We start from the raw sequence: 402,972 nt of genomic DNA, 5'->3' as shown, positions 1-402,972 counted from the left end.
CCAAAGCCCTGCCGATCCGACTGCATTACATCACTTGGCTTACCAAGATGCACAACCAGACCAGCGTGAACCACTCCACGCCGCCGCCTGCGCATCCCTTCCTTCTCTCAACAATGTCAAACAGCAGTGCTTCGTTTCGTTTTTCGCCGCCGTTCAGCGGCGCTTCCCGTCGAAGCGGAGGCAGGCTTTTACGCTTGCCTCAGAACCGTGTCAACCAGTTTTTCGCATCTTTTTCCGTTTTCTTTTTCTTCGCTGCGCCGGCCCGGTAAAGAGCCTTTCCACAGGAAGGACCGGGGGTATTTCCCCGGCCGAAAACGAGATGCGGAAACCCGCGTCGCGCTAGCTCCATTTCCCGATTTTTCGAGGCGTCGCCTTGCTTTTCGGCGGGCCCCGTCGCGTCGGGAAGCGGCTTATACGTCCGTCAGCCGAACCGAGTCAACAGGCTATTTGCAAAAAAAATCGCACCCCCGTTCCGCGGCCGTCGACGCGCTGCTCCTCCCTCCCGCAGGCCCCCTCGCAGGTGCCGGGGCGGCACCATACATAGGTAGGCGTGATGCACAGCGACGACGAGCCCCTGACCGGCGCCGAGCGGGCGCGCTATTGGACCGTGGCGGAAGGCGGCGGCACGGAGCTGCTGTCGGCCCGCTACATCACCCATGCCTTCGGCCAGCACGCGCACCCAACCTACACGCTCGCGGCCATCACCAGCGGCGGCGAGCAGTTCCGCTATCAGGGCGCGCTCCACCGGGCGGGGCCGGGGCAGCTGGCGCTCCTGAACCCGGAAGTGCCGCATGACGGCAGCCGGGCCGTCGAGGAAGGCTGGCGCTATCGGGTCATGTACGTGCCGAAAGCCGCCTTCGCGGCGCTCGATCCCGATCATCCGGTCTTGCCCTATTTCGCCGAGACGATCGTCGAGGACGCGGAACTCGCTGCCGCCTTCGTCCGCCAGCATGATGCGCTCGCGGGCATGTCCAGCCTCGCCCGCGAGGAGGGCTTCCTCGACCTCATCGCGGCCATCGCCCGGCGCCATGGCCGCGGCCCGGCGCCGGCGCCGATCGGCCGCGAGCCCGGCCCGATCGCGCGCGTGCAGGCCTATCTGGACGAGCATCTGGCCGAACCGGTGCCGCTTGCGCGACTCGCCGAGATCGCTCAATTGCACCCGCTGTCGCTCGTCCGCGCCTTTCGCCGGACCGTCGGCATGCCGCCGCACGCCTACCAGACGGCCCGGCGCGTGGCGCAGGCCCAGCAGCTGCTGCGCCAGGGCCTGGCGCCGGCCGCGGTGGCGTTCGATTGCGGCTTCGCCGACCAGAGCCACCTGACCCGCGCCTTCAAGCGCCTCGTCGGCGTGCCGCCCGGCCTCTACCGGCAAGGAACGTTCAAGACCCTGGGGTGAGACGTGTCCTAGCCTCGGCGGCATGAACCGAGAAAATCCGCCGATTCGCTTCACCTGGGGCGGCATCGCCCGTGGCTATGCCAAGACCCTGCCGATCGCCGCCGGCGTCGCCGTGTTCGGCGTCGCCTATGGCCTCATCGCCGGCCAGCATGGGTTGAGCTTGGCCGAGACCGTGCTCATGAGCGCGCTCGTGTTCGCCGGCTCAAGCCAGATGCTGGCCCTGCAGCTGTGGGGCGATCCCCTGCCGATCGCCGGCATCGTCGCTGCGGCCGCCATCATCAACCTGCGCTACGTGATCATGACGGCAGCGCTCAAGCCCTGGCTGGGCCCGCTCGGGCGCCTGCTGTCCTACGGCAGCGTGTTCTTCACCGCCGACGAGAACTGGGCAGTCAGCATCGCCGAGATGCGCGCCGGCGGGCGCGATGCCGGCTTCTTCGTCGGCAGTGGGCTCGCACTCTGGAGCTTCTGGGTCGTCTCAGGCTTCATCGGCCGCGCGTTCGGCGGCGCGCTGCCGGCGCCCGAGCGCCTGGGGCTCGACTTCATCGGCACGGCCGTGTTCACGGCCCTCGCCGGCCGGATGTGGCGCGGCCGGCGCGACCTCTGGCCCTGGCTGGCATCCGGCGCCGCCGCCGTCCTGGGCGCCCATTTCTTGCCCGGCGCCTGGTACCTGCTCGCAGGCGGCTTGACCGGCAGCCTGGTCGGCGCCTGGCGCGACACGCGGCGCACCGCCGAGGAGAGCTACGCCCATGGCGCCTGATCTGTCTTTGGCCCCCGATCTGTCTCTGGCCGACGTCGCGTCGGGCGACATGGCGCTCCACCTGCCGACGATGATCACCATCTTCGGCATGGCGGCCGGCGTCTACCTCATCCGCTTCACCGGCCTGTTCCTCGCGCGCCGCGTGACGCCGAGCCCGGCGGTCGAGGCATTCCTCGGCCATCTGCCGGGCGCCATGTTCACGGCCTTGATCGTGCCGACGGTGCTGCAGGGCGGCATACTCTATATAGTGGCCGCCGTCGCGACGCTCGCCAGCGCCCGGATGCGCGCACCCCTGGTGGTGAGCCTCGCCGTCGGCGTCTTGTGCCTGCTCATGCTCAGAAACGTCACACAACCCTGATACTATATATAGACGGGACATGAGGCGGCTTGGGGCCGAACCCAAGCCGTTCCGCGGGTGGAACGAGTCCGCGAGTCTTGGCAAGGGATTTTTTGACAAAATCTCGCCATAAACCCCGTTGCATCCACCATATTTTGTGGCACCCTCATCATCCGAGCCTACATACGGGGCCTGGACGGCCTTCCGGATCTGTCGCGCGGGGGCAGCGGCGATCCGGCACGATGTGGGCGAAACAATGAATAGGGGCTAAGACGACCATGCGGATCTCCCGTCGATTCACGACCGAAGGTCACGATCCCTACGCGGCGATCGAGTTCACGTCGGCCACGAGCGAGATCCGCAATCCGGACGGCTCGGTGGTCTTCCGCCTGGCCGACATGGAGGTGCCAAAGGACTGGTCGCAGGTCGCCTGCGACATCCTGGCCCAGAAGTATTTCCGCAAGGCCGGCGTGCCGGCAGCCCTGAAGCCGGTGGCCGAGAAGGGTGTGCCCGCGTGGCTGCGCCGTCAGATACCGGACGAGAAGAAGCTCGAGGCGCTGCCGGAGAAGGAGCGCTTCGGCTCCGAGAAGTCGGCGAAGCAGGTGTTCGACCGGCTGGCCGGTACCTGGACCTACTGGGGCTGGAAGGGCGGCTATTTCGACACGGAGGCAGACGCCCGCGCTTTCTTCGACGAGCTGCGCGTCATGCTCGCGCGCCAGATGGCGGCGCCCAACAGCCCGCAATGGTTCAACACCGGCCTGCACTGGGCCTATGGCATCGACGGCCCGGCGCAGGGCCATTACTACGTCGATTTCAAGACCGGCGAGCTCACCGCGTCGGCCAGCTCCTACGAGCATCCGCAGCCGCATGCCTGCTTCATCCAGTCCGTCGCCGACGACCTCGTCAACGAGGGCGGCATCATGGACCTGTGGGTGCGCGAGGCGCGGCTGTTCAAGTACGGCTCGGGCACCGGCTCCAATTTCTCCCAGCTGCGTGGCGACGGTGAGCGCCTGTCGGGCGGCGGCCGCTCCTCGGGCCTCATGAGCTTCCTCAAGATCGGCGACCGCGCGGCCGGCGCCATCAAGTCGGGCGGCACCACGCGCCGTGCCGCCAAGATGGTGACGGTCGACATCGACCATCCCGACATCGAGGCCTATATCGACTGGAAGGTGGTCGAGGAGCAGAAGGTGGCAGCGCTCGTCGCCGGCTCGAAGCTCGCGAACAAGCACCTGAACGAGATCATGCAGGCCTGCATCGAAGCGCGGCCCGATCTCGGCGACGGCGCCTTCGACCCCAAGAAGAACGGCGCGCTCAAGGCGGCGATCAAGGCCGCGCGCCGGGCCATGCTGCCGGAGAACTACGTCCAGCGCGTGATCCAGTTCGCCGAGCAGGGCTACGACAATCTCGACTTCCGCGTTTACGACACGGATTGGGACAGCGAGGCGTACCTGACCGTCGCCGGCCAGAATTCCAACAACTCGGTGCGCCTCACCAACGACTTCATCGAGCAGGTGCTGGCCGACGGCGAGTGGAAGCTGATGCGCCGCATCGACGGCAAGGTGCACAAGACGCTGAAGGCCCGCGAGCTCTGGGAGAAGATCGGCCATGCCGCCTGGGCCTCGGCCGATCCGGGCGTGCAGTTCGACACGACGATCAACGAGTGGCACACCTGCCCGGCATCGGGGCGCATCAATGCGTCGAACCCGTGCTCGGAATACATGTTCCTCGACGACACGGCGTGCAATCTCGCCTCGCTCAACCTGCTGACGTTCCGCGACGCCGCCGGCGAATTCGACACGCCGTCGTTCGAGCATGCGGTCCGCATCTGGACCGTCGTGCTCGAGATCTCGGTGCTGATGGCGCAGTTCCCGAGCCGCGAGATCGCGCAGCTCTCCTACGAGTTCCGCACCCTCGGCCTGGGCTACGCCAACCTCGGCGGCCTGCTGATGGCGGCCGGCTACGGCTATGACAGCGAGGAAGGCCGTTCGATCTGCGCCGCGATCTCGGCGGTCATGACCGGCATCGCCTATCGGACCTCGGCCGAGATGGCGAAGGAGCTGGGTCCCTTCCCCGGCTTCGCCAAGAACCGGGACGCCATGCTCCGGGTCATCCGCAACCATCGCCGGGCCGCCCATGGCGCCGTCGACGGCTACGAAGGCCTGACCGTGAAGCCGGTGCCGTTCGAGGCGGCGCAATGCCCGGACGCGGCCCTCGCCACCGCCGCGGCGCGCGCCTGGGACGAGGCGCTGGCACTCGGCGAGGCGCACGGCTACCGCAACGCGCAGTCGACCGTCGTGGCGCCGACCGGCACCATTGGCCTGGTCATGGATTGCGACACGACCGGCATCGAGCCCGACTTCGCGCTGGTGAAGTTCAAGAAGCTGGCCGGCGGCGGCTACTTCAAGATCATCAACCGCATCGTGCCGGAGGCGCTGGCCACCCTCGGCTACGGCCCCGACCAGGCCGAGGCGATGGTGCGCTACGCCGTCGGCCACGGCACGCTCAAGGGCGCGCCGCGCATCAATCACGAGACGCTCGCGGCCAAGGGCTTCACCGCGGCCGAATTGGCCAAGATCGAGGCCGGCCTCGCCTCCGCCTTCGACGTCAAGTTCGCCTTCAACAAGTGGACGCTGGGCGAGGAGTTCCTGACGGCCACGCTCGGCATCCCGGCGGAGCGGCTGAACGACGTGTCGTTCGACCTGCTGGCGCACCTGGGCTTCACCAAGACCGACATTGAGGCGGCGAACACCTACTGCTGCGGCGCCATGACGCTCGAGGGCGCACCGGGCCTGAAGGAAGAGCATCTGCCGGTGTTCGACTGCGCCAACCCGTGCGGCCGCTTGGGCAAGCGCTACTTGAGCTGGGAGAGCCACATCCGCATGATGGCGGCGTCACAGTCGTTCATCTCCGGCGCCATCTCCAAGACGATCAACATGCCGAATGCGGCGACCGTCTCGGAATGCAAGGAGGCGTACCTGCTCTCCTGGCGCCTCGGCATCAAGGCGAACGCGCTCTATCGCGACGGCTCGAAACTGTCGCAGCCGCTGTCGGCCTCGCTCATCGACGATGAGGAGGACGAGGACGCGATCGAGACTTTCGCGGCCATGAACCCGGCCGAGCGCGCGCCGATCGTGACCGAGCGGCTGATCGAGCGGGTCATCGAGAAGGTCGTGCACCGCACGGAGCGTCGCCGCCTGCCGCAGCGCCGGAAGGGCTATACCCAGAAGGCGATCGTCGGCGGCCACAAGGTCTATCTCCGCACCGGCGAGTACGAGGACGGCAGCCTGGCCGAAGTGTTCGTCGACATGCACAAGGAAGGCTCCGCCTTCCGGTCGCTCATGAACAACTTCGCGATCGCGGTCTCGATCGGCCTGCAGTACGGCGTGCCGCTCGAGGAGTTCGTCGAGGCCTTCACCTTCACCCGGTTCGAGCCGGCCGGCCAGGTCGAGGGCAACGATACGATCAAGATGGCGACCTCGATCGTCGACTATCTGTTCCGTGAGCTCGCGATCTCGTACCTGGGCCGCAACGACCTGGCCCACGTCCAGCCGGCGGACCTCGCCCCGGACACAGTCGGCGCCGGCGACCAGGAAGGCCTGCTGCCGGACACTGCGGATGCCTCGCGCAAGGCCGCGGCCCAGTTCGAGAAGATCCAGCGGGCGGCGAGTTCGGGCTTCGCCCGGACCAAGCTCACCGTGCTGCAGGGCGGTCTGCCGGCCGTGGCCTTCGCCGGCACCTCGGCCCTGGCGCTCGCGACCGACCCGCATGTCGGCCACAGCCATGACCACCACCACGACCATGCGCATCACGCCCATGGCGGCGGGCATGGTGGCGGTGACAGCCGGTCGGAGCAGATCCGCGAGGCCCGGATGAAGGGCTACGAGGGCGACAGCTGCGGCGAATGCGGCAACTTCACGCTCGTGCGCAACGGCACCTGCATGAAGTGCAACACCTGCGGTTCCACGAGCGGCTGTTCATAAGCGCGCTTCATACCGACGAAATCCATCGTTCGGTCGAATCGAAGCAAAGTACGTACGCAAACGAGATAAGTCCTGCGCACACCCTGTGCGCAGGACTTTGGCTTTCGGGGAGCGAAATGATCTCACCCGCGATCGAACTCTGCAGCGATGAGGAATTGGGCTACGAGCGCAGCCGAACAGGCTTCGTCCCGGGCGAGGGGCTCGCGCTCGACGACGTTTACCGGCTCGCTCACCTCCCGCTGGTGGCTCCGGACCACCCTAAGGTCATACCGTCGCGCGAAGGGGCGGCGTACTCGATGGGCCGACACCCTCGCGTCTATTCGCTTGCCGTGCCGCTCCCCACCGCTGCCCTGTTGCGATCGGCAGCATTCCTGGAATTGGATCGTGCGCTACGGGCGTCGCCCTTCTCCCGAAAGATTGCCTGGAGCTTGCTGGAACGACGCAAAGACAGACTGCATGCCACCATCTGCGGTTCTCTGGCGGTCGGGCAAGACAAGCCGCCCACGATCGGTGACTTCGAGCGGCGCGAACTGAAGAGTCTGGGTCCGATCGCGATTGAGCTGCGGGGGTTATTCTCAGGCAACGTGAACATTGGTCGTTTGTATTTGCGCGTGTACCCCGAACAACGGGACGGCGCCAATCTTCTCAAGAAGATTCAGCGCACGCTGGGCCGCCGGGAGACGGACCTCTACGTCGTGGGCGTCTACAACTTGACGGACGATCTCGATCCGCCCGAGGCCGCCGCTTTGGCCGGTCTCATCGAACACTGGTGGGACCGGCCGTTGCTGCGGTTCCAGGTCGACTCTCTCTGGTTGCTGGGCGCGATGGACGATCTCGTTCTCGACGGTGAGATCGCCGAATTGGTGTCCTTGGTTTGATCGGCCGTCCTCTGCCGTCGTAGCCCCGATGGTGCCCCGGCGAGGATCGGCCGTTGCGCCCGATCTCAGTCCGCTTTGCGGCAATCCTCCGGTTCCGTCCCCGCCGGAGCGATGCGGATGAGCAACTGCTGCGACAGGCCAGCGGCGGTCGAGCCGGTGACGAAGTCGCCGACGGCGCGCGCCAGGTACGGGTCCAGAGTGTTGAGGCTGGCTTCTCGAAACAGGGCGCGCACGGTGGTGCCGTCGCGCTCCCAGGTCTCCTCGACGAGACTTTGCGCCTCGATCGTGTGGGCGCGGGTGGAGCAGGCGATCGTCGGCTGGCCGTAATCCGCGACCAGCACATTGAAGACGGCCTTGGCGACCTGTGGCACGGCACCGTGCCGTCCCCGTTCGATCTGGATGCGCTTCAGGCCGTGGGTGCGCTTGTCCATCTGGAAGAACACCGTGAAGCCATAGCCTCCGATATCGTAATTCTTGAGCGCGAGGTCGGCATAGGAGTCGCCGAAATCGATCGGTCGGTCGAGGCGCGTGGCCGCAGCGCCGAACTGCCGACTCAGCTCAGCGGTGCCTTCGCCCCAGTTGGTGCCATGCCACCCGGTTGCGGCGGCACCAGCAGGTTGCGGCGAGACAAGGGCGATCATTGCCGCGAAAAGTGCTGCCAGCCGTGATTGATGCTCGAGCATTGTCCGAATGGCCGCGGGATATCGGGTACGGTGAAGCCAATCATATCAGATTGGCCACCGTCCTTGCGGGCTACCTGGAACCCCGCGTTCGCACCTTCATGCGGTCGAGAGACCGCTATTCCAGCCGGACCAGAGCGGTCCCGCCATCGGCTGGCAAGCGTGCGTCAGGTTCCGGTCAGCGAGCGATCGGGCGCCAGGCACCCAAAGCCGCAGCGTGATGCGCTGTTGGCCCGGCGTCGACAATCACCCGGAGGACGGCCGCGCTCCGATCCGGCCTCCAAGGCGTCCTGGCCTCGGCATCCGCAGGCGCTCCGGGCTACGGCTCGACCCGGACTACGGCTCGACTGGCAGCGGCGCTCCCATCTCACGGAAGCTGAACAGCCGGAACGCCCGTGTGCCGTCGAAATCGAGCACGCGCAAGTCGTCGGTTTCGGACAAGTCCTCCAACACGACATCGAAGTGCTTGCCGTACCGCTCGCGGGCGAGCGCGAGCGGGATCTGGTACGAAAGGAACTTGTCGATTCCCTTGGCGGCGAGCCTCCGAAGCAGCGCCGGATCGTCGATAGCGCCATAAGAGGTCAGGATCACCAGGGCGCCGCTTCCCGTGAACAGGAAGAACACTTTCATGGACCGATCGTCGTTCATCGTCAGGTCCTCCTCCCGACGATTCTACCACGGCCGGCGGTATACCGAGGCGCGCCAGTCAGACGCGCCAGGGCAAGCCTTCAGCTCGTCCCGCGCACGAGCAGCGAGAAGCCGAGGTCGATGATCCGCTCGGCTGCCGGCCCCGCCCCCTTGGCGAGGCGGGCGAGGATGAGGTCGCCGGCGCGCCGGCCCATGGCGTAGGCCGGGATCTCGACCGTGGTCAGCGCCGGCTGCATCTGGCGGCCGATCTCGAGGTTGCCGAGGCCGACGATCGCGACCTCATCGGGCACGGCGATGCCGCGGCGCTGGCATTCGAGCAGCCCGCCCACCGCCATGACGTCGGTCGCGAAGAACACGCCGTCGATATCCGGGGCGCGCGCCAGCAGCTCGATGAACGCCTGCCGGCCGGCCTCGATCGAGAGATCGGTCGGCACCTCGTCCTCGGGTGTGCCTAGGCCGGCCTCGGCCCAGGCGGCCCGGAAGCCGGCACGGCGCGCCATGGCCCGGCTCTCGGTGCCGCCGATGAAGGCGCCGCGACGGCGCCCGCGCCCGGCCAGATGGCGCGCGACCGCAGCGCCGACGTCGAAGTTCGAGAAGCCCACCATCATGTCGATCGGGTCGGACCCGAGCTCCCAGGTCTCGACGACCGGGATCGCCTGGCGGCGCAGTGCCGTGCGGACGACCTCGTCCTGGACCGCGCCGACGATGACGAGCGCGTCCGGCCGTCGGCCGATCAGCGCCCGGACGAGCTCGCGCCGCTTCTCCTCCGAATAGGTGAAGTCGCCGATCAGCAATTGCTGGTCCGCCCCCTCGATCGCGTCGGTGACGCCGCGCACGGTCTCGGAGAAGACCGAATTGCCGATCGTCGGCACCAGGACCGCGAGGATGCCGCTGCGCCGCGAGGCGAGGCTGCTCGCCGAAAGGTCGGGAATGTAGCCGAGCGCGTCCACCGCGGCGCGGATGCGGGCGAGCGTCTCGGGCGCCACCTTGCCGGGCTGCCGGAGCGCGCGGGAGACCGTCATGGGCGACGTGCCGGCCAGCACCGCCACATCCTCGATCCGCGGCCGCCCGACCGGCCCTGTTCCGCTCGCGCGTTCTTCCATTGCCCCGAGACCTTGCGGGCAAGCGGTTATCGATTGCAAGCCGGAACAAGGCTTTAGCCGCCGCCGTTGACGAGCCCTGATGATAGCGCTACCACTAGATAAATGTTAGCGCTATCACAATGGGAGGCGACGCGATGATTTCGGCCGAACAGGTTGCTGCCTATCACCGGGACGGGTTTCTGGTCGTGGACGACGTGCTGGACGCGACCGAGCTTCGCGAGGCGCGCCGCGTCCTGGCCGAGCTCCTGGTCAAGGCCGGCGAAGTCACGGGTCACACGGACGTCTATGACCTGGAGCCCGGCCACACCGCGGAGGCGCCCAAGGTCCGCCGCATCAAGACGCCGCACAAGAACCATCCGTTCTTCTGGGAAGTCGCACGCTCACCGCGGCTGGTCTCAATCCTGCAAAAACTCTTGGGTCCGGCCGTGCGGCTGCACGGCTCCAAGATCAATCTCAAGGCACCGCACTACGGCTCGCCGGTCGAATGGCACCAGGACTGGGCGTTCTATCCGCACACCAACGACGACATCCTGGCGGTCGGCGTCATGCTCGACGACTGCACGGTCGAGAACGGCGCCATGCTGGTGTTGCCCGACACGCACCGCGGGCCGGTCTACGACCATCATGCCGACGGCTATTTCTGCGGCGCCATGGATCCCGATACCTGCGGGCTCGATTTCGCCAAGGCCGTGCCGGTGACCGGCCGGGCCGGCGCCATGAGCTTCCATCACGTGCGCGCGGTCCATGGCTCGGCGCAGAACCGCTCGGACAAGCCGCGGGCGCTCTTGCTCTACGAGTTCGCGGCGGCCGACGCCTGGCCGCTCGCCGGCGTGCCGGATTTCGCTGGGTTCAATGGGCGCATCGTCGCCGGGGAACCCACGATCGTGCCGCGCCTCGCCGACGTCCCCGTCCGCATGCCGCTGCCGCCGGCGCCGCACCAGGGCTCGATCTACGAGAACCAGACGACGGCCAAGAACCGCTATTTCGCCGGGCCGCGCGCCGTCGCGTGATCGCCACGCCCCGCCGAGACACGCCCGACCAAGAACGGGGAGCAAGCACCTCAGTCCAATACCCAAAACACCATAACCGGCCGAAGCCGGACCAAGGGAGGAACAGCAGGATGGCTCATACGAACGGACCTCACACGATCCGACGGGGCAGCACCCAGCCGAAGCGCTCGCTCATTCCGATCATGCTGGCGGCCGCCGTCGGCTCGGCGCTCGAATGGTATGATTTCTTCGTCTATGGCACGGCCGCGGCGCTGGTGTTCGGCGACCTGTTCTTCCCGAAATTCGAGCCCAGCATGGGCATGCTGCTGTCCTTCACCACCTTCGGCGTCGGCTTCGTCGCCCGGCCGTTCGGCGGCATCCTGTTCGGCTATCTGGGCGACCGCTGGGGCCGCAAGCCCGTGCTGGTGACGACGATCCTGTTGGTCGGCGGCGGTACGTTCCTGATCGGCCTGCTGCCGACCTATGCCGAGATCGGCCTCTGGGCGCCGGTGCTGCTGGCCGGCCTGCGGCTCGTCCAGGGGTTGGGCGCGGGCGCGGAATACGGCGGCGCCGTCATCCTCGCCGTCGAATATGCGCCCGAGACGCGGCGCGGCTTCTTCGGCAGCTTCGCGCCGATGGGCGTCACGGTCGGCAACCTGCTGGCGGCCGGCGTGTTCGGGCTGGTCTCGCTGCTGCCCAAGGACCAGGTCATGAGCTGGGGCTGGCGCGTGCCGTTCCTCATCAGCCTGGCGCTGGTGCTGGTCGGCGTGCTGATCCGGCTCCGGGTGCAGGAGACGCCGGTATTCACCGAGGCGGTGAAGCGGCGGCCCAGGATCGCCATACCGGCGCTGGCGGCGCTCAGCCGGCATCCGCGCAATTTCGCGGTCGTGGTCGGTGCGCGCCTGGCCGAGAACGGTCTGGGCTATCTCTTCCCGGTGTTCGGCTTGAGCTACATCATCAACACGCTGCATCTGCCGCGGAATACAGCACTGCTCGGCGTGTTCACCGGCAATTTCGTCGAGATCGCCGGCATCCTGTTCTTCGGCTATCTGTCTGACAAGGTGGGACGGCGACCGGTCTACATGGGCGGCGCCCTCTTCTCGGCACTCTTCGCCTTCCCGTTCTTCGCGCTCGTCAACACCGGCAATACCGCGCTCATCGTCATCGCCTTCGCGCTCATCATGGGCATCGGCGGCGGCGCCATGTTCGGGCCGCAGGCAGCCTATTTCGCCGAACTGTTCGGGCCGCGCCTGCGCTTCAGCGGCTTTGCGTTCGCGCGCGAGCTGGGCTCGATCCTGGCCGGCGGGCCGGCGCCGGCCGTGGCCTCCCTGCTCGTCCTCTGGATGGACGGCGCGCCCTGGGGCGTCGCCCTCTACGTCATCGCGCTTTCGGTCATCACCGCCGCCGCGGTCTGGTGGGGGCCGGAGACCCACACAAGCGATATCCGCGCCGACTACGATCCGGCCAACGAGGCGGCGGATGGTGCCGTCACGGCGCCGGTCCCGATCCGGACGATCGGCTGAGGGCGGCCACGATGGCCCAGCGCCTGCTCGTCCTCCAGTCGCTCTGGGCCATGGAACGCCGGCGCCCTGACGGCGCGGAATGGCCGCTCGACCGGAAGCTCGGGATGATCCGCGACGCCGGCTTCGACGGGGCCGGCGTGCGCTTCTTCGACCATGGCTATGCCCGCGAGGTGACCGGCTTCCTCCGCGCCCACGGGCTCGTCTGGCAGGCGCAGTGCTATCCGGAGACGGTCGAGGATCTGCGCCCGATCCTCGACCGGGTGCGGGAACTGGGCGCCGACCACGTCAATCTGCAGCCGAACGCGCGGCCGTACCGGCTCGAGGCCTGTTTCCCCTACATCGAGGGCTGGCAGCGCCTGGCGGCGGAGGCCGGCATTCCGGTCTTCATCGAGACCCATCGCGACCGCATGACGACCGACCTCATGACCACGCTGCAGCTGGTCGACCGCTTCCCGGACCTGAAGCTGACGGCGGATCTCTCGCATTACCTCGTCGGCCGCGAGTTCGCCTGGCCGGTGAGCCAGGAGAACCATGCGCTCATCCACCGCATCCTCGACCAAGCCTGGGCGCTGCACGGCCGGGTCGCGAGCCGCGAGCAGGTCCAGGTGCAGATCAGCTTTCCCCATCACCGCGACTGGCTCGACCTGTTCATGGGCTGGTGGGAATACGGCATCCGCTCCTGGCGCCGGCGCGCGCCGGCCGACGCGACGCTGACCTTCCTCTGCGAGCTCGGGCCCAAGGAATATGCCATGACCGGCCCGGACGGCTACGAGCTGTCGGATCGCTGGGCCGAGGCGCTGATGCTGAAGGACCTGGTGCGGGCACTCTGGGCCCGGATCGAGGCGGAGGAAGTCAGCCGAGCGCCGCAGTCGTGACGAAGCGGACGCCCAGCGCTTTGAGCCGGCGGCGCGCGGCATCGATCGTGGTGCCGCCGCCCTCGGCCGGCATGCCGATGCCGCGGCACGCATCCTCGACGACAACGGCGGCGAAGCCGGCGCGCACCGCATCCTCCGCCGAATAGGCGACGCAGAAGTCGGTCGCGAGCCCGGCGAAGAAGATGCGCCGGAAGCCGCGTTCCTTGAGATAGCCCGCAAGGCCGGTCGCCGTCGTGCGGTCGTTCTCGAAGAAGGCCGAATAGCTGTCGATCGCCGGCCGGAAGCCCTTGCGCACGACGAGCTCGATCTTGGCCTGGTCGAGCGCCGGGTGCAGGGCGGCCCCCGGGCTGCCTTGCACGCCATGGTCGGGCCACAGCGTCTGGTCGCCATAGGCAAGCCGGATCGTCTCGAACGGCGCGCGACCCGGATGGGCGCTCGCGAAGGAATGATGGCCGGCCGGGTGCCAGTCCTGGGTCGCGAACGCGTGGTCGAACCGGTCGGCGAGCAACCGGTTCGCGACGGCGACCACCGCATCGCCGTCCGGCACGGCCAGCTCGCCGCCCGGCATGAAGGTCGGCTGGATGTCGATCAGGCCCAGAATGTCAGCCCGGCGGTCGATCGCGATCCTGTCCATAGACCAGCTCCTTTCGGCTCACACCAGTACCGGCACGTTGGCGACACCGGCCGTGCCGAACAGCGCGCGATAGCGCGCGATCTCGGCGGCCGGGCCGGTCGCCTTCAGGTAATTGTCGCTGAGCTTCACCGCCGGGCGGCCGCCAGCCTCCTTAACCTTGCACACCAGGCTGATCGGCTCGAAATCGGCCGTGCGGCGCGGGTGGCAGCCGCGGAAATCGTTGGTCAGGAGCGTGCCCCAGCCGTAGCCGGCCTTGATCCGGCCGGCGAAGCGCGCGTGGAGATCCAGGATGTCGCCGACGTCGAGTCCGTCGCTGAACAGAATGCGCTTGTCGCGCGGGTCGACGCCACGCGACGTCAGCCAGTCGATATATTCCTCGCCGGCCGTCGCCGGGTTCTTGCTGTCGATGCGGATGCCGGTCCAGCCGGTCACCCATTGGGGCGCGCGTTCGAGAAACTGCGTCGTGCCATACGTGTCCGGCAGCATGACGAGCAGCGCCCCGCCATAGGTCCGCTGCCACAGTTCGAGCACGCGGTACTGCGCATCCGCCAGCGACCGGTCGTCGGTCGCGAGCGCCGCCAGCACCATCGGCAGCTCGTGCGCATTGGTGCCGATCGCCTCCAGATCATGCTTGAAGGCGATATAGGCGTTGGAGGTACCGGTGAAGGCGCCGTCCAACTCCGCCTCCATCGCCTGCACGACGAATTCCTGCCACAGGAAGGAATGCCGGCGCCGCGTGCCGAAATCGGCGACCGCCAGGCCCTGGACGCCGCGCAGCCGCTCGATCTTGTCCCACAGCTTCGCCTTGGCCCGGGCGTAGAAGATGTCGAGCTCGAACTCGGTCATGCGAGCGAGCCCGGCGCGCGTCCTAAGCTCGTTGACGATCGACAGCCCATAGATCTCCCACATGGTCGAATGGGTCCAGGGGCCGTCGAAGCGCAGCTCGAACTGGCCGTCGCGGCGCTCGAGCCGGTAGGGCGGCAGCTCGAAGTCGGCGAGCCATTCGATGAACTCCGGCTCGAAGATGCCACGGCGGCCATAGAACGTGTTGCCGGCGAGCCAGATGAGCTCCGACCGGCGGAAGCGGAGCTCGCGGACATGGTCGAGCTGCCGCCGGAGCTCCGCCTCGTCGAGCTCGTCGGCGAGCCGCACGGATTTCGTCCGGTTGATGAGGCCGAACGAGACCGGCACGTCCGGGAAATGCTTCCAGATGAACTGGAGCATCAGGAGCTTGTAGAAGTCCGTGTCGAGCAGGCTGCGCACCGCCCAGTCGGATTCGAAATTATGGTTGTGCGCGCGCTGGGAGAAATTGACGATCATGGTCGGGCGGTCCGTTCAGAGGCCGTAGGCGTTGGTGACCGGCAGGCGCCAGCCCTTGTCGTAGCCGCGGCCGCTCAGCACCACGCCCATCGGGCCTTGGCGGCGCTTGTATTCGGCATGCCAGACGAGCCGGCCGATGCGCTCGGCATAGGCGACATCGATTGGCGTGCCGAGCTCGGCCGAGGCGAGGGCGGCGGCACGCGGCGCATCGTTCATGCCCTCGACCAGATGGCGCAGCACCGTGTCCAGATGTTCGTAAGCGCCAAGCGCCGCTTCGTCGGTCTGGTCGGGCTTGAGCTCGGCCGACGGCGGCTTCGTGATGATCTCTTCCGGCACGACCGGGCCTTCGGGCCCCCGGAGCCCATCGGGGAGCCCCTCCGGCCGATAGGCGTTGCGCCAGCGCGCGAGCGCAAAGACCATGGTCTTGAACACGTCCTTCAGCACCGAATAGCCGCCGCACATGTCGCCGTAGAGCGTGGCGTAGCCCACCGACATCTCGGATTTGTTGCCGGTCGACAGCACCATGGACCCAAGCTTGTTGCTGATCGCCATCAGCGTGATGCCGCGGGCGCGCGCCTGGATGTTCTCCTCGGTCACGTCCTCCGCCCGGCCTTCGAACAGCGGCGCCAGCATGGTGCGGAACGCCGCCATCGCCGGCTCGATCGGCACCGTGTCAAGCCGGACGCCCAAGAGGCGTGCCGCCTCGGCCGCGTCGTCCATGCTGGCCTTTGAGGTATAGGGCGACGGCATGCGCACCAGATGCACCTTGTCCGGCCCGAGCGCGTCGACCGCGACCGCGGCCGAAAGCGCGCTGTCGAGCCCGCCCGACATGCCGATGACGACGCCCGGGAAGCGGTTCTTGCCGACATAGTCGCGCAAGCCCAGCACCATGGCGCGATAGAGCGCCTCGAGCGGCTCGGGATAGCCGTTGGCGGTACTGCCGATCACGTCGGCACGGCGGATGTCAGGCCCGTGCTCGCCCCGCTCCAGCACCAAGTCGAAGCTCGCCTCGCGGAACGCCACTTGCGCCACCGTATTGCCGTGCCGGTCGATCGCGAAGGAGCCGCCGTCGAACACCAGCTCGTCCTGCCCGCCGACCTGGTTGACATAGACGAGCGGCAGCCCGACCGCGCGCACCGCGCGCCGGGCGAGATCGAGCCGGATCGCCTGCTTGCCCAGCTTGAAATGGCTGCCGTTCGGGCTGATCAGGATGTCGGCGCCCTCGTCGGCGAGCGCGCGGGCGACCTCGCCGTGCCAGAAATCCTCGCAGATCTGGATGCCGAGCTTGAAGCCGCGGAACGCGACCGGCGCCGGCATCGGCCCTTCGGCGAAGGTGCGCTTCTCGTCATAGACCTCGTCGTTCGGCAGCCGGTGCTTCAAGACGACGTTGGTCGAGCCGTCGGTCTCGATCAGGAAGGCGGCGTTGTAGGGCAGCGAGGCGCCGGGCTGCGGCCCGCCGATCAGCACGGCCGGGCCGGCATCGCCGCGCATCTCGGCGACGAGGGCGGCCAGCGCCGCCTGGAAGTCGCGGATGAAGGTCGGGCGCAGCGCCAGGTCCTGGAACGGATAGCCCGTGCCGAAACATTCGCTGAACACGAGCAGGTCGGCCCGGCCGGTGAATTTCCGGCGATAGGCGCGGACGATCTCGAAATTCTCGGCGATGGCGCCCACGGTCGGGTTCGCCTGGATGAAGCTCAAGCGCAGTTTCGGTTCAATCAACATGGCAAAGCTCCTTTGCCGGCAAGCCGCCGGTCGTTCCAGCGGCGGGAAATCGAGCGCCCTCGGTCACGGCCATCTCAGTCACGTGAAGCGTAAGGCAGCATGGTGCGGATGATGTGCCAGTGGTCCTCGAACATCTGTTCGGGCTCGAGCTCGCCGATCGGCAGCCAGAAGGCGCGCCGGGCGTCGTCGCCGCCGCGCACCTTGGGCAGGCCGGCGCGGTCGCCGGTGAGCACGATCAGGAAGGCGTGGCTGATCGTGCGGCCGCGGGCACTGCGATAGGGATAGTCGAACACCTGCACGGCCTTGATCGAGCCTTCGAGGAAGCCCGACGGCACCTTGAGCCGCGTTTCCTCGCGCAGCTCGCGGATCATGGCGTCCCTGATCCGCTCGTGCTGGTCGACGAAGCCGCCGGGCAGGGCCAACAGCCCCTTGCCCGGGTTGTTGCGGCGCTCGACCAGCAGGATGTGCCCGCTCTGCACCAGCACCGCGTCGGTCGTGACGAAGGTCGGCGGATAGGGAGCGACAGCCCATTTCCGCTTGTAATCGGCAATGAAGGCTGCTTCCTCGGCCAGGTTGCGATAGGCCTCGGTCCGGGCGAAGCTGCGAAGGAAATCAACGACGTTCGCCGGCAGATGGGCCGCCCATTTCGCGAGCCCCGCCTCGGCGTCGGCCAGGTAATCCTCGCGCATCGGCGTCGCCGACAGGCTCTCGTGGTTCGGCACGGGCTCGGACGCCCATTGCGGGAACATCTTGAGGTAATAGCTCGACTGGTCCTTGCCATGGCCGATCAGGCACAGCCGCGGCTCGGGCCCGCCCGCCGGGTGCAGCCGGCCCACGACCTCGTGCACTGCCGCCTGCACGTCGGCCAGCCATTCGATGTCGTTGTAGCGGTCGATCAGTGGGACGATCGTGAGACGCTCCCGCTCGGCCGGCTCGAAAGCGTCGAGGATCGTCGCGCGCACCTCGTCGAAGTTGAGCGGATTGCGCAGGCTGCGCGCCTGCCGGCAGGAGCCGACCAGCACGATCAGGTGGCGGCCGAGCCGGAGCGCCCGGCGCATCACGGCCAAGTGGCCATTGTGGAAAAAGCGGAACCGCCCGACGAACACCATGACGTCGTAGGGCTGGGCAGAGGCGAGTGTCACGTTCAGCAAGCTCCTTGCTGTCCCAAGCGCCGCCGTCGTTCGGCGACGAGGGAGATTTTTGCTCACTATGAGCATTTGTCAAGCCGCCTCGTCTCTTTTGGCTTTCGGCGCCGCAGCCTATGATGCCGAGGCGCGAGCATGGCAAAAACAATCATGGGCGGAGCGAAACCATGGCCCGAGTCCTCGGTGTCGGCGGCATCTTCTTCAAATCGCGCGACCCGGCGGCGCTCGGCTCCTGGTACGCGAAGCATCTGCGCCTGCCGGTGACGCCGCCCCATGGTGCGAGCCTGCACCCGGAGCGCATGCCGCCCGGCGGCTTCACCATCTGGGCACCGTTTCCCGCCAGCACGAGTTATTTCCAGCCGGCCGAGCGCGACTTCATGATCAACCTGGTCGTGGACGACCTGGACCGGGCGCTGGAACAGGTGGTTGCCGGCGGCGCCACGCTGGTCGGCGCGATCGAGGAATATGACTACGGCCGGTTCGGCTGGTTCCTCGACCCGGACGGCAACAAGGTCGAGCTGTGGCAGCCGCTCACCACCGCCGGCGGCGCCTGAGCCACCACTACCGCTCGGACACCACGGCCGGCGGCGCCATCGGCTCGGGTCCGACCACCTGGTTGCGCCCGCGGCGCTTCGCCTCGTAGAGCGCGCGGTCGGCCCGGTCGAGCAGCGGGTCGACCGCGACATCGTCCGTCCCGAGACAGCCGACGCCGATGCTGATCGTGACCGACAGGGGAGTGCCGTCGATCGGCGTCGTCGCCCCCGCGACCGCCGCGCGCAGCCGCTCGCCGATGGCGGCGGCCGTCGCGGGGCCCGCGTCCAGCAGGAGCACCGCAAATTCCTCGCCGCCGAGCCGCCCCAAGAGGTCGTAGGGCCGGATGCCGGTGAGGACGACCTGGGCGACCTGCTTCAGCACGAGATCGCCGGCGGCATGGCCGTACCGGTCGTTGACCGCCTTGAAGAAATCGATGTCGAGCATGAGGCAGGCGAGCGAGCAGCGGCGCCGGTGCGCCGCCACGATCTCGATCGCCGCCCGCTGGTAGAAATAGCGGCGGTTGGCGACGCCGGTCAGCGGATCGATCATGGCGAGCCGTTCGAGATCGGCATTGAGCGCACGCAAGGCCGTCGCCGCCTGCTCGCCCGCCATGCCCTGGCGGCGGAGCGCCTGGATCGCGCGCGCCATGGCGCCGATCTCGTCCGACCGCTCGGTCGCCGGGATCTCGATCGCCCAATCGCCCTCCGCCAGACGGCGCATGGCCGCGGTGAGCCGGGCCAGCGGCTCGACGATGTGCAGCGCCGGATAGATCACCGCGAGGAGCGCCACCAGCAGGGCCACGCCCAGCATGCCGTCGGCGATCAGCGAGAGCCCGCGCGTCTCCTGGCGCGCGGCATCGACATCCGCGGCGGCGCGCCGTTCGGTCTCCACGATCAGCGCCTCGATTGCCGCCTGCGCCTGATCATAGGCAGCGCGCCCGGCCGACCGGTACCATTGGGCCGGGTCGCCGCCCGCTTCGGCGAATTGCCGATCGAGGTCGGCCTGCGCCCGGACGAGGCCGTCGGCGCGGGTGAGCAGCGCGCGATAGAGCGCCTGTTCCTGCTCGCCCGCGACGAGCGCCGCATAGAGATCGACCTCGCGCTGGAACCGGGCGGCGCGCACCCGGGCGTCGCCCAGCGCCGCAATCCGCGCCTCGCTGCCATCCGCCAGGATCGCGCGACCGTCGGCGATGCGGATGTCAGCCGCAAGCTTGCCGAGGCGGGTCAGCGCCTCGGCACTCGTAAGCGCGCTGCCGGCCAGCCGATCGATCGTCCGGCCAAGCTCGCGCATGCCGTTCGCCTCGAAGGCGACGACCAGGAAGATCAGCGCCGTCAGCGCGCCGAATGCAATGTACAGACGAACCCTGATCGACCGCATCATGGGCATGGGACCCCTTGAGGGCCCACGAGGCCGCGGGACCCTGCCCACTCCTCGCCGGCGATAGTTTGAGGACGCCACTCTATCTGTGATCGTACCGGTCTGGCGAGGCCATCCCTTGCGGTGCCCCTCTATTGCCATGACCTTCCCTTGCCGTAACCGGCGCCGTCGCCGCATGATGCCCAAGTTGCGTCATGACGACCCGCCCGCGCGCAGTTGCCGGGCGCCGACGGAGTCCAGCATCCCCTTGTTCAGCCAGATCGACAAAAGCCGCGCATCGTCCCAGCCGCCGTTCGACGTGGCTGTGATCATCCCGACCGTGCTGCGCCCGGCGCTCGCCCGCGCCGTCCGCTCGGTCTTCGCCCAGGATTTCGCGGGCCGCGTCCAGATCCTGGTCGGCATCGACACGCCCGAGGGCGACCCGGCGCTCATCGAGGCGCTGGGCCGCGAATGCCCGGCGACGATGCAGTTGGCAGTGCTGGACCCGGGCTATTCGACCTCGGTGCGCCACGGCGGGCTTTATCCCAACCGGTTCAGCGGCAGCTTGCGCACCGTGCTCACATATCTCGCGAACAGCCGGCACATCGCCTATCTCGACGACGACAATTGGTGGGCGCCCGGCCATCTTTCGAGCCTTGCGGCCGCGATCGAGGGCGCCGACTGGGCCTATTCGGCGCGATATTTCGTCGAGACGGCGACCGGCGAGCCGATCTGCGTCGACCAGTGGGAATCGGTCGGCCCCGACGCCGGCCTGTTCAAGGACAAGTTCGGCGGCTTCGTCGACCCGTCGAGCCTGATGATCGACAAGCTCGCCTGCCACGACCTGCCGCCGCTCTGGTCGCTCGCCGCGTTCGACGACGGCTCCGGCGAGGACCGGCTCGTGTTCAAGGCACTCAAAGAGCATTTCCGCGGTCAGCCGACCGGGCGCGCCACCAGCTTTTACGTCATCCGGCCGGACGACCCGATGCATCCGGCGCGCCTGCACATGATGCGCGCCGCCGGCGTGACCTTGCCGTCGGAGCGTGCGCGCGCCGGCCTCGCCCTGGCCGAGGCGATGACCGAGCTCGGCCCCGCCCCGGCACCGCCGGCCAGGAGCGTGCCGCCCTCGGAACCGTCGCTCCTGATCCGGGAGCTGGTCACGCGCCTCAAGCCGCGCGACCTTCTGGTGCTGGCCGCCGGGGCCGACGGGGCGACCGCGGTGGCGCTCGCCGACGCATTGGCCGCGGCCGGCGAGGCGGCCCATCTGCTCGCCAGCGACGCCGGCTGGAACCTGGTCTCGCACATGACGGCGGCGCTCAATCTCGCTGCGACCGGTCTCGGTGCCGCTGCCCGCGCCCTGCCGCCCGACGCGGGCTCGGCACCGGACTGGCTCGCCCGGCACGGCACCATGGTCGATCTGGTGCGCATTGGTCCGGTCACCGATGCAGGCGAGCTGGTGCGGCTGTGCGAGGGGGCTTGGCCGCGGCTCAAGAGCGGCGGCGTGCTGCTGGGCGAAGGGGCGACGCCCATGGTCCAGGCGGCGATCGAGAGCTTCGCCCGCTCGGTCGGCGCCGAATGCCTGGTGCCGGGGCTCGACGCGGCCAGTGACTGGATCATGCAGAAGCTTTGAGCAGCGCCCCCGTGTCCCAAATCGACAAACTGTTCCAGGCCGCTCGCCGCCATCTCGACGCCGGCCGGCTGCCTGAGGCCGGCGCGCTCTATCAGCAGATCCTGGCCGAAGCGCCGGACCATGCGCCGAGCCTGCATCTCCTGGGCGTGATCGCCCTGCAGGTCGGCCAGGGCGCCGCCGCAATCAATCTGCTCCAGGCTGCGGTCGAAGCCGATCCGACCGTGCCGGCCTACCTGAACGACCTGGGCGAGGCCCTGCGGCTCGGCGGCAATGCCGATGGCGCCGCCGCCTGCTTCGAGGCGCTGATCGCGCGCGAGCCCAGCCATGCCGGCGCCCATGTCAATCTCGGCATCATCCGCCAGCAGCAAGGGCAGTTCGCCGAGGCGCTTTCGCTCTACGAACGGGCGACGGCGCTCAAGCCCAGCCTCGCCGAAGCTTGGATCAACCGCGGCGCCCTGCTCCTGCAGATCCAGCGGCCGGACGAGGCAGCGAAGGTGCTGGAGACGGCGCATCGCCTGGCGCCGAAGGACACGGCGGCACGACTCAATCTCGGCAACCTCCGGCTCGAGCAAGGGCGGCTCAACGAGGCCATGGCGCTCTACGAAGCCGTGCTGACGACGGAGCCGAATCATGCGGCGGCGACATTCAACCTCGGCCGCGCGCTCAAGGATCTAGGCCGGCCGGCCGAGGCGCTGCGCTGGTATCGACAGGCCGAGACACTGGCGCCGCAGGACCCGACCATCCAATGGAACCTGGGCGTCTGCCGGCTGCTGCTCGGCGACTGGCTGCGCGGCTGGCAAGGCTTCGAGGCGCGCTTCGCTGCCGGGGCCGCCACCGGCCCCGACATCGCCGGGCCGGCCTGGAGCGGCGGGCCGCTCGACGGCACCTTGCTGATCCACGGCGAGCAGGGGCTGGGCGACACGATCCAGTTCGCCCGCTTCGCCGCCCTGGTCCGCGCGCAAGGCGTCGGCCGCATCGTGCTCGCCTGCCAGCCGCCGCTTGTCAGCCTGATGCGGGACATCGCCGGTATCGACGAGGTCGTGCCGCGCGACGGGCCGCTGCCGCCCTATGACGCCCAGATCGCCCTCATGAGCCTCGGCGCCGCCCTGAAGGTGACGGGCGCGACGATCCCGCCCGCTCCCTATCTCACGGCCGATCCGGCGCGCGTCGCGGCCTGGGCCGACAAGCTCGGACCCGGCTTCAAGGTCGGCCTGGTCTGGCAGGGCCATCGCCTCCACCGCAACGACCGCAACCGCTCGCTGCCGGCAGCTGCCCTGGCGCCGCTCATGGCCGCCCCCGGCGTGCGCTGGTTCAGCCTGCAGAAGGAGCCGGGCGCGGACGATCTCGCCGCCCTCCCCGGCATTGCCGATCTGGCACCCGACTTGACCGACTTCGGCGAGACCGCCGCCGCGGTGATGGCGCTCGACCTCACCATCGCGGTCGACACGTCGGTCGCCCATCTGGCGGGGGCGCTCGGCCGGCCGGTCTGGATCGCCCTGCCCCATGCGCCCGACTGGCGCTGGCTGATGGGGCGGCCCGACAGCCCATGGTACGGCACGGCGCGGCTCTTCCGCCAGACCGAGCGCGGCGCCTGGGCCGGGCCGGTCGCGGCCATGCGCCAGGCGCTCGCCGGCCTCGCTGTCTCCTAGCCGCGGGGGCCGTTATCCACGCGCTGGCGGCTTCAGCTTGATGCCCATGAGCGGTGCCAACGCCTCGGGCGGCAGGCGGCTCATGCCCGCCGGCAGGTCGAAGAGTGCTGGCGGCTGCGGCCCGCGCTTGACGTGGCTGAGCTCATAGCTGGCGCGCGTCTCGCGGCCGCTCGGCTCGACGAAGGCGCCGTCGAGCTTCATGACGATGCCGTCGTCCGTGATCCAGGCATAGCCGTAGACCTGGGAGCCGTCCGTGCCCTGGCGTTCGATGCGGTATTTCTTCGTCGCCTCGCCGCCGACCGTCTCGGTGCCGAGCGCCGGGCCCAGCTGGCGGTCATCGGCATAGTCGGTAATCGCGGCGGGAAAGGGGAAATCGGTGAAGACATGGAGCGGCGCCAGCTCGAGCCAGGCGACCTTCCGGTCGGCGCGCAGGATCGCCACCAGCGGCAGGCCGTTCAGGTCCTGCTCGTGCCGCTGCCGGCCCGGCTCGGCATAGACGCGGCCGACATAGGATTTGCCGCCGGTCACGACCGTGCGGTCGGCGCTGTAGGGCGCGCGGGTGTCGCCCAGGAGGTTCTGCGCCTCGGCGAAGGGCGCGCTCAAAAGCGTCGCAAGCAGGAGCAGGCAGGCAAAAACGGAACGCATCGGGCAGGAATTCCTTGCGAGAGTCTGACAAGCGGTGCGGCCCCATTGGTCCGGAGTGGTCTTCCGGCTATGGTGCCTCGCCCGCGCGGGCCTAGAAACAGCTTCCGATGCGATTTGGACAATCCCAAGGCATGGCATTGGCCCAGGGCGTCGCATCGGAAAAGCGAACGCCTGAAGGAGACGTCATGTCGCAGACCATCGAACAGCGCCTGAAGGAATTGGGCATCACGCTGCCGAATGCCAGCGCCCCTGCCGCGAATTACGTGCCCTATGTCATCACCGGCAACCTGGTGTTCCTCTCCGGCCAGCTCTGCATCTGGAACGGCGAGCGACGCTATCCGGGCAAGGTCGGCGCCGAGGTGAGCGTGGAAGACGCGATCGACGCCGCGCGTATCTGCGGGCTCAACCTCATCACCTGGCTCAAGGACGCGGCCGGCGGCGATCTCGACCGGGTCGCGCGCTGCGTGCGCCTCGGCGGCTTCGTCAATTCGGCCTCGGACTTCTCCGACCAGCCCAAGGTCGTGAACGGCTGCTCGAACCTGATGGTCGACGTGTTCGGCGACCGCGGCAAGCACGCCCGCGCCGCAGTCGGCGTCAATGTGCTGCCGTTCAACCTGGCGGTCGAGGTCGACGCGGTGTTCGAACTCAAGGCCTGAACGACCAACGAATGAGCAACACGCCGCGGGGGCTTGGCCCGGCCCCCGCGGCGCCCCATCTTGACCCTTCGGCACTACAACAGGATCGGTCAGCAGCGAATGGATGGCGGGGACCGTTTCACGCTCCGCGTGGTGGACAAGCTTGGCGGCATCGACGCCGCGGCGTGGGACGCCTGTGCCGGCGCCGACAATCCGTTCGTTTCGCACGGCTTCCTCTCCGCCCTCGAGGAGTCTCGCTCCGCCTCGGCGCGCACCGGCTGGCTGCCGCAGCACCTGCTGCTGGAGGATGCGGTCGGCCGCCTCGTCGGCGCGGTGCCGCTCTATCTCAAGTCCCATTCCTGGGGCGAGTATGTCTTCGACCAGAGCTGGGCCGACGCCTACGAGCGGGCCGGCGGCGAGTATTACCCGAAGCTGCAGGCGGCCGTGCCGTTCACGCCGGTGCCGGGGCCGCGCCTGCTCGTCCGGCCCGACGCACCGGCGGGCGCCGCCGACCTGCTGATCGACGGGCTGGTCGAGGTCGCGAAACGGCACAAGGTCTCCTCGCTGCACGTGACCTTTCCCAAGGAAGCCGACTGGCAGCGCCTTGGCGACGCCGGCTTCCTGCAGCGCGTCGGGCAGCAGTTCCACTGGATGAACGAGGGCTACGCGAGCTTCGAGGATTTCTTGGGCCGCCTCAGTTCCCGCAAGCGCAAGTCGATCCGCAAGGAGCGCCAGGCTGCGCTCGCGGGCGGCATCGGCTTGAGGACGCTGGTCGGAGCCGAGATCACGCCGCGCCATTGGGACGCGTTCCACCGCTTCTATCTCTCGACGGTCGACCGCAAATGGGGTGGGGCGTACCTGACGCGCGAGTTCTTCGAGCTGCTGCCGTCACGGTTGGGCGAGAAGATCGTGCTGGTCGTGGCGGAGCATGACGGCCGCACCATCGCCGGTGCGCTTAACCTGCGCGGCACGGACACGCTCTATGGCCGCAATTGGGGCGCGGACGGCGACTATCCGTTCCTGCATTTCGAAGCGTGCTACTACCGCGCCATCGATTTCGCGATCGAACATGGCCTGGCACGCGTCGAGGCCGGCGCGCAAGGCACCCACAAGATCCAGCGCGGCTATCTGCCGGCCGAGACCTACAGCGCGCATTGGATTCGCGATCCGGGCTTCCGCCAGGCCATCGCCCATTTCCTCGACCGCGAACGCCCGGCCGTGCGCGCGGAGATGGCGGAACTGGCCGAACTGTCGCCGTTCCGGCAGGGCTGCGAGGGGTAGAATCGCACCCGAAGTGTCAGCCCTTGTGTTGGCCGTCGGCAGATAGCTGGCTCTTCGGGATGAAAACTTGGCCCCCGACGCCCCAACCACCTGACGAGACCTCGATAATCTGCACCCAAAGGAACCGCATCTGCTCGGGCTGCAGATCCATCGCCTTGACCAGGACATCCGAGACGCCCTTGATCATGGCACTCTTCTGCTCGGCGGACAGGATGCCTACCGGAACGTGCAGCTCGACGAGAGGGGCGCCGAAGCCATCCGCCGGAGCCGCGTCAGCTGCCTGTACCCCGGGCATGATCGTCGTTGCGACCGCCGCGGCCGTTACCGTTCGCAAGACGGCGCGTCGGCTTGGGTTGAACCCCTCATTGCCAGTAGCCCCCGTTATCGGGAAACCCTCGACTTCCTCCATTATCCCTTCCTCCTCGTTCGGATCAGCGAAAGTATAAGATCAATATGAATGCCGGCATTCCGCCATGCTGATGACGATATCGCTGCCTTTTTCCTACCTGCCTGGCGCATATGGCTTGCCGCCGACACCCCAGCCCGAGGGCGGAATCTCATTTATGATCACGTATGTGTACTTATGGCTGGCGTCCGGGCGCCCTTCCACCGAGTTTATCACCTCGGATATTCCGGCAATTATTTGGTTCCGCTGTCCTGCACTCAAGACACCTTGAGGCACGTAAACTTTAGCAAGCGGCATGATTATCACCTCTACATAGCGCCACAGACGGATCTATCCTAGGTAGTGATGTCCAAAATTGCAAATCTACCAAAGCGATAGCTGGACCGGCACGATCCTGCAGATGGGATCGGCCGACCTGCGCGCGGAGATGGCGGAACTGTCGCCGTTCCGGCGGGCTGCGAGGAATAGAACCGCCCCGCGTACGATTTCGTAGGGACAACTTCCGCTTCTCTGCGTTGACTCACCCCGGAGACATTAAACCCGGAGCCGGCGTGCTTGCGCACGCGCACTTACTCCAGGACAACGCTCATGCGGAAGAAAGCGGCATTCTACGGCGGCACGCTGGTTGTCTCATGGCTGAGCGCCGGACAAGGACTGGCAGCCGAACAGCATGTGTACTGCGCAAATGCGGCGAGCGACGGACAGCAGCTGCAGGCCGCCATTAACGGCAGCGGCCAGGGCTAGTGAGGGCCGGCCTCACAAGAATCTCTGAATCATAGCTTGCATAAGGAACAAAGAGCGAACATTCTCTCCTCCCATGGTAGTGATGGAGAGAGGGGATGCACGCGGTTGCACTTCGACGTTTCAGGCTTGCCAAGGGCTTCGGACTCGATTGCACGGCCGACGGCCTGACATTGGCCGGCGTTCCGCTGCTGCGCCGGGCCTCCCGAGGCTTCGTGCCGCGCGACGATCTCGAAATCCGCTGGCTGCTGGAGCGCGCCTATGGCGCCACGGTCGATGCCGACCGGGTCGCGAAAGGCCTGGACGCCGTCGCCCAGGCGCTCAACGAGGCGCAGCCGGCACGGGCGATGATCCAGGCCTTGCTGCTCGACTTGCCCGAGCTCGATTGGACCGGCGCCGCCCGGCTGGCGAGGGCCGAGGACAAGCTCGCCAAGTTCGATCCGGACGAACCGCGCGACGAAAGAGGGCGTTGGGTCGCGAATGGTAATGATGCCGTCCCGGCCCGTTCTCTGCACGGCCTGCCGCCGAAGCTGAGTCGCTCGCCGCTGCGTCTCGTCAGCGCCGGGCCGGAGGAAGATGGACTTCACGGCGACCCATCGCATGCCGAAGCGCTGCAGGCCGCCCTGGACGCGGAGCCATGGGTCAGCCTTCCACCGGGCGAACGGATCGATGAGCTGGGCGATCTGCTGGAGTGGGTCGCGAACGCCAAGCCGGAAGAGGCGCCGGTCATTCGCGGCGAGATCAAGCGTCTCTACTACGATTACGGCGATACAGCCGGCGGCAATGCGCTCAATCTCGCGCTAAGCGATGCGCTGGAGGCGACAAGCCTCGCCGACCGCGCCGACATCCTCAAACGGTTCGAGCCCTATACGCGGGAGGATCCAGCCCAAGCCGCACTGCTTGGACAGTTGCTTGTTTCGGCAGCCTTACATTCGGCGCCGCAACCGCCGACGCTCAGAATTCCAGACCCTGTGCCGCCATCGGAGGACTGGCGCCTGCCACCGGTAGCGCGCGGGGATGTGATCCACGAAACCTATGGCGCCAACCTGCCGCATGGTTTTCCGGTTATAGATAAGCAACTCGTCAGACGAATCACGAGCATCAAGTCAATCGATCTAAATGCTGCCACCTATCAAAGCGAATTGCGATTACTCAGGCAACTTAACCGATACGTTGATCGATTAGCCAATTTCAAGGGTACAAAGTGGGGTCAAAAGGAAGTCTGGCCCGATAGTACTGTCCGTCGTGAACTAGCGCTCGTCATCCCGAGCGGCAGCGGTTCAGCGGCGCAAAGAGCCGCGATCGCCGCCGCAAAATCCCGCGCGCAAAAGCTCGGTATCGATTTTACCGAAATCGAGCACTAGGAGAGTTTCATGCGTAACACCTGTTATCTCAGAAAAGGGACCGTCTATCTTCCCACTTTGGCGAACGCGCCCGGATCCTCCTTATATGAATTGGTCGAGCCGATCGCCGTGATACCGGCTACAGAAGTCGAAAATCTGCGCCAGGCAATGAGAGAAAAAATCCTCGCCGGCAATCCGCCACCCTCCGCACCACGGCCTCCGAGAACGCCTGAGCCGGTAGTGCTACCGCTGCTTGCTGGCGTTAAGACTTGGTCGGCGTTCGATCGCGGCGTAACGGCGACTTGGAGCATCACCGACCAGGGCGGCTCATACAAAATTATTCCCCTGCGCAGGTATTCGAGCCGCGGCGGATGGGTTCCCGATACAGAGAACACGATCTTCCTGCCACCTGGCGCCGATCTCGACGCTGTTTGTGACCGGATGGTCGAGCTCATCCAAGCAGCGGAAACAAACAAGACCTGATCATAACCAAGTCAAGTATTTTCCGCTTCTTTCCCATATCCGCCTCGCACTTAACACTATCAAGCTCAGCATCCTTCCCATGAAAGGCGGCCGAGAGAAAGTACACCCGTCAGCGCTCCAACCACCTCGGATGGAGGAAACGAGTGCCAGAAAAGACATGGCTTTTCGTCCAACTCTGCATCATCGCGATCAGCAGGCTCATCCGAAGCTACTCCGGGGCTTCCTTGAGGCCATCCCGTCAGCGCAAGCCTGTGATGGAACGGCCGGGCGTTACGCTCCACGCCTGCGTCCGCATCCCTGCTGGGCAGTTGGAAGAGCTCGAGCGGGCAGTTCGCGACGGCGAGCCCTGGGCGAGCCTGCCGCCGGGCGAGCGGGACACCGAGCTGGAGGGCCTGCTCGAATGGATCGCGAACGCCAAGCCCGGCGACGTGCTGGAAATCGTCAGCGAGATCAAGCGCCACTATTACGACACCGGTGATGTCGAGGGCGGCGACGCGCTGAAGCAGGCTTTGCGCAAGTCCTTGAAGGCGACCAGCATGGCCGAACGCGAGGCGATCCTCGAGCGATACGAGCCCTACACATGGGAGCCGCGGCTGCCGCCCTTTTGGATGGAGAAAACCGGCGCAGACCGATGAGAGGTCAGCCGCTGCGGAGCTCCAGCACCCGCAGCTCCTCGTCCACGTAGCGCCCATCCGTGAGCTTCAGCGCTTTACGTTCGACGCCGTAGACCTCGAAGCCGGCGGCGGCGTAGACGGCCTTGGCCGGCTCGTTATGGACGCCGACGCCGAGCTGCAGGATTTCGAGCCCGTCGACCGTGCGGGCATGGGTCATGACCCGATCGAGCAACCGGCGGGCGAGCCCCAGGCCGCGTGCCGCGACGCCGACATAGACGCCCCAGACGAGGCCCTTGTGCCGCTCCTTCAGGCCCGCCGGCACCATGAGACCGGTCATGGCGACGAGCCTGCCATCCCGAAAGGCGCCGAAGATCACGGAGGACGAGGCGTCGGGAATGCGGGCGGCGAATTGCTCGTCGCTGCGCCGAACCTCGTCCTCGTAGGCGGCGCTGAACGCGTCCGGCGCTTGGCTCAGGCCTTCGAGGCGAAGCGCGCGGAACGCCCCCGCGTCGGTCTTGGTGAGCGGCCGGATCTGGATTTCGCTCACGGTGCCGCCTTGAGCAGCGCCACCATGCCGACAGCGACGGCGGTGCCGAGGTAGAAGCCGGCGATCGTGTCGCTCAGCCAATGATAGTCGGCGCCGAGCAACCCAATCACGACGAGCGCGATCAAAGCCGCCCAGAGCGCGCGCAGCCGCGGCAAGCAGAGCCACAGCACCATCATCGGCGCCGTCACGAGCGTCGTGTGGCCGGACGGGAATGAGAACCAGCCGGCGCCGCCGTGCAGCGGCTCGAAGCCGAACACACCGTCCTTGATCCAGGACGGGTTGTTGTTGGTCCAGGTCTCGGGCCAGGTCCGGCCGAACAGAATCTTGAGCTCGTCCTTGATGACGAGGGCCGCGACCGTGGCGAGGCAGAGCGCCAGCAGCACTCGCCCGCCCGAGCCCGGCCGCCAGCCGGCGACCGCGGCGACGCCGGCGCCGATCAGGCCCAGGACGGCGAGCGGCGGGATCGGGTCGACGATCCAGGTGAGCCAGATGAAGCCCTGCTGCCCGTGCAGATGGTCGTGCGACCATGTCGAGAGCGGCCGGTCGACGAACCCGATCGCGAGCAGCACCAGCACGACGCAGCTCGAGGCCGCCCATAGGAAGATCCGGGCGGTCGGGCGCGTTTCGGCGGTCGGGCTTGTTTCGGCGGTCATCAGGCTCTCCGGCATTCGTCCCACGGCATCATTCTGGAATCGCTGAAGAAACTAGCACGGAACCCGTGACGGTTCGCCAAACGAGAAACGCCGGCCCACGGGACCGGCGTTTTCGAGTAATCGGGACGATCGCCGCCTATTCGACGTAGGCCGGCTCCTTCTCCACCGGCTCGCCGTCGTCGGGCTTCTCCGGCGTGGGTGCCGCGGCCGAGAACCGGAAGGCGAGCTTCTCGTCCTTGACCGTGACCGTGACCACGCCGCCCTTGGCAAGCTTGCCGAACAGCAGCTCCTCGGCGAGCGGCTTCTTGATGTTCTCCTGGATGACCCGGGCGAGCGGCCGGGCGCCATAGAGCGGGTCGTAGCCCTTTTCGGCCAGCCAGTCGCGCGCCGCCCCGTCGAGCTCGATGGTGACGCCGCGGTCGGCCAGCTGCACCTCGAGCTGGAGCACGAACTTGTCGACGACCCGATGGATCGTGTCGCGCGAGAGCGGCGAGAACGAGATGATGCTGTCCAAGCGGTTGCGGAACTCAGGCGTGAACAGCCGGTTGATCGCCTCCTGGTCGTCGCCCGTGCGCACCGTGCTGCCAAAGCCGATCGCCGGCTTCGAGAGTTCGGTCGCGCCCGCGTTCGTCGTCATGATCAGGATGACGTTGCGGAAGTCGACGTTCTTGCCGTTGTGGTCGGTGAGCTTGCCGTAGTCCATGACCTGCAACAGGATGTTGTAGAGGTCCGGATGGGCCTTCTCGATCTCGTCCAGCAGCAGCACGCAGTGCGGATGCTGGTCGACCGCGTCGGTGAGCAAGCCGCCCTGGTCGAAGCCGACGTAGCCCGGCGGCGCGCCGATAAGCCGCGAGATCGTGTGCCGCTCCATGTATTCGGACATGTCGAAGCGCTTCAGCTCAATGCCGAGGGTGCGGGCGAGCTGGCGTGCCACCTCGGTCTTGCCGACGCCCGTGGGGCCTGAGAACAGGTAGGAGCCGATCGGCTTCTCCTGGTCGCGCAAGCCGGCGCGGGCGAGCTTGATCGCCGAGGTCAGCGCGTCGATGGCACTGTCCTGGCCGAACACCATGGTCTTCAGGTCGCGCTCGAGGTTCTTCAGCACTTCCTTGTCGTCGCGCGACACGCTCTTGGCCGGGATGCGCGCCATGGTCGCGATCACCGCCTCGATCTCCTTGTCGGTGATCGTCTTGCGCCGCCGGCTCTCGGGCAGCAGCATCTGCGCCGCGCCCACCTCGTCGATCACGTCGATCGCCTTGTCCGGCAGCTTGCGGTCGTTGATGTAGCGCGAAGACAGCTCGACCGCAGCGCGGATGGCGCCGGCCGTGTAGCGGACCTTGTGGTACTTCTCGTAGTACGGCTTCAAGCCGCGCAGGATCTTCACCGAATCCTCGACCGACGGCTCGTTGACGTCGATCTTCTGGAAGCGGCGGACAAGCGCCCGGTCCTTCTCGAAGTACGAGCGGTACTCCTTGTAGGTCGTCGAGCCGATGCAGCGGATCGTGCCGCTGGCGAGCGCCGGCTTCAGCAGGTTGGACGCATCCATGGCGCCGCCCGAGGTGGCGCCGGCGCCGATCACGGTGTGGATCTCGTCGATGAACAGCACCGCGTGCGGCTGTGCCTCGAGTTCCGAGAGCACGGCCTTCAGGCGCTCCTCGAAATCGCCGCGATAGCGCGTGCCGGCGAGCAACGAGCCCATGTCGAGCGAATAGATGACCGCGCTCTGCAGCACCTCCGGCACTTCGCCCTGGACGATGCGGCGCGCCAGGCCCTCGGCGATCGCGGTCTTGCCGACGCCGGGGTCGCCGACATAGAGCGGGTTGTTCTTGGAGCGCCGGCACAGGATCTGGATCGTCCGGTCGACCTCGGCCTCGCGGCCGATCAGCGGGTCGATCCGGCCGGACTTGGCCTTCTTGTTGAGATTGACGGTATAGGCGTCGAGCGCGTCATGGCCGCGCTTCGTGTTCGCCTTGTCGCCGTTCTCGACCCGCTCCTCTTCCGCCCCCTGGACGCGGCGCGTCTCGGACCGGCCCGGCGCCTTGGCGATGCCGTGGGAGATGTAGTTGACCGCATCGAAGCGCGTCATCTCCTGCTCCTGCAGGAAATAGACGGCATGGCTCTCCCGCTCGGCGAACATGGCGACCAGCACGTTGGCGCCGGTCACTTCCTCGCGGCCGGACGACTGCACATGGATCGCCGCCCGCTGCAACACGCGCTGAAAGCTCGCGGTCGGCTTCGCATCCTCGACATGGGGCGAGACCAGGCTCGCCAACTCGTTGTCGACATAGCCGGCCAGATCGCGGCGCAGCTTGTCGACATCGACCGTGCAGGCGCGCAGCACGGCGACCGCATCCTGGTCCTCGGTCAGCGAGAGCAGCAGATGTTCGAGCGTCGCGTATTCGTGGCGCCGCTCGTTGGCAAATGCGAGCGCCCGATGCAGCGTCTTCTCAAGATTCCGCGACAGCATGAGACGCTATTCCTTCTCCAGAGTGCACTGCAAAGGATGCTGGTGCTGCCGAGCGAAATCCATGACCTGCGTCACTTTCGTCTCGGCAACTTCATAGGTGAAAACGCCGCAGATGCCGACGCCGCGCCGGTGGACATGCATCATGATCTGCGTCGCCTCTTCCCGGTTCTTGGAGAAGAACCGCTCGAGCACATGCACGACGAACTCCATGGGCGTGTAGTCGTCGTTGAGCATCAAGACCTTGTAGAGCGAAGGCTTGCGGGTCTTGGGCTTCGTCTTGACGACCACCCCGGTCGAATGGTCGTCGTCGCGTTTCTCGATGTCGCTCATCGCAGGCTCGGGGCAGGCACGCTCGGTTGGTCCAACTGGTCTACGGGGAACAGGCCCTCGGGAGAAACTATATGGGATGATGACGCGCCGACCCAAGACCCTTGGGCGTATCTTGCATGGCAAACCCTACCGAAATGAAAACGGCCTTCCGGCAAAAAGCCGGAAGGCCGTTGGGTCGGCCGCCGCCATAGGGGAGGAACAGGCGGCGGTCGATAAGCCCGAGCCGAGAAGCCCGAGGACAGGTCCGAAGGACGGCCTTAGGCGGCCGGCTTCAGCGCCTTCTCGGCAGCGGCGGTCACGCGGGCGCCGAGCGGGGCGGCCGAGTCCGTCGCGAGCTTGACGGTCAGCTCGCCGAGCTTGGTCGAATTGGCGACCAGCTTCTCGAACGAGGTCTTGGCGAAGTCGGCCTGCAGCTCGACGACGTCCTTGAGGGTCTTGGCCGCGAAGATCGCCTTGGTGGCGGCAGCGCTGCTCTCGAGCGACGACTGGGTGAGGCTGACGACTTCCTTCGACAGCTCCTCGATACCCTTGGCGAACAGGGTGTTGGCCTGGACGAACGCGTCCAAGTTGGCCTTACCGAACGCGGCGAAGTCTTCGTAGCCTTTGAAAGTCTGGGTCGACATAGGGGGCACCATGAATAGGGGGAAAGAGGGGGTCTTCGAGGCCGTTGGGGGAATGGAAGACGAAACCGGCGCCTCGACGACCGGCTTCGAAACGGGCTTGGCCGCGGCGGGGACCGCCTCGGCGGCCGGCGCCTTTGGTGCCGGCGAATTTTCGATCTTGACGACCGCGGGGACGGGCGTCACGGAAACGGGGGCGGGAGCAACCGGCTCGACCTTGACGGGCGCGGGCTTGGTGGCCTCGGGCTGGGACGTCGCCGGAACCGGCGTCTCGACAGCCGCCTTTGGGGCAGCTTCGGGCGCCTTGGCGGCGGCTGGCGTCGGCGCGACGGCCGGTGTCGGCGCAACGACGGGCTTCGCCTCGACGGGCGTCGGCTTCGCGGTCGCAGCGGCGGGCGCCGTCGTGGGCGCAACCTTCGCGGGAGCGGTCTTGGCGACGGGGGTCTTCGAGGCAGCCGCCTTCGCGGGCGCCTTGGCAGCGGCCGCCGGCTTCTGAGCGACGGGCTTGCCTGCCTTCGGATCGGTATCGGTCATCTCAGGGTCCCTCCTGGCGCGGCAACCGGGGCGAGCTTGATTTCTCGCTCCCGGAGATTGCTGCATCGCAACACAAGTTTCAAATATGCCTGTCCGATGCCAGAGTCAATGATTTTTTGTGCACTGCAACATCAATCGTTGTTGAACAGGTCTCGACACCATCGGTTACGCCGCCTTAACCGAGGCTGTCGCTTGATGACGGCCAGCGCTTGATGACGGGCGGTACGCTGGGGCATCCTCCTCGCGGGCCGGGATCAGCCGGCCCATCCGAGGAACGAGCGGAAAGAAGCGGTTGTGACCTATTGCGTCGGGATCAAGGTGCGGGACGGGCTGATCGCCCTGTCCGATGGGCGGGTGACGTCGGGCAACCAGGTGTCGCGCGCCCGCAAGCTGACCCTGCATGGCGCCGACGGCGGCCAGTTCATGGTCATGACCTCGGGCCTGCGCTCGGTGCGCGACAAGACCCTGGCCTATCTCGAGCGCGACATGCGCGCGGCCGATGCCAAGCCATTCCGCCGAGTGCTCGACGCGGTCGCCGGCTTCTGCGCGGCACTGCGCGAGGTGAAGCGCGAGGACCAGGAGGCGCTCGAGGCGGCGGCCCTGCCGCTCAATCTGCACTGCATCATGGGCGGCATGCTCGCCGACGACGCCGAGCCGGGCCTCTATCTGATATATCCGGAAGGCAACTGGATCGCCTGCGACGAGCGCACGCCCTATCTCTCCGTGGGTGCCACCGCCTATGGCAAGCCGATCCTCGACCGGGCGCTCAGCTACGACACGCCGATGCAGGCGGCGCTCAAGATCGCGTATCTGTCGTTCGACTCGACGCGCGTCAGCGCCGCCGACGTCGGCTACCCCATCGATCTTGCGACCCTATCCACGGCAGACGGCGCGATCCGCACGGTCGAGCTCGACTACGACGACCTGTTGGAGCAGCGCCTGTGGTGGAACACCCACATCACCCAGCTGACCGGCCAGCTGCCGGACGGCCCGTGGATCGACAAGCTGCTGCGCTAATCTCTTGAAATGACTCAATCGTCGGCCGGTATCGCCCGAGCCGATTCGGTGCTGTCGCGTCTGCACGCGAGAACAGAGTCTGTGTTCGCGGCGGAACCTTCAGTGGTGCGCCGACACCGCGCCCGGACTCGTTCCCGCTTTATTCCAGTTGAACCGGACGAGCGGGCGACAAGCCGCAACGCCGAAGATTTCCACAGCTAATTTCGACTGACGTGTCGAAAGGCAATGGACAGCGATTCAGTAATTTTTTAACCTCTTAGCGGTACCGGTACGGTGGATTTTATTGTTCGGGGGAGGCCGAGTTGGGCATCCATTCAATTCGGCGGTCGCGACGGCAGGGGGGCTTGGCCGTTGCAGCCGTTCTGTTGGGCATGACCTGTCTCGCTGGCGGCTCTACTTCTGCGTGGGCTGGCTATGCCTCGATGGTCGTCGACGGCACAACCGGCGAGGTATTGAACGAGGTCAACGCGGATGAGCTGAACCATCCGGCGTCGCTCACCAAGATGATGACCCTCTACATGACCTTCGAGGCGCTGCAGCGTGGCAAGCTCACGTTCGACACGCGCATGCCGGTCTCGGAGTTCGCCGCTGCCAAGATGCCAACCCATCTGGGCGTGCCGGCCGGCGATGAGGTCACGGTCAAGGAATGCGTGCTCGGCATGATCGTGCTGTCGGCCAACGACTGCGCGGCCATTGCCGGCGAATATCTGGCCGGCGGCAGCGAAACGGCCTTCGCGCGCATGATGACCGACAAGGCCCATCAGCTGGGCATGACCAACACGACCTTCCGCAATGCCTCGGGCCTGCCGGACGACGAGCAGGTCACGACCGCGCGCGACCTGGTCAAGCTCGCCCAGCATCTGCACGACGACTTCCCGCAGTATTACCGCTTCTTCTCGACCCGCGAGTTCCTGTTCCGGGGCCGCGTGATCCGCGGGCACAACCGCCTGATGTACCGCTACGCCGGCATGGACGGCTTGAAGACCGGCTTCACCTCTGCCTCGGGCTTCAACCTTGCCTCCTCGGCGGAGCGCGACGGCCATCGGCTCTACGGTGTCGTCATGGGCTCGACCAGCGGCGGCATCCGCGACCACCTGATGCAGACCCTGCTCGACAATGGCTTCGCCCATCGCCCGACCGATCCGGTGCTGGTCGCCGAGGCTGGCGGCCAGAGCGCCAAGTCGGCACGGCGCGTGTTCGCCGGTGCCGGCACGATGCTGGCGGCGCTCTCGCCGATCGGCAAGGCCGAGGCCGCGACGCCGGCGCCCGCCACGACCCGGGTGCTGCGCGGGCATAACGCCCGATCGGGTGGCATCGTGACCGCCGTATCGACCGAGCGCTGGGCGGTCCAGGTCGGGGCATTCAGCAGCCATGCGCAGGCCGAGGAAGCGGCCATGCACGCGATCCGGCTCGCGGGCCTGCACGGCGAGGAAGCCTCGGTCCTGGGCCCAACCCGGCACGAACGGCACAAGATCTTCCGCGCCCGGTTGAACGGCTTCTCCAGCGAGCATCAGGCCCGCGAGGCCTGCGGCGCGCTGCACAAGAAGGGCCACCTCTGCGTCGTCGTCCCGCCCGGCAAGGGCAGCGTCAAGCTCGCGAAGGACTGAGCGACACAGGAGCGAAACCAGAAAAGCCCGTCCGGCCCCGGACGGGCTTTTTGCTTTCCGACGCGAACACCCTCACCCCGGCCCACTCCCGCAAGCGGGAGAGGGAGGATCCGCGGAACGCGGGAGGGTGAGGGTCGCGCCGCCGCTCCCCTCCCCTACCAAGCAGCACCGCCGGCCGCGACGCGGTCGATGAAGTTGCCGAACAGCCGCGCGCCGGCCTCGGTGCGGATGCTCTCCGGGTGGAACTGCACGGACTCGATCGGCAGGAAACGGTGACGCAGCCCCATGATATGACCGTCGTCCTCGGCGCGCGCCGAGACCGCGAGGCAGTCGGGCAGCCCGTCTTCCGCCACGACGAGCGAATGGTAGCGCGTCGCCGAGAAAGGCTGGGCCTGGTCCTTGAAGCAGCCCTCGCCGTCATGGGCGATCGGGCTGGTCTTGCCGTGCATGAGCCGGCGCGCGCGCTCGACCTTGCCGCCGAACGCGAGCCCGATCGCCTGGTGGCCGAGACAGACGCCCAGGATCGGCAGGCGGCCGGCGAACCGGTCGAGCATGCCGACATAGCCGGCATCGGCGGGATGGCCCGGGCCAGGCCCCAGCACGATCAGGTCGGGCCGCATCGCCTCGATCTCGTCGCCCGTCACCCGGTCGTTGCGCACGACCGGGACGTCCAGGCCGGCCTCCAGCAGATATTGCCGGATGATGTAGACGAAACTGTCGTAGGCATCGATCAACAGCGCCTTCATGGCACGAGCTCCTCGTTCGTAATGGCCCAATAGCCGGCCCCGAGCTTGGCGAGCGTCTCGCGCCACTCGGCCGCGGGGTTCGAATCCGCGACGATCCCGGCCGACGCGCGGATGGTGTAGTGGCGCCCGTCGTGCAGCGCCGTGCGGATCGCGAGGCCGGTATCGACGAAGCCCGCGAAATCGATGAGCCCGAAGGCGCCGGCATAGAGGCCGCGCCGGCTGGTCTCCAGATCCTCGATGATCTCCATGGCGCGGACTTTCGGCGCGCCGCTCATGGTGCCGGCCGGGAAGCTCGCGGCGATCGCGTCGTACTCGTCCGTGCCGAGCGCCAGATCGGCCGTCACCGTCGAGACGAGATGGAACACGTGGCTGTACCCTTCGGTCGCCAAGAGCTGCGGCACAGCCAGGCTCTCCGGTGTCGCGATGCGGCCGAGGTCGTTGCGGCAGAGGTCGACCAGCATGACATGCTCGGCGATCTCCTTCGGGTCGGTCCGGAGCTTCTCGGCCTGGGCCGCATCAAGCGCGGGCGTGGCGCCGCGCCGGATCGTGCCCGCGAGCGGCCGCATGGTCGCCCGTCGCCGCTCGATGCGCAGGAACACTTCCGGGCTGGCGCCGACCAGCTCGGTGCCGGCCACGCGCGCCAGCACCATGTAGGGCGCCGGGTTGCGCACGCGCAGCCGGCGATAGACCGAGAGCGGGCTCGCCTCGGTCTCGATGGTGAGGGCGTGGCCCAGCTGGACCTGATAGATGTCGCCGAGCCCGATATGGTCGAGCGCCGTCGCGACGCCGGCTTCGTAGCTTGCCTGGTCGATCGAGTCCGTGACGCGGCGCGGCACCGGCACGGCGGGGATCGCAGCCTCCTCGCCCTCGGCCCGGGCGCCGTCGAGCCGTTCCAGCAGCTCCTCCAGATCGACCGGCTCCCAATGCGGCCCGCGCGCCGTCACCAGTTCGGCCGTCCCGCGGGCGAGATCGAACGAGAGCGCGCCGCGGCAGAGCATGAGCGCGATGTCGGGCAGATCATCGCCGCGCGGGATGCGCATCGGCAGATCCTCGACGAACCGCACCGTGTCGTAGCCCAGATAGCCCACGAAGCCGAAGCCGTAGGCCGCCCCCGGATCGGAATGCCCTGCGACCGCGAAGCTGTCTCGAATCCGGCGCAACAGCGCCCAGAGCCCATCGGCCGCAACCTCGCCCTCGGACAGCAGGTCGGCGGTCGCATCCCGGATCGCCGCGACCAGCGCCGGCGATCCGCCGAACCGTACGGCCCGGTCGCGGATTTCGAGAGCCAGGAGCGGACCGAATCCGACGAACGCCCGGCGCTCGGCCGGATCGGGCCCGGCCAGCGCCTCCATCAGGAAAACACCATCGGCGCCATGCAGCCGGCGGAGGGCGAGCGCCGCCGAGAGCGGCGGCAGGAATGGGATGGAAGTGCGGTCGAGCTGGACCGGGATTTTCGAGATCATGGGGCGGCTTCCAGGCAAGGTTTGGACAAAGAAAAAGCCCACCAAGCGGGCTTGGTGGGCTTCAATCGCAGAGACGGTGCTTACGCGCGCGCGGTCAGCAGCCGTCGGGATCGCCCACGGACGAACGCCACCACCAGGTCCAAGCCTGGTTGGTTACGATGGTCAGATGGGCGAAAGAATGGGTCATTGCGGGCGAAATGCTGCGCTGGGAGCGATGAAGGAGTCAAGCGCTGTCGATTTCAGTGCAGGGGCACGACCGTATCTCAGTCCGAGATCTGAGGTCGTAGCCAGGGCACTGAACGATGCGCATCGCGCTCAGCCGCTTCTGCGGTTGGAAAGATACCCGAGGCACCAAAGGCCTGCCAGCCGCCTCGGTCTCCATCCTCTGGAACAGGAGGGAAATAGCGCTCTTGCTCGTAACGCCAGGGCCCATCGCTTCTCGCGATGATGACGACGCGAAGATCTTCGAAGGGTCCACTAACCACTTTGAAGCGCTGCTCTTGCATCGCCCCTACTCCGGCTCCTCCTGCCCCTCGTCCTTCTGGCCCGGCGGCAGTTCGGACTTGCAGAAGGGCGGCACGTCATCGCCGGATTTCACCAGGATGGCGCAGCCGCGCCGGATCTCGTCCTGGATGAGCTCGCACGGGTTCAGGGCGTTGCAGGGCGGATGGGTCGCGGGCGAGACCTCGAGGCATTGCTCGACATAGGCCTTGGCCTGCTCGGCGCCCGCCGTCTCCTTGCACGAGGCGGCGAGCGCCCCGTTAGCGGCAGCCAGCAATGGGAGCATCAGCAGAAGAGGCCTTCGCATGATGCTCCCCGCTTTCGAGGCTAAGCCCGCTTAGAAAGCCGGCGGCGCGATGTCGCTGGCTTTGAGCTGCTCGGCCAGGATCGCCTTGAGGCGTGCGAGGCCCGCCTCGTCCTTGGCCTCGGCGCGGGCGACCAGCACGTCCTGGGTATTGGACGCGCGCAGCAGCCACCAGCCGTCCGCCGTGTTGACGCGCACGCCATCGATCGCCGAGACGTCGGCGCCGGCCGCTTCGAGCCGGGCCTTCACCTCGTCGATCACCTGGAACTTGCGCGTCTCGGAGCAGGGGAAACGCAGTTCCGGCGTGTTGAGCACGGTCGGTAGCCGGTCGCGCACCTGGGTAATCGTCTCGTCCGAGCGGGCGACGATGCCCAAGAGCCGGACCGCGGCATAGAGCGCATCGTCGTAGCCGTAGTAGCGGTCGGCGAAGAAGATATGGCCGCTCATCTCGCCGGCGAGCGGCGCCCCGGTCTCGGCCATCTTGCTCTTGATGAGCGAATGGCCGGTGCGCCACATCAAGGGGGCACCGCCCATGCGGGCGATCTCGTCGTAGAGCACCTGGCTCGCCTTGACGTCGGCAATGATGGTCGAGCCGGGCTTCGCCTTCAGCACGTCGTCAGCCAGGATGATCATCAGCTGGTCGCCCCACAGGATGCGGCCCTTGGCGTCGATGACGCCGATGCGGTCGCCGTCGCCGTCGAACGCGATGCCGAGGTCGGCCTTGTCGGCCGCGACCTTCTCCTGCAGCTGGATGAGATTGTGCGGCTCGGTCGGGTCCGGATGATGGGCCGGGAAGGTGCCGTCGATCACCTCGTTCAGGAGGATATGCGTGCCCGGCAGCTTCTTGACGAGCTGGACGAGGGCGTCGCCTGTCGCACCGTTGCCGGCGTCCCACACGACCTTGAGCGGCTTCTTGCCGTCATAGTCCTGGGCGATGCGCGCGACATATTCGTCGAACACCGAGATCTGCCGCGCCGTGCCCTGGCCGCTCGTCCAGTCGCCCTTGGCCGCCACCTGGCCCAACGCCTGGATATCCTTGCCGAAGAAGGACTTCTTGCCCTTCATCATCTTGAAGCCGTTGTAGTTCGGCGGGTTGTGCGAGCCGGTGATCATGATGCCGCCGTCGACGCCCGGCACCGTGTTGACCGCGTAATAGAGCATGGGCGTCGGCCCGCGCCCGATCCGCACCACGTCGATGCCGGCCTCGTTGAGGCCCTGGACCGTCGCCTCCTCCAGCATCGGCGAGGACAGGCGGCCGTCATAGCCGATGGCGGCGCACTTGCCGCCGCTCCGCGCCAGCATCGAGCCGTAGCTGCGGCCGATGGCGCGCGCGTCCTCGGCCTTGAGGGTCTCGCCCACGATGCCGCGGATGTCGTATTCGCGCAGGATCGTCGGGTCGAACTGGTGGCTCATCGGGAAGCTCTCTTTTGAGGTCGAAGAAGGATCAGACAGGATCGAAGATTAGCGGGTTCAGGTCAGCTCTGCGATGACGCGGCGCAGGTCCTGGGCGACGTCCGCGCGCGCCAGGCCGAAGGCGATGTTGGCCTCGAGGAAGCCCAGCTTGTCGCCGCAATCATAGCGCTTGCCCTCGAAGCGCAGGCCGTGGAACGGCTCTTGGCCCAGGAGCTTCACCATGGCGTCGGTCAGCTGGATCTCGCCGCCGGCGCCGCGGCCGGTCTTCTCCAGGTGATCGAAGATCGCGGGCGTCAGGATATAGCGGCCGATGATCGAGAGCGTCGACGGCGCCTCGGCCGGATCAGGCTTCTCGACCAGGCCCTTGACCGAGGCCAGGCGCCCGTCGTCGGACGAGACGTCGAGGATGCCGTAGCGCTTGGTGTGCTCGCGCGGCACGTCGACCACGGCCACCACATTGCCGCTGGTCTCCTCATGCACGTCGACCAGCTGCTTCATGCACGGCGTCTTCGACAGCACGAGGTCGTCGGGCAGGATGACGGCGAACGGCTCGTTGCCGACCAGATGCTTGGCGCACAGCACCGCGTGGCCGAGGCCGAGCGGCAACTGCTGGCGCACGGAAGCGACCTGGCCAGGCTTCGGCAGCCAGCTGTTGATGCCCTCGAGCGCTTCCTTCTTGCCGCGCTCCTCGAGCGTGCGCTGCAGCTCGTAGGAATAGTCGAAATGATCCTCGAGCGCCGTCTTGTTGCGGCCGGTGACGAAGATGAACTCCTCGATCCCGGCGGCGCGCGCCTCTTCGAGCGCGTATTGGATCACCGGCTTGTCGACGACCGTCAGCATCTCCTTCGGCATGGCCTTGGTCGCCGGTAGAAAGCGCGTGCCGAGGCCTGCCACCGGAAATACGGCCTTGCGAATCTTGTGACCCATAAACATCCCCTTCGGACGGCCCAGGCCGCGGCATCGAATTCTCGATGCGCGACCCTGCCAATGCTGCGGCGCACCAATGCGTCCGAGGCAACAACGGCCGACAGGGTCGTCCCGTTCCCGATCAATGCGGCATTCTGTGCCATACCACTTGGCGTGCAGCAACTACTGTGGTGTGGAAGTGGCTGAGGACTCTACTGCATGGAATTTTACCGTCATTCCCGCGGAAGGCGGGGATGACGGCCATCGTGGGTCGCCCGACCTTACGCCGGGCGGATCCAGATCGCCGTGTCGTGGAACACCGCACCCCCGGCCGGCAGGCCGGGCTCGGCGCTCGTCAGCACGTTGATGCCGACGCCCTCCTCGAACGCGCGGTTGGGCCAGATGCCCTCGACCACGACCACGCCGTGCCGGATGCCGTCGAACGCGCGGGCCGGCACCACGACCGAGCCGCGCTCGTTGCCGAGCCGGAGCCGTGTGCCGTCCGCGGCCCCGAGCGCCGCCAGGTCGTCCGGATGGATCAGCACGCGCGGATTGCCCTCGCGCTGCCGGCTGCCGGGCGTCTCGCCGAAGGTCGAGTTGAGGAAGCTGCGCGCCGGCGCCGTCACCAGCCGGAACGGCTTCGCCGCCGTCTCGCGGTCGATGACCCAGTTCTGGTCCGGCAAGGCCGACAGCCGCGCGCCGTCGGGCCCGAGCCCGCTCCAATCCGCCTGGAAATGGAACCGGCCGTCCTTGTGGCCGAAGCCGTCGAGGAAATGCATGGTCTCGAACGGCAGGGCGCAATCATGGCCGCGGCCCTCGAGGAACGTCTCGGCCGGCGGAAAGCCGGTGTCGGCGAGCGTGCGCTCGATGAGCTCCCAGGCGCTCATTTCGAAGCCCGGATGCCGGGCACCGAGCCGGCGCGCGAGCTCACGGATGACGAAGTGGTTCTCGCGCGCCTCGCCGAACGGCTCGACCGCCTGCTTCGCGATCTGCAGCATCGTGTGGCCGGACGCGGTGTAGATGTCGTCGTGCTCGAGGAAGGTCGTGGCCGGCAGCACGATGTCGGCCATTGCTGCCGTCTCGGTCATGAACTGCTCGTGCACGCAGACGAACAGGTCGTCGCGCCGGAAACCCCGGTGCACGTTGGCGAGATCGGGCGCCACCACCATCGGGTTCGTGTTCTGGATCAGCATGGCGGTAACCGGCGGCCCGCCCTTCAAGGCCTCGGCATCGCCGGTCAGCACGGGGCCGATGCGCGACATGTCGAGCTCGCGCACGGTCGTGTCGACCGCATCGAGCCCCTGGATCACACTCTTCTTCAGGCTGTAGAGCGCGCCGCCGGCGTAGAGCGCACCGCCGCCCCGGTGCTTCCAGGCGCCGGTCACCGCCGGCAGGCAGGTGACCGCATGAACCTGCGCCGCGCCATTGCGGCCGCGCGAGAAGCCATAGCCGACGCGGATGAAGCTGCGCTGGGTCCGCCCGTAGAGCCGGGCGAATTCCCAGATCGTCTCCTCTGGCAGGCCGGTGATCCGCGCCGCCCAGGCCGGGTCCCGGTCGCGCACGTGGGCCTCGAGTGCGTCGGGCACGTCGGTGTAGCGCGCCATGTAGTCCCGGTCGGCATAGCCCTCCTTGAAGGCGACATGCATGATCGCGCAGGCAAGCGCCGCGTCCGTGCCGGGCCGGAGGATGATCGCGAGATCGGCGACCTCTGCCGTGGGCGTGCGATAGGTGTCGACCACGACCAGCTTGGCGCCGCGCCGCTTGCGGGCGCGCTGGATGTGGCTCATCAGGTTGACCTGGGTCGCGACCGGGTTGCCGCCCCAGACGACGATGAGATCGCTCTCGGCGATCTCGCGGCTGTCGGTGCCGCGCTTGACGCCGACGCCGGCCATCCAGCCCGCGTCCGTGAGTGCCACGCAGATCGTGCCGTACTGGCGCGAGTATTTCATCACGTTGCGCAGGCGGTCGATGCCGTCGCGCTGCACATGGCCCATGGTGCCGGCATAGAAATAGGGCCAGACCGTTTCCGGCCCGTACTGCCGCGCCGCCTCGGCGAATTTGGCCGCGACCGTGTCGAGCGCGTCCTCCCACGAGATCGGCTCGAAGGCGGCCAGGCCCACGCCCTTCGGCCCGACGCGGCGCAGCGGCCGGGCGAGCCGGTCCGGATGATGCTGCCGCTCGGCATAGCGCGCCACCTTGGCGCAGACCACGCCCGCCGTGTAGCCGTCCTTGCGCCCACCATGCACCCGCCCGATGGTGCGCGCGTCGAGCCGCTCGACCTCGAGCGCGCAGGTCGAGGGGCAATCGTGCGGGCAGACCGAATGGGCGATGTCGAGCGGCATGGCGGGTCATGGATCCAAGGGTCGGGTCGCTCACTCTAGGGCCGCCCTATCCCGCCGCCAACCGGCGAACATGCAAGGCGGCCTGACGCCAGTGAATACCGTCAGCCGACCGTGACGGGCGCACCCTCGGCGGCCGAGCGCAGGATCGCTTCGAACACGGCGGCGCCATGGATCGCCTGGGCCGCACTGACCGGGAAGGTCGCCCCGCCCCGGATCGCGTCGGCGAAGGCCTCGAGCTCCGCGCGCTCGATGTCGACCGGCGGGAACGCCGTCACTTCCGGCACGTCGCGGCCGAGCCGGGTGAGCTCGAGCCGGTCCGGCCCGCGCAGCTCGGCATGGGCGTTCGAGCCGAACAGGTGAAAGCGGAAATGCTGCGGGGTTGCGAGCAGGGTCGTGAGGGACGCGCTGGCACCGCTTTCGAAACGGAACAGCACGGCCGTCGTGTCGTCGACCTCACGCATCACACGCTGGCTCGTCTGGGCAAACACGCTCGTGATCGGCCCCATCAGGTCGATCATGGCATCGATCAGGTGGATGCCCAGCCCGGTGAGCCCGCCGCCCGGCACCTCGCGCCGGTCGAGCCGCCAGGAATCATCGTCGTAGCGGCCGATCGCGTTGACCGAGAAATGCGCCTCGGCATGAAGCACGGTACCGATCGTGCCGTCAGCCATCAGCCGCTCGAGCTGCCGGACCGCCGGCAGGAAGCGGCGGTTGAAACCGACCGCGAGTGTCACGCCCGCCTCGCGCGCGGCGGCGACCGACCGCTCGGCCGACGCCTTGTCGAGCGTGAACGGCTTGTCGCAGAAGATCTGCTTGCCTGCTGCCGCGGCCGCCACAACCTGGTCGGCATGCAGGCTGTGCGGCGTTGCCAGGATCACGGCGTCGATCGAGGGATCGGCCAATATCGCGTCGTAATCGGCGCCGAGCGGGAAGCCCTTGGCCGCAGCAAAGCCTTGCGCCCGCTCGAGCCGGCGGGTGACGCCCGCGACGATGCGGATCTTGTCGCTGCCCTCGACCGAATCCACCAACCGCCGCCCCCAGCGGCCGAGCCCGACGATCGCTGCCCGAACCGTCATCGACATCCCCTAGATTTCGGAAAAGAAACGAGCTGCAGGACTGCGGCCCAATGCCCCGTGATTATGCCCAACGCGCACGTTCTCGCCAGGCCTCTCGAATGCGCTAAGCTCGCCTGAACAACGAGAGGCGAAGGAGACACCCATGGCCCCGTCCGCCATGCCCAAGCCCGGCGATGCCGCGCGGAATTTCACTTGGCAAATTCCGGCGCGGTTCAACATCGGCACGGCCGTGCTCGATCGCTGGGCCGCCGAAGACCCGGGCCGGACCGCGCTCGTCGAGGTCGATGCCGACGGCGCGCCGCGCCGGTTCAGCTTCCAGGACTTGGCCCGCCTGTCGAACCGGCTCGCCAATACGCTCCAATTCCGGGGGCTCAGGCCTGGCGGCCGGGTCGGCGTCCTCCTGCCGCAGCGCCACGAGACCGGCGTCGCCCATGCCGCAGTCTTGAAGGCGGGCATGATCTCGATCCCGCTGTTCATCCTGTTCGGCGAGGAGGCGCTCGAATATCGCCTGGCCAATTCCGGCGCCCGCGCCGTCATCACCGATGCTGAGGGTGTCGCGAAGCTCAGGACGATCCGCGACCGGCTGCCCGATCTGGCACTCGTCCTGTCAGTCGACGGCCCGGTCGAGGGGGCCGAGGGCTTCACGCAGGCGATCGCGCCGGCGAGCGACCAGTACGCAGCCGTCGACACCGCGGCCGACGATCCGGCGATCATCATCTATACCTCCGGCACGACCGGTCAGCCCAAGGGCGCGCTCCATGCCCATCGCGTGCTCCTGGGCCACCTGCCGGGCGTGACATTCCCGCACGACGGCTTCCCGCAACCGGGCGACCGGTTCTGGACGCCGGCCGACTGGGCCTGGATTGGCGGGCTCTTGGACGTGCTGCTGCCGTCCTGGTTCCACGGCGTGCCGGTCGTGGCCCATCGCGCCCGCAAGTTCGATCCCGAGGCGGCGCTCGAGCTGATGGCCCGGTTCGAGGTGCGCAACAGCTTCCTGCCGCCGACGGCCCTGAAACTCCTGCGCCGGTCCGGCGCGCGCCACGCGGGCCTGAAGCTCCGCAGCGTCGGCAGCGGCGGCGAGAGCCTGGGCGATGAATTGCTCGACTGGGGCCGCGACGTGCTGGGCGTCCAGATCAACGAATTCTATGGCCAGACCGAGTGCAACCTGGTGCTGGGCAACGGCGGCGGCCTGCCGCCGGTCCGGCCGGGCTGGACCGGCACCGCGATCCCGGGCCACCGGGTCGAGATCGTCGACGAGACCGGCCAGGTGCTGCCGCCCGGGACCCAGGGCACGATCGCGGTCCGACGGCCCGACCCGGTGATGTTCCTCGGCTATTGGCGCAACGAGGCCGCAACGGCGGCCAAGTTCGCCGGCGACTATCTCTTGACCGGCGACCTCGGCATCAAGGATGCGGACGGCTATGTCCGCTTCGTCGGGCGCGACGATGATCTTATCACCTCCGGCGGCTACCGGATCGGTCCGGCCGAGATCGAGGCCTGCCTGATGCGCCATCCCGCGGTGGCACTCGCCGCCGTCGTGGGCGAGCCCGACCCGATCCGCACCGAACTCGTCAAGGCGGTGATCGTGCCGGCCGAGGGCGTCGAGCCCACGCCGGCGCTGGCGTCCGAGATCCAGGAGTTCGTCAAGCGCCGGCTCGCCGCCCACGAATACCCGCGCATCGTGGAATTCGCCCCATCCCTGCCGATGACCGCGACCGGCAAGATCATCCGCCGTGCTCTGCGCTCGAAGGAGGTTCCTTGAGACATGCCTGCCAGCAAGCTCGTCGAATACTATTTCACGCCCGTGTCACCCTGGACCTATCTCGGCCATGAGCGGTTCCTGGCGCTCACCGCAGCGGCGGGCGCCACGATCGAGTACAAGCCGACCGACTACGGCAAGGTGTTCCCGATCTCGGACGGCCTGCCGCTCGCCAAGCGCGCGCCGCAGCGCCAGGCCTATCGGCTGTTCGAGCTGAAGCGCTGGTCGGCCCATCTCGGCGTCCCGCTCAATCCGCAGCCGAAGTTCTTTCCGGTCTCGGCCGATCTCGCCTCGCGCATGCTCTGCGCGGCCGAGCGCAACGGCGACGAGCTGGACGGGCTGCTCACCGGCATCATGCGCGCGATCTGGGTCGAGGAGCGCGACGTCGCCGACGCCGCGACGCTCATCGCGATCGCCGATGCGGCCGGGCTCGATGGCCGTGCGCTCCGCGCCGCGGCCGAGACCGAGGCGGTCAGGGCCGCCTATGAGGCGCATACCGAGGATGCGATTGCGGCGCAGGTGTTCGGCGCGCCGACCTACATCTATCGCGGCGAGCCGTTCTGGGGGCAGGACCGGCTGGATTTTCTCGAGCGCGCGCTCCGCGCAGGTTGAGGGGCGGCCGCTCGGTGCACGCGGCCCGGTCGCCGAGCCCGTTGCGCCAAGATCGGCCGCCGCCTATATTCTTTCCTGTCGGGTGACCGACTATGGCGATAAACGGCGCGTAGAATAGGCGTCACGGACCCGGGGGCAGTGCCCGGCGCCTCCACCAAATCGGCCCGAGGGAACGTCCGTTCCTCGTGGCCGACCGACGGGGGCGATCCAGCTTCGACGTGCGTAGTAAAGGCGCGACTTTTGCCCGGCATGATACCGCCGTTATCGGGTCAATCTCTAAATGCGAACGACAACGTTGCGCATGAGGCTCTCGCGGCCTAATCCCTAACGGGATGAAAGCCATCGGGTAACTCGCGGTTCGGGGGGCACCGGGCAACAGAAGCCCCCCACTTCTCCCCTTCGCGCCGGGGATGGCATCCGGCGCTCTTTCAGAATCGGTGCAGATGGCGAAACCCACCCTCCGTTACGACAAGATGGTCGAGAATGCGCTGCGCAGCGTGGTCCGCGACGCGCTCACCTTGACCGCGGAGCATGGGCTGCCTGGCGCCCATCACTTCTACATCACCTTCCGCACGGGCCATCCCGGCGTCGAAATCCCGGATTATCTGGCCGCCCAATATCCGCACGAGATGACCATCGTGCTGGAGCACCAGTTCTGGGGCCTCGAGGTCGATGACCGCCAGTTCTCGGTCACCTTGAGCTTCCGCAACCAGGCGGAACGGCTCGTGGTGCCGCTGGCCGCCGTCACCGCCTTCGCCGATCCGTCGGTCAAGTTCGGTCTCGAGTTCCGTTCGGAGCCGGACACGGCCGAAGCCGCGCCGCCAGCCCCTGCGCCGAAGCTCGCGGCCGAGAAGCCGCCCGCGCCGACCAGCGACGACGAGCAGGCGGCCCCGTCGGCCGACAAGTCCGGCGAGGTCGTCAAGCTCGATGCGTTCCGCAAGAAATGACCGCCGGCCGCAGGGCGGCGTAAATCCGGGCCGTTTCGAATATTGCGCGCCCTGCCCGTGAAATGATCATGGGCGGTGAGGGATGCGCGGCACGCTACCGGCGTATGATGGGTCGTCGCGGTCGCTGTCGTACGGAGCTCACTTGAGGGGGGATCAGGAGGACCTTTCCGGCCTGCTGGCAGGAAACAAGGCAGCCTGGGACTCCTTCGTCGCCCGGTTCGCAGGCCTGATCCTCGCCGCGGTGCGCCGGGTCGTGGGTTCGGACGGCAGCGACGTCGAGGACATCGCCCAGGATGTGTTCCTGCGCCTGTGCAAGGACGATTTCCGACTGCTGCGCCAATATGACCCGACGCGCGCCGGGCTCTCCACCTGGCTCACCATCGTGGCGCGCAGCGTCGCCCACGACACGGTCCGGCGGCGCCGGCCGCCGACCCAGCCGATCGAAGCGACCCCCGAGGGCGCCTTCGCCGTCGAACCGTCCGTCGTCGAAAAGATCAAGATTCCCGAGGGCTTGCTCTCGCCGCGCCAACAGCTGGTCCTGACCATGCTCTACGAGCGCGACATGGAGGTGGCGGAAATCGCCGCTTCGCTCTCGGTCGACGCGCAAACCGTCCGCAGCACGCATCACAAAGCAATGCTGAAATTGCGGGCACATTTTGGCGAAAAGCCGTGAGGCGCGGGGATGGTCCCCGCCCCACGGGCGTACCATGTTCGAACGTGGGATCCCGACCATGAACGACGAAGCTCCTTTCCAGCCGGACCGAGCGCTCTTCGAGCGCTGGCGGGCGCACGAGTCGGCGGCGGCAGCGACACCGCCCCCGATCGATCCCCCCATCGACCCGATGCTGCTCGCGGCCTATCTCGACGGCCGGCTCGACGAGGCGGAGGCAGAGGCGCTCGAGCGCCGGCTCGCGGCCGACCCGGCCGCCCTTGACGATGTCATCGACTGCAAGACGCAACCGATCGTGCCCGAGATCGCGTCCGCCGCGTTCCTCGGCCGCGCCCAGGCGCTCCTGCCGGAGCAGACCGCGGCGGTCCTGCCGTTCGCACCGCGGCCGTTTGCGCCAGGTTCGGCAGCCCCCCGGCGCGTCTCCACCTGGGCCGCCTGGGGCGCGGTCGCGGCCAGCCTGGTGCTGATCTCGCTCGTGGGCTTCGATCTCGGCATGCAGACGGAGCGGAACATCAACCAGCCGGGCGGCACTGGCACCGCGATCGACCTTCTCGACCAGTCGAACGGGCTCCTGGGTGACGGGGTTGGCTGAGACGCGGATGGCGACGATGTTCAAGCTTCGCGCCCCGCGTCCGATCGAGGTCGCCCTCGTGCTGTCGCTGGCCCTCAATCTGTTCGTCGCCGGCGGCTTCGCCTATTCCCGCTACGCGGCCCCGCATCCGGGGCAGGGAGGCCCGCCCGAACGCCGGCTCGAGCTCTTTGCAACCCGGCTCGGTCTCGATCCCGAGACATCCAAGCCCTTCAAGGAATGGCGGCGCGGCCTGCACACCGCCCAGGGTATACTTGCCCTGCAGAACCAGCCGCTGGTCGAGGACACCTGGGAGGAGCTGAGCGCGCCCACGCCCGACGTCCAGCATGTTCACGAGCTGCTCGACGAGATCGCACAGCACCGCCGCGCGTTCCAGACCGAGGTCACCACGGCGACGATCAAGTTCCTCGGCACACTCGACGAATCCCAGCGCAAGACCTTCATGGCGATCGTCGCCGACCGGTCGAACCCGCTGGCGGGCCCGATTCGCAATTCAGTCGGCAACTGAGCCTTGCGGTAACAGGTATTTGCCGCGACGGCGGGGCGGTGGCACCTTGGCGCCCATCCGGCGACCGGGCTCCCCGGCCGGCGGCATAGACCCTTCGACAAGGATGACCCAAGATGACTTCCGAGACCGCGACCCGCATCGAAACCGACACGATGGGCGAAGTGGCCGTGCCGGCGGACCGATATTGGGGTGCCCAGACTCAGCGCTCGTTGCAGAACTTCAAGATCGGCGGTGAGCGCATGCCGGCGCCGCTGGTACGCGCGCTCGGCATCCAGAAGAAGTCTGCGGCGCTTGCCAACCTGGCGCTCGGCAAGCTCGACCAGGCGGTCGCCGACGCGATCGCCAAGGCGGCCGACGAGGTCATCAACCTCACGCTCATCGACCATTTCCCGCTCGTCGTCTGGCAGACCGGCTCCGGCACCCAGACCAACATGAATGCGAACGAGGTCATTTCGAACCGCGCGATCGAGCTCCTGGGCGGCGTCGTCGGCTCGAAGAAGCCGATCCACCCGAACGATCACGTCAACTACGGCCAGTCGTCGAACGACAGTTTCCCGACCGCCATGCACATCGCCGCTGCCGAGCAGGTCGCGCACCGGCTGCTGCCGGCGCTGAAGCACCTGCACCAGGCGCTGGACAAGAAGGCCAAGGAATTCGCGTCGATCATCAAGATCGGCCGGACCCACCTGCAGGACGCGACGCCCGTCACGCTCGGCCAGGAATTCTCGGGCTACGCGAAGCAGGTCGAGTACGGCATCGCCCGCGTCGAGGCGACGCTGCCGCGGCTTTACCAGCTGGCCCAGGGCGGTACCGCCGTCGGCACCGGCATCAATGCCGCCGTGGGCTTCGCCGAGGCCTTCGCCAAGGAGGCGGCAAAGCTCACTGGCCTGCCCTTCGTCACGGCCGAGAACAAGTTCGAGGCGCTGGCCGGCCATGACGCGCTCGTCGAGCTGTCGGGCGCGCTCAACACCATCGCGGCCTCGGCCATGAAGATTGCGAACGACATCCGCCTGCTCGGCTCCGGTCCGCGCTGCGGCTTCGGCGAAATCCATCTGCCCGAGAACGAGCCGGGCTCGTCGATCATGCCAGGCAAGGTCAATCCGACGCAGGCTGAAGCGATGACGATGGTTGCGACTCAGGTCATGGGAAACCATGTCACGGTGACAGTCGCCGGAAGCCAGGGTCATTTCGAACTGAATGTGTTCAAGCCCGTTATCATCTTTAACGTGCTGCAGTCGATCCGGCTCCTGGCCGACGCAGCCGAAAGCTTCGCCGATAACTGCGTCGTGGGCATCGAGGCCAACGGCGACCGTATCGAGAAGCTGCTCCATGAGTCGCTGATGCTCGTCACGGCGCTCAATCCGCACATTGGTTACGACAAGGCCGCGAAGGTCGCCAAGAAGGCGCATGCCGAGGGCACGACCTTGAAGCAGGCGGCCATGTCGTTGGGTTTTCTTAGCGATGAGGAGTTCGATCGTTGGGTGCGTCCGGAGAGCATGCTGGGTCCGCGTTGACCCGACCCACGCCAATCCCCGACGCGGGAGAGGCGAACGGCGCGCAGGCGATGCGCAAGCGATCCGTCGTGATCGCCGGCCATCGCACCAGCGTGTCGCTCGAGACCGCGTTCTGGGCCGGATTGAAGGAGATCGCCGAGCAGCGCGGCCTCTCCGTCAACCGGCTCGTCGAGACCATCGATGCGGCGCGCGGCACGAATCTGTCGAGCGCCATCCGCGTCTTCGTCCTGCAGTGCTATAAGGGCGAAACCGCGAAGAACTAGAGCCGGATCGGCTTGAGTGGAATCGCGTTGCGATCCGCTCAAGCCGTGAATCCGTCTCTAATCAAATGTTTAGAGCGCGATTCACGCATTGGCTGGTTCCAGCCAATGCGACCGCGCTCTAGGGCGGGATCCGATCGCGACGAAACGTCGCGGCTGGCCCGTCCGCGGGATCTCGAGGACGAGAGCACCTGGCATCAGGGCTTCTTCGGCAGAAGCCCCTTGAACAGGTCTTGCAGCTGCTGGGCCGGCTTTTGCTGTTGCGGTTGTTGCGACGGCGAAGCCGGCGCTGCTTGCTGCCCCGTCAGGCCCTGCAACAGGGACCCGACACCCTGGCGTTGCGCATAGGCGGCAAGGCTGTTCACGTCGATGCGCTTTTCCGGCTTGTCGAGCGGGCCGTCGAAGCTCATGGCGATCGGCGGCAGGTCGGTACGCCCGGCGAGCGCCAGCGCCGCCTTCCCCTCGATCGTCCAGGCCGGCAGATTGGCCGTCACCTGGGCTGTAAGATCGCCGCCATCGGCCGCCAGATGCGCCTCGTTCGACCGGATGACGCCGCCGGCGATCGTCGCCGTCGCGTCGAGCGCCGTGAAGCGCGTGCTGCCGCCGGCCTGCACCGCCTGGATCACCGCCACCAGGTCCTGCGGCCCTTTGAGCGCCTTCAGCCGATCGTTGACCGCCGGAAGATCGAAACCGGTGAGCGCCCCGTCGCGCGCCGAGAGCGACGCCTTGCCACCGAGGGCCGCGATCAAGTCCGCCTCGGACGTGCCGTTCGCGGTCAGATCCGCGTCGAGCTGGCCCTTGCCGGCGGTGAGTGCTGCAGCCCCCGTCTGCTGCGCCAGATCCTTGAGGTCGAGATCGCGCCCGGCAAGGGTCAGCGCCGCGGCCCCGGCCTGACTCAGGCTGCCATGCGCGTCGATCTTGCCGCCGAACAGGCCGCCCATGAGCGTGTCGAGCCCGAGCGTGCCGCCCTTGAGCGCGAAGCCCAGCACCGGCTTGTCGAAGTGCCAGGGACCGGCAGCGGCCGAGTCCGCCGTGAGCTTCACCTTGGCGTCGATGATGCTCAGCCACGAAAGATCGAACTTCGCCCGCGACCAGTGGCCGGGCAGCGGACCCGGATCGCCGAGCGCCGCGTAGCGCACCGGCCCGTCCACAGCGGCAGACTCCCGCGCGGGCAGGAACGGGTCGAATACCAGGTCGCCGCCGGTGAGATCGGCGTCGAGCCGGGCCGGATGCGCCGTGCCGTCGAGCGACAAGGTGCCGGCCACCCGCTGCTCGCCGACGGTCAGGGATAGCTGGTCCAACGTCAGATGCTGCGGGTCGGCATCGACCGCCGCGGCGAGCTGGACCGCGCCGAGCGCCCCGCCGGCCGGGCGATAGAGCGGCGCCACGATCGCCAGCAGACGGGCGGCCTCCGGATGGTCGAGCGTCGCCGTGCCGACGAAATGCGGCGCTGCGCCAAGGGCGAGGCGGCCCTTGGCCGTGCCACGCGCCTCCTCGGCCGTCAGCGTCGCATCGATGCCGGGCGCCAGCGGCTGCCCCTGGGCCCGCAGGTCGAGGGTATAGGCGCCGAGCCGCCCTGCAGTCTCCTGCCCGCCCAGGCCCAGGAAGGTCAGAAGCGGCACCGCGCTGGGCCCGCCCGCCGTCACCCGGCCAGTGAGCGTTGCCGTCGTGCCGAGCCCGCCGGACCAGCGGCCTGAAAGCGCCAGGCTGCCGCCGCCGAGATCGCCGATGCGCGCGTCGCGCAGCTCGACCGCGCCCCGATCGACGAGGCCGGCCAGATGCACGGCTTTCAGCAGCTGGCCGCGCCAGGTGACCTTGTCGAAACTCAAGTCCAGGTTGGCCGCCACGAGCGGCAGCAGCGCCGCGGCCGTCGCAACCGTCGGCGACGGGCCGGCGGAAACCGCTGCCTGCCCACCGCCCGATTGCGGCAGCGGCACCATGGTCTCGCCGGCGAGATAAGCGTCGAGGTTCAGCTGGTCCCCGGCGAGCCTGAGGCCAATCCCGGGCCGATCCCCCAGGACCAGGTTGGCGGCGCCCTTGAACTGGCTGCCGTCGAGCTCCAGCTCGATGCCGGTCGCCGAGACCCGCTCGCCTGCAGGATCGCCAACGACATCAAGCGTCGTCGACAGGCTCGCCTGGCGCAGCCGGTCGGCCGGCACGCCGCCGAACTTGAGGCCGGCCCAATCGCAGAGCGCGCGTAGATTGTCGGTCTCGGCATCGGCCGTGCCGGTGAAATGCCCGATGCCGAACGCGTCCGCGACCTGGCCGCTGACGCTCATGTCGGTGCCGCCGGGCAGCTCCGCCGTTGCCTGGTTGATGGTCACCGTGCCCTGGTCGATGCCGCCGTTGAACCGGGCCTGCCGGATGAGGCCGTCGTGCCAAGCCAGAAGCTCGACCGAGAGATCGAGCCCGATATGGAGAGCGGCGAAGCCCCGCGGCATGGCCGAGGGCGCCCCGCTTGACGTTCCGTTCGGCATCCCCGTCGCGGCCGAGACGGCCGGCGCTGAGGGGGCAGCCGCATTGCGTCCGGCCGGCGGCGGCGCGAACCAGGGCGCGAGATCGAGCCGGTTTACGTCGAGCGCCAGATCGATCGCCGGCCGCTCGCCGTCGTGGGCCGCCGTGCGGATATTGAGCGTGCCGATGCCGTGGCTTTCATCGAAATCGACTGAGAGATCGGCGAGGTCGAGCCTGCCCGGGTCGGCGTCGAGTGTGCCTTCGAGCGCCAGGCGCCGGTCGAGCGCGGCCGGCAGCGCCGCCGCCGTGAACGGCGTAAGCGCGGCGCGCGCACTGTCGGCGGCGAGTTTGAGCTTGCCGCCGGCGCGGGCCCCGTCCGCCCCACAGCCGGCTGTGCCATCGAAATCGAGCGAGGCCCGGCCCGCATCGGCCGTCGCGTGCAGCGACAGAGGGATCGCCTTGGCACAATCGAGCGCACCGACCCGGCCCACGACATGCAGTCGGTCCTGGCCGAAACCGGCATCGGCCGAGCCGGAAACGGCACCGCCGGGCGATGTCGTCACATCGAGATCGAGATGCTCGAGCGTATAGGTCTGGCCGCCGTCGCGATAGGTGACGCTGCCGTTCGTCACCCGGACATGCTCGACCGCGACCGAGAATTTGCTCGTGGCCGACGGCGCCGTCTGGGGTGCTCCCGCCGGGGCCTGCCCGGGGGTGGTCCCTTGGGGCGCCCCGGGCGCCGGCCCCGGCGACGGGGCGGGCTTGGCCGGCGCCTGGGCGACCGGCTTCGCCGGGCCGAGCGGGCCTTCGAGCATCACGACCGGATCGCGCACGGTGACCGCCGTCGCCTCGACCCGGCCGCCGAACAGCGGCATCAGCGCCACCTCGACCTGGACGGCACCGGCGCGCGCAAGCTCCGGAGCACCCGGCGTCGCCGCGGCGGTGACGTGGATGTCTGCAACCGACAGGCTCGGGCTCGGCAGGACCGAGAGCGACACGGGCCCGCGGATCGCGACATTGTAGCCGGTGGCGGTCCGGAGCCGCTCCGTGAGGAAGGCGGTCAGCTGTTCGGTGCCGATGACGCGCGGCACGACGACGACGGCCGCGACGAGCAGCACCAGGGCGACGACGATGACGATCAGCAGCTTACGCACCCGTACCCTCCTGAGATGGAGTGCCGGCCTTCAAGCACCCGCGCCCGAATTCCAGGACCTTCCGCCGCAGACGCCGGACGCCTGCCACACGGACGCCTACCACACGGACGCGTGCCGATGCTTTGACGGATGAACGGCTTGGACTTAAGCTTGGCTCCGGACTTCCCCAAAAGGAGGCACCTTCGATGGGCGACGTCGTCAATTTGAACAAGTTTCGCAAGGCCCGCGAGCGCCAGACGGCGGATGCGCAGGCCGCCGAAAACCGCGTGCGCTTCGGCCAGTCCAAGGAAGCCAAGGCCAAGCTGCGCACGGAAGCCGAGCAGGCCCAAAAGGATCTGGACGGCAAACGAGTGGATTGAACTATATGCCATCCGACCGGGTCTCTGAAAGGGCGTGGGGTGGCGAGCTACCAGTGACGACCGAGCTCGAACGCCCGAGCCACCATACCCGGGTCGGGTTCCGCAATCCGGCGGGATCGCCGGAGCGGCTGCGCCAGCGCAATCGGCTGCTGAAATTCCTGTGGCGCCAGCGCATCCATGCCAGGACCTACGACGTGCCCGCGGGGCATGTCCTGCCGATGGGCGCCGTGCTCTACGGGCTCGATGCCGCGCTGGGTCACGACAGCGTCACCTGGCTGGGCCATGCCGCCTTCCTGGTCCGGCTCGCCCGCCAGACCGTGCTCATCGACCCGTTCCTGTCGGAATATGCCTCGCCGGTCCAGGGCATCGGCCCGCGCCGTTTCACGCCGCCAGGCCTGCCCGCGCACGCGCTGCCGGCGATCGACGCATTGCTGGTCTCCCACAATCACTACGATCATCTCGATACCGAAACGATCGAGGCACTGCCGCACAAGGCTCATGTCAGGGTGATCGTGCCGCTCGGGCTCGGCCGCTTCTTCCGGTCGCGCGGCTATCGCTTGGTCACCGAGCTCGACTGGCATCACCAGGCCTCCACCGGGCCGCTCACCGTCACCGCGGTGCCGGCGATCCACCGCTCCGCCCGCACGCTCATCGACCGCAACCGCACGCTCTGGGCCGGCTTTGTCATCGAGAGCGACGAGCGGCGGCTCTATTTCGGCGGCGATACCGGCTATGGCGCCGTGTTCACCGAGACCGGGCGGCGCTATGGTCCGTTCGATCTCGCCATGCTGGGCATCGGCTGCTATGCGCCGCGCGCCGCCATGCACATGAACCACGCGAACCCGGAGGAAGCGATCCAGATCGCGCTCGACCTCAAGGCACGCCATGTCATCGGCATGCACTGGGGCACCATCGTCATGACCGTCGAGCCGCCGTTCGAGCCGCCGGTGCGCTTCCGCAAGGCGGCGAGCCACGCGGGCTTCACCGCCGAGACGGCCTGGCTGATGAAGGTCGGCGAGACCCGGCTTGTGCCCATGGGCGCCAAAAGGGCGGCGGCCGCAGCCGCTCGCTGAATTCAACAGCAACAAGCGGAGCGCGAGCGGCTGGACGCTCGCCTAGCCTCGGTCCCGATCGAACCATTCGAACGGGATCCGCATCATGCCGCCGTCCAACCTGCCCACCGCGTTCCGGCGGCTCGCCTGGTCCAACCTCGCCGCGCAGTCGGCCGAGCAGATCGGCCTTGCCGCGGCCCCCATCATCGCCGTCCTGAGCCTCGGCGCCGGCGTCGGCGAGACCGGCCTGCTGCAGATGGCGCAGACCCTGCCGTTCCTGCTGCTCTCCTTCCCGGCCGGCATGTTGGCCGACCGCACCTCGCGCCGGCACCTGATGGCCGGTGCCGAGGCGCTGCGCACGCTCTCGCTCGTCGCCGTCCTTGCGCTCGCCTGGACGGGGCTCCTGAGCCTGCCGCTGCTGGCGCTCCTGGGTTTCATCGGCGCAACCGGTACGGTCGCCTACACCGTCGCCGCCCCGTCCCTGGTGCCGGCCCTGGTGCCAGGCAGCCAACTGGCGCAGGCGAACGGCAAGATCGAGCTCGCCCGGGCGGTGGCGTTTGCCGCCGGCCCGGCGCTTGCCGGCGCGCTCATCGCCCGGCTGGGGGCCGCCCCCTCCTATGGCGTTGCCGCCGCCCTTTCGATCGCGGCCGTGCTGCTGCTCTCGGGCATCGCCGAGCCCGCGCGGGCGCCCGCCCCGCCGCGCCGGCTGCTGCAGGACCTGCGCGAAGGCGCCGGCTTCGCCTGGCAGCATCCGCTGCTGCGGCCGATCCTGCTGACCGCCGTGTTCTTCAATCTCGCCTGGTTCGTGCTGCAGGCGGTCTATGTGCCCTATGCCGTGCATCACCTGCGGCTCACCGCCGACGAGATCGGCGCCACGCTCGCGACATATGGCGTCGGCATGGTGGCGGGCGCGCTCGCGGCACCGCGCATCGCGAAGGCGCTGCCGTTCGGTACCGTCATCGCCATCGGGCCGCTCGCCGGGCTCTCGGCGGCGCTCGTCATGGCGGCAACGCTCTGGGTGCCGTCGATGGGGCTCGCCTGCCTCGCCTTCTTCCTGATCGGCTTCGGGCCCATCCTGTGGGTGATCAGCTCGACCACCCTGCGCCAGGCCGTGACGCCGGACGCGCTCTTGGGCCGGGTCTCGGCCATCATCACCATGGCGACGGCCGGCGCCCGGCCCGTGGGAGCCGCGATCGGGGCCGCGATCGGCGGCGGCTATGGGGCGGAGACCTGCCTGCTGGTCGCGGTCCTGGGCTTCATGGTCCAGGCGCTCGTCATCCTGGCCTCGCCCGTGGCCCGTCTGGCGTTCCTGCCCGAACGGGCCGGGGCTTGAGCCGCCAGAGCTCAGCGAGCCTTGACCGGCCGGTTGCCGTGGCTGTCCTGCGGCACGCCCCGCTGCAGCGACATGTGGGAATGAATGCCAAGCCAGCCCCCGTCGGCCTGGCGGGCGAGAATGATCGTCGCCCGCCCCGGCCGATCGAAGCGGTTGCCGTCCGGCTGGAAACCGGTGCTGGTCCAGGGCGTGATCACCGTTGCCATGGTGCCGTCGGGGCTGGCCAGGACTGCCGTGTTATCGAGATCGAACGCGAAATCCGCCGTGCGCGGCCACACATTGTCCCACTGCATCTCGGTCCAGCGCGCGCGGCCGCGGACAAGTTCCTGATAAGTACCGAACACGATGATGTCGGGATGCCAGAACGGGCGGGCAGCAGCATAGTCGACCGCCCTGACGCAGGCGGCGAACCGCTCGAGCCAATCGAAGATCGAGCGGGTGGTCGCCGGATCGGCAAGCGGCAGGGCGGCGGCGTCCTCGCTCATGTTCTTCCTCGCTTCGCGATTGTGGAAGTCGATCAGGCCAGGAACCCCGCTGCCAAGTCAAACGGGATAGCGGCTAGGCGATCGTGACCATGGCCACCGCCGGTGCCCGATCGGTTGGGGGCAGCGAGCGGCGCAGTCCGGTCTTACGACAGTTCAAACAGCGCCGCGGTGGTCGCAGTCGACAAAAGCGACTGACTGTTCGAACCGAACACTTGCTTGGTACTGGCCGTGGCCTGCTGCTCCGCCTGGTTCCGCATGGTGTTCTTGATCTGCTGCTGCAGGGCTTTGGCGACCGCCGCCTCGACCTGGGCGAGCTTGTCGGGGCTCAGGTTCTTCAGGTCCCCGTCCTTCAGTCCCATGGACTGGAGGACCTGCTCCTCGATCTTCTTCTCGGCCTGCTTCTCCTGATACTTGAGCAGCCCGCCGGCGCCGCCCTGCGCGATCTCGTCGATGACGGAACGCGGGTCCGTACGGTCCTGACCGTTGATGGTCTGCTGAATGAGATCGCGCGCGGTCGCATAGGAGGACGACCAGCTTGGCGAGATCGGACCGATCGACATGCGTTGCAATCCAAGCTTGTTCGGATTGCTTCGACTGACGCAAAGGGAGTGCCAGCCTTGCCCGCCGCGGCGCACCTGGGGTTGGCGCGGCGGCGGGGCGGCATAAAAATCTAACTCGGCAAAATTTGCCTAGCTGGCGGCAAATAATACCGCCGTCAACTAGACACCCAGCAGCTGCCCGCCGTCCGCGACGATGGTCTGCCCGGTGACCCAGCGCGCGAGCGGGCTCGCCAGGAACAGCACCACGTCGGCGACCTCCTCGGGAAGGCCCAGCCGGCCGAACGGGATGCTGTCGAGGATGCGGTTGTAGAGGTCCGGATTGCTGGTGCGCCGATCCTCCCAGGTGCCGCCGGGAAACTCGATCGAGCCGGGCGCCACGCAATTGACGCGCACGCCCTGGCGCGCCAGGAGCGCCGCCTGGCTCGTCGTATATTGAATGACCGCCGCCTTGACCGCGGCATAGGGCACGGAGCGGGTCGACGGCCGGTAGCCCGAGATCGACGAGATGTTGACGATCGAGGCGCCGGGGTTCTTCAGCAGAAACGGGATGGCTGCGTGCGAGGCGCGGACCGTCGCCATGATGTCGACGTTGAGGCTCTGCGCCCAGCCCGCCTCGTCGTCGGTCGCGCCAAAACCGGAGGCGTTGTTGACCAGCACGTCAATGCCGCCCAGCGCCTCGGCCGCGGCTGCGACATAGCCCGTGATGTCGGCCTCGACGCCCAGGTCGCAGGTCGCGGCGTGGGCCTGCTGGCCGAAGGCGGAAAGCTCGGCCCGCGCCGCCTCGAGCGCGGCCGCGCCCCGAGCGCAGATCGAGACCTTGGCGCCGGCCCGGGCGAAGCCCAGCGCGATCGAGCGGCCGATGCCCTTGCTGCCGCCCGCGACGACGACGCGCTTGCCGGTGAAATCGAACGACATGAGGAAAGCTCCTGGAATCGAGTTTCTATCCGTCGCTCCCGCGGAGGCGGGAACCCAGCAAGAGCCGCGTCCGCGGCGACGAGACTCTCGTCCGCGCTGCCGCGCGTAATGCTGGATCCCCGCCTGCGCGGGGATGACGATGGAAGCTAGTGATTGGCCCCGAGCCGGATCACCTTGCCGGGGTTCATCAGGTTGTGCGGGTCGAGCGCGCGCTTGATCTCGCGCATGACGCCGATCGTCGCGGGCCCGTGCTCCTCCTCAACGAAGCCGATCTTGCCGTAGCCCACGCCATGCTCGCCGGTGCAGGTGCCGTCGAGCGCCAGGGCACGCTTCACCATGCGCTCGTTGATCGCCGCCGCCTCCTCGAACTCCTCCGGCTTGTTCGGGTCGAGAATGAAGCAGAGGTGGAAATTGCCGTCGCCCACGTGACCCACCAGGCAGACCGGCATGCTGGCCGTTTCCAGATCCTTCTTCGTCTCGTTGATCGCCTCGGCCAGGTTCGAGATCGGCACGCACACGTCGGTCGCCCAGCCCTTGGAGCCGGGCCGGAGCGAGAGGCCGGCGTAATAGGCGTCGTGCCGCGCCTGCCAGAGCTTCGAGCGCTCCTCGGCCGAGCTCGTCCATTTGAAGCCCTCGCCGCCGTTGTCCTCGGCGAAGGAGGCCACCATCTCGGCCTGTTCCTTGACCCCGGCCGTGGTGCCGTGGAATTCGAAGAACAAGGTCGGCGCCACCTTGAGGTCGAGCTTCGAATAATGGTTGCAGGCGTTGATCTGCACCTCGTCCAAGAGCTCGATGCGCGCGACCGGCACGCCCGCCTGGATGGTCGAGATCACCGTGTCGACCGCGGCCGCGATGGTCGGGAACGCGCAGACTGCCGACGAGATCGCCTCCGGAATGCCGTAGAGCTTGAGTGTCACCTCGGTGATGACGCCGAGCGTGCCTTCGGATCCGACGAAGAGCCGCGTCAGGTCATAGCCGGCAGACGACTTGCGCGCCCGGCTCGCCGTCTTGATGACGCGGCCGTCGGCCAGCACGGCCGTCACCGAGAGCACATTGTCACGCATGGTGCCGTAGCGCACCGCGTTGGTGCCCGATGCGCGCGTCGCGGTCATGCCGCCGATCGACGCGTTGGCTCCCGGGTCGATCGGGAAGAACAGGCCGGTGTCGCGCAGATATTCGTTCAGCTGCTTGCGCGTCACACCCGGCTGCACCGTGCAGTCGAGATCTTCGGGCGAGACGCGCAGCACCTGGTCCATCTGGCTCACGTCGATTGAGAGGCCGCCCTCGCGTGCCGCCACATGGCCCTCGAGCGAGGTGCCGGTGCCGAACGGGATGACCGGCACCTTGTACTCGGCGCAGAGCTTGACGGCCTCCGCCACTTCCTCGGTCGAGCGGGCGAAGAACACGGCGTCCGGCGCCTCGATCGGGTGATAGGATTCGTCCTTGCCATGCTGGTCGCGCACGGCCGCCGCCGTCGACACACGGTCGCCGAACCGTTCCTTCAAGCGTGCGATCATCCGCTCCGTCGGCACTTCCCGCCGACGCATCACTTCAACAGCCATTCAATCCTCCCGGTGCGCGCACCCGCTTGGGCGCCGCGCCATTCCTCAGACGAGAGAATGGACCCGCGCTTGCCGGCGAGCAAGCCGGGAGGATTGCGACTTGATATCTTCACGCCCGCCCGGAGAGGTCCGTGTTCTTGATCGGCAGGGAGCGGATGCGCTTGCCGGTCGCAGCGAAGATGGCGTTGCAGAGGGCCGGCGCGATGGGCGGCGTACCCGGCTCGCCGATGCCGCCCCATTTGCCGCCGCCCGACAGTGCCAGATAAGTCTCGATTGCCGGCGCGTCGGCGAAGCGTACCATCTGGTACTCGTCGAAGTTCGCCTGCTCGACGCGGCCGTCCTTGATCGTGATTTCGTCATAGAGTGCCGCCGTCAGCCCATAGATGACGGCGCTTTCGATCTGCATCTCGACCGTGCGCGGGTTCACGACATGGCCGCAGTCGACCACGGCCACGACGCGCGGCACCTTGATCTCGCCCTTGGGACTGACCGCGACCTCGACGATCTCGCCCACGATGGTGCCGAAGCTCTCGTGGATCGCGATGCCGCGTCCCTGGCCGGCCGGCAGCTTCTTCGACCAGTCGCCCTTTTCGGCAAGCGTATCCAGCACCTTCAAGAAGTCAGGCTGGCCGGCGAGCAGCGCGCGCCGGAACTCATATGGGTCCTTGCCGGCCGCGACCGCCATCTCGTCGACGAAGCTCTCGAGCGCGAAGGCGTTCTGCGAGCTGCCGACCGAGCGCCAGAACATGACCGGCACATGGGTGTTCTTGAGGATGCAGTCGACATTGAGGTTGGCGACCGCATAGGGCACGTTCGCCAAGCCTTCGACCGCCGACGGCTCGACGCCGCTCGTCACCGGGTCGCGGCCGAGCGAGCGGCTGATCGAGCCCACGGCCGTGCGCATGTCCCAGGCGACCGGCATGCCGTCGCCGCCGAAGCCGGCCTTGAAGCGGATCGCCGCCTGCGGCCGGTAGCGGTCGTGCTGCATGTCCTCCTCGCGCGTCCAGACGAGCTTGACCGGCTGGCCCACCGCCTTGGCGACGATGACCGCCTGGGTCAGCTCGTCGTTGATCGCGCGCCGGCCGAAACCGCCGCCCAGGAAGCAATTATGGATGAACACCTGCTCCGGCTTCATGCCGGCGGCGGTGGCGGCGCGCTGCAGCGCGCCGTCCGGGTCCTGGGTCCCGATCCAGGCGTCGAGCCGGTCGGCCTGGACGTGGACGGTGGCGTTCAGCGGCTCCATCGCCGCATGGGCGACGTGCGGCGCCTCGTAGAGCGCGTCGATCTTCTTCGCCGCCTTGGCGAGCACGCCCGCGGGATCGCCCAAATGCTTGGCATTGGCCGCCGGCCCATCGAGGGCGGCGCGATAGTCCTTGCGGAACTGGTCGCTGCTGGTGCCAGCGCCGGCCCCCTCGTCCCAGGTGATGACGAGATCGCCGACCGCCTCCTTGGCGCGCCAGAAACTGTCGGCGACGACGGCGACGCCGCCCGGGATCGGCACGATTTGCTTGATGCCGCGCCGGCCCTTGACCTTGCTGTCGTCGACCGCCTTGACGGTGCCGCCGAACACGGGGCAGGTCGCGACGGCGGCGTAGAGCATGCCGTCGAGCCGCGTATCGATGCCGAACTTGGCCGCGCCGTTGATCTTGTGCGGCGTGTCGAAGCGCGCCTGCGGCGTGCCGATCAGGCGATATTGGTCCGGCGTCTTGATCGCCGGCTCCTGGGCCAGCGCAACCTTGGCCGCGGCCGATGCCAGCACGCCATAGCCCAGGCTGCGCTTCGTTGCGGCGTGGCTGACCTTGCCGTCGCGCGCCGTGCACTCGGCCTCGGCGACACCCCATTGCTTGGCCGCGGCGGCGATCAGCCGAGCACGCGCGCTGGCGCCGGCCTGCTGCAGATATTCGCGCGAGCGCCGGACGGCGCCGCTGCCGCCGGTACTCATGGGACCATACGGCTTGCTCTCGACAAAATTTCGGTGCGCATCGGCATATTCGGCGCGCACCTTGGTCCAGTCGCACTCGAGCTCCTCGGCCACGATCATGGGGAGCGCGGTCAGAATGCCCTCGCCCATCTCGGACTTGGCGACGCGGATGATGACGCTGTCGTCCGGCTCGATCAGGATCCAGGCATTGACCTCGGCCGCCTTGCCGTCGCCCGCGGGCTTGAAGGGCGCAGCGTCGATGCCGAAGGCGGCGACACTCTCGGGCAGCGCCACGCCGATGGCGAGGCCGCCGGCGGCCGAGAGGCCGGCCGTGATGAAGAAGCGGCGCGAAAGCGGGGCCAGATGGGTCATGGCACGCCTCCCCCTCAAGTCCGCATCAGCGCGGCGGCGCGATGGATCGCCTTGCGCATGCGCGGATAGGTGCCGCAGCGGCAGATGTTCGACAGGTTGGTGTCGATATCCGCATCGGTCGGCTGGGGATTGGCCTTGAGGAAGGCAGCGGCGGCCATGATCTGGCCCGACTGGCAGTAGCCGCATTGCGGCACGTCTTCGGCGAGCCAGGCGCGCTGGACCGCGTGGCTCGAGTCGGGCGACAGGCCCTCGATCGTCGTGATCTTGCTGCCGACCGCGGCCGAGACCGGCAGCGAGCAGGAGCGCTGGGCCTCGCCGTCGACATGGACCGTGCAGGCGCCGCATTGGCCGATGCCGCAGCCGTATTTCGTGCCGGTCATGCCGAGCTCGTCGCGCAAGACCCAGAGCAGCGGCATGTCGTCCTCGACATCGAGCCTATGCTGCCGGCCGTTCACGGTAATCTCGATCATCGCCTGGAAGCCCCTTGTGGAGACAGGGACGCGAACTAACTGCAACTACCGCAGCGGGACGGGCGCGCCCGGAAAGATTGTCCGCCGCCGTGGCATAAACTTAGATCACGAAGCGTCGAACCGCGAGAAGGTGCGGGCACCCTGCGACGCTTTGCCCCCGGGAATCCTGGGGGCTCTATTGCATCGCACCCTCGTTTCTTGACGAGAGGCGATCCGCCCCGCTATGCCGTATCCTGTGGTGAAGGAGTCGATCCGACCGTGACAATTTGGGCCCGCATCGTCGAAGGCGTGCAGGAACTGTCCTGGGGCAATCTGTTCGGCCTCGAGGATCCCTCGATGCGCCTGCTCGACGCCGACGCCACGCGCACGCGCCAGCTCGCGCTCGCCGAGGATCAGGCGCGCGCCGACGAACGGCCGCAGTCGACCAAGCAGGTGGGCTTCACCATCGCCGTCATCGCGCTCGGCGCCAAGATGGCGAAGGCCGACGGCACGGTGAGCGCCGTCGAGATCGACGCGTTCCACGAAGTGTTCCAGGCACCGCCGGAAGAGCGCGCCAACGTCGAGTTCTTCTTCAACCTGGCCCGGCGCAGCATGATCGGCGCCGAAACCTACGCGCGGCAGGTAAAGCGGCTCCTGGGCGAGCACAAGTCGGTGCTGGAAGACCTCATGGGTGCGCTCTTCCACATCGCCAAGGCCGATGGCGTCATTACGCCGGCCGAGGACGAGTATCTGCGCCAGATCGCCGAGATCTTCGGCTTCGAGGAGCGCTGCTACCGGCGTCTGCGGGCCTACCACGTGGGCTCGGAGCATGCGCCGGTCGTCGAGGAGGATCCCTATCTGATCCTGGGCGTCGACCCTTGGGCGGACATGGACACGATCAAGAAGCGCTGGCGCGAGCTCGCCCGCGACAACCATCCGGACCGGGCGATGGCAGACGGCCTGCCGGCGGAATTCATCTCGATCGCAACCACCAAGCTCGCCCTCATCAATGCGGCCTATGACCGGCTGGTGGCGCAGCACGAGGCATCACAGCCCAAGGGGACGGCCTGATGGCGGTGGCCCCGCCGCTCCTGGCCCTGCAGAACGCGACCCTCACCTTCGGCGGCAGACCCACTTTCCAAGAGGCGTCGGTCGCGGTCGCGCGTGGCGAGCGGATCTGTCTGGTCGGCCGCAACGGCAGCGGCAAGTCGACGCTCCTCAAGTGCCTGGCCGGCCTGATCGAGCTCGACGCCGGCGAGCGCTTCATCCAGCCGGGCGCCCATGTCGCCTACATGCCGCAGGAGCCGGTCTTCGAGCCGACGATGACCATCGCCGAGCATGTGGCCGAGGGCCTGCCCGGTCACGAGCAGGACGGGGCGACGCGCTACAAGGTCGAGGCGATCCTGGCCGAGGTCGGGCTCGATCCCGATCGCAAGCTCGTCGATCTCTCGGGCGGCGAGGGCCGCCGCGTGTCGCTCGCCCGTGTGTTCGTGGCCGAGCCGGACGTGGTGCTGCTCGACGAGCCGACCAACCATCTCGACATCCCGGCGATCGAATGGCTGGAAGCGCGGCTTGTGGACTATCGCGGCGCCATCCTGATGATCAGCCATGACCGCGCGTTCCTGAACCGGCTCTCGCGCCGGGTGCTGTGGCTCGACCGCGGCCGGCTGCGCTCGCTCGACAAGGGCTTCGCCGCGTTCGACGAATGGTCGGAAGGTGTGCTCGCCGCCGAGGCGGCGGAGGAAGTGCGGCTCGACAAGAAGCTCGCGTCGGAGACGATCTGGCTGCGCCAGGGCATCTCGGCCCGGCGCACGCGCAACATGGGGCGGCTGCGCGCCCTCATGGACCTGCGCCAGGAGAAGGCCGAGCGGGTCGGCATCCGCCAGGCCAAGATCGGCACGGCCGCCGTGACCGAGTCCGGCGGCCAGCTGGTGGTCGAGGCGAAGCACATCGCCAAGAGCTTCGAACAGGTGCCGCCCGACGGGGGCTCCGAGACCAAGCTCATCGCCAAGGATTTCTCGACCAAGGTCGTGCGCGGCGACCGGATCGGCATCATCGGCGCCAACGGTGCCGGCAAGTCGACGCTCCTGAAGATCCTGACCGGCGACCTGGCGCCGGACGCCGGCAAGATCCGCTTCGGCGTCAATCTGGTGCCGGCCTATTTCGACCAGCACAGGAGCCGGCTCGACGGCGAGGCGAGCGTGCGCGACAACCTGACCGAAGGCCGTGGCGACCAAGTGTTCGTGCGCGGCCAGCCGCGCCACGTCAATTCCTACATGCGCGACTTCCTGTTCGAGGACCGCCAGGCACTGACGCCGGCCAAGGCGCTGTCGGGCGGCGAGCGCAACCGCCTGCTCTTGGCCAAGGTGCTGGCGCAGACCTCGAACCTGCTGGTGCTGGACGAGCCGACCAACGACCTCGACATGGATACGCTCGATCTCCTGGAAGAGGTGCTCGCCGACTACGACGGCACGCTGTTCCTGGTCAGCCATGACCGCGACTTCCTCGACCGGCTCGTAACCTCGGTCATCGCGGTCGAAGGCGACGGCGAGGTTGAGGAATATGTCGGCGGCTATAGCGACTATCTGCGCCAGCGCCCGACGAAGACCGAGCCGGCCAAAGCAGAGCAGGCCAAGGCGGCACCGAAGGCCACCCCGGCACCGGCCAAGGCCGAGAAGCCGAAAGCGGCGCGCCTGGGATTCAAGGAACAGCATGACCTGCAGCGCCTGCCGGGCGTGATCGAGGCCCTGGGCCAGGAACAGACGGCCCTGCAGAAGGCGCTTGCCGACCCGCAGCTCTATGCCCGCGACCGCGCCGCGTTCGAGCGCGCGACCGCCCGCCTCGACGCGCTCCAGGCCGAGCTCGCGGAAGCCGAGGACCGCTGGCTGGAACTCGAAATGAAGAAGGCGGAGCTGGGGTAGAACAAACCCTCGCCCGCTTGCGGGAGAGGGTGCTGAGCAAAGCGAAGCGGGTGAGGGTCGCGCCGCCTGCACTACCCTCACCCTTCCCAACCCTGACGGGCCGGGCCCCTTCCCTCTCCCGCCCGCGCGGGCGAGGGAGCCTGGGAGGCGAGACGACGGATGGAATACAGCGAACTGCTCGAAAACATCGTCCACGAGATCCGGCCCTATTTCGGCAGGGGCAAGGTCGCCGATTACATCCCGGCGCTGGCCAACGTGCCGCCGGCCAAGTTCGGCATGGCGATCGCGACGATCGACGGCGCGGTCCATACGATCGGCGAAGCGGAAGAGCCGTTCTCGATCCAGAGCATCTCCAAGGCGTTCACGCTCATGCTGGCGATGCGGCTGGTCGGCGACGAGCTCTGGACGCGACTGGGCAAGGAGCCGTCGGGCAGCAAGTTCAACTCGCTGGTCCAGCTCGAATATGAAGAGGGCGTGCCGCGCAACCCGTTCATCAACGCGGGCGCGCTCGTCGTGACCGACTGCGTCATGTCGCACTGCCGGGCGCCGCGGAACGCGATCCGCGACTATGCCCGCGTGCTGTCGCGCAACTTCGCGGCCGACTTCGATCTGGAGGTGGCCCTTTCCGAGCGCGAGACCGGCTTCACCAACGCAGCCCTCGCCAATCTGCTGGCGAGCCACGGCCGGCTCGACAATCCGGTCGCAGCCGTGCTCGACACCTATTTCCATCAATGCGCGCTCGCCATGAGCTGCGCCGATCTCGCCCGCGCCTTCCTGCCGCTCGCCAACCGCGGCATCTCGCCGATCCTGGAAGAGGCGGTGCTGACCGAGCGACAGGCGAAGCGCATCAACGCGCTGATGCTGACCTGCGGCATGTATGAATCGGTCGGCAGCTTCGCCTATCGCGTGGGCCTGCCGGCGAAGAGCGGCGTCGGCGGCGGCATCGTCGCGGTGTTGCCCGGCAAATTCTGTGTGGCCGTCTGGTCGCCGGAGCTCGACCGGTCGGGCAATTCGCTGGTCGGCACGGCGGCGCTCGAAGCGCTGACGCGGCTCACCCAGCTGTCGATCTTCTGATGCCCGGACTGTCATGAAGATCATCGAGCGCCCGTCGCCCAACTTCGAGCCCCGGTCAGCCCCCGTCGACATCCTGCTGCTGCATTACACGGGCATGGCGACAGCGGAGGCGGCGCTCGAGCGGCTCTCAGACCCGGTTGCCCGCGTCAGTTGCCACTGGCTCATCGACGAGGACGGCACGGTCTATCGGATGGTCGACGAGACGATGCGCGCCTGGCATGCCGGCCTTTCGTTCTGGGCCGGCGAGCGCGACGTCAATGGCCACTCGATCGGCATCGAGCTGGTCAATCCCGGCCACGAGTGGGGCTACCGTCCCTTCCCGCCGGCGCAGATGGCGGCGCTTGCGGAGCTTGCGGCCGGCATCCTCGCGCGCCACGCCATCCAGTCCACGCGGGTGCTCGGCCATTCCGATGTGGCACCGGAGCGCAAGCAGGACCCGGGCGAGCTCTTCGACTGGGCCTGGCTCGCCGCCCGGGGCATCGGGCTCTGGCCCGCGGCCGACGCGCCAGCGATGCCTGTCACGGCTGAGGCCGGCCTCCTCGCGATCGGCTATGAGGCAGCCACCCCGGCGACCGTCACTGCGTTCCAGCGCCGCTATCGCCCGGGCCGGATCGATGGCGTCATCGATCCGGAAACCGCGCGCCGGGTCGGCCAGGTCGCGTTCGCGCACTGCGTCTGACGTTCTGTCATGGGATTTCATGGGCCATGGGATTTCATGGGACGGACGCCGTTCTGCGTCCTCGGCATGGGAAAACATGGGACGGTCCCACCAAGGACGATTGACGCAGCCGTCCGCCGCCCTTAAGTCAGCGCGACCAGACGGCCGGATGACCGCTGTCGGCCTTCGCGCCGGCAGAGGAAAGTCCGGGCTCCACGGGAAACGCGGTGCCGGGTAACGCCCGGCGGGGGCGACCCCAGGGAAAGTGCCACAGAGAGCAGACCGCCAAACCCAGGTTGCCTTCGGGCAGCCGGGCGGCAAGGGTGAAAGGGTGCGGTAAGAGCGCACCGCGGCCTCGGTAACGAGGGCGGCATGGCAAACCCCACCGGGAGCAAGACCAAGTAGGGACGGCTGGCCGGCGCCTAAGGCTTTAGCGAGCTTTGGGCGACCGGCAGGCGGGTTTTCCGCGCCGCCGTCCGGGTCGGTCGCGCGAGGCGCCTGGCGACAGGCGCCCAAGAGGAATGGTCATCCCTCGCGGGTCTTCGGACGCGCGAGGACAGAACCCGGCTTACAGGCCGTCTGGTGTTTCTCCCGATCGATGGGAACATATGCGGAACACGAAATCGGTTCCGCAGCCCAAAGAACTGACCGATCACACTTTTGCCCCAGCGCCATCGATGACTGGCGCGAGGGCGATCGACGGCGCCGCTCGCCGGCCCGGTGCTGCGTTCTGATCTTCCCGGCGTCTTGTTTTGACTGACGTTTTACTGTCCGTGACGATTGACGGCCATATCAGCCCATGATATCCCATATTATCCCATGACGGAGGGGATTGGTGTGGGGGAACACCCAATTCCCGTGGCAGCCGCGCCACCGTCTTGCTGGGGGTGAAGTTGGGGGAGCCCACGTGCGGCTTTTTCTGTCCACCTACGTCAACAAGGTCGACCGGAAGGGGCGGGTCTCGGTACCCGCCCCTTTCCGCGCCGTGCTGAGTGGGCAGAATTCCGCGGGTATCGTCGCCTTCCGTTCGTTCAAGTACCCGGCACTCGACTGCAGCAGCCTGGCACGGGTCGAGGAGATGGCCGCCCAGCTCGAGACGCTGCCGCAATTTTCCGAGGAATTTGAGAATCTGGCCTCGCTGTTCGCCGACATGAGAGAGCTGCCGTTCGACAGCGAAGGCCGCATCATGCTGCCCGACCACATGCTGGAATTCGCCGGCATCACCGAGAGCGTCGCCTTCGTCGGCCAGAGCACCACGTTCCAGATCTGGGAGCCGGCCGCGCACGAGGCGCATCAGCAGGCCATGCGCCAGGCCGCCCGCGACAAGAAGCTGACCCTGCCCGCCGCCCGCCCGGCCGCGCCTGTCCCCGGAAGCGTCCAGGGGAGCAACCCATGACCCAGAGCCTGCATATCCCCGTGCTGGTCGACGAGGTCGTGCTCGCGCTCAATCTGGCGCCCGGCCAGACGATCGTCGACGGCACGTTCGGCCGCGGCGGCTATTCGCAGGCGATCCTGGCGGCCGCCCCGGTCACGGTCGTCGGCATCGACCGCGACCCGACGGCAATTGAGAGCGGTGCGGCCCTTGCCGCCGCGCACCCGGGCCGGCTGACCCTGGTCGAGGGCAAGTTCGGCTCGATGGTCGAGCTGCTGGCCGGGCTCGGCATCGATCAGGTCGACGCGGTGGCGCTCGACATCGGCGTCTCCTCGCCACAGATCGACGATCCGGAGCGCGGCTTCTCGTTCCGCGCCGACGGCCCGTTGGACATGCGCATGGGCGGTGACGGCCCCGACGCGGCCCGCGTCGTCAACACGCTGGACGAGGCCGAGCTCGCCGACATCATTTGGCGCTACGGCGAGGAGCGGCTGTCGCGCCGGGTCGCCAAGGCCATCGTGGCAGCGCGCGCCGAGATGCCGATCGAGCGCACCGCGACCTTGGCGCGCATCGTGCGCTCCTGCGTGCCGGCGAGCCGCGACGGCATCGATCCGGCGACGCGCACGTTCCAGGCACTGCGCATCTACGTCAACGACGAGCTGGGCGAGCTCGCGCGTGGCCTCGCCGCGGCCGAGCGGCTCTTGAAGGCCGGCGGCCGGCTCGCCGTCGTGTCGTTCCATTCGCTCGAAGACCGGGCGATCAAGAATTTCCTCAAGGCCCGCGCGGGGGCCGAGCCCACGGGCTCGCGCCACCTGCCGGTCGCCGCAGCCGGGCGCCGCCCGCCCAGCTTCCGCCTGGTCCAGCGCAAGCCGATCACGGCCGGCGAGGAAGAACTCGCGCGCAACCCGCGGGCGCGCTCCGCCAAGCTGCGTGTCGCCGAGCGGACGTCCGCCCCCGCCTGGCCCGCCCCGACCGGGGCGGAGGAGCTCGCCGCATGATGCGCTCATCCACATTTCTCTCGCTGATCCTGGTCTGCGGCCTCGGCTTCGGCCTGTTCAAGGTCAAGTACGAGGTCCAGTCGCTCGAAGAGGATCTGGCCAAGATCAACCGCCAGACGGCGGTCGATCAGGATGCGATCCATGTGCTGAAGGCAGAGTGGAGCTACCTGACCCAGCCGGTCCGCATCGGCGAGATGGCGCAGCGTCACCTGGCGCTGCAGCCGGTGACCTCGGCCCAGATGGGCAGCTTCGACCAGCTGCCGCTCAAGGCCGACCGGCCGGCCGAGACCGACGGCGACGTCAAGATCGAGGCAGTGCTGAAGGCGATGCAGGCCGCGGCCAAGCCCGCGCAAATCCGCGCGACCAACGTCGCGGCGATCAAGCCCGGGGGTGATCGATGAAGCCGGTCGCGCCGCTCGAGGACGACGACAATCCCTGCCGTCCGCGCCATTTCAAGCCGACGCTGACCGCGCCGTCGGAAGGGGACACGCGCGTCAACCGTACGCTGGAGACGAGCCGCAACCGGCTGCTCATCACCGCCGGCGCGTTCCTGTTCGCCTTCACCGTCATCGGCCTGCGCCTGGCCGACGTGACGCTCTTGAAGACGCCCGACCCGGAAGTGGCGCGGCTCGGCCAGCCGGTTGCGGCGAAGCCCGCCCAGTTCAGCCGCGCCGACATCGTCGACCGCAACGGCGTCGTGCTCGCGACCACGCTCGAAAGCTCGTCGCTGTTCGCCAATCCGCACCAGATCGGCGAGCCCGCCAAGCTCGCCAAGCAGCTTGCCAAGATCCTGCCCGGATCGAAGGAGAGCGAGCTTTACGCCAAGCTCGCGTCCGACAAGAGCTTCGTGTGGATCCAGCGGCGGCTGACGCCGCAGCAGGAGCTGCAGGTCAATTCGCTCGGCAACCCCGGCCTCGATTTCCAGCGCGAGGAGCGGCGGATCTATCCGCAGGGCCCGCTCGCCGCCCATGTCGTGGGCTATACCGATCTCGACGGCAAGGGCTTGGCCGGCATCGAACGCTCGTTCGACGCGGCCTTGAGCCAGTCGCATGAGCCCCTGAAGCTGTCGATCGACATCCGCCTGCAGGCGATCCTCAAGGAAGAGATCCAGAAGCAGATCGACGCGTTCACCGCGATCGGCGGCACCGGCATGATCATGGACATCAAGTCCGGCGAAGTGCTCTCGATGATCTCGCTGCCGGACTTCGATCCGAACGATCTCAATACGGTCGTGCCGGAGACGATCTTCAATCGCGCGACGCTCGGCGTCTACGAGATGGGCTCCGTGTTCAAGATCTTCAACACGGCGCTGGCGCTCGAGAACAAGACCGCCACGCTGTCGAAGATGTACGACATCTCGAAGCCGATCTCGATCGGGCGCTTCACGATTCACGACGACGAGCCGATCCATCACGCCGTGCCCGTGGCGCAGATCTTCGCCGTCTCGTCGAACATCGGCTCGGTCCATATGGTCCAGGAGCTGTCGCCGGAGATCCAGAAGGACTTCCTCGGCCGCCTGGGCCTCACCCACCCGGCGCAGATCGAGATCCCGGAGATCGGCGCGCCGCAGGTGCCGAACCCGTGGCGCGAGATCAATTCCTGGACGATCGCGTTCGGCCACGGCATCGCGGTGAGCCCGGTTCAACTCGCCGTCGCGGCGAGTGCCGTCGCCGACGGCGGCATCCTCCGCCCCGCGACGCTCATCAAGCGGCCCGCCGGATTCGTGCCGCCGGGCCAGCGCGTACTGTCACCGCGCACGGCCGAGCTGATGCGCGAACTCTTCCGCTACGACGTGACGGACGGCACGGGCCGCAAGGCGGACGTACCGGGCTACCTGGTCGGGGCCAAGACCGGGACGGCAGAGAAGATCGGCGCGCATGGCGGGTATATGCACCATGGCAATCTGTCGTCGCTGATTTCATTCTTCCCGATGAACGACCCGCAATACATGGTGTACGTCATCATCGATGAACCCCATGGCGACCGGAACAACAAGGCGCAGGCGTCGTACGGTTTCGTCACCGGGGCATGGACGGCGGGACCGGCGGTGCAGCGCATCATCGCCCGAATGGCGCCACTTTTGGGCATTAAGCCCATCGAAGAGACACCTGAAATCCATCGTGCCCTCACCGCCGATATTCCCGGAATGGGCCCCAAAGTTGCGGCTAACTGACCTCATGACCGTGCGCGCCCCGAAACTTGCCGAATGGGCCGCCGCCAAAGACCCGGTGATCCGGTCGATCACCGCTGACTCCCGCCTCGTTTCGCCCGGCACGCTGTTCGTAGCGCTGCCGGGCGTCGCCAATGATGGGCGCCGCTTCATCGCGGATGCGATCGGCCGCGGTGCCGCCGCGGTCGTGACCGACGCGGAGGGTGCCGCCGCCCACCTGCACGCGGCCGTGCCGGTCGTGGTCGATCAGAATCCGCGCCAGCTCCTGGCGCTTGTCGCCGCCCGCTTCTACGGCGCGCAACCGAAGACGGTCGCGGCCGTGACCGGCACGAACGGCAAGACCTCGACCGCGAGCTTCACCCGGCAGATTTGGGCCGACGCCGGCCATCGCGCCGCCTCGATCGGCACGCTCGGCATCGAGGGCCCGAACGGGCTCGAGCCCGGCGCTATGACAACGCCCGACCCGGTGGCGCTGCATCGGGCGCTGTCCCAGCTCGCGGCCGACGGCATCGACCATGCGGTGCTCGAGGCCTCGTCGCACGGGCTCGACCAGTACCGGCTCGACGGCGTGCGCATCACGGCCGGCGCCTTCACCAACCTGACCCAGGACCATCTCGACTATCACAAGACCATGGCGGCCTATCTGGCGGCCAAGCTCCGGCTGTTCGAGCATGTGCTGGCGCCGGGTGCGACCGCCGTGCTGAACGCCGATATCCCGGAATACGCCGAGGCCGCCGCGGTCGCGCGGGCGGCCGGCCACCCGATCATCGAGTTCGGCGCGGCGGCGACGGCGCTCCGGCTCGTCGACCGGGCGTCCGTCCCGGCCGGCCAGCGGCTCGAGCTTGAGGTACTGGGCCGCCGACGCACGGTCGAGCTGCCGCTGGTCGGCACGTTCCAGGCGATGAACGCGCTCGCGGCCTTGGGCCTTGCGATCGCGACCGGCGTCGAGCCGGACCGCGCGATCGATGCCTTGACCCGCCTCAAGGGCGTGCGCGGCCGGGTCGAGCATGTCGCGACGCTCGCCAACGGCGCGTCCGTATTCGTCGATTACGCCCATACCCCGGACGGGCTCGAGAAGATCCTGACCGCGCTGAGATCGCATGCGACCGGCCGGCTGATCGTCGCGTTCGGCGCCGGCGGCGACCGCGATCCGACCAAGCGGCCGCGAATGGGCGAGGTCTGCGCCCGGCTCGCCGATCTCCCGATCGTGACCGACGACAATCCGCGCAGCGAGGAGCCGGCGGCGATCCGCCGCGCGATCCTGGCCGCCTGTCCCGACGCCATCGAGATCGGCGACCGCGCCGCCGCGATCGACCACGGCATCGGCCTGCTCGGCCCCGGCGACGTGTTCGTCATCGCCGGCAAGGGCCATGAGCAGGGCCAGACGGTCGCCGGCGTCGTCCATCCGTTCGACGACGCCACCGTCGCCCGCGCTGCCATCGACGCCCGCGGCCTCAAGCGATGACGGCCCGGCATCCCTTGCTCTGGACCCCCGCCGAACTGGCGGAGGCGGTCCGGGGCGCTGCATCCGGCAGCCCGCCCGAGAGCCTCACCGGCGTCTCCATCGACAGCCGCACGGTGGCAGCCGGCGAGGCGTTCGTGGCGCTCAATGGGCCGAACCTCGACGGCCACGACTATGTCGGCAAGGCGCTGTCATCCGGCGCCGGCCTTGCGATCGTGGCACGCCGGCCGGCCGACGTCGCGGCGGATGCGGCGCTTGTCCTGGTCGACGACACGCAGGCGGCACTCGAGCGCCTGGGCGCTTGCGCACGCACGCGCGCGCAAGCGCGCATGGCAGCGGTCACCGGCAGCGTCGGCAAGACCTCGACCAAGGAGGCGCTTGCCCACTGCCTCGCCCGCCAGGGCCGCACCCACTGGGCGACCGGCAGCTTCAACAACCAGTGGGGCGTGCCGCTGTCGCTCGCCCGCATGCCGCGCGATACGGAATTCGGCGTGTTCGAGCTGGGCATGAACCATGCGGGCGAGATCCGCGAGCTCACCGCCCAGGTCCGCCCCGAGGTCGCGATCATCACGACGATCGAACCGGCGCATCTCGAATATTTCAGCGGTATCGAGGCGATCGCCGACGCCAAGGCCGAGATCTTCGAGGGCATGGCCCCGGGTGCTGCCGCGATCCTCAACCGCGACAACGCCATGTTCGAGCGCCTCGCCGCCGCGGCGCGCGCCCGCGGCTTGCGCATCGTTGCGTTCGGCGAGCACGCGGACGCCGAGGCCCGGCTCATCTCGGTCGCCCTCGGCGCCGAGACGAGCGAGGTCGACGCGGTATTCTCCGGCCGGCGCCTCGCCTATCGCCTGGGCGTGCCCGGCAAGCATCTGGTGCTGAACTCGCTGGCCGTGCTGGCCGCAGTCCAGGCCCTGGGTGCCGACCTTGACCGCGCCGCCGACGCGCTCGCGACCCTGCCGGGCCTCGCCGGGCGCGGCCGGCGTGTGGCGATCGCCGTCGCCGACGGCAGTGCCACCCTCATCGACGAGAGCTATAACGCGAGCCCGGCCGCCATGCGCGCCGCGTTCGCCGTGCTGGCCGCCGCGCGCCGGGCGGCCAGCGGCCGGCGCATCGCGGTCGTGGGCGACATGCGCGAGCTGGGCCAGGAAGGGCCGGCGCTGCACCGGGCACTCGCCGAGCCGCTCACGGAGAGCGGGGTCGACCGGGTCTATGCCTGCGGCCCGCTCATGCGTCACCTCTACGAGGCGCTGCCGGAACGCCTGCGCGGCGCCCATCGCGAAACCGCCGCCGAGCTGGCGCCCATCGTCGCCGAGGCGCTCCGCCCCGGCGACGTCGTCACGATCAAAGGGTCGCTCGGGACCCGCATGGCCGACATCGTCAAGCCGCTCTTGAGCGGCGCCGCTTCTTCGCAGAGCCAGACCCCATCATGCTGAATCTCCTGGCTCCCTTTGGCGACCAGTTCCTACTGTTCAATCTGTTCCGCTACATCACCGTGCGGTCCGGCGGCGCGTTCCTGACCGCGCTCGTCATCAGCTTCATCATGGGGCCGCGCGTCATCGCGTGGCTGAAGTCGAAGCAGGGCGAGGGCCAGCCGATCCGCTCCGACGGGCCCGAAAGCCATTTCAAGAAGAAGGGCACGCCCACCATGGGCGGCTTCCTGATCCTGATGGCGCTGTCGGTCTCGACGCTCGTCTGGATGGACCTGTCGAACGGCTTCGTCTGGGTGACGCTGTTCGTCACCATGGGCTTCGGCGCGGTCGGCTTCATCGACGACTACCGGAAGCTCACCCGCCGCTCGCACAGGGGCGTCTCGGGCCGCCAGCGGCTGCTGCTCGAGGCGGCGATCGCCGGCGCCGCCGCGATCGCCATCGTCCAGCTGACCGGCGACGGGCTATCGACCAAGTTCGCCCTGCCGTTCCTCAAGAACGCGCTGTTCGAGCTGGGCGTGTTCTTCGTGCCCGTCGCCATGTTCGTGATCGTCGGCGCCTCCAACTCGGTCAACCTGACCGACGGGCTCGACGGGCTCGCGATCGTGCCGGCGATGATCGCGGCCTTCTCGTTCGGGCTCATCGCGTATCTCGCCGGCAACGTCGTCTATGCCAACTACCTGCAGATCCACCACGTGCCGGGCACCGGCGAGCTTGTGGTGTTCTGCTCGGCGCTGATCGGCGCGGGCCTCGGCTTCCTGTGGTTCAACGCGCCGCCCGCCATGGTGTTCATGGGCGATACCGGCTCGCTCGCGATCGGTGCCGCCTTGGGCACCATCAGCGTCATCACCAAGAACGAGATCGTGCTCGCCATCATCGGCGGCGTGTTCGTGCTCGAGACCGTGTCGGTCATCGTCCAGGTCGCGAGCTTCAAGCTGACCGGCAAGCGGGTGTTCCGCATGGCGCCGATCCATCATCATTTCGAGAAGAAGGGTTGGCACGAGCCGACGATCGTCATCCGCTTCTGGATCATCGCGACGATCCTGGCGGCGGTCGGCCTGTCGACGCTGAAGCTCCGATGATCCGGACCCTGCCCTTTCGCAATCGGACCGTGGCGGTGCTGGGCCTCGCCCGCACCGGCCTGGCTGCCGCCGAGGCGCTCCAAGCCTCGGGCGCGCGCGTCGTCGCCTGGGACGACGGCGAGAAGGGCCGTGCCGCGGGCGAGGCCCGGGGCCTCGTGCTTGCTGATCTCGCGACGGCCGAGCCGCTCGACTGGGCCGCCCTCGTCATGAGCCCCGGCATCCCGCTCACCCACCCGAAGCCGCATCCGGCCGCGGCGCGCGCGCTTGTCGCCGGCATTGAGGTGATCGGCGACATCGAGCTCCTGGGCCGCGCCGGCACGGGCGCCCGCTTCACCGGCATCACCGGCACCAACGGCAAGTCGACGACGACGGCGCTCATCGGCCATGTCATGGCCAAGGCCGGCCTCGAAACCGCCGTCGGCGGCAATCTCGGCACCGCGGTCCTGTCGCTGCCGGCCTTGAGCGCCGAGGGCCATTACGTGATCGAGATGTCGAGCTTCCAGCTCGACCTGGTCCAGCACACCCGCTTCGCCACGGCGATCCTGCTCAACGTGACGCCCGACCATCTCGACCGGCATGGCGACATGGCTGGCTATATTGCGGCCAAGCGGCGCATCTTCCTGAACCAGGGGCCAAGCGACACGGCGATCATCGGCGTCGACGACGAACATACGCGCACGCTTGCGGCCGAGCTCGCCCGCGGCCCTGCCCGCCTCGTCCGCATCTCGGCGGAAGGCCCGGTCGCAGGTGGCGTCTACGTCATGGACGGCCGGCTCATCGACGATCTCGACGGTGCCCAGCGCTCGATCATGGACCTCGGGCCCGTGCCGACCCTGCCCGGCCGGCACAATTGGCAGAACGCCGCCGCCACCTATGCCGCCTGCCGCGCCGCGGGCGTGGCACCCGCCGAGATCGCCGCGGCCATTGCGACATATCCCGGCCTGCCGCACCGGCAGGAGCTGGTGGCCGAGCTGCCCGGCATCCGCTTCGTCAATGATTCGAAGGCGACCAACGCCGACGCGGCAGCCAAGGCCTTGGGCTGCTATGACCGGATCTACTGGATTGCCGGCGGCCTGCCCAAAGCGGGCGGCATCACCTCGCTCAAGAGCTTCTTCCCGCGCATCGCACGCGCCTTCCTCATCGGCCAGGCGGCGGACGAGTTCGCGCAAACGCTCGGGTCCCAGGTGCCGGTCACTCGCTCGGGCGACCTCAAGACCGCGATCGCCGACGCCACGGCGGCCGCCCGGCGCGACGGCGCCCCGGACGCGGTCGTGCTGCTGTCGCCGGCCTGCGCGTCCTATGATCAGTTCACCAGCTACGAGGCGCGCGGCGATGCGTTCCGCACGCTCGCCCGTGCCGCAGTCGACGAGGCCCGCCGATGAACATTGCCCGTACCGACCAGAGCATCATCGGCCGCTGGTGGTGGACCGTCGACCGCTGGACGGTGCTCGCGATCGGCGTGCTGTGCGGCTTCGGCGGCCTCTTGATCCTGGCGGCGAGCCCGGCGGTGGCGGAGCGCATCGGCGCCGACAGTTTCTATTTCGTGCGCCACCAGATGCTGATCATGCCGCTGGCATTGGGCGCCATGTTCTTCGTCTCGCTGCAGTCGCCGAAGACGATCCGGCGCGGTGCCATGATCGGCCTGGCCGTGACGCTGGCGCTGCTCTGCCTCACCTTCGTCATGGGCACTGAGATCAAGGGCGCCAGGCGCTGGGTCAGCGTCGGCGGCATGTCGATCCAGCCGTCGGAGTTCGTGAAGCCCTGCTTCGCCATCGTCTGCGCCTGGCTGTTTGCCCAGCAGAAGAACCCCCACGTCCGCGTGCCGGGCAACGCGATTGCAATCGGCCTCTATTTCCTGACCGTCGGCCTGCTCTTGAAGCAGCCGGACCTGGGCCAGGCGGTCGTGGTCAGCACGATCTGGTTCACCCAGTTCTACCTGGCCGGCCTGCCGATCATCCTGGTCGTGGGCCTGATGGGCGCCGGCGCCGTGGGCCTGGTCGGCGCCTATTTCCTGCTGCCGCACGTGACGAGCCGCATCGACCGGTTCCTCGACCCGCAGGCCGGCGACAATTACCAGGTCATGCGCTCGCTCGAGGCCTTCACCAACGGCGGGCTCTGGGGCCGTGGGCCGGGCGAGGGCACGGTCAAGGAATACCTGCCCGACGCCCATGCCGACTTCGTGTTCGCGGTCGCGGGCGAGGAGCTGGGCCTGGTCGTCTGCCTGATCATCATCGCCGTCTTCGCCTTCATCGTGCTCCGCGGCTTCGCCCGCCTCTTTCACGAGAACAACCTCTATGTCGTGCTCGCCGGCACCGGCCTCCTGGTGCAGTTCGGCCTGCAGGCGGTCATCAACATGGCGTCGAGCCTGAAGATGATCCCGACCAAGGGCATGACCCTGCCGTTCCTCAGCTACGGCGGCTCGTCGCTGATCGCGCTCGGCCTCGGCATGGGCATGCTGCTGGCCTTGACCCGGCGGCGCTACGGCACGGGAGAGCTGGTGTGACGGCGCCCCGTTCCTCCCTGCCGAATTCGCTGGTTGTGCTCGCCGCCGGCGGCACCGGCGGCCATCTGTTCCCGGCCGAGGCGCTCGCGCGCGCGCTCATCCGCCGCGGCCGGCCGGTGGCGCTCGTCACCGACAAGCGCGGCAAGGCGTTCCCGGTCGACGGTGTCGACACCTATCGCGTGCGCGCCGGCCGGCTCGGCGGCGGCCTGCTGGCCAAAGCGCGCTTCGCCGTCGATCTCGGCCGCGGCATCCTCGAGGCGCGCCGCCTGCTGCGGCGGCTCGCCCCCGGCACGGTCGTCGGCTTCGGCGGCTATCCGTCGATGCCGACCATGGTCGCCGCCACCAGCCTCAAGCTGCCGACCCTGATCCACGACCAGAACGCAGTCTTGGGCCGGGCCAACAAGATGCTGGCGACCCGGGTGGGCGCGATTGCGACCTCGTTCGACACGGTCGCGGGCGTGCCGGCCACCGATGCGGCCAAGATCGAGCGCACGGGCAATCCGGTCAGGCCGGCCGTGGTCGCCGTGCGCGACCTGCCCTACGAGGCACCCGGCGCCGACGGCCCGATCCGCCTGCTCATCATCGGCGGCAGCCAGGGGGCCCGCATTCTGTCACGCGTCGTGCCCGATGCCCTCAAAGCCCTGCCGACGGATCTGAAAGCCAGGCTGGTGGTGAGCCAGCAGGTCCGCCCGGAAGATTTGGAGGCGGTCGAGGCCGCCTATCGCGGCAGCGGGCTCGCCGTCGAGACCCGACGCTTCTTCGACGACATCCCGGCGCGGCTGGCCGCCGCCCAACTGGTGCTGGCGCGCGCCGGGGGCTCGACCACGGCGGAGCTGACCGTCGCCGGCCGCCCGGCCCTGCTGGTGCCGTTCGCCGGCGCCATCGCCGACGAGCAGACCGCCAACGCACGCGTGCTGGTCGAGCATGGTGCCGCCTGGCTGCTGTCCGAGGCGGAATTCACGGCCGAGCGGGTCTCGACCCTGCTTGCCAAATTGTTGAATGACGGTCCGGCGCTGGCCCGCGCCGCCGAAGCCGCCCGCGCGCTGGGCGAGCCGGCAGCGGCGGAGCGGCTCGCGGATCTGGTAGAACGACTGACCAAGGGGGACCGGCCATGAGGGCGCTGCCGCTCAGCATCGGCACGGTGCATTTCGTCGGCATCGGCGGCATCGGCATGAGCGGGATCGCGGAGATCCTGCACAACTTGGGCTATTCGGTGCAGGGCAGCGACGTCAGCGACAGCGGCAATACGCAGCGGCTCGTCAAGCTCGGCATTCCGGTCAAGATCGGCCATGCCGCGGAGAACATCGAGAACGCCCAGGTCGTCGTCATTTCTTCGGCGATCAAGGCCGACAATCCGGAGCTGGTCGCGGCTCGCGCCCGCCTGCTGCCGGTCGTGCGCCGCGCCGAGATGCTGGGCGAGCTCATGCGCCTCAAATGGTCGATCGCGATCGCCGGCACCCATGGCAAGACCACGACGACCTCGATGGTGGCGGCCGTGCTCGACGCCGCCAACCTGGACCCGACCGTGGTCAATGGCGGCATCATCAACGCCTACGGCACGAACGCGCGGCTCGGCGCCGGCGAATGGATGGTGGCGGAGGCCGACGAGAGCGACGGCACCTTCATCAAGCTGCCGGCGACGATCGGCATCGTCACCAACATCGACCCGGAGCATCTCGACTTCTACGGCGATTTCGACGCGGTCAAGGCGGCGTTCGAGAGCTTCGTCACCAACATCCCGTTCTATGGCTTCGCCGCCCTCTGCATCGACCATCCGGTCGTCCAGAGCATGATCCCGCGCGTCTCGGACCGGCGCCTCGTGACCTACGGGCTCTCGCCCCAGGCCGACGTGCGGGCCGAGAATGTCGAGATCGGCCCGGATGGCGCCGTCTATGACGTGGTGCTGACCGACCGGATCTCGCGCGCCGAACGCCGGCTCGAGCGGGTCCGGCTGCCGATGTACGGCCAGCACAATGTGCTGAACTCGCTCGCCGCCATCGCGGTTGGCAGCGAGATGGGCATCGAGGACCAGGTGCTGAAGACGGCGCTCGCCAATTTCGGCGGCGTCAAGCGCCGCTTTACCAAGACCGGCGTCTCGAACGGCGTCACCGTGATCGACGACTACGGCCATCACCCGGTCGAGATCGCGGCCGTGCTGAAGGCGGCGCGCCAGGCGACGCGCGGCCGTGTCGTGGCCGTGGTGCAGCCGCACCGCTACAGCCGCGTCGCAAATTTGTTCGACGAATTCTGCCGCTGCTTCAACGACGCTGACACGGTGTTGGTCGCCGATATCTATCCGGCGGGCGAGGCCCCGCTGCCGGGCATCGACCGCGATCATCTGGTTGCAGGCCTGGTCGCGCGCGGCCATCGCCATGTCCTGGCCCTGCCCGGCCCGGCCGAGCTGGCAGCAATGGTCCGCGACCTGACGCAGCCGGGCGACATGGTCGTGTGCCTGGGCGCCGGCTCGATCTCGGCCTGGGCGAACGCCCTGCCCGCCGCCCTCGATCAGCTGCCGGGGGCGTCCGCATGATGTCCGCCCGCCACAACCTGCGTCTCATCGACCGCCTGCCCAAGGTGCGCGGCCGTCTCGTGCCCGACGCGCCATTGGCGGCCAACACCTGGTTCCGGGTCGGCGGCCCGGCCGAGGTGCTGTTCCGCCCGGCCGACATGGCCGACTTGACCGAATTCCTGACGACGAAGCCGGCCGACGTGCCGGTGACGGTGATCGGCGTCGCCTCCAACCTGCTGGTGCGCGACGGCGGCGTGCCGGGCGTCGTCATTCGGCTCGGCCGGCCCTTCGCCGACGTCGCGGTCAAGGACGACCAGGTCTACGCCGGCGCCGGCGCGCTCGATGCCAATGTCGCCGAAAGCTGTGCGCAGGCCGGATTGGGCGGCCTCGAGTTCCTGTCCGGCGTGCCCGGCACGATCGGCGGCGCGCTCCGCATGAACGCCGGCGCCTATGGCGCCGAGATCAAGGACGTGCTGTCGGGGGCCGCCGTCATCGACGGCAGGGGGCACCACCTGGTGGTCACCCCCGCCGAGCTCGACCTCAGCTATCGCCATTCAGGCGCGCCGGAGGACTGGGTGTTCCTGCACGCGACCTTGAAGGGCGTGCCCGAGGCCCCGTCCACGGTGGCCGCCCGCATGGCCGACATCCAGGCGAAGCGCCAGGCGAGCCAGCCGATCCGCGCGCGCACCGGCGGCTCGACCTTCGCCAATCCGCCGGGCCACAAAGCTTGGGCCCTCATCGACCAGGCCGGTTGCCGCGGCCTCACGCGCGGCGGCGCCCAAGTGTCGGAGCTGCACACGAATTTCCTCATCAACCGCGGCGACGCGACCGCCGCCGACCTCGAAGGGCTCGGCGAGGAAGTACGCCGGCGCGTGTTCGAGACGAGCGGCATCGCGCTCGAGTGGGAAATCAAGCGAATCGGCCGGCCTTTGCCCGGAATTGCGGGGATCACGCCATGACCGAAGCCAGGAAGAAGCGCGTCGCGGTGCTGATGGGCGGCTGGTCGGCCGAGCGCGAGGTCTCGCTGTCGAGCGGCCGCGGCTGCGCCGAGGCACTCCGCGAGAAGGGCTACGACGTGGTCGAGATCGACCCGCCGCGCGACCCGGCAGCACTTGCGGGCCTGCTTACGCCCAAGCCCGACGTGGTGTTCAACGCGCTGCACGGCCGCGGCGGCGAGGACGGCCATATTCAGGCGCTGCTCAACCTGATGGGCATCTCCTATACCCATTCGGGCCTGCTCGCCTCGGCCGTCGCCATGGACAAGCCGATGGCGAAGACCGTGTTCGCCGCCGCCGGCTTGCCGGTCGTCGAGGGCCGCGTGGCCTCGCGCGAAGAAATCCTCGCCGAGACGGTCATGCCGGCGCCCTATGTGGTGAAGCCGGCGAACGAGGGCTCGTCGGTCGGCGTCATCATCGTGCGCGAAGGGCAGAACCACGTGCTCGCCGCCGAGCAGCTCAAGGACGAGATGCTGGTCGAGCGCTTCATCCCCGGTCGCGAGATTACCGTCGCGGTCATGGGCGACAAGGCACTGGGCGTCATCGAGATCGTCTCGCGCGGCACCTGGTACGATTACGAAGCGAAATACGCCGTCGGCGGGTCGACTCACATCTGCCCGGCCCAATTGCCGCCTGCGACCTATGCCGAGGCCGAACGCATCGCCGTCACGGCCCACCAGGCGCTCGGCTGCCGCGGCGTGAGCCGCGCCGACCTCCGCTACGACGACACGGGCACCGATACGGGGGCCGGCCCCGGCAAGCTCTATCTGCTCGAAGTCAACACGCAGCCCGGCATGACGCCGACCTCGCTGGTACCGGACGCGGCGCGCGCGGCGGGCATCTCCTATGCCGACCTCTGCGCTTGGATGGTGGAGTCTGCGACATGCGACGCGTGAAACCAGCCGCCAAGAATCTCGAGGGCGCGAAGCGCCTGCTGCTGAAGCGCCGGATCGCGCGCTGGCTGCCGCGGCGGCCGACGCGGGTCGCGGGCGCCGTCCTGGGCCTGGCCGTGCTCGTCTTCGGCGGCCTCGGCGCCGCCGATCAGCTCGATCATGGCAACCGGCTCTCGAACGCGCTCCTGGCGACGACGGCCGCGGCCGGCTTCACGGTGCAGACGCTCGACGTCGAGGGCCGGCAGATGACGACGCCGGCCGAGATCCTGGCCGCGGTCAATGCCCGCCCCGGCGGGCCGATCTTCGGCGTCAGCCCCGCCGCCGCGAAGCTGCAGCTCGAAGCGCTGCCGTGGGTGCGCACCGCCGCGGTCGAGCGGCAGCTGCCCGGCCGCATCTACATCAAGCTGGTCGAGCGCAAGCCGCTCGCCCTTTGGCAGCGTCACGGCAAAATGGTGCTGATCGACCAGGACGGCGTCGTGGTCGCGACCGAGCATCTGGAGCGCTATTCCAACCTGCTGCTGGTCGTCGGCGACGACGCGCCCAAGCACGCGCAGAGCCTGATCCAGGTGCTGGGCACCCAGCCGGACCTGATGAAGAAGGTGCAGGCAGCGGTCTGGATCAACGACCGGCGCTGGAACCTGAAGCTCGACAGCGGCATCGACGTCGAGCTGCCCGAGGACGGCGTCGCCGGCGCCTGGACCCATCTGGCCGCGATCGATCGCGACCACGGCCTGCTCGCGCGCGACATCGAGCGCGTCGACCTGCGCCTGGCGGACCGGGTCGTCGTCAAGGTGAACCAGGAGCCGACGAAGACGACCCCGACGAAACCCGCCAAGACCGCCCCGAAGAAGACATGAGCAAGGCCGCATCCCGTCCGCGCGGCACGCTGATCGCCGCCGTCGACATCGGCACTACCAAAGTGTGCAGCTTCATCGCGCGCCGCGAGACCGGCGGCCCGCGCGTGCTCGGCATCGGCCATCAGGTGTCGCGCGGCGTGCGCGCCGGGCAGATCGTCGACCTCGATGCCGCGGCGACCTCGATGCTGAACGCGGTCCATGCCGCCGAGCAGATGGCGGGCGAGACCATCACCCAGGTCATCGTCAACCTGTCCGGCGGCTTCCCCGCCTCGCGCATCGTGCCGATCGAGATCTCGATCGGCGGGCGCGAGATCGGCGATGCCGACATGAAGCGCGTCCTGAACCAGGGCCATGCCTATCGCGAGCCGACCGACCGGCAGATCATCCATTCGATCCCGGTGGGATTCTCGATCGACGGCAGCCGTGGCATCCGCGACCCGCGCGGCATGATGGGCGACCGCCTGGGCGTCAACATGCATGTCGTCTCGGCGGGCTCCGCTGCCGTGCGCAACATGATGGCCGCGGTCGGCCGCTGCCACCTGGAAGTGGCGGGCATGGTCGTCTCGCCCTATGCCGCGGGCTTGGCCGCCCTCGTCGACGACGAGATGGAACTGGGCGTCACCGTCATCGACATGGGCGGCGGCACGACCTCGATCGCGGTCTTCTACGACGGCTCGATCGTCTATGCCGACACGGTGCCGGTCGGCGGCGTGCACGTGACGAACGACATCGCGCGCGGGCTCTCGACCCCGATCTCCCATGCCGAGCGCATGAAGACGCTCTACGGCAGCGCCATCCCGTCGCCCGCCGACGAGCGCGAGACGATCAGCGTGCCGGTGGTGGGCGAGGAGGAGGATGGGCACACCAACCACGTGCCGAAGTCGCACCTGATCGCGATCATCACGCCCCGGCTCGAAGAGACGTTCGAGCTCGTGCGCAACCGGCTCGAGACCTCGGGCTTCGACAAGCTCGCCGGCCGCCAGGTCGTGCTGACCGGCGGCGCCGCGCAACTTCCCGGCACGCGCGAGCTCGCCGGCATGATTCTCGACAAACAGGTGCGAGTCGGCAAGCCGACGCGAATTTCCGGCCTCGCCGAGTCGACCGGCGGACCGGCCTTCGCGACCACCGCGGGACTGCTGCATTTCGCCGCGTCCGAGCGCGCAGAGACGCGCGGACGCGACCCCAATGCGCCCGATCAGCCCAAGGGTGTGCTCGGCCGTATCGGCGGCTGGCTGAAGGAGAATTTGTAGTATGCCGGCGCCAATTTCACTACCGCCTATTGATCTGACCAACCGATTCGATCAGAATCGCGGCACTGGCGAAGGGCCGGTCAGATTGAGACTTCGCTATCGAATCGCCCTTGTTGCTTGCTTCTCGTAACCAAAGCCCGACGGCCCGTGCCCTGACCCGGAGGAACCGATGACCATCAACCTCAGCATTCCCAAGGAATTCAGCGACCTGACCCCTCGCATCATGGTGGTCGGCGTCGGCGGCGCCGGCGGCAATGCGGTGAACAACATGGTCCGCGCCAACCTGGTCGGCTGCGAGTTCATCGCCTGCAACACCGACGCGCAGGCGCTGCAGCATTCGCTGGCCGACCGCAAGGTGCAGCTGGGTCAGTCGGTGACGCGCGGCCTCGGCGCCGGCGCCCGGCCGGACGTCGGCCGCCAGGCCGCCGAAGAGGCGACCGAGGAGATCTTGGGCCACCTCAATGGCTCGAACATGGTGTTCATCACCGCCGGCATGGGCGGCGGCACGGGCACGGGCGCTGCCCCGGTCATCGCCAAGATGGCGCGCGAGAACGGCATCCTGACGGTCGGCGTCGTCACCAAGCCGTTCCAGTTCGAGGGCACGAACCGCATGCGGCTCGCCGAGGCGGGCATCGAAGAACTGCAGAAATTCGTCGACACGCTGCTCATCATCCCGAACCAGAACCTGTTCCGCGTCGCGAACGAACGCACGACCTTCGCCGAGGCCTTCAAGATGGCCGACGACGTGCTCTATGCCGGCGTGCGCGGCGTTACCGACCTCATGGTCATGCCGGGCCTCATCAACCTCGACTTCGCCGACATCCGCGCCGTCATGAGCGAGATGGGCAAGGCGATGATGGGCACGGGCGAGGCCGCGGGCGAAAAGCGCGCGATCGACGCGGCCGAGGCCGCGATCTCGAACCCGCTGCTCGACGATGTCTCGATGCGCGGCGCCAAGGGCGTGCTGATCAACATTACCGGCGGCTCGGACATGACCCTCTTCGAGGTCGACGAGGCCGCAAACCGCATCCGCGAGGAAGTCGATCCGGAAGCGAACATCATCTTCGGCTCGACCTTTGACGAGAAGCTCGAAGGCAAGATGCGCATCTCGGTCGTGGCGACCGGCATCGACGCCGAGGTCTCGAACGCCGCCCGCGCCGCGGCGGCGGCCCAGGCCGCAGCCCAGCAGCGGGCCGCGGCGCTGACGCCGCTCGCCGCCACGGTCGAAGCCCAGCCGGAGCCCGTCATGGCCCGGCTCGACGAGCCGGCCTCGATCGCGGCGCTCACGCGCAAGGCTGCGACCGCCGTCCATACCATGGGCGAGTTGCCGGTCCAGACGGCGCAGCGGGCGCCGGCAGCACCCGTCGAGCAGCGTTTCGCCGACCCGCGCGTTGCCGAACAGCGCCCGGCCGCCGAGGTGGCGGGCGATGCGTTCCTGGCGCCGCGGCCGATGCAGCCGATGGTGAGCCGCAACGAGGCCGACATGCCGCTGGGCGCACTGCGTGCCACCCAGCCGCAGCCGGCACCGAAGCCGCGTCAGGCGGCTCCGAGCCTGTTCCAGCGCATCATCGGCCGCGGCCATGCCGAGCCGCCGCGCGCGGCGCAGCCGGCCCCGCGGCCCCAGCCGCAGCAGCAGCCCCAGGCGGCACCGCGCCTGGGTGCGATCGACCCGGCCGAGCGGGCGCCGCAGAGCAGCGAAGAGGATTACCTCGACATTCCGGCCTTCCTGCGCCGCCAGGCGAACTGAGCGGCATCGGCATACCGCATCACGAAGGGCGTCGCCGGCTCCGGCGGCGCCCTTGCCATGTGGGCGCCATGCAGGCAGTTGCGCATACCGGTGCCGACGGTGACACACGGCCACAAGACCCGCCCACAATAGATTGTTTTTGCTTATAATTTTTCCAACACGCACTGCAACATTCGTTCATCAAGAGTGATTTGTTGCAGACTGGTCGGTTGGTTATTCATTACGCACCAAGGAAGGGCGAGTTCTCTTCCAGCAAAACAAATCTAGGTTTCGTCATGTTTCACAAGGGTGCCGTTCTGCAGAAGACGCTGAAGGCGCCGATCCACTGCACGGGGGTCGGGCTGCACAGTGGCGTCAAGGCTGCGATCACCCTCCGCCCGGCGCCGGCGAACACTGGCATCGTGTTCCGCCGCCTGGACGTCGAGGGCGCACCGGTGGAAATCCCGGCGGACTGGCGCCGCTCGGTCGAGTCTGCGCTGTGCACGCCGCTGACTGACGACAAGGGCATCTCGATCATGACGGTCGAGCATCTGATGTCGGCGCTCGCCGGCTGCGCCATCGACAATGCGATCATCGACATCATCGGGCCGGAAGTGCCGATCATGGATGGGTCGGCGGCACCGTTCGTCTTCCTGATCGAATGCGCCGGCACGATCGAGCAACTGGCGCCGCGCCGTTTCGTCAAGGTGCTGAAGCCGGTCCGTATCGAGCAGGGCCAGGCATCCGTGACGCTTGCGCCGGGCGAGGGCTTCTCGGTCGATTTCACCATCGACTTCGCGAGCAAGGCCATCGCTCGCCAGTCGACCCGCGTCACGGTCGATCCGGGCACGTTCAAGAGCGAGATCAGCCGCGCCCGCACCTTCGGCTTCCTGGCCGAGGTCGACCAGCTGCGTGCCGCGGGCCTGGCGCGTGGCGGCTCGCTCGACAACGCCATCGTGATCGATGGCGACGAGGTGCTGAACGACGGCGGCCTGCGCTATCCGGACGAATTCGTGCGCCACAAGGCGCTCGATGCGATCGGCGACCTTTATCTGGCCGGCAACCCGCTCATCGGCCGGTTCGAGGGTATCCGGTCGAGCCACGCGCTCAATCGCCGGGCGCTCGAGGCCCTCTTCGCCGACGATGAGGCCTGGTGCTACGTGACGCTGGCGGACGCCCAGCCGATCGACGCCTGGCAGGAACCGGCGCGCGCCACCGCCTGAACGGTTTCCGCCCGAATGGTTTTCTGGCGCCGAGGCGCGGCACTCCGCCGCGGCGCTCGCGGAAGCCGGATGACTGTGCTAAGAGACCCGCTTCTGCCGGCGGGTCGAGACCGCCGGGCGTCAATGTAAGGACCATGTAGCGGGATGCTGAGACTTCGGACCGGCCGCGTTCTGGCCGCCCTTGCTCTGGTGTGCGGGCTGGGCCTCGCCGGATGCTCCGATGTGAGCACGGACGCCTACAAGGACCAGCCGGTCGAGGTGCTGTACAACGACGCCGTCGACCAGATGGCCGATCAGCGTTGGGCCGCTGCCGGCAAGCTGTTCGACGAGGTCGAGCGGCAGCATCCCTATTCGGTCTGGGCGACCAAGGCGCAGCTGATGCAGGCCTACGTCCAGTACCAGGCCGGCAAGTACGACGACGCCATCACCGCCGCGGACCGCTTCATCCAGCTGCATCCCGGCCATCGCGACGTTGCCTACGCCTATTACATCAAGGCGATCTCGTACTATGAGCAGATCGTCGACGTGCAGCGCGACCAGCACGACACCGAGTTGGCCCTGAAGGCGCTCGACGATGTCGTCACCCGCTTCCCCGACTCGCGCTACGCCCGCGACGCGCGGCTCAAGCTCGACCTGACGCGCGACCATCTGGCCGGCAAGGAGATGGAGATCGGCCGCTATTACGAGCGGCAGGGCCAGTATGTCGCGGCCATCAATCGCTTCCGCAAGGTGATCGGCGACTACCAGACGACGAGCCACGTGCCGGAGGCTTTGGCCCGCCTCGCCGAATGCTACACCGCTGTCGGCCTCAACGAGGAAGCCAAGCAGACCGCGGCGGTGCTGGGTTACAATTACCCGGACAGCGAATGGTACCAGGACACGTACGACCTGGTCGGCGGCCGCCGGGTCGTGGCCGAAGACAGCAAGCCCGGCTGGTTCAGCCGGACCTTCAGCTCGATCTTCTGACCCTCGATCGTCTGATCCCCTTTCGCCTGGCCGGGGGCGGCGCGCCCATGCGCCGCCGCTAGCTCCCGTCATCGTTCGCCTGTATGGTCGGCCGTGCCATGAAGCCGCCCTGCGTGTCGCCCGCCCCATGCTCTTGAGCCTGACGATCCGCGACGTCGTTCTGATCGAGCGGCTGGATCTGGCCTTTCCCGCGCATCTTTCGGTGCTGACCGGCGAGACCGGTGCCGGCAAGTCGATCCTGCTTGACGCGCTCGGTCTGGCGCTCGGCATGCGCGCCGAGAGCGGCCTCGTCCGGCGCGGGGCCCAGCAGGCGATCGTTGCCGCCGAATTCGACATCGGGCCCGGCCATGCCGCGCGCGCCATCCTCACCGAGCAAGGCATCGACGCGGAGGACACGCTCGTTCTGCGCCGGGTTTTGGGCGCCGACGGCCGCTCGCGCGGCTTCGTCAACGACCAGCCGGTCGGCGTCGGCCTGCTGAAGCAGCTGGGCGACACGCTGGTCGAGATCCAGGGCCAGTTCGAGCAGCGCGGCCTCATGGACCCGGCCAACCATCGCACGCTCTTGGACGCCTTCGCCGGCGCACGCGACATGGGTGACGCGGTGCGCACCGCCTGGCAGGCCTGGCGCGGGGCCCGCGACGCGCGTGAAGCGGCCAAGGCGGCACGGACCAAGGCCGCGGCCGACGAGGAATATCTGCGTCATGCGCTGAGCGAGCTTGATGCGCTGAAGCCGCAGCCGGGCGAGGAAACGCTGCTCGCTGAACAGCGCGCGCGCCTCATGCACAGCGCCCAGGTGGCCGAGGCGATGACGGCCGCGGCCCAGGAGCTGGCGGGCGAGCGCGGGGCGGACCATGCGCTCAACGTCGCGGCCCGCGCGCTTGAGCGCGTGCGCGACAAGGCCGGCGGCGTGCTCGACGGCGCCATCGCGGCGCTCGAGCGGGCGCTGGTCGAGACCGAGGAGGCGCGCGCCGCCCTCGACCAGGCGATGCGCGACCACGAGCGCGACGGCGATCTCGAGAGCGTCGAGGAGCGGCTCTTCAACCTGCGGGCCCTCGCCCGCAAGCATGGCGTCGCGGTCGATGGGCTTGCCGACCTGCGCGACGACATCGCCCGGCGCCTCGGCATGCTTGAGGACGGCGAGGCCGGGCTGAAGCGGCTCGCCAAGGACGAGGCGGAGGCGCGCGCCCGCTACACGGCGGCGGCCGAGCGGCTGACCCGGCTGCGCCAGGGTGCGGCCCAGAAGCTCGACCGGGCGGTGCAGGCGGAGCTGGCGCCGCTCAAGCTCGACCGGGCGCGCTTCTCGACCACGATCGCGCCGTTGGCACCCGACGACTGGGGCGCCGACGGCGCCGAGCGCGTGGCGTTCGAGGTCGCAACCAACCCTGGTGCCGCGCCCGGGCCGATGACCAAGATCGCGTCCGGCGGCGAGCTGTCGCGTTTCCTCCTGGCGCTCAAGGTCGTGCTGGCGCGCGTGTCGAGCGTGCCGACCATCGTGTTCGACGAAGTCGACAGCGGCATCGGCGGCGCTGTCGCGGCCGCCGTCGGCGAGCGGCTCGCCCGCCTCGGCCAAGAGCTGCAGGTGCTGGTCGTGACCCACAGCCCGCAAGTGGCCGCCCGCGGTCGCCATCATTGGCGCGTCGCCAAGAACCAGGCCAAGGACACGACCGTGACCCGGGTCGAAAGCCTGGACGAAGCCGAGCGGCGCGAGGAGATCGCCCGCATGCTGTCCGGCGCCAGCATCACCGAAGAAGCGCGCGCCGCGGCGCAGAGCCTGCTCGCGGCCGGCGCCGCCTAAGCCGGCATCTCGCCGCCGGGATCGGCGACCAAGCCCGCCGCCGCGATGCCGGCGAGCGCGCAAGCCTCGTCCTGGTCCGACCGATCGCCGCTGATGCCGACCGCACCCAGGATGCGGCCGGCCTGATCGCGGATCAGCACCCCGCCCAGCACCGGCACCATGTTGCCGCCGGCGAGCTCGGTCAGCGTCGCGAAGAACGCCGGGTTGCCGGCCGCCCGGCGGGCGAGCTCGCGGCTGCCGAAGCCCATGCCGAGCGTGCCCCAGGCCTTGGCGGTCGCGATCTGTGGCCGCAGCAGGCTCGACCCATCCTCGCGCTTCAGCGCCACCAGATGGCCCCCGGCATCGAGCACGGCCACGGTCAGCGGCTGCAAGTTGCGGCGCCGGCCTTCAGCAAGCGCCATGTCGATGATCTGGGTCGCCGCGGCGAGCGTCAGCATGGCACCTCCACGGCAGGTGCCCGGCGTCGGGGCAGAAGCCGCCCGGCACCGACGGCACGCGTCAGCAAGAACAGGCCGAACAGCAGCCAGAGCACGAACCCAGGCAGCGAGGCCTCCGGCCCGAAGGCCCCGCCGGTGAGCCAGGCCGGGCCCTCGACCCGGGCATCGATCAGGCTCGGGAAGGACGTGCCGGAATCGAGCAGGCCGAAGAGGGCGCTCTGGCCGAAGTTCCAGCCGAAATGCAGGCCGATCGGCAGCCAGAGCCGCCGGGTCGCAAGATAGGCAGCGCCGAGCGCCAAACCTGCGCCGAGCGTCAGCGCCGTGATCGGCCAGGCGCCCGCCCCCGGATTGTCGAGATGGGCCGCGCCGAACAGCACGGCCGAGAGTACCAGCGCCACCCAGCTGCCGGCCCAGCGCTCGAGGAGCCCCAGCACGAAGCCGCGGGCCAGCACCTCCTCCATCAGGGCCGCCCCGATCGCCATCAGGCTGGGCATCGCCATCTCGACCGGGCTGCGCCAGCCTGCAATGCGGTAGCCGCCCGCGGCGGCCAGCACGAGCACCAGCAGCGCCACGAAGCCGATACCGATCGCCGTCCCTGTGGCCGTTTCCCTGAGTGCCGGCCGCAGCGCCAGCTCCCGGCGCGGTCGGCGCTCGACGAAGCGGCCGTGCAGCCCGTAGGCCGCGAGCACGGCGAGGGCGAGCGCCGCATAGGTGAGCCATAACCAGATCGAATCGGGCGCCGCACTGGAGCCAAACAGCAGACGGTCGGCTCCGATCACCAAGCCGCCGCAGGTCACGACCAGGACCGTCGCCGCCAGCAGATAGACGAGCAGGCGCGGCAGCGAAATGCGTTCGATCGGGACGGGCGTCGTTTCGTCTGGGGGGGCAGGCAATATCGGCATCGGCCTAACTCAGCACGGCTGCGGCCATGCCGACAGAAAAATCTGCCGATGGCGAAATCTGATGGGCCCTTCGGGAGGTTACGCGGAGACCCCTTCTCCGTCCTGCCGCTTCGCGCTAGAGGAAAGGGCTCGTCCGTCCCGCTTCGGAGAAGACATGACCGCGCCCGCCATCCGTCACCTCTCGATCGACAGCGCGGCCCTGACCGAGGAGGAAGCCGCGGCGGCCATGGCCGACCTGGCGGCGGCGATCGACTATCACGGCGAGCGCTATCACGCCGAGGACGCGCCCGAGATCTCCGACGCCGAATATGACGCTCTCTTCCACCGGTTGCAGGAACTCGAGGCACGCTTCCCAGAGCTGATCCGCGCCGACAGCCCGACGAACCGGGTCGGCGCCACCCCGGCGGCCGGCTTCGGCAAAGTGCGCCACGCCATCCCCATGCTGTCGCTCGGCAACGCCTTCAGCCGCGAGGATGTCGAGGGTTTCGTCGACAGCGTGCGCAACTTCCTGGCCGAGCTGCGCGCCGATCCGAACCAGGCGCTCGAGGTCGTGGCTGAGCTCAAGATCGACGGCTTGAGCTGTTCTCTGCGCTACGAGAAGGGCCAGCTGGTCCAGGCGGCGACGCGCGGCGACGGGCAGGAGGGCGAGGACGTCACCGCCAACGTCCGCACCATCGAGAATGTGCCGCAACGGCTCAAGGGTGCCGCTCCCGACATTCTGGAGGTGCGCGGCGAGGTCTATATGACCGACGCGGATTTCATGGCCTTGAACGAACGCCAGCAGGAGGCCGGCGGCAAGCTGTTCGCCAACCCGCGCAACGCCGCGGCCGGCAGCTTGCGCCAGCTCGACCCGGCCATCACCAGGTCGCGGCCGCTGCGCTTCTTCGGCTATGCCTGGGGCGAGGTGAGCCAGCCGCTGGGCGCGACGCAGGAGGAGGCGCGCCAGGCGCTCGCAGGCTTCGGCTTCAGCCTGAACGAGCCGAGCCGGCTCTGCCGCTCGGTCGACGAGATGCTCGCCTTCTACGAGGACATCGGCAATGCCCGCGCCACGCTGGGCTTCTCGATCGACGGCATCGTCTACAAGGTCAACCGGCTTGACCTGCAGCAGCGCCTGGGCTTCGTCTCGCGCGCGCCGCGCTGGGCGATCGCACACAAGTTCCCGCCGGAGCAGGCGCGCACGAGGCTGAACGGTATCACGCTCCAGGTCGGTCGCACCGGCGCCTTGACACCGGTCGCCGAGCTGACGCCGATCAATGTCGGCGGCGTCATGGTCGGCCGCGCCACGCTGCACAATGAGGATTACATCGCCGACAAAGACATCCGGATCGGCGACATGGTCGTGGTCCAGCGCGCCGGCGACGTCATCCCGCAGATCGTCTCGGTCGTGCCGGACCTGCGGCCGGAAGGCGCCGAGCCGTGGCAGCCGCCGACCGAATGCCCGATCTGCCACAGTGCCGCCGTGCGCGAGCCGGGCGAGGCCAAGCGCTTCTGCACCGGCGGTCTGGTCTGCGAGGCCCAGGCGGTCGAGCGGCTGCGGCATTTTGTCAGCCGCGACGCGTTCGACATCGAGGGCCTCGGCTGGAAGACCGTCGTCGAGTTCCACGAGGCCGGGCTCATCAAGACGCCGGCCGACATTTTCCGCCTCAAGGCTTCTGACATCGAAGGGCGCGAGGGCTGGAAGGAACTGTCGATCTCGAAGCTCTTGAAGTCGATCGAGGCGCGCAAGATCATCCCGCTCGACCGCTTCATCCTGGCGCTCGGCATCCGCCAGGTCGGCCAGACCACGGCCCGGCTGATGGCGAAGCATTATCGGACGCTCGACCATTGGCGGGAGGCGATGAGCGCTGCGGCCGATCCGGAGAGCGACGCCTACCGCGAGCTCATGAACATCGACGGCATCGGCGGCGACACGGCGAAGGACCTGACCGACTTCTTCATCGAGGAGAACAACCGGGCGGCGGTCGACGATCTCCTGGGCGAGCTCGAGACGGTCGAGCCGTTCGTTCTCGCCGCGCGCGAGGGCGGCGTGCTCGACGGCAAGACCGTCGTCTTCACCGGGACGCTGGTCCAGCTGACGCGCGGCGAGGCCAAGGCGCGCGCGGAAGCCGCCGGCGCCAAGGTCACCGGCTCCGTCTCGGCCAAGACCGACTATGTGGTGGTCGGCGCCGACGCCGGCTCCAAGGCCGCAAAGGCGCAGGAACTGGGTGTAGCAACCATCAGCGAAGACGATTTCCTCGCCTTGATCGGGTGACGTCCCGACCCTCTCCCGCGAAGCGGTAGAGGGACATGAAGGAGTACCGCATGACTTCCGACAGCCTGGGCTTTTCCGCCGAGCGCCTGGAGCGCATCACCACCGCCTTCGAGGCGGGTGTGGCGCAAGGCCGGATCGGCGGCGCGGTCGCGGCGATCCTGCGCCATGGCGAGACCGCCTATTTCGAGGCGGTGGGCTATCGCGACAAGGCGGCGGGCGACGCCATGGCCAAGGACGCGATTTTCCGCATCTATTCCATGACCAAGCCGATCGTCAGCGTCGCCGCCATGATCCTGGCCGAGCGCGGGCAGATGCTGCTCATGGACCCGGTCGCGAAATACCTGCCGAGCTTTTCGAACCAGCAGGTGGCGGTGACCGAGCCCGGCTCGTCGGACCTCAAGCTCGAGCGCATCCGCCGGCCGGCGACGATCCAGGACCTGCTGCGCCATACCTCGGGCCTCATCTATGACCAGCTGTTCGAGACGACGCCGGTAAAACGGCTTTATCGCGAGGCCGAGATCTCGACGACGCGCGAGACGCTGGCCGAAAAGGTCGATCGCCTGGGTCGCCTGCCCTTGGCTCACCAGCCGGGCGAAGTGTTCGAATATGGCTATTCGACCGACGTGCTGGGCCGGGTCATCGAGATCGTGACGGGCCAGACGCTCGACGCCTTCATCAAGGCGGAGATCACCGGCCCGCTCGGCATGGCCGATACCGGCTTCTTCGTGCCGCCCGCTGACCATCACCGCCTGGCCGAGCCGGTCGCCGACGGCACCGGCAAGCTGCCGAAGCTGCGCAAGGTGACCGAGCCGCCGCTCATGCTGTCGGGCGGCGGCGGCATGGTCTCGACCGCGGCCGACTACCTGCGCTTCTCAACCATGCTGCTCGCTGGCGGCGCCCTCGACGGCACGCGCATCCTCGGCCGGAAGACCGTCGCCTACATGACGACGGACCATCTGGGCGCGAGACGGCGCGACAACAGCACCGGCCGCTATCTTCTGGGCCCCGGCCACGGCTTCGGCCTGGGCTTCTCGATCCGGCTCACCGACGGCGAGAGCGACATGCCGGGCAGCGCCGGCGACTATTCCTGGGGCGGGCTCGCCGGCACCCAGTTCTGGATCGACCCCAAGGAGCGGCTGATCGCCCTCATGCTGATCCAGCAGCCGAACGAGTTCACCGACTATTGGCGGCTCTATCGCAGCCTCGTCTATCAGGCGCTGGTGGCCTGAAGCCATGACGCGCCTCACCCTGCGCATCGATTTCGGCCCGGACGAGGCGATCGGCCCCGGCAAGATCCGGCTCCTCGAGCTTTTGGCCGAGACGGGCTCGATCGCGGCGGCGGGTCGCGCCATGGACATGTCCTATCGGCGGGCCTGGCTGCTGGTCGCGGCGCTCAACAACATGTTCCGCGAGCCCGTGGTGGCGACGAAGCTCGGCGGCAAGGCGGGCGGCGGTGCCCAGGTGACGCCGTTCGGCGAGACGGTGATCTCGCGATATCGTGACATGGAGCGGCTGGCGAAGGCGGCGCTCGCCCCCCATCTCACGGAGCTGGAAGCGGCACTGAAGAGGGAGTGACCAGTCATGGTCGACAAGATCCGGAAGAGCGACGCCGAATGGCGCCAGGAACTCACGCCGGAGCAATATCGCGTGCTGCGCCAGAAGGGGACCGAGCGGCCCTTCACCGGTGAATATAACGATACCAAGGCCGAGGGCGTCTATCGCTGCGCCGGCTGCGGCCAGGAACTGTTCCAGTCCGACACGAAGTTCGATTCCCACTGCGGCTGGCCGAGCTTCACGGCACCGACGGAGCAGCCGGCCGTCGAGATCGAGCTCGACCGCAGCCACGGCATGGTGCGCCATGAGGTGCTGTGCAGCCGCTGCGAGGGGCATCTGGGCCACGTCTTCCCGGACGGCCCGGGCCCGACGGGCCTGCGCTATTGCATCAACTCGGCGGCGCTGACGCTGGACCCGAAGAAGTAGGGCGAGCCAAAGAAACAGGCACCGCTCGGCCCAGTTCCTCGACGAACAGGCGCAAGCCCCGGTCCATGACCTGCGAGCGGCGCAGCACGTAGCCGACATCGCGCGAGGCGGCCGGGGCGAGCGGGCGCACGACCGTGCCGGCGATCGGCTCGGGCAAGGCCAGCGCCGGCATCACCGAGGCGCCGAGGCCGCTGCCGACCAGCATCTTGATCGCCTCGATGCTGCCCAGCTCCATGATCGGTCGCGCCCGGATGCCGCCCTGGCGGAACCAGCCGTCGATCACGCTGCGCGTCGTGCCGCCCGGCTCGTAGAGGATGAGCGGCAGGGCCGCGAGGTCGGCCGGCGTCAGGACCGGCGCTGCCGGGGCCAGCGACTCCGGCACCAGCGCCACCATCGGATCCTCCAGCACGCGGGTCGCGGCGAGCGAGCGGCCGACGCTGCCGGGCATGGTCGCGAGCGCCACGTCGAGGTCGCCCGCCTCGAGCCGTTCCAGCATGTCCTCGCTGTTGCCGGTCGCGATGATGATTTCGAGCCCGGGCATGCGCCGCTTCACGGCGGCCAGCACCGGCGGCAGGAGATAGATGCAGGCGGTCGCCCCGGTGCCGAGCCGGATGCGCCCCGTGTCGCCGGCCCGATGGGCAGCGACCACCGCCACTGCCTCGTCGACCGCGGCCTGCACCCGGCCCGCCGGGCCGACGAGCGCCGCGCCGGCCGTGGTTGGCGCCACACGACCGCCGGCCCGGACAAGCAGCCGCGTGCCCAGAATCTTCTCGAGCTCGCGCAATTGCTGGCTCGCGGCCGGCTGCGTGACGTTAAGCGCCCGGGCCGCGGCGGTGACGCTGCCGGTCTCGATCGCGGCCAGGAAGATGCGGAACTGACGCAGGCTGGGTGAGGGCATAAGGGAAAATAATTCTGATGCACGGTATCGGAAAGTTTTTCTTCTCACGAAACCGTGAACAGCGCAGCCTTGACCGGTCGAAAACGATTTCTGCGCCAGGTCCCGATCAATGCCCGAAGCCGCCTACCACGAAGTTGCCGACCACAAAGCCCTGGACAACTCCCTGATCCGCCCGAGCCGCGCGGCCGACATGGCCGCCATCACGGCGATCTATCGCCACCATGTGCTCTACGGCTCCGCCTCGTTCGAGACCGAGCCGCCCGATGAGGCGGAAATGACGCGCCGGCGCGCCGATCTGCTGGCGCGCGACATGCCGCATCTGGTGCTGGAGCTGGATGGCGTCGTGCTGGGCTATGCCTATGCCGGCCCCTATCGGCCGCGCCCCGCCTATGGCGACACGGTCGAGGATTCGATCTATCTGGCGCCGGACGCCGCCGGCCGGGGCTTCGGCCGGCGCCTGCTCGAGGCGTTGATCGCCGAATGCACGGCCAGGGGCCGCCGCCAGATGGTCGCCGTCGTCGGCGACAGCGCCAATCTGGCGTCGCTCCGCGTCCATGAGCGCGCCGGCTTCCGCGTGGTCGGCACGATGACGTCCGTCGGATTCAAGCACGGCCGCTGGCTCGACATCGTGCTCATGCAGCGCACCCTCGGCCCGGGCGACACGACCCTGCCCGACGCCCGCCCATGACCGCGGACGCCTGGAAAGTTCGGCGGTTCACCTTCGCGCTGGGTGCCACCCAGCTCGTTTCCTGGGCGGTGAGCTTCTATATGCCGGCCGTGATCGCCGAGCCGGCCGCGGCCGAACTCGGCATGAGCCGGGGTAGCTTGCTCGCGGCCTTTTCCTGGGCGCTCATTGCCGCGGGCTGCTGCGCCCCGCACATCGGGCGCTGGATCGGACGGCACGGCGGGCGGGCGCCGCTGGCCGCGGGCGCCCTCGCCATGGCACTCGGCCTCGGCCTGCTCGCCGCGGCGCACGGCCCGCTCCTCTGGTACGCCGGCTGGACCATCGTCGGCATCGGCATGGCGCTCGGCCTCTATGACGCCGTGTTCGCGACCCTGGGCGGCATCCTGGGCAAGGGAGCGGCACCGGCCATCACCGGTGTCACGCTGATGGGCGGCTTCGCCAGCAGTATCGGCTGGCCTGTCGGCGCCTATCTGACCGCGACGATCGGCTGGCGCGGCACGCTCATCGTCTATGCCGCGGCCGAACTCGTGGTCAACCTGCCGATCGTCCTCATGATGGTGCCGCGCCCGACGATCGTGGCGGATCGGACGGCACAACGGGCCGCGGCCACAGTCGGTCCGCGGCGCGGCATGCTCGCCTGCCTCATGGGCTTCTTCACGCTGCGCTGGTTCGTGACGTCGGCGCTTGCCGTCGCGATCCTGCCGCTGCTGGGCGGCATGGGGCTCTCGCCCGGCGAAGCCGTCGCAGCCTCGGCGCTGATCGGGCCCGGCCAGGTGGCAGGACGGCTCTTGGAATGGTCGTCGGGCGGGCGGTTCGGCCTGATCGGCCGCGCGGCCCTGGGCGCGTCGCTGGCGCCGATCGGCATCATCGTGCTGATCTGGGGCAGCCCGATTGCCGGCCCCGCGGTGGCGGCCTGCCTGTTCGCCGTGCTCTACGGCATGAGCAACGGCATCATGACGATCAATCGCGGCACCCTGCCGCTCGCGATCTTCGGCGCGGAGGGCTATGCCGCCCTCATCGGCTGGCTTGCGGTCCCGGTGCTGCTGGCCCAGGCGGCGGCACCGACCCTGACGGCACCGTTCGTGACGCGCATCCCATCCGCCGACGTGTTCGGCGCGGCGGGCGTGCTGGCGACAGTGGCACTCATCCTGCTGCTGCCGTTGCGTCCGAGGGCGGCAACGGCGGCGGCGGAATAGGACGGGCTTATTCCCGCCAGAACGGCTTGCGGATTTCGGCGAGCGCGGTCGCGCGCGAAACGCCCATGTCGAGCAGATCGCGCTCGTCGCACTGGGCGAGCTCGGCCCGTTCGCGCATGCGCTGGACCCAGAGCCCGACCAATTCGCGGAACTGGGTGAGACGGCCCGACGTCGCGGCGGGCGCCAGAGAAACGGCGGGGGCGGACTTGAAGGAAATGCTCATGTCAAACTCCTCATGACAAGGCGTTTCCATCCCGACGAGCTTATGCAGACCGCTCAGATGTTGCGATGCAACATAGAAAACGTAGCAGCTCCCCTGCCGCTTTCAACGGCGTTTTTTGCATTGCACAAATCGTGGCTATGCAGTCAGGCGAGGAGGAAGCGGTCCCGATAGCGCTGCGGGCTCGTCTTGAGCCGGGTGCGGAAGTGGTGGCGCAGCGTGTCGGCCGTGCCGAAGCCGCTTTCGCTCGCGATGCGCTCGACCGAGAGATCCGAGCCCTCGAGCAGCTCGCGGGCGCGCGCGAGCCGGGCAGCAGTGACCCAGTCGGCGGGCGTCGCACCGGTCGCGGCGGCGAAGCGGCGCAGGAAGGTGCGCTCGCTCATGTGCGCCCGCGCGGCAAGGCGTGCCACCGAGAGATCCTCAGTCAGGTTGGCGCGGATCCAGTCGAACAGGCCGGCGAGGGCGGCTCCTTCGGCCTGGACCGGGCGGTCGACGAATTGCGCCTGTCCGCCGTCGCGATGGGGCGGGATGACGAGACGTCGCGCCACCTGGTTCGCCACAGCCGGCCCGAAGTCGCGCCGGATCAGGTGCAGGCCCAGGTCGAGCCCGGCAGCACTGCCGGCCGAGGTCATGATCTGCCCCTCGTCGACATAGAGCACGTCGGGCTCGATGCGGATCGCGGGATGGGCGCGCGCCAGTGCGTCGGTATAGCGCCAATGGGTCGTGGCGCGCCGGCCGGCGAGCAGGCCGGTCGCCGCCAGCACGAACACGCCGGAGCAGATCGAGACGAGACGGGCGCCGTTTGCATGTGCCCGGCGCAGGCTGGCGAGCAGAGGTTCGGGCGGCGGCTCGGCGATATCGCGCCAGCCGGGCACGATGATCGTGCCTGCGGCCTCGAGCGCGTCGAACCCGCCCTCCGCACTGATCACGAAGCCGCCGATCGCCCGCAGCGGTCCCGGTTCGGCGGCACAGATGCGGAAACGATACCAGTCGGCCAGCTCCGGCCGCGGCAGGCCGAACAGTTCGACCGCGATGCCGAATTCGAACGTGCAGAGCCCGTCATAGGCAACGGCGGCGACGTCGCGGTTCGGGAGCGGTGGCAACTTTGGCATGATCTTCACGATACTTGGCGTTTCCGCCAGTTTTCAAGCTCGGCGGCTCGGTAGATGCTCCCGCTCGCATTCCGCAGCAGCCAAGAGGCCCCCCATGCCCACGACCGTTTCCCGTGCGCCTGCCGCCACGCCCGACGCCGCCCTTGCCCATTTCGGCCGCCGGCTGTCGTTCGAGACCGACTGTTCCGATGTGCATTACGCGCTGACCCGGGAGGAGCCCGATTTCGTGCTGCTGGACGTGCGCACGCCAGTGCTCTATGCCGCGGGCCACGTGCCGGGTGCGATCAACATCCCGACCCGCATGATCGGCGCCGCCCGGCTCGCGGAATATCCGCCGGAGACCCTGTTCGTGGTCTATTGCGCCGGCCCGCACTGCAACGGCGCCAACAAGGCGGCGATCAAGCTCGCCGAGCTCGGCCGGCCGGTGAAGGAGATGATCGGCGGCCTCACCGGCTGGATCGACGAGGGGTTGGGCCTCGAGCGGTCTTAGGTTCTAGCGAGTCCCGATCAGGATCTGGGCCAGCCGCGGCGCCAGATCCTCGATCGGGGCGGCGCCCAGCGGCTCGAGCTGACCCGCTGCGTCGAGCGTCACCAGGCCATGGACGAGCGCCCAGGCGAAATGGGCCAGATCCGGGTCCGTGCCCAGCCCTTCGACCGTCTGGCGCAGCAAGGCGAAGCTGTCGGTCGCGGCCGACGCCGTCGCCTCCGACGGCACCGGCCCCTCGGCGAACATCAGCGCGTAGAGATGCGGCTTCTCGCGGCCGAAACGCAGGTAGGCCCGGCCGAGTGCGGCCAGTTCGACCGAGCGTCCGGACCCCGCCACCGCCAAGGCGTCGGCCATCTCAGACTTGAGTTCGACGAAGCCCTCGCGCCGGAGCGCGTCCAGCAAATCGTCCTTGCTCGCGAAATGAGCGTACGGCGCATTGGCGCTGACGCCGAGACAGCCCGCCAGTTGCCGCAGGCTGAGCTTCGCCGGCGGCTCGTCCTTGAGCGCATTGAGCGCGGCATTCAGCAGCGCCGCGCGCAGATTGCCGTGATGATAGGTGTCCTTGGCCATCTCACCAAATCTTGACAATGCACAGATAAAACTTGACAGCGCACAGTTTCGATCACAATCTTGACGCCGTCAATATCTGTTGACGGAGCCAATCCGATGCTGCTCGCGTATCTCCTGGCGATTGCGCACCATCTCGCGGTCTTCAGCCTTGTGATCATCCTGGCGGCCGAAACGGCGCTGATGCGGCCCGGGCTCACGGCCCGCGACCTCTGGCGCCTGGCCGCGCTCGATCGGGCCTACGGCCTCGTGGCGCTGCTCGTGCTGGCGATCGGATTCAGCCGGGCGGTCTGGGGCGTCCGGGGCTGGGGCTATTACGCGGACAACCCGGTGTTCTGGGCCAAGATCGCCGCCTTCTTCGGCGTCGCCCTGTTGTCCGTGCCGCCGACGCTCAAGATCCTGGCCTGGCGCCGGCAGGGCGGCGTGCCGGACGACGAGCTCGCCGCCGCCCGGCGCTGGCTCACGGCCGAATGGGGGCTGTTCGCCACCATCCCCCTGCTGGCCGCGGCCCTGGGGTTGGGCTTGCGGCCCTGAGGCTCAGGCCCAGGCCCCGAAGGTCAGGCCCCGAGCGGCGTCGTCGCCGCTTCGAGCCAGGCGCGCGTCGCCGGGTCCTCGATCTGCGGCATGACGACCTCGCGCGTCTTGGCGTGATAGGCGTCGAGCCAGGCGATCTCGTCCGCGGTCATGAGCGAAAGCTCGATCGGCGTGCGGTCGATCGGGCAGAAGGTGATCGTCTCGAAGCCGCGCATCTCGCGCTCCGCCCCCGGCAGGTCGAGCTCGGTCACGACGATCAGGTTCTCGATGCGAATGCCGTAATGGCCTTCCTTATAGTAGCCGGGCTCGTTCGAGATGATCATGCCCGGCATCAGCGCCTGGGTATCGGCGAACTGGGCGATGCGCTGCGGCCCTTCGTGGACGCCGAGGTAGCTGCCGACGCCGTGGCCGGTGCCGTGGTCGAAATTGACGCCGGCCTGCCAGAGCGGCAGGCGCGCCAGCACGTCGAGCGCGCCGCCCGTCGTGCCCTTCGGGAAGCGCGCCATGGCGAGCCCGATATGGCCCTTGAGCACGCGGGTGTAGCGGTCCTTCATCTCGGCCGTCGGCTCGCCGATCGCGACTGTCCGGGTGATGTCGGTCGTGCCGTCGAGATATTGCGCGCCGGAATCGATCAGATAGAGCGTGCCCGGCTCGAGCGGGCGCTCCGTCGCCGCTGCCGCGCGATAGTGCGGCAGCGCTGCGTTCGGGCCGGCCGCCGAGATCGACGGGAACGACAGGTCGCGGAACCGGTCGCCTGCCGCGCGGAACGCCTCGAGCTGGTCCGAGACCGCGATCTCGGTCAGCCCCCCCTTGGGCGCCTCAGCCGAGAGCCAGGCGAGGAAATGGACCATCGCGCCCGCATCGCGCCGATGGGCACGGCGGCTGCCCTCGAGCTCGACCGGGTTCTTCAGCGCCTTCGGCAGCTTGCAGGGATCGGCGGCGCGCACCATCGTGGCGCCTGCCTGCTCCAGCCGGTCGAACACCCAGGCGGCCGTCGTCGCCGGGTCGACCTGCACGGTCTTGCCAGTGAGCGCGTCCAAGGCCGGGCCGAATTCGGCCATCGGCCGCACGGCGACACTGTTGCCGAGGTGGGCCTCGACGCCAGGCACCAGCTTGCGCCGGTCGATGAACAGATCGACCTGGCCCTCCTTGTCGAGGATGGCGAGACCGAGTGCCAGCGGCGTATGCGGCGCGTCGGCACCGCGGATGTTCAAGAGCCAGGCGAGGCTGTCGGCCATGGTCAGCACGGTCGCATCGCGTTTTTCAGCGGCCAGCGCCTCGCCGATCTCGCGCCGCTTGTCGGCGGATGACTTGCCGGAGAATTCGAGCGCGTGCGACCGGACCGGCCCGAGCGGGGCCGCGGGCCGGCGCTCCCAGGCGGCATCGACCGGGTTGGACGCGACCGCGACCAGCTCGGCGCCGGCCCGGGCGACACCGGTCTTGAGCTTCTCGACCTGGGCGGGCGTCAAGAGCCAGGCGTCATAGCCGAAGCGCTGACCGGGCTTGAGCGCCGTCGCCAGCCATTCCTCCGGCGGCTCGGTGATGAGATGGCGATATTCATAGAGCGCGCCGTCGACCTCGGCCCGGACCTGCACCGTGTAGCGGCCGTCGACGAAGATCGCCGCCCGGTCGGCCAGCACGATCGCGTTGCCGGCCGAGCCCTTGAAGCCGGTCAGCCATTGCAGGCGCTCGTTGGCGGCCGGGACATATTCGTTCTGGAATTCATCGGCGCGCGGCACCAGGAACCCATCGATGCCGAGCCTGGCACAGCCGGCACGCACGGCGGCAAGCCGCCGCGCGTAAGTACCGGCGTCGATCGGCTCGGGCGCCTCGTCGTGCGCGATGTCATCCCTGAGCGCCAGCAGCTGGGCCACGAGCGCCGGCGACGGGTCGGCCGCGACCAGCACGCACCAGGCCTCCGGATCGCGCTCTTCGGCCGAGCCCAGCACGCCCGCGATGAGGGATCGGATCTCGGCGACCGTGTAAACGGAGCCCGCCTTGGCGAGCAGACCCGCCAAAACGGCATCCCCTTGATAGGTCAGCCGACAATCCTTCTTTTGCATCATAGCACCGTCAACTTAGCGACATGCCGGCACCATTGCCGACCGCGAGAGGCTAGAGGCCGCAGGATTGCGGCACAAGACTCCTGATTCTTACCGCATTATTGCAATGCGGCATGCACTTGTCCGAGAGCTGGCGTGCGTTAGACCCTCTGCCACCGGGCTGAAAGGTGCCTATTTTGTGCAGTGCGACATAATTGAAGTCGCAAATATCCTTTCGGAGGAACTTCCATGATCGCTCTCGTCTCGGCCGCCGTCCGCGGCTTTCGTGCTTGGCAGGAACGTCACCGCGTCCTGAACGAGCTTTATTCGATGGACGACCGCTCGCTCGCCGACATCGGCCTGCGCCGCGCCGACATCCCGTTCGTCGTCAGCCCGAAGGCCGATCTCGCCGCCGAAGCCCGCCCGGTCTTCACCGCCAACGGCCCCGTCGCCGCCAACAACCACGTCGAACAGCGCGCCGCGTAACCCGCGGACGCCCTGTCCGGCGCCACCCGGCGGCCTGACGGGTTCGACCCTCATCCCAAAGGGGGGATGAAAGATGAGCACTGCTGCTACCTTGTCCACCACGCTGCCCGGCCAGTCCGGCGGCCCCATCCATCTGCTGCTCGCGGCCTATCGCCACGTGCTGGCCCGCGTCGAGCGCGCCCGCATGGTCGAGCATCTGAGCGGCCTTGACGACCGTCTGCTCGCCGACATGGGTCTCGGCCGCAGCGATCTCTGGACGCTGTTCCGCTGAGCCGCCCGCAGCGCGATCCCCGCGCTGCCGATTCCGTCAACCACCCGCCGACGCCCGGCGACCCGCCTCCGATCATCGGACCCGGGTCCGTCCCCGCGTCGGCCTGGGTGGTATGCGCTTCCGACACCTGACCGGCCTCTCATCAGCCTGCGTCGCGGCATTGCAGCGTTGCAACGTCCGCCTTCCCGCCGATCGACCGGAAAACCAGGTGTTTCTCCCAGACGTCTTCGCCTTTCGCGTGGCGGATAAAGACTTCACACATGCCGTCGCCGGCCGTTTCGCAACGGCCCGTCACGACGTTTCGGCCATCGACCTGATAGGCGAATGCCTGGGCGAGAATCTGCCCAACCGCGATCTGCTGGTCGGGTTGCGTCGCATCGGTGCAAAGCGAGTCCTTGCCCACCATGCTCGTCGAAATCGCCATCAATTCCTGTAGCGGACGAATCGCCGTGATCGGATCCGGGCGGGCCGGTCGCGTTTTAGTCTGGTCTGCCGCAAACGCACCGTGGATCGCCATGGCGATAACGCCGATGCCGATGAGCCAGCGCATCATGGGACCTCTCCAAAATAGAGCGAGATGCTCGTGCCATGATATGTGCGCTTAAATTTCAAATGAAAGGATTCGACGGAAGCGTCTCTCACGACCGCGTGGCGCCCATTACTATAATTCCAAATTTTCCCCATATAGCAGATGCCGACATGCTTTTGAGGGCCTTGGCCCATCCTGTTATTGATCATGTTTCGGTTGGCATCGGTAACGAAGATCAGAAGCCCGTCCGTGCCAGGCGGTCGGTTGTCCCACGGGCCCCGCGAACGGAGGCCGTTATAAAGCTCGTTGACACGAATTGTCGCACCGGTATGCCGAGTGGCGTAGTTCATATCGCCGCATAGCGTCCCGATCGTGATGCCGAGCGCGTGACTGACGAAATGTGCGCAATGATTTTCAGCGTCCGGGTGATAGCCCCGGTCGCAAATTTTAGCGATAGGCTTGCCGAGATACGCGTCGAGATCGGCCGCCTTCATATTGAATGACATCGCTCCTCCCGGGCACAATTGACTGGCTCCGATCGAACGATCTTGCGGCGAGTTGGTTCCACCTCTGGTAGCGAGTCATCAACCGTTCCTCACGGCCATGCCTTCTCGAACACCAGCGTGTGCCAGCCGGCCCGCGGGATGCGGCCTTTGAAGGTCAGCCCCGCATTGCGATGGGCCGCCGCCACGTAGGTCTCCTGCCTCGCCAGCAGCCCCGACAGGATGGCGATGCCGCCCGGTGCCAGGTGATGCGCCAGGTCCGGCGCCATCTTGGCCAAGGGGCGCGCCAGGATATTGGCGAAGATCAGGTCGTAGGGGCCGGCGGCACTGACCGCGGCCGCCCGATAGCCGTCGCTCTCACGGCTCACGACCAGATGCTGCACGCCGTTCGTCACCACATTCTCGGCCGCGACCCGGACCGAGTTGCGGTCGATGTCGCAGGCGAGCACCGACACGTGCCAGGTCTTGGCCGCGGCGATCGCCAGGATGCCCGTGCCCGAGCCCATGTCGAGCACGCGCCGGCGTGGCCCACGCTTGGCGAGCCGGTCGAGCGCCAGAAGGCAGCCGGCCGTGGTCGCGTGCTCACCGGTGCCGAACGCACTCGCCGCGTCGATCTCGAGCCCGATGGTGCCCGCGGGTGGCGGCTCGACAATGTGCGAGCCATAGACGAAATAGCGGCCGATATGGAGGGGCGGGAAGCTCTCCTGGTTCTGCCGCACCCAGTCGACGTCCGGCAGCTGCTCGAGCGTGACGGCCGGCTGGACGACTCCAAATTGCAGGGCGACCAGCGCCAGGCCGCCCTCGACCACGGCCAGATCCGGCTTGCCCTGGACGAAGGTCTCGACCTTCCACGGGCCCTGGGGCTCGGTCTCGAACGCACTGATGGCGCCGCCCAAGGCCTCCAGCACCTGGGCGAAGCCTTCGGCCGAGAATTCGTCCGGCGCTTCGAGCGCCACACGCCACAGCGGCGCACCGCCCTTGGGCCAGGTCGATGTCGGGATCATGACTCTCCGGATATCCTCTGCTCTCAGGCTTTCTGTGCTCTCAGGCTTTTTGCCCGAATCAGGCTTTCTGAACGAAACTGTCCATGACGCGCTTCTCGCCGGCATGGTCGAAATTGATCGTCAGCTTGGCGTCCTCGATCTCGCGCACCGTGCCGGTGCCGAATTTCTGGTGAAACACCCGGTCGCCGACGGCGAAGCCGCCAACGGCGCGGATCTGCAGCCCCTCGCGCGGGCCGCCCCCCGGCAGCGGCCGGACGATCCGGCGATAGCCACCGAAGCTCGAAGTCTCAATATCGTCGAACGCACCGCGGCCCACAGGCGCCCGCATCCCATACATCCCTTGCGCCGTCTCGGCCTCGATCTGGTCGTGCGGCAGCTCGTCGACGAAGCGGGACGGCAAGGCACTCTGCCACTGGCCGTGCATGCGCCGGTTCGCGGCATAGGAGACGTCGGCCTTGCGCTTGGCGCGCGTCAAGCCGACATAGGCGAGCCGCCGCTCCTCCTCGAGCCCCGCCTGGCCGTTGTCGTCGAGTGCCCGCTGGTGCGGGAACAGTCCTTCCTCCCAGCCCGGCAGGAAGACATGGGCGAACTCCAGCCCCTTGGCGGCATGGAGCGTCATCAGAGTGACAAGGTCGCCGCCCGATTCGATCGCATTGTCCATGACCAGGCTGACATGCTCGAGGAAGCCTGCGAGCGTCTCGAACTCGGCCATGCCGACGATGAGCTCCTTCAGGTTCTCGAGCCGGCCCGGCGCCTCGGGCGTCTTGTCGGCCTGCCACATGGCGGTATAGCCGGATTCGTCGAGCACGACCTGGGCCAGCTCCGTATGCGGCAGCCGCTCCGCCTCGCGCCGCCAGCGGTCGAAATCGCGCACGAGCAGCGCCACCGCCTTGCGCGCGGCCGGCTTCAGCTCGTCGGTCTCGACGACGCGCCGTGCCGCCTCCATCAGCGACACGCCCTGGCCGCGGCCCACCATGTGCAGCGTCTGGATGGTGGCCGTGCCGATGCCGCGGCGCGGCGTGTTGACGATGCGCTCGAACGCGAGATCGTCGTCCGACTGGTGGATGAGGCGCAGATAGGCCAACGCGTCGCGGATTTCCTGGCGCTCGTAGAAGCGCGGGCCGCCGACGACGCGATAGGGAATGCCGGTCGTGATGAAACGCTCTTCGAACTCGCGCATCTGGAAGCTGGCACGCACCAGCACGGCGACCTCGGACAAGGGCGTACCGCGGCGCTGGTCGGCCTCGATCTCGTCCGCGACCCAGCGGGCTTCCTCCTCGCCATCCCACATGCCGCGCACGCGCACCTTGTCGCCGGCGGTCCCCGCGGTCCACAGCGTTTTGCCGAGCCGGCCGGCGTTATGCGCGATCAGATGGCCGGCGGCATTCAGGATCTCCGGCGTCGAGCGGTAGTTCTGCTCCAGCCGGATGACGGTGGCGCCCGGAAAATCCTGCTCGAAGCGTAGGATGTTGCCGACCTCGGCGCCACGCCAGCCGTAGATCGACTGATCGTCGTCGCCGACGCAGCAGATGTTTTTATGCGACTGCGCCAGCAGCCGCAGCCACAAATACTGCGAGATGTTCGTGTCCTGGTACTCGTCGACCAGGATGTAGCGGAACTTGCGCTGATAGTCGGCGAGGATCGCCGGCTGGCCGAGGAAGATCGTGAGGTTGTGCAGCAAGAGGTCGCCGAAGTCGGTCGCGTTCAAGGCGCGCAGCCGCTCCTGGTACTGGCCGTAGAGCTTGACGAGGCGGCCGTCGGCGAGATCGCCCGCGTCCTCGCCGTCGACCTTGTCGGGCGTCAGGCCGCGATCCTTCCAGCGCTCGATCACGGCGAGCACGGCGCGCGCCGGCGAGCGCTTGTCGTCGATACCCTCCGCCGCGAGCTGCTGCTTCACCAGGCGAAGCTGGTCGTCGGTGTCGAGGATGGTGAAGTTCGACTTGAGGCCGACCGCTTCGGCATGGCGCCTGAGGATCCGGGCGGCGAGCGCATGGAACGTGCCGAGCCACATGCCCTCGGCATCGGCGCCGATGAGCCGCTCCAGCCGCTCGCGCATCTCGCGCGCCGCCTTGTTCGTGAAGGTGACGGCGAGCACCTGGCTCGGATAGGCTCGGCCGGTCATCAGGATATGGCCGAGCCGGGTCGTCAGCACGCGCGTCTTGCCGGTGCCGGCGCCGGCCAGCACCAGCACGGGCCCCTCCAGCGTCTCGACGGCCTGGCGCTGCGGCGGATTGAGGTTGGCGAAATAGGCCGGTTCGCCCGGCCGATCGGAAATCAGCGACATGGGACGCACCTTACCGACACGTCACCCGTGATCAAAGTGCCACGATCGGGACGGCGCTCGCCTATGCAAGGCGATTGAGACCGTTTAGCGCCTTCCGCTCGGCCGAGAGTTCAGCCACGCTCTTGCCCGATTGCCTTTCCTCGTCGGGCCGCCTCGCGTGGCCGCGATCGATCACCTGTAGCCGAGAGTTCCGGGCCGGGACCCACGATGACCGCCGTCAAGATCTACCTCATCTTTCTGCTGACCTACGGCGGCATGGCGGCCGGACGGCTGCCGTGGCTCCGGGTCGACCGGACCGGTATCGCGCTCCTGGGCCTGATCGCGCTCTTGGGCACCGAGGCACTGACGCTCGATGAGGTCGGCGCGCGCATCGACATGCCGACGCTGGTCCTGCTGTTCGCGATCATGATCATCTCGGCCCAGTTCATCGCGTCGGGCTTCTGCGACTCGGTGATCCAGCGCATCGGCCGGGCGCCGGGCAGCCCGCTCCGGATCCTGGGCCTGACGGTCGCAGCCTGCGGCGGGCTCTCGGCGTTCCTCGCCAACGACATGCTGGTCTATTGCATGACGCCGCTGCTCGTCGACGTGGTGCGCGCGCGCGGGCTCGATCCCAGGCCCTATCTCATCGCCATGATCGCCGCGGACAATGCCGGCTCGGCCGCGACCATCATCGGCGCGCCGCAGACCATCCTGGTCGGCCAGCTCGGCAACCTGCATCTGCCGACATATCTTTGGGCGTGCGGCGTACCGGCGATCGTCAGCCTCGGCATCGTGTTCGCGGTCGTGGCCTTCCTGTGGCGCGGGCGCCTCGAACTGCCGAGCGACGGCTTCGCCGAGGAGACCCTGCCGCCGGTCGCGTTCCGCACGCACGACCGGACCCAGACCAACAAGGGCATCGCCGCCGTCATCGGCTTGCTCGCCCTGTTCCTGACCGACCTGCCGCGCGACGTGTTCGCCCTCTCGATCGCGGCCCTGCTGCTGCTCAATCGCAAATTCACCTCGACCGCGATGATCGCGGCGATCGATTGGCCGCTGCTCCTGCTGTTCACCTGCCTGTTCGGCGTGACCGGCGCGCTCGGCAGCACGGCGCTGCCCGGCCTGCTGGTTGACGGGCTGCAGTCGATCCACATGCTGCCCGACAGCCTGATCGTGCTGGCGCCGCTGATGCTGTTCCTGTCAAACACGATCGGCAACGTGCCCTCGGCGATCCTCCTCTTGCAGATCTGGCTCGACCCGCCGCCGGGCGCGCTCTATGGCCTGGCGCTGCTCTCGTCACTTGCCGGCAACCTGCTGCTGGTCGGCAGCCTGTCGAACCTGATCATCGTCGAGCGCGCGGCCGAGCGCGGCGTCAGGCTGCGCGCCAACGAATTCGCCCGTGCCGGCATCCCGATCACGCTGGCCTCGATGGCGATCGCCGTCATTTGGCTCTACATCACCGGCATCATGCCCTGGCTGCCGGTCGTCGACGCCGCGGCGAACTGAAAGCGCTTCCCATGAAATCGGTCGAACTGAAACGCCTCAAACCGTCCAGCCCCGGCACGAGCCGCCATGTGAAGATCCTGCGCTATGGCACACCCGGCGCGGCACCCAAGGCCTATCTGCAGGCGTCGCTCCATGCCGACGAGCTGCCGGCGATGATGGCGGCCCATCACCTGGAAAAGCTGCTCGACGCCGCCGAGGCCCGGGGCGAGATCCTGGGCGAGGTTGTGCTGGTGCCGGTCGCAAACCCGATCGGCCTCGCCCAGATCATCGACGGCAGCCACTTGGGCCGCTACGACTTGGCGTCGGGTGAGAATTTCAACCGCTCCTTCCCCGACCTCGCGGCGCTTGCGGCCGACCGGGTCGCGGGCCGGCTCGGGCGCGACGCGGCCGAGAACGTCCGGACCATCCGCGCAGCGCTGGTGGCGCTGCTCGATGAGTACCAGCCGCAGGGCGAGCTTGCGAGCCTGCGCCAGATCCTGATGCGCGAGGCGATCGACGCCGACTACGTGCTCGACCTGCATTGCGACAACGACGCGCTCATGCATCTCTATCTGGGCGAGGCGCGCTGGCCGGACGGCGCCGACCTGTCGGCCGAGCTCGGCAGCGTCGCAACCCTGCTCGCGGCCGATTCGGGCGGCACGCCGTTCGACGAGACCTTCAGCAACCTGTGGGCCGAGCTGCGCCGGCGCCTGGGCGGCGAGACGCCGATTCCCGACGCCTGTCTCGCCGGCACGGTCGAGTTCCGCGGCCAGGGCGACGTCTCGGACGCGCTCGGCGCCAAGGACGCAGCCGCCCTCTTCCGCTTCCTCATGCGCCGTGGCCTCGTCGCGGGCGATCCCGGCCCGCTGCCGGAACCGCTCTGCGACGGCACGCCGCTCGCCGCCGTCGACGTGCTGCGCGCGCCCGTCGGCGGCATGGTGGTCTATCACGCCGAATTGGGCGAGCACGTCCGCGCCGGCCAGGTCGTGGCCGAGATCGTCGATCCGCTGGCGGAGGATCCCGCCGCCCAGCGCACGCCGGTCGAGACCATCGCCGATGGCTTGTTCTTCGCCCGCAAGGTCAAGCGCCTGGCCCGGCCCGGCCAGGCCATCGGCAAGGTCGCCGGTGCCGTGGCGCTGCCGACTCGCACCGGCGCCCTGCTCGATCCTTGAGACCCGGAGTTTCGGACCCCATGCCCAGAATCCACCTGCGCGACGCGACACCGGATGACGTGCCCGTCATTCTGGCGCTGATCCGCGAGCTTGCCGCCTTCGAGCGTGAGCCGGACGCCGTCGTCGCGACCGAGGCCGACCTGCTGCGCGACGGCTTCGGTCCGGAGAAGCGCTTCGGCTGCCGAGTGGCCGAGCTCGACGACCGAGTCGTGGGCTTCGCGCTCTGGTTCTTCAGCTATTCGACCTGGCTCGGCCGCGCGGGGATCTATCTCGAAGACCTCTATGTCGCCGAATCGGCCCGCGGCCACGGTATCGGCCGCCGGCTGATCATCGACATGGCCCAGCTCGCCGTCCGCCACGGCGCCCAGCGGCTCGATCTTGCCGTTTTGGACTGGAACCCGGCGCGCGGCTTCTACGAACGGCTCGGCATCAAGCATCGCTCGGACTGGCTGCCCTATCGGATCGACGGCGAGGCGCTGGAGCGGGTTGCCGCGGAGGCGGATTAGCCACTTCTATCTAAAAGTGCCGCCATTTCGAACTTTTTGCGCTGCCATCCGTTCGTCCCCTCGTTTGCGGGGAGAAGCATGGCACCGGCAGCGATGGAACGACCTGGCGATATCGAAAGCCGGCAACCGAAGGTTCGTGTCGATGAAAGACATGCCTCCGAGGGGCACGTCTTCATGGCCCTGGACGGGCTGCGCGGTGTCGCGGCGATCAGCGTCGTCATCTTCCACTATAGCGGCCATCTCGGCTACCGGCTGCTGCCGCACGCCTCGCTCGCCGTCGACTTCTTCTTCGCGCTGAGCGGCTTCGTCATCGCGCACGCCTACGAGCGACGGTTGCGCGAGGGCCAGCGCTTCGGCGACTTCATGCGGCGGCGTCTTGTCCGGCTCTATCCCCTATTCTGGATCGGCATGACGCTGCCGCTCGTCGAGCTCGGCTTGGCAGCCGTTCTCCGGCTGCCGCACCTGAACAGCGCCGGGGCCCTCGCCGCCTATCTCTGCGGCCTGCTGTTCCTGCCGGTGCCGAGCGTGGTGTCGCCGTTCCCGGGGTTCATCTATCCGCTGAACGACCCAGCCTGGTCACTGTCGCTGGAAGTCGCAGTGAACGCGCTCTACGCGCTCTGGGCGACCCGGCTGACGGATGGGCGCCTCGTCGCGCTGCTCGCCGCTGCCGCCGTTGCCCTTGTCGCCGCCGCCCTCTTCTGGGGTGGCCTTGAAATCGGCAACAGCTGGTCGACCTATCTTGGTGGCTGGAGCCGCGTGCTGTGGTCGTTCTTCGCCGGCATCCTGCTCTATCGTCTGTACCGCCGGCGGCCTCACGGCACGCTCGGCGTGCGGACCGGTGCGTTGCTCGCCCTGGTGGTCCTCGTCCTCTTCGCGATGCCGGGCACCGGCCCGTGGTTCGGTCTCTTGAGCGCGCTCGCGGTCTTTCCCGCGATCATCTGGATCGGCGCCACGGTAAAGCTGACCGGCCGCGCCGCCGGGCTCGCCCACTGGCTCGGCACCACCTCCTACGCGCTCTACATCACCCATCTGCCGGTCCTCGGTCTCGTGCTCCTGGCCTGCCGGGAATTCGGCGTGGCACCGGAAGCCGCCTTCCTGCCCAGTCTCGTGGCGGCCGTGCTGGGCGCAGTCGCCGTCGCCTGGCTGCTGGACGGCATCTACGACATTCCGATCCGTCGGTGGCTCGCGGCACGCGGCCGGCGCCCTCAAGCGCCGGCGCTGGTTGTCGCCGAAGAGCAGGGCCGATAGCGCCCGTTCACGACCGGCCCCGCGATTGAGGCGAGGCCGATGAAGCCAAGATGGGAGAAGCCTGCTCTTCGCAGCTGCACCAGCATCGGATTGTGCCGGGCGCGGTGCAACCCTATGGTAGCGTCCGCCTCGCGCCGGCCATCGGCCGGACGAGGCAGGCAGCCGATCATGGGGTTCGAGGGTTATGGCCAGGAGAGCAACGCGCGTCCTTCTCTCCGGCGTCGCCAGCAGTATTTGGCTAGCGGTGAGCGTGGCGTCCGCCATCGCTGCGGATACGGTGGCGCCCAAGGTCGAAGTCGCAACCGCCCAAGTCCGTGACCTGCCGGTCTATATCCGCGGCACCGGCACGGTCGAGCCATTCCAGGAGGTCACGGTCAAGAGCCTGGTCGACGGCCAGATCGTGGCCGTGCATTTCGAGGAAGGCCAGATGGTGAAGGCGGGCGACCCGCTCTACACCATCGACCCGCGTCCGTTCGCGCACCAGGTCGAGCTGGCCGAGGCGAATCGGGCGAAGGACCAGGCGCAGCTGATCGCTGCCCAAGCGCAGCTGACGCGCCAGGCGAGCCTGCTGCAGCACAGCTATGCCTCGCAGCAGTCCTATGACACGCAGAAGGCCACGACCGACCAGCTCGCGGCCTCGGTCAAGGCCGACGAGGCGGCGATCGCGAGCGCCAAGCTGCAGCTGGACTACGCGACGATCCGCGCGCCCATCGCGGGCCGCGTCGGCAAGCGCCTGGTCGACACCGGCAACGTCATCCACACCGCCGACGGCACGGCGCTGGTCGACTTGAGCCAGATCCAGCCGATCGCCGTCAGCTTCACCGTGCCGCAGGAGCAGCTGCCCGACATCCAGCACGAGGCGGCAGCGTTGACGCTCGCGGTCGAGGCCCGCGCGGCGGACGATCAGCATGTGCTGGCTGAGGGCGAACTCAAGCTCATCGGCAACACGATCGACCGGACGACCGGCACGATCGCGCTCAAGGCCGTCTTCGCCAACATCGACCGGCAGCTCTGGCCCGGCCAGTTCGTCAATGCCCGCCTGGTGCTGCGCGTCCATCACGGCGCCATCGTGCTGCCGATCAGCTGCGTCCGGCCGGGCGCCGAGGGGCCGGTCGTCTATGTCGTCGACGCCCAGAACCGCATCCATGTCCGCCCGGTCAAGCCGGCCGAGAAGGCCCATGACCTGATCGCGATCCTGGACGGCGTCCGCGCCGGCGACCGCGTCGTGGTCGAGCGGCAGGAGGGGTTGGCCGAAGGCAGCCTGGTCGAGCCGCACCCGGCGGCGAGCGGCTCATGATCGAGTATTTCGTCACCCGGCCGATCGCGGCCCTCCTCGCCATCCTGGGCCTGTTCGTGTTCGGCGCCGCGGCCTGGGCGATGCTGCCGATCGCGGCCCTCCCCGACGTCGATTATCCGACCATCCAGGTCGAGGTCAGCTGGCCCGGCGCCAGTCCCGAGGTGATGGCGTCGAACGTCGCGACCCCGCTCGAGCAGCAGCTGATCTATACCGAGGGCATCCGCCAGCTGACCTCGACCAACATACAAGGCCACACGGAGATCCGGATCGAGATGTCGCTCGAGACGGACATCAATGCCGCCTTCGCCGACGTGCAGCACAATATCGAGCAGGCGGCGGGCGACCTGCCGAACGACCTGCCGAACCCGCCGGTGACCTACAAGGGCAACCCCAGCGACTATTCGGTGCTCTATGTCGGCCTGACCTCCGACACGCTGCCCTTGACCGAAGTCGGCCGCTACACCGATGTGATCGTGTCGCGCCGGGCCTCGCTCATCCCCGGCGTGCGGCGCGGGCAGAACCAGGAGGACCTGAATACGGCGATCCGCATCCGGGTCAATCCGACGGCGCTCGCCGGCCGGCAGCTGACGCTCGAGGACGTGCGCCAGGCCCTGCTGCAGGCGAGCCTGAACCGGCCCAAGGGCACGTTCGACAACGGCCTCGCGACCGCCCAGATCGACACCAACGACCAGCTGAAGGAGTTGGACGAGTTCCGCGACCTGGTCGTGGCCTATCGCAACAATGCCGCGGTCCACGTGCGCGATGTCGCGACGGTCGAGGACGGGCCCGAGGACGAGCTGGCGCTCTCGGTGCTCAACGGCAAGCCCGGCCACGCGCTGGGCTTCAAGAAGACCGCCGGCGCCAATATCGTGCGGACGGTCGACGCGATCCGCGCGGCCCTGCCCAAGATCGCGGCCGCCCTCCCGCCCGGCATCAAGCTCGACGTGCTGGGCGACCGCGCCGGCCTCATCCGTGCCGCCGTGGCCGAGGTGCAGCTCACCCTCTTGCTCACGACCGGCCTCGTCGTGCTGGTCATCTTCATCTTCCTGCGCAATCTGGCGGCGACGGTCATCCCGGGCATCACGATCCCGCTGTCGATCCTCGGCACCTTCATGGTGCTGTTCGCCTGCCGCTACTCGCTCGACAACCTGTCGCTGATGGCGCTCATCGTCGCGGTGGGCTTCGTCGTCGACGATGCGATCGTCGTGATCGAGAACGTGTCGCGCCATGTCGAGGCCGGCGAGCCGCCGATCACCGCCACGATCCGCGGCACCAAACAAGTCGCCTTCACGATCGCGTCCATGACGCTGTCGCTGGTCGCGGTCTTCATCCCGATCCTGTTCATGGGCGGCTTCGTCGGGCGCCTGTTCCGCGAGTTCGGCGTCGCGGTGAGCGCCGCGATCCTGATCTCGGCCTTCGTCTCCGTGACGCTTACCCCCGCCATGTGCGCGCGCTTCGTGCGCCCGCACCGGCCCGGCCGGCAGAACGCCTTCGTCCGCGCCTGCGAGCGGGCGGTCACCGGCCTGACGCGCGGCTACGAGCGCAGCCTCGCCTCAGCACTCCGCCACAGCGGCGTGATGCTCGCGCTCTTCTTCGGCACCGTGCTGATGACGGGCTGGTTGTTCTACACCATTCCCAAGGGCTTCTTTCCGCAGCAGGACAACGGCCGGATAGACGTCATCATGGATGCGGCCCCCGACACGGCGCCCGCGAACATGACGGCGCTGGCGCTCAGGGTCGACGAGATCGTCCGGGCCGACCCGGCCGTCGAAATGGCCTGGACCTACCTCAACTCCGCCAACAACGCCCAGTCCTGGGTCATCCTGAAGCCGGCCGATCAGCGGCCGAGCACCCAGGACGTGGTGGCCCGCCTGCGCCGGGCGACGGCGGCGGTGTCGGGCGTCGTGACCTCCGTCCGGGCCCAGAGCGAGATCATCATCGGCTCGACGCCGACCTCGGGCGACTATGCCTATCAGATCACCGACCCGTCGGCCGCCGAGCTCGACCATTGGGCGCCGGTCTTGACCCAGGCCTTGAAGAAGCTGCCAGAGCTGCGCGAGGTCACGTCCGACAGCCAGAAACGGACGCCGACGGTGAAGGTGGTGATCGACCGGGCGACGGCGGCGCGCCTGGGCGTGCATGTCCAGGCGATCGACAACACGCTCTATGACGCGTTCGGCCAGCGCAAGGTGGTCGAGGTCTACGGCGATTCCTACCAGAGCTACGTCATCCTGCAGGCCGACCGGGATTTCCGCCTGGACGAGCGCGCGCTCGAGACGCTGGACGTTGCCTCGGACAGCGGCGCGCTGGTGCCGCTGAGTACGGTCAGCCATATCGAGACCGGCAGCGCGCCGCTCGTCGTCCGCCACCGCGGCCAATTGCCATCCGCCATCGTCAATTTCTCGACCGCCCCCGGCATCGCCCTCGGCCAGGCGGTCGACGCCATCCATCGCATGGAGAACGAGGTGGGCAAGCCGCCCGGCCTGCAGACCTCGTTCGACGGCAATGCCGGCGAGTTCGAGCGGTCGCTGGCATCCCAGCCTGGGCTGATCGCGGCGGCGATCCTGGTCGTCTATATCGTGCTGGGCATCCTCTACCAGAGCCTGGTGCACCCGCTGACGATCCTGTCGTCCCTGCCGTCCGCCGGCCTGGGCGCGCTTGCCATGCTGATGCTGATGGGCTTCGACTTGAGCGTCATCGCGGTCATCGGCATCATCTTGCTGATCGGCATCGTCAAGAAGAACGCCATCATGATGGTCGACTTCGCGCTGCAGGCGGAGCGCGAGCAGGGCCTGGGGCCCGAGGACGCAATCTTCGAGGCGGCACGCGTGCGCTTCCGGCCGATCATGATGACGACGCTCGCAGCCCTTGTCGGCGCGCTGCCACTGGCACTGGGCTCCGGCACCGGCTTCGAGCTCCGGCGGCCGCTCGGCATCGCCATCGTCGGCGGCCTGATGATCTCGCAGGTGCTGACGCTCTATACGACGCCCGTCGTCCATCTGGCACTGGCCCGGCTCGCCCGGCGGGTGACGACGCGCAGCCCAGCGGTCCAGCCGCAGCCGACCGCCGTCCCCGTGCCCCATCCAGGCGAGGACTGATTGCGCAAACCCGGTCGCGCCACCGGAGCACCCCACCGCTAGAGTGCCCGACCGAAGCCACGGACGGTCAAGGACGATGCGGCAGACCACGGAACGGGACTATCGGCGGCGCATCCTCAAGGTGATGGACCACCTGCGGTCCAACCTCGACGAGGCGCTGTCCTACGAGCGGCTGGCCGAGGTCGCCTGCTTCTCGCCGTTCCATTTCCATCGCATCTACCGCGGCATGACTGGCGAGACGGTGGCCGACACGGTCCGCCGGTTGCGCTTGCTGCGCGCCGCCGCAGCGCTCAGCACCAGTCAGCGACCGGTCATCGATATCGCCATCGAGGCCGGCTTCGACAGCGGCCGCGGCTTCGCCCGCGCCTTCGCGAGCTTCACCGGCATGCCGCCCACCGACTATCGGCGTCGGCATGCCGAGATCGACCAGGACATCAAGCGAGGTGTGCCCATGGACGTGGAATTGAGAGAGCTGCCGGCCCGTCGCGTGCTCGCCATGCGCAAGCTCGGCCCCTATCCGGAAGTGCCACGCGTCTGGGACGCGCTCTGGCTGTGGATGCGCCAGCGCGAGCTGACGCAGCGCATCGACGCCTGCATCGGCGTGTCCTACGACGACCCGACGCAGGTGCCCGCCGAGCAGATCCGCTACGACGCCTGCTTTGGCCTCAGCCCAGGACCGGAGCCGGTATTGTCGGACGACGAGGTGCGCTGGCTTGACATCGCCGGCGGCCCCTACGCGGTCTACCGGCTGGTCGGCCCCTACACGCAGATCGGCGAGGCGTTCGACCGGCTGTTCGGCCTGTGGCTGCCGCAGAGCGGCGTCACGCTGCGCGCGGCGCCGCCGCTCGAGATCTACATCAGCGATCCCACCACGACAGCGCCCGACCGGCTCATGACCGAGCTCGCCCTCCCGATCGAGGCTTAGGTCTTAGGCAGGGCGGCGCTAGACCGGACCGCGACGGCAGCAGCCGACGACAGGTTTTCAAGGAGGCAGGCCTATGCGACACGAGATCATCCCCACGCTTCGCTATGTCGATGCCCCGCGCGCGATCGACTTCCTCAGCGCCGCGTTCGGGTTCGAACGCCACGCGATCTATCTGGACGAGCACGACCCGCGCATCGTCCAGCACGCGCAGCTGACCTGGCGCGACCGGATGGTCATGATCAGCAGCGTCGCCGATACCGACTACGCCCGGGCGGCGAGGATGAAGACGGTCGCCGAGGCCGGCGGCGCGACAATGGGGCTGTACCTGGTCGTCGACGACGTCGATGCGCACGCCGGGCGCGCACGCGCCGCCGGCGCCGAGATCCTCGAGGGACCGAACGACAAGGATTACGGCGGCCGCGGCTATTCCGCACGCGATCCCGAAGGCAACGTCTGGAGCTTCGGCAGCTACGATCCCTGGGCCTAGGGGGTGGACGGGGTACCGCCGAACAGGCTGGAGCCGCCGTCCGATTCGCCGCGCCGGCGCTCCAGTTCCTGGGCGTAGCGCCTGAGCGCATAGGCTTCGGTCAGGTAGCCCACGGTCTGCCGGGCGTTCCGATCGTTCACGACCGGCAGGGTTTCGAGCCGGGACTCGCCGAACGCGGCCAGCGCCTGGCGCAAGCCGTCGGTCGGCAGCAGGAACGGCGCATCATGGACGAGCCCGCGCGCGGTCAGCACGGCCGGATCGCCCTCGAGGTCGGGCCCGTAGGCTTCAGACAGATCGATCATGCCGGCGAGCTTGCCGTCCTCGATCGCGAACACCTGCTTGGTGCTGCCGAGCGGGTAGGCGCGGCGCAGCGCCGCGATGGTGATGTCGACCGGCACGGTCTTCGGATCGCTGCGCATCAGGCGGCCGACCTTGATCTCGTCGAACCAGGCCACGTCCTCGGGGCTGCGGATCTTGAGGCCGCGCGTGTGGAAGCGCCAGGTCGCAAACGAATAGCCGAACCAGTGGCGGACCGCGATCGAAGCCGCGACGACGCCGACCATGGCGCCGACCGTCGCGGCGAAATCGCCGGTCGCCTCGAGCACGAGCAGGATCATCGCGGTCGGCGCGCCGACGATCGCGGCCGCGACCGTGCCCATGCCGACCAGCGAATAGGCGAGCGGGTCCAGCACCGCCGCCGGCACCAGCCGGTCGATCAGCATGGCGATGGCGCCGCCCATCAGGCTGCCGATGAACAGGGCCGAGCTGAACAGGCCGCCGCGGAAGCCGGCGCCGATCGAGATCGCCGAGGCGGCGATCTTGGCCAGCACCAGCCCGATCAGGAACGGCAGCGGCAGTGCCGTATGGAGATCGAGCTCGATGCCGCCACGGCCGCTGCCCAACACCTGGGGCCAGACCAGCGCCAAAAGGCCGACCGGGATGGCACCGATTCCGGGCCGGAGCCAGGCCGGCGGGACATGCTGCCGGAGCCAGCCTTCGGTCGCGGTGGCGCCGCGCATGACGACGATGCCGACCAGCGCCGAGAGTAGCCCGAGGCCTAAGAAGACGGCATAGTCCCAGCCGTGGATATGCACCCCGTGGCTGACCGTGAAGACCGGGTCGTCGCCGAACACCCAGCGCGTGACGAAGGTGCCGGCGAGTGCGGCGATCGTGACCGGTGCCAGCTGGGCAAGCGTATAGCTGCCGAGGATCAGCTCGAACGCGAAGAACGCGCCGGCCAAGGGCGCATTGAAGGCGGCGGCGATGGCGGCGGCGGCACCGCAGCCGACGAGCGTGCGCCGGTCGTCGCGCCGGAGCTTCAGGAATTCCGCCAGCTGCGACGAGAGGCCGGAGCCGATCTGAGTATAGGCAGCCTCGAGCCCGACCGAGGCGCCGACGCCGGAAGACAGCATGCTTAGGAGTGCCAGGTTGAGGCTGTCGCGCACCGACATGCGGCCGCCGTAGAGCGCGTTCGCCTCGATCGCGTCGACGATCTCGTGCGGCCGCTTGCGGCGGATCGCCCAGGTGACGGCGCCGACGGCGAGGCCGCCCGCGACCGGCACGATCAGCACGAGCGGCCATTCCCGCACACCGCCCATGCTGAGCGGCTGGCCCGCCGGGATCTGGAAGGCGGTGACATGGATCGCCGTCACGATGATCCGCATCACGACGACGCAGAGGGCCGCAAGCACGCCCGCCACGGCCGCGATGCCAAGGAAGGCGAGCTCGTCGTCGCGGAACGCGCTGTGCGTGAGCGCGCGCTGCAGCAGTCGCCAGCGCAGCTCGAGCCAGCGCCGGCGTGTCGCGAAGAAGCCCGCCGGCACGGCGGTCGACGTGGGGCGCATGATCGGCCGGCCCTAGCGCAGCGGCGGCGGCAGGACGATGCGGCGCCCCACCCAATCGGCCGCGGGTAGCCGGGCGTGCGCCGCCGCCGCCGCATCGATCACCGGTCGCCGGTCCGACGGGAAGGCGGCCGTCCGCCGCGTGGCCAAATCGACATGCACCGCCATGAGCTCGATCGTCGCCGCCTGCCAGCCGCCGGTGCCGTGGAACATCTCATGCCCGAAATGCAGCCGCTTGGCATCCGCGCCCAGGATCCGGCTCTCGACCCGGACCGGATCACCCAGCGCCAGTTCCCGCGTGTAGCGAATGTGCGACTCGACCGCGAACAGCGACAGGTCGCGGGCCTGGCGATAATCGGCGCCGAGGCCGAGCGCATCGAACAGCGCGTCGGTCGCGTGGTCGAACACCAGCACGTAATAGGCGACGTTCATGTGGCCGTTGTAGTCGATCCACTCGGGTCGGACCGTCTCGCTGTGGACGGAGAAGGGCGTCTGGAATTCCATGGCGGGAACGACTATACGCCGGATCGCCGGCCGGTCGGAATGCCGGCCGCGCGAAAATCGCGGCCGGCACGGCACTTTGCCATAAATGTCGAGGGCTTGGCGCCGGGCGCCCGCACCGGCTCCGGTGCGGTTTGACAGGCACCGTAAAGGTGGTCTAATGCACCCGCCAACAGAAGCGTCGGGCGGTCGGGGGGAGAGCACCGCCAGGACGCCGTGGTACCGACAGAGGAGAACACGTTAGGATGACCCACAAGGCCATGGCCGCAGCCTGTGCGCTGGCGGCATTCGGGTTCATGGGCGCAATGAGCGCTCAGGCTAAGACGCTCGTCTATTGCTCGGAAGGCGCGCCGGAAAACTTCAACCCGCAAATCAATACGACCGGCACGACCTTCGACGCCAACTTGCCGGTCTACAACAAGCTGGTCGAGTTCAAGCACGGCACGACCGAAGTCGAGTCGGGCCTGGCCGAGAAGTGGGACGTGTCGGCCGACGGCACGGTCTATACCTTCCATCTGCGCAAGGGCGTGAAGTGGCATTCCAATGCCGACTTCAAGCCGACGCGCGATTTCAACGCCGACGACGTGATCTTCTCGTTCGAGCGGCAATGGAAGGACGACAATCCCTATCACAAGGTGTCCGGCGGCTCTTACGACTACTTCAACGACATGAGCTTCCCGAAGCTCCTGAAGTCGGTCGAGAAGGTCGACCCCTATACCATCAAGGTCACGCTGACCGGGCCGAACGCGCCGTTCCTGGCCGACATGGCCATGGATTTCATGTCGATCCAATCCAAGGAATATGCCGACGCCCTTCTGAAGAAGGGCAAGCCGGAGCAGATCGACCAGCAGCCGATCGGCACGGGCCCCTTCGAGTTCAAGCACTACGAAAAGGACTCGAAGATCAACTACACGGCCTTCAAGGGATATTGGGGGCCGAAGCCGAAGATCGACAGCCTGGTGTTCTCGATCGCCACGGATCCGGCAGTACGTCTCGCCAAGCTGCGGGCCAACGAATGCCAGGTCATGTCGTTCCCGAACATTGCCGATCTGCCGTCGATCAAGGGCGACAAGACGCTGCAGCTCATGGAGCAGCCGGGCCTCAACATCGGCTATCTCGCCTTCAACAACCAGAAGAAGCCGTTCGACGACAAGCGCGTGCGCATCGCCGTCAACGAGGCGATCGACAAGAAGGCCATCCTGGACGCGGTCTATCAGGGTGCCGGCCAGCCGGCGAAGAACCTGATCCCGCCGACGATGTGGGCCTACAACAACGACATCCAGGACTACAAGTACGACCCCGAGGCCGCCAAGAAGCTCTTGGCCGACGCGGGATATCCGAGCGGCTTCGAGACCGACCTCTGGGCCATGCCGGTGCAGCGTCCCTATAACCCGGACGCCAAGCGCATCGCCGAGCTGATGCAGTCCGATCTCGCCAAGGTCGGCATCAAGGCGAACATCGTCAGCTACGAATGGGGCGAATACAGGAAGCGCGTCCAGCAGGGCGAGCATCAGGCGGCCGAACTCGGCTGGACCGGCGACAACGGCGACCCGGACAATTTCTTCGTGCCGCTGTCGAGCTGTGCCGCGGCCCGTCCGGGTGGCGGCAGCGCCAGCAAATGGTGCAACCAGCAGTTCGACGACCTGATCAACAAGGCGGCGACGCTGACCGACCAGAACGAGCGCAAGAAGCTCTATCTGCAGGCCCAGGTCATCATGCACGACGAGGCGCCGTTCTTCCTGATCGCGCATTCGGTCGTGTTCATGCCGATGCGGGCGAACGTGACGGGCTACACCATGAGCCCGTTCGGCAAGCATCAGTTCGACCAGGTCGACCTGAAGTAACGGTCCGGACCGGGGCGGCGGGCGTCGCCGCTGCCCCGGTCCGCGCTTTTCATTCTCGCCTGACGGGACACCCTTGCTCCGATTCATTCTCCGACGGGTCAGCCTGATCATTCCGACCTTCATCGGCGTGACGTTGCTGACCTTCGCGCTCATCCGGCTCGTCCCGGGCGACCCGATCGAGGTGCGCTTCGGCGAGCGCGGCATCGCGCCCGAGCGGCTCGCCGAACTCCGCCACGAGGCGGGGCTCGACCAGCCGCTGTGGCGGCAGTTCGTCGACTACGAGCTGCAGGTGGCCAAAGGCGACCTCGGCATCTCGGTCGTGACCAAGCAGCCGGTCTGGCAGGAATTCACCGAACTGTTCCCGGCGACGGTCGAGCTTTCGGTCTGCGCCATCCTGTTCGCGATCCTGGTCGGCCTGCCGCTGGGCGTCGTCGCCGCGGTCAAGCGCGGCTCGCCGTTCGATTATGGCCTGATGGGCCTGTCGGTGACCGGCGCCTCGATGCCGATCCCCTGGTGGGGCCTGATGATGATCCTGATCTTCTCGGTCGGGCTCGGCTGGACGCCGGTCTCGGGCCGGATCTCGGATGCCTTCTACATCGAGCCCGTGACCGGCTTCATGCTGATCGACGCCTGGTTCTCCGACGACCAGGGTGCGGTGACCTCGGCCTTCAGCCATCTGATCCTGCCGGCGATCGTGCTCGGCACCATCCCGCTCGCGACCGTCGCGCGCATGACGCGCTCCGCCATGCTCGAGGTGCTGAACGAGGATTATATCCGCACCGCGCGGGCGAAAGGCTTGGGCGCCCCGCGGGTCGTGCTGATCCACGCGCTCCGCAACGCGCTCATCCCGGTCGTGACCGTGATAGGCCTGCAGGTGGGCACGCTCCTGGGCGGCGCCATCCTGACCGAGACGATCTTCTCCTGGCCCGGCGTCGGCCATTGGCTGGTCGCATCCGTGCAGCGCCGCGACTATCCGGTGCTGCAGGGCGGCGTGCTCCTGGTCGCGAGCCTGGTCATGCTGGTCAATTTCGGCGTCGACCTCACCTACGGCTTTCTCAATCCCAGGATCCGACGCTGATGGCGACGATCGACACCGCCAACGGCCGCGCGGCTCTCCGGCCGCCGCCCAGCCGCCTCGCCGCTTTCTGGAACTCGTTCGCCGAGAACCGCGGCGCCCTCCTCGGCCTCGGCATCATGATCGTGCTGATCGTGATCGCGATCGGTGCCGAGTTCGTGGCGCCCCATTCGCCGATCGAGCAGTTCCGCTCCTCGCTCTTGGCCCCACCGGCCTGGGTCGACGGCGGCACACTCCAGTTCCCGCTCGGCACCGACGACCTCGGCCGGGACATCTTGTCGCGCCTCATCCACGGCGCCCGGCTGTCGCTCATCATCGGCTGCATCGTCGTCACCCTGTCGCTTGCCGTCGGCACGCTCCTGGGCTTGAGCGCCGCCTTCGCCGGCGGGCTCGTCGACATCGTGCTGATGCGGCTCATGGACGTGCTGCTCGTGTTCCCGAGCCTGGTGCTGGCCGTCGTCATCGTCGCGATCCTGGGCCATCCGAGCCTCTTGAACGCCATGTTCGCCGTGTCGATCGTGACGCTGCCGCACTACACGCGGCTCGTGCGCGCCGCGGCCCTCTCGGAACTCGCGCGCGACTATGTGACAGCGACGCGCTGCGCCGGCGCCAGCACGCTCCGGCTCATGCTGATCACGGTGTTGCCGAATTGCGTGGCGCCGCTCATCGTCCAGGCGACGCTCGGCTTCTCGAGCGCCATCCTCGATGAGGCGGCCTTGAGCTTCCTCGGCCTCGGCGCCCAGCCGCCGACGCCGGAATGGGGCACGATGCTGGCCGGCGCCCTGCAGTATTACCAGCGCGCCTGGTGGATGCTGACCTTCCCCGGCCTCGCCATCCTCATCACCGTGCTCGCCTTCAACCTGTTCGGCGACGGGTTGCGCGACGCCCTCGATCCGAAGCTGAAGCGCTGATGTCCGCCCTCGAAATCCGCAACCTTACCGTCGAGTTCGCGACGTCGCGCGGCTTGTTCCGCGCCGTCGACCGGCTCGACATGAACCTCGACCCGGGCGAGATCCTGTGCGTCGTCGGCGAATCGGGCTCCGGCAAGAGCGTCTCCATGCTGGCGCTCATGGGCCTTATCGGCTACCCGGGCAAAGTCACGGCCGACGTCATGAAGTTCGACGGCATCGATCTGCTCGGCATCAGCCCGCGCGACCGGCGCCGGCTCATCGGCAAGGACATCGCCATGGTGTTCCAGGAGCCGATGTCGTCGCTCAACCCGTGCTTCCCGATCGGCTGGCAGATCGGCGAGGCGCTCAAGACCCATGGCGTGGTGCCCAAGGACAAGGTGCGCGACCGAGTGATCGAGCTCCTGCATCAGGTCGGCATCCCGGCGCCGGAGACGCGGCTCAAGTCGTTCCCGCACCAGATGTCAGGCGGCATGAACCAGCGCGTGATGATCGCCATGGCGATCGCATGCAACCCGCGCCTGCTGATTGCCGACGAGCCGACGACGGCGCTCGACGTGACCATTCAGAAGCAGATCCTGGACCTGCTCGTCTCGCTGCAGCGCGAGCGCGGCATGGGCCTGATCCTCATCACCCACGACATGGGCGTCGTCGCCGAGACGGCCGAACGCGTCCAGGTCATGTATGCCGGCCAGCTGGTCGAGGAGCAGCGGACGGACGATCTGTTCCAGGCGCCGCGCCATCCCTATACCGCGGCGCTGCTCGACGCGCTGCCGGAGCGCGCGATCGGCCGGCGACGCCTGCCGACCATCCCGGGCGTCGTTCCCGGCATCGACGACCGGCCCGAGGGCTGCCTGTTCAACCCGCGCTGCCGTTTCCAGGTGGAGGCCTGCGTGGCACACCAGCCGGCGCTCCTCAGCGCGCCCGGCGGCCGCGCCCGCTGCCATTTCCCGCTCGACGCGGCGGGCCAGCCGACCAATGCCTATCCCGGCGCCCAAGAGGTGGCCCGATGACCGAGCCGCTGATGGAAGCCCGCGACGTCCGCCGTCATTACGAGATCGGCGGCGGCATGTTCCGCAAGAAGGCGCTGGTCAAGGCGGTCGACGGCGTATCCTTCACGCTCGAGGCCGGGCGGACGCTGGCCGTGGTCGGCGAGTCCGGCTGCGGCAAGTCGACGCTTGCCCGGGTCGCAACCCTGCTCGAGACGCCGACCGAGGGCGAGCTTTGGATCGACGGCAAGCCGACGTCCGGCGCCGATTCCTCGGCACTCCGCCAGCTGCGCCTGGGTGTGCAGATGGTGTTCCAGAACCCGTACGGCTCGCTCAATCCGCGCAAGACGGTGGGCTCGATCCTGGAGGAGCCGCTCGCCATCAACCGCCGAGGCAACGCCGCCGAGCGGCAGGAGACGGCGCGCGCCATGATGGCCAAGGTCGGATTGCGCCAGGACCATTACGGCCGCTATCCGCACATGTTCTCGGGCGGGCAGCGCCAGCGCATCGCGATCGCCCGCGCGCTGATGCTCCGGCCCCGCGTCGTCGTTGCCGACGAGCCGGTTTCGGCGCTCGACGTCTCGATCCAGGCCCAGGTGCTGAACCTGATGATGGACCTGCAGGAGGAGTTCCGGCTCGCCTACCTGTTCATCAGCCATGACCTGTCGGTCGTGCGGCACATCGCCGACAACGTCATGGTCATGTATCTGGGCCGGCCGGTCGAGCATGGGCCGAAGGCGACGATCTTCTCGGCACCGCGCCACCCCTATACGCGCATCCTTCTGGCAGCGACGCCGTCGGTCGACCCGGCCCATCGCCAGACCTCGGTCGCGATCAAGGGCGAGCTGCCCTCGCCGCTCAACCCGCCGAGCGGCTGCGCCTTTCACAAGCGCTGCCCCTATGCGACCGACCGCTGCAGTGCGGAACGGCCGGAGCTGCGGGCGCTCGAAGGTCACATGGTCGCTTGCCACCATGCGGAAACGATCGGTTGAGTTGAAAAAGGCAGTGACCCGCCATACGGGAATGCGCCATAGTCACCGCAACTAGGCCCGAAGGCTTATGCAAGGCCCAGGGTCGGCCTAGATTGCGGTGGAGATTCTCAAAAGAATGCGCGTTCTCGTCCTGCTGGCCCTTGCGGCCGTCACCCTCGCGGCTTGCGACTCGCCCTATGGCAAGATCCCGCAATATACCAGCGACGGGTCGATCTCGACCGGCAGCCACTTGAAGCCCACGGGCGATTCGCAGCCGAACAATGTCCAGATCTTCGACGGCAGCGCGCTCGACCACAAGACTGGCGGCGGGACCGGCAAGACGGGCGGCTGATCACCATATCCGGCTGGCGAAGGGCGGCTGCGAGGCCGCCCTTCGTCCATTAGGACCCCATCACACCGAGAAATACTTCGCCTGCGGGTGATGCACCACGATGGCGCTCGTCGACTGCTCGGGGTCGAGCTGGTCCTCGTCGGTCAGCATGATGCCGATCTCGTGCGCCTTCAGCAGCTCGAGGATCGGCTTCTGGTCGGCCAGATTCGGGCAGGCCGGATAGCCGAAGGAATAGCGCGAGCCGCGGTACCGCTGGTTCAAGAGCGCGTCGAGGTCGCGCGCCTCGTCGGCGGAGAAACCGAGCTCGGCGCGAATGCGCTTGTGGACATATTCCGCCATCGCCTCGGCCATCTCGACCGAGAGCCCGTGCAGGTAGAGATAGTCCTGGTACCGGTTCTCGGCGAACCATTGCCGCGCCACGCTCGAGGCCCGCTCGCCCATGGTGACGACCTGCAGCCCGATCACGTCGCGCTCCGGGTCGGCGACATCGCGGAAGAAGTCGGCGATGCAGAGCCCGCCCTCCTTCGCCTGGCGCGGGAAGCTGAAGCGAGTGATCTCGCGCCGGCCATCCTCCGCATAGAGGATGACGTCGTTGCCCTCGGCGGCACATTTCCAGAAGCCGTAGACCGCCTGCGGCACCAGGATGTCCTCCTGCTGCACGATGTCGAGCATGCGCTGGAGCGTCGGGCGGAGCTCTTTGTGCGCCCAGGCCTTGAACTCGTCGAGCGTGCGGCCGTCCTTCCGGAAACCCCACTGGAACTGGTAGAGCATCCGCTCATTGAGGAACGGCACCAGCGCCTTGACCGGCGCGCGCGCGATGGTGCGGGCCCCCCAGAACGGCGGCACCGGCACGGGCGTGTCGCGCGTGAGCTCGGCACGGCGCAGGCGGATTTCCTCGACATCGACCGGCCGGAGCGGCTTCGCCGGCTCCGCCGCCTGGCCGAGCTTGCGCCGGTCGTTGACCGGGCGGCCGACCCGCTTCGTCTGGACCTCGGTCAGGTAGGTGTCGAACTTGCCGCCGACGACCTTTTCCATGAGCGAGAGGCCATCGAACGCGTCGCCAGCATAGGCGACCCGGCCGGAGCCGTAGGACTTGACGCAATCCTCCTCGACATAACGGCGCGTCAGCGCAGCGCCGCCGAGCACGACCGGCACGTCGAGGCCCTGGCGCGTCATCTCCTCCAGGTTCTCACGCATCACCACGGTCGACTTGACGAGCAGGCCCGACATGCCGACCGCGTCGGCCTTGTGCTCGACCGCCGCCTGCAGGATCGACTGGATCGGCTGCTTGATGCCGAGATTGACGACCTTGTAGCCGTTGTTGGTCAGGATGATGTCGACCAGGTTCTTGCCGATGTCGTGGACGTCGCCCTTGACCGTGGCGAGCACGATCGTGCCCTTCTGCTGGCCTTCGGCCTTCTCCATATACGGCTCGAGGAAGGCCACTGCCGCCTTCATGGTCTCGGCCGACTGGAGGACGAACGGCAGCTGCATCTTGCCCGAGCCGAACAGCTCGCCCACCACCTTCATGCCGTCGAGCAGGATGTTGTTGATGATGTCGAGCGGCGGATAAGTGCGCATAGCCTCGTCTAGATCCACATCAAGGCCGATGCGGTCGCCGTCGACGATCCTGAGTTTCAAGCGCTCCTCGACCGATTCCGGACGGCTCTTCTTCTCGGTCTTGGCCGCCGTGCGGTTCTCGAACAGCGCCAGGAACGCCTGCAGCGGGTCGTAGCCGTCACGCCGCCGGTCGAAGATCAGGTCCTCGGCGACGCGCACCTCCTCCTCGGGGATCTTGTGCAGCGGCAGGATCTTGGAGACGTGAACGATGGCACCGGTGAGCCCGCGCCTGAGCGCGTGGTCGAGGTAGACCGAGTTCAGCACGTGGCGCGCCGCCGGGTTCAAGCCGAACGAGATGTTCGAGAGGCCGAGGATGATCTGGCACTCCGGCATCTCCTTCGAGATGCGCTCGATCGCATCGAGCGTCTCCAGGCCCAGCCGGCGGTCGTCCTCGTTGCCGGTCGCGATCGTGAAGGTGAGGGGGTCGAACATCAGGTCCGAGGCCGGCAGCCCGTGCTTGACGCAGGCGAACTCGTAGAGCCGCTTCGCGATGCGAACCTTGGCGTCGGCGTCCTTCGCCATGCCGGTCTCGTCGATCGTCAGCGCGATGACGGCGGTGCCGAACCGGCGGGCGAGCTCCATGCGCTTCTCGGCCGGCGTCTCGCCGTCCTCGAAATTGATCGAATTGATGATCGGCTTGCCGCCGTAGAGCTTCAACGCCGCCTCGAGCACGCCGAGCTCGGTCGAATCGATGACGAGCGGAGCCGAGACCGCGCCGCGCATGCGGGAGACGACCTCGGTCATGTCGGCGACCTCGTTGCGACCGACGAAAGCGGTGCAGACGTCAAGCGTGTGCGAGCCTTCCTTGATCTGCTCGCGCCCAACCTCGACGCAGCCGTCCCAGTCGCCGGCGTCCTGCAGCTGGCGGAATTTCTTCGAGCCGTTGGCGTTGCAGCGCTCGCCGATCGAGAGATAGGCATTCTCCTGCCGGAACGGCACCTGGCCGTAGAGCGAGGCGACGCCCGGGACCCAGAGCGAGGTGCGCTTGACCGGTGCAGGCCGGTACTTGTCCGGCCCCAGCCGGCGCAGCATGTGGTCGAGCGCCTCGATATGCGGCACGTCGGTGCCGCAGCAGCCGCCGATCATGTTGATGCCGTCCTCGCGGATGAAGCGCTCCAGCCACTGGCTGAGCTCCTGCGGGGTCAGCGGATAATGCGCCTTGCCGTCGACCAGCTCCGGCAGGCCGGCATTGGGCAGCACCGAGATGAAGCCCGGCCAGTTCTCGCCGATCCATTTGACATGCTCGGCCATCTCCTGCGGGCCGGTGGCACAGTTGAGGCCGATGAGCGGCACGTCGAGCGCGTTGATCACCGTCGCCGCCGCCGCGATGTCGGCGCCGACCAGGAGCGTGCCGGTCGTCTCGATCGTCACCTGCACCAGAATCGGCGTGTCGGTGCCGGCCTCCAGCCTCGCGCGCTTGGCGCCGTTGACCGCGGCCTTGATCTGCAGCGGGTCCTGGCAGGTCTCGATCAGGATCGCGTCGACCGCGCCGGCGATCAGGCCCGAGGCCTGAACCGCGAGCCCGTCCTCGAGCGTCTGATAGCCGACGTGGCCGAGCGTCGGCAGGCGCGTGCCGGGGCCGATCGAGCCCAGCACGAAACGCTGGCGCCCGTCGGCGAAGCTCTCGATCGCCTCACGCGCGAGCTCGCCCGCCCGGCGGTTGAGCTCGAACGCCTTGTCGGCCAGGCCGAACTCGCCGAGCGTCAGCGGCGAGGCGCCGAACGAGTTGGTCTCGACCATGTCGGCGCCGGCTTCGAGATAGCCGACATGGATCTGGCGGACGAGGTCGGGCCGACTCTCGCACAGGATGTCGGTGCAGTTCTCGTGGCCGAGATAATCGCGCTCGACATCGAGTTCGGTCGCCTGAACGCGCGTGCCCATGCCGCCGTCGCACAGCAGCACGCGATGGGACAGCACGTCGAGGAAATGGGCCATCGGGATGAGTCCTGGAATCTGATGCTAAACGGCGAGGGCGGGCGCGGACGGTAGCGCACCGAGCGGTGCGCGGACACCCAGCATGTGGCAGATCGCGACCGTCAGCTCGGCGCGATTGACCGTATAGAAATGGAAATCGGCGACACCCTCGGCCTCGAGCTTGCGCACGAGGTCGACCGCGACGGTCGCCGCCACCATGCGGCGCGTCTCCGGATCGTCGTCGAGCCCCTCAAACGCGCGGGCGAGGCTCGCCGGCACGGTGGCGCCGCAGGCGGCGGAGAATTTCACGATCTGGCCGAAGTTGGTGACCGGCATGATGCCGGGCACGATCGGCACGGTGATGCCGGCCTTTCTCGCCCGGTCGCGGAACCGGAGGAAGGTGTCGGCCTCGAAGAAATACTGCGTGATCGCGCGCGTGGCGCCAGCGTCGATCTTGCGCTTCAGATTGTCGAGATCGGCCTCGGCGCTCGTCGCTTCCGGATGGGTCTCCGGATAGGCCGCGACCGAGATCTCGAAATCGGCGATGCGGCGAATGCCCTCGACCAGATCGGCGGCGTAGGCATAGCCGCCGGGATGCGGCTCATAGCGGCTCGCTCCGGCCGGCGGGTCGCCGCGCAGCGCCACCAGATGACGGATGCCGGCCGCCCAATAGTCGCGCACCACCTCGTCGATCTCGTCCCGGCTGGCGCCGACGCAGGTCAGATGCGCCGCCGGCTCAAGCGCGGTTTCGTGCCGGATGCGCCGGACCGTCGCGTGCGTTCGCTCGCGCGTCGAGCCGCCGGCGCCGTAAGTGACGGAGACGAAGCGGGGCCCGAGCGGCGCCAGCCGCTCGATGACCTGCCACAGCTTCTGCTCCATCTCGGCCGTCTTGGGCGGAAAGAACTCGAACGAGACGGCGACGGGGGTCGAAGCAACGTGGGGCGTGGATTGGGTCATGGATGGGCCTCTCCCAGAATTCTTTGCACCGGCACCACGGCATCACCGAGCGCGCGCCCGACGGCGGCAGCGGGACGTTCGGCAGGCCAGATCGCGACCGTCAAGGGCTCGCCCGGCAGATGGACCGGGGCGAGCGGCATCAAGCCGGCCTTGGCCGACCATTCCCGCACCTCGGCGTCGGCGAAACCCAGGCGGCGATGGGCATGCTCCTCGCGGAGCGTCTCGAGCTGATGCGGCGCGAAATCGACGATGAACAGCCGGCCGCCGGGCCGGAGCACGCGCGCCGCCTCGGCCACCGCCTCGGCCGGCCGCTCGGCGAAATGCAGCACCTGGTGCAGGATGACCAGGTCGAACGACGGCACCGTGAACGGCAGCGCATACATATCGCCGTGCCGCACCGTGCAGTTGCGCAGCATCGCCCGCTCCAGATTGACCCGGGCAACCGCCAGCATGTCGCGCGACAGATCGAGGCCGACCGCCCGTTCGACACGGGAAGCGAACAGTTCGAGCATCCGCCCAGTTCCGGTGCCGACATCGAGCAGGTCGCGCACGGTGCGGCCTTCGAGGCACCGGTCGAGCGCCGCCTCGACGTCGCGCTCGTCGACATGCAGGCTGCGGATCGCATCCCAGCGGTGGGCGTTCTGGGCGAAATAGGCAGAAGCGGCCCGCTCGCGCTCGCGCTCGATCTCTTCCAGCCGCTCCCGGTCGCGCAGGATGGTCGGATCGTCAGCCGGCAGCAGCGAGGCGAGCCGTTCGGCAAGGCCGCGCCCGCCGTGGCGCGCCAGCCGATAGAATACCCAATTACCTTCCCGGAATCGCTCGAGCAGGCCGCCCTCGCACAGGAGCTTCAGGTGGCGCGACACGCGCGGCTGGCTCTGGCCGAGGATCGTCGTGAGCTCGGTCACCGTCAGCTCGTTCTCGGAACAGAGCGCCAGCAGCCTGAGCCGCGTCGGCTCGGCAACCGCTCTCAGTCCGGTCAGAAGCTCGTCCACCGCCCACCGTCTCCCTCTAGCGATCTATCGGATTTCGAATAGATCGATATAAACATGTCTTTATGTAGAAGCAAAGGAAATGTGCATTTGGAGTCACGGTCTCGCGAAATTACATAGCTGCTCCCGTATGTTCGCCGAACTCTGCGGTCGCACGCGGTGGCAATTGATTGCGCATATGGTAAGACCCATATGACGTCGGTGCTGCCTGATACCGCACCGGCTCGGTCGCGGAACGAGTAAGCATATTGTGCCCTTCCGGCCTTCTGCTCCGGGTGGGACTCGTCCGATTTATCCTCCCGAAATCCGAGAGCGAGCCTCGATCATGGTTTCCCGCCGGCCCTTTTCCGTCCCGTCGACCGCGCTACTGTTGAGCGCGATGCTGCTCGCATCGTGCGCGTCGACGCCGTCGGATACGTCCGACAACCAGGACGAAACGAACGACCCGTACGAGAACGTCAATCGCGTCATCTTCGATATGAACATGACGCTCGACAAATATTTCTTCGAGCCGGTCGCCGAGGGCTACCGCTGGGTGCTGCCGGGCTTCGTGCGCACGGGCATCGGCAACGTGCTGCGCAACCTCAAGAGCCCGATGATCATGGCGAACGATCTGCTCGAAGGGAATCCGCAGCGCTTCGGCGACACGTTCGGCCGGTTCATGCTCAACACCTTCATGGGCCTGGGCGGCCTGATCGATGTCGGCACCGACAGCAAGATCCCCTATCATGACGCCGATTTCGGCATGACGCTCGCGACTTGGGGCGTGGGCTCGGGCCCCTATATCGTCCTGCCGTTGCTGAATTCGTCCAATCCGCGCGACGCGATCGGCCTCGGCGTCGATAGCATCGCCGACCCCGTCGGCATCGAGTTCCGCGCCCATGGCTATGACGAGGTGAACTACGCCCGGCTCGGCGTCGGCCTCGTCAATGAGCGGGCCAACCATATCGAGGACATCGACGAGCTGAAGCGCAGCTCGCTTGATTTCTACGCGACCGTGCGCAGCCTCTATTGGCAGAGCCGCAACGCGGATATCGAGGCGGCGAAGTCGCCGTCCAATCCGGCTCAGCCAAAATCGGTTTCCTACGACCCAGGTCCGGCACCTGCCGCCAGCCCGGCCACAGCCAGCCCGACCGCAACGCAGACGACACCGACGGCGGCGAGCGCCGACGGGAAAGCGAAGGCCGAATGACTATGTGGAAGTTCATCTCCAGCACCCTGGCACTGGGTGCCGCCCTGATGATCGCGTTGTCCCCTGCCCCGGCCCGCGCGGCCGACGAGCCGGCGACGTTCATCCAGGGCCTGGGCGACCAGACGATCCAGATCCTGCAGAACAAGCAGATGGGCCTGAAAGAGCGCGAGGCCGCGTTCAACAAGCTGTTCACGGACGGCTTCGACGTTGCCTATATCGGCCGCTTCGTGCTCGGCCGCTATTGGAACGTGGCCACGCCGGCGCAGCAGCAGGAATATCTGAAGCTGTTCTCGACCTATGTCGTGGCGGTCTACGCCAATCGGTTCAGCCAATATTCCGGCGAGAAATTCACCGTGGGCGCCAGCCAGTCCAATCCGGAAGGCGCCAGCGTCTCGTCCCAGATCGTCCGGCCGAACGGCGGCCCGCCGATCAACATCACCTGGAAGGTCCAGAAGCAAGGCGGCAACTTCAAGATCGTCGACGTCGTCGCCGAGAACCTCAGCATGACGGTGACCCAGCGCGCCGAGTTCAGCTCGGTCATCGAACGCAACGGCGGCGGTTCGGCCGGCATCGACGCGCTCGACAACATCCTGAAGCAGAAGATCGCGGCCAACGGCGGCTGATCGCCGCCACCCGCGCCCGAACGACAAAGGCCGCCGCCCTATCGGGACGGCGGCCTTTTTCTTAGGGGTATCCGCTGAGGCCGATCAAGTGCGCAGCAGGAAGTTCGAGAACTGCCAGGGATCGGTTCGGTCGAGCCACGGCTCCGGGAACATGGTCGTGCGGTCCTTGAGCGGCGTCCAGTCGCTCTCGACCCCGACCATGGGGCCGAGATAGGGCCGGGCGATCGCCAGGATCTCGTCATGCGGCAGGGCCTCGGGCTCGCAATAGCCGCGGCGCGGGTTCCGGGCGGCCCAGACCGCGGCCGAGATCACGCCGGCCACGACCTGCACCGCCGTCGCGTTCTGCCCAGGGATGATCTCGCGCGCCTCCTGGATCGACAGCTGCGAGCCGTACCAATAGGCGCCGAGCCCATGGCCCATCAGCAGCACGCCCAGTTCGTCCATGCCGTCGACGATGTCGTCCTGCATGATCCGCTCCTGCTCCACCGGCTGCCAGTCGCGCATCATGAGCTCGCGCAGCGACGCGATCGCGTCGGTCGTCGGGTGATAGGCGTAATGCACCGTCGGGCGGTAGACCGGCCGGCCGTTATCATAGGCAGTGAAATAGTCGCTGAGCGTCACGCTCTCGGAATGCGAGATGACGAAGCCGTAGATCGGACCGCCGTCCGGCACCCACGAGCGCACCAGCGTCTGGCCGCCCGGCTGCAGCATATAGATGCAATTGCCCGGCCCATGGGTGAAATGCTGGGCTTTCGGCGGCAGCATCTTCTCGTGGCTGCCCCAGCCGAGCTCGGCCGGATAGTAGGCCTCGCCCCAATATCCCAGCACGCTCCAGGTATTGACGAACTCGTCCGGGTGCTTCGCGATCGACGAGCGCTGCGTGTCGCGCTCGGCGATATGGATGACCTTGGTGCCGGTCCCCTGCGCCAGCGCCGCCCATTCAGCGCGCGTCTTGGGCGAGGATGCCGGCTGGGTGCCGGTGCGCTCGGCAATGGTCAGGAGCGCTTCCTTGACGAAGTGATTGACCATCCCGGGATTGGCGCCGTGCGTCACGATGCAGGTCGGCCCATCCGGCCGCCAGTGGCTGCGCGCCCGCGCACGCGTCACCTCGTGGCTCTCATAGTGGGTCCGCTTCCACGGCGGCAGGCTCGCATCCTCATAGAGCTCGGCCCAAGGCTCGAGCGAGGTGTCGACATAGAGCACGCCGCGATGCTGGCACCAGTCCATGATCGAGATCGCGTCGACGCCGGCCGTCAGGTTGATGATGAGATCGCCCGGGCCCGCGTGCTGGGCCAGCATGCCCTCCAGATTCTCCGGCGTCAGGCAGACGCGGAGATAGCGCATGCCCATGGCCTCGAACGGCGCGAACTGAGCCTCGTGGTCGTCCGCGTCGATGACTGAGATCCGCTCAACCGGCATATCGAAATGGCGTGGAATCACCGGTAGCGTGCATTGGCCGACGCTACCGAACCCCAGCATGAGAATGCGCCCTGCGAAGGCAACTTTTTCAACCATCTCGACACCTCTACCGCTTCATTCACGCCTCGCGCCGATCGCCTCGCGGAAAATCTTTCGGACTCCGCTATGCAAACGGCGGGCAAGGCCGGCCCGTTTCCAGGCAGCCTGCCATCAAGCACAATGTTCCTACCGCGGTCCCGGACCTGGGGATGACGCGGCAGGAACGGTTCTTCTCAGATCTCTGCGGCTCAGGGCGAGCCGCAACCGCCCAGGCCGAAGGGACAAACGCCCATCAGACTACCCTGGAACGGCTCACGGAAGTAGTGCCGGAATGCAGAGAAGGATTCCGGCACCTTCTGCCCGGTTTAGATGCAGTAAGTCCTCAAAGGCTCGAAGCCGTTGAAGCACACTGCCGAGTAGGTGGAGGTATAGGCCCCGGTCGAGAGGATCTCCACCTTGTCGCCGATCTTGAGCGCGAACGGCATTTCGTACTCGGTCTTCTCGTACAGGATGTCGGCGCTGTCGCAGGTCGGGCCTGCGAGCACGATCGGGCCGCCGACCTGGCCGTCGTGCGGCGTCCGGAGCTTGTACTTGATCGCCTCGTCCATCGTCTCGGCGAGGCCGCCGAACTTGCCGACATCAAGATAGACCCAGCGCTTCTCATCGCCGATCTCCTTGGTCGAGATCAGCACGACTTCGCTCTGGATCACACCGGCGTCGCCGACCATCGAGCGGCCAGGCTCGATGATGATCTCGGGCAGGTCGTTGCCAAAATGGGTGGTGATGGCGGTCATCACCACATCGGCATAGCGCTCGATCGGCTCGACGCCCTGGCGGTAATGCGCCGGGAAGCCGCCGCCCAGGTTGACCATCTTGAGCGCGATGTCGCGCTCGGCCAGCACCGAGAACATGGCGGCGGCGCGGCCCACCGCCGAGTCCCACTGACCGAGGTTCGTCTGCTGCGAGCCGACGTGGAACGAGACGCCGTAGGGATCGAGGCCCAGGTCGCGCGCAGCCGACAGGAGCTCGACCGCCATCTCGGGCGAGCAGCCGAACTTCTTCGACAGCGGCCATTCGGCACCCTCGCATTCGACCAGGATGCGGCAGAACACCTTGGCGCCCGGCGCCGCCGCGGCGATCTTGGCAAGCTCGGCGGCGCTGTCGAACGCAAAGAGCCGGACACCCGCCTCGTAGGCGAAGGCGATGTCGCGCTCCTTCTTGATCGTGTTGCCGAACGAGATCCGGTCCGGCGTGGCGCCGGCGCGCAAGCACATCTCGATCTCGCCGCGGCTCGCCGTGTCGAAGCTCGAGCCGAGCCCGTTCAGCCGGTCAAGGATCGGCGCCGCCGGATTGGCCTTCACCGCGTAGAAGATGCGCGCGAGCGGCAGCACCGTGCGCAGCGTCCGATAGCTTTCCTCGACGACATCGAGGTCGACGACCAGGCAAGGGGTCGGCGGCTGGGTGTCTTCGAGAAAGCGGGCAATCTTGGCGGTCATGGCAGTCGTTCCTTCATCGGCGGCGGCCCTGCCGGACGCGCCACCGTCAAATCCATCGGGATCCCCGGGGTTACGTGGAATTGGCTCTCCGTCAGGCCTGGACGGTCCGGTCGGCCGGCTGGCCGACGATCGCGTCCGAACCATCGAGATGGCCGGGTGTGGTAAGCAGCGGCTCGTCGCGAACCTCCGTCAGGAGGACCCGGTCGAAGCCGTTGAAGGCGGTACGCAGACAGGCACCGTAGGCGCCGAGCTGGCCGAGCTCGATCCAATCGCCCGTCTTGACATCGGACGGCAGGAAGAACGGGCCTTGCATGAAATCGGCGCTGTCGCAGGTCGGGCCGTAGAAGGCGAAGCCGGTCGTCTCGGCCGAGGCCTCGACGGCCGAGCCGTCGGCCTTGCGCACGAGCCGTGCCGGGAAGCGCCACTTCGGCACGCCGGCGTCCGACAGGTTGCCGTAGATGCCGTCGTTGATGTAGAGCACGTCGCCGCGGCGCGCCTCGACCTGGACGACGAGCGAAGCGCCGGCCGCGACCAGCGCCCGGCCCGGCTCGCACCAGAGCCGCGTGCCTTGCGCCAGGCCGAGCCGCGCGAAGCCGCGCTGGATCGCCTCGAAATAGGCCCCAAGCGCCGGCGGCGTCACGTCCGGATAGCTGACCGGGAAGCCGCCGCCGACATCGATGCCGTCGACCTGGACGCCCGCCTCGGCGATGACCCGGCCGGCAAGCTCGAGCGCCCGCTCGTAGACGCCCGGGTCCATGCACTGCGAGCCGACATGGAAGCAGAGGCCGAGGACCTTGGCCGCCGCGCGCGCCTGGCGCAGCAGCGCCGGCATCTCGGCCGCGGGCGCGCCGAACTTGCCCGACAGGTCATAGACCGTCTGGCCCTTGGGCATGGCGAGCCGGACGTAGATGCCGAGGTCGCGGGCGCCGTTGGTCGCGGCCACGATCTTCTCGATCTCCTCGGCCGAGTCGACCGAGAAGTCGCGCACGCCGAACGTCTCGTAAGCCTCGCGGATCGCCGCCGCCTGCTTGATCGGATGCATGTAGTGGATCTGCGCATCGGCGAACAGCGAGCGCACGACGCGGATCTCGCCGAGCGAGGCGCAGTCGAAGTGGCGCACGCCGCCGCGCCACAGCGCGCGCAGCACCGTCGGCTCCGGGTTGCACTTCACGGCATAGAGCACGTCACCCGGAAAAGTGGTGACGAAGCGCTCGGCCGTGCGGCGCAGCGTGCGCGGACGGATCGCGACCATCGGCTCTACCGGGCGCAACTCCTCGACGAGCGCGTCCACCGAGGTGAGCGGGATGGGGGTGATGACGGGACGGCGAAGCGGGCCGACCGCGACACGGGAACGAGCCTTGAGCATTGATGACGCACCCCTCTTCGCACCCGGATACTTTGCCGGGACAAAGGAAGTGGAAAACCCACCACAGACCAAACGGTCGGCAGTTGCGATTTATTCTGCGGCTTTTTTGTGAAACCGCCTCAGCACGAACTTCGACTACTGTCGGCATTGATGCCGCCCAGTAGGATGTCGTTCCGCGCAGCGGACCAGGACCACATGGCCCTGCCATAGTTAGCAAACATACCGACTTCCCTCTCGGGACCGGTCCACCAGACCGGTTCTGCCAAAAAGGACGCGTTACGTCGTTGCATAACCACGAAGGGCCATAGGCACGTGCGAGTGCGTCAAACAGGGGTCTAAATACGCCTTCGCTCGGGCGATGCAAGTGAAATTCGTAGGCTCGAATATGTTTTCAGCGCATACCAGCGGCGCTGTGATTTTCCGGGGTTATCCGCCAGCTTTTTCATGGTTTTTTAGCGGCGTTGGCGCAGGATTCGCAGACGGCGGATCAACGGCCTGCGAGCCGACTCGCCGCCTCCAGAAACGCACTCACCTCGGCGTCCCCGATGTTCCAGGCGGTGACCAGCCGGATGCAGGTGCTGGTCGGCCCCTCCCAGCGGTGGAACTGGGCGCCGGCAGCGGCGAGACCCGTGATCACCCGTTCCGGCAACTCCACGAACAATTCGTTCGCCTCAACCGGATGGCGAAGCCGCGCGCCCGGCAGGCGGCCAAGCCCTTCGGCCAATCGCTGGGCCGCCGCATTGGCGTGGCGGGCATTGCGGAGCCACAGCCCGTCCGTCACATAGGCGTCGAGCTGCGCCGACAGGAAGCGCATCTTGGAGAAGAGATGCCCGGCGCGCTTGCGGCGGAACGGCATGTCCCTGGCCCGTGCCGGATCGAAAAACACGATCGCCTCGGCCGCGAGCGCGCCGTTCTTGGTGGCGCCGAACGACAGCACGTCGACGCCGGCACGCCAGGTGAGCTCGGCCGGGCTCACGCCCAGATGGACCAGCGCATTGGCGAAGCGCGCACCGTCCATATGGACCGCGAGGCCATGGCGGTGCGCCAGCGCCGAGATGGCGGCGATCTCGCCCGGACGATAGGCGGTGCCGCACTCGGTCGCCTGGGTCAGGCTGATCGCCGCCGGCTGGGCATGGTGCGGGTTACCGAGATCGCCCGGCAGGCGAGCCTCGAGATCGGCGAGCGCCAGCTTGCCGTCCGGCCCGTCGATCGGCACCAGCTTGGCACCAGCGCTATAGAATTCGGGCGCGTTCGCCTCGTCGCAGGCGATGTGCGCGCCGGCATGGCACAGCACCGCCCCCCAGGGCGGCGTCACGGCGGCCAGCCCCAGCGCATTCGCCGCAGTGCCGGTCGCAACCGGGAAGACCGCAACTTCGTGCTCGAACAGGTCGGCGAGCTTCGCCTCGAGCCGGGCGGTCACGGGATCGGCGCCGTAGGAGGCGGCGGCCCCGTCGTTGACCGCGGCGAGGGCGGCCAGGATCTCGGGCGAAATGCCGGCCGTGTTGTCGCTGGCGAAATGCATGGGACTCGATGCTCCCGTCCTGCCTGGAGAACGAATGATCAGGGTGCCGTATGAAGGGCGATGGTGAGCGCGACCTTACCGGTCGTGGGATCAATGAGCATCAGGCTTTCCCGCCCGTCCGCTGCGGCGAGATGCAGCACGATGCGGCCGCCGGCCGCCGTCACTTGCCTGAGCGAAAAGCCGGCCGGTAGGGTCACGTCGGCCTGCGCGGGCGTGCCGGGCACCGCCGGCGCCTCGACCGCGACCGGTGCCGCGGGCCGGGGGGCGCTCATGCGCCGGAAGATCGTCACGACGATGGTAACGAGCATCGCCACGATCATGACGCCCATGATGATGACAGCGGCCTTGAGCCAACGCATCTGTTCGGTCCACCTTGCCCATATGAATGAGACTTCCGCACCGCTCGCCGACCCGTCCGCCGGCCCCTCAGCGACCGAGATCCCGGCGATCGATATCCTTGTCGCACCCGAGGAGACCGGGCAGCGGGTCGACCGGCTGCTGGCAGAGCGGCTCGGCGACTTCTCGCGCTCGCGCCTCAAGGCGCTCATCGAGGAGGGCCGGCTGACGGTCGACGGCGCGACCATAGCCAACCCGTCCTTGAGGGTCAAACCGGGCCAGCGCCTCGTCCTGGCGCCGCCACCGCCGGTCGACGACCGGCCGCAGCCCCAAGCCATGGACCTTGCCATCGTCTACGAGGATACGGAGCTTCTGGTCTTGGACAAGCCGGTCGGCCTGGTCGTCCATCCGGCCGCCGGCAATCTCGACCAGACGCTGGTCAATGCGCTGCTCGCCCATTGCGGCGACAGCCTGACCGGCATCGGCGGGGTCAAGCGCCCGGGCATCGTCCATCGCCTCGACAAGGACACGAGCGGGCTCATGGTCGTCGCCAAGACCGACCGTGCCCATGTCGCCCTCTCTGCCGCCTTTGCCGAACGCACGATCGAGCGCGCCTACTGGGCCGTGGTCTGGGGCGTGCCGAACCCGCGCGAGGGCGAGATCGACGGCCCGATCGGCCGCAGCCCGGTCAATCGCAAGAAAATGGCGGTCGTGGCCTCCGGCAAGCCTGCGCTTACCCGCTACAAGGTGGTGCGGCCGCTCGGCCTTGCGGCGGCCCTCGTCGAATGCCGACTCGCGACGGGACGAACCCACCAGATCCGCGTTCACATGACCGAGATCGGCCATCCGCTGATCGGCGACCAGGTCTATGGCCGCGTCCGGCCGGCACACCTGAAGCAGCTCGACCCGGCCGCCGCCGCCATGGCCGGACAGTTCCCGCGCCAGGCGCTGCATGCCTGGCTCCTGGGCTTCGAGCATCCGACCACTGGCGAGCATTTGAGTTTCAAGAGCCCGCTGCCTGCAGATCTCGCAGATCTGGTAGCAATTCTAGAATGACTCAAAACTGGACAGGATCTGGAACGCGCCCTACTGTTTCCACATTCGGGCTCATACGATGGCAGATCCAGCCGCCGCTTTTCGGCGGAGGGGGTCCCGTCCGCCCGAGATAGGGAGTGACACGATGGCTGGCGGCAATCTTCCGAGCCTCAGCGCCGACGGCAATCTCTCGCGCTACCTGCAAGAGATCCGTCGTTTTCCCATGCTCGAACCCGAGCATGAATTCATGTTGGCCAAAAGCTGGCAGGAGCATCAGGACTCCGACGCCGCCCAGACCCTGGTGACGAGCCATCTGCGCCTGGTCGCCAAGATCGCGATGGGCTATCGCGGCTACGGCCTGCCGCTGTCCGAGCTCATTTCCGAGGGCAACGTCGGCATGATGCAGGCGGTGAAGCGCTTCGACCCCGATCGTGGCTTCCGCCTGGCGACCTATGCCATGTGGTGGATTCGCGCCGCGATCCAGGAATACATCCTGCATTCCTGGTCGCTGGTGAAGATGGGCACCACGGCCGCCCAGAAGAAGCTGTTCTTCAACCTGCGCAAGCTCAAGGGCCAGCTGCAGGCGATCGACGACGGCGACCTGCCGCCGGAAGTCGTGACCACGATCGCGACCAAGCTCGAAGTGCCGGAGAACGACGTCATCAGCATGAACCGGCGGCTCGCGAGCCCCGATCATTCGCTGAACGCGCCGCTTCGGGCCGATGGCGAAGGCGAATGGCAGGACTGGCTGGTCGACCAGGAGGAAAGCCAGGAGTCGAAGCTCGGCAATCGCCAGGAACTGGGCTTGCGCCGCGACCTGCTCCGGAACGCCATGAAGACGCTCAACGACCGCGAACGCCATATCCTGACCGAGCGGCGCCTGCGCGACGAGCCGGTGACGCTCGAGGACCTGTCGCGCAAGTACAACATCTCGCGCGAGCGCGTGCGCCAGATCGAGGTGCGGGCGTTCGAGAAGCTGCAGAAGGCGATCAAGTCGGCGGCGATCGGCCAGCGGTTGCTCAGCGCCAGCTGAGCCGCCCTAGCGCCGGTAGGGAGACGCCGGAAGAAAGATGGGCGGCCGGACCGACGCGGGTCCGGCCGCCTTTATATTTTAACCTTCAAAGAGATGAGTCGCGTGCGTAATCGCCCCGCCGGCGCGGAGGGCGGCAGCAACGAAGGCGACCTCAGCCAGCTCCGCGTCGGTCGCCCCGGCTTGGCGCGCGGCCTTGCCATGGATCTCGATGCAGTAGGGACATTGGGTCGTGAGCGCCACGGCCACCGCCATCAACTCCTTGTACTTCTTCGGAATGGCGCCATCGGCGAGCGCCGCCTTGTCGAAATCGAGGAAGCCCTGCCACGCGGCAGGGGCCTTGCCGCCCATTGCCGGCAGCTTCTTGATGTGGCTCATGTCGTACATCGCGTTTCCTTCCGAGATCGGTGTCGACGACGGCCGGCGACGGTCGGCCGCGCGCCATCATGAACCGCCTTCGCCGTCCATTCAGCCTTTTCGGTGGCCGCTCGAAGGAAAGTGATCAGCGGGCGCCCCCGCTCATGTCTCTCAGGTCTCGACCTCATCGCCCCATTCGTCCTTGAGCGCCGCCTGGCGGTCGCGCGCCGCCGTGCGCGCCCGCTCGATCCGGCGTGCGACCAGCGTCGTGATCACCGCCGGCGCCAGGTAATAGAGCGCCCAGCCGAAGAGGGCCGCGCCATAGAGCGCCACCCAGGTATAGGTCTGGGACAGGAAGGTGAAGACCTGGGCCAGCGAATTGCTCTCGTGCCAGAGCTTGATGGCGAACGGCAGCGAGCTTGCGAGGTTGAGCGGCGCCACCGTCCGGATCAGCGACTGGCCCGGCGTATCGTCGACGAGCCACGCGACCATGGTCGGCACCAGCGCGAACACCATGAAGAGGCAGATCGGCCGCTCGAGCAGTGCCAGCACCATCATGGCCACGACGGCAAGCGCCAGCGTGACCTTCTTGCCCGAGGACGGGGCGGCCGGCCTCGGGGCGGGTGCCGATGGGCGGACGGCCTGGGGCGTGCCCTTGCCCGGCACGGCCTTGACGCCGCCGATGCGGGAAGCTGGTTGCCGCGCCATGTCAGAGCACCCCCATGGCGAACAGCGTCACGGCGACGATGCCGCTCGACACCAGGCCCGCGATCTTCACCGCGACCGAATGGCCCGCGATCTTGGCGGTCGAGTGCAGTTCCTCCTCCTGCCGGTCGCATTTCTCGAGCTGCTTCGTCATCTGCTGAAATTCGCGGCGCGCCTGCTGGAACCGCTGGGCGTCGCGCCGCTGCTCGTCGGCACTGTCGAGATAGTCGGCGAGCTTGCGCAGGCTGTTTTCCTTCAGCACCGCGGCGAGACCGTTCTGCAGGCGCGCGCGGGTATAGCGGCTCTTGAACCGCTCGATCACCGGCTTCGCCTGATGGCCGAACAGGAGGATCAGCCCCGGCACCAGCGGCGGCCCGTAGGTATCCTGCAGATAGGCCAGCAGCTGGAGATTGCCCAGGATGCGCGCGGCCGGGTCGGTCTGGACCAGCGCATAGAGCAGCGTGTCGTCGACCGCCCGCTCGTGCGCCGCGATGAAGGCCGCGATATGGCGGTCGATCGGCCAGATGTCGATGGTCTTGGCCTGAACGGCGAATTCGATCGCAGCCAGGAGATCGGCCGGCCGGTCGACATAGCGCCCTTCGATGAACGGCGACAGGCAATGCAGGCCGGGCGTCGTCTCATAGGCGACGCGCTCGATGCCGTAACCGGGCCGCTTGTCCTCGAGATAGCGCAGGAGCTTGTCGAAGAAGCGCAGCGCCGCCTGGTCGTCGCCCTTGCTCGACCCTTGGCGCAGGCACCAGAACTGCGGCAGCCGCGCCTGCAGAAGCTCCGCCACCAGCTGGACGTCGCCGCCGTTCAGCATGGTCACCGACAGGAGGGTGCCGACGCCGTCGATCGTCGTCGCCGCGTCGCGATACCGGATCGGTGCGGCGGGATCGAGCGCCATCAGCATCCGGCTGATCAGCTGCATGTTCTCGCCGGCCGAGCCCGCCGCCGAGTCGCTGCGGGTCGCAAAGGCCGTGTTGATCGCCTCGACCACCTGCTTGTCGCCGAGCGAACGGGTGACCCATTGCTCGAAATTCTGGCCGCGCAGCACGCGCCCCGCCGGCTCGGGCTGCATCATGTCCAGGACCAGCGCCAGATGGCGCGCCGTCACGCATTCCTCGCCCTCGAGCTCGAAGGCGCGCTGGGCGCGCGGCGCCGCCGGCACCGGCTTCTGGGTCATGCGCCGGCCGTCGAGCCACATCGCCACGTCGCCGAGGCGCCAGCGCCCTTGCGGCTCGTCGATCAGCAGGCCGCGCACGAGCTCGCCGAGCCCGGCCGGCACGCGCTGCTCGTCGACCAGCGCGAAATACGAACCGCGCTTGATCTTTGCCTCGACGACCTTGTCTTCGGTCATGCCGGCGCTGGGCATCCGGCCGAACAGGAGATGCAGGACGAGCACGCCCAGCGCGTAGAGATCCTGCGCGATCGTGCCGGCGCCACGGGCGTGGGACTGCGCCATGGCGCCCTCGATCGTCTCGTAGACGACCGGTTGATGCATGCCGGGTGGCGCGCTCACGCAATCGCCGAGGAGCGCCACCCGGCGCGCCGCGTCGCGGAAGAAGACGTTGCCGGGCCGGATGCCCCGGTGCGGCACGCCTTCCCGCTCGAGATCGATCAGGGTCTGGACGATCGGCGCCACGACATAGGCGACGATCGCCTCCTCGCTCCAGGGATCGAACGTATTGTCGCCCAGCCCCACGATCCGCTCGCCGAGCGGCTGCTCGAACACGATCGCGAACATGCGCCGGTTGGCGGGCGCCCAGTCGACGGCGCCGACCTCCACCGGGGTGAGCACCCCGCTGCTTTTCAGGATTTGCAGCTTGCGCACCGCCTCCATGCGTGACGGCAGCTTCGGATCGCAGATCAGCGCGAAATGGCGGCCGCCCGAGGCTTTGGCGTCCCGTGCGACGAAAGCCGGCGCCGAGGGCGAGCGCAGGCCGGCCAAAGGTGCGTCATACTGGATGTCGAAGCGGTCTTTCAGTCGCACCGTCGCCCCAGACGCGGCCGACATACCGGTATTCGCCTGCGACGGAAGCGACATCCGTGCCTTTCATTCCAGAAATATGCGGCGTGCTGCCACACGCGCGCGGATCATACCGGCTTCGATCCTCGTGATGCAACTTCTGCGCAGAGCAGTCACGCGTTTGACTCAATCCTTGCCGTTCGCGACCTCAGCGCCCCAATCGGCCCTGAGCCGGCTCTGCAGCGTCTCGAGCCGGGACTTGCGCCGGTCGAGCGAGCGCCCGAGCGCGATCGCGATGATCATAGGCATGCCTAGGAACAGCAGCCAGCCCGCCCCGGCCGAGAGATAGATCACGAGCCAGACATAGACGTCGGTGAGCAGATGCACGACGGTCGGCATCGTGTCGCGCCCGGTCCACAGCTGCAGCAGATAGGGCATGAGGCCGGCGAGATTGACCGGCGCGATGGTGAAGGCAAGCATCGGCCGTTCGCTGCGGTCGACGACATAGGCGACGATGCTCGGCACCATGCCGACCAGCAGCAGCACGCAGGTGGGGGCCGCGAAGGTCGCGAGCCCGATGAAGGCGAGCCCGAAGAAGAACAGGCGCAAGGCACCCGTGGTCTTCGGAGCCTGTCGCCGCGGCGGACGGCGAGTCGCGGCACCTTGCGCCGCGGCGCGCGCCCGGGCGACACCCGCCGGTCGCGGCACGACCGGTTGCGGGACGCCCAGCTGCGGCACGGCCGATCGCGAAGCAGGGGAGCGCGGGCGGATCGCGGGGGGCTTCGCCATGATCGTCGCTACAACAGGCCGAAATGCAGGAAGCTCAGCGCGATCGCGCCGAAGCCGACGACGGTCGAGACCGCGGCGGCCAGCATCGCGCCGAGATCACGCGACGCCTCGTCCAGCTTCTCGCGCTCGACCTCGATCTGCTCGAGCCCGGCGACGGCGCGGCCGAACTGCCGGCGGGCCAGTGCATAGCCCTGTGCGTCGTGCTGGCGTTCCGCGAGATTGTCGAGGCAATGGACGAGCCGGACCAGGCTGCCCTCGGCCAGCACGCCGGCCAGCTGGCTGTCGAGCCGGTCCCGGGTCGGACGGCTGCGATACCGCTCGATCACCGCCCCCGTCTGCCGCCCGAGCAGCTGGGTCAGCGCCGGCAGGCTCGCCGGGCCGTACTGGGCCTGCAGGAACGCCATGAGATAGATCTGGCCCAGGAGCCGCGTTGCCGCTTCGGGCTGCCCGAGCGCCGTCAGCACCTGGTCGTCGAGATTCTTCGACCGGTTGGCGACGAAGGCCGCGATATGCCGGTCGACAACCAGGCTCTCGACCTTGCCGGCTTCGACCGCGCGCTCGAGCGCCGGCAACAGGTCTGCGATCTGATCGACATAGTCCCGCTCGATGAGCGGCGACAGGCAATGCAGCATCGGGTTGGCGTCGTAGATCAGCCGCTCCATGCCGAGGCCCGGGCGATGATCGTCGAGCAGGCGCCTGAGCCGGTCGAACTCGATCGACTGGACCGGATGCTCGGCCTTCTGCACCGGCTGGCAGCGGATCCAGAATTGCGGCAAGCGGCCGACCAGGAGCTCGACGAGCGGCCGCGCATCCTTGCTGCGGGTGTGTGCCAGCGCCAGGACGCAGCCGAAGCCGTCCGGCACCAGCGCCAGGTCGCGATAGCGGATCGGCCCCAGAGGATCGAGCGCGGTCGTGACGCGCGCGGTGAGGCGCGCGTCATGGACGCCGGCGTTGCCGGCATTGTCGTCGGCGTCGGCCATCGCGAGCGCGAAGGCATCCATCGTCGGCTTGTGGCCGAGCGTCCGCTGGATCCAGATCTCGAGCGCATGGCCGCGGATGAGGTGGACCGCCTGGTCGCCCTGGCGCGTGAGCGCCCGGGCCGCGGCCCGGGCGGTGAAGACCTGCTCGCGCCCGAGCTCCAGCGGCCGCGCGGAGCGCGGGGGCACGGTCGGTGACTTGGGCGACATCCGCCGCCCCTGCAGCCACATGTCGATCTCGCGCACGGTCCAGCGCTCGGTCGGCTCGTCGACGAGCAGGCCGCGCAGCAGCTCCTGGAGCGACGACGAGGTGCCCCGCAGATCGCCGCTCAATGCCGCAAAGGAGCCGCGCCGGATCTTCTCGTCGATCAGCTGCTCGTCGCTGAGGCCGGCACCGGGCGGCTGGCCGAGCAGCAGGTAGAGGATGGTGACGCCCAGGGCATAGAGATCGTCGGCCGACGTGCCCTCACCCTTCCCGCCCGGCATGGTCATGCCATGCTCGATCGTCTCGTAGGCGATCGGCTGGTCGAAGCCGGCCGGCGCCGTGAAGCAATCGCCCAGGATCGCCTGGCGCCTGGCCGCGTCGCGGAACAGGATATTCGCCGGCCGGATCGCCCGGTGCGCGACATTCTCGGTCGCAAGCGCCTTCAGGCCCGGAAACAACGGCTGGATCAGCCGCTCGATCACGTCCTCGTCCGACCAGGCGGCGATGCGCTGCTCGTTGCTGGTGACGAGCCGCCCGCCCGCCGGCCGCTCGCAGATGAACGCGAGGCAGCGCCGCCCGGCCGGCGGCCAGTCGACCGGCCCGAGGTCGAGCGGCGTCATGAGCGCCGGATGCTTCATGAGACGCAGCGCCGTGAGCGCCCCGGCGCGCGGCGGCAATGTCGGGTCGGCGATGAGCGCGAAGCAGCTGGCCCCGGACGAGCGCTGATCCCCGGCGGAAAAGGCGCCGGCGCCGGCCGAGCGCAATTCCGCGAGCGGCACGTCGCTCAGGATGTCGAACCGGTCGTGCAGACGCACGCTCGTCGATCTCGCCTGAGCCCCTGCCGCCGCGGGTTTCGCCATCGCCCCCGATCCGGTGAAGACACCCTCGACAGTGATCCTGCCGGGAAAAGCCCGTCAGGATCACCGCGTCAGGGTAGTTCGCGTCGCCTCAGTATAATCGGTGGTTCAATCCGCGAAAGGGTCGTGGACAAGCACGGTGTCGTCGCGCTCGGGGCTGGTCGAGAACAGCGCCACCGGCGCCTCGATCAGCTCCTCCACGCGGCGGATGTACTTGATCGCCGTCGCCGGCAGCGCCGCCCACGAGCGGGCGCCGCGCGTCGATTCCTGCCAGCCTTCGCAGGTCTCGTAGATCGGCTCGATCTCGGCGTCGGCGAGCAGGCCCGGCGGCAGGTGATCGTAGGTCCGGCCCTTGTAGCGGTAGCCGACGCAGACCTTGATCTCCTTCAGCCCGTCGAGCACATCGAGCTTGGTGAGCGCGATCCCATGGATGCCCCCGACCTTGACTGCCTGGCGCACCATGACCGCGTCGAACCACCCGCACCGGCGCTTGCGGCCGGTGACCGTGCCGAATTCGGCACCGCGCTGGCCGATGAGCTCGCCGATCTCGCCCTTGAGCTCGGTCGGGAACGGGCCGGCGCCGACGCGCGTCGTATAGGCCTTGGCGATGCCCAGCACATAGCCGATGGCGCTCGGGCCGATGCCCGAGCCGGCCGCCGCCTGGCCCGCGAGCGTGTTCGACGAGGTCACGAACGGATAGGTGCCGTGGTCGACGTCGAGCATGACCGCCTGCGCGCCCTCGTAAAGGATGCGCTTGCCGGCCCGCTTCGCCTCGTCGAGCACGCGCCAGACCGAGCAGGCATAGGGCAGGATCTTGGGCGCCACCTCGAGCAGGCTCTTGATGAGCGCGTCGCGGTCGACCGGCGCCTCGCCCAGGCCCTTCAGGAGCGCGTTATGGTGCAAGAGCAGATTGTCGACCTTCTCGCCCAAGGTCTCGGGCTCGGCCAGGTCGCAGACGCGGATGGCACGCCGGCCGACCTTGTCCTCGTAGGCCGGGCCGATGCCGCGGCCGGTCGTGCCGATCTTCTTCTCGCCCCTGGCCGCTTCGCGCAGCCGGTCGATCACACCGTGGAGCGGCAGGATGAGCGTCGCGTTCTCGGCGAGCTTCAGGGTCTCCGGCGTGATCGCGACGCCCTTCGCCTGGATGGCCTCGATCTCGTTCACGAGATGCCACGGATCGACGACGACGCCATTGCCGATGATCGACAGCTTGCCCGGCCGGACCACGCCGGACGGCAGCAGGCTCAGCTTGTAGACATTCTCGCCGATAACCAGCGTATGACCCGCATTGTGGCCGCCTTGAAAGCGAACCACGATCTCGGCCCGGCTGGACAGCCAGTCCACGATCTTCCCCTTGCCCTCGTCGCCCCACTGGGCGCCGATGACGGCGACATTGGCCATGGGTCTTGCCCCTCTGTCACGGATTAACGAGGGGAGCTACCATCCTTCCGCCATCGACGGCAAGCGCCGACAGCGCAGGGCCGCTCAGCAAGCGGCGAGCGGATCAGATCTCGGCGGGCTTGCCGTCGGCCAGCACGTGGCTGCAACCGAGCCGGCGCGCCTCGGCCGCGGTATCGGCGACCGGCTCCAGGCCCGCGACCGTGATCCAGCCGTCGGCACGGAACTCGACGCCGACCGCATGCTCCGTGCCGTGCGGCAGGAACACGCGCGGCGGCTGCGGCCCGAACACGAGCGCGCGCAGCACGGTGTCGGTATAGAGCGTAAAGCCGGTCGAGGGCTGCGGCTCGACCGCCTCGCGCTTGATATAGCCGGTCTCGGCCGGATAGCCGCCGGCGATGTAGCGGCCGCCGCGGCCGAGCTCGCCGCGGATGTTGCGGGCGAAGATCGTGAAGCTGACGCCCGTGTGGTATTCGAAGCCGCGGTTTTCGACCGGGTCGATCGTCAGCATCAGGTCCGGCGCCGCGCGGCGGATCAGCCGGACGATCTCGGCAAGCGCCGCCACCTCGGCAGCCGCCCGTTCCGGCAGCTGGATCGCCTGGATCTGTGCCAGCGTCCGGTCGGCCGGCCCGGCCGCGGCCATCAGGCTGCCGAGGATGCCGGCAGCCTGCCCGCCGATCTCGGCGATCGCGGCCGCGTCCTTATGGTCGAGGGCCGCACGGATCCGCTCGGCCGCCCGGCTCTCGACGCCCAGGGCCTCGAGAATGACCGGCACCAGCACGGGCAGCGTCAGGTCGACCGACAGGCCCGGCACGCCGACGGCGGTGAGCGCCTCGACCGCGACTGCGATGACCTCGGCATCCGCCTCGGGCGCGGCAGCACCGATCAGCTCGGCGCCGACCTGGCCCACCTGGCGCTCGGGCCTGAGCTGGCTGCCGCGCACGCGCAGCACCTGACCGGCATAGGACAGGCGCAAGGGCCGGGGCGCCTTCACGAGCCGCGTCGTCGCGATGCGCGCGATCTGCAGCGTCATGTCGGCGCGCACCGCGATCATGCGGTGCGAAATCGGGTCCATGAGCCGGAAGGTCTCATGGGTCATGGCGACGCCGGGCCCCTCGAGCAGGCTCGATTCGAACTCGACCAGCGGCGGCTTCACCCGGTCGTAGCCATAGTGCCCGAGAATCGCCATCAGGCGCTCGACCGTATCCGCCTCGATCTGGGCGTCGGGCGGCAGGAGATCGCGCAGGCCGTGGGGCAGCAGCGCCGGATGCAGCATCTCTTCCATCCCGCCGGAATACCGGGTTTGCACGCTCCCGGCAATGGGGCAGCGGTCATGGCGCGCCCCTGATGACATGATCTTCAGGGTGCGATCAGGGACCAGAACCGTTCGGCCGCGGCGCTGAGCAGGGCGCGCGGCCGGGTGAGCCGGATTTCGACCGGGATGGTCCAGTCCGGATCGCCGGCCGGCACCAGCAGGCCGGCGGCAAGGTCGTCCGCGATCAGGCTGCGGGGCAGCCAGGCGACGCCGCGGCCGTCGCGCGCAAGTGCCGTCAGCACACCGGCCAGATGCGAGGTCACGACCGGATCGTGCAGCCGCGGCCGGCCGGGTGCCTCGACGGCGCGCACGATCCGGCCGAGGCCCGATTCATCGCTGTAGGCGAGATAGGGCACGGCCGCGCCGCCAGCGCCAAGCGGAAGGCCGCCGAGCGGGAAGCGCGGCCGGCCCGCCGCATCCGGCGCCGAGACCGGCAGCAGCACGTCCGTGCCGACCGTGACGGCTCGGAAGCCCTGGCGGTCGAGGCCGCTGGGTGCCGCGTCATGGTGATGGCACAGGAGGAATTGCGCCTCGCCCGCCAGCATCAGCCGCTCGCAGCGCGCGAGACTGTCCGACATGAGCCGGATCGCCCCCGCCGTCGCCTCCGCATCGAGCCGGCGCAGCCAGGCCGGAAAGAACGTCGTGGAAAGCGCATGGGTCGCAGCAAAGCGCAGGGTCGCGGCGATGAGTCCGTCTGCGTCCCGCGCCTCCTCGCGCGCCTGCAGCAGGCGGCGCAGCAGCTCGTCGGCCGCCGGCCGGAAACGGCGGCCAGCCTCGGTCAGCGCCACGGGCTGGCCCGCCCGCTCGAACAGCGCCACGCCGACCCAGGCTTCGAGCGCCTGGATGCGCCGGCTGAAAGCCGGCTGCGTCATGTGCCGCGCCTCGGCCGCGCGCGAGAAATTGCCGCTGTCGACGAGGGCGAGAAAGTCTTCGAGCCAGGCGAGGTCCATGGGCGGGCCGGATAGAGGCAGACAATGCCGGGACGGCATCGGACGATCCCAATCTGGCATTGGCCCGCAACCGCCGTCCACGCTAGAGAGACCGCGACATCCCTCCCCTGGAGCCTCGCCCCATGCGCATCGTCGACATCCGCGAGCAGACGGCACCGATCGCCTCCGCCATCGCCAACGCCTACATCGACTTCTCCAAGATGACCTGCTCGGTCGTGGCGGTGGTGACCGATGTGGTGCGCGACGGCAAGCCGGTCGTGGGATACGGCTTCAATTCGAACGGCCGCTACGGCCAGGGCGCCTTGATCCGCGAGCGGTTCCGGCCGCGGCTTCTGGAGGCCGACCCCATGGCCCTGATCGACGCGACGGGCGAGAACCTCGACCCGCACAAGATCTGGGCCGCGATGATGCGCAACGAAAAGCCGGGCGGCCATGGCGAGCGCTCGGTCGCTGTCGGCACGATCGACATGGCGGTGTGGGACGCAGTCGCCAAGATCGCCGGCAAGCCGCTGTTCCGGCTGCTGGCCGAGCGCTACGGCACGGGTGCTGCCGATCCGCGCGTCTTCGTCTATGCCGCCGGCGGCTATTATTATCCGGGCAAGGGGCTGGAGCAGCTCACGGCCGAGATGCGAGGCTATCTCGACCGCGGCTACACCGTCGTGAAGATGAAGATCGGCGGCGCGCCACTCGCCGATGACTTGAAGCGCATCGAGGCGGTGCTGTCGATCCTCGGGCCTGGCCAGCGGCTCGCGGTCGACGCCAACGGCCGCTTCGACCTCGAGACCGCGGTCGCCTATGCCAAGGCGCTCAAGCCTTACGATCTCTTCTGGTACGAGGAGGCGGGCGACCCGCTCGACTATGCGCTGCAGGCGGCCTTGGCCGCGCATTATCCGAATGCCATGGCGACCGGCGAGAACCTGTTCTCGATGCAGGACGCCCGCAACCTGATCCGCTACGGCGGCATGCGGCCGGACCGCGACTGGCTGCAGTTCGACTGCGCCTTGAGCTACGGCCTGGTCGAGTACCTGCGCACGATCGAGATGCTGAAGGAGAACGGCTGGTCGCCCACGCGCTGCATCCCGCACGGCGGCCACCAGATGTCGCTCAACATCGCGGCCGGCCTGGGCCTGGGCGGCAACGAATCCTATCCCGACCTGTTCCAGCCCTATGGTGGCTTCCCGGACGGGGTGAAGGTCGTGGACGGCCACATCACGATGCCGGAGCTCCCCGGCATCGGCTTCGAAGGCAAGGCCGACCTCATCAAGGCGATGCGGGCAGTGGCGGAATAAACCTAGAATCGTTCGCCCGCCGACGCCCTCACCCTCCCGCTCCGCGGGTCTCTCCCGCTCGCGGGAGAGGGTTGGGGTGAGGGTCTCGCAAGCGAACGGTCGTCGCTACGCCCCCCGCACCTCGGCATAGGCCCAGTCGATCCAGGGCAGCAGCGCCTCGATGTCGGCGGTTTCGACGGTGGCGCCGGCCCAGATCCTGAGGCCGGGCGGTGCGTCGCGGTACGAGCCGATGTCGAAGGCGACGCCCTCGGCCTCGAGCTTGGCCGCCACGTCCTTCGCGGCCTTGGCCTGCGCGTCGGGGGCGAGGCCGCGGAACCAGTCATCGGCGAACACGAGGCAGACCGAGGTGGTCGAGCGCGTCTCGGGCCGTTCGGCGAGGAAGCGGATCCAGGGCGTGGCCGCGACCCAGCGGTCGATCGCGGCGAAATTCGCGCGGGTGCGGGCCAACAGCCCATCCATGCCGCCGATGCTCTCGGCCCATTTGAGCCCGTCGACCGCATCCTCGACTGCGAGCATGGAGGGCGTATTGATCGTCTCGCCTTCGAACAGGCCCTCGATGAGCTTGTCGCCGGCAGTCATGCGGAAGATCTTCGGCAGCGGCCAGGGCGGCACGTAGCTTTCGAGCCGTTCGACCGCGCGCGCGCTCAAGACGATCATGCCGTGCGCCGCCTCGCCGCCCAGGACCTTCTGCCAGGACCAGGTCACGACGTCGAGCTTGGCCCAGGGGAGATCCATGGCAAAGGCGGCCGAGGTCGCGTCGCAGATCGCGAGCCCCGCGCGCCCGTCCGGGACCCAGTCGCCGTCCGGCACGCGCACGCCCGAAGTCGTGCCGTTCCAGGTGAAGACCACGTCATGGTCGAAATCGACCGCCCCCAGGTCGGGCAGCTGGCCATAGCGCGCGGCGAGCCTGCGGGCATGGGGCAGCTTCAGCTGCTTCAGCACATCGCCGACCCAGCCCTCGCCGAAGCTCTCCCAGGCCAAGAGATCGACCGGCCGGGGACCGAGCAGCGACCAGAGCGCCATCTCGACGGCGCCCGTATCGGACGCCGGCACGATGCCGATGCGATAGTCGGCCGGCACGCCCAGCACGCGCCGGCTGCGCTCGATCACTTCCTGCAGCCTGGCCTTGCCGAGCTTCGAGCGGTGCGACCGGCCGATCACCGCCGCTTCAAGGGCCGCAAGGCTCCAGCCCGGACGCTTCGCGCACGGGCCGGAGGAGAAATGGGCGCAGCTCGGTCGTCGGTTCGGCTTCATGATCGCTTTCACGGGATCGGACGATATCGGCAGTCAAATCGGAGCGGCCGGAAGCGTCCGGTGCACCGCCCCGGCGGTCAACCGGGAAGATGGTATCGGTCGCGACGGCCGTCGGATTGAGATCGGTGACAAGCGGGTGCGAGTCAATGGAAACCGCCGCCTTCCGGCGGCAGCACTGCGCGCTTCGCAAACCAGCCCCGCTTGCCGGCGCCGCCCAGCCTCTCAAGCCGCCTGGGTGACGAGGGCCGCGAACCGCTCGAGATCGACATTGCCGCCGGACAGGACCACGCCCACGCGCTTGCCGGCGAAATCGATCTGCCGGCCGAGCGCCGCGGCCGCGGCGAGGCAGCCGGTCGGCTCGACCAGGATCTTCATGCGACCAGCCAGGAACTTCATGGTCTGGACGAGCTCGGCGTCGGTCGCGGTCAGGATGTCGTCGACCCGCTGCTGGATGACCGGGAAAGTATATTGCCCAAGGAACTGGGTCTGGGCGCCGTCGGCGATGGTCTTGGGTGTCGGGATGCGGACGATCTTGCCGCTGCGGAAGCTCTGCTGCCCGTCGTTGCCGGCCGCAGGCTCGACGCCGTAGACCCGGCAATCCGGATTCATGACCTTGGCGGCCGTAGCGCAGCCCGAAAGCAGACCGCCGCCGCCCAGGGGCGTGATCAGCACGTCGAGCGGCCCCACTTCCTCGATCAGCTCCTTCGCGACCGTGCCCTGGCCCGCCATGATGTGCGGATGGTCGTAGGGCGGGATCAGGGTCAGGCCGCGCTCGTCGGCGAGCCGCCTGCCGATCGCGTCGCGATCCTCGGTGAAGCGGTCGTAGAGGATGACCTCCGCCCCGTAGCCGCGCGTGGCGTCGAGCTTGATCGCCTGGGCGTCGCTCGGCATCACGATCACGGCCTTGACGCCGAGCAGGCGAGCCGCGAGAGCTATGCCCTGGGCATGGTTGCCGGACGAGAAAGCCACGACGCCGCGGGCGCGCTGCCCCTCGTCGAACTGGGCGATCGCGTTATAGGCGCCGCGGAACTTGAACGCGCCGACGCGCTGCAGGTTCTCGCACTTGAAGAACAGCTTGGCGCCGGCGAGTTCGTCGGCCGCGGCCGAGGTCAAGACCGGCGTGCGGTGCGCCACGGGCCGGATCCGGTCATGGGCAGCGGCGATATCGTCGAACGAAATGGCGAGTGCGCTCACGGGTTAGGCTCCAGGGGGCAGGCTCCGGTTGGGACGAGGCGACTTAGACGTCGCCATGATGCGACGGAACGAAGATCCGTCCTTCAAGATACAGCACGGCGCGGCCGGCGAGACTAACCCGTTCGCCGCGGTCTTCGCACCAGAGCCGGCCGCCGCGCGCCGAGATCTGCCGCGCATCGAGCCGGGTCTTGCCGAGACGGCGCGACCAATAGGGGACCAGCACGCAATGGGCAGAGCCCGTGACCGGATCCTCGTCGATGCCGGCGTGGGGCGCGAAATAGCGCGAGACGAAATCGATGCCGTCGTTGCCGGGCGCCGTTGCGATGACGCCCAGGCAATCGAGTGCCGCGACCTTGCGGAAGTCGGGCTCGAGCGCCTTCACCGCGCCTTCGGTCTCGAATACGACCATCAGCTTGCCCGCGGCCCAGACCTCGGCCGGCTCGGCGCCGAGGGCCGCCGCGAGGCCCGTGGGCGCCGCCACGCGTTCGGCCGGGCGTGCCGGGAAATCCATGGTGAGCCGGTCGCCCGTGAGGTTCACGGTCAAGGGTCCGGCCCGGCGGGTCAGGAACGTGACGTTGCGCCGGCCGGGATGCAGCATCTCGAACACGACCTGCGCCGAGGCGAGCGTCGCGTGGCCACAGAGATCGACCTCGATCTTCGGCGTGAACCAGCGCAGGTGATAGACATCGCGCTCCGGCACCAGGAAAGCGGTCTCGGACAGATTGTTCTCGGCCGCGATCTTCTGCAGCAGCACATCCGGCAGCCAGTCCCTGAGCGGGACAACCGCCGCCGGATTGCCGCCGAACACCGCGTCGGTAAACGCGTCGACCTGGTAGATCGAGAGTTCCGTGGTCATCGCTTCCCCCCTTTAGCGCCAGAACGGCTTTACAACTTCGGATTCGACCTGGTCCGGGCTCAACCCCAAATCGTCGAGAGCATGCGGGTCGGTCAGCAGCAGCCGCAACTGGCGGCGCGTCCGAGCCCGTTCGACCGCGGCCGCGATCATGACAAAGAGGCCGTGCCGCGGCCGGCCCGATGCAGAAGCGCCAGCCGGCGGCCGGGCGCGCAACAGAATTGTATCCATACACTCATCTCCATTGGCATGAGATGACGACATATTGTATTCATCAAATAGAGACATTGACAGGAGCATTCGGTCAAACCGAATATTGTCATCATGACAATGTGGCAACCCGACCTCGCCCGGTTCACCGGGCCCCGCTATCGCGCCATTGCCGAGGCGCTGGCCCATGACATGCGCGAAGGACGGCTCCGGCCGGGCGACCGGCTGCCGACCCACCGCGACCTCGCCTGGCACCTCAAGGTCACCGTCGGCACGGTGACGCGCGCCTATGCCGAGGCCGAGCGGCGCGGATTGATCGCCGGCGAAGTCGGGCGCGGCACCTTCATCCGCGGCGCCGAGCCGCCGGTGCCGACAGCCCAGCCGCCGGAGCGCGGACCAAACCCACCGACCCTGCTGAACCTGGCGCAGAACCACCCCATGCCGGGCGAGGAGACGGTGCTGTTCGCCGAGACGCTGCGCGCGATCGCGAGCGGCCCGGATCTGGGCGAGCTGCTGCAGTACCAGAATCACACCGGCCTGCCGCCGGCCCGCGCTGCCGGGGCCGCCTGGCTGGCACTCTCCGGGGCGCCGGCCGTGCCGGAACGGGTGCTGGTGACGGCCGGCGGCCAGCATTGCCTGTCGACGATCCTCGGCGCCTTCGCCAATCCCGGCGACGTGGTCGCGACCGAGGCGATGACCTATCCGGGCCTGAAGGCGGCGTGCCAACTGCGCCAGGTCCGGCTCGAAGGCATTGCGGTCGACGAGCACGGCGTCCTGCCCGACGCCTTCGCCGCGGCCTGCCGGCAATGGCCGATCCGGTTGCTGTATCTGACGCCGAACATCAACAATCCGCTGGGCGGCGTGCTGCCGGACGACCGGCGCCGGGCAATTGTCGAGATCGCGCGCCGGCACGACGTGCTGATCGTCGAGGACGACGTCTACGGCTTCCTGATCGACCGGCCGACGCCATTCTCGGCGCTGGCGCCGGAGCGGACGTTTCTCGTCAACAGCCTGTCGAAGAGCGCCGCCCCCGGCCTGCGCATGGGCTATATCCTGGCGCCGGCCGACCGCATCGACCGGCTCGCCCTCGCCGTGCGCTCGACGATCTGGATGGTGCCGCCGCTGATGGTCGAGATCGCGACCCGCTGGATCGAGAGCGGCATTTGCGAACGGCTCGCCGTGACGAAGCGGCGCGAGGCAGCCCGGCGCCAGGTCCTGGCCCGGCGCATCCTCGGCCCCGACGTCATGGGCCATCCCAACGCCTATCACATATGGCTGCCGCTCGAGGAGCGCTGGCGCGCCAGCGAGTTCGTGACCGAGGCGCGGCGGCTCGGCATCGCGGTGAGCGGCGCCAACACCTTCACCGTCGGCCGCATCGCGCCCGTGAACGGCGTCCGCGTCTGCCTCGGCACGGTCGCCGACCTGGGCGTGCTCGAAGACGCGCTCAACACGCTCGGCAAGCTGCGCGACGCCGAGCCCGACCCGCTGATGTCGGTCGTCTGACCCCGGTGCCGGGGAACAGACCCCCGGCCGGTCGGAACCGCCTTCGCAGCCTGCCTGTTATTTCTTAATGACGGGATTGCCGCGAAAGGAGAACGTCATGCAGAATTTCGACGACCGACGAACGCGCCTACGAACGCGCCTGGTGTGGAAGCGCCTGGCGCTGGCGACGATCATCCTCGCCCCGCTAGCGCTCGGCGCCTGTGCGGAAACAGTAGGCGCCGGTGCCGGCGCCTATGCCGGCAACCAGTTCGGCAAGGGCAGCGGCAAGACCGCGGCCACGATCGGCGGCGCCGTAGGCGGCGCGATCATCGGCCACGAGATCGCCCACTAAGCAGTCCTGCCTCGCTGAAGGCGCGGCCGGTCAGGCGTTCTGTTCAGGCGCTCTGGCGCGACCGGCCGTCGCCGCCCAGGAGATTGTCGAGCAGGATCAGCGCCACACCGACCGTGATCGCCGCGTCGGCGATGTTGAAAATGGCGAACGACCAATCCCCGACATAGAACTGGATGAAGTCGGTCACCTGGCCGCGCAGGATGCGGTCGATCAGGTTGCCGACGGCACCGCCCAGGATGATCGCGACCGCAGCCCCCAGCAGCCGGCGCGCCGCCGGGATGCGGGCGAGCCAGCCGATGAGCACGGCCGCGATCACGATGGCGAAGATCGCGAGCGGCCAGCGCTGCCAACCGCCCGGCAGCTGCAGGAAGCTGAACGACACGCCGGTGTTGTAGGTCAGCAGGAAATTGAGCGACGGCAGCACCCGCACCGGCTGGAACGGCTGCAGCTGCTCGATCAGCAGGAGCTTCGATACCTGGTCGAGCACCACGACCAGGACCGTGAGCCAGAGCCAGCGCAGGCCGGTTCGCATCATGTCTTTCCCCGAATGCTTCGGATAAGTCCTTCTCCGCCCTTCAGGGGGGAGAAGGATCTAGGATGAGGTGGGCAGCGCCGCGCTCCCCGCCTCTCCCCGACCCGCTCTGCCCCAATGGGGCAAAGAGGGTGATAGAAGAGCGGCGGCGGCACCGTAGCCAAACCGAATACCATCCCGCGCTAGAAGGGGCCGACGGTATGACCATGGCCAAGCGGCCCATGGCCGCGGCCGAAGCCCGGTGCCGTGCGGATTGCGGCGCGGACATAGTCGCGCGCCCGGCGGACCGCGTCGGCGAGCGGACACCCGGCGCCAAGGCCGGTCGCCAGCGCCGAGGCGAGCGTGCAGCCGGTGCCATGCGTATGGCGAGAGTCGATGCGCGGCGCCGAAAATACCTCGACCCCCGACCGGTCGACGAGCACATCATGCACCGTCTCGCCCGGCAGATGCCCGCCCTTGAGCAGGACCGCCGCCGGGCCGAGGCCGAGCAGCGCTTCGGCCGCGCGCTTCATCGCGTCGAGATCGCCGATTGCGGTGCCGAGCAGCGCCTCCGCCTCCGGCAGGTTCGGCGTCAGCACCGTGGTGCGCGGCAAGAGCAGCCGCTTCAGGGCGTCGATCGCCGTGAGGTCGAGCAGCGCTGCCCCGCCCTTGGCGATCATCACCGGGTCGACCACGAGCGGCACGCCGTCCGGCAGCTCGGCCGCTACCGCGGCGATGATGTCGGCATCCTTGAGCATGCCGGTCTTGATCGCGTCGGCGCCCAGGTCGTCGAGCACCACGCGCATCTGCCGGCGCACGAAATCGGCCGGCACCGGCAGCACCGCGTGCACACCCTCGGTATTCTGCGCCGTCAGCGCCGTCACGGCGGTCATGCCGTAGCCGCCCAAGGCCAGCACGGTCTTGAGATCGGCCTGCAGGCCGGCACCGCCGCCGGAATCCGAGCCGGCGACGATCAGGACGCGCGGGGGCAGGATGCGGGGCGGTTGGGTCAATGCTTGCCTTGGCCCGTCGCGGCCGGCGCACCGGCAACAGCGGCGATCACGGCCGACAGGTCATCGACCACGGCGGCGACCAGCGCCTCGTCCTCGGCCTCGGCCATCACGCGGATAACCGGCTCGGTCCCGGACTTGCGGAGCAGGAGGCGGCCGGTGCCGTTGAGCCTCGCCTCCGCCTCCTGGACCGCGTCCTTGACCTTGGCCAGCTTGAGCGGCTCGGTCCCGGCGGCGAAGCGCACGTTCTTCAAGCGCTGCGGCAACGGCGTGAAGATCCGGCCGACCTGGCTCAGCGGACCGTGCGCCTCGATCATCGCCGCCAGCACCTGCAGGGCGGCCAGGATCCCGTCGCCGGTCGTCGCATAGTCGCTCAGGATGATGTGGCCGGACTGTTCGCCGCCGACGTTGAAGCCGTTGTCGCGCATGTGCTCGAACACGTAGCGGTCACCGACCGCGGTGCGCGCGAGGGTCAGGCCGAGCCCGCCCAGATAGCGCTCGAGCCCGAGATTGGACATGACGGTCGCGACCAGACCGCCGCCCCGGAGGGTGCCGGCACGGTGGGCGCGGCTCGCGATCAGGCCCATCAACTGGTCGCCGTCGAGCAGTGCCCCGGTCTCGTCGGCGACCAGCAGCCTGTCGGCATCACCGTCGAGCGCCAGGCCGATGTCGGCCTTGTGCTCGATCACGGCCTTCTGCATGGCACCCGTCGCCATGGCACCCGATTCGCGGTTGATGTTGAAGCCGTCGGGCGACACGCCGAGCGGGATGACCTCGGCGCCCAGCTCGTAGAGCACGCTCGGCGCCACCTTGTAGGCGGCGCCATGGGCGCAATCGACGACGATGCGGATGCCGTCGAGCCGCATGCCGCGCGGCAGCGTGTTCTTGACCCACTCGATATAGCGGCCGCCGGCGTCCTCGAGCCGCCGAGCCCGGCCAAGCTGGGCCGGCGGCGCCAGGTCATGGTCCGCCCCGGCCGCGACGGACGCCTCGATCGCGGCCTCGATCTCGTCCGACAGCTTGTGGCCGTCGGGACCGAACAGCTTGATGCCGTTGTCCTCGTAAGGGTTATGCGAGGCCGAGATCATGACGCCCAGGTCTGCCCTGAGCGAGCGGGTCAGCATGGCGATGGCCGGCGTCGGGATCGGGCCAACCAGCACGCAGTCCATGCCCATCGAGATGAAGCCGGCGGTCAGAGCGGGTTCCAGCATGTAGCCGGAGAGCCGCGTGTCCTTGCCGATCACAACCAGATGACGATGGGTGCCGCGCCGGAAATGCCGTGCCGTGGCGACCGCGACCTTGAGCGCGACGTCGGCGGTCATGGGCGCCGTGTTGGCCGTGCCCCGAATGCCGTCGGTGCCGAAAAGTTTCCGTGTCATCCCAAACCTTCCCCCGGCATGCGCCGCCACCTTTACGCTCAGACTATGATACCGCGCCTCGGCGCCCCTAGCACGCCGCCTCGGCAATCGCGTTCGCGACAGCCAGGGCCTGTGCTGTCTCGGCCACGTCGTGCACGCGCACAATCTGAGCGCCTCGCGCCCATCCGTCCAGCGCGGCGGCAAGCGAACCGCCCAGCCGACGCTTCGGATCCGTCGTACCGTCAATCTTGCCGATGAAGCTCTTGCGTGACACGCCCAGGAGGATGCCGGTACCGAGCGTGTGCGCGAGCCCGAGCGCCGACAGCAGCTCGAGGTTATGGGCGAGCGACTTGCCGAAGCCGATGCCCGGATCGACCAGGATGCGGTCGCGCGGCAGCCCTGCGGCGATCGTCGCCTCAACCCGCGCTTCGAGCCAGTCGAACACGTCGAGGGCCGCCACGTCGTAGTGCGGATCGGACTGCATCGTGCGAGGCTCGCCCTGCATGTGCATGAGTGCCACGGGGGCCCCCGCATCGGCAGCAAGCGCCAAGGTTCCGGGCTGCTGCAGCGCCTCGATGTCGTTCAGGATGACGGCGCCCGCCTTGAGCGCTGCCGCCATGACCGGCGCTCGCCGCGTGTCGACGGAGACGAGCGCGCCCTCGGCCACGAGGCCGCGGATGACCGGCACGACCCGTTCGATCTCAGCTTCGGCCGGGACGTCGGCCGCACCGGGCCGGGTCGATTCGCCGCCGACATCGAGGATCGCAGCACCTGCGGCCCTGAGCGCCAGCCCATGGGCGATCGCCGCCGCGGTGCCGGCATGCTCGCCGCCGTCGGAGAAACTGTCGGGCGTCACATTGACGATGCCCATGACATGCGGCCGCTCGAGCGCGAGGCCGGCCCAGGCCGGGCGCGGCGCCCGCAACCGATCGGCCAGCAGTCGCAGCCGGGTCGCTGCCGGACCGTCGTTCTCGGCAAGCCAAGCCGATAATTCCTGGACCGAAACGATCAGCGTGTTGACGCCGCCGCCCCGTCGGCGGGCGGAAACCCGGACGAGCGTCGCAGCTGCCCAGCCGCGGGCGATGCGCCAGGCAAGGCCGGCCTCGACCGCCTCTCGGGCGGCCGTGCCGGCGACGAACCCGTCCGGGCAGAGGTAGAGGGCGGCAGGCGGAAGGCCCCCGAACGAATCGAGGCCCCGTCTTGCGGCGGGGCCTCGCGGTTCGGGACGGCCGATCGGATCGGCCGTCATCGTCAGGTATTCGGCTGCGGCTCGGGCTCGAGACCGCCCACCGGCTTGTCCTTGCGGCCGCCGGCCGGCGGGATCGACGAGCGGCGCGGCGTCGGGCGCGTCTCGTCGGCCTCGGCCGCGTCACGCTCGATCTGGCCGCCCGCAATGATCTTGCGGCACTCGTCGCCGGACAGGGTCTCGTACTCGAGCAGCGCACGGGCGAGCGCATGCAGCTCGTCGATATGCTCGGTCAGCACCCGGCGCGCTTCCTCCTCGCCGGTCTCGATGATTCGGCGGATCTCCTCGTCGATCAGCTTTGCCGTGGCGTCCGAGACATTCTTGCGCTGGGTCACGGAATGGCCGAGGAACACTTCCTCCTCGTTCTCGCTGTAGCGGATGCGGCCGAGCTTCTCGGACATGCCCCATTCGGTGACCATCCGGCGTGCGGTCTGGGTCGCCACATGGATGTCGCTCGCGGCACCGGTCGTCACGTTTTCGGGCCCGAAGATGATCTCCTCGGCGACGCGTCCGCCGAAGGTGGAGGCTATGCGGCCTTCGAGCTCCTTCAGCGACTGCGAGAGCTGGTCGCGTTCCGGCAGGTACCAGGTGACGCCCAGCGCCCGGCCGCGCGGGATGATCGTGACCTTGTGCAGCGGATGGTGGACCGGCTGGTAGAGGGCGACCAGCGCGTGACCGGCCTCGTGATAGGCGGTCAGCTCCTTCTCCTTGTCGGTCATGACCATGGAGCGGCGTTCCGCGCCCAGCATGACCTTGTCCTTGGCCTGTTCGAACTCGAGCATGGAGACCGAGCGCTTGCCCTTGCGCGCCGCCATCAGCGCCGCCTCGTTCACGAGGTTGGCAAGATCGGCGCCGGAGAAGCCGGGCGTGCCGCGCGCGACCACCTTGGCCTCGACATCGGCCGCGAGCGGCACCTTGCGCATATGGACCTTGAGGATCTTCTCGCGGCCGAGCACGTCCGGGTTCGGCACCACGACCTGGCGGTCGAAGCGGCCGGGGCGCAGCAGCGCCGGGTCGAGCACATCCGGACGGTTGGTGGCGGCGATCAGGATGACACCCTCGTTCGCCTCGAACCCGTCCATCTCGACCAGCAGCTGGTTCAGCGTCTGCTCGCGCTCGTCGTTGCCGCCGCCGAGGCCGGCGCCGCGATGGCGGCCGACCGCGTCGATCTCATCGATGAAGATGATGCAGGGGGCGTTCTTCTTGCCCTGCTCGAACATGTCGCGGACGCGGGATGCGCCGACGCCGACGAACATTTCGACGAAGTCCGAGCCCGAGATGGTGAAGAACGGCACGTTCGCCTCGCCGGCGATGGCGCGCGCCAAGAGCGTCTTACCGGTACCGGGCGGGCCGACGAGCAGGCAGCCCTTGGGGATCTTGCCGCCCAGGCGTTGGAACTTCTGCGGGTCCTTCAGGTACTCGACGATCTCTTCCAGGTCCTGCTTCGCCTCGTCGACGCCGGCGACGTCGTCGAACGTGATGCGGCCGACCTTCTCGGTCAGAAGGCGCGCGCGCGACTTGCCGAAGCCCATGGCCCGGCCGCCGCCGCCCTGCATCTGGCGCATGAAGAAGATCCAGACGCCGATCAGGAGCAGCATCGGGAACCAGTTGATGAGGATGCCGAACAGCGAGGGCACGTTGTCCTCGAGCGGCGCCGCCGTGATACGGACATTCTTGTCGGTCAGGCGGCTGACCAGCTGCGGATCGTTCGGCGTATAGGTCGAGAACGCCCGGCCGTCAGTGTAGTGGCCGTTGACCGTCGCACCCTGGATCGTGACGTCGGAGACCTGGCCCCGGTTCACGTCGTTCAGGAACTCAGAATAGGCGATGCTGGTCTGCGGACCGCGGCTGGAAGAGCTCTGGAACAGGTTGAACAGCGCCACCAGCAGCAGCGCGATAATGATCCAGAGCGCCAGATTCTTCCCGAAATTGTTCACGGTCGAGGCCTTTCGTTCCGTCCGTCGACGTCCATACCCACGCCACGGTAACATACCACCTGCTGGCACCCACTCGAAGCGGGCCGATCAACCGGCCCCTCTTCGAAATCACATAAGGCGCGCCGTTGGCTAAACAACGGTAAAACCGCTGCCTGTCAACGACCGCGTCGGCCGAAACCGAATTGCGGCGCCGATATCGGCACCCGCGCGCATCCAACCGAGATGGGGGACGCCCATGAGAGTACCTTCCCGCCAGAAAGCGGGCAAGGATGGCCGCACGCTGGATGGCAGATAGGGTGTCCCCGGCGCTTCGACAATCCCGCGCATACGTGCTGCCGCATCGCTACCCAGGGCACCGACGCGAATACCGTGCCAGTCACCACCCGGTCGGCGTTCGATCACGAAGCGGTGATCCCAGGAAATGTTTCCGCCCGTCTCTTGCAGGGGCCCCGCCGATACATCGACGCTTGGTGCATCGACGCTAGGTGCACCGACGTCTGGCAGATCGACGGCCGGCGCCACGGCCGCGAGCTCGCGCAGCACCAGGACACGGCCGCGCCAGGGCAGGATCCGGCAGCCGCCGAGCGTCCGGCCGCCGCCCAGAGCATTGCCGGATCCGTCCCCTGCCACACTCCCGGGCAAACCGGCGAAAAGCGCCTCCGCCACGCGCTCCAGCCGCTCGAAGCGCGGCGGATAATCCTCGCCGCTGATCGTCGCGATCACCGCCGCGAGCGCACGCAGCCCGATCTCCGCCGGCGCCCGCGCGAGCGGGGCGGGATCAACCAGCGCAAAGCCGGCCGGATGCAGGCTGACGCCGGCGACGAGCGCCTCTTCGACCAGTTGCTCCAGCACCGCGCGCGCGCGCGCCAGATGCCGGCTCGTCTCGGCCAGCCGCCGCGGCGTGAGCCCGGCCTCCGCAAAGAGCGGCGTCTGTGCTCGGACGCGAACCCGGGCGAAGGCCGGGTTGCGGTTGCTCGGATCCTCGATCCAGCCCTGGTTGAACCCTGCCAAGGTCACCTTGAGCCGGGTCGCCGGCAGCGCCAGCAGCGGGCGCAGCAGGCGGTAATGCCCGTCCTCGACGATGGGCGCCATGCCGGAGAGACCGGCGAGCCCGCTGCCGCGGCCGAGGCGCAGGATCAGCGTTTCGGCCTGGTCGTCCTGGTGATGCGCAGTCAGGAGGTGCAAAAACCCGGCGCGGCGGCACCAGTCGCCGAGCAGGTGATAGCGGGCGGCGCGCGCCGCCGCCTGCAAATCGTGGATCGGATAGGGCCCTTGCCAGACCAGGATCTCGTGCCGGATACCGCGCTCGCCGAGCCAGGCGCCGACCTGGGCCGCCTCCCCCGCCGATTCCGGGCGCAGCCGATGGTCGACGGTGAGCGCCACGATCCGCCCGCTGCGCGCCCGAGCCCAGCGGTCGGCAAGCAGTGCGAGCGCCAAGGAGTCGGCGCCGCCGGAGACGGCGACCGCCAGTTCCGGGCAGGGCTCGAACGGCCCGATCGCAGCCATGGCGGCGGCGAATTCCGGATCATCGAGCGGCGTCTGGCGGACGGTATCGGACGAGCCGCGCGGCGCCGGGCGGCGCGCGGAGCGTGCGGGGGCGGAACGACGGGGTGGGCGATCGGCCGGGCCGCTCCCCGTCATGGGCTCAGCAGCCCAACCGCTGCTTTTCGCGCGTCGCCCGTTCCTTGTTGGTCGGGGCGATGTTCGGGAAGTCGCGCTCGAGCTTGGCGAAGGCGAAGCAGGCGTCCTGCTTGCGCCCGATGTTGCCGAGCGAGATGCCGAGCTTCAGCAGGTTGTCCTGCGCCTTGGGACTCTTCGGGTAGAGCTGATAGCCCTTGGCGAAGGCGGCCGCGGCGGAGTTGTAGTCGTTGCGTACGAAATAGGTCTCGCCCAGCCAATATTGCGCGTTACCAGCCAGTTCGTCTTGCGGGTGCTTGGTCACGAACTGCGAGAACGCCGCCTCGGCCGCCGGGTAGTCCTGGCTGCGCAGCAGGCCGAAGGCGTAGTTATACTGCTCGGTCGCCGAGCCGTTTGGCAGCGCGACGCTGGCCTTGCCAGGCACCGCCGGTGCGCCGGCATTGCCGCCGCCACCGGCGCCCGGCGACGTGAGGAAACCGCCGGTGCTGGGCGCCGCATCCATGTTGCCGGCACCGCCTGGCGAGCCGGGCTTGCCCGGCGCCGCCGAGACCGGCGGGTTGGCCGCGGTCTGCTGCGCCGGCTTCGCCGCCCCGCCGCCGTCCGGATGCTCGAGCGCCTGGAAACGCTGCTCGTCGTCCTGCTGCTGCTTGTCGAGCCGGTTCTTCAGCTCCGAGATGCCGAACTGCACCTCTTCGAGCTGGCCGGTCAGCGTGCGCATCTGCTGCTCGAGCTGGTCCATGCGGATATCGGCATTGAGCGCGGTGTTGCCGCTGTCGCCGCTCGGTGCCACGCCAGCGGCACCGGTGGCCGGCACTTCGTTGCGGTAGAGCTGCCGTTGGACCTGGTTCAGATCGCGCTCCAGCCGGTCGAGCCGGTCGTTTACGGAGCGGTCCTGCGCCGAAGCCGGCCCGGCGGCCGACATGGCCGCAAGACCCAGGAGAATAGCGGCAAGACCAGAACAGAACTTGTGCATGAAGATCCCGCTACAGGTACGGACGCCGAGGCCGATCAATAGTTCATGTCGGCATGCCCCCCTTCCGTCAACGGTCGAAAGGGCCAAGCGTCGCGAATGGCCACCAGACGGCGAAGACCGTTTGATTTTGGCCACAGCCCAGTCCCGGCGCCCATCGTCGGGACCCGTTCGGGCAAGCATCATCTATTGCCCCCGAATCGGGCAAAAAAAGGGCGCCGGGACCCTGCTCTTGCGAGCCGTTCCCGACGCCCCATCTTTTTGCCGGTCCAGACGGCAGCCCAGTCGGCGCCGCCCGGATCAGGCCGTCGCTCCTCGCGTGTTAGTTCACAACCGTCACAGCGCGACGGTTCTGGGCCCAGGCAGCCTCGTTGTGACCAACGACGGCCGGACGCTCCTTGCCGTAGCTGATGGTCTGCAGGCGGCCGGCCGCAACGCCGAGGGCAACGAGGGCGTTCTTGGCCGAGGTCGCGCGACGCTCGCCGAGGGCCAGGTTGTACTCACGCGTGCCGCGCTCGTCGCAATGGCCTTCGATCGTGAAGGTCGCCGACGGATACTTCTGCATGAACGCCGACTGACGGGTCAGGATCGCCTTCGCCTCCGGCGAGATGTCCGACTTGTCGAACGCGAACAGGACCCGGTCACCAACCTGGGTCTTCAGCTCGTCGGCCAGCGAAACCGCCGGCTGCGGCTGCGGGGCCGCAGTCGTGGCACCCGTGCCGGCGCCGGTGTTGGTCGGCGTCGTGTCGCAGGCGGCGAGGACGGTCATGGCGGCCATCAGGCCGAGGATTTGAATCCGCATTTTTGTGTTCCTTCAGCGTAACCAGATTCGGGAGAAGTCGGGACCTACCGGGTGGCAGCCTCGTACTGCGGCGCAAAAGCCGCCACCCACCGCGCGCGAGAACGGTTGGTGAAAACGGCCGGAATATACCGACGTTTCCCCATCCGATCAAGGGGTTCTCACTGAAGTAGTGGCGACCAGGCGGGATCGGAGCCGTCTTGGGGCGTCACAACCTCACGTTCATTGGAGCCAGTCAGATCGATCGAATAAAGACGCGTAGAATCGCCGCGACCTGAGGCATCCGAAGGCGTTTGCTTGAAATACATCAGCACGCGACCGTTGGGTGCCCAGGTCGGTCCTTCAACCAGAAAGCCGTTGGACAGTATACGCTCGCGCTGCCCGTCAGGTTGCATGACACCAATCGAAAAATTGCCACCCTCCTGCTTCGTGAAGGCGATGAGATCACCGCGCGGCGACCATACCGGGGTGGCGTAGCGCCCGGAACTGAAGCTGATCCGGTGCTGGTTGCTGCCGTCCGCGTTCATGACATAGATCTGCTGCGTGCCGCCGCGGTCGGATTCGAACGCGATCTGCGTGCCGTCCGGCGAGTAGCAGGGCCCGGTGTCGATCGCGGCGCTGGAGGTGATCTGCGTCACTTTGCGCGTGCGCAGGTCCTGCGTGTAGATCTGGGAATTGGCGCCGCCCGACAGGCTGAAGATCACCTTGTTCCCGTCAGGCGAGAAACGCGGGGCGAACGTCATGCCCGGGAACTGGCCCAGAACTTCCTGCTGGCGCGTGTCGATATTGAACAGGAACACCTGCGGCACGCCCTGGGCATAGGAGAGATAGGTGATCTCCTGCGCGCCGGGCGCCGGCGAGAAGCGCGGCGTCAGCACCAGCGCGCGGCCGTCGGTCAGCGCTTTGTTGTTGAAGCCGTCCTGGTCCATGATCGAGAGCCGCTTGACCCGGCGCTGCGGCGGGCCGCTCTCGGAAACATAGACGATGCGCGTATTGAAATAGCCGTCTTCACCGGTGATGCGCTTGTAGATCTGGTCCGAAATGATGTGGGCAATCTCGCGCCAGTTGGTCGCGGTCGTGTTGTAGCTGAAGCCGATCAACTGGATCCCGGCGAGCACATCCCACAGACGGAAATCGATCTTTAGATGACCGTCCGGCTGGGCGGTGACCTGACCCGAGACGAGCGCCTGGGCGTTGATCAGCTTCCAGTCGGCGAAGCGCGGCACCGGGACGAGCGCTGCCGGGTCCTGGATGAAAGCGCGCGGATCGAGCGGCTTGAACAGGCCCGAACGCTCGAGATCGGCCGAGACGACCTGCGTGACCTGGGCGCCGACCTGGCCGTCGCCGCCCTGCCCCTGGAAGGCCGGGATCGCAATCGGCATCGGCTGCGGATTGGCCCTGGTGATATCGAGCGTCAGATCCGCCCGCGCATCGGGGGCAAAACAAAGGAGGCCGAGCACGATCGCGCAGAGCCCGCTGAACCGGACGCGCCGGAAATCTGGCTTCATAGGAGGTCCCTTGGATCGAAATTGAGGGTCATATTCTTCCACTGCTCGAATTTGTCGGGCGGCACCTTGAGCGGCGAGCAGCGTTGAACCGCTCGCCTCGCGCTCTCAGCCGCGGCCCGGAAGAACCCGTCGCTGTCCGCGCGCGCCTGATCTACGATCTGGACAGACTGTGGCGTACCGTCTGACGAAAGCTGAACGCGCAGTGTGATGATCAGGTTCTTGGCATCTTTGGCACCCGCAGGTGGGTTCCAGCATTGTTCGATCTGCGCGATGATCAAGTCCTTCTCCGCCGTCGTCAGCTGCGAGCCCAAGGGCGCGTTCGGCTGGGCGGAGGCGGGCGCGGTCGCAACCTGTTTCTGCTGCGGCTTCGGCGGCGTGTCCTGCTTCTCCTGCGCCGTCGCCTTGGCCGCGAGGTTCTTCAAGAGGTCGGCGAACTGCAGATCCTGCTTCGTCTTCTCCGGCTTCGGCGGCGTGGGCTTCGGCTGCGGCTTCGGCGGCTCGGGCTTTGGGGGCTCGGGCTTGGGCGGTTCCGGTTTCGGCGGTTCTGGCTTAGGCTCGGGCGGCTTCGGCAGCGGGGCGGGCGCCGGCGGCGGTGGCGGCGGCGGAGGTGACGGCTTCGGCGGTTCCGGCGTGGGCGGTGGCGGCGGCGACGGCGGCGCCGATTGCGCCGATGGCGGCGGGGATGGCGGCGGCGGGGTCAGCACGTCCGGCTTCGGCTCAGGCTTGACCGCCGGCACCGGCGGCGGCGTGTCGAGCTTCGCCTGCTCGACCGGCTTCGGGTTGCGCTGGGTCGCGCGCGTCACGTCGGCGAGATTGACGAGCTGCACCGCGATCGGCGTCTCCTCCGGCGGCGGCTCCTTCTTCAGGAAGTCGGGCAGGCCCAGCAGGATGACCAGGACGATCGCCGTGTGCAGCACGGCGGAAAAGGCCATCCCCTCGCGCATCTCGAACCGGCTCACGGGCGCACCCCGCGCGGGAGCGCCGTGCCACGGCCGCCCGAGACTTGCCGGAGGATCGAAAATTCAAGGTCCATCATCGCGAGAACGCCGAAAGAGACCCTCATGTCACAACGGAATCATGGCTTCTTTGCAGGCGCCTTGCCGCCCGATTGGGGCAATTCGGCGATCAGCGAGACCTTGGTATAGCCGGCGGAGGCGATCAGCCCCATCACTTCCATCACCCGGCCGTAGTTGATCGCCTTGTCGCCGCGCACATAGATCGTGGCGTCCTGATTGTTCTCGGTGATCGCCTGCAGCTTCGGCAGCAATGCGTCAGCCTCGATCGGCGTCTCCTGGACATAGATCTGGCCCTGGCCGTTGACCGTGACGACGAGCGGCTCCTTCTGCTCGTTGATGGCCGGCGCCTGGGTCTTGGGCAGGTCGACCGGCACGCCCACCGTGAGGAGCGGGGCCGCCACCATGAACACGATCAGGAGCACCAGCATGACGTCGACCATCGGCGTCACGTTGATGTCGGCCATGGGACGGCGGTTCAGGCGGCTGTGGCGGCTGCGGCCGCCGCCGTTCATCAATCCACCGGCCATCGCCTCATGCCTTCTCTTCGAGCTGGCGTGACAGGATCGCGCTGAACTCGGAGGCGAAATTGTCGAGCCGGTTGCCGTAGCGGCCGAGGTCGGTCGTGAGCTTGTTGTAGCCCACGACCGCCGGGATGGCCGCGATCAGGCCCAGGGCCGTCGTGAACAGCGCCTCGGCGATGCCCGGCGCCACAACCGCGAGGCTCGTGTTCTTGCTGGCGGCGATCGATTCGAACGAGTTCATGATGCCCCAGACCGTGCCGAACAATCCCACGAAGGGGGCGGTCGAGCCGACCGTCGCGAGGAAGGCCATGTAGCGTTCCGCCCGCTCGAGCTCGCGCCCGACCGTGACGTTCATCGCCTTCTCGAGCCGTTCCTTGAGGCTCGCCTGCAACGCACCGGCCACGACCAAGCCCTTGGCGGCCGAGCGGCGCCATTCGAGCATGGCAGCGGCGAAGGTCGCCGACATCGGGTCGACCGGCCGCGAGCCGATACGGTCGTAGAGATCCTCGATCGAGCCGCCGGACCAGAAGCTCTCCTCGAAGGCATCGGCGGCGCGCAGCAGGCGCTTCACCTTCAGCACCTTGTCGAAGATGATCGCCCAGCTCCAGAACGAGGCGGCGAGGAGCAGCACCATCACGCCCTTCACGATCAGATCCGCCTGCAGGAACAGGGAGATCATCGAGAGGGTCGGGGCGGCGGCGCTGCCAAGATTCACGGTGTCGACGGCTTGCATGGCTCGGGGACGCTCACTTCAGCGGTTGCGTGACGAGAAAGGGGCGGAGGGCGTCGCTGAGCGACGCCGGGATGCGGCCGGGACGCCCGCTGGGCGTCAATAGCACCAGTTCGAGATCAAGGACGACCAGCGGATCGTCGTCCTTGAGGATGGTCTGGCGCGCGGTCATGCGCGCGCCCTTGAGGTCGGCCAACTGGGTTTCGACCATGAGCGCATCGTCGAGCCGGGCCGGCCGGCGGAAGTCGATCTCGGCCCGGCGCACGACCCAGCCGAGGCCGGTCTCGGCCAGCATGCGGTCATGCTGCCAGCCGACGAGGCGCAGGCATTCCGAGCGCGCGCGCTCGGCGAAGCGCAGGTAGTTCGCGTGATAGACGATGCCGCCCGCGTCCGTGTCCTCGTAATAGACCCGGATCGGAAAGCGATGGACGCCCTCGTCGATCGCGCCGCTGGTCGGGGCCAGGGTCATCGGGACCAGAGTCAAACCTCGGCCTCCTCGTCGGCAGCGGCGGTCAGCAGATCGAGCTGCAGCTCCGGCGGGCGCACCACGGCCAGGCCCACATGGCCGAACGCCTTGTCGGTCAGCAACCGGCCGCGTGGCGTGCGCTGCAGGAAGCCCTGCTGGATGAGATAGGGCTCGATCACGTCCTCGATCACGTCGCGCTGCTCCGACAGCACGGCCGCCATCGTGTCGACGCCGACCGGGCCGCCCGAGTAATGCTCGGCGATCGCCTGGATGTAGCGTCGGTCCATGGCGTCGAGCCCGGAACGGTCGACCTCGAGCCGGGTCAGTGCGTTGTCGGCCGCCTTGGCGTCTACCGTGGCGAGGCCCGCGACGGCGGCGAAGTCGCGCACCCGGCGCAGCAGCCGCCCGGCGACACGCGGCGTGCCGCGGGCGCGGCGCGCGATCTCGGCAGCACCGTCGGGTGCGAGATCCATCGTGAGCAGGCGGGCGCCGCGCTGGATGATGCGCTCGAGCTCGTCCGGCTCGTAGAACTGCAGCCGGAGCGGAATGCCGAACCGTTCACGGAGCGGCCGGGTGATGCGGCCCGAGCGGGTCGTGGCGCCGACCAGCGTGAAGGGCGGCAGGTCGATGCGGATCGAGCGCGCGGCCGGCCCCTCGCCGATGATGAGGTCGAGCTGGAAATCCTCCATCGCCGGATAGAGCACTTCCTCGACCGCCGGCTGCATCCGGTGGATCTCGTCGATGAACAGCACGTCGTGCGGCTGCAGATTGGTCAGGAGTGCCGCCAAGTCGCCGGCGCGCTGGATGATCGGGCCGGAGGTCGCCCGGAAGCCGGCGCCCATCTCGGCCGCGACGATCTGCGCCAAGGTCGTCTTGCCCAGGCCCGGCGGCCCGTGGAACAGCACGTGATCCAGCGCCTCGCCGCGCGCCTTGGCCGCGGCGATGAACACGCGCAGGTTCTCGCGCACTTGGCGTTGACCGACGAAATCGTCGAGCGACAGCGGCCGCATCGCGACCTCCGGCCGGTCGGCCGCCCCGCGCTCGGCAGCGACGATGCGGTCCTGGTCGCTCACGACGCGATCTCCTTCAAGCCGGCGCGGATGAGCTCGCCCAAGGCGGCACCGTCACCGAGCTTGCGCTGCGCCGTCGCGACGGCCCCCAGCGCCTCGGGTCGGCGGTAGCCGAGATTGACGAGGGCGGAGACCGCATCCTCGGCCGGACCGACGAGATCGGCTACGGCCGGCGGGACGGAGATCACCGTGCCCGTGGGCGCCGCAGGCGCCATGCCGTGCGCTGCCGCCTTGTCCTTGAGCTCGGTCGCGAGCCGCGCCGCGAGCTTCGGCCCGACGCCGTCGGCGCGGGCGAGCGAGGCCTTGTCCTGGGCCAGGATCGCGCGGGCGAGCTGGTCGGGCGCCAGCACGGACAGGATGGCGAGTGCCACCTTGCCGCCGACGCCCTGCACCGTCGTGAGCGTGCGGAACCAGTCGCGCTCGGCCCGGTCGATGAAGCCGAACAGGCTCCAATGATCCTCGCGCACCTGCAGCTCGGTCAGCAGCGACGCGGTCTCGCCGCGCGCGGGCAGCGCCGCCCGGGTGCGCGTCGACACCATCACCTGATATCCGACACCCTGGACGTCGATGAGCACGCCATCGAGCCCGACGTCGTCGACGAGGCCGGTCAGCCGGACGATCATCACCGGCCCGCCGCGGCAAGGAGCGCCGGCGCCAACAGCCGACGGGTCTGGGCGTGATGCGCGTGGCAGATCGCGACGGCGAGCGCGTCGGCCGCGTCGGCCTGGGTCTCGGCCGAGCCGGGCAGCAGGCGGCGCACCATCATCTGGATCTGCGCCTTGTCGGCATGGCCGGCGCCGACCACCGTCTTCTTGATGAGGTTCGGCGCATATTCGGCGACGGGCAGGCCCCTCAGCGCCGGCGCCAGCATGACGACGCCGCGCGCCTGGCCGAGCTTCAGGGTCGAAGCCGGGTTCTTGTTGACGAAGGTCTCCTCGACCGCCGCCTCGTCCGGCGTCCATTGGTCAAGCACGCCGTTCAAGCCCGAAAGCAGCTCGACCAGGCGCGCCGCCATGTCCCGCGTGTCGTCGGTCTCGACCACGCCGGAGGCGACGAAGCGCAGGTGCTGACCGGCCATGTCCACGATGCCCCAGCCGGTGCGGCGGAGCCCGGGATCAAGGCCGATCAGGCGGCGCGTGGTCGGTCCGGCGGTCATCCTCGCCCCGTCAGCCCTCGAGCTTCGCCATCAGCTCGTCGGGGATGTCGAAATTGGCGTACACGGTCTGGACGTCGTCATTGTCGTCCAGCACGTCGATCAGCTTCAACAGCGACTGCGCCACGTCCTCGTCGCCGACCGGCGCGGTCGTGGCCGGCCGCCAGACAAGCTTCGCCGATGAAGCGGCGCCGAACTTGGCCTCGAGCGCATCGCGCACGGCCGAGAGATCGTCGGGCGCGCAGACGACCGCATGCTCCTCCTCGCCGCTCTCGACATCGTCGGCGCCGGCCTCGATCGCGGCCTCGAGCATGGCGTCGGCCGACGCGGTGTCGGCCGGATAGGTCACCTGGCCCAGGCGCTGGAACATGAAGCTGACGCTGTTGGTCTCGCCCAAGGCGCCGCCCGCCTTGTTGAAAGCGGTGCGCACGTCGCTCGCAGTGCGGTTCCGGTTGTCGGTCAGCGCCTCGACGATGAGGGCGACGCCGCCCGGCCCGTAGCCCTCGTAGCGCACCTCTTCGTAATTGGTGCCATCTTCACCGCCGGCGCCGCGCTTGATCGCGCGATCCACCGTATCCTTCGGCATGTTGGCGCCGCGCGCCGCGATCACCGCGGCGCGCAGGCGCGGATTCGCCGCCGGATCCGGCAAGCCCGAGCGCGCTGCGACGGTCAATTCGCGGATGATCTTGGTGAAGACCTTCGCGCGCTTGGCGTCCTGCGCACCCTTGCGGTGCATGATGTTCTTAAATTGGGAATGGCCAGCCATCGGGAGATCGACCCAAACTAATGCAGAGTTATCGGTGGTAGATACCACATGTGGTGGCTAGCACCAGTAGCATCCGGCGTGATTAACAGCCCAATATGGCGGGATTGGGGCCGTGACCCGCGAGTATTTAGCGGGTCTGCCCCTCACCCGTGCTGCCGCAGGCGATCTTCGCCCACGCCGACGCCCACGGCCGACTCGAGGGCAACGGTCCCAAGGGCAACAGTCACCACCTGCTCCTCGTTCCAGGCGGCGCCCTCGGCCAGCAGATCCGCGAGCCGGGCCGGCGGCAGCGCCGCTTCGAGCCGGGCCGAGAGGTCGTCCCACAGCGCCTGCTCGATGCTTTCCCGCGTCCGGCGCTGCGCCCGGAAATAGCCGTCACTATAGCCGGCGAGACGGGCGGCCCGGACGGCCCGACCGTCGATCGCCTCCGCGAGCGCCAGGTGCTGGATGGCGAAGGCCGTGCTCAGGCTCTTGCCCAGCGCCGGCGTGAGCGCCAGCGCCGCCCGCGCCGCCGCCCGCCCGCCAGCGGCGTCGCCGATCGCGACCAGATAGCCCGCGAGATTGCGCTGGATGTTGGCGAGGCCGTTCGCATGGCCGGCGCCGTGCCAGGCCGCCGCCGCTGCTCGGGCGCGCGCGATCGCCTCGTGCCGCCGGCCCGCGGCGAAATCGAGCTCAGCCAGCATCATGGTGGCGGCCTGCAGCATCCGCGTGTCGCCGACGCCGGGCGCGATGCGGTCGATCTCGTCCAGATGCCGCCGCACGCCGGCCATGTCGTCCGCATACCAGCACATGCTGACCGCACTGTAGAGCGCCGACGTCAGGAGCTTCGTCGGCCCGAAGCCGCGCAGCAGGACCAGCCCGTCGCGGAGGTACGGCTCCGCCTTCGCGGTATCGCCGGGCTTCATCATGAGCCGGCCCGCCTGGTCCGTCGCCGCCGCGACATGGAGCCGATCGTCGATCCGCCGAAAGATCTCGAGCGCCTCGAGCGTCGCCTCGAGGAAACGTGGATCGCCGGGGTGCGCGTTGCGGCCGGCCGCGAGCCGGAGCCGGCCCAGGACGGCGGGCGGTGTCGAACCGTCGGCCTGCGCCTCGGCCCGTGCCAGCCAGCGCTGTCGCTCGGCCAGCAGCGACAGCTCGGCCCAGAGCTCCTGGGCATGGCCGACGAGCCTCTGGCCGAGGGCCGCGTCGCCGTCCGGGCCGAACGCCCAGTCCAGCGCCGCGCGCAGGTTTTCCAGCTCCGGCTCGTAAGCGCCGAGCCAGGCCTCGGTCGGCGTGGTCGGCCACAGCCGCTCGCCCTCTTCGTAGAAGCGCACAAGGTAAAGCGCCAAGCTGCGCAGGCATTGGCGTCGCTCCGCCGGTGCCAGCTTCTCGGCGCCATAGGCCTGCATCGATTCCAGCAGCCGGAACCGCCGGTCGCCGACGGCCGGCACAGGCGCGACCAGTGACTTGTCGACGAGCGCCAGCATGGGCGCGATCGCGTCGGGCATGTCGCCCGCGTCATCCAGCGCCACCGCCCGGGCCGAGGCGACCGTGAAGCTGCCGGCGAAGACCGAGAGGCGCCGCAGCAGCGCGCGCTCAGGTTCCGTCAGCAGGTCGTAGCTCCAGTCGATCGTCGAGCGCAGCGTCTGGTGGCGCGACGGCGCCTTGCGGCCGCCCGCGCCTAGAAGCCCGAGGCGGGCATCGAGATGGGCGAGCAGAGCGGCCGGCGTCAACAGCTCGAGGCCGGCGGCGGCGAGCTCGATCGCGAGCGCCAGGCCGTCGAGCCGCCGGCAGATCTCACCCACGGCGCCCACGCTGTCGTCATCGAGCGCGAAGCCGCCGAGGGCGGCATCCGCCCGCTCGGCGAACAGGCGCACGGCACCGAACCGGAGCGCATCTGCGGCCGTGGCCGCCTGGCCGAGGGCGGGCGTCGTGAGCGGCGGCACCCGATAGACCCACTCCCCGGCGATCGACAGCCGTTCCCGGCTCGTCGCTAGAATCGCCACCTCCGGGCAATGCCGCGCGATCGCCTCGGCGAAGCGGGCGCTCTCGTCGATCAGATGCTCGCAGCTGTCGAGCACCAGCAGCAGCCGCTTCGGGCGGAGGAAGGTCGTAACCGTCTCGAGCGCGGGGCGCGGCCCCTGGATCGGCAGGCCGAGCATGGCGGCGATCGTCTCGACCACGAGACGAGGATCGCGCAACGGCGCCAGTTCGACGAACCAGACACCGTCGGGATAGTGCCGGGCGGCTTCCGCCGCGAGGGCCACGGCAAGGCGCGTCTTGCCGATGCCGCCGGCGCCCCAGAGCGTCACCAGCCGCGCCTCGGGCAAACGGGCGAGCAGCGTCGCGAGATCGGCCTCCCGGCCGACGAGCCGGTCCGGCGGGACCGGCAGTCGTTGCGCAGGCCCCTCTTCCGCCAGCACCTCATTCACAGATGCCGCGTCTGCAGCGCCATGTTCGATCGCGACCGGCGCCAGGAAGCGATAGCCGCGCCCCGTGACTGTGCCGACGAATTTCGCGGTACCGCCGGCAGCACCGAGCGCCTTGCGCACCGAGGCCAGCGTCACGACCAGCGTATGGTCCTCGACGATGGCCGCCTCGGGCCACACGACCGCCTTGAGCTCGTCCTTGGCGACGACACGGTCGCGCCGCTCGACGAGCGCCACCAGCAGGTCGAACGGCCGCCCGCCGATCGCGACGGCCTCCTCCCGGCACGTCAGGATTCGACGATCGGGCCTGAGACAAAAGGGGCCGAACCGAAAGACACGCTCAACATCGGGCATGGAGACAGTTTCCGAAGCACCGGCGGCCTTCAGGGTACGAGATAAACTGATGCGGCTATAAAAATTTTTTGCTTGGGCTTTGCTATGATTCGATGACGCTCGAGTTCCTTAATCCGGCCAGGCCGGCTGCAGCCGGCCGCCAACGCGGATGGGTGCCACGCGCTTCGCCAAGCCGGTCGCGTCGTCCGTCTCGACGAACACGCCGCACACCGTTGCCTCGCCCTCGGCCGGCGTCAGCCGTTCGCCCGGCGTCTTGCGCACGAAGCGGTGGATCGCCGCCTCCTTCTGCATGCCGATGACCGAATCATAGTCGCCGCACATGCCGGCGTCGGTGAGGTAGGCCGTGCCCTTGTTCAGGATCTGCGCGTCGGCGGTCGGCACATGGGAGTGGGTGCCGACGACCAGCGAGACGCGGCCATCGAGATAATGGCCGAGCGCCATCTTCTCGCTCGTCGCCTCGCCATGGACGTCGACCAGGATCGCCGCCGTGTTGGAGCCCAGCTGCCGGCCGGCGAGCTCGCGGTCGAGGCAGGCGAACGGGTCGTCGAGCGGGTCCATGAACAGGCGGCACATGACGTTGATCACGACGATGCGGCGGCCGTCGGCCAGCTGGAACACGCGCGTGCCCTTGCCGGGCGTGCCGACCGGGAAGTTCGCCGGCCGGAGCAGGCGCGGATCGGCGTCGATCGAGCCCATGAGCTCGCGCTGGTCCCAGACATGGTTGCCGGTGGTGATGGCGTCGACGCCGACCTCGTAGAGGCTCTTTGCGATCTTGTCGGTGATGCCGAAGCCGCCGGCGGCATTCTCGCCGTTGACCACGACGAAATCGGCGGCGAGCTCACCCTTGAGCCGCGGCATTTCCTTGATCACGGCTTCCCGGCCGGTCCGGCCCAGGAGATCGCCCAAAAACAACAAACGCATCGATCGTTCCCGTTGGCCCGTCCCGCGCGTAGATACGGGACCGGCGGTCGCTGAATTAGATGAAGCCCTGCTCGGTCAGAACCAGATCGAGCACCTGATCATGCGCGCCGACCGGCACTTCGGCCACTTCCTGGGCTGCATAGGCGATGCCGACGGCGGTGATCGGGCCATCCGCCCGGAGTGCTGCGAGCGTCCGGTCATAGAAGCCGGCGCCATAGCCGAGCCGGTGGCGCCGCCGGTCGAAGGCGAGCAGCGGCACCAGCAGCAGGTCGGGCATCAGCACGGGCATGCCCTCGGCCGGGTGCGCCGTGCCGAACGGCCCGGCGACCAGCGCTGCGGCCTTGTCCCAGCGCCGGAACTGCAGCGCCTGCCCTCGGCCCATGACCACGGGCAGCGCCAGGGCCGCACCGGTCGCCGCCGCAAGCGCCGTCATCAGCGGCCGGACGTCGATCTCGCTCTGGATCGACCAGAAGCCCGAGACGACCCGCGGCCGGAATGCCGCTAGCCGGTCGAGCCCGTGGCGGACCAGCGCCGCGCCGGCAGCGGCGGCGTCGGCACCCTGCGCCCGCTCGCGCGCCTCGGCCGCGGCGCGGCGCAGCGCCGCCTTGGCCTGGCTCAGCGGATCGGGCGCAGGAGTCATGACATACTTTCAGGCGAAAACGGGAAGGACCCAGAGCGGAGCCGCATCGGCCGTTGGACTTGTCGCACCCTCGTGGCCTGCAGTGCAGGTGGGAACCGTTTACCGAAACCACGGCTCCGGCAGGGACAGCTCCCGAGAGGTACTTTATGGCCCCGGGGTCTGAACTTCCTGACGCACCGCGCAGCCCCGCTCCAGGCCCCTAGAGGTAGTCCTGCTCGAGCGCCGCTGCAATGGCTTCGATGCGACCCGCCAATGTGTCGAGCGCATCGGCCAGCTCGGCCTCCCGCGGATCCGGCGCCGGCGGCACTTTCGGTGCCGCGGCGGCGAACGGCTCCGTGGCGAGGCCACCCGTGCCCTGGCTACTCTGCGCCACAGCGTTCTTGAGCTGGCTCAGCGCCTGGTCGGTGTCGACGAGCTCGTCCGTGATCATGAGGCTGGCCATGACGAGCAGGCGCGCGTCGCCGACCTGCCCCACCGCCTTCACCAGCTGGCCGACCTTCTGGTCGAGATAGGCGCCGAGGCGAGCGACATGCGCCTCCTGCCCATTGTCGCAAGCGACGGAATAGTTACGGCCGTTGACCGTGACCTGGACCGAGCCCATTGCCGTCATGCCTCCAGCGCCGTCTTGATCAGGTCGATCGCGCCGTCGAGCCGTTCGGTGACCGCGTCGGTCCGCTGCGTGAGCTCGGCGAACTCGGCCTGGGCTTGCGCAAGATCCTGCGCCAGCTGCCGCTGCTTGTCAGTGCTTCGCCCGCGCTGCCCCGCGACCGCCGCCTCGAGCCGGTCCACCGCGCGCGTCAACCGCGCCGCCGCCGCCGCCAGATCCGCCATGCCCGAATGCCCCCGCGCCCATTCCCATCGTCCCGATGAGCGTTAGCCGCAAGGCCGGGCGCGGTCAATGGCGAGGCCGCCTCACGCGCCGCGAGGGGCGTTGCCGCTTACTTCTGCGGCGTTGCCGCCTGGCTGCGGCGCTGCTTGGCGGCCGGGCCGGCCGATCGCTTCGCCAATTCGCCCGCTTCCTCGTCAGTGAGATTCCGGCCGGCCCGATACTCGTCCTCGACGGCCTGACGGCTGACCGCCATCATGCTGGTGATCTTCAGGTCGTCCGGGACCTCGCCAGCCGTAACGATCTCGACGATGTCTTCCTGGCCGATGGCATTCTTGCCGGCGCGCTTCAAAAAGAAGGTGCAGAAGTTCAACCCGGTGCCGTTGCACCAGGCCATCTCGGGAAATCTCACCCGCAACGGTTCCTCGCCGGCAGCCGGCAGGTTCACCGAGTTGAAGCTGGTGGTGGGCGGGATCACGCGATAGGGCCGGTATCCCGCGGCGATCATGGCCTGCCGCATGGGGATGTAGTCCGAACCGATCGGCAGCGTCGCCGCTTGCTCCGCCGCGGCCGCGGTCGGGCCAAGCCCGACCAGCAGGGCCAGCAGCCCGAGCATTAACCCGAGCATTCCGGCGGGCCAGCGCAATCGGACGGGAGTGCGGGCGCAGCATCGCGCCCGTTCGGTCCTGCAGTGAACCATCGTCTCCATCATTCGCTCCGATATGCGCGGCGATGACGCTCGTAGATCTGCTTGATGCGTTCGTAGCGCACATAGGGCTGGCCGGCCATTCGATTGGCCTTGCCCGGTCCTTGAGGCAAGGCATTCCATTCGGGCGCCGCCGCTGTGATGGCGCCGTCCATGTCGCCGGCCAGCAGCGGCGCCATCGCGCCGCGGTCGACCAGCCGCTGCACCGCCATATAATCCTGCGTTGCCGGGGAGAAGTCGGTCAGCCCGAGCCTCTGGCTGAGCCCGTCATAGGTTGCCCGGGTGATCTGATAGCGGCCCGCCGGCGAATGCCCGGCGGCACCAGGGAAGCGGGCATAGCTGTCGAAAGTCTTACCACCGTAAAGATTGTTGTACTTGCCGCCTTCGGCCTCTGCGATCGTATCGAGAAACGCGCGAACATTCGGGCTCTTCAGGTATCGGTCGAGCAGCGCCAGGCGGGACGACGCCGCGGCACCGGGCGGCGCGGCCTTGGCCTCGCCGGCGGCCGTCGTCGCAAACCAGCCTGGGTTCGGCGGGACGCCGAGACGGGGATGCCTGTCGTCAAAGTCTGCGGCGGCGGACGCCTTGCGAAGCGGCCAGATATCGCCTTCGATCGCATAATAGGCATCGGCGAGGCCGGCCGCGAGATCAGGCGCCAGGCCAGCCTGGTCGTCCGGTGCCACGGGCAGGGCGAGCGGCTCGAGATCGAACCGCCGCGCGATCGCCCGCATCAGGTCGGCCCCGGCGCGGCTCAAGGGCGGCAGCACCAGCCGGTCGAGCCGGGCCTGCGCCGCCGTCACGTCACCCGCATTCAGCAGCTGGGCCGCCCGCTCCAGCGCCGGCAGCAGCGGCGTCCAGGCGGCACGCGGGCCGTGCAGCCGGCAGACAAGGTCGTAGACCCGGTCGCGCGGCCGCACGACGAACTGTCCGCCAAGCTTGGTCAGCAGCGGCGAGCCGGGCCAGAGGAACACGCCTGCAGTGGTGCAGGCGAGCGTCCGCGCCGACAGCGCGTCATCACGGTCGGCATCGAGATCGGCGGCTTCCATCACGGCGAGCGTCCTGTGTCGGTCTTTGGTACTAGAACATAACAGGAACATTCGGTCATCTCAACTTCCCGGCGCGTTTTCTCCCGCGCAAGTCCTCACGCATTCGGCGGAAACTTGACACGTCGAGCAGAACCGCCTTGCGCTCGCACGTGTTGACCCGAGGCGCGCTTCGACCGCAATGTGCGCCCGCTTTTTTGAAGGTGCGTCCTTGAAGACTGCCGGGGTCTCGCGTTGCGCGGGGCCGCGCATCCTGATTTCCGAGAGACCCTCGCCCATGAGCTCGTCCGACACCACGACCAAGCCCGCCGATCTCACGCCGCTGAAACAGGATCCGACATACGGCCGCATGGCCAATGCGTTGCGCGCGCTCGCCATGGACGCGGTGGAGGCGGCGAATTCGGGCCATCCCGGCATGCCGATGGGCATGGCCGATGCCGCGACCGTGCTGTTCGCCGAGCACCTCAAGTTCGATCCGTCCGACCCGCACTGGCCGGACCGCGACCGCTTCGTGCTGTCGGCCGGCCACGGCTCCATGCTGCTCTACGGGCTCCTGCACCTGACCGGCTATCCGGGGGTGACGCTCGACGAGATCAAGCATTTCCGCCAGCTGGGCCACATGACCGCCGGCCATCCGGAATACGGCCATATCGTCGGCGCCGAGACCACGACCGGACCCTTGGGTCAGGGCATTTCGAACGCGGTCGGCATGGCCATGGCCGAGCGGCTCCTGAACGCGCGCTTCGGCGACGCGCTCGTCGACCACCACACCTATGTCATCGCCGGCGACGGCTGCCTCATGGAAGGCATCAGCCACGAGGCGCTGTCGATCGCGGGCCACTACAAGCTGGGTCGGCTGATCGTGCTGTGGGACGACAATTCGATCTCGATCGACGGCTCGACCGACCTCGCCGTGTCCGACGACCAGAAGCTGCGCTTCGAGGCGCACGGCTGGCACGTGCAGCAGGTCGACGGCCACGACCCGCATGCGGTCTCGAAGGCGATCGCCGCCGCCAAGGCCGTGACCGACAAGCCGTCGATGATCGCGTGCAAGACCACGATCGGCCTCGGTGCGCCCAGCAAGGCCGGCACCGCCGGCGTGCACGGCGCGGCACTCGGCGCCAAGGAGATCGAGGGCGCCCGCATCAAGCTCAACTGGCCCCACGAGCCGTTCGAGGTGCCGGACGACATCCGCGCCCAATGGCAGGCGGTCGCGGCGCGTGGGGCCGAGCCGCATGCCGCCTGGCGCCGGCGCCATGCCGCCGCGGACCCGGCGCTGCGCGAGGCGTTCGACCGGCAGATCGCCGGTGAGCTGACGCCCGGCTGGGAGACGGCGGTCCACGGCATCATCGCCAAGTTCGCCGCCGAGAGGCCCAAGATCGCGACGCGCCAGGCCTCGCAGCTGGTGCTGGACGCGCTGGCGCCGGTGCTGCCGGAGCTCCTGGGCGGCTCGGCGGATTTGACCGGCTCGAACCTGACCAAGGTGAAGAGCCAGGCGGTGGTGACAGCCAAGGACTTCTCCGGCTCTTATGTCCATTGGGGCGTGCGCGAGCACGGCATGGCTGCGGCCATGAACGGCATTTCGGTTCATGGCGGGCTCGTGCCCTACGGCGGCACCTTCCTGGTGTTCGCCGACTACAGCCGGCCGTCGATCCGACTTTCGGCGCTGATGGGCATCCGGGTCATCCACGTCATGACCCATGATTCGATCGGCCTCGGCGAGGATGGCCCGACCCATCAGCCGGTCGAGACGCTGCCGGCGCTCCGCGCCATCCCCAACCTGCTCGTGTTCCGCCCGGCCGACCCGATCGAAACGGCGGAATGCTGGGCGCTGGCGCTCCAGCACAAGACCCGGCCGTCGGTGCTGGCGCTGTCGCGCCAGGGCATCCCGACCGTGCGGTCGAGCGGCGCCGAGAACAGCTCGTCACGCGGCGGCTATGTGCTGGCCCCGGCGTCCGGTCCTCGCAAGGCGACCCTGCTCGCGAGCGGCACCGAAGTGAGCCTCGCCCTTGCTGCACGCGAGAAGCTCGAGGCCGAGGGCATTCCGACCGCCGTGGTCTCGATGCCGTGCTGGGAGCTCTTCGCTGAGCAGACCCATGCCTACCGCACCGAGGTGCTGGGCGAGACCGAGAACCGCGTCGCCGTCGAGGCGGCCGTCGAGTTCGGCTGGGAACGCTGGATCGGCCCCAAGGGCCGTTTCGTCGGCATGAAGGGCTTCGGCGCCTCGGGGCCTGCGGACAAGCTCTATCAGCACTTTGGCATCACGGTCGAAGCCGTGGTCGCCGCGGCCAAGGAAGGCCTTTAATCACCGCTGCCGCCGGAAGCTCTTCCCGGCGGCCTTCGTTTGGATCCAAGATCAAGTCGGCGCCGTTAGCCGCTGGCAAATTCCGGGAGAACAGCATGGCAGTGAAGGTTGCAATCAACGGCTTCGGGCGCATCGGCCGCCTGGTGCTGCGTGCGATCATCGAGTCGGGCCGCACCGACATCGACGTCGTCGGCATCAACGACCTGGGCGACGTCGCGACCAACGCCCATCTCCTGAGCTATGACAGCGTGCACGGCCGGCTCAAGACCGAGGTCACGACCGGCGAGGGCTGGATGGACGTCGGCCGCGGCAAGATCCGCGTCACGGCCGAGCGTGATCCGGCGAAGCTGCCGTGGGGCGAGCTCGGCGTCGATGTGGCGCTCGAATGCACCGGCATCTTCACCAAGCGCGAAGCGGCGGCGAAGCATCTCGAAGCCGGTGCCAAGCGCGTGCTGGTCTCGGCCCCGGCCGACGGCGTCGACCTGACGGTCGTCATGGGCGTCAACCAGGATCAGCTCACGAGCGAGCATGCCGTCGTCTCGAACGCGTCCTGCACGACCAATTGCCTCGCCCCCGTCGCCTATGTGCTGAACGAGGCGGTCGGCATCGAGCGCGGCTACATGACCACGATCCATGCCTATACCGGCGATCAGAACACGGTCGACACGCTGCACAAGGACCTGCGCCGCGCCCGCGCCGCCGCCTTGTCGATGATCCCGACCTCGACCGGTGCCGCCAAGGCCGTGGGCCTGGTGCTGCCGGCCTTGAAGGGCAAGCTCGACGGCACCTCGATCCGCGTGCCGACCGCGAACGTCTCGGTCATCGACCTGACCTTCGTCGCCGCGCGCGACACGTCGGTCGAGGAAATCAACAACGCGGTCAAGGCGGCCGCTGCCTCGCCGCGCTTCCAGGGCATCCTCGGCACCAATTCGGCGCCGCTCGTCTCGGTCGACTTCAACCACGATCCGCACTCCTCGACCTTCGACCTGACCCAGACGGTCGTGATGGACAAGCGCTTCTGCCGCGTCCTCTCCTGGTACGACAACGAGTGGGGCTTCTCGAACCGCATGGCCGACACGGCCGTCGCGATCGGCAAGCTCATCTAAAGCCCGAAGCGAGGGGGCGATGGTCGCCGGCCCGCCCGCGATCATCGTCCATTCGCTGGCCCAGGCGCTCGTCGCGGCCGAGGCCGCGGCGGCGCTGGGCAAACCCCTGACGCTCCGCAGCGCCCCCGGCGCCGGCGGCACGGTTGGCGTCGGCTGGTTCGCGAGCCTCGGCGCCGTCCTGGCCGAGCGCTTTCCTGATCTTGAGCTCACCCTGGTGCTCGACTGCGCCGACGAGGCCGGCACCGCGCTGGGCGCCCTTCGTCGCGGCTTGAAGGCCGTGCGCGTTGCGGTACCCGAGGAAACGCGCGCCAAGCTCGAGGCGCTTGCCGGCGGCTACGGCGCCCGGCTCGACGACGACGACCGGCCGGCGCTCGATCTCTCGCAAAGTCTTGTTGAACGAGGCGGCCTTGTGGAACAAGCCGACCTCGCCGCTCGTTGTCGGGACTGGCTCGGCCGCCACGGCTGATCCACTATTCCCCTACGGCCGGCGTTGCATTCGCGCCGTCGGCGTTCTAGGACACGTGCTGAAATTCATGGGGCGGCCCGCTCAAGCGGCCGCTCTCGCTTTTGATCGGAGAGACCGGATGTCGATTACGCCCCAAGTCAAGAAGATCCTGGACGGTTACGAGAGCGACAATCCCGGTACCAAGGCCAACCTTGCCCGCATCCTGATGCAGGGCCGGCTCGGCGGCACCGGCAAGCTCGTCATCCTGCCGGTCGACCAGGGCTTCGAGCATGGTCCGGCCCGCTCCTTCGCGCCGAACCCCGTCGGCTACGACCCGCACTACCATCACTCGCTGGCGATCGAGGCGGGCCTCTCCGCCTATGCGACGGCGCTCGGCATGCTCGAGGCCAGTGCCGCGACCTTCGCGGGCCAGATTCCGACCATCCTCAAGGTCAATTCGTCGAACAGCCTGTCAGCCTTCAAGGAAGCGCCGACCCAGGCCATCACCGGCTCGGTCTCGGACGCGCTGCGCCTCGGCTGCTCGGCCATCGGCTTCACGATCTATCCGGGCTCGGACGCGCAGTTCGAGATGATGGAGCAGATCCGCGAGATGGCCGAAGAGGCAAAGGCGGTCGGCCTCGCCGTCGTCATCTGGTCCTATCCGCGCGGCGGCAATCTCTCGAAGCAGGGCGAGACGGCGATCGACATCTGCGCCTATGCCGCGCACATGGCCGCCCTCCTGGGCGCCCACATCATCAAAGTGAAGCCGCCGACGGAGTTCCTGGAGCTCGCGGCCGCCAAGACGGTCTACGAGAAGCAGAAGATCGACATCTCGACCCAGGCCAAGCGCTATGAGCATGTCGTCCAGGCCTGCTTCAACGGCCGCCGCATCGTCGTCTTCTCCGGCGGCGAGGCGAAGGACGTCGACAGCGTCGTCAACGAGGCGCGCGCGATCCGCGACGGCGGCGGCAACGGCTCGATCATCGGCCGCAACACATTCCAGCGGCCGAAGGCCGAGGCGCTGGCGCTGCTCGACAAGCTCATCAACGTCTATCTCGGCAAGGACTGATGTCCGTCACGGCTGAGCCGGCGCCATGCCGGCTCTACCTGGTGACGCCCGAACGCCTCGAGCCCACCGCCTTTGCCGACCAGCTGGCGGCGGCGCTCGACGGCGGGGACGTCGCCTCGGTCCAGCTGCGCTTGAAGAACGTCGACGACGACACGATCAAGCGGGCGTGCGAGATCCTGCTGCCGGTCGCGACCACGCGCGACGTGGCGTTCCTGCTGAACGACCGGCCGGACCTGGCCGTCGCCTGCGGCTGCGACGGCGTGCATGTCGGCCAAAGCGACACGCCCTATGCCGAGGCGCGGCAGAAGGTGGGCGCCGACCGCATCGTCGGCGTCACGTGCCATGACAGCCGGCACATGGCCATGGTCGCGGCCGAAGCCGGTGCCGACTATGTCGCGTTCGGCGCCTTCTACCCGACCCAGACCAAGCCGTCCCACTACCGCCCGCAGCCGGACCTGCTGCAATGGTGGAGCGAGTTCATGACCGTGCCCTCGGTCGCGATCGGCGGCATCACGCCCGGGAATTGCGCGCCGCTCGTCCAGGCCGGCGCCGACTTCATCGCCGTCGTGAGCGCCGTCTGGCAGCACCCGGACGGCCCCGGCGCCGCAGTCAAGGCGTTCAACCAGGCGATCGCTGCGGCGCGGGGGTAATCGTCCGCTCTGTTTCTCTTCGCCATGGCCGGGCTTGATCCACGGGCGTCCAGCTTACTCCTTGCGTCGTTCCCGCGCAGGCGGGAACCCAGGGCCACGGTCTCGGCTGGCAGGTGGGGAGCAAGGACTTCCGCCGAGGCGAAGCGCCATGACTCGGCCGCAACGGCGTTCCGGAATTGGCTGGTGGAGGCCGGCTCTAATCAAATAGGTAGAGCGCGATTCACGCATTGGCTGGTTCCAGCCAATGCGACCGCGCTCTAGGCGGTCGGGGGAACCGGTATCAGCCCGTAGCGCAGCATGGTCGCCTTCATCTGCGCGAGATCAGGCGGGTTGCCGGCGAGCAGCGCCGCCATCTCGCGGAAGTAGGCCGGACCGAGCACGCCGGGAGTAAGGACGCAGAGACATCTGCCCGGCCGCTGGCTGCCATTGCGGAAACCATGCACCAGTCCGCGCTTGATGAAGACGGTGCCACCCGGACCGACGATGACGTCCTGGCCATCGATCCGCCATATGGTCTCGCCCTCGAGACCATAGATCGCCTCGTCCCAGCTCTCGTGATAGTGAGGCACGGGCATGCGAGCGTTCGGCTGCACCGTCATCTCGAACATGTCGAGGCTGCCGCCGGTATCGTCCTTGCTGCATAGAAAGCGCACTTCCAGGCCGCCCATACCGATGGTTTCAGACATGTTCCGCTGCTCCTTCCAGAGGCCCGGCATCCCGCCGGGGTCGGCGCCATCCTAGCGCTATTCGAGTGGTGCCCGGAACGCCTCGTGGCAGGCGCCGCAGCCGACGCGGCCGATGGCGCCGAGTTCGGTCGCGGTGCCGGGCCGGTCGCCGCGCTCGATCGCAGCGGCGAGCGCCTGGGCCTGGGTCGCGAGCCGCACGGCGGTGGCACGGAACCGCTCGTTGTCGGCCCAGATCTCGGGCTTCGCATGGGTCTTGACGCCGGGCAGGTCGGCCAGGCTGGTGCCGGCCGGGAACAGCTCGGGCAGATGCGACGCCGTGGCCAGGATATCCCTGGCCGCCTGCAGCGCGTCCGCGCCATTGTCCTCACCGTCGGCGAAGCTCTTGATCAGCTTAACCTTGTTGGCGAACCCCTTCATGGTCGCCTGGCGCTCGGCCACGACCGCAGGGACCTCGGCCGCCGCCCAGGCAAGCCCAAGCGAAAGACCGAACGCGGCCAGGCCCAGGAACAGCGGCAAGGGACGTTTCGGCATGGGGCAGCCTTTCCTCCGGGCGTTGCAGCGACGTCAATCGCTACAGACCGCTCAAAAGTTGAAATTATGCCCGGCTAGTGCTCCTGCGCCTCACTGCACCGGCGCCCACAGCACCTCGTCGATCGCCTCGGCATGGACGGCCAGCATGATCAGCCGGTCAAGGCCCAGGGCACTGCCGGCCGAGGGCGGCAGGCCATGGCCAAGCGCCGCCAGAAAATCCTCGTCGATCGGGTAGCGCTCACCGTAGAGCCGTTCCTTCAGGTCCATGTCGGCCTCGAAACGGGCGCGCTGGGTGACCGGGTCGGTGAGTTCGCCGAACGCGTTCGCGAGCTCGACGCCGCAGGCATAGAGCTCGAACCGCTCCGCCAGCCGCGGATCTTCGGGCTTGGGTCGGGCAAGCGCTGCCATCGAGATCGGATAGTCGGAAAGGAAGGTCGGCCGGCCCATGCCCAGATGCGGCTCTATCCGCTCGAACATGATGCGGAAGAACAGGTCCTCCCAGCTGTCGCCACCATGGGGCTTGATACCGAGCGGCTTGGCGGCATCGGCCAAGAGTCCGAGATCGGGCGCCATCGGATCGGGCGCCGTCGCCAGAAGATCGATGCCGCAATGACGCCGGAACGCGTCCGGCACGCTCAGCACCTCGAACGGCAGGAACGGATCGGCCTCGTGGCCCTGCCAGCGCAGCACCTTGGTGCCGGCAATCTCGGCTGCGCGCCGCACCAGCGCCTCGCAATCGGCCATGAGCGTCTTGTGGCCATCGTTCGCCCGGTACCATTCCAGCATGGTGAACTCCGGGCTGTGCCGGCCGGCCCGCTCACCGTTCCGGAACACGTGCCCCAGCTGGAAGATTTTCGGCAGGCCCGCGACCAGCAGCTTCTTCATGGTGAATTCGGGCGAGGTGTGGAGATAGCGCGTCAGCCGCTCGCCCTCGGGCCGGATGAGCTCGGTCTTAAACGCGATCAGATGCGGCTCGAGCCCTGGGCTCACCTGGAGGGCGGGCGTGTCGACCTCGAGGAAGCCTTGGGCCCCGAACCAGGCGCGGACGCCATCGATGATCCGCGCCCGTTTTTCGAGCTTGGGCAGCCGCTGGCCGAACGTCTGCGGGTCCCACCAGGGCCGGGTCACGGGGTTCGTCATCGCAAAGCTCCCCGCGCGGGCCGGGTGGCTCCCCTGCCCCGGCCGCAACGCCCGCACGGCGGTTCTGGCTTCCTTTGAAGCGCGGTTGCTGCTAGGACACGCGCCAATTCCATCATCCCCCATTCCCTCGTGAAGCGGACTATCGAGCAGCCATGAAGATCGGTGCCAACGAAATCAAGCCCGGCGTCGTCCTTGAGCTCGAGGGCAAGCTGTTCGTCGTGCTGAAGCGCGAGACGGTTCAGCCCGGCAAGGGCGGCGCCTTCGCCGCGGTCGAATTGAGAGATCTCAAGACCGGGACCAAGACCATCGAGCGTTTCCGCACCTCGGAGACGGTCGAGCGCGCGCACCTCGACGAAAAGGAAATGTCCTTCCTCTACTTCGAGGACAACAACGCGACGCTCATGGACCAGGAAAACTACGAGCAGTACCACGTGTCGCGCGAGCTGATCGGCGATCCGGCCGACTTCCTCAAGGACGGCATGATCGTGACCGTGAAGCTGCACGAGGGCACGCCGCTGTCCTGCGTGCTGCCGCAGACCGTCACCATGGAGCTGGTCGAAGCCGATCCGGTCGTGAAGGGCCAGACCGCCTCTTCGTCCTACAAGCCCGGCAAGCTCGAGAACGGCCGCCGCATCCTGGTGCCGCCGCATCTCGAAGCCGGCACGCGCGTCGTCGTCAACACCGAGGACGGCACCTACCTCGAGCGGGCGAAGGACTGAGCGAAATGGCGGTCCGTTCCGCCGTCATCAACGTCATGGCCGCGGCCGCCCGCAAGGCGGGCCGCGGTCTGGTGCGCGATTTCGGCGAAGTCGAAAACCTCCAGGTCTCGCAGAAAGGCCCGTCGGACTTCGTCTCGACGGCCGATCTCAAGGCCGAGAAGACGCTCCGCGCCGAGCTCGAGAAGGCTCGGCCCGGCTACGGCTTCCTCATGGAGGAAAGCGCCGAGACAATTGGCGACGGCCGCCATCGCTGGATCGTCGACCCGCTCGACGGCACGCTCAACTTCCTGCACGGCATTCCGCACTTCTGCATCTCGGTGGCGCTCGAGCGCGAAGGCGAGATCGTCGCGGGCGTCGTCTACGAGCCGCTCCGGGACGAGGAATATTGGGCCGAGAAGGGCTCGGGCGCCTTCGTCAGCGACCGCCGCATCCGCGTCTCGGGCCGCCGCGACCTGGGTCAGTCGGTGATCGCGACCGGCCTGCCGTTCCGCGGCAAGGAAGCGCATCCCGGCTATATGCGGACCCTCCAGGCCGTCATGGCCGAGACCGCGGGCGTCCGCCGCTTCGGTGCGGCGGCACTCGATCTCGCCTATGTCGCCGCCGGCCGTTTCGACGGCTTCTGGGAATTCGGCTTGAAGCCCTGGGACATGGCGGCCGGCCTGCTGCTGGTCAAGGAAGCCGGCGGCTATTGCAGCGAGCCCGACGGCAGCGGCCACGACATGTTGAAGAGCGGCAACGTCTTGGCTGCCAACGACCACCTGCACCTGCCGCTCGGCCGGCTGATGCGCCAGGCGCTGAAGTAGGCCCGCCGCAGCACTCCCTAGGACGCGAGGCGACGGTAAATCCGTCTGCGTCATTGTTCCGCCACAAGTCTGTCTGTACCCTCGCCGACGAATCGTCGCGCGAGGCGTTGGCCTTGACGTCGAGCCCCGTTCCTTCGGCAGCAGAGGGATCCGCCGCCCGTGTCCCGACCTCAACGTTATCTCGTGCGCATGGCGCTCTTTGTCGTGATCGTCGCCGTGATCCTGGTGGCGCTCTCGCCGGTGCTGGCGCCCGCCTTCGAGGCGAATCTCGCCTTGAACAGCATCATCGCGGCGATCCTGCTGATCGGCATCGTCTACATCTTCCGCCAGGTCTGGATGCTCAATCCGGAGGTCGCCTGGATCGAGAATTTCCGCAACAACGACCGGGCGATCCTGTCGGGTGACCTGCCGCGGCTCATGTCGCCCATGGCGAACATGCTGGGCGAGCGCGGCGGCCGGCGCCTGTCCTTGTCGCCGGTCTCGATGCGGACCTTGCTCGACGGCATCGGCGCGCGGCTCGACGAGCAGCGCGAGACCTCGCGCTATCTCATCGGCACGCTCGTCTTCATGGGCCTGCTCGGCACGTTCTACGGCCTGCTCCTGACCGTCCATTCGGTCGGCGGCGTGCTGAACTCGCTCTCCGTCGGCGGCGGCGATGTCGCCAAGGCGATGGGCGACCTGAAGGCGAGCCTGCAGGAGCCGCTGAATGGCATGGGCACAGCGTTCAGCTCGTCGCTGTTCGGCCTCGCGGGCTCGCTGGTACTGGGCTTCCTCGACCTGCAGGCGGGCCAGGCGCACAACCGCTTCTTCAACGACCTCGAGGAATGGCTTTCCGGCCTGACGCGCATCGGCGGCGCCGGCGTCTCGGCCGAAGGCGGCGAGCCGTCGGTACCGGCCTTCATCCAGGCGCTCCTGGAACAGACCGCCGACAGCCTCGACAATCTGCAGCGCATCATGGCGCGCGGCGAGGAGAGCCGGATGTCGACCAACCATAGCCTGGAGCAGCTGGGCGAGCGGCTGTCGCTCATCACCGACCAGATGCGGACGGAGCAGAGCGTGCTGCTGCGCTTCGCCGAGACCCAGGCGGAGATGCGGCCGATCCTGCAGAAGCTGGCCGACGCGCGCAGCGGCGGTGCCGGTGGCCTCGACGACGTGTCGCGCGGCTACTTGAGGAGCCTCGAGCAGAACGTCGGCAAGCTCACCCAGGAATTCGCGCACGGCCGCGAGGCGACCGTGTCGGAGCTGCGCACCGAGATCCGGCTCCTGGCGCGGACCATCGCGGCGCTCGCCGAAGAAACCGAGCGGTAAGCCCATGGCGCTCTCGCGGCGGTCACGTCAATCCACCATCAATATCTGGCCGGGCTTCGTCGACGCGCTCGCCCAGCTCTTGATGGTCATCATCTTCGTGCTGTTGATCTTCACCGTCGGGCAGTTCTATCTCTCCGGCGCCGTCAGCACGCGCGATCTCGAGATCAAGAAGCTGACCCAGCAGCTGAATTCGCTGACCGAGATGCTGGGGCTGGAAAGGCGGGCGAGCGACGAGCTGCGCATGAACGTCGCGACGCTCGGCGCCCAGGCGCAGCAGGCGTCGCGCGACAAGGACGCGCTCGCCGCCAAGCTCGCCCAGGCCAACGCCGACGCTCAGGCGCAGGCGCAACAGCTGTCCGAGGCCCAGGGCAAGGTTGCGGCCGGCGATGCGACCATCGCGACCCTGAACGAGAATGTGCAGGCGCTGCGCCAGCAGCTCGAGGAACTCTCCAAGGCGCTCGACCTCGCCCAGTCGCAGAACAAGGAGCAGCAAGCGCAGATCGCCGATCTGGGCAACAAGCTCAACATCGCGCTCGCCGCCAAGGTCGAGGAGCTGGCCAAGTATCGCTCGGAATTCTTCGGACGCCTCAAACAGATCCTGGGCGACCGGCCGGACATCCGGGTGGTCGGCGACCGATTCGTCTTCCAGTCCGAAGTGCTGTTCGACCCGGGCAACGCCGATCTCGGCGCCGGCGCCCGGCAGAAGCTCGACCCGGTCGTGAGCGCGCTGAAGCAGATCGAGAGCAGCATCCCCGACAACATCAACTGGATCCTGGAGGTCGACGGCCATACCGACGTCCGGCCGATTGCGACCCCGCAGTTCCACTCGAACTGGGAACTGTCGACGGCGCGCGCCGTCTCGGTCATCAAGTTCCTGATCGACCAGGGCATTCCAGCCCAGCACCTGGCCGCTGCCGGTTTCGGCGAATGGCAGCCGCTCGACAAGGGCTCGACGGAAGACGCCTATCGCAAGAACCGCCGGATCGAGCTCCGGCTGACCCAGCACTAGAGTGCGGTCGCGTTGGCTGGAACCAGCCAATGCGAGAATCCGGCTCTAAGGATCAGCTGGCGTCCCGCTGCTGCTGCACGATCGCGTCGTAGCGGCCGCTGCGCCGGATCCGCGCCAGCCCCTCGTTGAAGCGGTGAATAAGCTCGACCGAGCTCGCGCCGGCGCGCGGGGCGATGAGATAGAGCGACTGCCGGAGGACCGGCACGTGGCCGCGCGCGAACGGCGCGGACGGTCCGAACAGCGCCGCCACCCGCTGCTCGATGAGGTCGGTCGACGAGACGAACACGTCGACCCGGCCCTCGGCCAACTCGCGCAAGCAGAGATCGGATGTGGACGGATGCTGGACCTCGATCGCGCCGGCATCGATCAGGCTGACGAGCGGCGGCGCCGGCGCATAGCCGATCGGCAGGCACAGGGTGAGGCCGCGCAGATTGTCGGGTGCCGCATAGTCGCGGCCGCTGTCCGCCCGAAACAGCGCCACCGACACGATGTCGTAGATCGCGTCGGAGTACAGCATCTCGCTCTCGCGCGGCGCCGACCGGATATAGGGGTAGGTCGCATCGAACACGCCGGCGAGCGCGTCGGCATAGCCGCGCTTCCACGGCTCGAACTGCACGGGCTCGACCGGGGTATCCGTCGCAGCGAAAGCAGCCTGCACCAGAGCGCCGGTCAGGCCGCCGGACGGCAAGGACGGATCGGAAAACGGAAAATAATCAGGCCCGCTCACCAGGCGGACCGACGGTGCCGCGGCCGCCGAGACCGAAGCCAGCATGAACACGCCGGTAACAAGAGCGCTCAAGCGCTGACGCATGGACCCCGGTCTCCCGGCACGGCGTGCCCTGAAACAGCGGCCCTATCTCACCCCAAGCGCCCTTGGTCCGGCAAGTTCTATTCGGTTCCTCAACCTACGGATTATTTGCGCCAGAACGGCTTGTCGGCCTCGGCTTCCGCGTCGAACCGGCTCATGCCGACATCATGCAGGACCTGGTCGCTGAGCGCGGCCAAGGCGCGCCGCTGCGCCGCCCGCTCGTTCCAGGTGCCGATGGCATCGAACAGCCGAACCGCCAGGCTCGACAGCGTGCTACCCCGGTTCGTCTTGCGCGGCAGCGGCGCGAAATTGCCGGCCGTCATCGTCAATCTGGTCATGATCCTCTCCTCATGAGCGAGGTCTTCGATGACGGAAATATCGGTCGCACCAGCCCACGCGACAAACGAGTGTTTCTGCTATCATGGCTTAGCTGAGCTATCTCATGGAGCCGCCGATGCCTCGCCGACTACCGCCGCTCAACGCGCTGCGCGCCTTCGAGGCCGCGGCCCGGCACTTGAGTTTTCTCAAGGCAGCTGAGGAACTTCACGTCACTCCCGGTGCCATCAGCCAGCAGGTCAAGGCGCTCGAGGATCACCTCGCTATCAAACTATTCCGTCGGCAACCGCGTGGCGTGCTCCTGACCGACGCAGGTCAGCGCTACGGCAAGCGCATGGGCGAGCTCCTGGACCAGATCGCGGCGGCGACGAGCGACCTCACCCGCCAGTCCGACGGATCGGTGCTGACGGTCACGACCATGCCGAGCTTCGCCGCCCGCTGGCTCATCCCGCGGCTGGGCGCCTTCGGCCGGCTGCATCCGGAGATCGCGATCCGGACCTTGGCCGACGACAAGCTCGCCACCTTCATCGACGACGGCGTCGACCTGGCGATCCGGTTCGGCGGCGGCAAATACCCGGGCCTCGTCGCCGACTTCCTGTTCCGCGAGGAAGTCTTCCCGGTGTGCAGCCCGCGGCTGCTCGAAGGGCCGACGCCGCTCAGGACGCTCGACGACCTGGCGCGCCACATCCTGCTGCACGACGAGCCGCACCCGGGCCTGCACGAGCTCGAATGGGGCGCCTGGCTCGCGACCCAGGGCGTGCGCCACATCGATGCCCATCAGGGGCCGCGCTTCACCTATACCCATATGAGCCTGACCGCGGCCGCCATGGGCCAGGGGGTGGCGCTCGGCACCAGCGTGCTGTGCGCCGACGACTTGGAGAGCGGCCGGCTGATCCGCCCCTTCCCGCACAAGGTCGCGGCCGATTTCGCCTATTACCTGGTGTTCCCGCCCGTGGCGCTCGACCGGCCGCTGGTCGTGGCCTTCCGCCAATGGCTGCTCGAGGCCAGCGCCGCGTTCAGCCTGTCGGCCGCCGCCTGAGGCCTATTTGGATCTGGCCTGCTTGAAATCGGCAAGCACGTGCTTGACCAGCTTCTTCATCACGCTCGGCAACGCATGCTCGCCCAGGCGCTCCGGCCGGACCCACACGCCCTCACCCGTCGTATCGGCGGCCCGGCCGACCAGGATCGAGAGCTCCAGGTGGAAATGGGTGAAGGTATGGCCGACCGCGCCGTCGACGAGGCGCCAGTCGGCCGCGGCCGGCGCATGGGCGAGCGCGTCGGTCGCACGCCAGCGCGCCTCGACCCAAGGCGTCGACGGCAGCTCCATGAGCCCGCCCAGCAAACCCTCGGCCGCGCGCTTGCGGATCAGGATGGCACCATCGTCGCGCTCGAGCCAGAAGGCGACGCCGTGGCGCGTCGGCCGAGCCGCCTTGGCGCGCTTCAAGGGCAGCCGCTCCGCGTCGCCGGCCTGGTGCGCGCGGCAAGCCCGCACCCACGGGCACAGCATGCAGCGCGGCTTCCTTGGCGTGCAGACGGTGGCGCCCAGGTCCATGACCGCCTGGGCATAGTCGCCCGGCCGCCGTTCAGGTGTCAGCGCAGCCGCGTGGGCGCGCAGGATCGGCTTCGCATCCGGCAGCGGCACTTCGACCTGGAACAGCCGGGCCATCACCCGCTCGATATTGCCGTCGAGCACCGTCGCCGGCCGGTCGAACGCGATGGCCGCGACCGCGGCTGCCGTATAGGCGCCGACGCCGGGCAGGGTCAGCAATCCCGCCTCCGTCTCGGGAAACCGGCCGCCGTGCCGCTCGACCACCGCCTTGGCACAGGCGTGCAGGTTGCGCGCCCGGGCGTAGTAGCCCAAGCCCTGCCAGGCGTGCAGCACCTCGTCGAGCTCGGCCGCCGCGAGATCCTCGACCGTGGGCCAGCGCGACAGGAAGTCGCGGAAATAGGGTCCCACGGTTGCGACCGTGGTCTGCTGCAGCATAATCTCGCTCAGCCAAACGGCGTAGGGGTCGGACCCCCGACCCGGCTCGGCGCGCCAGGGCAGTACCCGGCGATGCCGGTCGTACCAGGCGAGCATGGCGGCGGCGAGGCTGGCTGGATCCCCGGCCGGATCCCTGGCTGGATCCAAGGCCGCATCCGGCGGCGGTACGATGGTCAGGGACGGGTTGGAGAGGGGCGGCATAGAATCTCAGCCATGAAATCGATCGCAGGCAGTGTTTCGAAAATCGCCGCCCCGGTGCTCGGCCGACGCGGCCTGGCGGAGGCCGAGATGATTCTCGGCTGGGCCGCGGTCGTCGGCGAGGATCTGGCACGCGACACCCTGCCGATCAAACTGAGCTTCGGCAAGGGCGAGCGCGTCGACGGCACGCTGCACCTCAAGGTCGTCTCGGCGGCCGCACCGGAGGTGCGCCATCGCGAACCGCAGATCATCGAGCGCATCAATGGCTTCTTCGGCTATCGCGCGGTGGCACACCTGAAGTTGACCCAGGGGCCGCTGCCCGGCGCACCTGTCGCACCGCCGAAGTCGCCGCGGCCGCTCACGCCGGCCGAGTCGCAGACCCTCCACCGCAGCCTCGACGGCATCGCGGATCCCGATCTCAAGGCAGCGCTCGAACGCTGGGGCCGGGCCGTGCTGGGCGACCAGCCGCCCCCCGCCGCACCGCTTGCACCCCGTCGCAAATCTCGATAACCTCAACATCTAGTGTTGGAGACATTGATGCATCGCATTCTGTTGATCGCGCTGGCCTCGTTTGCCGCGCTTGCCCAGGCCGAGGTCCAGGCCGCCCCAGCGGCCGACCCTGCCCAGGTCGCGGCTACCCAGCTCGCGGCCGCGCCGGAGATCCGTCCGGACGACGTGGTGCTGGGCAAGGCCGACGCGCCGATCACCGTCTTCGAGTACGCCTCGCTCACCTGCCCGCATTGCGCCGACTTCTCGACCAAGACCTTTCCCGAGGTGAAGAAGGACTGGATCGACGCCGGCAAGGTGCGCTGGGTCTATCGCGACTTCCCGTTCGATCCGATCGCGCTCAAGGCGCACATCGTCGCCCATTGCGGCGGGCCGGACCGGTTCTACGGCTTCCTCGACGTGTTCTATGAACAGCAGCGCAACTGGGTCAAATCCAACCCGGACGAATCGGTAGCCGCACTTGCCAGCATCACCAAGATCGGCGGCGTGTCGGAGGCCCAGGTCAAGGCGTGCCTCGCCGACGACAAGCTGTCGAAGCTGGTCGTGACCAACCGCCAGTCGGGCGACAATGCCGGCGTCGATTCGACGCCGACCTTCTTCATCAACGGGTCGAAGTCGACCGGCTTCAAGGAATATGCCGAGTTCCAGAAGCTGCTCGAAGCCGCCCACTGACGGACGGCGGAGGGTCGGCGCGACTTGCAGTTCACCAAGCTTCGCTTAAGCGGCTTCAAGTCGTTCGTCGACCCGACCGAGCTTCTGATCGAGGCCGGCCTCACCGGCATCGTCGGCCCGAACGGCTGCGGCAAGTCGAACCTGGTCGAGGCGCTGCAATGGGTCATGGGCGAGACCTCGGCCCGGCGCCTGCGCGGCGGCGACATGGACGACGTCATCTTCGGCGGCACCACGTCGAAGCCGGCGCGTAACATCGCGACTGTCGCGGTCCGGCTCGACAACAGCGAGCGCACGGCACCCGCCCAGCTCAACGATCAGGACGAGCTCGAGATCGAGCGGCGCATCGATCGCGGCAAGGGCTCGACATATCGCGTGAACGCGCGCGAGACGCGCGCCAAGGACGTCCAGCTGCTGTTCGCCGACGCCTCGTCCGGCGCCGGCTCCTCCGCCCTCGTGGGCCAAGGCCGCATCGGCTGGCTCATCAACGCCAAGCCCAACGAGCGCCGGGTGCTCTTGGAGGAGGCGGCAGGCATCGGCGGCCTGCAGTCGCGCCGCCACGAGGCCGAGCTCAAGCTCTCGGCCGCCGAGACCAATCTCACACGCCTAGAGGACGTGGCGCAGCAGCTCGACGCGCAGATCGAGCGCCTGAAGAAGCAGGCGCGCCAGGCCGAGCGCTACCGTCGCCTGTCGGAGCAGATCCGCAAGGCCGAGGCGCTCGTGCTGCATCGCGCCTGGTGCGACCAGACCGCCCGCCTTGCCACCGCCACCCAGCGTCTGGCCGAAACCGAGGCGCGCGTCGCCGAAGTGACGGCGGCGGCCGAGTCGGCGCAAGCCGCCCGGACCGAGGCCCAGGACAGCCTGCCGGGCCTGCGCCAGGCTGCGGTCGACGCCCGGCACAAGGTCGAGCGCCTGGCCGCGGGCCTGGCCGCAATCTCGGCCGAGGCGAATCGCGTGGCCCAGGCACTGCGCGACAACCAGCAGCGCCTGTCGCTGCTCGACCAGGACATCCAGCGCGAAAAGCGGCTCTCGGCGGAGGCCGACTCGGCGCTCGCCCGCCTCCACGGCGAGCGCGATGGGCTCAAGGCTCAGCAGGACGGCGAGGCCGACGAGCAGCAGAGCGCGTCCGAACTGGTGTTTGCCGCCAAGAACGCGGTGAGCCTGGCCGAGGGCGGCCTGAGCCAGGCAACCGCGCATGCCGCGGCGCGCGAGGCCGAACGCGCGGCCCTCGCCCGCCGCACCGCGACGCTCGAGGAGCGCCGGCAGCGCCTGAAGCGGCAATGGGCCGAAGCCGAGGCGAAGACGCGCGAGCTCGACCTGCTCGCAATCGGGCCGGAGCGGCTGGCCGGGGCCGCGGCGGAAGTCGCCGAAGCCGAGGAGGCGCTCGCGATCGCGCGCGAGCTGGCCGAGGCGGCCGAGAGTGCCATCGAGAAAGCCCAGGCGGCCGAGGCCGCGGCGCGCGAGCCGGTGCAGGGCGCCGAGCGCCGCGCCGTCAAGCTCAAGGCCGAGATCGACGGACTGCGCGCCGTCGTCGCGTCCGGCACGGCGAAGGGCTTCGCCCCGGTGCTCGACCGGGTGCGGGTCGCCAAGGGCCTGGAGACGGCGCTCGGCGCGGCCCTCGGCGACGATCTGTCGGCAGCGCTCGACCCGGCCGCGGCGATCCATTGGGCCGACCTGCCGGACGAGGCCGGGCCGCTCGTCCCGCTGCCGGCGGATGTAGAAACGTTCGATCGGTTCGTCGAGGCGCCGCCGGCGCTCGCCCGCCGGCTGAAGCGCATCGGCCTCGTCGCCGATGCCGAAACCGGCCGGCAGCTGCAGGCGAACTTGGCTCCGGGCCAGCGGCTCGCGACGCGCGATGGCGCCGTCTGGCGCTGGGACGGGCTCACCATCGCGGCCGGGGCACCGAGCGCTGCCGCGACGCGGCTCGCCCAGCGCAACCATCTGAGCGAGCTCGAGGCGCTCGAAGAAACCGTCGCCGAAGAGCTCGCCAGCCTGCAGGACGCCCATCGCGCGACGCGGCACGCGGTCGAGCAGGCCCAGGCGCAGGACCGTGCCGCACGCGAATCCGTGCGCGCGGCGACCCAACGCATCGCGACCGCGCGCAACGCCGAGGCCAATCTCGTGGCCCAAGCCAAGGCAGCCGAAGCGCGCCACCAGGCGGCGACCGAGGCCAAGACACGGGTGACCCAGGAGCTGGCCGAGGCCGAGGCCCAGATCGCCGAAGCCGAGAGCGAGCGGGAGGCCCTGCCCGACCCGGCGCTCGACCGCCAGGAGGTCGAACGGCTGCGCGCCGAGGTCGGGCGCCTTCGCGCCGAGGAGAGCCTGCAGCAGCGCGAGCTCGACCGACTGGTGCGCGATGCGCAGAACCGGCGCAACCGGCTGGCCTCGATCGAGATCGAGGCGCGCGCCTGGATCGACCGGCTCGAGGGGGCGGCGGCCCAGCAGGCCGAACTCGCCGCGCGCCGCGAGCAGCTCGACGCGGAAATCGAGCAGCTCGGGGCCCGGCCGGAAGAACTGGCCGCCGAACGGGCCACGCTCGAGGACGAAATCGCGAACGCCCGCACGACGGCGGAACTGATGGCCGGCGATCTCGGCCGCGCCGAAGTGGCGGCAGCCGAAGCCGAGCGCGCGTTCGACACTGCCAACCGCAGCCTTGGCACGGCCCGCGAGGACCGGGTGCGCGCCGAGGCCGGCTTCGAGCAGGCGACCGAGGCGCTCGGCACGGCGACCCAGCGCATCCGCGACGCGTTCGAGGTGCCGCCGGCCGAGTTGCCGGCACTAGCGGAGATTCCGGAAGAGCCGGGACCCGAAACGCCGGCCGAGCTCGAGACGCGCTTCGATCGCTTGAAGCGCGAACGCGAGGCGATCGGCCCGGTCAACCTGATGGCCGAGACCGAGATGGCCGAGATGTCGGAGGAGCGCGAGACGATCCGCCGGGAATCCGCCGACTTGACCGCCGCGATCGCCCGGCTCCGGCAGGCGATCCAGCAGCTGAACCGCGAAGGCCGCGAGCGCCTGACCCAGGCATTCGACGCGGTGAACGCCCATTTCCAGGACCTGTTCGTGCGCCTGTTCGGCGGCGGCCGCGCCTATCTGGAGCTGGTGCAGCACGAGACCGACCCGCTACAGGCCGGGCTCGAGATCATGGCGAGCCCGCCCGGCAAGAAGCTGCAGGTGCTCTCGCTCTTGTCGGGCGGCGAGCGCGCGCTGACGGCGCTTGCCCTCGTCTTCGCTGTGTTCCTGACCAACCCCGCGCCGATCTGCGTGCTGGACGAGGTCGACGCGCCGCTCGACGATGCCAACGTCGAGCGCTTCATCACGCTCGTGCGCGAGATCGGCCGGCGCACCGGCACGCGCTTCCTCATCATCACCCACCATCGCGTCTCGATGGCGCGCATGGACCGGCTCTACGGCGTCACCATGGCCGAGAAGGGTATCTCGCAACTGGTATCGGTCGAGCTCTCGACCGCCGACCGGTTGCGCCAAAGCGCCTGATCGGCGCCGCACCCGAAGCCCGAAAAGCACAGGCGGCCCGCGCGTTCCGGCCATGCGAGGGGGGGCGGCGTTTCGCCTTGACAGCCGCTTTTGGCACCACCTATGTTCCGCCGCGTCTTTTTGGCCGACAGGCTATTGGCTCCATGCCGCATTCTGACAAGCCCGACCCGCTCGAGGGGTTGGCGGCCCGCATCGAACAAGCGCGCAGCCGCCGGCAGGCTCGAACGGAAGGAAGCGGACCCCCGGACGAATCTTCCGGCCGTTTCTTGAGCGTGGCGATGCGGATCGGTGTCGAGCTGGTGGCGGCCTTGGTTGTCGCCATGGGGGCGGGCTGGCTGCTGGATCGGTGGCTCGGCACGCGGCCGTGGCTGATGATCGTGTTTTTCTTTCTGGGATCCGCGGCCGGCATCATGAATGTCTACCGCGCGGTCAACGGTCTGGGTCTGGGGGCGGGCTATCGGCCTCCGGACGATGAGGGGCGGGAATGAACGAGATCAAGAGAGGCGGGCATAACCGTGGCTGATAGTCCGCTCGAGCAGTTCAAGATCGAACGTCTGGCCGACATCCATATCGCCGGCTATGACGCGTCCTTCACCAATTCCTCGCTGCTGATGTGCATCGCCGTCGTCGCGATCACCGCGTTCCTGGTGCTGAGCAGCGCCAGGTCGGCGCTGGTGCCGGGCCGTTGGCAGTCGATGGCCGAGCTCGCCTACGAGTTCATTGCCAACATGGTGCAGGAAAACGCCGGCACCGCGGGCATGAAGTATTTCCCGTGGGTGTTCTCGATCTTCATGTTCGTGCTGTTCGGCAATCTGTTGGGCATGATCCCGTACAGCTTCACCTTCACCAGCCACATCGTCGTGACCTTCGCGCTCGCCGCCATGGTGTTCATCACCGTGACGATCGTCGCGTTCGCGCGTCACGGGCTGCATTTCTTCAGCTTCTTCTTCCCCCACGGCGCGCCCGTTGCGATGGCGCCGCTGATCGTGCCGATCGAGGTCCTCTCGTACCTCTCGCGCCCGGTCAGCCTCTCCATCCGACTGTTCGCCAACATGATGGCCGGCCACACGATGCTGTTCGTGTTCGGCACCTTCACCGTGGCGCTCGGCATCTTCGGCATCGCGCCGTTCGCGGTGAACATCGCGCTCATCCTGTTCGAGTTCCTGGTTGCGGTCCTGCAAGCTTATGTCTTCACGATCCTGACCTGCCTTTATCTCAAGGACGCGATCGAGCTGCACTAAAGCTCGGCTCGCCTTCTTCGGGACCCACGATCGGCGTCGGTGGCCAAACTAGCCCCACCGGCGCCGGTTCCATGACAAACAGTTGCGTGAAAGAGGACTTAAAATGGACGTTCAAGCCGCTCGCTATATCGGTGCAGGCCTCGCCGTCATCGCCCTGATGGGTGTCGGTGTCGGTATCGGCAACATCTTCGCCACGCTGATCAGCTCGATCGCCCGCAATCCCGCCTCGCGCAACCAGGTCTTCGGCGTCGGCATTCTGGGCTTCGCGCTGACCGAAGCCGTGGCGCTGTTCGCGCTCCTGATCGCGTTCCTGATCCTCTTCGCCTAAAACAGCTCCGAGCCGCCGGTCGGCCTTGCCGGCCGTACCGGCGGCTTGGGGTGGACGGACCCGGATTTCGGAGCGCACCAGATGCCCCAACTCGACCCGACATCGTTTTCGCCGCAGCTCATCTGGCTCGCGATCACGTTTGTCGTCCTTTTCTTCCTGATGGCCAAGGTGGCCCTGCCGCGCGTCGGCGCCGCCATCGAGCGCCGCAAGGATCAGATCGACGGCGACCTCGACCGGGCGACCAAGCTCAAGGCCGAGATCGACATCGTCATCCAGGCCTATGAGCGGGCGTTGGCCGAGGCGCGCGCGCAGGCCAATGCCACGGTCAACGAGACCAAGGAACGCATGGCCGAGATTGCCGCCAAGCGGCAGCAGGCGGCGATCGCGGCCCTGACCGAGAAGACCAAGACCGCGGAAAGCCGCATCGCCGCCGCCAAGGCCGATGCGCTTGCCAACGTCCGCACCATCGCGATCGACGCATCCCGCGCGGCCGCGTCACGGCTGATCGGTGACGAGATCGACGAGGCCCGGATCGGCGCCACGGTCGACCAAGTGATGAAGGGCCGCGCCTGATGGAACTGTTCCACGAAGTCGAGTTCTGGATCGCGATCGCCTTCGTGGTGGCAGTTGCGATCCTGATCAAGCAGGCCGCCCCTGGCATCATCGGCAGCCTCGATGCCCGTGCGGCGCGGATCAAGGAAGAGATCGAGGAGGCGAAGCGGCTCCGGGCCGAAGCCGAGGCGACGCTCGCCGAGTATCAGCGCAAGCAGCGTGATGCGCTGGCCGAGGCGCAGAGCATCGTCGCCCGTGCCAAGGAAGATGCCGAGCGCATCGGCCGCGAGACCGAGGCCGAGCTCGAGGCGGCGCTGCGCCGCCGCGAAGCGTCGACCATGGACAAGATCGCCCAGGCCGAGGCCAAGGCGCTCGCCGAAGTCCGCCATGTCGCCGTCGACGTGGCGATCGAGGCGACCCGGGCCCTGCTGCGCGAGCAGCTCGACCCGCAGCGCGGCTCGAAGCTGATCGACGACGCGATCCAGGAACTGCCGAAGCGGCTGCACTAGGCCGGCCCGGCATCCTCGGGATCTGATCGAAACCGCCCCGCGGCGCGAGCCTCGGGGCGGTTTTCTTTTGCGGATCATGGCATAAGAAGCAGAGATCGCGAGGCCACTGCGGAGGCGGCGTGTACGTCCTCGAACTCCTCAGCCATGTCGGCGGGCACCTGCTCGCCGAGGCGCATCTGCTGCTGGCCGCGGCAGTGACGCTCCATGTGCTGCTGCGCAAGCGCGATATCGGCGGCTCGATCGGCTGGATCGGCGTCGCCTGGTTCGCGCCCTTCCTTGGCACCGTGCTCTACCTGGTGTTCGGCATCAACCGCGTGACCCGCCGTGCCCACCGGCTGCGCGCCCGCCGGCCCTGGCGGGCCTCGGATGGCCAATTGGTGCCGCAGGTCGAGCGCAGCGACCATCTGGGGCCGCTCGACCGCACCGCCCGCCGCCTGACCCGCCGTCCGGCCGACGGCGGCAACACGGTGATGCCGCTCCGGAACGGCGACGACGCCTATCCCCAGATGATCGGGGCGATCGAGGGCGCCCGGATGAGCGTCGCGCTGTCGAGCTACATCTTCCGCGACGACGCGGCGGGCCGGGCCATCATCGCGGCCCTCGTCGCCGCCCATGAGCGCGGCGTCCAGGTCCGCGTGCTGATCGATGGCTACGGCAGCGGCTATTTCTGGGCCGCCGCCCATAGCCGCTTGAGGCGTGCCGGCGTGCCGGTCGCGCGCTTCCTGCATTCGCACCTGCCCTGGCGCATGCCCTTCATCAACCTGCGCACGCACAAGAAGATCCTGTGCATCGACGGGCAGACGGGCTTCACCGGCGGGCTCAACATCGGGGCGGAGAACCTGGTCGTCGGCAACAATCCCCAACAGACTTCGCGCGAGCTCGTGCGCGACATGCATTTCCGCGTCGAGGGACCGGTCGTGGCCCAGCTGATCGACGCCTTTGCCGAGGATTGGGTATTCACGACCGGCGAGACGCTCGCCGGCGACGCCTGGTTCCCGGAGCCGGCGCCGGCCGGTGCCATGATCGCGCGCGTCGTCACGTCCGGTCCCGACCAGGACCTGGAAAAGATCGAATATCTGGCGCTGCAGGCGATCGGCTGCGCCGAGCGGTCGATCCGGATCATGACGCCCTATTTCCTGCCCGACGACCGGCTCTTGACGGCGCTCGGCCTTGCGGCGATGCGCGGCGTGCGGGTCGACGTCATCGTACCGCGCAACAGCGACCACCGAGTCGTCGACTGGGCCTTCCGTGCGCAGATCGTGCCGCTCGCGGCGACCGGCGCGCGCATCTGGCTGAGCCCGCCGCCGTTCGAACACACCAAGCTCATGACCGTGGACGGGGCCTGGTGCCTGATCGGCAGCTCGAACTGGGACATGCGCAGCTTCCGCCTGAACTTCGAGCTGAACATGGAGGTCTATGACGCGGGCCTCGTCGCTCGGCTCGACCGGTTCATGATGGCGGCCCAGCGCCGGCGCCTGAGCGCCCGCCGCCTGCAGAAACGCCCACTGCCCTGGCGGCTGCGCGACGCCGCCGCGCGGCTCATGCTGCCGTATCTGTAGGTTTTTCCGCCACAGTAACGAAACCATTTGGCACGGGCGGGGCAAACTGCGAAACCGGCCGTTCGCAGTTTGCCCCGCCCGTGCCACGCTCTTGCCCTATTCGATTTCGTACAATCGCCTCATCGACATTTCGAGGAAGCGGGATGGAGCAGGCGCACGAGCTCGTGTTCATCGGTTCGCTGCTGCTGCTGGCGGGCATCGTCGCCGGCATGCTGTCGACCCGCGTGGGCGCCCCGTTGCTGCTGGCCTTCCTGGGGCTGGGCATGGTCGCGGGTGACGACGGCCTCGGCCTGCATTTCGCCTCGACCAGCACCGCCTATCTGATCGGCAGCGCCGCGCTGGCGCTCATCCTGTTCGACGGCGGCCTGCATACGCGCCGGCGGGTGTTCCGGCTGGCGCTCGGACCATCCGTCGTGCTGGCGAGCGTCGGCGTCGCGGTCACCGCGACGGTCGCCGGGGCCGCCGCCGTGTTCCTGCTGCAGCTGGGCTGGCTCCAGGGCTTGCTGATCGGCGCGATCGTGTCCTCGACCGACGCGGCGGCCGTGTTCCTGCTGCTGCACCAGCGCGGCCGCGACATCAACGAGCGCGTCGCCGCCACGCTCGAGACCGAGGCCGGCTTCAACGATCCGTTCGCCGTGTTCCTGACGACGACGCTCGTCACGCTGGCGTCAGGCCATGGCGACCAGTCCTTCGCCGAGCTCTTGTACTATCTCGCGCGCGAGGCGCTGCTGGGGGCCGCGATCGGTGTCGGCGGCGGCATGCTGCTGGTGCAGCTCGTCAACCGGCTGACGCTCGCCGGCGGGCTGCAGCCGATCCTCGCCATGGCGGCCGCCCTCTGCCTGTTCGCCGGGACCCAGCTCATCGACGGCTCGGGCTTCCTTGCCGTCTATCTGGCCGGGCTCATCGCCGGCAACAGCCGCTTGAAATCGAGCCAGACCATCCTGCGCTTCCATGAGGGCATGGCATGGCTGAGCCAGCTCGTGCTGTTCATCATGCTGGGTCTGCTGGTGACGCCGCACCGCCTGCTGCCCCAGGCGCCGGCCGCCCTCGGCGTGGCGCTGGTCGTGATCCTCGCCGCCCGGCCGCTCGCGGTCTGGATCTGCCTCACGCCGTTCCGCTTCACGGTGCAGGAGCGCCTGTTCATCGCCTGGGTCGGCCTGCGCGGCGCCGTGCCGATCTTCCTCGCCATGATCCCGACGCTGGCGCGCCTGCCACATTCCGAGGTCTATTTCCACGTCGCCTTCCTGGTCGTGCTCGCCTCGCTCGTGCTGCAGGGCTGGACCGTGGCGCCGGCCGCGCGCTGGCTTCGGCTCGAAATGCCGAGCGACAAGCGGCATGGCCACCGGCTCGACCTGGAGATCGCAGCTGCCGGATCGCGCGAGATCTCGGCCTATCGCGTGCCGGCTGGAGCCCCTGCGCTCGACCGTTCGTTCGAGCAGCTGCCGCTGCCCCGGCGCACGCGCATCATCGCGGTGCTGCGCGACGGCGTGGTGATGAACCGGGCCCAGCTCGACCGGCTGCAGCCGAATGACGTGGTGCTGGCGCTGACGCCGCCCGAGACGCTGGAGATGCTGGACAAGCTATTCGCCGAACGGCGCGGACCGCTCGCCGAGACGGCGCTTGGCGACTTCGTGCTCGACCCGAACGTGCCCATGGCGACGGTCGTCGATCTCTATGGTCTGCCGGCGACGCTCAGCGACCGTGCCAAGACGGTCGGTGTGTTCCTACGCCAGCGCATCGGCCGCCGCCCGGTGATCGGCGACCGGATCCATCTGGGCCTGGTCGACCTGATTGTGCGCGCGCTCGACGACGACCGCATCACGGAGATCGGCGTCGTGCTGGAGCCGGAGCGCGACCCGCTCGACAGCGTCAGCATCCGGCGGCGCCTGAAGCGGCTGGCCGGCGGCGCCCGGCGCGTGGTGAGACGGCGCCGCGCCGCCGCGGGGGCGGGCGGCCCCCACAGCAGCTAACCGGGCCCGGCTAAATGGGCTCAGTGGCCGCCGCGGTTGTAGTTGAGCTCTTCCTGGCTCAGCTGGAAGCCGACCTCGACCCGGTAATTGCCCGCCTTGTGAAAGTCCGCGAGCGGGATGCGCTGGGTGATCGATTCGACCGAGCCGCGGCGCTGCTGGCCCGTCGGGAAGTCGATCGGCGCGGGGAACACCTTCTTCGCGAGGATCGCACCGTTCGGATCGAGGATCGCCACGAAATAGGCGAAGTCGGCGTTGCGATCCGTCATCGCCGGCCCGGCCTGGGCCACGAGCGAGACGGTCATGTCGACAGTGACGCCGTCCTTGTCGAAGGTGCAGCCGCCCTTGAGGTCGCTGAGCCGCGCGGAAACCGCCAGATTGGCGAAGTCGGTGCCCTGGCCCTGGAAATGCGACACGTGCGCCAGATCGTCGGGAATGGCGACGACTGGGCATTTGGCGTCGGCGTAGTCGCCTTTGAACCAGCTGCAGCCGGCGATCGTGCTGCCCGCGGCGAGGATCAGCGCGAGGGGCGCCATGCGACGCCGGAGCGTGCGGCGGAAGGAAGACGGAACGGGCATGAAGGACCTAGATCGCGTTGGGCCGTTCGAGACGAGCCGGCCGGTCGGTGCGAGACACACCATGGAAAAGCGGGCCGGATTGTAGGGGGCCGCGCCGGTCCGCACAAGCCCACCCACCGGCACCCCCACCGGTACTCTGGGCGACGCGTGCGTGCCCCCGCCAGTTGGCACTTGTTTGCCCGCCCCCCGATACCGTTCAATGGGTTGTCGCCCCGATGCGACGTCGCCGGACCGCCGTCCGGCCGCGTCGCCCTTCCAGCGCCAGCCCTTAGGAGTTCGCCGCGCACGATGGCCGTTTACACCGATGTCTCCGACGGAGAACTGACCCGCTTCGTCGCCGACTACGATCTGGGCGCGGTGCTCGCCTGCAAGGGCATCGCCGAGGGTGTCGAGAACTCCAACTACCTGATCCAGACCGAACGGGCGAGCTTCATCCTGACGCTCTACGAGAAGCGGGTGAAGGAGGCGGATCTGCCGTTCTTCCTCGGCCTCATGGAGCATCTGGCCGCGCGCGGCTTTAGCTGCCCGACGCCGATCAAGGCGCGCGACGGCGGCGTGCTCCGGCGGCTGTGCGGCCGGCCGGCGGTGCTTATCAGCTTCCTCGAGGGGCTCTGGCCGCGCACGGTCGAGCCGTTCCATTGCGCGGGCGTCGGCGACGCGCTCGCCCGCTTCCACCTGGCCGGCGCCGATTTCCCGATGCGGCGCGCGAACGACCTGTCGCTGCCCGGCTGGCACCGGCTGGTCGACGCGACACGGGCTCGGGCGGACGAGGTCGCCCCGGGCTTGGCTCGAGAGCTGGCGACCGAGCTCGCAGCACTGGAAGCAGCCTGGCCGCGGGACCTGCCGACCGGCGTCTGCCATGCCGACCTGTTCCCGGACAATGTGTTCTTCCGCGACGAGGCGGTCTCGGGCGTCATCGATTTCTATTTCGCCTGCACCGAGGCGCTGGCCTACGACCTGGCGATCTGCCTCAACGCCTGGTGCTTCGATGACGAGGCGCGCTTCAATCCAGTGAAGGCGACGGCCCTCGTCCAGGCCTACCAGGCGCGCCGCCCGTTGAGCGAGGCCGAGCGCCGGGCGCTGCCGATCCTCGCCCGCGGCAGCGCGCTTCGCTTCCTTTTGACCCGGCTCTACGACTGGCTGAACCAGCAGCCGGGCGCGCTCGTCCGCCCCAAGGATCCGCGCGAATATCTCCAGAAACTCCGGTTCCACCGAACCGTCAGGCATGCGGAAGATTATGGACTCTGATCAGGAACGGCCCACCGTCGACATCTTCACGGACGGTGCCTGCAGCGGCAATCCCGGCCCCGGCGGCTGGGGCGCCATCCTGCGCTACGGCACGGTCGAGAAGGAACTGCACGGCGGCGAGATGCCGACGACCAACAACCGCATGGAAATGACCGCGGCGATCGAGGCGCTCCGGGCGCTGAAGCGGCCGGCGCTGGTCCGGCTGCACACCGACAGCCAGTACCTCAAGGACGGCATCACGCGCTTCATCCACGGCTGGAAGCGCAACGGCTGGAAGACCGCCGACAAGAAGCCGGTCAAGAACATCGATCTGTGGCTGGCGCTCGAAGAGGCCTTGAAGAGCCATCAGATGGAATGGATCTGGGTCAAGGGCCACGCCGGCCATCCGGAAAACGAACGGGCCGACGCGCTCGCCCGCCAAGGCGTGGTCGAGGCCCGCGAGGCAGCGGCAAAGACGGTGGGCTGATCTCGTTTGCTTGAAGCGCCCTCACCCTCCCGCGGCACGCGGGAGGGTGAGGGTTGCGGAGCCGCCTAGATCAAAGCGCCTCGAGGATCGTCTCGGCGTTCGACACTTCGAAGGCGCCCGGCTTCTCGACGTTGAGCGCCTGCACCACGCCGTCGTCCAGCACCATGGCATAGCGCTGCGAGCGCGTGCCCATGCCATAGCCGGAATAGTCGGCATTGAGCCCGACCGCCTTGGTGAAGTCGGCATTGCCGTCGGCCAGCATCAGGACCTTGTCCTCGGCCTTCTGGTCCTTGCCCCAGGCGCCCATGACGAAAACGTCGTTGACCGAGAGGCAGGCGATGAGATCGACGCCCTTGGTCTTGAGCGCGTCGAAATTGTGCACGAAGCCCGGCACGTGCTTGGCCGAGCAGGTCGGCGTGAAGGCGCCAGGCAGCGCGAACAGCACGGCCTTCTTGCCGGCGAACAGCTCGTCCGACAGCACATCCTTCGGCCCGTCGACGGTCATGTGCTTGAGCTTCACCGAGGGAATCTTCTCACCGACCTTGATCGTCATGGCTCGTCCTTTTCGCTGGAGAGGAAACTGGCAGCGACCTTAACCGCAGCTTTTTACAAAATCACGCGCCTCAGGAACGGGCGGCACCCTTGGCCTTGGCGAGGGCTGCCTCGACCGCGTCAGTCGTCAGCACCTCCGAGAGCGGCAGACCGTCCGGCGCCCCCGGGCCATAGACGACGTTGAACGGGATGCCGTAGCGGCCGTAGCGCTTGAGGAAGGCCGCGATCGCCGGGTCGGGCCGGGTCCAGTCGGCACGCATGGCGACGGTGCCGCTCGAGCTCAGTTGCGCCTTCACGGCCGGCTTGTCGAGCACTAGGCGCTCGTTCACCTGGCAGGTGAGACACCAGCTCGCCGTCACGTCGACGAACACGACCTGTCCCTTGGCGACGGCCGGCGCGATCGCGGCCGGATCGAACCGGGCCCAGCCGGCAGCCGGAGCCGCCGCCTCGACGCCCCGGCCAAGCACCGCCGGCGGCACCAGCATACCGAGGAGCAGCACGGCCGTGAGTGCCGCCGAGGTACGGCCGAGGCGCGGATAGCGATGCCGAAGCGCCAGAGCGGCGGCAGCGGCGACGCCAAGCAGTGCCACCACGCCGGCCGCGGCCGAGCCGGCCTGCTCGCCCAGCACCCACACGAGCCAGAACGCCGTGCCGGCGAGCAGCAGCCCGAGCAGCCGGCGCAGGGTCAGCATCCAATAGCCCGGCCGCGGCAGCAGGCGAGCGAGCGCCGGCACGGCCGCGACCACGAGATAGGGCAGCGCCAAGCCGATGCCGAGGCAAGTGAAGACGAGGAAGATATCGCCGGGCCCGCCGGCGAGTGCGAATCCCACCGCTGTGCCGAGGAACGGCGCCGAGCAGGGGGTGGCGAGCAGGGTCGCGAAGGCGCCGGCGAGGAAGCTGCCGGCGAGAGAGCCGCCGCCGGCCTGCAGGCGGCCAGCGAGCCACCAGGGCAGGCCAATCTTGAACCAGCCCATGAGGTTGCAGGCGAACAGCGTCACGAGTGCCGCCAGGGCCGCGAGGAACACCGGTTCCTGGAACTGCACGCCCCAGCCGACCGACAGGCCGGCCGACTTGGCCGCCGCGAGTGCTGCCGCCATGACCAGGAACGAGGCGAGGATGCCGGCCGCCGTCGCAAGGAAGCCCGCCCGCAGGCGCCGGCGGCCCTGCCCTGCCTCGTTGATCAGCGCCAGGAACTTGATCGCCAGCACTGGCAGGACGCAGGGCATGAAATTGAGGATGAAGCCGCCGAGCACGGCAATCGCCAGCGTGAGGGCAAGGCCGCCCAGCGCCGGACCGGTCTCGGCCAAGGGGGTTGCGGCCAGCGTGACGGTCGCGGCCCGCGGCGCCTCGGCCGGGGCTGCGCGGTCGATCACAGTCACGGTCAAGGGCTTGCCCGCGAGCTTCGCAATCACGTCGGCGCCGTCGAGCACCGGCAGCACCAGATGCGTCTCGAGCCCGCCGGCCGCCTGGGTCGGACGCCCGAACACGACGGGCGACGCGCCCTCGACGATCGCATCGGGCTGGACCAGCCCCGGCGTGGCCCGGAGCGTCAGATCGAGTCGCGCCGCCTTGCCGGCGCCGCCGACCGCGGCCGTCTCGAGCGTCAGGCCCGCGGCACTGCCGTCGCCCGGCACCCGGGCCTGGTAGCGGTCGATGAGATCGCCGTAGGGTCCCGGCCCCTCGAGCCCGGCCGGCACGGTGACATCGAGCGCCACGTCATTCGGGATGCACAGCTCGCGGCAGGTGAGGAAATCGACCGCGGCCTTGAAATGCACCGGCTCGCCCGGATGCGGCACGGTCACCGCGATCGGCAGCACGACCTCGCCCTCGTAGCCGAAGGTCTCGAGCCCGGCGAGCTCGAACCGTTCGGGCACCGGCCAGGCGAAATCGCCGATCTGGACATTCTCCGAGCCCGCCCAGTCGACCGAAGGCGGCAGGCCGGCATCGCCAGGCGAGCGCCAGTAGATCTTCCAATGCGGCTCGAGCTTGAAGGCGAGGCCGAGGCGAAGTGCCCCGTCCTGGCCGGGAGCGACCACGAGCCGAGCAGCACCCTGGTCGGTATGCGCCCAATCAGACGCGTAGTCGTCCGCCCGCGCCGTGCCGATCAGGGGCAGGCCCAGCACGGACAGGAAAAAGGCGATGAGTGCGGCGAGCCGCGCCGGCCGGAACCTCGAAATCATGGTGACGTTCTTGTACCGCAACAGGGTCCCTGTCCAGGTTCAACTTGTCGCGACCGGACAACACCGGCCCTTGCCGCTTGCGACCACCCCGATCGAGCGCTATCTGTGAACCATGGGACGGACGGCAAATCCTTCGACGATCATGTCGGCGAGCCCTGAAGGGCCTTCAAGCAGCTATCTTACGGGACAGCTGCTGATCGCCATGCCCCAGATGCGCGATCTGCGCTTCCACAAGTCGGTCATCTATATCTGTGCCCACACGCCCGACGGCGCCATGGGCCTGGTGATCAACAAGACGCTCGACAGCCTGACCGTGCCCGAACTGATGGAGCATCTGTCGGTCGATACCGAGCTGGAGCTGAAGCCGACCAAGGTGCATTTCGGCGGACCGGTCGAGACGGCACGTGGCTTCGTCCTGCACAGCTGTGACTATGTCGAGGAAGGCACGCTCATCGTCGGGCACGACCTGGCCTTGACCGCGACACTCGACATCCTGCGGGCGATCGGCAAGGGCCGGGGTCCGCGCCAGACCTTGCTGGCACTGGGCTATGCCGGCTGGGGGCCGGGCCAGCTCGACGGCGAAATCCAGGCGAACAGCTGGCTTCATGCGCCGGCCGACGAATCGATCGTGTTCGACCATGTGCACGACACGAAATGGGAGCGCGCGATCGCCCGTCTCGGCATTGACGCCCGCATGCTCTCGATCGAGTCTGGACACGCCTAAGCCGTATCGGGATCCGAATACAGCTTTGCGCTGAACCGGCGAAGCCCTATTCTGATCGAAGATCGTTCGGCGTTCACCCAAGACCTTTTCATCTTCGGCCGAAAGAGGACCGATGGCTGATACAGCCTTAACGGACCAAGAGCTCCTGTCGCTGCTTCGAACCTTCATTGCGAAGTCGGGACAGACGATCCTCGTTACGGATGCCAACCTGGCCGCGCCTGGCGGCCCCATGATCCTCGACGCCAACGAACCAGCCGCGCACGTCTCGGGCTATGCCGTGCGCGATCTTCTCGGCCAGCGCATCGGCATCCTCTACCCGCCCGAATCCCTGCCGCGTGTGCTCGCCCAGATGCGCGAGGCCGCCGAGACCGGCGAGCCGGTGCAGCTCGAAGCGATCGCCGCGACCAAGAGCGGCAAACCCTATTGGATGGAGGTCAGCACCATCGCCGTGCTGTCGCCCGCGGGCACGCCGACGCATTTCTTCCGCCTGGGCCGCGACATCACGGCGCGCAAGCGCGCCGAAACCGAGCGGGAAACGACGCAGCGGCTGCTCGCCTCGGTGTTCGGCGTCATCGACCAGGCGCTGGGCGTGATCGACGACCACGGACGTTTCGCCATGGTCAACACCGCCGTCACGCGCCAATTCGGCTGGAGCGTGTTCGACCTGATCGGCAAGCCCTTCACCGAGATCATCGATCCGGCCGAACGGCCGATCGTCGAACGCCAGGTGACGACCAGCGACGAGATGACCTGCCGCATGTCCGCGCGTCTTCGGCGACGCAAGGGTGACATCGTGGCGGGCGACATTGCGGTGACGACGATCCCGCAGCCCGACGGCCGGCCCTATCGGGTCATGATGCTGACCGAACGCACCCAGAGAGCCGTCGACAAGAGCTTCGAGCAGGCGTTGCGCCGCGCGCTGCAGGGCGGCGGCCAGCACGGCACCGTCGTCGCCGGCAAGCTGCAGCTGGTCGGCCTCGCCGAGGTGCGCGCCGCGATCGGCGAGCGCTGGCCGGCACTCGCCGAGCGCTCGTTCCAGGTGGCCGAGAACATCCTGCGCGGCCATCTGGGGCCGACCGACGTGTTCAGCCGCACGTCAGACGACGGATTCCTCGTCTGCTTCGCCGAGCTCGACGAGAGCGAGGCCCAGTTCAAGGCGCGCACCATCGCGGCCGAGATCCGGGCGCGCCTGGTCGGCGAGTTCCCCGAGATGGCCGAAACCGACGTCACCGGCTTTGCCACCACGGTCGAGGTCGATGCCGACGACATGGTGCCGGAGAACGCGATCGTGAACGCGCTCGAAGCGCGCCTCACGCGCGAGCGCAAGCGCCTCGAGGAGGCTGCCGTCAAGGCGATGCGCGCGCGGCTCACGACGGCCGAGGTCTGGTTCCAGTCGGTCATGACCGACAGCCTGCAGGCAGCGCCCATCACAATGACCCGCCTGCCCGCCGAGCTCGAGGAGGCGCAGTCGACCCTGCTGGCGCTCGGCCGCACCGAATTCGTCTCGCAGACGGAGCTCCTGCTGCTGACCGGTGCCGCCGAACGGGTGCTGGCGGAGCTGAAGCAGAATCGCACGGACCTGCTGCTCACCCCCGTGCGGCTCGCCACCCTGACGCACCGCCGCGAGGCCGAGCACTGGCTGCAGGTGGCGCGCACGCTGGGCGGGCCCGGCAAGAAGCGGTTGGTCGTGGAGATCTGCGAGCTGGGCCGGGACACCGCCCGGGCGCGCCTGACCGATGTCACCATGATGGTGTCGTCGCTGTTCCGGGCCGTCGCCTTCGAGTTGCCGACCATCGACCCGAATTTCGTGAACCACCTGCCGATCACGGCGCCGCTGGTGACGATCGAGGCACGGCTGCTGGGCGACAATCCCACGGCCGCCGTCACGAAGCTGATCAAGGCCCTGCTGCCCCGGCGCTGCCGGCTCATCGTCAAGAACGCCGCCTCGCCGGCCGCCGCCGCGGCGCTCGCCAAGGCCGGCACGCCGCTGATCTCGCTGAGCGCACCGGACTAAGGCGCCCGATCCGACCGGGCGCGTCGGCCGGGCTCAGGCCGCCGGAGCGCCCTCTTCCGCCGGCCGCTTCATCCGGGCCATGAGGTCAGCCAGCGTCCGGCCCGGCTCGGCCCGGAACGTCTCCTCGAGCGGCTCGAAGCCGGTCATGAGGTCGAGCCGGAACGTCCGGAAATCGTTGCGGAGCTCGCACCAGGCGGCGAGCGTCCAGACGCCGCCCCAGAAATAGAGGCCGAGCGGCCGGATGCGGCGCCGGCTCTCGGCACCGTCCTTCGCCCGATAGGCGAGATCGACGAGCTTGCGGCCGTCGAGTGCCGCGCGCACCAGATCGAAGCGCCGGCGCTGGTCCGGCGGCATCTTGTAGCCGGGCGCATAGAGCAGGATCCGCTCGAACCGCTCAGCCAAGGCCGGCGGCGTCACGGCGGCGATCTTCTGCAGCGCCTCGCCCGCCGCCTCGGCAAGCCCGGCGCCGCCCCAGGCCTGGACCATGCGCGCCCCCAGCACCAGCGCCTCGATCTCGTGCCGCTCGAACATCAGGGGCGGCAGGTCGAAGCCGCGGCGCAGCACGTAGCCGACGCCGGCCTCGCCCTCGATCGGCACACCCGAGAGCATGAGGTCGCGCACGTCGCGGTAGATCGTGCGCTCCGACACCTCGAGCCGATGGGCCAGCTGCTGCGCGGTGACCAGCCGGCCACCGCGCAGGGCCTGGACGATGCGGAAGAGCCGGTCGGCCCTGCGCATGGGTGCCTCCGTCCCCGTCTCAGCCGCGCTCGTGCAGCCCGACGCGATTGCCCTCGCAATCGCGGATACGGGCGTAGCGGCCCATGGCGCCGGGCAGGGTCACGACCTCGCCCTCGATGCGGCCGCCCGCGGTCTCGACCCGGGCCAGCACCCGGTCGAGACCCTGGTCGCAATTCAGGAACACGATCGTGCCATTCGCCGCGGGCGCCATGTCGGGCGTCTTGACGATGGCGCCGCCCGATCCGGCCTCGCCGTAGGGCAGGATTGCGAGCTCGCTCTCGCCGATCTGCTCGCGGCGAAGCTCGGTCGCGAGGATCGTCCCGTAGAACCGGGCGGCGCGGTCGAGATCGTCGGCCGGAATCTCGATCCAGACGGCGGCATGCGGGCGGGCGGTGGCGGTGGACATGGTGTTGCTCCCTCTTGGGTTTGCGCCGCCGATCAGCAGCGCATGGGGAGAGACTAGCGAAGCGCTCCTGACAGCGTTCTGTCAGGATGGTTCAGGGGCAGGAGGGTTCGGCAGCAGAATGCGTCAGCGGCCGCCGCCGCGGTTCGAGAGCCATTCCTCGCGCAGCAGCGCGTAGAGCACATGATCCTGCCACAGGCCGTCGATGCAAAGGTATTTCCGGGCGTAGCCCTCTTCCCGGAAGCCGGACTTGATGAGCAGGCCCCGGCTCGGCGCGTTGCTCGGCAGGCAGGCGGCCTCGACCCGGTGCAGGTGCAGGCGATCGAAGGCGAAGCCCAGCATCAGCCTGAGCGCCTCGGTCATGTAGCCCTGGCGCGCAAAGCGCTCACCGATCCAATAGCCGAGGCTTGCCGACTCGGCGACGCCGCGCCGGACGTTCGAGAGGCCGATGCCGCCGACGAGCTCGTCGCCGTGGCTGTCGAACACGAAAAAGGCGTAGCCCTCGTCGTCGCGCCAATCGAGCGCATAGCGGGCGAGGCGCCGACGGAACGCGGCCTTGCCGACCGCATCGTCACTCCAGGCCGGCTCCCACGGCTGCAGGAAGGCGCGCGAAGCAGAGCGCAGCTCGCTCCATATCGCCCAGTCGCCGCGATCCGGCGGCCGCAGCATGACCCGTTCGCCCTCGAGCCGCACCGACGGCGGATGGACCGCGAAGAAGCCGGCGAGACGCGGTACGTCGGGCATGTCAGTGGCCGGTCCGAAGCGCCATGGCCGGCTCGCTCACGCCTTGAGGCGGTCCAGGATGCGGTCGAAGCTCTCGACCTTGCCGATAGGCCCGAGCGCCGTGAAGGTCGGGGCACCCGAGAATAGCCGCCGGGCGACGCGCCCGACCGCTGCCAGATCGACCTCGTCGATCTTGCGCACCAGCTCCGGCGTGTCGATCGGCCGGCCATAGATCAGCAGCTGGCTCGCCACATGCTCGCAGCGCGCCGACGTGCTCTCGAGCCCCATCAGGATGCTGGCCTTCAACTGCGCGCGGGCGCGGGCGACCTCCGCCTCGGTCATGGTGTCGGCGGCCTTCACGATCTCGTCGCACAGGACCGGCATCAGTTCCTCGACCTCGTCCTCGCCGGTCCCGGCATAGACGCCGAACACGCCGCCGTCGGCATAGGAGGACGCGAAGGAATAGACCGTATAGACGAGCCCGCGCTTCTCGCGGATCTCCTGGAACAGGCGCGAGGACATGCCGCCGCCGAGCACGGTCGAGAGCGTGGAGGCAGCGTAATAATCCTCGTCCGTGTAGGAGACGCCCGGGAAGCCCAGCACCAGATGGACCTGCTCCAGGTCCTTCTCGTCGCGCAGGTCGCCGCCCGCATAGCGTGCGGGCTCGGCCGGCGCGCCCTGATAGGGCGGCAACGCCACGAAGGCACGCTCGGCGAGCTCGACCAGCCGGCCGTGGTCGACAGCGCCGGCGGCCGACAGCACCATCCGGTCGGCTGAGTAATGCCGGTTCATGTAGCCGGCGACCGCGTCGCGGCCGATCGTGCGGATGATCTCGGCCTCGCCCAGCACCGGCCGGCCCATCGCCTGGCCGGGATAGGCCCGTTCCTGGAACCGGTCGAAGATCACATCGTCGGGCGTGTCCTGCGCCTGGCCGATCTCCTGGATGATGACGGTCCGCTCCCGCTCGAGCTCGTCCGGCTCGAAGGTCGAGTGCTGCAGGATGTCCGCCAGGATGTCGATGCCCAAGGCCGCATCCTGCTTCAGCACCTTGGCATAGAAGGCCGTGTGCTCGCGCGAGGTATAGGCGTTCAGGTGCCCGCCGACGTTCTCGATCTCCTCGGCGATCTGTCGGGCCGAGCGCCGCTCGGTGCCCTTGAACGCCATATGCTCCAAGAGATGGGCGACGCCGTTGATCTCGGCCGGTTCGTGGCGCGTGCCGACGTCGACCCAGACGCCGAGCGAGGCGGTCTCGACCCCGGGCATCGTGTCCGAGACGACGCGCAGGCCGTTCTTGAGCGTGGTGATGCGGGCACTCATGCCGACGCCTCGTTGGTCCCAACACCGTTGAACCCGGGTACGTTGGCCGCGACATAGGCCTCGACCGCGGCCAGATCGTTCGCGATCGGCGTCTCGCGCTCGGCCCGCGTCATGAGATCGGCCAGATGCGCCGGCAGCGACGGGTAGATGCCGGTCGCCTCCTCGACCACGTCGGGGAATTTCGCCGGATGCGCGCAGGCGAGCGCCACGCGCGGCGTGCCGTCCTTCAGGCCCTTGGCGCGCGAGGCGGCGACGGCGATGGCACTGTGCGGGTCCAGAAGCTCGCCAGTTTCGCGATGGATCTCGCGGATCATGGCGCGCGTTTCTTCGTCATCGACGCGGTGGGCGCGGATGAGCGCCCGGGTCTCAGCCCAGGCCTCCGGGCTCGCCGGCAGGCGGCCGGTCTTGCGGAAGCTCGCCATGATCGCGGCCAAGGCAGTGCCGTCGCGGCCCGAGACCTCGAACAACAGCCGCTCGAAATTGCTCGACACCTGGATGTCCATGCTCGGGCTCAGGCTCGGCTCGACCGCGCTGATCGTCATCTCGCCGGTCTCGACGAAGCGATAGAGGATGTCGTTGCGGTTCGTGCCGATAACGAGCTCGGCGACCGGCAGGCCCATTCGCCGCGCGACATGGCCGGCATAGACATTGCCGAAATTGCCGGTCGGCACGGCAAAGGAGACCGGCACGTCGGGTGCGCCCAGCGCCACGGCCGAGGCGAAGTAATAGACCACCTGGGCCGCGATGCGCGCCCAGTTGATCGAATTCACCGCCGAGAGGCGATGGCGCGCGCGGAATGGCGCGTCGGCGAACATCGCCTTCACCAGGTCCTGGCAATCGTCGAAGCTGCCCTCGACCGCGAGCGTGCGCACGTTGGGCGCTGCGACCGTCGTCATCTGGCGCCGCTGCACCGCCGAGGTCCGGCCGTGGGGATAGAGGATGAAGATGTCGAGATTGTCGCGGTCGCGGCACGCCTCGATCGCGGCCGAGCCGGTATCGCCGGAAGTGGCCCCCACGATGGTCGCCCGCTCGCCGCGGCGCGCGAGAACGGCATCGAACAGGCGGCCCAGCACCTGCAGCGCATAGTCCTTGAACGCGATCGTCGGCCCGTGGAACAGCTCGAGCAGGAATTCGCCCGAGCCCAGCTGCTTCAGGGGGGCGATCGCCCGATGGTCGAAGCCGGCATAGGCATCCTCGAGGATCGCCAGCAGCTCGTCGCGATGGAACGCGTCGCCCACGAACGGCGCCAGGATCTCGGCCGCCAGTTCCGGATAGGAGAGCCGCCGGAAGCGGCGGATCTCGGCCGCGGAGAATTGGGGAATCTCGGTCGGGACATAGAGCCCGCCGTCCGGCGCCAAGCCGGCGATCAGGACATCCTCGAAGCCCAGCGTGTGGCGATGATCGGCCGGTTGGCGGGTGCTGATGTAGCGCAAAGGCGGCATCCAAACGAAACGGGGGGTATGGATGAAACCCTATCGTTCGCCACACCCCGCCGCAACTGACGCGACCCGATGCCGCCCCTGCGCCTAAGGTGCGGCTCGGCCGGAGTTCATTCCTCTCCGCCCCCATGGGGCAGAGAGGAACTCGGCAATCACCAGGCCGGGATGGCCGACTTCTGGTACTTTTGGTCGATGAACGCCTTGACCGCGTCCGAGTGGTAGGCGGCGATCAGCTGCCGGACCCAGGGCTTGTCCTGGTCCTTCGCCTGCACCGCCAGCACGTTGACGTAAGCCGAGTCGGCGCCGTCGAGCACGAGCGCGTCCTTGGCCGGCGTCAGGCCACTGGTCAGCGCATAGTTCGTGTTGATCGCCGAGGCCGCGAGGTCGTCGAGCGTGCGCGGCAGCTGCGGCGCCTCGATCTCGACGATCTTCACCTTCTTCGGGTTCTCCGTAATGTCGAGCGGCGTCGACTTCAGGCCCTTCGACGGGTCGAGCTTGAACACGCCCGCCTGCTCCAGCAGCAGGAGCGCCCGGCCGCCGTTGGTCGGATCGTTCGGGATACCGATCTGAGCGCCGTTAGGCAGGTCGGCCAGGCTCTTGATCTTCTTGGAATAGATTCCCATCGGGAACACGACCGTCTTCGCGACCGAGACGATCTTGTAGCCGCGGTCGGCAACCTGCTGATCGAGGAACGGCTGATGCTGGTAGGAATTGGCGTCGAGGTCGCCCTGGGCCAGCGCCGCGTTCGGCTGGATGTAGTCGGCGAACTCGACGATCTTGATGTCGAGCCCGGCCTTGGCGGCCTCGGCCTTGACCGCCTCCATGATCTCGGCATGCGGGCCGCCGGTGACGCCGACCTTGATGGTTTCGGCGGAGGCGCCCCCACTTACCAACATAGTAGAGACGAGCGCCGCGGCAGCGAGCGCCAGGTACTTGAACTTCATCGCGGAAAGATCCCCCTATTTCTTCTGCAGGCGTCGGGCCGCGAAATCGCCCAGGCTCTGCACCAGTTGGACAAGCACGATCAGCACAGCCACGACCGCGACCATGACCGTCGGGTTGAAGCGCTGATAGCCGTAGCGGATGCCGAGATCACCCAAGCCGCCGCCGCCGACCGCACCGGCCATCGCGGAATAGCCGATCAGGCTGATGATGGTGAGCGTCAGGCCCCGGAGCAGCGCCGGCAGCGCCTCGGGCAGCAGCACTTTCCCTAGGATCTGGCGTGGGCTTGCACCCATGGCCTGCGCCGCTTCGATCAAGCCGCGGTCGACCTCGCGCAGCGCCGATTCGACGAGCCGCGCGAAAAATGGCACGGCCGCAACGGCGAGCGGCACGATCGCGGCGCCAGTGCCGATCGAGGTGCCGGCGATGAGGCGGGTGAACGGGATGATCGCGACCATCAGGATGATGAAGGGCGTCGAGCGCGTGGCGTTCACCAGCGCGCCCAGCACGCGGTTCACCGCCGGCTGGCGCCAGAGCCCGCGCTCGGTCGTGGCGAACAGCACGACGCCAAGCAGGGTGCCCAGGATCAGCGCCACCAGCGAGGCGGTGCCGACCATGAACAGCGTGTCGTTCAGGCTGTCAAAGAGCTGTTCTAAGAGCGCTGCGGACATGGCCCAGCACCTCCACACCGAGTTCGAGGGATTTGAGATAGGCCAGGACCGCCTCGACGGCGCCGGTCACCTCGACCTTCATCACGCCGTAGGGCCGGCCCTGGATATAGTCGATGGTGCCCGACAGGATGTTGAGGTCGACATTGAAGCGCCGCACCAGGTCGGCGATCACCGGCGCCTCGGCATTGGGCCCGGTGAAGGTGATGCGCAGGATGGTCGAGCCTCCGGGCATCGACTGAGTCACCGGCAGCGTCGAGAAGCGCTCGCCGAACAGCTGGTCGAGCTTCAATTCCGGCTCCAAGCCCCGCGCGATCTCGCGGGCGAGCGGATGGGCGGGCCGGGTCAGCACGTCGAAGGTCGAGCCCAGCTCGACGATGCGGCCCTGCTCCATGACGGCGACCCGGTCGCAGATCTCGCGCACCACCGACATCTCGTGGGTGATGAGCACGATGGTGAGGCCGAGCCGCTGGTTGATGTCCTTCAAGAGCGTCAGGATCGAGCGGGTCGTCTGCGGATCGAGCGCCGAGGTCGCCTCGTCGGACAACAGGATCTTCGGCTCGGCCGCGAGCGCGCGGGCGATGCCGACCCGCTGCTTCTGCCCGCCCGACAGCTTCGCCGGCACCTGCCCCGCCTTGTCGGCGAGGCCGACGAGCTCCAGGAGCGGTGTCACCCGTGCGCGGATCTCGCTTTTCGGCAGGCCGGCGAGCTCGAGCGGCAGGGCGACGTTGTCGAACACGCTGCGCCGGGCCAGGAGGTTGAAATGCTGGAAGATCATGCCGATGCCCCGACGCTCGTGCCGGAGGGCCTCTGCCGAGAGCGCCGTCAGGTCGGTGCCGCCGACGATGACGCGGCCGCGGTCCGGCCGTTCCAGGAGGTTGATAGCGCGCAGCAGGGTCGACTTGCCGGCGCCGGACCGGCCGATGACGCCGAAGATCTCGCCCTCGGCAATGTCGAGCGACACGTCGTCGAGCGCCGAGACCTCGCCTGAGGGCCCGAGGAACCGTTTGCCGAGCGCTTCGAGCTGGATCGCTCCGCCGTTGGCCATAGGTCATCCCCCGAAAACAAAAACCGCCACGGCAGCCAGCCGGGCGGTCCCATTTCGAGGTCCACCCCCGCTTTAGCCGTATTTGTAAGGCGCCCGCAAGCTGAGGAGCAAATCGGCGCCGATGCACAAGACCATATGGGAGAGCGGCCGATATTCACGAGCGGTGATTGTGCATTGCAGCACCGCGAACGGTGCAGACGATAACCGCTTAGCGGGCCGGCGGATGCAGCCGCGTGTCGAGCGCGAATGGTTCCTGTGTCTCGCGGCGATAGGCGCCATCCGCGACCGCCCGGTCGAAAATCAGGTTCCAGCTGTGCGTCGAGACGGCGCTCGGGATGACAACGAATTTGTGCTGTGCGATGAGGCTGTCACCGAAGCGCTGCTGGCCGGCGCTCGGGATGCCGGGGCGGAGCCAGTTGGGATTGGGCACGGTCGCGGGTTCGACGACATGGACCGCCGCCGGATCGAGCACGGTGAGCGACGTCAGCACATGGGCGACGGTATCGAGCGTCGCGAACCCCTTGTGCACCGCCACTTCCAGGATCGCAGTCGCGGGATCGAGCGAGCAATAGACCGCACGGACGCCAGCGCTGTTCCAGCGGCCGCCGACCTGGTAGGCGCCCTCGCCGCTGTCCCAGGTCTGGGCATGTTTCGCCTGGTCGAGGCGCCAGGCGACAAGGCTGGCGCCGCCAAGCGCCGCCGGCAGCGGCGTCAAGCGTAGACGCCGTACTCGAGGCGGCGCAGGAACGCCTCGACCAGCTCGACGCCCGCCGGCGTCTGCAGCAGATCGATCGGCCGTTCCTGGTTGAGCCCGACCGCCGGTCGCTCGAGCCACAGCTCGGCCTCGCGCTGCGAGCCGAACACGGCCGTCGCCTTGGCCAGGATCTCGGCGAACTTCCAGGCCCGGCCGCTCTGCTCGACGCTCAGATGCTTGGCCGGCGTGTCCTTGAGGCGCTGGAACGTGCGCAGGCTCATGCCGACCGCTTTCTCGAGCGATTCGGTCTTCGCCAGCACCAGGAGCTTGTCGACGAGATGCCGGAGCGCCGTTTCCGGCAGGCCGGCCAGCAGCAGCTGATGCGCATCGATCGTGTTCGCCGGCGCCTGGCGCAGCACCCGGTTGCCGCCAAGCAGGTTCACGACCTGCTGCAGCTCCGTCACCGGGCCCGGTGCCTCGCGATGCTTGACGGCCGACATGGCTCCTCCGACAGATGTCGTTTTTAAAATGACACCTGTCGCAGCTCGATTCAAGACCCCAGGGCCGGCCTTGGGGGATCAGTCCTTGAGGTAGCGGTTCTCAAGGTGCCGCTGGAACGCCGCCGTGTCGAGCGGCTTGCCGGTGGCGTCGGTCAGGAGCTCGCTGGCCGAGACCGAGGAGGCGCGGTTGTGGATATTGCGGCGCAGCCAACCCAAGAGCGGCGCGAAGTCGCCCTTGGCGAGGCCGGGCGCGATCGACGGATCCGCTGCCGTCGCCGCCTGGAACAGCTGGGCCGCGGTCATCGCGCCCAAGGTATAGGTCGGGAAATAGCCCCAGAGCCCGACATACCAGTGGATGTCCTGCAGGCAGCCGTCGCGGTCGTCCGGCGGCACGATGCCGACCAGCTCGCGCATGCCGTCGTTCCAGGCGCCGGGCAAATCCTTGAGCTGCAGCCGATCCTCGATCAGCGCACGCTCGAGGCGATAGCGCAGGATGACATGGGCCGGATATGTGGCCTCGTCGGCATCGACGCGAATCAGGCTGCGCTCGACCCGCGTGTTGAGCCGGTAGAGATTGTCGGCGTCCCACGCCGGCCCCCTGCCGCCAAACGTATCGCGCAGGATCGGTGCCGCGAACTCGAGGAACTCGCGGCTGCGGCAGGCCTGCATCTCCATCAGCAGCGACTGGCTCTCGTGCAGGCTCATGCCGCGGGCACGGCCGACCGGCTGGCGCCGCCAGTCAGCCGGCAGGCCGCGCTCGTAGAGCGCATGGCCGGTCTCGTGCAGCACGCCCATCATGGCACGGGCGAAGTCGTCCTCTTCGTAGCGCGTCGTGATGCGCACGTCGTCGGGCGTGCCGCCGCAGAACGGATGGGCCGAGACGTCGAGCCGGCCATGGTCGAAGTCGAAGCCCAGGGCCGCCATGAACTTCAGGCCCACCTCCTTCTGCCGTTCGATCGGGAACGGGCCTTCCGGCTGCACGGGCGCGGGATGCGACTGCTGGCGCTCGATCGCGGCACCGATCGTACCCGGCAGGAAGGCGGAAAGCGCGGCGAACTGCCGGTCGATTTCCGCCGCGGAGCCGTCCGGCTCGTAGGCGTCGAGCAGCGCGTCATAGAGCGGCTTGCCGAGCTTCGCCGCCTTGGCCGCCGCCGTCTCGCGCACGAGCCCGAGCACGGTCTCGAGCTTGGGCCGGATGCCGGCGAAATCATTGGCCGGGCGGGCCTGGCGCCAGGCCATCTCGCAGTCGAGGCTGGCCTTGGTCAGCGCCTCGACCAGGCGCGCCGGCACCGCGGTCGCGTGCAGCCAATCGCGCCGCATCTCCTTCAGGTTGGCGCGCTGCCACGGGTCGAGCTCGTTCTGGCCCTCGGCCGCGACGAACAGGTCCGGCAGCTCGGCCGCGGTCAGGATCTCGTGCGCCATCACCTCGAGCGTCGAGACCTGCTCGGCGCGGGCACCGGCGCCGCCCGACGGCATCATCGCGCTGTGGTCCCAGCCCAGCACGGCCAAGGCCTCCTGGAGCGTGCCGCGGCGGGCGAATCGGGTTTCGAGCTGCTGATAGGGCGTCATCGCATGCACCTTACTTCCCTTCCGGCTTACTTCCCTTCCGGCGCGGGGCCGGGCTTGCGGTAGTGATAGATGAAATAGATCGCGGCCAGGATGATCGCGAAGCTGTACCAGGTGATGGCATATTGCAGATGGTCGTTCGGCAGCGCGATGCGCGTCTGGCCGCCGACCGGGAAGCCGCCGGGGTTCTTCGCCGGGCCGGCCTCGATGTAGAACGGCAGCACTTGCGCTGGATCGAGGCCCACCTTGGCCACCATGCCGGGCACGTCCACGTAGAACCAGAAATTCTCGTTCGGCCGGTTGACCGGCGTCGGCACCAGCCAGCTGAAGATGCTCTTCGGCACGACCGGCACGCGCAGGATGCCGTCGAGCGTGGTCGACCCCTGGATCTCGCCCTCCGGCCGCTTCGCCGGGTCCTTGCGCGCCTCCGGCACCCAGCCGCGATTGACGAGCACGATCTTGCCGTCGGCGAGACGGAACGGCGTTACGACCTGGTAGCCCTCGACATCGCGCGTCGAGAAAGCGCCGATGTAGAGTTCCTTGTCGTTATCGAACGTGCCCTCGCCCGCGACTCGGTGAAAGTCCAGCGCTTGCGCCCCTTCGCCGCTGTCGGGAATCGCGGCCGGCGGGGCCGAGAGGGCGGCCTCGCGGTCGGCGATGAGCGCCGTCTTCCAGGCGAGCCGCTGGACCTGCCAGGTGCCGAGCCCGATCGTCAGCAGGATCGCCGGGATGGTGAAGACGGTCGGCCAGAAGGTGAAGCGGAAGCGGGTCTTCAGGAACTGGATCGTGGACATGCCGGGCACTCGGGCGGAGCCGGGCCGAAGCACGGGCTTCCAAGAAAAATGGCGGCACCGTCGCCGGCATCAGGCCCGGCAGACGGTCGCCGCCATGGAAATCGGGCCGGCCGGCAGGGCGCCGGCCGGTACCTTGACGCTGTTTACTCGGTCGGCGGAACGATGCCGTGGCCGCCCCAGACATAGACGCCGAGGAACAGGAAGAGCCACACCACGTCGACGAAGTGCCAGTACCAGGCCGCCGCCTCGAAGCCGAAGTGATGGTCCGGCTTGAACTGGCCCTTGTAGGCGCGGATCCAGCACACGGCGAGGAACAGCGTGCCGACGATGACATGGAAGCCGTGGAAGCCGGTCGCCATGAAGAAGGTGGCGCCGAAGATGTTGCCGTCGAAATGGAACAGCGCGTCGCTGTACTCGATCGCCTGCAGGCAGGTGAAGGTGAGACCGAGCAGCACGGTGATGCCGAGGCCTTGGAGCAGGCCCTTGCGGTCGCCCTCGATCAGCGAGTGATGCGCCCAGGTGACGGTCGTGCCCGAGAGCAAGAGGATGAGCGTGTTCAGGAACGGCAGGTGGAACGGGTCGAACGGGACGATGCCCTTGGGCGGCCAGACGCCGCCGACCGGATAGAGGCTCGACGAGAAGAACGCCCAGAAGAACGCGACGAAGAACATCACCTCGGACGAGATGAACAGCGTCATGCCATAGCGCAGGCCGAGCTGGACGATCGGCGTGTGATGATGCTGGACCACCGCTTCCTTGATGACGTCGCGCCACCAGTTGAACATGCAGAACAGCACGAGCAGGAAGCCGATGATCGCGACCCACCAGCCGTGCTCATGCATGCCCAGCACCGCGCCGCCCGCCAGCACGCCGGCCGACAGCGACGAGAACAGAGGCCAGGGGCTGGGATCGACCAGATGGAACTGGTGCTTGGGATGACCGGCGGTGGTTTCGCTCATCGGGAAGACTCTTTCGCGGGACGAGGTGAAGACGGAGCGGCGGCCGGTGCGACCGCGCCAACCTGAACAGGCGCCGACTGAGATCCCCCTGCCCGGTTCTCCGCCGTCGGCTTCGTCGGATTTTTGGCCTGAAAAAACGTGTAAGACAAGGTAATCGCGTCGATATCGCGCGTGTTCTTGTCCTTGAGGATCTCCGGCGAGACGAAGAACGTGACCGGCAGGTCGGCGGTCTCGCCCGGCCCGAGCGTCTGCTCGGTGAAGCAGAAGCACTCGATCTTGTCGAAATAGGCACCAACCGTGAGCGGCGTCACGTTGAAGGTCGCGGTCCCCGTGATCGGGTGGTCCGACTTGTTGGTGGCCCGGAACGCAACCAGCGTCTGCTCGCCCGGATGCACGCGCACGTAGGGCTGGAGCGGCTCGAAGCGCCACGGCAGATCGGGCGACACGTCGGCGTTGAAGCGGACGGTGTAGAGCTTGCCGCCGACCGCCCCCGGCGCCTGGGAAGCGCGCTGGGTCGTGCCCTCGAAGCCGGTCGCCTGGCAGAACACGCGGTAGAGTGGCACCGAGGCGAAGGCGAGCCCGGTCATGGCCGCGACCGCGCCGACCAGCACCAAGAGGGTGCGGGTGTTGCGGGAAGCCGAAGCGCGAGGGGAGGAGGGCGGACGCGGCATCGGTCTAATGGATCAGCCGGACGATGGTGATGAGGTAGAACAGCACGCAGAGCCCGACCAGGACTGCGAGCATCGCCCGGTTGCGCGCCTTGCGCCGCTTGAGGAACTCCTCGATCGAGATCGACATGGGCGCCATCAGCCGATGAACCTGCCGTGCACGCTGTCCAGGATCAGGACCGCGAACAACAGGAAGAGATAGAGGATCGAAAAGCCGAACATCCGCTTCGGCCATTTGTCGGTCCGGTCGAACCAGACCATGACGGCGAACGCGGTGAAGCAGGCCGACAGCACGGCCGCGAGCGCCAGGTAGACGAGCCCGGCGATGCCCATGAAATAGGGGGCGACCGCGATCGGCCAGAGCACGATCGTGTAGATCAGCATCTGCTTCTTGGTCTCGCGCGGGCCCGCCACGACCGGCAGCATGGGCACGCCCGCCTTCTGGTAGTCGCCCGAGCGGAAGAGCGCCAACGCCCAGAAATGCGGCGGCGTCCAGAAGAAGATGAGTGCGAACAGCACGACCGACGGCCAGCCGATGTCGCCGGTGACGGCGGTCCAGCCGACCATCGGCGGGAAGGCGCCGGCCGCCCCGCCGATCACGATGTTCTGCGGCGTGCGGCGCTTCAGCCACATGGTGTAGATGAAGACGTAGAAGCCGATGGTGCCGGCGAGCAGCAGCCCGGCAGGGATATTGACCGCAAGGCCCATCAGGATGACCGAGCCCGCGGCCAGCACCACGCCGAAGGCGAGCGCCTCGTTCGGCTGCATGCGGCCCGCCGGCAGCGGCCGGCCCAAGGTCCGGTTCATGACCGCGTCGATGTCGCGGTCGTACCACATGTTGATGGCGCCCGACGCGCCCGCGCCGACGGCGATGCACAGGATCGCGACCGCGGCCAGCACCGGATGGAGATGCCCGGGCGCCACCCACAGGCCGGCAAAGCCGGTGAAGACCACGAGCGACATCACCCGCGGCTTCAGGAGGGCCCAGTAATCGCCGACACCCGCCTCGCTCAGGGGAACGCTGCGGGAGCCGATCTCGGCGGAGGTCACGTCAGTCACAATCACATTCCGAAGCTCGTCCGGCCGCCGCTCGCGTTTCATGCGATCGGCGGCCGGATCGAAGGTCCCCGAGACCGCCGGTTACTTGATGACCGGCAGCTCGTTGAAGGTGTGGAACGGCGGCGGCGACGACACGGTCCATTCAAGCGTCGTAGCACCGGGGCCCCACGGGTTGGCCGCCACCTTCTTTCCGGCGGCGAGCGTGTAGATCACGATCGCGACGAAGAACAGCGTCGCGCCGTACGAGATATAAGAGCCGATCGACGCCACGTAATTCCAGCCCGCGAATGCCTCGGGATAGTCGACATACCGGCGCGGCATGCCGGCGAGGCCGAGGAAGTGCATCGGGAAGAACGTCAGGTTGACGCCGACGAAGGTCAGCCAGAAGTGCAGCTTGCCGGCCCATTCCGGATACTGCCGGCCCGACATCTTGCCGAACCAGTAGTAGAAGCCGGCAAACATCGCGAACACCGCGCCGAGGCTCAGCACATAGTGGAAGTGCGCGATGACGTAGTAGGTGTTGTGCAGCGCCACGTCGAGGCCGGCATTCGACAGCACGACGCCGGTGACACCGCCGACGGTGAACAGGAAGATGAAGCCGACCGCGAACAGCATCGGCGTCTTGAACTCGATGGAGCCGCCCCACATGGTCGCGATCCATGAGAAGATCTTGATGCCGGTCGGCACGGCGATGACCATGGTCGCGGCCGTGAAATAGGCGCGCGTGTCGGGGTCGAGGCCGACCGTGTACATGTGGTGCGCCCACACGACGAAGCCCACGACGCCGATGCCGACCATGGCATAGGCCATGCCGAGGTAGCCGAAGATCGGCTTCTTCGAGAAGGTCGAGATGATGTGGCTGATCATGCCGAAGCCCGGCAGGATCATGATGTACACCTCGGGGTGGCCGAAGAACCAGAAGAGGTGCAGGAACAGGATCGGGTCGCCACCGCCGGCCGGGTCGAAGAAGGTCGTGCCGAAGTTGCGGTCGGTCAGCAGCATGGTGATGGCGCCGCCCAGAACCGGCAGCGACAGGAGCAGCAGGAACGCGGTCACGAGCACCGACCAGGCAAAGAGCGGCATCTTGTGCAGCGTCATGCCCGGCGCGCGCATGTTCATGATCGTGGTGATGAAGTTGATGGCGCCCAGGATCGACGAGGCGCCGGCCAGATGCAGCGAGAAGATCGCCATGTCGACCGCCGCACCCGGATGGCCGGCCTTGCTCGACAAGGGCGGGTAGATCGTCCAGCCGGTGCCGGCGCCGCCGTCGACGAACGCCGAGCCCAGGAGCAGCGCGAAGGACGGGATCAGCAGCCAGAAGCTGATGTTGTTGAGCCGTGGGAACGCCATGTCGGGTGCCCCGATCATGAGCGGTACGAACCAGTTGCCGAAACCGCCGATCATGGCAGGCATGACCACGAAGAACACCATGATGAGACCGTGGGCGGTCGCGATCACGTTGTAGAGCTGGTGGTCGTCGTGGAACAGCGGCGCGCCCGGATGCTGCAGGTTGATGCGCATGATCACGGAGAAGGCGCCGCCGATGAGGCCGGCCACCACCGAGAAGATCAGGTAGAGCGTGCCGATGTCCTTGTGGTTCGTGGACATCAGCCAGCGCTGAACGAAACCGGGGTGGTGATGCCCGTGGTCGTCGTGAGCGTGGGTTGCTTCAGCCATGGTCTTGCCCTTCGGTCCTCTCCTAACGGGGGCTTGTTCCGGGCGCTGCAGAGGATCGCCGCGCGCCCGGGGCTTGCCAATTGATTATTGTGCCGCGGCCAGCTTCACCGCAGGCGGCGCACCGTCTTCGCGGGCGAATTTCTGCTTCGCCGTCTCGACCCACTTCTGGAACTCGTCCTTGGAGACGACGTGGATCTTGATCGGCATGTAGGAATGGTTGACGCCGCAGATCTGGTTGCACTCGCCGTAGTAGGTGCCTTCCTTCTCGACGTTGAGCCAGACCTCGTTCAGGCGGCCGACGACAGCGTATTTCTGCACGGCGAGCGAGGGCACGAACCAGCTGTGCATCACGTCGTTGCCGGCGATCTGCACGCGTACGTTCGTGTTGACCGGCAGGACCACCTCATTGTCGACGTCGAGCAGGCGCTCCTGGCCCGGCTTCAGGTCCTTGTCCTCGATGCCGTAGCTGTCGAAGCCGAAGTCGCCATTGTCCGGATAGGAATAGTGCCAGTACCACTGCAGGCCGGTGACCTTGAGGGTGAGCGGCGAATCGGGCACGCGCTCCTGGAAATAGAGCAGCTTGAACGACGGGAAGGCGATCACGACCAGGATCAGGATCGGAATGACCGTCCAGGCGATCTCGATCAGCGTGTTGTGCGAGGTCTTGGAGGCGACCGGGTTCTTCGACGCGCGGAACCGGATCGCGACGTAAAGCAGCAGGACGGCGACGAACAGCGTAATGGTGCCGATGATCCAGAGCAGCAAGTTGTGCAGCGAGGCAAGCCGGTCGCCGACCGGGGTCACCATTTGCTGCAGACCCATCTGCCAATCATGCGGCTGATCCGCCAGCGCCGCGCCCGAGAACAGCGCGAGGGCGATCATTGCCGCGAAACCCAGGAATTCCCGCCCGACAGTTCGCTTCATATTCTTCCTACCTGCCAATAGGTGCTCGGGCCGCCGCCCCTCATGAAAATCGCTAGCCGAAATCGGTCCGACGAGCATCCAACCGCATGAAGGATGAGGCCAATTCAAGGAATGGCGGGCACCCTACCGCAACTGCGCGTCCGGTCACAACACCCAGAACAAACGCACGAGCCCTGCTTCGTGGGGAGTGTGGCATCAATACGGCAGCGACGCGGCAATTCCGCTGTTCCCGGCGCGGAACCGTCGCTCTATCATGGGGGTTCGTCATGGTTTCGTCTTGCTGCCCCGGAGTTGCCGTCCGATGACCGATCTCGCCGCGACCGATTCGCTGTTCTTCGAGCGCGCGGGCATGGACCCCGCCCGCGTCGAGAAGCTGGTCGAACAAGCACTCGACGGCATGGATGACGGCGAGCTGTTCCTCGAATACAGCCAGTCCGAAGCGCTGTCGTTCGACGACGGCAAGCTCAAGAGCGCCAGCTTCGACACGTCCCAGGGCTTCGGGCTCCGCGCGATTTCGGGCGAGGCGACCGGCTATGCCCATTCCGGCGAATTGAGCGAGGCCGCGATCCGGCGCGCGGGCGAAACCGTGCGCGCGGTCAAGACCGGCCACGGCGGCACGCGGGCGGAGCCGCCGCGCGGTACGAACCAGGCGCTCTATACGGACCTGAACCCGCTGTCGGCCGTGCCGTTCGAGGCCAAGGTCAAGCTCCTGGCCGAGATCGACGCCTATGCCCGCGCCCGCGACCCGCGCGTGCGCCAGGTCATGTGCTCGCTCATGGGCGAATGGAGTGCTGTCCAGATCCTGCGCGCGGACGGCGTGCGCGTCGGCGACATCCGGCCGCTGGTGCGGCTCAATGTCTCGGTCGTGGTCGGCGACGGCGACCGCATGGAGACCGGCTCGGCCGGCGCCGGCGGCCGCACCGCCTATGACCTCTATCTCGACCCGAAGCAATGGCAGGCCCAGGTCGACGAGGCGCTCAGGACGGCCCTCGTCAATCTCGACTCGATCGCGGCCCCGGCCGGCGAGATGACCGTCGTGCTGGGCGCCGGCTGGCCCGGCATCATGCTGCACGAGGCGGTTGGCCACGGGCTCGAGGGCGATTTCAACCGCAAGGGCCTCTCGACCTTCACGAACCGTATCGGCCAGCGCATCGCAGCACCCGGCGTCACCGTCGTCGACGACGGCACGATCCCGAACCGGCGCGGCTCGATCACGGTCGACGACGAGGGCACGCCGTCGAGCCGGACCGTGCTGATCGAGGACGGCATCCTCGTCGGCTACATGCAGGACCGGCTGAACGCCCGCCTCATGGGCGTCGCCGCGACCGGCAACGGCCGGCGCCAGAGCTATGCCCACCATCCGATGCCGCGCATGACCAACACGCTGATGCTGGGCGGCAGTCACGCGCCGGACGAGATCATCCGCTCGGTCAAGCGCGGCCTCTATGCCGCCAATTTCGGCGGCGGGCAGGTCGACATCACCAACGGCAAGTTCGTGTTCTCCGCCTCCGAGGCCTATCTGATCGAGGACGGCCGGATCGGCGCCCCGGTCAAGGGGGCGACCTTGATCGGCAACGGGCCGGAGGCCCTCACCAAGATCACCATGATCGGCAACGACCTGAAGCTCGACGACGGCATCGGCACCTGCGGCAAGGACGGCCAGGGTGTACCGGTCGGCGTCGGCCAGCCGACGCTCCGCATGGACGGGCTCACCGTCGGCGGCACGGCGGCGTGAGCCTCGATCGATCTTCGCGTTCGTAACGATCCCGATGAAACGGCTTTCGTACCTTCTGGCCGCGTGCGGCCTCGCGCTTGCTGGCCCCGCGCTTGCTGGCCCCGCGCTTGCTGGCCCTGCGCTTGCTGGCCCTGCGCTCGCCGACTCCGCACCCCTCGGCTCTGCGCCCCTCCAGGCCCCGTGCGATCTCGACAATGCGCCGTCGAGCCGGTGGAGCGTCGCGCACGACCATGGCGCCGCCTGGCTCACCACGCCTTGCGGCGAGCGCTTCTTTTCGGCCGGCGTCAACGTGCTTGACGGTGGGGCACCCGCCCGCGAGGCGGACGGGCGGGTCTGGTACAGCTGGACCGCGTTTCAGCCCAGCCTAGAGGACTGGGTGCACGAGACGGTGACGCGCGTCACGTCCTGGGGCTTCAACTCGGCCGGCGGCTGGTCCCTGCCGCCCGACCAGCTGAAGCTGCCGCAGATCCCGGACCTGGAGCTCGGACGGCTTGCGCGCTTCCACTGGTTCGATCCGTTCGATCCCGCGACCGAGGCCGCCATGCGCGCGGAGGCGGCGGCGCTCGTCCGGCCCTACAAGGACAGCCCCTATCGGATCGGCTATTTCACGGACAACGAGGTCGGCTGGTGGAACGGTGCGCTGTTCGTGTTCTACAGCAAGGCGCCGGCCTCGAATTTCACCAAGCAGCGCTGGGTCGCGTTCCTCGAGGATTTCTACGGCCGCAACTGGAGCCGCTTCGCGGCGGATTTCGAGCCGCCGGCCGGTGTGAGCGACTGGGCGGAACTGCTCGCCGCGGAAAGCGTGACCAAGCTCCGCCCCGGCAGCAACGGCATCCAGGCGGTGCGCGCCTGGACCGGCATCGTGGCCGAGCGCTATTACGCGCTGGCGGAGCGCACGATCCGCGCGGCCGATCCCAGCGCGCTCATCTTCGGCGACCGGCTGCCGATCTATTACGACCCGATCGCGATTCGGGCCGAGGCCCGCCACGTCGACGTGATCGCGACCAACTACAACGTCGACAGCCCCGACGGCTGGATCGCGCGTTATTTCTTCGACGGCCTGCACCAGCTCACCGGCGGCAAGCCGGTGCTGGTCTCCGAATGGTTCTATGCCGCGAACGAGAACAGGACGGGCAACCGCAACAACGGCCATCTGATGACGGTCGCGACCCAGGCCGAGCGGGCCCAGGGGGCCGCGACCGCGATCGGCCAGTTCGCGCGCATCCCCGACCTCGTCGGCATGCACTGGTTCCAATATGCCGACCATCCGAAGGGCGGGCGCGCCGACGGCGAGGACTATGATTTCGGCCTGGTCGACATCAACAACCGGCCCTATGAGCGGCTGCTGGCCGCCGTGTCTGAGGTCAACGCCCGCCTGCCGGGGCTCCATGCCGCGGCCGGCCCGGATGGAGCGCGGCAGACCGACCGCAAGGAGATCTCGATCCCCTATGCCGAGGTCACGATCGGCGACCGGACCCTCGGCGACTGGCCGAAGGAGGCGGCGCTGCTGCCGCCCCTGGTCGCGGCCCCCGGCGAAGTGCCGTTCGGCGAAGCTTATCTCGCCTGGAACCGCGACGGGCTGGCACTCGGCACGATCGGCCAGGACTATTACGACCTCGACCTGCTCGCCTATGACGGCGCCTTTCCGCTGGCCGAGGCCTATCGGGTCGAGCTGGGCGTCGACGCCGGCAGCGGCATCAAGCATTTCACGCTCTATTTCATCCCACCCAAGACCAAGGTGCGCGACTATCCGCAGATGAAGGCTCTGCTGTGCGCCGGCATCGCCGCCGTGCCGGCCGACCCGCAGCCGCAATGCCGGCCGGTGCCGGGGGCGCTCACCAGCTATTTCGGCGCCGATCAACCGCGCATCACGTCGGAGAGCCTTTTGCCCTGGACGGCGCTCGGGCTCGACGGCCCGCCCGCCGGCGGGCAGCTGCGCGTCGAGGTCTCGGCCACGGCGTGGCATCGCTCGCGCTGGATGTCGCTCTCAGGCATGCCGCCGGAGCAGGGCTGGGCCCGGCCCAAGCGCTGGGCCGTGGCCCGGCTCGAGCCGGTCTCGTGAGGAAACTGGCCTCGTGAGCACGGCCGCACCCGCGGCGCCGGTGCCGCCGCTCACCCGGATCGAGACGCCGCGCCTGATCCTGACGCTGGCGCCGCTCGAGGCGGCACCGCGGGTCGTGGCCTACCAACGGGAGAATTGGGAGCATTTCGCCCGCTGGAGCGCGCCGCGCGGCAGCGAGGAACTGTCCGTCGCGAACTGGCGCCGCCGGCTCGAGCAGTTCGCCGCCGACGAGCGCGCCGGCATGGCGCTCCGGCTGATGCTGTTCCGCGACCGCGACCTTTCGGGTCCGGTCCTGGGCGTCATCAATTTCACCCAGATCTTCCGCGGCGCGTTCCAGGCCTGCTATCTGGGCTATGCGATCGACTATCGGCTCGAGGGCCGCGGGCTGATGCGCGAGGCGCTGGAGGCGGCCATCCGCCATGTGTTCGATGCCATGAAGCTGCACCGGATCATGGTGAACTACATGCCGTCGAACGAACGTAGCGCGGCGCTCGCCCGGCGCCTGGGCTTCATTCCCGAAGGCATCGCCCGTGACTATCTCTATATCGACGGCGCCTGGCGCGACCATGTGCTGACCGCGCTCACCAACCCGGCGGCGCCGAAGCTGGGCTAGGCAGGTCCCGCTGACGCGAGCATGACCCGTGACCGATCTCGAAACCCAACCCGCTGAAGCCGCGGCCCTCGAAGGGGCCTCGCTCGACGAGCGCGCCCTGCTCGGCCGCCTCGCGGCGCTCGAAGCGGCGGGTCGGATCCGGCTCGCGGCCGACCGCCGGAAACTGTCGCACATCGATTTCCCGCTGGCGCTCGAGGCCGACAGCAACCAGTGGGTCTATGCCGTCGTCATCGTGGCCGGACTCGTCTGGTGGCGCTTCGGCACGCCGCCAGGCCTTGCTGCCGCCGTGGCAGGCTTCCTCGTCTACCAGTCGGTCGGGCGGCGCGTCATCGCCCGCCGGCTCGAACGGCGCATCCGGACCCGCGGCCTCAGCGAACTCGAGACCTGGCGCAAGCTGTGGCGCTTCGGCGGCGTGATCCTGACCAATCCGGCGACCGGCGAAACCTGTCAGGGACCTGACGGGCGCTGGATGGGTTTCGTCCAGGGCGTCGAGCGGAGGGCACCACCATGAGGCAGGTTCAGACCCGCATCGCGATCGAGACCCAGGGCGGCGATCTCACCGACATCACCCGGGAAATTGCGGCCTGGCTTGCTGCGACCGGCCTCGCCGACGGGCTGGTGACGGTGTTCTGCCGCCACACCTCCGCCTCGCTCGTCATCCAGGAGAACGCCGACCCCGATGTTCAGCGCGACCTGATCGCGTTCTTCCGCCGGCTGGTGCCGGAGGGCGACCCGCTCTACCGCCACACGGCCGAAGGGCCGGACGACATGCCGGCCCACGTCAAGGCGGCGCTGACCCAGACTCAGCTCAATATCCCATTCGAGCGCGGCCGCCTGCTGCTCGGCACCTGGCAGGGCATCTACGTCTTCGAGCACCGCCGCCGGCCGCACCAGCGCGAGCTGGTGCTGCACGCGCTGGGCGACTGACACCTGACCTTCATCGCCCCGCCGGCGCCACGCGCCAGATCGTGCCGTTGCCGTCCTCGGTCAGGAGCAGCGCCCCGTCGTGGGCGACCGCGACGGCGACCGGGCGGCCCCACACGTCATCGTCGTCAGCGACGAAGCCGGTCAGAAAGTCGCGATAGCTGCCGTCGGGCCTGCCGTCCTTGAACGGCAGGCGCACGAGCTTGTAGCCGGTGCGCTTCGCCCGATTCCATGAGCCATGCAACGCGACGAAGGCGTCGCCGCGATATTCGGCGGGAAAGGCCGCCGGAGCGCCCTCGGGCGGATCATAGAACGCAATGCCGAGCGGTGCGGAGTGCGGCTGCAGCAGCACGTCCGGCACGGTCACGTGGGACGCCAGGTCCGGCCGCTCGCCCTTGTGCCGCGGGTCCTCGTGGTCGCCGATGTAATACCAGGGCCAGCCGTAGAAGCCGCCCTCGCGCACGGCAGTGACATAATCGGGCGGCAGATCGTCGCCGAGCCCGTCGCGCTCATTGGTGACGCACCAGGGCATGCCGCTCCGGGGTTCGAGCGCCAGGCTCACGCAATTGCGCAGCCCCGTGGCGTAGGGGTGCGGCGCGCCGCCGGTCGGCGCGAAAGCGAGCACCGCCGCCCGGTTCTCCTCGCCGTCCCAGGCGGCGCCCAGGCCGTGGGTAGCCTCCCAAGCCGCACGCTGGGCGGCGTCGAGCCGCGACAGCCCCTGGGCATCGTTCGAGCCGGAACCGACCGAGACCAGCATCCGGCTGCCGTCGGCCGAGAATTGCACGTCGCGCGTCCAATGCCCGCCCGCCGGCAGGTGCTGAACCACGATCTCGGCCCGGCCGAGCGGCTTCAACTCGCCCGGCCGATAGGGGAAGCGGACGACGGAACTATTGTTCGCGACATAGAGATACTGCGGCGCCGGCCCGGGCGGATAGAACGCGATGCCGAACGGCGCATTCAGCCCGTCGGCGAAGACCTGGTTGACCGACGGGCCAGTGGCTCCATCGGCGGCGTCGCGCAGCACGCGGATGCGGTCGGCGCCGCTTTCGGCCACGAAGATGTCGCCGTTGGGCGCCACCCGGATCTGGCGCGGGGCGGAGAGCCCATGCGCGAATTCCCGGACGGCGAAGCCCGGCGGCACGTGAAGCGTGGCACCGGCCGGACGATCGACGAGGCCGGGCGAATTGCTGGCCGACCGGCTGGCATAAGGCGGCGGCAATTCCTCCGGCCGGATAAGCCGCCCGACGCCGGGCGCATCGGCGCGCCAGTCGCCGTAGGCGGCCGCACCGGTCAGAGGCGGCGAGTCGGCCAGACCCGCGGTCGAGATCGCGGCGGCCGCCAGACCACTGACCGCGAGCCCGCCCAGCACTCCACTCAGCACCCCCCTCAGCACCAAGATCCGCAAGGCGCCCATCCGCATCCTCCCCAAAAGAGGAGCCTCAGCGAGGAGCGCCCCGGCAGATCAATACGCGTAATCGGTGAACACCGGATCAACCGATCCGTGCCATTTCGTCTCGTAGTCCTTGAGCAGTTCCTCGGCCGGCGTGCGGCCCGATCCCGCGATCTGGAACAGCGTGTCGAGGAAGAAGCCCTCGTCGTCGCCGACATTGTTGCGCCGGGCGCGGTGATGGAGCCCGTCGCGCGAGATCGCCAGCACGTCCAGCGCTACCTCGCGCAGCGTGCGGCCCCGGAACGGCACGGCCAGGCCCTGGCGCGGCACCTGGGCGCGCAGCGCCGTAATCTCTTCGACCGTCCAGTCCTTGACCAGCTCCGAGGCGGCATCGAGAGCGCGGGCATCGTAGAGCAGCCCGACCCAGAGCGCCGGCAGCGCGCAGAGCCGCCGCCACGGGCCGCCGTCGGCACCGCGCATCTCCAGGAATTTCTTGAGGCGCACCTCAGGGAACGCCGTCGTCAGATGGTCGGACCAGTCGCCCATGTGCGGCAACTCGCCCGGCAGCGCCGGCAGGCGGCCGGCCATGAAGTCGCGGAACGACTGGCCGGCAGCGTCGATATACTTGCCGTCGCGGTAGACGAAGTACATCGGCACGTCGAGCAGATAGTCGACATAGCGCTCGAAGCCGAAGCCGTCCTCGAACACGAAGGGCAGCATGCCGGAGCGGTCGTTGTCCGTGTCGGTCCAGACGTTGCTGCGATACGAGAGGAAGCCGTTCGGCTTGCCCTCGCTGAACGGCGAGTTCGCGAAGAGGGCGGTCGCGACCGGCTGCAGCGCCAGGCTGGTGCGGAACTTCCGCACCATGTCCGCCTCGGACGAGAAATCGAGATTGACCTGGACCGTACAGGTCCGGTGCATCATGTCGAGGCCGAGCGAGCCCACCTTGGGCATGTAGCGGCGCATGATGTCGCTGCGCGCCTTGGGCATCAGCTGCATCTCGGCCCGCGACCATTTCGGCTCGAAGCCGAGACCGATCATGCCGATGCCGAGCTCGCCCGCGACCTCGCGGACCTGGCGCAAATGGCCATTCACCTCGGCGCAAGTTTCATGAATCGTCTCGAGCGGAGCGCCGGACAGTTCGAACTGGCCGCCCGGCTCGAGCGTGATCGAACATTGGCCCTGCAGCAGCGCCACCGGCCTGTCGTTCTCGTAGACCGGCTCCCAGCCGAAGCGTTGCATGCCTTCCAGGAGCGCGCGGATGCCCTGCGGGCCGTCGTAGCCGACCGGGCGGTGGTCGGCCAGGCGGAAGACGAATTTCTCGTGCTCGGTGCCGATGCGCCAGGCGGCCTCGGGCTTGCAGCCCTGGGCGAGATATTCCACCAGCTGGCTCTTGCCGGTGATATCGGCGCCGCGCTCGTTCGGAGGTGCAGACATGCGGTATGGGCCTCTGGCGAAGATGCGACCCGGAGGTCGGGCGGGCATCGTTCAGATGGGGACGGCGTCCGTCGTTTGAAGAGCACCGCGCACGGTATCCCAATCGCCGGCGAGCGCCTGGAACACCGCGAGCGCGGCAAGCGCCGCGGTGTCGGCGCGAAGCACGCGGGGCCCCAGGCCGACGGCGGTAACAAATGGAAGTTTGCGAAGCGCGTCAAGCTCTTCAGGCGCAAAACCGCCTTCAGGCCCGATCAGCAGGGCCCAAGGGGCGGCGCGCGGCGCACCGTCGGCGAGCGCGCGGGCGATCGACGGCGCCCGGCCGGTCTCGTCGCAGACCATGAGGCGCCGGCCGACCGGGAAGCCATCCAGGAAACGATCGAGCGGCTGCAGCGCCTCGACCGCGGGCACGGTGAGCCGCTCCGTCTGCTCCGCCGCCTCGCGCGCGTTCGCCTGGAGCCGCTCGACATTGACGCGGGCCATGTTGGTGCGCCGGGTCATGACCGGCAGGAGGCGGGTGACGCCGAGTTCGGTCGCCTTCTCGGCGATATAATCGATGCGCGCGCGCTTCACCGGCGCGAAGGCGAGCCACAGGTCGCGCTCTGCCGTCTGGGCCCGGGTCTGGACCTCGAGTGCCACGAGGCCACGGTTCTTCCCAAGCTCGACGATCCGGCCCCGCCATTCGCCGTCGCGCCCGTTGAACAGGCTGAGGCCGTCGCCGGGGCCGAGCCGCAGCACCGCACGCAGGTAATGCGCCTGGTCCGCGTCGAGCGGCACCGCGAGCCCGGCGCCGAGCGGTGGCGTCACATAGAGGCGGGCCGAGACATTGAGATCCTCGTCTTCCATGGCGAGCGGCATAGCATCGTGCCGCCCGAGGGGAAAGCGCCGTGCTGCGGCTCGGCCCTTGCGTCCGGACCCCCGTACGCTATATCTCCGGGTCGCACGTCGCCCAAGGGCGAGACCGTCGAGAGGCACCAGACCCTCCCTATGCGCAATTTGCTGCATGCCGCCGCCGTCCTGGTGATGTCGGCCTTTCTGGTGCTGAATCCGACCATCGCGGACGCCAAGGCCACGGGTTCGTCCTCGTCGGGCCGGTCATCCAACGGCTACAGCCGCCCGATGACGCCACCCTCGCCTCCTGTTACCGCAGCCCCATCCGCGCCCAGCCCATCCGCACCAAGCAGCGGCACCTCGTCGCGCGGCTACAGCCTGCCCGGCCAATCCGCGTCACCTTCGACCGCCGCACCTTCGACAACAGCACCCCGCGTCCAGTCGGGCAGCGACGCGGCGCTGTCGCGCCAGGCGTCGGGCAGCGCGCTCAAGAGTTACACGGCGCAGCAGGAGCGTGCGGCCTATGCCCGCTCCGCCCCGCCGCCGACGCCGGTGACGCCGGCCTTCAGCCGCTATTCCGGCCACTATTCGAGCTACGATTCCTGGTATTCGAGCCGCAGCGCCTGGTACGGCGGCATGGGCTGGGGCCCGCCGGTCTATGCCTACCGCTCCTACCCGTCGTTCGGCATGTGGGACGCGCTGTTCCTGTGGTTCATGCTCGATTCGATCAGCAACGCGAGCCACGCCGCCTGGTTCTACAACCACCAGCAGGATCCGGGCTATGTCGACTGGCGGCGCGAGGCCGACCGGCTCGCCGCCGACAATGCCGACCTGCGCCAGAAGCTCGACGATCTCGACGGCCGGACGAAGGCGCTCGAAGGCCAGCCGCGCGACCCGAACTACATGCCAGCCGACACCAAGCCGGAGCTGGCGTTGGCCTCGGAGCACGCGGTCACGCAGGCGCCCCCCTCGACCGGCCATCCGACGCTCTATTTCGTGCTCGGCATGGCCGTCGTCCTGGGCGGGCTCCTGGTGCTGCGCCGGTCCCGCCTGGTCTGACCGTCCCCCAAGAGGAGACTTCTCGCCGATGTCCTCGTTCCAGGCGCTCGCGAACCTGATCAAATTCAAGCTCGCCGGCCGGCCCTATCACGCGAGCCTGTTCCGCGTCGGCATGGTGCTGGAGCCCGATCCGACACCGTTCATCCTCGCGGCCGGCGCCATCAAGGTCGCCGACCCGACCGGCGGCGAGAAGCTGGTGGTGAGTGCCGTCGTGTCGCTCAAGGCCGGCGACGTGAACCTTACCCGCCTGCATCTGGGCGACAGCGGCAAGTTCCTGCAGCTCGCCGTCTCGGACGATGGCCGGGTCGAGGAATGCCGCTATTTCTCGCTCGTCGACCGCGAGACGCCGCCGGACGAGGATACCTGGGACGTCTGGCTCAACCCGGACCAGGGCCTGATCGGCTGGCCGCAGTTCCAGACGCTCGACGGCCAGCTCTACGACCGGGTCTGGTCGCCCGGCCTCTCGCGCATCGAGCCGATCGCGTTCGAGGCGAAAGTCACCGCCGCCGACGGCAGCCATACGCTCGACACCCGCGCCATGCTCTACGTGCGGACGACCGGCCTCGCCGAGCCGGCGCCGCAAGCCGAATATCTGATGGTCGCCGTCGTGGAGAACGGCGAGGAGGCATGGGTCGATCTCCATGCCGGCATCGATCTCAATCCGGCCGCGCTCACGCTCGCCTGATCGGCGGGTAATTCCCAAGTACGGAGATTTCCGATGGGTCTGTCCTTCTTCAAGAATCTGCTCGGCGTCAAGGCCGACCAGGCCGTGCAGAACGGCATCGAGCTCTATGTCAAATGGGACCCGACCGGCGCCTCCGAAGCCGAGCTCAAGACCATGGAAGGCAAGCTCGACGAGCTCGGCCTCAACGTCGCCAAGGCGCGCGCCCGCTTCACCGACGCGCAGAAGGCGCTCGACACGGCGAACGCGCTCCTGCATCAGCGCATGACCGCGGCCGACAGCCTGCAGGCGCAGATCGAGGCTGCTGCCGCCGACCCGGCGCGCAAGGCGTCCTTGGAAAGGAGCCTCGGCACGCTTGTCGAGCTGCTCGAGCACATGACGCCGGAGGTCGAGCAGGCCAAGAAGGATGCGGCCGACGCCCATGATTTCCTGATCCAGCTCGAGGAGGCCTACGAGGGGCTCGGCCAGAAGCTGAAGAGCGCGCGCGGCGATCTCGAGCGCGCCCAGCGCGAGATGGAGCGCGCGCGCCTCGCCAAGGAGGCCGCGGCCGAGCGGGCCGACATCGCGAAGAGCGCCGCCGGCCTGTCGTCGAACGGGTCGAGCGTCAATATCGCGCTGAAGGCCATGCATGACGCGGCCGAGAAGGACCGGCAGGCGGCCGAGGCGCAGAATGCCAAGGCGGCGCTTCTGAAGCCGAGCTCGCCCGAGACGGACGACCCGAACATCGCCGCCGCCCTCGCTGCGGCCGAGGGCAAGCCCACCCAGCCGCAGAGCCTGAGCGAGCGGCTGGCCGCGCTCAAGAAAAGCGCCAGCTGATCACCGGACGCGGCGCCGGCCCCTTCCCGGCGCCGCCGATCCGGGCTAGAGCTAGCCGATGCGCACGACGACGGGTGGCTTCACCGATATTCGCACCGGCGGCTGGCTCGACCGGGCCCTGCCCGGTTGGGCGATCCCCTATGCCCAGCTGGCCCGCTGGGACCGGCCGATCGGCTGGTGGCTGCTGCTGCTGCCCGGCTGGTGGAGCCTGGCGCTGGCGCCGGCCGCCGGCCCCCCCGCCAGTCCGCCCATCGGGCTGTTCTTCCTGTTCTGGCTGGGTGCCGTCGCCATGCGCGGCGCCGGCTGCACGCTGAACGACATCGTCGACCGCAAATACGACGGAGCCGTCGAGCGCACCCGCGGCAGGCCGATCCCGTCGGGCCGCGTCGCGGTCTGGCAGGCGATCCTTTTCCTGGTGCTGCAACTCGGCGTCGGCGCCGCCGTGTTGCTCAGCATGAACTGGCTCGCGGTGGCCCTGGGCGTCTCGATCCTGGTGATCGTCGCCGCCTATCCGTTCATGAAGCGCATCACCTACTGGCCGCAGCTGTTCCTGGGGCTCAATTTCAATTGGGGGGCGCTCGTCGCCTGGGCGGCGGTGACCGGGCGGGTCGACTGGCCGGCGATCCTGCTCTACCTGGCCGGCATCGCCTGGACGCTGCACTACGACACGATCTATGCGCACCAGGACAAGGCGGACGATATCCAGATCGGCGTCAAGTCGACCGCACTCCGCTTCGGCGAGCGAAGCAAGCTCTGGATCACGGGCTTCGTGCTCGTGACCTTGGCCGGCATCGGCCTCGCCTTCCTCACCGCCGGCGCCGGCTGGCCAGCCTATGCGGCGCTGGCCGCCCTCGCCGGGCATTTCATCTGGCAGATCGCGACCTGGCGCATGGACGACCAGGCCGATTGCCTGGCCAAGTTCAAATCCAACCGCGACGCCGGGTTGATCGTGCTGCTGGGCTGCCTGTTGGCGGCGATCCATTGAGGCCGCTCAAGGGCGCGGCAGCCGCCGCCTTCATCCGCGAACACACCGCGATCGCTCCGCCGTCACTGCTGCCGGAGCTGAAGCTCCATCTCGCAACTGAGATCACGCCGATCTGGCAGGCGACCGAGGAGGCACTCGAACAGGCGAACGTGCCGCCGCCGTTCTGGGCCTTCGCCTGGGCCGGCGGCCAGGCCTTGGCGCGCCACGTGCTGGACAGTCCGCGCGAGCGCTGGTCGAACCGCCGCGTGCTCGATTTCGGTGCGGGCTCGGGCCTGGTCGGCATCGCCGCCATGAAAGCCGGCGCGCGCCTCGTCCGCGCGGCCGAGATTGACCCGGTTGCGTGCGAAGCGATCCGGCTCAATGCCGAATTGAACGGTGTTGAGATCGAGGTCGCCGCGGACGACGTGATCGGCCGTGACCCGGGCGCCGACGTCATCCTGGTCGGCGACATGTGCTACGAGAAGCCGCTGGCCGAGCGGCTGGTCGCCTGGCTCCGCCCCTTGGCCGGGTGCGGCATCGACGTGCTGATGGGCGACCCGGGCCGGACCTACCGGCCGACCCAAGGCTTGGCCGAGATCGCACGCTACACGGTGCCGACCAGCCTGGAGCTGGAAGACCGCGAAACGCGCGAAGGGATCGTCTGGCGCTTGCTGCCGTAACGATCCGCCGTTCCCGCGCAGGCGGGAACGGCGATGATGAGGAACCGCTTACTGCCGCGGCGGCACGCCCTCAGCGAGCGCCGGGCCGTCGCCGGGTGCCGTCTCCGTACCCTCGACGATGCGGAAGCGCGACTGGCAATCGTCGACCGTCGCCCAGGCGCGCGATGCCCAGACGTCGTGCGCCTGCTTGTATTCGTTGAACGGACCGTGCTTCTCGAGCGCCTTGCCCGGCGCGATCGTGGTGAAATCCGTGCCGGTATATTCACCGCCGACGACCCAGAAAGCCATTGGGTGCCTCATAATTCACGTTGGGGGGCGTGCGTGGCGCGAAGATGCGTCAGGCCATGCCGCACTGCAAGAAGACAGTGTTCAGCCCTGCCCTGTTTGCAAACCCTGGTTCCCCTGGTGATGCTCCTGCTTCGCGCTATAGTCGGCGCCGCTCTTTTGGATATATCCTATCGAGGCGTTTTCAATGCCCTATGCCAGTCTGCGCGACTTCATCGACCGGCTCGAAGCCCAAGGACGGCTGGTGCGCGTCAAGACCCCGGTCTCGACCGCGCTCGAGATGACCGAGATCCAGACGCGGCTCCTGGCCGAGCAGGGTCCGGCCGTGCTGTTCGAGAATGTCACCATGGCGGACGGCACCCGCTCCGCCATGCCGGTACTGGTCAACCTGTTCGGCACGGTCGAGCGCGTCGCCTGGGGCATGGAGCGCGAGCCCCATCAGCTGCGCGAGGTCGGCGAGACGCTGGCGTTCCTGAAGCAGCCCGAGCCGCCGGGCGGCTGGCGCGAGGCGCTGGAGCTGCTGCCGCTCTTGAAGACCGTACTCGCCATGAAGCCGAAGTCGGTCGGCTCGGCACCATGCCAGGAGGTGGTACTGCGCGGGGACGAGATCGATCTTAACGCCCTGCCGATCCAGGGCTGCTGGCCGGGCGAGCCGGCGCCGCTCATCACCTGGCCGCTGGTCGTGACCAAGGGGCCGGGGGCGGCGCGCGAGGATGCGTTCAACCTCGGCATCTACCGCATGCAGGTGACGGGCAAGAACACGACCTTGATGCGCTGGCTGAAGCACCGCGGCGGCGCGCAGCATTATCGGCGCTGGGGTGCCGAGAAGCGCGAGCCGCTGCCGGCCGCCGCCGTGATCGGCGCCGACCCGGGCACGATCCTCGCCGCCGTGACGCCGGTGCCGGACACGCTGTCGGAATATCAGTTCGCGGGCCTCTTGCGCGGCAAGCGGGTCGAGCTCGTCGATTGCGTCTCGGTGCCCCTGAAAGTGCCGGCGCAGGCCGAGATCGTGATCGAAGGCCATGTCATGCTGGATGAGTTCGGCGACGAAGGCCCGTACGGCGACCACACCGGCTATTACAACAATGTCGAGCCGTTCCCGGTGTTCCGCGTCTCGGCCATCACCATGCGGAAGAACCCGATCTATCTCTCGACCTTCACCGGCCGGCCGCCCGACGAGCCCTCGGTGCTGGGCGAGGCCCTGAACGAGGTGTTCATCCCGCTCCTGACCCAGCAGTTCCCGGAGATCGTCGATTTCTGGCTGCCGCCCGAGGGCTGCTCGTACCGGATCGCCGTCGTCTCGATGAAGAAGGCCTATCCGGGCCACGCCAAGCGCGTGATGATGGCCGTCTGGTCGTTCCTGCGCCAGTTCATGTACACGAAGTTCGTCATCGTCGTGGACGACGACATCGACGCGCGCGACTGGAAGGACGTGATGTGGGCTGTATCCACGAGAATGGATCCAGCCAGAGATATCACCGTGATCGAAGGCACGCCCATCGACTACATGGACTTCGCCTCGCCCGAGAGCGGCCTCGGCGGCAAGATCGGGCTCGACGCCACCAACAAATGGCCGCCCGAGACCCATCGCGAATGGGGCACCAAGATCCGCATGAGCGACGAGATCATCGACCGCGTGACGCAGAAATGGGCGAGCTACGGCCTGCCGGGTTCAGGCAAGCCGATCTGGAAATAGCGGAGGGAGGCTCAGATGACGCCCAGAGAGCGCATGTCGATCATCGAGGGCGACATCACCAAGCTCGCGGTCGACGCCATCGTCAATGCCGCGAATAGCTCGCTCTTGGGCGGCGGCGGGGTCGACGGCGCCATCCATCGCGCGGCTGGGCCGGAGCTGGTCCACGAATGCCGGCTCTTGGGCGGCTGCAAGACCGGCCAGGCGAAGCTGACCCGCGGCTATCGGCTGCCGGCGAAATACATCATCCACACGGTCGGCCCGGTCTGGCAGGGCGGCAGTGAGGGCGAGCCCGAGCTCCTCGCGAGCTGCTATCGCGAGAGCCTGAAGCTCGCGACCAAGCACGCAATCAAGACGATCGCCTTCCCGGCGATCAGTTGCGGCGTCTATGGCTACCCGGTCAAGGCAGCGACGGAGATTGCGGTCCGCGAAGTCTCGGACTATCTCGCCGCCGACGCCTCGATCGAGCAGGTGCTGTTCGCCTGTTTCGGCGCCGCCGTCACCGCCGCCTATCGCGCAGCCCTCGGCTGAGTCGACGTCACTGAGCCGACGTCACTCTGGCACCAACGGGTTCTTCCCGTTCGGCGGCGGCTTGATGATCGGCGTGCTGTCCGGACCCGGGTTCGGCGGGGGCTTGGTCATGTTCGGATCGATCCCGGGCTCTGGCGCGATTACCGACCCATGCGGGCCGTCGACGCTGCCCGTCGCGTTCTTGTCGAGCGGCATCGGATGCGGCTTGATGGGCGCGCCATATTTCTCCGGCGGCGCCTTGTCGGGATCGATCTGTCCATTAGGATCAGTCTGGGGCGTCACCTGAGCGGCCGCGGCGCCAGCCAGCGCCAGCGCGGCCGCAACGGCGAGCGCCTTTGGCGTCAGGTGTAGAACTCGCATGGCATTCCTCCTTTGGAGGGCGGCCGTCAGCTACCCGGAAGGCGTCGTTTTGGGCCGCCTCACCCAGTAAAAGGCGCGCGGACGCCAACTCGTTCCGTCCCGGCCGCACTTTGCCGCGGATTGACCGAGCGAACGCGCGCCGCCTTGCACCAGCCGGGGCGCCTCGCCGGCTAAACGCCCGAGCGGAGCAGATCGACGGCAGCACCGATTTCCATGGACCGGTCGCCGAGATTGACGATCGATTTGCCCAGATCCCGGCGATAAACCGCTGCCAGCCGGTGCGTCAGCAGAACGTGTGCGCGACCTTCGATCAGAAATATCGGATGCAGGGTTTCGGACACGCGCTTGAACAAGTCTGCCGGCACAAGCGGAACGACGACCCGGGTATCGAGGTCACGCAACAGGTCATGCTGGATGTCGAGCAAATAACGCGCCGCCGAGCCGCCGCGCGGGTTCAGATGCACGTCGTACTGCATCAGAAGGGCCGCTGGTCGGGCTCGAAAATTTCGTTCTCCCGGTCCCACGCCGCCATTTCCAGCAGCGCTTCCCTGTTCGTCGCCAACCAAGCCTCGGCAGAGGGCTGCAGGCGCACGAGGCTCACCCGACCGTCCTCGATCCGGTATCCGAGCAGATCACCGGGCCCGATGCCGAGCACGGCCCGGACCTCCTGCGGCACCGTTGTCTGCGCCTTGCTGGTCAACTTGCTGGCAACGAGCTTGGGCACGGCCATGAGTTCTCTCCTTCGAGGAGAAGGGTAAGGATTTTTCCTTACGATGTGAAGCCCGGTCGGCTCAGCTCAGCCCGATGATGTGCCCGCCGGCGTCGACGCCGATTCGTTCGGCGGCGGAGTGGCGCGGCAGGCCGGGCATGGTCAGGATGTCGCCGCACAGCACGACGACGAAGCCGGCGCCGGCCGACAGGCGGATGTCGCGCACCGGCACGACATGGCCCTCGGGCGCGCCCAGCCGCCCGGGATCGGTCGAGAAGCTGTACTGGGTCTTGGCCATGCAGACCGGCAGATAGCCGAAGCCGTCGGCCTCGAGCACCGCGAGCTTCCGGGCCGCGGCCGGCGCCACGTCGATGTCGTGGGCGCCGTAGATCTCGCGCGCGATCGTCCGGATCTTGTCGGTGAGCGGCATTTCGCTCGGATAGAGCGGCTTGAAGCGGGCGGTGCCGCCGTCGGCCAGGCGCACGACTTCCTCCGCCAGGTCCGTGGCACCGATGCTGCCCTCGGCCCAATGGCGGCAGAGATGGACCGCGACGCCGAGCTCGGCGCAGATCGCGCGCACCGCCTCGACCTCGGCCGCCGTGTCCGAGGTGAAATGGTTGAGCGCCACCACGACCGGCAGGCCGAACTTGCCGAGATTGACGATATGGCGCCGGAGGTTGGCCGCCCCCGCGCGGACGGCCGCGACATTCTCGGCCGCGAGATCGGCCTTGGCGACGCCGCCGTGCATCTTGAGCGCGCGGACCGTCGCGACCACGACCGAGGCCGCCGGCGCAAGACCGGCCATGCGGCACTTGATGTCGAGGAACTTCTCGGCACCCAGATCGGCGCCGAAGCCGGCCTCGGTCACGACATAGTCGGCGAGACCCAGCGCCGTCTCGGTTGCGAGCACCGTGTTGCAGCCATGGGCGATGTTGGCAAACGGCCCGCCATGGACGAAGGCAGGCGTATGCTCGATCGTCTGCACCAGGTTCGGCTGCAGCGCGTCCTTCAAGAGCGCCGCCATGGCGCCGTGTGCGTTCAGCTCCGACGCCAGCACGCGCCGGCGGCTCTTCGTCTCGCCGATCACGATGCGGCCCAAGCGTTCCTTGAGGTCATCGAGCGAGGTCGCGAGGCAGAAGATCGCCATGACCTCGCTCGCGACCGTGATGTCGAACCCGTCCTCGCGCGCAGCACCATTGTTGCCGAGGCCGACCACGATCTGCCGGAGCGCCCGGTCGTTCAGGTCCATCGCGCGCTTCCAGGTGACGCGGCGCGGATCGATGTCGATCAGGTTGCCCCAATAGACATGGTTGTCGATCATCGCAGCCAAGAGGTTGTTCGCGGCGCCGATCGCGTGGAAATCACCGGTGAAATGCAGGTTGATCTCGTCCATCGGCACGACCTGCGCCCAGCCGCCGCCGGCCGCCCCGCCCTTGGCGCCGAAGCAGGGGCCGAGCGACGGCTCACGCAAGCAGATCGCCGCGCGCTTGCCGATACGTTGCAAGGCATCGCCCAGGCCGACCGTCGTCGTGGTCTTGCCCTCGCCGGCCGGCGTCGGGCTGATCGCCGTCACCAGGATCAGCTTGCCGCGCCGTTCGGCCCGGGCTGTCGTGACGAAATCCATGGCGAGCTTCGCCTTGTGCGGCCCGTGGCGATAGACGGCTTCCGCCGGGATGTCGAGCGCCGCCGCGATCTGCTCGATCGGTTTCGGGTGGGCGGCGCGGGCGATCTCGATGTCGGTGAGCGGCGTGGGTTGGATCTGGTTCACCGGCAGACTCTTCGCGGCAATCAGTGCAGAGGTGGAGGCGATCGCTGATGTGCAAACGATCGATCCCTGCCATCTACACCAGCCGGCCGCGAAGCGGAAGCCGACTCGGCAACGCAGCCCATGTTGCCGACGCGTCACCCTTCCACTGGCCGGAGCCCCGTGAGCCGGCCTAGAATGGCCACAAAACCATCCTCGAAGGAAACCCGATGACCGCGACCGACCAAGCCCTCGACCTGCTGACCGACCTGATCGCCCGCGCCAAGCGCGCCGGCGCCGATCACGCCGACGGCGTGCTGTTCGAGGGCATCTCGATCGCCCATGCCCAACGCCTGGGCGAGATCGAGAAGCTCGAGCGGTCGGAGGGCTACGACCTGGGCCTGCGTGTGCTGGTCGGCAAGCGCCAGGCGATCGTGTCGTCGAACGACCGGTCGGCCACGGCACTCGACGCGCTGGTCGAGCGCGCCATCGCCATGGCGCGCGTCGTGCCGGAGGATGAATTCTGCGGCATCGCCGCACCAGACGAGATCGCGCGCGACTGGCCCAAGCTCGACATGGTCGATCCGGACGAGCCCGCGACCTCGGTGCTGATCGAGCGGGCGGCACGTGCCGAGGCGGCGGCGCGCGCGGTTGCGGGCGTCACCAATTCCGACGGTGCCGAAGCAAGCTGGAGCATGAGCCGCGTGGCGCTCGTCGCCTCGAACGGCTTCGCCGGCGGCTACGCCGGCTCGGGCCACGGCGTCTCGGTCTCGGTCATCGCCGGCACGGGCGACGGCATGGAGCGCGAATCGGACTGGTCGAGCGCCGTCTATGGCGCCGATCTCGAGGATGCCGAGCTGGTCGGCCGGCGCGCGGGCGAGCGGGCCGTGCGCCGCGTCGGCGCGCGCAAGATGCCGACGGCCAGGGTGCCGGTCGTCTATGATCCGCGCGTCGCCTCCGGCCTCATCGGCCATCTGGCCGGCGCCATCTCCGGCCCGTCAATCGCGCGCAAGACCAGCTTCCTCAAGGACAAGCTTGGCCAACAGCTGTTCTCGTCGGCGATCAACATCATCGACGACCCGCATCGGCAACGCGGCCATCGCTCGAAGCCGTTCGACGGCGAGGGCATCGCGAATCGGCGGCGCGCGCTGATCGAGAACGGCGTGCTCACGACCTGGCTGCTCGATCTGCGCTCTGCCCGCCAGCTGGGCCTGAAAAGCACCGGCCACGCCGCGCGCGGGACGTCCAGCCCGCCGGGCCCGTCCACGACCAATCTCTATCTCGAGCCGGGCAGCCTCAGCCCCACAGCGCTCATGGCCGACATCGAGAGCGGCCTCTACATCACGTCGCTCATGGGCCAGGGCGTCAACGGCGTCAACGGCGACTATAGCCGCGGCGCCTCGGGCTTCTGGATCGAGAAGGGCGAAATCACCTTTCCGGTCAACGAGATCACCGTCGCCGGCAACCTCATTGAGATGTTCCGCAACTTGACCGCCGCGAACGATCTCGAGTTCCGCGGCGGCACCAATGCGCCGACCGTTCGCATCGACGGCATGACCGTCGCCGGCGCGTGATTTGAGCCTATGTCGAGTAATTCGAGCGAGATAGAGTATGAATACTTTATGACAAGTCTGTGAATCGGGCATCTCAACAATATGACATTTAGTAGTCAGAGCTTATTGCTTGACACTATATATAGAATCACTATGTTCTGCGGGCAGACAGTCGACTGCGAGCGCGGACCATGACGTTTCTCGGCCCGGATAGAGAGTATCGCGCAATCTGGATTTCCGACGTGCATTTGGGCACGCGGGGATGCCAGGCGGAATTCCTCCTCGATTTCCTGCGCTACAACGATTCGGAATATCTTTACCTGGTCGGCGACATCTTCGACGGCTGGCGGCTGAAGAAGTCGTGGTTCTGGGCACAGAGCCACAACGACGTGATCCAGAAGATCCTGCGCAAGGTGCGCAAGGGCACCAAGGTCGTCTATATCCCGGGCAACCACGACGAATGCCTGCGCGACTTCTCGGGCGCGCAGCTCCAGTTCGGCGGCATCCAGCTGCAGGACGAGGCGATCCATGAGACCGCCGACGGCAAGCGCCTCCTGGTGATCCACGGCGACGCGTTCGACGGCGTCGTGAAATACGCCAAGTGGCTGGCCCATCTCGGCGACTGGGCCTATTCGACCGTGCTGGGCCTGAACGTCGTGTTCAACCTCATCCGCCGGCGCCTTGGCTACGGCTACTGGTCGCTGTCGGCCTACCTCAAGGCCAAGGTCAAGAACGCGGTCGAGTTCATCGGCGACTACGAGAAGGCGGTCGCCGAGGAAGCGCGCCGGCGCGGCGTCGACGGCATCGTGTGCGGCCATATCCATAAGGCCGAGATGCGCATGATCGACGGCGTGCTCTACTGCAACGACGGCGACTGGGTCGAAAGCTGCACCGCGCTCGTCGAGCATTTCGACGGCCGGCTCGAGATCGTTCATTGGATGGAACAGCGGGCGTTCGACCCGCTGACGCGCGAGCTCAGGCCCGCGGTGGCCTGAGCGCAGTTGCTTGGCGGCAGCCGCTTGACAACGAGGACAGTGACGATGGATGGCGGCATGATCAGCGCCGGCGCGCCTCTTCCCGTGGCCGGGCTGTTGCCGGAGACGCCCATGCGCATCGCGATCGTGACCGACGCCTGGCTGCCGCAGACCAACGGCGTCGTCAGCACGCTGATCGCGCTCAAGCGCGAGCTCGAACTCGTCGGCCATGACGTGCTGATGGTGACGCCGGAGCAATTCACCACCATCCCCTGCCCGACCTATCACGAGATCCGCCTGGCGCTCGTCCCCGGCTTCGAGGTCGAGCGGATCCTGACCCGGGCGAAGCCGGACTCGATCCATATCGTGACCGAGGGGCCGCTCGGCATCGCGGCGCGGCGCTTCTGCCGGCGCCACGGCCTGCCGTTCACCACCTCGTTCCACACCAAGTTCCCGGATTATATCGAGGCGCGCTTCGGCATTCCGCCGAGCTGGACCTACGAGCTCTTGCGCCGCTTCCATGCGCCGGCCGCCTCGGTCATGGTCGCGACCGAATCGATCCGGCAGGAGCTCGCGGCGCACGGCTTCACCCAGCTCTCACGCTGGACCCGCGGCGTCGATCTCTCCCAGTTCCGTCCGCTGGCCACCAAACCCGCGACCGACTGGCCGCGGCCGATCTTCACCTATGTCGGCCGCGTCGCGGTCGAGAAGAACCTGCCGGCCTTCCTCGACCTGGACCTGCCCGGCACCAAGCTGATCGTCGGCGACGGGCCGGCGCGCGAGACGCTCGAGCGCCGCTATCCGCACATCCGCTTCGTCGGCCGGCAGGTCGGCGAGGACCTGGCCAATTTCTACGCCATGAGCGACGTGTTCGTGTTCCCGAGCCGGACCGACACGTTCGGCCTCGTCATGCTGGAGGCCTTGGCCTCGGGCGTGCCGATCGCGGCATTGCCGGTGCCGGGCCCGATCGACCTCATCGAGGATTCGGGCGTGGGCGCGCTCGACTGGGACCTGAAGCGGGCGGCGCTCGCCTGTCTTGACATCGATCCGGATGCCTGCCGGGCGCGTGCGCTCGAATTCTCCTGGGCCACTTCGGCGCAGCAGTTCCTGTCGAACCTGCATCGGCTCGGCTAGGTTCAAGAAGTCCCGGGTCGCGCGGCGTGCAGGGGCGCCCGACTCGGGTCCTGATTGCCAGCGGGCCTGTCGGGGCGGTACAAGCGCGCTCATCCCTCGATGAAAAGGCGCATCCTTGACCGAACCGGCCCCCGACAAGGCCAATATTGCTGAAGCACCGCCGCAGCCCCAGGCGAAACGGGCGCGCGGCGCTGGCAGCGTCCGGCTGATGCGCCGGCTGATGCGCGAATTCGCGCGGCCTCATTGGGGCAGGATGGCGCTCTCGGTCGTGTGCGGCGCGCTCGCAGCGCTCGCGACCTCGGCCAACGCCATGCTGGTGAAATACGTGCTTGACGATGCGTTCAAGGAGAACGCCGCGTTCGAGACGCTCTATCTCATCGCCGGCGCCGCCATGGCGCTCGCCGTCCTGAAGGGCATCGCCGGCTATTTCCAGACCGTGCTCATGACCACGGTCGGCCAGCGGGTGATCGCCGACATCCAGAACCGGCTGTTCGGCCGGCTCATCCATGCCGATCTCGCCTTCTTCCAGGCGACACCGTCGGGCCAGCTGATCTCGCGCTTCACGACCGACGCCAACCAGCTGCGCTTCGCGTCCACCCAGGTCTTCACCGTGCTGGGCCAGCAGGCGCTGACGCTCGCGGGCCTGCTCGCCACGATGTTCTATCAGGACTGGCTGTTGGCGATCATCGCCTTCGTCGTCTTCCCGCTGGCGATCGCGCCGGTCCGGCGCATGAGCCGGCGCATGCGCAAGGTCTCGCTCAATTTCCAGGACGAGATGGGCCATTTCAACGCGCTTCTGTCCCAGGTTTTCCAGGGCGCGCGGCACGTGAAGGCCTATGGCATGGAAGCGCATGAGACCGCACGCGCGGTGGCGCTGACCGAGCGGATCTATCGCCTGTTCGAGCGCGCGTCCCGCGTGCGCGCCGCGGCCTCGCCGCTCATGGAGAGCCTGGGCGGCGTCGGCATCGCGCTCGTCATCCTCTATGGCGGCTGGCAAGTGACGCATGGCGCGCGTACGGCCGGCGACTTCCTGTCCTTCGTGACCGCGTTGATGCTGGCCTATCAGCCGTTCAAGCAGCTGAGCGGCCTCAACGTCACGGTCCAGGAAGGCATGGCGGCGGCCGAGCGCATCTTCGAGATGATCGACGTGGTGCCGGCGATCCGCGATCGCGCCGACGCCCGGCCGCTCGTCGTGACCGAGGGCGCCATCCGGCTCGACAAGGTCAGCTTCGCCTACCGGACCGGCGACAGCGTGCTGAACGAGATCGACCTCGACATCCCGGCCGGCCGCAAGGTGGCGCTGGTCGGGCCGTCCGGCGCCGGCAAGTCGACTGTGCTCAACCTGATCCCGCGCTTCTATGACGTCGCCGGCGGGCGCGTGACAATCGACGGCCAGGACGTGCGCGACGTGACGCTCGCCTCGCTCCGCGGCGCCATCGGCCTCGTCAGCCAGGAAGTGAGCCTGTTCGACGACACGGTGCGCGCCAACATCGCCTATGGCCGGCCGGAGGCGAGCGAGGCGGACATCGTCGCGGCCGCCACGGCGGCGGCGGCACACGACTTCATCATGGACCTGCCCCAGGGCTACGACACGGTGGTGGGCGAGCTCGGCACGCGGCTCTCCGGCGGCCAGCGCCAGCGCCTGTCGATCGCCCGCGCCATGCTGAAGAACGCGCCGATCCTGCTCCTGGACGAGGCGACCTCGGCGCTCGACACCGAATCCGAGCGGCAGGTGCAGGACGCCTTGAAGCGGCTGATGGCCGGCCGCACCTCGGTCGTCATCGCCCATCGACTGTCGACCGTCATCGACGCCGACCTGATCTATGCCATCGACGGCGGCCGGGTCGTCGAAGTCGGCCGGCACCAGGAGCTGCTGCAGCGCCAGGGGGTCTATGCCCGGCTCTGGGCCCTGCAGTTCGCCGACCAGGGCGAGCCGCAGGAAGATCGATTGGCGGACGGGCGACTGGCCGGGGTGCGCGGCTGATCGATGGCCTGGACCAAACGGCTTCTTCGCGCGGACCGGACCCGGCAGATCCTCTGCTGGTTCGTCGCCGTCTATATCCGGCTGGTGCATCGGACGAGCCGCTTCTCGACCGAGGCCGCCGACATCCCCCATGCCTTCTGGCGCGAGCGGAAGCCGTTCATCCTGGCATTCTGGCACGGCCGCCTGCTGATGGCGCCGATGGCCTGGCCCAGCGACGCCAGCATGAACATGCTGATCTCCGGTCATAATGACGGGCGAATCATCGCGGACGCCATAGGTCATTTCGGCCTCGGAACGATCGTCGGCTCGAAGTCGAAAGGCGGATCGAGCGCGCTCCGGGCGATCGTGCGCGCCTTGAACGACGGCCAGAACGTGGGCTTCACGCCGGACGGGCCGCGCGGGCCGCACATGCGGGCGAGCGCCGGCGTGATCGCGGCGGCGCGGCTCGGCCGCGTGCCGATCATTCCCTTGAGCTACGCCACGACGCGCCGGCGGATCCTCAGCAGCTGGGATCGGTTCCACCTGGCGCTGCCGTTCAGTCGCGGCCTGTTCCTGTGGGGCGAGCCGATCGAAGTGCCGGCCGACGCTGACGCGGCGGAGCAGGAGCGGCTGCGTCAGCTCCTCGAGACGCGCATGAATGCGCTCACGGCCGAAGCCGATCGCCGCTGCGGCCATCCGCCGGTCGAGCCCGCGCCGATCGAGCCGGCGCCCCTCGAACGGACGCCGGCCGAACCGGCCGCAGCCCGATGAGCTGGCTCGCGGCATATCGCACGGCAACATGGGCGGCGCTGCCGGCCGTGAAGCTGCTGCTCGCCCGGCGCACCCGGCGCGGCAAGGAGGATCCGGCACGCCGGCGCGAGCGCCTTGGCTTCGCCGCGCGGCCGCGGTCGGCTGGCCCGCTCATCTGGGCCCATGCCGCGAGCGTCGGCGAATCGCTCTCGCTGCTGCCGTTGATCGACCGGCTCTTGGCGCGGCTGCCGACGGCGGAGATCCTGGTCACCTCGGGCACGGTGACGTCCGCCGGCCTGCTCGCACAGCGGCTGCCGCCGCGCGCGTTTCACCAATATGTGCCGATCGACCATCCGGGTGCGGTCGAGCGTTTCCTCGATCATTGGCGGCCAAATCTCGCGATCTGGGTCGAATCGGAGCTCTGGCCGAACCTGATCGCGGCAACAAGCCGGCGCCGCGTGCCGATGGTGCTGCTCAATGCCAAGATGTCGGAGCGCGCCATGCGCGGCTGGCGTCGCTTTCCCGGCCTCATCCGTACCTTGCTCGGCGCGTTCGACCTGGTCCTGGCCCAGGACGAGACCCAGGCGGCGCGGCTCAACCGGCTGGGTGCCCGATCGGCCGTGACGGTCGGCGACCTCAAGTCCTCCGCCGCCCCGCTGCCGGCCGATGCCGCGGAGCTCGCGGCGCTGACCCAGGCGATCGGCGACCGGCCGGTCTGGCTTGCGGCGCAGACCCATGACGGCGAGGAGGCGATCGTGGCCGACGCCCATCGCCGGATCGCGGCCGGGCGACCGGGGCTCCTGACCCTGCTGGCGCCGCGCCACCCGAACCGGGCGCCCGCCATCGCGGCGCTCCTGGCCGAGCGCGGCCTGACCGTCGCCCGCCGCTCGGCCGCGGCACCGATCGAGCCCGCGACCGATCTCTATCTGGCCGACACGCTGGGCGAAATGGGCCTGTTCTATCGCCTGGGTGGCATCGTGCTCGTCGCGGGCTCGCTCTTGGCACCCGGCACGATCGGCGGCCACAACCCGATCGAGCCGGCGCTCCTGGGGGCCGCGATCCTGCACGGGCCTGACATGGTCAATTGCGCCGCCAATGCCGCAGCGCTCGACGCGGCTGGCGGCGCGTGGCCGGTCGTGGGAGCGGCCGGTATCGCCGAGGCGGTCGGCGCCCTGCTGGACGATCCAGCCCGGCGCACGGCGATGGGCCGCGCGGCCGAGGCGGCAGCGGCCGCCGAGGCCGGCGTCGTCGACCGGGCGCTCGAGCGCCTGGAGCCGCTGATCGCGCCGCTCGCGGCCGGAACTTCCCATGCACGCGCCTGAATTCTGGCGCCGCCGCGGCTGGCCGTCGCTGGCGCTGACGCCCGCAGCACTGGCATTCGGTGCGGCCGGTCGGCTGCGGCATGCGCTCGCCCACCCGGCAACGGCGCCGGTGCCGGTCCTGTGCGTCGGCAACCTGGTGGTCGGCGGCGCCGGCAAGACGCCGCTCGTCATCGAGCTCGCCCGCCTGCTTGGCGAGCGCGGCCATCGCCCGCATATCCTGACCCGCGGCTATGGCGGCGCGCTCGCAGGCCCGGTCCGAGTCGATCCGGCCGAGCAGGATTTCCGCGCGGTTGGCGATGAGGCGCTGCTACTTGCGGCGGCGGCGCCAACCTGGGTCGCGCGCGACCGCCCCGCCGGCGCCCGCGCCGCCGCCGCGGCCGGGGCGGAACTGATCCTGATGGACGACGGGCTGCAGAACCCGTCGCTCGCGAAGAACCTGGCGTTCATTGCGGTCGACGCCGGCTATGGCTTCGGCAACGGCCGGGTCATGCCCGCCGGCCCCTTGCGCGAGCCGCAGCGGCGCGGCCTCGAGCGGGTGCAGGCGGCCGTGCTGATCGGCGAAGACCGCGAGGGGCTCGGTGCCATTCTTGCCCGCCGCCTGCCGGTTGCGCGCGCGCGGCTGGTGCCGGACGGCGATGCGGCCCCTTGGCGCGGCCGGCGCGCCGTCGCCTTCGCCGGCATCGGCCGGCCGCAGAAATTCTTCGACAGCCTGACGGATCTCGGCGTCGACCTCGTCGCCGGCATCGGCTTCCCGGACCATCACGCCTATCGCCGGGACGAGCTCGCCGACCTGATCGCCCAGGCAGAGCGCGCCGAGGCGGCCGTGGTCACGACGGCCAAGGACTGGGTCCGGCTGCCGGCCGACCTCCGCCCGCGCGTCGAGACCCTGCCGGTGCGCCTCGCCTGGGCCGGCGCGGAGGACCAGGCGCTCATCGAACGGCTCGTCCTGTCGCTCTTGAGCCCGTCGTGAGCGACGAGATCATCGTGACGCGCGGCCAGCGCATCGAGGCAACGTTCGCCGGGCTCGCTTTGCGTCTCTTCATGGCCTTGCCGCGCGCCCGCGCCTCGGCCGTGGGTGGCTGGCTCGCGCGCCTGATCGGGCCGCGCCTCGGCATCACCAAGCGCGCCCGGCGCAATCTCGCGCAGGCGCTGCCGGGACTCGACCGCACGGCCCAGGATCGGGTCATCACCGAGATGTGGGACAATCTCGGCCGGGTCGTGGGCGAATTCCCGCACTTGAAGACCATGGACGCCTTCACGCCCGGCGCCGCCATCGAGGCCGAGGGGCTCGAGCACGTCGATGCCGCGATCGCTCGCGGCAAGCCGCTCATCTTCTATTCCGGCCATTTCGGCAATTGGGAAGTCGCGGCCTTGGCGGCGGCGCTTTATGGCATGAAGCTCGCCGCGGTCTATCGGGCGGCCAACAACCCGCTGGTTGACCGCATGATGATCGCGCTCCGCCGCGATCTCGGCGCCGATCCGATCCCCAAGGGACCGCAGGGTGCCCGCAAGATCCTGAGCGCCATTCGCGCCGGCCAGTCTCTTTGCATGCTGGTCGACCAGAAGATGAACGACGGCATCGCCGTGCCGTTCTTCGGCCGCGACGCCATGACGGCACCGGCGATCGCGGAGCTGGCGCTGCGCTTCGATGCGACGGTGCTGCCGGCCCGGGTCGAGCGCCTGCCGGGCGCCCGCTTCCGCGTCACCGTCTTTCCGCCGCACGCCTTGCCGGCAAGCGGCGACCGGGCGGCCGATGTGCTGACGCTGATGACGGCGATCAACCGCACGCTCGAAGAGTGGATCCGGGCCAAGCCCGGCCATTGGTTCTGGCTGCACCGGCGCTGGCCAGACAGTTAAAAGACCGGGCAACTGAAAGGGGAGACGGCAGGGATGGAATTGTTCGAAGTGACGCGCGACGGCTTCACGGTCAGCACCGATCCCGGCCGGCTCGACCTGGCGCTCGTCCACCGGGTGATGTCGACCGAGGCCTACTGGGCCGAAGGCCGGCCGTTCGAGGTGGTCGCCCGCTCCTTCGCCCATTCTCTGCCGTTCGGCGTCTATGCGCCCGACGGGGCACTCGCTGGCTGGGCGCGCGTCATCACCGACTTCGCGGTCCACGCCTACATCGCCGACGTCTGGGTGATGGCGAGCCATCGCGGCCGAGGCCTGTCGAAATTCCTCGTCGAGACCATGCTGGCCCATCCGGATCTCCAGGGCCTCAAGCGCTGGCGCCTCAACACGCGCGACGCCCATGGACTCTACGCCCAGTTCGGCTTCACGCCGCTCGAGGATCCGACCCGGTCGATGGAGCGGCGTTAGCCGCCGATATCCTCGCCGTACCAATAGTCCCGGGTTTCCGACTTCACGTAGATCTCGCCGGTCTGCGGCACCAGGACCTTGTTCGAGTCGGGATAGACGCACACGTCGTTCGGCTTGCTCTCGCCAATCATCAGGAAGCGGCACACCGCGTCGCTCTCGTTGATGAGGCAGTGGCCGAGCTTCTGCCCGGCCGGGAACACGACATAGTCGCCGGCCTTGACCTTGTAGCGCTCGTCACCCAGCCGGAGCGTCGCCTCGCCGGCCAGGATCATCATCTGCTCCTCCTCCTCGGCGTGATAGTGCAGCGGGCAGGATTGCTTGCCGGGCAGCAGCTCCTCGATGAGCACGCCGACATGGCTGGCGCCGCCGAACTTGCCGATCCGGCGCACCCGGCTGCCGAAGCGCGCGCCCTTGGACCATTCTTCCCAGGGGACACTCTCGATCGAAAAGGGCTTGGTCGCTTGGGGCTCGCTCACTTCGGTCCTCCCGGGTCAGAACAGGCTCTGTTGGCGGTCTTCGGCCGGTGGTTTCGGCTTTTTCGCGGGTTTCTGCGCCGCGGGCGGTGGGTTGCCCAGCGCGGCCGGCCCGTCCTCGGCGCGGGCCGGCACGGTCGCGTCGTGGAAGCGCAGCGTCAGCGCCATGCCGGGCGTGATCGCGGGGGCGGTCAGCGGCTGGCCAGCCCGGTCCTCGACCACGGCATAGCCGCGCTCCAGCACCTTGAACGGCGACAACGATTCCAGCACCTGGGCGAGCCGCTCCAGCCGCTCGCCGCGCTGCGCCGTGTCGCGCCGGGCCGCGGCGTCGAGCCGTTCCCCCAAGCCCGCCAGGTCCTGGCCGCGCCGGTCGAGCGCCGGCAGCAGCGGCACGGCCGCGAGCCGCATCCCTGCTTGATCGAGCCGTTCCGTCGCGCGCTCGAGCAGGCGCTCCAGCGCTGGCGCGAGACGCGCCGCGGTGCCGACCAGATGGCGCTCGTGCTCGGCGATCTGCTGGCGCGGATGCTTCAGCTGTGCTGCTGCGGTCGCGACGCGCGCCGCGCGGTCGCGCAGCAGGGCCGCAATCGAAAGCTTGAGCCGCTCGGCCCGATCGTCGAGCCGCTGTTCCGCCGTCTCGATGAGGCGCACCGGGTCGGGCAGGCCGCGCGCCAGGCCCTCGAGCCGCATGCGCCGGTCGTCGACCAGGCGGGCCGAGGCGGCGTCGAGCCGGCTGCCGAGGCTGCGAACCTCGGTCAAGAGGTCAAGCCGCACCGGCACCGCCATCTCGGCCGCAGCGGTCGGCGTCGGCGCGCGCCGGTCGCTCGCGAAATCGATGAGCGTCGTGTCGGTCTCGTGGCCGACCGCGGAAATGAGCGGAATGCGGCTCGCCGCCGCCGCGCGCACCACGATCTCTTCGTTGAAGGCCATCAGGTCTTCAAGGCTGCCGCCGCCGCGCGCCACGATCAGCACGTCCGGCCGCGGCACCGGGCCGCCGGGTGCGATGCGGTTGAAGCCGTCGATGGCGCGCGCCACCTGCTCGGCCGCCCCCTCGCCCTGGACCGCGACCGGCCACAGCAGCACATGGCGCGGGAAGCGCTCGTTCAAGCGATGCAGGATGTCGCGGATGACGGCGCCGGTCGGCGAGGTCACGACGCCGATCACGTGGGGCAGATAGGGCAGCGGCCGCTTGCGCTCGGTCGCGAACAGGCCCTCGGCCGCGAGCTTGCGCTTGCGCTCTTCCAGCAGCTTCAAGAGCGCGCCCTCGCCGGCCAGCTCCATCTGCTCGATCACCATCTGGTATTTCGAGCGACCGGGGAAGGTCGTGAGCCGGCCGGTCGCGATCACCTCGACGCCGTCGGCCGGCTCGACCTTGAGCCGCCCGGCCGTGCCGCGCCAGCACACGGCGTCCATGACCGCGTCCATGTCCTTGAGCGCCAGGTAAATATGCCCGGAGCTGTGGCGTTTGCAGCCGCTGATCTCGCCGCGCACCCGGACATAGCCGTAGGCCTGCTCGATCGTGCGCTTCAAGGCGCCCGACAGCTCGCTGACGGAATAGACCGGGACATTGGTAGGCCGGGCGCCCGCTGCGGGGGTGCCGGGCTCTGAGGAGGGGGTATCCGAAACCATGGGCTATGATATGAAGCGCCAGCCGGCCGGCCCGCAAGCCCGCCGATGCTGCCGGACGGTTCGGGACGAGGGGGTGAGGAATGCGGATTCTGGTCGTGGGCTCGGGCGGGCGCGAGCATGCCCTGTGCTGGGCGTTGCGGTCCTCGCCCCAGTGCGATGCGCTTCTCTGCGCGCCCGGCAATGCCGGCATCGCGGCGATTGCCGACTGCCGCGCGGTCGCCGCCACCGATCTCGACGGCATCCTCAAGCTTGCCAAGGCCGAACGCATCGATTTCGTCGTGGTCGGGCCGGAGGCACCGCTCGTCCTGGGGCTGGTCGACCACCTGGAAGCGCACGGCATCAAATGCTTCGGCCCGACGAAGGCCGCGGCCGAGCTCGAAGGCTCCAAGGGCTTCACCAAGGATCTCTGCGCCAAATACGGCGTGCCGACCGGCACGTACTTGCGGACGCGCGATCCGATTGCTGCCAAGGCCGAGATCCGCCGGCGGGGTGCCCCCATCGTGGTCAAGGCCGACGGGCTCGCCGCCGGCAAGGGCGTCGTCGTGGCGCATGAATTGGACGAAGCGCTGGAAGCAGTCGATGCCATGATGCTCGACCGGCGCTTCGGCGATGCCGGCGTCGAGATCGTGATCGAGGAATTTCTTGCCGGCGAGGAGGTGAGCTTCTTCGCGCTCGTCGACGGCACGACCGCGGTGCCGCTCGCCTCGGCACAGGATCACAAGGCGGTCGGCGACGGCGATACCGGCCCCAACACCGGCGGCATGGGCGCCTATTCGCCGGCGCCGGCGCTGACGCCGGAGGTCGAATCTCAGGTGATGGATCGCATCATCCGCCCGTCCTTGGCCGGCATGGCGGCCGAGGGCAAGCCGTTCAAGGGCGTGCTGTTCGCAGGATTGATGCTGACCGACAAGGGGCCGCAGCTCATCGAATACAACGTCCGCTTCGGCGATCCGGAATGCGAGGTGCTGCTCCGGCGCCTGAAGTCGGACCTGCTGCCGGCGCTGCTCGCGGCGCGCGACGGCACGCTCGACCAGGTGACGCTCGCCTGGCGGGCGGAAGCGGCGCTGGGCGTCGTGATCGCGGCCGAGGGCTATCCCGGGACACCGCGCAAGGGCACGGTCATCGCGGGGCTCGACGCCGCCGGGGGCGCCGCCCCCTCGGTCGAAGTCTTCCATGCCGGCACGGCCGCCAAGAACGGCGCGATCGTCGCCGACGGGGGGCGCGTGCTGGTCGTGACCGCGCTCGGTGCCTCGGTCGGCGAGGCGCAGAGCCGCGCCTACCAGGCGGTCGACGCAATCCGCTGGCCGGAGGGCTTCTGCCGGCGCGACATCGGCTGGCGCGCCGTCGCGCGCGAGCGGCACGGCGGCTGATCCCGGTGCCGGGATCGGTGCAGCGAGCATCGGCCGGCCTGCTGGCGGGCCTGCTCGCCATCGTTCCGGCAGCATCCGCGCACGCGGCGGAGGCACGGGTTCCCGTAGGCTACGCCATGCACCAGAGCTTGCCGCTCGATCGGGCAACGAACGGTGTCGACGGGGCCTTGCAGATTCTGGAGGACGCCCGCCTTACCCCGGCGCTACGCCGGAACATGTGGGGCCAGACGGCCGACACCGATCTGGTCCTGGCTGAGAAGAACCCGCTGCGCAAGAGCTTCGCCAAGATGCCGCTCAAGCCCGCGCATCTCCGGCTCGTCGACAATGCCGGCAAGGTGGTGGAAGACCAGGCGTTCGAGGTGCCGCTCGCCGAGCTCGACCGTCAGCAGCTCCACGACGGCCCGGCCACGGTCCTGCTGACGACGGACCACAGCATCGGCACGGGCTCCTATGCCGGGCTCGAGACCAGCCTGTGGGCAGTCGTCCAGGGCGAGCTCATGCCCGAGCCGCTGCCCGGCCGGAAGGTCCTGGTGGGCTCACTCAAGAACGCCTGGAAGATCGTCGAGGAGAAGACGCCCCAAGGTGCGGCGGCCAAGGCGGTCCAGGTGGTCGCCTGCCATCCGAATTTCGCCAATCCGAACTGGGCGGCGACCGAGGAGTTCGTCGTCGAGCTCACGACCTATCGCTTCGCCGGTGGCGCCTGGCAGGCGGCGACGAACAGCTTGACCGGCTATTGGGAGAACGACGGCGCCTGGCCGGACGATTTCCCTTGAGAGGGTTCAGGCCCATGGGGTTCAGGCCGAAACCCGCGCCACGGCCGGGCGCGCGCTCACCACATGGATCACGGCGGCGATGAGCGCCAGGGCGAGCCCCAGCCCCGAGACCGCAAGCCAGCCGCCGAGACCCCAGGCGAGCGCCCCCAGCGCCGAACCGGCCGAGCCGCCGACGAAATAGAGCACCATGTAGACCGTGTTGATGCGGCTGCGCGATTCCGGCTGCAGCGCATAGACGCGCGACTGGTTCGAGACCTGGGCGCCCTGGACGCCGAGATCGAGCAGCAGCACGCCCACGACCAGGCCCACGAGCCATTTGCCGGCGAGCGCGAACACCACGAAGGCTGCGAGGGTCGTCACGATGCCGATGCCGACCGTGCGGCGCGGTCCGCCGCGGTCGGCGAGCCGCCCGGTCAACGGGGCTGCGAGCGCGCCGGCGATGCCGACCAGGCCGAACAGGCCCGCGACCTGCGGCCCCAGGTGATAGGCCGGGCTCGCCAGATAGAGCGTCAAGGTCGCCCAGAAGGCGCTGAACGCGGCGAACAGCAGGGCACCCACGATCGCCGCCTCGCGCAGCACCGGCTCGGCGCGGAACAGGTGCCAGAGCGAACGCATCAGCGCCGGATATTTGAGGCGCGAGGTCGGTGCCGTACGGGGCAGCAGGCGCACCAGCACCAGGAACATCGCGACCATCAATCCGGCGGCGATCCAGAACATGGTGCGCCAGCCCAGATATTCGGCAACAACGCCCGACAGGACGCGCCCGCCCAGGATGCCGATCAGCAAGCCGCTCATGACCGTGCCGACGACCTGACCGCGCCGCTCCGGAACGGCGAGATGCGCCGCCATCGGCACGATCTGCTGGACGAGCGTGGTAAGCACGCCAACCGCCAGGCTCGCCCCGGCCAGCACCGCAAGACTGGGCGCAGTGGCGGCCACGGCGAGCGCCGCCACCAGGCCGATGAGTTCGATCAGGATCAGCTTCTTGCGGTCGAACCGGTCGCCGAGCGGTGCCAGCAGCAACAGGCCCAGCGCATAGCCGACCTGGGTCACGGTCGGCACGACGCCGGCGACGGCCGGATCCTTGAGGCTAGCCGCCATCTCGGCCAGCATCGGCTGGTTGTAATAGATATTGGCGACGCCGAAGCCGCAGGCGCCGGCCATCACCAGCACGGCATTGCGGGTCAGCGGCTTTTCGGTCGCAGCAGCGGACGACATGGGCAGGGGCAGCCTGTCTCGAACGGGACGGACCGGTCATATTTGCACGCGCAACGATCGCGTCCAGGGCGTGCAGCCTTTGAGCTCCCTTGCCGAATCAGCAGGGCTCAGCGCCGCGCCTGGAAAAAATCCCGTAACAAAACCGCCGACTCGGTCTCGCCGATGCCGCCATAGACCTCGGGCCGATGATGGCAGGTCGGCTGGTCGAACAGGCGGACGCCATGGTCGACCGCCCCGCCCTTGGGATCGCCCGCACCGTAATAGACCCGGCGCAGCCGCGCGAAGGCGATGGCGCCGGCACACATCGGGCAGGGCTCGAGCGTCACGTAGAGATCGCAGTCCGGCAGCCGCGGGCTTTCCATGAGCGCCGCCGCGGCGCGGATCGCCAGCAGCTCCGCATGGGCGGAGGGGTCGTTCAGTTCCTCGGTCCGGTTGCGCGCCTCGGCCAGGATCCGGCCGGTCGCAGCCTCGACCACGACCGCACCGACGGGCACCTCGCCGGCCGCCGCCGCCGCGCGCGCCTGCTCCAGCGCCCGATCCATGAAGCGGGGTTGGCGGCGCGAGGTCATGAGCCCGTCTCTGTTATCCCCTCTCCGCCCCCGGGGGCGGAGAGGTCGGGTGAGGTGGGGGATTCCAGCGCCGTTCCCGAGAGAAGCGCGGTGAATGGTTCCTGGCCGCGGCAGGAGCGGCGCGTTCCCCACCTCACCCAGCCTCTCCGCCCCAATGGGGCGGAGAGGGGAAAGCGAGTGGCTACCGCCACGCGGGCCCGGCCCATGCGCGGCCTGCCGTTGCGCCCTTTTGCCCGGACGCCTATGGTCGGCGCTCGACCAGAAGGATCGTTCATGTCCCGCCCCGTCATCATCGGCCTTACTCTCGATTCAGAGCAGCCCGGTGGCTACTCCAAATTTCCGTGGTACGCGATCCGCGAGAATTATTGCGGCGCCGTCGTGCGCGCCGGCGGCCTGCCGATCCTGCTGCCGCACGAGCCGGATCATGCGGCCGAGTATCTGGACCTGATCGACGGGCTGATCGTGACCGGCGGCGCGTTCGACGTCGACCCGGCGCTGTTCGGATCCCAGGATCGGCACGACACGGTCACGACCAAGGACCGGCGCACCGCGTTCGAGCTCGCGATCACGCGCCTGGCGCTCGCCGCCGACAAGCCGGTCCTCGGCATCTGTGGCGGCCAGCAGCTCCTGAACGTGGCCTTGGGCGGCACGCTCGTCCAGCACATCCCGGACGAAGTCGCGGACGCGCTCGCCCACGAGCAGCCCAATCCACGCAACGAGCCCGGCCACGAGGTCGCGATCACCGAGGGCTCGATACTGCACCGCATCACCGGCACCGCGCGCGTCGCGGTCAATTCGGCCCATCACCAGGCGGTCAAGACCGTCGGCCCCGGCGTCATCATCGATGCGGTGGCACCCGACGGCGTCATCGAGGGGATCGAGATGCCGGGCCGGCGCTTCTGCCTCGGCGTGCAGTGGCACCCGGAATTCGAGATCAGCCCGCCGGACGAGGCGATCTTCCGCGCCTTCGTCGCGGCGGCGCGAGGCTAGCGCCATGAGCGACGACGCGATCGAGCCGACCGAGGACAACGGCGCCCCCGCTGCCGAGAAGGGCGATCGCATCGCCAAGGTGCTGGCGCGTGCCGGCCTCTGCTCGCGCCGCGATGCCGAGCGCTGGATCGAGGAGGGCCGGGTCGCGGTCGACGGCCAGGTGCTGACCACGCCCGCCGTGGTCGTGACGCCGGGCTCGATCATCCTGGTCGACGGCAAGCCGATCAAGGAGCCGGAACCGTCGCGGCTCTGGCGCTATCACAAGCCGGCCGGCCTCGTCACCTCGCACAGGGACGAGAAGGGCCGGCCGACCCTGTTCGAGAGCCTGCCGCCGGAGCTGGGCCGCGTCATCTCGGTCGGCCGCCTCGACCTCAATTCCGAGGGCCTGCTGCTGCTCACCAATGACGGCGAGCTCGCGCGCAAGCTGGAACTGCCGGCAACCGGCTGGGTCCGGCGCTACAAGGTGCGCGTCCACGGCGCGGTCGATCCGGAGCGCTTCCTGCCGCTGGCGCAAGGCATTGTGATCGACGGCGTGCGCTATGGCGAGATCAAGGTCGAGTTCGAACGGCAGAAGGGCTCGAACGCCTGGGTGACCGTGGCGCTGACCGAGGGCAAGAACCGCGAGATTCGCCGGGTGTTCGAGCATCTGGGCTATGTCGTGACCCGATTGATCCGCCTGTCCTATGGGCCGTTCCAGCTGGGCCTCCTGCCGCGTGGCGCCATCGAAGAAGTGCCGCGGCGCGTGCTGCGCGACCAGCTGGGCCTGGGGGCGGCCAAGGACAAGGGGGCGACGACGCGCAAGATGCTCTCGCTCAAGGACAAGCCCGCGGCCGAGCCGGCCAAGGCGCGCGTCCGCCCGCCCAAGCCCCATCGCGCGGTCGAGCCGCCGCCGAAGCGCGGCCGGCGAGCCGAGGGACGCGCCCAGGGCGATCCACATCCGGCAGCGGTAGCCAAGCCGGTCGGCGCCCGCGCCACGCGCGCCGCCGGCAAGACGGAGAGCACCCGGAAGCCCGGAGGCCCGCGCGGTGCGGATCGTCGGCGGTAGCCTGCGCGGCCGGCCGCTCGCGGCACCCGAAGGGGCCGCCGTCCGGCCAACCAGCGACCGGGCGCGCGAGGCGCTGTTCAACATCCTGGAGCACGGACGCTGGGCCGCCGACGGCTCGCCGGTCGCGGGCGCGCGCGTGCTCGACGCCTTCGCCGGCACCGGTGCCTTGGGCCTTGAAGCACTGTCGCGCGGAGCAGCCCACGTAACGTTCCTGGAGCAGGCATCGAGCGCCTTCGCCGTGCTCAAGGACAATGTCACGCGCCTCAACGCGGGCGATCGCGCCGTGCTGCTGCGCGGCGACGCGACGGCGCCGACCCGCGCGCCGGCCGCTTGCTCGCTGGTGTTCCTGGACCCGCCCTATGGCAAGGATCTGGGGCCGTCGGCTCTCGCAGCCTTGGCGGCCGCCGGCTGGATCGCCGAGGATGCGGTGGTCGTGCTGGAAGTGGGGGCCAGGGAAGCGCTCGCGGCACCCGATGGCTTCACGATCGAGGACGAGCGCCGTTACGGTGCCGCGCGCCTCGTCCTGATGCGGTACGGCAGCGCCACGCGGACATAGTCCATGACGACGGCCGGATCGCCGAGCTTGTCGAGCCCGCTCGCGACCAGGATCACGCCGAAGAGCACCTGACCGAAGAGCGGCAGCGCGTTCGCCATCTTCTCCTCCACCCGCCGGTCCGGCCGCCCCGATGACGGCATGGTCTGGCCCTGAAGGAGAGATACGTCGCGGCGGTTTCCGGGATAATTGCGGAAAGACCAGAAGGACTATCCGCCCGGGCTGGACAATCGGGCGAGGGACATTAGATCACCGCCGGCCGAACAGCCGTTCGATGTCGCCGAGCTTCAGCTCGACATAGGTCGGCCGGCCATGGTTGCACTGGCCGGAGTGGGGCGTCGCCTCCATCTGGCGCAGGAGCGCGTTCATCTCGGCCGGGTTCAGCCGGCGGCCGGCGCGTACGCTGCCGTGGCAGGCGAGCGTGCCGCACACCGCCTCGAGCCGTTCCTTGAGCGAGAGCGCGGCGCCGAACTCGGCCAGTTCCTCGGCGAGATCGCGCACCAGGCCCTTGACGTCGCAGTCGCCCAAGAGCGCCGGCACCTCGCGCACCACGACGGCGCCGGTGCCGAACGGCTCCAGCATCAGGCCGAGCTCGGCCAGTTCCTCGGCGCGGGCGCCCAGCCGGTCGGCCGACGCCTCGTCGAGCTCGACCACCTCGGGCAAGAGCAGCGCCTGGCGCTTGACGCCGCTCTCGGCCAATGCCGCCTTCATGCGCTCATAGACCAGCCGCTCGTGGGCGGCATGCTGGTCGACGATGACGATGCCCTCCGCCGTCTGCGCCACGATGTAGGTATCGTGCAGCTGCGCGCGGGCGGCGCCCAGCGGGAACTGCTCGAGGCCAGGCGCGGGCTCGGCGCCGACCGGCGCCTGCGGCAGTGCGCCCGGCGCGGCCTCCCTGGGCAGGGCGCCGCCGTCGAACAGGCTCGGCGCCGGCGCGTAAGCCGCGGCCACCGCCTCGGCGAGGCCGCTCGGATAGCTGGGCGCGCGGTAGGTGCCATAGGCGCCGTTCCAGGCGGGCGCCGGCATGGCCGGGGCGAAAGCCGGCCTGAGCGCGTCCAGCGTCGCGGCGGCGACCGTGGTCGACGCGCGATGGCCGGCGGCGTTGAGCGCATGCTTCAAGGCGCCGACGATGAGGCCGCGCACTAGCGCCGGGTCGCGGAAGCGCACCTCGGCCTTGGCCGGGTGCACGTTGACGTCGACCTCGCTCGAGGCCAAATCGACGAAGAGGGCCACCATCGGATGACGGTCGCCGGCGAGGAAATCCTGGTAGGCGCCGCGCACGGCGCCGGTCAGCAGCTTGTCGCGCACCGGCCGGCCGTTGACGAACAGATACTGCTCGCGCGCCGTCGCCCGGTTGAGCGTCGGCAATCCTGCAAAGCCGGTGAGCCTGACACCCTCGCGCAAGGATTCGATCGGCAGCGCATTGTCGGCGAAATCGCGGCCGAGCACGGCCGAGAGCCGGGCCAGCCGCTCCTCGACCGGATCGGCGAGCGGGGCGGCGGAAAGGCGCAGCATGGCGCGATCGTCGTCGGCCGTGACGGTGAAGGCAATCTCCGGATGCGCCATGGCGAGGCGCTTCACCGTATCGACCGCCTGGTCGCGCTCGGTGCGCGCGGTCTTCATGAACTTGAGCCGGGCCGGCGTCGCGTAAAACAGGTCGCGCACCTCGACCCGCGTGCCCTGGCCGAACGCCGCCGGCACCGGCCGGCCCTTGAGGCCGCCGTCGACCGTCAGGCTCCAGGCCTCGGCCGCCCCGCGCACCCGGCTGGTGAGTGTCAACCGCGCCACGGCGCCGATCGACGGCAGCGCTTCGCCGCGGAAGCCCAGGGTCTGGATCGCCATCAGGTCATCGTCCGGCAGCTTCGACGTGCAATGGCGGTCGACCGCCAGCACCAGGCCGTCCGGGTCCATGCCGATGCCGTCGTCGCTCACGACGATCAGGCTCTGCCCACCCTCGCGCAGGTTGACCTCGATATGGCCGGCGCCGGCGTCGATCGCGTTCTCGACCAGTTCCTTGACGGCTGACGCCGGGCGCTCGACCACCTCGCCCGCCGCGATGCGGTTGACGAGCACGGTTGGCAGCTGGCGGATCGGGTTCGACATGGCACTCGGCGGCTGGGCTTGCTAGAAACGGAAAGCTCGAACGAAGGGACACTATATATCGTGGCTGCGGCCCCCTCTACCCTCATCATCTTCGATTGCGACGGTGTGCTGGTCGATAGCGAGGTTCTGGCCTGCCAGGTCGAGATAGAAGTTCTGCACGGGCTCGGCCATCCGATTTCGCTCGCCGAATTCGCCCGGCGCGCCGTCGGCCGCAGCCGCAAGGACAATTGGGCGATGCTCGAGGCCCATTGGGGCCGGCCTCTGCCGGGAGATTACACCGAACAGGTGCAGGCGCGCCTGTTCGAACGGTTCCGCGCCGAATTGACGCCGGTCGCGGGCATGCCGGAGCTCGTCCGGCGGATCACGGGCAGCCGCTGCGTCGCGTCCTCGAGCCCGCCCGACCGGCTGGCGCTCACCTTGGCGCTGTGCGGCTACGCGCCGCTGTTCGAGGGCGCCGCCTTCAGCGCGGCCGAGGTCCGGGCCGGCAAGCCGGCGCCCGACCTGTTCCTGCACGCGGCGGCGCGGCGCGGCGCCGAGCCCCGGCACTGCGTCGTCGTCGAGGACAGCGTGCCGGGCATCCTCGCGGCCAAGGCCGCCGGCATGAGGGCGATCGGCTTCTGCGGCGGTGGCCATTGCGCGCCCGACCATGCGGCGAGCCTCCGCGCGGCTGGGGCGGACGAGATCGCGGCCGATGCGGCGGCGCTGGCCCGCCTGCTGGCGCTCAGCGCGTCTTGAGGTAGATCGTCCGGCTGCCTTGGTCGGTCGAAGGCACTTGGCGGAACCCCGCCGCCTCGAACATCGACGGCAGGCCCGTATAGGCGAAGGTGTCGACGGCCGGCCCGCCGCCGACCGGCCCCGCACCGACCGGATAGCCTTCGATCTCGCCGGCACCAAGCGTCCAGGCATGCTCGACCGCGGCCCCAAGCAGGCGAGAGGCGACGCCCTGCTTGCGATAGCCGCGCTTGATGAAGAAGCAGGGGATCGACCAGGTGGCGCCGCGGTTCAAGCGCTGCAGCTTGCGGGCACGCGCGAGCCGGCCGTAGTCGCCGTAAGGCGCCAGGTCGCACCAGCCGACCGGCTCAGCCCCATCGAACGCGAGCAGCCCATGGACCCGGCCGGCCTCGACCAGGGCCTGGAACCGCGCCCGGTTCACCGGCCCCTGCGCCGCCTTCCAGTCCTTGCCGCCCTTCTCGGCGCGCCACCACATGCACCAGCAGCCGGCACAGGCGCCGCGGGGCCCAAACAATTGCTCGATCAGCGGGAGGTCGTCGGGCCCGACCGGCCGGATCTCGAGCGCATCCATGGCTGTCAGTCCGTCGGATCGACGATCTGGTCCGGCGTGACACCTTGTGGATCGCCGACCACGACGAAGCCGAGCTTGGCCGGATCGATCACCGCCTTGGCGACGCGCTTGGCGTCGGCGAGCGTCACCTTCTCGATCAGGCCCTTGCGCCGATCGAAATAGTCGATCGGCAGGCCGTGGGTCTGGAAGAACAGCAGCCGCTCGGCGATCGACAGGGTCGAGTCGAGGCCGAGCGCGTACGCCCCCTCGAGATAGGTCTTGGCGTCCTTCAATTCCTGCTCGGTCGGCCCTTCGGCGGCGAAGCGCGCCCATTCCTGGCGGATGATCGCGACGGTCTCGCCGACCTTGGCGTTCTGGGTGCCGGCCTGGCCGAACAGCAGGGCGGTGTGATCGTAGTTCGAGAGGCCGGTGCCGATCGAATAGGCAAGCCCGCGCGTCTCGCGCACCGCATGCTCGAGGCGGGTCGAGAAAGTGCCGCCGCCCAGCACGTTGTTCAGCACCAGCAGCGTGTAATAGTCTTTGTCCGCAACAGCCAAGCCCGGCTGAGCGAACAGTACGGTCGACTGCGGCACCGGCTTCTTGACCAACAGCACCTGGCCGCCGGCGGTCGGCACCGCATCGGGCGGGCTCGCGGTTTCGGCCGAGGTCGCGGTTTCGGCCGAGGTCGCGGGCAGCGGGCCGAAGGTCTGGTCGAGCAGCGGCTTCAGCTCGTCGGGCGTCAGGTCGCCCACCACCGCGACCTTGAGCCGGTCGCGGCCGAAACGGTGCTCAACATAGGCATGGAGATCGTCCGCCATGATGCCGGCGACGGTCTTCGCCGTGCCCAGCACCGGCCGGCCGTAAGGATGGTCCGGGAAATTGCTGTGCCACCAGATCTTGGACGCGAGCGGGTTCGGTTCCTCGGCCCGGGCCGCGATCGCCTTCACGATCTGGTCGCGCACGCGGGCGATCGCCGGCGCATCGAAGCGCGGCCGGGTCAGCGACAGCCGCAGCAGGCCGAACACCTCGTCGCGATAGGGCGCCACGGTGCGCACCTGGCCCTGGAAGAAGTCCTGCGTCGGCTGGAACGAGATCGTGGACGACAGGTCCTCGAGCCGGCCCTGGAATGCCGCGGAATCGAGATCGCCGGCGCCCTCGTCCAGGGTCGAGGCGACGAATTCGGTCAAGCCTGTCTTGTCGGCCGGGTCGTTCGCGGCACCGGTGTGGAAGGCGTAGCTGAGGCTGATCACCTTCTGGCTATGATCCTCGACCAGCCACGCCTCGATGCCGCCCGGGCTCACGACCCGTTCGACCGTGACGGCCTGCGCCGGCCGAGCTGCGATGAGGGCGGCGAGCGCAAGCCCCGCGAGCGACCGGCCGATGAAGGCAAGACGGCGGCTCATCGGATCTGCTCCGGCAGGCTCTGGGGCGGCAGCGGCTTCTCCGGTCCGCCGGCACCCGGCTTCGCCGGCAGCAGGCGGGCGGTCACCGACGTCTTGCCCTCGAGCACCGCATGGGCGGCGGCATTGACCTCGTCGACCGTGACGGCGCCGATCCGGTCCGGCCAGGCGTCGAGATCGGCGAGGCTCGACCCGGTGGCGAGCGCCCGGCCGATGACGTTCGCCGGCTGCGACAGGCTGTCGTTGGCATAGAGGACTTCGTTCTTGAGCCGAGTCTTGGCGCGCTCGACCTCGTCGGCGGTGACGCCCTCGGCGACCGTCTTCGCGACGACCGCCTCGGCTGCTTCGGCCGCGGCATCGATCGGCGTGCCGACGCGCGGGCTCACATAGTAGCTGAACTTGCCGAGATCGAGCCGCTGCGGGTCATAGCTGGCGCCGGCGCCGGTCGCGATCTGCTGGTCGATGACCAGTGCCTTGTGCAGCCGGCTGTTGGCGCCGCCGCCCAGCACCTCGGCCAGCACCTCGAGCGCGTAGGCATATTGCGTCTCGCCGCTGTGGTAGCTCGGCGCCAGGTAGACCCGGCTCCACACCGGATTGCGCACCCGGGCACTCTTGAGCTCCACCGTCGTGTTGGCCTCGCGCTGCGGCTCGACCGGGCGGAGGCGCGCCGGCACCGCCTTGCGCGGGATGGGCCCGTAATATTGCTGGGCGAGCTTCTTCGCCGCCTCGACCGTGACATCCCCGGCGATGACCAGCACCGCATTGTTGGGCGCGTACCAGGTGTCGTAGAAGCGCCTCTCGTGGGCGAGGTCGAGCTTCGCCATCTCCTCGCTCCAGCCCAGCACCGGGATGCGGTAGGGATGGTTCAGGTAGAGCGCCGCCTCGATCTGCTGGTCGAGCGTGGCTGACGGCACATTGCCGATGCGCATGCGCCATTCCTCGAGGATGACCTGGCGCTCCGGCAGCAATTGCTCGTTGGTGATGACCAGATCGTGCATCCGGTCGGCCTCGAGCTTCATGACGAGCGGCAGGCGGTCGGACGCGACGGTCTGGTAGTAGGCGGTATAGTCCCAGCTGGTGAAGGCGTTCTCCTGGCCGCCGTTGCGCGCGACGATCTCGGAGAACTCCTTGGGCTTGAGATTCTTGGTGCCCTTGAACATGAGATGTTCGAGGAAATGCGCGACACCCGACCAGCCGCGCTCCTCGTCGGCGGATCCCACCTTGTACCAGACCATCTGGGTGACGTTGGGCGCGCGGTGGTTCGGCACGACCACGACCTCGAGCCCGTTCGGCAGCGCGAACTCGCTCTCGCCGAACAGCGGTGCGGCCTGACCGGCGCGCGGAAACATGCCGAGCAGGGCGACGGCTACGGCCGTCGCGAGGATGGAGCCTGCGGTGCGGCGCATCGGGACCTGCCTTTCGACGGCGTGCACCCGGCGGACGCATGTCGTCCGCCGGCCGCCCCGCCCCGGTATTGAACGATCCAGGCTTAGAAAAGGCCTTCGAGCCAAGCGCGCTGCTTGCGCTCGATCTGCGGCGTGTCGCCGACCGAGGCCGGCTTGCCAAGCGCCGCGTTCTCGCGCAGGCGCTGCGATTCACGCTGCGCATCGACCGCTTCGCCGGGCGGCGTCGGGTCGCGCCAGAACAGCAGGCTGTCGACGAAGCCCGGGCCGTTGTCGGCGTTGAGCTGGGCGGTTTCCTTGTCGACCTGCTGGCGGATCGACGGATCGACGCTGCCGGCGCCGGCCTTGGCGACCAGGGCCTGCTCGCCAGCGCTGAGCGGTACGCCGTTCGCGCCGGTCGTGGCAGCCACAGCGAGCGACGCCGTCGACGGCTTCGTATCCGCGAGGCGGAACACCGTCTGGCGACCGGCCTGGGCCGCGGTCTCCGACGGCGGCTTGTCCGACGGGCTGCGCGGCGGGCGCAGATTGAAATCGGGCGGCATGGTGAGCGGCGATCCCGCCACGACGGCGAATTCGTCAGGCGGGGCCTTGTCGATGCCGAGCGCCTTGCGCGTGTCACTGCAGCCGCTGAGCCCGATCACGAGGAGGGCGAGCGTGGTGCCAAGATATGCCGTTCTTTTCATGCCGATCCAACCTGAGGGACGCGTTTATTTACGCGACTTGCGCAGCCGCGGCAAGCTGTCGCCGCGCCGCACGCCGCATGATGATGTCCGCAGGGTTCCGCGTTCGGCGCAAGCCGCTGGCATCGCACGCTCTTCCCCTCTCCGCCCCATTGGGGCGGAGAGGCAGGGCGAGAGGTGGGGAACGCCCGAATACGCCGGTCAGGCGTGGTGATGATCGACCGCGTCGGCGCAGCGATGGCACAGGTCCGGGTGCGCCGCGACCGTCGTCACTTCCGGCAGCACCCGCCAGCAGCGCTGGCATTTCTCGCCCGGCGCCAGGCCGACCGTGACCGCGATGCCGGGCACGTCGGCCATGGTGAAGGCGCCGTCGGGTACCGGCGCCAGGCTCAGTGTTGCCTCGGACACGATGCAGATCTCGGCGAGATCGAGACCGCTCAGCACCTCGTCGCTGTCGACGAACAGCGTGACGGAGGCCTGCAGGCTCGAGCCCAGGCGCTTTGCCGCGCGTTCGAGCTCGATCGCGCCGGTCACGACGCGGCGCAGGTCGCGGATCCTCGACCAGCGCTCAGCGAGGTCCGGCGCGATCCAGGCGTCCGGCAGGGTCGGGAAGACCTCGAGATGCACGCTCGTGTCGGGTGCTGAACCATGGCGCGCGAGCCAGGCCTCCTCGGCCGTGAAGCACAGGATCGGCGCCAGCCATTTCGCCAGGCAGTCGAACACCAGGTCCATGACCGTGCGCACGGCGCGGCGGCGCGGATCGTCCGGCCGGTCGCAATAGAGCGCGTCCTTGCGGATGTCGAAATAGAACGCCGAGAGATCGACCGAGCAGAACTGGTGCAGCTCGACATACATGCGATGGAAGTCGAAGGCGTCCGTCGCCTCGCGCATGACGATGTCGAGTTCTTTCAGGCGATGCAGCACCCAGCGCTCGAGCTCCGGCATCTTCGCGGGGTCGATCCGCTCCTCGGCCGAGAAGCCCGAGAGCGCACCCAGGAGATAGCGCAGCGTGTTGCGGAGCCGCCGATAGACGTCGACCTGATATCCCAGGATCTGCTTGCCGATCCGGAGATCCTCGTAATAGTCCGACGCCACGACCCAGAGCCGGAGGATGTCGGCGCCCGAGCCCTCGATCACGTCCTGGGGGGCGGTGATGTTGCCCAAGGACTTCGACATCTTGCGGCCCTGCTCGTCGAGCACGAAGCCATGGGTCAGGACCGCGTCGTAGGGCGCCCGGCCGCGCGTGCCGCAGCTCTCGAGCAGGGACGAATGGAACCAGCCGCGATGCTGGTCCGAGCCCTCGAGATAGAGCGAGGCCGGCCACATGAGGTCGGGTCGCTGCTCCAGCACGAAGGAATGGGTCGAGCCCGAGTCGAACCAGACGTCGACGATGTCGGTGACCTTTTCGTAGTCGCCCGGATTGTAGTCGTTGCCGAGGAAGCGCGCGGCCGGCGCCGTGAACCAGACGTCCGCCCCCTCGTCCTCGACCGCGGCGGCGATCCGGTCGACCACGCGCTGGTCGCGCAGCGGCTGGCGCGTCTTCTTGTCGACGAAGATCGCGATCGGCACGCCCCAGGCGCGCTGGCGCGAGATACACCAGTCCGGCCGGCTCTCGATCATGGAGCGGATGCGGTTCTCGCCCTGCGGCGGGACCCAGCGCGTGTCCGAGATCGCCTGGAGGGCGACCTGGCGCAGGTCGTTCGTCTCCATCGAGATGAACCACTGCGGCGTGGTGCGGAAGATGAGCGGCGCCTTGGACCGCCAGGAGTGCGGATAGGAATGCACGAGCGAGCCAGCCGCGAGCAGGCCGCCCGCGGCGTCGAGCGCCTCGATCACCGCCGGGTTGGCGTCGCCCGGCTTGCCGTAGGGCGTATAGACGCGCTTGCCGGCGAACAGCGGCACACGATCGACGTAGCTGCCGTCGGCGGCAACCGTCTCCGTCACGCCGATGCCGTGGGCCTGGCTCAGGAGGAAGTCGTCCTCGCCATGGCCCGGCGCGATATGGACGAAGCCGGTGCCGGCGTCGGTCGTGACGAACCCGCCCGGCAGGAGCGGCACGTCGAAGTCATAGCCCTGGCCGCGCAGCGGATGGGCCGTGAGCGTGCCGGCAAGCTCGCTGCCCGGCAAGGTCGCGAGCACGGTCCAGCCGGTGATGCCGACTTCCTTCGCGACCGGCTCGACGAGGGCGGCGCCCAGCACCAGCGTCTCGCCGACCCCGGCTTTGCTGCCGTCCGCCACCGCGTCGACGCGCACGACCGCATAGTCGAAGTCGGCGCCATAGGCCACCGCCCGGTTGCCCGGCATGGTCCACGGCGTCGTCGTCCAGATCACGACCGAGGCGCCGGCCAAGGCCGGCACCGACGGCGTCACGACCTTGAAGCGGACATGGATCGTGCGCGAGGTATGGTCCTGGTACTCGACCTCGGCCTCGGCCAGGGCCGTCTGCTCGACGACCGACCAGAGCACGGGCTTCGCCCCCTGGAACAACCCGCCGTTCATCAGGAACTTGCCGATCTCGCGCACGATCTGCGCCTCGGCGGCATAGGCCATGGTGAGGTAGGGATTGTCCCAGTCGCCCATGACGCCCAGGCGCTTGAACTCGGTGCGCTGCACGTCGACCCAGTGCTCGGCGAACGCACGGCATTCGCGGCGGAACTGGTCGATCGGCACGTCGTCCTTGTTCTGCTTGGCCGCCCGGTATTTCTCCTCAATCTTCCATTCGATCGGCAGGCCATGGCAGTCCCAGCCCGGGACATAGACCGAATCCTTGCCCAGCATCTGCTGGCTGCGCACGACGATGTCCTTGAGGATCTTGTTGAGCGCGTGGCCCATGTGCAGGTTGCCGTTGGCATAGGGCGGGCCGTCGTGCAGCACGAATTTCTCGCGGCCCTTGGACTTGGCGCGGATCCGCTCGTAGAGCCCGGTCCGGGCCCAGCGCTCGAGCAGGCCCGGCTCGCGCTTCGGCAGCTCGGCCTTCATCGGGAAATCGGTCTGCGGCAGGAAGACGGTCGGTCGGTAATCGACGGCCATAGCAATAATCATCCGGATGCTTGGGCCGCCCGCTTCGTCGCGCTCGAGGGCGCAGCACCTAGTCGAACGGCCAGAATAGAATTACGCGAGCCGGCAAAGGCACCGGCGCGAGACGAACGTTCCCGGCCCCTCGGGTCAAGGAGCCGGGCGGATAATTCGCGCGGAAAACGCGGCCGATTTCATCGTCATCGCCATGGCCGAGACCATAGGGGAGCGCCGCCCGCGCCGTCAACTCGCCGGACGTGCCCGCCGGGCTGGTCTGCAGCAGCCGGTGTGATATCGTTTACAACGAGGTGCCGCCGGGCTCGGCTGCTCCTGATTGCGACAACGCGCCTACCTATCCAATTGCGATTATTGGCGGCGGCCAGATCAGGCCGAAGCTGTCACGCCACGGTCATATCGAAAGACTAGTGTGCCGGCTCTGCTGTTGGGAGGGACCGAACATGTCGATCAAGAAGCTTGCCGCCGTCGGGCTGGGGCTCGCGGTTCTTGCTGCCGCGCCGGCCTGGGCCGCGGACGTCGTGACGATCTATAGCGCCGACGGCCTGCATGACGGCACGCCGAACTGGTACCAGAACCAGTTCGACGCCTTCACCAAGGCGACCGGCGTCAAGGTGCAGTATGTCGAGGGCGGCTCGGGCGGCGTCGTCGAGCGCGTCGCCAAGGAAGCGACCAATCCGCAGGCCGACGTGCTGGTCACCCTGCCGCCGTTCATCCAGAAGGCCGCGGCCGACGGGCTGCTGCAGCCCTATACGCCGGCCGGTGCCGACCAGGTGGCGCCCGAGCAGAAGGACCCGAAGGGCCTCTATCTGGCGCTCGTGAACAACTACATGAACTTCATCTATAACCAAGCGGTCCTCAAGAACCCGCCGGTGTTCTTCACCGACCTCACGGACCCGAAGTTCAAGGGCAAGATCCAATACTCGACGCCCGGCCAGGCCGGCGACGGCACCGCCGTCATGATCGAGGTGTTCCACGCGTTCGGCAGCAAGGACGCGGGCTTCGAGTTCCTGCAGAAGCTGCAGGAGAACAACGTCGGCCCGTCGGCGTCGACCGGCAAGCTGACGGCGCTCGTCAACAAGGGCGAGCTGCATGTCGCCAACGGCGACCTGCAGATGAACATCGCGCAGATGAAGCAGAACCCGAACATCCGCGTGTTCTTCCCGACCGGCCCGAACGGCAAGCGCTCGACCTTCGCGCTGCCCTACTATGTCGGCCTGGTCAAGGGCGCGCCCAACGCCGCCGCCGGCAAGAAGCTCATCGACTTCCTCTTGTCGAAGGAGGCGCAGTCGACGGTGACCTCGGTCGCCCAAGGCCTGCCGGTGCGCAAGGACGTGACGCCGACCGACGAGTCCTACAAGAACCTGCACAAGACGCTGGAAGGCGTCGAGGTCTGGACGCCGGACTGGGCGCAGGTGCTGGCCGACCTGCCGACCGACGTCGCCAAGTGGCACCAGGTCACGGGCAGCTAAAACCATGAGCGACGCGGCCATGAACACCGAGGCATCCCGCAACGGCGCCATGGCCGCGTCATCCCCCTCGCCGACGGCCCCCTCGTCAGGCGTCCGAGCGGTCGGCGGCGAGGGCATCACGTTCGAGGGCGTCACCGTCGCCTACAAGGGCACGGTGGTGCTCGAGAATTTCTCGCTGCAGGTCCGGCAAGGCGAGATCATGGCGCTGATCGGGCCGTCGGGCTCGGGCAAGACCACCGCGTTGCGCGCGGTCGCGGGCTTCGTCCGGCCGGCCGCCGGCCGGGTGCGGATCGGCGAGACCGATGTTACGAACCTGGCCCCCTATGCCCGCGGCATCGGCATGGTCGTGCAGAACTACGCGCTCTTCCCGCATATGCGGATCGAGGACAATGTCGCCTTCGGCCTCAAGGCCCAGAGGGCATCGGCCGCCCTCATCGCCGAGCGGGTCGAGGAATGCTTGCGCCTCGTCGGCATGAGCGGCTATCGCGGCCGCTTCCCGCGCGAGCTCTCGGGCGGGCAACAGCAGCGCGTTGCGATCGCGCGGGCACTCGCCATCCAGCCGCGCGTGCTGCTGCTGGACGAGCCCTTGTCGGCGCTCGACGCGCAGATCCGCCGCTCGATGGTCGAGGAGCTGGCGAAGCTGCACCGCGACCTGCCGAACCTGACCGTGCTCTATGTGACGCACGATCAGAGCGAAGCGCTGACGCTCGCCGACCGCATCGCCATCATGAAGGACGGGCGGCTCTCGGCCTTCGGCCCGTCGACCGAGCTTTACGGCCGGCCGCCCAACCGGTTCACCGCCGAGTTCCTGGGCCGTGCCAACCTGCTGCCGGTCAGGATCGAGGGCCCGGCCGACGCCGGACCGATGGGCGATGACCTGGTGCGCGTGCGCTTCTGCTCGAGCGAGTGGCTGGTGCCGGCCCATCCGAGCCTGGCCTCGGGATCCCAGTGCCTGGTGTGCATCCGCCCGCACCACCTCAAACCTGCCGAAGACCATCACGGCGGCAACCGGCTCCAGGCCGCGGTCACCGCCGTGCAATGGCAGGGCGACCATCATGCGATCACGCTCGAGTGCGCGGGCAACGCGCTGCGCCTCGTCTCGCCGCCGCTCAGGGAGCCGCCGGTCCCAGGCATGCCGCTCGACCTGGGCTTCGCCGCGATCGATGCGACCTTGATCGCCGACGAGGCGGGTGTCGGCCATGGCTGAGACAGTCCAGGCGGCGGCCCGTCCGATGGACACCGGCCGGCTCTGGGTGCTGCCGCCGCTCCTGGTACTGGCCGGGCTGTTCTTCTATCCCCTGTCGCTCATCGCTAGCCAGGCGCTGACCGGCGACGCCGGCCCCGCCTCCTTCGCGCATTTCGCCGAAGTGTTCCGCTCGCAGCTGTTCCTGGGCGCCCTCTGGCACACGGTCGAGATCGCGGTCGCAGCGAGCGCCGGCTGCCTCGTCCTGGGTTTCGCGGTGGCACTCGTCATCGCCTTCGTGCCGTTCCCGGGTGCGCGCGAGGTGGCGCGCGCCATCGACACGTTCATCGCACTGCCGACCTTCCTCGCCGCCCTCGCCTTCACCTTCATCTACGGCTCGGCCGGCGTGGTGAACGGCGCGCTCATCGATCTCTTCCACCTCGAGACGCCGCCGGTCGATTTCCTCTATTCGCCCTGGGGCGTGATATTGGCCGAGGTCACGGTCTACACGCCCTTCGTGCTGCGCCCGCTCCTGGCCGCCTTCTCGCTCATCGACATCGCGCAGATCGAAGTGGCGAGCAGCCTCGGCGCCCGGGCGCCGCGCATCATCCGCGAGATCATCCTGCCGGCGGCACTGCCGGCGTTGCTCGCGGGCGGCAGCCTGTGCCTGCTCTTGACGGTCAACGAGTTCGGCATCGTGCTGTTCATCGGCGCCAAGGGCGTCATCACCTTGCCGCTCCTGGTCTACGACAAGGCGATCCAGGAGTTCGACTATACCGCCGCCTGCGTCATCGCCATCATTAACGTCGCGCTGTCGCTGTCGCTCTACATGCTTTACCGCACGACCATCGCCCGCTTCGGAGGCCGCAATGCTGGTGTGGTCTAAGTCCGGCCGCTGGTTCGCCTGGGGCGTCGCGGCGGCGCTCATCGGCATGGTCTATGTGGCGCCGCTCGCCGTCATCCTGGCCGCAAGCTTTGCCGGTCAATGGAACGACGTGCTGCCGAGCCAGCCCACGGTCGAGCATTACCTGGAGGCGGTCACCGGTGCCTCGGGCGAGGCGCTTTGGACCAGCATCGTCACCGGCTTCGTCGCAAGCGCGCTCGCCTTGCTCACCGGTACTTGGGCGGCCTTGGCGCTCCGCCAATTCTCGGGCGTGCCGCGCCGCCTGCTCGACCTGCTGTTCTTCGTGCCGAGCGCCGTGCCGTCGGTCTCGGTCGGCCTGGGATTGCTTGTCGCGTTCAGCCGTCCGCCGATCCTGCTGAACGGCACCAGCACGATCGTGTTCGTGGCCCACCTGATCCTGGTCTCAGCCTTCACCTACGGCAATGTCTCGGCGGGCTTGGCGCGCCTCTCGCCCGACCTGGAGCAGGTGGCGGAGAGCCTGGGCGCCCGGCCGTTCTACCGCCTGCGCCACGTGACCCTGCCCCTGCTCATGCCGCACTTGATCGCCGCGTTCTCCTTAAGCTTCGCCCTGTCGATGGGTGAATTGGGTGCCACGGTGATGATCTATCCGCCCGGCTGGGTGACACTGCCGGTCAATATTTTCGCGCTCACCGACCGCGGCGACGTGTTCGAGGGTGCCGCCCTCACCATGCTGCTGATCCTGACCACGCTCGCCGTGCTGATCGGCCTGTCGCGCATTCCGACCAAGGCCGCGCCGCGCTGAAGCCGCGGCGTCGGGCACGGTTCAGCGCGGGCTCAACTCGAGCGCAAACGGTGGCGGCGCCAGTGCCGCGCCGATGAACGGGCGGTCGCCGGTCGCGTGCACCGCGAACCGGAAATCCGCCATCAGCGGTGCCAGGAAGGCGTCGACGATCTGCAGGGTAAGCGCGGTCGCGACGCAGCCGTGCGGGCCTGCGCCGAACGGCAGCCAGGCGAACCAGTCCTGGTTCGCCGCCCAACGCTCCGGCAGGAACCGGTTCGGATCCGTCCAATATTGCGGATTGCGGTGAATGGCGTAGGGCGAGACGACGACCCAGTCCTCGGGCGTCACCGCAACGCCGGCGAGCCGGTGCGCGTGCGCCGGACGCTTCGCCAGCATCCAGGCGATCGGGAACAGCCTCAACGCCTCGCTCACGATCCACGCCGGCGGCGTTCCTTGTTCGCCATGCCGGCCGAGCAGATAGACCGACCAGCCGAGCGCGAAGCCGACGGAACCGACGATCGCGAAGACGAACGAGACGAACACCTCGAGCAACTGGGCCGTGGGCGTCGCCGCCGGGGCCGAGGTCACGACGACGTCGAAAATGTCCTGCGCCTCGTCGGCGGCCCGGTCGCGCGCCTCCGTTCTCTCACGCTCGAACGCGCGCAGCAGCCTGTACCGGAACCAGGCACGCCCGAGCTTCGAATGCCGGCCCTTGGCGCCGGCCAGGACCGCCCGGTCCACGATCGCCCGTACGATGCCCCTGAATCGCTCGGACCGGGCGGGACCGGCGATCATGCCGGCCATCAGGCGATAGACCAGCTCGTTGCCGGCATCGGGCCAGAGGCTCCGCGGTGCCGCAACGCTCTCCAGGAGCTCGCGCGTCGACGGGATCGACTTCAGATGCGCCTTGAGCAGCGAACGCGCCTTGCTGCCGACCTGGATCTGCGCCGCGCGCGGCCCGAAGGTGCCCGCCTTGGTATCGAAGAAGTCGGCGCTCTCCCGATAGAGGCCTTGCTTGTTGCCAAGAATATCCCGACCCAAGCCGGCATCCGCGATGCAGAGCTGTCGCCGCGGCAGCCACGCCACGTTGTTCGCAGTCGGAAACAGCGTGTCCAGATACGCCAGCGGATCCAGCCCGAAGCTGGCGGCGTCGACTACACCGGACAAGGCAGGCCCCTTGGGCGCATGGCGAGCTCCTTCCTCTTGGGCCTCAGCGCCTCATGCATCGGGGCCGACGTATCGGAACCTCCATACAACGCAAGGGTGTTAAATCAATACAAGAAAAGTAATTTTTCTTAAATTTTATGGTTGCGACGAGTCTCGTGGTTGTGATCGAGTTTTCGCACCACCATAGGGAGGTACAGATGACGAAGCTCTATCGCGCGATCAAGGCTGCTCTGGCTGTCCGTACGACCGATGAGCCCTATCACTGGTACCAATACTCCAACCTCTGATTGCCAAAGGCGGGGCGGGCGGCCAGTACGCCCGCCTCGTCGCTGACCCTCCAGGTCATCGCGGAAGAATGGCGGAAGAAGCCCATATCATCGAGCAGCTAAGGGCGAGGATCGGCACGGAGGGCCGTACGTTCTGGGTCGCGCCCGACAAGTTCGGGGTGTTCGATCCGCAGGCGGTCGTCGAAGTAAACGCCAAGAATTTCGCGAACCGCATGTTGCCGGACAAGCTGTCGGACGTTGTGCGACGCCGATCCGGAACCCCGGTTTCCTGGGACAGCGTGAGGGCCGCGTTTCTTGGCCGGATGCGGCACCTGGCCGGCGCCGACGGTCTCGCCGCGCTCTACGACGAGATGGCCCGCCTGATCGACGAGCGGTCTGGACGGACCATCGATCTGACCTGGGCGGCGCAGGAAATCTTCTCTCAGTCGCTCATTCCGACCGTCACGGCCGGCCTTCGCCCCGCCGATCGCCGCGCGGTGCTCCGCGACCAGCGGATGAAGCTCGTCAAGCTGCTTGCCGCCAAGCCGACCGACCAGTCGCTCGCCGGCCGCCTGCGCGAAGCCTGGATCCAGATCGTCGCCGGCTCGGCGATCCGCCGCGAGCTGCGCGCCCGGGCGATGAAGCGCGCGGCGCGGCAGTCGGATCTGGCCGATGCCGTCGTCGACCTGCTGCCGGCATTGGGCATCGACCGGGCGGTCGACGCCGTCACCACCGTGCTGACGGCGATCGCCGGCCCGCCTGGGTCGGTCGCCGCCTGCCTGCTGTTCGAGCTGCTGCGGCGCCCCGATTGGTCGGCGCGGATCGGCCAGGAACTGCAGGCGGTCGAGCTGGCGCAGCTCTGGGCCTCGCCCAGCCGGGCGGCGCCGCTGACCTACCGCTTCGTCAAGGAATGCCTGCGGATGTGGAGCCCGCCGCTGCTGATGACGCGGCCGGTCCGCACGAAATTCTCGTACGGCGAGGCGGTGCTCGATCTCGGCCAGTCCTATCTGCTCAGCCCCTATCTCATTCATCACGACCCGACGATCTGGCAGGATCCCGAGCGCTTCGATCCGGACCGCTGGCTTGCCTCGGACGAGGCGGCCGCAGCAGGCTACGTGCCGTTCGGCTGGGCCCCGCGCGGCTGCATCGGCGCGAATTTGGGCCTGTCCCAGCTCATCCTGTTCTGCCACCTGATCAACACCCGCTACCGCGTCGATCCGGCCGCGCCGGATCGCGCCGTGATGGCGTTCGGCGCTGTCGCCATTCCGGAGAACTTCCGCGGCGCGATAACCCGGCGGGCCTAGCCGAGCGCATCCGGCGAATACCGCCGGCATGGCGGATGTGGTATGGGTCGGGCGCGAAGGGCCGCCTCGGCCCGAAAGGAGCCGGACCATGGCGCGATCCTACAGCGGCAAGATCGAGGCGGTGGTGTTCGACTGGGCCGGCACGATCGTCGACTATGGCAGCCGGGCGCCGATGGGCGTGTTCGTCGAGGTGTTCAAGCGCTTCGGCGTCGAGATCTCGGTCGCCGAAGCCAGAGCACCGATGGGCCTGCCGAAATGGCATCATATCCAGGCGGTCGGCCAGCAGCCCGCCGTGGCCGAGCGCTGGCGCCAGGCGCATGGGCGCGACTTCACGGATGCCGATGTCGACCGGATCTACGAAGTGTTCACGCCCATGAACGTCGAGGTCGTACCGCAATTCGCCGACATCATTCCGGGGGCGATCGAGACCGTCGCAGCACTCCGGGCGCGCGGGCTCAAGATCGGCTCCACGACCGGCTACAACCGGCCGATCATGGACGTGCTGGCGCCGCTCGCGGCCACGGCCGGCTATGTGCCGGACAACATGGTTTGCGCCGGCGACCTCAAGGAGGGCCGGCCGAGCCCGCTTATGATGTATCGCTGCTTCGCCGAGCTCGGCATCTGGTCGCCGGCCGCCGTGGTCAAGGTCGACGACACGCTGCCCGGCATCGAGGAGGGCCTGAACGCTGGCACCTGGACGGTCGGGCTCTCGGTCAGCGGCAATGCCCTGGGCCTGTCGGCGGCCGAGGTCGCAGCCCTGCCGCCTGAGGAATTCGCCCGGCGCCGGGCCGCGGCCGCGCGCGAGCTTGCCCATGGCGGTGCCCATTACGTGATCGACAGCGTCGCCGACCTTCTGCCGGTGCTCGACATGATCGAGGGCCGCATGACGCGCGGCGAGCAGCCCTAATCAGGCCCCCTTAATCCGATAGGCCACGGTCGTTCGGTGCCACCTGCCATTTGGCGGCGCTGACCGAGGGCTCGAGGCTGGCGCGGCTCACGATCGCCTCCATCTTGGCATCCTCGCGGTGCGGCGCGATCACGGTCGCCGCGATCTCGATCTCGCCCGTATCGAGTGCCGTGCTCTTCACCTGCTGCAGGCCCAGGTGGCCCTGGCCCAGCGCATCGATCAGGCCGGCCCGGAGCCGCGCCTCGTCCGCCTTGGCCGCCACCACCTTGATGACGTAGCGCTGCTCGACCTCCCAGCCTGGGCCGGTGTAGCGGTTGATGACGCCGACCAGCGGCCGCATGATCAGGTTGGTGACGGTGACGAACACGGCGAAGACCACCGATTCGACCATCATGCCGCCGCCGGCGAACATGCCGACGGCCGCCGAGCACCAGAGGGTCGCGGCCGTGTTGAGGCCGTGGACGGTGATGCCCTCGTGCATGATCACGCCGGCGCCAAGGAAGCCGATGCCGGTCACGACCTGGCCGGCCATGCGCGTCGCGTCGCCCATCGGCGTCAGCCGATAGGCGAACATCACGAAGGCGGACGCCCCGATCGAGACCAGCACGTTGGTGCGCAGGCCCGCCATCTTCTGGCGCCATTGCCGCTCGAAACCGATGAGCCCGCCGCACAGCAGCGCCACCAGCAGGCGAAAGAACGCGTCGTCGAGGTTCATGATGGGAGATTCATGCCGGATCCGCTTGGGAACGACTGCTCATTCCCTAGCGCGCTGCCCGGCCGCCGCCAAGAGGTCTCGCACCGTATTCAACCCTAAGGGCTCAACCGCAGAGATCGGCGATCACTTCCTCGGCGAAGGCGAAGCCCGTGCTCATGCCGGCGCCGCAGGTCACCATGGCGACGCGCACGTCCGGCGCCGGCGTGTCGAAGAAGGCCGGCGTGTCGTTGTCCGCCGACGGATAGACGCCGGTCCAGCGCTCGATCACCTGATCGGAGGCTAGGGCCAGCGTTTCCCGGGCATGGCGCACGATCAGCTCGTCGACGTGGGTCGGCGCGAACGGATCGGGCGTTGCCGCGTAGTGGTGCGAATCGCCGACCACGAGCGAGCCGTCGGCGCTCTCGACCACGATCAGATGGATGCCGTTCGCCAGCGTCTCGGGCTCGCGCTCGGCGATCCGCGCACGCAGTGCCGCGACACTGGGGCAACCGTCGAAGCCCAGATAACGGCCGAAGCTCAGGTCCATCATGACCGAGGCGCCGAGCCGCCAGCCCGGCCCCTGCGGCGCCAGGCGCAGCATGTGCAGCTTGCAGAGCGTCGGTCGGTACTTAGCGATCGTCTCCGGGAACAAGGTCACGAGATCGGGGCCGGGGCAGACGACGGCGCGGGCAGCGCGCACGGTGCCGCGGCTGGTCTCGATCGCCGGCGGCGCCACCCCGTGGACCGCGGCATTGCGCAGGAAGGTGACGCCGTGCGCCGTCTCGAGCCAGCGTGCGATCGCCGGCACCGCCGTGCGCGGCTCGACGCGGAGCTCGTGCGGACTCCAGAGGAAGCCCCGGACGCCGTCGCGGCGGGCGACCGGCAGCTTGTCGTCGAGGGCGGACGGCGGCAGCAGCGCGCAGCCCTCGCCCATCTCGCCCTGGGCGAACTCGCGCGCAACGGCCAATGCCTCGTCGCTGCGCGCGATGAGTGCCGTGCCGCGATGAATGACGGGGATGCCGGCGGGGCCGACGATCTCGTCCCACACGTCGCGCGCCCGGCGTGCCCGCTGCCACATGGCGCCCGCCTGCTGGCCGGTCACGGTGATGAAGCCGAAATTGCGCACCGAGGCGCCGTTCGCCTGGGCATCGCGGTCGATGACGACGACCCTGAGGCCGCGCCGGGCTGCCGCCAGTGCATGGCCGAGGCCGATGATGCCGGCGCCGACGATGGCGAGGTCGAAGGACGGATCGGACGGCAGGGCGGCAGGCATGGCGGAGGCCTTGAGGATCGGAGATGCGCCCATCTGTCTAGCACGAATCCGATGTCGCTTTTACCAGCCGCGTGGCACTCGCCTGCCGGATCGCTAGACCAATCGCTTGATTGATCCGTCTTGCGACGCGAGCCCGCTCCGACCCTACTAACCCCAGGACGAGTTCGACCCTTGGAGGCCTCGCGATGAGCGATCCGATCGACCGGCTCTATGCCGCCGTGCACGCGCTCAAAGGGGCTGCCGCCGGCGCGTCGCGGACCGCCAAGCTGCTTGCGACCGGCACGCCCAAGATCGCCCAGAAGCTGGGCGAGGAGGCCGTGGAGGTGGCGATCGACGCCGCCCTCGGCAACCGCCACGGCGTCGTCATGGAGAGCTGCGACCTGCTCTATCACCTGGCCGTGCTCTGGGCCCATCTCGACATCGAGCCCGCGGTTATCTGGGCCGAGCTCGAGCGGCGTGAGCGGATGATGGGCATCGCCGAAAAGCTGCCGAAGCCGCCGGCGGTTTGAGCGGCGCCGGCCCTGGGCCCCTTACCCTCTCCCGCTTGCGCGGTAGAGCGTACTTACGGCCGCGGAATGGCGAAGAAATCGAGCACGAACGGCGCCTGGTAGTCGAGCATGCGCTCGCCCAGCACGACCGGGTTGCCCTGGGCCCGGGCGAGCGTGAGAAGCCGCGTCTCGCGCGGCTTCATGATGACTTCGGCAACGAGTGCCTCGGGATCGACGCGCGTCACATCGAACGGCAGCGGATCGTCCGGCCGCATGCCGAGCGGCGTCGCGTTGATCGCGATCGGAAAGCCCGCCGGATCGGACGAGGCTGCGACGCGGGCCGGCCGGCCGTCGGTGCGGAGCCGGGCGACGAGCGCTTCCGCCCGCGCCGGGTCAACGTCGAACACCGTGATCTCGCCGCAGCGGTGCTCCGCCAGCGCAAACGCGATCGCCGCCCCGGCGCCGCCGGCGCCGACCAGCAGCACATGCTGATCGGCGACATCGTGGCCGGCCGTGCGCAGACCCTCGGCGAAGCCCAGGCCGTCGACCATCTCGCCGATCCAGCCGCCTTCCGCCCGGCGCTTGATGAGGTTGACGGCACCCGAGCGCGCCGCCATCGGGGCCAATTCCGCCAGGAGCGGCAGGATCGCGATCTTGTGCGGCACGGTCACGATCAGCCCGTCGAGATTGGCCAGGCGATGGAAACCGTCGAGCGCCGCCGCGAGATCGGCCGGGCCGACCTGGAACGCGACCATGCGCGCATCGAGCCCGGCCTCGGCGAACAGCCGGTTGAACACCATGGGTGCGCGCACCTGGGCGACCGGTTCGCCCATGATGGCGTAAAGCCGGGTCTGGCCGGTGATCTCCGACAATTGTTAACTCCGCTAAGTTGGTGATCAGACCGCGTCGCGTACCATGGTCCGGTAGCGCTCGCGGCTCGCTTCGAGATGGGCGCGGGCGGCACGCCGGGCGGCCTCCGGATCGCCGACAGCGATCGCGGCGAAGATCGCCCGGTGCTCAGCCTGGACCTGGGCCAGGTAGTCGCGCCGGGCGCGTGGATCGTCCATGCCGGCCCGCACGGTCTGGCGCGGGATCAGTACGGTGCCGAGAAAGCGCATGAAGCGCTCGAAATAGGGATTGCCGGTCGCGCGCGCGATCGCCAGGTGGAACTCATAGTCGACCTCGATCGCGAAGCTGCCGGCCTCGACCGCTTCGTCGATCCGATCGAGGCATCGGCTCATGTCCTCGAGCATGACACCCGTCCGCGCGGTCGCCGCCAGACCCGCTGCCTCGACCTCGACCGCCAGGCGCAGCTGCAGGACGTTCAGGATTTCGGTGATCGAACGCAAATCGTCGGACACGATGCGGAACGGCTTGCCGGTCGGGTTCTGCGCCACGAAGGCGCCGGAGCCCTGGCGCGTCACGACCAGCCCTTCGGCCTTGAGGCTCGCGACCGCCTCGCGCACGACGGTCCGGCTCACCTCGAAGCGGGCCATCAGTTCCTGCTCGGTCGGCAGCCGTTCCGCCGGCTTGTAGCGGCCGGCCCGGATGTCGCCGCCCAGTTGCTCGACCAGTTGGGCCGTGCGGCTCTGCGGCATGGTCAACGGGGTGAAGGCCGGTGGACTCTTGGTCATTATGTCCTCGTTGTTCCATCAGCCGGAACGAGATCCTCATCTTGTATGATAACATGGCAAATTGCCATCCCCCGTCCGCTGCTGTTACCTGTTCGGCGCTTCCACCGTTCGCCGAGGATGCCCGCCCATGTCCGATCTCGTTGCCCGCCTCGTCCTCGACGCCCATGCCCTGGTTGGCGAGAGCCCGGTCTGGTGCGAGCGCGAGCAGGTATTGTGGTGGGTCGACATCGACGGCTTCCTGCTGCATCGCTTCGACCCGGCCAGCGGCGCGGACCGGCAGTGGAACCTGGGCGAGGAGATCGGCTGCCTGGCGCTGCGCGCAACCGGCGGCCTGGTGCTGGCGCTCAAGACCGGCTTCGCCTTCTTCGATCCCGTGACCGGCACGCTCGACCGGCTCATCGATCCGGAGGGGGACATTCCGGAGAACCGCTTCAACGACGGCACGTGCGATACGCGCGGCCGGTTCTGGGCCGGCACCATGCGCATGCACAAGCACGGCATCCAGCCGACCGGCGCCGTCTACCGACTCGACCCGGACGGCACCTGCACGAAGCAGATGGACGGGTTTTGGACGATCAACGGCATGGCGTTCAGCCCGGACGGAAGGCGCTTCTATTTCTCCGATTCGACGGCGGCGGTGCGCACCATCTGGGTCGCTGACTATGACCCGGAGACCGGGACGCCGGGCCCTCGCCGGCTGTTCTGCGACACGCGCAGCCTGGCCGGCCGGCCCGACGGCGGTGCGGTCGACGCCGAGGGCTGCTACTGGATGGCTGGCATCACCGGCGGCGAACTGGTGCGCTTCACGCCCGACGGCGCCATCGACCGGGTCGTGCGCATGCCGGTCAAGCGGCCGACCAAGCTCGCGTTCGGCGGGCCGGAGTTTGCGACCGGCTATGTCACCTCGCTCGGCAGCAACAATTGGCGCGAGACCGGCGACGCGGCCGAAGCCGGCGGCCTGTTCTCGCTCGATCTCCGCGTCCGCGGCCTGCCGGCCAACCGCTTCGGCGGTTGAATTCGCCGAGGCCATTGACGCGCTCCTCGCCCTGTGGTCGAATAGTTGTACGATAACCATACAAATCCCGAGCACCGGGACGATTCCAGGGAGGGTTCGATGGGTGACACCCGCTTCACGCGCCGCCGGTTCGGCCTCGGCGCGGCCGCGCTCGCCGGCACAGGTCTCGCCATGCCGATGCTGTCGCGCCCGGCCTTTGCAGCACCGGTCACGTTGCGCATGTCGTCGTCGCTGCCGTCGGACCCCAATTCGGCCCACTGGGTCTGGTACGACCAATTCGCCAAGAACCTGAAGGCCAAGGTCGGCGACCAGATCATGGTCAATTATTTCCCGGACAATCAGCTGGGCAAGGAGGCCGACATCGTTGGCCAGGTGAAGCTCGGCATCGTCGACATGATGATCTCGGGCTCGTCGATCTGGGCGACGGTTGCGCCCGAGGTCGGCGTGCTCGACCTGGGCTTCCTGTTCCCGACGCTCGAGGCGAGCGGCACCAAGCTCGACGGGCCAGCCGGCCAGGCGCTCAACAAGATCTTCGCCGACAAGGCCGGCGTCGAGGTGCTCGCCTGGGCCGTCAGCTTCGGCGGCCGCAACGTGACGGCGCGGGCACCAGCGCCCACGCCCGCCGAGCTCAAGGGCATGAAGATCCGCGTGCTGCCGGTGCCGAACTTCGTCGCGACCTTGAAGGCGATGGGAGCCGCGCCAACGCCCATGTCGCTGGGCGAGGTCTATACCGGGCTGCAGACCGGCGTCATCGACGGTGCCGAGCACGACGCACCGACCGTGCTCGCCTTGAAATGGTACGAGGTCGCGAAGCAGATCACGCTCACCCGGCACATCTACAACCCGCAGACCGCGATCATCAGCCAGCGCGCGCTGAAGAAGATCCCGGCCAATCTGCAGGGCCCGTTCAAGGAGGCGGCCGCCGAAGCGACCAGGTATCAGCGCGGCAAGGCGGCCGAGATCGAGACCGCCGCGTTCGCGACGCTCAAGAACAATGGTGTTGCGACGGTCGAGGCCGACCGCGCCGCCTACCGCGCGCTGGTGCTGCCGCTGTGGAACGAGTTCGCCACGCAATACCCCAGCACCAAGCCGATCCTCGACGCGATCGGCGAGAGCTGAGCGGCGGCGCGGACATGCTGGTGGAAACCGATGCGCGGGTGGTGGCGACGACGCCGGCCTCCCCGGCTGTGCAGTTCGTGCAGACCGGCCTTCTGGCCCTGCGACGGCTGGTCGAGGCGATCGCCGCCCTCACGCTCTTCGCCGACCTGGTCGTGGTCTGCCTGTCGGTGATCTATCGCTACGTGTTCCACGACCCGCTGCAATGGGGCGACGAGGTGGCGCGCGGGCTCCTGGTCCTGCTCGCCTTCACCGGCGGGGCCGCCGCCTTGGCCGAGCGCCGTCACGTCGGCATCCAGGCCCTCTTGTCGCGCTTGAGCCCCGACGGGCGTGCGCTGGTCGAGGCGGCCGGGCTCTGGGTGATTTTCGCGGTGGCCCTGGCGCTCACCTGGTACGCCTGGGACTACAGCCGCACCGCCTTGGGCCAGATCACGCCCTACGGCTTGCCGCAGAACCTGTTCATCTATCCGATGGTATTGGGCGGCGCGGCCATGAGCCTGTTCGCGGCCGGCCATCTCTTCGAGTGCCCGAACCGGCCGCGCGCGCTGGCGCTGGCCGGCCTGATCCTGCTCGTGGCTGGGCTCCTCGCCTGGGAAGTCTATCTGCCGGACTTCGCACCGAGCCCGCTTGCGGTGCTGCTCATCGCGTTCGCGCTGTGCCTCGCCGGCGGGGTGCCGATCGCCTTCGCGCTGTGCCTGGGCGCGCTCGCCTTCCTTGCGACCGACGGCACCATTCCGCTCGCCGTCTTCGCCCAGCAGGCGGCGGCCGGCATCGACAATTTCGTGCTGCTGGCGATCCCGTTCTTCGTCCTGACCGGCCTCGCCATGGAAGTGAACGGCATGTCGGTCCGCCTGATCGAGCTCTTGCGCCGCATGGTCGGCGAGCGGCCGGGCGGTCTCGGCATCGTGACCGTCTTGAGCATGGTGCTGTTCTCCGGCATCTCCGGCTCGAAGCTCGCCGACGTGACGGCGGTCGGCACGGTCATGATCCCGGCCATGCGCCGGTCGAACCAGGACCCGGCCGACGGGGTGGCATTGCTGGCCGCGAGCGCCATCATGGCCGAGACCATCCCGCCCTGCATCAACATGATCATCCTCGGCTATGTCGCGAACATCTCGATCGGCGGGCTGTTCGCGGCCGGCCTGGTGCCGGCGGCCTTCATGGCGGCCGCCCTCATCGGCGGCGTGCTCGTCATGTCGTCGAAGGCGAAGCCGGCGCCGCTCGAACCCACGGGCCGCACGCTCCGGCAACTCGTCTGGAGCGGCATTGTCAGCCTGGGCGTGATCGTCATCATTTTCGGCGGTTATCGTTCGGGCTTCGCGACGGCGACCGAGGTCGCCGCCTTCGCCGTCTTCTATGCGATCGCCGTCGGCGCGCTGATGTTCCGCGAGCTGACGCTCGCCAAGATTGCGCACCTGTTCGTCGGTGCCGCGACCTTGAGCGGCATGATCCTGTTCGTGGTCGCCGCGTCCCAGACCGTGGCCTTCGTGCTGACCATCGATCAGGTGCCGCAGGGCCTGGCCCACGTGCTGATCGCGCTCAGCCACGGCGGCGGCGGCTGGGTCTTCATGCTGGTGACGATCGCACTCTTGATCGTCATGGGGGCGGCGCTCGAAGGCGCGCCGGCGCTCATCATCTTCGGTCCGCTCTTGCTGCCGGTCGCGCAGAAGTTCGGCTTCGACCCGCTGCACTACGGCATCGTGCTTATCGTCGCCATGGGCATCGGCCTCTTCGCCCCGCCGCTCGGCCTCGGGCTCTACACGAGCTGCGCCGTCGGCGGCGTGCCGATCGAGCAGACCGCGCGGCCGATCGCGAAATACCTGCTGTTGATGCTCGCCTGCCTGCTTGTGCTGGCCTTCGTGCCGGACATGACGCTCGCCCTGCCGCGCGCCATGGGCTTCATCAAGTAGCCTCGATCGCCCGCCGCCGCCGGACGGTGGCGCCGGCGAGCCCGAGGGCTGCGACGAGGCACAGGGCGGCGATCAGATAGGGCAGGCCCGGCTGGTGCCAATCGGCACCGGCGCCGATGGCATAGGCGAAGGCAAGCGTGTAGAGCCCAGGACCGATCAGGCCGGCGATGCCGCGGACGCTTTGCAGGGCGCCCTGCAGCTGCCCCTGTTCCGTCGGGTCGACCTCGGTGCTGGCGATGCCCTGGAGGGCAGCACCCGCGACGCCCCAGAACGCCATGACCGGCATGCCGACCCAGAACAGAGGACCGGTCTCCGCAAGCCCGTAGATCGCGAAGCCGACGGCGCCTGCGACAAGTCCCAGGACCAGGGCACGCGGCGCGCCCAACCGGCCGACGATCGGGCCGATAAGGCCGCCCTGGACGACCGCCGAGCAGACGCCGACCCCGGCGAGTGTCAGCCCGATCATGCCCTTGTCCCAGTGATAGCGGTAGGTCGCATAGAGCACGAAGGCGGCTGGCAGCGATTCGTGCGCGAGATTGAACAGGAAACTGATCCCGGCCAAGCCCAGGAGCCCCGGCCGGCTCCGGAGCAGGGCGAGCGCCCCCACCGGATTGGCGCGCCGCCAGGAGAAGCCGGCGCGGCGGTCGCGCGGCAGCGATTCGGGCAGCACGAACCAGCCATAGGCCGCGTTCAAGAGGCTGAAGCCGGCGGCGCACCAGAACGGCAGGCGCGGGTCGAAATTGCCGAGCAGCCCGCCGATCGCCGGTCCCACGATGAAGCCGATGCCGAAGGCCGCGCCCAGCATGCCGTATGCCTTGGGCCGCCCTTCGGCCGGCGTCACGTCGGCGATATAGGCGAAGCTGGTCGTGATGCTGGCGCCCGTGATGCCGGAGATGATCCGGCCGACGAACAGCCACGACAAGTTCGGCGCCAGCGCCATCAGCACATAATCGAGGCCGAGACCGACATTCGAAAGCAGGATGACCGGCCGCCGTCCGACCCGATCGGAGAGCGAGCCCAGCACCGGCCCGGCCAGGAACTGCATGAGCGCCCAGACCGTGCCGAACAGGCCGAGGATCTCCGCCCCCTGCTCCGTGTCGCCGCCGAGGAAATCGACGACCAGGCGCGGCAGGACCGGGATGATGAGGCCGAGCGCCAGCACGTCGAGGCCGACCGTCACCATGATGAAGGCCGGCGCCGGTGCGCGCGCGCCGCGGCGCGCTGTCCGGTCTTCACTGTCGGTTGTCATGCCCTCCCCCGGCCGTTGTGTGCGGGGCAGAATAGGGCCGCCATGGGTCGCCGTCTTGGACGGAATTTACCCTTGTCGCCGATTAAGCCGCCCCCGCCCGGGCCTCGCTGCGCCGTTCGACGATCGCGATGAGCTCACCTGGATCGAACGGCTTGGACAGGAAGTCGGTCATGCCCGCCGCCAGGCATTTCTCCCGTTCGTTGGCGAGCGCATGGGCGGTGACGGCGATGATCGGCAGGTCACCGGCCGCGCCGTGGGCCGCACCATGGGCACGGATGCGCCGCGTCGCCTCGTACCCGTCCATCACCGGCATCTGAAGGTCCATCAGCACGGCGACGAAATCGGCGCCGGCGCGCGTCGCCGCGTCAAAGGCCTCCTGGCCGTTGGCGGCGATCTCGACCGTGAAGCCGGCCCGGCGCAACGTCTCGCCCGCGACCAGTTGGTTGATCTCGTTGTCTTCGACCAGCAGGACGCGGCCGCGCTCGGGCGCCGCCGCCGCGACCGGCTCGGGTACTGCCACCGGCACCGGCGCCAGGCGCCGGGTCAGCGCCTGGGCGACCTGCAGCGCCAAGGCTGCACGGTCAACCGGCTTCACCAGCAGCCCGTCGATAAGCCCGCTCTGCAAGGCCGCCTGATACAGGTCGCGGCCGAAGGCTGTGGACAATACCAGGATGCGGGTCGACGCGATCTCCGGCCGGGCGCGGATCCAGCCTGCCGCTTCCAACCCGTCTATCCGCGGCGCCAGCCCGTCGATGATCAGGAGATCATGGGGCCGGCCGGCCGACGCCGCGTCGATGAGCGCTTCGACCGCGGTGAAACCGTCCTCGACACTGCGGACGGGGAGCCCCAGGGTTGCGAGCGTCCGACCGAGAATGCTGCGGGCTGTCGGCTGGGCCACCGCGACAAGCGCGCTTGCCCGGTACTTGGGCCGGGCCGGTGCCGCCGCCTCGTCGGCCCGGCCGAACTCGGCCGTGAACCAGAACAGGCTGCCCTCGCCAGGCGCGCTTTCGACGCCGATCTCGCCGCCCATGAGCGCCACGAGCCGCTTGCTGATCGCGAGCCCGAGCCCCGTGCCGCCGAACCGGCGCGTCGTCGAGCCATCGGCCTGCACGAACGGCCGGAACAACCGCGCCTGAGCCTCGGCGTCGAGCCCGATGCCGGTGTCCGCAACGCCGAACCGGAGGCGGATGCGATCGTCCGGCCCCGGCTGACGCTCGACGGACAGATGTTCGACGGGCACGCGCTCGACGGTCAGCACGATCTCGCCCTCGTCGGTGAATTTCGTCGCGTTGCTCAGCAGATTGTTCAGAATCTGGCTGAGGCGCAGGCCGTCGCCCAGCACCATACGCGGCACCTCGGGCCGGGTCTCGACCAGCAGCTCGAGCTGCTTTTCATCGGCCCTGACCGCCGCCAGGTCGAGCGCCACGGCAATGACCTGGTCGAGATCGACCGGCGCACAATCGAGCACCAGCTGCCCGGCCTCGATCTTCGAGAAATCCAGGATCTCGTTGATGATCGCCAGCAGCGATTCGGCGGAATGGCGGATCTTGTCGAGATAATCCTGCTGCAGCGCCCGGGTGCCGCCGTCGAGCAGCAAGTGGGTCAAGCCCACGACCGCGTTCATCGGCGTGCGGATCTCGTGGCTCATGTTGGCGAGGAATTCGCTCTTGGCCCGATTGGCTCGGTCCGCCGCCTCGCGCGCCTCGGACAATTGGCGCTGGTTCTCGCGCAAGAGCCGCTCGCGGGTGGCCGCCGCCGTCTCGTCGCGCACCTGGATGAGGCAGAACGGGCTCCCGGCGAGCACGACCTGGCGCACGATCACCGCCTGGACGATCGGCTGGCCCGCGGCATTGCGGAGCGGCAGGAGCGATGGGTTGAGCTGGCGAGAGAGCACCGCCGACTGGCCGGACTTGAGCGCCGCCTCGATCGTGTGCTCGAGCCGGGACCGGGCGAGCTCCGGAAAGAGTGCCGCGAGCGGCCGGCCGCAGGCGGCCGGCGCCGGTACGCCGGACCGGACGGCGAGCCAGTCGTTCCAGAACGTGACCCGCCGGTCCTCGCCGATCAGCATGACGCCGAGATCGACCAGATCGACGAGGGGCGAAAGGTCGGAAAGATCGGCTGCCATGGCGATCGGCTCAGGCGATGGACGTTATGTAGTCGGCGATCAATCGCTGGAAGATGCCGGCCGCCTGCATGTCCATCAGGAACACGATATGGCCCTGGATGTCGCGCGACCGGATGGTGAAATCGATGGTCAACACCAGCAGCACCGGCTCGCAGCCCGCCGCCTGCGGCAGGATGGTGGCCAGGTCCGCATGCAGCAGGACCGGGATCGAGGTCTCGATCTCGCCGACGAGCGCATCGGCGATGCTGGAGAGGCAGCCGTTCAGGATGACATTGCCGATTTCGACCAGCGCCTCCTGCTCGAGCTCCGTCACCTCCTCCGCCGTCAAGTCCTCGTCCAGCACCATGCGCACCAGATCGAGGCTCTTGGACTGCGGGAACAGGAGGGCGGCCGAGCCCGACAAGAGGCCGCGGAACGCCTCGCGCACCGCGACCATCCGGTCGGCGGTCAGGCTGAGCCGCAGGCGCGCCGCCTCGCCATAGAGCAGTTCCGCCGACGGCACCGACAGCTGGATCTCGTCCCTGACCATCAGGCTGAGCGAGGCAGCCGCGCGGCCGACGCCGATATTCAGGATCTCCGTGACCGCATCGCGCTCCAGCGCTGAAAGTTCTACGACCACGGCGGCCCCCGTCACTTCAAGGCGTCACGGACCGCATCGGGCCGCAGCGGCTTCGGCAGGAATGCCAGGCCCATGGACCGGGCCCGCTGGATCACCGACTCCTGGATGTTGGCGGTCAAGAGCGCCATGCGCAGCCCCGGATGGCGCGCCGACAGGCGTTCGGCCAGGCTCAGGCCGTTTTCGCCGGGCATGTTGTAGTCGATCAGCACGAGATCGAACGGCGTGCCCGCGACGAGGTCGAACACCTCGGCAAGGTCGCCGGTATCGACCACGACCGCGTCCGGCAGCGCCTCGGCAATGATCCGCCGCGTCGCCATGCGGGCAACCTTGCTGTCGTCGAGCAGAAGAATATTCGTCGGCATGGCTTGATCAGCGTCCTGATTTACCGGTTTCGGTACGACCGGTCACGGGATCGAGCTTGGCCCCGGATTGGTGAACGCAAGATTGAGAATAGGTCGGGTTCCACCAGCCATGAGTTCCCTGACGCTCCAACTCTAGGCCTTCCCACCGTCGCCGACAACTACCTCCGCGGGCATGTCGATCTGCTGGCGAGAATTGGCGCTCACGGCAGGACCGAGACCATCCGCTTCAGGCACTTCAAGGTGAAGGACGTGCGGCTGTGCCGGATGCCGGGCAGGCGATAGAGCCGCTCGCGCAGGAATTTCTCGTAGCCGGACGTGCCTTCGACCGCGACCTTGATCAGGTAGTCGTATTCGCCGGTGGTGAGATAGGCCTCCAGCACCTCCGGATAGGCCGTGAGCAGCGTGCCGAAATGGTCGAGCGTCTCCTCGTCATGGTGGTCGAGCGTCACCTCGACGATGGCGATGTCGGGATAACCCAGCTTCTCCTGGTTCAAGAGCGCCACATAGCCCTCGATGAAGCCGTCGCGCTCCAGCCGCTTCATGCGGTTCCAGCAGGGCGTCGGCGACAGGCCGACCGCCTCGGCCAGCTGCGCCGTGGTGAGCCGTGCATCGTCGCGCAGGATGCGCAGGATCTTGCGATCGGTCTCGTCGATCTCCCGCTTGTCCATCGGTCCAGAGCCCTCCGCTGCATCGCACAAAAATATGATACTGCGAAAATGCCAGTTCACGAGGACAATTATCCGACGGTCCCGCCTATAGGCGCCCACAAAAGAAGGTTTAGCCGACTGGTTTAGGGTAGAATTCCTGCTTTCGCAGCTGCGGCGGGCATCGGCCGGCTGCGCTCGCGCGGGAGGAACCTGATGAAGAACGAGATGCCGCTGGCGCTGCATATCCCGGAGCCGAAGTTCCGGCCCGGCGACCACCCGGATTTCAGCGACATGCGACTGCCGGCGGCGGGTGCGGCGCCGCGGCCGGATACCCACGCCAACGCGCGCGACACCCATCCGCTGGTCTACGACCTGATCCGCGTGCTCGACGAGGCCGGCCAGGCCGTCGGTCCGTGGAACCCGAAGCTCGATCCGGAGACGCTGAAGCGCGGTCTGCGCTACATGGTGCTGACGCGCATCTACGACGACCGCATGCAGCGCGCCCAGCGCCAGGGCAAGACCTCGTTCTACATGACCTGCACCGGCGAGGAGGCGATCGGCGTCGCCCAGGCGATGGCGCTCGACCGCGCCGACATGTGCTTCCCCACATATCGCCAGCAGGGTCTCCTGATCGCGCGCGACTGGTCGCTCGTCGACATGATGTGCCAGATCTATTCGAACTCGCGCGACCGGCTCAAAGGCCGGCAGCTGCCGGTCATGTATTCGTCGAAGGAGGCGGGGTTCTTCTCGATCTCCGGCAATCTCGGCACGCAGTTCCCGCAGGCTGTCGGCTGGGCCATGGCATCGGCCTACAAGGGCGACCATCGCATCGCCGCCGCCTGGATCGGCGACGGCTCGACGTCCGAGGGCGATTTCCACCATGCGCTGACCTTCGCCGGGGTCTATCGGGCGCCCGTCATCCTCAACATCGTCAACAACCAGTGGGCGATTTCGAGCTTCCAGGGTTTCGCCGGCGGCGAGCTCACGACCTTCGCGGCCCGCGCGGTGGGCTTCGGCCTGCCAGGCCTGCGCGTCGACGGCAACGACTTCCTCGCGGTCTATGCCGCGACCGAATGGGCCGCCGAGCGGGCGCGCGCCAACCTGGGGCCGACGCTCATCGAGCTCTTCACCTATCGCGCGTCTGCCCATTCGACGAGCGATGATCCGAGCCGCTATCGCCCGGCCGACGAGAGCAAGTGCTGGCCCCTGGGCGATCCCGTCGAACGTCTGAGGCGGCATCTGACGGCGCTCGGCGCCTGGACCGATGCCGAGCACGAGGCGCTCGTCGAGGAGCTGACCCAGTCCGTGCGCGCGGCCAACAAGGAGGCCGAGAGCTACGGCACGCTCGGCACCGGTCCGACCGTTTCGGCCTCGACCATGTTCGAGGATGTGTTCAAGGAAATGCCGCCGCATCTTCGGCGCCAGCGCCAGCAGACGGGGGTATAAGCCATGCCGGCCATGAACATGATCCAGGCGCTGCGCTCGGCCATGGACATCATGCTGGAGCGTGACCCTGACGTGCTTGTCTTCGGCGAGGACGTGGGCTTCTTCGGCGGCGTGTTCCGCTGCACCGAGGGACTGCAGCAGAAATACGGCAAGCGGCGTGTGTTCGACTCGCCGATCGCCGAGGCCGGCATCGTCGCGACGGCGGTCGGCATGGGCGCCTATGGCTTGCGCCCCGTCGTCGAGATCCAGTTCGCCGACTATATCTATCCGGCGACCGACCAGCTGATCTCGGAGGCAGCGCGGCTGCGCTACCGCTCGGCCGGCGATTTCACGGCGCCCTTGACCGTGCGGGCGCCCTATGGCGGCGGCATCTTCGGGGGCCAGACGCACAGCCAGAGCCCTGAGGCGATCTTCACCCATGTCGCGGGCCTGAAGACCGTCATCCCGTCGACGCCGTACGACGCCAAGGGCCTGCTGATCGCGGCGATCGAGGACGATGATCCGGTCATGTTCTTCGAGCCGAAGCGCATCTACAACGGCCCGTTCGACGGCCATCACGAGCGGCCGGTGACGCCCTGGGCGAAGCATCCGGCGAGCGACGTGCCGGACGGCTATTACACGATCCCGCTCGGGCAGGCGAACGTCGTGCGCCCGGGCGATGCCGTGACCGTGCTCGCCTACGGCACCATGGTCCATGTGGCGCTTGCCGCCGCCGAGGACTCGGGCGTCGATGCCGAGGTGATCGACTTGCGCACGCTCAACCCACTCGACCTCGACACGATCGTCGATTCGGTCAAGAAGACCGGCCGCTGCGTCGTGGTCCACGAGGCGACCCGCATCGGCGGCTTCGGCGGCGAGCTCTCGGCCGTCGTGCAGGAGCATTGCTTCTATCACCTGGAAGCGCCGGTCCAGCGCGTGACCGGCTGGGACACGCCCTATCCGCATGCGTTCGAGTGGGAATATTTCCCGGGGCCGAAGCGCGTGGCCGAAGCCTTGCGCCAGGCAGTGGAGGCCTGAGCACCATGGGACTTTATAGCTTCAAGCTGCCCGACGTGGGCGAAGGCACCGCCGAGGCGGAGATTGCCGCCTGGCACGTCAAGGTCGGCGACTTGGTCACGGAAGACCAGCATCTGGTCGACATCATGACCGACAAGGCCGTGGTCGAGATCTCTTCGCCGGTTGCCGGCAAGATCCTGGTGCTGCACGGCGATGCCGGCCAGATGCGCCCGGTCGGCTCGACGCTGATCGAATTCGAGATCGACGGCGTCGGCAACGCCAAGGCCGAGGCGCCGAAGCCGGCGTCCGTTCCTGCGGTGGCGCCCGCCCCTGCCGCCGCGCCCTCAGCCCCACAGGCGCCCGTCGCGGCCAAGGCGTCGGAGCCGGCACCGCGGCCCGCCCTCACCCTCGTCTCGCCACCTGTGCCGACGGCGCCGGCCGCCGTCACGCCGGCGTTTGCGACGCGTCTCGCCGGCGACAAGCCGCAGGCCTCGCCGGCGGTGCGCCAGCGCGCCTGGGACCTCGGCATCGAGCTGCAGTTCGTGCCCGGCACCGGCCCGGCCGGCCGCATCACCCATGCGGACCTCGACGCCTTCGTCGCCGCCGGCGGCACGACGGCGGTCGGATCCGTCCAGGCCCGGGCGCTGACGCGCGATGGCGTCGAGGAGATCAAGGTCATCGGGCTCAGACGCAAGATCGCCGAGAAGATGCAGGAGGCGAAGCGCCGCATCCCGCATTTCTCCTACGTCGAGGAAGTCGACGTGACGGCGCTCGAGGAGCTGCGCCAGCATCTGAACGGCGAGAAGAAGGACCGGCCGAAGCTGACGCTGCTGCCGTTCCTGCTGCGCGCGATGGTGAAGGCGTTGCCGGATTTCCCGCAGATCAACGCGCGCTTCGACGACGACGCAGGCGTGGTGCATCGCCATGCCGCGGTTCATGCCGGCATCGCGACCCAGACGCCGAGCGGGCTCGTCGTGCCCGTCGTCGCCCATGCCGAGGCGCTCGACCTGTGGCAGGCGGCGGCCGAGATCGCGCGTCTCGCGACCGCCGCGCGCGACGGCAAGGCGACGCGCGAGGAGCTCTCGGGCTCGACCATCACGATCACCAGCCTCGGGCCCATGGGCGGCATCGTCTCGACGCCGGTCATCAACCGGCCGGAAGTGGCGATCGTCGGCGTCAACAAGATCGTCGAGCGCCCGATGGTGCGCGGCGGCCAGATCGTCGTGCGCAAGATGATGAATCTCTCCTCGTCCTTCGACCATCGCGTGGTCGACGGCTGGGACGCGGCCGAGTTCATCCAGCGCATCCGCGGGCTCCTGGAGCAGCCCGCCACCCTGTTCATGGATTGACGAATGACCGAGAGTTTGAAGACCCATGTCCTGGTCGTGGGCGGCGGGCCGGGCGGCTATGTCGCGGCCATCCGTGCCGGCCAGCTTGGCCTGGAAACCATTCTGGTCGAGGGCGACACGCTCGGCGGCACCTGCCTCATCCGCGGCTGCATCCCGTCCAAGGCCTTGATCCATGCCGCCGACAAGTTCGCCCATATGACGAAGGCGGCGGGCGATGCGGGCTCGCTCGGCATCAAGCTGTCGAGCCCGCCGACGCTCGACCTGGGCCAGACCGTGCGCTGGAAGGACGGCATCACGGCGAAGCTCAACGGCGGCGTCACGGCGCTCCTGAAGCGCGCCAAGGTCAAGGTCGTCGCCGGCTGGGCGACCTTCTCCGACGGCAAGACCTGCACGGTCGAGACCAAGGACGGCCCGGTCACGATCACGGCCGACCACGTCATCCTGGCCCAGGGCTCGGTGCCGGTCGAGCTGCCGATCCTGCCGTTCGGCGGCAAGATCATCTCCTCGACCGAGGCGCTGTCGCTCGACGCGCTGCCGGAGCGGCTGGTCGTGATCGGCGCCGGCTATATCGGGCTCGAGCTCGGCACGGCCTTCCGCAAGCTCGGGTCCGAGGTCACCGTCGTGGAGGCGCTGGACCGCATCCTGCCGCTCTATGACGAGCAGCTCGCGACCCCCGTGCGCCATTGGCTGGAGAAGGCCGGCGTCACCGTGCATCTGAGCGCCAGCGCGCTTGGCCTCGACGCCTCGGGTGCCGTGCGCGTCAAGGGCCAGGACGGCGCGGAATTCACGATCGCCGCGGACAACGTGCTGGTCACGGTCGGCCGCAAGCCGCGGACCGAGGGCTGGGGGCTCGAGACCATGGCGGTCGACATGGACGGCCGTTTCGTCAAGGTCGACGACCAATGCCGCACGTCCATGCGCAATGTCTGGGCGATCGGCGACCTGGTCGGCGAGCCGATGCTGGCGCACAAGGCCTCGGCGCAAGGCGAGATGGTGGCCGAGATCATCGCCGGCCACCGGCGCCACTTCACGCCGGCCGGCATCCCGGCGGTGTGCTTCACGGATCCCGAGATCGTCAGCATCGGCCTGGCGCCGGCCGAGGCGGAGGCGCAGGGCATCGAGATCGTCACCGGCCAGTTCCCCTATGGGGCGAACGGCCGGGCGCTCTCGCTCGAGGCGGAGAAGGAAGGTGGCTTCGTCCGCGTCGTCGCGCGCAAGGCCGATCATCGCGTGATCGGCATCCAGGCCGTGGGCTCCCAGGTTTCGGAACTGTCAGGCGAATTCTCGCTGGCGCTCGAGATGGGCGCGGTCCTGGAGGACCTCGCCGGCACGATCCACGCTCACCCGACCTTGAGCGAGGCGTTCCACGAGGGGGCGCTGAAGGCGCTCGGGCACGCGATCCACATCTGACGGGGGCGCCGGCGGCAAGGCCGGCGTCACTCCTCGATCAGACAGATCTCAGCCAGTTTTCGCAGGCGAGGCCCTCTATGCGCGTGAACTCGCTCACGTTATCGGTCACGATCGTATAGCCGAGCGCCATCGCCTGGGCGGCAATGAGCAAATCATTCCCGCCGATCGGTCGGCCAAGCTGCTCGAGGCGCGCGCGGGCCATCCCGTAGAATCGGTCAGCCGGCGCTTCAAAAGGCAGAATATCGAGGCTGCCCAGCACCGCTTCCAGCTGGGCAGTAAGTCGCGGCGAAGCTTTTTTAGCGGCGCCGTACTGGAGTTCCGACGCGACAATGATGCTGGTGCAGACCCGTGTCTCGCCGACCTTGCGAATCTGGTCGGCGATGCGGCCCTGCGGATGACGAACAAGGTCGGAGACGATGTTGGTGTCGAACAGATAGCGCGTCAAAGCTCGACCGGCCCTGGAAGGGGATCGGCGATCGGCGGAAACTCCTCGTCGAGCGGCGGGAGCGTCGCCAGCACGGCCAAAAGCGATTTCGGCGGCGTGGGCTCGATGATGAGCCGGTCGCCTTCCCTGCGCATGACCGCGTCCTCGCCAGGCAGCTCGAATTCGCGCGGAATCCTTACCGCCTGATTGCGGCCGTTCTTGAACAGCTTGACGTGACGCTCGGTGGCCATCCCGATCTCCTTAGCATATGCCAAGCATATGCCGACGATCGGAAATCGTCCAGCATGGCTTCCGGAAAATTTTCGCCGGTTCCGGAATAACCTTCCGGCCGCGGCGTCCCACCTCCACGACGGCACCTTTGCCGTCCTGGAGGCACCATGCAGTTCTTCCCCTCGAAAACCCTTGCCGTCTTGGCACTGATCGGCGTCGCGGCACCCGCGCTCGCCGCCGATCCGGGCGAGAAGCCGTTCCTGGCCGAGAATGCCACGGCCATGGACAAGATGATGGCCGGGATGGACGCGAAGCCGACGGGCGATATCGACAAGGACTTCGTCGCCATGATGACGCCGCACCACCAGGGCGCCATCGACATGGCCCAGGCGGAGCTGCGCTATGGCCATAACGAGCAGTTGCGCCGCATCGCCCAGGAAATCGTCGTCGAGCAGCAGCAGGAAATCGCGGCCATGGCCATCGCGCTCGGCCAGCCGCTGCCGCCGTCCGCAGCTTCTCCCGACCAGACCCCGAAGTCTCCCGCTACGCCCCTGCACAAGGAACACTGACCCGTGAAACACATACTTCTCTCGGCGGCGCTCCTGGCCGCGACCGCGCTCACCCCGGCTTGGGCCGGTCAGGCCCCCGAAGCCGCCGACACGCCGGACGTGGCGATCAGCCACAAGGACCGCGTCTATGCGGCCGAGCAATTCTCCAACACGGTCTCGGTCGTCGACCCGGTCGACAACAAGACGCTGGGCGTGATCAAGCTCGGCGACCCATCGCCCGGCAATTTCAGCCCGCTCTACAAGGGCCAGGTGCTGGTGCACGGCATGGGCTTCTCGCCCGACCACAAGACGTTGGCCGTGGTCTCGATCGGCTCCAACTCCGTCACCTTCATCGACACGGCGACCAATGCGGTGAAGCACGTGACATATGTCGGCCGCTCGCCGCACGAGGCGTTCTTCACGCCCGACGGCAAGGAGGTCTGGGTCACCGTGCGCGGCGAGAACTACATCGCGGTGCTCGACGGCCAGACCTATGAGGAGAAGAGCCGCATCACGGTGCCGGCCGGCCCTGGCATGCAGATCTTCTCGCCCGACGGCAAGTACGGCTACATCTGCTCCTCGTTCAATCCCGAGACCGATGTGGTCACGGTCGCCGATCACCAGATCGTGGCGCGGGTCAAGCAGGACAGCCCGTTCTGCCCGAACATCGCGGCGACGCCGGACGGCAACCAGGTCTGGTTCACGCTCAAGGACGTCGGCAAGACCGAGGTGTTCAACGCCAAGCCCCCGTTCAACCTCTTGACCTCGATCGACACCGGCCCGATCACCAACCACGTCAACATCGTCCATAACGCCAACGGCACCTTCGCCTATGTCACGATCGGCGGGCTCAACCAGGTCAAAGTGTTCAAGACCAGCGATTTCAGCCAGGTCGCAACCATTCCGGTCGGCCAGCTGCCGCACGGCATCTGGCCGTCGGGCGACGGCACGCGCGTCTATGTCGGGCTCGAGAACGCCGACGCCTTCGCCGCGATCGACACGCTCACCAACAAGGTGATCGCGACCATCCCGATCGGCCAGGCGCCACAGGCGGTCGTCTATGTGCCGAACGCAGTGCCGGAGGGCGACGGGCTGCAGAACCTGACGCCGCTTGGGCTGGCCGGCCAGTCGACGCATCTGGCTCTTGCGCCGGGCGGTAAGGCGGCCGGCACCGCGCCGACCAGCGTGTCGCTGTTCGACCAGGGCCTGGTCCAGGTGCTGCAGGCATCGGCGACCGGGCTTGAGCCGAAGCATCCTTATGTCCTGGCGCTGTCGTCGCGCGCCGACGGCGGCGGCAAGCTCGAGCCCTTGGCCTCGTTCATGACCAACCCGGCGGGTGCGGCGATCGTGAACGCGATCGGGCCAATCCGCCAGGTGGTGCAGGACGACCGCAAGGCCGAGCGCCGCTATCTGGTCATCGCCGCCGGCACCGCGGCCGAGGCCGGCAAGCCGGTCCAGGTCCAGGTCCAGTAACCGGAGCCGCCCGGCAGCGGCATCCTGATAAAGGATGCGATGCCGGGCGGCTTCCGCCAGACTGTTCTCAAAGGGCAGGCGCGCCATGAACGACATGATGCTGCTGGTCGAGCCGCTGATCCCGGCGCTCCGCCGCTACGCTCGCTCGCTTCTCGGCGAGCGGGCCGCGGCCGACGACCTGCTGCAGGACTGCCTGGAGCGTGCCATCACCCGTTGGCACCAGCGGCGCGGCGACGGCGACGTCAAGACCTGGCTCTTCACGATCCTGCACAATCTGGCGATCAGCCAGCTGCGCCAATCGGCCCGCCGTGGCCGGCATGTCGAGCTCGACGAGGTCAGCGAGACCGTGGTGGCGCGCCCGCCAACCCAGGAGGCCGGCCTGCAGCATCGCGACCTGCTGAACGCGCTCGGCACCCTGCCCGAGGAACAGCGCAGCGTGCTGCTGCTGGTGTCGGTTGAGGACCTGTCCTATGCCGAGACAGCACGGGTGCTCGACATCCCGATCGGCACGGTGATGTCGCGCTTGGCGCGGGCACGCGAGAAGCTGGCACGCGCAATGGCACCCGATGCCGGCGCCCGAGACCAACCGACAAACCGACACCAACCGACGAACCGAGACCAACCGACGAAGCCTGAGCGCCCGACGTTGTGGAGAGTGAAATGACGACCGGCCGCCCGATCACCGAAGAAGATCTGCACGCTTATGTCGACCGGCGGCTCGACGCCGCTCGGCAAGCTGAGGTCGAGGATTATCTCGCCCGCCATCCAGCCGAGGCAGAGCGGATCGCCGGCTACGGCGCGCAGCGCGAGGCGCTGCGCGCGGCACTCGCCTCTCATGCCGAGGAACCGATCCCGCCGGAACTCAGCCTCGCGCGCCTGATCGAGGCACGCCGCCATCCGACGGCGCGGCCCTGGCGGTCGTCCTGGCAGTCGATGGCCGCTGCGATCGCATTGCTCGTGGTGGGCGGCGTCGGCGGCTGGCTGCTGCCGCACAGTCCCGACCGGACCGCGGCCGGCATCGCCTCGCTCGCCGCGGAAGCGGCCGACAGCTACACGGTCTATGCGGCCGATCATATCCGGCCGGTCGAGCTCAAGGCGGCCGACCGCGGCGAGCTCGTCCATTGGGTCTCGGAACGGCTGCAGCATCCGGTCGCCGTGCCGGACCTGGCCGCATCCGGTTACCGCTTCATGGGCGGGCGGCTGGTGCCGACGCCGCACGGGCCGGCCGCGCTGTTCCTCTATGACGACGACCACGGCACGCGGCTCGCCCTCTTGGCCCGCCCGATGGCGATCGACCGCAACGCGCCGCTCGCCGCCCATTCGGAGGGCCCGATCCGCGGCTTCGCCTGGTCCAAGGCCGGCCTCGGCTACAGCCTGGTCGCCGGCTCGGGCGGCCCGGACCTGGCGCCGCTCGCAACCGAGGCGCGGCGCCAGACCGAGAGCTGAAGCTGAGCGTTACGGACGGCCGAGATAGTCGAGCTTGCCGATCGCGAGCCCGTTGTGGCGCAGGATGTCGTAGGCCGTCACCACGTGGAAGAAGAAGTTCGGCAGCGCCATGCCCTGCACGTAGCTGGCGCCCGTGAAGTGAATGTCGCCCGAGGAGCGCTTCATGACGATCTCACGCCCCTCCTGCCCCGCGATCAGGGCCGGATCGACGCTCTTCAGGAACGTCACGGTCTTGGCGATGCGCTCCTGCAGCTCGGGGAAGGTCGTCTCCGTGTCCGGGAAGCTCGGGTTCTCCAGGCCCGCGAGGCGTGCCGCGCAGGCCTTGGCTGCATCGCTCGCCGACTGGACCTGGCGCGCCAGCGGATACATGTCGGGGGCGAGCCGCGCGTTGACGAAGATCGACGGATCGATCTTGCGCTCCTCGGCATGGGCGGCCGCTTTTTCGAGCAGCGAGGCCAATTGGCCGAGCGAGCGCAGCATGACCGGGATCGAGGCGTCGTAGAGTGTGAAGGACATGGCGTTTCCTCTCTTCTGTTAAGCCGGCAGCCGGGTCTCCTCAGGCCCAGCTGCCGCCCAAGGCCTTATAGATGGCGACGATGTCGGTATTGGCACTAGTCTCGGCCGCAGTCAGCGCATCTTCCGCTTGCAATTGGGTGCGCTGGGCGTCGAGCAGCACCAGGAAGTCGGCCGTGCCCTCCTGGTAGCGGATGCGCGCGAGCTCGGCCGCCCGGCGCGACGCCGTCACCTGGTCGACAAGCTTGCCGATCTGCGCCTGCTGCTGGCGATAGGCCTCGAGCGCCGTCTCCAGATCCTCGATGGCGCGCAGCACGGTCTGGTCATAGGCGGCGAGCGTTGCGTCCGAGCGCGCCTCCTCCGCGCGCAGCCGGGCGTGGGCGCCGCCGAGGTCGAACGCCGGCCAGGTCACGGTCGGTGACACCGCATAGGCGCCGGCGCCGTGGGTGAAGAGATGCGACACGTCGCCCGACAGCAGGCCGACGAAGCCCGTGACCGTGACGCGCGGGAAGAGATCGGCCGTGGCGACGCCGACGCGCGCGGTCTCGGCCGCGAGCCGCCGTTCGGCCGCCTGCACGTCCGGTCGGCGGCGCAAGAAATTGCTCGCGTCGCCGATCGGCAGCGGCTTCACCAGCGGCTTCGGCGGCTCGGTGCGCGGTGCCAGCTCCTGGTCGATGGTACCCGGCCGCTCGCCGATCAGCACGGCGAGCCGCGCCATGGCCCGTGTCTCGTCGGTCGTAAAACTCGGGATCGTCGCCTCGATCGCGGCAAGCCGCGCCTTGGCGCTCTCGACGTCGGTCGGATCGCCGCGGCCGACCGCGACGCGCGTCTCCGTCAGCTTCAGCGTGTCGCGCTGGGTCTCGGCATTGCGTTCCGCCACGGTCCGGCGCAGCTGGGCGCCGCGCAGCTCGAAGTAATTGCGCGCGACCTCGGCCGCGACCGTGACTTCTGCATCACGCGCGTCCGCCTCTGCCGCACCGGCGTCGGCGTCCGCCGCCTCGACGCTGCGCTGGACATGGCCGAACAGATCGATCTCCCAAGCCGCGTCGAAGCCGAGGTCGGCGCTCTCCACGTTGGCGCGCTTGGTGCCGAAGCCCGGTGTTTGCTCATAGGACCGGGTATAGCCGCCCGAGCTGGTGACGCGCGGGAACTGGTCGAGCCGCCGGTCGTCGAAGAGGGCGCGGGATTCGCGCACCCGGGCGACCGCGGCGCGCAGGTCGAGGTTGCCGGCGAGCGCGCGTGTCACGAGCGAATCGAGCTCCGGATCCTCGAACGCGTGCCACCATCGGGCGTCGGCCGCGGTCTTGGCATAGGTTGCGGGATCGGCATGCTCGACCGCGGCCGGTGCCGGCTCGGGCGCCTTGTAGTCGGGGCCTACGGCGCAGGCAGCGAGCAGCGAGACGCCGCCCAACAAGGCCCACCGAGTTGGCGCCAAACGAAGGGTTCTCATGACGGGCCTCAAGCGGGCAGATGGGATGAAGGAACAGGTGTCTCGTCCTGCTCGACATGTTTCACGAGCGGGCGTCCCGAGAGCCGCCGGATCGTCCAGTAGAAGACCGGCGTCAGCGCCAGGCCGAAGAGCGTCACGCCCAGCATGCCGGAGAACACGGCGATGCCCATGGCCTGGCGCATCTCGGAACCGGCGCCCTCGGAGAAGACGAGCGGCGCCACGCCCATGATGAAGGCGATCGAGGTCATGAGGATCGGCCGGAGCCGGAGCCGGCACGCCTCGAGCACGGCATGGAGCGTCGTGTCGCCCTCCATCTCCCGCTCGCGCGCGAACTCGACGATCAGGATCGCGTTCTTGCAGGCGAGGCCGACCAGCACGATGAGGCCGATCTGGGTGAAGATGTTGTTGTCGCCGTGGGTGATCTGCACGCCGGCGAGCGCCGAGAACAGGCACATCGGCACGATCAGGATGACGACGAGCGGCAGCGACCAGCTCTCGTACTGCGCGACCAGCACCAGGAAGGCCAAGAGCACGCAGATCGGGAAGATATAGACCGCCGTGTTGCCGGCCAGGATCTGCTGGTATGTCAGCTCCGTCCATTCGAAGCTCATGCCGTTCGGCAGCTCCTCCTGCGCGATCCGCTCGATCGCCGCCTGTGCCTGGCCGGTGCTGTAGCCGGGCGCCGGCGCGCCGTTGATCTCGGCCGTCAGGTCGCCGTTGTAGTGGTTGGTCGATTCCGGACCGGTCGTCTCGTTGATCTTCACAAACGCGCCCAGCGGGATCATCTGGCCCGACTGATTGCGCGTCTGCAGGCGCAGCACGTCCTCGGGCTGCAGGCGGAAGCGCTCGTCCGCCTGGACGTTGACCTGGTAGGTCCGGCCGAACCGGTTGAAGTCGTTGACGTAGAGCGAGCCCAGATAGACCTGCATCGTCTCGAACAGGTCGCTCAGGGACACGCCCTGCGCGCGCGCCTTCTCGCGGTTGATGTCGGCATGGAGCTTCGGCACGCCGATCTGGTAGCTGGAGAAGATGCCGGCCAAGGCAGGCTCCTGGCGCGCCTTGGCGATGACCGCCTGCGTCGCCTTGAACAGCGCCTCGGGCCCGAGGCCGGCATGGTCCTCGATCTGCATGCGGAAGCCGCCGATCGTGCCCAGGCCCTGCACCGCCGGCGGCGGGAAGACCAGCACACGGCCCTCGGTGATCGCCTGGAACTTCTGGTTCAGCGTCTTGGCGAGGGCTGCCGCCGACAAGGACGGATCGCGCCGCTTGTCGAAGCCGTCGAGCACGGCGAACACGATGCCGGAGTTCGGGCTGTTGACGAAGCCGTTGATCGACAGGCCCGGGAACGAGACCGTGTGCGCGATGCCCGGCGTGTGCTTGGCGATGTCGTCCATGCGGCGGATCACCGCCTCGGTCCGGTCGAGCGAGGCCGCGTCCGGCAGCTGCACGGCCGAGACGAGATAGAGCTTGTCCTGCTGCGGCACGAAGCCGGTCGGTGTGTAGAGGAAGCCGTACACGGTGAGGCCCAGCAGGCCCACATAGATCACGAGCGCCGGGACCGAACGGCCAAGCAGCCGCGACACGCCGCCGACATATCCCACCGAGCCACGCGTGAACACCCGGTTGAACGGCCGGAAGAACCAGCCCAAGGCGGCATCGAGGAAGCGTTCGAAGCGGTCCTTGGGCGCATCGTGCGACTTCAGGAGCACGGCGGCGAGCGCCGGCGAGAGCGTCAGCGAGTTGAAGGCCGAGATGACTGTCGAGATCGCGATGGTGAGCGCGAACTGCCGGTAGAACAGGCCGGTAAGCCCGCTGATGAAGGCGGTCGGCACGAACACGGCGCAGAGCACGAGGGCCGTCGAGATGATCGGCCCGGTCACCTCGGCCATCGCCCGGCGTGCGGCCGCGGCGGGCGCCAGCCCGAGCGTGATGTTGCGCTCGACGTTCTCGACCACGACGATCGCATCGTCGACGACGATGCCGATGGCGAGCACCAGGCCGAACAGCGTCAGCGCGTTCAGCCCGAAGCCCATGACGAGCATGATGGCGAAGGTGCCGATGAGCGAGACCGGCACGGCGATGAGCGGGATGATCGACGCGCGCCAGCCCTGCAGGAACACGACGACGACGAGCACGACCAGCACGATCGCCTCGAACAGCGTGTGCACCACCGCGTGGATCGATTCGGTGACGAAGCCGGTCGTGTCATAGGCGATGTCGTAGTCGACGCCCTGGGGGAAATCCTTCTTCAGGCGCTCCATGGTCGCCTTGACGGCGGCGGCCATCTGCAGCGCGTTGGAGCCCGGCCGCTGGAACACCGGGATCGCGACCGCCTGCTTGCCGTCCAAGAGCGAGCGGAGCGCGTAGCTGTCGGAGCCCAGCTCGATGCGCGCCACATCGCGCAGATGGGTGATCTCGCCTTCGGCCCCGGCGCGGATGATGATGTTGCCGAATTCCTCCTCGGTCGTGAGGCGGCCCTGCGTGTTGATCGAGATCTGGAAGTCGGCCATGCCGTCGACCGGCGGCGCGCCGATCTGGCCGGCCGCGACCTGAACGTTCTGCTCGCGAAGTGCGGCCACGATGTCGCCCGCGGTCATGCCGCGCGCGGCGAGCTTCTCCGGGTCGAGCCAGATGCGCATCGAGTACGGGCCCGAGCCGAAGGTCTGCACGTCGCCGACGCCATAGGCGCGCGCCAACGGGTCCTTCACATGGAGCTGCGCGTAGCTCGACAGATAGAGCATGTCGTAGCGGTTGTCGGGCGAGGTCAGGTGCACGACCAGGATCAGGCTGGGCGAGGCCTTGGTCGTGGTGACGCCGACGCGCTGCACCTCCTCGGGCAGGCGGGCCAGCACCTGCGCCACCCGATTCTGCACCAGGACCTGCGCCTTGTCGCCGTCGGTGCCGAGCGCGAAGGTGATGGTCAAGGTCATGACGCCGTCGGCGGTCGACTGCGACGACTGATAGAGCATGCCTTCGACGCCGTTGATCGCCTGCTCCAAGGGCGAGGCGACGGTCTCGGCGATGACCGACGGGTCGGCGCCGGCATAGGTCGTCTTCACGATGACCGTCGGCGGCACGACCTCGGGATATTCGCCGATCGGCAGCTGCGGCAGCGCCACCAGGCCGGCGATGAAGATGACCATGGAGAGCACGGCCGCAAAGCGCGGCCGGTTCACGAAGAATCGGGAGAAATTCATGGGTCGCGCTTTCCGCGAGAGGATTAGGGCGGGCGCAGCGCAGAGCCTTGGGGGGCCCCGCGACGCCCGGCAGCCTGTCGAATTACTGGTAGAGGGCGGCCAGCTGCGGTGCCGGTGTCGTCACCGGATCGACCACGTCGCCAGGCTTCACCTTCTGCAGGCCGCTCACGATCACATTGTCGCCGGGCTCCAGCCCCGAGCGGATGACGCGCATCTCGCCCACTGCCGGGCCGAGCGCCACCTGGCGGTACTGCACGGCGTGCTTGCCGTCGACCACGAGCACGAAGCGCCGGCCGAGATCGGTGCCGAGCGCCCGCTCGGGCGCCAGCGCCACCTTCTCGGTCTGGACGCTCATCAGCCGGATGCGCGCGAACAGGCCGGGCGTCAGGCTGCCGTCCTCGTTCTCGAACACAGCGCGGCCGTTGATCGTGCCGCTCCGGGCGTCGAGCGCGTTGTCGAGGAACTGGAGCGTGCCGTGGTGCGGGAAGCCGTCCTCGGTCATGAGCCCGAGCTCGACCGGCGCGCCACGGTCGCGCTCGGCCGCGGCATATTTGAGGTAGGTCTGCTCGTCGGTGTTGAACGAGGCGTAGATCCGGCCGTCGGAGACAACGGTGGTGAGCAGGTCCGCGGTCGTCACCAGATTGCCGCGCGTGATGATCGCCTTCGACACACGGCCGTCGATCGGCGAGACGACATGGGTGAATTCCAGATTGAGCTGCGCCTGGCGCAGCTCTGCCTGGGCGGCCGCGAGATCGGCCTTGGCCTGGGCGGCCTCCGCCGTGAGCCGATCGGCGTCGCTGCGCGCGATCGCGTTCTGGGCGATGAGCCGCTGGCCGCGCTCGCCGTCGGCGATCGCCACGACCGAGTGGGCCCGGGCACGCTCAACCTCGGCGGTCAGGCGGTCGACCTCGGCCTGGAAAGGCCGGGGGTCGATCTGGAACAGCACGTCGCCCTTCTTGACCTTGGCGCCGTCCTTGAAGCGGACCTCGTCGATGAAGCCACCGACGCGCGGCCGGACCGCGACCGAATCGATCGCTTCCAGATGACCCGTGACGTCGTCCCAGGCGCGCAAGTCGCGGAACACGACCCCGGTCACCTCGACCTTGGTCGGCGGCGGCGGCGCCGGCTGGGATTGGGCGTCCTTGCCGCAGCCGGCAAGGACCGTGGCCGTGAGCAAAAGGGTGGCGAGGGCGGCGACGGAATAAGGACGCATGGCAAATTCCTATGACGCTCCCCGAAGCCGGGCGGGCGCGTAATCAGGGAGGAGATACGGAGCGAGGAACCCAGCTGCCCCATGAGGCGGGGCAGCACGACGGCACTCCTCGATAGCCTACCGATCGGTATAGTTTCGCTCAGATGGGGAGCGAACCGGACGACGTCAACGGGGTTTCCTACCGGTCGGTAATAAATTTTTTTGCAGGTGCGAGCAAGTGAATCTGGGCAGGCTCCTGACGCCTACTGACCGATACAGTACTGCTCGATACGCTATGCTGGGATGACTGGACGGCCCCTGTCAAGCAGATTACATATCGACCGGTAGGAAATCATCCGAGGGTCGCCGGGCGATGGGACGCCACCGCGAATTCGATCTTGACCAAGCGCTCGATGGCGCGCTCGACGTCTTCTGGCGCAAGGGCTACGAGGGCACGTCGCTCAGCGACCTGACCGAGGCCATGGGCATCACGCGGCCCTCGCTCTATGCCGCCTTCGGCAACAAGGAAGAGCTGTTCCGCAAGGCGCTCGACCGGTACGACGACACCTGCATGGCGTTCATGCAGCAGGCACTCGCCCGGCCGACCGCACGCGACGCGGTGAGCCATCTGCTCTACGGATGCGCCGACGCCCAGACCGATCCGGACCGGCCGGCCGGCTCCCTCGACATGAATGGCGCACTCGCCTGCTCGGACGATGCCGAGCCGATCCGGCAGGCGCTTGTCGTCCGCCGCATCGCGAACGAGGCAGCGCTGCGCCGGCGCCTGGAAGAGGCGCGCGCCGCCGGCGACCTGCCGGCCGGCGCCGACCCGGCCGAGCTCGCCCGCTACGTCATGACGGTCGCCCACGGCATGGCGATCCAGGCGTCTTCGGGAGCGAGCCGCGAAGCGCTCTACGGCGTCGTCGCCATGACCCTCAAGGGCTGGCCGTCGGCGTGAGGCGCCTCTCTCCATTCCTCGCCGCCCTTGGGGGCGGAGAGGAGACAGGGCCAGCACATTTTGTCGCGGGCGTAGCGATGGCGCCCTCTCGACGCTCGGGGGGAAAGATACCAATCTAAGCATTGGCCCTCGCAGCCCCGCGAGCCATGGCCGGAGCCTTGTTGCATGCCCAAGATCAAGATGTACGGCTTCTGGCGGTCCGCCGCCGCGTTCCGCGTGCGCATCGCGCTCAACCTCAAAGGCCTGGCCTTCGAGGAGGAGATGATCAACATCGACGTGGGCGACCAGCATACGCCCGACTATCTGGCGCTCAATCCGCAGGCGGCCGTGCCGTCGGTCATCATCGACGGCGCGCCGCCGCTGACCCAGTCGCTCGCCATCCTGGAATATCTCGACGAGACCTATCCGACGCCGCCGCTCTTGCCGTCGGATGCACGCGGCCGGGCCCGGGTGCGATCGCTGGCGCTGCTCTTCGCCGCGGACCATCACCCGCTGATCACGCCGCGCATCCGCCGCTACCTTGCCGAGGAGATGCACCAGGACGAGGCGGCACGCACCGCCTGGATCCGCCATTGGTTCCGCGAGGGGCTGGCGACGGCCGAGGCGCGGCTCGCAGGCGATCCGGCGACCGGGCGTTTCTGCCACGGCGACACGCCGACCATCGCCGACCTGTGCCTGATCAGCCAGGCGGCGGGCGCCCGCGTGTTCAAGGTCGAGTTCGGCGACCTGCCGACGGTCGGCCGCATCGTCGAGACCTGCCTGGCGCACGACGCCTTCGCCCGTGCCCACCCGCTGCGCCAGCCCGGCGCGCCCCTGACACACTGAGCGACCTGATGGCCCCTGACAGCGATCCGATGTTTTCGCCCACCTCCCTCTACGGCATCGGCCAGCCGGTCGCGCGGAGCGAGGATCCGCAGCTGCTGCGCGGCGCCGGCCGCTATACCGACGATCTCAATCTCACGGGCCAGGCCTATGCGGTCATGGTCAGGAGCCCGCATGCCCACGGCCGCCTGCGCGGCATCGATGCGGCCGAGGCACTGGCCCAGCCGGGCGTGCTCGCGGTCTATACCGGCACCGACCTCGCCGCCGCCGGCTATGGCGGGCTCAAATGCCCGGTGACGCCGCCCGACCGGCACGGCAAGCCCATGCTGGCACCGCGCCGCCCGGCGCTGCCGACCGAGCGCATCCGCTTCGCCGGCGAGGCAGTCGCTGTCGTCATCGCCGAGACGGCGCTTCAGGCCAAGGACGCGGCCGAGCTGGTCGCCCTCGACATCGAGCCGCTGCCGGCCGTGACCGACGCACGCGCGGCCTGCGAACCGGGCGCGCCGCTCGTCCATGACGATGTGCCGGCAAATGTGGCGCTCGATTTTCACTACGGCGACACGGCGGCGGTCGACGCCGCCTTCGCTGCGGCCGCCCATGTGACGAAGCTGCGGCTCGTCAACAACCGCGTCGTGGTCAACGCCATGGAGCCGCGCGCGGCCATCGGGCACTACCGTGCCGAGGACGACCGCTGGATCCTGCATGTCGGCTGCCAGGGCGTCATCGGGTTGCGCAATGCGCTCGCGGCCGACGTGCTGGGCGTCGAGCCGAGCCGAGTCCAGGTGCTGACCGGCCAGGTTGGCGGCTCGTTCGGCATGAAGGCCGGCGTCTATCCGGAATATGTCGCGATCCTGCACGCCTCGCGCGCGCTCGGCCGGCCGGTCAAATGGACCGACGAGCGGTCCGGCAGCTTCCTGTCGGACAATCACGGCCGCGGCCACGAGATCGAGGCTGAGCTTGCGCTTGACGCACAAGGCCGGTTCCTGGCCGTGCGCCTCGAAGGCTGGGGCAATTCCGGCGCCTATCCGGGCCTGCCGCTGCCGATCACCATGAATGCGGTGAAGAACGTCGTCAGCGTCTATCGGACGCCGCTCGTCGAGGTCTCGACCAAGAACGTGTTCACCAACACGACGCCGATCGGGCCCTATCGCGGCGCCGGACGGCCCGAGGGCAATTACTACATGGAGCGGCTGATCGACACGGCCGCGGCCGAGATGGGCCTCGACCGGCTGGAACTCAGGCGGCGCAACCATATCGCGCCCGACGCCATGCCGTACCAGGCGCCGTCCGGCATGGTCTATGATTCCGGCGAGTTCGGCACCTTGCTCGACCGGGCGCTTACGCTTGCCGACTGGGACGGGTTCGAGGCGCGCCGCACCGCCAGCGCCGCGGCCGGCAAGCTGCGCGGCCGCGGCGTCGGCAGCTATCTCGAGGTCAACGCGCCGCCGTCCAAGGAGATGGGCGGCATCCGGTTCGAGGAGGACGGCACGGTCACCATGGTGACCGGCACGCTCGACTACGGCCAGGGCCACGCCGCGACCTTCGCCCAGATCTTGGTCGACCATCTGGGCCTGCCGTTCGACAAGATCCGCCTGCTGCAGGGCGACAGCGACCAGCTCCTGGTCGGCGGCGGCACCGGCGGGTCGCGCTCGACCATCGCCAGCGGCACGGCGCTCATCGAGGCGGCGGAGCAGGTGATCGAGAAGGGCCGCGAGGCCGCCGCCTTCGTGCTCGAGGCGGCGACCGCCGACATCGAGTTCGTGGATGGCGGGTTCGGCATCGTCGGCACCGACCGGCGCATCGGCCTCATCGAGCTCGCCCGCGAGGTCCGCCGGTTCGCCGCCGCGGGCAAGCTGCCGCCGGAGGTGCCGGCCGCACTCGACGTCGCCCATGTCTCGGACAACCCGCCCTCGGCCTTTCCGAACGGCTGCCATGTCGCCGAGGTCGAGATCGATCCCGAGACCGGCGTCGTCGAGGTCGCGGCCTATGCCATGGTCAACGACTTCGGCACGGTCATCAACCCGCTCTTGGTCGAGGGCCAGCTGCATGGCGGCGTGGTGCAGGGCATCGGCCAGGCGCTGCTCGAGCACACGGTCTATGACGAGCAGGGCCAGCTGCTGACCGGCTCGTTCATGGATTACGCCATGCCGCGGGCACTCCATGCCCCGCCGTTCCGCTTCGCGAGCCACCCGGTGCCGGCGAAGACCAATCGGCTGGGCGCCAAGGGCTGCGGCGAGGCCGGCTGCGCCGGCGCGCTGCCAGCGGTGATGAACGCGCTCGTCGACGCGCTCCAGCCGCACGGCGTCCGGCACATTGACATGCCGGCGACACCGGAGCGGGTCTGGCAGGCGATCCACGGACAGCCGGCGGCGGAATAAGCGGGAAGCCCGATACGATCCTTGCGGGAGCCAACGCCTGAACCCGCACCCTGCCTTGCAGATTTCGATCTCGTCAGACACGGACCGGCATGGACCAATAGTCTGACGAATGCGCGGCTGACCCGAACGGTGGTCGATGGACAGGTTGGACGAGACGCTGGCACCCGCAATTCCGGTCCCCCAGGCACCGGTCGCCCCACCCTCGATCGAGGACGGGCTGCCGCCGGGGCGGCGGGGCTGGGCCGTCACTACGCTCGTCATCGCCGTCGGCATGGCGACGCTCGACACGGCGATCGCCAACACGGCGCTGCCGACCATCGCCGCCGATCTCAAGGCGAGTGCTGCCGATTCGATCTGGGTCGTCAACGCCTACCAGCTGGCGCTCATGGTCTCGCTGCTGCCGCTCGCCTCCTTGGGCGACATCCTCGGCTATCGGCGCATCTATATCGTGGGCCTGGCGCTCTTCACCCTTGCCTCGCTCGTCTGCGCCGCGGCCTGGTCGCTGCCGACGCTCGCCATCGCCCGCGTGTTCCAGGGCTTCGGCGCCAGCGGCATCATGAGCGTCAACACGGCCTTGATCCGCTTCATCTATCCGGCCCGCTCGCTCGGCCGCGGCGTGGGCTTCAACGCGCTCGTCGTCGCGGTGTGCTTCGCCGTCGGGCCGACCGTGGCGTCCGCCATCCTGTCGGTCGCGTCCTGGCCCTGGCTGTTCGCGGTCAACGTGCCCTTGGGCCTGTTCGGCATCGCCGTCGCGATCCCGGCCCTGCCCCATTCGGTGCGGGCACCCCATCGCTTCGACGTGACGAGCGCCGTCTTGAACGCCGGCACCTTCGGCCTCCTGATCGTCGCGATCGGCGAGGCCGGGCACCAGGCCTCGCCGTTGCTCATCGCCGCCGAGTTCCTGGGCGCCGGCCTGTTCGGCCTGGCCATGCTGCGCCGGCAGACGGCCCATCCGGCGCCCATGCTGCCGGTCGACCTGTTCCGCCGGCCGGTCTTCGCGCTCTCCGCGGTGACCGCGGTCTGCTCCTTTGCGGCCCAGGGCCTGGCCTTCGTCTCGCTGCCGTTCTATTTCCAGGGCGCGCTCGGCCGAACCCAGGTCGAGACCGGGTTCCTGATGACGCCCTGGCCGGTCGTGGTCGCCGTGGTCGTGCCGATCGCCGGCCGCCTGTCCGACCGTTACCCGCCCGCGATCCTGGGTGGCTTCGGCCTCGCCATCCTCAGCGTCGGCATGGCGCTGCTGGCCGGCCTGCCCGCTCATCCCACGGTCTTAGAGATCAGCTGGCGCATGGCGATCTGCGGTTTCGGCTTCGGTTTCTTCCAGTCGCCGAACCTGAAGGCGCTCATGGCGGCAGCACCGCCCGGCCGCAGCGGCGGGGCGAGCGGCATCGTCGCGACCGCGCGGCTCTTGGGCCAGAGCATCGGCGCGGCCCTGGTCGCCCTCTGCTTCGGTCTCTCGTCCAGCGGCGGCGCGGCACTGGCGCTTGCCTTGGGCGCGGGCTTTGCCGGTGCTGCCAGCATCGCGAGCTTCCTGCGCCTGGTGCCGCGCGACGCGGCGACCGTTTAAGCCCGCTTCAGGCTGTCGAGCGTCGCGCGCAGGCCCTGGGCCATCTCCGTGCGGCATTCGACACCAAGCTCTGCGCTCAGCCGGTCGGGGGCACCCAGCGAGACGCGGATCTCGCCGGCCCGCGGCGGGGCGAAGGTGATGTCGGCCGCGATGCCGCAGAGCTCGGCGATCGTATGCGCCAGGTCGACGACCGAGGTCGAACGGCCGGTACAGACATTGTAGATGCCGGTCGTGATCGTCGGTGCGGTCGCGATCCTGCTCATGGCCGCGCGCAGGCTGCGGACCACGTCGGCGACATAGACGAAGTCGCGGGTCTGCAGCCCGTCGCCGAAGATCGTGATCGGGCGCCGGGCGGCGAGCCGGTCGCAGAAGATCGAGATCACGCCGGAATAGGGCGATTTCGGGTCCTGGCGCGGCCCATAGACGTTGAAAAAGCGCATGCCGGCGGTGGGTACGCCATGGACAGCACCCGCGACGCGCGCGTGCAGCTCGCACCCGAGCTTGTCGGCGCCGTAGGCCGAGAGCGGCCGGGTCGGCGAGGCCTCGGTGAGCGGCATGCCCGGCTCGTCGCCGAACACGGCCGCGGACGAGGCATAGACGACCGGGACGCCCCTCGAGTCCGGCCCCCGCTCACCCGGCCGGCGCGCCGCGTCGAACACGGCGATGGCGCCGGTCAGGTTGGCCGAGTGGGTGCCGAGCCAGTCGAGATTGCCCCGCTCGACCGAGGCGATCGCCGCCAGGTGGAAGCAGCCGTCGACCCCCTCCATCGCCTGCCGCACGAGTGCCGCATCGGCGACGTCGCCGACCACGAGCTCGGCCGAGCCGGTGAGGTTCTCACGCTTGCCGGTCGAGAGATCATCGAGCACGCGCACGCTATGGCCGTCGCGCTCCAGACTCTCGATCAGATGCGAGCCGATGAAGCCGCAGCCCCCGGTCACCAGATACGTCCCCATCCGCTATCGCTCCAATTTGTTCGGCTTTGCCGCTTCCTGCCGTTATAGCGGCCGATCGATGCCGAAATCTTAACGACGCCAGTCACATCCGCTGCAACCACAGATGTGCCGATTCGGCGCCGCCAATGCACGCGCGCCGAGACAGAATCCGCCCGGTGTCGGTATGGTGGGTCGGTATGGTGGGTCAGTATGGTGGTCCGGGCGACTTGGAGCGGCTCCCGCATGGTCCCGAGCGACCGAGAGAAAAGATGGCGCCGGTGAAGGAATGGCACCGGTGAAGGACGACTGGGCCCGGCAATGGCGCGAAAGCCGGCCGACCCGCCGGCTGGTCGTGGGCGGCGTGCTGTCGGCGGCGCTGGTCCTCGCCGTGACCGTGTTCGTGATACTGGAAACCCGGGCGAAGGAGATCGCCGACGCGAAGCGCGAGCTGATGACGCTCAACCTGTCGCTCGCCGAGCAGACCGCCCGGGCGATCCAGGGCGTCGATCTCGTGCTCGACAGCGTCATCGACCAGGTGAAGGCCGACGGCATCGAGACGGCTGACGATTTCCAGCGCCTCTATGCCGGCGCTGAAACTCACCGGCTGCTCCGATCACGGGTCGCCGACGTGCCGCAGCTCGACGCCGTGGCCATGATCGCGTCCGACGGCCATCTCATCAATTTTTCCCGCTACTACCCGATCCCGACGATCAACGTCGCCGACCGCGACTATTTCAGTGCGCTTGGCAACATGCCGACCACGCGAGCCTACATCAGCGAGCCGGTCGAAAATCGCGGCACCGGCACCTGGACGCTCTATGTCGCGCGTCGGGTGAACGGTCCCTCGGGCGAATTCGTCGGATTGGTGCTGGGCGCCGTCGACCTGCGTTATTTCGAGAATCTGTATCACGGGCTCGAACTCGGTCCCGGCAGCGGCATCAGCCTGTGGCGGCGCGACGGCACCCTGCTCGCGCGCTATCCCTCGATCGAGGGCGTCGGCCGGGTCTTCCAGATCAAGTCCTTCACCGAAACGCTGCTGCATGCCGATGCCGGCGTCTACGAGACCCCGTTGTCGATCGACGGCTACCGGCGCATCGTCGCGACCCGGGCGCTCAAGGATTATCCGCTGGTCGTGAACGTGACGCGCACGCTCGACCAGGTCCTGGCGGACTGGCGCCATACTTCCAGCATCAACGCGACGGCCGGCGGCCTGTGCATCGCCGCCATCGGACTGGTCGTCTGGGCGCTCGTGCATCAGTTCGGCACCTACGAGCGGCTGACCCGGGCGCTCGGCGAGAAGGCGGAGGCGATCGAGGCCCGCGAGCGCGCCGAGAGCCAGCTCTACCAGTCGCAGAAGCTCGACGCGATCGGGCAGCTGACCACCGGCATCGCCCATGATTTCAACAATTTGCTGACCGCGATCATGGGCAATCTCGAATTCCTGAGCCTGGACGGCCAAAGTGCGCGCGCCCGGCGCGGCCTCGCGGCGATCCAGACGGCGGTCGACCGCGCGGCGACGCTGACGGGGCAGCTGCTGGCCTTTTCCCGCAAGCAGCACCTGTCGCCCGAAGTGGTCGACCTCAATCGGCTCATCGGCAACATGACGGAGATGCTGCGCAGCACGCTCGGCGGCACGATCGGCGTCGAGCTCGCCTTGCGCCCCAGCCTGTGGCCGGCGCTCGTCGATCCGGTGCAGCTCGAACTCGTGCTGCTCAACCTCGCGATCAACGCGCGCGACGCCATGCCGACCGGCGGCACCCTGACGATTTCGACCGACAACATCGCGATCGACAGCCGGTCCGATCTGTCCCCGAGCGACCTGTCTTTGGGCGACTATGTGCTGATTGCGGTCGCCGATACCGGCACCGGCATGACCGAGGACGTGCTGGCCCGCGCCTTCGACCCGTTCTTCACGACGAAGCCGCCCGGCAAGGGCACCGGCCTGGGCTTGAGCCAAGTCTACGGCATGGTTCAGCAGTCGGGCGGCGTGGTACGGATCGAGACTGTGCTCGAGCGTGGCACCACGGTCAGGATCCATCTGCCGCGCGTCGAAGCGGCGGCCGAGGCGGCACCGGTCGAAGCCCCGGCGTCGCTGGCCGTCGCCGATCACGGGCCGGCGCTGATCCAGATCGTCGACGACGATGCCGGCGTGCGCGAAACCGTCGCGGAAATGGTGCGCAGCCTCGGCTTCTCAGTGATCGAGGCGGCCGACGGCACCGAGGCGCTGGCGCAGCTCGCGGGCGACCCGCGCATCGACCTCGTCGTCACCGACTTCGCCATGCCGGGGCTGAACGGCGTGGCCTTGGCGCGCCGCGCGCGCGACCTGCGGCCCGACCTGCCGGTGGTCTTCGTCACCGGCTTCGCCGACGTCGAGAGCCTGAGCGGCGAGGAGTGGGTCCTGCTGAAGCCATTCCGCCGGGACGGGCTTGCCGCCAAGCTCAGGCTCGCCCTGCCCCGCCGGACAACGCCGGCATTGGGCGCCGACCAGCTGTCGTGATGGGTCAAGTCGCGATCGGCTCGTGTTCCATCGGATCGTCCGCGGCGGCCTTGAGGATCCAGCGGCGGAACGCCGCCACCTTGGGCCGGTCGCCCGCCGATTCCGGCCAGACGAGGTAATAGGCAAAGTCCTGCAGCCAGGCGTCGCCCGCCAGCCGGACGAGCCGTCGCTCCGCCAGTTCGGCCGCGACCATGGCGGCCGGCAGCAGGCCGGCACCCTGGCCGGTCGAGACCGCGCGCATGAGCAGGGCGGCATCATCAAACGCGGGGCCGCGCGGCGGACCGATCTCGTCGAGGCCCTGGGCCCTGAACCACAGGTGCCAGCCCTTGCGCTCCGCGTCATGGACCAGCGGCCAATGGGCGAGTGCGGCGGCATCGGCGGGCCGGCCCAGGCGATCGACCAGCGCCGGGGCCGCGACCGGCACCATCTCGACGGTGAACAGGCGCTTGCTCACGAGGCCCGGATAGCGCCCGAGGCCGTGGCGCACCGCCAGGTCGACGCCGTCGCGCGTGAAATCGGCGAGCGCATTGCCGGTCACGACCTGCAGGTCGATGTCGGGGTGGGCATCCTGAAAATCTTTGAGCCGCGGCACGAGCCAGGCGGCGGCGAAGAACGGCGTGACGCTGACGGTGAGCAAGCCGGTTTCGGCCGATATCGCGACCCGATCTGTCGCCTCGGCGATCTGGCGGAACGCATTGCGGATCGCCGGCAGATAGGCCTGTCCGGCATCCGTCAGGAAAATGCCGCGGTTCACCCGCCGGAACAACGCCACGCCCAGACGCCCTTCCAACAGCTTCAGCATCTGGCTGACGGCGCCGGGCGTCACGCACAATTCCGCCGCCGCGTTCTTCACCGAGAGATGGCGCGCCGTCGCCTCGAAGGCCCGGAGTGCGTTAAGCGGCGGCAGCCGATTATCTATCATTTAGAATACCTAATCTGACTGCCGCAGAAGATCTCGTTTGTAAGCCAGAGAACCGGGAACGATGTTGTAGCACGAGATTAGCTTTCCTTATCTGGAGAAGGAAGATGCTTCGCGTGAGCCCTCGCCCTGGTGCCGAATCCGCGCCGGTTCGACCGGGGCCGTTTTACGGCTGGTTCGTGGTCGCGGCGACCTTCGCCGTGACCTTCATCGGCTTCGGCAGCGCCTATACGTTCAGCACCTTCGTCGAATCGCTGCAGCGGGATTTCGGGACCTCGCGCGGTTCGGTCTCGCTCGTGTTCTCGCTCGCGGGCTTCCTCTATTTCGGGCTCGGCATCGTGAGCGGCCCGCTCGCTGACCGCTGGGGCTCCCGACGCCTGGCGGTCATCGGCATGCTGCTGATCGGCGCGGGACTCGCGGCGGCGAGCGCGGCCGAGAGCCTCATGCAGGTCTATGCGGCCTACGGGCTGGGTGTCGGGCTCGGCGTCGGCTGTTCCTATGTGCCCGCAGTGGGCGCCGTGCAGCGCTGGTTCGTCCGGCGGCGCGGCCTCGCCTCTGGCCTCGCGGTCAGCGGCATCGGCATGGGCACGCTCGTCATGCCGCCGGTCGCCTCATGGCTCATCGCCGCCATGGGCTGGCGTGACACCTATCTCGTCCTGGGCGTGCTCGCCGCAGTGCTGGGCGGCGGCCTCGCCCTGCTGATCGAGAACGATCCCGCCGATCGCGGCCTAGCGCCCGACGGCGACACGGCATCGCCCCGCCCCGGTCGGGTCGGGTCCCAATACTCTCGATCGCCGGGTCATTCGGTCGGCGCCGCGGTCCACTCGCGCCGCTTCGCTGGCCTCTATGCCGCCTGCCTCATTGCGTCCTTCGGCCTGTTCGTGCCGTTCGTCCATCTGGTGCCCTATGCGCGGGACCATGGCGTGCCGCTGCCGCTTGCCGTCCTGCTCCTCAGCGTGATCGGCATCGGCAGCACGGGCGGCCGCTTCTTCCTGGGCAGCCTCGCCGACCGGGTCGGCCGCGAGCCGTCGCTGTTGCTGATGTTCCTCGGCATGGCGGCGGCGCTTGCCGTCTGGGCCGTCTCGCTCTGGGTGACCACAGCGGCGGCCTGGATCCTGGCGCTGTTCGCGCTGGCATTCGGCGTGTTCTACGGCGGCTTTGTCGCCGTGCTGCCGGCGCTGGTCATGGACTATTTCGGCGGCCGCAACGTCAGCGGCATCATCGGCGTGCTCTATACCAGCGTCGCGTTCGGCACGCTTATCGGCCCGTGGGCCGCAGGCCTCGCCTTTGACCTCAGCCACAGTTACGCCCTGCCGATCCTGGCGAGCGTCGGCACGAACCTGATCGCCGCCGGCATCGTCTACGGCCTGTCGCGCACCACCCGTCCGGCCCGGCTCGCCGAGAAGTGAGCCGGGCCTGGCGGACCTCTCTCGGCCGTCAGACGATCTGCCGCGCCCGCACCTCGGCGATCTCGGCGGCACTGAAGCCGAGCTCGCCCAGGATCTGGTCGGTGTGCTGGCCGCGGTCCGGCGGCGGATCGACGATCGCACTCGGCGTGCGGCTGAGGGTCACCGGCTGGCCGACATAGCGGACGCCGCTCAGATCCCGGGCGATCTTGAGATGCTCGACCTGCGGCTCGGCGAAGGTCTGGTCGATGCGGTTGATCGGCCCGCACGGCACGCCGGCGGCGTTGAGCCGCTCGATCCAGGTGGCGCTGTCTTCCTGCTCGGTCCGGGCATCGATCTCGACCTGCAGCAGATCGCGGTTCTGGCTGCGCGCGGCGCTGGTGGCAAAGCGCGGATCAGCGAGCCATTCCTCGGCACCGAGCACGGTCGTGAGCCGCTGCCAGATCGCATGGCCGGCGGCGGCGATGTTGATATGGCCGTCGCGCGTGCGGAACACGCCGGTCGGGATGCTGGTCGGGTGATTGTTGCCGGCCTGCGGCGGCACCTCGCCCGCCATCAGCCAGCGCGCCGCCTGGAAATCGAGCATGAAGATCTGCGCCTGCAGGAGCGAGCTCTGCACCCACTGGCCCTTGCCGCTCGTCTCGCGCTCCAGGAGCGCCACCAGCACGCCCTGAGCCGCGAAGATACCGGCGCACAAGTCCGCGATCGGGATGCCGACGCGCATCGGCCCGCGTCCCGACTCGCCGGTGATCGACATGAGCCCGCCCATGCCCTGGGCGATCTGGTCGAAGCCCGGCCGGTCGGCATAGGGCCCGTCCTGGCCGAAGCCCGAGATCGAGGCGTAGATGAGCCGCGGGTTCAAGGTTCCGAGCGTCGCGTAATCGATGCCCAGGCGCTGCTTCACGTCCGGGCGGAAATTCTCGACGAGCACGTCGGCCTTGAGCGCGAGCCGCTTCAGGATCGCGATGCCGGCCGGATCCTTCAGGTTCAAGGTCAGGCTGCGCTTGTTGCGGTGCAGGTTCTGGAAGTCCGGACCGTGGCGCGGACCGCCCATCGGCTCGCCCTGGTCGAGCGCCTCCGGCAGCTCGACCTTGATGACGTCGGCGCCCCAGTCGGCCAGCTGCCGGACGCAGGTCGGGCCGGCCCGCACGCGCGTCAGGTCAAGGACCTTGAACCGGGCAAGTGCCAACGAGGCGGTAGACATCAGGGACCCTCCCGTTTCCTGTAGCTTTGGCAGTAGTGTAAACTGTCGACAATCAGACTGTATAGTGTTGACAGTTTACGGTTTCGATCCCCACCATGGCGCATGGACGATCCCATGCTCGACGTACTCGACATCCTCAGGACCCGGTCGCTGGCCTCGCTTGCCGCCCAGGAGATCGAGCGCCTGATCACGACCGGCGAACTCAAGGCCGGTGAGCGTTTGAACGAGCTGGCGCTGGCGGCGCGGCTCGGCGTCAGCCGCGGCCCGATCCGCGAGGCGGTACGCGGGCTCGAGGGGGCGGGCCTCGTCGTCACCGTCGTCAACCAGGGCTCGTTCGTACGCAAGGTCAGCGCCGAGGAGGCGCACGAGCTCTACGAGATCCGCGTGGCGCTGACGGGCAACGCCTGCGCCAAGCTGGCCCTGCACGCGACACGCGAGCAGGTGGCGACGCTGCGCGGGCTCGTCCGGCAGATGACCGCGGCGCAGACGGCGGGCGACGCCGCCGGCTATTACGCGCTCAATCTCGATTTCCACTCGACCCTGCTGCGCTTTGCCGGCAACCGGCGCGCCCTCAAGATCTATGAGGAGCTGGGCGCCGAGTTGAACCTGTTCCGCCGTCGCTCGCTCGTCTCGAGCGAAGGCATGCGCGCGTCGAACGCCGAGCACGCCGAGATCGTCCGCGCCATCGCGGCCGGCGATCCGGTGCGCGCGCGGGCGGCGGGCGAAACCCATATCGCGCAAGGCATGAGCCGCTTCATCGCCAGCAGCCCGCCCGTTGAGGCGGCGAATCCACCAGGGAGAATACCAAGAAGGCGCAAGGCCGCGTCCTGACCGGGCGGAGACCCGGACGGCCCCGAAGCCGAGAACCAAGCAGGCCCGGAACCAACGGGGAGGAGCGCTTACGATGAACGGGGCAAGATGGGCATCGTCGCTGCTGGCGGCAATAGGATTGGCGGGCCTCGCACTCTCGACGGCGTCGGCCGAGACGACACAAGAGAAGGCGCTCTACGACGCGGCGAAGAAGGAGGGCGCCGTCAGCTGGTATTCCGGCATCCTCGACCAGCCGATCTGCGATCAGGTCGGCAAGGCGTTCCAGGCCAAATATCCTGGCATCCAGGTGAGTGCCATCAAGACGACCTCGCAGGTCGCGTTCCAGCGCCTGCTGCAGGACCTGAAGGCCGGCCAGGTTCAGTCGGACGTGTTCACGACGACCGACATCGGCCACATGATGTTCCTGAAATCCAAGGACCAGCTCGTGAAATACGTGCCGGAGAACGAAGCCGGCATGGTCGACGCGGTCAAGAACGTCGATCCGGACGGCTATTTCCACACGAGCTGGGTCGGGATCTCGGCCATCGTTTACAACACGGCCAAGGTCAAGCCGGCGGATGCGCCCAAGGACTGGCCGGACCTGACCGATCCGCGCTGGAAGGGCCAGATCACTTTCGGCAGCCCGAACTACAGCGGCATGGTCGGGGTCTGGACCGTGGCGATGGAGAACCGCTACGGCTGGGACTATTTCACCAAGCTGAATGCGCTCGACCCGCAGATCGGCCGTTCGATCGACGATGCGGTGACCGTGCTGAACTCGGGCGAGCGCATCGTCGGCATGGGCAATGCGGCCTCGGCGCTCCGGAGTGCCGCCAAGGGCAACCCGCTGGCTGTCGTCTATCCGTCGTCAGGCACGCTCATCGTGATTTCGCCCTCGGCCATCATCAAGGGCACGCCCCATCCGAATGCCGCCAAGCTGTTCATGGAGTTCCTGACCGGGCCGGACTATTCGAAGATCCTTGCCGCAAACTTCGAGCAGCCGCTGCGCGGCGACGTGGCGCCGGCGGCGGGCGGCAAGTCCTTGGCCGACATGAAGCCGTTCGCGCCAACGGCTGATCAGATCGAGAAGCAGCTGCCGCCGAACAAGGCGAAATGGCGCGACACGTTCGGCATGTGAGGCGGCGATGACCCGACGATCACTGGCCCCGGACCTGACCGGCGGCGACCTCGCCCCGGTGGCAAAGCCAGCGGTGGCGACGCCAGCAGAGTCGGCAGCGCGGCCGGCCCGGCGGTTCGTCACCCTCGATCCATCGACCGTGATCTGGGTCGGCGCCACGCTGCTGCTCGTCTTCATGATCGTGGCGCCGATGGCGCGGCTGTTGTTCTCGAGCTTCCAGTCGACAGAGACCGGTCAGCTCACGCTCGAGAACTACGTCACGGCCTATGGCAACCTGCGCCGGCTCGTGGGCCTCGGCAACTCCCTGCTCTACGGCGCCGCCGTCGTGCTGGTCGCGACCGGCTTCGCCGTGCCGCTCGCCTGGGCGGTCGCGCGGACCGACATGCCGGCGAAGGGGCTGGTGCGCGCCACGGTCCTGGGCGCCTTCATCACGCCGTCCTACCTCGGCGCCATCGGCTGGATCCTCTTGGCCGGGCCCAACGCCGGCTGGCTCAACCGGCTCTGGATGGCGCTCACCGGCGCCCACGCCGGTATCGTCAATGTCTACAGCTTCGCGGGCCTGGTGCTGGTGACGGCGCTCTATGCCTTTCCCTACATCTTCGTCTTCACCGCCGACGCGCTCGACCGCGTGTCGTCGGAGATGGAGGAAGCCGCGCATATCCTGGGCCTCAGCCCCTTCCGCACCATCCTGCGCGTGACCCTGCCGCTGGTGCTGCCGGCGATCCTGGGCGGCGCCATCATCGTGTTCCTGGACACGGTGGCGCTCTTCGGCACGCCGGCGGTGATCGCGCTGCCGGCACGCGTCAACATCATGACACTGCAGCTCTGGCAGTTCTTCGAGTTCCCGGTGCGGGCCGAGGCGGCCGCCGCCTATGCCGTGCCGTTGGTGCTCATCACCATCGCGATGCTGGCACTGCAGCGGACGATCCTTGGCCGCAAGGGCTATGTGTCGCTGACCGGCAAGGGCGGCGGGCGCAGCCTGATGCGGCTCGGCCGCCTGCGCTGGGCCGTGCTGGGCTTCTGCTTTACCGTATGCGCGCTTGCAGTCTTCCTGCCCTATCTGGCGCTGGCGCAAGCCGCGTTCAGCCGGGCCTGGGGCCAGGGCTTCTCCTTCGCCAACCTGACGCTCGGCAATTTCGCCTATCTGTTCGGCGAGGCGTCGAGCCGCCAGGTCATCCTCAACACCTTCATCTTTTCGGCAGCGACCGCGTGCCTTGCGGTCGTGCTGGCGCTCATCGTCGCCTATGTGGTGGGCCGCCGGCTGGTGATCGGCGGCGGCGTGCTGGCCGGACTCTGCATGGCGCCGCTGGTCGTGCCCGGCATCGTGCTGGCGATCGGCCTCTATGCGGTCTATTCCGCACCGCCACTCATGCTCTACGGCACCGCGGCAATCCTGGTGCTGGGCTTCACCACCCGCTTCCTGCCGATCGCGTTCGCGAACTGCACGGCAAGCCTGCGCTCGCTCAATCCCGAGATGGAGGAGGCGGTGCGCATCCTGGGCGGCAGCCGGTTCGTCGCCGTGCGCCGCGTCGTGGTGCCGCTCCTCAAGAAGAGCCTGATCGGTACCTGGCTGCTCGTGTTCATCCCGGCCTCGCGCGAGCTCAGCACCGCAATCTTCCTGGTCGCGGCCAAGACCCGGGTCATCTCGGTCATGATCCTCGATCTCAGCGAGAACGGCAGCTTCGAGACGCTGGCTGCCCTGGGCTTCTTCCTGCTGGGCGTCACCATCCTGATCGTGCTCGCCGGCTACCGGCTGGTCGGGCGCGACTTCCTGCTGAGGAAATCATGATCGAGACGGGCCGTTCCTCCTCCGACCTGGCCCCCTCCGGCCTGGCCCCCTCCGACCTGGTCGCACCAACGCTGCCGCGCCTCTCGCTCGCCGGCGTCACCTGCGCCTTCGGCAATTACGTCGCGGTCGACCGGCTCGACCTCGACATCATGCCGGGCGAGTTCGTCTCGCTCCTCGGTCCGTCCGGCTGCGGCAAGACCACGACGCTCCGCATGATCGCGGGCTTCGTGAAGCCGACCGCCGGCACCATCGCCATGGACGGCACGCCGATCTCGTCGGCGAGCGTGGCGCTGCCGCCGGAGAAGCGGCAGATGTCGATGATCTTCCAGAGCTATGCCGTCTGGCCGAACATGACGATCGGCGAGAACGTGGCGTTCGGGCTCAAGCTGCGCCGCCTCGATGCGGAGACGATCGCCCACAAGGTGCGCGAGGTGCTGGAGACGGTGCAGCTCGCCCATCTCGTCGACCGCTATCCGGCGGAGCTCTCGGGCGGGCAGCAGCAGCGCGTGGCGCTGGCACGCGCCATCGTCGTCCGGCCGCGCGTGCTGCTGTTGGACGAGCCGCTGTCGAACCTCGACGCCAACCTGCGCGAGGAGATGCGCTACGAGATCCGCCGGCTGCACGACGCGTTCGACTTCACCACGGTCTACGTCACCCATGACCAGAGCGAGGCCATGGTGACGTCTGACCGGATCGCCGTCATGAACAAGGGCCGGATCGAGCAGATCGACGCGCCCTATACGCTCTATACGAGGCCGCGCACCCGCTTCGTCGCGAGCTTCATCGGCCGGACCAACCTGATCGAGGGCACGTGCGAGGGCGACCAGATCCGTTTCGACGGGTTCGGCTTGCCGCGCGGTGCCTTCGAGAACGGGGGCCGCGATCTCGAAGCGAGCGTCCAGCTGTCGGTCCGGCCGCAGAGTGTGACGCTCCTGCGCCGCCCGCCGATCACGGACGCGCGCTGCATCGTCCGCAGTGCGCTCAAGGAACGCGCCTTCCTCGGCGAGTCCTGGGACTATATCGTGTCGCCCGAGGGCAGCGGACTGCGCCTGCGCGTCGCCGCCGTTCCGTCCGAGGTGTTCGAGGTCGGCGACACGGTCTGGCTCGCGCTCGACCCGCAGCAGATGACGGTGGTGGTCTGAACCGCCGGACCTAAAGCAACAATCGACCACGAGGACATGACACCATGGATATGGCGACCGCGACCGACGAGCTCCTGTACGACGTCAAGGACGGCGTCGGCACCATCACCTTCAACCGGCCGCAGGCCCGCAATGCGCTGACCTTCGCCATGTACGAGCGGCTGGCCGAGATCTGCGAGGAGGTCGGGCGGACCCAGTCGGTCAAGGTGCTGGTGCTGACCGGCGCCGGCGAGAAGGCGTTCGCCGCCGGCACCGACATTTCGCAGTTCCGCGCGTTCAAGACCCAGCAGGATGCGCTCGACTACGAAGCGCGCGGCAACCGGGTCATGGGCATGCTCGAGGCCTGCCCGGTGCCGACCATCGCCGCCATTGCCGGCGCCTGCACCGGCGGCGGCGCCGGCATCGCCGCCTGCTGCGACATCCGCATCGCGACCGCCGACGCCCGCTATGGCTTCCCGATCGCACGCACGCTCGGCAATTGCCTGTCCATGGCGAACTATGCGCGGCTCTACACGCTGCTCGGGCCCGCCAAGGTCAAGGACATCATCTTCACCGCGCGGCTCATCGAGGCGCCGGAGGCCTTGAGCATCGGCCTCTTCAGCGAGGTCCTGCCCGACGCGGCGGCGCTCCATGCCCGCGCGGCCGAGCTTGCCCAAACCATCGCCGGCCATGCGCCCCTGACGCTGCGCGCGACCAAGGAGGCGATCCGCCGTATCAGCCAGAAGATGCGGCTCGAGGAGGAAAAGGACCTGATCCTGATGTGCTACATGAGCAGCGATTTCCGGGAAGGCATGGAAGCCTTCCTCAACAAGCGCCAGCCCGCCTGGAAGGGTGAATAACCTACAGCCGGGCGGGTGCGGCACCCGCCCGGCTGTCGGTGACCGACGCGGCCATCAGGCCGCGTCGACCAGCACCAGTTCGGAATCTTCGAGTGCAGTGACCGTGAGCACCGTTTCCTCGCGGATCGCGGCCCCGTCGCGGGCGTCGATGCGCACGCCGTTGATCTCGACCGCGCCCACCGCCGGGACGATGTAGGCACGCCGCCCCTCGCCCAGGCGATATTCGGTCGTCTCGCCGGCCTTGAGTGTGGCACCCAGCACGCGGGCGTCGGTCCGGATCGGCAGCGCGTCGCCATCGGCCTCGAAGCCGCTCGCCAGCGCTACGAACTGGCCCGAGCGGTCGCCCCTGGGAAAGGGCTTGGCGCCCCAGGACGGCTTGTCGCCGCGACGGTTGGGCTCGATCCAGATCTGGAAGATCCGCGTCAGGCCCGGCTCGAGGTTGTATTCGGAATGGACGATGCCCGACCCGGCGCTCATCACCTGCACGTCGCCGGCCTCGGTGCGACCCTTGTTGCCGAGATTGTCCTGATGGGTGATCGCCCCCTGCCGGACGTAGGTGATGATCTCCATGTCCGCGTGCGGATGCGGCGGGAAGCCGGTGCCCGGCGCAATCTCGTCATCGTTCCAGACGCGCAGCGCACCCCAGTCCATCCGGTTCGGGTCATAGTAGCTCGCGAACGAGAAATGATGCTTCGCCTTGAGCCAGCCATGGTTGGCCCCGCCCAATCCGGCGAACGACCTGCGCTCGATCATGATGCCCATCCTTTCGCGCCGACCATCGGCGTCCTTGAGATGCATCAAAGATAGCGCGTCCCGGAGGCGCATAAATAGAAACTATAGAAAATTATAGTTTCTGAAAAATTCCCAATGATCTGACGGCTGACCTCGATGAAATGACACGTCAGCCATTCTGTATATGGATTGACATTCCACAGGAGAAATAACACCCTCTGTCCGTGACCGTGAGGAACGAGAGTCCATCCCGGATCGAACCGGGCAAGCGCGAGGGAGAAACGCCATTGAGCACGACAGCTGACGCGCCGAGCGGCCCCCAGGCGCAATTCCTGGCGCATCTCAAGGACGGGCGCTTCATGATCCAGCGCAGCCGTTCGACCGGCCGATATGTGTTCTACCCGCGGATTGCCATCCCGGGCAGCGGCGAGACGGACCTTGAATGGGTCGCAGCCTCCGGCCTGGGCACGGTCCATGCCATCACGGTCAATCGGGCACGCGAGGGCGCCTACAATATCGCGCTCGTCGACCTGGACGAGGGCCCGCGGCTGATGAGCCGCATCGAGGGCGTCGAGACCGTGCCGATCGGCACGCGCGTCCAGGCGCGCATCGTAACGCTCGAGGGCGAGCCCGCGATCGTGTTCGATCCGGTCGGGGAGAAGAACTGACATGGCCCACGCCCTGAAAGGCCGCACGGCCATCGTCGGCATCGGCACGGCCGGCACCGGCGAGGCGCCCGGCCGGACCGCGATCGAGCTTCTGGCCGAGGCGTCGCTCGCCGCGATCGCGGACGCGGGCCTGAAGCTCGCCGACATCGACGGCCTGTTCGCCGCGACCAGCACCCATGCCTTCCCGACGCTCTCGGTCGCTGAATACCTGGGCGTGAAACCGCGCTTCTTCGACGGCACGAACGTCGGCGGCTCGAGCTTCGAGATGCATCTGCTGCAGGCGGCGCTGGCGCTCGACGCCGGGCTCTGCGATGCGGCGCTCATCTGCTACGGCTCGAACCAGCGCACGGCCGGCGGCCGGCTCGTCTCGATGAGCGAGCCGCAATGGCACGAGACGCCCTTTCGGCCGCGCCACCCGATCACCGCCTATGCGCTGGCGGCGAGCCGGCATATGCATCAATACGGCACGACGCGCGCGATGCTGGCCGACGTCGCGGTCGCGGCGCGCGCCTGGGCCAACCTCAACCCCGCCGCCTTCGCCCGCGGGCCGCTCTCCCGCGACGACGTGCTCGCGAGCCGCATGATCAGCGATCCGCTCACCACCCGCGACATCTGCCTCGTCACCGACGGCGGCGGCGCCTGCGTCATGGTACGTGCCAACCGGGCGCGAGACCTTAAGCATAAGCCCGCTTATTTCCTCGGCGGCGCCGGCGCGCAATGGCATCGCTCGATCGCCCAGATGCCGGACCTGACGGTGACCGCCGCCTCCGACAGCGGTCCGCGCGCCTTCGCCATGGCGGGCCTGGCACAGCCAGACGTCGACTTGGTGATGCTCTACGACGCCTTCACCATCAACACGATCCTGTTCCTCGAAGACCTGGGCTTCTGCCCGAAGGGCGAGGGCGGAAGGTTCGTCGCCGACGGTGCCATCGCGCCCAGCGGCCGGCTCGCGGTCAACACCAACGGCGGCGGGCTCTCCTGCGTGCATCCGGGCATGTACGGCATGTTCCTGATCATCGAGGCCGTGACCCAGCTGCGCGGCCAGGCGGGCGAGCGCCAGCTAAAGAAGTGCGACATCGCCCTCTGCCACGGCAATGGCGGCACGCTGTCGAGCCAGGTGACCGCGCTGCTCGGCAGCGACGCGGCGCTGTAGGCGATGCGGGCTGGATCTGCCGAAAAGTCCCTCTCCGCCCTTCGGGGCGGAGAGGGAGAAGGAAGGAACTAGCGCCATGGAGCGGTTCTCCAGCCTCACCGGCCTCCTGGCGCCACGCTCGGTCGCCATCATCGGCGCGTCGAGCGATCCGACGCGCATCGGGGGCCGGCCGATCGCCGCCATGCTGCGGCGCGGCTTCCAAGGCCGGATCATGCCGGTCAACCCGAACCGGGCGACGGTCCAGGACCTGCCGGCCTTCGCGTCGATCGCCGACCTGCCCGAGGTGCCGGACGTGGCGATCGTCGCCGTACCGGCCGAGGCGGCGGTCGCGGCGGTCGAAGAATTGGCAGGACGCGGCGTCAAGGGCGCGATCGTGTTTTCCGCCGCGTTCGCCGAGGTCGGTGCCGAGGGTGCCGCCCTCCAGGCGCGCATGGCCGCGGCCGCGCGCGTGGGCGGCATGCGGCTTTTGGGCCCGAACGCGCTCGGCGCCTTCAACGACCGCATCGGCTTCTATGGCATCTTCTCGGCCAGCCTCGAGACCGGCTATCCGCCGCCGGGTCGCATCGGCATCGCGAGCCAGTCGGGCGCCTATGGCACCCACGTCTTCGCCGTCGCGCGCGAGCGGCGGCTCGGCACGCCGGTCTGCGTCACCACCGGCAACGAGGCCGACGTCACGGTCGGCGACGTCATCGGCTGGATGGCCGAGGACCCGGACATCGACGTGATTACCGCCTATCTCGAGGGCATCCGTGATGCCGAGAGCTTCTTGGCCGCCCTCGAGGCGGCGCGTGCGGCCAAGAAACCAGTTGTCGTCATGAAGGTCGGCCGCAGCCGCCTCGGCCAGGCGGCCGCCCGCTCGCACACCGCCTCCATCGCCGGCGACGACGCGGTGACCGATGCGGTGCTGGCCGAATATGGTGCCGTGCGGGCGCGCACGACCGAGGAGCTGCTCGATATCGCCCAGCTCGCGACCCGGCGCATCTATCCGGCGCGCAACACGCTGGGCGTCATCACGGTTTCGGGCGGCGCCGGCGTGCTGGTGAGCGACGCTGCCGAGGAGCTAGGGCTCGCCATGCCGCCGATGCCGGTCGCCGCACAGGAGCGGCTGACCCGGCTGCTGCCCTACGCGGCCCCGGCCAATCCGGTCGATTGCACGGCCCAGGCCCTGAACGACATTTCGCTGGTCGGCCAGTTCACCGAGGCGATGGTTGCCGACGGCGACTATTCGTCCGTGCTCGCCTTCTTCACCCATACCGGTTGGGCGGCGTCGATCGCGTCCGGCCTTAGGCGCGAGCTGGGCGGCGTGCGCACCCGCCATCCCGATCGGCTCTATGTGCTCTCGGTCCTGGCCTCGCCCGAGCTCGTCGCCGGCTACGAGGCGGAGGGCTTCAGCGTCTATGGCGACCCGACGCGCGCGACCGTCGCGATCGCCGCCATGGGCAAGTTCGGCGCGGCCTTCGCGCACGAACCCGGCCTGCCGCCGCCCGATGTGCCGCCGATCACGCTGCCGGCCGAGACGCCGAACGAGGCCGAAGCAAAGCGGCTCTTGGCCGAGGCCGGCATCGCGGCGGCGCCGGAGCGCGCCTGCACCACGGCCGAGGCCGCAGTCGAGGCCGCCAGCGCCTTTGGCTTCCCGGTCGTGATGAAAATCCTGTCGCCGGACATCCTGCACAAGTCGGAGATCGGCGGCGTGCTGCTCGACGTCGCGACGGCGGACGATGTCCGCGCCGGGTTCGCCCTGTTGATCGAGCGCGCACGCCACCACGCGCCCGACGCGCGCCTCGAGGGCGTGCTGGTCGCCAAGCAGCTGAACGGCGGCGTCGAATGCATCCTCGGCATCCACCGCGACCCGGTGTTCGGGCCGATCGCCATGTTCGGCCTCGGCGGCATCTTCGTCGAGGTGATGCGCGACGTCGCGTTCCGGCGCTGCCCGTTCGGCGAGGATGTCGCCGACGAGATGATCCGCAGCATCAAGGCGGCCCCCTTGCTGTTGGGCGCCCGCGGCCGGCCGCCGGCCGACATCCCGGCGCTGGCACGCATGCTGGCGCGGCTATCCGTGCTGGCGTACCAGGCGGGCCCTCGGCTCACGTCGATCGACCTCAACCCGGTCGTGGCGCTGCCGGCGGGCGAAGGCGCCTATGCCTTGGATGCCGTCATCGAACTGGGAGCCCACTGATGGCCATCGACCACGACCATCTGATGAATTTCCCGATCCCGGAGGTGCGCCAGCGCGTGACCCCGCGGGACGCAGTGTTCTACGCGCTCTCGGTCGGCCTCGGCCAGGACCCGCTCGACCGGCGGCAGCTCGATTACGTCGATCACCACCGGGCGCTCAAGGCCTTGCCGTCCATGGCGGTCGTGCTGGGCCATCCGGGCTTCTGGCTGCGGGACCCGCGCACCGGCGTCGACGCGGTGCGCCTCGTCCATGGCGAGCAAGGCATCCGCCTGCTGAAGCCGCTGCCCGTCGACGGCGAGATCATCGGCCGGACGCGCGTCATCGGCCTCGTCGACAAGGGCGCCGGCAAGGGCGCCTTGCTCTATAGCGAGAAGCAGGTGATCGACGCCGCGACCGGCGACCTGCTGGCCGTGACCGAGAGCACGACGTTCCTGCGCGGCGACGGCGGCTTCGGCGGGCCGGCGGGACCGATCAAGCCGCCGCACCCGATCCCGGAGGGGGCGCCCGACTGGACGATCGATCTCGCGACCCGGCCGGAACAGGCGCTCTATTACCGCTTGAACGGCGACGACAATCCGCTGCACGCCGATCCGGGCACGGCCGAGAAGGCCGGCTTCCCGCGCCCGATCCTGCATGGACTCTGCACACTCGGCGTCGCCGCACACGCGCTGTTGCGCGCGCTCGGCGACTATGACGCGGCGCGCTGCCGCTCGCTCGCCCTGCGCTTCACGGCACCGGTCTTCCCGGGCGAGACGATCCGTACCGAGATCTGGCGCGACGGAGCGTTCCGCGCCCGCGTCGTCGAGCGCGACCAAATCGTCGTCAACAACGGCCGCGCCGAATTCGAGGGAGTGCGCCCATGAGCGTCGCGGAAGAGCGCGCCGACAATATCCGCATGCTGCGCGACAGTGCCGCCGCGGTGGTGCCGCGCGGCAGCGACCTGGCCCGTATCCGCGCGCTACGCTTCGGAATGCCGGGCTTCGACCGCGATGTGTGGCGCGAGATCGGCGAGATGGGCTGGATCGGCCTGCGCCTGCCTGAGGCCGCGGGCGGCGCGGGGCTCGGTATGGCCGAGTTCTGTGCACTGGCCGAAGAGCTGGGCCGCGGCCTGGTACCGGAACCGCTCGTCACCGGCGCGATGGCGGCGCGCATGCTGGGCGACGCGACGCCGCCGGCGCTGGTCGACGGCAGCCGGATCATCCTGCCGGCCTGGCAGGAACGGGCCGACACGGTCGCGGCCGGAACCGACACTCGGCTCGACGCCGGGCGCGTCACCGGCCGAAAAGTCTTTGTCCCGATGGCGGCCGGCGCCGACGCGTTCCTGGTCACGACCCGCGAAGGCCTGGCGCTGGTCGCGGCCGACGCCCCGGGTGTGACACTCGACTGCGCCAAGACCCAGGACGGCGGCCATTGGGGCACCGTCACGTTCGAGGCGGCGCCAGCCGAGCCCGTGCCGGGCACGACCGAGGCCGCGATCGAGGAGGCAACGCTCGCGACGGCTGCCTATCTCCTGGGTGTCATGGAGCAGGGCTTTGCCATGACGCTCGAATATCTGCGCACGCGGAAACAGTTCGGCCGACCGATCGGCAGCTTCCAGGCGCTGCAGCACCGCGCGGCCGACCTCAAGCTGCAGATCGCGCTCAGCCGCGCCAGCATCGAGAGTGCCGCCGCCACACTCGACGCCGGGCCGCTCTCCCCCCGTAGACGCGCCGCCGTGTCGCGTGCCAAGGCGCGCGCGGCCGACGCGAGCCTGCTGGTGACGCGCCAGGCGATCCAGCTGCACGGCGGCATCGGCTATACCGACGAATATGACGTGGGCCTGTATCTGCGGAAGGCGATGGTGCTGGCGAACGCGTTCGGCTCCGCCCAGACCCACCGCACCCGCTTCGCGGCCCTGATGCCGGAGGACGACGATGTCTGACGATAAGATGCTGCAGGAGGAGCGCGACGGCGCCGCCGTCGTGCTGACGCTCGACAACCCCGCCCGGCGCAACGCGCTGGCCTTGCCGATGCGATTGGCGCTCATCGAGGCACTGGAGCGCAACGACACGGACCCGAGCGTACGTGCCATCGTGCTGGCCGGCGCCGGCGGCCATTTCAGCTCGGGCGGCGATATCACGGCCATGGACGCGGCCGATTTCGCGGCCGGGCGCGAGCGTTTCCGTCTCAATCACCGGCTGGTACGCCTGATGGTGAAGAGTGCCAAGCCGATCATCGCCGCGGTCGAGGGCTGGTGCGCCGGGGGTGCCGTGGGCCTGGCGCTCTGCTGCGACACGATCGTGGCCGCGGCCGAGGCGCGCTTCGTGCTGTCGTTCGGCAAGATCGGGCTTATCCCCGACTATGGCGTGCTGCACAGCCTGCCGCTCCGCATCGGCCAGGGCCGAGCGCGGCAAATGATGCTCTATGGCGAGCCGGTGGCGGCCGCCCAGGCGCTCGAGATCGGCCTCGTCGACCAGATGGTGCCGCCGGGCACGGCGCTTGGCGCAGCACTCGACCGGGCGCGCCTCTTCGCCGGCACGGCGCCGCTGCCAGTTGGGCTCACCAAGCAATATCTGGCGGCTGGGCTCGACGCAGCGCTCGACTGGGAACGCGACATGCAGGCGGCGATGTTCCTGACGGCGGACCATGCCGAGGGCAAGGCGGCGTTCCTCGGCAAGCGCCCGCCGGCCTTCACGGGGAAATGACCATGGCGAGCGAGCCCCAACCTCAAAACGCGACAGACGACCTGAACGCGCTCGACGACGAGAGCTTCCGCCTGCACGTCAGGCGCTGGGTCGAGGCCAATTATCCGCCCGAGCTGCGCCATCCGCCGAAGCGGCTGCATTGGCGGGACAACAAGGCCTGGTACATGATCCTGGCGCACCAGGGCTGGCTCGCCCCCGGCTGGCCCAGGGAATATGGCGGCATGGGCCTCTCGGCGGCGAAGCAGCTGCTCATGACCGAGGAGTTCGAGCGGCATGGTGCCGCCCGCACCAACGACCACGGCATCGTCATGCTCGGGCCGCTGCTGATCCGCTACGGCACCGAAGCGCAGAAGGCTTTCTTCCTGCCCAAGATCCTCTCAGGCGAGCATGTCTGGTGCCAGGGCTACAGCGAGCCCAACGCCGGTTCGGACCTTGCAGGCCTCGCGACCTCGGCCGTGCTCGACGGCGAGGATTGGGTGGTGAACGGGCAGAAGACCTGGACGACGCTCGCCAACGACGCCAACTGGATCTTCCTGCTCGTGCGCACCGACAAGGCGGCCAAGAAGCAGGAGGGCATCAGCTTCCTCCTCGTGCCGATGGACGCGCCCGGCATCACGGTCCGGCCGATCGTCAACCTCGACATGCACGACGAGTTCTCGGAGGTGTTCTTCGACAATGTGCGCGTGCCGAGGGAGAACCTCGTCGGCGAGGTGAACCAGGGCTGGACCATGGCGAAGGCGCTCTTGGGCTTCGAGCGCGTCATGATCGGCTCGCCCAAGCAGTCGGCCTATGCGCTGAGCCGGCTGCGCCTCTTGGCCCAGCGCATGGGCATCTCAGAGGATCCGGCGTTCCGCGACCGCTACACGCGGCTCCGCCTCGATCTCGCCGACCACAGCGCGCTTTACGAGACCTATGTCGAGATCCTGCGCCGCGGCGAGCTCCTGGGCGCCGACGTTTCCATGCTGAAGCTCAACCAGAGCGAGCTCTACCAGCGCATCACCGAGGCGATGCTGGAGATCGCTGGCGAGAATGCGGGCTTGCTCGAGCCCATGGAGGGCAACCGCGACTTGAATCCGGCCGGCCTGTTCATCCAGGCCCGGCCGGTGACGATCTACGGCGGCTCGAACGAGATCCAGCGCAACATTCTGGCGAAGAACGTGCTCGACCTGCCCGGCTGAGCGGGCGCGGGCAAGAACGGGGAGTAGGATTATGCAGGACAGCGCGATGCTGGAAGGCAAGGTCGCGATCGTCACCGGCGCCGGCGGCGGCATCGGCCGCGAGATCGCGATCGCCATGGCGCTGGCAGGCGCCAAAGTCGTCATCAACGACATCGGCGCGTCCTTGGGCGGCGAGGGCCAGTCGGCCGGCCCGGCCGAGCAGACGCGGCAGATCATCGAGCAGCGTGGCGGCGCGGCCGTCATCAACGGCGACAGCGTCGCCGACTGGACCTCGGCCCAGCGGATCGTGCAGGCAGCACTCGACGCCTTCGGCCGGGTCGACATCGTCGTCAACAACGCCGGCATCCTGCGCGACACGATCTTCCACAAGATGACGCCAGAGGACTGGCTCGCGGTCGTGAACGTGCACCTGAACGGCAGCTTCTTCGTGAGCCGGGCCGCGGCCGAGCATTTCCGGGCGCAGGAGAGCGGCGCCTATGTCCACATGACCAGCACCTCGGGCCTCGTCGGCAATTTCGGCCAGGCGAACTATTCGGCGGCGAAGCTCGGCATTGCGGCCTTGTCGAAGTCGATCGCGCTCGACATGCAGCGCTACAACGTCCGCTCCAACTGCGTGGCACCCTTCGCCTGGAGCCGGATGACGAGCGCCATCCCGGCCGAGACGCCGGACCAGAAGGCGCGGGTCGCCAAGCTGCAGCAGATGACGCCCGACAAGAACGCGCCGCTCGCGGTCTATCTGGCGTCGGACGCGGCCAAGGGCATCACCGGACAGATCTTCGCCGCGCGCCACAACGAGATCTTCCTCATGAGCCAGAGCCGGCCGATCCGCTCGGCGCACCGGGGCGAGGGCTGGACGCCGGCCTTGATCGCCGAGCACGGCATGCCGGCCTTGAAGCCCAGCCTCATGCCGCTCGACCGCAGCCAGGACGTGTTCAGCTGGGATCCCGTGTGATGGACCTGACCGACATCTTGGCCCCGCCGACCGAGGAGCGCGAGGCCGGCGCCCAGCGCGACGTGGGCGCCGTGGTCCATGCCATCCGCATCCTGCAGTACCTGGCCGATGCGACGGCGCCCTTGGGCGTCGCCGCAGTCTCGCGCGGCACCGGCATCAGCCCGTCGACCTGCTTCAACATCTTGCGGACCTTGGCGCGCGCGCGCTTCGTCGCGTTCAACTCGGTCGACAAGGTCTATTCGCTGGGCCTGGGTGTCGCCGAGCTCGCGGCCGGCCTCGTCGGCATCAGCCCGGCCGATCTCATCCGGCCCGAGCTCGAGCGGCTCGCCCTCAACTACGACATGCTGATCGTGCTGTGGCGCGTCATGGACGAGGGTCATATCGCGCTCGTCGACCGGGCCCACAGTGCCACCGCCGTCCGGGTCGAGATGCGGCTGGGCCTGCGCCTGCCGACGCTGGTCGGCGCCGTCGGCCGCTGCTTCGCCGCGGCCACGCACCTGCCCGAGGCCGAGCTGCGCCGCCGCTTCGGGGCACTCCGCTGGCAGGACCCGCCGTCGTTCGAGACCTATCTGGCCGATATTGCCGAGGCCCGCGAGCGCGGCTGGGCGCGCGAAGACGGCAACCTCTATCGCGGCCTCGTCACGGTCGCCGCCCTCGTGACCGACCAGGCCGGTCGGCCGCGCTTCGGCATCAGCGGCATCACCATCGCCGGCCAGCATCCGTCCGAGACGATCGACCGGCTGGGCGCCGAGCTCAAGGACGTGTGCGCCTTCATCGGCACATCGCTGTTTCCGCGGCACTTGGGCGGGTAGCGCCCTAACAGACGAGAGACCCACGGACGAGAGACCAACAGACGAGAGCTTGGGACCAACCGGGCCCGTCGACCAGAACAAGCAGGGGGAGGAACGATGGTTTCTGCTGGCATGCGCGCGGCCGCGATCGTCGCGGCCATGGCGATCGCGTCAGGCGCCGCGGCGGCTGACGGCGGCGTGAAGATCGGCGTGTTGTCGGATATGGACGGGCTCTATTCCGGCACGGCCGGCCCTGGCTCGGTCGAGGCGGCGCGCATGGCGATCGAGGATTTCGGCGGCCAGGCGCTGGGCAAGCCGATCGAACTGGTCTCGGCAAGCCACCAGAACAAGGCCGATGTCGGCGCCGCCATCACGCGCGGCTGGTTCGAGCGCGACCATGTCGACGCAATCTTCGACCTCAACAATTCGGCGGTGGCGCTTGCCGTCGCCAACCTGGCGCGCGCGCAGAGCAAGGTCGTGGTCTATACCGGCACGGCCTCTTCCGCCTTGACCAACGAGGCCTGCGCGCCGACCACGGTCCATTACGTCTATGACACCTACGCGCTCGCCAGCAATTCCGCGCGCGCCGTCGTGGCCGGCGGCGGCAAGACCTGGTTCATGGTCGCGGCCGACTATGCCTTCGGCAAGATGATGACGGAGAACGTCAGCGACGTCGTGGCCGAGAGCGGCGGCAAGATGGTGGGCACGGTCTATCACCCGCTCGATACCGCCGACTTCTCTTCGTTCCTGCTGCAGGCCCAGAGCTCGGGTGCTGACGTGGTGGCGCTCGGCAGTGCCACCCACGACATGGTGAACGCCGTGACCCAGGCGAGACAATTCGCCATCACGCCGGCGCAGAAGCTCGTCGCCATGCTCGTGTTCATCCAGGACGTCCATGCGCTGGGCCTGGAGCGCGCCCAGGGCATGACCTTCACGACCGGCTTCTACTGGGACCGCACCGAGGCGACGCGGACATGGTCGAAGCGCTTCTTCGAGCGCATGAAGACCATGCCCTCGATGATCCATGCCGGCACCTATTCCGCCGTCATGCATTACCTGCAGGCGGTCAGCGAGGCCGGCACGACCGACGGCCCGACCGTGGCCGAGACGATGAAGCGCCTGCCGATCCACGACTTCTTCGCCGAGAACGGCCATATCCGGCCCGACGGCCGCATGGTGCACGACATGTATGTCGTGACCGTCAAGTCGCCGGCCGAATCGAAATATCCCTGGGACTATTACAAGATCCTGGCGACGATCCCGGCCGACGAGGCGTTCCAGCCACTCGCCAAGAGCAGCTGCCCGCTGGTCAAGAAATGACCCTTAGGCGTCCGGATCGAAGGCACACCGGTAGGCGAAGAGCCCGGGCGTGCCGCCGGTCATGACGAACAGCACCGCGTCACCTGGCCGGAAGGCGCCGGCGCGCACGGCAGCGAGCAGGCCGGCGAAGGCCTTGCCGCTATAGACCGGGTCGAGCAGCAGCCCTTCGGTGCGCGCGATCAGCCGGACGGCCTCGAACATCGCGTCGGTCGGCAGGCCGTAGCCATCGCCCAGCTGGTCGCCCGCGACGCGGATCGCGTCCGGCTCGAGCGACGCGGTGTCGCTAAGCAGGGCCAGGGTCGCGCGGGCAAGATCGAGAGTCCGCGACCGCGCCGCGGCCTCGGGCGCCAGCACCGTGAAGGAGTGCACCAGCGCCGGATCGAGGCCCAGCGCCGCGAAGCCGGCCGCGAGGCCGGCGTGGGTCCCGGCACTGCCGTTCGGCACGATGATGCGGGCGAAGCCGCCGGGCGCTACCGCCGCCTGCTGCGCCGCGATCTCCCGGGCGCAGGCGGCATAGCCGAGGCAGCCGACCGGCGAGGAGCCACCCGAGCCCACGACATAGGGCCGGCGCCCCTGCCGGCGCAGCTCGGCCGCGCGCGCTTCGGCGACGGCGAGCGCATCGGCACTGCCCGGCAGCTCATGGATCGTGGCGCCGAACAGGCCGTCCAGCAGGATATTGCCGTTGCGGCGATATTCCGTGTCGTCCCGCGGCACGACGCGCGTCAGGACCAATTCGCAAGCGAGGCCCAGCCGGGCCGAGACGGCAGCGCTGAGCCGCCCGTGGTTCGACTGGATGCCGCCGGTCGTGATGAACGTGTCGGCCTGCTGCGCCAGCGCCGCGCCCATCAGGAACTCGAGCTTGCGCAGCTTGTTGCCGCCGCCGCCGATGCCCATCAGATCGTCGCGCTTCACGAACAGGCGCACGCCCTCTGCCGCTGGGCCGAGCGCCCGCTCCAGCCGTTCGAGCCGCTGGATCGGCGTGGCGCCATCGAGCAGGGAGAGACGATCGAACCGGTCCAACGCCGCCAAGCCCGTTCCGCCCATGATCTTTCCTTCTTCGCTGACCGCCCGCGGCATCGACGCGCGATACCGACCGCACGATAGCCGCTCGGGCGCCGGCGGGACAGGTTCCGGATACCCGAAGCGGCCGCGCTATTGCGTCGGTGCGTCGTTCGGGCCGGGATCTTGGTCGAGGAAGGGCGATGCCAGCAGGCTGATAAGGCGCGCCGGCTGTTCCTCGGCAATCCAATGGCCGCAGTCCGGGATGACGGCGGTCTGCAGGCGTTGCACGCCATGGGCAGCCAGATCCGCCGCAATTTTCTCCTCATAGGGACCGAGCCCCCGGTCGCCGCCGACAAGCAGGATCGGCGGCGCGAAGGCCTCCGTATGCTGCCGGTCGAACGCCTCGGCCGCAGGCAGGGCGCGATAGAGCTCGAAACCGGCCTTCAAATGGGCCGGCAGGCGATAGCTGCGCAGATAGACCGCCCGATCGTCGTCCGTGATCGCCTGCGGCACGACCGCGGTGCGGCTGAACACCCCTTGCAGGAAAACATCCTCGCGCCCTTGGACCAGGGCCTCAGCCAGATCGGTATCCGCGTTGAACCCCATCATCCAGCTGTTGGGCGCGCTCCGGATGTCCGGCCACGGGCCGAGGCCAGGCAGCGGCGTGTCGAGCAGGACAGCCGCCCGCACCTCGTCGGGATAGAGGCGCGCATAGGCATAGGCGACCGTGCCGCCAATGCCCTGGCCGACGACGAGGACAGGGCCGAGGCCAAGCTGGCTGCGCAAGCCGTGGATGTCGCGCGCCAGGGTCAGCGCATCGTAGCCGTTTGCCGGCACGGTCGAACCGCCGAGGCCGCGCAGGTCGGGGGCGACGACCGTCTCCCGCGCCGCAAGCGCCGGCAGCACCTTGCGCCACGCGTACCAGGTCTCCGGCCAGTCATGGAGCAACAGCACCGTGCGCGCGCCGTAGCCGCCGCGCACGATGTGGAGACCGACCTCCCCGACACGGACGTTCGAGGCCACGAAGCCGCTCGGCAGTGCATCGACCTGCAACGGGGCGACGGCACCGGTCGGATAGGGCACGACCGCTTCCGCGGCCATCGGCAGAGCGAGCGCGATGGCTGTCAGCGCGCTCAGCGTCCGTCGCCATAGGATCGTCGCCATGATCGCCTCTCAACACCTGCCGCGCCGATCGAACGCTCGCATCAGCCGAGTGCGATACCGCGCAGCAGGAAAAAGATCCCGGCGAAGCCCAGTGCCTCGTCCCATTGGTTGAGCGCCCGGTCGCCGGGCCGCTGCCGCTGCAGCAGGGCCAGGAACCCGCACAGCACAGCGGCGAAGACGCAGATAGCGCCCAGATTATTGACGTACCGCACCAACGGATGGCCGCTGCCGACCGCAGCCGGCACCGCGAAGACGGCATAAAGCATAAGCTTGAGGACAAAGCCGCCAAGGGCCCGCCGCGAAGCCCTCAACGTCGCGGCGTCCTGCGCCTTTTGCCGTCCCAGGGACGTCTGCATGGTCGTTCGCTCGGATCGCGGCCCACTCGAAAAGCGACGCTCTCTGCCAAGCTTCGCTCATCCCCCGATTATCCGGAAACGCCCCATGAAAATGCGAGATGGCGTTCGGCGCCCGGGCGTGAAGATCCCGTGAAATCCTATGGGGATCTTCACGCCCGGTCCGCCTCGCGCCGGAAAAATCACCTAACGGGTTATAGGTTGGTGGGCCGGAACCGAATTAGGACGCATACTCGCCCATAGCGCGCAAATCGGCTGACAGGTCCGCCATGGTAAAGAGCGAAATGAATCCAAAAGTCGATGCTTATCTAAGTAATGTCAAAAAATGGCGTGCCGAATTTGATAAATTGAGAGCGATTGTTCTCGACTGTGAACTGACGGAGGAGCTGAAATGGGGCGTCCCCTGTTACACGCTCGGAGATAAAAATATAGTTTTGATACATGGGTTTAAAGAATACTGTGCAATTCTGTTTGTCAAAGGTGCTTTGCTGAAGGATCCCGAGGGGATTCTGATCAGACAAACCGAGAATGTGCAGGCGGGACGCCAGATTCGGTTCACCAGCGTTCGAGAAATCGTCGAGATGGAAACCGTCTTGAAAACCTATATTCACGACGCCATCGAAGTGGAAAAAGCTGGATTGAAAGTGAATAAGAAAAAGACCGCGGAATTTACGGTTCCGGAAGAATTTCAAAATAAATTAGACGATACCCCTGCCTTGAAAACCGCCTTTGAGGCGCTGACGCCTGGACGACAAAGAGCGTATATCCTTTACTTTTCAGCACCAAAACAATCCAAGACTCGAGAATCAAGGATTGAAAAATGCCGTCAGCAAATTCTCGATGGGAAGGGACTGGACGATTGATGCTTTTGGCCTTCTGCGCGCCCGCAGCAGAGCCCGTAGCGGCCGGCCTGCCGAAACCATCCTCGACAAGCTCAGCCGCCTCCCTGCACCTTCTGTGTGAGTCAGTGCACTAGAAGCCGCATCGGACGCTGCCCAAGGAAACTGCGGCCGAGTGTTGGCTGGCTCACAGAGCGCGGATGTGGCCTCGGGTAGGGTCTGGCTGTCAGCGAGATGCACCGGGAAATGGTTCTCCGGTGAGCAGCCAGCAAGGGAACACAGCCATGTCACTCAAGCGTTCGCTCTTCTCGGGTTTCGCCGCCATCGCCTTCGTCGCGGCCAGCGGCTCCCTCGTCTCCGTCGCCCATGCCGATGCGATCAACCACAGCACGGTCCACACCAACGGCGGCAATAATTTCGCAGCCGCGCCCGGTGCCTTCGCCAGCACGCTGCAGAGCAACGCAACGCTCGGTGGCCAGGCGGTGAACCACAGCTTCGCCCTCACCAACGGCGGCAACAATCGCGCGATCGCCCGTGGCCGGAACAGCACGGCGCTGCAAGATAACAGCACGGTCGGCGGTGTCGCGATCAATCGCAGCGCGGCGATCACCAACGGCGGCCGCAATGTTGTCATCGCCCGCGGCGTCGACAGCTTCGCCGAGCAGAGCTCGACCACGGTCGGCGGCTTTGCCCAGGACCACAGCCGGGCGGTCACGAACGGCGGCCGTAACTTCGCAGCCGCGACCGGTCGGGACTCGGCGGTGCAGCAGGACACGCTGACCTTGGGTGGCGTCGCCATCAACCACAGCGCCAACATCGTGAACGGCGGCAACAACCGGGCCATCGCCAGCGGCCGAGGCTCGCAGGTCGTCCAGCAGACCGTCACCAGCGACTGAGGCCGGTCCCGGATCGCGCTCGCCCGATCAAAGCGGGCGAGCGCGACGCCCCTCCGCCCGCGGCTCCACGCGGGCATTCCTGATGAAGGAAGCAGATGATGTTGCGATTGTTCTCCGCCCTCGCCGCTTGTGCCCTGCTGGCAACGCCGGCAGTCGCGCAACAGACCGGCGGGGTGCAACCTCATTACCTTGGGGGTGCCAGCGGCCAGTTCGCCAACCGTGCCCCGCTCCCGGCCTTTCCCGCGGGAGGCCCTGGCTGCGCCCTGTCGGACACCCAGGTCGCGACCGCGACCACGACCGCGTTCGGTGCGGGCAGTCAGGTGGTGCAACAGCGTTCGAGCACCGCTTCAGTGCCGCCAGGATGCCACCCGCTGGTCGGGATCGGCATCGGCGCCGGTGTCGCCCTGGCGCTCGGCCAGAACAGCGTGGCGGCGCAGAACATCGACGTCACGGCCGCGCAGGGCTCGCTCGCCAATGTCCGTTTCGGACGGTCGATCGGCCAGGCGGTCGGCAGAAGCAGCACCGTCGTCCAGCATGTGGGCGTCCATTAGCGCCCGAAGCGCAAGCCCCTTCCGACGCGCCGATCGACCGGCTTCCCACCCAGAGCCGCTCGATCGGCCTTTTGCCGTTGCCCTCGTTCGCGGGCCGGAGGTGCCGATGTCCCGTTTCCTCGTTCTCTCGATCCTGGCCGCCGCCGCTGTCGTCGCTGTGCGGGCGGGCCAGGCCCAGTCGCTGACCTGCCGGACCGTCGGCGACAATATGGTCTGCGCCGGCCCAGGCTCCCTGAGCTGCCAGACGGTCAATGGCAGGACGGTATGCGCACAAGGCGGGCCCGTCTGTCGGCCGGGACGCGGCTCAGCCGGGTGCAACAATCGCGCGCCGATCGTCGAGCCGCAGGACGATAAGTCCGCTGACAATCCCGACGACGCGGATGACGATGATGCCTCGAGCCCGCAGCCGCGGCTGCCCGGTCCTGTCCCTGGCCATACCTTCTAGGATCGTGCGCGAAACCTTGGGCATTTTGTGGTGCGTCTCACAGCCTCGAATCGGCCGCCCTCCTAAGCTTCTTTCACGAACGCCGATCCCGGTGTTCCAACAACGGAGGAAGCCATGTACGGCGTGAGCAAGCTCGAAGGGGTCGCTGTCAGGAACTTCGCGGCCCTGGGCATGGAGTATGTCGCCTACATCAAGCCGGTCCGGGTTCGCGGCATCGCGGCCTATGCGGTGCATGCCGCGGACGGCACGCCGCTCTCGCTCTTCGCTGACCGGGACTCAGCGCTGGCCGCGGTGCGGCAGCATGACCTCTCGCCGGTGAGCCTGCATTGACCGCCCGCGCCCCGCCCGGCGCGCGCTTTCACAATCGCTTGAGGAGACCCGTCATGTGGCATCCGGCCCGGCTTTCGGCCTTCGTCCTCCTGGCGCTGCTGCGCCTGCCCGCTGCGGCCCAGGAGGCCGGCGGCGTCGTCATCGACCCGGAGGTGCTGAATTCGGCCAATGTGCCGGTGCTGACGCCGCCGGGCTTCCCGTTCACCCACGTTACCCCGGGCATCTCGCCGGCGGGCCCGCCCAATGTCGGTTCCGCGGCAAGCCGGCAGGCGACGAACCAGCAGCTCGTCTCGCAGATCCGCGGCGACGGCGGCTTCCTAGAGGGCTTCATCGGCGGCCAGCCCCTCGCCGCCAGCCGCGCGCCGGTGGCGAACGACGTTCCGGTCGTGATCGACAACACGCCCTATATCTTCAACAGCGCCGGCGGCCCGGTCAGCGTCGACTTCGGCACAGGCAATGTCGTGCAGCAGCAGGTTGCCGGCCAGCCGCCGGGCGTCGTCGGCCAGCACCAGATCGTGACGCTGGCCACCACCGCTCAGCCGACGAGCGGACCGGGCTTGGCATCGTCATCCGCCGGCACGCGCCCGCGCCACGGCGGCACCACGATTACGAACGGCGGCGGCAATACCGTGATCGCCGGTCCCAACGCGACCGCGCAGCAGCAGGTCCTGACGATCGCCGGCCCGCGCCGGTCCTTGACGCCGATCGTCCAGCAGCAGGGCCACTGACCCGCCGCGCGGCTCAGCTCCGCGCCGTCAGGCCGAAGAAACTGCGCAGGCGGCGCAGCAGGTCCTCCGAGCTCGGCGCCGCGGCTCCGTTCGCCGCCTGCTCGAGCGCCTGCATCCGATTGAGATTGTGCTGCTGCCGCTCGGCCATCAGGGCCGCGAGCGGCTCGCCCAGCTCAGGGCGCTGCTGCAGCAGCGGATGGATATCGTCCTTGCACATCTCGTAGAGCACCGCGTCCGTCATCGCCACGACCGACGCGGTCCTGGGCGCCCCGGTCAGGAGCGAGATCTCGCCGAACAGATCGCCCGGCACCATCCGGTCGACCGTCGTCTCGTTGCCGTTCAAGACATGCAGCCTGACGTCGAGCGCCCCTTCCGCGACCAGGAACAGCGAGCCGCCCGGCTCGCCCTCGCGGACGACGACGGTGCCCCGCTCGACGCGCCGCTCACGCAGCCGTCCGGCCAGGACCGCCTGCTCCTCCGGCTCGAACGCCTGGAACAGCTCGGTCTCGGCGACCAGGGTCTCGAGCGCGGTGCGCCGCCGCGTATCGGCCCGGCCGTCCCGCGACAGGGCGATCGCGCGCTTCGGCATGGCGAGCACGACGCCGCCGCGACGGAGCCCACGCAGCACCTCGGACATGACGACATCGCGACAGGTGTTTTCCTCACCATAGTTCGGGACCCAGAAGCGGACGACGTAATGGATGCCGTCGTCGCCGCAATCCTGGACCAGCACGTCCGGCCGCAGGTCCGGATAGGCACGCGTCGCGGCCATGGCACCGGCGAGCAGCAGGCGCTTTGCTCGCTCGCTCGGCACAGCACCATCGAGCGACAGCTTGATGCTCGTGCGGAAAGTCGGCTCCGGCTCGCTGTAGTTGACGAGCCGGCCGGTCGCGATCAGGCCGTTGGGCGCAACAATGGCGATACCGTCGCGTGTCAACAGCCGGGTCGCCCGCCAGGTGATCTCAGTCACTCGGCCGACGACACCCGGCGAGGTCTCGACCCAGTCGCCGATGCGGTACGGATGATCGAAGTTAAGTGCGATGCCGGAGAAGACATCGCTGATGATGTAGCGCAGCGCAAAGCCGACCACGGCGATCACCACGCTCGAGGTGGCGATCAGGCCCGTTGCCGGCTGGTCGAACACGAAGATGAAGATGGCGATCGCGGCCAGCGCGAACAGCAGCCCACGCAGCAGATCGCTCAGCAAGCGCGGCGGCGGCGCCGGGCGCTGGCCGGCAAGCGCCAGCCGCCGCAGCAGCAGATCGACGCTGCGCGCGCCGAGCCAGGCGAGCGCGAGCCAGACGCCGATGCCGGACGCGTCGCGAATCACGGCCAGCGCACCGGCGCTGATGCCACCGTCGGCGACGACCGCCGGTCCGCCGATCAGATGATAGGCAAGGAAGGTCGTGGCCAGGACGATGGCCGGCACAGCAAGCTGTCGATAGCCCGGTGCGACCACCGCACACCTCTCGACGCCACAAGCTTGAAAGCGGGCCGGATGACGCCGCCCGTCTTCATAATGAGCGCGGCTGAGGGGGCGTCAATCCTCCCGGCGCCAATCCTCCCGACGCCAATCCTCCCAACGCCGACAACGGGGCGGGGTTGCCGCGTCTCCGCCGATCAGCCCCGCGTCGTCGGAGTGGCGGCGTCGGAGTGGCGGTATCAGGTCGAGCGGCCGGCATCGCGGCGCACGAACTGGACGCGGCGGTTCTCGGCTGCATAGGGATCGGCCGTCAGCGGCTCGGTCTTGCCTTTGCCCGTGGCCTGCAGCCGATCGGGATCGACGCCCTGCATGACGAGATAGCGCGCGACCGCCAGCGCCCGCTGGCGCGACAGATCGAGGTTGTAGTCGGCGCTGCCGACGGCGTCGGTATGCCCTTCGACGGTGAGCGCCAGCGTCGGAACCTCGCGCATCAGCTGCACGATGCGGTCGAGCTGGGGCTGGTTGGCCCGGGGGATTGCGGCCGAGTTGAAGGCAAAATTGATGCGGAAGCCGACGGCGCCCGGCGTCTCCCGGCCTGCCTGCGGTGCCGCAGCAGCGGCCTGCTCGTGCCGGACGATCGGATGCGGCGCGGGAACGGCGTTCGGCATGGCGGTCGGCATCGATGCCGGCAGCGCGGTCGGCATGGCGACGGGCATTGGAGCGGCGGACATTGGAGTGGCGGGCATTGGAGCGGCGGGCAATGCCCCTGTCGGCATCGACGCCGCATGGACCGGGCTCGATGGCTCCGGCGCATCGTGGCCCGAGATCACGATCTTGCGCGTGGTGCCCGGAAGCGATTCCGGGATGAGGATCGCCCGCAGCTGCTCGAGCGACGGCGTGTCCTCGAACATCCGGACCTCGGCCGGCCCCACGACCTGGGCATAGGCGTGGGCGGAGAGGCCGGCAGCGATCGCGAGGGCGACGACGGCCACACGGGTCGAGAAGCGCATGGGATCCTCCTGTGTTACAGTCGCCCGGATGCTAGATCGGCATCGTCCGGCCGACTGTGAGGCAGTCCACAAAGGCCATCGTTTTGACCGCCGCTGGCCGTCTTTTAGGGGCCGTCATGGAGCAGGCCGCATCGAGGCGCGCGGCGCGGAAGATGGCGGCGACGGTCGCAGGATCGGTGCTGCTGTTCCTCGGCGCCATCGGGGCGGCCTTCGCGCTCGCGGGCCCGCCCTCGCCGATCGCGGCGGCGGACCTTCTGTTCGAGAGCCTCGCGATCCGCTTCTTCACCCCGCCGCGCCCGCCGAGCGACCGGATCGTCATCATCGGCCTCGACGAGGACACGCTCAGCCTCATGTCCTATCGATCGCCGCTCGACCGCGCGTTCCTCGCGCGGCTCATCGAGACGCTGTCGGAGCGGGGCGTGCGGGCGATCGGCCTCGACATCGTGTTCGACCAGGCGACCGAGCCGGACAAGGACCGCATGCTCGAGACCGCGCTGCGCGAGGTCCCGACGCCAGTAGTGATCGGCTCGATCGCCAGAGAAACGGCACTGTCGCCGGCGCAACGCCGCTACCTGGACGCCTTCGTCGCATGCTGCCGTCACGGCTACACCAATCTCGCGCGCGATATGTTCGATGGGATGGTCCGTCTCCATATCCCGCGCGACGGCAACGGTTCGCCGAGTTTCGCGGCGGCGCTTGCCGAGGTCGCCGGCGGCAAGCCGCCCGCCCGGCCATTCCGCATCGACTGGCGTCCCGCGGCCCGAGGGGCAACGGCCTTCCCGATCTATCCGGCCCAGCTGGTGCCGTCGCTGCCGGCCGCCTGGCTCAAGGACCGGATCGCCCTCGTCGGACTGCTGATCCCGGGCCAGGACGAGCATCTGACGCCGCTCACGGTGTTCGCCCACCCGATGTTCGGCGTCGAGATTCATGCCCACGCGCTGGCCCAGATCCTGGACGGGGCAGCGCTCGCGGCCCCCAGCCCCTGGATCGAACGCGGCGCCGTGGCGGCGGCGGCCGCGATCGGCATGGCGCTGGTCGCCGTCAACGACAGCGTGCTGCCGATCGCCGCCGTTACCGTGCTGATCGCGGCCATCTGGGCCGGCGCGCTCGCCGCCTTCAGCATCGGCGCCCCGCTCGTGGCGCCGCTGGCGCCGACGCTCGCCCTCAGCCTCGGCGCGGGCGGCGCCCGCAGCTGGCGCGGCTGGCTCGAACGGCGCGACCGAAAGGTGCTGATGCAGCTGTTCTCGCGCTTCGTCGGCGAGCCGATCGTGCGCGAATTCTGGAAGGAGCGCGACAGTTTCCTCGACGGCGGCCATCCCCGGCCGCTCGAGTTGACGGCGACCGTGCTGTTCTCGGACATCGCCGGCTTCACGCCGATCTGCGAGGCGCTGCCGCCCGCCCCGCTCATCGCCTGGCTCGACCGCTATATCGACGCGATGGTGGACGTCGTGGCCGCGCATGACGGCGTCGTCCTGCGCTTCATCGGCGACGGCATCCTGGCCGCGTTCGGCGCACCGGTCGCGCGGCGGACCGAAGCCGAGATCGATCGGGACGCTCGGAACGCCGTCCAGAGCGCGCTTGCGATGGTGGCGGCGATGCAGCAGCTGAACGCCGCCTGGGCGGCGGAAGGACTGCCGACGGCCGGCATCCGCATCGGCATCTTCACCGGCCCACTCGTCGCCGGCAGCCTCGGCAGCGGCGCGCATATGGAATATTGCCTGCTGGGCGATACGGCCAATACGGCGTCCCGGCTCGAGGCGCAGGGCAAGCAGCATGTCGACGGGCCGCAGGATTGCGTGATCCTGGTCGGCGAGCCGACCTGGGGCCGGCTGGACGGCCGGTTCCGCGCGGCCGAGGTCGGCAGCGTCAGCCTGCGCGGCAAGCGGCAGCCGGTCGGCGTCTACAGGATCCTCGGCGCCGCCGACTGAGCCCGCGCCGCAAGCTCGGCCGCGGCATTGCCCGGCTCGGCACAGCCGATCGCCTCGAGCGCCCCCTGGTCAATCAGCGTGATGTAGCCGCTTTCGACCCCGATGAGCCCGTCGCGCTGCCATTCGCCCAGATGCTTGTTGATGCTCTCGCGTGACACGCCGATCAGGCAGCCCAGCTGCTGCTGCGACAGCTTGATGTCGAGCCGCACGCCCGTGCCGTCCGGCTTGCCGAAGGCACTCGCGAGGCGCAGCAGGCAGCGGGCGAGCCGCGACGGCGCCTCGAGGAACATCGTGTCCTCGAGATGCTCGCTCGTCTGCCGCAGGCGCTTGCACAGCATCGAGATCAGCCGCAGCGCCACGTCCGGATGGTCGGCCAGGAACGGCACGAAGCGCGTGCGCTCGAGGACAAGCAGGTTGGTCTCCTCGAGCGTCACGGCATCGGCCGTGCGCGGCTCGCCGTCGAGCAGGGCGATCTCGCCGAACACGCCGCCGCGGTTGATGATGTTGAGCACCAGCTCCTTGCCCTCGAGCGAATGGGTGCAGATCTTCACCCGCCCGCGGATCACCGCCATCATGCTCGTGCCGGGGTCGCCCTTCTGGAAGATCACCGCGCGCGGCCCGTAATCGGTGAGCGAGGTCGTTGCCGCCAGCTCGCGCAGCTCGTCGCGGTTCAAGTGCTGCAGCAGGAAGTTGCTCGCAAGGACGAGCTCCTTGTCGAAGGCGATGCGCACCATGTCGGCCATCTCCCTGCTGCCGGCCCGTTCGTCGCGAACGCGCTGGAGTGCGGGCGGCCCTGACCAGCAGCGCGACCAATCGCTCCTTAGGCACCTTCGCATCAAACAAGATTATATTAAATAAATAACAACCTATCAGCGATATAACATCGCTGATTATTGTGAATTCCGTCCTTCAACTATTAGTTGGTGATAATACAAATCGCAAAATGCTAACATTATCCGTGAACTGCTTCACAGATATTTTTCCATTTCTCGTTGTTAAGTCACGACACGCGCGGTATTTTCGAGTCGACGAACCGCACGAGCGGGAGCGTTACTGCCATGTGGAAACGCGGCTTTCGCCGAGAGCAGCACCGGTTTGCCACCGATCCACGGCGCATGCGCCTGCCGCTTCTGGCCGTTGCCCTGGCCCTGGCAGCCCTGACCCTGGCGGCCTGCCATCCCAACCCCGAGATGGCGCATGTCGCGGTCGAGCCGCGGACGGCGCCGGCCCGCACCATCACCAGCTTCAGCGAATCGCTCCGCTGCATGGACGAGCTCTTCCTGGTCCAGGGCAAGCGGGACATTTACGTGACCAGCGCCGGCGTGCCGGACGCGACCGGCATGATCACGGCCGGCACCAAGGAAATGCTGATCACGGCGGTCGCGAAGATGTCGGCGAAGAGCGGCGCCTTCCGCTTCGTCGACTACGATCCGACGCAGATCGACGTGCAGTTCCTGTCGCAACTGGTGGGCCTGCGCCCTGAATTCGTGGCGCCCAGCTATTACATCCGCGGCGCGATCACCCAGCTTGACGCCAACGTGCTCGACTCCCATGCCGGCGCCGCCCTGTCCCTGCCGTCGGTCGATCTCGCCGTTTCGAGCGATCAGGTCGTGTCCGTCATGTCGGTCGACCTCAACATCGGCAAGCTCGTCAGCCGCCAGATCCTGCCCGGCATGTCGGCCAGCAATTCGATCGCCGTCGTGCGCAGCGGCCATGGCGGCGACGTCGGCGGCGTGATCGGCAAGGCCGGCCTCACCTTCTCCGTGGCACTCGACCGGTCCGAAGGCTTCCACCAGGCGGCGCGCGACCTGATCGAGCTCTCGACGATCGAGGTGCTGGGCAAGCTCACGCGCGTGCCCTACTGGCAGTGCCTGGAGATCGACCAGACCAACCCGACCTACCGGGCCGAAGCGCGCGAATGGTACGACGCCATGGGCGAGGCCGAGCGCGTCCGCTTCGCCAAGACGGGCCTCGCCCGCGCCGGCTACTACGACGGGCCGGTCGACGACAGCGCCGACCCGGCGCTGCGCGACGCCGTGGCCCGCTACCAGGCGGCACACGACCTGATCGCCAGCGGCCGCGTCGATTTCGACGTCTACTATCGCCTGCTCGCGGCCGCCGGCCGGCCGGTGGAAACCGCAGCGCTCGTACCGCCGCCGCCGTCCGCGCCGGACCTGGCGCCGGACCTGGCGCCGGACCCGGCGCCCGTGGCCGCCCCGCCGGCAGCTGCGGAGCCACCACCGGTCGCGGTCGTCCTCAGCACCGATCGCGGCGAGCACCCGACCTATCGCGTCGACGACCTGCTCGTGGTCGAGGCGCGCACCAATCGGGACGGCTTCCTCTACTGCTATTACCAGGACGCCGACGGCGCCGTGGCGCGCATCTTCCCGAACCGGTTCCAGCCGAACGCCTTCGTGCGGGGCGGTGCCGCGGTGCAGATCCCGCCGGGCGCGGCACGGGCGTTCAGCATCCGACTGGACACGTCGCGCGCCCGGGAAGCGGTCGCCTGCGTCGCGGCCCCGATCGAATTCGGGCTCCGGCTGCCGCAGCAGCTCAAGGCAGAGGACCTGGCGCCCCTGCCGGTCCATGGCATCGACGACCTCATCGAGGATTTCCGCCAGGTCGGCGGCGAACGGATCAGTGTTGGAAGGATGTTCATTGAGGTGATGTGATGGCCGTGCAATCGCAGCAGGGACGCGCATCGGCACCGCGGCGGTGGGGATTGTTGCTTTGCGTGATCGCCTGCTTCCTCCTGATCCAGCCCTTGGCATCGGATGCGGCGACGGTGGTCACCAGCGACACCCGCGTGGCGCTGGTCATCGGCATCAGCAAGTACCAGTTCGCGCCGCCGCTCGCCAATCCGGGCAACGACGCGCGACGGATGGCCGAGGCGCTGCGCCGCCTGAATTTCACCGTCGACGAGTCCTATGATCCCGACTATCGCGGGCTCGGCCGGGCGCTCCGGGAGTTCGGGCTCAAGGCCCAGTCGGCCGACGTGGCGTTGATCTTCTTCGCCGGACACGGCATGCAGGTCGACCACGAGAACTATCTCGTCCCGGCCGACGCCAAGCTCGAGCGCGAGCATGACCTGCTCTATGAGGCGCTGTCGCTCGACCTGCCGCTCGGCGAGGTCTCGCAGGCCAAGAAGATCGGCATCCTGCTGCTCGACGCCTGCCGCAACAACCCGTTCGTCGACCGGATGACGCGGTCCGTGAGCATGGCCGGCCGCTCGGTCGACAAGCCGAAGGGGCTGGCCCGCGTCGATCGCGTACCGCGCAACACCATCGTCGTCATGGCGACCCGCGCCGACGAGATCACCGACGACGGCACCGGCGAGGACAGCCCGTTCACCCAGGCGCTGCTCGCCCACCTGCAGATCCCGGGGCTCGAGCTCAGCCTGTTCTTCCGCAGCGTGCGCGACACGGTGCTCCGGGCGACGAACTACCGCCAGGAGCCCTATGTCTTCAGTTCGCTCGGCGCCGATCCGTTCTATTTCTACCCGCGCCCGCCGCACCGCCCGCCGATCATCGGCTCGATCGCGGAACTCTCCGTTCCCGACGTGGCCGGCCCGACCCCGCTCAGCGTCCCCCGGCCGACCGCACCCGACGACGATCCGCTGACCATCCGCATCCTGTCCCTGCCGCAATCGGGCGAGATCCGCATCGATGGCAAGGTCGTGGCCCAGAACGATGCCGTGACGCTCGAGAAATTCGCGACGGCCACCTTCAAGCCCGACCCCAAAGTGACCGGGCCGGTCGGCACGTTCGATTTCCTGGTCGATGACGGGCGTGGCGGCACGGTCGTCGGCAGCCTGCCGATCCGGGTCATCCCGACGCGCCGGCCGCCCGTGGTCGAGCCGGAGCGCATCCTTAGCATCTATCCGGCAGCCCTCGGCATCCGTCCGCCCGTAGCACCGGACGGCGGCGCGCTGACCGTGACGATCACCGGCCTGCCCTCGCGCGGCGTCGTGCGCAAGGGCGCCACCGTGCTCAAGACCGGCGACCGGATGCAACCCGGCGACCTCGAGATCCTGACCTATACGCCCGAGCCGGGAACGGTCGGCGACGCCGGGGTGCTGCGCTACGTCGCCGATGACGGGCGCGGCGGTACCACGGAGGGGCGCCTGCAGATCCGCGTCGCCACAGCGGACGAGAGCATCGGTGCCACCTCGGAGGCAGCACTCTGGCGGCGAGTGCGGGACGAGGGCGACCGGGACGCCATCGAGGCGTACCTGAAGCTGTTCCCGGACTCGCGCTTCGCCGACGCGGCCCGCCAGCGCATCGAAGTCGCGGCCGCCCCACAGGCCACGGCGCCGGCGCCCAAGCCGGCAACCGCTCCACCGCCGGCACCCGCGGCGAAGCCCGTACAGACGGCGACGGCGCCCGCCCCGGCCGCGAGCCCGGAGCCCACCGCCCGGGCGGCGGACGCGCGGCGCATGCCGGCCGACAATCAGGTCGCGGCCGCGCCAAGCCCGCCGCCGAAGCCGGAGCACGGCCAGACGACATTCCAGGAATGCCCGACCTGCCCCGGCATGGTGCAGATCCCCGCCGGCAGCTTCTCGATGGGCCAGGTGAGCGGCGATCCCAGCGCAGCACCCGTCCATCATGTGGTGCTCCGCGCCTTCGCGCTGGCGGTCCATCCGGTGACGGTCGCCGAGTGGAAGGCCTGCGTCGCCGCGAACGGGTGCTCGTCCGTGCCGCGCATGGTCGACGCGACGGACCAGACGCCCGTGCACAACATCAGCTGGGACGATGCCCAGGAATATGTCGTCTGGCTGTCGCAGAAGACCGGTCACCGCTACCGGCTGCCGACCGAGGCGGAATGGGAATACGCCGCCCGAGCGAACACTACGACCCGGTACTGGTGGGGCAACGAGGCCGGCGTGGGGCTCGCCAACTGCGAGGATTGCGGTGGCACCCAGGAAAGGAGCACGCCACTGCCGGTCGGGTCCTTCAAGCCGAACCCGTTCGGGCTGTTCGACGTCAGCGGCGGGGTCGCCGAATGGGTCGCCGACTGCTGGTACCCGACCTACCAAGGGGCGCCCACCGACGGCAGCGCGCGCGAGCAGAAGAACTGCCGCACACGCGTGCTGCGCGGCGGCTCGTTCCGCTCCGGCCACAACGACGTGACGCCGACCGCCCGCGGCCAGTACGACGCCTCCGTCCGCTATATCGCGAACGGCCTCAGGGTCGCCGCCGAGGTCGAATGAGCATGCCCGCGACGGGCCGCCGGCCCAGTCGCCCCGCGGCCGCACTCTGGAGGAAGGAGACAGCCATGAAGAAGATTTCCGCCGTCCTGGTCGCGGCGCTGATCATAGGGCTCGGCGCCGCCGCCGCCGACCGCAAGCCGGCACCCGCGGGCGCCGCCGTCTATATCATCTGGCCGCGCGACGGCACGGTCATCAGGGACGGCAAATTCTGGGTCCGGATGGGGCTCAGCAACGCCGGCATCGCGCCGGCCGGCATCGAGCGGCCCAATACCGGCCACCATCACCTGCTGATCGACACGGACCTGCCGCCGCTCGATGAAGAGATCCCGAACGACAAGAACCACCTGCATTTCGGCGCCGGCCAGACCGAGGCGCGCATCGAGCTACCGCCGGGCAAGCACACGCTGCAGTTGCTGTTCGCCGACGCCAATCACATGTCGTTCGATCCGCCGATCATGTCCAAGAAGATCACGATTACGATCCCGCAATAACCTCCTGCCCCAAGGAGATTTCCATGCGTGCATTTGGTCCGCTCGCCTGTGGCCTCGCTATCGCGGCGACCCTCCTGCCGGCAGCAACCCTGGCGCAGAGCCAGGGGCACGAACACCAGACGGCCGCCACGGCCGCCGGCACGCCGGCCGGCCACCGCACGCCGGCACCGTCCGATGCCTATGTCTATATCGGCTGGCCGAACGACGGCGAACGGCTGCACACGAGGCACATCAAGGTCTGGTTCGGCACACGCAATTTCGGCGTGGCCCCCGCCGGCATCGAAAAGCCCAACACCGGCCATCACCACCTGCTGATCGACGTCGACCTGCCGCCGCTGGACCAGGAGATCCCGAACGACAAGAACCATCTGCATTTCGGCGCGGGCCAGACCGAGACCTACATCGATCTGCCGCCAGGCAAGCACACGCTGCAGCTGCTGATGGGCGACGCCAACCACATCCCGCACAACCCGCCGCTCATGTCGAAGAAGATCACGATCTACGTGGAGTAACCGGGACCGTCGGGCAATGTGCGGGCAAGGCGGCTCGGGCCAGGAAAATCGATGGCGATGTGAGGCGCCGCACAGCGCCGCCGATCCGGGCCGCCTAGGCTGGCCCAATCGGATGGGCCGATTGGCCGCGACTTGCAGAGGGATTGCCGCGATGGACGGTCGTTGCTGTCTCAGGAGCGCTGGAGGCTGGGGCGCTGGAGGCTGGGGAGTTGCCGGACGGCTGTCGCGGCTCCTCTTCGCCGCCGGCGCGCTCGCCCTGGCCGTCGGCTGGGCCCAGGCGGAGGACGCCGTCGTCATTTCCTCGAGCATGCCCGCGCAGGTGCCGGGCCTGATCGTCACCGACACGCAGACGCTGAACCTGCCGGCCGGCGGCAGCATCGCCCTGCTGCTGCGCTCGGGCCAGATGGTGCGCATCCGCGGGCCGTTCGACGGCACGCTCGCCGCCGCCACGCCGACCGGGGCCACGAGCGGCGCCGCCGGGCTGATCGAGGCGCTGCGCGGCCAGGGCGTCGACGCCTCGGTCATCGGCGCCGGCCGGGGCGCATCGCCGGTCGCCCAGCGCGCCATGGACGATCACGGGGTCGCCGTCGATCCGGAGCATTCGGCGATCTATTGCGTCGGCCCGAACGAAACGGTCTGGCTCAATCGGCCGAAGGCGTTCAATGGGTCGCTGCGCCTGCGCCGCGCCCAGAGCGTGCGCGAGGTGTCCTGGCCCAATGGCGCCACCAAGATCGAATGGCCGGGCGATCTCATCATCGAGGACGGCGACCGGTTCGAAACGCTGAGCGACCGCGGCGCCCCGGTCACGACCATGATCTTCCGGCGCTTGGGCGACGTCGCGACGCCGGCGGCCTGGATCGCAGAGCATCTGCTGCTCGGCTGCCGCCAGCAGGCCGAGCCGGCGCTGCGCGAACTGGCCCGCGCCGTCGACGAGGCCGGCGACCGGCCACGCTGACGAACGCGCGCCGGGCGCCGCCGGTCCAAGCTCGGGAGCAAGCTCAACAAATGGCAGGGCTCTACGTCTGAACGGTACCAAGACGGAGAGCACGTCACGGCTTAGGATTCAAATTCCGAAGAAGCAGCCGTTCGATAGCGTTGGCTGAATGCGTCCACGCCGGCGAAGCGCGACGGCGTGCCGGACGAAGTTCAGGGCATGAATGCAAAAGTCATTGTGCCGTCTCGAGCACATGCTCCGCATAGATCCGGTCGATTGGTTCGTCGATCGACTTTCCGATCAGCTCGAACCCCTTCTTCCAGTCGTTGACGTGCCGTTTCATCCACAAGAGCGCCTCTGCCTTGTCACGCTTGTGTAGCGCATCGATGATCGCCGCATGCGCCCTCACGTTGCGCTGGGCTGCCTGAGGATTCTTCTGAAAAAGCATTTCGGTAGTGGGGAAGAACAGCTTGTTTTCCGGCTCGCGCGCCAACTGAAGGACGCGGTTGTTGGCCGCCTTGCACAGGATCGTGTGGAATTCGATATCGAGCAGCGCCAGCTCCGAAGGCTTGTCGAGCGCGTTGCGCGACTTGTGCAAGTTGAGATCCAGCTCGCCAAGCTGGTCCGCCGAAATCCGGTCGGCCGCAAGCTCAACGACGGCAGATTCGATCGCCATCGTCGCCTCCCACAGCTCCCGGAAGGTGACTTCGTGCAGGATGAAGGCCCGGCTGATGCGGGTGGCAAGCCGGTCGTATCTGGGAACGCTGGCGTAGAGCCGCCGGCTCGAATCCCGTCGAATGAGGCCACCCTGCTCGAGCAGCCGGATGCCCTCGCGCACGGTCGAACGGTTGACGCCGAACTGCTTGACCAGGTCGGCCTCGGTCCCGATCGCCTCTCCCGGCCGAACGCGCCCCGACACGATCTGCCGCTCGATCGCGTCGGCGACCAGCTTATAGGCCGGAGAGGCTGCGATCGGCTCGAAGCGGCTTGCGGGGGCGGCCTCGCCGGCCTCTTGCTCGCGATCCCTATCTGGCATCAATCCTCTCAAACCGCTGCGGCGACCGATCGGGCAACGGCCCTCTCGTCAAAGCCCGATTCTGCCATATCGTCCATTTGTCGGACAATGAGCATCGCTCATCCGCTTTCAGGCCGGCGTCGGCTCGTTCCATCTGCGAAGCGCGTTCTTCAGCAGCTTGCCGTTGGGATTCCGCGGCAGGGCCCCGTCGACGAAGATGAAGCGATCGGGAACCTTGTAGTCCGACAGCCGCTCGGCGCAGAAGCGCTGCAGCTCACCCTCGTTCGTTTCACGATGAACCACGACGAATGCCTGGACGCGCTCGCCAAGCACGGGATCGGGATAGCCAACGACCGCCACCTCGGTGACGCTCGGATGATAGGTCAGCACATCCTCGACCTCGGCCGAGTAGATCTTGTAGCCGGCCCGGTTGATCATGTCCTTCTTGCGATCGACGATGCGGACGAATCCCTCGGCGTCGATCGAGCCGATGTCGCCGGATTTCCAGTACCCGCCGGCGAAAGCCGTCTCATCGGCCTCCGCGTTCTGCCAATAGCCCGGCACGACCGTGGACCCGGCAATCCACAGCTCGCCCGGCTCACCCGCTGGAACCTCGCGCCCGTCGTCGCCCATGACCCGAACGTCGACGGTCGGCAGCACGACACCGACCGAATCCAGACGATCCGGCCCGGCGTCCCGGGGCAAGACCGTGACCGGCGAGGTCGTCTCGGTCGAGCCATAGACATTGAACAGGGCCATAAGCGGGCACTTCTCTCGCATCCGCCGGGCCGTCGCCTCCGGCATGGGCGCGCCGCCGAAGGCACCGACCTTCCAGGACGAGAGATCGAAACGATCGAACTCCGGGTCGAGCAGGCAGAGATTGTACATGGCCGGCACAATGAGCGTGGCCGTGGCCCGTTCCCGCTCGACCAGCTCCAGGAACGCGCGCGCCTTGAACTGAGACATGATGATGAGGCAACCGCCGACGCTCAGAATGGCGTGCACGATGGCGATCAGGCCGGTCACATGGGCCGCCGGAACGGCCAGGATCATGCGGTCGGCGGGACCGAGCCCCATCGCGTGGTGATAGTTGAGGCACGAATGCACCGCGCCCAGGTTCGACAGCACGGCACCCTTTGGGCGGCCCGTCGTTCCGGAGGTATAGAGGATGGCGAACGGGTCCTCCTCGTCGACCCCGGCACGCGAGACGTCGGCTGCCGGGCTCTCGAACAGCCGCTCATAGGGCTCCGACCCGGCGAAGCTCCCACCCACCACATAGCGCAGGCGCAGGTCCGGCACCGCCCCAGGGTCCGGCAGCTCGGCACCGGATGCCGCCTCGTGCACGATCGCCGCAGCACCGCATTGGTTCAGGGCATATTCGATCTCGGGCCTGCGCTGCCGGGTGTTGAGCGGCACGTGGATGATGCCGAGCCGGGCGCAGGCCAGTGAAAGCTCGACGAAGGCAAGGCGGTTGCCGATCAGCGTCGCTAGCCGATGCCCTTTCCGAAGGCCCCGGGCTGTGAGCCCCCGGGCCAAAGCCTCGACCCTCTGGTCTAGCTCGCCATAGGACAGGCGAGAGGTTCCGTCGATAACGGCCGGGGCCGCCGGCCCGGCCGCGGCGGCGGCACGGAACGTGGCATCGATGGTCGGGAGCCGATCGCTGAAGCAGGGCACGACGCGGCCGAAATGGAGTTCCCGACGGATCATCATTATGCTTCCTCCCTGCGCGCTCCATCGGCGCTTTGTCATTTAGTTGGTGATCGTCCCCGACCAGCACTCTCAACCGTATCAGGGCGGGCGCAACCGCTCGGAAAGCCTTCACGGCACCAGAATCACCTTGCCGACAGTGCGGCGACCTGCCAGCGCGTGGAGGGCCTGCCGAGCATCGGCCAGAGGGAAGATGTCGCGGATGAGCGGCTTGATGATCCCTTGCCGGCGAAGTTCGAAGAGCTCAGCGAACATCGGTGGAATCACATCCGGATGGTGGCGCCGATATTCGCCCCAAAACACGCCCATCGCCGCGGCGTTCTTGAGCAGCAGCCTGTTCGACGGCAGGTCGGCGATCGCACCGCCGGCAAAACCGACGATGACGAGGCGCCCACCCCAGGCGAGGCACCTGAGGCTTTCGGTCGCGATTTTACCGCCGACCGGATCGACCACCACATCGACACCGGTGCCGCCGGTGATCTCGCGAACGGTCTCGACAATCGGCTGCGCGCTGTAATCGATCGCCTGATCCGCGCCCATCTCGACGCAAAGCGCGGTCTTCTCGGGCCCGCCCGCCGTGGCGATGACCCTGGCACCCCAATGCTTGGCGAGCTGGATCGCCGCGGACCCGACTCCGCCGGCCCCGGCATGAATCAGGACGGTCTCGCCGGTCCGAAGATTGGCCCGATGGCGCAGCGCCAGGTGCGCGGTCGGATAGATGATCGGCAGCGCCACGGCCTCGCGGATCGGGAAGTCTGCGGGAATGCGCTCGGAACCGACGCTCGGCACCTGGACATAGTCGGCGAACCCGCCATGATCGAGCAGGGCGCACAGCCGATCGCCGACACGATTGGAGCTTTGGGGGCCGGCTTCGACAACCGTTCCGGCGACCTCGATCCCCGGCGTGAAGGGCAGCGGCGGCTTCACCTGATAGCGGCCGCGGATCATCAGCGTATCGAGGAAGTTGACCCCGGCCGCTTCGACCCGGATGACGCAACCGTCGCCGGCCGCCACCGGGCGCGGCCGTTCGGCCAGCGCCATCTCGCCATCCTCGGTGATCCGCTCGACCAGCCAGGCGCGCATCATGTCGACCATGCTCGCCCCTCGCTCAAGGATGCTCGTAGGGCGGGACCAGATAGGCAAGCGATGTTCCCCGCCTGGCCTTGGCCTTCTTCAGCTCGTCACGGGCGATGGTCCGGAGATGAACCTCGTCGGGACCGTCGATGAAACGGAGCGCCCGCCCCCAGGTCCACAGGAACGCCAGCGGCGTGTCCGGCGTCAGCCCCATGGCGCCGAACACCTGCATGGCCCGATCGACCACGCGGGTCTGCAGCCGTGCAGCACCCACCTTGATCGCCGAGACCTCGACGCGAGCGGCCTGGTTGCCCTGGCGGTCCATCAGCCAGGCGGCACGCAGCACCTGCAGCCGCAGCTGATCGATCTCGATGCGGGATTCGGCGATCCAGTCCTGAATATTGGCATAGTCGGAGAGGTGGCGGCCAAAGGTCTGCCGCTCCATCGCCCGATCCAGCATCAGCTCGAGCGCGAGTTCGCATTGGCCGATGGTACGCATGCAGTGATGCACCCGCCCGGGTCCGAGCCGCGCCTGCGCGATGGCGAATCCGCGCCCCTCTTCGCCGAGCAGGTTCAGGGCCGGTACGCGGACGTCGCGGAACAGCACCTCGCAATGCCCTTCCGGCGCATGGTGATGCATGATCGGCACGTCGCGGACGATGCGGACGCCGGGCGTGTCGAACGGCACGATGACCATGGTGTGCCGCGCATGGGGATCGACGTCGGTGCGGGTGTCGGACAGGCCCATGACGATGACGAAGCGCGCGTTGGGATGCTTGGCGCCGGTCGTGAACCACTTCCGCCCGTTGACCACATAGTGGTCGCCGTCGCGCAGGATCGTGGTCTGAAGATTGGTCGGATCCGACGAGGCCGTGTCCGGCTCGGTGATGCCGACGCAGGAACGGATAGAGCCGTCGAGCAACGGCGCCAGCCACTGCGCCTTCTGCGCGGGCGTGCCGAACATATGGAGGATTTCCATATTGCCGGTGTCGGGCGCGTTGCAGTTGAAGACCTCGGCGGACCACGGGATGCGGCCCATGATCTCGGCGAGCGGCGCATATTCGAGGTTGGTCAGCGGCGTGCCGGGCTCGTCCTCCCGCAGCATCGGCAGGAACAGGTTCCAGAGGCCCTCCCCATAGGCCTTCGCCTTCAGCCGGTCGATCAGCCCCAAGGGATAGCGCCCCTCCTGGGCCTCGCGATGCCAGGCGATGTTCGCCGGCAGGACATGAGCTTCCATGAACGCGTTGAGGCGGGTGCGCAGCGCCTCGACCTTGTCCGAATATCCGAATTCCATGAGCTCTATCCCACTCTCTCAAGGGACGCCGCGCGCGATCAGGTCGAGGGCACGGCGGGCGAAATTCACCGACAGCCGGCCGACCTCTTCCGCCTCCGCCGACGTCGCGTTGCCGTGCCGCGCCCGAGCAGCGATCCCCTCGAAAATGACGGCGAAGCGAAAGAGCGCGAACACGGAATGGAAGTGGGTCAGGCGCTCGGCGGCACCGGCGGCGTCCGCGTACCAGGCCAGGAAGTCGGCCTGCGTCGGCAGGCCCTGGGCGGCCAGATCCTCGCCCATAAGCCCGCCGTACTCCTCGGGCCGGGTCTCCCAGGTGATGGCGAAATGCGCGAGATCGGCCATCGGGTCGCCGATGGTGGAGAGCTCCCAGTCGAGCACGGCGACGACGCGCGGCTCGTGCGGATGGAACATCAGGTTGCCGATGCGGAAATCGCCGTGAACGATGGTCGCGGGCCCCGGCGCCGGGAAATGCTGGGGCAGCCAGCAGATCAGCTGCTCGACCTCCGGCAGGTCGCGGGTGCGCGACTGCTGCCATTGCTTTGTCCAGCGCGCGACCTGCCGCTCGAAATAGCCGTCGGGGCGGCCGTAGCCCTCGAGCCCGGCCGCTCGCCAGTCGATCGCATGCAGCCGCGCCAGCATCTCCGCTGCCGAGCGATACATGGCCGCCCGCTCGCCTGCGGGTGCCGAGGAGAGAGCGCAGTCGGGGAAGACCCGGCCGTCCATGCGCTCCATCACATAGAACGGCGTGCCGATGACGCTGGCATCGGCACAGAAATGGACCATGCCCGGCACCGGGACGGCGGTGTCGCGGAGGACGCTCTGGATCCGGTGCTCCCGATCGACCGCGTGGGCCGACTGCAGCACCTGCCCCGCCGGCTGCTTGCGCAGGACCAGCCGGTGGCTCGGCGATTCGATGAAGAAGGTCGGGTTCGATTGCCCGCCCGATATCCGCTCTAGCGCCGCCGGACCTCTGAAGGACGGCAGCGTGCGGATGAGATGCCGCTCCAGGTCATCTGTGCTGAAACCGTTTGCCGACAACGCCCGAACACCTTCCTCTGAGATCATAGCGATTCCCCAACCTCGCGGCGGTCCCGGGTGGCCGAAGGGCCGGGGAAAGCCGGTCATTTCTTGGCCAGCGAGCACTCGCTGCGCGAAAGCGGCTGGAACGCCTCGGCGGCCGGGATGGTGCGCAGGATCTTGTAGTAGTCCCAGGGCTTCTTCGATTCCTGCGGCGCCTTCACCTGCGCCAGATACATGTCGTGGATCATCCGCCCATCGGGACGAATTGACCCGTGGCGCGCGAAGAAATCGTCGATTGGCAGTTCCCGCATCTTCGCCGCGACCACGTCGCCCTCCGTGGAATTGGCGGCCTTCACCGCGCGCAGATAGTGCAGTACCGCGGAATAGACGCCGGCCTGGAGCATCGTCGGCCTGTGGTCGCCACCCACCCGCTGGGCCCAGCGCTCCGACCAGGCACGGTTGCGATCATCCATGTCCCAGTAGAAGCCGGTCGTCAGCATCAGGCCCTGAGCCGTCTGCAGGCCCAAGGCATGGATGTCGGTGATGAAGGTGACCATCGCCGCCAGCCGCTGGTTGGCGCCGCCGATGCCGAACTCATGGGCCTGCTTGATCGAATTGATCAGGTCGCCGCCGGCATTGGCGAGACCGATCACGTTGGCGCCCGACGCCTGGGCCTGCAGCAGGAAGGACGACAGGTCGGCGCTGTTGAGCGGGTGACGGGCGCTGCCCAGCACCTTACCGCCGCCGGCCATGATGACGTCGCTCGCGTCCTTCTCCAGCGAATAGCCAAAGCCGTAGTCCGCGGTCAGGAAGTACCAGCTCGAGCCGCCCTCGGCCAATACCGCCGCTGCGGTGCCATGGGCCATGGCATAGGAATCGTAGACCCAATGGAATGCGGTCGGCGAGCAGGCCTTGTTGGTGAAGATGGTCGAGCCGGCGCCGGTGTTCAGCAGGATCTTGTTGGCGTTGCGCGTGATCTCCTGCACCGCCAGCGCGATCGAGGTGTTGGGCGTGTCGGCAATGGCATCGACCTTCTCGTCCTCGATCCACTTGCGGGCAACCGAGGCGCCGACATCGGCCTTGTTCTGGCCATCGGCGGACAGGATCCGGATCGGCTTGCCACCCACCGCGCCGCCGAAATCCTCGACCGCCATCTTGGCGGCCTCGATCGAGCCCTTGCCCGTGAGGTCGGTATAGACACCGCCCAGGTCCGTGAGCACGCCGATCGTGACCCCCCGGTCCGGTATCTCGGCACGTGCCGCGCCGATCGATACCGAGGCCAGCAGGGCCAAACCCAGAAGTTGCACGCTGCACCGCCGCATCGCCGCTTCCCCCCAAAGTCATCGCCCTTTCGCAGGGTCGATTATCTCTTTATCGGATTGTCCGACAAAGTGACGATCGAAGGTTCCGGCCGGGTTGTCAAGCTCCGGTTTCGAGGAGTCGAGGGATGCTTCGGATTCGCGGTCGAGGTCTGGCCCCGCAGGGAGCCTCAGGCGGCTTCCCGATAGTCGTAGAAGCCCCTGCCGGACTTGCGGCCGAGCCGGCCGGCATCGACCATTTCCCTCAGAAGCGGCGCGGGGCGGTACTTCGGGTCGTTGAAGCCTTTATAGAACTCGTCCAGCACGAACAGCATGGTGTCGAGGCCGATCAGGTCGGCAAGCGCCAGCGGCCCGATAGGATGATTGCAGCCGAGCTTCATGCCCTCATCGATGTCCTCGGCGGTCGCAAGCCCTTCCTGCAGGGCGAAGATCGCCTCGTTGATCATCGGACAAAGGATGCGATTGACCGCAAAGCCGGGGCTGTTCTTGGCGGTGATCGGCGCCTTGCCGATCCGCTTTGCGAAGGCCATCGTCCGCGCATGCGTCTCGTCGGACGTCTCGAGCCCGCGAATGAGCTCGAGCAGGGCCATCATCGGCACCGGGTTGAAGAAATGCGTCCCGATGAACCTGTCGGGACGGTCGGTCGCGGCCGCCAGCCGGGTGATCGAGATCGAGGACGTGTTGGTCGCGATGATGGCATCGGACTTCAGGAGCGGCCCGACACCCTTCAGGATCTCGAGCTTGAGCGCCTCGTTCTCGGTCGCAGCCTCGATCACCAGGTCGCAGCCCTCGAACGCGGCACGGTCGGTGCTGGTCAAGATGCGGCCGAGTGCCGCCTCACGGGCATCGACCGTCATTTTGTCTTTCTTCACCAGTCGGTCGAGGCTGGCGGCGATGCTGTTCAAGCCGCGCTTCACCGCCGCGTCTGAGGTGTCGGTCATCACGACCCTCAGCTCCGCCACCGTACAGACCTGCGCGATGCCGCTGCCCATCGTGCCGGCACCGATGATGCCCACGCTTGCAACCATGCTCTGTTCCTCTTTCCCTATTCCGCTTGCCGAGAATGCGGTCAGACCCGCTCGAAGATCGCGGCGATGCCCTGGCCGCCGCCGATGCACATGGTGACGAGCGCGTAGCGGCCGCCGATGCGGTGCAGTTCGTGGATCGCCTTGACGGTGATGATGGCGCCGGTCGCGCCCACCGGATGGCCGAGCGAGATGCCGGAGCCGTTCGGGTTGACCTTGGCCGGATCGAGCTCCAGTTCGCGGATCACCGCGCAGGCCTGGGCCGCGAAGGCTTCGTTCGACTCGATCACGTCCAGGTCGGCGACGGTGAGGCCCACGCGGGCCAGCAGCTTGCGCGTCGCCGGAATCGGGCCGATGCCCATGTAGTTGGGATCGACGCCGGCATGGGCATAGCCGACCAGCCGGGCCAGCGGCTTCAGGCCCAAGGCTTCAGCCCGTCTTGCCTCGGCCAGCACCACGGCGGCAGCGCCGTCGTTGATGCCCGACGCGTTGCCCGCCGTGACCGAGCCGCCGGGCTTGAACACCGGCTTCATCTTGGCGAGCCCCTCGGCGGTCACATCGGCGCGGACATGCTCGTCGGTATCGAACACGACCGTGCCCTTGCGCGTGGCGACTTCGACGGGAACGATCTGCGCCTTGAACCGACCCTCGGCGATCGCGCGGGCAGCGCGGCGCTGGCTTTCGATAGCGAGAGCGTCCTGTGCCTCACGGCTGATGCCATAGCGCTCGGCCACGTTCTCCGCGGTCACGCCCATGTGGATCTTGCCCCAGGGGTCGTGCAGGATCCCGTTCATGTAGTCGATCACCGCGTTGTCGCCCATGCGGGCGCCCCAGCGGGCCGCCGGCATGAGATAGGGTCCACGGCTCATGGCTTCGGCCCCGCCCGCCACCGCCAGCTCCGTATCGCCGAGTGCGATCGACTGCGCCGCCGACACGATCGCCTGCAGCCCGGAGCCGCACAGCCGGTTGACGTTGAACGCCGGGGTTTCCTGCGGGATGCCGGCATCAATCGCGGCGACGCGGCTCAGATACGCATCGCTGGTCTCGGTCGGAATGACGTTGCCGATCACGACATGGCCGACCGCATCGGGCGCGACCTCGGACCGGTCGAGCGCTGCCTTGACGGCGATCGTCGCCAGCCGGGTCAGCGGCACGTCCTTGAGGCTGCCGCCGAAGCCACCAATGGCGGTCCGGGCAGTCCCCACGATGAAGATGTCGGTATGCATACGATGTCTCCCAGATGTCCTGGTCTTGGATGGTCAGCGGCCGCTGAACGCCGGGCGCCGCTTGGCAGCGAAGGCGGCGATGCCTTCGCGGAAATCCTCGGTCGCCGCGGCAGCTCGGAAATTCGCCTTCTCGAGCGCGAGCTGGTCCTCGAGATTATGCTCCCAGGATTCACGTATCAGGCGGCGGATGCGGCCAAGGGCTGCAGTCGGCCCTGCGGCCAGGCGTTCCGCCAGCCGACGGGTCTCCACCTCGAGCGCCTCGAGCGGAACCACGCGGTTGACGATGCCGTAGCCGAGCGCCGTCGGCGCGTCGATCGTGTCGGCGAGCAGCGCCAGCTCCAGCGCACGCCGCTGGCCGATCAGGCGAGGCAGGTTGTAGCTGGCGGATCCATCCAGCGTCGCGCCGATACGGGCATAGGCGAGCGTGAAGCTCGCGTTGTCGGCGGCGATGCACAGGTCCGCGGCGGTTACGACGCTGAACCCGGCACCGGCGACCGGCCCCTGCACCGAAACGATGACCGGAATGGCCAGGGTATCGAGAATCGTCAGGCCTTCATGGAGAGCTGAGATGATGGCGCCCGCCGTCTCGGGGGCTCGCTCCGGGGCGGCGTGGAACCGGCCGAGGTCGCCGCCGGCCATGAAACTCCGGCCGTTTCCGGCAAGGACCAGAACGCGGAACCCGCCATCCTCGGCCACCGCACGGCAGCCGTCGCGGAACCCCACGGCCATCGCCTCGTCGACGGCATTCAGCACCGCCGGCCGGTTGAACCGCAGCCACGCGACGGCGCCGTCCCGGGTCATCAAAACAGGTTGGTCCGACTGCTCCATAGTGCATCCCACTCGAGCGACACATCGATGCGCTTATCTGATCGCGCGCGACGAGGTCAGTCCGTTTGTCCGACAAAGTCGGTTGGCGATATTCATGGTCTAGTCGCGAAATTTGAGCAATAGCAATATCTTTGTCAGACATTGTGGGGCGCCTGCTTCCAAGGCGACCAGCCGCGATTGGGCCGCCCTTCGCTGGGCCCGAGCCTGTGCCGGCTTATCTCGCCCGCTATATCCACCGGGTCGCCACCAAGACGATCCGAGCGGTGACCAGCCCGCTCGAGTGCCTCACCCTGCCGATGGAAGGCGCCGGCCCGAGCAGCTGAGCCCAGTGGGACTGTCGCTCGAGCTCGCCGATATCTTCCGAGCCGCGCGGCGCCATATGGAACTAGAGGCCGGTGTCCTGATCGGCGGCGATTGTCGTGGCCTCATGCAGGTACACCACGTCAAAGGACACGATCCTGCCAACCCCGACGAAAGCCCCTCCGTGCCTCAGTAGGACTGGCGGTGACTCAAATCTGGCGCCCGGTACCCTTGAGGCGCGAATCTCGGGATGTAGGCCAGTTTTTGACTCACAGGCTCATACCTCGTCCGAGGTGCAGGCCACAGCTTCGAGAATGCGTTCGGCGAGTTTCAGATGCGGGCGGTCGATCATCTTGCCGTTCAGGACCAGCACACCGGACGTTGGGTGGTCCATGAAGAGCCGATGCACCGCCTCAGCCCAGCGGACCCGCTCGGGTGGAGGCGTAAAGGCCGCAGCGACGGGTGCGAGCTGGTTCGGGTGGATGCAAAGCTTTCCGGCAAAGCCATCGCGCACGGCCGCCGCGATCTCGGCTTGCAGCCCCGCAGGATCGCGCGGATCTGGCCAGGGTGTATCGATGGCAGGAACCTGCGCCTGGGCAGCGGCGACGAGCAACGCAGCGCGCGCTGCGGCGATAGGCGCCGTTAGCGTCCCGTCTACATGACGCGGCGAGATGCCAAAATCCGCGGCGAGGTCCTCAGCGCCGAACAGGAGCGCCCGCAGGCGTGGCGTTACACCGTCATAGGCCATACACCGCAGTGAGGCGGCTGTTTCCGTCACCAGAGCCAGGATAGCAATCATCCCTGCAGGCAGACCGTTTGCCACCTCCAGTGCTTCCAGGTGGTGGTCAAGCCTGCGCAGGGCGTCGGGCGAGGTGCATTTCGGCAGCAGCACTGCCCTCGGCTTGTGAGGCACCACAGCGACGAGATCGGGAAGATACCAGCACGTATCCTGCGGATTGATCCTCACCACGAGGTCGGGCCGGGTGGTCGCGCCGGCGAGGACATGCACCGCGGCCGACCTGGCTGCGGCTTTGGCGCTCGCAGCAACGCTGTCTTCAAGATCAAGGATAACTGCGTCGGCGGCGCTATCTAGAGCCCTGGAGACTTTGCGTTCCGCATCGGCGGGGCAGAAGAGGAGCGTTTGCAGCTTCATGACCTGTCTGCCTGTGGAGTGGTGATCTGTGAGAACAGGACCTGGATTGAAGTAACCGTAGAGTCCGAAAAGGCAGGATCACACCGCCTCGAAAGTGATCGGCACCGCCTGCGCCAGGCTCGCCAAGATAGTGGCAAGCCGCACGATCCTGGCGAGGTGATGGCGCACATGGGGCGGACGGCTCCGATATCCCGCTACTCCATCACGGCTTGCGCAATGATTGGCTCCGGCGCCCGTAATCCCACCAGGCTGACGAGAAGGCCCGTTGCGAGCAAGGGAACGGTGAAGATCAGGAACACCAAGTAGAGCGGGGTTTGTGCAGCAAGCAACCAGCCCGCAACCAAGGGACCGGTTACCGCGCCTGAGCGGCCGATCCCGATGCACCAACCGATCCCTGTGCTGCGGACCTGTGCCGGATACGCAGCGGCCACCAAAGGATAGAGGCCGTTGAACCCGCCCTGCACCGTAAAGCCGATGCAGAAGGCAACGAAGAGGGTCAGGGCCACCGACATCGGCACACCGAAGGCCACCAGCGAGACTGCCCCGCCCAGCATCAGGAACAGCACAAGGCGGCGAGTCTCGAACCTGAACAGGAGCCAGCACAGAGCCAGACCGCCGACGAACGCTCCGAGATTGTAGATGGTCCCTGCAATGATTGCCTGGCTACGGTCCAATCCAGCCTCGATGGCAAGGCGAGGAACCCACGCAATAGCGAAGTAGAGAGTCATATAGCAGCAGAAGAAGGCGGCCCAGAGGATGAGCGTCTGCTTCCATTGGCCTTCGTTGAACAGGAGGCTGAGCTTGACGGATCGGCGCTCCCCGATCTGCGAGAGGCCTACCAACGGCGACCATCCCATCCTGTGCCGGAGGGCGTTGATGCGGGCCAGGGCGTCCCGAGGCTGTCGCTTCTCGAGGAACTCCAACGACTCCGGCAGCAACGCGAACGCAAAGGGAAGCAGCAGAAGCGTGCCGATACCGGCGGCGCTCATAAGCACACGCCACCCGTAGCCAGGCAGCACCGCAATGACGACCAGACCGGCAAGCATCGCGCCAATGGGGTAGCCAGCCTGGAGGAGTGCAACAGCAATGGTCCGGTGTCGCTCTGGCGCATACTCCGAGGTAATCGCCGCCATGCTTGCCAGAATGGCGCCGATGCCCAAGCCGACGACAAAGCGCATCACGATCAGGGTCGTCACATCCGGGGCGAACCCGCAGCCGAACATGGAGACGCCCATCAGACCGACCGAGCACAAAATGACTGGGCGCCGCCCGAACTGGTCCGCAAGCGGCGCGAGCGCAAGGGCACCTACCATCATGCCCGCAAGCGCCGCGCTAAATACGACACCCAGCGCGGCCGCGCCGATGTTCCAATAGCCGGCGATTGCCGGGGCGAGATAGGACATCATGAGGATGTCCATGCCATCCAGCATATTCAAAACGAAACAGATGCCGACGGCGAAGATCTGCAGATGGCTCCAGCTACGCTCCGGATCAAAGGCTATTGTCGAGCCAGATACAGACGGAGTAGATCGCACTACATCCATTACTTCCTCCCGAATTTAAGCCGTAACGGCAGTTCATTGACTTGCGATAGGTGCCGGGACAAGCAGGTCGGCACGCCAGAAAAGCTAGGGGCTTTTACTTGCGGGGTCGAATAGCCAACAGACGTGAAGTCGATAGGCGCTGCTTATGGGTGCCTGAGACCAAGTGCAGAGCGGCGTGCGGGCTGTCTCTTCTTTGTTGCGCCGCATCGACCTGGGGCCCGCGGGAACAAAGCTTCAGGACGACCACGCGCCGGCCGGCACACGATCGGCCGACATACGATCGGCCAGTCCCGCGAAGCTGGCTCAGATTGCGCTGGAGGTCTCAAAGACGGGCCGTCGCCAGGTGCCGGGGCCGGACGCATGGATGCTGTCGCCGTCTGGCGTGACTGCCACGGTCACAGGCATGTCCTGTGCCGCAAACTCGTAGATCGCCTCCATGCCGAGGTCTTTGAACGCTATGACGCGCTGGATCGAATGGCCCGGGAGACGAGGTATGCGGCTCCGCCTACGGCACTGAGATAGGCCCGCCGGTGCGCCTTGATGGACGCGATTGCCGCAGGTCCGCGTTCGGCCTTGCCGACCATAGCCAGCAGACCGAGGTCGAGCATCAGTCCGTGAACTTGCAACGAGCAGCTAAAGCTGGGCTTATGGCTGCCGCTGCGTTCTGCGCCCCCTCAGATCGTCCGCCCGCCATCGACCGGGAGCTCGATGCCGGTGATGAAATCGGCCGTTGCCAGGTAGAGCGCGGCCTGAGCGACGTCGTCCGCCTCGCAGAACCGCCCGAGCGGGATACTGCCCAGGAACTTGGTGCGATTCTCAGGCGTGTCCGGCATGCCCATGAAATCTTCGAGCATTCCCGTCACGCCGATGACCGGACAGATCGCGTTCACCCGGATTTTCCAGGGCGCCAGCTCGACAGCCAGTGACTTGGACAGCGTGTTCGCCGCGCCCTTGGAACCGTTGTACCAGGTCAGGCCCGGACGGGGGCGGATGCCCGCAACCGAGCCGACGTTCAACATCACACCACCGCCGTTGTCACGCATCGCTGGCACGGCCGCATGGACCATGTGGTAAATGGACTTCACGTTGACAGCAAAGACCCGGTCGAAGGTGGCTTCGTCCACCTCGAGTAGTGGGCGGTTCTTATGTGTGTAGCCGGCATTGTTGACGATGATGTCGGGCGTTCCAAAAAAGCGCGTCGCCTCCGCCAGCAACTTGTCAATGTCGGACCGCGACGAGACGTCGGTCCGCACGGCAATCGCCCTTGTCTCTCCTCTCAGCGCGCGAGCAACAGCAGCAGCTTTCTCTGCATTCAGATCCGCGATCACGACGCGAGCGCCGTTCTCGACGAACCGGTGTGCAATCGCTTCGCCGAAACCGCTCGCCGCTCCGGTCACGATGGCAATCTTGTTTTCAAGCTTCATGGGGTCGTCCTCCCGGGTAATTGGACAGCATCAGCCGTGATGAAACACGATCGTCTTGGTCTTGCTGAAGTCGCGCAAAGCAGCAAAGCCCTTTTCGCGCCCATGGCCGCTCTTGCCAGCACCACCGAACGGGAGCTCGATGCCGGCACCGGCGCCGTAGCAATTTACGAACATCTGACCGGTGCGGACGCGCTTGCCCAGTCGCATCTGGCGTGCGCCGTCGCGCGTCCAGACGGCCGCGACAAGGCCGTAATCGGTGCCGTTGGCAAGCGCAACGGCATCGTCCTCGTCGTCGAAGGGCAGCGCGACCAGAACCGGTCCAAAGACCTCCTCACGGGCGATGGCGTTTTCGCGCGGCGTCGGACCGAACAGCGTCGGCCGCACATAGTAGCCGTTCGCCGGCGCGCCATCGTCGATCACACCCTGCGCAAGGACCGGTATTCCGTCAGCGATGGCACGGTCGATGAAGCTCTGGACGCGCGCCTGCTGCTTGGCGGTGATGATCGGCCCGCAGTCGAGATTCATCTCGGGCGCGCCAACTCGGACCCGGGCGAAGGCTTGCTTGAGGCGGGTGATGACTTCGTCGTAGGCGCTGCGCTCAATCAGAACCCGACTGCCGGCCGAACAGGTTTGGCCGCTGTTCTGGATGATCGCTTTGACGATCACTGGGATGGCGGCGTCGAGATCGGCGTCGGCGAAGATGATCTGGGGCGATTTCCCGCCGAGTTCCAGCGTGCAGGTAATATAATGATCGGCGCACAGCTTCTGGATGATCTGTCCGACCTCCGGCGAGCCGGTGAAGGACATGAAATCGACCCCCTGGTGGGCCGCCAGTGCCGCCCCCGCCACACTCCCCCGGCCGGTCACGATATTGACGGCACCATTCGGAAAGCCCGCTTCAGTGACAAGGTCCGCCAGCAGGAGCGAGGTTGCGCAAGCATCCTCTGCTGGCTTCAACACCGTCGCGTTGCCGACCGCGAGCGACGGCGCGAGCGTGCGTCCGAACATCTGCGCGGGATAATTCCACGGCAGGATATGGCCGGTCACGCCATGCGGTTCCGGTGCGACCGTGACCATGTAGCCGTCGAGGTAGGGAATGGTCTCGCCGTGCAGCTTGTCAGCGGCTCCGCCGTAGTACTCGAAGTAGCGCGCGAGGGCGACCGTGTCGGCCTTGGCGACGCTCGCGGGCTTGCCGGTGTCCCGGGCTTCGGCCTCTGCCAGCCGGTCAACGTCGCGGAGGATGAGCGTTCCCAGGCGGGTCAACAGGCGGCTCCGGTCCAGTGCAGTGGTCCGGCCCCACGCACCGGTGTCGAAGGCTTCCCGGGCGGCCCGGACGGCGCGATCGACATCCTCGGGTGTGCTGTCGGCGATCGTTCCGATCACCTCGCCGGTTGCAGGCTCGTAGACGTTCAGCGTGGCCTCACCGGACGACTCGGTCCAATGCCCGCCAATGAAATTGCAGGGCCGGGGCATGTCAGGGTTCTCCTCTCTAAACACGGGGAGAGCCTGTCGCGCCGGACGGCCGGACCGGTCCGATGGCACGCGATGATGCATGCGAACGGGGTCAGTGGCGTCGCAAGGAGGACGTTTTCTCCCGATGCCGGCTGGGGCGGCTCTCTTGTGGAGAAAAGATAGCTGCCGTGACCGATAGGGTCTAATAAGGCAAATGCCCACAACCGATGCGTCGCGCTTATGGAAATTCGGCATTTCCGTTACTTCCTGGCAGCCGCCGAGGAGCTCCACTTCACCCGAGCTGCCCAACGGGTCAACGTTGCCCAGCCCGCATTGAGCCAGCAGATCCGCCAGTTGGAGGACGAGCTCGGGGCACAGCTCTTTCACCGGCTGACGCGCGGTGTCGAGCTGACAGAGGCGGGACGTGCTTTCCTTCCGTACGCCAAAGCCGCGCTGACCGCGTCTGAGGCGGCGGCGGTGGCCGCCAAGCGTGCCGCGAAGGGCGAGCTGGGCCAGTTGCGCATCGGCTTCACCAGCTCGGCGTCGTTCAATCCAATCGTCACCGGAACCATCGGACGCTTCCGGGATGCCTATCCCGACATGGAGTTGAACCTCCAGGAGCAGGCCACGTCGGCACTGCTGCCATTCCTCCGCGAAGGCCGGATTCAGCTGGCGTTCATCCGAGCCACAACTGACGAGATGGAGGGGCTGCGTCGCACACTCCTGCCAGACGAAGCCCTGTGGGTAGCCCTGCCGGCAAGGCACCGGCTTGCTGGAGAAACCTGCGTCAACCTTGCGGCTTTGTCGGCAGAGCGCTTCATCGTGTACCCGAGGACGAACGGCCGGCTGCTCTATGACGCCATCGTCGCTGCCTGCGGCCAGGCGGGGTTTAGTCCCCTTATTGTCCAGGAAGCACCGCAGTTGGCGTCGACAGTCAACCTCGTCGCAGCCGGTGTCGGCATCGCCCTCGTCCCCGCGTCGATGCGGCGAATCAGGGCGCCTGGGGTCGCCTACGTCCAACTCTCAGCGCCGGTCCCTGTCGCATCACTGGCGCTGGTACAAGGACCAGATTTGCTGATGACGACGGCCGTACGCAATTTCATCCGCTGTCTGGAGGAAACGAAGCAGGATTCAATGTTAGCGGATGATCCCGTCAGCGCGCTCTAAGCGACCTGCTGGATGACCGACGAAGCGTTGTCCGGCCGCATAAGCTGTTTCTATCAAAGAAGAGCAATCTGCCTATTGGACGGCTGTTCGGCAATATCGTCACCTATGCGCTGATCACTGACAACGCAGGTGGGCAGCCGGATGTCGATCCCGTCCTACATTGATGGCTACGGCGAGGTGAGGCGCTTTTCCGGAGCCTTCGCTGCGCCTCGTGAAAGCCAGCGCGCCGGAGCGCAGGTCAGAAGTATCCGTCCCGGTGAAACCAAATGCCTAGCGTCGATTCGAGACGCGGTCATGGCCTGCAACCTGAAGGACGGGGCGACCATTTCCTTTCACCATCACTTGCGGGACGGCGACGACGTTCTGCGGGCAGTGATGAGCGAAATCGCGGCGCTGGGCCTTCGCGATATCCGGGTCGCAGCCAGCTCCCTGTTCCCGGTGCATGCTCCACTTGTCGAGCATATTCGCAGCGGCGTGGTGACGCGGATCGTCTCCAGCTACATCACAGGGCCGGTTGCCAAGGCGATCTCCGCCGGTGAGCTGCCGACGCCGGCGGTCCTGCAAACCCACGGCGGCCGCGCGCGGGCCATCGAAGCCGGCGAGTTGCACATCGACGTTGCTTTCGTCGCGGCTCCGGCCGCTGACATCTATGGCAACCTCAACGGGGTGGAAGGAAAATCGGCCTGTGGCGTGTTGGGATACCCCATGGTTGATGCCCGCCATGCCGACCGCGTCGTGGCAATCACCGATACGCTGTTGGACTTTCCGCTGAGCTCGATCGACATCGCCCAGGATCTGGTCGACTACGTCGTGCGTGTGGACTCGATCGGCGATCCGGCAAAGATCGTCTCGGGCACGACACGCGTCACCGAGGATCCTACGGGATTGGCCATTGCCGCCATGGCCGCGCGTGTCATTGAGGCATCCGGCCTGCTCGTGGATGGATTTTCATTTCAGACCGGGGCTGGCGGCATCTCGCTAGCGGTCGCCAAAGACATCGCCGTTGCCATGCGCGACCGGCATGTGATCGGCAGCTTCGCTGCCGGTGGCGTCACGGAGGGCATCGTCTCCATGTTCAAGCAGGGACTTTTCCGCACTCTGTTCGATGTTCAGTGCTTCGACCTCGGGGCCGTCGCCTCCTATCGCGAGGACAAGGGGCATTTGGCGATGTCCGCTTCGCTTTACGCCAATCCTGCCTCGAAGGGCGCCCTGGTGAACCAGCTCGATGTGATGGTTCTGGGGGCAGCCGAGGTCGATCTCAACTTCAATGTCAATGTCACGGCCGTAGGCGGCGGCGCGATCATCGGCGGGTCGGGCGGCCATGCCGACACGGCCGCAGGTGCCAAGCTGGCGTTGGTCACGACACGCATAGTCGCAGGCGGCAATCCCAAGATCGTAGATGCCGTCGAATGCGTAACCACTCCGGGGGAAACAATTGACGTAGTGGTCACCGAAGCGGGTGTGGCGGTGAATCGCCAGCGGGCGGATCTGCGGGCGCGGCTTGCCGCAGCGGGCATCCCCCTGGTCGACATTGAACGCCTGCGGGACCTAGCAGCCGATCAGGCCGAAGCGACAGTGCGCCGCCAAGTGGATCCCACGGCGCGCATCGTCGCCGTCGTTGAATACCGAGACGGCACGGTAATTGACGTCGTTCGCAAACGCCGCAATCTGCCCCCTGGGGCTTAGGAGTAACCGCGGTAGAAGCTCGACCAGCACGGCCGTCGCATCGAGCGTAACCTGCCGCGCATGTCGCACTCGCTGTCCAACAGCTTGTGCTGGATGAGCTTGCGGGTAGTCAGCAGCATCCGTTGCTCCTGGACCGCCAGCGTCTTTACATGCACCGGCTTGAACAGGCCCACCCGCATCATCCGGGCGATCCCACGAACGTCGTTGCGATCGGACGTATTGATCTGGCGACGCAAGCGCCGGTACGGCACTTCTACAGCATTTCGATGGCGCACCCCCCGTTGAGAGCTTTTCTCGCAGCGGCCGAATTATTACCAATCCATATAACAATAAGATCGCTAAAGAGTGGCTTATCGCTTCTGCGTTACGCCCTAATTTGATCTTCGGCGGTTCGGCGCAGCCCATCGCGAAGAGAGATTTCTCGCCATGAGCGCGACCAAAGCGAAGCCACTAAATTCAATAGGAGTAATCGAATGGCACGCCATGTCCGGTTTCACGAAACAGGTGGTCCCGAGGTCCTGCGGATCGATGAAGTCCCGACGCCTGAACCCAAAGCGGGTGAGGTCCGTATTCGTGTTCGCGCCCTTGGGCTGAACCGCGCCGAAAGCATGTATCGCTCGGGCCGGTATGTGATCGAGCCGGCTTTCCCGGCCACGCTGGGCTATGAAGCGTCTGGTACGATCGATGCGGTAGGACCCGATGTCGAAGGCCTCGCGCATGGCGACGCTGTCAGCGTCATCCCCGCCTTCATGTTCGACGAATACGGTCTTTACGGTGATCTAGTGGTCGCGCCGGCGCGCGCCGTGGTGAAGAACCCGCAAGGCGTGGATTGGGAAACGGCCGCGGCTACCTGGATGCCGTTCGTAACCGCCTGGGGTGCGCTTTTGGACATCGCTAACCTGGGTGCGGGCGACTTCATTGTGCTCCCGGCGGCCTCCAGCAGCGTTGGCCTGGCGGCGATGCAGATTGCCCGCCATGTCGGAGCGACACCGATCGCGATCACTCGTAAGGGCGAGAAGGTCGAGGAATTGAAGGCAGCGGGCGCGCCGCATGTCCTGCAAACCGGGCAGGACGATATCTATCAGGAGATTATCCGGATCACCGGCGGCCACGGCGCTCGTGTTGTCTTCGATCCTGTCGGTGGGCCGGAATTCGAGAACATCGTCAAAGCGACCGGCAAGGATGCAGTCGTCATCATCTATGGTGCACTGAGCCACGATACGACGCCGGTGCCGGTGCTTCATGTGCTGGGGAAGCACACGATTATTCGCGGCTACGAGTTCATTGAGGTGACGGCCAACGACGAAAAGCTGGAACGGGCCAAGGCGTTTATCAGCCACGGATTGAGCGTTGGTCATTTCAAGGCGCAAATCGCCCGAACCTTCCCGTTCGAAGCTATCGTCGACGCCACTCATTACCTCGAGTCGAATGCACAGTTCGGAAAAGTCGTGGTTACCCTCTGATCAGGCAAGCTTACCGGAGGAGGTGTAGTCCTATGCCTCCTCCACAGAAGTTCGTTACGCCGGGCTTGAGGTCACAGCCTTCACAAGCAACTCCCTCTTAGGCCTGGCTATCGAAGGCAGGGGGCGGGCCACCGAAATGAGCGCGCAGGGATCCCGGCACTTTGCCGTCCGCATCGACGATACCGTACCGCTCGCCAAGCTCCGCGCTAATCAACGTTTTGCCGGAAAGCGAAGGAAGATCAGGGTCGCCATACAATGCATTTATGATACGACCGGAATATTCCAGGCTTTCAAAGCCAAATGCCGCTTCGAGCTGCTGCACGCCTTTGTCCACATCCGCAGCCGCTCGCAGCCTCTCGGTCGCAGTAAAGCCGGGCCAGAGAGAGACGGCGAATACGCCAAATGGCCTGAACTCGTCGGCATATATGTTGGCGAGTGTGTCTAGGCCCGCCTTTGATGCGTAGAAGGAGGGGTCGTGAATCTTTGCGTTGGAGAAGAAGGATACATTGACAACCAAGCCGTGGCCGGACTCGACCAAAAGAGGTGCAGCGAAGTAGGTCGCCACATGATGGCACCGCAGCCCGACGTCGAAGATCGTCGCCGGATCGATTTTTGACGTCCAGAACGGCTTAACAAACATGCTTTCGCTTAGATAAGCCGCATTGTTCACCAATATATTCAGTCGCCCCTCCTCGCGGCGCACCTGTTCAAAGAGGACTTCGATCTGCCGATCGTCTGCCATATCGCAAACAACAGCAATTCCTTTACCGCCGGCCTTTGTCACCTCACTCGCGGTTTCGAAGATTGAGCCCGGCACCGGAACGCCTCCGGGAGTAGTCTGAGTGCCGCTTACGCTTGTTCTTCCAGCAACGTAGACGGTTGCACCCTGGCGCCCCAGGGCGATGGCGATCCCCCTGCCAACGCCGCGACTGGCGCCTGTTACTACCGCGACAATATTCTCAGTCACTACTTCCAACCTCTCATTTCAACTGTTCGAATATAATTTCCGAATGCCTGGATCACCTCCAGGTCGTGATATCTGAGAAGCTGCCGCTCAATCCATCGCCGGGGACCAGGCCTCGTAGTTCAGGACGAACCCCCGGCCGTGACGCTCGATCCGAGCAGATGCCGGCAGGTTGAAGTGCATGCCGCTCACCAGCAGACCTTCATGGCTCACTCGATCGAGGACCTTGCGTCGCGTAGAGGCAGCCTCATCCGGCGCATTGTCGAAGGCGATCGTGACCTCGGGACGTTCGACCTGGATATGGGGAAAATGAACGATGTCCCCCCACACAAATAGCGACTGCCCGCCATCGGCAATCAAGTAGCCGGTATGTCCAGGGGTGTGGCCCGGCATTGGCACGGCCTGAATGCCTGGCAGCAGATCCTCGGTCGAGAACGGCACGAGCTGCGGCTCGTAGGCCTTGAACACGTTCCGAGCGACGTCGAAGAACGGCTGGAATCCGGCTGATGCCGCGCTCCGGATGGATTCGTTGTTCCAGAAGGCAAGTTCCGCCTCATGAACGAACAGGCGTTCGACGTTGCGGAAGAGAGGCGTGCTCGACGGACCGGCCAAGCCCCCCACATGATCCGGGTGGGCGTGGGTCAGGAGAAGCGTATCGATCTGTAGCGGATCGATCCCCGCAGCCGCCAGGGCCACCTGCAGGCGCCCGCCCCAACCATTGATGCCGCCCGCTCCGCCATCGATCATGATCGTGCGCGTCTCGTCCTGCACCACATAGACATTGACGTTCATGCGCGGCAGGCCCGGCACGCCTCGCTTCTGCAGCAGATCTCCCGCCGCCGCGCCATCGATGCCGCTGAGCAGATCAAAGGTCACATCGAGGAAGCCGTCGCTGATCATCGTGACGGAAAACTTCCCGATCTTTTTGCGGTTGATTGCCGGGGCTTGATAGTTCGGTGGAATCTTCATGTCTCGTCCCTTCCATATCGAAATTATCGGGATCAATTGAGCGCGTTGGAACGCCAGACCGTCATCTTCTCGGCCCGCATCTCGCGCATGGTGTAGGGCATCCCGCCGACGCCGAGACCCGCGCCTTGGCCCGCCCGGCAAGCGCTCCAACCCGGCCGCTGGCCACGGCATGGGCTATGCCGCGCAAGCACGTTGCGGGTGCCGAATGAAACGGGAATGGGCTGGACGGTCTGGCAAGAACCACAGGCATCCGCTTCTCGGCTATGCGCTGGAACGAGATTCCCTGCTTCCACGTCCTGAAGCGACCAGGCGCAGCACGAGTGCGGTGTCCCATTCGATGTCCGCCAACATCTCCTTGGTGCCGCCGTGGACGGGCTTCCAGCCGAGCTTTTCCCCGTTGGTGCATTTCGTGCGCACGTTGCTGCCCCAGAACCAGCCTGCTTGCAGGCCTGTCGTCGCGATCGGACTGTCGATGAGTCCTTTGGCATAGAGCACATGCCCGATCCGATCGGAGGCGTCCGACCAGGTGAAGTATTCCGACGTGGGGTAGTAGAGACCTTCCAACCCCTCGGGCGCGATGCCCCTCACGGCGGCGTCAAGAATTACGAGGTAAAGTTCCGCCAGATCGGCGACATGGACATTGGTCCATTGTGCTTTTCCTTCGCCGACGTAGAGCGCGCGGCGGTGCGCCAACGACTGATAGATCAGGCGCGGAAGCTGGATCGACATGCGGTTTTCAGCAAACGGTCCGAGGCCCCGCCCGAACACGGTGGGCGGCACGACCAGATATGTTTTGACGAGGCCCGATTTGGCGGCCGCGAATACTTCCAGATCCACCAGTCGATGCGGAGCGTAGGCTGGAATGGCGGCATGCGCCGCTGCGTCTGCGTCATCCCAAAGGAGAGCGGCGGTCGGGTCCTTATCGAGCGAGACGCCCGTCCCCTTGGAATTGGTGGAGAGCACGCCGGCGCCGGATGTATGGATCAGGATCGGGCGTGTTTTCGTTGCCGCTGCGCGCTCTGAAAGCCCCTGGACGATCGCTCTCGCACTCGGCTGATGATCGCAGTCGGCCGTGTTGAAGACGATGGACGCACGCGCCGATTCCCGTCGCAAAAGGTCGCCGTCGTCCAGGCTCCCAACGACGGCCTCCACCCCGAGCTCTCGCATCAATTCTGCGTCACTCTCGCGCCGGACCAGGGCCGCTATAGTGTAGTCGCGCACGTACTCCCGCGACGTCATGAGATGGAGGAAGGAGCCGCCTATATACCCGGTGCCTCCCGTGATGAAGATAACAGGCTTGCTGGAAATGTCGGTCAAGGCGCGCCCCCGGCCCAGTAATTTTATGATGATGCTCAGGCTTGACGCCGAGCATGCGAGCAATTGAGGAAGCTTCAGCCGATCAGGTGGAAGCGACAGGTCATGCCCGCGTCGCGGTCTGCCAAGGCGGCCTGATAGGAGGGAGAGTTGTACCAGGCGAGCGCCTGCTCACGGCTCTCGAAGCGAATGATGCCGCCATTCTTCAGGCCGGGATCACCGGCGAGTTGTGTCCAGGCTCCGGCGGCGACAAACTCGCCGCCAAATTCCTTGATGGTTGGCCCTGCCGCCTTCGAATAGCGATCCTTCGCGGCTGGATCTTTCACTTCCATCTCGACGACAACAAAGGCGGCCATTCTTCTTCCTTTCGAATTGCGCGATATCCACTTGATGCGCACGCGAAAACCGAAGACCTGAACCTCGTCGCTGATGGCTCAGTTGAAAGCGACCAAGTCTCCGTCGACTGGGACCATGCCGATGGAGCGTCGGTCGCGGGTCCGACTATCGAGCGTGACCCACTCTTGCTAACATATTGCTATATTCGATGAAATTGCCGAATTTTGATATCATATATCGGATCATCTTATAAATGAGACACTATGGATCAGTTCACTGCACTTTCCTATTTCGTCCGCGTCGCCGAGATCGGCAGCTTCTCCGACGCCGCACGGGATTTGGGGCGTAGCCAATCCGCCATCAGCCAACAGGTGCGGATGCTCGAATCGCACCTGCGCGTCCGGCTGATCGATCGCACGACCAGACGTTTTTCACTGACGGAAGCCGGTGTCCGCTATCTCTCGGATGCGAAACTGGTTCTCGAAGCCCTCGCGGAAGCCGATGCCGCAGTCTCTGAGCAGGAGAATGCAATGTCCGGCAGGCTCGCAATCAGCGCCCCGGTTAATTTCGGTTGCAGTCTGCTAGGCGGCTTTCTCTTCGAATTTGCTCAAGCCTATCCGGATATTCGACTGGACGTCTCCCTGTCCGACCGGTTTGTAGACATCGTGGCGGAAGGCTTCGACCTTGCGATCAGGTTGGGCACCGTCAACGATCCCAGCATCGTCGCGCGATATATCGGAACGATCGAGCGCTGCCTCGCGGCGACACCGACTTATCTCGATGGAATGGGGCGACCGGCTTCGCCCTCGGATTTGGTGAAACTCGCCTACATCGCGCATGCGGGTATTCGGGGCGGGGAACAATTCACGCTCATTCATAAGGACGGCACCCGACAGCAGGTGGCGGTCAATCCGATAATGCGGTCCGATAATTCGCAGATGGTAACCGAGGCGATTTCCGCGGGCATCGGCGTAGGGCTCGTCCACGAGTTGCTACTGCCGCGTTTGACGGAGAGCGGCGCGCTTGAGCGCGTTCTTCCGGATTGGCGTTATGAGGCCCAACCTGTTCATGCCATCTATCAGTCAAATCGGTACATCCCGCGCAGGGTCAGGGTATTCGTGGATGCGTTGGCATCGCACCTGCGCAAGCTTGGCTAGCTGCCGGTCGTTGCTCGCTCCTACGGCGCCTCTAACCATGGGCCACGATTTGCGCGCGCCAATTCGGTTATCCACTCGATAAAGGCTCGAACTTGCGTGGAGAGATATTGGCGGTTCGGGTACATGACGGACAGAGGACGCCGAACTTTCTTCATTTCGGGAAGCACCTCGATCAGTCGCCCAGCCTCGAGATGATCGGCGACGACCAGACCGGGGACCTGAATGAGGCCGTGCCCTGCAAGCGCAAGCGCTACAAAAGCCTCGGTGTCGTTGACCATAACCGCGCTTTTCATCTTCATGGCGCGCTCGACGCCGCTGCCTGGAAGATGCCAGACGATTGCCCGATGGCCGCGCCCGGAGAAATAATTGACCGCCTTATGGTCCAAAAGATCCTCGACCGACTCCGGTATGCCGCGTTCCGCTAGATATTTGGGTGCCGCGCAGGTCACCATCGCCATGGACGCCACGACCCGCCCGACCATGCTGCTGATCGGCAGATCGCCGATCCGCAGCACACAGTCGATGCCTTCCGCCAGGAGGTCGACTGGCTGGTCGCTCACCCCCAGGATAATATCGATTCCGGGATAGGTCCGCTGAAAGTCGGCAAGATGGGGGATAATCAGGGGCTTGGCGATGGCCACGGGAATGTCGACCCGGAGACGCCCGCGTGGCGCTTCGCCCGCACCCCCGAAGAGATTTTCCGCGCCGGCGACATCGGAAAGAAGCTGCGTCGCCTTCTCGTATAGCAATTCGCCTTCGCCGGTCAGGCTCGTTCGTCGCGTCGTCCGCTGAAGCAGGCGCACACCCATCCGTGCTTCCAGATTGTTGACCGCGTTGGTGACGCTCGGCCGTGTCATGCGCAACGACTCGGCCGCTCGCGCGAAGCTCGAATTCTCGGTGACGGCGATGAAGACTTTCAACTGCTGCACAAAATCCATCTCGCCCTCTGAGCCCCAATAGCGCATTCCATCGCACTGTTATCATCATGCGCAACAGTGAGATCAAGTCAGCTCGTGTTATTGGAAACAGATGGGAGCGATACAGTCGGCTTGGCGCGGAGAACAGGCGCGCTTGAGGACTGGATGATGACAGTAGACATAAACCTGAGTGAACCCGTATCCCCTGCCGCGAACGTGCACGATGCTCGCGACGCCATCGCTGATGCAGGTTTCCATCGCGGCTATTCCCGCGTGTTCAAGCAGGGTCACCTGACTTTCGGCTTCATCGCTCCGCTCGAGGGCTATCCCGATACGCCGGCACCTACCATGCGAGATCACGCAGTGCTCGCGCGCAAGGTCGATCAAGCCGGGTTCTCGGCGCTGTGGTTGCGCGACGTCCCGTTTTTCGACCCGTCATTCGGCGATTTAGGTCAAGTCTTCGACCCCATGGTCTATGCTGGCTGGCTGGCCGCGGAGACCAAGCAGATCGTCATAGGCACCGCCGGTATCGTCCTGCCCTTGCGCGACCCTATAGCCGTCGCAAAACAGGCCACAACTCTCGACCATCTAACCTGCAACCGTTTTCTGCTCGGTCTGTCGAGCGGCGACCGGCCGATTGAGTATCCGGCCTTCGGCATTGAATTCGAGACGCGTGCCGAGCGGTTCCGGGACGCTCACGCCCTGATACGGACGACGACGGAGCAATCGTGGCCTATTCACACATCGCAATTCTTTGGTCGGCTAGACGGTAATCTCGACCTCGTGCCGAAACCCGTCGGACCGCGATTACCGACGTTGGCCATCGGACGTGCGGGGCAAAGCGTTGAGTGGCTGGCCGAGCATATGGATGGCTGGATCTGGCATCAGAGCGATTTCAATCGCCTGGCGGCGGTTATCGAGCAATGGCAGGCCGCCATACCAGGCAAGATCTTCAAGCCCTACGGCTATGGGACGTTCTTCGATCTTGATCGAAATCCCGATGCACCGCTGCGCCATGGCCGCGGTTTGGTTGCCGGACGCAAAGTGCTTATCGACTTGTGGAGAAGGCAACAGGACCAGGGTGTATCGCATGTTGCGCTGAACTTGAAAATGTCCCGGCGACCCACGTCAGAGCTGATCGATGAGCTTGCCGAATACATCCTGCCACATTTTACCATCATTTGAAGTAGATGTATAATGAAAGTGTTAGTTATGACCCTGAGCTTTACGCTTCCGCGGACATGGAGAAGCCAATGTTCTCGAGATTGAGGAAGTAGATCTTCCTGCACCCGCTGCGGACGAGGTTCAGATCGCGGTTCGAGCCATCGAGCAGGATCTTCGCCTTGGCGAGATGATCGGTGGCGATGCTCCGAAAAGAAATGGCGCCGCGCAGCTTCATTCTATCACCACCGTGAAGGCTGGATATGGCTTGCGAAATGCTGCTAGCACCCGCTCTCGCGCTCGGTCCATCTCGTTCGTGGCCCGATGGGTGAGCATAAAGGTCGGACACGAGGGATCGCCGCAGCCACAGTGTCGGATTTCGCCGGTGGCGAGCAGCGCTTTGAAATTTCGACGGAGCTGATCGAGTTCGCGGACCGTTAGCTCGAGTGCCTGCCGAACGTGGACGTCGCGAATGTGATGCAGCGACGGAACGCGATGTATTTCGACGCCCTCGCGTGTTTGCCAGATGCCAGTGCTAAGGACTCGAATTGTGTCCTCGATGGCTTGTTGGAAGGCGTGAAGATTACTTTCTTGTTGAAAAGGCGTCCGAAACGCCGGGCGGTCGAAAGCCCGAGCGAGCATGGCCAACGCTTGGTCGTCATCGATATCCTGAAACTGCTCCACAAAGTCTCGCAGCTCCACCTCGGCGTCAGGAAAGGCGACGCCATCTACCAAACGCCGTAGGAGGAATTCAGCGCGCAGACGCAGATATTCCTCGAATTCGGAGCCCGACCAGATCGTCACTTCACGGACACCAAGCCGGGCTGCGGCTGCACGCACTTCATCGCGGCGCTGGGCCGAAACGCTCCCCCGGCATACGAATTTGAATGCGTCTGGTTGCCCGGTCGCAGCACCGACCGCGGCCGCCATGTCCTTCTCCACCTTGGCTTGGGCCAGCGTGCTTCGATTGACGCATTGGATGACGGTGCGTTGGGCTGGCCGATCATCAAAGGGGCGGAGTCCGATGATGTCGCGACCTTGGTCGCTTCCTGTTTGGCCGAACCACGCGAGGTCAGTCCAGCCTTCACAAAGATGATAGGCCAAGACTAGGCGCTCGAACTCGGCTCCACTAAAGTCCTCGAAGTGAATTGGCCGAACTGTCCGAGCTATTTTCATTTGAAGCCCTTTGCGTTTCGCCCGACAGAATAGCTTTTATGATTCAATCGCTGGAAGCTGATAGCGCCTGGTGTGGAGAGCATCCTCCTCCCAGGTGATCTCCAACACCCGGTTCACGAGATCAGCGTCGACCTCAAGCTCGTCGAGCGCCTGCTCGAAAAGTTCGATTTGCAACTCCAGATCCATACCTGGCGGCCCGTTGAGGCAGACAAGTCCGGCGTGGAGGGTGACGTCGGCGTATTGGCCCTTTGCCCCCGGTCGTTCCGCTGGACCGCGGAAGTCGACGGAGTTCTTGGTCACGAAAGTCCAGTCCCCATCGAGAATGATCGGTTTCAGCTCCCAGTCCTTCAGGCCGGCCCGGCCGAGCCAAACGACATGGGACGACTCGCCATGTCCTTTGGCATGCGCGAGTTTGGTCAGCTCGGGGCTCAGGCACTCGTCGATCAGAAACTTCATCCCGCCTTCCTGCGGCGAGGGACCCGCCGCTCGGCGACGATGACCGCGCCTTTGGGAAGCTCATCGGTCGCCCTCGGGCGGCCCCGCGCAGGGTTTGCTTCGGCGTAGATGGCGGCAAGCTCGATCTTGTCCGTGTCGAGGGACGGATAGGCGGCAAGGATGCGATCCATCGGGAGGCCAGCCGCCACTGAGGCGGCCACGTCATGAACGGGGACGCGCGTGCCGCGAACGATCGGCGCACCCCCGAGCACATCTGGATCGGATAGGACGATCTCACGGGCGGCCCCCAAACGCTCCATGCGCTCATTGGTCCGCCGGACGAAGGGCGCCAGGTCGATCGTGAGGAATTCATCGCGCACGATCCAATCCTCCTCGACCAGCGAGGCAAGGGCGCGGGTGCGGAATCTGTAGAGGCGCGACCCAGCTTCCCGGATAGCGAACAGACGCTCCTCCGAGGTCAGGCGCTTGGCGCTATCGAAGTAGAACGCGATGAGCGTGCAAGCGGTCGCCGCGACGCGCCGACCGTCATCGAGCGAGAAGAACCCCTCCGGCAGGATGTGCTCGTCGATGACCCGATTGACGTCCCGAAGCGCGACGCGAGCGACCACCGCCGCCTCAGACGGCTTCAGCATGTCCGCAGCAGAGCTCATGACGGCCTCCATAAAAAACCTTCCGATACGTCGGAATATATATGGGGAACGCCCGAACTTCAATGATGCGCGGCTCGCAGTGCGAACACGCTTATGGTGTCCATCTTCGCTACGGTGGACACCACACCAGAAACGACGAAGGCCGCCTCGCGGCGACCCTCTCGTAATGTCCTGATTTCCCTAGGGAAATTTGGAGCGGGCGAAGGGATTCGAACCCTCGACCCCAACCTTGGCAAGATTGAGGATATATATCCGAAGATTATCCTGCAGTATCCCGCACCCCTATCATCACATTGATTTATATTAGTTTCTATTGACGGACTATCCCACAGCCCTCTACGCTATGTCCAGATTTTCCGCTCGTGGTGTTGACCAGGTGTTGACCAAAAGCGAGAAGACCAACGCCTGGCGGAGCGGTAGGAGGCAGGTAATGGCTAAGCGTGTGGGAGTCCTCCTGACGAAGCGGACGGTCGATGCGGCCGAGAAGAAGGACAAGCGCTACTACGTTTGGGACAGCGAGCTTTCGGGGTTCGGCCTGCGGGTCGAAACGAGCGGCGCCAAGACCTTTATCGTTCGATATCGTGCCGAGGGTGGTGGCCGGACGGCCGCCCAGCGATTCGTGACGATCGGACGACATGGCCTTTTGACACCCGACGCCGCTCGGAAGCAGGCAAAGGTCGTGCTCGGTGGCGTGGCGAAGGGCGAGGATCCAGCCGACGACCGGCGGGCAAAGCGCGCCGAGATGAAAATCAAAGGCCTCCTTGACCTCTATGAGGAGGAAGGTTGCGTCATCCAGCGCGGTAAGCGCCAGGGCATGCCGATGAAGCCGCTGACCAAGCAGTTCACGATGGCCCGGCTCCGCAATCACGTAGAGCCCCTCCTCGGGCACAAACGGGTCACAGAGACCAATGCCGGCGACGTCGAGCGAATGGTCCGCGACATCACGGCCGGCAAAACCGCTCGTGACGAGAAGGTGGGTCCTCGCAAGCGCATCATAGTCCGCGGTGGGGAGGGCATCGCGCGTAAAGTCGTGCGCGACCTCTCTGCTGTCTTCAGCTTCGCCGTGCGTCGCGAGATTGTTTCGCGTAACCCCTGCGAAACCGCCGCTGTCCGAAAGACCGACAATCAACGAGAGCGCTTCCTAACCCTCGAAGAGGTGTCCCAGCTCGGCGCTGCGCTTGAGGAACTCGAGCAGGAAGGGGCCAACTCGAAGGCGCTCAATATTGCTCGCCTTTGGGCGCTTACCGGCTGCCGCCGCAACGAGATCGCGGCATTGAAGCGGTCAGAGGTCAACTTGAACGAGGGCCTCCTCGAATTCGATGACAGCAAGACGGGAAAGTCGGTCCGGCCACTTGGCGCGGCGGCCATCGCACTTCTGCGTAGCCTACTCGAGCAATCAAGTGATTCCGAATTCGTGTTCCCGGCCGAACGCGGCGATGGACACTACCAAGGTATCAAGGGCGTTTGGAGGAAGGCGATCGCGAAAGCGAAGCTGGTCGGTATCACCCCGCATACCTTGCGCCACACCATGGGTTCAACGTCGATATCAAACGGTGAAGCGCTCGCCTTGACCGGGGCGATTCTCGGCCATTCCAACCCGAGATCCACGGCGATCTATGCCCATGTGCAAAATGATCCGTCGCGGCGCGCCGCGAACCGCGTGACGAGGAAGCTCGCGGCTGCTCTTGCCGGTAAGCCGAACGAAAAACCCGCACGGACTGCAAAGCGCGAGAGCGCCAAGACCAAGGGAGATGAGGAACTCCTCCGGGTCGTGGCCCGCCAGCTCACCGAGGATGGGCCAGAGGCGGCGCGGCTGAGGGAGCTGTTGGCGCAAACCGTCGGTCAGACCGCCGCCTAGCCGACAAACACGACATAGGCCGGGGAGCTTCGGACAGCACAGACCGCAAATTCGACAGGTCATCCGTGTCCGGTCGCCTACCGTCCTACGTTATCCGCGGTTGCCCGTTAATCCGGATTACCGTGCGTCCTGCTTATGTCAGGACATCCGCATCCGGTCCTGAAGAGACATGGACGTCCGGTCGCACCGGACATCAGCGACCAATCGGCCACCATTGATATCCCTGTCGGAGAAGAACACTTTGTCGCTCAAGCACTCGACGAAATGAGGCTCCCCGATGAGCGACGATACTAGCACAGATGACGACGAAGTCACCCCCAAGCCGGCGGGCAAGGCAAAGACTACGCGGCAATCCGAGAAAAAGTGGGGCGCCGACGTGATGGCACTCGGCTTCTGCGTCCTGCCGTCCCTGATTTTCCGCGCCCAGCGGCGGCTCGGTCTCAACCCGACGCAACTCGCGGTGCTGCTGCAGCTCGCCGACTTCTGGTGGGACCAGGGTCGCAAGCCCTTCCCGAAAAAAGCGGACCTTGCCGACCGCCTCGCCTTGAGCGAGCGCCAGGTGCAGCGGCATATTGCCGACCTGGAGAAGGCGGGCTTCGTCAAGCGGATCGAGCGCAAGGTCAGCCGACGCGGCAAGATCTCGAACGAGTATGACCTCACCGGCTTGGTGGAAAAGCTGAAGACGCTTGAGCCGCAATTCCGCGAAGTAGCTGAGGAAGCAAAGGCGCGCCGGAAGGCGGTCGCCAAGCCTGGTTACCGACCTGCGGCCAAGGCCTCACCGACAACCGCGACGACCTGATGGGTAAGGGACGGCAAAGGCCGGTGACAGCGTGACGACCGCTCTTAACAAGAAAGTGCTCTGCTTCGTCGACGAGTACGGAACCGCCGGCGCCGGGGACCTGTACCTCGGTGCCGTGGTGGTGCTTGCCCGCGATGCCGGACGAGTCGACCGTTGCTTCACCGGCCTCCTCGAGCCGAACGCCAACGAGATCCACGCCGCCGATCTTGACGACCTGTACCTCCAAGGCCTGCTCCGCCGCTTCTGGACGGAAGCGCCAAGGGACCGGATCGTATTGATCAATCAGAAGATCGCGCCGCGGGAGGGGAGCGGGCCGATCATCTACGCCCAGGCCGTGGTCGAGACCGTGAAGATCGGCCTGAAGCGGTTCCAGCGGGATGTTCTCGGCCGGGATACCATTGGGAACGTCGAGGTGATCACCGACCAGAATCACCATAACGACCATCCGGACTTCAGGGCGGAGATCGAGCGGTCGCGGGCGCACGACGGCCGGTTCCGAGCGGTCAACCGGCTGGCGACCATCGATTCCGCCGCCTCGCGATTGCTCCAGCTCGCCGATGTCGTCGGCTACTCGCGCAAATGGATCAACCGAGGCACCATCAGGGCCAAGACGCTGAGCGAGCTCTACGGAATTCAGATGCCCTGAAACGAAGAGAGCCGCCCGAAGGCGGCTCTAGTAAGAAGGAGGAAGTCTGTGGTCGGCAACCGGAGCTTTGGGCCTCGGGTAACCACGGCGCTTGCCAAACACACGGCCGGGCAAGTCGCCTACAGGACTTCCTGCAAGCCACATATACGCCGGGAGGATCGCAAATTCAAGGCCATCCCTAGACATCTATGTCCAGTGGCTTCGCTTGCCAAGAAACTCCCACTGATCTTCCTTGGGTACATTCTTTCGGCGACCACATAGATCCCGCCCCGCGCGACGGCTCCGCCGGCAGCGCCTCGAAACACAGCACGCTCCAGCCAATCCGCCGACCGCTTCATATCTTCACCTTGCCCAAGGCAACGTTTATTCGATGCCCCGAAACGGGAGCATCGAGCGGAGAAACGCCCGCAAGCCTTTGATTTTTACGACCAGCTCCAGCTCGCCCCAGACAAGGTTCAAGCCAAATTGGTCTTTCGGACGTCGGATCATGCTGCTGTCCATCCACCATTAGCCAACGGGATGATTGCAGCAGTATCTGGAGTATGTCAATATGCAGTACGCCTGATACTGCAGAACAGGCCTTTGCCGTAGGTTGGTATGATGGAAGACCGGTCGCCGCCCGTTATGCTCAAAAATATCGCCGAGACCCTATTTATGGGTGTGAACGTGGGCCGCCTCCCGAAGACGCCGCAAGGGGCCGGCACGGTCCCAATCATTCACGTGAAGGATGTCATTGATGGCATGCTCTCGGCTGTCGACCAGCTGGAGCAGATCAGCTTCCCGGATACCCCTCAAAACGGTCGGCAACGTCTGCGTCCCGCCGATGTTCTGGTCAGCGCACGAGGGACGCTCATGAAATGCGCCGTCGTCCCGCAATCTCATTGGGGAGCCGTCGCGAGCGCTAACTTTATAATCGTCCGCCTTGGCCAAGCCGCAGCCCTACGGCCGGAACTGCTCTGGGCTTATTTGCGCCAGCCGGCAACCCATGCTCGGATTCTGAGCCGGGTTACGAGCACGGCCCAATCGGCACTCAATATTCGAGATTTGGAGGAATTGCCAATCCCTCTCCCGCCTAACAGCATCCAGTCCGATCTGGTCCGATTCATAACCGTCGCAGAAGAGCAATATCGCACTGCAGTCAATTGTGCTCGACTCCGTCAGGATGAGGCGATGGAAATGGTCGCGCAGTATATGAGCGCTGCACATGCGATTTGAGCACGCAAAAGGTGCCGACTCTCGTAGGGAATGGGAGCACCGGTTGCAGCGCATGGCCGACATCGGTCGTGCATCCAAATATCAAGCCTTCAAACACTCGCTGACGCTGCTCGGCCTTATCTACCTCCAGCGGCACGATCAGCTATCTTTGCCCGATACCATCGACGAACCCTCAAGCGCCGCTCTAAGGTTGGCCGAAGTCATTGAGAGGCACAAAGGACTGCAGACAAAGCCGTTGAGCCAGCATCTTCTCTCGGGTCTGTCGAGCATAGAGCCAGCCATTCTAACCGATTGGCTCCGGATCGCATCGGAGAATTGGCCTGTCGAAGGGTTCCCGGAATGGTTTGAGGCAAAGCTCGATGAACTTGGCTTTGCCTACCATCACGATACCCCTTCCTCACTCACGCGGCTTGTCGCGTCGCTCTTTTCCGATCGCTCACCCACGACCATTTTTGATCCAGCATGCGGAACCGGCGGCTTTCTAGCGGCAGCCGCCGAACAGATCGGCCACGCGGCACTGTTCGGTCAGGAAATGAACAGTGAGGCATGGGCATGGGCCGAAATGCGCTTTCTGATCCGTGGTGAAAGGCATATCAAGCTGGCGATCGGCAACACCCTGGCAGATCAAGCATTTTCTCGGCTCGCCCCGAAGGATGGATTTGACCTTGTGTTGACCAATCCTCCGTTCGGAATGGCCCTCGATCCCAATACGGCATCACGGTTGTCCCGGCGCACGAGCAATTTGGTCGGCGGGCTCGTGGGCCGACTGTCCAGCGAAACGGCCCATGTCCAAGAAATTCTCGCCAGCCTATCAAATTCTGGAGCAGCGGCCATAATCGTGCCCAACGGATTCCTGTCTCGCGGCGGCACTGATCAGAAATTGCGCGAAGCCCTCGTTCGGAACGATTCCGTTCAGGCCATCCTCGGACTACCGGAACGTGTGTTCGCTCCAGGGACAACGATTGAAACTGCGATTCTCGTCTTAAATCGTCGCAAACCTGACGATCAGAAGGGCCGAATTCTCCTTTTGGATGCACGGAAGTTGGGACGGCGCGAGGGCAACCGAGCCGTATTGGATGATGAGGCCATTGAGCGGATCACGTCACGTTACCGTCGATGGGGAGACGATGTGGGATTTTCGAGGGTCCTTCCGTTTGAAGAGCTGGACCCCGCGAATTGCTCATTTTCACCGGCTCGCTACATGGAGGCCGCCACGCCCGCCGCGACAATGAATCCAGATGAGCGGCGATCCCATATTGCCGAACTAGACGCACGCTACATTGCACTCTGCCAAGAGTATGAAGCGCTCCGCCTACAACTTGCGAGATCCCGTTAAGAGCCGAGAGTGCGCGTTCCTCTGCCCCTCCGGACTGTCGGATCATCGCCCAAATCGGGTCTGGCTATCGGTATCGGCTGATTGGAAGTCAACGGTCCGCCAATTGGAAGTACCTGGATCGCAATCTGGAAAGCCTGGAGGGGAAGGCATTCCCCCTGATCGGCGCGGCGGTCGCCGACGCACCCCCTTCTGTGTCAACCGGCGCGCAATCTTGACCCCCGATCGGCGTCCAATGTTGACCCCCTGATGGCGGGTTGTCCCGGTAGTCCATAGGAGGGGCCCGAGCGCGACGCGCAGTGCCTCCACGCGCGACGGAGC

At 67.9% G+C, this 402,972-nt stretch carries 377 protein-coding genes, 1 tRNA gene, 3 other RNA genes, 3 pseudogenes and 1 riboswitch; of the genes and pseudogenes, 199 read left to right on the top strand and 185 right to left on the bottom strand.

What is annotated here, in order from left to right; all coding sequences use genetic code 11:
• From IEY58_RS34350 to IEY58_RS12360, 6 genes are all read left to right on the top strand, one after another.
• On the top strand, positions 1–269 hold a 269-nt coding region (locus IEY58_RS34350), incomplete at its 5' end, for a hypothetical protein (RefSeq protein WP_229743673.1).
• A gap of 284 nt (positions 270–553) precedes the next feature.
• Complete coding sequence (locus IEY58_RS12380; protein ID WP_189046073.1) at positions 554–1,393, top strand: AraC family transcriptional regulator; 840 nt, start codon at positions 554–556, stop codon at positions 1,391–1,393.
• 22 nt (positions 1,394–1,415) lie between these two features.
• The gene (locus tag IEY58_RS12375) at positions 1,416–2,150 is read left to right on the top strand and encodes an AzlC family ABC transporter permease (RefSeq protein WP_189046071.1); all 735 of its coding nucleotides are present in this window, start codon (positions 1,416–1,418) and stop codon (positions 2,148–2,150) included.
• A complete protein-coding gene (locus IEY58_RS12370; protein WP_189046069.1) occupies positions 2,140–2,508 on the top strand; it encodes an AzlD family protein in 369 nt (122 codons plus the stop codon). The genes IEY58_RS12375 and IEY58_RS12370 overlap by 11 nt, the downstream gene beginning before the upstream one ends.
• A gap of 257 nt (positions 2,509–2,765) precedes the next feature.
• A complete protein-coding gene (locus tag IEY58_RS12365) occupies positions 2,766–6,467 on the top strand; it encodes a vitamin B12-dependent ribonucleotide reductase (RefSeq protein WP_189046067.1) in 3,702 nt (1,233 codons plus the stop codon).
• Positions 6,468–6,583: 116 nt separating this feature from the next.
• Positions 6,584–7,345 carry a hypothetical protein gene (locus IEY58_RS12360; RefSeq protein WP_189046065.1) on the top strand — a complete coding sequence of 254 codons (762 nt, stop codon included), beginning with the start codon at positions 6,584–6,586 and terminating at the stop codon, positions 7,343–7,345.
• Between the two features lie 65 nt (positions 7,346–7,410).
• Here IEY58_RS12360 and IEY58_RS12355 read toward each other — a convergent pair whose 3' ends face one another.
• The 3 genes from IEY58_RS12355 to IEY58_RS12345 all read right to left on the bottom strand — a co-directional run bounded on the left by IEY58_RS12355 (position 7,411) and on the right by IEY58_RS12345 (position 9,776).
• Complete coding sequence (locus IEY58_RS12355; RefSeq protein ID WP_189046063.1) at positions 7,411–7,986, bottom strand: hypothetical protein; 576 nt, start codon at positions 7,984–7,986, stop codon at positions 7,411–7,413.
• A 375-nt stretch (positions 7,987–8,361) separates the two neighbouring features.
• Entirely contained in the window at positions 8,362–8,673 is a 312-nt protein-coding gene (locus IEY58_RS12350; protein WP_229743672.1) for a hypothetical protein, read from the bottom strand.
• A gap of 80 nt (positions 8,674–8,753) precedes the next feature.
• A complete protein-coding gene (locus IEY58_RS12345; RefSeq protein ID WP_189046061.1) occupies positions 8,754–9,776 on the bottom strand; it encodes a LacI family DNA-binding transcriptional regulator in 1,023 nt (340 codons plus the stop codon).
• Between the two features lie 134 nt (positions 9,777–9,910).
• On the opposite strand from IEY58_RS12345, the gene IEY58_RS12340 reads away from it, so the two are divergent.
• The 3 genes from IEY58_RS12340 (at position 9,911) to IEY58_RS12330 (ending at position 13,163) form a co-directional block, all read left to right on the top strand.
• Positions 9,911–10,786 carry a phytanoyl-CoA dioxygenase family protein gene (locus IEY58_RS12340; RefSeq protein ID WP_189046059.1) on the top strand — a complete coding sequence of 292 codons (876 nt, stop codon included), beginning with the start codon at positions 9,911–9,913 and terminating at the stop codon, positions 10,784–10,786.
• A gap of 110 nt (positions 10,787–10,896) precedes the next feature.
• Positions 10,897–12,288: an MFS transporter gene (locus IEY58_RS12335; RefSeq protein WP_189046057.1), complete on the top strand. Its 1,392-nt coding sequence runs from the start codon at positions 10,897–10,899 to the stop codon at positions 12,286–12,288.
• 11 nt (positions 12,289–12,299) lie between these two features.
• Positions 12,300–13,163 (top strand): sugar phosphate isomerase/epimerase family protein, encoded by an 864-nt coding sequence (locus IEY58_RS12330; protein ID WP_189046055.1) that lies wholly within the window; start codon positions 12,300–12,302, stop codon positions 13,161–13,163.
• Here IEY58_RS12330 and pncA read toward each other — a convergent pair.
• From pncA to IEY58_RS12310, 4 genes are all read right to left on the bottom strand, one after another.
• Entirely contained in the window at positions 13,141–13,797 is a 657-nt protein-coding gene (gene pncA, locus IEY58_RS12325; RefSeq protein WP_189046053.1) for a bifunctional nicotinamidase/pyrazinamidase, read from the bottom strand. The two genes, IEY58_RS12330 and pncA, sit on opposite strands and share 23 nt — an antisense overlap.
• 18 nt (positions 13,798–13,815) lie before the next feature.
• The gene (gene pncB / locus IEY58_RS12320) at positions 13,816–15,117 is read right to left on the bottom strand and encodes a nicotinate phosphoribosyltransferase (protein ID WP_189046051.1); all 1,302 of its coding nucleotides are present in this window, start codon (positions 15,115–15,117) and stop codon (positions 13,816–13,818) included.
• Between the two features lie 15 nt (positions 15,118–15,132).
• Complete coding sequence (locus IEY58_RS12315; RefSeq protein ID WP_229743671.1) at positions 15,133–16,839, bottom strand: NAD+ synthase; 1,707 nt, start codon at positions 16,837–16,839, stop codon at positions 15,133–15,135.
• 74 nt (positions 16,840–16,913) lie between these two features.
• Positions 16,914–17,981: a bifunctional nicotinamide-nucleotide adenylyltransferase/Nudix hydroxylase gene (locus tag IEY58_RS12310; RefSeq protein ID WP_229743670.1), complete on the bottom strand. Its 1,068-nt coding sequence runs from the start codon at positions 17,979–17,981 to the stop codon at positions 16,914–16,916.
• A 170-nt stretch (positions 17,982–18,151) separates the two neighbouring features.
• On the opposite strand from IEY58_RS12310, the gene IEY58_RS12305 reads away from it, so the two are divergent.
• Entirely contained in the window at positions 18,152–18,538 is a 387-nt protein-coding gene (locus IEY58_RS12305; RefSeq protein WP_189046047.1) for a VOC family protein, read from the top strand.
• Between the two features lie 7 nt (positions 18,539–18,545).
• Here IEY58_RS12305 and IEY58_RS12300 read toward each other — a convergent pair whose 3' ends face one another.
• Positions 18,546–19,898, bottom strand: a complete 1,353-nt coding sequence (locus IEY58_RS12300) for a GGDEF domain-containing protein (protein WP_189046045.1) — start codon at positions 19,896–19,898, stop codon at positions 18,546–18,548.
• 244 nt (positions 19,899–20,142) lie between these two features.
• On the opposite strand from IEY58_RS12300, the gene IEY58_RS12295 reads away from it, so the two are divergent.
• Positions 20,143–21,504, top strand: coding sequence for a glycosyltransferase family 2 protein (locus IEY58_RS12295; protein ID WP_189046043.1), 1,362 nt, complete (start codon positions 20,143–20,145; stop codon positions 21,502–21,504).
• Between the two features lie 11 nt (positions 21,505–21,515).
• On the top strand, positions 21,516–23,153 hold the full coding sequence (locus IEY58_RS12290; protein ID WP_189046041.1) for a tetratricopeptide repeat protein: 1,638 nt from the start codon (positions 21,516–21,518) through the stop codon (positions 23,151–23,153).
• A gap of 12 nt (positions 23,154–23,165) precedes the next feature.
• On the opposite strand, the gene IEY58_RS12285 is transcribed toward IEY58_RS12290, so the two are convergent.
• Positions 23,166–23,798 carry a hypothetical protein gene (locus IEY58_RS12285; protein ID WP_189046039.1) on the bottom strand — a complete coding sequence of 211 codons (633 nt, stop codon included), beginning with the start codon at positions 23,796–23,798 and terminating at the stop codon, positions 23,166–23,168.
• A gap of 185 nt (positions 23,799–23,983) precedes the next feature.
• Here IEY58_RS12285 and IEY58_RS12280 point away from each other — a divergent pair, with 185 nt between their 5' ends.
• Positions 23,984–24,454, top strand: a complete 471-nt coding sequence (locus tag IEY58_RS12280; RefSeq protein ID WP_189046037.1) for a RidA family protein — start codon at positions 23,984–23,986, stop codon at positions 24,452–24,454.
• A 99-nt stretch (positions 24,455–24,553) separates the two neighbouring features.
• Positions 24,554–25,714, top strand: coding sequence for a GNAT family N-acetyltransferase (locus IEY58_RS12275; protein ID WP_189046035.1), 1,161 nt, complete (start codon positions 24,554–24,556; stop codon positions 25,712–25,714).
• Between the two features lie 16 nt (positions 25,715–25,730).
• Here the strand turns inward: IEY58_RS12275 and IEY58_RS12270 are convergent, their stop codons facing one another.
• A complete protein-coding gene (locus tag IEY58_RS12270) occupies positions 25,731–26,123 on the bottom strand; it encodes a tautomerase family protein (RefSeq protein ID WP_229743669.1) in 393 nt (130 codons plus the stop codon).
• 93 nt (positions 26,124–26,216) lie between these two features.
• The gene (locus tag IEY58_RS34790) at positions 26,217–26,417 is read right to left on the bottom strand and encodes a tautomerase family protein (protein ID WP_189046033.1); all 201 of its coding nucleotides are present in this window, start codon (positions 26,415–26,417) and stop codon (positions 26,217–26,219) included.
• A gap of 291 nt (positions 26,418–26,708) precedes the next feature.
• On the opposite strand from IEY58_RS34790, the gene IEY58_RS12260 reads away from it, so the two are divergent.
• The 4 genes from IEY58_RS12260 (at position 26,709) to IEY58_RS12245 (ending at position 29,322) form a co-directional block, all read left to right on the top strand.
• Positions 26,709–26,864, top strand: a complete 156-nt coding sequence (locus IEY58_RS12260; RefSeq protein WP_189046031.1) for a hypothetical protein — start codon at positions 26,709–26,711, stop codon at positions 26,862–26,864.
• A gap of 95 nt (positions 26,865–26,959) precedes the next feature.
• A complete protein-coding gene (locus IEY58_RS12255; RefSeq protein ID WP_189046029.1) occupies positions 26,960–28,225 on the top strand; it encodes an endonuclease toxin domain-containing protein in 1,266 nt (421 codons plus the stop codon).
• Positions 28,226–28,234: 9 nt separating this feature from the next.
• A complete protein-coding gene (locus IEY58_RS12250; RefSeq protein ID WP_189046028.1) occupies positions 28,235–28,687 on the top strand; it encodes a hypothetical protein in 453 nt (150 codons plus the stop codon).
• Between the two features lie 254 nt (positions 28,688–28,941).
• Positions 28,942–29,322 carry a hypothetical protein gene (locus IEY58_RS12245; RefSeq protein WP_189046026.1) on the top strand — a complete coding sequence of 127 codons (381 nt, stop codon included), beginning with the start codon at positions 28,942–28,944 and terminating at the stop codon, positions 29,320–29,322.
• A 4-nt stretch (positions 29,323–29,326) separates the two neighbouring features.
• On the opposite strand, the gene IEY58_RS12240 is transcribed toward IEY58_RS12245, so the two are convergent.
• From IEY58_RS12240 to IEY58_RS12220, 5 genes are all read right to left on the bottom strand, one after another.
• Positions 29,327–29,848, bottom strand: a complete 522-nt coding sequence (locus IEY58_RS12240; RefSeq protein WP_189046024.1) for a GNAT family N-acetyltransferase — start codon at positions 29,846–29,848, stop codon at positions 29,327–29,329.
• Complete coding sequence (locus IEY58_RS12235) at positions 29,845–30,501, bottom strand: phosphatase PAP2 family protein (RefSeq protein ID WP_189046022.1); 657 nt, start codon at positions 30,499–30,501, stop codon at positions 29,845–29,847. The genes IEY58_RS12240 and IEY58_RS12235 overlap by 4 nt, the downstream gene beginning before the upstream one ends.
• Positions 30,502–30,637: 136 nt before the next feature.
• Entirely contained in the window at positions 30,638–32,965 is a 2,328-nt protein-coding gene (gene clpA, locus IEY58_RS12230; RefSeq protein ID WP_189046020.1) for an ATP-dependent Clp protease ATP-binding subunit ClpA, read from the bottom strand.
• Positions 32,966–32,971: 6 nt separating this feature from the next.
• On the bottom strand, positions 32,972–33,295 hold the full coding sequence (gene clpS / locus IEY58_RS12225) for an ATP-dependent Clp protease adapter ClpS (protein WP_189046018.1): 324 nt from the start codon (positions 33,293–33,295) through the stop codon (positions 32,972–32,974).
• A gap of 257 nt (positions 33,296–33,552) precedes the next feature.
• Complete coding sequence (locus IEY58_RS12220; RefSeq protein ID WP_189046016.1) at positions 33,553–33,918, bottom strand: phasin family protein; 366 nt, start codon at positions 33,916–33,918, stop codon at positions 33,553–33,555.
• A gap of 52 nt (positions 33,919–33,970) precedes the next feature.
• On the opposite strand from IEY58_RS12220, the gene IEY58_RS12215 reads away from it, so the two are divergent.
• The 3 genes from IEY58_RS12215 to IEY58_RS12205 all read left to right on the top strand — a co-directional run bounded on the left by IEY58_RS12215 (position 33,971) and on the right by IEY58_RS12205 (position 37,073).
• Entirely contained in the window at positions 33,971–34,411 is a 441-nt protein-coding gene (locus tag IEY58_RS12215; protein ID WP_189046014.1) for a hypothetical protein, read from the top strand.
• Between the two features lie 332 nt (positions 34,412–34,743).
• Positions 34,744–35,466, top strand: a complete 723-nt coding sequence (locus IEY58_RS12210) for a peptidase (RefSeq protein ID WP_189046012.1) — start codon at positions 34,744–34,746, stop codon at positions 35,464–35,466.
• A gap of 422 nt (positions 35,467–35,888) precedes the next feature.
• Entirely contained in the window at positions 35,889–37,073 is a 1,185-nt protein-coding gene (locus IEY58_RS12205; RefSeq protein ID WP_189046010.1) for a D-alanyl-D-alanine carboxypeptidase, read from the top strand.
• A gap of 155 nt (positions 37,074–37,228) precedes the next feature.
• Here the strand turns inward: IEY58_RS12205 and IEY58_RS12200 are convergent, their stop codons facing one another.
• From IEY58_RS12200 to IEY58_RS12170, 7 genes are all read right to left on the bottom strand, one after another.
• On the bottom strand, positions 37,229–37,819 hold the full coding sequence (locus tag IEY58_RS12200) for an anthranilate synthase component II (RefSeq protein WP_189046008.1): 591 nt from the start codon (positions 37,817–37,819) through the stop codon (positions 37,229–37,231).
• Positions 37,816–39,282 carry an anthranilate synthase component I family protein gene (locus tag IEY58_RS12195; protein ID WP_189046006.1) on the bottom strand — a complete coding sequence of 489 codons (1,467 nt, stop codon included), beginning with the start codon at positions 39,280–39,282 and terminating at the stop codon, positions 37,816–37,818. Before IEY58_RS12195 ends, IEY58_RS12200 begins: the two co-directional genes overlap by 4 nt.
• A gap of 511 nt (positions 39,283–39,793) precedes the next feature.
• Positions 39,794–40,090, bottom strand: a complete 297-nt coding sequence (locus IEY58_RS12190) for a hypothetical protein (protein WP_189046004.1) — start codon at positions 40,088–40,090, stop codon at positions 39,794–39,796.
• A gap of 30 nt (positions 40,091–40,120) precedes the next feature.
• Positions 40,121–41,500, bottom strand: a complete 1,380-nt coding sequence (gene pgmG / locus IEY58_RS12185) for a phosphoglucomutase/phosphomannomutase PgmG (RefSeq protein ID WP_189046002.1) — start codon at positions 41,498–41,500, stop codon at positions 40,121–40,123.
• Between the two features lie 57 nt (positions 41,501–41,557).
• Complete coding sequence (galU, locus tag IEY58_RS12180) at positions 41,558–42,427, bottom strand: UTP--glucose-1-phosphate uridylyltransferase GalU (protein WP_189046000.1); 870 nt, start codon at positions 42,425–42,427, stop codon at positions 41,558–41,560.
• A gap of 260 nt (positions 42,428–42,687) precedes the next feature.
• Positions 42,688–44,748, bottom strand: a complete 2,061-nt coding sequence (locus IEY58_RS12175; RefSeq protein WP_189045998.1) for a molybdopterin oxidoreductase family protein — start codon at positions 44,746–44,748, stop codon at positions 42,688–42,690.
• Positions 44,749–44,849: 101 nt separating this feature from the next.
• The gene (locus IEY58_RS12170; RefSeq protein WP_189045996.1) at positions 44,850–45,824 is read right to left on the bottom strand and encodes a Gfo/Idh/MocA family protein; all 975 of its coding nucleotides are present in this window, start codon (positions 45,822–45,824) and stop codon (positions 44,850–44,852) included.
• Between the two features lie 142 nt (positions 45,825–45,966).
• Between IEY58_RS12170 and IEY58_RS12165 the strand changes: the two genes are divergently transcribed.
• The 9 genes from IEY58_RS12165 (at position 45,967) to IEY58_RS12125 (ending at position 52,686) form a co-directional block, all read left to right on the top strand.
• Positions 45,967–47,586 (top strand): acyl-CoA synthetase, encoded by a 1,620-nt coding sequence (locus IEY58_RS12165; protein WP_189045994.1) that lies wholly within the window; start codon positions 45,967–45,969, stop codon positions 47,584–47,586.
• 3 nt (positions 47,587–47,589) lie between these two features.
• Positions 47,590–48,195, top strand: coding sequence for a 2-hydroxychromene-2-carboxylate isomerase (locus tag IEY58_RS12160; protein ID WP_189045992.1), 606 nt, complete (start codon positions 47,590–47,592; stop codon positions 48,193–48,195).
• 37 nt (positions 48,196–48,232) lie between these two features.
• Positions 48,233–48,586: a transfer-messenger RNA gene (gene ssrA / locus IEY58_RS12155) on the top strand.
• 52 nt (positions 48,587–48,638) lie between these two features.
• Entirely contained in the window at positions 48,639–49,142 is a 504-nt protein-coding gene (locus tag IEY58_RS12150) for an SspB family protein (protein WP_189045990.1), read from the top strand.
• Positions 49,143–49,284: 142 nt separating this feature from the next.
• On the top strand, positions 49,285–49,815 hold the full coding sequence (locus IEY58_RS12145) for an RNA polymerase sigma factor (RefSeq protein WP_189045988.1): 531 nt from the start codon (positions 49,285–49,287) through the stop codon (positions 49,813–49,815).
• A 58-nt stretch (positions 49,816–49,873) separates the two neighbouring features.
• Positions 49,874–50,404 (top strand): anti-sigma factor family protein, encoded by a 531-nt coding sequence (locus IEY58_RS12140; RefSeq protein WP_189045987.1) that lies wholly within the window; start codon positions 49,874–49,876, stop codon positions 50,402–50,404.
• Between the two features lie 16 nt (positions 50,405–50,420).
• Positions 50,421–50,909, top strand: coding sequence for a periplasmic heavy metal sensor (locus tag IEY58_RS12135; RefSeq protein WP_189045985.1), 489 nt, complete (start codon positions 50,421–50,423; stop codon positions 50,907–50,909).
• Between the two features lie 113 nt (positions 50,910–51,022).
• Positions 51,023–52,423, top strand: a complete 1,401-nt coding sequence (gene fumC / locus IEY58_RS12130; protein WP_189045983.1) for a class II fumarate hydratase — start codon at positions 51,023–51,025, stop codon at positions 52,421–52,423.
• 50 nt (positions 52,424–52,473) lie between these two features.
• A complete protein-coding gene (locus tag IEY58_RS12125; protein WP_189045981.1) occupies positions 52,474–52,686 on the top strand; it encodes a ribbon-helix-helix domain-containing protein in 213 nt (70 codons plus the stop codon).
• Between the two features lie 194 nt (positions 52,687–52,880).
• On the opposite strand, the gene IEY58_RS12120 is transcribed toward IEY58_RS12125, so the two are convergent.
• Positions 52,881–56,291 carry an AsmA family protein gene (locus IEY58_RS12120; RefSeq protein WP_189045979.1) on the bottom strand — a complete coding sequence of 1,137 codons (3,411 nt, stop codon included), beginning with the start codon at positions 56,289–56,291 and terminating at the stop codon, positions 52,881–52,883.
• Positions 56,292–56,476: 185 nt separating this feature from the next.
• On the opposite strand from IEY58_RS12120, the gene IEY58_RS12115 reads away from it, so the two are divergent.
• The 3 genes from IEY58_RS12115 to IEY58_RS12105 all read left to right on the top strand — a co-directional run bounded on the left by IEY58_RS12115 (position 56,477) and on the right by IEY58_RS12105 (position 59,035).
• Positions 56,477–56,650 carry a DUF4169 family protein gene (locus IEY58_RS12115; protein WP_189045977.1) on the top strand — a complete coding sequence of 58 codons (174 nt, stop codon included), beginning with the start codon at positions 56,477–56,479 and terminating at the stop codon, positions 56,648–56,650.
• 53 nt (positions 56,651–56,703) lie between these two features.
• Positions 56,704–57,723 (top strand): MBL fold metallo-hydrolase, encoded by a 1,020-nt coding sequence (locus tag IEY58_RS12110; protein ID WP_229743668.1) that lies wholly within the window; start codon positions 56,704–56,706, stop codon positions 57,721–57,723.
• A gap of 85 nt (positions 57,724–57,808) precedes the next feature.
• Positions 57,809–59,035, top strand: coding sequence for an MFS transporter (locus IEY58_RS12105; RefSeq protein WP_189045973.1), 1,227 nt, complete (start codon positions 57,809–57,811; stop codon positions 59,033–59,035).
• A gap of 11 nt (positions 59,036–59,046) precedes the next feature.
• On the opposite strand, the gene IEY58_RS12100 is transcribed toward IEY58_RS12105, so the two are convergent.
• The 6 genes from IEY58_RS12100 to IEY58_RS12075 form a co-directional block, all read right to left on the bottom strand.
• A complete protein-coding gene (locus tag IEY58_RS12100) occupies positions 59,047–59,520 on the bottom strand; it encodes a YybH family protein (protein ID WP_189045972.1) in 474 nt (157 codons plus the stop codon).
• Positions 59,521–59,663: 143 nt separating this feature from the next.
• Positions 59,664–60,080 (bottom strand): hypothetical protein, encoded by a 417-nt coding sequence (locus tag IEY58_RS12095; RefSeq protein ID WP_189045970.1) that lies wholly within the window; start codon positions 60,078–60,080, stop codon positions 59,664–59,666.
• A gap of 159 nt (positions 60,081–60,239) precedes the next feature.
• Complete coding sequence (locus IEY58_RS12090) at positions 60,240–60,995, bottom strand: SDR family NAD(P)-dependent oxidoreductase (RefSeq protein ID WP_189045968.1); 756 nt, start codon at positions 60,993–60,995, stop codon at positions 60,240–60,242.
• A gap of 146 nt (positions 60,996–61,141) precedes the next feature.
• Entirely contained in the window at positions 61,142–62,557 is a 1,416-nt protein-coding gene (locus IEY58_RS12085; protein ID WP_189045966.1) for an FAD-binding oxidoreductase, read from the bottom strand.
• 109 nt (positions 62,558–62,666) lie between these two features.
• On the bottom strand, positions 62,667–64,850 hold the full coding sequence (locus IEY58_RS12080) for a xanthine dehydrogenase family protein molybdopterin-binding subunit (RefSeq protein WP_189045964.1): 2,184 nt from the start codon (positions 64,848–64,850) through the stop codon (positions 62,667–62,669).
• Positions 64,851–64,864: 14 nt separating this feature from the next.
• A complete protein-coding gene (locus tag IEY58_RS12075) occupies positions 64,865–65,320 on the bottom strand; it encodes a (2Fe-2S)-binding protein (RefSeq protein WP_189045962.1) in 456 nt (151 codons plus the stop codon).
• A gap of 258 nt (positions 65,321–65,578) precedes the next feature.
• On the opposite strand from IEY58_RS12075, the gene IEY58_RS12070 reads away from it, so the two are divergent.
• From IEY58_RS12070 to recN, 24 genes are all read left to right on the top strand, one after another.
• Positions 65,579–66,370 (top strand): molecular chaperone DjiA, encoded by a 792-nt coding sequence (locus tag IEY58_RS12070; protein ID WP_189045960.1) that lies wholly within the window; start codon positions 65,579–65,581, stop codon positions 66,368–66,370.
• Positions 66,370–68,220 carry an ATP-binding cassette domain-containing protein gene (locus IEY58_RS12065; RefSeq protein WP_189045958.1) on the top strand — a complete coding sequence of 617 codons (1,851 nt, stop codon included), beginning with the start codon at positions 66,370–66,372 and terminating at the stop codon, positions 68,218–68,220. The genes IEY58_RS12070 and IEY58_RS12065 overlap by 1 nt, the downstream gene beginning before the upstream one ends.
• A gap of 159 nt (positions 68,221–68,379) precedes the next feature.
• Positions 68,380–69,294 (top strand): glutaminase, encoded by a 915-nt coding sequence (locus IEY58_RS12060; RefSeq protein WP_189045956.1) that lies wholly within the window; start codon positions 68,380–68,382, stop codon positions 69,292–69,294.
• Positions 69,295–69,307: 13 nt separating this feature from the next.
• Entirely contained in the window at positions 69,308–69,973 is a 666-nt protein-coding gene (locus tag IEY58_RS12055) for an N-acetylmuramoyl-L-alanine amidase (RefSeq protein WP_189045955.1), read from the top strand.
• A 136-nt stretch (positions 69,974–70,109) separates the two neighbouring features.
• An RNA gene (rnpB, locus tag IEY58_RS12050) (RNase P RNA component class A) lies at positions 70,110–70,539 on the top strand.
• A 320-nt stretch (positions 70,540–70,859) separates the two neighbouring features.
• Positions 70,860–71,348 carry a division/cell wall cluster transcriptional repressor MraZ gene (locus IEY58_RS12045; RefSeq protein ID WP_189045953.1) on the top strand — a complete coding sequence of 163 codons (489 nt, stop codon included), beginning with the start codon at positions 70,860–70,862 and terminating at the stop codon, positions 71,346–71,348.
• Positions 71,345–72,322, top strand: a complete 978-nt coding sequence (gene rsmH / locus IEY58_RS12040) for a 16S rRNA (cytosine(1402)-N(4))-methyltransferase RsmH (RefSeq protein WP_189045951.1) — start codon at positions 71,345–71,347, stop codon at positions 72,320–72,322. Before IEY58_RS12045 ends, rsmH begins: the two co-directional genes overlap by 4 nt.
• On the top strand, positions 72,319–72,723 hold the full coding sequence (gene ftsL, locus IEY58_RS12035) for a cell division protein FtsL (RefSeq protein WP_189045949.1): 405 nt from the start codon (positions 72,319–72,321) through the stop codon (positions 72,721–72,723). Before rsmH ends, ftsL begins: the two co-directional genes overlap by 4 nt.
• Positions 72,720–74,495: a peptidoglycan D,D-transpeptidase FtsI family protein gene (locus IEY58_RS12030; protein ID WP_189045947.1), complete on the top strand. Its 1,776-nt coding sequence runs from the start codon at positions 72,720–72,722 to the stop codon at positions 74,493–74,495. Before ftsL ends, IEY58_RS12030 begins: the two co-directional genes overlap by 4 nt.
• A 4-nt stretch (positions 74,496–74,499) precedes the next feature.
• Positions 74,500–75,957, top strand: a complete 1,458-nt coding sequence (locus IEY58_RS12025; RefSeq protein ID WP_189045945.1) for a UDP-N-acetylmuramoyl-L-alanyl-D-glutamate--2,6-diaminopimelate ligase — start codon at positions 74,500–74,502, stop codon at positions 75,955–75,957.
• Positions 75,958–75,971: 14 nt separating this feature from the next.
• A complete protein-coding gene (locus IEY58_RS12020) occupies positions 75,972–77,390 on the top strand; it encodes a UDP-N-acetylmuramoylalanyl-D-glutamyl-2,6-diaminopimelate--D-alanyl-D-alanine ligase (RefSeq protein WP_229743667.1) in 1,419 nt (472 codons plus the stop codon).
• A complete protein-coding gene (gene mraY / locus IEY58_RS12015) occupies positions 77,384–78,466 on the top strand; it encodes a phospho-N-acetylmuramoyl-pentapeptide-transferase (protein ID WP_189045941.1) in 1,083 nt (360 codons plus the stop codon). Before IEY58_RS12020 ends, mraY begins: the two co-directional genes overlap by 7 nt.
• Positions 78,463–79,848, top strand: coding sequence for a UDP-N-acetylmuramoyl-L-alanine--D-glutamate ligase (gene murD, locus IEY58_RS12010; protein WP_189045939.1), 1,386 nt, complete (start codon positions 78,463–78,465; stop codon positions 79,846–79,848). Before mraY ends, murD begins: the two co-directional genes overlap by 4 nt.
• Positions 79,845–80,969 carry an FtsW/RodA/SpoVE family cell cycle protein gene (locus IEY58_RS12005; protein WP_189045937.1) on the top strand — a complete coding sequence of 375 codons (1,125 nt, stop codon included), beginning with the start codon at positions 79,845–79,847 and terminating at the stop codon, positions 80,967–80,969. The genes murD and IEY58_RS12005 overlap by 4 nt, the downstream gene beginning before the upstream one ends.
• Entirely contained in the window at positions 80,966–82,084 is a 1,119-nt protein-coding gene (gene murG, locus IEY58_RS12000; protein WP_229743666.1) for an undecaprenyldiphospho-muramoylpentapeptide beta-N-acetylglucosaminyltransferase, read from the top strand. Before IEY58_RS12005 ends, murG begins: the two co-directional genes overlap by 4 nt.
• Positions 82,081–83,499, top strand: coding sequence for a UDP-N-acetylmuramate--L-alanine ligase (murC, locus tag IEY58_RS11995; protein ID WP_189045935.1), 1,419 nt, complete (start codon positions 82,081–82,083; stop codon positions 83,497–83,499). The genes murG and murC overlap by 4 nt, the downstream gene beginning before the upstream one ends.
• On the top strand, positions 83,499–84,437 hold the full coding sequence (murB, locus tag IEY58_RS11990) for a UDP-N-acetylmuramate dehydrogenase (protein ID WP_407648388.1): 939 nt from the start codon (positions 83,499–83,501) through the stop codon (positions 84,435–84,437). Before murC ends, murB begins: the two co-directional genes overlap by 1 nt.
• Positions 84,434–85,369: a D-alanine--D-alanine ligase gene (locus tag IEY58_RS11985; RefSeq protein ID WP_189045931.1), complete on the top strand. Its 936-nt coding sequence runs from the start codon at positions 84,434–84,436 to the stop codon at positions 85,367–85,369. The genes murB and IEY58_RS11985 overlap by 4 nt, the downstream gene beginning before the upstream one ends.
• Entirely contained in the window at positions 85,357–86,223 is an 867-nt protein-coding gene (locus tag IEY58_RS11980; protein WP_189045929.1) for a cell division protein FtsQ/DivIB, read from the top strand. Before IEY58_RS11985 ends, IEY58_RS11980 begins: the two co-directional genes overlap by 13 nt.
• On the top strand, positions 86,220–87,473 hold the full coding sequence (gene ftsA / locus IEY58_RS11975) for a cell division protein FtsA (RefSeq protein ID WP_189045927.1): 1,254 nt from the start codon (positions 86,220–86,222) through the stop codon (positions 87,471–87,473). The genes IEY58_RS11980 and ftsA overlap by 4 nt, the downstream gene beginning before the upstream one ends.
• Before the next feature lie 169 nt (positions 87,474–87,642).
• Entirely contained in the window at positions 87,643–89,220 is a 1,578-nt protein-coding gene (gene ftsZ, locus IEY58_RS11970; RefSeq protein ID WP_189045925.1) for a cell division protein FtsZ, read from the top strand.
• 275 nt (positions 89,221–89,495) lie between these two features.
• On the top strand, positions 89,496–90,422 hold the full coding sequence (gene lpxC / locus IEY58_RS11965; RefSeq protein ID WP_189045923.1) for a UDP-3-O-acyl-N-acetylglucosamine deacetylase: 927 nt from the start codon (positions 89,496–89,498) through the stop codon (positions 90,420–90,422).
• A gap of 144 nt (positions 90,423–90,566) precedes the next feature.
• Positions 90,567–91,388 carry an outer membrane protein assembly factor BamD gene (locus tag IEY58_RS11960; protein ID WP_189045921.1) on the top strand — a complete coding sequence of 274 codons (822 nt, stop codon included), beginning with the start codon at positions 90,567–90,569 and terminating at the stop codon, positions 91,386–91,388.
• A gap of 127 nt (positions 91,389–91,515) precedes the next feature.
• Positions 91,516–93,183, top strand: coding sequence for a DNA repair protein RecN (recN, locus tag IEY58_RS11955; protein ID WP_189045919.1), 1,668 nt, complete (start codon positions 91,516–91,518; stop codon positions 93,181–93,183).
• Here recN and IEY58_RS11950 read toward each other — a convergent pair.
• Entirely contained in the window at positions 93,180–93,620 is a 441-nt protein-coding gene (locus tag IEY58_RS11950; protein ID WP_189045917.1) for a GlcG/HbpS family heme-binding protein, read from the bottom strand. The two genes, recN and IEY58_RS11950, sit on opposite strands and share 4 nt — an antisense overlap.
• On the bottom strand, positions 93,614–94,513 hold the full coding sequence (locus tag IEY58_RS11945) for a CPBP family intramembrane glutamic endopeptidase (protein WP_189045915.1): 900 nt from the start codon (positions 94,511–94,513) through the stop codon (positions 93,614–93,616). The genes IEY58_RS11950 and IEY58_RS11945 overlap by 7 nt, the downstream gene beginning before the upstream one ends.
• 163 nt (positions 94,514–94,676) lie before the next feature.
• Here IEY58_RS11945 and ligA point away from each other — a divergent pair, with 163 nt between their 5' ends.
• The 4 genes from ligA to msrB are packed head-to-tail and all read left to right on the top strand — an operon-like array spanning position 94,677 to position 98,753.
• The gene (ligA, locus tag IEY58_RS11940) at positions 94,677–96,773 is read left to right on the top strand and encodes an NAD-dependent DNA ligase LigA (RefSeq protein WP_189045913.1); all 2,097 of its coding nucleotides are present in this window, start codon (positions 94,677–94,679) and stop codon (positions 96,771–96,773) included.
• 50 nt (positions 96,774–96,823) lie between these two features.
• Positions 96,824–98,002: a serine hydrolase domain-containing protein gene (locus IEY58_RS11935; protein WP_189045911.1), complete on the top strand. Its 1,179-nt coding sequence runs from the start codon at positions 96,824–96,826 to the stop codon at positions 98,000–98,002.
• Positions 98,003–98,006: 4 nt separating this feature from the next.
• On the top strand, positions 98,007–98,348 hold the full coding sequence (locus IEY58_RS11930) for a winged helix-turn-helix domain-containing protein (RefSeq protein WP_189045909.1): 342 nt from the start codon (positions 98,007–98,009) through the stop codon (positions 98,346–98,348).
• A 6-nt stretch (positions 98,349–98,354) separates the two neighbouring features.
• On the top strand, positions 98,355–98,753 hold the full coding sequence (msrB, locus tag IEY58_RS11925; protein WP_189045907.1) for a peptide-methionine (R)-S-oxide reductase MsrB: 399 nt from the start codon (positions 98,355–98,357) through the stop codon (positions 98,751–98,753).
• Here msrB and IEY58_RS11920 read toward each other — a convergent pair.
• Positions 98,716–99,651, bottom strand: coding sequence for a LysR family transcriptional regulator (locus IEY58_RS11920; protein ID WP_189045905.1), 936 nt, complete (start codon positions 99,649–99,651; stop codon positions 98,716–98,718). The genes msrB and IEY58_RS11920 overlap by 38 nt on opposite strands.
• Before the next feature lie 109 nt (positions 99,652–99,760).
• On the opposite strand from IEY58_RS11920, the gene IEY58_RS11915 reads away from it, so the two are divergent.
• A complete protein-coding gene (locus IEY58_RS11915) occupies positions 99,761–100,339 on the top strand; it encodes a GNAT family N-acetyltransferase (RefSeq protein ID WP_189045903.1) in 579 nt (192 codons plus the stop codon).
• Entirely contained in the window at positions 100,336–101,532 is a 1,197-nt protein-coding gene (locus tag IEY58_RS11910; protein ID WP_189045901.1) for an MFS transporter, read from the top strand. The genes IEY58_RS11915 and IEY58_RS11910 overlap by 4 nt, the downstream gene beginning before the upstream one ends.
• A 7-nt stretch (positions 101,533–101,539) precedes the next feature.
• Here IEY58_RS11910 and IEY58_RS11905 read toward each other — a convergent pair whose 3' ends face one another.
• Both IEY58_RS11905 and ftrA read right to left on the bottom strand, forming a co-directional pair.
• Positions 101,540–101,755: a DUF1127 domain-containing protein gene (locus IEY58_RS11905; protein WP_189045899.1), complete on the bottom strand. Its 216-nt coding sequence runs from the start codon at positions 101,753–101,755 to the stop codon at positions 101,540–101,542.
• 143 nt (positions 101,756–101,898) lie between these two features.
• Complete coding sequence (ftrA, locus tag IEY58_RS11900; RefSeq protein WP_189045897.1) at positions 101,899–102,864, bottom strand: transcriptional regulator FtrA; 966 nt, start codon at positions 102,862–102,864, stop codon at positions 101,899–101,901.
• Positions 102,865–102,958: 94 nt separating this feature from the next.
• Here ftrA and IEY58_RS11895 point away from each other — a divergent pair, with 94 nt between their 5' ends.
• Positions 102,959–103,354, top strand: coding sequence for a rhodanese-like domain-containing protein (locus IEY58_RS11895; RefSeq protein ID WP_189045896.1), 396 nt, complete (start codon positions 102,959–102,961; stop codon positions 103,352–103,354).
• A gap of 3 nt (positions 103,355–103,357) precedes the next feature.
• Here IEY58_RS11895 and IEY58_RS11890 read toward each other — a convergent pair whose 3' ends face one another.
• Positions 103,358–103,921 carry a TetR-like C-terminal domain-containing protein gene (locus tag IEY58_RS11890; protein ID WP_189045894.1) on the bottom strand — a complete coding sequence of 188 codons (564 nt, stop codon included), beginning with the start codon at positions 103,919–103,921 and terminating at the stop codon, positions 103,358–103,360.
• A gap of 96 nt (positions 103,922–104,017) precedes the next feature.
• Here IEY58_RS11890 and IEY58_RS11885 point away from each other — a divergent pair, with 96 nt between their 5' ends.
• The gene (locus tag IEY58_RS11885) at positions 104,018–104,452 is read left to right on the top strand and encodes a DUF2214 family protein (protein WP_229743665.1); all 435 of its coding nucleotides are present in this window, start codon (positions 104,018–104,020) and stop codon (positions 104,450–104,452) included.
• 23 nt (positions 104,453–104,475) lie between these two features.
• Here IEY58_RS11885 and IEY58_RS11880 read toward each other — a convergent pair whose 3' ends face one another.
• The gene (locus IEY58_RS11880) at positions 104,476–106,470 is read right to left on the bottom strand and encodes an aminopeptidase P family protein (RefSeq protein WP_308422417.1); all 1,995 of its coding nucleotides are present in this window, start codon (positions 106,468–106,470) and stop codon (positions 104,476–104,478) included.
• A 273-nt stretch (positions 106,471–106,743) separates the two neighbouring features.
• Here IEY58_RS11880 and IEY58_RS11875 point away from each other — a divergent pair, with 273 nt between their 5' ends.
• Positions 106,744–106,980 (top strand): DUF1127 domain-containing protein, encoded by a 237-nt coding sequence (locus IEY58_RS11875; protein WP_189045892.1) that lies wholly within the window; start codon positions 106,744–106,746, stop codon positions 106,978–106,980.
• 73 nt (positions 106,981–107,053) lie between these two features.
• On the top strand, positions 107,054–107,251 hold the full coding sequence (locus IEY58_RS11870; protein WP_189045890.1) for a DUF1127 domain-containing protein: 198 nt from the start codon (positions 107,054–107,056) through the stop codon (positions 107,249–107,251).
• Positions 107,252–107,393: 142 nt separating this feature from the next.
• Here IEY58_RS11870 and IEY58_RS11865 read toward each other — a convergent pair whose 3' ends face one another.
• The 4 genes from IEY58_RS11865 to IEY58_RS11850 all read right to left on the bottom strand — a co-directional run bounded on the left by IEY58_RS11865 (position 107,394) and on the right by IEY58_RS11850 (position 111,571).
• Positions 107,394–107,804, bottom strand: coding sequence for a hypothetical protein (locus IEY58_RS11865; RefSeq protein WP_189045888.1), 411 nt, complete (start codon positions 107,802–107,804; stop codon positions 107,394–107,396).
• On the bottom strand, positions 107,801–108,286 hold the full coding sequence (locus tag IEY58_RS11860; RefSeq protein ID WP_189045886.1) for a hypothetical protein: 486 nt from the start codon (positions 108,284–108,286) through the stop codon (positions 107,801–107,803). The genes IEY58_RS11865 and IEY58_RS11860 overlap by 4 nt, the downstream gene beginning before the upstream one ends.
• Before the next feature lie 89 nt (positions 108,287–108,375).
• Complete coding sequence (locus IEY58_RS11855; protein ID WP_189045884.1) at positions 108,376–109,287, bottom strand: 50S ribosomal protein L11 methyltransferase; 912 nt, start codon at positions 109,285–109,287, stop codon at positions 108,376–108,378.
• Positions 109,288–109,345: 58 nt separating this feature from the next.
• Entirely contained in the window at positions 109,346–111,571 is a 2,226-nt protein-coding gene (locus IEY58_RS11850) for an ATP-dependent helicase (RefSeq protein WP_189045882.1), read from the bottom strand.
• 207 nt (positions 111,572–111,778) lie between these two features.
• Between IEY58_RS11850 and IEY58_RS11845 the strand changes: the two genes are divergently transcribed.
• From IEY58_RS11845 to IEY58_RS11810, 8 genes are all read left to right on the top strand, one after another.
• Positions 111,779–113,053, top strand: a complete 1,275-nt coding sequence (locus tag IEY58_RS11845) for an SLC13 family permease (protein ID WP_189045880.1) — start codon at positions 111,779–111,781, stop codon at positions 113,051–113,053.
• Between the two features lie 11 nt (positions 113,054–113,064).
• Entirely contained in the window at positions 113,065–114,204 is a 1,140-nt protein-coding gene (locus tag IEY58_RS11840) for a M14 family metallopeptidase (protein WP_189045878.1), read from the top strand.
• 20 nt (positions 114,205–114,224) lie between these two features.
• The gene (locus IEY58_RS11835; protein ID WP_189045876.1) at positions 114,225–114,710 is read left to right on the top strand and encodes a GNAT family N-acetyltransferase; all 486 of its coding nucleotides are present in this window, start codon (positions 114,225–114,227) and stop codon (positions 114,708–114,710) included.
• 174 nt (positions 114,711–114,884) lie between these two features.
• A complete protein-coding gene (locus tag IEY58_RS11830) occupies positions 114,885–115,958 on the top strand; it encodes an acyltransferase family protein (protein WP_189045874.1) in 1,074 nt (357 codons plus the stop codon).
• A 250-nt stretch (positions 115,959–116,208) separates the two neighbouring features.
• The gene (locus IEY58_RS11825; protein ID WP_189045872.1) at positions 116,209–117,255 is read left to right on the top strand and encodes an efflux RND transporter periplasmic adaptor subunit; all 1,047 of its coding nucleotides are present in this window, start codon (positions 116,209–116,211) and stop codon (positions 117,253–117,255) included.
• A complete protein-coding gene (locus IEY58_RS11820) occupies positions 117,252–120,353 on the top strand; it encodes an efflux RND transporter permease subunit (RefSeq protein WP_189045870.1) in 3,102 nt (1,033 codons plus the stop codon). Before IEY58_RS11825 ends, IEY58_RS11820 begins: the two co-directional genes overlap by 4 nt.
• Before the next feature lie 76 nt (positions 120,354–120,429).
• Entirely contained in the window at positions 120,430–121,278 is an 849-nt protein-coding gene (locus tag IEY58_RS11815) for an AraC family transcriptional regulator (protein ID WP_189045868.1), read from the top strand.
• Positions 121,279–121,351: 73 nt separating this feature from the next.
• The gene (locus IEY58_RS11810; RefSeq protein ID WP_189045866.1) at positions 121,352–121,765 is read left to right on the top strand and encodes a VOC family protein; all 414 of its coding nucleotides are present in this window, start codon (positions 121,352–121,354) and stop codon (positions 121,763–121,765) included.
• On the opposite strand, the gene IEY58_RS11805 is transcribed toward IEY58_RS11810, so the two are convergent.
• A complete protein-coding gene (locus tag IEY58_RS11805; protein WP_189045864.1) occupies positions 121,762–123,609 on the bottom strand; it encodes a chloride channel protein in 1,848 nt (615 codons plus the stop codon). The genes IEY58_RS11810 and IEY58_RS11805 overlap by 4 nt on opposite strands.
• Before the next feature lie 12 nt (positions 123,610–123,621).
• A complete protein-coding gene (locus IEY58_RS11800) occupies positions 123,622–124,110 on the bottom strand; it encodes a thioesterase family protein (protein WP_189045862.1) in 489 nt (162 codons plus the stop codon).
• A 242-nt stretch (positions 124,111–124,352) separates the two neighbouring features.
• Between IEY58_RS11800 and IEY58_RS11795 the strand changes: the two genes are divergently transcribed.
• From IEY58_RS11795 to IEY58_RS11770, 6 genes are all read left to right on the top strand, one after another.
• Positions 124,353–125,951: an ABC transporter substrate-binding protein gene (locus IEY58_RS11795; RefSeq protein WP_189045860.1), complete on the top strand. Its 1,599-nt coding sequence runs from the start codon at positions 124,353–124,355 to the stop codon at positions 125,949–125,951.
• Positions 125,952–126,024: 73 nt separating this feature from the next.
• Entirely contained in the window at positions 126,025–127,029 is a 1,005-nt protein-coding gene (locus tag IEY58_RS11790; protein ID WP_189045858.1) for an ABC transporter permease subunit, read from the top strand.
• Positions 127,029–127,937, top strand: coding sequence for an ABC transporter permease subunit (locus IEY58_RS11785; RefSeq protein ID WP_189045856.1), 909 nt, complete (start codon positions 127,029–127,031; stop codon positions 127,935–127,937). The genes IEY58_RS11790 and IEY58_RS11785 overlap by 1 nt, the downstream gene beginning before the upstream one ends.
• Positions 127,937–128,947, top strand: coding sequence for an ABC transporter ATP-binding protein (locus tag IEY58_RS11780; RefSeq protein ID WP_189045854.1), 1,011 nt, complete (start codon positions 127,937–127,939; stop codon positions 128,945–128,947). The genes IEY58_RS11785 and IEY58_RS11780 overlap by 1 nt, the downstream gene beginning before the upstream one ends.
• The gene (locus IEY58_RS11775; RefSeq protein ID WP_189045853.1) at positions 128,944–129,915 is read left to right on the top strand and encodes a peptide ABC transporter ATP-binding protein; all 972 of its coding nucleotides are present in this window, start codon (positions 128,944–128,946) and stop codon (positions 129,913–129,915) included. The genes IEY58_RS11780 and IEY58_RS11775 overlap by 4 nt, the downstream gene beginning before the upstream one ends.
• 115 nt (positions 129,916–130,030) lie before the next feature.
• Positions 130,031–130,246, top strand: coding sequence for a hypothetical protein (locus tag IEY58_RS11770; RefSeq protein WP_189045851.1), 216 nt, complete (start codon positions 130,031–130,033; stop codon positions 130,244–130,246).
• 60 nt (positions 130,247–130,306) lie between these two features.
• Here IEY58_RS11770 and metH read toward each other — a convergent pair whose 3' ends face one another.
• Genes metH through IEY58_RS11755 form a run of 3 tightly spaced genes read right to left on the bottom strand, consistent with a single transcriptional unit; the run spans position 130,307 to position 135,729 of the window.
• Positions 130,307–133,801, bottom strand: a complete 3,495-nt coding sequence (gene metH, locus IEY58_RS11765; RefSeq protein WP_189045849.1) for a methionine synthase — start codon at positions 133,799–133,801, stop codon at positions 130,307–130,309.
• 24 nt (positions 133,802–133,825) lie between these two features.
• Complete coding sequence (gene metF, locus IEY58_RS11760; RefSeq protein ID WP_189045847.1) at positions 133,826–134,737, bottom strand: methylenetetrahydrofolate reductase; 912 nt, start codon at positions 134,735–134,737, stop codon at positions 133,826–133,828.
• Complete coding sequence (locus tag IEY58_RS11755; RefSeq protein WP_189045845.1) at positions 134,734–135,729, bottom strand: ArsR/SmtB family transcription factor; 996 nt, start codon at positions 135,727–135,729, stop codon at positions 134,734–134,736. The genes metF and IEY58_RS11755 overlap by 4 nt, the downstream gene beginning before the upstream one ends.
• A 322-nt stretch (positions 135,730–136,051) precedes the next feature.
• Here IEY58_RS11755 and IEY58_RS11750 point away from each other — a divergent pair, with 322 nt between their 5' ends.
• Positions 136,052–136,918 (top strand): MlaA family lipoprotein, encoded by an 867-nt coding sequence (locus IEY58_RS11750; RefSeq protein ID WP_189045843.1) that lies wholly within the window; start codon positions 136,052–136,054, stop codon positions 136,916–136,918.
• A complete protein-coding gene (locus IEY58_RS11745; protein WP_229743664.1) occupies positions 136,915–137,541 on the top strand; it encodes an MlaC/ttg2D family ABC transporter substrate-binding protein in 627 nt (208 codons plus the stop codon). The genes IEY58_RS11750 and IEY58_RS11745 overlap by 4 nt, the downstream gene beginning before the upstream one ends.
• A gap of 84 nt (positions 137,542–137,625) precedes the next feature.
• Here IEY58_RS11745 and IEY58_RS11740 read toward each other — a convergent pair whose 3' ends face one another.
• The 5 genes from IEY58_RS11740 to IEY58_RS11720 all read right to left on the bottom strand — a co-directional run bounded on the left by IEY58_RS11740 (position 137,626) and on the right by IEY58_RS11720 (position 143,742).
• Positions 137,626–139,056 (bottom strand): saccharopine dehydrogenase C-terminal domain-containing protein, encoded by a 1,431-nt coding sequence (locus IEY58_RS11740; RefSeq protein ID WP_189045841.1) that lies wholly within the window; start codon positions 139,054–139,056, stop codon positions 137,626–137,628.
• A gap of 308 nt (positions 139,057–139,364) precedes the next feature.
• Positions 139,365–140,495, bottom strand: a complete 1,131-nt coding sequence (locus tag IEY58_RS11735) for a type III PLP-dependent enzyme (RefSeq protein ID WP_189045839.1) — start codon at positions 140,493–140,495, stop codon at positions 139,365–139,367.
• 91 nt (positions 140,496–140,586) lie between these two features.
• Positions 140,587–141,861, bottom strand: coding sequence for a type III PLP-dependent enzyme (locus tag IEY58_RS11730; RefSeq protein WP_189045837.1), 1,275 nt, complete (start codon positions 141,859–141,861; stop codon positions 140,587–140,589).
• A 487-nt stretch (positions 141,862–142,348) separates the two neighbouring features.
• Positions 142,349–143,383, bottom strand: a complete 1,035-nt coding sequence (locus IEY58_RS11725; protein ID WP_189045835.1) for a threonine aldolase family protein — start codon at positions 143,381–143,383, stop codon at positions 142,349–142,351.
• A gap of 38 nt (positions 143,384–143,421) precedes the next feature.
• Complete coding sequence (locus tag IEY58_RS11720) at positions 143,422–143,742, bottom strand: hypothetical protein (protein WP_189045834.1); 321 nt, start codon at positions 143,740–143,742, stop codon at positions 143,422–143,424.
• A gap of 22 nt (positions 143,743–143,764) precedes the next feature.
• Between IEY58_RS11720 and IEY58_RS11715 the strand changes: the two genes are divergently transcribed.
• On the top strand, positions 143,765–144,775 hold the full coding sequence (locus IEY58_RS11715) for an RluA family pseudouridine synthase (protein WP_189045832.1): 1,011 nt from the start codon (positions 143,765–143,767) through the stop codon (positions 144,773–144,775).
• Positions 144,776–144,899: 124 nt separating this feature from the next.
• A complete protein-coding gene (gene rpoH / locus IEY58_RS11710; protein WP_189045830.1) occupies positions 144,900–145,787 on the top strand; it encodes an RNA polymerase sigma factor RpoH in 888 nt (295 codons plus the stop codon).
• A 78-nt stretch (positions 145,788–145,865) separates the two neighbouring features.
• Here rpoH and IEY58_RS11705 read toward each other — a convergent pair whose 3' ends face one another.
• The 8 genes from IEY58_RS11705 to IEY58_RS11670 all read right to left on the bottom strand — a co-directional run bounded on the left by IEY58_RS11705 (position 145,866) and on the right by IEY58_RS11670 (position 155,306).
• The gene (locus tag IEY58_RS11705) at positions 145,866–146,171 is read right to left on the bottom strand and encodes a carboxymuconolactone decarboxylase family protein (protein ID WP_189045828.1); all 306 of its coding nucleotides are present in this window, start codon (positions 146,169–146,171) and stop codon (positions 145,866–145,868) included.
• Positions 146,172–146,312: 141 nt separating this feature from the next.
• Complete coding sequence (locus IEY58_RS11700; protein ID WP_189045826.1) at positions 146,313–146,849, bottom strand: hypothetical protein; 537 nt, start codon at positions 146,847–146,849, stop codon at positions 146,313–146,315.
• Between the two features lies 1 nt (position 146,850).
• Entirely contained in the window at positions 146,851–148,893 is a 2,043-nt protein-coding gene (locus tag IEY58_RS11695; RefSeq protein WP_189045824.1) for a serine/threonine-protein kinase, read from the bottom strand.
• Positions 148,894–149,001: 108 nt separating this feature from the next.
• Positions 149,002–149,604, bottom strand: a complete 603-nt coding sequence (locus IEY58_RS11690; RefSeq protein WP_189045822.1) for a hypothetical protein — start codon at positions 149,602–149,604, stop codon at positions 149,002–149,004.
• Between the two features lie 8 nt (positions 149,605–149,612).
• Entirely contained in the window at positions 149,613–151,646 is a 2,034-nt protein-coding gene (locus IEY58_RS11685) for a protein kinase domain-containing protein (protein WP_189045821.1), read from the bottom strand.
• A gap of 105 nt (positions 151,647–151,751) precedes the next feature.
• On the bottom strand, positions 151,752–153,044 hold the full coding sequence (locus tag IEY58_RS11680; protein ID WP_189045819.1) for an adenylosuccinate synthase: 1,293 nt from the start codon (positions 153,042–153,044) through the stop codon (positions 151,752–151,754).
• A 103-nt stretch (positions 153,045–153,147) separates the two neighbouring features.
• The gene (locus IEY58_RS11675) at positions 153,148–154,326 is read right to left on the bottom strand and encodes an ATP phosphoribosyltransferase regulatory subunit (protein ID WP_189045817.1); all 1,179 of its coding nucleotides are present in this window, start codon (positions 154,324–154,326) and stop codon (positions 153,148–153,150) included.
• Positions 154,327–154,400: 74 nt separating this feature from the next.
• Complete coding sequence (locus IEY58_RS11670) at positions 154,401–155,306, bottom strand: LysR family transcriptional regulator (RefSeq protein ID WP_189045815.1); 906 nt, start codon at positions 155,304–155,306, stop codon at positions 154,401–154,403.
• A gap of 122 nt (positions 155,307–155,428) precedes the next feature.
• Here IEY58_RS11670 and IEY58_RS11665 point away from each other — a divergent pair, with 122 nt between their 5' ends.
• Entirely contained in the window at positions 155,429–156,595 is a 1,167-nt protein-coding gene (locus IEY58_RS11665) for a mandelate racemase/muconate lactonizing enzyme family protein (protein ID WP_189045813.1), read from the top strand.
• Positions 156,596–156,700: 105 nt separating this feature from the next.
• Here IEY58_RS11665 and IEY58_RS11660 read toward each other — a convergent pair whose 3' ends face one another.
• The 4 genes from IEY58_RS11660 to IEY58_RS11645 form a co-directional block, all read right to left on the bottom strand.
• Entirely contained in the window at positions 156,701–157,849 is a 1,149-nt protein-coding gene (locus tag IEY58_RS11660) for a phosphoserine transaminase (protein ID WP_189045811.1), read from the bottom strand.
• A 222-nt stretch (positions 157,850–158,071) separates the two neighbouring features.
• Complete coding sequence (locus IEY58_RS11655) at positions 158,072–159,043, bottom strand: threo-3-hydroxy-L-aspartate ammonia-lyase (RefSeq protein WP_189045809.1); 972 nt, start codon at positions 159,041–159,043, stop codon at positions 158,072–158,074.
• Positions 159,044–159,086: 43 nt separating this feature from the next.
• Entirely contained in the window at positions 159,087–159,899 is an 813-nt protein-coding gene (locus IEY58_RS11650) for a PhzF family phenazine biosynthesis protein (RefSeq protein WP_189045807.1), read from the bottom strand.
• A 12-nt stretch (positions 159,900–159,911) separates the two neighbouring features.
• Positions 159,912–160,127, bottom strand: a complete 216-nt coding sequence (locus tag IEY58_RS11645) for a DUF1127 domain-containing protein (RefSeq protein WP_189046128.1) — start codon at positions 160,125–160,127, stop codon at positions 159,912–159,914.
• 93 nt (positions 160,128–160,220) lie between these two features.
• Between IEY58_RS11645 and IEY58_RS11640 the strand changes: the two genes are divergently transcribed.
• Together IEY58_RS11640 and IEY58_RS11635 are read left to right on the top strand one after the other, a co-directional pair.
• Positions 160,221–161,609, top strand: coding sequence for an aminotransferase-like domain-containing protein (locus IEY58_RS11640; protein WP_189045805.1), 1,389 nt, complete (start codon positions 160,221–160,223; stop codon positions 161,607–161,609).
• A 97-nt stretch (positions 161,610–161,706) separates the two neighbouring features.
• Positions 161,707–161,940 (top strand): glycine zipper 2TM domain-containing protein, encoded by a 234-nt coding sequence (locus IEY58_RS11635; protein WP_229743663.1) that lies wholly within the window; start codon positions 161,707–161,709, stop codon positions 161,938–161,940.
• A gap of 43 nt (positions 161,941–161,983) precedes the next feature.
• Here the strand turns inward: IEY58_RS11635 and lspA are convergent, their stop codons facing one another.
• The 25 genes from lspA to IEY58_RS11510 form a co-directional block, all read right to left on the bottom strand.
• A complete protein-coding gene (gene lspA / locus IEY58_RS11630; RefSeq protein ID WP_229743662.1) occupies positions 161,984–162,475 on the bottom strand; it encodes a signal peptidase II in 492 nt (163 codons plus the stop codon).
• Positions 162,476–162,654: 179 nt separating this feature from the next.
• Entirely contained in the window at positions 162,655–163,464 is an 810-nt protein-coding gene (gene thiD / locus IEY58_RS11625; protein WP_456057520.1) for a bifunctional hydroxymethylpyrimidine kinase/phosphomethylpyrimidine kinase, read from the bottom strand.
• Positions 163,461–164,840, bottom strand: a complete 1,380-nt coding sequence (gene glmM, locus IEY58_RS11620) for a phosphoglucosamine mutase (RefSeq protein ID WP_189045801.1) — start codon at positions 164,838–164,840, stop codon at positions 163,461–163,463. The genes thiD and glmM overlap by 4 nt, the downstream gene beginning before the upstream one ends.
• A gap of 67 nt (positions 164,841–164,907) precedes the next feature.
• Positions 164,908–166,068 (bottom strand): dihydropteroate synthase, encoded by a 1,161-nt coding sequence (folP, locus tag IEY58_RS11615; protein ID WP_189045799.1) that lies wholly within the window; start codon positions 166,066–166,068, stop codon positions 164,908–164,910.
• Between the two features lie 2 nt (positions 166,069–166,070).
• Entirely contained in the window at positions 166,071–168,002 is a 1,932-nt protein-coding gene (gene ftsH, locus IEY58_RS11610) for an ATP-dependent zinc metalloprotease FtsH (protein ID WP_229743661.1), read from the bottom strand.
• 129 nt (positions 168,003–168,131) lie between these two features.
• Positions 168,132–169,508 carry a tRNA lysidine(34) synthetase TilS gene (gene tilS, locus IEY58_RS11605; protein WP_189045795.1) on the bottom strand — a complete coding sequence of 459 codons (1,377 nt, stop codon included), beginning with the start codon at positions 169,506–169,508 and terminating at the stop codon, positions 168,132–168,134.
• Positions 169,509–169,647: 139 nt separating this feature from the next.
• Complete coding sequence (ybgF, locus tag IEY58_RS11600; protein ID WP_189045793.1) at positions 169,648–170,613, bottom strand: tol-pal system protein YbgF; 966 nt, start codon at positions 170,611–170,613, stop codon at positions 169,648–169,650.
• A gap of 319 nt (positions 170,614–170,932) precedes the next feature.
• Complete coding sequence (gene pal, locus IEY58_RS11595; protein WP_189045791.1) at positions 170,933–171,412, bottom strand: peptidoglycan-associated lipoprotein Pal; 480 nt, start codon at positions 171,410–171,412, stop codon at positions 170,933–170,935.
• Positions 171,413–171,570: 158 nt separating this feature from the next.
• The gene (gene tolB, locus IEY58_RS11590) at positions 171,571–172,917 is read right to left on the bottom strand and encodes a Tol-Pal system beta propeller repeat protein TolB (RefSeq protein ID WP_189045789.1); all 1,347 of its coding nucleotides are present in this window, start codon (positions 172,915–172,917) and stop codon (positions 171,571–171,573) included.
• A complete protein-coding gene (locus IEY58_RS11585) occupies positions 172,914–173,876 on the bottom strand; it encodes an energy transducer TonB (protein WP_229743660.1) in 963 nt (320 codons plus the stop codon). Before IEY58_RS11585 ends, tolB begins: the two co-directional genes overlap by 4 nt.
• Positions 173,877–173,992: 116 nt before the next feature.
• On the bottom strand, positions 173,993–174,460 hold the full coding sequence (tolR, locus tag IEY58_RS11580) for a protein TolR (RefSeq protein ID WP_189045787.1): 468 nt from the start codon (positions 174,458–174,460) through the stop codon (positions 173,993–173,995).
• A gap of 4 nt (positions 174,461–174,464) precedes the next feature.
• Positions 174,465–175,187: a protein TolQ gene (gene tolQ / locus IEY58_RS11575; RefSeq protein ID WP_189045785.1), complete on the bottom strand. Its 723-nt coding sequence runs from the start codon at positions 175,185–175,187 to the stop codon at positions 174,465–174,467.
• A gap of 13 nt (positions 175,188–175,200) precedes the next feature.
• The gene (gene ybgC, locus IEY58_RS11570; protein WP_229743659.1) at positions 175,201–175,668 is read right to left on the bottom strand and encodes a tol-pal system-associated acyl-CoA thioesterase; all 468 of its coding nucleotides are present in this window, start codon (positions 175,666–175,668) and stop codon (positions 175,201–175,203) included.
• Positions 175,665–176,660 carry a Holliday junction branch migration DNA helicase RuvB gene (ruvB, locus tag IEY58_RS11565; protein ID WP_189046105.1) on the bottom strand — a complete coding sequence of 332 codons (996 nt, stop codon included), beginning with the start codon at positions 176,658–176,660 and terminating at the stop codon, positions 175,665–175,667. The genes ybgC and ruvB overlap by 4 nt, the downstream gene beginning before the upstream one ends.
• 59 nt (positions 176,661–176,719) lie before the next feature.
• A complete protein-coding gene (gene ruvA, locus IEY58_RS11560; protein WP_189045783.1) occupies positions 176,720–177,343 on the bottom strand; it encodes a Holliday junction branch migration protein RuvA in 624 nt (207 codons plus the stop codon).
• The gene (gene ruvC, locus IEY58_RS11555; protein ID WP_189045781.1) at positions 177,343–177,876 is read right to left on the bottom strand and encodes a crossover junction endodeoxyribonuclease RuvC; all 534 of its coding nucleotides are present in this window, start codon (positions 177,874–177,876) and stop codon (positions 177,343–177,345) included. The genes ruvA and ruvC overlap by 1 nt, the downstream gene beginning before the upstream one ends.
• Before the next feature lie 10 nt (positions 177,877–177,886).
• A complete protein-coding gene (locus tag IEY58_RS11550; protein ID WP_189045779.1) occupies positions 177,887–178,639 on the bottom strand; it encodes a YebC/PmpR family DNA-binding transcriptional regulator in 753 nt (250 codons plus the stop codon).
• A gap of 143 nt (positions 178,640–178,782) precedes the next feature.
• Positions 178,783–181,401 carry an ATP-binding protein gene (locus IEY58_RS11545; protein ID WP_189045778.1) on the bottom strand — a complete coding sequence of 873 codons (2,619 nt, stop codon included), beginning with the start codon at positions 181,399–181,401 and terminating at the stop codon, positions 178,783–178,785.
• 108 nt (positions 181,402–181,509) lie between these two features.
• A complete protein-coding gene (locus IEY58_RS11540; protein ID WP_189045776.1) occupies positions 181,510–182,322 on the bottom strand; it encodes a TIGR00282 family metallophosphoesterase in 813 nt (270 codons plus the stop codon).
• 55 nt (positions 182,323–182,377) lie between these two features.
• Positions 182,378–182,962, bottom strand: coding sequence for a 5-formyltetrahydrofolate cyclo-ligase (locus tag IEY58_RS11535; RefSeq protein WP_189045774.1), 585 nt, complete (start codon positions 182,960–182,962; stop codon positions 182,378–182,380).
• Between the two features lie 34 nt (positions 182,963–182,996).
• A non-coding RNA gene (gene ssrS, locus IEY58_RS11530) (6S RNA) lies at positions 182,997–183,152 on the bottom strand.
• 9 nt (positions 183,153–183,161) lie between these two features.
• Positions 183,162–183,572 (bottom strand): cell division protein ZapA, encoded by a 411-nt coding sequence (locus tag IEY58_RS11525; RefSeq protein ID WP_189045772.1) that lies wholly within the window; start codon positions 183,570–183,572, stop codon positions 183,162–183,164.
• Positions 183,569–183,793, bottom strand: coding sequence for a hypothetical protein (locus tag IEY58_RS11520; protein ID WP_189045771.1), 225 nt, complete (start codon positions 183,791–183,793; stop codon positions 183,569–183,571). The genes IEY58_RS11525 and IEY58_RS11520 overlap by 4 nt, the downstream gene beginning before the upstream one ends.
• Positions 183,794–183,900: 107 nt before the next feature.
• Positions 183,901–184,500 carry a hypothetical protein gene (locus tag IEY58_RS11515; RefSeq protein WP_189045769.1) on the bottom strand — a complete coding sequence of 200 codons (600 nt, stop codon included), beginning with the start codon at positions 184,498–184,500 and terminating at the stop codon, positions 183,901–183,903.
• A complete protein-coding gene (locus tag IEY58_RS11510) occupies positions 184,497–185,543 on the bottom strand; it encodes a lysozyme family protein (protein ID WP_189045767.1) in 1,047 nt (348 codons plus the stop codon). Before IEY58_RS11510 ends, IEY58_RS11515 begins: the two co-directional genes overlap by 4 nt.
• Positions 185,544–185,814: 271 nt before the next feature.
• Between IEY58_RS11510 and tkt the strand changes: the two genes are divergently transcribed.
• The 5 genes from tkt (at position 185,815) to thiE (ending at position 191,112) form a co-directional block, all read left to right on the top strand.
• Positions 185,815–187,842, top strand: a complete 2,028-nt coding sequence (tkt, locus tag IEY58_RS11505; protein WP_189045765.1) for a transketolase — start codon at positions 185,815–185,817, stop codon at positions 187,840–187,842.
• A 95-nt stretch (positions 187,843–187,937) separates the two neighbouring features.
• Positions 187,938–188,948 (top strand): type I glyceraldehyde-3-phosphate dehydrogenase, encoded by a 1,011-nt coding sequence (gene gap, locus IEY58_RS11500; RefSeq protein WP_189045763.1) that lies wholly within the window; start codon positions 187,938–187,940, stop codon positions 188,946–188,948.
• 19 nt (positions 188,949–188,967) lie between these two features.
• Positions 188,968–189,414, top strand: a complete 447-nt coding sequence (locus IEY58_RS11495) for a hypothetical protein (protein WP_189045761.1) — start codon at positions 188,968–188,970, stop codon at positions 189,412–189,414.
• Between the two features lie 118 nt (positions 189,415–189,532).
• Positions 189,533–190,462, top strand: coding sequence for a class I fructose-bisphosphate aldolase (locus tag IEY58_RS11490; protein WP_189045759.1), 930 nt, complete (start codon positions 189,533–189,535; stop codon positions 190,460–190,462).
• Positions 190,462–191,112: a thiamine phosphate synthase gene (gene thiE, locus IEY58_RS11485; RefSeq protein WP_189045757.1), complete on the top strand. Its 651-nt coding sequence runs from the start codon at positions 190,462–190,464 to the stop codon at positions 191,110–191,112. The genes IEY58_RS11490 and thiE overlap by 1 nt, the downstream gene beginning before the upstream one ends.
• 257 nt (positions 191,113–191,369) lie before the next feature.
• Here the strand turns inward: thiE and IEY58_RS11480 are convergent, their stop codons facing one another.
• The 3 genes from IEY58_RS11480 to epmA form a co-directional block, all read right to left on the bottom strand.
• Positions 191,370–191,798 carry a cupin domain-containing protein gene (locus tag IEY58_RS11480; protein ID WP_189045755.1) on the bottom strand — a complete coding sequence of 143 codons (429 nt, stop codon included), beginning with the start codon at positions 191,796–191,798 and terminating at the stop codon, positions 191,370–191,372.
• Between the two features lie 57 nt (positions 191,799–191,855).
• The gene (locus tag IEY58_RS11475; RefSeq protein WP_189045753.1) at positions 191,856–192,329 is read right to left on the bottom strand and encodes a cytochrome c; all 474 of its coding nucleotides are present in this window, start codon (positions 192,327–192,329) and stop codon (positions 191,856–191,858) included.
• Between the two features lie 90 nt (positions 192,330–192,419).
• Positions 192,420–193,469, bottom strand: a complete 1,050-nt coding sequence (epmA, locus tag IEY58_RS11470; RefSeq protein ID WP_189045751.1) for an EF-P lysine aminoacylase EpmA — start codon at positions 193,467–193,469, stop codon at positions 192,420–192,422.
• A gap of 152 nt (positions 193,470–193,621) precedes the next feature.
• Between epmA and efp the strand changes: the two genes are divergently transcribed.
• The 4 genes from efp to IEY58_RS11450 all read left to right on the top strand — a co-directional run bounded on the left by efp (position 193,622) and on the right by IEY58_RS11450 (position 197,308).
• Complete coding sequence (gene efp, locus IEY58_RS11465; RefSeq protein ID WP_189045750.1) at positions 193,622–194,188, top strand: elongation factor P; 567 nt, start codon at positions 193,622–193,624, stop codon at positions 194,186–194,188.
• Positions 194,189–194,193: 5 nt separating this feature from the next.
• Entirely contained in the window at positions 194,194–194,991 is a 798-nt protein-coding gene (locus IEY58_RS11460) for an inositol monophosphatase family protein (RefSeq protein WP_189045749.1), read from the top strand.
• Positions 194,992–195,150: 159 nt separating this feature from the next.
• Positions 195,151–196,299 (top strand): flagellar motor protein MotA, encoded by a 1,149-nt coding sequence (locus IEY58_RS11455; protein ID WP_189045748.1) that lies wholly within the window; start codon positions 195,151–195,153, stop codon positions 196,297–196,299.
• A gap of 4 nt (positions 196,300–196,303) precedes the next feature.
• Positions 196,304–197,308, top strand: a complete 1,005-nt coding sequence (locus IEY58_RS11450; protein ID WP_189045747.1) for a peptidoglycan -binding protein — start codon at positions 196,304–196,306, stop codon at positions 197,306–197,308.
• Between the two features lie 52 nt (positions 197,309–197,360).
• On the opposite strand, the gene IEY58_RS11445 is transcribed toward IEY58_RS11450, so the two are convergent.
• Together IEY58_RS11445 and IEY58_RS11440 are read right to left on the bottom strand one after the other, a co-directional pair.
• Positions 197,361–198,119 carry a substrate-binding periplasmic protein gene (locus IEY58_RS11445; protein ID WP_189045746.1) on the bottom strand — a complete coding sequence of 253 codons (759 nt, stop codon included), beginning with the start codon at positions 198,117–198,119 and terminating at the stop codon, positions 197,361–197,363.
• Between the two features lie 101 nt (positions 198,120–198,220).
• Positions 198,221–198,454, bottom strand: a complete 234-nt coding sequence (locus IEY58_RS11440) for a DUF1127 domain-containing protein (protein ID WP_189045745.1) — start codon at positions 198,452–198,454, stop codon at positions 198,221–198,223.
• A 116-nt stretch (positions 198,455–198,570) separates the two neighbouring features.
• On the opposite strand from IEY58_RS11440, the gene IEY58_RS11435 reads away from it, so the two are divergent.
• Positions 198,571–199,491 carry a transcriptional regulator GcvA gene (locus IEY58_RS11435; RefSeq protein ID WP_229743658.1) on the top strand — a complete coding sequence of 307 codons (921 nt, stop codon included), beginning with the start codon at positions 198,571–198,573 and terminating at the stop codon, positions 199,489–199,491.
• 3 nt (positions 199,492–199,494) lie between these two features.
• On the opposite strand, the gene mutY is transcribed toward IEY58_RS11435, so the two are convergent.
• Positions 199,495–200,532: an A/G-specific adenine glycosylase gene (mutY, locus tag IEY58_RS11430; RefSeq protein ID WP_229743676.1), complete on the bottom strand. Its 1,038-nt coding sequence runs from the start codon at positions 200,530–200,532 to the stop codon at positions 199,495–199,497.
• Positions 200,533–200,649: 117 nt separating this feature from the next.
• On the opposite strand from mutY, the gene IEY58_RS11425 reads away from it, so the two are divergent.
• From IEY58_RS11425 to IEY58_RS11380, 10 genes are all read left to right on the top strand, one after another.
• Complete coding sequence (locus tag IEY58_RS11425; protein WP_189045742.1) at positions 200,650–201,144, top strand: DUF721 domain-containing protein; 495 nt, start codon at positions 200,650–200,652, stop codon at positions 201,142–201,144.
• 27 nt (positions 201,145–201,171) lie between these two features.
• On the top strand, positions 201,172–201,813 hold the full coding sequence (locus IEY58_RS11420) for a DsbA family protein (protein ID WP_189045741.1): 642 nt from the start codon (positions 201,172–201,174) through the stop codon (positions 201,811–201,813).
• Between the two features lie 24 nt (positions 201,814–201,837).
• Positions 201,838–205,305, top strand: coding sequence for a chromosome segregation protein SMC (smc, locus tag IEY58_RS11415; protein WP_189045740.1), 3,468 nt, complete (start codon positions 201,838–201,840; stop codon positions 205,303–205,305).
• Between the two features lie 143 nt (positions 205,306–205,448).
• Positions 205,449–205,793, top strand: coding sequence for an AtpZ/AtpI family protein (locus IEY58_RS11410; protein ID WP_189045739.1), 345 nt, complete (start codon positions 205,449–205,451; stop codon positions 205,791–205,793).
• A gap of 27 nt (positions 205,794–205,820) precedes the next feature.
• Positions 205,821–206,546 (top strand): F0F1 ATP synthase subunit A, encoded by a 726-nt coding sequence (locus IEY58_RS11405; RefSeq protein WP_189045738.1) that lies wholly within the window; start codon positions 205,821–205,823, stop codon positions 206,544–206,546.
• Positions 206,547–206,649: 103 nt separating this feature from the next.
• A complete protein-coding gene (locus tag IEY58_RS11400; protein ID WP_189045737.1) occupies positions 206,650–206,874 on the top strand; it encodes an ATP synthase subunit C family protein in 225 nt (74 codons plus the stop codon).
• Positions 206,875–206,955: 81 nt separating this feature from the next.
• Positions 206,956–207,447 carry a F0F1 ATP synthase subunit B family protein gene (locus IEY58_RS11395; protein ID WP_189045736.1) on the top strand — a complete coding sequence of 164 codons (492 nt, stop codon included), beginning with the start codon at positions 206,956–206,958 and terminating at the stop codon, positions 207,445–207,447.
• The gene (locus IEY58_RS11390; protein ID WP_189045735.1) at positions 207,447–207,935 is read left to right on the top strand and encodes a F0F1 ATP synthase subunit B family protein; all 489 of its coding nucleotides are present in this window, start codon (positions 207,447–207,449) and stop codon (positions 207,933–207,935) included. The genes IEY58_RS11395 and IEY58_RS11390 overlap by 1 nt, the downstream gene beginning before the upstream one ends.
• Before the next feature lie 119 nt (positions 207,936–208,054).
• Positions 208,055–209,494, top strand: a complete 1,440-nt coding sequence (cls, locus tag IEY58_RS11385) for a cardiolipin synthase (protein WP_189045732.1) — start codon at positions 208,055–208,057, stop codon at positions 209,492–209,494.
• A 143-nt stretch (positions 209,495–209,637) separates the two neighbouring features.
• Positions 209,638–211,464 carry a potassium/proton antiporter gene (locus tag IEY58_RS11380; protein WP_189045730.1) on the top strand — a complete coding sequence of 609 codons (1,827 nt, stop codon included), beginning with the start codon at positions 209,638–209,640 and terminating at the stop codon, positions 211,462–211,464.
• A gap of 20 nt (positions 211,465–211,484) precedes the next feature.
• Here IEY58_RS11380 and IEY58_RS11375 read toward each other — a convergent pair whose 3' ends face one another.
• On the bottom strand, positions 211,485–212,039 hold the full coding sequence (locus IEY58_RS11375; RefSeq protein ID WP_189045728.1) for a hypothetical protein: 555 nt from the start codon (positions 212,037–212,039) through the stop codon (positions 211,485–211,487).
• Positions 212,040–212,327: 288 nt separating this feature from the next.
• Here IEY58_RS11375 and IEY58_RS11370 point away from each other — a divergent pair, with 288 nt between their 5' ends.
• Positions 212,328–213,287, top strand: a complete 960-nt coding sequence (locus IEY58_RS11370; protein WP_189045726.1) for a homoserine kinase — start codon at positions 212,328–212,330, stop codon at positions 213,285–213,287.
• A complete protein-coding gene (rnhA, locus tag IEY58_RS11365; RefSeq protein WP_189045724.1) occupies positions 213,277–213,753 on the top strand; it encodes a ribonuclease HI in 477 nt (158 codons plus the stop codon). The genes IEY58_RS11370 and rnhA overlap by 11 nt, the downstream gene beginning before the upstream one ends.
• A gap of 70 nt (positions 213,754–213,823) precedes the next feature.
• On the opposite strand, the gene IEY58_RS11360 is transcribed toward rnhA, so the two are convergent.
• Both IEY58_RS11360 and IEY58_RS11355 read right to left on the bottom strand, forming a co-directional pair.
• A complete protein-coding gene (locus tag IEY58_RS11360) occupies positions 213,824–214,306 on the bottom strand; it encodes a peroxiredoxin (RefSeq protein ID WP_189045722.1) in 483 nt (160 codons plus the stop codon).
• A 70-nt stretch (positions 214,307–214,376) separates the two neighbouring features.
• The gene (locus IEY58_RS11355; RefSeq protein WP_189045721.1) at positions 214,377–216,485 is read right to left on the bottom strand and encodes a protein-disulfide reductase DsbD family protein; all 2,109 of its coding nucleotides are present in this window, start codon (positions 216,483–216,485) and stop codon (positions 214,377–214,379) included.
• 142 nt (positions 216,486–216,627) lie between these two features.
• Between IEY58_RS11355 and IEY58_RS11350 the strand changes: the two genes are divergently transcribed.
• Together IEY58_RS11350 and IEY58_RS11345 are read left to right on the top strand one after the other, a co-directional pair.
• The gene (locus IEY58_RS11350) at positions 216,628–217,209 is read left to right on the top strand and encodes a YqgE/AlgH family protein (RefSeq protein ID WP_189045719.1); all 582 of its coding nucleotides are present in this window, start codon (positions 216,628–216,630) and stop codon (positions 217,207–217,209) included.
• Between the two features lie 112 nt (positions 217,210–217,321).
• Entirely contained in the window at positions 217,322–219,223 is a 1,902-nt protein-coding gene (locus IEY58_RS11345; protein ID WP_189045717.1) for a PAS domain S-box protein, read from the top strand.
• A gap of 33 nt (positions 219,224–219,256) precedes the next feature.
• Here IEY58_RS11345 and IEY58_RS11340 read toward each other — a convergent pair whose 3' ends face one another.
• From IEY58_RS11340 to coxB, 18 genes are all read right to left on the bottom strand, one after another.
• Complete coding sequence (locus tag IEY58_RS11340; RefSeq protein WP_189045715.1) at positions 219,257–219,961, bottom strand: helix-turn-helix transcriptional regulator; 705 nt, start codon at positions 219,959–219,961, stop codon at positions 219,257–219,259.
• Positions 219,962–219,980: 19 nt separating this feature from the next.
• Entirely contained in the window at positions 219,981–220,367 is a 387-nt protein-coding gene (locus IEY58_RS11335; RefSeq protein WP_189045713.1) for a VOC family protein, read from the bottom strand.
• 123 nt (positions 220,368–220,490) lie between these two features.
• Positions 220,491–221,108, bottom strand: a complete 618-nt coding sequence (locus IEY58_RS11330; RefSeq protein WP_189045711.1) for a GNAT family N-acetyltransferase — start codon at positions 221,106–221,108, stop codon at positions 220,491–220,493.
• Positions 221,109–221,144: 36 nt separating this feature from the next.
• A complete protein-coding gene (locus IEY58_RS11325) occupies positions 221,145–222,404 on the bottom strand; it encodes a M16 family metallopeptidase (RefSeq protein ID WP_189045709.1) in 1,260 nt (419 codons plus the stop codon).
• A complete protein-coding gene (gene thrC, locus IEY58_RS11320) occupies positions 222,401–223,837 on the bottom strand; it encodes a threonine synthase (protein ID WP_189045707.1) in 1,437 nt (478 codons plus the stop codon). Before thrC ends, IEY58_RS11325 begins: the two co-directional genes overlap by 4 nt.
• A gap of 158 nt (positions 223,838–223,995) precedes the next feature.
• Positions 223,996–224,787, bottom strand: coding sequence for a MetQ/NlpA family ABC transporter substrate-binding protein (locus tag IEY58_RS11315; RefSeq protein WP_189045705.1), 792 nt, complete (start codon positions 224,785–224,787; stop codon positions 223,996–223,998).
• A gap of 15 nt (positions 224,788–224,802) precedes the next feature.
• Positions 224,803–225,456, bottom strand: coding sequence for a methionine ABC transporter permease (locus IEY58_RS11310; protein ID WP_189045703.1), 654 nt, complete (start codon positions 225,454–225,456; stop codon positions 224,803–224,805).
• Positions 225,425–226,501 (bottom strand): methionine ABC transporter ATP-binding protein, encoded by a 1,077-nt coding sequence (locus tag IEY58_RS11305; RefSeq protein ID WP_189045701.1) that lies wholly within the window; start codon positions 226,499–226,501, stop codon positions 225,425–225,427. Before IEY58_RS11305 ends, IEY58_RS11310 begins: the two co-directional genes overlap by 32 nt.
• 51 nt (positions 226,502–226,552) lie before the next feature.
• Positions 226,553–226,630: riboswitch (SAM riboswitch) on the bottom strand.
• A 79-nt stretch (positions 226,631–226,709) separates the two neighbouring features.
• A complete protein-coding gene (locus tag IEY58_RS11300) occupies positions 226,710–227,216 on the bottom strand; it encodes an RES family NAD+ phosphorylase (RefSeq protein ID WP_189045700.1) in 507 nt (168 codons plus the stop codon).
• Positions 227,213–227,695 (bottom strand): type II RES/Xre toxin-antitoxin system antitoxin, encoded by a 483-nt coding sequence (gene parS / locus IEY58_RS11295; RefSeq protein ID WP_189045698.1) that lies wholly within the window; start codon positions 227,693–227,695, stop codon positions 227,213–227,215. Before parS ends, IEY58_RS11300 begins: the two co-directional genes overlap by 4 nt.
• 78 nt (positions 227,696–227,773) lie before the next feature.
• Positions 227,774–229,264, bottom strand: a complete 1,491-nt coding sequence (locus IEY58_RS11290; protein ID WP_189045696.1) for a carboxypeptidase M32 — start codon at positions 229,262–229,264, stop codon at positions 227,774–227,776.
• Positions 229,265–229,290: 26 nt separating this feature from the next.
• Positions 229,291–230,055, bottom strand: a complete 765-nt coding sequence (locus tag IEY58_RS11285) for an SURF1 family protein (protein WP_189045694.1) — start codon at positions 230,053–230,055, stop codon at positions 229,291–229,293.
• 143 nt (positions 230,056–230,198) lie between these two features.
• Positions 230,199–231,014, bottom strand: a complete 816-nt coding sequence (locus IEY58_RS11280; RefSeq protein ID WP_189045692.1) for a cytochrome c oxidase subunit 3 — start codon at positions 231,012–231,014, stop codon at positions 230,199–230,201.
• Positions 231,011–231,685 (bottom strand): cytochrome c oxidase assembly protein, encoded by a 675-nt coding sequence (locus IEY58_RS11275; protein ID WP_189045690.1) that lies wholly within the window; start codon positions 231,683–231,685, stop codon positions 231,011–231,013. Before IEY58_RS11275 ends, IEY58_RS11280 begins: the two co-directional genes overlap by 4 nt.
• 4 nt (positions 231,686–231,689) lie before the next feature.
• Positions 231,690–231,821 carry a hypothetical protein gene (locus IEY58_RS34605; RefSeq protein ID WP_268237564.1) on the bottom strand — a complete coding sequence of 44 codons (132 nt, stop codon included), beginning with the start codon at positions 231,819–231,821 and terminating at the stop codon, positions 231,690–231,692.
• Positions 231,821–232,741 carry a heme o synthase gene (cyoE, locus tag IEY58_RS11270; protein WP_407648387.1) on the bottom strand — a complete coding sequence of 307 codons (921 nt, stop codon included), beginning with the start codon at positions 232,739–232,741 and terminating at the stop codon, positions 231,821–231,823. The genes IEY58_RS34605 and cyoE overlap by 1 nt, the downstream gene beginning before the upstream one ends.
• Positions 232,742–232,822: 81 nt before the next feature.
• A complete protein-coding gene (gene ctaD, locus IEY58_RS11265) occupies positions 232,823–234,418 on the bottom strand; it encodes a cytochrome c oxidase subunit I (protein ID WP_189045686.1) in 1,596 nt (531 codons plus the stop codon).
• Positions 234,419–234,502: 84 nt separating this feature from the next.
• Positions 234,503–235,342, bottom strand: a complete 840-nt coding sequence (gene coxB / locus IEY58_RS11260) for a cytochrome c oxidase subunit II (RefSeq protein WP_189045684.1) — start codon at positions 235,340–235,342, stop codon at positions 234,503–234,505.
• Positions 235,343–235,643: 301 nt separating this feature from the next.
• On the opposite strand from coxB, the gene tldD reads away from it, so the two are divergent.
• Genes tldD through IEY58_RS11235 form a run of 5 tightly spaced genes read left to right on the top strand, consistent with a single transcriptional unit; the run spans position 235,644 to position 240,679 of the window.
• A complete protein-coding gene (gene tldD / locus IEY58_RS11255) occupies positions 235,644–237,077 on the top strand; it encodes a metalloprotease TldD (RefSeq protein WP_189045682.1) in 1,434 nt (477 codons plus the stop codon).
• 34 nt (positions 237,078–237,111) lie between these two features.
• Positions 237,112–239,139 (top strand): hypothetical protein, encoded by a 2,028-nt coding sequence (locus IEY58_RS11250; RefSeq protein WP_189045680.1) that lies wholly within the window; start codon positions 237,112–237,114, stop codon positions 239,137–239,139.
• A gap of 13 nt (positions 239,140–239,152) precedes the next feature.
• The gene (locus IEY58_RS11245; protein ID WP_229743657.1) at positions 239,153–239,752 is read left to right on the top strand and encodes a GNAT family N-acetyltransferase; all 600 of its coding nucleotides are present in this window, start codon (positions 239,153–239,155) and stop codon (positions 239,750–239,752) included.
• 28 nt (positions 239,753–239,780) lie between these two features.
• Positions 239,781–240,263 carry a hypothetical protein gene (locus IEY58_RS11240; RefSeq protein ID WP_189045678.1) on the top strand — a complete coding sequence of 161 codons (483 nt, stop codon included), beginning with the start codon at positions 239,781–239,783 and terminating at the stop codon, positions 240,261–240,263.
• The gene (locus IEY58_RS11235) at positions 240,260–240,679 is read left to right on the top strand and encodes a secondary thiamine-phosphate synthase enzyme YjbQ (RefSeq protein ID WP_189045676.1); all 420 of its coding nucleotides are present in this window, start codon (positions 240,260–240,262) and stop codon (positions 240,677–240,679) included. The genes IEY58_RS11240 and IEY58_RS11235 overlap by 4 nt, the downstream gene beginning before the upstream one ends.
• Positions 240,680–240,689: 10 nt before the next feature.
• Here the strand turns inward: IEY58_RS11235 and IEY58_RS11230 are convergent, their stop codons facing one another.
• Genes IEY58_RS11230 through IEY58_RS11220 form a run of 3 tightly spaced genes read right to left on the bottom strand, consistent with a single transcriptional unit; the run spans position 240,690 to position 244,358 of the window.
• Positions 240,690–242,090, bottom strand: a complete 1,401-nt coding sequence (locus IEY58_RS11230) for a PQQ-dependent sugar dehydrogenase (protein ID WP_189045674.1) — start codon at positions 242,088–242,090, stop codon at positions 240,690–240,692.
• Between the two features lie 48 nt (positions 242,091–242,138).
• A complete protein-coding gene (locus tag IEY58_RS11225) occupies positions 242,139–243,503 on the bottom strand; it encodes a glutamate--cysteine ligase (RefSeq protein ID WP_189045672.1) in 1,365 nt (454 codons plus the stop codon).
• Positions 243,504–243,554: 51 nt separating this feature from the next.
• A complete protein-coding gene (locus tag IEY58_RS11220) occupies positions 243,555–244,358 on the bottom strand; it encodes a 16S rRNA (uracil(1498)-N(3))-methyltransferase (protein WP_229743656.1) in 804 nt (267 codons plus the stop codon).
• Between the two features lie 129 nt (positions 244,359–244,487).
• Between IEY58_RS11220 and IEY58_RS11215 the strand changes: the two genes are divergently transcribed.
• Genes IEY58_RS11215 through IEY58_RS11195 form a run of 5 tightly spaced genes read left to right on the top strand, consistent with a single transcriptional unit; the run spans position 244,488 to position 248,532 of the window.
• The gene (locus tag IEY58_RS11215; RefSeq protein WP_189045670.1) at positions 244,488–245,390 is read left to right on the top strand and encodes a hypothetical protein; all 903 of its coding nucleotides are present in this window, start codon (positions 244,488–244,490) and stop codon (positions 245,388–245,390) included.
• Between the two features lie 28 nt (positions 245,391–245,418).
• Positions 245,419–246,075 carry a DUF2491 family protein gene (locus IEY58_RS11210; RefSeq protein WP_189045668.1) on the top strand — a complete coding sequence of 219 codons (657 nt, stop codon included), beginning with the start codon at positions 245,419–245,421 and terminating at the stop codon, positions 246,073–246,075.
• A gap of 33 nt (positions 246,076–246,108) precedes the next feature.
• Positions 246,109–246,888 (top strand): hypothetical protein, encoded by a 780-nt coding sequence (locus IEY58_RS11205; protein WP_189045666.1) that lies wholly within the window; start codon positions 246,109–246,111, stop codon positions 246,886–246,888.
• Positions 246,889–246,946: 58 nt separating this feature from the next.
• Positions 246,947–247,873 carry a 4-hydroxybenzoate octaprenyltransferase gene (ubiA, locus tag IEY58_RS11200; RefSeq protein ID WP_189045664.1) on the top strand — a complete coding sequence of 309 codons (927 nt, stop codon included), beginning with the start codon at positions 246,947–246,949 and terminating at the stop codon, positions 247,871–247,873.
• Positions 247,870–248,532: a class I SAM-dependent methyltransferase gene (locus IEY58_RS11195; protein WP_229743655.1), complete on the top strand. Its 663-nt coding sequence runs from the start codon at positions 247,870–247,872 to the stop codon at positions 248,530–248,532. The genes ubiA and IEY58_RS11195 overlap by 4 nt, the downstream gene beginning before the upstream one ends.
• 48 nt (positions 248,533–248,580) lie before the next feature.
• On the opposite strand, the gene IEY58_RS11190 is transcribed toward IEY58_RS11195, so the two are convergent.
• The gene (locus tag IEY58_RS11190) at positions 248,581–248,820 is read right to left on the bottom strand and encodes a DUF4170 domain-containing protein (protein ID WP_189045660.1); all 240 of its coding nucleotides are present in this window, start codon (positions 248,818–248,820) and stop codon (positions 248,581–248,583) included.
• A 184-nt stretch (positions 248,821–249,004) separates the two neighbouring features.
• On the opposite strand from IEY58_RS11190, the gene IEY58_RS11185 reads away from it, so the two are divergent.
• A complete protein-coding gene (locus IEY58_RS11185) occupies positions 249,005–250,513 on the top strand; it encodes a UbiD family decarboxylase (RefSeq protein WP_189045659.1) in 1,509 nt (502 codons plus the stop codon).
• 15 nt (positions 250,514–250,528) lie between these two features.
• Positions 250,529–251,041, top strand: a complete 513-nt coding sequence (locus IEY58_RS11180; protein ID WP_189045657.1) for an O-acetyl-ADP-ribose deacetylase — start codon at positions 250,529–250,531, stop codon at positions 251,039–251,041.
• Between the two features lie 21 nt (positions 251,042–251,062).
• Here the strand turns inward: IEY58_RS11180 and IEY58_RS11175 are convergent, their stop codons facing one another.
• The 4 genes from IEY58_RS11175 to IEY58_RS11160 form a co-directional block, all read right to left on the bottom strand.
• Positions 251,063–251,401 (bottom strand): hypothetical protein, encoded by a 339-nt coding sequence (locus tag IEY58_RS11175; RefSeq protein ID WP_189045655.1) that lies wholly within the window; start codon positions 251,399–251,401, stop codon positions 251,063–251,065.
• Positions 251,402–251,571: 170 nt separating this feature from the next.
• Positions 251,572–251,877 (bottom strand): CcdB family protein, encoded by a 306-nt coding sequence (locus tag IEY58_RS11170; protein WP_189045653.1) that lies wholly within the window; start codon positions 251,875–251,877, stop codon positions 251,572–251,574.
• Positions 251,877–252,131: an AbrB/MazE/SpoVT family DNA-binding domain-containing protein gene (locus tag IEY58_RS11165; protein ID WP_189045651.1), complete on the bottom strand. Its 255-nt coding sequence runs from the start codon at positions 252,129–252,131 to the stop codon at positions 251,877–251,879. Before IEY58_RS11165 ends, IEY58_RS11170 begins: the two co-directional genes overlap by 1 nt.
• Before the next feature lie 61 nt (positions 252,132–252,192).
• Positions 252,193–253,878: a formate--tetrahydrofolate ligase gene (locus tag IEY58_RS11160; protein WP_456057519.1), complete on the bottom strand. Its 1,686-nt coding sequence runs from the start codon at positions 253,876–253,878 to the stop codon at positions 252,193–252,195.
• Positions 253,879–254,084: 206 nt separating this feature from the next.
• Here IEY58_RS11160 and IEY58_RS11155 point away from each other — a divergent pair, with 206 nt between their 5' ends.
• The 9 genes from IEY58_RS11155 (at position 254,085) to IEY58_RS11115 (ending at position 263,869) form a co-directional block, all read left to right on the top strand.
• Positions 254,085–255,428, top strand: a complete 1,344-nt coding sequence (locus IEY58_RS11155; protein ID WP_189045649.1) for a TldD/PmbA family protein — start codon at positions 254,085–254,087, stop codon at positions 255,426–255,428.
• A 170-nt stretch (positions 255,429–255,598) separates the two neighbouring features.
• On the top strand, positions 255,599–256,402 hold the full coding sequence (locus IEY58_RS11150; RefSeq protein WP_189045647.1) for a UDP-2,3-diacylglucosamine diphosphatase: 804 nt from the start codon (positions 255,599–255,601) through the stop codon (positions 256,400–256,402).
• Between the two features lie 111 nt (positions 256,403–256,513).
• Positions 256,514–257,515 carry a glycosyltransferase family 4 protein gene (locus IEY58_RS11145; protein ID WP_189046098.1) on the top strand — a complete coding sequence of 334 codons (1,002 nt, stop codon included), beginning with the start codon at positions 256,514–256,516 and terminating at the stop codon, positions 257,513–257,515.
• A 115-nt stretch (positions 257,516–257,630) separates the two neighbouring features.
• Positions 257,631–259,499 (top strand): ABC transporter ATP-binding protein, encoded by a 1,869-nt coding sequence (locus IEY58_RS11140; protein WP_308422414.1) that lies wholly within the window; start codon positions 257,631–257,633, stop codon positions 259,497–259,499.
• A 3-nt stretch (positions 259,500–259,502) separates the two neighbouring features.
• On the top strand, positions 259,503–260,249 hold the full coding sequence (locus IEY58_RS11135; protein WP_189045646.1) for a lysophospholipid acyltransferase family protein: 747 nt from the start codon (positions 259,503–259,505) through the stop codon (positions 260,247–260,249).
• Positions 260,246–261,550, top strand: coding sequence for a 3-deoxy-D-manno-octulosonic acid transferase (locus tag IEY58_RS11130; RefSeq protein WP_189045644.1), 1,305 nt, complete (start codon positions 260,246–260,248; stop codon positions 261,548–261,550). The genes IEY58_RS11135 and IEY58_RS11130 overlap by 4 nt, the downstream gene beginning before the upstream one ends.
• Positions 261,537–262,520, top strand: coding sequence for a tetraacyldisaccharide 4'-kinase (gene lpxK / locus IEY58_RS11125; RefSeq protein WP_189045642.1), 984 nt, complete (start codon positions 261,537–261,539; stop codon positions 262,518–262,520). Before IEY58_RS11130 ends, lpxK begins: the two co-directional genes overlap by 14 nt.
• Complete coding sequence (locus tag IEY58_RS11120; RefSeq protein ID WP_229743654.1) at positions 262,517–263,407, top strand: lysophospholipid acyltransferase family protein; 891 nt, start codon at positions 262,517–262,519, stop codon at positions 263,405–263,407. Before lpxK ends, IEY58_RS11120 begins: the two co-directional genes overlap by 4 nt.
• Positions 263,408–263,440: 33 nt before the next feature.
• Positions 263,441–263,869, top strand: a complete 429-nt coding sequence (locus IEY58_RS11115) for a GNAT family N-acetyltransferase (RefSeq protein ID WP_189045640.1) — start codon at positions 263,441–263,443, stop codon at positions 263,867–263,869.
• On the opposite strand, the gene IEY58_RS11110 is transcribed toward IEY58_RS11115, so the two are convergent.
• Positions 263,866–264,345, bottom strand: coding sequence for a cupin domain-containing protein (locus IEY58_RS11110; protein ID WP_189045638.1), 480 nt, complete (start codon positions 264,343–264,345; stop codon positions 263,866–263,868). The genes IEY58_RS11115 and IEY58_RS11110 overlap by 4 nt on opposite strands.
• 15 nt (positions 264,346–264,360) lie before the next feature.
• Positions 264,361–266,158: pseudogene (gene xseA, locus IEY58_RS11105) on the bottom strand (exodeoxyribonuclease VII large subunit).
• On the opposite strand from xseA, the gene purD reads away from it, so the two are divergent.
• Both purD and IEY58_RS11095 read left to right on the top strand, forming a co-directional pair.
• Positions 266,049–267,338 carry a phosphoribosylamine--glycine ligase gene (gene purD, locus IEY58_RS11100; RefSeq protein WP_189045634.1) on the top strand — a complete coding sequence of 430 codons (1,290 nt, stop codon included), beginning with the start codon at positions 266,049–266,051 and terminating at the stop codon, positions 267,336–267,338. The pseudogene xseA and the gene purD sit on opposite strands and share 110 nt — an antisense overlap.
• A 17-nt stretch (positions 267,339–267,355) precedes the next feature.
• A complete protein-coding gene (locus IEY58_RS11095; RefSeq protein WP_189045632.1) occupies positions 267,356–268,111 on the top strand; it encodes a hypothetical protein in 756 nt (251 codons plus the stop codon).
• Positions 268,112–268,132: 21 nt separating this feature from the next.
• Here the strand turns inward: IEY58_RS11095 and IEY58_RS11090 are convergent, their stop codons facing one another.
• Together IEY58_RS11090 and IEY58_RS11085 are read right to left on the bottom strand one after the other, a co-directional pair.
• Positions 268,133–269,329 carry an MFS transporter gene (locus IEY58_RS11090; RefSeq protein WP_189045630.1) on the bottom strand — a complete coding sequence of 399 codons (1,197 nt, stop codon included), beginning with the start codon at positions 269,327–269,329 and terminating at the stop codon, positions 268,133–268,135.
• A gap of 107 nt (positions 269,330–269,436) precedes the next feature.
• The gene (locus IEY58_RS11085; protein ID WP_189045629.1) at positions 269,437–269,898 is read right to left on the bottom strand and encodes a nucleoside deaminase; all 462 of its coding nucleotides are present in this window, start codon (positions 269,896–269,898) and stop codon (positions 269,437–269,439) included.
• Between the two features lie 273 nt (positions 269,899–270,171).
• Here IEY58_RS11085 and IEY58_RS11080 point away from each other — a divergent pair, with 273 nt between their 5' ends.
• From IEY58_RS11080 to rsmD, 3 genes are read left to right on the top strand one after another with little or no spacing between them, the layout of a single operon-like run.
• The gene (locus tag IEY58_RS11080; protein WP_189045627.1) at positions 270,172–270,888 is read left to right on the top strand and encodes a gamma-glutamyl-gamma-aminobutyrate hydrolase family protein; all 717 of its coding nucleotides are present in this window, start codon (positions 270,172–270,174) and stop codon (positions 270,886–270,888) included.
• Positions 270,889–270,892: 4 nt separating this feature from the next.
• Positions 270,893–271,933 (top strand): pseudouridine synthase, encoded by a 1,041-nt coding sequence (locus IEY58_RS11075; protein WP_189045624.1) that lies wholly within the window; start codon positions 270,893–270,895, stop codon positions 271,931–271,933.
• A complete protein-coding gene (gene rsmD / locus IEY58_RS11070; RefSeq protein WP_189045622.1) occupies positions 271,914–272,489 on the top strand; it encodes a 16S rRNA (guanine(966)-N(2))-methyltransferase RsmD in 576 nt (191 codons plus the stop codon). Before IEY58_RS11075 ends, rsmD begins: the two co-directional genes overlap by 20 nt.
• Here the strand turns inward: rsmD and IEY58_RS11065 are convergent.
• Positions 272,435–272,587 carry a hypothetical protein gene (locus IEY58_RS11065; protein ID WP_189045620.1) on the bottom strand — a complete coding sequence of 51 codons (153 nt, stop codon included), beginning with the start codon at positions 272,585–272,587 and terminating at the stop codon, positions 272,435–272,437. The two genes, rsmD and IEY58_RS11065, sit on opposite strands and share 55 nt — an antisense overlap.
• A 148-nt stretch (positions 272,588–272,735) precedes the next feature.
• Entirely contained in the window at positions 272,736–274,589 is a 1,854-nt protein-coding gene (mutL, locus tag IEY58_RS11060; protein ID WP_189045618.1) for a DNA mismatch repair endonuclease MutL, read from the bottom strand.
• Between the two features lie 60 nt (positions 274,590–274,649).
• Between mutL and IEY58_RS11055 the strand changes: the two genes are divergently transcribed.
• Positions 274,650–275,324, top strand: a complete 675-nt coding sequence (locus IEY58_RS11055; RefSeq protein WP_189045616.1) for an HAD family hydrolase — start codon at positions 274,650–274,652, stop codon at positions 275,322–275,324.
• On the opposite strand, the gene IEY58_RS11050 is transcribed toward IEY58_RS11055, so the two are convergent.
• The 5 genes from IEY58_RS11050 to ileS form a co-directional block, all read right to left on the bottom strand.
• Positions 275,311–275,892 (bottom strand): GNAT family N-acetyltransferase, encoded by a 582-nt coding sequence (locus IEY58_RS11050; RefSeq protein ID WP_189045614.1) that lies wholly within the window; start codon positions 275,890–275,892, stop codon positions 275,311–275,313. The genes IEY58_RS11055 and IEY58_RS11050 overlap by 14 nt on opposite strands.
• A gap of 5 nt (positions 275,893–275,897) precedes the next feature.
• Positions 275,898–277,274, bottom strand: a complete 1,377-nt coding sequence (locus IEY58_RS11045; RefSeq protein WP_189045612.1) for a M16 family metallopeptidase — start codon at positions 277,272–277,274, stop codon at positions 275,898–275,900.
• Positions 277,271–278,677 (bottom strand): M16 family metallopeptidase, encoded by a 1,407-nt coding sequence (locus IEY58_RS11040; protein ID WP_189045610.1) that lies wholly within the window; start codon positions 278,675–278,677, stop codon positions 277,271–277,273. Before IEY58_RS11040 ends, IEY58_RS11045 begins: the two co-directional genes overlap by 4 nt.
• A gap of 83 nt (positions 278,678–278,760) precedes the next feature.
• Positions 278,761–279,357 carry a DUF3035 domain-containing protein gene (locus tag IEY58_RS11035; RefSeq protein ID WP_189045608.1) on the bottom strand — a complete coding sequence of 199 codons (597 nt, stop codon included), beginning with the start codon at positions 279,355–279,357 and terminating at the stop codon, positions 278,761–278,763.
• A gap of 198 nt (positions 279,358–279,555) precedes the next feature.
• On the bottom strand, positions 279,556–282,384 hold the full coding sequence (gene ileS / locus IEY58_RS11030; RefSeq protein ID WP_189045606.1) for an isoleucine--tRNA ligase: 2,829 nt from the start codon (positions 282,382–282,384) through the stop codon (positions 279,556–279,558).
• A 443-nt stretch (positions 282,385–282,827) separates the two neighbouring features.
• On the opposite strand from ileS, the gene IEY58_RS11025 reads away from it, so the two are divergent.
• The 4 genes from IEY58_RS11025 to IEY58_RS11010 are packed head-to-tail and all read left to right on the top strand — an operon-like array spanning position 282,828 to position 286,706.
• Positions 282,828–283,856 (top strand): 2-aminoethylphosphonate ABC transporter substrate-binding protein, encoded by a 1,029-nt coding sequence (locus IEY58_RS11025; protein WP_189045604.1) that lies wholly within the window; start codon positions 282,828–282,830, stop codon positions 283,854–283,856.
• A gap of 4 nt (positions 283,857–283,860) precedes the next feature.
• Entirely contained in the window at positions 283,861–285,063 is a 1,203-nt protein-coding gene (locus IEY58_RS11020; RefSeq protein ID WP_229743653.1) for an ABC transporter ATP-binding protein, read from the top strand.
• Complete coding sequence (locus IEY58_RS11015) at positions 285,056–285,925, top strand: 2-aminoethylphosphonate ABC transporter permease subunit (RefSeq protein ID WP_189045602.1); 870 nt, start codon at positions 285,056–285,058, stop codon at positions 285,923–285,925. Before IEY58_RS11020 ends, IEY58_RS11015 begins: the two co-directional genes overlap by 8 nt.
• Positions 285,909–286,706, top strand: a complete 798-nt coding sequence (locus IEY58_RS11010) for an ABC transporter permease subunit (RefSeq protein WP_189045600.1) — start codon at positions 285,909–285,911, stop codon at positions 286,704–286,706. Before IEY58_RS11015 ends, IEY58_RS11010 begins: the two co-directional genes overlap by 17 nt.
• A gap of 21 nt (positions 286,707–286,727) precedes the next feature.
• On the opposite strand, the gene IEY58_RS11005 is transcribed toward IEY58_RS11010, so the two are convergent.
• A complete protein-coding gene (locus IEY58_RS11005; protein ID WP_189045598.1) occupies positions 286,728–287,852 on the bottom strand; it encodes a cytochrome P450 in 1,125 nt (374 codons plus the stop codon).
• A gap of 355 nt (positions 287,853–288,207) precedes the next feature.
• On the opposite strand from IEY58_RS11005, the gene IEY58_RS11000 reads away from it, so the two are divergent.
• Both IEY58_RS11000 and phnX read left to right on the top strand, forming a co-directional pair.
• On the top strand, positions 288,208–289,422 hold the full coding sequence (locus IEY58_RS11000; RefSeq protein WP_189045596.1) for a cytochrome P450: 1,215 nt from the start codon (positions 288,208–288,210) through the stop codon (positions 289,420–289,422).
• An 88-nt stretch (positions 289,423–289,510) separates the two neighbouring features.
• A complete protein-coding gene (phnX, locus tag IEY58_RS10995; protein WP_189045594.1) occupies positions 289,511–290,329 on the top strand; it encodes a phosphonoacetaldehyde hydrolase in 819 nt (272 codons plus the stop codon).
• Between the two features lie 10 nt (positions 290,330–290,339).
• Here phnX and IEY58_RS10990 read toward each other — a convergent pair whose 3' ends face one another.
• Together IEY58_RS10990 and IEY58_RS10985 are read right to left on the bottom strand one after the other, a co-directional pair.
• The gene (locus tag IEY58_RS10990) at positions 290,340–291,044 is read right to left on the bottom strand and encodes an MgtC/SapB family protein (protein WP_189045593.1); all 705 of its coding nucleotides are present in this window, start codon (positions 291,042–291,044) and stop codon (positions 290,340–290,342) included.
• 103 nt (positions 291,045–291,147) lie between these two features.
• The gene (locus IEY58_RS10985; RefSeq protein WP_229743652.1) at positions 291,148–292,329 is read right to left on the bottom strand and encodes a TIGR03364 family FAD-dependent oxidoreductase; all 1,182 of its coding nucleotides are present in this window, start codon (positions 292,327–292,329) and stop codon (positions 291,148–291,150) included.
• A gap of 152 nt (positions 292,330–292,481) precedes the next feature.
• Here IEY58_RS10985 and hisE point away from each other — a divergent pair, with 152 nt between their 5' ends.
• On the top strand, positions 292,482–292,805 hold the full coding sequence (gene hisE, locus IEY58_RS10980) for a phosphoribosyl-ATP diphosphatase (RefSeq protein ID WP_189045591.1): 324 nt from the start codon (positions 292,482–292,484) through the stop codon (positions 292,803–292,805).
• A 53-nt stretch (positions 292,806–292,858) separates the two neighbouring features.
• Here hisE and IEY58_RS10975 read toward each other — a convergent pair whose 3' ends face one another.
• Together IEY58_RS10975 and IEY58_RS10970 are read right to left on the bottom strand one after the other, a co-directional pair.
• Complete coding sequence (locus IEY58_RS10975; protein WP_189045589.1) at positions 292,859–293,656, bottom strand: shikimate dehydrogenase family protein; 798 nt, start codon at positions 293,654–293,656, stop codon at positions 292,859–292,861.
• Between the two features lie 24 nt (positions 293,657–293,680).
• Complete coding sequence (locus tag IEY58_RS10970) at positions 293,681–294,418, bottom strand: FadR/GntR family transcriptional regulator (protein WP_189045587.1); 738 nt, start codon at positions 294,416–294,418, stop codon at positions 293,681–293,683.
• 127 nt (positions 294,419–294,545) lie between these two features.
• Between IEY58_RS10970 and IEY58_RS10965 the strand changes: the two genes are divergently transcribed.
• From IEY58_RS10965 to IEY58_RS10955, 3 genes are all read left to right on the top strand, one after another.
• Entirely contained in the window at positions 294,546–295,433 is an 888-nt protein-coding gene (locus IEY58_RS10965) for an SMP-30/gluconolactonase/LRE family protein (protein ID WP_189045585.1), read from the top strand.
• 99 nt (positions 295,434–295,532) lie between these two features.
• Positions 295,533–296,552, top strand: coding sequence for a TRAP transporter substrate-binding protein (locus IEY58_RS10960; protein WP_189045583.1), 1,020 nt, complete (start codon positions 295,533–295,535; stop codon positions 296,550–296,552).
• Positions 296,553–296,566: 14 nt separating this feature from the next.
• A complete protein-coding gene (locus IEY58_RS10955; protein ID WP_189045581.1) occupies positions 296,567–298,459 on the top strand; it encodes a TRAP transporter large permease in 1,893 nt (630 codons plus the stop codon).
• On the opposite strand, the gene IEY58_RS10950 is transcribed toward IEY58_RS10955, so the two are convergent.
• From IEY58_RS10950 to IEY58_RS10930, 5 genes are all read right to left on the bottom strand, one after another.
• Positions 298,452–299,708 carry a TCR/Tet family MFS transporter gene (locus tag IEY58_RS10950; protein WP_189045579.1) on the bottom strand — a complete coding sequence of 419 codons (1,257 nt, stop codon included), beginning with the start codon at positions 299,706–299,708 and terminating at the stop codon, positions 298,452–298,454. The genes IEY58_RS10955 and IEY58_RS10950 overlap by 8 nt on opposite strands.
• A gap of 82 nt (positions 299,709–299,790) precedes the next feature.
• Positions 299,791–301,833 (bottom strand): response regulator, encoded by a 2,043-nt coding sequence (locus IEY58_RS10945; RefSeq protein ID WP_189045577.1) that lies wholly within the window; start codon positions 301,831–301,833, stop codon positions 299,791–299,793.
• Between the two features lie 10 nt (positions 301,834–301,843).
• Positions 301,844–302,452, bottom strand: a complete 609-nt coding sequence (locus tag IEY58_RS10940; protein WP_189045576.1) for a chemotaxis protein CheX — start codon at positions 302,450–302,452, stop codon at positions 301,844–301,846.
• Positions 302,453–302,463: 11 nt separating this feature from the next.
• Positions 302,464–302,814: a response regulator transcription factor gene (locus tag IEY58_RS10935; protein WP_189045574.1), complete on the bottom strand. Its 351-nt coding sequence runs from the start codon at positions 302,812–302,814 to the stop codon at positions 302,464–302,466.
• Positions 302,815–303,014: 200 nt separating this feature from the next.
• Positions 303,015–303,482, bottom strand: coding sequence for an Lrp/AsnC family transcriptional regulator (locus IEY58_RS10930; protein ID WP_189045572.1), 468 nt, complete (start codon positions 303,480–303,482; stop codon positions 303,015–303,017).
• A 192-nt stretch (positions 303,483–303,674) separates the two neighbouring features.
• Between IEY58_RS10930 and IEY58_RS10925 the strand changes: the two genes are divergently transcribed.
• Genes IEY58_RS10925 through lpdA form a run of 4 tightly spaced genes read left to right on the top strand, consistent with a single transcriptional unit; the run spans position 303,675 to position 308,662 of the window.
• Positions 303,675–304,907 carry a thiamine pyrophosphate-dependent enzyme gene (locus tag IEY58_RS10925; RefSeq protein WP_189045570.1) on the top strand — a complete coding sequence of 411 codons (1,233 nt, stop codon included), beginning with the start codon at positions 303,675–303,677 and terminating at the stop codon, positions 304,905–304,907.
• A gap of 3 nt (positions 304,908–304,910) precedes the next feature.
• A complete protein-coding gene (locus tag IEY58_RS10920; RefSeq protein ID WP_229743651.1) occupies positions 304,911–305,924 on the top strand; it encodes an alpha-ketoacid dehydrogenase subunit beta in 1,014 nt (337 codons plus the stop codon).
• Positions 305,925–305,929: 5 nt separating this feature from the next.
• Positions 305,930–307,252 (top strand): dihydrolipoamide acetyltransferase family protein, encoded by a 1,323-nt coding sequence (locus IEY58_RS10915; RefSeq protein ID WP_189045568.1) that lies wholly within the window; start codon positions 305,930–305,932, stop codon positions 307,250–307,252.
• Between the two features lie 3 nt (positions 307,253–307,255).
• Positions 307,256–308,662: a dihydrolipoyl dehydrogenase gene (gene lpdA / locus IEY58_RS10910; protein ID WP_189045566.1), complete on the top strand. Its 1,407-nt coding sequence runs from the start codon at positions 307,256–307,258 to the stop codon at positions 308,660–308,662.
• A 37-nt stretch (positions 308,663–308,699) separates the two neighbouring features.
• Here the strand turns inward: lpdA and IEY58_RS10905 are convergent, their stop codons facing one another.
• Positions 308,700–309,107, bottom strand: a complete 408-nt coding sequence (locus IEY58_RS10905) for a type II toxin-antitoxin system VapC family toxin (protein WP_189045564.1) — start codon at positions 309,105–309,107, stop codon at positions 308,700–308,702.
• Positions 309,104–309,337, bottom strand: a complete 234-nt coding sequence (locus tag IEY58_RS10900; protein ID WP_189045562.1) for an antitoxin — start codon at positions 309,335–309,337, stop codon at positions 309,104–309,106. Before IEY58_RS10900 ends, IEY58_RS10905 begins: the two co-directional genes overlap by 4 nt.
• A gap of 147 nt (positions 309,338–309,484) precedes the next feature.
• Here IEY58_RS10900 and IEY58_RS10895 point away from each other — a divergent pair, with 147 nt between their 5' ends.
• From IEY58_RS10895 to IEY58_RS10880, 4 genes are all read left to right on the top strand, one after another.
• Positions 309,485–309,886 carry a DUF305 domain-containing protein gene (locus IEY58_RS10895; RefSeq protein WP_189045560.1) on the top strand — a complete coding sequence of 134 codons (402 nt, stop codon included), beginning with the start codon at positions 309,485–309,487 and terminating at the stop codon, positions 309,884–309,886.
• Positions 309,887–309,889: 3 nt separating this feature from the next.
• Entirely contained in the window at positions 309,890–311,338 is a 1,449-nt protein-coding gene (locus IEY58_RS10890) for a YncE family protein (RefSeq protein ID WP_189045558.1), read from the top strand.
• A gap of 85 nt (positions 311,339–311,423) precedes the next feature.
• On the top strand, positions 311,424–312,002 hold the full coding sequence (locus tag IEY58_RS10885) for an RNA polymerase sigma factor (protein WP_189045556.1): 579 nt from the start codon (positions 311,424–311,426) through the stop codon (positions 312,000–312,002).
• Positions 311,999–312,784 carry an anti-sigma factor family protein gene (locus tag IEY58_RS10880; RefSeq protein WP_189045554.1) on the top strand — a complete coding sequence of 262 codons (786 nt, stop codon included), beginning with the start codon at positions 311,999–312,001 and terminating at the stop codon, positions 312,782–312,784. The genes IEY58_RS10885 and IEY58_RS10880 overlap by 4 nt, the downstream gene beginning before the upstream one ends.
• 9 nt (positions 312,785–312,793) lie before the next feature.
• Here IEY58_RS10880 and IEY58_RS10875 read toward each other — a convergent pair whose 3' ends face one another.
• From IEY58_RS10875 to IEY58_RS10860, 4 genes are all read right to left on the bottom strand, one after another.
• Entirely contained in the window at positions 312,794–313,300 is a 507-nt protein-coding gene (locus IEY58_RS10875; RefSeq protein ID WP_189045552.1) for a DUF1993 domain-containing protein, read from the bottom strand.
• A 40-nt stretch (positions 313,301–313,340) separates the two neighbouring features.
• Positions 313,341–314,747, bottom strand: a complete 1,407-nt coding sequence (locus IEY58_RS10870; protein WP_189045550.1) for an efflux transporter outer membrane subunit — start codon at positions 314,745–314,747, stop codon at positions 313,341–313,343.
• Between the two features lie 8 nt (positions 314,748–314,755).
• Positions 314,756–317,944, bottom strand: a complete 3,189-nt coding sequence (locus IEY58_RS10865; protein WP_189045548.1) for an efflux RND transporter permease subunit — start codon at positions 317,942–317,944, stop codon at positions 314,756–314,758.
• 82 nt (positions 317,945–318,026) lie between these two features.
• Positions 318,027–319,157, bottom strand: coding sequence for an efflux RND transporter periplasmic adaptor subunit (locus tag IEY58_RS10860; RefSeq protein WP_189045546.1), 1,131 nt, complete (start codon positions 319,155–319,157; stop codon positions 318,027–318,029).
• A gap of 352 nt (positions 319,158–319,509) precedes the next feature.
• On the opposite strand from IEY58_RS10860, the gene IEY58_RS10855 reads away from it, so the two are divergent.
• The 4 genes from IEY58_RS10855 to IEY58_RS10840 all read left to right on the top strand — a co-directional run bounded on the left by IEY58_RS10855 (position 319,510) and on the right by IEY58_RS10840 (position 324,858).
• Complete coding sequence (locus tag IEY58_RS10855) at positions 319,510–320,094, top strand: TetR/AcrR family transcriptional regulator (RefSeq protein ID WP_189045544.1); 585 nt, start codon at positions 319,510–319,512, stop codon at positions 320,092–320,094.
• A 165-nt stretch (positions 320,095–320,259) separates the two neighbouring features.
• Positions 320,260–320,919, top strand: a complete 660-nt coding sequence (gene maiA / locus IEY58_RS10850; protein ID WP_229743650.1) for a maleylacetoacetate isomerase — start codon at positions 320,260–320,262, stop codon at positions 320,917–320,919.
• Between the two features lie 8 nt (positions 320,920–320,927).
• Positions 320,928–323,294: a xanthine dehydrogenase family protein molybdopterin-binding subunit gene (locus IEY58_RS10845; protein WP_189045542.1), complete on the top strand. Its 2,367-nt coding sequence runs from the start codon at positions 320,928–320,930 to the stop codon at positions 323,292–323,294.
• Between the two features lie 136 nt (positions 323,295–323,430).
• Positions 323,431–324,858 carry an MFS transporter gene (locus IEY58_RS10840; protein ID WP_189045540.1) on the top strand — a complete coding sequence of 476 codons (1,428 nt, stop codon included), beginning with the start codon at positions 323,431–323,433 and terminating at the stop codon, positions 324,856–324,858.
• Here IEY58_RS10840 and IEY58_RS10835 read toward each other — a convergent pair.
• A complete protein-coding gene (locus IEY58_RS10835) occupies positions 324,855–325,811 on the bottom strand; it encodes an NAD-dependent epimerase/dehydratase family protein (protein WP_189045538.1) in 957 nt (318 codons plus the stop codon). The two genes, IEY58_RS10840 and IEY58_RS10835, sit on opposite strands and share 4 nt — an antisense overlap.
• Before the next feature lie 274 nt (positions 325,812–326,085).
• Here IEY58_RS10835 and IEY58_RS10830 point away from each other — a divergent pair, with 274 nt between their 5' ends.
• Entirely contained in the window at positions 326,086–328,287 is a 2,202-nt protein-coding gene (locus tag IEY58_RS10830; RefSeq protein ID WP_189045536.1) for a hybrid sensor histidine kinase/response regulator, read from the top strand.
• Between the two features lie 4 nt (positions 328,288–328,291).
• Here IEY58_RS10830 and gcvA read toward each other — a convergent pair whose 3' ends face one another.
• Positions 328,292–329,209, bottom strand: a complete 918-nt coding sequence (gene gcvA / locus IEY58_RS10825) for a transcriptional regulator GcvA (RefSeq protein ID WP_189045534.1) — start codon at positions 329,207–329,209, stop codon at positions 328,292–328,294.
• A 113-nt stretch (positions 329,210–329,322) separates the two neighbouring features.
• On the opposite strand from gcvA, the gene IEY58_RS10820 reads away from it, so the two are divergent.
• Positions 329,323–330,615, top strand: coding sequence for an MFS transporter (locus IEY58_RS10820; protein WP_229743649.1), 1,293 nt, complete (start codon positions 329,323–329,325; stop codon positions 330,613–330,615).
• A gap of 28 nt (positions 330,616–330,643) precedes the next feature.
• On the opposite strand, the gene IEY58_RS10815 is transcribed toward IEY58_RS10820, so the two are convergent.
• Positions 330,644–331,816, bottom strand: coding sequence for a CaiB/BaiF CoA transferase family protein (locus IEY58_RS10815; RefSeq protein ID WP_189045530.1), 1,173 nt, complete (start codon positions 331,814–331,816; stop codon positions 330,644–330,646).
• Between the two features lie 114 nt (positions 331,817–331,930).
• Between IEY58_RS10815 and IEY58_RS10810 the strand changes: the two genes are divergently transcribed.
• From IEY58_RS10810 to IEY58_RS10790, 5 genes are all read left to right on the top strand, one after another.
• Positions 331,931–332,647: a GntR family transcriptional regulator gene (locus IEY58_RS10810; RefSeq protein ID WP_189045528.1), complete on the top strand. Its 717-nt coding sequence runs from the start codon at positions 331,931–331,933 to the stop codon at positions 332,645–332,647.
• 73 nt (positions 332,648–332,720) lie between these two features.
• On the top strand, positions 332,721–333,764 hold the full coding sequence (locus tag IEY58_RS10805; RefSeq protein ID WP_189045526.1) for an ABC transporter substrate-binding protein: 1,044 nt from the start codon (positions 332,721–332,723) through the stop codon (positions 333,762–333,764).
• A gap of 7 nt (positions 333,765–333,771) precedes the next feature.
• On the top strand, positions 333,772–335,553 hold the full coding sequence (locus tag IEY58_RS10800) for an ABC transporter permease (RefSeq protein ID WP_189045524.1): 1,782 nt from the start codon (positions 333,772–333,774) through the stop codon (positions 335,551–335,553).
• A complete protein-coding gene (locus tag IEY58_RS10795) occupies positions 335,550–336,695 on the top strand; it encodes an ABC transporter ATP-binding protein (protein WP_189045522.1) in 1,146 nt (381 codons plus the stop codon). Before IEY58_RS10800 ends, IEY58_RS10795 begins: the two co-directional genes overlap by 4 nt.
• 44 nt (positions 336,696–336,739) lie before the next feature.
• Positions 336,740–337,534: an enoyl-CoA hydratase/isomerase family protein gene (locus IEY58_RS10790; protein WP_189045520.1), complete on the top strand. Its 795-nt coding sequence runs from the start codon at positions 336,740–336,742 to the stop codon at positions 337,532–337,534.
• Positions 337,535–337,588: 54 nt separating this feature from the next.
• On the opposite strand, the gene IEY58_RS10785 is transcribed toward IEY58_RS10790, so the two are convergent.
• Complete coding sequence (locus IEY58_RS10785; RefSeq protein ID WP_189045518.1) at positions 337,589–338,287, bottom strand: pirin family protein; 699 nt, start codon at positions 338,285–338,287, stop codon at positions 337,589–337,591.
• Positions 338,288–338,553: 266 nt separating this feature from the next.
• Here IEY58_RS10785 and IEY58_RS10780 point away from each other — a divergent pair, with 266 nt between their 5' ends.
• From IEY58_RS10780 to IEY58_RS10735, 10 genes are all read left to right on the top strand, one after another.
• Positions 338,554–338,934 carry a Zn-ribbon domain-containing OB-fold protein gene (locus IEY58_RS10780; RefSeq protein ID WP_229743648.1) on the top strand — a complete coding sequence of 127 codons (381 nt, stop codon included), beginning with the start codon at positions 338,554–338,556 and terminating at the stop codon, positions 338,932–338,934.
• Position 338,935: 1 nt separating this feature from the next.
• On the top strand, positions 338,936–340,087 hold the full coding sequence (locus IEY58_RS10775) for a thiolase (protein WP_189045516.1): 1,152 nt from the start codon (positions 338,936–338,938) through the stop codon (positions 340,085–340,087).
• 76 nt (positions 340,088–340,163) lie between these two features.
• Positions 340,164–342,263 (top strand): acetate--CoA ligase family protein, encoded by a 2,100-nt coding sequence (locus IEY58_RS10770; protein WP_189045514.1) that lies wholly within the window; start codon positions 340,164–340,166, stop codon positions 342,261–342,263.
• Positions 342,263–343,126, top strand: a complete 864-nt coding sequence (locus IEY58_RS10765) for a MaoC/PaaZ C-terminal domain-containing protein (protein ID WP_189045512.1) — start codon at positions 342,263–342,265, stop codon at positions 343,124–343,126. Before IEY58_RS10770 ends, IEY58_RS10765 begins: the two co-directional genes overlap by 1 nt.
• The gene (locus IEY58_RS10760; RefSeq protein WP_189045510.1) at positions 343,123–344,184 is read left to right on the top strand and encodes an acyl-CoA dehydrogenase family protein; all 1,062 of its coding nucleotides are present in this window, start codon (positions 343,123–343,125) and stop codon (positions 344,182–344,184) included. The genes IEY58_RS10765 and IEY58_RS10760 overlap by 4 nt, the downstream gene beginning before the upstream one ends.
• Positions 344,177–344,947, top strand: coding sequence for an enoyl-CoA hydratase/isomerase family protein (locus IEY58_RS10755; RefSeq protein ID WP_189045508.1), 771 nt, complete (start codon positions 344,177–344,179; stop codon positions 344,945–344,947). The genes IEY58_RS10760 and IEY58_RS10755 overlap by 8 nt, the downstream gene beginning before the upstream one ends.
• 2 nt (positions 344,948–344,949) lie before the next feature.
• Positions 344,950–346,125: an acyl-CoA dehydrogenase family protein gene (locus IEY58_RS10750; RefSeq protein ID WP_189045506.1), complete on the top strand. Its 1,176-nt coding sequence runs from the start codon at positions 344,950–344,952 to the stop codon at positions 346,123–346,125.
• 31 nt (positions 346,126–346,156) lie between these two features.
• Complete coding sequence (locus IEY58_RS10745; protein WP_229743647.1) at positions 346,157–347,077, top strand: SDR family NAD(P)-dependent oxidoreductase; 921 nt, start codon at positions 346,157–346,159, stop codon at positions 347,075–347,077.
• A complete protein-coding gene (locus tag IEY58_RS10740; protein WP_189045504.1) occupies positions 347,077–347,889 on the top strand; it encodes an IclR family transcriptional regulator in 813 nt (270 codons plus the stop codon). The genes IEY58_RS10745 and IEY58_RS10740 overlap by 1 nt, the downstream gene beginning before the upstream one ends.
• Before the next feature lie 96 nt (positions 347,890–347,985).
• Positions 347,986–349,188, top strand: a complete 1,203-nt coding sequence (locus tag IEY58_RS10735) for an ABC transporter substrate-binding protein (RefSeq protein ID WP_189045502.1) — start codon at positions 347,986–347,988, stop codon at positions 349,186–349,188.
• 3 nt (positions 349,189–349,191) lie between these two features.
• On the opposite strand, the gene IEY58_RS10730 is transcribed toward IEY58_RS10735, so the two are convergent.
• From IEY58_RS10730 to IEY58_RS10720, 3 genes are all read right to left on the bottom strand, one after another.
• Positions 349,192–350,232, bottom strand: coding sequence for a D-cysteine desulfhydrase family protein (locus IEY58_RS10730; protein WP_189045500.1), 1,041 nt, complete (start codon positions 350,230–350,232; stop codon positions 349,192–349,194).
• A 108-nt stretch (positions 350,233–350,340) separates the two neighbouring features.
• Positions 350,341–351,354: an alpha/beta fold hydrolase gene (locus tag IEY58_RS10725; RefSeq protein ID WP_189045498.1), complete on the bottom strand. Its 1,014-nt coding sequence runs from the start codon at positions 351,352–351,354 to the stop codon at positions 350,341–350,343.
• Between the two features lie 41 nt (positions 351,355–351,395).
• The gene (locus IEY58_RS10720) at positions 351,396–351,710 is read right to left on the bottom strand and encodes a hypothetical protein (RefSeq protein ID WP_189045496.1); all 315 of its coding nucleotides are present in this window, start codon (positions 351,708–351,710) and stop codon (positions 351,396–351,398) included.
• A gap of 281 nt (positions 351,711–351,991) precedes the next feature.
• Here IEY58_RS10720 and IEY58_RS10715 point away from each other — a divergent pair, with 281 nt between their 5' ends.
• The 5 genes from IEY58_RS10715 (at position 351,992) to IEY58_RS10695 (ending at position 355,496) form a co-directional block, all read left to right on the top strand.
• A complete protein-coding gene (locus IEY58_RS10715) occupies positions 351,992–352,570 on the top strand; it encodes a YdeI/OmpD-associated family protein (protein WP_229743646.1) in 579 nt (192 codons plus the stop codon).
• A gap of 260 nt (positions 352,571–352,830) precedes the next feature.
• A complete protein-coding gene (locus tag IEY58_RS10710; protein WP_189045492.1) occupies positions 352,831–353,442 on the top strand; it encodes a hypothetical protein in 612 nt (203 codons plus the stop codon).
• Positions 353,443–353,537: 95 nt separating this feature from the next.
• Positions 353,538–353,993 (top strand): hypothetical protein, encoded by a 456-nt coding sequence (locus IEY58_RS10705; protein ID WP_189045490.1) that lies wholly within the window; start codon positions 353,538–353,540, stop codon positions 353,991–353,993.
• A 559-nt stretch (positions 353,994–354,552) separates the two neighbouring features.
• Positions 354,553–354,768, top strand: a complete 216-nt coding sequence (locus tag IEY58_RS10700; RefSeq protein ID WP_189045488.1) for a DUF1150 family protein — start codon at positions 354,553–354,555, stop codon at positions 354,766–354,768.
• 53 nt (positions 354,769–354,821) lie between these two features.
• Positions 354,822–355,496 carry a hypothetical protein gene (locus IEY58_RS10695; RefSeq protein ID WP_189045486.1) on the top strand — a complete coding sequence of 225 codons (675 nt, stop codon included), beginning with the start codon at positions 354,822–354,824 and terminating at the stop codon, positions 355,494–355,496.
• Positions 355,497–355,509: 13 nt separating this feature from the next.
• Here the strand turns inward: IEY58_RS10695 and IEY58_RS10690 are convergent, their stop codons facing one another.
• Both IEY58_RS10690 and IEY58_RS34345 read right to left on the bottom strand, forming a co-directional pair.
• The gene (locus IEY58_RS10690) at positions 355,510–356,955 is read right to left on the bottom strand and encodes a mechanosensitive ion channel family protein (protein WP_189045484.1); all 1,446 of its coding nucleotides are present in this window, start codon (positions 356,953–356,955) and stop codon (positions 355,510–355,512) included.
• A 203-nt stretch (positions 356,956–357,158) separates the two neighbouring features.
• The gene (locus tag IEY58_RS34345; RefSeq protein ID WP_229743645.1) at positions 357,159–357,929 is read right to left on the bottom strand and encodes an OmpA family protein; all 771 of its coding nucleotides are present in this window, start codon (positions 357,927–357,929) and stop codon (positions 357,159–357,161) included.
• A 152-nt stretch (positions 357,930–358,081) separates the two neighbouring features.
• On the opposite strand from IEY58_RS34345, the gene IEY58_RS10680 reads away from it, so the two are divergent.
• Complete coding sequence (locus IEY58_RS10680) at positions 358,082–359,857, top strand: adenylate/guanylate cyclase domain-containing protein (RefSeq protein WP_189045482.1); 1,776 nt, start codon at positions 358,082–358,084, stop codon at positions 359,855–359,857.
• On the opposite strand, the gene IEY58_RS10675 is transcribed toward IEY58_RS10680, so the two are convergent.
• Positions 359,830–360,591: a Crp/Fnr family transcriptional regulator gene (locus IEY58_RS10675; RefSeq protein WP_189045480.1), complete on the bottom strand. Its 762-nt coding sequence runs from the start codon at positions 360,589–360,591 to the stop codon at positions 359,830–359,832. The genes IEY58_RS10680 and IEY58_RS10675 overlap by 28 nt on opposite strands.
• Before the next feature lie 381 nt (positions 360,592–360,972).
• Between IEY58_RS10675 and IEY58_RS10670 the strand changes: the two genes are divergently transcribed.
• The 5 genes from IEY58_RS10670 (at position 360,973) to IEY58_RS10650 (ending at position 367,024) form a co-directional block, all read left to right on the top strand.
• The gene (locus IEY58_RS10670) at positions 360,973–362,529 is read left to right on the top strand and encodes a DUF4384 domain-containing protein (protein WP_189045478.1); all 1,557 of its coding nucleotides are present in this window, start codon (positions 360,973–360,975) and stop codon (positions 362,527–362,529) included.
• Positions 362,530–362,591: 62 nt separating this feature from the next.
• On the top strand, positions 362,592–365,066 hold the full coding sequence (locus IEY58_RS10665; protein ID WP_189045476.1) for an SUMF1/EgtB/PvdO family nonheme iron enzyme: 2,475 nt from the start codon (positions 362,592–362,594) through the stop codon (positions 365,064–365,066).
• A 65-nt stretch (positions 365,067–365,131) separates the two neighbouring features.
• Positions 365,132–365,557, top strand: a complete 426-nt coding sequence (locus tag IEY58_RS10660; protein WP_189045474.1) for a DUF4399 domain-containing protein — start codon at positions 365,132–365,134, stop codon at positions 365,555–365,557.
• 23 nt (positions 365,558–365,580) lie between these two features.
• Complete coding sequence (locus tag IEY58_RS10655; RefSeq protein WP_189045472.1) at positions 365,581–366,069, top strand: DUF4399 domain-containing protein; 489 nt, start codon at positions 365,581–365,583, stop codon at positions 366,067–366,069.
• A gap of 151 nt (positions 366,070–366,220) precedes the next feature.
• Positions 366,221–367,024: a hypothetical protein gene (locus tag IEY58_RS10650; protein ID WP_189045470.1), complete on the top strand. Its 804-nt coding sequence runs from the start codon at positions 366,221–366,223 to the stop codon at positions 367,022–367,024.
• A gap of 211 nt (positions 367,025–367,235) precedes the next feature.
• On the opposite strand, the gene IEY58_RS10645 is transcribed toward IEY58_RS10650, so the two are convergent.
• The 14 genes and pseudogenes from IEY58_RS10645 to IEY58_RS10580 all read right to left on the bottom strand — a co-directional run bounded on the left by IEY58_RS10645 (position 367,236) and on the right by IEY58_RS10580 (position 383,405).
• Complete coding sequence (locus IEY58_RS10645) at positions 367,236–368,039, bottom strand: FadR/GntR family transcriptional regulator (protein ID WP_189045468.1); 804 nt, start codon at positions 368,037–368,039, stop codon at positions 367,236–367,238.
• Between the two features lie 108 nt (positions 368,040–368,147).
• On the bottom strand, positions 368,148–369,728 hold the full coding sequence (locus IEY58_RS10640) for a class I adenylate-forming enzyme family protein (RefSeq protein ID WP_229743644.1): 1,581 nt from the start codon (positions 369,726–369,728) through the stop codon (positions 368,148–368,150).
• Between the two features lie 108 nt (positions 369,729–369,836).
• Positions 369,837–370,766: an NADPH:quinone oxidoreductase family protein gene (locus IEY58_RS10635; RefSeq protein WP_189045466.1), complete on the bottom strand. Its 930-nt coding sequence runs from the start codon at positions 370,764–370,766 to the stop codon at positions 369,837–369,839.
• Between the two features lie 67 nt (positions 370,767–370,833).
• Complete coding sequence (locus tag IEY58_RS10630; RefSeq protein WP_189045465.1) at positions 370,834–372,093, bottom strand: acyl-CoA dehydrogenase family protein; 1,260 nt, start codon at positions 372,091–372,093, stop codon at positions 370,834–370,836.
• A gap of 18 nt (positions 372,094–372,111) precedes the next feature.
• On the bottom strand, positions 372,112–373,131 hold the full coding sequence (locus IEY58_RS10625; RefSeq protein WP_229743643.1) for a phosphotransferase family protein: 1,020 nt from the start codon (positions 373,129–373,131) through the stop codon (positions 372,112–372,114).
• A gap of 83 nt (positions 373,132–373,214) precedes the next feature.
• Positions 373,215–374,435: an ABC transporter substrate-binding protein gene (locus IEY58_RS10620; RefSeq protein ID WP_189045461.1), complete on the bottom strand. Its 1,221-nt coding sequence runs from the start codon at positions 374,433–374,435 to the stop codon at positions 373,215–373,217.
• A gap of 167 nt (positions 374,436–374,602) precedes the next feature.
• Positions 374,603–375,460 carry a 3-hydroxybutyryl-CoA dehydrogenase gene (locus IEY58_RS10615; protein WP_189045459.1) on the bottom strand — a complete coding sequence of 286 codons (858 nt, stop codon included), beginning with the start codon at positions 375,458–375,460 and terminating at the stop codon, positions 374,603–374,605.
• Between the two features lie 41 nt (positions 375,461–375,501).
• Positions 375,502–376,683, bottom strand: a complete 1,182-nt coding sequence (locus tag IEY58_RS10610) for an acetyl-CoA C-acyltransferase family protein (RefSeq protein WP_189045457.1) — start codon at positions 376,681–376,683, stop codon at positions 375,502–375,504.
• A 33-nt stretch (positions 376,684–376,716) separates the two neighbouring features.
• Positions 376,717–377,484 carry an enoyl-CoA hydratase/isomerase family protein gene (locus tag IEY58_RS10605; RefSeq protein ID WP_229743642.1) on the bottom strand — a complete coding sequence of 256 codons (768 nt, stop codon included), beginning with the start codon at positions 377,482–377,484 and terminating at the stop codon, positions 376,717–376,719.
• 604 nt (positions 377,485–378,088) lie between these two features.
• Positions 378,089–378,964, bottom strand: a complete 876-nt coding sequence (locus IEY58_RS10600; RefSeq protein WP_189045453.1) for an HpcH/HpaI aldolase/citrate lyase family protein — start codon at positions 378,962–378,964, stop codon at positions 378,089–378,091.
• Between the two features lie 194 nt (positions 378,965–379,158).
• On the bottom strand, positions 379,159–380,508 hold the full coding sequence (locus IEY58_RS10595; protein WP_189045451.1) for an MFS transporter: 1,350 nt from the start codon (positions 380,506–380,508) through the stop codon (positions 379,159–379,161).
• 303 nt (positions 380,509–380,811) lie between these two features.
• A pseudogene (locus tag IEY58_RS10590) lies at positions 380,812–381,092 on the bottom strand (fumarate hydratase C-terminal domain-containing protein).
• Between the two features lie 90 nt (positions 381,093–381,182).
• Entirely contained in the window at positions 381,183–381,932 is a 750-nt protein-coding gene (locus IEY58_RS10585) for an SDR family oxidoreductase (RefSeq protein ID WP_189045449.1), read from the bottom strand.
• 30 nt (positions 381,933–381,962) lie between these two features.
• Positions 381,963–383,405 (bottom strand): aldehyde dehydrogenase family protein, encoded by a 1,443-nt coding sequence (locus tag IEY58_RS10580; protein ID WP_189045447.1) that lies wholly within the window; start codon positions 383,403–383,405, stop codon positions 381,963–381,965.
• Between the two features lie 219 nt (positions 383,406–383,624).
• Between IEY58_RS10580 and IEY58_RS10575 the strand changes: the two genes are divergently transcribed.
• Positions 383,625–384,551, top strand: coding sequence for a LysR family transcriptional regulator (locus IEY58_RS10575; protein WP_189045445.1), 927 nt, complete (start codon positions 383,625–383,627; stop codon positions 384,549–384,551).
• Positions 384,552–384,692: 141 nt separating this feature from the next.
• Positions 384,693–386,237 carry a citrate lyase subunit alpha gene (citF, locus tag IEY58_RS10570; protein WP_189045443.1) on the top strand — a complete coding sequence of 515 codons (1,545 nt, stop codon included), beginning with the start codon at positions 384,693–384,695 and terminating at the stop codon, positions 386,235–386,237.
• 41 nt (positions 386,238–386,278) lie between these two features.
• Here citF and IEY58_RS10565 read toward each other — a convergent pair.
• A pseudogene (locus IEY58_RS10565) lies at positions 386,279–386,473 on the bottom strand (IS110 family transposase); the annotation flags it as partial.
• Between the two features lie 237 nt (positions 386,474–386,710).
• Between IEY58_RS10565 and IEY58_RS10560 the strand changes: the two are divergent.
• Complete coding sequence (locus IEY58_RS10560; protein WP_189045439.1) at positions 386,711–387,700, top strand: zinc-dependent alcohol dehydrogenase family protein; 990 nt, start codon at positions 386,711–386,713, stop codon at positions 387,698–387,700.
• 97 nt (positions 387,701–387,797) lie between these two features.
• On the opposite strand, the gene IEY58_RS10555 is transcribed toward IEY58_RS10560, so the two are convergent.
• From IEY58_RS10555 to IEY58_RS10540, 4 genes are all read right to left on the bottom strand, one after another.
• Positions 387,798–388,667, bottom strand: coding sequence for an SDR family NAD(P)-dependent oxidoreductase (locus IEY58_RS10555; protein ID WP_189045437.1), 870 nt, complete (start codon positions 388,665–388,667; stop codon positions 387,798–387,800).
• 87 nt (positions 388,668–388,754) lie between these two features.
• Positions 388,755–389,633, bottom strand: coding sequence for an MBL fold metallo-hydrolase (locus tag IEY58_RS10550; protein ID WP_189045436.1), 879 nt, complete (start codon positions 389,631–389,633; stop codon positions 388,755–388,757).
• Between the two features lie 261 nt (positions 389,634–389,894).
• On the bottom strand, positions 389,895–390,950 hold the full coding sequence (locus tag IEY58_RS10545) for an NAD-dependent epimerase/dehydratase family protein (RefSeq protein WP_229743641.1): 1,056 nt from the start codon (positions 390,948–390,950) through the stop codon (positions 389,895–389,897).
• A 74-nt stretch (positions 390,951–391,024) separates the two neighbouring features.
• Entirely contained in the window at positions 391,025–391,303 is a 279-nt protein-coding gene (locus tag IEY58_RS10540; protein ID WP_189045434.1) for a DUF1330 domain-containing protein, read from the bottom strand.
• A 243-nt stretch (positions 391,304–391,546) separates the two neighbouring features.
• On the opposite strand from IEY58_RS10540, the gene IEY58_RS10535 reads away from it, so the two are divergent.
• Positions 391,547–392,440, top strand: coding sequence for a LysR family transcriptional regulator (locus IEY58_RS10535; RefSeq protein WP_189045432.1), 894 nt, complete (start codon positions 391,547–391,549; stop codon positions 392,438–392,440).
• Between the two features lie 20 nt (positions 392,441–392,460).
• Here IEY58_RS10535 and IEY58_RS10530 read toward each other — a convergent pair whose 3' ends face one another.
• Entirely contained in the window at positions 392,461–393,378 is a 918-nt protein-coding gene (locus tag IEY58_RS10530) for a LysR family transcriptional regulator (RefSeq protein ID WP_189045430.1), read from the bottom strand.
• A gap of 144 nt (positions 393,379–393,522) precedes the next feature.
• Here IEY58_RS10530 and IEY58_RS10525 point away from each other — a divergent pair, with 144 nt between their 5' ends.
• Positions 393,523–394,542 carry an LLM class oxidoreductase gene (locus tag IEY58_RS10525; protein WP_229743640.1) on the top strand — a complete coding sequence of 340 codons (1,020 nt, stop codon included), beginning with the start codon at positions 393,523–393,525 and terminating at the stop codon, positions 394,540–394,542.
• Between the two features lie 40 nt (positions 394,543–394,582).
• On the opposite strand, the gene IEY58_RS10520 is transcribed toward IEY58_RS10525, so the two are convergent.
• The 5 genes from IEY58_RS10520 to IEY58_RS10500 all read right to left on the bottom strand — a co-directional run bounded on the left by IEY58_RS10520 (position 394,583) and on the right by IEY58_RS10500 (position 397,078).
• Positions 394,583–394,756, bottom strand: a complete 174-nt coding sequence (locus tag IEY58_RS10520; RefSeq protein ID WP_189045428.1) for a hypothetical protein — start codon at positions 394,754–394,756, stop codon at positions 394,583–394,585.
• A complete protein-coding gene (locus IEY58_RS10515; protein ID WP_189045426.1) occupies positions 394,753–395,694 on the bottom strand; it encodes a restriction endonuclease in 942 nt (313 codons plus the stop codon). Before IEY58_RS10515 ends, IEY58_RS10520 begins: the two co-directional genes overlap by 4 nt.
• Before the next feature lie 36 nt (positions 395,695–395,730).
• On the bottom strand, positions 395,731–396,150 hold the full coding sequence (locus IEY58_RS10510) for a DUF5615 family PIN-like protein (protein ID WP_189045423.1): 420 nt from the start codon (positions 396,148–396,150) through the stop codon (positions 395,731–395,733).
• Positions 396,147–396,812 carry a DUF433 domain-containing protein gene (locus tag IEY58_RS10505; protein ID WP_189045421.1) on the bottom strand — a complete coding sequence of 222 codons (666 nt, stop codon included), beginning with the start codon at positions 396,810–396,812 and terminating at the stop codon, positions 396,147–396,149. Before IEY58_RS10505 ends, IEY58_RS10510 begins: the two co-directional genes overlap by 4 nt.
• Before the next feature lie 179 nt (positions 396,813–396,991).
• Positions 396,992–397,078, bottom strand: a tRNA-Gly gene (locus IEY58_RS10500).
• Between the two features lie 152 nt (positions 397,079–397,230).
• Here IEY58_RS10500 and IEY58_RS10495 point away from each other — a divergent pair.
• From IEY58_RS10495 to IEY58_RS10475, 5 genes are all read left to right on the top strand, one after another.
• The gene (locus IEY58_RS10495; protein WP_189045420.1) at positions 397,231–398,658 is read left to right on the top strand and encodes a site-specific integrase; all 1,428 of its coding nucleotides are present in this window, start codon (positions 397,231–397,233) and stop codon (positions 398,656–398,658) included.
• A 277-nt stretch (positions 398,659–398,935) separates the two neighbouring features.
• A complete protein-coding gene (locus tag IEY58_RS10490) occupies positions 398,936–399,457 on the top strand; it encodes a helix-turn-helix domain-containing protein (RefSeq protein ID WP_189045417.1) in 522 nt (173 codons plus the stop codon).
• A gap of 31 nt (positions 399,458–399,488) precedes the next feature.
• A complete protein-coding gene (locus IEY58_RS10485) occupies positions 399,489–400,103 on the top strand; it encodes a DUF3800 domain-containing protein (protein ID WP_189045415.1) in 615 nt (204 codons plus the stop codon).
• Positions 400,104–400,700: 597 nt separating this feature from the next.
• Positions 400,701–401,318 (top strand): restriction endonuclease subunit S, encoded by a 618-nt coding sequence (locus tag IEY58_RS10480; RefSeq protein ID WP_189045413.1) that lies wholly within the window; start codon positions 400,701–400,703, stop codon positions 401,316–401,318.
• 52 nt (positions 401,319–401,370) lie between these two features.
• The gene (locus IEY58_RS10475; RefSeq protein WP_229743674.1) at positions 401,371–402,654 is read left to right on the top strand and encodes an N-6 DNA methylase; all 1,284 of its coding nucleotides are present in this window, start codon (positions 401,371–401,373) and stop codon (positions 402,652–402,654) included.
• The last annotated feature ends 318 nt before the right edge of the window (positions 402,655–402,972 follow it).

It is taken from the genome of Aliidongia dinghuensis, from assembly GCF_014643535.1.
Lineage (GTDB): Bacteria > Pseudomonadota > Alphaproteobacteria > ATCC43930 > CGMCC-115725 > Aliidongia > Aliidongia dinghuensis.
Note: the sequence above shows the minus strand (reverse complement) of the source record. Positions and strands in the feature narration are given on the sequence as shown.

What these genes read in the sequence shown, in the direction of transcription:
- IEY58_RS11960 (WP_189045921.1), top strand. Translation starts at nt 90,567, where the DNA reads ATGCTGAGACTTCGGACCGGCCGCGTTCTGGCCGCCCTTGCTCTGGTG.
- IEY58_RS12190 (WP_189046004.1), bottom strand. Translation starts at nt 40,090, where the DNA reads ATGCGAAGGCCTCTTCTGCTGATGCTCCCATTGCTGGCTGCCGCTAAC.
- murB (WP_407648388.1), top strand. Translation starts at nt 83,499, where the DNA reads ATGTCCGCCCGCCACAACCTGCGTCTCATCGACCGCCTGCCCAAGGTG.
- IEY58_RS11885 (WP_229743665.1), top strand. Translation starts at nt 104,018, where the DNA reads ATGCTGCTCGCGTATCTCCTGGCGATTGCGCACCATCTCGCGGTCTTC.
- IEY58_RS11305 (WP_189045701.1), bottom strand. Translation starts at nt 226,501, where the DNA reads ATGGCCAACGGCGGAGCGATCCAGCTCGAAGCGCTCGGCAAACGGTTC.
- IEY58_RS12135 (WP_189045985.1), top strand. Translation starts at nt 50,421, where the DNA reads ATGTTCAAGCTTCGCGCCCCGCGTCCGATCGAGGTCGCCCTCGTGCTG.
- IEY58_RS10510 (WP_189045423.1), bottom strand. Translation starts at nt 396,150, where the DNA reads ATGAAGTTTCTGATCGACGAGTGCCTGAGCCCCGAGCTGACCAAACTC.
- IEY58_RS11045 (WP_189045612.1), bottom strand. Translation starts at nt 277,274, where the DNA reads ATGAGCCGCCGTCTTGCCTTCATCGGCCGGTCGCTCGCGGGGCTTGCG.
- IEY58_RS10675 (WP_189045480.1), bottom strand. Translation starts at nt 360,591, where the DNA reads ATGGTGCGCATCGCCTTCGACAAGGAGCTCGTCCTTGCGAGCAACTTC.
- IEY58_RS10925 (WP_189045570.1), top strand. Translation starts at nt 303,675, where the DNA reads ATGAAGAACGAGATGCCGCTGGCGCTGCATATCCCGGAGCCGAAGTTC.
- IEY58_RS10605 (WP_229743642.1), bottom strand. Translation starts at nt 377,484, where the DNA reads ATGACCCGGGACGGCGCCGTCGCGTGGCTGCGGTTCAACCGGCCGGCG.
- clpA (WP_189046020.1), bottom strand. Translation starts at nt 32,965, where the DNA reads ATGCTGTCGCGGAATCTTGAGAAGACGCTGCATCGGGCGCTCGCATTT.
- IEY58_RS11400 (WP_189045737.1), top strand. Translation starts at nt 206,650, where the DNA reads ATGGACGTTCAAGCCGCTCGCTATATCGGTGCAGGCCTCGCCGTCATC.
- coxB (WP_189045684.1), bottom strand. Translation starts at nt 235,342, where the DNA reads ATGAAGCGAACTGTCGGGCGGGAATTCCTGGGTTTCGCGGCAATGATC.
- IEY58_RS12345 (WP_189046061.1), bottom strand. Translation starts at nt 9,776, where the DNA reads ATGGAAGAACGCGCGAGCGGAACAGGGCCGGTCGGGCGGCCGCGGATC.
- IEY58_RS12220 (WP_189046016.1), bottom strand. Translation starts at nt 33,918, where the DNA reads ATGTCGACCCAGACTTTCAAAGGCTACGAAGACTTCGCCGCGTTCGGT.
- IEY58_RS11895 (WP_189045896.1), top strand. Translation starts at nt 102,959, where the DNA reads ATGCCCACGACCGTTTCCCGTGCGCCTGCCGCCACGCCCGACGCCGCC.
- IEY58_RS11170 (WP_189045653.1), bottom strand. Translation starts at nt 251,877, where the DNA reads ATGCAGTACGACGTGCATCTGAACCCGCGCGGCGGCTCGGCGGCGCGT.
- gap (WP_189045763.1), top strand. Translation starts at nt 187,938, where the DNA reads ATGGCAGTGAAGGTTGCAATCAACGGCTTCGGGCGCATCGGCCGCCTG.
- IEY58_RS11515 (WP_189045769.1), bottom strand. Translation starts at nt 184,500, where the DNA reads ATGATGGAGACGATGGTTCACTGCAGGACCGAACGGGCGCGATGCTGC.
- IEY58_RS10990 (WP_189045593.1), bottom strand. Translation starts at nt 291,044, where the DNA reads ATGAACCTCGACGACGCGTTCTTTCGCCTGCTGGTGGCGCTGCTGTGC.
- IEY58_RS11080 (WP_189045627.1), top strand. Translation starts at nt 270,172, where the DNA reads ATGTCCCGCCCCGTCATCATCGGCCTTACTCTCGATTCAGAGCAGCCC.
- IEY58_RS11290 (WP_189045696.1), bottom strand. Translation starts at nt 229,264, where the DNA reads ATGACGCCCTATCAGCAGCTCGAAACCCGATTCGCCCGCCGCGGCACG.
- IEY58_RS10670 (WP_189045478.1), top strand. Translation starts at nt 360,973, where the DNA reads ATGCGCCTGCCGCTTCTGGCCGTTGCCCTGGCCCTGGCAGCCCTGACC.
- IEY58_RS10785 (WP_189045518.1), bottom strand. Translation starts at nt 338,287, where the DNA reads ATGATCGAGCGCAGGTCGTTCGCCGGATTGGGCGGGGCCAACCATGGC.
- ruvB (WP_189046105.1), bottom strand. Translation starts at nt 176,660, where the DNA reads ATGCGGCCGCTGTCGCTCGACGATTTCGTCGGTCAACGCCAAGTGCGC.
- IEY58_RS11380 (WP_189045730.1), top strand. Translation starts at nt 209,638, where the DNA reads ATGGAGCAGGCGCACGAGCTCGTGTTCATCGGTTCGCTGCTGCTGCTG.
- IEY58_RS11740 (WP_189045841.1), bottom strand. Translation starts at nt 139,056, where the DNA reads ATGGTTGAAAAAGTTGCCTTCGCAGGGCGCATTCTCATGCTGGGGTTC.
- IEY58_RS10705 (WP_189045490.1), top strand. Translation starts at nt 353,538, where the DNA reads ATGATGTTGCGATTGTTCTCCGCCCTCGCCGCTTGTGCCCTGCTGGCA.
- IEY58_RS12315 (WP_229743671.1), bottom strand. Translation starts at nt 16,839, where the DNA reads ATGTTGATTGAACCGAAACTGCGCTTGAGCTTCATCCAGGCGAACCCG.
- mutL (WP_189045618.1), bottom strand. Translation starts at nt 274,589, where the DNA reads ATGTCGAACCCGATCCGCCAGCTGCCAACCGTGCTCGTCAACCGCATC.
- IEY58_RS11520 (WP_189045771.1), bottom strand. Translation starts at nt 183,793, where the DNA reads ATGGCGGATCTGGCGGCGGCGGCGGCGCGGTTGACGCGCGCGGTGGAC.
- IEY58_RS10535 (WP_189045432.1), top strand. Translation starts at nt 391,547, where the DNA reads ATGGATCAGTTCACTGCACTTTCCTATTTCGTCCGCGTCGCCGAGATC.
- IEY58_RS12165 (WP_189045994.1), top strand. Translation starts at nt 45,967, where the DNA reads ATGGCCCCGTCCGCCATGCCCAAGCCCGGCGATGCCGCGCGGAATTTC.
- IEY58_RS11660 (WP_189045811.1), bottom strand. Translation starts at nt 157,849, where the DNA reads ATGAAGCCGAACCGACGACCGAGCTGCGCCCATTTCTCCTCCGGCCCG.
- murD (WP_189045939.1), top strand. Translation starts at nt 78,463, where the DNA reads ATGATCCGGACCCTGCCCTTTCGCAATCGGACCGTGGCGGTGCTGGGC.
- IEY58_RS11220 (WP_229743656.1), bottom strand. Translation starts at nt 244,358, where the DNA reads ATGCCGCTCGCCATGGAAGACGAGGATCTCAATGTCTCGGCCCGCCTC.
- msrB (WP_189045907.1), top strand. Translation starts at nt 98,355, where the DNA reads ATGGTCGACAAGATCCGGAAGAGCGACGCCGAATGGCGCCAGGAACTC.
- tolR (WP_189045787.1), bottom strand. Translation starts at nt 174,460, where the DNA reads ATGGCCGGTGGATTGATGAACGGCGGCGGCCGCAGCCGCCACAGCCGC.
- IEY58_RS11720 (WP_189045834.1), bottom strand. Translation starts at nt 143,742, where the DNA reads ATGCGTTGGCTCAAGGCCGCTGTCATCATCATGGGCGTCATGATCGTG.
- IEY58_RS10645 (WP_189045468.1), bottom strand. Translation starts at nt 368,039, where the DNA reads ATGCCAGATAGGGATCGCGAGCAAGAGGCCGGCGAGGCCGCCCCCGCA.
- IEY58_RS11315 (WP_189045705.1), bottom strand. Translation starts at nt 224,787, where the DNA reads ATGAAGTTCAAGTACCTGGCGCTCGCTGCCGCGGCGCTCGTCTCTACT.
- IEY58_RS11330 (WP_189045711.1), bottom strand. Translation starts at nt 221,108, where the DNA reads ATGCCCGACGTACCGCGTCTCGCCGGCTTCTTCGCGGTCCATCCGCCG.
- lpdA (WP_189045566.1), top strand. Translation starts at nt 307,256, where the DNA reads ATGACCGAGAGTTTGAAGACCCATGTCCTGGTCGTGGGCGGCGGGCCG.
- IEY58_RS10775 (WP_189045516.1), top strand. Translation starts at nt 338,936, where the DNA reads ATGGCCCACGCCCTGAAAGGCCGCACGGCCATCGTCGGCATCGGCACG.
- IEY58_RS10920 (WP_229743651.1), top strand. Translation starts at nt 304,911, where the DNA reads ATGCCGGCCATGAACATGATCCAGGCGCTGCGCTCGGCCATGGACATC.
- IEY58_RS11355 (WP_189045721.1), bottom strand. Translation starts at nt 216,485, where the DNA reads ATGATTTCGAGGTTCCGGCCGGCGCGGCTCGCCGCACTCATCGCCTTT.
- IEY58_RS11280 (WP_189045692.1), bottom strand. Translation starts at nt 231,014, where the DNA reads ATGAGCGAAACCACCGCCGGTCATCCCAAGCACCAGTTCCATCTGGTC.
- IEY58_RS10855 (WP_189045544.1), top strand. Translation starts at nt 319,510, where the DNA reads ATGGGACGCCACCGCGAATTCGATCTTGACCAAGCGCTCGATGGCGCG.
- recN (WP_189045919.1), top strand. Translation starts at nt 91,516, where the DNA reads ATGCTCTTGAGCCTGACGATCCGCGACGTCGTTCTGATCGAGCGGCTG.
- IEY58_RS11930 (WP_189045909.1), top strand. Translation starts at nt 98,007, where the DNA reads ATGACGCGCCTCACCCTGCGCATCGATTTCGGCCCGGACGAGGCGATC.
- ftsZ (WP_189045925.1), top strand. Translation starts at nt 87,643, where the DNA reads ATGACCATCAACCTCAGCATTCCCAAGGAATTCAGCGACCTGACCCCT.
- IEY58_RS11750 (WP_189045843.1), top strand. Translation starts at nt 136,052, where the DNA reads ATGGTTTCCCGCCGGCCCTTTTCCGTCCCGTCGACCGCGCTACTGTTG.
- ruvA (WP_189045783.1), bottom strand. Translation starts at nt 177,343, where the DNA reads ATGATCGTCCGGCTGACCGGCCTCGTCGACGACGTCGGGCTCGATGGC.
- IEY58_RS12170 (WP_189045996.1), bottom strand. Translation starts at nt 45,824, where the DNA reads ATGACGGTTCGGGCAGCGATCGTCGGGCTCGGCCGCTGGGGGCGGCGG.
- glmM (WP_189045801.1), bottom strand. Translation starts at nt 164,840, where the DNA reads ATGACACGGAAACTTTTCGGCACCGACGGCATTCGGGGCACGGCCAAC.
- IEY58_RS11490 (WP_189045759.1), top strand. Translation starts at nt 189,533, where the DNA reads ATGTCGATTACGCCCCAAGTCAAGAAGATCCTGGACGGTTACGAGAGC.
- IEY58_RS11325 (WP_189045709.1), bottom strand. Translation starts at nt 222,404, where the DNA reads ATGAGTGCCCGCATCACCACGCTCAAGAACGGCCTGCGCGTCGTCTCG.
- IEY58_RS12360 (WP_189046065.1), top strand. Translation starts at nt 6,584, where the DNA reads ATGATCTCACCCGCGATCGAACTCTGCAGCGATGAGGAATTGGGCTAC.
- IEY58_RS10715 (WP_229743646.1), top strand. Translation starts at nt 351,992, where the DNA reads ATGAATCCAAAAGTCGATGCTTATCTAAGTAATGTCAAAAAATGGCGT.
- IEY58_RS10695 (WP_189045486.1), top strand. Translation starts at nt 354,822, where the DNA reads ATGTGGCATCCGGCCCGGCTTTCGGCCTTCGTCCTCCTGGCGCTGCTG.
- IEY58_RS10610 (WP_189045457.1), bottom strand. Translation starts at nt 376,683, where the DNA reads ATGCATACCGACATCTTCATCGTGGGGACTGCCCGGACCGCCATTGGT.
- IEY58_RS11135 (WP_189045646.1), top strand. Translation starts at nt 259,503, where the DNA reads ATGGCCTGGACCAAACGGCTTCTTCGCGCGGACCGGACCCGGCAGATC.
- IEY58_RS12255 (WP_189046029.1), top strand. Translation starts at nt 26,960, where the DNA reads ATGCACGCGGTTGCACTTCGACGTTTCAGGCTTGCCAAGGGCTTCGGA.
- ybgF (WP_189045793.1), bottom strand. Translation starts at nt 170,613, where the DNA reads ATGCACAAGTTCTGTTCTGGTCTTGCCGCTATTCTCCTGGGTCTTGCG.
- IEY58_RS10740 (WP_189045504.1), top strand. Translation starts at nt 347,077, where the DNA reads ATGGACCTGACCGACATCTTGGCCCCGCCGACCGAGGAGCGCGAGGCC.
- IEY58_RS10700 (WP_189045488.1), top strand. Translation starts at nt 354,553, where the DNA reads ATGTACGGCGTGAGCAAGCTCGAAGGGGTCGCTGTCAGGAACTTCGCG.
- IEY58_RS11165 (WP_189045651.1), bottom strand. Translation starts at nt 252,131, where the DNA reads ATGGCCGTGCCCAAGCTCGTTGCCAGCAAGTTGACCAGCAAGGCGCAG.
- tolB (WP_189045789.1), bottom strand. Translation starts at nt 172,917, where the DNA reads ATGAAGCCAGATTTCCGGCGCGTCCGGTTCAGCGGGCTCTGCGCGATC.
- IEY58_RS11860 (WP_189045886.1), bottom strand. Translation starts at nt 108,286, where the DNA reads ATGTCATTCAATATGAAGGCGGCCGATCTCGACGCGTATCTCGGCAAG.
- lpxK (WP_189045642.1), top strand. Translation starts at nt 261,537, where the DNA reads ATGCACGCGCCTGAATTCTGGCGCCGCCGCGGCTGGCCGTCGCTGGCG.
- IEY58_RS12335 (WP_189046057.1), top strand. Translation starts at nt 10,897, where the DNA reads ATGGCTCATACGAACGGACCTCACACGATCCGACGGGGCAGCACCCAG.
- IEY58_RS12090 (WP_189045968.1), bottom strand. Translation starts at nt 60,995, where the DNA reads ATGTCGTTCGATTTCACCGGCAAGCGCGTCGTCGTCGCGGGCGGCAGC.
- IEY58_RS11905 (WP_189045899.1), bottom strand. Translation starts at nt 101,755, where the DNA reads ATGAGCATTTCCTTCAAGTCCGCCCCCGCCGTTTCTCTGGCGCCCGCC.
- tolQ (WP_189045785.1), bottom strand. Translation starts at nt 175,187, where the DNA reads ATGCAAGCCGTCGACACCGTGAATCTTGGCAGCGCCGCCGCCCCGACC.
- IEY58_RS11875 (WP_189045892.1), top strand. Translation starts at nt 106,744, where the DNA reads ATGATCGCTCTCGTCTCGGCCGCCGTCCGCGGCTTTCGTGCTTGGCAG.
- IEY58_RS12340 (WP_189046059.1), top strand. Translation starts at nt 9,911, where the DNA reads ATGATTTCGGCCGAACAGGTTGCTGCCTATCACCGGGACGGGTTTCTG.
- ftsA (WP_189045927.1), top strand. Translation starts at nt 86,220, where the DNA reads ATGAGCAAGGCCGCATCCCGTCCGCGCGGCACGCTGATCGCCGCCGTC.
- IEY58_RS11440 (WP_189045745.1), bottom strand. Translation starts at nt 198,454, where the DNA reads ATGACCAGATTGACGATGACGGCCGGCAATTTCGCGCCGCTGCCGCGC.
- pgmG (WP_189046002.1), bottom strand. Translation starts at nt 41,500, where the DNA reads ATGAGCCACCAGTTCGACCCGACGATCCTGCGCGAATACGACATCCGC.
- IEY58_RS11700 (WP_189045826.1), bottom strand. Translation starts at nt 146,849, where the DNA reads ATGGCGCGGCAACCAGCTTCCCGCATCGGCGGCGTCAAGGCCGTGCCG.
- mraY (WP_189045941.1), top strand. Translation starts at nt 77,384, where the DNA reads ATGCTGAATCTCCTGGCTCCCTTTGGCGACCAGTTCCTACTGTTCAAT.
- IEY58_RS10660 (WP_189045474.1), top strand. Translation starts at nt 365,132, where the DNA reads ATGAAGAAGATTTCCGCCGTCCTGGTCGCGGCGCTGATCATAGGGCTC.
- IEY58_RS11115 (WP_189045640.1), top strand. Translation starts at nt 263,441, where the DNA reads ATGGAATTGTTCGAAGTGACGCGCGACGGCTTCACGGTCAGCACCGAT.
- IEY58_RS12215 (WP_189046014.1), top strand. Translation starts at nt 33,971, where the DNA reads ATGGAAGACGAAACCGGCGCCTCGACGACCGGCTTCGAAACGGGCTTG.
- purD (WP_189045634.1), top strand. Translation starts at nt 266,049, where the DNA reads ATGCGGATTCTGGTCGTGGGCTCGGGCGGGCGCGAGCATGCCCTGTGC.
- IEY58_RS11830 (WP_189045874.1), top strand. Translation starts at nt 114,885, where the DNA reads ATGGCCCTGGACGGGCTGCGCGGTGTCGCGGCGATCAGCGTCGTCATC.
- IEY58_RS11705 (WP_189045828.1), bottom strand. Translation starts at nt 146,171, where the DNA reads ATGTACGACATGAGCCACATCAAGAAGCTGCCGGCAATGGGCGGCAAG.
- IEY58_RS11920 (WP_189045905.1), bottom strand. Translation starts at nt 99,651, where the DNA reads ATGCCCTCACCCAGCCTGCGTCAGTTCCGCATCTTCCTGGCCGCGATC.
- IEY58_RS34605 (WP_268237564.1), bottom strand. Translation starts at nt 231,821, where the DNA reads ATGGCGCCCATGTCGATCTCGATCGAGGAGTTCCTCAAGCGGCGCAAG.
- IEY58_RS10835 (WP_189045538.1), bottom strand. Translation starts at nt 325,811, where the DNA reads ATGGGGACGTATCTGGTGACCGGGGGCTGCGGCTTCATCGGCTCGCAT.
- IEY58_RS11310 (WP_189045703.1), bottom strand. Translation starts at nt 225,456, where the DNA reads ATGTCCGCAGCGCTCTTAGAACAGCTCTTTGACAGCCTGAACGACACG.
- clpS (WP_189046018.1), bottom strand. Translation starts at nt 33,295, where the DNA reads ATGAGCGACATCGAGAAACGCGACGACGACCATTCGACCGGGGTGGTC.
- ftsL (WP_189045949.1), top strand. Translation starts at nt 72,319, where the DNA reads ATGATGCGCTCATCCACATTTCTCTCGCTGATCCTGGTCTGCGGCCTC.
- IEY58_RS11950 (WP_189045917.1), bottom strand. Translation starts at nt 93,620, where the DNA reads ATGCTGACGCTCGCCGCGGCGACCCAGATCATCGACATGGCGCTTGCT.
- IEY58_RS11090 (WP_189045630.1), bottom strand. Translation starts at nt 269,329, where the DNA reads ATGTCGTCCGCTGCTGCGACCGAAAAGCCGCTGACCCGCAATGCCGTG.
- pncB (WP_189046051.1), bottom strand. Translation starts at nt 15,117, where the DNA reads ATGATCGTCAATTTCTCCCAGCGCGCGCACAACCATAATTTCGAATCC.
- tkt (WP_189045765.1), top strand. Translation starts at nt 185,815, where the DNA reads ATGAGCTCGTCCGACACCACGACCAAGCCCGCCGATCTCACGCCGCTG.
- IEY58_RS12065 (WP_189045958.1), top strand. Translation starts at nt 66,370, where the DNA reads ATGGCGGTGGCCCCGCCGCTCCTGGCCCTGCAGAACGCGACCCTCACC.
- IEY58_RS12075 (WP_189045962.1), bottom strand. Translation starts at nt 65,320, where the DNA reads ATGATCGAGATTACCGTGAACGGCCGGCAGCATAGGCTCGATGTCGAG.
- IEY58_RS12275 (WP_189046035.1), top strand. Translation starts at nt 24,554, where the DNA reads ATGGATGGCGGGGACCGTTTCACGCTCCGCGTGGTGGACAAGCTTGGC.
- IEY58_RS12260 (WP_189046031.1), top strand. Translation starts at nt 26,709, where the DNA reads ATGCGGAAGAAAGCGGCATTCTACGGCGGCACGCTGGTTGTCTCATGG.
- IEY58_RS10730 (WP_189045500.1), bottom strand. Translation starts at nt 350,232, where the DNA reads ATGGGCGGAACGGGCTTGGCGGCGTTGGACCGGTTCGATCGTCTCTCC.
- IEY58_RS11040 (WP_189045610.1), bottom strand. Translation starts at nt 278,677, where the DNA reads ATGCGCCGCACCGCAGGCTCCATCCTCGCGACGGCCGTAGCCGTCGCC.
- ligA (WP_189045913.1), top strand. Translation starts at nt 94,677, where the DNA reads ATGACCGCGCCCGCCATCCGTCACCTCTCGATCGACAGCGCGGCCCTG.
- IEY58_RS12125 (WP_189045981.1), top strand. Translation starts at nt 52,474, where the DNA reads ATGCGCAAGCGATCCGTCGTGATCGCCGGCCATCGCACCAGCGTGTCG.
- IEY58_RS11155 (WP_189045649.1), top strand. Translation starts at nt 254,085, where the DNA reads ATGACCGCGACCGACCAAGCCCTCGACCTGCTGACCGACCTGATCGCC.
- IEY58_RS10955 (WP_189045581.1), top strand. Translation starts at nt 296,567, where the DNA reads ATGCTGGTGGAAACCGATGCGCGGGTGGTGGCGACGACGCCGGCCTCC.
- IEY58_RS10680 (WP_189045482.1), top strand. Translation starts at nt 358,082, where the DNA reads ATGGCGGCGACGGTCGCAGGATCGGTGCTGCTGTTCCTCGGCGCCATC.
- IEY58_RS12235 (WP_189046022.1), bottom strand. Translation starts at nt 30,501, where the DNA reads ATGACCGCCGAAACAAGCCCGACCGCCGAAACGCGCCCGACCGCCCGG.
- IEY58_RS12095 (WP_189045970.1), bottom strand. Translation starts at nt 60,080, where the DNA reads ATGTCGATCGGTCCGATCTCGCCAAGCTGGTCGTCCTCCTATGCGACC.
- IEY58_RS10600 (WP_189045453.1), bottom strand. Translation starts at nt 378,964, where the DNA reads ATGAAGCTGCAAACGCTCCTCTTCTGCCCCGCCGATGCGGAACGCAAA.
- maiA (WP_229743650.1), top strand. Translation starts at nt 320,260, where the DNA reads ATGCCCAAGATCAAGATGTACGGCTTCTGGCGGTCCGCCGCCGCGTTC.
- IEY58_RS11075 (WP_189045624.1), top strand. Translation starts at nt 270,893, where the DNA reads ATGAGCGACGACGCGATCGAGCCGACCGAGGACAACGGCGCCCCCGCT.
- ftrA (WP_189045897.1), bottom strand. Translation starts at nt 102,864, where the DNA reads ATGCCAAAGTTGCCACCGCTCCCGAACCGCGACGTCGCCGCCGTTGCC.
- IEY58_RS12140 (WP_189045987.1), top strand. Translation starts at nt 49,874, where the DNA reads ATGAACGACGAAGCTCCTTTCCAGCCGGACCGAGCGCTCTTCGAGCGC.
- IEY58_RS11525 (WP_189045772.1), bottom strand. Translation starts at nt 183,572, where the DNA reads ATGACGGCAATGGGCTCGGTCCAGGTCACGGTCAACGGCCGTAACTAT.
- IEY58_RS12060 (WP_189045956.1), top strand. Translation starts at nt 68,380, where the DNA reads ATGGAATACAGCGAACTGCTCGAAAACATCGTCCACGAGATCCGGCCC.
- ctaD (WP_189045686.1), bottom strand. Translation starts at nt 234,418, where the DNA reads ATGGCTGAAGCAACCCACGCTCACGACGACCACGGGCATCACCACCCC.
- IEY58_RS11025 (WP_189045604.1), top strand. Translation starts at nt 282,828, where the DNA reads ATGTCGATCAAGAAGCTTGCCGCCGTCGGGCTGGGGCTCGCGGTTCTT.
- IEY58_RS12080 (WP_189045964.1), bottom strand. Translation starts at nt 64,850, where the DNA reads ATGACCCATCTGGCCCCGCTTTCGCGCCGCTTCTTCATCACGGCCGGC.
- IEY58_RS11850 (WP_189045882.1), bottom strand. Translation starts at nt 111,571, where the DNA reads ATGTCGCTGATTTCCGATCGGCCGGGCGAACCGGCCTATTTCGCCAAC.
- IEY58_RS11475 (WP_189045753.1), bottom strand. Translation starts at nt 192,329, where the DNA reads ATGCCGAAACGTCCCTTGCCGCTGTTCCTGGGCCTGGCCGCGTTCGGT.
- IEY58_RS12100 (WP_189045972.1), bottom strand. Translation starts at nt 59,520, where the DNA reads ATGAGCGAGGACGCCGCCGCCCTGCCGCTTGCCGATCCGGCGACCACC.
- IEY58_RS11535 (WP_189045774.1), bottom strand. Translation starts at nt 182,962, where the DNA reads ATGACTCCTGCGCCCGATCCGCTGAGCCAGGCCAAGGCGGCGCTGCGC.
- IEY58_RS10960 (WP_189045583.1), top strand. Translation starts at nt 295,533, where the DNA reads ATGGGTGACACCCGCTTCACGCGCCGCCGGTTCGGCCTCGGCGCGGCC.
- IEY58_RS11495 (WP_189045761.1), top strand. Translation starts at nt 188,968, where the DNA reads ATGGTCGCCGGCCCGCCCGCGATCATCGTCCATTCGCTGGCCCAGGCG.
- IEY58_RS10630 (WP_189045465.1), bottom strand. Translation starts at nt 372,093, where the DNA reads ATGGAATTCGGATATTCGGACAAGGTCGAGGCGCTGCGCACCCGCCTC.
- pal (WP_189045791.1), bottom strand. Translation starts at nt 171,412, where the DNA reads ATGCGGATTCAAATCCTCGGCCTGATGGCCGCCATGACCGTCCTCGCC.
- IEY58_RS12115 (WP_189045977.1), top strand. Translation starts at nt 56,477, where the DNA reads ATGGGCGACGTCGTCAATTTGAACAAGTTTCGCAAGGCCCGCGAGCGC.
- IEY58_RS12365 (WP_189046067.1), top strand. Translation starts at nt 2,766, where the DNA reads ATGCGGATCTCCCGTCGATTCACGACCGAAGGTCACGATCCCTACGCG.
- IEY58_RS11855 (WP_189045884.1), bottom strand. Translation starts at nt 109,287, where the DNA reads ATGATCCCGACATCGACCTGGCCCAAGGGCGGTGCGCCGCTGTGGCGT.
- IEY58_RS10800 (WP_189045524.1), top strand. Translation starts at nt 333,772, where the DNA reads ATGACCCGACGATCACTGGCCCCGGACCTGACCGGCGGCGACCTCGCC.
- IEY58_RS11175 (WP_189045655.1), bottom strand. Translation starts at nt 251,401, where the DNA reads ATGCGAGTTCTACACCTGACGCCAAAGGCGCTCGCCGTTGCGGCCGCG.
- IEY58_RS10915 (WP_189045568.1), top strand. Translation starts at nt 305,930, where the DNA reads ATGGGACTTTATAGCTTCAAGCTGCCCGACGTGGGCGAAGGCACCGCC.
- IEY58_RS11805 (WP_189045864.1), bottom strand. Translation starts at nt 123,609, where the DNA reads ATGCGCCCCACGTCGACCGCCGTGCCGGCGGGCTTCTTCGCGACACGC.
- IEY58_RS11015 (WP_189045602.1), top strand. Translation starts at nt 285,056, where the DNA reads ATGGCTGAGACAGTCCAGGCGGCGGCCCGTCCGATGGACACCGGCCGG.
- IEY58_RS11035 (WP_189045608.1), bottom strand. Translation starts at nt 279,357, where the DNA reads ATGAAAAGAACGGCATATCTTGGCACCACGCTCGCCCTCCTCGTGATC.
- ruvC (WP_189045781.1), bottom strand. Translation starts at nt 177,876, where the DNA reads ATGACCGCCGGACCGACCACGCGCCGCCTGATCGGCCTTGATCCCGGG.
- IEY58_RS11815 (WP_189045868.1), top strand. Translation starts at nt 120,430, where the DNA reads ATGCGGCAGACCACGGAACGGGACTATCGGCGGCGCATCCTCAAGGTG.
- IEY58_RS11410 (WP_189045739.1), top strand. Translation starts at nt 205,449, where the DNA reads ATGCCGCATTCTGACAAGCCCGACCCGCTCGAGGGGTTGGCGGCCCGC.
- IEY58_RS11335 (WP_189045713.1), bottom strand. Translation starts at nt 220,367, where the DNA reads ATGTCCACCGCCACCGCCCGCCCGCATGCCGCCGTCTGGATCGAGATT.
- IEY58_RS10525 (WP_229743640.1), top strand. Translation starts at nt 393,523, where the DNA reads ATGATGACAGTAGACATAAACCTGAGTGAACCCGTATCCCCTGCCGCG.
- IEY58_RS11795 (WP_189045860.1), top strand. Translation starts at nt 124,353, where the DNA reads ATGACCCACAAGGCCATGGCCGCAGCCTGTGCGCTGGCGGCATTCGGG.
- IEY58_RS11745 (WP_229743664.1), top strand. Translation starts at nt 136,915, where the DNA reads ATGACTATGTGGAAGTTCATCTCCAGCACCCTGGCACTGGGTGCCGCC.
- IEY58_RS11130 (WP_189045644.1), top strand. Translation starts at nt 260,246, where the DNA reads ATGAGCTGGCTCGCGGCATATCGCACGGCAACATGGGCGGCGCTGCCG.
- rsmH (WP_189045951.1), top strand. Translation starts at nt 71,345, where the DNA reads ATGACCCAGAGCCTGCATATCCCCGTGCTGGTCGACGAGGTCGTGCTC.
- IEY58_RS11695 (WP_189045824.1), bottom strand. Translation starts at nt 148,893, where the DNA reads ATGTCGCTTCCGTCGCAGGCGAATACCGGTATGTCGGCCGCGTCTGGG.
- IEY58_RS10795 (WP_189045522.1), top strand. Translation starts at nt 335,550, where the DNA reads ATGATCGAGACGGGCCGTTCCTCCTCCGACCTGGCCCCCTCCGGCCTG.
- IEY58_RS11865 (WP_189045888.1), bottom strand. Translation starts at nt 107,804, where the DNA reads ATGATGCGCTGGCTCATCGGCATCGGCGTTATCGCCATGGCGATCCAC.
- IEY58_RS10895 (WP_189045560.1), top strand. Translation starts at nt 309,485, where the DNA reads ATGCAGTTCTTCCCCTCGAAAACCCTTGCCGTCTTGGCACTGATCGGC.
- IEY58_RS11390 (WP_189045735.1), top strand. Translation starts at nt 207,447, where the DNA reads ATGGAACTGTTCCACGAAGTCGAGTTCTGGATCGCGATCGCCTTCGTG.
- IEY58_RS11840 (WP_189045878.1), top strand. Translation starts at nt 113,065, where the DNA reads ATGAAATCGGTCGAACTGAAACGCCTCAAACCGTCCAGCCCCGGCACG.
- IEY58_RS11210 (WP_189045668.1), top strand. Translation starts at nt 245,419, where the DNA reads ATGTCCTCGTTCCAGGCGCTCGCGAACCTGATCAAATTCAAGCTCGCC.
- folP (WP_189045799.1), bottom strand. Translation starts at nt 166,068, where the DNA reads ATGACGGCCGATCCGATCGGCCGTCCCGAACCGCGAGGCCCCGCCGCA.
- IEY58_RS10755 (WP_189045508.1), top strand. Translation starts at nt 344,177, where the DNA reads ATGTCTGACGATAAGATGCTGCAGGAGGAGCGCGACGGCGCCGCCGTC.
- IEY58_RS10640 (WP_229743644.1), bottom strand. Translation starts at nt 369,728, where the DNA reads ATGATGATCCGTCGGGAACTCCATTTCGGCCGCGTCGTGCCCTGCTTC.
- IEY58_RS12380 (WP_189046073.1), top strand. Translation starts at nt 554, where the DNA reads ATGCACAGCGACGACGAGCCCCTGACCGGCGCCGAGCGGGCGCGCTAT.
- IEY58_RS10620 (WP_189045461.1), bottom strand. Translation starts at nt 374,435, where the DNA reads ATGCGGCGGTGCAGCGTGCAACTTCTGGGTTTGGCCCTGCTGGCCTCG.
- IEY58_RS11150 (WP_189045647.1), top strand. Translation starts at nt 255,599, where the DNA reads ATGACGTTTCTCGGCCCGGATAGAGAGTATCGCGCAATCTGGATTTCC.
- IEY58_RS11285 (WP_189045694.1), bottom strand. Translation starts at nt 230,055, where the DNA reads ATGTCCACGATCCAGTTCCTGAAGACCCGCTTCCGCTTCACCTTCTGG.
- IEY58_RS11085 (WP_189045629.1), bottom strand. Translation starts at nt 269,898, where the DNA reads ATGACCTCGCGCCGCCAACCCCGCTTCATGGATCGGGCGCTGGAGCAG.
- IEY58_RS10575 (WP_189045445.1), top strand. Translation starts at nt 383,625, where the DNA reads ATGGAAATTCGGCATTTCCGTTACTTCCTGGCAGCCGCCGAGGAGCTC.
- IEY58_RS10490 (WP_189045417.1), top strand. Translation starts at nt 398,936, where the DNA reads ATGAGCGACGATACTAGCACAGATGACGACGAAGTCACCCCCAAGCCG.
- IEY58_RS12250 (WP_189046028.1), top strand. Translation starts at nt 28,235, where the DNA reads ATGCGTAACACCTGTTATCTCAGAAAAGGGACCGTCTATCTTCCCACT.
- parS (WP_189045698.1), bottom strand. Translation starts at nt 227,695, where the DNA reads ATGTCGGCCGTCAAGCATCGCGAGGCACCGGGCCCGGTGACGGAGCTG.
- IEY58_RS11375 (WP_189045728.1), bottom strand. Translation starts at nt 212,039, where the DNA reads ATGCCCGTTCCGTCTTCCTTCCGCCGCACGCTCCGGCGTCGCATGGCG.
- IEY58_RS12150 (WP_189045990.1), top strand. Translation starts at nt 48,639, where the DNA reads ATGGCGAAACCCACCCTCCGTTACGACAAGATGGTCGAGAATGCGCTG.
- IEY58_RS10760 (WP_189045510.1), top strand. Translation starts at nt 343,123, where the DNA reads ATGAGCGTCGCGGAAGAGCGCGCCGACAATATCCGCATGCTGCGCGAC.
- IEY58_RS11460 (WP_189045749.1), top strand. Translation starts at nt 194,194, where the DNA reads ATGGCGGTCCGTTCCGCCGTCATCAACGTCATGGCCGCGGCCGCCCGC.
- IEY58_RS10815 (WP_189045530.1), bottom strand. Translation starts at nt 331,816, where the DNA reads ATGTCTACCGCCTCGTTGGCACTTGCCCGGTTCAAGGTCCTTGACCTG.
- IEY58_RS11550 (WP_189045779.1), bottom strand. Translation starts at nt 178,639, where the DNA reads ATGGCTGGCCATTCCCAATTTAAGAACATCATGCACCGCAAGGGTGCG.
- IEY58_RS11180 (WP_189045657.1), top strand. Translation starts at nt 250,529, where the DNA reads ATGACGCCCAGAGAGCGCATGTCGATCATCGAGGGCGACATCACCAAG.
- IEY58_RS12175 (WP_189045998.1), bottom strand. Translation starts at nt 44,748, where the DNA reads ATGCCGCTCGACATCGCCCATTCGGTCTGCCCGCACGATTGCCCCTCG.
- IEY58_RS10770 (WP_189045514.1), top strand. Translation starts at nt 340,164, where the DNA reads ATGGAGCGGTTCTCCAGCCTCACCGGCCTCCTGGCGCCACGCTCGGTC.
- rnhA (WP_189045724.1), top strand. Translation starts at nt 213,277, where the DNA reads ATGGACTCTGATCAGGAACGGCCCACCGTCGACATCTTCACGGACGGT.
- IEY58_RS10875 (WP_189045552.1), bottom strand. Translation starts at nt 313,300, where the DNA reads ATGTCCTTCACACTCTACGACGCCTCGATCCCGGTCATGCTGCGCTCG.
- IEY58_RS12375 (WP_189046071.1), top strand. Translation starts at nt 1,416, where the DNA reads ATGAACCGAGAAAATCCGCCGATTCGCTTCACCTGGGGCGGCATCGCC.
- murC (WP_189045935.1), top strand. Translation starts at nt 82,081, where the DNA reads ATGAGGGCGCTGCCGCTCAGCATCGGCACGGTGCATTTCGTCGGCATC.
- IEY58_RS11775 (WP_189045853.1), top strand. Translation starts at nt 128,944, where the DNA reads ATGACCGAGCCGCTGATGGAAGCCCGCGACGTCCGCCGTCATTACGAG.
- IEY58_RS11540 (WP_189045776.1), bottom strand. Translation starts at nt 182,322, where the DNA reads ATGCGTTTGTTGTTTTTGGGCGATCTCCTGGGCCGGACCGGCCGGGAA.
- IEY58_RS11370 (WP_189045726.1), top strand. Translation starts at nt 212,328, where the DNA reads ATGGCCGTTTACACCGATGTCTCCGACGGAGAACTGACCCGCTTCGTC.
- IEY58_RS10725 (WP_189045498.1), bottom strand. Translation starts at nt 351,354, where the DNA reads ATGGCGACGATCCTATGGCGACGGACGCTGAGCGCGCTGACAGCCATC.
- IEY58_RS34345 (WP_229743645.1), bottom strand. Translation starts at nt 357,929, where the DNA reads ATGCGCTTCTCGACCCGTGTGGCCGTCGTCGCCCTCGCGATCGCTGCC.
- IEY58_RS11250 (WP_189045680.1), top strand. Translation starts at nt 237,112, where the DNA reads ATGAAACGGCTTTCGTACCTTCTGGCCGCGTGCGGCCTCGCGCTTGCT.
- galU (WP_189046000.1), bottom strand. Translation starts at nt 42,427, where the DNA reads ATGGGTCACAAGATTCGCAAGGCCGTATTTCCGGTGGCAGGCCTCGGC.
- IEY58_RS10655 (WP_189045472.1), top strand. Translation starts at nt 365,581, where the DNA reads ATGCGTGCATTTGGTCCGCTCGCCTGTGGCCTCGCTATCGCGGCGACC.
- IEY58_RS10840 (WP_189045540.1), top strand. Translation starts at nt 323,431, where the DNA reads ATGGACAGGTTGGACGAGACGCTGGCACCCGCAATTCCGGTCCCCCAG.
- IEY58_RS11190 (WP_189045660.1), bottom strand. Translation starts at nt 248,820, where the DNA reads ATGGCTTTCTGGGTCGTCGGCGGTGAATATACCGGCACGGATTTCACC.
- IEY58_RS11360 (WP_189045722.1), bottom strand. Translation starts at nt 214,306, where the DNA reads ATGACGATCAAGGTCGGTGAGAAGATTCCCTCGGTGAAGCTCAAGCAC.
- IEY58_RS11985 (WP_189045931.1), top strand. Translation starts at nt 84,434, where the DNA reads ATGACCGAAGCCAGGAAGAAGCGCGTCGCGGTGCTGATGGGCGGCTGG.
- IEY58_RS12300 (WP_189046045.1), bottom strand. Translation starts at nt 19,898, where the DNA reads ATGATGCGGTCGATCAGGGTTCGTCTGTACATTGCATTCGGCGCGCTG.
- IEY58_RS12350 (WP_229743672.1), bottom strand. Translation starts at nt 8,673, where the DNA reads ATGAACGACGATCGGTCCATGAAAGTGTTCTTCCTGTTCACGGGAAGC.
- IEY58_RS11690 (WP_189045822.1), bottom strand. Translation starts at nt 149,604, where the DNA reads ATGGCGAAGCCCCCCGCGATCCGCCCGCGCTCCCCTGCTTCGCGATCG.
- IEY58_RS11230 (WP_189045674.1), bottom strand. Translation starts at nt 242,090, where the DNA reads ATGGGCGCCTTGCGGATCTTGGTGCTGAGGGGGGTGCTGAGTGGAGTG.
- IEY58_RS11000 (WP_189045596.1), top strand. Translation starts at nt 288,208, where the DNA reads ATGGCGGAAGAAGCCCATATCATCGAGCAGCTAAGGGCGAGGATCGGC.
- IEY58_RS11910 (WP_189045901.1), top strand. Translation starts at nt 100,336, where the DNA reads ATGACCGCGGACGCCTGGAAAGTTCGGCGGTTCACCTTCGCGCTGGGT.
- IEY58_RS10480 (WP_189045413.1), top strand. Translation starts at nt 400,701, where the DNA reads ATGATGGAAGACCGGTCGCCGCCCGTTATGCTCAAAAATATCGCCGAG.
- IEY58_RS12200 (WP_189046008.1), bottom strand. Translation starts at nt 37,819, where the DNA reads ATGAAGGCGCTGTTGATCGATGCCTACGACAGTTTCGTCTACATCATC.
- IEY58_RS11735 (WP_189045839.1), bottom strand. Translation starts at nt 140,495, where the DNA reads ATGACCGCCAAGATTGCCCGCTTTCTCGAAGACACCCAGCCGCCGACC.
- IEY58_RS11215 (WP_189045670.1), top strand. Translation starts at nt 244,488, where the DNA reads ATGCGCAATTTGCTGCATGCCGCCGCCGTCCTGGTGATGTCGGCCTTT.
- IEY58_RS11225 (WP_189045672.1), bottom strand. Translation starts at nt 243,503, where the DNA reads ATGTCTGCACCTCCGAACGAGCGCGGCGCCGATATCACCGGCAAGAGC.
- IEY58_RS11670 (WP_189045815.1), bottom strand. Translation starts at nt 155,306, where the DNA reads ATGGACCTCGCCTGGCTCGAAGACTTTCTCGCCCTCGTCGACAGCGGC.
- IEY58_RS11845 (WP_189045880.1), top strand. Translation starts at nt 111,779, where the DNA reads ATGACCGCCGTCAAGATCTACCTCATCTTTCTGCTGACCTACGGCGGC.
- phnX (WP_189045594.1), top strand. Translation starts at nt 289,511, where the DNA reads ATGGCGCGATCCTACAGCGGCAAGATCGAGGCGGTGGTGTTCGACTGG.
- IEY58_RS10635 (WP_189045466.1), bottom strand. Translation starts at nt 370,766, where the DNA reads ATGGCGCTGGCCGAACGGCCGCGCCCGGTGGCGGCCGGCGACGGTTGC.
- IEY58_RS11665 (WP_189045813.1), top strand. Translation starts at nt 155,429, where the DNA reads ATGCGCATCGTCGACATCCGCGAGCAGACGGCACCGATCGCCTCCGCC.
- IEY58_RS11810 (WP_189045866.1), top strand. Translation starts at nt 121,352, where the DNA reads ATGCGACACGAGATCATCCCCACGCTTCGCTATGTCGATGCCCCGCGC.
- IEY58_RS10745 (WP_229743647.1), top strand. Translation starts at nt 346,157, where the DNA reads ATGCAGGACAGCGCGATGCTGGAAGGCAAGGTCGCGATCGTCACCGGC.
- IEY58_RS11350 (WP_189045719.1), top strand. Translation starts at nt 216,628, where the DNA reads ATGTCGGCGAGCCCTGAAGGGCCTTCAAGCAGCTATCTTACGGGACAG.
- IEY58_RS12030 (WP_189045947.1), top strand. Translation starts at nt 72,720, where the DNA reads ATGAAGCCGGTCGCGCCGCTCGAGGACGACGACAATCCCTGCCGTCCG.
- IEY58_RS11820 (WP_189045870.1), top strand. Translation starts at nt 117,252, where the DNA reads ATGATCGAGTATTTCGTCACCCGGCCGATCGCGGCCCTCCTCGCCATC.
- IEY58_RS10550 (WP_189045436.1), bottom strand. Translation starts at nt 389,633, where the DNA reads ATGAAGATTCCACCGAACTATCAAGCCCCGGCAATCAACCGCAAAAAG.
- IEY58_RS11800 (WP_189045862.1), bottom strand. Translation starts at nt 124,110, where the DNA reads ATGGAATTCCAGACGCCCTTCTCCGTCCACAGCGAGACGGTCCGACCC.
- IEY58_RS10945 (WP_189045577.1), bottom strand. Translation starts at nt 301,833, where the DNA reads ATGGCAGCCGATCTTTCCGACCTTTCGCCCCTCGTCGATCTGGTCGAT.
- IEY58_RS10985 (WP_229743652.1), bottom strand. Translation starts at nt 292,329, where the DNA reads ATGGGCGCATCTCCGATCCTCAAGGCCTCCGCCATGCCTGCCGCCCTG.
- tilS (WP_189045795.1), bottom strand. Translation starts at nt 169,508, where the DNA reads ATGGCTGCGATCGGGCCGTTCGAGCCCTGCCCGGAACTGGCGGTCGCC.
- IEY58_RS11645 (WP_189046128.1), bottom strand. Translation starts at nt 160,127, where the DNA reads ATGGATACAATTCTGTTGCGCGCCCGGCCGCCGGCTGGCGCTTCTGCA.
- IEY58_RS10930 (WP_189045572.1), bottom strand. Translation starts at nt 303,482, where the DNA reads ATGGACAAGCGGGAGATCGACGAGACCGATCGCAAGATCCTGCGCATC.
- IEY58_RS11425 (WP_189045742.1), top strand. Translation starts at nt 200,650, where the DNA reads ATGAAATCGATCGCAGGCAGTGTTTCGAAAATCGCCGCCCCGGTGCTC.
- IEY58_RS12055 (WP_189045955.1), top strand. Translation starts at nt 69,308, where the DNA reads ATGAAGATCATCGAGCGCCCGTCGCCCAACTTCGAGCCCCGGTCAGCC.
- thiE (WP_189045757.1), top strand. Translation starts at nt 190,462, where the DNA reads ATGTCCGTCACGGCTGAGCCGGCGCCATGCCGGCTCTACCTGGTGACG.
- IEY58_RS10615 (WP_189045459.1), bottom strand. Translation starts at nt 375,460, where the DNA reads ATGGTTGCAAGCGTGGGCATCATCGGTGCCGGCACGATGGGCAGCGGC.
- IEY58_RS10790 (WP_189045520.1), top strand. Translation starts at nt 336,740, where the DNA reads ATGGATATGGCGACCGCGACCGACGAGCTCCTGTACGACGTCAAGGAC.
- IEY58_RS12370 (WP_189046069.1), top strand. Translation starts at nt 2,140, where the DNA reads ATGGCGCCTGATCTGTCTTTGGCCCCCGATCTGTCTCTGGCCGACGTC.
- IEY58_RS11450 (WP_189045747.1), top strand. Translation starts at nt 196,304, where the DNA reads ATGGCGCTCTCGCGGCGGTCACGTCAATCCACCATCAATATCTGGCCG.
- IEY58_RS12355 (WP_189046063.1), bottom strand. Translation starts at nt 7,986, where the DNA reads ATGATCGCCCTTGTCTCGCCGCAACCTGCTGGTGCCGCCGCAACCGGG.
- IEY58_RS11870 (WP_189045890.1), top strand. Translation starts at nt 107,054, where the DNA reads ATGAGCACTGCTGCTACCTTGTCCACCACGCTGCCCGGCCAGTCCGGC.
- IEY58_RS12205 (WP_189046010.1), top strand. Translation starts at nt 35,889, where the DNA reads ATGGTCGTCGACGGCACAACCGGCGAGGTATTGAACGAGGTCAACGCG.
- pncA (WP_189046053.1), bottom strand. Translation starts at nt 13,797, where the DNA reads ATGGACAGGATCGCGATCGACCGCCGGGCTGACATTCTGGGCCTGATC.
- IEY58_RS10935 (WP_189045574.1), bottom strand. Translation starts at nt 302,814, where the DNA reads ATGCCGACGAATATTCTTCTGCTCGACGACAGCAAGGTTGCCCGCATG.
- IEY58_RS11275 (WP_189045690.1), bottom strand. Translation starts at nt 231,685, where the DNA reads ATGCCGCGTCCGCCCTCCTCCCCTCGCGCTTCGGCTTCCCGCAACACC.
- lspA (WP_229743662.1), bottom strand. Translation starts at nt 162,475, where the DNA reads ATGATGCGAACCGGCCTGCGCTGGCTCTGGCTCACGGTCCTGGTCGTG.
- metH (WP_189045849.1), bottom strand. Translation starts at nt 133,801, where the DNA reads ATGGCCCATTTCCTCGACGTGCTGTCCCATCGCGTGCTGCTGTGCGAC.
- IEY58_RS10885 (WP_189045556.1), top strand. Translation starts at nt 311,424, where the DNA reads ATGAACGACATGATGCTGCTGGTCGAGCCGCTGATCCCGGCGCTCCGC.
- IEY58_RS10900 (WP_189045562.1), bottom strand. Translation starts at nt 309,337, where the DNA reads ATGGCCACCGAGCGTCACGTCAAGCTGTTCAAGAACGGCCGCAATCAG.
- IEY58_RS10965 (WP_189045585.1), top strand. Translation starts at nt 294,546, where the DNA reads ATGTCCGATCTCGTTGCCCGCCTCGTCCTCGACGCCCATGCCCTGGTT.
- IEY58_RS10515 (WP_189045426.1), bottom strand. Translation starts at nt 395,694, where the DNA reads ATGAAAATAGCTCGGACAGTTCGGCCAATTCACTTCGAGGACTTTAGT.
- IEY58_RS10765 (WP_189045512.1), top strand. Translation starts at nt 342,263, where the DNA reads ATGGCCATCGACCACGACCATCTGATGAATTTCCCGATCCCGGAGGTG.
- IEY58_RS11980 (WP_189045929.1), top strand. Translation starts at nt 85,357, where the DNA reads ATGCGACGCGTGAAACCAGCCGCCAAGAATCTCGAGGGCGCGAAGCGC.
- IEY58_RS11935 (WP_189045911.1), top strand. Translation starts at nt 96,824, where the DNA reads ATGACTTCCGACAGCCTGGGCTTTTCCGCCGAGCGCCTGGAGCGCATC.
- IEY58_RS10650 (WP_189045470.1), top strand. Translation starts at nt 366,221, where the DNA reads ATGGACGGTCGTTGCTGTCTCAGGAGCGCTGGAGGCTGGGGCGCTGGA.
- IEY58_RS11065 (WP_189045620.1), bottom strand. Translation starts at nt 272,587, where the DNA reads ATGGCGAACGCGCTGCCGCTCTTCGGTCAGGTGCTCTTCGGCGTGATC.
- IEY58_RS10880 (WP_189045554.1), top strand. Translation starts at nt 311,999, where the DNA reads ATGACGACCGGCCGCCCGATCACCGAAGAAGATCTGCACGCTTATGTC.
- IEY58_RS10860 (WP_189045546.1), bottom strand. Translation starts at nt 319,157, where the DNA reads ATGCGTCCTTATTCCGTCGCCGCCCTCGCCACCCTTTTGCTCACGGCC.
- IEY58_RS12005 (WP_189045937.1), top strand. Translation starts at nt 79,845, where the DNA reads ATGAACATTGCCCGTACCGACCAGAGCATCATCGGCCGCTGGTGGTGG.
- IEY58_RS10805 (WP_189045526.1), top strand. Translation starts at nt 332,721, where the DNA reads ATGAACGGGGCAAGATGGGCATCGTCGCTGCTGGCGGCAATAGGATTG.
- epmA (WP_189045751.1), bottom strand. Translation starts at nt 193,469, where the DNA reads ATGACGAACCCCGTGACCCGGCCCTGGTGGGACCCGCAGACGTTCGGC.
- IEY58_RS11345 (WP_189045717.1), top strand. Translation starts at nt 217,322, where the DNA reads ATGGCTGATACAGCCTTAACGGACCAAGAGCTCCTGTCGCTGCTTCGA.
- IEY58_RS11010 (WP_189045600.1), top strand. Translation starts at nt 285,909, where the DNA reads ATGCTGGTGTGGTCTAAGTCCGGCCGCTGGTTCGCCTGGGGCGTCGCG.
- IEY58_RS11545 (WP_189045778.1), bottom strand. Translation starts at nt 181,401, where the DNA reads ATGCCCGATGTTGAGCGTGTCTTTCGGTTCGGCCCCTTTTGTCTCAGG.
- IEY58_RS11640 (WP_189045805.1), top strand. Translation starts at nt 160,221, where the DNA reads ATGACAATGTGGCAACCCGACCTCGCCCGGTTCACCGGGCCCCGCTAT.
- IEY58_RS12245 (WP_189046026.1), top strand. Translation starts at nt 28,942, where the DNA reads ATGGAACGGCCGGGCGTTACGCTCCACGCCTGCGTCCGCATCCCTGCT.
- IEY58_RS11340 (WP_189045715.1), bottom strand. Translation starts at nt 219,961, where the DNA reads ATGCGCAGGGCCGACCGGCTCTTCCGCATCGTCCAGGCCCTGCGCGGT.
- gcvA (WP_189045534.1), bottom strand. Translation starts at nt 329,209, where the DNA reads ATGATAGATAATCGGCTGCCGCCGCTTAACGCACTCCGGGCCTTCGAG.
- IEY58_RS11675 (WP_189045817.1), bottom strand. Translation starts at nt 154,326, where the DNA reads ATGGAAGAGATGCTGCATCCGGCGCTGCTGCCCCACGGCCTGCGCGAT.
- IEY58_RS10540 (WP_189045434.1), bottom strand. Translation starts at nt 391,303, where the DNA reads ATGGCCGCCTTTGTTGTCGTCGAGATGGAAGTGAAAGATCCAGCCGCG.
- IEY58_RS11635 (WP_229743663.1), top strand. Translation starts at nt 161,707, where the DNA reads ATGCAGAATTTCGACGACCGACGAACGCGCCTACGAACGCGCCTGGTG.
- ubiA (WP_189045664.1), top strand. Translation starts at nt 246,947, where the DNA reads ATGCGCACGACGACGGGTGGCTTCACCGATATTCGCACCGGCGGCTGG.
- IEY58_RS10580 (WP_189045447.1), bottom strand. Translation starts at nt 383,405, where the DNA reads ATGCCCCGGCCCTGCAATTTCATTGGCGGGCATTGGACCGAGTCGTCC.
- IEY58_RS11205 (WP_189045666.1), top strand. Translation starts at nt 246,109, where the DNA reads ATGGGTCTGTCCTTCTTCAAGAATCTGCTCGGCGTCAAGGCCGACCAG.
- IEY58_RS10530 (WP_189045430.1), bottom strand. Translation starts at nt 393,378, where the DNA reads ATGGATTTTGTGCAGCAGTTGAAAGTCTTCATCGCCGTCACCGAGAAT.
- IEY58_RS34790 (WP_189046033.1), bottom strand. Translation starts at nt 26,417, where the DNA reads ATGCCGCTTGCTAAAGTTTACGTGCCTCAAGGTGTCTTGAGTGCAGGA.
- IEY58_RS10560 (WP_189045439.1), top strand. Translation starts at nt 386,711, where the DNA reads ATGGCACGCCATGTCCGGTTTCACGAAACAGGTGGTCCCGAGGTCCTG.
- hisE (WP_189045591.1), top strand. Translation starts at nt 292,482, where the DNA reads ATGAGCGATCCGATCGACCGGCTCTATGCCGCCGTGCACGCGCTCAAA.
- IEY58_RS11730 (WP_189045837.1), bottom strand. Translation starts at nt 141,861, where the DNA reads ATGCTCAAGGCTCGTTCCCGTGTCGCGGTCGGCCCGCTTCGCCGTCCC.
- IEY58_RS11680 (WP_189045819.1), bottom strand. Translation starts at nt 153,044, where the DNA reads ATGGCCAATGTCGCCGTCATCGGCGCCCAGTGGGGCGACGAGGGCAAG.
- IEY58_RS11715 (WP_189045832.1), top strand. Translation starts at nt 143,765, where the DNA reads ATGAATGAGACTTCCGCACCGCTCGCCGACCCGTCCGCCGGCCCCTCA.
- IEY58_RS10845 (WP_189045542.1), top strand. Translation starts at nt 320,928, where the DNA reads ATGGCCCCTGACAGCGATCCGATGTTTTCGCCCACCTCCCTCTACGGC.
- IEY58_RS12285 (WP_189046039.1), bottom strand. Translation starts at nt 23,798, where the DNA reads ATGCGTTCCGTTTTTGCCTGCCTGCTCCTGCTTGCGACGCTTTTGAGC.
- IEY58_RS11020 (WP_229743653.1), top strand. Translation starts at nt 283,861, where the DNA reads ATGAGCGACGCGGCCATGAACACCGAGGCATCCCGCAACGGCGCCATG.
- fumC (WP_189045983.1), top strand. Translation starts at nt 51,023, where the DNA reads ATGACTTCCGAGACCGCGACCCGCATCGAAACCGACACGATGGGCGAA.
- IEY58_RS11445 (WP_189045746.1), bottom strand. Translation starts at nt 198,119, where the DNA reads ATGCGTCAGCGCTTGAGCGCTCTTGTTACCGGCGTGTTCATGCTGGCT.
- IEY58_RS11235 (WP_189045676.1), top strand. Translation starts at nt 240,260, where the DNA reads ATGAGGCAGGTTCAGACCCGCATCGCGATCGAGACCCAGGGCGGCGAT.
- metF (WP_189045847.1), bottom strand. Translation starts at nt 134,737, where the DNA reads ATGACCCAATCCACGCCCCACGTTGCTTCGACCCCCGTCGCCGTCTCG.
- lpxC (WP_189045923.1), top strand. Translation starts at nt 89,496, where the DNA reads ATGTTTCACAAGGGTGCCGTTCTGCAGAAGACGCTGAAGGCGCCGATC.
- IEY58_RS12025 (WP_189045945.1), top strand. Translation starts at nt 74,500, where the DNA reads ATGACCGTGCGCGCCCCGAAACTTGCCGAATGGGCCGCCGCCAAAGAC.
- IEY58_RS12305 (WP_189046047.1), top strand. Translation starts at nt 18,152, where the DNA reads ATGGCCCGAGTCCTCGGTGTCGGCGGCATCTTCTTCAAATCGCGCGAC.
- IEY58_RS12330 (WP_189046055.1), top strand. Translation starts at nt 12,300, where the DNA reads ATGGCCCAGCGCCTGCTCGTCCTCCAGTCGCTCTGGGCCATGGAACGC.
- IEY58_RS10495 (WP_189045420.1), top strand. Translation starts at nt 397,231, where the DNA reads ATGGCTAAGCGTGTGGGAGTCCTCCTGACGAAGCGGACGGTCGATGCG.
- IEY58_RS10475 (WP_229743674.1), top strand. Translation starts at nt 401,371, where the DNA reads ATGGCCGACATCGGTCGTGCATCCAAATATCAAGCCTTCAAACACTCG.
- IEY58_RS11835 (WP_189045876.1), top strand. Translation starts at nt 114,225, where the DNA reads ATGCCCAGAATCCACCTGCGCGACGCGACACCGGATGACGTGCCCGTC.
- IEY58_RS11185 (WP_189045659.1), top strand. Translation starts at nt 249,005, where the DNA reads ATGCCCTATGCCAGTCTGCGCGACTTCATCGACCGGCTCGAAGCCCAA.
- IEY58_RS10865 (WP_189045548.1), bottom strand. Translation starts at nt 317,944, where the DNA reads ATGAATTTCTCCCGATTCTTCGTGAACCGGCCGCGCTTTGCGGCCGTG.
- IEY58_RS10810 (WP_189045528.1), top strand. Translation starts at nt 331,931, where the DNA reads ATGCTCGACGTACTCGACATCCTCAGGACCCGGTCGCTGGCCTCGCTT.
- IEY58_RS11785 (WP_189045856.1), top strand. Translation starts at nt 127,029, where the DNA reads ATGGCGACGATCGACACCGCCAACGGCCGCGCGGCTCTCCGGCCGCCG.
- ileS (WP_189045606.1), bottom strand. Translation starts at nt 282,384, where the DNA reads ATGGCCGTCGATTACCGACCGACCGTCTTCCTGCCGCAGACCGATTTC.
- IEY58_RS10720 (WP_189045496.1), bottom strand. Translation starts at nt 351,710, where the DNA reads ATGCAGACGTCCCTGGGACGGCAAAAGGCGCAGGACGCCGCGACGTTG.
- IEY58_RS10520 (WP_189045428.1), bottom strand. Translation starts at nt 394,756, where the DNA reads ATGAAGCTGCGCGGCGCCATTTCTTTTCGGAGCATCGCCACCGATCAT.
- IEY58_RS11780 (WP_189045854.1), top strand. Translation starts at nt 127,937, where the DNA reads ATGTCCGCCCTCGAAATCCGCAACCTTACCGTCGAGTTCGCGACGTCG.
- IEY58_RS12085 (WP_189045966.1), bottom strand. Translation starts at nt 62,557, where the DNA reads ATGGCTGTTGAAGTGATGCGTCGGCGGGAAGTGCCGACGGAGCGGATG.
- efp (WP_189045750.1), top strand. Translation starts at nt 193,622, where the DNA reads ATGAAGATCGGTGCCAACGAAATCAAGCCCGGCGTCGTCCTTGAGCTC.
- IEY58_RS11685 (WP_189045821.1), bottom strand. Translation starts at nt 151,646, where the DNA reads ATGGCGAAACCCGCGGCGGCAGGGGCTCAGGCGAGATCGACGAGCGTG.
- IEY58_RS11145 (WP_189046098.1), top strand. Translation starts at nt 256,514, where the DNA reads ATGCGCATCGCGATCGTGACCGACGCCTGGCTGCCGCAGACCAACGGC.
- rpoH (WP_189045830.1), top strand. Translation starts at nt 144,900, where the DNA reads ATGGCTGGCGGCAATCTTCCGAGCCTCAGCGCCGACGGCAATCTCTCG.
- IEY58_RS11420 (WP_189045741.1), top strand. Translation starts at nt 201,172, where the DNA reads ATGCATCGCATTCTGTTGATCGCGCTGGCCTCGTTTGCCGCGCTTGCC.
- IEY58_RS12105 (WP_189045973.1), top strand. Translation starts at nt 57,809, where the DNA reads ATGCCGCCGTCCAACCTGCCCACCGCGTTCCGGCGGCTCGCCTGGTCC.
- IEY58_RS11770 (WP_189045851.1), top strand. Translation starts at nt 130,031, where the DNA reads ATGCGCGTTCTCGTCCTGCTGGCCCTTGCGGCCGTCACCCTCGCGGCT.
- IEY58_RS12280 (WP_189046037.1), top strand. Translation starts at nt 23,984, where the DNA reads ATGTCGCAGACCATCGAACAGCGCCTGAAGGAATTGGGCATCACGCTG.
- IEY58_RS11650 (WP_189045807.1), bottom strand. Translation starts at nt 159,899, where the DNA reads ATGACCACGGAACTCTCGATCTACCAGGTCGACGCGTTTACCGACGCG.
- IEY58_RS12270 (WP_229743669.1), bottom strand. Translation starts at nt 26,123, where the DNA reads ATGGAGGAAGTCGAGGGTTTCCCGATAACGGGGGCTACTGGCAATGAG.
- IEY58_RS10505 (WP_189045421.1), bottom strand. Translation starts at nt 396,812, where the DNA reads ATGGAGGCCGTCATGAGCTCTGCTGCGGACATGCTGAAGCCGTCTGAG.
- tldD (WP_189045682.1), top strand. Translation starts at nt 235,644, where the DNA reads ATGACCGATCTCGCCGCGACCGATTCGCTGTTCTTCGAGCGCGCGGGC.
- IEY58_RS11915 (WP_189045903.1), top strand. Translation starts at nt 99,761, where the DNA reads ATGCCCGAAGCCGCCTACCACGAAGTTGCCGACCACAAAGCCCTGGAC.
- IEY58_RS10585 (WP_189045449.1), bottom strand. Translation starts at nt 381,932, where the DNA reads ATGAAGCTTGAAAACAAGATTGCCATCGTGACCGGAGCGGCGAGCGGT.
- IEY58_RS10970 (WP_189045587.1), bottom strand. Translation starts at nt 294,418, where the DNA reads ATGACCAAGAGTCCACCGGCCTTCACCCCGTTGACCATGCCGCAGAGC.
- IEY58_RS10750 (WP_189045506.1), top strand. Translation starts at nt 344,950, where the DNA reads ATGGCGAGCGAGCCCCAACCTCAAAACGCGACAGACGACCTGAACGCG.
- citF (WP_189045443.1), top strand. Translation starts at nt 384,693, where the DNA reads ATGTCGATCCCGTCCTACATTGATGGCTACGGCGAGGTGAGGCGCTTT.
- mutY (WP_229743676.1), bottom strand. Translation starts at nt 200,532, where the DNA reads ATGCTCGCCTGGTACGACCGGCATCGCCGGGTACTGCCCTGGCGCGCC.
- IEY58_RS10595 (WP_189045451.1), bottom strand. Translation starts at nt 380,508, where the DNA reads ATGGATGTAGTGCGATCTACTCCGTCTGTATCTGGCTCGACAATAGCC.
- IEY58_RS12160 (WP_189045992.1), top strand. Translation starts at nt 47,590, where the DNA reads ATGCCTGCCAGCAAGCTCGTCGAATACTATTTCACGCCCGTGTCACCC.
- IEY58_RS10870 (WP_189045550.1), bottom strand. Translation starts at nt 314,747, where the DNA reads ATGAGAACCCTTCGTTTGGCGCCAACTCGGTGGGCCTTGTTGGGCGGC.
- IEY58_RS10710 (WP_189045492.1), top strand. Translation starts at nt 352,831, where the DNA reads ATGTCACTCAAGCGTTCGCTCTTCTCGGGTTTCGCCGCCATCGCCTTC.
- IEY58_RS11725 (WP_189045835.1), bottom strand. Translation starts at nt 143,383, where the DNA reads ATGCATTTCGCCAGCGACAACACGGCCGGCATTTCGCCCGAGATCCTG.
- IEY58_RS10950 (WP_189045579.1), bottom strand. Translation starts at nt 299,708, where the DNA reads ATGACAACCGACAGTGAAGACCGGACAGCGCGCCGCGGCGCGCGCGCA.
- IEY58_RS11480 (WP_189045755.1), bottom strand. Translation starts at nt 191,798, where the DNA reads ATGTCTGAAACCATCGGTATGGGCGGCCTGGAAGTGCGCTTTCTATGC.
- IEY58_RS11890 (WP_189045894.1), bottom strand. Translation starts at nt 103,921, where the DNA reads ATGGCCAAGGACACCTATCATCACGGCAATCTGCGCGCGGCGCTGCTG.
- IEY58_RS11435 (WP_229743658.1), top strand. Translation starts at nt 198,571, where the DNA reads ATGCCTCGCCGACTACCGCCGCTCAACGCGCTGCGCGCCTTCGAGGCC.
- IEY58_RS11050 (WP_189045614.1), bottom strand. Translation starts at nt 275,892, where the DNA reads ATGGATGCGCTCGAGATCCGGCCGGTCGGGCCCGACGACCTCCCGCTG.
- IEY58_RS10735 (WP_189045502.1), top strand. Translation starts at nt 347,986, where the DNA reads ATGGTTTCTGCTGGCATGCGCGCGGCCGCGATCGTCGCGGCCATGGCG.
- IEY58_RS12195 (WP_189046006.1), bottom strand. Translation starts at nt 39,282, where the DNA reads ATGATCTCGAAAATCCCGGTCCAGCTCGACCGCACTTCCATCCCATTC.
- IEY58_RS11395 (WP_189045736.1), top strand. Translation starts at nt 206,956, where the DNA reads ATGCCCCAACTCGACCCGACATCGTTTTCGCCGCAGCTCATCTGGCTC.